This window comes from Paenibacillus cellulositrophicus (genome assembly GCF_009363095.1).
GTDB lineage: Bacteria > Bacillota > Bacilli > Paenibacillales > Paenibacillaceae > Paenibacillus_AQ > Paenibacillus_AQ favisporus.
In genome coordinates, this window is sequence record NZ_CP045295.1 from 1,380,981 (window position 1) to 1,842,353 (window position 461,373).

The 461,373-nt window shown below is 54.5% G+C and carries 413 protein-coding genes, 17 tRNA genes, 3 rRNA genes, 1 other RNA gene, 1 pseudogene, 2 riboswitches and 3 other annotated features (2 of these 440 running past the window's edge); of the genes and pseudogenes, 71 read left to right on the forward strand and 364 right to left on the reverse strand.

Features of this window, described 5'->3' with window-relative positions:
- Positions 1-689, reverse strand: partial view of an NADP-dependent phosphogluconate dehydrogenase gene (gndA, locus tag GCU45_RS06300; RefSeq protein ID WP_116229572.1) — the start only. It extends 724 nt beyond the left edge of the window; the window shows 689 of its 1,413 coding nt (coding positions 1-689); the start codon lies at positions 687-689; the stop codon falls past the left edge of the window.
- 181 nt (positions 690-870) lie between these two features.
- Positions 871-1,467: a hypothetical protein gene (locus GCU45_RS06305; protein ID WP_076169896.1), complete on the reverse strand. Its 597-nt coding sequence runs from the start codon at positions 1,465-1,467 to the stop codon at positions 871-873.
- 306 nt (positions 1,468-1,773) lie between these two features.
- Here GCU45_RS06305 and GCU45_RS06310 point away from each other — a divergent pair, with 306 nt between their 5' ends.
- The gene (locus tag GCU45_RS06310; protein ID WP_105444560.1) at positions 1,774-2,400 is read left to right on the forward strand and encodes a YktB family protein; all 627 of its coding nucleotides are present in this window, start codon (positions 1,774-1,776) and stop codon (positions 2,398-2,400) included.
- A gap of 85 nt (positions 2,401-2,485) precedes the next feature.
- Here the strand turns inward: GCU45_RS06310 and GCU45_RS06315 are convergent, their stop codons facing one another.
- Complete coding sequence (locus GCU45_RS06315) at positions 2,486-3,769, reverse strand: MFS transporter (RefSeq protein WP_244364456.1); 1,284 nt, start codon at positions 3,767-3,769, stop codon at positions 2,486-2,488.
- 180 nt (positions 3,770-3,949) lie between these two features.
- On the opposite strand from GCU45_RS06315, the gene GCU45_RS06320 reads away from it, so the two are divergent.
- Positions 3,950-5,425 (forward strand): aminotransferase class I/II-fold pyridoxal phosphate-dependent enzyme, encoded by a 1,476-nt coding sequence (locus GCU45_RS06320; RefSeq protein WP_116229569.1) that lies wholly within the window; start codon positions 3,950-3,952, stop codon positions 5,423-5,425.
- A gap of 101 nt (positions 5,426-5,526) precedes the next feature.
- Here the strand turns inward: GCU45_RS06320 and GCU45_RS06325 are convergent, their stop codons facing one another.
- Together GCU45_RS06325 and GCU45_RS06330 are read right to left on the reverse strand one after the other, a co-directional pair.
- Positions 5,527-5,844: a DUF1292 domain-containing protein gene (locus GCU45_RS06325; RefSeq protein WP_152398397.1), complete on the reverse strand. Its 318-nt coding sequence runs from the start codon at positions 5,842-5,844 to the stop codon at positions 5,527-5,529.
- A 94-nt stretch (positions 5,845-5,938) separates the two neighbouring features.
- Entirely contained in the window at positions 5,939-6,490 is a 552-nt protein-coding gene (locus GCU45_RS06330; protein ID WP_089548164.1) for a copper amine oxidase, read from the reverse strand.
- A gap of 519 nt (positions 6,491-7,009) precedes the next feature.
- Here GCU45_RS06330 and GCU45_RS06340 point away from each other — a divergent pair.
- On the forward strand, positions 7,010-7,747 hold the full coding sequence (locus GCU45_RS06340) for an MBL fold metallo-hydrolase (protein WP_152398398.1): 738 nt from the start codon (positions 7,010-7,012) through the stop codon (positions 7,745-7,747).
- 106 nt (positions 7,748-7,853) lie between these two features.
- Here GCU45_RS06340 and GCU45_RS06345 read toward each other — a convergent pair whose 3' ends face one another.
- Both GCU45_RS06345 and GCU45_RS06350 read right to left on the reverse strand, forming a co-directional pair.
- Positions 7,854-8,093 carry a DUF3892 domain-containing protein gene (locus GCU45_RS06345; RefSeq protein ID WP_076169889.1) on the reverse strand — a complete coding sequence of 80 codons (240 nt, stop codon included), beginning with the start codon at positions 8,091-8,093 and terminating at the stop codon, positions 7,854-7,856.
- A gap of 90 nt (positions 8,094-8,183) precedes the next feature.
- Positions 8,184-8,627, reverse strand: coding sequence for a GNAT family N-acetyltransferase (locus GCU45_RS06350; RefSeq protein ID WP_152398399.1), 444 nt, complete (start codon positions 8,625-8,627; stop codon positions 8,184-8,186).
- 97 nt (positions 8,628-8,724) lie between these two features.
- Here GCU45_RS06350 and GCU45_RS34365 point away from each other — a divergent pair, with 97 nt between their 5' ends.
- Positions 8,725-8,853 (forward strand): hypothetical protein, encoded by a 129-nt coding sequence (locus GCU45_RS34365; protein WP_256992896.1) that lies wholly within the window; start codon positions 8,725-8,727, stop codon positions 8,851-8,853.
- A gap of 166 nt (positions 8,854-9,019) precedes the next feature.
- Here the strand turns inward: GCU45_RS34365 and GCU45_RS06355 are convergent, their stop codons facing one another.
- Complete coding sequence (locus tag GCU45_RS06355) at positions 9,020-9,217, reverse strand: hypothetical protein (protein ID WP_076169887.1); 198 nt, start codon at positions 9,215-9,217, stop codon at positions 9,020-9,022.
- A gap of 167 nt (positions 9,218-9,384) precedes the next feature.
- Here GCU45_RS06355 and GCU45_RS06360 point away from each other — a divergent pair.
- Positions 9,385-9,457 (forward strand) — tRNA-Val (locus GCU45_RS06360).
- Between the two features lie 96 nt (positions 9,458-9,553).
- Here the strand turns inward: GCU45_RS06360 and GCU45_RS06365 are convergent.
- Positions 9,554-9,883, reverse strand: a complete 330-nt coding sequence (locus tag GCU45_RS06365) for a hypothetical protein (RefSeq protein WP_152398400.1) — start codon at positions 9,881-9,883, stop codon at positions 9,554-9,556.
- A gap of 165 nt (positions 9,884-10,048) precedes the next feature.
- Here GCU45_RS06365 and GCU45_RS06370 point away from each other — a divergent pair, with 165 nt between their 5' ends.
- The 3 genes from GCU45_RS06370 to GCU45_RS33720 all read left to right on the forward strand — a co-directional run bounded on the left by GCU45_RS06370 (position 10,049) and on the right by GCU45_RS33720 (position 10,966).
- Positions 10,049-10,228, forward strand: coding sequence for a YjfB family protein (locus GCU45_RS06370; protein WP_234489327.1), 180 nt, complete (start codon positions 10,049-10,051; stop codon positions 10,226-10,228).
- Positions 10,229-10,431: 203 nt separating this feature from the next.
- Positions 10,432-10,626, forward strand: a complete 195-nt coding sequence (locus GCU45_RS06375) for a hypothetical protein (RefSeq protein WP_089548166.1) — start codon at positions 10,432-10,434, stop codon at positions 10,624-10,626.
- Between the two features lie 166 nt (positions 10,627-10,792).
- Positions 10,793-10,966: a hypothetical protein gene (locus GCU45_RS33720; protein ID WP_167527088.1), complete on the forward strand. Its 174-nt coding sequence runs from the start codon at positions 10,793-10,795 to the stop codon at positions 10,964-10,966.
- A 77-nt stretch (positions 10,967-11,043) separates the two neighbouring features.
- Here the strand turns inward: GCU45_RS33720 and GCU45_RS06380 are convergent, their stop codons facing one another.
- Positions 11,044-11,784 carry a glycerophosphodiester phosphodiesterase gene (locus GCU45_RS06380; protein ID WP_152398401.1) on the reverse strand — a complete coding sequence of 247 codons (741 nt, stop codon included), beginning with the start codon at positions 11,782-11,784 and terminating at the stop codon, positions 11,044-11,046.
- A gap of 173 nt (positions 11,785-11,957) precedes the next feature.
- Between GCU45_RS06380 and GCU45_RS06385 the strand changes: the two genes are divergently transcribed.
- The gene (locus GCU45_RS06385; protein ID WP_076169882.1) at positions 11,958-12,119 is read left to right on the forward strand and encodes a mechanosensitive ion channel protein MscL; all 162 of its coding nucleotides are present in this window, start codon (positions 11,958-11,960) and stop codon (positions 12,117-12,119) included.
- A 32-nt stretch (positions 12,120-12,151) separates the two neighbouring features.
- On the opposite strand, the gene GCU45_RS06390 is transcribed toward GCU45_RS06385, so the two are convergent.
- Together GCU45_RS06390 and GCU45_RS34155 are read right to left on the reverse strand one after the other, a co-directional pair.
- The gene (locus GCU45_RS06390; RefSeq protein ID WP_152398402.1) at positions 12,152-12,643 is read right to left on the reverse strand and encodes a hypothetical protein; all 492 of its coding nucleotides are present in this window, start codon (positions 12,641-12,643) and stop codon (positions 12,152-12,154) included.
- 107 nt (positions 12,644-12,750) lie between these two features.
- Positions 12,751-12,864, reverse strand: a complete 114-nt coding sequence (locus GCU45_RS34155) for a sporulation protein YjcZ (RefSeq protein ID WP_084203873.1) — start codon at positions 12,862-12,864, stop codon at positions 12,751-12,753.
- A gap of 211 nt (positions 12,865-13,075) precedes the next feature.
- On the opposite strand from GCU45_RS34155, the gene GCU45_RS06400 reads away from it, so the two are divergent.
- Positions 13,076-14,158, forward strand: a complete 1,083-nt coding sequence (locus GCU45_RS06400) for an AI-2E family transporter (protein ID WP_152398403.1) — start codon at positions 13,076-13,078, stop codon at positions 14,156-14,158.
- A 30-nt stretch (positions 14,159-14,188) separates the two neighbouring features.
- Here the strand turns inward: GCU45_RS06400 and GCU45_RS06405 are convergent, their stop codons facing one another.
- The 7 genes from GCU45_RS06405 to GCU45_RS33725 form a co-directional block, all read right to left on the reverse strand.
- Complete coding sequence (locus tag GCU45_RS06405; protein ID WP_076169879.1) at positions 14,189-14,599, reverse strand: hypothetical protein; 411 nt, start codon at positions 14,597-14,599, stop codon at positions 14,189-14,191.
- Between the two features lie 32 nt (positions 14,600-14,631).
- Positions 14,632-15,300, reverse strand: a complete 669-nt coding sequence (locus tag GCU45_RS06410; RefSeq protein WP_152402850.1) for a uracil-DNA glycosylase — start codon at positions 15,298-15,300, stop codon at positions 14,632-14,634.
- Between the two features lie 163 nt (positions 15,301-15,463).
- A tRNA-Leu gene (locus tag GCU45_RS06415) sits at positions 15,464-15,549 on the reverse strand.
- Between the two features lie 150 nt (positions 15,550-15,699).
- Positions 15,700-15,785 (reverse strand) — tRNA-Leu (locus GCU45_RS06420).
- Positions 15,786-15,810: 25 nt separating this feature from the next.
- Positions 15,811-15,887: transfer RNA gene (locus GCU45_RS06425), tRNA-Ile, on the reverse strand.
- A 38-nt stretch (positions 15,888-15,925) separates the two neighbouring features.
- Positions 15,926-16,002, reverse strand: a tRNA-Met gene (locus GCU45_RS06430).
- 109 nt (positions 16,003-16,111) lie between these two features.
- Positions 16,112-16,276: a hypothetical protein gene (locus GCU45_RS33725; protein ID WP_167527089.1), complete on the reverse strand. Its 165-nt coding sequence runs from the start codon at positions 16,274-16,276 to the stop codon at positions 16,112-16,114.
- 211 nt (positions 16,277-16,487) lie between these two features.
- On the opposite strand from GCU45_RS33725, the gene GCU45_RS06435 reads away from it, so the two are divergent.
- Complete coding sequence (locus GCU45_RS06435) at positions 16,488-17,354, forward strand: YitT family protein (RefSeq protein ID WP_105444721.1); 867 nt, start codon at positions 16,488-16,490, stop codon at positions 17,352-17,354.
- Between the two features lie 138 nt (positions 17,355-17,492).
- Here the strand turns inward: GCU45_RS06435 and pyrE are convergent, their stop codons facing one another.
- The 10 genes from pyrE to GCU45_RS06485 all read right to left on the reverse strand — a co-directional run bounded on the left by pyrE (position 17,493) and on the right by GCU45_RS06485 (position 28,426).
- Positions 17,493-18,134, reverse strand: coding sequence for an orotate phosphoribosyltransferase (pyrE, locus tag GCU45_RS06440; protein WP_152398404.1), 642 nt, complete (start codon positions 18,132-18,134; stop codon positions 17,493-17,495).
- On the reverse strand, positions 18,131-18,868 hold the full coding sequence (gene pyrF / locus GCU45_RS06445) for an orotidine-5'-phosphate decarboxylase (RefSeq protein WP_152398405.1): 738 nt from the start codon (positions 18,866-18,868) through the stop codon (positions 18,131-18,133). Before pyrF ends, pyrE begins: the two co-directional genes overlap by 4 nt.
- Before the next feature lie 21 nt (positions 18,869-18,889).
- Positions 18,890-22,102: a carbamoyl-phosphate synthase large subunit gene (carB, locus tag GCU45_RS06450; RefSeq protein WP_152398406.1), complete on the reverse strand. Its 3,213-nt coding sequence runs from the start codon at positions 22,100-22,102 to the stop codon at positions 18,890-18,892.
- Position 22,103: 1 nt separating this feature from the next.
- Positions 22,104-23,234, reverse strand: coding sequence for a carbamoyl phosphate synthase small subunit (locus GCU45_RS06455; protein WP_152398407.1), 1,131 nt, complete (start codon positions 23,232-23,234; stop codon positions 22,104-22,106).
- A 98-nt stretch (positions 23,235-23,332) separates the two neighbouring features.
- Positions 23,333-24,616 (reverse strand): dihydroorotase, encoded by a 1,284-nt coding sequence (locus GCU45_RS06460; RefSeq protein ID WP_152398408.1) that lies wholly within the window; start codon positions 24,614-24,616, stop codon positions 23,333-23,335.
- 111 nt (positions 24,617-24,727) lie between these two features.
- Complete coding sequence (locus tag GCU45_RS06465; protein WP_089548174.1) at positions 24,728-25,636, reverse strand: aspartate carbamoyltransferase catalytic subunit; 909 nt, start codon at positions 25,634-25,636, stop codon at positions 24,728-24,730.
- 1 nt (position 25,637) lies between these two features.
- Positions 25,638-26,192 carry a bifunctional pyr operon transcriptional regulator/uracil phosphoribosyltransferase PyrR gene (gene pyrR / locus GCU45_RS06470; RefSeq protein WP_152398409.1) on the reverse strand — a complete coding sequence of 185 codons (555 nt, stop codon included), beginning with the start codon at positions 26,190-26,192 and terminating at the stop codon, positions 25,638-25,640.
- A 351-nt stretch (positions 26,193-26,543) separates the two neighbouring features.
- Entirely contained in the window at positions 26,544-26,801 is a 258-nt protein-coding gene (locus tag GCU45_RS06475) for a twin-arginine translocase TatA/TatE family subunit (protein ID WP_116229552.1), read from the reverse strand.
- A gap of 87 nt (positions 26,802-26,888) precedes the next feature.
- Positions 26,889-27,617 carry a twin-arginine translocase subunit TatC gene (gene tatC, locus GCU45_RS06480; RefSeq protein ID WP_234489325.1) on the reverse strand — a complete coding sequence of 243 codons (729 nt, stop codon included), beginning with the start codon at positions 27,615-27,617 and terminating at the stop codon, positions 26,889-26,891.
- 125 nt (positions 27,618-27,742) lie between these two features.
- A complete protein-coding gene (locus GCU45_RS06485; protein ID WP_244364458.1) occupies positions 27,743-28,426 on the reverse strand; it encodes a DUF1232 domain-containing protein in 684 nt (227 codons plus the stop codon).
- Between the two features lie 166 nt (positions 28,427-28,592).
- On the opposite strand from GCU45_RS06485, the gene ytaF reads away from it, so the two are divergent.
- The gene (gene ytaF / locus GCU45_RS06490) at positions 28,593-29,204 is read left to right on the forward strand and encodes a sporulation membrane protein YtaF (protein ID WP_105444541.1); all 612 of its coding nucleotides are present in this window, start codon (positions 28,593-28,595) and stop codon (positions 29,202-29,204) included.
- A 61-nt stretch (positions 29,205-29,265) separates the two neighbouring features.
- On the opposite strand, the gene GCU45_RS06495 is transcribed toward ytaF, so the two are convergent.
- The 3 genes from GCU45_RS06495 to lspA form a co-directional block, all read right to left on the reverse strand.
- On the reverse strand, positions 29,266-30,519 hold the full coding sequence (locus GCU45_RS06495) for an LL-diaminopimelate aminotransferase (protein ID WP_152398410.1): 1,254 nt from the start codon (positions 30,517-30,519) through the stop codon (positions 29,266-29,268).
- Between the two features lie 95 nt (positions 30,520-30,614).
- Positions 30,615-31,523, reverse strand: coding sequence for an RluA family pseudouridine synthase (locus GCU45_RS06500; RefSeq protein ID WP_244364592.1), 909 nt, complete (start codon positions 31,521-31,523; stop codon positions 30,615-30,617).
- Positions 31,524-31,570: 47 nt separating this feature from the next.
- Positions 31,571-32,068, reverse strand: coding sequence for a signal peptidase II (gene lspA, locus GCU45_RS06505; protein ID WP_076170153.1), 498 nt, complete (start codon positions 32,066-32,068; stop codon positions 31,571-31,573).
- A 227-nt stretch (positions 32,069-32,295) separates the two neighbouring features.
- On the opposite strand from lspA, the gene GCU45_RS06510 reads away from it, so the two are divergent.
- Positions 32,296-33,033, forward strand: a complete 738-nt coding sequence (locus GCU45_RS06510) for a TraR/DksA C4-type zinc finger protein (protein WP_089548179.1) — start codon at positions 32,296-32,298, stop codon at positions 33,031-33,033.
- Here the strand turns inward: GCU45_RS06510 and GCU45_RS06515 are convergent.
- The 38 genes from GCU45_RS06515 to GCU45_RS06700 form a co-directional block, all read right to left on the reverse strand.
- Entirely contained in the window at positions 33,030-33,359 is a 330-nt protein-coding gene (locus GCU45_RS06515) for a DUF5665 domain-containing protein (protein WP_089548180.1), read from the reverse strand. The genes GCU45_RS06510 and GCU45_RS06515 overlap by 4 nt on opposite strands.
- Before the next feature lie 178 nt (positions 33,360-33,537).
- A complete protein-coding gene (gene ileS / locus GCU45_RS06520; protein ID WP_152398412.1) occupies positions 33,538-36,630 on the reverse strand; it encodes an isoleucine--tRNA ligase in 3,093 nt (1,030 codons plus the stop codon).
- A gap of 954 nt (positions 36,631-37,584) precedes the next feature.
- Positions 37,585-38,076: a DivIVA domain-containing protein gene (locus GCU45_RS06525; RefSeq protein ID WP_076169866.1), complete on the reverse strand. Its 492-nt coding sequence runs from the start codon at positions 38,074-38,076 to the stop codon at positions 37,585-37,587.
- A gap of 148 nt (positions 38,077-38,224) precedes the next feature.
- Positions 38,225-39,007, reverse strand: coding sequence for a YlmH family RNA-binding protein (locus GCU45_RS06530; protein ID WP_116229546.1), 783 nt, complete (start codon positions 39,005-39,007; stop codon positions 38,225-38,227).
- A 9-nt stretch (positions 39,008-39,016) separates the two neighbouring features.
- Positions 39,017-39,289 carry a YggT family protein gene (locus tag GCU45_RS06535; protein WP_076169864.1) on the reverse strand — a complete coding sequence of 91 codons (273 nt, stop codon included), beginning with the start codon at positions 39,287-39,289 and terminating at the stop codon, positions 39,017-39,019.
- A gap of 7 nt (positions 39,290-39,296) precedes the next feature.
- Positions 39,297-39,743 (reverse strand): cell division protein SepF, encoded by a 447-nt coding sequence (locus GCU45_RS06540; RefSeq protein WP_076169863.1) that lies wholly within the window; start codon positions 39,741-39,743, stop codon positions 39,297-39,299.
- Positions 39,743-40,435, reverse strand: coding sequence for a YggS family pyridoxal phosphate-dependent enzyme (locus tag GCU45_RS06545; protein WP_152398413.1), 693 nt, complete (start codon positions 40,433-40,435; stop codon positions 39,743-39,745). The genes GCU45_RS06540 and GCU45_RS06545 overlap by 1 nt, the downstream gene beginning before the upstream one ends.
- Positions 40,432-41,298 (reverse strand): peptidoglycan editing factor PgeF, encoded by an 867-nt coding sequence (gene pgeF, locus GCU45_RS06550; protein ID WP_152402854.1) that lies wholly within the window; start codon positions 41,296-41,298, stop codon positions 40,432-40,434. Before pgeF ends, GCU45_RS06545 begins: the two co-directional genes overlap by 4 nt.
- A gap of 85 nt (positions 41,299-41,383) precedes the next feature.
- Entirely contained in the window at positions 41,384-41,701 is a 318-nt protein-coding gene (locus tag GCU45_RS06555; protein WP_116231581.1) for a YlmC/YmxH family sporulation protein, read from the reverse strand.
- 296 nt (positions 41,702-41,997) lie between these two features.
- Positions 41,998-42,780 (reverse strand): RNA polymerase sporulation sigma factor SigG, encoded by a 783-nt coding sequence (sigG, locus tag GCU45_RS06560; protein ID WP_076169861.1) that lies wholly within the window; start codon positions 42,778-42,780, stop codon positions 41,998-42,000.
- Between the two features lie 77 nt (positions 42,781-42,857).
- Entirely contained in the window at positions 42,858-43,580 is a 723-nt protein-coding gene (sigE, locus tag GCU45_RS06565; protein WP_076169860.1) for an RNA polymerase sporulation sigma factor SigE, read from the reverse strand.
- A 136-nt stretch (positions 43,581-43,716) separates the two neighbouring features.
- The gene (spoIIGA, locus tag GCU45_RS06570; protein WP_152398414.1) at positions 43,717-44,682 is read right to left on the reverse strand and encodes a sigma-E processing peptidase SpoIIGA; all 966 of its coding nucleotides are present in this window, start codon (positions 44,680-44,682) and stop codon (positions 43,717-43,719) included.
- A gap of 478 nt (positions 44,683-45,160) precedes the next feature.
- The gene (gene ftsZ, locus GCU45_RS06575) at positions 45,161-46,288 is read right to left on the reverse strand and encodes a cell division protein FtsZ (RefSeq protein WP_105444534.1); all 1,128 of its coding nucleotides are present in this window, start codon (positions 46,286-46,288) and stop codon (positions 45,161-45,163) included.
- Between the two features lie 61 nt (positions 46,289-46,349).
- Positions 46,350-47,630, reverse strand: coding sequence for a cell division protein FtsA (gene ftsA, locus GCU45_RS06580; protein ID WP_076169857.1), 1,281 nt, complete (start codon positions 47,628-47,630; stop codon positions 46,350-46,352).
- A 195-nt stretch (positions 47,631-47,825) separates the two neighbouring features.
- Entirely contained in the window at positions 47,826-48,593 is a 768-nt protein-coding gene (locus tag GCU45_RS06585) for a cell division protein FtsQ/DivIB (protein ID WP_152398415.1), read from the reverse strand.
- A 61-nt stretch (positions 48,594-48,654) separates the two neighbouring features.
- A complete protein-coding gene (murA, locus tag GCU45_RS06590) occupies positions 48,655-49,938 on the reverse strand; it encodes a UDP-N-acetylglucosamine 1-carboxyvinyltransferase (RefSeq protein WP_152398416.1) in 1,284 nt (427 codons plus the stop codon).
- Positions 49,939-49,954: 16 nt separating this feature from the next.
- The gene (gene murB, locus GCU45_RS06595) at positions 49,955-50,860 is read right to left on the reverse strand and encodes a UDP-N-acetylmuramate dehydrogenase (protein ID WP_152398417.1); all 906 of its coding nucleotides are present in this window, start codon (positions 50,858-50,860) and stop codon (positions 49,955-49,957) included.
- Positions 50,861-51,019: 159 nt separating this feature from the next.
- Positions 51,020-52,129, reverse strand: coding sequence for an undecaprenyldiphospho-muramoylpentapeptide beta-N-acetylglucosaminyltransferase (gene murG, locus GCU45_RS06600; RefSeq protein WP_105444531.1), 1,110 nt, complete (start codon positions 52,127-52,129; stop codon positions 51,020-51,022).
- A gap of 5 nt (positions 52,130-52,134) precedes the next feature.
- Entirely contained in the window at positions 52,135-53,232 is a 1,098-nt protein-coding gene (gene spoVE, locus GCU45_RS06605) for a stage V sporulation protein E (protein ID WP_089548187.1), read from the reverse strand.
- 48 nt (positions 53,233-53,280) lie between these two features.
- Positions 53,281-54,702: a UDP-N-acetylmuramoyl-L-alanine--D-glutamate ligase gene (gene murD / locus GCU45_RS06610; RefSeq protein WP_152398418.1), complete on the reverse strand. Its 1,422-nt coding sequence runs from the start codon at positions 54,700-54,702 to the stop codon at positions 53,281-53,283.
- A 3-nt stretch (positions 54,703-54,705) separates the two neighbouring features.
- Positions 54,706-55,671 (reverse strand): phospho-N-acetylmuramoyl-pentapeptide-transferase, encoded by a 966-nt coding sequence (gene mraY, locus GCU45_RS06615; protein ID WP_152398419.1) that lies wholly within the window; start codon positions 55,669-55,671, stop codon positions 54,706-54,708.
- A gap of 20 nt (positions 55,672-55,691) precedes the next feature.
- Positions 55,692-57,092, reverse strand: coding sequence for a UDP-N-acetylmuramoyl-tripeptide--D-alanyl-D-alanine ligase (locus GCU45_RS06620; RefSeq protein WP_152402856.1), 1,401 nt, complete (start codon positions 57,090-57,092; stop codon positions 55,692-55,694).
- On the reverse strand, positions 57,092-58,579 hold the full coding sequence (locus GCU45_RS06625) for a UDP-N-acetylmuramoyl-L-alanyl-D-glutamate--2,6-diaminopimelate ligase (RefSeq protein ID WP_089548189.1): 1,488 nt from the start codon (positions 58,577-58,579) through the stop codon (positions 57,092-57,094). Before GCU45_RS06625 ends, GCU45_RS06620 begins: the two co-directional genes overlap by 1 nt.
- Positions 58,580-58,626: 47 nt before the next feature.
- Entirely contained in the window at positions 58,627-60,648 is a 2,022-nt protein-coding gene (locus GCU45_RS06630; RefSeq protein WP_152398420.1) for a stage V sporulation protein D, read from the reverse strand.
- Positions 60,649-60,741: 93 nt separating this feature from the next.
- On the reverse strand, positions 60,742-63,018 hold the full coding sequence (locus tag GCU45_RS06635; protein WP_152398421.1) for a penicillin-binding transpeptidase domain-containing protein: 2,277 nt from the start codon (positions 63,016-63,018) through the stop codon (positions 60,742-60,744).
- An 18-nt stretch (positions 63,019-63,036) separates the two neighbouring features.
- On the reverse strand, positions 63,037-63,453 hold the full coding sequence (locus GCU45_RS06640; protein ID WP_076169846.1) for a hypothetical protein: 417 nt from the start codon (positions 63,451-63,453) through the stop codon (positions 63,037-63,039).
- Positions 63,454-63,539: 86 nt separating this feature from the next.
- Positions 63,540-64,490 carry a 16S rRNA (cytosine(1402)-N(4))-methyltransferase RsmH gene (gene rsmH, locus GCU45_RS06645; RefSeq protein ID WP_152398422.1) on the reverse strand — a complete coding sequence of 317 codons (951 nt, stop codon included), beginning with the start codon at positions 64,488-64,490 and terminating at the stop codon, positions 63,540-63,542.
- 20 nt (positions 64,491-64,510) lie between these two features.
- Positions 64,511-64,948, reverse strand: coding sequence for a division/cell wall cluster transcriptional repressor MraZ (gene mraZ / locus GCU45_RS06650; protein ID WP_076169844.1), 438 nt, complete (start codon positions 64,946-64,948; stop codon positions 64,511-64,513).
- A 215-nt stretch (positions 64,949-65,163) separates the two neighbouring features.
- Entirely contained in the window at positions 65,164-66,435 is a 1,272-nt protein-coding gene (locus GCU45_RS06655) for an adenosylhomocysteinase (protein ID WP_152398423.1), read from the reverse strand.
- Positions 66,436-66,462: 27 nt separating this feature from the next.
- Complete coding sequence (gene bshC / locus GCU45_RS06660; RefSeq protein ID WP_152398424.1) at positions 66,463-68,094, reverse strand: bacillithiol biosynthesis cysteine-adding enzyme BshC; 1,632 nt, start codon at positions 68,092-68,094, stop codon at positions 66,463-66,465.
- A gap of 143 nt (positions 68,095-68,237) precedes the next feature.
- Positions 68,238-69,167, reverse strand: a complete 930-nt coding sequence (locus GCU45_RS06665; protein WP_076169841.1) for an ABC transporter ATP-binding protein — start codon at positions 69,165-69,167, stop codon at positions 68,238-68,240.
- The gene (locus GCU45_RS06670; RefSeq protein ID WP_076169840.1) at positions 69,164-70,159 is read right to left on the reverse strand and encodes an ABC transporter ATP-binding protein; all 996 of its coding nucleotides are present in this window, start codon (positions 70,157-70,159) and stop codon (positions 69,164-69,166) included. The genes GCU45_RS06665 and GCU45_RS06670 overlap by 4 nt, the downstream gene beginning before the upstream one ends.
- Before the next feature lie 14 nt (positions 70,160-70,173).
- Positions 70,174-71,121, reverse strand: a complete 948-nt coding sequence (locus GCU45_RS06675; protein ID WP_089548194.1) for an ABC transporter permease — start codon at positions 71,119-71,121, stop codon at positions 70,174-70,176.
- A 2-nt stretch (positions 71,122-71,123) separates the two neighbouring features.
- On the reverse strand, positions 71,124-72,056 hold the full coding sequence (locus GCU45_RS06680) for an ABC transporter permease (RefSeq protein WP_076169838.1): 933 nt from the start codon (positions 72,054-72,056) through the stop codon (positions 71,124-71,126).
- Positions 72,057-72,290: 234 nt separating this feature from the next.
- On the reverse strand, positions 72,291-73,964 hold the full coding sequence (locus GCU45_RS06685; protein WP_152398425.1) for a peptide ABC transporter substrate-binding protein: 1,674 nt from the start codon (positions 73,962-73,964) through the stop codon (positions 72,291-72,293).
- A 165-nt stretch (positions 73,965-74,129) separates the two neighbouring features.
- A complete protein-coding gene (locus GCU45_RS06690) occupies positions 74,130-74,522 on the reverse strand; it encodes a DUF3397 domain-containing protein (RefSeq protein ID WP_076169836.1) in 393 nt (130 codons plus the stop codon).
- 6 nt (positions 74,523-74,528) lie between these two features.
- On the reverse strand, positions 74,529-75,497 hold the full coding sequence (locus GCU45_RS06695) for a ketopantoate reductase family protein (RefSeq protein WP_152398426.1): 969 nt from the start codon (positions 75,495-75,497) through the stop codon (positions 74,529-74,531).
- A 151-nt stretch (positions 75,498-75,648) separates the two neighbouring features.
- Positions 75,649-76,299 (reverse strand): RsfA family transcriptional regulator, encoded by a 651-nt coding sequence (locus tag GCU45_RS06700; protein WP_076169834.1) that lies wholly within the window; start codon positions 76,297-76,299, stop codon positions 75,649-75,651.
- A gap of 328 nt (positions 76,300-76,627) precedes the next feature.
- On the opposite strand from GCU45_RS06700, the gene GCU45_RS06705 reads away from it, so the two are divergent.
- Positions 76,628-76,864 (forward strand): DUF2626 domain-containing protein, encoded by a 237-nt coding sequence (locus GCU45_RS06705; protein WP_076169833.1) that lies wholly within the window; start codon positions 76,628-76,630, stop codon positions 76,862-76,864.
- 219 nt (positions 76,865-77,083) lie between these two features.
- Complete coding sequence (locus GCU45_RS06710) at positions 77,084-78,184, forward strand: coiled-coil domain-containing protein (RefSeq protein WP_244364459.1); 1,101 nt, start codon at positions 77,084-77,086, stop codon at positions 78,182-78,184.
- A gap of 39 nt (positions 78,185-78,223) precedes the next feature.
- Here GCU45_RS06710 and GCU45_RS34160 read toward each other — a convergent pair whose 3' ends face one another.
- Together GCU45_RS34160 and GCU45_RS06720 are read right to left on the reverse strand one after the other, a co-directional pair.
- Positions 78,224-79,444, reverse strand: a complete 1,221-nt coding sequence (locus GCU45_RS34160; RefSeq protein WP_152398428.1) for an extracellular solute-binding protein — start codon at positions 79,442-79,444, stop codon at positions 78,224-78,226.
- A 537-nt stretch (positions 79,445-79,981) separates the two neighbouring features.
- Positions 79,982-81,316: a PhoH family protein gene (locus GCU45_RS06720; RefSeq protein WP_116229524.1), complete on the reverse strand. Its 1,335-nt coding sequence runs from the start codon at positions 81,314-81,316 to the stop codon at positions 79,982-79,984.
- Positions 81,317-81,430: 114 nt separating this feature from the next.
- Here GCU45_RS06720 and GCU45_RS06725 point away from each other — a divergent pair, with 114 nt between their 5' ends.
- A complete protein-coding gene (locus tag GCU45_RS06725) occupies positions 81,431-81,988 on the forward strand; it encodes a YhcN/YlaJ family sporulation lipoprotein (protein ID WP_280117551.1) in 558 nt (185 codons plus the stop codon).
- Positions 81,989-82,260: 272 nt separating this feature from the next.
- On the opposite strand, the gene GCU45_RS06730 is transcribed toward GCU45_RS06725, so the two are convergent.
- The 5 genes from GCU45_RS06730 to GCU45_RS06750 form a co-directional block, all read right to left on the reverse strand.
- The gene (locus GCU45_RS06730; protein ID WP_152398430.1) at positions 82,261-83,340 is read right to left on the reverse strand and encodes an LCP family protein; all 1,080 of its coding nucleotides are present in this window, start codon (positions 83,338-83,340) and stop codon (positions 82,261-82,263) included.
- 93 nt (positions 83,341-83,433) lie between these two features.
- Positions 83,434-83,730, reverse strand: a complete 297-nt coding sequence (locus tag GCU45_RS06735) for a YlaH-like family protein (protein ID WP_076169828.1) — start codon at positions 83,728-83,730, stop codon at positions 83,434-83,436.
- A 45-nt stretch (positions 83,731-83,775) separates the two neighbouring features.
- Positions 83,776-85,617: a translational GTPase TypA gene (gene typA, locus GCU45_RS06740; RefSeq protein WP_145947479.1), complete on the reverse strand. Its 1,842-nt coding sequence runs from the start codon at positions 85,615-85,617 to the stop codon at positions 83,776-83,778.
- Positions 85,618-85,768: 151 nt separating this feature from the next.
- Positions 85,769-86,278: a hypothetical protein gene (locus GCU45_RS06745; RefSeq protein WP_105444515.1), complete on the reverse strand. Its 510-nt coding sequence runs from the start codon at positions 86,276-86,278 to the stop codon at positions 85,769-85,771.
- A 252-nt stretch (positions 86,279-86,530) separates the two neighbouring features.
- On the reverse strand, positions 86,531-87,193 hold the full coding sequence (locus GCU45_RS06750) for a TerC family protein (protein WP_152398431.1): 663 nt from the start codon (positions 87,191-87,193) through the stop codon (positions 86,531-86,533).
- 132 nt (positions 87,194-87,325) lie between these two features.
- Here GCU45_RS06750 and GCU45_RS06755 point away from each other — a divergent pair, with 132 nt between their 5' ends.
- Positions 87,326-88,015, forward strand: coding sequence for a TerC family protein (locus tag GCU45_RS06755; RefSeq protein WP_152398432.1), 690 nt, complete (start codon positions 87,326-87,328; stop codon positions 88,013-88,015).
- An 84-nt stretch (positions 88,016-88,099) separates the two neighbouring features.
- On the opposite strand, the gene thiI is transcribed toward GCU45_RS06755, so the two are convergent.
- The 6 genes from thiI to GCU45_RS06785 all read right to left on the reverse strand — a co-directional run bounded on the left by thiI (position 88,100) and on the right by GCU45_RS06785 (position 93,071).
- On the reverse strand, positions 88,100-89,329 hold the full coding sequence (gene thiI, locus GCU45_RS06760; protein WP_152398433.1) for a tRNA uracil 4-sulfurtransferase ThiI: 1,230 nt from the start codon (positions 89,327-89,329) through the stop codon (positions 88,100-88,102).
- A complete protein-coding gene (locus GCU45_RS06765; protein WP_152398434.1) occupies positions 89,326-90,486 on the reverse strand; it encodes a cysteine desulfurase family protein in 1,161 nt (386 codons plus the stop codon). The genes thiI and GCU45_RS06765 overlap by 4 nt, the downstream gene beginning before the upstream one ends.
- Before the next feature lie 132 nt (positions 90,487-90,618).
- Positions 90,619-91,350, reverse strand: a complete 732-nt coding sequence (locus tag GCU45_RS06770; protein ID WP_152402859.1) for a lytic transglycosylase domain-containing protein — start codon at positions 91,348-91,350, stop codon at positions 90,619-90,621.
- Between the two features lie 162 nt (positions 91,351-91,512).
- A complete protein-coding gene (locus tag GCU45_RS34480; protein WP_341874543.1) occupies positions 91,513-92,151 on the reverse strand; it encodes a hypothetical protein in 639 nt (212 codons plus the stop codon).
- Between the two features lie 58 nt (positions 92,152-92,209).
- Entirely contained in the window at positions 92,210-92,428 is a 219-nt protein-coding gene (locus GCU45_RS06780; protein ID WP_076169821.1) for a DUF1540 domain-containing protein, read from the reverse strand.
- Positions 92,429-92,564: 136 nt separating this feature from the next.
- A complete protein-coding gene (locus GCU45_RS06785; RefSeq protein ID WP_116229516.1) occupies positions 92,565-93,071 on the reverse strand; it encodes a YpuI family protein in 507 nt (168 codons plus the stop codon).
- Positions 93,072-93,320: 249 nt separating this feature from the next.
- Between GCU45_RS06785 and GCU45_RS06790 the strand changes: the two genes are divergently transcribed.
- Positions 93,321-95,210 carry a S8 family peptidase gene (locus GCU45_RS06790; protein ID WP_152398435.1) on the forward strand — a complete coding sequence of 630 codons (1,890 nt, stop codon included), beginning with the start codon at positions 93,321-93,323 and terminating at the stop codon, positions 95,208-95,210.
- Positions 95,211-95,724: 514 nt separating this feature from the next.
- On the opposite strand, the gene rnpB is transcribed toward GCU45_RS06790, so the two are convergent.
- The 31 genes from rnpB to GCU45_RS06950 all read right to left on the reverse strand — a co-directional run bounded on the left by rnpB (position 95,725) and on the right by GCU45_RS06950 (position 132,845).
- Positions 95,725-96,135, reverse strand: an RNA gene (rnpB, locus tag GCU45_RS06800) — RNase P RNA component class A.
- Positions 96,136-96,217: 82 nt separating this feature from the next.
- Complete coding sequence (locus GCU45_RS06805; RefSeq protein ID WP_152398436.1) at positions 96,218-97,333, reverse strand: Nif3-like dinuclear metal center hexameric protein; 1,116 nt, start codon at positions 97,331-97,333, stop codon at positions 96,218-96,220.
- The gene (locus tag GCU45_RS06810; protein ID WP_152398437.1) at positions 97,309-98,085 is read right to left on the reverse strand and encodes a tRNA (adenine(22)-N(1))-methyltransferase; all 777 of its coding nucleotides are present in this window, start codon (positions 98,083-98,085) and stop codon (positions 97,309-97,311) included. Before GCU45_RS06810 ends, GCU45_RS06805 begins: the two co-directional genes overlap by 25 nt.
- A gap of 363 nt (positions 98,086-98,448) precedes the next feature.
- Positions 98,449-99,582 (reverse strand): RNA polymerase sigma factor RpoD, encoded by a 1,134-nt coding sequence (gene rpoD, locus GCU45_RS06815; RefSeq protein WP_116229511.1) that lies wholly within the window; start codon positions 99,580-99,582, stop codon positions 98,449-98,451.
- A gap of 40 nt (positions 99,583-99,622) precedes the next feature.
- Positions 99,623-101,443, reverse strand: coding sequence for a DNA primase (dnaG, locus tag GCU45_RS06820; protein WP_076170145.1), 1,821 nt, complete (start codon positions 101,441-101,443; stop codon positions 99,623-99,625).
- Between the two features lie 48 nt (positions 101,444-101,491).
- Positions 101,492-101,950, reverse strand: coding sequence for a YaiI/YqxD family protein (locus GCU45_RS06825; protein ID WP_152398438.1), 459 nt, complete (start codon positions 101,948-101,950; stop codon positions 101,492-101,494).
- A gap of 265 nt (positions 101,951-102,215) precedes the next feature.
- On the reverse strand, positions 102,216-104,291 hold the full coding sequence (glyS, locus tag GCU45_RS06830; RefSeq protein ID WP_152398439.1) for a glycine--tRNA ligase subunit beta: 2,076 nt from the start codon (positions 104,289-104,291) through the stop codon (positions 102,216-102,218).
- Positions 104,284-105,171, reverse strand: a complete 888-nt coding sequence (gene glyQ, locus GCU45_RS06835) for a glycine--tRNA ligase subunit alpha (protein ID WP_152398440.1) — start codon at positions 105,169-105,171, stop codon at positions 104,284-104,286. The genes glyS and glyQ overlap by 8 nt, the downstream gene beginning before the upstream one ends.
- 374 nt (positions 105,172-105,545) lie before the next feature.
- Positions 105,546-106,307 (reverse strand): DNA repair protein RecO, encoded by a 762-nt coding sequence (gene recO, locus GCU45_RS06840; protein WP_152398441.1) that lies wholly within the window; start codon positions 106,305-106,307, stop codon positions 105,546-105,548.
- Positions 106,308-106,343: 36 nt separating this feature from the next.
- A complete protein-coding gene (locus GCU45_RS06845) occupies positions 106,344-106,499 on the reverse strand; it encodes a YqzL family protein (protein ID WP_094598739.1) in 156 nt (51 codons plus the stop codon).
- Positions 106,500-106,625: 126 nt separating this feature from the next.
- Positions 106,626-107,525, reverse strand: coding sequence for a GTPase Era (era, locus tag GCU45_RS06850; RefSeq protein ID WP_116229507.1), 900 nt, complete (start codon positions 107,523-107,525; stop codon positions 106,626-106,628).
- 146 nt (positions 107,526-107,671) lie between these two features.
- Positions 107,672-108,088: a cytidine deaminase gene (locus tag GCU45_RS06855; protein ID WP_152398442.1), complete on the reverse strand. Its 417-nt coding sequence runs from the start codon at positions 108,086-108,088 to the stop codon at positions 107,672-107,674.
- A 22-nt stretch (positions 108,089-108,110) separates the two neighbouring features.
- Positions 108,111-108,485, reverse strand: coding sequence for a diacylglycerol kinase family protein (locus GCU45_RS06860; protein WP_152398443.1), 375 nt, complete (start codon positions 108,483-108,485; stop codon positions 108,111-108,113).
- On the reverse strand, positions 108,485-108,982 hold the full coding sequence (gene ybeY, locus GCU45_RS06865) for an rRNA maturation RNase YbeY (RefSeq protein ID WP_152398444.1): 498 nt from the start codon (positions 108,980-108,982) through the stop codon (positions 108,485-108,487). The genes GCU45_RS06860 and ybeY overlap by 1 nt, the downstream gene beginning before the upstream one ends.
- 3 nt (positions 108,983-108,985) lie before the next feature.
- Positions 108,986-111,241 (reverse strand): HD family phosphohydrolase, encoded by a 2,256-nt coding sequence (locus tag GCU45_RS06870; protein WP_152398445.1) that lies wholly within the window; start codon positions 111,239-111,241, stop codon positions 108,986-108,988.
- Between the two features lie 14 nt (positions 111,242-111,255).
- On the reverse strand, positions 111,256-112,173 hold the full coding sequence (locus GCU45_RS06875) for a PhoH family protein (RefSeq protein ID WP_420819893.1): 918 nt from the start codon (positions 112,171-112,173) through the stop codon (positions 111,256-111,258).
- Between the two features lie 60 nt (positions 112,174-112,233).
- Complete coding sequence (gene yqfD / locus GCU45_RS06880) at positions 112,234-113,430, reverse strand: sporulation protein YqfD (RefSeq protein WP_152398447.1); 1,197 nt, start codon at positions 113,428-113,430, stop codon at positions 112,234-112,236.
- Complete coding sequence (gene yqfC, locus GCU45_RS06885; protein ID WP_076169802.1) at positions 113,427-113,720, reverse strand: sporulation protein YqfC; 294 nt, start codon at positions 113,718-113,720, stop codon at positions 113,427-113,429. The genes yqfD and yqfC overlap by 4 nt, the downstream gene beginning before the upstream one ends.
- A gap of 240 nt (positions 113,721-113,960) precedes the next feature.
- The gene (locus GCU45_RS06890; protein ID WP_152398448.1) at positions 113,961-114,581 is read right to left on the reverse strand and encodes a hypothetical protein; all 621 of its coding nucleotides are present in this window, start codon (positions 114,579-114,581) and stop codon (positions 113,961-113,963) included.
- A gap of 13 nt (positions 114,582-114,594) precedes the next feature.
- The gene (gene floA / locus GCU45_RS06895) at positions 114,595-115,602 is read right to left on the reverse strand and encodes a flotillin-like protein FloA (protein WP_152398449.1); all 1,008 of its coding nucleotides are present in this window, start codon (positions 115,600-115,602) and stop codon (positions 114,595-114,597) included.
- Positions 115,603-115,698: 96 nt separating this feature from the next.
- Positions 115,699-117,006 (reverse strand): NfeD family protein, encoded by a 1,308-nt coding sequence (locus tag GCU45_RS06900; RefSeq protein ID WP_425281289.1) that lies wholly within the window; start codon positions 117,004-117,006, stop codon positions 115,699-115,701.
- Positions 117,007-117,175: 169 nt separating this feature from the next.
- A complete protein-coding gene (locus GCU45_RS06905; protein WP_076169799.1) occupies positions 117,176-117,619 on the reverse strand; it encodes a GatB/YqeY domain-containing protein in 444 nt (147 codons plus the stop codon).
- 16 nt (positions 117,620-117,635) lie between these two features.
- Positions 117,636-117,809, reverse strand: coding sequence for a 30S ribosomal protein S21 (gene rpsU, locus GCU45_RS06910; protein ID WP_005547957.1), 174 nt, complete (start codon positions 117,807-117,809; stop codon positions 117,636-117,638).
- 138 nt (positions 117,810-117,947) lie between these two features.
- Complete coding sequence (locus GCU45_RS06915) at positions 117,948-118,307, reverse strand: histidine triad nucleotide-binding protein (RefSeq protein ID WP_152398450.1); 360 nt, start codon at positions 118,305-118,307, stop codon at positions 117,948-117,950.
- A gap of 185 nt (positions 118,308-118,492) precedes the next feature.
- On the reverse strand, positions 118,493-119,095 hold the full coding sequence (locus GCU45_RS06920) for a RodZ family helix-turn-helix domain-containing protein (protein WP_152398451.1): 603 nt from the start codon (positions 119,093-119,095) through the stop codon (positions 118,493-118,495).
- A 100-nt stretch (positions 119,096-119,195) separates the two neighbouring features.
- Positions 119,196-122,648 (reverse strand): AAA family ATPase, encoded by a 3,453-nt coding sequence (locus GCU45_RS06925; protein WP_152398452.1) that lies wholly within the window; start codon positions 122,646-122,648, stop codon positions 119,196-119,198.
- A gap of 1 nt (position 122,649) precedes the next feature.
- Entirely contained in the window at positions 122,650-123,822 is a 1,173-nt protein-coding gene (locus GCU45_RS06930) for an exonuclease SbcCD subunit D (protein ID WP_152398453.1), read from the reverse strand.
- A 333-nt stretch (positions 123,823-124,155) separates the two neighbouring features.
- Positions 124,156-128,226: a helicase-exonuclease AddAB subunit AddA gene (gene addA, locus GCU45_RS06935; protein WP_152398454.1), complete on the reverse strand. Its 4,071-nt coding sequence runs from the start codon at positions 128,224-128,226 to the stop codon at positions 124,156-124,158.
- On the reverse strand, positions 128,207-131,737 hold the full coding sequence (gene addB / locus GCU45_RS06940) for a helicase-exonuclease AddAB subunit AddB (protein WP_152398455.1): 3,531 nt from the start codon (positions 131,735-131,737) through the stop codon (positions 128,207-128,209). The genes addA and addB overlap by 20 nt, the downstream gene beginning before the upstream one ends.
- A 302-nt stretch (positions 131,738-132,039) precedes the next feature.
- Positions 132,040-132,417 carry an ArsR/SmtB family transcription factor gene (locus GCU45_RS06945; RefSeq protein ID WP_145131670.1) on the reverse strand — a complete coding sequence of 126 codons (378 nt, stop codon included), beginning with the start codon at positions 132,415-132,417 and terminating at the stop codon, positions 132,040-132,042.
- Positions 132,418-132,419: 2 nt separating this feature from the next.
- Positions 132,420-132,845 carry an SRPBCC family protein gene (locus GCU45_RS06950; RefSeq protein WP_152398456.1) on the reverse strand — a complete coding sequence of 142 codons (426 nt, stop codon included), beginning with the start codon at positions 132,843-132,845 and terminating at the stop codon, positions 132,420-132,422.
- Between the two features lie 272 nt (positions 132,846-133,117).
- Here GCU45_RS06950 and GCU45_RS06955 point away from each other — a divergent pair, with 272 nt between their 5' ends.
- Positions 133,118-134,209, forward strand: a complete 1,092-nt coding sequence (locus GCU45_RS06955; RefSeq protein WP_341874545.1) for a hypothetical protein — start codon at positions 133,118-133,120, stop codon at positions 134,207-134,209.
- Between the two features lie 408 nt (positions 134,210-134,617).
- The gene (locus GCU45_RS06960; protein ID WP_116229490.1) at positions 134,618-134,938 is read left to right on the forward strand and encodes a MazG nucleotide pyrophosphohydrolase domain-containing protein; all 321 of its coding nucleotides are present in this window, start codon (positions 134,618-134,620) and stop codon (positions 134,936-134,938) included.
- Positions 134,939-135,130: 192 nt separating this feature from the next.
- Here the strand turns inward: GCU45_RS06960 and GCU45_RS06965 are convergent, their stop codons facing one another.
- Together GCU45_RS06965 and GCU45_RS06970 are read right to left on the reverse strand one after the other, a co-directional pair.
- Complete coding sequence (locus GCU45_RS06965; RefSeq protein ID WP_152398457.1) at positions 135,131-136,255, reverse strand: hypothetical protein; 1,125 nt, start codon at positions 136,253-136,255, stop codon at positions 135,131-135,133.
- Positions 136,256-136,424: 169 nt separating this feature from the next.
- On the reverse strand, positions 136,425-137,795 hold the full coding sequence (locus tag GCU45_RS06970) for a class I SAM-dependent rRNA methyltransferase (protein ID WP_152398458.1): 1,371 nt from the start codon (positions 137,793-137,795) through the stop codon (positions 136,425-136,427).
- Positions 137,796-137,944: 149 nt separating this feature from the next.
- Between GCU45_RS06970 and GCU45_RS06975 the strand changes: the two genes are divergently transcribed.
- Positions 137,945-138,916 (forward strand): Na/Pi cotransporter family protein, encoded by a 972-nt coding sequence (locus GCU45_RS06975; RefSeq protein ID WP_145131658.1) that lies wholly within the window; start codon positions 137,945-137,947, stop codon positions 138,914-138,916.
- Positions 138,917-138,980: 64 nt separating this feature from the next.
- Here the strand turns inward: GCU45_RS06975 and GCU45_RS06980 are convergent, their stop codons facing one another.
- The 18 genes from GCU45_RS06980 to gpr all read right to left on the reverse strand — a co-directional run bounded on the left by GCU45_RS06980 (position 138,981) and on the right by gpr (position 157,662).
- Positions 138,981-139,409, reverse strand: a complete 429-nt coding sequence (locus tag GCU45_RS06980; RefSeq protein WP_152402864.1) for an NUDIX hydrolase — start codon at positions 139,407-139,409, stop codon at positions 138,981-138,983.
- 122 nt (positions 139,410-139,531) lie between these two features.
- Positions 139,532-140,872, reverse strand: coding sequence for a tRNA (N(6)-L-threonylcarbamoyladenosine(37)-C(2))-methylthiotransferase MtaB (gene mtaB / locus GCU45_RS06985; protein WP_145023540.1), 1,341 nt, complete (start codon positions 140,870-140,872; stop codon positions 139,532-139,534).
- Positions 140,873-140,874: 2 nt separating this feature from the next.
- Positions 140,875-141,639 (reverse strand): 16S rRNA (uracil(1498)-N(3))-methyltransferase, encoded by a 765-nt coding sequence (locus GCU45_RS06990; protein ID WP_152398459.1) that lies wholly within the window; start codon positions 141,637-141,639, stop codon positions 140,875-140,877.
- Between the two features lie 117 nt (positions 141,640-141,756).
- A complete protein-coding gene (locus GCU45_RS06995) occupies positions 141,757-142,446 on the reverse strand; it encodes a site-2 protease family protein (protein WP_145131653.1) in 690 nt (229 codons plus the stop codon).
- A complete protein-coding gene (gene prmA / locus GCU45_RS07000; protein ID WP_152398460.1) occupies positions 142,446-143,420 on the reverse strand; it encodes a 50S ribosomal protein L11 methyltransferase in 975 nt (324 codons plus the stop codon). The genes GCU45_RS06995 and prmA overlap by 1 nt, the downstream gene beginning before the upstream one ends.
- Positions 143,421-143,556: 136 nt before the next feature.
- The gene (locus GCU45_RS07005; RefSeq protein ID WP_076169781.1) at positions 143,557-143,754 is read right to left on the reverse strand and encodes a YfhD family protein; all 198 of its coding nucleotides are present in this window, start codon (positions 143,752-143,754) and stop codon (positions 143,557-143,559) included.
- 67 nt (positions 143,755-143,821) lie between these two features.
- Positions 143,822-144,190 carry a hypothetical protein gene (locus GCU45_RS07010; protein WP_152398461.1) on the reverse strand — a complete coding sequence of 123 codons (369 nt, stop codon included), beginning with the start codon at positions 144,188-144,190 and terminating at the stop codon, positions 143,822-143,824.
- Positions 144,191-144,422: 232 nt separating this feature from the next.
- Positions 144,423-145,541: a molecular chaperone DnaJ gene (gene dnaJ, locus GCU45_RS07015; protein ID WP_105444488.1), complete on the reverse strand. Its 1,119-nt coding sequence runs from the start codon at positions 145,539-145,541 to the stop codon at positions 144,423-144,425.
- A gap of 112 nt (positions 145,542-145,653) precedes the next feature.
- A complete protein-coding gene (dnaK, locus tag GCU45_RS07020) occupies positions 145,654-147,507 on the reverse strand; it encodes a molecular chaperone DnaK (RefSeq protein WP_076169778.1) in 1,854 nt (617 codons plus the stop codon).
- Positions 147,508-147,573: 66 nt separating this feature from the next.
- Entirely contained in the window at positions 147,574-148,197 is a 624-nt protein-coding gene (grpE, locus tag GCU45_RS07025; protein WP_152398462.1) for a nucleotide exchange factor GrpE, read from the reverse strand.
- A gap of 66 nt (positions 148,198-148,263) precedes the next feature.
- Positions 148,264-149,817, reverse strand: coding sequence for a TCP-1/cpn60 chaperonin family protein (locus GCU45_RS07030; protein WP_152398463.1), 1,554 nt, complete (start codon positions 149,815-149,817; stop codon positions 148,264-148,266).
- 14 nt (positions 149,818-149,831) lie between these two features.
- Positions 149,832-150,866: a heat-inducible transcriptional repressor HrcA gene (gene hrcA, locus GCU45_RS07035; RefSeq protein WP_076169775.1), complete on the reverse strand. Its 1,035-nt coding sequence runs from the start codon at positions 150,864-150,866 to the stop codon at positions 149,832-149,834.
- A 106-nt stretch (positions 150,867-150,972) separates the two neighbouring features.
- Positions 150,973-151,440 carry an N-acetyltransferase gene (locus GCU45_RS07040; RefSeq protein ID WP_089548229.1) on the reverse strand — a complete coding sequence of 156 codons (468 nt, stop codon included), beginning with the start codon at positions 151,438-151,440 and terminating at the stop codon, positions 150,973-150,975.
- Positions 151,441-151,512: 72 nt separating this feature from the next.
- Complete coding sequence (gene hemW / locus GCU45_RS07045) at positions 151,513-152,709, reverse strand: radical SAM family heme chaperone HemW (RefSeq protein ID WP_116231574.1); 1,197 nt, start codon at positions 152,707-152,709, stop codon at positions 151,513-151,515.
- Between the two features lie 102 nt (positions 152,710-152,811).
- Complete coding sequence (lepA, locus tag GCU45_RS07050) at positions 152,812-154,629, reverse strand: translation elongation factor 4 (protein WP_116229478.1); 1,818 nt, start codon at positions 154,627-154,629, stop codon at positions 152,812-152,814.
- 82 nt (positions 154,630-154,711) lie between these two features.
- Entirely contained in the window at positions 154,712-155,122 is a 411-nt protein-coding gene (locus GCU45_RS07055; protein ID WP_084203869.1) for a hypothetical protein, read from the reverse strand.
- 29 nt (positions 155,123-155,151) lie between these two features.
- The gene (locus GCU45_RS07060; RefSeq protein WP_152398464.1) at positions 155,152-156,534 is read right to left on the reverse strand and encodes a stage II sporulation protein P; all 1,383 of its coding nucleotides are present in this window, start codon (positions 156,532-156,534) and stop codon (positions 155,152-155,154) included.
- A 132-nt stretch (positions 156,535-156,666) separates the two neighbouring features.
- On the reverse strand, positions 156,667-157,662 hold the full coding sequence (gpr, locus tag GCU45_RS07065; RefSeq protein ID WP_076169771.1) for a GPR endopeptidase: 996 nt from the start codon (positions 157,660-157,662) through the stop codon (positions 156,667-156,669).
- A gap of 230 nt (positions 157,663-157,892) precedes the next feature.
- Here gpr and rpsT point away from each other — a divergent pair, with 230 nt between their 5' ends.
- Together rpsT and GCU45_RS07075 are read left to right on the forward strand one after the other, a co-directional pair.
- A complete protein-coding gene (gene rpsT / locus GCU45_RS07070) occupies positions 157,893-158,165 on the forward strand; it encodes a 30S ribosomal protein S20 (RefSeq protein WP_076169770.1) in 273 nt (90 codons plus the stop codon).
- Positions 158,166-158,384: 219 nt separating this feature from the next.
- Positions 158,385-159,599, forward strand: coding sequence for an MFS transporter (locus GCU45_RS07075; protein ID WP_076169769.1), 1,215 nt, complete (start codon positions 158,385-158,387; stop codon positions 159,597-159,599).
- Between the two features lie 139 nt (positions 159,600-159,738).
- On the opposite strand, the gene murA (GCU45_RS07080) is transcribed toward GCU45_RS07075, so the two are convergent.
- Positions 159,739-161,034 carry a UDP-N-acetylglucosamine 1-carboxyvinyltransferase gene (murA, locus tag GCU45_RS07080; protein WP_167527090.1) on the reverse strand — a complete coding sequence of 432 codons (1,296 nt, stop codon included), beginning with the start codon at positions 161,032-161,034 and terminating at the stop codon, positions 159,739-159,741.
- A 252-nt stretch (positions 161,035-161,286) separates the two neighbouring features.
- On the opposite strand from murA (GCU45_RS07080), the gene GCU45_RS07085 reads away from it, so the two are divergent.
- Entirely contained in the window at positions 161,287-161,958 is a 672-nt protein-coding gene (locus GCU45_RS07085; RefSeq protein ID WP_244364461.1) for a LysR substrate-binding domain-containing protein, read from the forward strand.
- A 50-nt stretch (positions 161,959-162,008) separates the two neighbouring features.
- Here the strand turns inward: GCU45_RS07085 and GCU45_RS07090 are convergent, their stop codons facing one another.
- The 7 genes from GCU45_RS07090 to GCU45_RS07120 form a co-directional block, all read right to left on the reverse strand.
- Positions 162,009-164,117, reverse strand: a complete 2,109-nt coding sequence (locus tag GCU45_RS07090) for a multicopper oxidase family protein (RefSeq protein WP_152398465.1) — start codon at positions 164,115-164,117, stop codon at positions 162,009-162,011.
- Between the two features lie 202 nt (positions 164,118-164,319).
- Positions 164,320-165,339, reverse strand: a complete 1,020-nt coding sequence (gene holA / locus GCU45_RS07095; protein ID WP_152398466.1) for a DNA polymerase III subunit delta — start codon at positions 165,337-165,339, stop codon at positions 164,320-164,322.
- 376 nt (positions 165,340-165,715) lie between these two features.
- Positions 165,716-166,966 (reverse strand): zf-HC2 domain-containing protein, encoded by a 1,251-nt coding sequence (locus tag GCU45_RS07100; protein WP_152398467.1) that lies wholly within the window; start codon positions 166,964-166,966, stop codon positions 165,716-165,718.
- Positions 166,963-167,511: an RNA polymerase sigma factor gene (locus tag GCU45_RS07105; protein ID WP_076169765.1), complete on the reverse strand. Its 549-nt coding sequence runs from the start codon at positions 167,509-167,511 to the stop codon at positions 166,963-166,965. Before GCU45_RS07105 ends, GCU45_RS07100 begins: the two co-directional genes overlap by 4 nt.
- A 364-nt stretch (positions 167,512-167,875) precedes the next feature.
- Positions 167,876-170,575 carry a ComEC/Rec2 family competence protein gene (locus tag GCU45_RS07110; RefSeq protein WP_152398468.1) on the reverse strand — a complete coding sequence of 900 codons (2,700 nt, stop codon included), beginning with the start codon at positions 170,573-170,575 and terminating at the stop codon, positions 167,876-167,878.
- A 195-nt stretch (positions 170,576-170,770) separates the two neighbouring features.
- On the reverse strand, positions 170,771-171,289 hold the full coding sequence (locus tag GCU45_RS07115; RefSeq protein ID WP_152398469.1) for a deoxycytidylate deaminase: 519 nt from the start codon (positions 171,287-171,289) through the stop codon (positions 170,771-170,773).
- Between the two features lie 107 nt (positions 171,290-171,396).
- A complete protein-coding gene (locus GCU45_RS07120; RefSeq protein WP_244364462.1) occupies positions 171,397-172,074 on the reverse strand; it encodes a ComEA family DNA-binding protein in 678 nt (225 codons plus the stop codon).
- A gap of 194 nt (positions 172,075-172,268) precedes the next feature.
- On the opposite strand from GCU45_RS07120, the gene comER reads away from it, so the two are divergent.
- Positions 172,269-173,102: a late competence protein ComER gene (gene comER, locus GCU45_RS07125; RefSeq protein ID WP_152398470.1), complete on the forward strand. Its 834-nt coding sequence runs from the start codon at positions 172,269-172,271 to the stop codon at positions 173,100-173,102.
- Here comER and leuS read toward each other — a convergent pair.
- Entirely contained in the window at positions 173,099-175,543 is a 2,445-nt protein-coding gene (gene leuS / locus GCU45_RS07130; protein WP_152398471.1) for a leucine--tRNA ligase, read from the reverse strand. The genes comER and leuS overlap by 4 nt on opposite strands.
- A 110-nt stretch (positions 175,544-175,653) precedes the next feature.
- Positions 175,654-175,889: a binding site (T-box leader), on the reverse strand.
- A gap of 178 nt (positions 175,890-176,067) precedes the next feature.
- Here leuS and GCU45_RS07135 point away from each other — a divergent pair.
- The 3 genes from GCU45_RS07135 (at position 176,068) to GCU45_RS07145 (ending at position 180,437) form a co-directional block, all read left to right on the forward strand.
- The gene (locus GCU45_RS07135) at positions 176,068-178,368 is read left to right on the forward strand and encodes a helix-turn-helix domain-containing protein (protein WP_152398472.1); all 2,301 of its coding nucleotides are present in this window, start codon (positions 176,068-176,070) and stop codon (positions 178,366-178,368) included.
- Positions 178,369-178,525: 157 nt separating this feature from the next.
- A complete protein-coding gene (locus GCU45_RS07140) occupies positions 178,526-179,389 on the forward strand; it encodes an AraC family transcriptional regulator (protein WP_152398473.1) in 864 nt (287 codons plus the stop codon).
- Positions 179,390-179,462: 73 nt separating this feature from the next.
- The gene (locus tag GCU45_RS07145; protein ID WP_152398474.1) at positions 179,463-180,437 is read left to right on the forward strand and encodes a phosphotransferase enzyme family protein; all 975 of its coding nucleotides are present in this window, start codon (positions 179,463-179,465) and stop codon (positions 180,435-180,437) included.
- A gap of 102 nt (positions 180,438-180,539) precedes the next feature.
- Here the strand turns inward: GCU45_RS07145 and GCU45_RS07150 are convergent, their stop codons facing one another.
- Entirely contained in the window at positions 180,540-182,153 is a 1,614-nt protein-coding gene (locus GCU45_RS07150) for a type 2 periplasmic-binding domain-containing protein (protein ID WP_152398475.1), read from the reverse strand.
- 424 nt (positions 182,154-182,577) lie between these two features.
- Here GCU45_RS07150 and GCU45_RS07155 point away from each other — a divergent pair, with 424 nt between their 5' ends.
- Positions 182,578-182,736: an asparagine synthase gene (locus GCU45_RS07155; protein WP_076169753.1), complete on the forward strand. Its 159-nt coding sequence runs from the start codon at positions 182,578-182,580 to the stop codon at positions 182,734-182,736.
- A 128-nt stretch (positions 182,737-182,864) separates the two neighbouring features.
- Here GCU45_RS07155 and GCU45_RS07160 read toward each other — a convergent pair whose 3' ends face one another.
- From GCU45_RS07160 to spoVAC, 30 genes are all read right to left on the reverse strand, one after another.
- On the reverse strand, positions 182,865-183,737 hold the full coding sequence (locus GCU45_RS07160; RefSeq protein WP_425281269.1) for a PhnE/PtxC family ABC transporter permease: 873 nt from the start codon (positions 183,735-183,737) through the stop codon (positions 182,865-182,867).
- Positions 183,734-184,540: a PhnE/PtxC family ABC transporter permease gene (locus GCU45_RS07165; protein ID WP_244364594.1), complete on the reverse strand. Its 807-nt coding sequence runs from the start codon at positions 184,538-184,540 to the stop codon at positions 183,734-183,736. The genes GCU45_RS07160 and GCU45_RS07165 overlap by 4 nt, the downstream gene beginning before the upstream one ends.
- Positions 184,512-185,300, reverse strand: a complete 789-nt coding sequence (phnC, locus tag GCU45_RS07170) for a phosphonate ABC transporter ATP-binding protein (RefSeq protein ID WP_152398476.1) — start codon at positions 185,298-185,300, stop codon at positions 184,512-184,514. Before phnC ends, GCU45_RS07165 begins: the two co-directional genes overlap by 29 nt.
- 48 nt (positions 185,301-185,348) lie before the next feature.
- A complete protein-coding gene (locus GCU45_RS07175) occupies positions 185,349-186,407 on the reverse strand; it encodes a phosphate/phosphite/phosphonate ABC transporter substrate-binding protein (protein WP_152398477.1) in 1,059 nt (352 codons plus the stop codon).
- Between the two features lie 185 nt (positions 186,408-186,592).
- A complete protein-coding gene (locus GCU45_RS07180; RefSeq protein ID WP_152398478.1) occupies positions 186,593-187,339 on the reverse strand; it encodes a phosphonate C-P lyase system protein PhnL in 747 nt (248 codons plus the stop codon).
- The gene (gene phnM, locus GCU45_RS07185; protein ID WP_280117552.1) at positions 187,287-188,573 is read right to left on the reverse strand and encodes a phosphonate metabolism protein PhnM; all 1,287 of its coding nucleotides are present in this window, start codon (positions 188,571-188,573) and stop codon (positions 187,287-187,289) included. Before phnM ends, GCU45_RS07180 begins: the two co-directional genes overlap by 53 nt.
- Positions 188,560-189,384, reverse strand: a complete 825-nt coding sequence (locus GCU45_RS07190; RefSeq protein WP_425281270.1) for an ATP-binding cassette domain-containing protein — start codon at positions 189,382-189,384, stop codon at positions 188,560-188,562. The genes phnM and GCU45_RS07190 overlap by 14 nt, the downstream gene beginning before the upstream one ends.
- Before the next feature lie 17 nt (positions 189,385-189,401).
- Complete coding sequence (locus GCU45_RS07195; RefSeq protein WP_152398481.1) at positions 189,402-190,265, reverse strand: alpha-D-ribose 1-methylphosphonate 5-phosphate C-P-lyase PhnJ; 864 nt, start codon at positions 190,263-190,265, stop codon at positions 189,402-189,404.
- A complete protein-coding gene (locus GCU45_RS07200) occupies positions 190,256-191,404 on the reverse strand; it encodes a carbon-phosphorus lyase complex subunit PhnI (protein ID WP_152398482.1) in 1,149 nt (382 codons plus the stop codon). Before GCU45_RS07200 ends, GCU45_RS07195 begins: the two co-directional genes overlap by 10 nt.
- A complete protein-coding gene (gene phnH, locus GCU45_RS07205; RefSeq protein WP_152398483.1) occupies positions 191,392-192,000 on the reverse strand; it encodes a phosphonate C-P lyase system protein PhnH in 609 nt (202 codons plus the stop codon). The genes GCU45_RS07200 and phnH overlap by 13 nt, the downstream gene beginning before the upstream one ends.
- A 13-nt stretch (positions 192,001-192,013) precedes the next feature.
- The gene (gene phnG / locus GCU45_RS07210) at positions 192,014-192,439 is read right to left on the reverse strand and encodes a phosphonate C-P lyase system protein PhnG (protein WP_152398484.1); all 426 of its coding nucleotides are present in this window, start codon (positions 192,437-192,439) and stop codon (positions 192,014-192,016) included.
- A 58-nt stretch (positions 192,440-192,497) separates the two neighbouring features.
- On the reverse strand, positions 192,498-193,199 hold the full coding sequence (locus GCU45_RS07215) for a GntR family transcriptional regulator (RefSeq protein WP_145947435.1): 702 nt from the start codon (positions 193,197-193,199) through the stop codon (positions 192,498-192,500).
- 22 nt (positions 193,200-193,221) lie between these two features.
- The gene (locus GCU45_RS07220) at positions 193,222-193,863 is read right to left on the reverse strand and encodes a DapH/DapD/GlmU-related protein (protein ID WP_152398485.1); all 642 of its coding nucleotides are present in this window, start codon (positions 193,861-193,863) and stop codon (positions 193,222-193,224) included.
- Positions 193,864-193,876: 13 nt separating this feature from the next.
- Entirely contained in the window at positions 193,877-194,725 is an 849-nt protein-coding gene (locus GCU45_RS07225) for a PHP domain-containing protein (protein ID WP_152398486.1), read from the reverse strand.
- A gap of 346 nt (positions 194,726-195,071) precedes the next feature.
- Positions 195,072-195,791, reverse strand: a complete 720-nt coding sequence (locus GCU45_RS07230; RefSeq protein WP_152402873.1) for a 3-ketoacyl-ACP reductase — start codon at positions 195,789-195,791, stop codon at positions 195,072-195,074.
- A 179-nt stretch (positions 195,792-195,970) separates the two neighbouring features.
- Positions 195,971-196,738: a class I SAM-dependent DNA methyltransferase gene (locus tag GCU45_RS07235; RefSeq protein WP_089548254.1), complete on the reverse strand. Its 768-nt coding sequence runs from the start codon at positions 196,736-196,738 to the stop codon at positions 195,971-195,973.
- Positions 196,739-196,786: 48 nt separating this feature from the next.
- Positions 196,787-197,707 (reverse strand): CvfB family protein, encoded by a 921-nt coding sequence (locus tag GCU45_RS07240; protein ID WP_116229462.1) that lies wholly within the window; start codon positions 197,705-197,707, stop codon positions 196,787-196,789.
- Positions 197,704-198,051 carry a ribosome silencing factor gene (gene rsfS, locus GCU45_RS07245; protein WP_076169738.1) on the reverse strand — a complete coding sequence of 116 codons (348 nt, stop codon included), beginning with the start codon at positions 198,049-198,051 and terminating at the stop codon, positions 197,704-197,706. The genes GCU45_RS07240 and rsfS overlap by 4 nt, the downstream gene beginning before the upstream one ends.
- Complete coding sequence (yqeK, locus tag GCU45_RS07250) at positions 198,048-198,626, reverse strand: bis(5'-nucleosyl)-tetraphosphatase (symmetrical) YqeK (RefSeq protein ID WP_152398487.1); 579 nt, start codon at positions 198,624-198,626, stop codon at positions 198,048-198,050. The genes rsfS and yqeK overlap by 4 nt, the downstream gene beginning before the upstream one ends.
- Positions 198,598-199,200, reverse strand: a complete 603-nt coding sequence (gene nadD / locus GCU45_RS07255; protein ID WP_145157954.1) for a nicotinate-nucleotide adenylyltransferase — start codon at positions 199,198-199,200, stop codon at positions 198,598-198,600. The genes yqeK and nadD overlap by 29 nt, the downstream gene beginning before the upstream one ends.
- A gap of 15 nt (positions 199,201-199,215) precedes the next feature.
- The gene (gene yhbY / locus GCU45_RS07260; RefSeq protein WP_076169735.1) at positions 199,216-199,506 is read right to left on the reverse strand and encodes a ribosome assembly RNA-binding protein YhbY; all 291 of its coding nucleotides are present in this window, start codon (positions 199,504-199,506) and stop codon (positions 199,216-199,218) included.
- A gap of 42 nt (positions 199,507-199,548) precedes the next feature.
- Positions 199,549-200,421, reverse strand: a complete 873-nt coding sequence (locus GCU45_RS07265) for a shikimate dehydrogenase (RefSeq protein WP_152398488.1) — start codon at positions 200,419-200,421, stop codon at positions 199,549-199,551.
- Between the two features lie 54 nt (positions 200,422-200,475).
- Positions 200,476-201,603, reverse strand: a complete 1,128-nt coding sequence (gene yqeH / locus GCU45_RS07270) for a ribosome biogenesis GTPase YqeH (RefSeq protein ID WP_152398489.1) — start codon at positions 201,601-201,603, stop codon at positions 200,476-200,478.
- On the reverse strand, positions 201,600-202,127 hold the full coding sequence (locus GCU45_RS07275; RefSeq protein WP_152398490.1) for a YqeG family HAD IIIA-type phosphatase: 528 nt from the start codon (positions 202,125-202,127) through the stop codon (positions 201,600-201,602). The genes yqeH and GCU45_RS07275 overlap by 4 nt, the downstream gene beginning before the upstream one ends.
- Positions 202,128-202,246: 119 nt before the next feature.
- Positions 202,247-204,478 (reverse strand): transglutaminase TgpA family protein, encoded by a 2,232-nt coding sequence (locus tag GCU45_RS07280; RefSeq protein ID WP_244364463.1) that lies wholly within the window; start codon positions 204,476-204,478, stop codon positions 202,247-202,249.
- On the reverse strand, positions 204,475-205,719 hold the full coding sequence (locus tag GCU45_RS07285) for a DUF58 domain-containing protein (protein ID WP_152402877.1): 1,245 nt from the start codon (positions 205,717-205,719) through the stop codon (positions 204,475-204,477). Before GCU45_RS07285 ends, GCU45_RS07280 begins: the two co-directional genes overlap by 4 nt.
- Before the next feature lie 3 nt (positions 205,720-205,722).
- Positions 205,723-206,679, reverse strand: a complete 957-nt coding sequence (locus GCU45_RS07290; RefSeq protein ID WP_076169730.1) for an AAA family ATPase — start codon at positions 206,677-206,679, stop codon at positions 205,723-205,725.
- Between the two features lie 285 nt (positions 206,680-206,964).
- The gene (gene spoVAE / locus GCU45_RS07295) at positions 206,965-207,315 is read right to left on the reverse strand and encodes a stage V sporulation protein AE (protein WP_076169729.1); all 351 of its coding nucleotides are present in this window, start codon (positions 207,313-207,315) and stop codon (positions 206,965-206,967) included.
- A gap of 3 nt (positions 207,316-207,318) precedes the next feature.
- A complete protein-coding gene (gene spoVAD, locus GCU45_RS07300; protein ID WP_089548260.1) occupies positions 207,319-208,341 on the reverse strand; it encodes a stage V sporulation protein AD in 1,023 nt (340 codons plus the stop codon).
- Positions 208,338-208,841, reverse strand: a complete 504-nt coding sequence (spoVAC, locus tag GCU45_RS07305) for a stage V sporulation protein AC (protein ID WP_076169727.1) — start codon at positions 208,839-208,841, stop codon at positions 208,338-208,340. Before spoVAC ends, spoVAD begins: the two co-directional genes overlap by 4 nt.
- Positions 208,842-209,352: 511 nt before the next feature.
- Here spoVAC and GCU45_RS07310 point away from each other — a divergent pair.
- Complete coding sequence (locus GCU45_RS07310; protein WP_089548262.1) at positions 209,353-210,426, forward strand: M42 family metallopeptidase; 1,074 nt, start codon at positions 209,353-209,355, stop codon at positions 210,424-210,426.
- A gap of 159 nt (positions 210,427-210,585) precedes the next feature.
- Here the strand turns inward: GCU45_RS07310 and GCU45_RS07315 are convergent, their stop codons facing one another.
- Entirely contained in the window at positions 210,586-211,167 is a 582-nt protein-coding gene (locus GCU45_RS07315; protein ID WP_152398491.1) for an NADPH-dependent FMN reductase, read from the reverse strand.
- A 222-nt stretch (positions 211,168-211,389) separates the two neighbouring features.
- On the opposite strand from GCU45_RS07315, the gene GCU45_RS07320 reads away from it, so the two are divergent.
- A complete protein-coding gene (locus GCU45_RS07320) occupies positions 211,390-211,743 on the forward strand; it encodes a LytTR family transcriptional regulator DNA-binding domain-containing protein (protein WP_076169723.1) in 354 nt (117 codons plus the stop codon).
- A gap of 218 nt (positions 211,744-211,961) precedes the next feature.
- On the opposite strand, the gene GCU45_RS07325 is transcribed toward GCU45_RS07320, so the two are convergent.
- The 8 genes from GCU45_RS07325 to GCU45_RS07360 all read right to left on the reverse strand — a co-directional run bounded on the left by GCU45_RS07325 (position 211,962) and on the right by GCU45_RS07360 (position 221,334).
- Positions 211,962-213,098: a glycerate kinase gene (locus GCU45_RS07325; protein WP_152398492.1), complete on the reverse strand. Its 1,137-nt coding sequence runs from the start codon at positions 213,096-213,098 to the stop codon at positions 211,962-211,964.
- Between the two features lie 113 nt (positions 213,099-213,211).
- Positions 213,212-214,183 carry a D-2-hydroxyacid dehydrogenase gene (locus GCU45_RS07330; RefSeq protein WP_152402878.1) on the reverse strand — a complete coding sequence of 324 codons (972 nt, stop codon included), beginning with the start codon at positions 214,181-214,183 and terminating at the stop codon, positions 213,212-213,214.
- A gap of 255 nt (positions 214,184-214,438) precedes the next feature.
- A complete protein-coding gene (locus tag GCU45_RS07335; protein WP_152398493.1) occupies positions 214,439-215,977 on the reverse strand; it encodes a right-handed parallel beta-helix repeat-containing protein in 1,539 nt (512 codons plus the stop codon).
- Between the two features lie 135 nt (positions 215,978-216,112).
- Positions 216,113-217,069, reverse strand: a complete 957-nt coding sequence (locus GCU45_RS07340) for a carbohydrate kinase family protein (RefSeq protein WP_152398494.1) — start codon at positions 217,067-217,069, stop codon at positions 216,113-216,115.
- Complete coding sequence (gene melA / locus GCU45_RS07345; protein ID WP_152398495.1) at positions 217,066-218,367, reverse strand: alpha-galactosidase; 1,302 nt, start codon at positions 218,365-218,367, stop codon at positions 217,066-217,068. Before melA ends, GCU45_RS07340 begins: the two co-directional genes overlap by 4 nt.
- Positions 218,368-218,399: 32 nt before the next feature.
- Entirely contained in the window at positions 218,400-219,224 is an 825-nt protein-coding gene (locus GCU45_RS07350) for a carbohydrate ABC transporter permease (protein WP_076169717.1), read from the reverse strand.
- Between the two features lie 15 nt (positions 219,225-219,239).
- A complete protein-coding gene (locus GCU45_RS07355) occupies positions 219,240-220,181 on the reverse strand; it encodes a carbohydrate ABC transporter permease (protein ID WP_152398496.1) in 942 nt (313 codons plus the stop codon).
- A gap of 16 nt (positions 220,182-220,197) precedes the next feature.
- Positions 220,198-221,334: an ABC transporter substrate-binding protein gene (locus GCU45_RS07360; protein ID WP_152398497.1), complete on the reverse strand. Its 1,137-nt coding sequence runs from the start codon at positions 221,332-221,334 to the stop codon at positions 220,198-220,200.
- A gap of 405 nt (positions 221,335-221,739) precedes the next feature.
- Between GCU45_RS07360 and GCU45_RS07365 the strand changes: the two genes are divergently transcribed.
- Positions 221,740-222,756 carry a LacI family DNA-binding transcriptional regulator gene (locus GCU45_RS07365; RefSeq protein ID WP_089548270.1) on the forward strand — a complete coding sequence of 339 codons (1,017 nt, stop codon included), beginning with the start codon at positions 221,740-221,742 and terminating at the stop codon, positions 222,754-222,756.
- A 107-nt stretch (positions 222,757-222,863) separates the two neighbouring features.
- Here the strand turns inward: GCU45_RS07365 and sigK are convergent, their stop codons facing one another.
- From sigK to GCU45_RS07400, 7 genes are all read right to left on the reverse strand, one after another.
- Positions 222,864-223,565, reverse strand: coding sequence for an RNA polymerase sporulation sigma factor SigK (gene sigK, locus GCU45_RS07370; protein WP_076169711.1), 702 nt, complete (start codon positions 223,563-223,565; stop codon positions 222,864-222,866).
- A 136-nt stretch (positions 223,566-223,701) separates the two neighbouring features.
- Entirely contained in the window at positions 223,702-224,358 is a 657-nt protein-coding gene (locus GCU45_RS07375) for an NAD(P)/FAD-dependent oxidoreductase (RefSeq protein ID WP_152398498.1), read from the reverse strand.
- Positions 224,359-224,420: 62 nt separating this feature from the next.
- Positions 224,421-225,314: a DUF8832 domain-containing protein gene (locus GCU45_RS07380; protein WP_152398499.1), complete on the reverse strand. Its 894-nt coding sequence runs from the start codon at positions 225,312-225,314 to the stop codon at positions 224,421-224,423.
- Complete coding sequence (locus tag GCU45_RS07385) at positions 225,311-227,791, reverse strand: heavy metal translocating P-type ATPase (RefSeq protein ID WP_152398500.1); 2,481 nt, start codon at positions 227,789-227,791, stop codon at positions 225,311-225,313. The genes GCU45_RS07380 and GCU45_RS07385 overlap by 4 nt, the downstream gene beginning before the upstream one ends.
- A gap of 28 nt (positions 227,792-227,819) precedes the next feature.
- The gene (locus GCU45_RS07390; RefSeq protein ID WP_152398501.1) at positions 227,820-228,020 is read right to left on the reverse strand and encodes a cation transporter; all 201 of its coding nucleotides are present in this window, start codon (positions 228,018-228,020) and stop codon (positions 227,820-227,822) included.
- A gap of 312 nt (positions 228,021-228,332) precedes the next feature.
- A complete protein-coding gene (locus GCU45_RS07395) occupies positions 228,333-228,650 on the reverse strand; it encodes a metal-sensitive transcriptional regulator (RefSeq protein WP_089550326.1) in 318 nt (105 codons plus the stop codon).
- 162 nt (positions 228,651-228,812) lie between these two features.
- On the reverse strand, positions 228,813-229,886 hold the full coding sequence (locus GCU45_RS07400) for a lactonase family protein (RefSeq protein ID WP_152398502.1): 1,074 nt from the start codon (positions 229,884-229,886) through the stop codon (positions 228,813-228,815).
- Positions 229,887-230,256: 370 nt separating this feature from the next.
- Here GCU45_RS07400 and GCU45_RS07405 point away from each other — a divergent pair, with 370 nt between their 5' ends.
- Both GCU45_RS07405 and GCU45_RS07410 read left to right on the forward strand, forming a co-directional pair.
- On the forward strand, positions 230,257-231,006 hold the full coding sequence (locus GCU45_RS07405) for an SDR family NAD(P)-dependent oxidoreductase (protein WP_152398503.1): 750 nt from the start codon (positions 230,257-230,259) through the stop codon (positions 231,004-231,006).
- Between the two features lie 143 nt (positions 231,007-231,149).
- Complete coding sequence (locus tag GCU45_RS07410; RefSeq protein ID WP_152398504.1) at positions 231,150-231,560, forward strand: GNAT family N-acetyltransferase; 411 nt, start codon at positions 231,150-231,152, stop codon at positions 231,558-231,560.
- Between the two features lie 37 nt (positions 231,561-231,597).
- On the opposite strand, the gene GCU45_RS07415 is transcribed toward GCU45_RS07410, so the two are convergent.
- The 6 genes from GCU45_RS07415 to GCU45_RS07440 form a co-directional block, all read right to left on the reverse strand.
- Complete coding sequence (locus tag GCU45_RS07415; RefSeq protein ID WP_076169703.1) at positions 231,598-232,203, reverse strand: pentapeptide repeat-containing protein; 606 nt, start codon at positions 232,201-232,203, stop codon at positions 231,598-231,600.
- A gap of 260 nt (positions 232,204-232,463) precedes the next feature.
- The gene (locus tag GCU45_RS07420; protein ID WP_152398505.1) at positions 232,464-234,665 is read right to left on the reverse strand and encodes an alpha-L-rhamnosidase-related protein; all 2,202 of its coding nucleotides are present in this window, start codon (positions 234,663-234,665) and stop codon (positions 232,464-232,466) included.
- Between the two features lie 43 nt (positions 234,666-234,708).
- Positions 234,709-235,548 carry a carbohydrate ABC transporter permease gene (locus GCU45_RS07425; RefSeq protein WP_076169701.1) on the reverse strand — a complete coding sequence of 280 codons (840 nt, stop codon included), beginning with the start codon at positions 235,546-235,548 and terminating at the stop codon, positions 234,709-234,711.
- A 15-nt stretch (positions 235,549-235,563) separates the two neighbouring features.
- Entirely contained in the window at positions 235,564-236,460 is an 897-nt protein-coding gene (locus tag GCU45_RS07430; RefSeq protein WP_076169700.1) for a carbohydrate ABC transporter permease, read from the reverse strand.
- Between the two features lie 120 nt (positions 236,461-236,580).
- Positions 236,581-237,906, reverse strand: a complete 1,326-nt coding sequence (locus GCU45_RS07435; protein WP_152398506.1) for an ABC transporter substrate-binding protein — start codon at positions 237,904-237,906, stop codon at positions 236,581-236,583.
- A 244-nt stretch (positions 237,907-238,150) separates the two neighbouring features.
- Positions 238,151-239,161 carry a LacI family DNA-binding transcriptional regulator gene (locus GCU45_RS07440; protein WP_152398507.1) on the reverse strand — a complete coding sequence of 337 codons (1,011 nt, stop codon included), beginning with the start codon at positions 239,159-239,161 and terminating at the stop codon, positions 238,151-238,153.
- A 224-nt stretch (positions 239,162-239,385) separates the two neighbouring features.
- Between GCU45_RS07440 and GCU45_RS07445 the strand changes: the two genes are divergently transcribed.
- The 7 genes from GCU45_RS07445 to GCU45_RS07475 all read left to right on the forward strand — a co-directional run bounded on the left by GCU45_RS07445 (position 239,386) and on the right by GCU45_RS07475 (position 248,527).
- Positions 239,386-241,002 (forward strand): helix-turn-helix domain-containing protein, encoded by a 1,617-nt coding sequence (locus tag GCU45_RS07445; RefSeq protein ID WP_152398508.1) that lies wholly within the window; start codon positions 239,386-239,388, stop codon positions 241,000-241,002.
- Complete coding sequence (locus GCU45_RS07450) at positions 240,999-242,798, forward strand: cache domain-containing sensor histidine kinase (RefSeq protein ID WP_152398509.1); 1,800 nt, start codon at positions 240,999-241,001, stop codon at positions 242,796-242,798. The genes GCU45_RS07445 and GCU45_RS07450 overlap by 4 nt, the downstream gene beginning before the upstream one ends.
- Positions 242,799-242,803: 5 nt before the next feature.
- Complete coding sequence (locus GCU45_RS07455; protein ID WP_152398510.1) at positions 242,804-243,787, forward strand: substrate-binding domain-containing protein; 984 nt, start codon at positions 242,804-242,806, stop codon at positions 243,785-243,787.
- 29 nt (positions 243,788-243,816) lie between these two features.
- Positions 243,817-245,112 carry an ABC transporter substrate-binding protein gene (locus GCU45_RS07460; RefSeq protein ID WP_152398511.1) on the forward strand — a complete coding sequence of 432 codons (1,296 nt, stop codon included), beginning with the start codon at positions 243,817-243,819 and terminating at the stop codon, positions 245,110-245,112.
- A 166-nt stretch (positions 245,113-245,278) separates the two neighbouring features.
- On the forward strand, positions 245,279-246,658 hold the full coding sequence (locus tag GCU45_RS07465; RefSeq protein ID WP_152398512.1) for an ABC transporter substrate-binding protein: 1,380 nt from the start codon (positions 245,279-245,281) through the stop codon (positions 246,656-246,658).
- A gap of 93 nt (positions 246,659-246,751) precedes the next feature.
- The gene (locus GCU45_RS07470) at positions 246,752-247,654 is read left to right on the forward strand and encodes a carbohydrate ABC transporter permease (RefSeq protein WP_105444443.1); all 903 of its coding nucleotides are present in this window, start codon (positions 246,752-246,754) and stop codon (positions 247,652-247,654) included.
- Positions 247,655-247,681: 27 nt separating this feature from the next.
- On the forward strand, positions 247,682-248,527 hold the full coding sequence (locus tag GCU45_RS07475) for a carbohydrate ABC transporter permease (protein ID WP_076169692.1): 846 nt from the start codon (positions 247,682-247,684) through the stop codon (positions 248,525-248,527).
- Between the two features lie 160 nt (positions 248,528-248,687).
- Here the strand turns inward: GCU45_RS07475 and GCU45_RS07480 are convergent, their stop codons facing one another.
- Positions 248,688-250,388 carry a DUF4127 family protein gene (locus GCU45_RS07480; protein WP_152398513.1) on the reverse strand — a complete coding sequence of 567 codons (1,701 nt, stop codon included), beginning with the start codon at positions 250,386-250,388 and terminating at the stop codon, positions 248,688-248,690.
- A 478-nt stretch (positions 250,389-250,866) separates the two neighbouring features.
- On the opposite strand from GCU45_RS07480, the gene GCU45_RS07485 reads away from it, so the two are divergent.
- Positions 250,867-251,769, forward strand: a complete 903-nt coding sequence (locus GCU45_RS07485; protein ID WP_152398514.1) for an oxygen-dependent tRNA uridine(34) hydroxylase TrhO — start codon at positions 250,867-250,869, stop codon at positions 251,767-251,769.
- A 221-nt stretch (positions 251,770-251,990) separates the two neighbouring features.
- On the opposite strand, the gene GCU45_RS07490 is transcribed toward GCU45_RS07485, so the two are convergent.
- The 4 genes from GCU45_RS07490 to GCU45_RS07505 form a co-directional block, all read right to left on the reverse strand.
- Positions 251,991-253,928, reverse strand: coding sequence for a DUF2207 domain-containing protein (locus tag GCU45_RS07490; protein ID WP_167527091.1), 1,938 nt, complete (start codon positions 253,926-253,928; stop codon positions 251,991-251,993).
- A 369-nt stretch (positions 253,929-254,297) separates the two neighbouring features.
- Positions 254,298-255,380 carry a hypothetical protein gene (locus GCU45_RS07495; RefSeq protein ID WP_152398516.1) on the reverse strand — a complete coding sequence of 361 codons (1,083 nt, stop codon included), beginning with the start codon at positions 255,378-255,380 and terminating at the stop codon, positions 254,298-254,300.
- A 225-nt stretch (positions 255,381-255,605) separates the two neighbouring features.
- A complete protein-coding gene (locus GCU45_RS07500; protein WP_152398517.1) occupies positions 255,606-258,926 on the reverse strand; it encodes a DEAD/DEAH box helicase in 3,321 nt (1,106 codons plus the stop codon).
- Positions 258,927-259,070: 144 nt separating this feature from the next.
- A complete protein-coding gene (locus tag GCU45_RS07505; RefSeq protein WP_152398518.1) occupies positions 259,071-260,144 on the reverse strand; it encodes an undecaprenyldiphospho-muramoylpentapeptide beta-N-acetylglucosaminyltransferase in 1,074 nt (357 codons plus the stop codon).
- A gap of 270 nt (positions 260,145-260,414) precedes the next feature.
- Between GCU45_RS07505 and GCU45_RS34370 the strand changes: the two genes are divergently transcribed.
- Both GCU45_RS34370 and abc-f read left to right on the forward strand, forming a co-directional pair.
- Positions 260,415-260,564 (forward strand): RAxF-45 family protein, encoded by a 150-nt coding sequence (locus GCU45_RS34370; RefSeq protein WP_279628456.1) that lies wholly within the window; start codon positions 260,415-260,417, stop codon positions 260,562-260,564.
- 90 nt (positions 260,565-260,654) lie between these two features.
- On the forward strand, positions 260,655-262,628 hold the full coding sequence (gene abc-f, locus GCU45_RS07510; RefSeq protein ID WP_152398519.1) for a ribosomal protection-like ABC-F family protein: 1,974 nt from the start codon (positions 260,655-260,657) through the stop codon (positions 262,626-262,628).
- 180 nt (positions 262,629-262,808) lie between these two features.
- On the opposite strand, the gene GCU45_RS07515 is transcribed toward abc-f, so the two are convergent.
- The 8 genes from GCU45_RS07515 to GCU45_RS07550 form a co-directional block, all read right to left on the reverse strand.
- Positions 262,809-263,441, reverse strand: coding sequence for a 50S ribosomal protein L25 (locus GCU45_RS07515; protein ID WP_152398520.1), 633 nt, complete (start codon positions 263,439-263,441; stop codon positions 262,809-262,811).
- Positions 263,442-263,721: 280 nt separating this feature from the next.
- Positions 263,722-264,180, reverse strand: coding sequence for a cupin domain-containing protein (locus GCU45_RS07520; protein WP_152398521.1), 459 nt, complete (start codon positions 264,178-264,180; stop codon positions 263,722-263,724).
- A 285-nt stretch (positions 264,181-264,465) separates the two neighbouring features.
- Positions 264,466-266,802, reverse strand: coding sequence for a type I pullulanase (pulA, locus tag GCU45_RS07525; protein ID WP_152398522.1), 2,337 nt, complete (start codon positions 266,800-266,802; stop codon positions 264,466-264,468).
- 443 nt (positions 266,803-267,245) lie between these two features.
- Positions 267,246-267,638 (reverse strand): glycine cleavage system protein GcvH, encoded by a 393-nt coding sequence (gcvH, locus tag GCU45_RS07530; RefSeq protein ID WP_152398523.1) that lies wholly within the window; start codon positions 267,636-267,638, stop codon positions 267,246-267,248.
- Positions 267,639-267,687: 49 nt separating this feature from the next.
- On the reverse strand, positions 267,688-268,608 hold the full coding sequence (gene sdaAA / locus GCU45_RS07535) for an L-serine ammonia-lyase, iron-sulfur-dependent, subunit alpha (RefSeq protein ID WP_152398524.1): 921 nt from the start codon (positions 268,606-268,608) through the stop codon (positions 267,688-267,690).
- A gap of 7 nt (positions 268,609-268,615) precedes the next feature.
- Complete coding sequence (gene sdaAB, locus GCU45_RS07540) at positions 268,616-269,290, reverse strand: L-serine ammonia-lyase, iron-sulfur-dependent subunit beta (protein ID WP_152398525.1); 675 nt, start codon at positions 269,288-269,290, stop codon at positions 268,616-268,618.
- Positions 269,291-269,463: 173 nt separating this feature from the next.
- A riboswitch (glycine riboswitch) is annotated at positions 269,464-269,576 on the reverse strand.
- A 110-nt stretch (positions 269,577-269,686) separates the two neighbouring features.
- Positions 269,687-270,352: an ROK family protein gene (locus tag GCU45_RS07545; protein WP_152398526.1), complete on the reverse strand. Its 666-nt coding sequence runs from the start codon at positions 270,350-270,352 to the stop codon at positions 269,687-269,689.
- On the reverse strand, positions 270,325-270,525 hold the full coding sequence (locus GCU45_RS07550) for a hypothetical protein (RefSeq protein WP_152398527.1): 201 nt from the start codon (positions 270,523-270,525) through the stop codon (positions 270,325-270,327). The genes GCU45_RS07545 and GCU45_RS07550 overlap by 28 nt, the downstream gene beginning before the upstream one ends.
- A 259-nt stretch (positions 270,526-270,784) precedes the next feature.
- Positions 270,785-270,880, forward strand: a riboswitch (glycine riboswitch).
- Between the two features lie 280 nt (positions 270,881-271,160).
- Here GCU45_RS07550 and gcvT point away from each other — a divergent pair.
- From gcvT to gcvPB, 3 genes are read left to right on the forward strand one after another with little or no spacing between them, the layout of a single operon-like run.
- Positions 271,161-272,267 carry a glycine cleavage system aminomethyltransferase GcvT gene (gene gcvT / locus GCU45_RS07555; RefSeq protein WP_152398528.1) on the forward strand — a complete coding sequence of 369 codons (1,107 nt, stop codon included), beginning with the start codon at positions 271,161-271,163 and terminating at the stop codon, positions 272,265-272,267.
- 57 nt (positions 272,268-272,324) lie between these two features.
- Entirely contained in the window at positions 272,325-273,677 is a 1,353-nt protein-coding gene (gene gcvPA / locus GCU45_RS07560; RefSeq protein WP_208837105.1) for an aminomethyl-transferring glycine dehydrogenase subunit GcvPA, read from the forward strand.
- Entirely contained in the window at positions 273,674-275,131 is a 1,458-nt protein-coding gene (gcvPB, locus tag GCU45_RS07565; RefSeq protein WP_152398529.1) for an aminomethyl-transferring glycine dehydrogenase subunit GcvPB, read from the forward strand. Before gcvPA ends, gcvPB begins: the two co-directional genes overlap by 4 nt.
- A 281-nt stretch (positions 275,132-275,412) precedes the next feature.
- On the opposite strand, the gene ptsP is transcribed toward gcvPB, so the two are convergent.
- The 4 genes from ptsP to GCU45_RS07585 form a co-directional block, all read right to left on the reverse strand.
- Complete coding sequence (ptsP, locus tag GCU45_RS07570) at positions 275,413-277,122, reverse strand: phosphoenolpyruvate--protein phosphotransferase (protein ID WP_152398530.1); 1,710 nt, start codon at positions 277,120-277,122, stop codon at positions 275,413-275,415.
- Positions 277,115-277,390: an HPr family phosphocarrier protein gene (locus tag GCU45_RS07575; RefSeq protein WP_076169674.1), complete on the reverse strand. Its 276-nt coding sequence runs from the start codon at positions 277,388-277,390 to the stop codon at positions 277,115-277,117. Before GCU45_RS07575 ends, ptsP begins: the two co-directional genes overlap by 8 nt.
- A 314-nt stretch (positions 277,391-277,704) precedes the next feature.
- Positions 277,705-278,559, reverse strand: a complete 855-nt coding sequence (gene glcT / locus GCU45_RS07580; protein WP_145023363.1) for a glucose PTS transporter transcription antiterminator GlcT — start codon at positions 278,557-278,559, stop codon at positions 277,705-277,707.
- A 117-nt stretch (positions 278,560-278,676) separates the two neighbouring features.
- Positions 278,677-279,579 carry a LysR family transcriptional regulator gene (locus GCU45_RS07585; RefSeq protein ID WP_152398531.1) on the reverse strand — a complete coding sequence of 301 codons (903 nt, stop codon included), beginning with the start codon at positions 279,577-279,579 and terminating at the stop codon, positions 278,677-278,679.
- A gap of 129 nt (positions 279,580-279,708) precedes the next feature.
- On the opposite strand from GCU45_RS07585, the gene GCU45_RS07590 reads away from it, so the two are divergent.
- Together GCU45_RS07590 and GCU45_RS07595 are read left to right on the forward strand one after the other, a co-directional pair.
- On the forward strand, positions 279,709-281,181 hold the full coding sequence (locus GCU45_RS07590; protein WP_152398532.1) for a carboxylesterase/lipase family protein: 1,473 nt from the start codon (positions 279,709-279,711) through the stop codon (positions 281,179-281,181).
- Positions 281,178-281,945, forward strand: coding sequence for a sulfite exporter TauE/SafE family protein (locus tag GCU45_RS07595; RefSeq protein ID WP_152398533.1), 768 nt, complete (start codon positions 281,178-281,180; stop codon positions 281,943-281,945). The genes GCU45_RS07590 and GCU45_RS07595 overlap by 4 nt, the downstream gene beginning before the upstream one ends.
- Positions 281,946-282,135: 190 nt before the next feature.
- Here GCU45_RS07595 and GCU45_RS07600 read toward each other — a convergent pair whose 3' ends face one another.
- From GCU45_RS07600 to GCU45_RS07610, 3 genes are all read right to left on the reverse strand, one after another.
- On the reverse strand, positions 282,136-283,668 hold the full coding sequence (locus GCU45_RS07600) for a flotillin lipid rafts scaffold protein FloT (protein WP_244364466.1): 1,533 nt from the start codon (positions 283,666-283,668) through the stop codon (positions 282,136-282,138).
- Complete coding sequence (locus tag GCU45_RS07605; RefSeq protein ID WP_152398534.1) at positions 283,668-284,204, reverse strand: NfeD family membrane protein; 537 nt, start codon at positions 284,202-284,204, stop codon at positions 283,668-283,670. The genes GCU45_RS07600 and GCU45_RS07605 overlap by 1 nt, the downstream gene beginning before the upstream one ends.
- A 140-nt stretch (positions 284,205-284,344) precedes the next feature.
- Positions 284,345-284,764, reverse strand: a complete 420-nt coding sequence (locus tag GCU45_RS07610; protein ID WP_152398535.1) for a MerR family transcriptional regulator — start codon at positions 284,762-284,764, stop codon at positions 284,345-284,347.
- A gap of 172 nt (positions 284,765-284,936) precedes the next feature.
- On the opposite strand from GCU45_RS07610, the gene GCU45_RS07615 reads away from it, so the two are divergent.
- The 4 genes from GCU45_RS07615 (at position 284,937) to GCU45_RS07630 (ending at position 288,626) form a co-directional block, all read left to right on the forward strand.
- Positions 284,937-285,788 carry an SDR family NAD(P)-dependent oxidoreductase gene (locus GCU45_RS07615; RefSeq protein ID WP_152398536.1) on the forward strand — a complete coding sequence of 284 codons (852 nt, stop codon included), beginning with the start codon at positions 284,937-284,939 and terminating at the stop codon, positions 285,786-285,788.
- 267 nt (positions 285,789-286,055) lie between these two features.
- A complete protein-coding gene (locus tag GCU45_RS07620; protein WP_152398537.1) occupies positions 286,056-286,238 on the forward strand; it encodes a hypothetical protein in 183 nt (60 codons plus the stop codon).
- Between the two features lie 296 nt (positions 286,239-286,534).
- Positions 286,535-287,290: a helix-turn-helix transcriptional regulator gene (locus GCU45_RS07625; protein WP_244364468.1), complete on the forward strand. Its 756-nt coding sequence runs from the start codon at positions 286,535-286,537 to the stop codon at positions 287,288-287,290.
- A 100-nt stretch (positions 287,291-287,390) separates the two neighbouring features.
- The gene (locus GCU45_RS07630) at positions 287,391-288,626 is read left to right on the forward strand and encodes an MFS transporter (protein WP_152398539.1); all 1,236 of its coding nucleotides are present in this window, start codon (positions 287,391-287,393) and stop codon (positions 288,624-288,626) included.
- Positions 288,627-288,810: 184 nt separating this feature from the next.
- On the opposite strand, the gene GCU45_RS07635 is transcribed toward GCU45_RS07630, so the two are convergent.
- The 4 genes from GCU45_RS07635 to GCU45_RS07650 all read right to left on the reverse strand — a co-directional run bounded on the left by GCU45_RS07635 (position 288,811) and on the right by GCU45_RS07650 (position 293,883).
- The gene (locus GCU45_RS07635; RefSeq protein WP_152398540.1) at positions 288,811-289,974 is read right to left on the reverse strand and encodes an iron-containing alcohol dehydrogenase; all 1,164 of its coding nucleotides are present in this window, start codon (positions 289,972-289,974) and stop codon (positions 288,811-288,813) included.
- 137 nt (positions 289,975-290,111) lie between these two features.
- Positions 290,112-291,701 carry a UDP-glucose--hexose-1-phosphate uridylyltransferase gene (locus GCU45_RS07640; protein WP_152398541.1) on the reverse strand — a complete coding sequence of 530 codons (1,590 nt, stop codon included), beginning with the start codon at positions 291,699-291,701 and terminating at the stop codon, positions 290,112-290,114.
- Positions 291,702-291,713: 12 nt separating this feature from the next.
- Positions 291,714-292,703, reverse strand: a complete 990-nt coding sequence (galE, locus tag GCU45_RS07645) for a UDP-glucose 4-epimerase GalE (protein WP_076169661.1) — start codon at positions 292,701-292,703, stop codon at positions 291,714-291,716.
- Position 292,704: 1 nt separating this feature from the next.
- Complete coding sequence (locus tag GCU45_RS07650) at positions 292,705-293,883, reverse strand: galactokinase (protein ID WP_076169660.1); 1,179 nt, start codon at positions 293,881-293,883, stop codon at positions 292,705-292,707.
- A 173-nt stretch (positions 293,884-294,056) separates the two neighbouring features.
- Between GCU45_RS07650 and GCU45_RS07655 the strand changes: the two genes are divergently transcribed.
- A complete protein-coding gene (locus tag GCU45_RS07655) occupies positions 294,057-294,953 on the forward strand; it encodes an AraC family transcriptional regulator (RefSeq protein WP_105444416.1) in 897 nt (298 codons plus the stop codon).
- A gap of 266 nt (positions 294,954-295,219) precedes the next feature.
- Here GCU45_RS07655 and mgrA read toward each other — a convergent pair whose 3' ends face one another.
- The 4 genes from mgrA to GCU45_RS07675 form a co-directional block, all read right to left on the reverse strand.
- Positions 295,220-296,224, reverse strand: a complete 1,005-nt coding sequence (mgrA, locus tag GCU45_RS07660) for an L-glyceraldehyde 3-phosphate reductase (RefSeq protein WP_152398542.1) — start codon at positions 296,222-296,224, stop codon at positions 295,220-295,222.
- Between the two features lie 178 nt (positions 296,225-296,402).
- Positions 296,403-297,146: an NAD-dependent protein deacylase gene (locus GCU45_RS07665; RefSeq protein ID WP_076169657.1), complete on the reverse strand. Its 744-nt coding sequence runs from the start codon at positions 297,144-297,146 to the stop codon at positions 296,403-296,405.
- Positions 297,147-297,345: 199 nt separating this feature from the next.
- Positions 297,346-298,014 carry a bifunctional 2-keto-4-hydroxyglutarate aldolase/2-keto-3-deoxy-6-phosphogluconate aldolase gene (locus GCU45_RS07670; RefSeq protein WP_089550331.1) on the reverse strand — a complete coding sequence of 223 codons (669 nt, stop codon included), beginning with the start codon at positions 298,012-298,014 and terminating at the stop codon, positions 297,346-297,348.
- A gap of 79 nt (positions 298,015-298,093) precedes the next feature.
- The gene (locus GCU45_RS07675) at positions 298,094-299,062 is read right to left on the reverse strand and encodes a sugar kinase (RefSeq protein ID WP_152398543.1); all 969 of its coding nucleotides are present in this window, start codon (positions 299,060-299,062) and stop codon (positions 298,094-298,096) included.
- Positions 299,063-299,435: 373 nt separating this feature from the next.
- On the opposite strand from GCU45_RS07675, the pseudogene GCU45_RS07680 reads away from it, so the two are divergent.
- Positions 299,436-299,681 (forward strand): annotated as a pseudogene (locus GCU45_RS07680) (KGG domain-containing protein); the annotation flags it as partial.
- A 260-nt stretch (positions 299,682-299,941) separates the two neighbouring features.
- Positions 299,942-301,627, forward strand: a complete 1,686-nt coding sequence (ilvD, locus tag GCU45_RS07685; RefSeq protein WP_208837106.1) for a dihydroxy-acid dehydratase — start codon at positions 299,942-299,944, stop codon at positions 301,625-301,627.
- Positions 301,628-301,837: 210 nt separating this feature from the next.
- Here the strand turns inward: ilvD and GCU45_RS07690 are convergent, their stop codons facing one another.
- Positions 301,838-303,250: a polysaccharide deacetylase family protein gene (locus GCU45_RS07690; RefSeq protein ID WP_152398545.1), complete on the reverse strand. Its 1,413-nt coding sequence runs from the start codon at positions 303,248-303,250 to the stop codon at positions 301,838-301,840.
- Positions 303,251-303,446: 196 nt separating this feature from the next.
- Between GCU45_RS07690 and GCU45_RS07695 the strand changes: the two genes are divergently transcribed.
- The gene (locus tag GCU45_RS07695; RefSeq protein ID WP_076169654.1) at positions 303,447-304,604 is read left to right on the forward strand and encodes an AI-2E family transporter; all 1,158 of its coding nucleotides are present in this window, start codon (positions 303,447-303,449) and stop codon (positions 304,602-304,604) included.
- Here the strand turns inward: GCU45_RS07695 and GCU45_RS07700 are convergent.
- Positions 304,570-306,348: a peptidoglycan D,D-transpeptidase FtsI family protein gene (locus GCU45_RS07700; RefSeq protein ID WP_341874547.1), complete on the reverse strand. Its 1,779-nt coding sequence runs from the start codon at positions 306,346-306,348 to the stop codon at positions 304,570-304,572. The genes GCU45_RS07695 and GCU45_RS07700 overlap by 35 nt on opposite strands.
- Positions 306,349-306,558: 210 nt before the next feature.
- Positions 306,559-308,733, reverse strand: a complete 2,175-nt coding sequence (locus tag GCU45_RS07705; protein WP_152398546.1) for a methyl-accepting chemotaxis protein — start codon at positions 308,731-308,733, stop codon at positions 306,559-306,561.
- Positions 308,734-309,189: 456 nt separating this feature from the next.
- On the opposite strand from GCU45_RS07705, the gene GCU45_RS07710 reads away from it, so the two are divergent.
- From GCU45_RS07710 to GCU45_RS07725, 4 genes are all read left to right on the forward strand, one after another.
- Positions 309,190-310,389 carry an MFS transporter gene (locus GCU45_RS07710; protein ID WP_152398547.1) on the forward strand — a complete coding sequence of 400 codons (1,200 nt, stop codon included), beginning with the start codon at positions 309,190-309,192 and terminating at the stop codon, positions 310,387-310,389.
- Between the two features lie 98 nt (positions 310,390-310,487).
- On the forward strand, positions 310,488-311,726 hold the full coding sequence (locus tag GCU45_RS07715) for an aspartate aminotransferase family protein (RefSeq protein WP_152398548.1): 1,239 nt from the start codon (positions 310,488-310,490) through the stop codon (positions 311,724-311,726).
- Positions 311,727-311,782: 56 nt separating this feature from the next.
- Positions 311,783-312,820 carry a zinc-dependent alcohol dehydrogenase gene (locus tag GCU45_RS07720; RefSeq protein ID WP_152398549.1) on the forward strand — a complete coding sequence of 346 codons (1,038 nt, stop codon included), beginning with the start codon at positions 311,783-311,785 and terminating at the stop codon, positions 312,818-312,820.
- A 44-nt stretch (positions 312,821-312,864) separates the two neighbouring features.
- A complete protein-coding gene (locus tag GCU45_RS07725) occupies positions 312,865-313,590 on the forward strand; it encodes an HAD family hydrolase (RefSeq protein WP_152398550.1) in 726 nt (241 codons plus the stop codon).
- 170 nt (positions 313,591-313,760) lie between these two features.
- Here GCU45_RS07725 and GCU45_RS07730 read toward each other — a convergent pair whose 3' ends face one another.
- The 8 genes from GCU45_RS07730 to GCU45_RS07765 all read right to left on the reverse strand — a co-directional run bounded on the left by GCU45_RS07730 (position 313,761) and on the right by GCU45_RS07765 (position 321,319).
- On the reverse strand, positions 313,761-314,363 hold the full coding sequence (locus GCU45_RS07730) for a DUF1349 domain-containing protein (RefSeq protein ID WP_152398551.1): 603 nt from the start codon (positions 314,361-314,363) through the stop codon (positions 313,761-313,763).
- Between the two features lie 172 nt (positions 314,364-314,535).
- Entirely contained in the window at positions 314,536-315,603 is a 1,068-nt protein-coding gene (mltG, locus tag GCU45_RS07735) for an endolytic transglycosylase MltG (protein WP_208837107.1), read from the reverse strand.
- A gap of 111 nt (positions 315,604-315,714) precedes the next feature.
- Positions 315,715-316,026: a DUF1292 domain-containing protein gene (locus GCU45_RS07740; protein ID WP_116229388.1), complete on the reverse strand. Its 312-nt coding sequence runs from the start codon at positions 316,024-316,026 to the stop codon at positions 315,715-315,717.
- Positions 316,019-316,330: a DUF1292 domain-containing protein gene (locus GCU45_RS07745; protein WP_076169646.1), complete on the reverse strand. Its 312-nt coding sequence runs from the start codon at positions 316,328-316,330 to the stop codon at positions 316,019-316,021. Before GCU45_RS07745 ends, GCU45_RS07740 begins: the two co-directional genes overlap by 8 nt.
- Before the next feature lie 11 nt (positions 316,331-316,341).
- Complete coding sequence (ruvX, locus tag GCU45_RS07750) at positions 316,342-316,758, reverse strand: Holliday junction resolvase RuvX (protein ID WP_076169645.1); 417 nt, start codon at positions 316,756-316,758, stop codon at positions 316,342-316,344.
- Positions 316,759-316,767: 9 nt separating this feature from the next.
- Positions 316,768-317,028, reverse strand: coding sequence for an IreB family regulatory phosphoprotein (locus GCU45_RS07755; RefSeq protein ID WP_076169644.1), 261 nt, complete (start codon positions 317,026-317,028; stop codon positions 316,768-316,770).
- Positions 317,029-317,231: 203 nt separating this feature from the next.
- Positions 317,232-319,856, reverse strand: a complete 2,625-nt coding sequence (alaS, locus tag GCU45_RS07760) for an alanine--tRNA ligase (protein WP_152398552.1) — start codon at positions 319,854-319,856, stop codon at positions 317,232-317,234.
- Between the two features lie 395 nt (positions 319,857-320,251).
- Positions 320,252-321,319: an AI-2E family transporter gene (locus GCU45_RS07765; protein WP_152398553.1), complete on the reverse strand. Its 1,068-nt coding sequence runs from the start codon at positions 321,317-321,319 to the stop codon at positions 320,252-320,254.
- An 88-nt stretch (positions 321,320-321,407) separates the two neighbouring features.
- On the opposite strand from GCU45_RS07765, the gene GCU45_RS33735 reads away from it, so the two are divergent.
- Positions 321,408-321,548: a hypothetical protein gene (locus GCU45_RS33735; protein ID WP_167527093.1), complete on the forward strand. Its 141-nt coding sequence runs from the start codon at positions 321,408-321,410 to the stop codon at positions 321,546-321,548.
- A 155-nt stretch (positions 321,549-321,703) separates the two neighbouring features.
- On the opposite strand, the gene GCU45_RS07770 is transcribed toward GCU45_RS33735, so the two are convergent.
- The 3 genes from GCU45_RS07770 to GCU45_RS07780 all read right to left on the reverse strand — a co-directional run bounded on the left by GCU45_RS07770 (position 321,704) and on the right by GCU45_RS07780 (position 323,748).
- Positions 321,704-321,910 (reverse strand): hypothetical protein, encoded by a 207-nt coding sequence (locus GCU45_RS07770; RefSeq protein ID WP_076169641.1) that lies wholly within the window; start codon positions 321,908-321,910, stop codon positions 321,704-321,706.
- Positions 321,911-321,923: 13 nt separating this feature from the next.
- Positions 321,924-322,445, reverse strand: a complete 522-nt coding sequence (locus GCU45_RS07775; protein WP_076169640.1) for a PRC-barrel domain-containing protein — start codon at positions 322,443-322,445, stop codon at positions 321,924-321,926.
- Between the two features lie 160 nt (positions 322,446-322,605).
- Positions 322,606-323,748 carry a cysteine desulfurase family protein gene (locus GCU45_RS07780; RefSeq protein WP_152398554.1) on the reverse strand — a complete coding sequence of 381 codons (1,143 nt, stop codon included), beginning with the start codon at positions 323,746-323,748 and terminating at the stop codon, positions 322,606-322,608.
- Between the two features lie 168 nt (positions 323,749-323,916).
- On the opposite strand from GCU45_RS07780, the gene GCU45_RS07785 reads away from it, so the two are divergent.
- Complete coding sequence (locus GCU45_RS07785; RefSeq protein WP_076169638.1) at positions 323,917-324,252, forward strand: hypothetical protein; 336 nt, start codon at positions 323,917-323,919, stop codon at positions 324,250-324,252.
- A gap of 150 nt (positions 324,253-324,402) precedes the next feature.
- Here GCU45_RS07785 and cymR read toward each other — a convergent pair whose 3' ends face one another.
- A complete protein-coding gene (gene cymR, locus GCU45_RS07790; RefSeq protein WP_076169637.1) occupies positions 324,403-324,822 on the reverse strand; it encodes a cysteine metabolism transcriptional regulator CymR in 420 nt (139 codons plus the stop codon).
- A gap of 403 nt (positions 324,823-325,225) precedes the next feature.
- On the opposite strand from cymR, the gene mnmA reads away from it, so the two are divergent.
- A complete protein-coding gene (gene mnmA, locus GCU45_RS07795) occupies positions 325,226-326,350 on the forward strand; it encodes a tRNA 2-thiouridine(34) synthase MnmA (RefSeq protein WP_326104071.1) in 1,125 nt (374 codons plus the stop codon).
- Between the two features lie 149 nt (positions 326,351-326,499).
- Here the strand turns inward: mnmA and GCU45_RS07800 are convergent, their stop codons facing one another.
- From GCU45_RS07800 to GCU45_RS07935, 29 genes are all read right to left on the reverse strand, one after another.
- The gene (locus GCU45_RS07800; protein WP_152398555.1) at positions 326,500-327,810 is read right to left on the reverse strand and encodes a replication-associated recombination protein A; all 1,311 of its coding nucleotides are present in this window, start codon (positions 327,808-327,810) and stop codon (positions 326,500-326,502) included.
- Between the two features lie 122 nt (positions 327,811-327,932).
- Entirely contained in the window at positions 327,933-328,496 is a 564-nt protein-coding gene (locus GCU45_RS07805) for a GNAT family N-acetyltransferase (protein WP_152398556.1), read from the reverse strand.
- Positions 328,497-328,636: 140 nt separating this feature from the next.
- Positions 328,637-328,960, reverse strand: a complete 324-nt coding sequence (locus tag GCU45_RS07810; protein WP_244364470.1) for a DUF6092 family protein — start codon at positions 328,958-328,960, stop codon at positions 328,637-328,639.
- The gene (locus tag GCU45_RS07815) at positions 328,941-329,462 is read right to left on the reverse strand and encodes a nitroreductase family protein (RefSeq protein WP_152398557.1); all 522 of its coding nucleotides are present in this window, start codon (positions 329,460-329,462) and stop codon (positions 328,941-328,943) included. The genes GCU45_RS07810 and GCU45_RS07815 overlap by 20 nt, the downstream gene beginning before the upstream one ends.
- Positions 329,463-329,481: 19 nt before the next feature.
- Positions 329,482-330,342, reverse strand: a complete 861-nt coding sequence (locus tag GCU45_RS07820; protein ID WP_152398558.1) for an NADPH-dependent oxidoreductase — start codon at positions 330,340-330,342, stop codon at positions 329,482-329,484.
- A gap of 46 nt (positions 330,343-330,388) precedes the next feature.
- On the reverse strand, positions 330,389-331,339 hold the full coding sequence (locus GCU45_RS07825) for an aminopeptidase (protein ID WP_152398559.1): 951 nt from the start codon (positions 331,337-331,339) through the stop codon (positions 330,389-330,391).
- A 44-nt stretch (positions 331,340-331,383) separates the two neighbouring features.
- Positions 331,384-332,055 (reverse strand): AroM family protein, encoded by a 672-nt coding sequence (locus tag GCU45_RS07830; RefSeq protein WP_145131413.1) that lies wholly within the window; start codon positions 332,053-332,055, stop codon positions 331,384-331,386.
- 164 nt (positions 332,056-332,219) lie between these two features.
- Complete coding sequence (locus tag GCU45_RS07835; RefSeq protein ID WP_152398560.1) at positions 332,220-333,155, reverse strand: DUF1177 domain-containing protein; 936 nt, start codon at positions 333,153-333,155, stop codon at positions 332,220-332,222.
- Between the two features lie 72 nt (positions 333,156-333,227).
- Positions 333,228-334,286, reverse strand: coding sequence for an S-methyl thiohydantoin desulfurase family protein (locus GCU45_RS07840; RefSeq protein WP_152398561.1), 1,059 nt, complete (start codon positions 334,284-334,286; stop codon positions 333,228-333,230).
- A gap of 12 nt (positions 334,287-334,298) precedes the next feature.
- Positions 334,299-335,909, reverse strand: coding sequence for an OPT/YSL family transporter (locus tag GCU45_RS07845; RefSeq protein WP_145157755.1), 1,611 nt, complete (start codon positions 335,907-335,909; stop codon positions 334,299-334,301).
- A gap of 174 nt (positions 335,910-336,083) precedes the next feature.
- On the reverse strand, positions 336,084-336,734 hold the full coding sequence (locus GCU45_RS07850; RefSeq protein ID WP_145157751.1) for an aspartate/glutamate racemase family protein: 651 nt from the start codon (positions 336,732-336,734) through the stop codon (positions 336,084-336,086).
- 149 nt (positions 336,735-336,883) lie between these two features.
- Positions 336,884-338,422, reverse strand: coding sequence for a PucR family transcriptional regulator (locus GCU45_RS07855; protein WP_152398562.1), 1,539 nt, complete (start codon positions 338,420-338,422; stop codon positions 336,884-336,886).
- 380 nt (positions 338,423-338,802) lie between these two features.
- On the reverse strand, positions 338,803-338,994 hold the full coding sequence (locus GCU45_RS07860; protein WP_152398563.1) for a hypothetical protein: 192 nt from the start codon (positions 338,992-338,994) through the stop codon (positions 338,803-338,805).
- 49 nt (positions 338,995-339,043) lie between these two features.
- Complete coding sequence (locus tag GCU45_RS07865; protein ID WP_076177008.1) at positions 339,044-339,358, reverse strand: CD3324 family protein; 315 nt, start codon at positions 339,356-339,358, stop codon at positions 339,044-339,046.
- Positions 339,359-339,715: 357 nt separating this feature from the next.
- On the reverse strand, positions 339,716-340,309 hold the full coding sequence (locus tag GCU45_RS07870) for a TetR/AcrR family transcriptional regulator (RefSeq protein WP_244364472.1): 594 nt from the start codon (positions 340,307-340,309) through the stop codon (positions 339,716-339,718).
- Between the two features lie 35 nt (positions 340,310-340,344).
- Positions 340,345-341,280: an SDR family oxidoreductase gene (locus GCU45_RS07875; protein WP_152398565.1), complete on the reverse strand. Its 936-nt coding sequence runs from the start codon at positions 341,278-341,280 to the stop codon at positions 340,345-340,347.
- 167 nt (positions 341,281-341,447) lie between these two features.
- Positions 341,448-343,613: a HelD family protein gene (locus GCU45_RS07880; RefSeq protein ID WP_152398566.1), complete on the reverse strand. Its 2,166-nt coding sequence runs from the start codon at positions 343,611-343,613 to the stop codon at positions 341,448-341,450.
- 210 nt (positions 343,614-343,823) lie between these two features.
- The gene (locus GCU45_RS07885) at positions 343,824-344,408 is read right to left on the reverse strand and encodes a DUF5044 domain-containing protein (RefSeq protein WP_152398567.1); all 585 of its coding nucleotides are present in this window, start codon (positions 344,406-344,408) and stop codon (positions 343,824-343,826) included.
- Complete coding sequence (locus tag GCU45_RS07890; protein ID WP_152398568.1) at positions 344,405-344,893, reverse strand: DUF5643 domain-containing protein; 489 nt, start codon at positions 344,891-344,893, stop codon at positions 344,405-344,407. Before GCU45_RS07890 ends, GCU45_RS07885 begins: the two co-directional genes overlap by 4 nt.
- 295 nt (positions 344,894-345,188) lie before the next feature.
- On the reverse strand, positions 345,189-346,154 hold the full coding sequence (locus tag GCU45_RS07895; protein ID WP_152398569.1) for a 3'-5' exoribonuclease YhaM family protein: 966 nt from the start codon (positions 346,152-346,154) through the stop codon (positions 345,189-345,191).
- 145 nt (positions 346,155-346,299) lie between these two features.
- A complete protein-coding gene (locus GCU45_RS07900) occupies positions 346,300-347,595 on the reverse strand; it encodes an NCS2 family permease (RefSeq protein WP_152398570.1) in 1,296 nt (431 codons plus the stop codon).
- 163 nt (positions 347,596-347,758) lie between these two features.
- Positions 347,759-348,514 carry a tRNA threonylcarbamoyladenosine dehydratase gene (locus GCU45_RS07905; RefSeq protein ID WP_152398571.1) on the reverse strand — a complete coding sequence of 252 codons (756 nt, stop codon included), beginning with the start codon at positions 348,512-348,514 and terminating at the stop codon, positions 347,759-347,761.
- 23 nt (positions 348,515-348,537) lie between these two features.
- Positions 348,538-350,325 (reverse strand): aspartate--tRNA ligase, encoded by a 1,788-nt coding sequence (aspS, locus tag GCU45_RS07910; RefSeq protein WP_145157724.1) that lies wholly within the window; start codon positions 350,323-350,325, stop codon positions 348,538-348,540.
- Positions 350,326-350,355: 30 nt separating this feature from the next.
- On the reverse strand, positions 350,356-351,621 hold the full coding sequence (gene hisS, locus GCU45_RS07915; protein ID WP_116229363.1) for a histidine--tRNA ligase: 1,266 nt from the start codon (positions 351,619-351,621) through the stop codon (positions 350,356-350,358).
- Between the two features lie 611 nt (positions 351,622-352,232).
- Positions 352,233-352,691, reverse strand: a complete 459-nt coding sequence (locus tag GCU45_RS07920) for a hypothetical protein (protein WP_152398572.1) — start codon at positions 352,689-352,691, stop codon at positions 352,233-352,235.
- Between the two features lie 71 nt (positions 352,692-352,762).
- A complete protein-coding gene (locus GCU45_RS07925) occupies positions 352,763-353,269 on the reverse strand; it encodes a type 1 glutamine amidotransferase domain-containing protein (RefSeq protein WP_076176996.1) in 507 nt (168 codons plus the stop codon).
- 283 nt (positions 353,270-353,552) lie between these two features.
- Positions 353,553-353,714, reverse strand: coding sequence for a hypothetical protein (locus GCU45_RS33740; protein ID WP_163879807.1), 162 nt, complete (start codon positions 353,712-353,714; stop codon positions 353,553-353,555).
- Positions 353,715-353,784: 70 nt separating this feature from the next.
- Entirely contained in the window at positions 353,785-354,231 is a 447-nt protein-coding gene (gene dtd, locus GCU45_RS07930; protein ID WP_145023269.1) for a D-aminoacyl-tRNA deacylase, read from the reverse strand.
- Positions 354,232-354,326: 95 nt separating this feature from the next.
- Positions 354,327-356,504 (reverse strand): RelA/SpoT family protein, encoded by a 2,178-nt coding sequence (locus tag GCU45_RS07935; RefSeq protein ID WP_116229360.1) that lies wholly within the window; start codon positions 356,502-356,504, stop codon positions 354,327-354,329.
- 279 nt (positions 356,505-356,783) lie between these two features.
- Here GCU45_RS07935 and uraA point away from each other — a divergent pair, with 279 nt between their 5' ends.
- Entirely contained in the window at positions 356,784-358,106 is a 1,323-nt protein-coding gene (gene uraA / locus GCU45_RS07940; RefSeq protein WP_152398573.1) for a uracil permease, read from the forward strand.
- A 127-nt stretch (positions 358,107-358,233) separates the two neighbouring features.
- Here uraA and GCU45_RS07945 read toward each other — a convergent pair whose 3' ends face one another.
- The 12 genes from GCU45_RS07945 to GCU45_RS08000 all read right to left on the reverse strand — a co-directional run bounded on the left by GCU45_RS07945 (position 358,234) and on the right by GCU45_RS08000 (position 372,602).
- Complete coding sequence (locus tag GCU45_RS07945) at positions 358,234-359,814, reverse strand: FAD-dependent oxidoreductase (RefSeq protein WP_244364473.1); 1,581 nt, start codon at positions 359,812-359,814, stop codon at positions 358,234-358,236.
- Positions 359,815-359,871: 57 nt separating this feature from the next.
- The gene (locus GCU45_RS07950) at positions 359,872-360,579 is read right to left on the reverse strand and encodes an N-acetylmannosamine-6-phosphate 2-epimerase (protein ID WP_373309571.1); all 708 of its coding nucleotides are present in this window, start codon (positions 360,577-360,579) and stop codon (positions 359,872-359,874) included.
- Positions 360,580-360,617: 38 nt separating this feature from the next.
- Positions 360,618-362,162 (reverse strand): DUF4127 family protein, encoded by a 1,545-nt coding sequence (locus GCU45_RS07955; RefSeq protein WP_152398575.1) that lies wholly within the window; start codon positions 362,160-362,162, stop codon positions 360,618-360,620.
- Positions 362,163-362,200: 38 nt separating this feature from the next.
- Entirely contained in the window at positions 362,201-362,959 is a 759-nt protein-coding gene (locus tag GCU45_RS07960; protein ID WP_374954578.1) for a carbohydrate ABC transporter permease, read from the reverse strand.
- 86 nt (positions 362,960-363,045) lie between these two features.
- A complete protein-coding gene (locus tag GCU45_RS07965) occupies positions 363,046-363,927 on the reverse strand; it encodes a carbohydrate ABC transporter permease (protein ID WP_152398577.1) in 882 nt (293 codons plus the stop codon).
- A 72-nt stretch (positions 363,928-363,999) separates the two neighbouring features.
- Entirely contained in the window at positions 364,000-365,325 is a 1,326-nt protein-coding gene (locus GCU45_RS07970; protein WP_076176989.1) for an ABC transporter substrate-binding protein, read from the reverse strand.
- 434 nt (positions 365,326-365,759) lie between these two features.
- Entirely contained in the window at positions 365,760-366,278 is a 519-nt protein-coding gene (locus GCU45_RS07975; protein ID WP_152402895.1) for an adenine phosphoribosyltransferase, read from the reverse strand.
- A gap of 189 nt (positions 366,279-366,467) precedes the next feature.
- Entirely contained in the window at positions 366,468-368,867 is a 2,400-nt protein-coding gene (recJ, locus tag GCU45_RS07980; RefSeq protein ID WP_152398578.1) for a single-stranded-DNA-specific exonuclease RecJ, read from the reverse strand.
- A 56-nt stretch (positions 368,868-368,923) separates the two neighbouring features.
- On the reverse strand, positions 368,924-369,880 hold the full coding sequence (locus GCU45_RS07985) for a cation diffusion facilitator family transporter (protein WP_152398579.1): 957 nt from the start codon (positions 369,878-369,880) through the stop codon (positions 368,924-368,926).
- A gap of 159 nt (positions 369,881-370,039) precedes the next feature.
- Entirely contained in the window at positions 370,040-370,945 is a 906-nt protein-coding gene (gene secF / locus GCU45_RS07990) for a protein translocase subunit SecF (RefSeq protein WP_152398580.1), read from the reverse strand.
- A complete protein-coding gene (secD, locus tag GCU45_RS07995; RefSeq protein ID WP_152398581.1) occupies positions 370,935-372,218 on the reverse strand; it encodes a protein translocase subunit SecD in 1,284 nt (427 codons plus the stop codon). Before secD ends, secF begins: the two co-directional genes overlap by 11 nt.
- Before the next feature lie 141 nt (positions 372,219-372,359).
- Positions 372,360-372,602, reverse strand: a complete 243-nt coding sequence (locus tag GCU45_RS08000; RefSeq protein ID WP_076177013.1) for a post-transcriptional regulator — start codon at positions 372,600-372,602, stop codon at positions 372,360-372,362.
- A gap of 279 nt (positions 372,603-372,881) precedes the next feature.
- On the opposite strand from GCU45_RS08000, the gene spoVB reads away from it, so the two are divergent.
- On the forward strand, positions 372,882-374,516 hold the full coding sequence (gene spoVB / locus GCU45_RS08005) for a stage V sporulation protein B (protein WP_152402897.1): 1,635 nt from the start codon (positions 372,882-372,884) through the stop codon (positions 374,514-374,516).
- 23 nt (positions 374,517-374,539) lie between these two features.
- On the opposite strand, the gene GCU45_RS08010 is transcribed toward spoVB, so the two are convergent.
- Entirely contained in the window at positions 374,540-375,400 is an 861-nt protein-coding gene (locus GCU45_RS08010) for a DUF421 domain-containing protein (RefSeq protein ID WP_425281271.1), read from the reverse strand.
- Between the two features lie 175 nt (positions 375,401-375,575).
- On the opposite strand from GCU45_RS08010, the gene GCU45_RS08015 reads away from it, so the two are divergent.
- Both GCU45_RS08015 and GCU45_RS08020 read left to right on the forward strand, forming a co-directional pair.
- The gene (locus GCU45_RS08015) at positions 375,576-375,971 is read left to right on the forward strand and encodes a TIGR04086 family membrane protein (RefSeq protein WP_105441542.1); all 396 of its coding nucleotides are present in this window, start codon (positions 375,576-375,578) and stop codon (positions 375,969-375,971) included.
- Between the two features lie 62 nt (positions 375,972-376,033).
- On the forward strand, positions 376,034-376,864 hold the full coding sequence (locus tag GCU45_RS08020; protein WP_152398582.1) for a phosphatase PAP2 family protein: 831 nt from the start codon (positions 376,034-376,036) through the stop codon (positions 376,862-376,864).
- Positions 376,865-377,037: 173 nt separating this feature from the next.
- Here GCU45_RS08020 and yajC read toward each other — a convergent pair whose 3' ends face one another.
- The 8 genes from yajC to GCU45_RS08060 form a co-directional block, all read right to left on the reverse strand.
- Positions 377,038-377,382, reverse strand: coding sequence for a preprotein translocase subunit YajC (yajC, locus tag GCU45_RS08025; RefSeq protein WP_152398583.1), 345 nt, complete (start codon positions 377,380-377,382; stop codon positions 377,038-377,040).
- A 41-nt stretch (positions 377,383-377,423) separates the two neighbouring features.
- Positions 377,424-378,563: a tRNA guanosine(34) transglycosylase Tgt gene (gene tgt, locus GCU45_RS08030; RefSeq protein ID WP_145157692.1), complete on the reverse strand. Its 1,140-nt coding sequence runs from the start codon at positions 378,561-378,563 to the stop codon at positions 377,424-377,426.
- A 38-nt stretch (positions 378,564-378,601) separates the two neighbouring features.
- Positions 378,602-379,630, reverse strand: a complete 1,029-nt coding sequence (gene queA, locus GCU45_RS08035; protein ID WP_152398584.1) for a tRNA preQ1(34) S-adenosylmethionine ribosyltransferase-isomerase QueA — start codon at positions 379,628-379,630, stop codon at positions 378,602-378,604.
- A gap of 7 nt (positions 379,631-379,637) precedes the next feature.
- Complete coding sequence (locus GCU45_RS08040; protein WP_152398585.1) at positions 379,638-381,764, reverse strand: SpoIID/LytB domain-containing protein; 2,127 nt, start codon at positions 381,762-381,764, stop codon at positions 379,638-379,640.
- Between the two features lie 77 nt (positions 381,765-381,841).
- Positions 381,842-382,846: a Holliday junction branch migration DNA helicase RuvB gene (gene ruvB / locus GCU45_RS08045; protein ID WP_076176979.1), complete on the reverse strand. Its 1,005-nt coding sequence runs from the start codon at positions 382,844-382,846 to the stop codon at positions 381,842-381,844.
- A gap of 36 nt (positions 382,847-382,882) precedes the next feature.
- Positions 382,883-383,497 (reverse strand): Holliday junction branch migration protein RuvA, encoded by a 615-nt coding sequence (gene ruvA, locus GCU45_RS08050; RefSeq protein WP_116229345.1) that lies wholly within the window; start codon positions 383,495-383,497, stop codon positions 382,883-382,885.
- On the reverse strand, positions 383,494-383,997 hold the full coding sequence (ruvC, locus tag GCU45_RS08055) for a crossover junction endodeoxyribonuclease RuvC (protein WP_076176977.1): 504 nt from the start codon (positions 383,995-383,997) through the stop codon (positions 383,494-383,496). Before ruvC ends, ruvA begins: the two co-directional genes overlap by 4 nt.
- Positions 383,998-384,116: 119 nt before the next feature.
- A complete protein-coding gene (locus GCU45_RS08060) occupies positions 384,117-385,010 on the reverse strand; it encodes a LysR family transcriptional regulator (protein WP_152398586.1) in 894 nt (297 codons plus the stop codon).
- Positions 385,011-385,137: 127 nt separating this feature from the next.
- Between GCU45_RS08060 and GCU45_RS08065 the strand changes: the two genes are divergently transcribed.
- Positions 385,138-386,205, forward strand: coding sequence for a branched-chain amino acid aminotransferase (locus GCU45_RS08065; protein WP_152398587.1), 1,068 nt, complete (start codon positions 385,138-385,140; stop codon positions 386,203-386,205).
- 129 nt (positions 386,206-386,334) lie between these two features.
- Here the strand turns inward: GCU45_RS08065 and GCU45_RS08070 are convergent, their stop codons facing one another.
- The 67 genes from GCU45_RS08070 to GCU45_RS08400 all read right to left on the reverse strand — a co-directional run bounded on the left by GCU45_RS08070 (position 386,335) and on the right by GCU45_RS08400 (position 450,523).
- Positions 386,335-386,940: a BofC C-terminal domain-containing protein gene (locus tag GCU45_RS08070; protein ID WP_244364475.1), complete on the reverse strand. Its 606-nt coding sequence runs from the start codon at positions 386,938-386,940 to the stop codon at positions 386,335-386,337.
- 165 nt (positions 386,941-387,105) lie between these two features.
- Positions 387,106-387,179, reverse strand: a tRNA-Pro gene (locus GCU45_RS08075).
- A 23-nt stretch (positions 387,180-387,202) separates the two neighbouring features.
- Positions 387,203-387,282, reverse strand: a tRNA-Leu gene (locus tag GCU45_RS08080).
- Positions 387,283-387,299: 17 nt separating this feature from the next.
- Positions 387,300-387,373, reverse strand: a tRNA-Arg gene (locus GCU45_RS08085).
- A gap of 19 nt (positions 387,374-387,392) precedes the next feature.
- Positions 387,393-387,467: transfer RNA gene (locus GCU45_RS08090), tRNA-Gly, on the reverse strand.
- 17 nt (positions 387,468-387,484) lie between these two features.
- Positions 387,485-387,560: transfer RNA gene (locus GCU45_RS08095), tRNA-Lys, on the reverse strand.
- Positions 387,561-387,599: 39 nt separating this feature from the next.
- Positions 387,600-387,676, reverse strand: a tRNA-Asp gene (locus GCU45_RS08100).
- A gap of 33 nt (positions 387,677-387,709) precedes the next feature.
- Positions 387,710-387,783: transfer RNA gene (locus GCU45_RS08105), tRNA-Met, on the reverse strand.
- Between the two features lie 83 nt (positions 387,784-387,866).
- A tRNA-Val gene (locus tag GCU45_RS08110) sits at positions 387,867-387,942 on the reverse strand.
- 119 nt (positions 387,943-388,061) lie between these two features.
- A tRNA-Glu gene (locus GCU45_RS08115) sits at positions 388,062-388,133 on the reverse strand.
- Between the two features lie 19 nt (positions 388,134-388,152).
- Positions 388,153-388,244, reverse strand: a tRNA-Ser gene (locus tag GCU45_RS08120).
- A gap of 5 nt (positions 388,245-388,249) precedes the next feature.
- Positions 388,250-388,325 (reverse strand) — tRNA-Asn (locus GCU45_RS08125).
- A gap of 9 nt (positions 388,326-388,334) precedes the next feature.
- Positions 388,335-388,451 (reverse strand): 5S ribosomal RNA (gene rrf / locus GCU45_RS08130).
- 60 nt (positions 388,452-388,511) lie between these two features.
- A 23S ribosomal RNA gene (locus GCU45_RS08135) occupies positions 388,512-391,441 on the reverse strand.
- Positions 391,442-391,802: 361 nt separating this feature from the next.
- Positions 391,803-393,355, reverse strand: a 16S ribosomal RNA gene (locus tag GCU45_RS08140).
- The 16S, 23S and 5S rRNA genes sit together here with 11 tRNA genes alongside, the layout of an rRNA operon.
- A gap of 593 nt (positions 393,356-393,948) precedes the next feature.
- On the reverse strand, positions 393,949-395,880 hold the full coding sequence (locus GCU45_RS08145; protein WP_152398588.1) for a LysM peptidoglycan-binding domain-containing protein: 1,932 nt from the start codon (positions 395,878-395,880) through the stop codon (positions 393,949-393,951).
- Positions 395,881-396,048: 168 nt separating this feature from the next.
- Positions 396,049-396,933, reverse strand: a complete 885-nt coding sequence (gene ilvE, locus GCU45_RS08150; protein ID WP_152398589.1) for a branched-chain-amino-acid transaminase — start codon at positions 396,931-396,933, stop codon at positions 396,049-396,051.
- Between the two features lie 3 nt (positions 396,934-396,936).
- Positions 396,937-397,833, reverse strand: a complete 897-nt coding sequence (gene pheA, locus GCU45_RS08155; protein WP_152398590.1) for a prephenate dehydratase — start codon at positions 397,831-397,833, stop codon at positions 396,937-396,939.
- Positions 397,834-397,837: 4 nt separating this feature from the next.
- Positions 397,838-398,797, reverse strand: coding sequence for a homoserine kinase (gene thrB, locus GCU45_RS08160; RefSeq protein ID WP_105446179.1), 960 nt, complete (start codon positions 398,795-398,797; stop codon positions 397,838-397,840).
- Positions 398,794-399,864, reverse strand: coding sequence for a threonine synthase (gene thrC, locus GCU45_RS08165; protein ID WP_152398591.1), 1,071 nt, complete (start codon positions 399,862-399,864; stop codon positions 398,794-398,796). Before thrC ends, thrB begins: the two co-directional genes overlap by 4 nt.
- Positions 399,865-399,912: 48 nt before the next feature.
- The gene (locus GCU45_RS08170; protein ID WP_152398592.1) at positions 399,913-401,199 is read right to left on the reverse strand and encodes a homoserine dehydrogenase; all 1,287 of its coding nucleotides are present in this window, start codon (positions 401,197-401,199) and stop codon (positions 399,913-399,915) included.
- Between the two features lie 62 nt (positions 401,200-401,261).
- Positions 401,262-401,699: an ACT domain-containing protein gene (locus GCU45_RS08175; protein WP_076174428.1), complete on the reverse strand. Its 438-nt coding sequence runs from the start codon at positions 401,697-401,699 to the stop codon at positions 401,262-401,264.
- 206 nt (positions 401,700-401,905) lie between these two features.
- Positions 401,906-403,216 (reverse strand): GTPase ObgE, encoded by a 1,311-nt coding sequence (gene obgE / locus GCU45_RS08180; protein WP_152398593.1) that lies wholly within the window; start codon positions 403,214-403,216, stop codon positions 401,906-401,908.
- 13 nt (positions 403,217-403,229) lie between these two features.
- Positions 403,230-403,970, reverse strand: coding sequence for a Spo0B domain-containing protein (locus tag GCU45_RS08185; RefSeq protein WP_076174423.1), 741 nt, complete (start codon positions 403,968-403,970; stop codon positions 403,230-403,232).
- Positions 403,971-404,214: 244 nt separating this feature from the next.
- The gene (gene rpmA, locus GCU45_RS08190) at positions 404,215-404,526 is read right to left on the reverse strand and encodes a 50S ribosomal protein L27 (protein WP_076174421.1); all 312 of its coding nucleotides are present in this window, start codon (positions 404,524-404,526) and stop codon (positions 404,215-404,217) included.
- A gap of 17 nt (positions 404,527-404,543) precedes the next feature.
- A complete protein-coding gene (locus tag GCU45_RS08195) occupies positions 404,544-404,876 on the reverse strand; it encodes a ribosomal-processing cysteine protease Prp (protein WP_152398594.1) in 333 nt (110 codons plus the stop codon).
- 13 nt (positions 404,877-404,889) lie between these two features.
- Positions 404,890-405,201, reverse strand: coding sequence for a 50S ribosomal protein L21 (gene rplU / locus GCU45_RS08200; protein WP_076174416.1), 312 nt, complete (start codon positions 405,199-405,201; stop codon positions 404,890-404,892).
- Positions 405,202-405,214: 13 nt separating this feature from the next.
- Positions 405,215-405,301 (reverse strand) — a sequence feature (ribosomal protein L21 leader region).
- 58 nt (positions 405,302-405,359) lie between these two features.
- Complete coding sequence (locus GCU45_RS08205; protein ID WP_152398595.1) at positions 405,360-406,604, reverse strand: Rne/Rng family ribonuclease; 1,245 nt, start codon at positions 406,602-406,604, stop codon at positions 405,360-405,362.
- A 127-nt stretch (positions 406,605-406,731) separates the two neighbouring features.
- Positions 406,732-407,595, reverse strand: a complete 864-nt coding sequence (locus GCU45_RS08210) for a M50 family metallopeptidase (protein WP_145163062.1) — start codon at positions 407,593-407,595, stop codon at positions 406,732-406,734.
- On the reverse strand, positions 407,588-408,451 hold the full coding sequence (locus GCU45_RS08215; protein ID WP_244364600.1) for a M23 family metallopeptidase: 864 nt from the start codon (positions 408,449-408,451) through the stop codon (positions 407,588-407,590). The genes GCU45_RS08210 and GCU45_RS08215 overlap by 8 nt, the downstream gene beginning before the upstream one ends.
- A 215-nt stretch (positions 408,452-408,666) precedes the next feature.
- Positions 408,667-409,365 carry an ABC transporter permease gene (locus GCU45_RS08220; protein ID WP_076174406.1) on the reverse strand — a complete coding sequence of 233 codons (699 nt, stop codon included), beginning with the start codon at positions 409,363-409,365 and terminating at the stop codon, positions 408,667-408,669.
- 12 nt (positions 409,366-409,377) lie between these two features.
- Positions 409,378-410,280 (reverse strand): glycine betaine ABC transporter substrate-binding protein, encoded by a 903-nt coding sequence (locus GCU45_RS08225; RefSeq protein ID WP_152398596.1) that lies wholly within the window; start codon positions 410,278-410,280, stop codon positions 409,378-409,380.
- A gap of 41 nt (positions 410,281-410,321) precedes the next feature.
- Complete coding sequence (locus tag GCU45_RS08230; RefSeq protein WP_145029097.1) at positions 410,322-410,981, reverse strand: ABC transporter permease; 660 nt, start codon at positions 410,979-410,981, stop codon at positions 410,322-410,324.
- On the reverse strand, positions 410,978-412,147 hold the full coding sequence (locus GCU45_RS08235) for an ABC transporter ATP-binding protein (protein WP_152398597.1): 1,170 nt from the start codon (positions 412,145-412,147) through the stop codon (positions 410,978-410,980). The genes GCU45_RS08230 and GCU45_RS08235 overlap by 4 nt, the downstream gene beginning before the upstream one ends.
- Positions 412,148-412,687: 540 nt before the next feature.
- Positions 412,688-413,203 (reverse strand): DUF2179 domain-containing protein, encoded by a 516-nt coding sequence (locus GCU45_RS08240; protein WP_076174398.1) that lies wholly within the window; start codon positions 413,201-413,203, stop codon positions 412,688-412,690.
- A 219-nt stretch (positions 413,204-413,422) separates the two neighbouring features.
- On the reverse strand, positions 413,423-414,217 hold the full coding sequence (minD, locus tag GCU45_RS08245) for a septum site-determining protein MinD (protein ID WP_076174396.1): 795 nt from the start codon (positions 414,215-414,217) through the stop codon (positions 413,423-413,425).
- 3 nt (positions 414,218-414,220) lie between these two features.
- Complete coding sequence (minC, locus tag GCU45_RS08250) at positions 414,221-414,883, reverse strand: septum site-determining protein MinC (protein ID WP_152398598.1); 663 nt, start codon at positions 414,881-414,883, stop codon at positions 414,221-414,223.
- Positions 414,884-414,961: 78 nt separating this feature from the next.
- Positions 414,962-415,492 carry a rod shape-determining protein MreD gene (gene mreD / locus GCU45_RS08255; protein WP_425281290.1) on the reverse strand — a complete coding sequence of 177 codons (531 nt, stop codon included), beginning with the start codon at positions 415,490-415,492 and terminating at the stop codon, positions 414,962-414,964.
- Positions 415,489-416,361, reverse strand: coding sequence for a rod shape-determining protein MreC (gene mreC / locus GCU45_RS08260; RefSeq protein WP_152398600.1), 873 nt, complete (start codon positions 416,359-416,361; stop codon positions 415,489-415,491). Before mreC ends, mreD begins: the two co-directional genes overlap by 4 nt.
- A 54-nt stretch (positions 416,362-416,415) precedes the next feature.
- Positions 416,416-417,450: a rod shape-determining protein gene (locus tag GCU45_RS08265; protein ID WP_076174388.1), complete on the reverse strand. Its 1,035-nt coding sequence runs from the start codon at positions 417,448-417,450 to the stop codon at positions 416,416-416,418.
- Between the two features lie 39 nt (positions 417,451-417,489).
- Entirely contained in the window at positions 417,490-418,179 is a 690-nt protein-coding gene (gene radC, locus GCU45_RS08270) for a RadC family protein (protein ID WP_076174385.1), read from the reverse strand.
- A gap of 43 nt (positions 418,180-418,222) precedes the next feature.
- Positions 418,223-418,825 (reverse strand): Maf family protein, encoded by a 603-nt coding sequence (locus tag GCU45_RS08275; RefSeq protein WP_105446166.1) that lies wholly within the window; start codon positions 418,823-418,825, stop codon positions 418,223-418,225.
- 25 nt (positions 418,826-418,850) lie between these two features.
- A complete protein-coding gene (locus GCU45_RS08280) occupies positions 418,851-419,093 on the reverse strand; it encodes a DUF4321 domain-containing protein (RefSeq protein WP_076174380.1) in 243 nt (80 codons plus the stop codon).
- A gap of 118 nt (positions 419,094-419,211) precedes the next feature.
- Entirely contained in the window at positions 419,212-420,513 is a 1,302-nt protein-coding gene (locus GCU45_RS08285) for an SPOR domain-containing protein (protein WP_152398601.1), read from the reverse strand.
- A 184-nt stretch (positions 420,514-420,697) separates the two neighbouring features.
- Positions 420,698-422,062: a UDP-N-acetylmuramate--L-alanine ligase gene (murC, locus tag GCU45_RS08290; RefSeq protein WP_105446197.1), complete on the reverse strand. Its 1,365-nt coding sequence runs from the start codon at positions 422,060-422,062 to the stop codon at positions 420,698-420,700.
- Between the two features lie 4 nt (positions 422,063-422,066).
- Positions 422,067-423,443: a bifunctional folylpolyglutamate synthase/dihydrofolate synthase gene (locus GCU45_RS08295; protein ID WP_152398602.1), complete on the reverse strand. Its 1,377-nt coding sequence runs from the start codon at positions 423,441-423,443 to the stop codon at positions 422,067-422,069.
- Between the two features lie 45 nt (positions 423,444-423,488).
- Positions 423,489-426,155 (reverse strand): valine--tRNA ligase, encoded by a 2,667-nt coding sequence (locus GCU45_RS08300; RefSeq protein WP_152398603.1) that lies wholly within the window; start codon positions 426,153-426,155, stop codon positions 423,489-423,491.
- A gap of 58 nt (positions 426,156-426,213) precedes the next feature.
- Positions 426,214-426,470: a binding site (T-box leader), on the reverse strand.
- 275 nt (positions 426,471-426,745) lie between these two features.
- Positions 426,746-428,194 (reverse strand): LysM peptidoglycan-binding domain-containing protein, encoded by a 1,449-nt coding sequence (locus GCU45_RS08305; RefSeq protein WP_244364476.1) that lies wholly within the window; start codon positions 428,192-428,194, stop codon positions 426,746-426,748.
- Positions 428,195-428,323: 129 nt separating this feature from the next.
- Positions 428,324-429,220: an RluA family pseudouridine synthase gene (locus tag GCU45_RS08310; RefSeq protein WP_152398605.1), complete on the reverse strand. Its 897-nt coding sequence runs from the start codon at positions 429,218-429,220 to the stop codon at positions 428,324-428,326.
- The gene (hemL, locus tag GCU45_RS08315; protein WP_167527094.1) at positions 429,217-430,518 is read right to left on the reverse strand and encodes a glutamate-1-semialdehyde 2,1-aminomutase; all 1,302 of its coding nucleotides are present in this window, start codon (positions 430,516-430,518) and stop codon (positions 429,217-429,219) included. The genes GCU45_RS08310 and hemL overlap by 4 nt, the downstream gene beginning before the upstream one ends.
- Positions 430,519-430,584: 66 nt before the next feature.
- Positions 430,585-431,583, reverse strand: a complete 999-nt coding sequence (gene hemB / locus GCU45_RS08320; protein WP_105446159.1) for a porphobilinogen synthase — start codon at positions 431,581-431,583, stop codon at positions 430,585-430,587.
- A 56-nt stretch (positions 431,584-431,639) separates the two neighbouring features.
- Positions 431,640-433,193 (reverse strand): uroporphyrinogen-III C-methyltransferase, encoded by a 1,554-nt coding sequence (cobA, locus tag GCU45_RS08325; protein WP_152398606.1) that lies wholly within the window; start codon positions 433,191-433,193, stop codon positions 431,640-431,642.
- An 11-nt stretch (positions 433,194-433,204) separates the two neighbouring features.
- Positions 433,205-434,161 (reverse strand): hydroxymethylbilane synthase, encoded by a 957-nt coding sequence (gene hemC, locus GCU45_RS08330; protein WP_152402904.1) that lies wholly within the window; start codon positions 434,159-434,161, stop codon positions 433,205-433,207.
- Entirely contained in the window at positions 434,161-434,811 is a 651-nt protein-coding gene (locus GCU45_RS08335) for a precorrin-2 dehydrogenase/sirohydrochlorin ferrochelatase family protein (RefSeq protein WP_244364478.1), read from the reverse strand. Before GCU45_RS08335 ends, hemC begins: the two co-directional genes overlap by 1 nt.
- A gap of 5 nt (positions 434,812-434,816) precedes the next feature.
- Positions 434,817-435,539 (reverse strand): cytochrome c biogenesis protein CcsA, encoded by a 723-nt coding sequence (ccsA, locus tag GCU45_RS08340; protein ID WP_105446195.1) that lies wholly within the window; start codon positions 435,537-435,539, stop codon positions 434,817-434,819.
- A gap of 119 nt (positions 435,540-435,658) precedes the next feature.
- Complete coding sequence (hemA, locus tag GCU45_RS08345; RefSeq protein ID WP_105446156.1) at positions 435,659-437,047, reverse strand: glutamyl-tRNA reductase; 1,389 nt, start codon at positions 437,045-437,047, stop codon at positions 435,659-435,661.
- A 300-nt stretch (positions 437,048-437,347) separates the two neighbouring features.
- Positions 437,348-437,875, reverse strand: a complete 528-nt coding sequence (locus GCU45_RS08350) for a hypothetical protein (RefSeq protein WP_152398607.1) — start codon at positions 437,873-437,875, stop codon at positions 437,348-437,350.
- 118 nt (positions 437,876-437,993) lie between these two features.
- Positions 437,994-438,392: an adenosylmethionine decarboxylase gene (gene speD / locus GCU45_RS08355; RefSeq protein WP_089548381.1), complete on the reverse strand. Its 399-nt coding sequence runs from the start codon at positions 438,390-438,392 to the stop codon at positions 437,994-437,996.
- Positions 438,393-438,700: 308 nt separating this feature from the next.
- Positions 438,701-439,288 carry a non-ribosomal peptide synthetase module gene (locus GCU45_RS08360; protein WP_076174350.1) on the reverse strand — a complete coding sequence of 196 codons (588 nt, stop codon included), beginning with the start codon at positions 439,286-439,288 and terminating at the stop codon, positions 438,701-438,703.
- Positions 439,289-439,622: 334 nt separating this feature from the next.
- Positions 439,623-440,267 carry a ribosome biogenesis GTP-binding protein YihA/YsxC gene (gene yihA / locus GCU45_RS08365; RefSeq protein WP_152398608.1) on the reverse strand — a complete coding sequence of 215 codons (645 nt, stop codon included), beginning with the start codon at positions 440,265-440,267 and terminating at the stop codon, positions 439,623-439,625.
- Between the two features lie 17 nt (positions 440,268-440,284).
- Positions 440,285-442,621: an endopeptidase La gene (gene lon / locus GCU45_RS08370; protein WP_152398609.1), complete on the reverse strand. Its 2,337-nt coding sequence runs from the start codon at positions 442,619-442,621 to the stop codon at positions 440,285-440,287.
- A gap of 90 nt (positions 442,622-442,711) precedes the next feature.
- Positions 442,712-444,466 carry an ATP-dependent protease LonB gene (gene lonB, locus GCU45_RS08375; RefSeq protein ID WP_145029139.1) on the reverse strand — a complete coding sequence of 585 codons (1,755 nt, stop codon included), beginning with the start codon at positions 444,464-444,466 and terminating at the stop codon, positions 442,712-442,714.
- 235 nt (positions 444,467-444,701) lie between these two features.
- Positions 444,702-445,799 carry a flavodoxin-dependent (E)-4-hydroxy-3-methylbut-2-enyl-diphosphate synthase gene (gene ispG / locus GCU45_RS08380; protein ID WP_076174340.1) on the reverse strand — a complete coding sequence of 366 codons (1,098 nt, stop codon included), beginning with the start codon at positions 445,797-445,799 and terminating at the stop codon, positions 444,702-444,704.
- Between the two features lie 118 nt (positions 445,800-445,917).
- On the reverse strand, positions 445,918-447,174 hold the full coding sequence (gene clpX / locus GCU45_RS08385; protein WP_076174338.1) for an ATP-dependent protease ATP-binding subunit ClpX: 1,257 nt from the start codon (positions 447,172-447,174) through the stop codon (positions 445,918-445,920).
- A gap of 12 nt (positions 447,175-447,186) precedes the next feature.
- On the reverse strand, positions 447,187-447,777 hold the full coding sequence (clpP, locus tag GCU45_RS08390; protein ID WP_076174335.1) for an ATP-dependent Clp endopeptidase proteolytic subunit ClpP: 591 nt from the start codon (positions 447,775-447,777) through the stop codon (positions 447,187-447,189).
- A 334-nt stretch (positions 447,778-448,111) separates the two neighbouring features.
- On the reverse strand, positions 448,112-449,440 hold the full coding sequence (gene tig / locus GCU45_RS08395; protein WP_145948592.1) for a trigger factor: 1,329 nt from the start codon (positions 449,438-449,440) through the stop codon (positions 448,112-448,114).
- Positions 449,441-449,581: 141 nt separating this feature from the next.
- Positions 449,582-450,523, reverse strand: a complete 942-nt coding sequence (locus tag GCU45_RS08400; protein ID WP_208837138.1) for a hypothetical protein — start codon at positions 450,521-450,523, stop codon at positions 449,582-449,584.
- Positions 450,524-450,783: 260 nt separating this feature from the next.
- Here GCU45_RS08400 and GCU45_RS08405 point away from each other — a divergent pair.
- A tRNA-Arg gene (locus GCU45_RS08405) sits at positions 450,784-450,857 on the forward strand.
- Between the two features lie 636 nt (positions 450,858-451,493).
- Here the strand turns inward: GCU45_RS08405 and GCU45_RS08410 are convergent.
- Together GCU45_RS08410 and GCU45_RS08415 are read right to left on the reverse strand one after the other, a co-directional pair.
- Positions 451,494-452,513, reverse strand: a complete 1,020-nt coding sequence (locus tag GCU45_RS08410; RefSeq protein ID WP_152398610.1) for a Gfo/Idh/MocA family protein — start codon at positions 452,511-452,513, stop codon at positions 451,494-451,496.
- A 41-nt stretch (positions 452,514-452,554) separates the two neighbouring features.
- Positions 452,555-453,328: a sugar phosphate isomerase/epimerase family protein gene (locus tag GCU45_RS08415; protein WP_116234211.1), complete on the reverse strand. Its 774-nt coding sequence runs from the start codon at positions 453,326-453,328 to the stop codon at positions 452,555-452,557.
- A gap of 138 nt (positions 453,329-453,466) precedes the next feature.
- Between GCU45_RS08415 and GCU45_RS08420 the strand changes: the two genes are divergently transcribed.
- Positions 453,467-454,285, forward strand: a complete 819-nt coding sequence (locus GCU45_RS08420) for a helix-turn-helix domain-containing protein (protein ID WP_105446150.1) — start codon at positions 453,467-453,469, stop codon at positions 454,283-454,285.
- Positions 454,286-454,381: 96 nt separating this feature from the next.
- On the opposite strand, the gene GCU45_RS08425 is transcribed toward GCU45_RS08420, so the two are convergent.
- The 6 genes from GCU45_RS08425 to GCU45_RS08450 form a co-directional block, all read right to left on the reverse strand.
- Entirely contained in the window at positions 454,382-455,254 is an 873-nt protein-coding gene (locus tag GCU45_RS08425; protein ID WP_152398611.1) for a carbohydrate ABC transporter permease, read from the reverse strand.
- A gap of 17 nt (positions 455,255-455,271) precedes the next feature.
- The gene (locus tag GCU45_RS08430) at positions 455,272-456,147 is read right to left on the reverse strand and encodes a carbohydrate ABC transporter permease (RefSeq protein ID WP_089548390.1); all 876 of its coding nucleotides are present in this window, start codon (positions 456,145-456,147) and stop codon (positions 455,272-455,274) included.
- A gap of 28 nt (positions 456,148-456,175) precedes the next feature.
- The gene (locus GCU45_RS08435; RefSeq protein WP_152398612.1) at positions 456,176-457,501 is read right to left on the reverse strand and encodes an extracellular solute-binding protein; all 1,326 of its coding nucleotides are present in this window, start codon (positions 457,499-457,501) and stop codon (positions 456,176-456,178) included.
- A gap of 97 nt (positions 457,502-457,598) precedes the next feature.
- Entirely contained in the window at positions 457,599-459,173 is a 1,575-nt protein-coding gene (locus GCU45_RS08440; RefSeq protein WP_152398613.1) for a response regulator transcription factor, read from the reverse strand.
- Positions 459,154-460,983, reverse strand: a complete 1,830-nt coding sequence (locus tag GCU45_RS08445; RefSeq protein WP_152398614.1) for a cache domain-containing sensor histidine kinase — start codon at positions 460,981-460,983, stop codon at positions 459,154-459,156. Before GCU45_RS08445 ends, GCU45_RS08440 begins: the two co-directional genes overlap by 20 nt.
- 382 nt (positions 460,984-461,365) lie before the next feature.
- Positions 461,366-461,373, reverse strand: partial view of an ABC transporter ATP-binding protein gene (locus GCU45_RS08450; RefSeq protein WP_152398615.1) — the 3' end only. The gene runs 1,813 nt beyond the window's last position; only the last 8 of its 1,821 coding nucleotides appear in the window; its start codon lies beyond the right edge, outside the window; the stop codon is at positions 461,366-461,368.

Consider the following 461,373-nt stretch of genomic DNA (forward strand, 5'->3'; position numbering starts at 1 on the left):
AGGTAGCTGTCGAGCTCGCCCTTGTTCCAGTCGGAGAAAATTTCATGCAGTTCTTCGGCGCTCAAATCCAGCGTGTCCCTCAGAAGCTGGTAAGCTTCGCAGATCAGCTGCATGTCGCCGTATTCGATGCCGTTATGCACCATTTTTACGTAATGTCCGGCACCATCCGGTCCGATATATGTACAGCAAGGCTCCCCGTTCACTTTGGCAGAAATCGCCGTCAGAATCGGTTCCACCAGTTCGTAGGCGCTTCTTTGTCCCCCAGGCATAATGGAAGGTCCCTTCAGAGCTCCCTCTTCCCCGCCGGATACGCCTGTCCCGATAAAGCGCAGTCCTTTTGCTTCCAGCTCCGCGCTGCGGCGCTGTGTATCCGGGAAGTACGCGTTGCCTCCGTCGATGATGATGTCCCCTTCGTCCAAGTGAGGCACCAGCTGCTCGATCGTGGCGTCGGTCGCCTTGCCGGCTTGTACCATAATTAAAATTTTTCGCGGTGTTTCCAGCGAATTCACAAATTCCTCAATCGAGAAAGTCCCCGTCAGATTTTTTCCTTCGGCTTCCTTCAAAAGATCATGCGTTTTTTCTGGAGAGCGGTTAAACACGGAAACGGTGAAGCCTCTGCTCTCAATGTTGAGTGCCAGATTTTTGCCCATGACAGCAAGGCCGATGACACCAATTTGTTGTTTCGACATATGTTTTTTCTCCATTCTTTGCGATTTTTTGATGAAAATTTTAGAACAAGCCTATTTTAACGTGTTTACGCGTGAAAGTGAAGTCCGGGTTCGGCAGTCAGCTGCCCGTGATAAAACACCTCGCAGCGCATCCGAGGTGTTTATGAACGATCTTCCATTCTATTGTCGTACAAAAGGTAATTTACCATTCAAGCATCATTAAATCCTTGGACAAGGCGGCGAGCTTCTCCTTGCTCTTCTCCGCTTTTTCGGCATCTCCGGCCTGCATCGCCTCGTACAGGCGCTCCAGCTCGTCATCCAGCTCAAGTCTCAGGAGCTGCAGGCGCAAGTCGCCTTCTTTGGAGAAATACATTTTGGAAATCTCCTGCTCCGTCATAAAGGGACCCTTCTGATACAATACTTTTTGCTGATAGCCTGAAATTTCGACAAGCCGGATCACCTCGCCGAATAGAATGCTCTCGATCAGGATCTGGCGGTCCTTGAACCGTTTGACGATCGCGTGACCGCGGGTATCCTCGATCAGCTTCTCCATCCATTCCGCCAGCTTGGCGTCCCGGATCGTGTAATCCCCAACCATCTTATAACCGTTTTTCGTCCGGTTAAACCGCAGCTTGACGAGTTTGCGCCCCGTTCGGACGGAGATGATGAACAGGGTTTCGTTTTCGCTCCAGTACAACGAATAGCCGTCTTGAATCAAATCCTTGATCAGGTCCTGAATATGCCGCCGGTTAAACCGAAGCTCCAAATTGCAGTATTCCACTTCATAGCTCTTATTCACGGCACTCCCTCCTTCAAAATTGGACCGCCTTTGGCTATTTCCTTCTCCCGCTTCTTAAGACCGGCGGGCTGGAATCGGCCGGTGATTCTTCAGCTTCGTTATCAAGCTGATGGCTTAACAGCTTTGCTATATTTTATACTTTATCCTATGTAACGGTAACTTGGTTTATTGACTATTTTTACCCGACAGGGCGCAGCATCAAACGGAAAAGACCGGCCGGAAGCCCTGCCAATTAAAGATCCGCCGCGGATTATGGTATAATGGGACAAAAATTCAACACGCATTTGGATGGAGGAGGCAGCAAGAATGCCGTTTGCAGGATTTAACGCGCAGGATTTTGAAGTGTTTAATGTGGAGGGACTGGAGCCCCGGATGGAAGTGCTCATTGAGCGGGTTCGCCCCAAACTTGAAATATTAGGCAGCGAAATCGTTCCATTCCTGTCCGCGCTCAGCGGAGAGGAAATGTTCGTTCACGTGGCCAAGCATGCCCGCCGGACGGTAAACCCACCGAACGATACCTGGGTGGCTTGGGCAGCCAACAAACGCGGCTACAAAGCCCTCCCCCATTTTCAGGTGGGCATGTTCGGCACGCATCTGTTTATCATCTTTGCGATCATTTACGAAAGCACGAACAAGTCGGTATTCGCCGAGCATCTGGAAGGCAAGAAAGGAATCGCGACTGTCAAAAAGCTCCCCAAAACGTTCTATTGGTCGATGGACCATATGGACCCCGGCTTTACCCCGCAGTCTGAAATGACGGCCGCAGACTTCGCCAAAATGGCAGACAAGCTGAAGAACGTCAAAAAATCCGAGGTGCTGTGCGGACTCCGGATCGAAAAAGGAGACCCCGTGCTGGAGGACGGAGACCAGCTGGTGTCCGTCATTCATTCCACTTTTGAACAGCTGCTGCCGCTGTATAAAATGGCGTTCTAGCCGCCGCTTACGGTGCAGCCAAATATTAAAGGATAGGGCAGCCGGTACGCATAAGCGCGCTGGCACCTTATCCTTTTTTTGTTTGTTACGGCGCCTCTGCCCGCTTCTTACGCGACAAAACGAGGTGGATCACAAACAGCACGGCCATGACGATGCTGCTGGCGACAAAAGGCACCGAATGCCCGAGACGGTCCCAGAGCTGACCTGAAACGATCGGCCCGACAACCATGCCCGAGCCTTGGAGGGTGAGGAAAAATCCCCAGACCGCTCCCCGCTCGCCTTTGGGCACATGCGTCGATACAAAGGTATTCCAGGCAGGCAGGATCATGGCATAGCTGATGCCCACCACGCCTACGATGGCGAACACAACCGGCAGCGAGCGCACCGCCGAGAACATGATGAGGGAAATAGCCGCCAGCAGAAACCCGGCATTCAGGAAGGGAGCGGTTCCGAACTGGTCGACCAGCTTCCCGCATGGAATGATCGCCAGCACCGTAATGCCCCCGCCCGCGATCAGCAGCAGGCTGTACATATTCGGAGACAGGTGCAGCTCATTTTGAACGTACAGCGTGATCACCGGGCTGAGCAGCCCGATGACGAAGGATTGGAGAAACAGCGCCGGAAATACCAGCCAGCTGACCTTCAGGTTATGCCTGATTTCGTACAGCGTCTTGCGGATGCTGGCAAAAAGATGATTCACCTTTCCGAGCAGCTGGGGAAGGAACCCCCTCACAGATTCCGTCCTTCCTTCCATCTCCTGCCTATTGGCCTTGACTCTTCCCGGGAGGAGCAATGCAACCAGAACTACGATGATGCAGCAGCCGATAAGGATAAAAAATAGCGTCTGATAGTTTTTGTTCGTACGGTCCATCAAAAAATTCATGACGATCGGTCCTGCGCCTGTTCCGCCCAGCGAAGCAATCTCGAGCATGCCGATCATTTGTCCGCTGCTGCCTTTCGGACCCGAAATGGCCGTCGTCCCGGTCATGGCACATGGCCACAGCGGCGAAGTGCCTACCCCAAGAATAAAACAGGCAAGCGATAGCCAGCCTGCGCCGGATAAGAAGGCGATCATGCCAACCGCGACAATGGTCAGCACCAGCGCCCCTGTCAGCGTTCTGCGGTACCCCAGCCGCTCGGCGATCCAGCCCGACGGGCTGCGGAACAGGTTGTCTCCGATATATTGAAGGGAAAAAGCGAGACCGATCGTATGGGCGCCGAGACCGAGCGAGTTTTTCATATAAACCGGCAAAATGGCCACCAGAAGCGACCCTTTCATAAATTCCACGAGAAATAGAATCGTCAGCAGCCCGATGAAAAAAGGCGAAATCAGCCGGCGGGCTGCCGCCGCTTCCGTTATTTGCGACACGCGTTTCACCACTTCCCTATTTTGGTTTGTGCGAATCCTCCCAGCAGTATGGTCTATACTAATAGTGTACCCCATATGGGGACGAGATTTTCACAGGGTCAAAAAGCCGCTTGCATTCGCCCCCCGATTTGCTATACTGAGCTTTGTAATTTTAACAGATGAAAGGTTGTGACAGCATACATGGACCATAGCCGTACCCCTTTATTTACAGCACTCACACAGCACGCGGCAAAAAATCCCGTTCAGTTCCATATTCCCGGCCACAAGAAGGGAATGGGGACCGATACCGAATTCAGAGAATTTATCGGCGATAACGCCCTCTCTATAGATCTGATCAATATTGCCCCGCTGGACGACCTCCACCAGCCGACCGGTGTCATCGAGGAAGCCCAGATTCTTGCTGCTGACGCTTTCGGCGCCGATTACACGTATTTCAGCGTACAGGGAACCAGCGGCGCGATCATGACCATGATTCTGACGATGTGCTCTCCTGGCGACAAAATCATCGTTCCCCGGAATGTCCATAAGTCGGTCATGTCCGCGATTATTTTCTCCGGCGCCAAACCTGTCTTCGTATCGCCGGCCCGCGACGAAAATTTAGGGATCGACCACGGCATTACCGTCCGCTCCGTGCAGCGGGCCCTGGACCGTCATCCGGACGCCAAAGCGGTGCTCGTCATTAATCCGACGTACTTCGGCGTCTCCGCCAATCTGAAGGAGATCGTGGACCTCGCCCACAGCCGGCATGTGCCCGTCCTCGTGGACGAAGCCCACGGCGTGCTGACCCATTTCCATCCGGAACTGCCGATGTCCGCTATGGATGCCGGAGCGGATATGGCCGCGACGAGCGTGCATAAGCTGGGCGGCTCCATGACGCAGAGCTCCGTGCTGAATCTGAACACGAAGAACGGCTATGTCAATCCGCAGCGCGTGCAAACGATCATCAGTATGCTGACCACGACGTCGACTTCTTACATTTTGCTCGCTTCGCTGGATACCTCCAGACGGAACCTGGCGCTGAACGGATATGCCATGGCCCAAAGTGCCATCGACATGGCGCAGTCCGCCCGCAAGCAAATCAATGAAATTGAAGGTCTCTACTGCTTCGGCAAGGAAATTCTCGGCGGGGAAGCGACTTACGATTATGATCCGACCAAGCTGACCATCCATGTCCGCCACCTAGGCATCACCGGTTATGAGACCGAAAACTGGCTTCGCGAAAAGTATAATATCGAAGTCGAGCTGAGCGACATGTACAACATCCTGTGCCTGATTACGCCAGGGGATAACGAGGAGACCATCTCTATCCTGGTGAATGCGCTACGCGAGCTGGCACAGACCTACTATAATGTAAACACAGCCAACGAGCTGGTTGTTAAAATTCCAGAAATTCCGCAGCTGTCCCTCATTCCAAGGGATGCCTTCTACGGAGATACGGAAGTTATTCCGTTCAAGGAATCGGCCGGACGCATTATCGCCGAGTTTATTTATGTGTATCCGCCGGGCATTCCGATCCTTCTTCCGGGAGAGGTCATCTCCCAAGACAATATCGACTACATCGTCGACCATGTGGACGTCGGGCTGCCGGTAAAAGGACCGGAAGACCGGTATATCCAAAACGTCAAGGTTATTGTGGAAACCGATCCGATTTTTTAATACGCGCGGCTGTTTGCCGCCTGCACCAAAAAAAGAAACCCCCGGTCCCGCTTTCGCTGCGGTTCGGGGGTTTCTTGGTGTAGGGCTTGTGGCGAAATGGATTACTCCTGGTCCAACTGGGCAACCAGCTCGTTATAAGCGGCTTCCACTTTGTTCCATTCTTCTTCGTCTTCAATATTGTAAAGCATCATTTCCTCGTCCTCTTCCTCGACGCGAAGGATGATGCCGTCCGCTTCAGGATTCTCACGTTCCAGCAGCAGTGCATAAACGTTCTCGCCTACATCGAATGTTTCGACAAGAACCATTTCCACGTCTTTGCCGTTCTCATCTGTCAGCGTCAGAACAAATTCCTCATGCTCGTGATCATGGTCATGATCATGATTGCAGGCTTCGCCGTGTTCATGCTTGTAATCGCTCATTTTAACAAAAACCTCACTTATGGTTGGAATGGATCATACCACCGTATCGTATCACGTCCGCATGATCTGGTCAATTTATCCTCCTCGGGGGTTGTCAGTTCAGCGCAGTGATCACTTTTTGCGATACGAGGACGTAATCGCTGGTCTTGGTGGCTTTAATGTAGAACCCCACTTTATATTTGCCCGCGCTGCTGAAATCATACGTGAAATCGTAAGTCCGGAACCAGAAATTATCCTTCTGGCTGCCGCTCACGTCCTGAGACTGGATATCTTTGACCTTTCCCGAAGGATCCGTAATAGCCACCTTTACGCTCGCCACATCGTCCGATAAGCTGTCCACCTGGCAGAATACGTTAAACTTGAGCTTCCCTTTATTGACGTTACCGAAGACGGTATCTCCATTAAACAGAAATATATGTACGTTAGGCTTAATGAATTCAACCTTGTTCGTATCTGAATTAAACTTTACGACCCCGTCAAACTCCCGAATCGGGACATAGGTTTTGCCGTCGATGATATAACCGCCGTCCTGGATTTCCTTGCCGTTCATCCACACCCTGACTTTCTGGGTGATCGAATCCGCAAACACAGAACCCCCCATCAGGGAAAAGGCGAATACGCATACCATAACTTTCTTCCAATTCATCTTGTTCATTTCCCTCCATTTCCATCGTGATGTTGTATGTATATACGAAAAGTACAAACGCAAGTTGCGCTGTCCATACGGACAAAACTCACATTTTTTCTCAAAAGTGAAGGAATTTTGTTCCAGAAATACAAAAAAAGCCCCACCTTGTGGGACTATAGCTCCAAATTTTTGGTTCAGATCCTATTTCTCTCCTTATTTCTTGGTTAAAATACAGGGCACCCCTTTGCCGACCGCACCCGGAACTCTCATCCGTGCCGCGTACGCCATTCCCCGGGCACAGGGCGTTTTACAGGCCTCGCATACGTCGGAGGTCACGAGCCTCATGCCTCGGATGACCTTTTCCCCTTTGGCTTGTGCTGGTTTTTTGCTTTTTCCCTTCGCCATGACAAAACCCCATTTCGCGCGTTTACAGCATATTATGGGGGTAGATGGAAATTGGGAACTGTGGTGTATAATGAAAGAAAAAAATACGAACGGCATGCTCGGCATGCCGCTCATTCACAGGAGGATCAACCGATGAGCTTGCAGCTTCAGATGCTGGGGACAGGCAGCGCTTTTGCCAAAAAGTATTTCAACAATAATGCCCTGCTCGGGGACGGGTCGTTCACTTTGCTGATCGATTGCGGAATTACGGCACCCCTCGCCCTTCACCAACTGGGCAAAACGTTCAATGACTTGGATGCCGTGCTGATCACCCATATTCATGGCGATCATGTCGGCGGCCTGGAGGAGCTTGCCTTCCAGATGAAATATGCGTATCGTCGCAAAATGAAGCTTTATATCGCGGAAGCTTTGCGTGATGTGCTGTGGGAGCACACCCTGAAGGGCGGTCTGTCCCAGCCCGGCGAAATCACCTGCCTCGAGGACGCCTTCGACGTACATACGCTTCAGCCGGGGGTTCCCTGCCGCCTGTCGGAGCAAATCGAGCTGGAGCTCATCCCGAACCGCCACATTCCGGGCAAAGACAGCTTTTCCCTCTATATTAACGGCCGGATCTTCTACAGCGCGGACATGACCTTCGACCCCGGGCTGCTGGACAAGCTCGTACGGGAACGCGGCTGTGATACGATCCTGCATGAGGTCCAGCTGGAAGGACCGGGCGAGGTGCATACGACGCTTAGTGAGCTGCTATCGCTTCCAGCGCCGGTTCAGCGTATGATCCGATTGATGCATTATGCGGATAATAAAGACGAGTTTGTAGGAAAAACCGGAGAAATGACTTTCCTTGAGCAAGGGCACGTATATACGCTGTAACCCTTGCAGGTCGATGTGGATTACGGGTGAAAAAACACAGCCGGCTGCAGAAAGATGAACCTTCTCTGCAGCCGGCTGTTATTTTTGGAAGCATGACGCTCGTCTTTTATTCAAAGGTAGGCAGGTTATCGAGATTATTCGACGGATCGCCGTCGGCGTCCCCGCGGATGTACATCTCGCCGTCACGGCCTTTAAAGACGTTTACTCCGGCAATGGCGCCCGCCTTTACTTCCTGCAGCGCCTGCTCGTAATCGAGCACCCGGCCCGACGACGTTTGAAAGGCCGTCAAGTCGCCGTCACCGTTCTTCTGTACTGCGATAAATTGTTCTCTTCCCGGGTTTCCCATCGATATCCACTCCTTAAGTTGTCATGATATATCAAGGTGACATATGAATATCGTTCCCTGAGAACATGGATTTATGCGAAGAAATGAAGCCTACAGTGTTTTCTTCATACGGACATGCGGAATGCCCGCGTCATCGAATGGCTCCTTGGAAATGACCTCGTAGCCTTGTTTTGCATAGAACTGTTCAGCTTGGCACTGAGCGTCCAGGATGGAATAGGCCAGCCCCAGTTCCTTCGCCCGCTCTTCCATCGCCATCAGCAAAATGCGGCCGAACCCGTGGGTGCGGAACTCGCGGCGAACCGCGATTCGCTGCATCTTGGCGGTATCGCTGTTATAATAAATGATCCGGCCGGTGGCCACATACTGATCCTTGTCCTGAAGGAGGATATGATGAACATTTTCGCTGATCACATCGTATTCGTCGATCTCCAGGTCGGCGGGCACGTTTTGTTCCTTGACGAACACCTCCTGGCGGATGTCCAGCGCATGTTCCAGCTGCTCGGGGGTCGTCACGTATACTATTTCTGCAGGCATCGGTTACCCTCTCTTTCATGCAATCAATATAAAAAAACACGGCTGAATCATTATACAAAAAAATGATTTTCCTGTATAGTTGACTCATGAGAGCTCTATGGAAGGGAGACCATGGATCGTTATGGGCATGACCATTGCGCTGATCGTCATTTTATCAGCCATCTTGATCTATTCATTCATTTATGTCATCCAAAAAGGGTATTCACGCAAATGGGATGAGGAATAAGAAAAACGTTTATCGACGAACACTCACGGAAGATAGACCGCGTTTTGCGGAAGTTTTTCTTACGATATAAGGAAACCGAATCTCCGATGCAAATACTTTCTTATATCTAAAATAAAACAAGGGCCGGTGCAGTTGGAGCACGGGCCCTATGTCTTGTCACGGGGAATCAGGGCGGCGTAATAGGGCCCTTGGAATACACATCCTCGCTGACCGATTTGCCGTAAACGTCCAGCATAATCGGTGAGTCGGCCATTGTTGAACCGGGCTTGATCGGCTCCTGCGCATCCGAAAACTCACCCGCGGGGGAGCATCCGGCAAGCAGCAGGCACATCCCTGCAGCGAGCAGCCCGCCTTTGTTCGGCATACCGTGCCACTCCTTCTGTTTCGAAATATACTTTAGTTTTCGCCCGTTTGGATAGCTTCTAATCATGAGCGGCAAACAAATTGTGCATGCCATTCACCGTGAGCAAAATAAAATGATTGACAGCTAACTTCGGCGCTGTTATTATATTAAATGTATCTGACTTGTACGATCTGCTAGCTCAGCTGGGAGAGCACCATCTTGACAGGGTGGGGGTCAGTGGTTCGAGCCCACTGCAGATCATCTATAGAAACCCTTGAAGCTTAAGGCTTCAAGGGTTTTTTGTTATTTTCACACTTAGCTGCATAAGTTTTGGCCTTGTCCCGTTAAGATAATCATCTATTTTGTTCTCAAAGGGACCTCCGCCGTGTTTGCGAAGGAAACCGTTACATACGATATCTCAGGTTTCACATTTTCCAACAAAGGTGGGGTAACCAAATGGGTAAATTCTTTTTCCACGAACATGATCACCGTCGTCACTGTCATGTCCGCAGACCAAAACCAGTCATCCTCAAAAAAGAAATCAAGAAAACGATATTCGTCAAAGTCGACTGGGAACCTGTAATCAAAAAGGTCCACAAAGAAAAGCATGTTTCCTGCCATAAGATTCACAAACAGCACCACCACTTCAAAAAACGCCACCATAAAAGATGCCACTGTCGCGATCATCACTTCGGTGGAGAAATGTATTAATTCCGGATTTTTCGGATGAAATCAGCATGACACCTCCCTGATCGCACGCCCGGGAACTTGGTTCCCGGGCGGCATCTATTTTATAAATCACACCGAAAATCCGATAACATAGATGTTACCCATTTTACATAGAGGAGGCTTATGATGGATATCCCTGCTTTATCGATGGCCATGAGCCAGTCCCGGCTGGCTCAAAATGTGAGCATTCAGGTGCTTAAAATCGCTAAGGATCAAGCCTCGCAAGACGGTCAATCCCTGGTCAAAATGCTGGATAGCAGCGCTGTACCCCATTTGGGAAACCGTCTAGACATCCGGATTTAGCTGCTCGGCTTTCTTTTCTGCCCCTCCAGACGGAGGGTTTTTTTATTTTTCAGCACATCCGTTCAAATTAAATTCATATTTTAGGTCCATATCCCCACCGATCAAACATCCGTTCTCTATCCAACAGACGAAAATTATCTTATGATAAAGATAGTTATTGATACAAAAGTCTTACCAGTATGTGGATACGGGAGAATAGTCTCATGGAAAAGGAAATTGAAATGGCGATCCGCCGAGGCCATCAATTATTCGTTCAAAATTTGGATGGTGAATCCATCACCGGCATCCCCGAGAAATCCGATGATCCGGGCACTTTAAAGATGCGGACGGTGTATGGCTCCATGTGGATTCCGCTGGATGAAGTCGGCCATCTGTCACGCCTCATTCATATTCGTTAATATTCGCTGCCCTGCCTGGGCGGCTTTATTTTTTTATATAACGATTAACCTTTCGGCTCGTAAGGTGCAGGAAAATGTGGTTCAGCGGCGCTTGGAACGGTTTATCCTTACATATAAGGAACACACTATGGATGTACTAACGATTCTATTGGAAGGACGTGTGGCGATGAATAAACCGAATGAAGAGGATCGTTTCCCCGGGGTCGACCCCATTCCGGATCCCGATCACGAAACGCCCTCATCCACGGACATGATTGAAGACGTGCTGGAAGAAGGGGCGCGGGAATTAAAAAAAGGTAAACATCCGTCGAACGGGGATTCAGCGGATCATCAAGGGTGACGCGTTCCCTCACTGTTCTGGAGACGTTTACGGGCACAAAATAACCCGATGCCGCCGTGGCATCGGGTTATCGTTGTTTAGGAGCGCACCGAAGCGCTCAGCAGCGCTGCCAGCTTATCCGGGTAGTCGGTGATGATCCCCGCTGCCCCTGCGTCGATAAGACGCTGCATTTCCTCTTCTTCGTTGACCGTCCATGGGTGGTATACCTTACCGGCCGCCTTTGCTCCCGCCACAAATTCAGGCAGCACCGCAAAATGGTAGGCGTGCAGGGCGTCGGCTTCAACGCTGCGGGCATATTCCCACGGCTCATACAGTCCCTCCATGTACAAAATGCCGGTACGGATTTCAGGCGCGAGCTGCTTGCAGAGCCGCAGGGAATAGTGATTGAAGCTTGAGATGACGATCCGCTCGCTCAGGTTATAGCTTCTTACCATGTCGATGACCTTTTCCTCAAGCCCTTCATAAGGTACCTTGGTATTTTTCAACTCGATGTTGACGACGGTCCCGGTGTCCTGAACCAGCTCCAGCAGCTCTTCCAGCAGCGGAAGGCGCTCCTCCGCAAAATCGGGATGGAACCAGCTGCCGGCGTCCAGCTTCCTCAGCTCTTCCAGGTCATGGTCTTTGACCCACCCGCTCCCGTTTGTCGTCCGCGACAACGTTTCGTCGTGAATCAGGACAAGCCGGCCGTCCCGGGTTAACTGAACATCGGTTTCAATCCCCGTGGCACCAAGCTCCAAACTGCGGGCAAAGGCGGCCATCGTATTTTCCGGACATACCGCAGATGCGCCCCGGTGGGCAAAATTAATAATCGAATCCAACTTCTCTCAACCTCCCGACTGGTATTCTCGCAAACCTTACCAACTTATCGTACCCGTCTTATGTAATGCGAGTATTAACCGTAGAGTTTACAAACCGCTCCATCCAAATTGATTCCTCTCTGATGGTTGTATTTTATCATGGATTTATCCCGCATATAAGGAGGTATTCGTTCATGATCGTATTTGACGTCATCGTCCACGGAGAAGTCAAAGAAACCATCCGGCCGGCCACCCAGCGGCTGCAGCATATCCTCGCCTATGTCACCGAAGAGGCCAAGATCCTCAGCAAAAAATACGGAACGGCCGTTAACTTAAGCCGGAGAATCATTTATTGACCGGAAGGGGATCGGTACTCGATCGCCTTTTTTTATGTCGATACACGCTTTTCTTTTCTCGTCTCGACGCAACGATGGGCCTCAAGAACATGCTGCGCCTCGATGCTTCGCTCCTTACTGCACTCCACAATGACCATAAAATGCCCCTGAATCAGCAGCTTCTCATAGTTTTCTGCATCCCCTTCGGGGACGCCAATCCCCACCAGACTGACAATCAAACCATCGTTCTTCCCTCCGACTTCCGCCCCCCCAAGTTTGGCCGCTGCCGGTCCCGATGCCCAGGTGACTTGATCCCGCAGCGTCAGGCTGGAGGTTAAATCCCGGATTTCGCCGAACAACCCGCTGGTACCATGCCTGGACACGGGTTCTTTCAAGCCGGTATCCCGGCATATGATAGATAGCTGTCTCTTGTCAAGGGCAAGCAGCGACACGTCCTTTTTGTCAAAATGACGCTCCCAAAGCGCGCTGACCGCCAGCGCCGTATCCTGTCTCGTCCGGAACAATGCGATCACGAGTTGATTCATCCTCAATCCCTCCCAGGTTAAATGACTGTATGTAATTAGGTAAACTATCGCGGCCATAAAAAAACATCCCGGCATGATGATCCGCCAGGATGCTCCTGTGTTCCGACTTAACAAAAACACGAACTCAGAATAATGACCAAGAGGATGAAAAGGACCAAGATCGCTCCCGTCGATTTGAAAACTCCGCCTGGATAACCAACGCCGCCTACGACTCCGCTCATAGGTTTGAACCTCCTTTTTCATGGGGTCAACCTATATTATGTAGTTCACCTGCGGTTTGACTGTACGAATACCCGGATTGCCTCAAACGGTTACCCTTCCGGAGCAATGGCAGGAGCTCCCTGAATCATCCTTGTGACATTTGGTTAATGGGTTGTAAAAGAGGAAACAGACCGTTACATAGGCTGGTCCATGAAGGCTGGGGGGATTTGATTGCTGCAGAGCAAATATTTTCGTACATGTCTGGGTATCATCGCTGCGCTTTTAATTATTTATTTGGGTGCCAAAGTAAAGTTTATTTTCAATCCGATCGTGCTGTTGTTCAAGCTGCTGCTGGTTCCGGTGATGCTGGCCGGTTTCATGTATTACTTGCTGAGGCCCATCGTGAATTACTTGGAAAAGCACCACTGGAAAAGGTCGCTTTCGATTTTGTCGATCTACCTCGTGTTCGTTGGTCTGATCGCCCTGTTTTCGGTGCTGGTATGGCCAACGCTGCGCGAGCAGGTGATCACTTTTGCCGAAAACGCGCCTTATTTCGTGGAAGATTTGCAGAAGCAGTTTGAGGCTCTTCAGAAAAACAGCTTTTTCGCCAAGGCGCTGCCAAGCGAGTCGGAAATTTATGCCCGCGTGAGTGAATATCTCAACGGTCTAATTATGGCCGTAACGGATTCGATCTCCAATTTTATATCCGTCGTATCCAATGTCGTAGTCATTATTGCTACCGTTCCGATCGTGCTGTATTACATGCTGAAAGAAAGCAGCAAGCTTCCCCCTAAAATTTTGCATATCCTTCCGCGGAAATACCGGAAGGAAGGGAAAGAAGCGCTGCGGGAAATCGATACGGCGCTCAGCAACTTTATCGTCGGCAGGGTCGTGCTGAATCTCATTCTGGGCGTACTGATGTACATCGGCTTCCTCATTATCGGGCTTCCGTACTCTCTCCTGCTCGCGCTGATCTCGATCGTCCTGAACCTGATTCCATACGTAGGTGCGATCATCGCTGCCATTCCGGTCGTTATCATCGGTTTTATCGATTCGCCATCCGTTGCCGTATGGTCGCTCGTCGTGATCATCATCTCCCAGCAGATCCAGGATAATCTGCTGACGCCGATTATTTACGGCAAGCAGCTGGACATTCATCCGATGACGGCCATCGTCCTGCTGCTGATCGGCGGAGACGTATCCGGGATCGTCGGCGTCATTTTGGCCATTCCCGTCTACATGATCGCCAAGATCATAATCGTCCGGGGGTATGGGCTGTTTTTGGCGGAAAAGGTAGATGACATGAAAGACTGAGGAAAAAAAGCATGCCGCAGGACCAATGTCTCACAGCATGCCACGCAATGACCGGACAACGCAAGTGCACTCCGCTTTCCGAAAAGTCCGGCCGTCCGACAGGGTCACCGTCTCCGCATTATGCGAGCTCAGGGTGGCCCTGTATGCTTCCAGACGGTCCTTCCGCCAGATCATGACCTCGGACCCGAACAACACGGCGTTATCAAACTGCCGTTTGTCCTTCATGATATATCCGACCGAATGAGGCGCGGCGTCAGGGGCATTTTTCCCTTCGGGAAGAAGCCGGATCGTACAAACCTCGCCAAACGGCAGCTTCAGGTCGTGCGGCCCGAGCACGAGCCATTCGTTATGTTCATCCCACTTGCGAAGCGTCCCCTTGACCCGGGAATGCAGCTTGTCGTTGCACAGGATAGTAACCCGCCTGCCGATCCAGTTCTTCATGGCCCTTTCGCCTCCTTTCGCATGAAAATGAGTTACATGTCAGGAATCGCCCAATCGACCGGCTTGATCCCATGGGCTGCTAAAAACGCGTTGGCTTTGGAAAAAGGCCTGCTTCCAAAAAAACCGCGGTGCACCGACAGCGGACTCGGGTGAACCGTCTGGATCACCAGATGCTTTTTCCGATCGATAAAAGCTCCTTTTTTCTGGGCATGGCTTCCCCATAGAATGAACACGACCGGCTTATCCCGCTCATTCAGCTTCTCAATGACAGCATCGGTAAATCGCTCCCATCCTAATCCTTTATGCGAATTGGCCTCGCCATCCCGGACGGTCAGCACCGTATTGAGCAGCAGCACCCCTTGCTCGGCCCAATGCACCAGCGTTCCATGGTTTGGAATCGGCACGCCAAGATCGCTGTGCAGCTCTTTGTAAATGTTCACGAGGGAAGGCGGAATCCGCACGCCGGGTTTGACCGAAAAGCTAAGGCCGTGGGCCTGTCCGGGTCCATGATAAGGATCCTGTCCCAAAATGACCACTTTGGTATCCTCATATGGGGTCAGCTTGAGCGCTTTAAAGAGGTCCTCTTTCGGCGGGTACACTTTGTGAAGCTTGTATTCCTTGGCCAGCTTATAACGGAGTTCCTGAAAATAGTCCTTTTCGGTTTCTTCCTTCAGCTGCTCGTCCCAATCGTTATTAAATATCATGAAGCATTTCTCCTCTCTCGTAAATATATAAACCTATTTTTATAGAAAAACGTCTGCCGACGCACATTCAATAAAAGTCAGACCGCATTGAAAGGCAGCTAAAAAAATAAGCCGGCCCCGATCCGGACCAGCTTACCCTGTTCAACTTGTTCCAATCCAATGCCGAGAACCGGGCTCGAACCGGTACGGTAGTCACCTACCGCAGGATTTTAAGTCCTGTGCGTCTGCCAATTCCGCCATCCCGGCTTGTCTATCACTTTTGTGACGACAAAATTTAATATAACATGTTTTGCCTATACCGGCAATCCTTTAATTCCCATTCCTTTTGTTGCCATGAGCACAAAAAAACCGGCTCAGTCAAAGACTGAGCCGGCTTCCTTCGATGTTTTACCTGTATGCCGAGGACCGGGCTCGAACCGGTACGGTAGTCACCTACCGCAGGATTTTAAGTCCTGTGCGTCTGCCAATTCCGCCACCCCGGCATGCTGTTTCTTGCATATTGCTATATGGTGGGCCCTGAGGGACTCGAACCCCCGACCAGTCGGTTATGAGCCGACCGCTCTAACCAACTGAGCTAAGGGCCCTGATCAAGTATATACCGTACAGATAATGGCTGTTAAATTGGTTGCGGGGGCAGGATTTGAACCTGCGGCCTTCGGGTTATGAGCCCGACGAGCTACCGGACTGCTCCACCCCGCGTCATTAACCATATCAAATAGCGACAAGAATTAATATACAGCATATGTACCCACTGCGTCAAGTATTTATTTGTGGAATTGGCGTTAAGACACCCTGAGGCCTGCCCATGTCACGGCAAAAAGCGGACACCGTACCTGCCTCTCCTTGAACGGAAAATTTCAACGATCCGCGGCTCTTCATAACCGTAGATCCAGCTGTCCTGCTCCAGCCTCTTCGCCAGGCACCCTGCCTGGAACTTCGTCCGATAGAGCTTGCCGAAATACACCCACCGCATTGCTGCTAACCCTCCTTTCATAGATGAGATGTTTTGATGCCTATTGTTGCCGCAAACGCGATGGTTCATTCATAACAGCAGAAATCTCGGCTAGTAAAATGTCGAAAACGTTCGAAAAAAAGCGAGATTGCTTTGTGCTGAGCGGAAAAATCGTTTATACTGATAACTAAGTTGTTTAACATTTTAATTTTCAGGAAAGCGGGGAATGTCCATGGCAAAAACACATAAAAAGCTGTCTTTTGCGGATCTGGTCAAAAAATTTGTATTTATTACGGTGGGGGCCGTGCTTATGGCCGTTGCGCTCGAGGTATTTCTGGTTCCCAATGAAATCATCGATGGCGGCATCACCGGGATTTCGATCGTCTTATCCAAAGTAACGACCTTTCCGCTCGGTATTTTTCTGTTTATTATCAACCTCCCCTTTTTATTTCTGGGATACAAGCAGATCGGAAAAACGTTCGCCTTCTCTACCCTTTACGGCATCGCCGTCATGTCTGTAACGACGCAGCTGCTGCATCATGTCAGTCCTTTTACCAATGAGAAAATATTAGCGGTCCTGTTCGGCGGCCTTATTCTCGGCCTTGGCGTCGGACTCGTCATCCGTTTCGGCGGCTCGCTCGACGGAACCGAAATTGTCGCGATTCTGCTGTCTAAAAGGCTCCGCATGCCGGTCGGCCAAATCATTATGATCATGAACGTCTTCATTTTCATTGTTGCCGGATTCGTTTTCGGTTGGGATTCCGCGATGTACTCCATATTTACATACTATATGGCCTCCAAAGTGATGGATATCGTGGTCGAGGGCTTGAACGAGTCCAAGTCGGTCACCATCATCTCGAACGAATACGAGGAAATTTCCCAAACGATTCAGGATCGGCTGGGACGCAGCACGACCTTCATGTACGCCAGAGGCGGCTACTCGAAGGAAGATACACAAGTCATCTATTGCGTCGTCACCCGGCTTGAGTTGGCCAAACTGAAGGCGCTCGTGCAGGAGATCGATCCCAAAGCCTTTATTGCCATTGAGCATGTGTCCGATGTGCTCGGCGGCAATTTTGAGAAAAATGCCATCCACTAAAACATTTGAAACCTCAAGCTTAAGGTTACAGCAAGGTCGATCATCCGTGTAAACAACTTAAAAAGGCAGCCCTTTGGGCTGCCTTTGCTGTATCATTTTATAAATCCATTTGAGGAAATTCACACAAGCGTCGTCTTCTTAGTTTCCGAACGATGACGGATCTTCTCTCCACGCTTTGAGCGCTTCGACGTCCTCCTGCTGAATGGCTCCCTTTTCCAGGGCCACTTCCATCAGCGCTGCATAGTTGGACAACGTCTGCAGCGGAATCCCCGCTTCGGCAAAGGCTTGCACCCCTTTATCGAGCTGATAGCTGAAGATGGCGAGCACGGCGAGCGGCTCGGCACCGGCTTCCTTCACGGCTACCGCCGCTTTGAGCGAGCTGCCGCCGGTCGAGATCAAGTCTTCGATGACGACGACTTTCTGCCCCGGCTTGATGATGCCCTCGATCAGGTTCTCCTTGCCGTGCCCCTTCGCTTTGTCGCGGATATAGGCCATCGGCAGATTCAGCTTCTGAGCAACCCACGCCGCATGAGGGATACCGGCCGTCGCCGTTCCCGCAATGACTTCCGCGTCCGGATACTGCGCCCGGATGATCGCAGCGAACGATTCGGCGATAAGCTCGCGGATTTCAGGGTAAGACATCGTCAGACGGTTATCGCAGTAGATAGGCGACTTGATGCCCGAAGTCCAAGTGAACGGCTGTTTCGGCCGGAGCGCCACCGCTCCGATCTCAAGCAAATGGGATGCGATACGTGCTGGAATTTCTGCTAGGGTAATCAAGCTTCGATCATCTCCTTGATAATGTGTTCGGCAGCTTCACGCGGGTTTTCTGCCGCCGTAATCGGACGCCCGACGACGATGTAATGGCTGCCTTGGCGAATGGCTTCGCCCGGTGTCAGGACGCGCGCCTGGTCGCCTGCTGCGGAGCCCGCAGGCCGGATACCCGGCGTGACGGTGATAAATTGCTGGCCGCAAGCCTCGCGGATCAGCGCCGATTCCTGGGCCGAGGCGACGACGCCGTCCAGTCCGGCCGACTGCGTCAGCTTGGCGTAGTGTATCACTGCGTCCTGAACGCTGCCTTGAATGCCGATCTCGCTGTTGAGCGTCTCCTGGCTGGTGCTGGTCAGCTGGGTGACCGCAATGATGAGTGGCCTGCTCAGCCCGGGATCGGCCGCAAGCGCGGATTCGGCTCCATCGAGCGCGGCTTTCATCATCGCCGTACCTCCGGCAGCATGGACGTTAAACATGTCCACACCAAGACGGGTGATGCTCTCTGCGCCACCCCTTACCGTATTGGGTATGTCATGCATTTTCAGATCAAGAAATACGCTGTAGCCTTTTGACTTCAATTCCCGCACAAAAGCAGGCCCTGCAGCATAATACAGCTGCATGCCCACCTTCAAGTAGCAGGGAATACCTTCAAGTTCGCGGACCAGCGCGGATGCCGCTTCGGCATCCGGGTAGTCCAGGGCCACGATCAAGCGGCCCGCCATTTCTGTATACTTATCATTCATACTTCTAGTATTTCCCCCTTCTCAGTTCGCAAAAGCCGGCATGGCCTGCGAAGAGAAGTTGAGGGTATCCAGCATATTCATCAGCGCTCTGACCGTGTCCAGCGAGGTCATGCAGACCACGCCGTTCTCTACCGCTTCCCGGCGGATACGGAATCCGTCGCGCTGCGGCGTTTTCCCTTTGGTCAGGGTGTTGAACACGAACTGCGCTTCACCATTGCGGATCAGATCCAGAATGTTCGGCGTGCCGTCGCTGAGCTTCTGCACGGTCGTTACGTTGAGGCCGGCTTCGTTCAAAGCTTGAGCCGTACCTTCGGTTGCATAGATCTTGTAACCAAGACGCTTGTAGCCCTTCATGAGCTCCACAGCTTCTTCCTTATCCTTGTCGGCTACGGTGACGATGATCGCACCCGATGCCGGAATTTTCATGCCTGCGCCGATCAAGCCTTTGTACAGCGCTTTGGCGTATTGCAGGTCGCGTCCCATAACTTCGCCAGTCGACTTCATTTCCGGTCCGAGTGTCGGCTCGACTCTGCGCAGCTTCGCGAAGGAGAACACCGGCACTTTGACGGAAACGTAGTCGCTTTCCGGCCAGAGGCCTTCCTTGTAGCCTGCGTCCTTCAGCTTGCGGCCGAGAATGGCCTGCGTGGCCAGGTTCGCCATCGGAATCGTCGTCACTTTGCTCAGGAACGGTACCGTCCGGGAAGAGCGCGGGTTTACCTCGATGACATACACTTCGTCGTTGTAAATGACAAACTGGATGTTGACCAGGCCGATCGTTTTCAGTTCCTTCGCAATCCGCGTCGTGATGGACACGATCTTCTCCTTGAGATGCTCCTCCAGGTGCTGCGGCGGATATACCGCGATAGAGTCGCCGGAGTGCACGCCCGCGCGCTCGATATGCTCCATGATGCCCGGGATGACCACAGTTTCGCCGTCGCAGATCGCGTCGACTTCCACCTCTTTACCCAGCATGTAGCGGTCGATCAGGACCGGATGCTCCGGATTGATCTTTACAGCCTGCTCCATATAGCTCAGCAGCTCTTCATCGGAGTAGACGATTTCCATCGCGCGCCCGCCAAGGACGTAGGATGGACGGACCAGCACCGGATAGCCGAGCGATTGGGCGGTGTCTACGGCTTCGTCGACCGATGTAACCGTGCTGCCCTTCGGCTGGGCGATTTGCAGTCTCGAGAGCAGCGCCTCGAACTTCTTGCGGTCCTCCGCCTCGTCGATGCTTTCGAGGCTGGTGCCGAGAATGTTCACGCCCGCTTTGCTCAGCGGTCCGGCCAGGTTGATGGCCGTTTGGCCGCCGAACTGCACGATGACGCCGATCGGCTTCTCCTGCTCGATAACGTTCATAACGTCCTCGAAGAACAGCGGCTCGAAGTACAGGCGGTCCGACGTGTTGAAGTCCGTGGATACTGTTTCCGGGTTATTGTTGATGATAACCGCTTCGTATCCGGCCTTCTGAATCGCCCATACGGCGTGTACGGTCGAATAGTCGAACTCGATGCCTTGGCCGATCCGGATCGGCCCGGAGCCCAGCACGACCACTTTCTCCTTGTTGGACGGCGTTACTTCGTTCTCCGTCTCGTAGGTCGAGTAGTAGTAAGGCGTTGTCGCTTCGAATTCAGCCGCGCAGGTGTCAACCATTTTGTAGACCGGACGCAGACCGTTCGAGAGGCGGAACTCACGAACTTCCGTCTCCGTCGTCAGGCTTCCGGCCTGGCTCTGGCTGCGGATCTCGGCAATCGCCCGGTCGGTGAAACCGCGGCGTTTCGCCAGGTACAGCGTGTCATAAGAAAGCGTGTCTTCCTGAAGCTGCTCTTCGAACGCGATCAGCCCCTGGATTTTATCGAGGAACCACCAGTCGATCTTGGTCAGGTCCTGAACTTCCTGCAAGCCGTAGCCGCGGCGGAACGCTTCAGCGATCAGGAAGATCCGCTCGTCGTCGGCTTTGATGAGGCGCTCGCGGAGCACTTCCTCGCTCAGCTCTTCCGTACCTTTCAGATAGAAGCGGTGCACTCCGATTTCCAGGGAGCGGATCGCTTTATGGATCGATTCCTCGAACGTGCGGCCGATAGCCATAACTTCGCCGGTCGCTTTCATTTGCGTGCCCAGCTTGCGGTTCGCCTGCACGAATTTATCGAACGGCCAGCGCGGAATTTTGCTGACGATGTAATCCAGCGTCGGCTCGAAGCAAGCGTATGTCTGCCCAGTCACCGGGTTGACGATTTCGTCCAGGGTGTAGCCAAGGGCGATCTTTGCCGCCATCTTGGCGATCGGGTACCCGGTCGCTTTGGAAGCGAGCGCCGAAGAGCGGCTGACGCGAGGGTTAACCTCGATGACATAGTACTGGTAGCTGTGCGGATCCAGGGCGAACTGCACGTTACATCCGCCTTCGATGTTCAAGGCGCGGATAATTTTCAGCGACGCCGATCTCAGCATTTGGTATTCACGGTCCGAGAGCGTCTGGGACGGGGCTACGACGATACTGTCCCCGGTGTGTACGCCGACCGGATCAAAGTTCTCCATGTTACATACAACGATGCAGTTGTCGTTGGCATCGCGCATAACTTCGTATTCGACTTCCTTCATACCCGCGATGCTCTTCTCGATCAGGCACTGGCCGATCGGGCTGTAACGGATGCCAGAAGTTACCGTCTCACGCAGTTCTTCTTCATTCGCGCAGATGCCGCCGCCGGTTCCGCCGAGCGTGTACGCCGGACGTACGATCAGCGGGTAGCCGATCTCTTCGGCGAAGTCGAGCGCTTCTTCCAGGGTTGTGACGATCGTGCTATCCGGTACCGGCTGTTCCAGCTCGCGCATCAGTTCGCGGAACAGGTCGCGGTCTTCGGCTTTTTCGATCGAATGAAGCTGGGTGCCCAGCAGTTTAACGTTTTCCTGCTCCAGCACGCCTGCTCTCGCCAGTTCCACCGCCATGTTAAGGCCGGTCTGGCCGCCGAGCGTCGGCAGCAGTCCGTCCGGGCGCTCCTGGCGGATGACCTGGGTTACGAAGTCCAGGGTGATCGGCTCGATGTATACTTTATCCGCCGTGTTCGTGTCGGTCATGATGGTCGCCGGGTTGCTGTTGATCAGGACAACCTCAACGCCTTCCTCTTTCAGTGCTTCGCATGCCTGCGTGCCCGCATAGTCGAACTCAGCCGCCTGGCCGATGACGATCGGTCCAGAACCGATAACGAGGATTTTCTTAAGCTGTTTATTGATAGGCATATTATCGTGCTCCTTTCACGGCTGCAGCCAGTTCAGCCTGGCGCGGTTTTGCAGGTTTTTGCTGTTTATGATCGGCAATCATTTTCAAGAAATCGTCAAACAGATAGCTGTTGTCGTAAGGGCCAGGGGCCGCTTCCGGGTGGTATTGCACGGTAAAGGCCGGGTATTTCTTATGTTTGAGCCCTTCCACCGTCTTGTCGTTGTTGTTGATATGCGTAACCTCGAGCTCTGTGCCGGCAATGGAGTCATCCTTAACCGTGTAGCCATGGTTCTGCGATGTGATATAGCAGCGGTTCGTCGCCAAATCCTTCACCGGATGGTTGCCGCCGCGATGGCCGAATTTCAGCTTCTCAGTGTCGGCGCCGCAAGCCAGGGCGAACAGCTGGTGACCCAGGCAGATGCCGAAGATCGGATATTCGCCGAGCAGTTCCTTGATCGTCTGGATCGCATGCGGTACATCTTTAGGATCCCCAGGGCCGTTGGACAGCTGAATGCCGTCCGGATTCAGGCGGCGGATTTCCTCGGCTGTCGTATCATGCGGAACAACCACCACGTCGCAGCCGCGGGAAGTCAGTTCGCGCAAAATACCGCTCTTGGCGCCGTAGTCGATAAGTACGATCCGCTCTCTAGCGCCCGGACTGCTGTAAGTATGCTTCGTGGACACGCGCGACACCTGATCGGTCATCAGGGTGCTCGCAGCAAGACGCTCTCTCAGCTCCTCGACGGACTGAGCGGATGTCGTCAGAATCCCTTTCATCGTGCCGTGGCTGCGGATAAGGCGGGTCAGCATGCGCGTATCGATGTCGCTGATGCCGACGATCCCGTATTCCTTCAGCAGCGTATCCACGCTGTACTCGGCACGCCAGTTGCTCGGCACCGTTTCATGGCGGCGTACGACAAATCCGTGCACATACGGCGCAACCGACTCAAAATCGTCGCGCGTAATGCCGTAGTTGCCGATCAGCGGGAACGTCATCGTGACGATTTGCCCGCAGTACGACGGGTCCGACAGCACCTCTTGATATCCCGTAATCCCTGTATTAAACACGACTTCGCCCGTCGTTTCACCTTCTGCTCCGAAAGCACTGCCCGTAAACAGTGTTCCATCCTCCAGCAGCAATCTTGCCTGCATCCCACTCACTCCTCTGTCAAATTACGTTAAGTTAGTATCTAGTAGTATCTATATCTGTTTCTTTTGTATCAACCGATCCGGCCCGGTTATATCCGGTCTTAGGCTTCAAACACGACTTTGCCGTCCATCCAGGTTTTAACCGGCCAGCCCTTCAGCTTCCACCCTGTAAACGGCGTGTTCCGTCCCTTTGAGGCAAACTCTTCCGGATTCACCGCTTTTTCGGTTTCCAGGTCAATCATCGTCAGGTCAGCGGGAGCGCTTTCCTCAAGCCGCCCGGTGTTCAAACCGAACACCCGCGCCGGATCGGAAGTCATCCGCTGAACCAGCATGGCCAGATCCCATTTGCCAGTCGCCACAAATTTGGTGTACAAGAGCGGGAAGGCCGTCTCGAAGCCAACGATGCCAAACGGCGCCATTTCCATGCCTTTTGCTTTCTCTTCCGCCGCATGCGGCGCATGGTCCGTCACGATGATATCGAGCGTTCCGTCGAGCAGCCCTTCGATGCAGGCTTCCACGTCCCGCGGCGAGCGCAGCGGAGGATTCATTTTCCAGTTGGCGTCCAGCCCCGGAATGTCTTCATCCGACAGCAGCAGATGGTGCGGACACACCTCAGCGGTGACGTGAATGCCGACTTCCTTGGCCTGGCGGATCAGCCGGACCGACTGTTCCGTGCTGACGTGGCACACATGGTAGTGCACGCCCGTCGCTTCCGCCAGCAGGATGTCCCGCCCCACATGAATCGCTTCCGACTCGTTTGGAATACCGATCAGTCCGTGCTGCTCGGCAAACTTGCCTTCCGTCACGCTTCCCCCTTCGACCAGGGAGTTCTCTTCACAGTGCGCAATCACCGGCATGTTCAGCTCTTTCGCCCGGCGCATGGCGTCTTTCATCATCTTGGCGTTCTGTACGCCAACGCCGTCGTCGGTGAAGCCGACCGCACCCGCTGCTTTGAGCGCTTCAAAATCCGTCAGCTCCCGTCCGAGCTCCCGTACCGTAATCGCTGCATAAGGGAGCACCTTCACGATTCCCGCCTCGCGGGCCTTCTCCAGCACCAGCTGGACCGTTTCCGGGTTGTCGGTCACCGGTTTCGTGTTCGGCATGCAGGCGATGGTCGTGAAGCCGCCTTTGGCAGCCGAGCGGCTCCCGGTCTCGATCGTTTCCTTATGTTCAAATCCAGGTTCGCGCATATGGACATGCATATCGATCAAGCCGGGCGTAACCAGCTTGCCGGCAGCGTCCGTCACTTCCGCCCCTTCGGGAGCACTCCAGCCGGCATCGGGTTCCACCAATGTTTTGATGATGCCGTCCTCGATGACGATATGCTTGCTTACCTGTTCCCCTTGTTCATTCAGTACGCTGGCGTTCGTTATGATCTGTATCATGAGTACCTCCGGTCATTGATTGGCACTGTGGCTTCCAATCTATTGTATAATAATAATTCATTTTTGTGTATATTTATTAATAAAATTTGTGTATGCCTATATATCCCTTGATTATTTCATCGCCCGTTCCATGACAGCCATACGGATCGGGACGCCGTTGCTCATTTGCGGGAAGATCGCCGACTGTTCACTCTCGACAACCGCATCGTCGATCTCCACGTTCCGGTTCACCGGAGCAGGATGCATAATTAGTGTATGCTTGGACAATTTGGAAGCCCGCTCCTCCGTCAATCCGTACTGCGCTCTGTATTCCTCCGCCGATTTCAGCATGCCGGTCGCATGACGCTCAAGCTGAACCCGCAGCATCATGACCACATCCGAGCGGAGCGCCTCTTCCATCGTTACGTATCTGGCAAACGGCTCCAGCTCCGGTGCCGTCATATTATTCGGCGCGCAGAATTTGACTTCGGCCCCGAACTTGCGCAGCGCCCACAGGTCCGATCTAGCCACCCGGCTGTGCTTAATGTCGCCGATGATCGACACCGTCAGGCCTTGAAGGCTGCCAAACCGTTTCTTCATCGTGTACAGGTCGAGCAGCGCCTGCGTCGGATGCTCATTGTTTCCGTCCCCTGCATTGATGAGCGGAACCGAGATTTTGCTGGACAGCTCCTCCAGTACCCCAGCCGGCTTCAGCCGGATGACGCCTGCGTCAATCCCCATCGATTCGAGCGTTCTTACCGTGTCGTAGATCGATTCGCCTTTCTCTACGCTCGAAGCAGCCGCCGTAAAGTTCAGCACCTGGGCGCCCAGGCGTTTCTCTGCCATTTCGAAGGAAAAGCGCGTCCGCGTGCTGTTCTCAAAAAACATGTTGGCTACGAATTTGGAGGCCAGCACCGGCACCAGCTTTTCGTGCTGTGCTTCCCAGTATGCGGCCCGATTCAGGATCGATTCGATTTCGTCGCGGCCCAGATCCTTCAATCCGAGCAGGCTCCGGTCCTTCAGCTGCGTCATCGTTAGCATGTTATTTCTCCTCCCGGTTTTGCATAATCGTCACTTCGTCCTTGCCGTCCGTTTCCGTGAGGGCTACTTCAATTTGCTCGGATCTTGCCGTCGGTACGTTCTTGCCGATGTAATCCGGCCGGATCGGCAGCTCCCGGTGTCCCCGGTCCGCCAGCACCGCCAGCTGGATCATCTGCGGCCGGCCGCAGTCCATTAAGGCGTCCATAGCGGCGCGGATCGTCCGTCCCGTGTACAGCACGTCGTCGAACAAAATCACTTTTTTATCATGAATATCGAGCTTTTTCAGGCCGATGTTTGCTTCAGTCAGGGAAGCTGCGCTGTCTTTCTGGTCGTCCCGGTACCGGGTGACGTCAACGGCCCCCCATGGAACCGGTGTGCCTTCAATTTCGAGAATTTTGCCGGCGATGCGCTGGGCCAGAAATTCTCCCCGGGTTTTGATACCGATGAACACACAATTTTCAATCCCCTTGTTCCTCTCCAGTATTTCGTGTGCAATCCTTGTCAGTGCACGGCGGATTGCCGTTTCATCCATAATGACATGCACCTCGTTGCTCATGCTCCACACTCCTTCTTCCGTCTAAAAGGGATTTAAATAGCTGACCCGTGAAGGTTCCCCACAAAGCGAGGCTTTGCTGTGATGCCTGTGTAGATGCTTGGAGGGGACCCAGATAACAAAAAAACTCCCTGCCCGTAGGCAAGGAGTTAGAAGCTATCAGCATACGCTGATAGACATAGAGATTCGCTGGGCGGCTTAAAGCAGACAGTATGCTGCCGCGAAGTGAACCTCGGTTCACGTTACCTTGCCAGTCTCACGGGACTGATTTAAAGGTGCTATTCAACTAAAGATGATTATGACAGACTGAACGTCTGCTGTCAACCGAGCTTAGCCTTCCCGATCCGTGGAATTTTATTCCGGCAAACGCGGGGATGCGGCGGATTCCGTCCGAACCGCCTGAGGCTGCTGCCCCTGTTCCGTTACGGGCTCCTGGGCGGAGCTGCGCTTCTGGCGCGGCGAGTCGCCCATAATGTCGCTCATTTCGTTTTTAAATTCCCGCAGCATGCGTCCGGCCGAGCGGCCCAGTCCGGGCAGCTTGTTTGGTCCGAATAACAGCAGCGCAAGCACGGCCAGCAAAATGAAACCCGGCAAACCGATATCGCTTAGCATAATGTAAATCGTCCTCCTTTAAACCAATTTATATATCAGCTTCTCCACTTGATTTCAGTGCACTTCATCACCCAAGGTCGACCTGCATTAGGCAGATCCATAATTCATCCGGTCCTTGGTCCCTGCATCCGTCTGCATTTGCTTGCGGTATACCAGCTTGGACATCAAAACGCTGATTTCATACAGCAGAATAAAAGGTACCGACACCGAAATATGCGAAAAAAACTCCGGCGGAGAAATCATGCACGCGATGAAGACCAGCACCATGTACGAGACTTTACGCATTTTCCCCAGCAGTCCCGGGTTGATGACACGCAGCCTTGTCAGCAGCATCACCAGCACCGGCAGTTCAAAGGCAAGCGACACCGGAACCACGATGTTGGTCAGAAACGTAAAGTACTGCGCAATGCCGTACGTCTCCACCAATCCCAAGTTTTTGGTCATACTCGTCGTAAAGCGAAACGCCATCGGGAACACGACAAAATAGGCAAAAGCAAACCCGACAAGCAGCAGTACGAACGCAGCTGGCACATACTTTAACGCCGCTTTCTGCTCGCTCTTACGCAGTCCCTTTTTGGCAAAAGCCCAAATTTGCAGCATCGTAAAAGGTACCGCTACGACCAGCGACAGGGCTGCGGCAATGTACATATACATGCGAACGCCCTCCCACGGGCTGAACGCGTTCCATTCGACCAGCGAGGCCGGCGGCCTGCCCCTCAAGAAGTGAAGCACGTCGCCCACCACGAACAGCGCCGCGATCATTGACACCAAAAATGCGCCCAAAATCCAGAACAGGCGCTTGCGCAATTCGCCCAAATGTTCGACATACGAATCCCATTTCCAATGTTTAAACAGAGCTGCTCAACTCCCACTTCAGGCCTTGCTCTCAAAAGCAAGCGCCGTTATTGCTATGTCCACTTTACCATGTTTGGCCGCAAAAATCATGGGCTTGTTTCCAGTTCCTTCAACCGCTCCAGCACCAGCCGCACTGCCAGCGCATCATCGATATACCCAAGCGGAAAACTGTAATCCGGGATAATGTCTGCGGACAATACAAAATAGAGCAGCGCGCTGCCGATCACCGTCTTCATATTGGCGGGAACATCCGGTTCATGATAGCGGGCGTACAAATCTTTTAGCTGCTGAATATAGAACCCGGCGCTCTGCAGCTGCTCAAGCTTCTCCGGAAACCGATCGGTAATCAGCTCGCTCCCTTCCCGGGTTTCCGCGTATTCCTCGTACTTCACCAGCTCCTGCCGGACCCGCTCTGTCATGTCCCGGACATCAAGGCCCAGCCCGTCAAACACGCGCAGCAGTTCCTGCTCATTGGAGCCTGTGTAGGAAGCCCTTGGCTGATCTGCATCCTTTAGCTGTGTACTGCCGTCAAGCGGATACCCCGCTGCCGATAACAACGTCTCCATCGGTATGCCCAGGTGGACCGCGAAATGCTGCAAATGCTCCAGCCTCGCCTTCTGTTTTCCGTTGACAATTCTTGATATTGTTGCGGTATCCATGCCCGTCAACGCGCTGAGGCCGCGCATGGAGAGCGACTGCTTTTTAAGTGCCGCCTTGATGATATCTGCCAATTTCTCGTGGGACATCGAATCTTCCGGCCCCGTGACCATAAGCTGCACTCCCTTCCTGCCTTGAAAATGGATGCGTTTCGTTAAGTCAACAACCATTGCTCGTTGCCGAACCCTGTTGACGATATCTCAACAAATAAGCCCATCCCTGTCACTTTTTCTCAACGGCTCCATATGATGTATTACTTCAACTAAAGGAGCTGACATCATGGATCTGGCTGTTTGGATTCCGGCGATTTCCATCGCGCTTGCCGCAAATCTCGATAATGCGGGCGTTGGCGTGGCTTATGGTGTAAGAAATATAAAAATACCGGCATTGGCGGGTACCGTCATCGCGTTTATCGGATTTATGCTGACCTGGATCGGCGGGATATCGGGAAAAGTGCTGTCCGCCTGGCTGCCGCCATCCGTGTGCAATATTGTCGGCATGGTCATCCTCGTCTCGATCGGCACCTGGGTCATCATTCAGCCGCTGCTGCAGGAGCAATTGGCCCGGCATTCGGACCGGCGGAACTGGTTGACCCGAATCCTGCAAAATCCCGAAACCGCCGACTTCAACGCGTCCAAATCGGTCGATTTCAAAGAATCGGTCGTCCTCGGCATCGCGCTGTCGGTCAACAATCTGGCGGGCGGCTTCGACGCCGGGATCACCCACATCGGCATCTGGGAAACGTCGATTTTGTCCGGTATCTTCAGCTTTGCCAGCGTGGGTCTCTGCTCTCTCATCGGCCGAAAAATTGCCGGGGAACGCCTGGGCAAAAGCGCCAGCGTCCTTGCCGGCCTTATTCTCATCTTTATCGGGCTGCATCAGGTGATATAACGCTGCGGCCAAAAAAAAGATCCGCCCTGCATGTCAGGGACGGATCTTGCTGCACATTGAATTAAAATTCGAATTCCACGTCGCTCAGGCGGCGTTTAATTTCGGCAATGACGCGCTTCTCGTCTTCTTGGCCCTTGGCTTCGAAAGTGACGGAGAACCGGACAAAGCTGCCTGCATCATCCCAAGGCACGGTGGAGATCAGCTTCTCGCGGATCAAGAACTGGGAGAAGTCCTCGCCGGAATTGAAGCGGACCCCGCCTTTAATGCCCTTAGGCGCTTCCACATAGAGGAAGAAGGAGCCTTTCGGTTTCTCGGCCTGGAAGCCCAGCTCGTTCAGCGCGGCTACCAGCATATCGTGGCGGCGGGAATACTTCTCCGCAATTTTCTCCGTAATTTCCGGATGGGCGAGACCGTAAGCGGCCGCTTTCTGGATGGCAATAAACTGGCCGGAGTCGTTGTTGTCCTTCACGTCGCCGAAGGCTTTCACGACGAGCGGGTTACCGGCGATAAAGCCGATCCGCCAGCCGGTCATGTTGTAGGATTTGGACAGCGAGTGCAGCTCGACACCTACGTCCTTCGCACCTGGAATCGACAGGAAGCTCAGCGGCTTCAGTCCGTCATAAGTCAGGGCTGCGTAAGGAGCGTCATGAACGACGACGATGTCGTACTTCTTCGCCCATTCCACCACTTCGGTGAAGAACTCGACCGTGGCGCTTGCGCCCGTCGGGTTGTTCGGATAGTTCAGGTAGATCAGCTTGGCGCGCTGAGCGATGTCTTCCGGGATGCTCTTCAGGTCCGGCAGGAAGTTGTTTTCCTTCTTCAGCTCAACGGTGTATACTTCCCCGCCGAGGTATTTCGTGTGGGTTCCCAGAACGGGATAACCCGGCACGGTGATGATGGTCACGTCGCCAGGGTTGATGAACACCGATGGAAGCATCGCCAGGGCCGGCTTGGAGCCGATGGAGTGGAGCACTTCTGTCTGCGGATCGATGCCGTCCACGTTGAAGACTTCCTTCAAGTATTTGGCCGCCGCTTCCTTGAATTCAGGAATTCCGTTATCTGCATAGCCGCGGTTCTCCGGCTTGGCCGCTTCTTCCGCAAGCCTGGTCACAATGCCGGCGTCAGCCATTTCATCCGGTTCGCCTACGCCAAGGTCGATCAGTTCCACGTCCGGGAAGTCCTTTTTAGCCTGGGCTTTGGCCCGCTTGATTTTTTCAAATTTATAGATGGCTGTGTCTTTACCATAATTGGAACCGCCGATCCGGTCCGCAAAGCTGTTCTGAATGTACGTTTGCTGGTACTGTTCGATACTCATGTATTCTTTCATCTCCTACTTCAATTTCTACACCCCTAAATATGAAGGAATCCATGGCGGAATGCCATGGACTAATTATCGTATGATTTGTACTTTCAACGGCTGCGCAGCGATGTCAGCAGATCCTCCATATCGCCTGGAATCGGCGCTGAGAACTCCATATATTCGCCGCTTCCCGGATGGATGAATCCAAGCACGCCGGCGTGCAGCGCTTGTCCGTTCATTTTGATGCCTTTGCTCCGTCCGTACACCGGATCCCCAACGAGCGGATGGCCGATGAACTTCATGTGCACCCGGATCTGGTGGGTCCGCCCGGTTTCGAGCTGAAGCTCCAGTAGGGTATAGTCGCCAAAGCGCTCCTTAACCGTAAAATGGGTGACGGCGTGTTTGCTGTTCCTCTCCGTCACGGTATACATTTTGCGGTCGATTGGATCGCGCCCGATCGGAGCGTCTATCGTTCCTTGATCATGGCTGACATTGCCGTGGACCAGGGCATAATAGCGCCGGGTCACGCTGTGGTCTTTGAGCTGGGCGGCCAAAGAGGCGTGGGCCATATCGTTCTTTGCGGCCATGATCAAGCCGGAAGTGTCCTTGTCGATCCGGTGAACGATGCCTGGACGCAGCTCCCCGTTAATGCCGGACAAATCCTTACAGTGGTACATCAGCGCATTCACCAGAGTCCCCGAGGCATGCCCGGGCGCTGGATGAACGACCATCCCCCGCGGCTTGTTGACCACGATGACATCCTTGTCCTCGAAAGCGACATTCAATGGAATGTCCTCCGGTACGATCTCGACGGCGGCCGGCTCCGGAACGGTCACTTCCAGGCGGTCGCCCGCCGCCAGCTTATAATTGGCTTTGACCGGCTGACCGTTCACAAGCACATGGCCTGCGCTGATCCAGAGCTGGACCTGGGACCGGGAAATGTCCTCCTCCCAGGATTCCGTAATATATTTATCGATGCGTTCTTTGGCATGGACAGGGTCAACGACCCACTCCCTGATATCCGCACTCTCCGGGTTTTCCCCCGCTCCGGATGTTTGTTCTTCGATCAAACCGGTTCATTCCCTTCATTGCTCTTGTTGTTCGATTCGGTTCGGTTCATGTCCATCAGCGAATCCAGTATAATGAGCGCCACCCCGATCACGATGCAGGAGTCGGCCACATTAAAAATCGGAAACGTATAGCTGCCGAAATTGAATTGTAAAAAGTCCACCACTTCGCCGTTCAGCGCACGGTCGAGAAAGTTGCCGATCGCCCCTCCCAGGACGAGGCTAAGCGCTACCGGAAGCAGCTTGCGCGAAGACGATTTTCTCACCCGGTTCATATACCAGATAATCGCCACCACCACGACGATGGTAATCACGATAAAAAACCAGCGCTGGTTGGGAAGAATACCGAAGGCTGCACCCGTGTTCCGGTGGGAGGTAATCAGAAAAAAGTTGCCAATCACCGGAATTTCCTCTGCTAATTCCAATCTGGTGGCAATTAAATACTTGGCGCCCTGATCCACCAAAAACACGATTAAAGCGATTAAGTAGTACACCACAGCCATTTGTCACTCCGTTCTTATTCATTAGGCCCGTCCGCTCGGACACAGCCTTTCACGTCATGTAAAGACTTGTTTATTGTAGCATAGGGCGCCGGAAACCGTCCATAAACGGGGAATGGCGAAAACAATTTCCTTCTGTAAAACAGGCTTAATCCGCACATTCTAGATATGAAAAGAAATCGTCTTTATCGTTTTGTTGATCCAAAGCGGAAAGGGGCTTTGTCATGCAGCATCTCACACAATCACAGCTGGATCATTTGCACAGCATGCTTAAGGAACAGCAGGAATCCATCCGCCAAAAGGATGACAGCAACGAGCATTACGGCCTGGAAGACTCCATGCGCGACCAGACTGGCGAGCTGTCGAACATCGACAACCATCCCGGCGATGTAGCTACCGAGCTTTACTCCAGGGAAGTCGATTTAACGCTGCAGGACCATGATGACCATCACATGGACCGCATTGAAATGGCGCTGGACCGATTCCAGCAGGGAACCTATGGCGTCTGCGAGGAATGCGGAAAGCCGATCCCGTACGAGCGGCTGGAAGCCGTTCCGACGACGTCTTTTTGCAAAGAGCATTCGCCTAAAGTGCATGTCGAGAATTACCGCCCGGTTGAAGAGGAATTTCTGATGCCTCCTTTTGGCCGGACGAGCCTGGACGAACGCGATGACCAGAACGGTTTCGACGGCGAAGACGCGTGGCAAATCGTAGAAAACTTCGGCAGTTCCACCAGTCCGGCATATGCAGAAGACCGTGAGGTCCACAGCTACAACGAGCTCGAAATCGAAGCTTCCGACGAGCTGGAAGGCTGCGTTGAGCCGTATGAAGCTTTTGTCGCCACCGATATTTACGGGAATCAGATCGAATTTGTCCGTAACCAAGAGTACCGAAAATATATGGACCAAGGCGAAGGTGTCAGCATGGACCAGCTCGGCGAAGAGGACGAAGGGTTCATTTAATACGTTTTCAGCTCAAGCTGCCGCTGGACGATCCGGACGATATCGGCAATATAGTCTCCGATAATCGGAAGATTGAGCGCTCCCAGCACCTGCAGCACATATATAATCGTAGCGGCAAAAAAGGTGAACCCGATGGCGACCCCGACGCCGCGCGCCGCACCGGACAGCAGGTTCAACATAATCAACCGGAAGGGTCTGTGCAGAAGCTGGGTATATTCCGCAATCCGGGCCTGCTCCAATTCTTCGGCAATTCGCACGGTCAAGCGGTACACAACGTTCAGCTTCTCCTCTTCCGATTCGGGAATGATGCTCTTCTTATTCGCCATCTCTGCATTCTCCTCTCGGATCAGCGCGGTATCATCGTTCCGATGAACAACAAACGAGCCGAAGCCGGCGCGAAAATGGTTTTCCATTTCCGCACGGGCCAGAAGGCTCGTTTGTTCGTTTGTTGTGCTATTATGCGCCAAAGCAGCGATTGCCATTCAATGGCGGTGAAAAGGCAGATTATCCGGCAATGCGGATACCCAGCGTTTTGCCGGCGAGATCAACGCGCTCCATTTCAGCTTCTTGCCCGAACGCAAGCTCGTTCACCAGCACGTTTTCCCGGAGCACATGCTCAAATGCCTGGATGGCAGCCGTCAATTGTTCATCCGCATCAAGGACCAGGGTGACGCGTTTTTCGATCGGCAGGTCGAGCTTTTTGCGGTAGTCCTGTACGGCACGCACCACTTCGCGGACCCAGCCCTCCTGTTCCAGTTCAGGCGTGATTTCCGTATTGAGGGCAACGGTGATGCCATAGCCCGAAGCCGATGCAAATCCGGCTTTTGCCTGCTTCTCGACGAGCAGCTCGTCGGCCGTAATCTGCAGCTCATCTCCATCCGGCGAAGTGACGTTCAGGCTGCCGGTATTGACGACGTTCCGCGTATCCTCCGGACTCATCGCTTTCAGGAAGCCCTGGAGGAACCCGATGTTTTTACCGTATTTCTTGCCGGCCACCTTCAGGTTCATCTTCAGCGTAAAGTCGACGAATCCGCTGTCGCTCGTCTCTACGACGATGCTCTTCACGTTGATTTCTTCCTTGATGATCTCCTCGTATCCAGCCACATCAAAGTCGCGGTCCAGCGACACAATCAGCTCGGACAACGGCTGGCGGGTCTTGATACCCGTTTCGTTCCGCACGTTGCGGGCGAGCTCGACGACCTGGCGGGCGGTTTCCATATCTTCCTCGAGCGCCTTGTCGATCCGAGCCTCATCGGCAGCCGGATAATCGGTCAGATGAACGCTTTCCCCGCCGGTCAGGTTCGTGTAGATATCTTCCGACAGCAGCGGCGTGTACGGCGCCATCAGTTGGGCCAGCGTGACCAGCACATGCGTGAGCGTGCCGTAAGCGGCCAGTTTATCTTCTCCGAGTCCGCTGCCCCAGAAGCGGTCGCGCGAACGGCGGATGTACCAGTTGCTCAGCTCGTCGACGAATCCTTCGATGGCTTTGGCCGAGTTGAGGAAATCGTTGCTTTCCAGCGCTTTGTCCACCAACAGGATTAGGCTGTTCAGACGGGACAGGATCCAGCGGTCGAGCTTGTTTTCCGACGGCTGGTACGGATGCTCCGCCGGGTTGTAGCCGTCGATGTTCGCATACAGCGTCAGGAACGCGTGCGTGTTGACCAGCGTGTCGATCACTTTGGATTTCGCTTCTCCGACAATGCCTTTGGAGAAGCGCTTGCTGTTCCAAGGTGCGCTGTCCGAAAGGAGCGCCCAGCGGAACGCATCTGTGCCGTATTCGTTGATGATGTCCCAAGGGTCGATGACGTTGCCCTTCGATTTGGACATTTTTTGGCCGTTTTCGTCCAGGATATGCCCCGTTGCGATGACCGATTTGTAAGGCGCAACGCCTTTGAACAGGGTGGAGACGGCCAGCAGGCTGTAGAACCAGCCGCGGGTCTGGTCGATCCCTTCGCAGATCATATCCGCCGGGAACTGCTCCTCAAACGTGTCCACGTTCTCAAACGGATAATGGTGCTGCGCGAACGGCATCGAGCCGCTGTCGAACCAAACGTCGATCACTTCGGACGTCCGTTCCATCACGCCGCCTTCGCAGTGCGGACAGCGCACTTTGACCTCATCGACGTAAGGCTTATGCAGCTCCAGATCGTCGCTGATTTCGCCGACCGCCTGGGCCTTCAGCTCCGCAAAGCTGTGCGGCGAAAATTCACCTTTACACGATTCGCAGACCCAAACGTTTAGCGGCGTGCCCCAATAGCGGTTACGGCTGATATTCCAATCCACCAGCTCTTCCAGGAACTTGCCGAAGCGTCCTTCACGGACATGGCCCGGATACCAGGTGACGCCATTATTGTTGGCGATCAACTGATCCTTGACGGCCGTCGTTTCGATAAACCAGCTCTCCATCGCATAATAGAGAAGCGGAGATTTACATCGCCAGCAGAACGGATAGCTGTGCTCATATTTTTCCTTGCTGTACAAAGTTCCTTTTTCCGACATCATCTTGACGATGTCCAGATCGCAATCTTTTACGAAGCGTCCGGCGAAGTCGGTAACCTCATCGGTATAGCGTCCTTGGGCGTTCACTACGCTTACGAAGCTGATGCCGTTTTCCCGGCAGGTTTTGTAGTCGTCTTCCCCGTGGGCCGGCGCCATATGCACGATCCCCGTACCACTCGAATCCGTAACAAAGGATGCGCCGACGATGATGTTGCCTTTTTCGGGCTTGAAGTAAGTAAACGGCGGCGTGTAGCTCTGGCCGACAAATTCGGAGCCTTTGTGTATGGACAAAACCGTATAGTCGCCTTTCATCACGTCTTCAACCAGGTTTTTGGCGACGATGTAGACGCCGTCTTCCTGCTGGACGCGGGCATATTCCATATCCGGGTTCATGGCCAGCGCCACGTGGGACGGCAGCGTCCAAGGCGTGGTCGTCCAGGCCAGCACATAATCGCCACTGTCATGCAGCTTGAATTTGGCCGTAGCACTCAAATCCTTGACGTCTTCGTAGCCCTGCGCCACTTCGTGGGAGCTGAGCGTCGTCTGGCAGCAAGGGCAGTACGGGCTGACGCGATGTCCGCGGTACAGCAGCCCTTTGCCGTGAATCGTGGACAGGATGTTCCATACGCTCTCGATGTAATTGTTCTCCAGCGTAATGTACGGATGGTCCAGATCCGTCCAGTACCCGATCGCTTCGGTCAGCTCTCTCCACTGCTTCTCGTACTCGAACACGCTGTCCTTACATTTTTTCACAAACTCTTCCACGCCGTATTTCTCGATATCCTGCTTACCGGAGATGCCGAGCTGCTTCTCTACGCCGAGCTCCACCGGCAAACCGTGGGTGTCCCAGCCGGCTTTGCGCACGACGCGGTAGCCCTTCATCGTTTTGTAACGCGGAACAAAATCCTTGATCACGCGCCCCAGCACGTGCCCGATATGCGGAGCCCCGTTGGCTGTCGGCGGGCCTTCGAAAAATACGAAGTTCGGCTTGCCCGAACGGTTTTCGATGGATTTTTTGAAGGTGCCTTCTTCATTCCATTTTTTCAGGATGCGCTGATCTCTCGCGCGCGCCTTTTCTTTGACATCGACCTTATGCATGATTATCCAACCTTTCGTAATCTTTAAAAGATTTCCCATCTCCCTAAATCCCTCTTCGTAAGAGGGACCCCGAGGGCGCTGCCCTCTGGACACCCGGAAACCTCCGTGGCGCATCATTTGATACGGACTTAGTTGAGCTTGAGCGTATCCCCGCTTGCCGCCCATCTTCCTTTGCCCCGCAAAGTGAAGATGGGCACGCTTGACGTTGGTGGTACCTAGTTACTAATCTTGTTACTAATTAAGAAACGCTCCTCCAATTTCCAGCCTGATCACCACTCAGTACACCAAATGATCTCCGTCAGCCCGGCACACAGCCTGCGCATGTGCCGCCGGTCGAGCGGGTGCGAAGCCGCGTAAGACCCATCTCGCATGAGAGGTTCCGAAGGCGGTCCCCCAAAGGGGCAGCCGGAGAGGAACCGGGGACCAAGCCTACCGTAGCATCAATACTCCAAACTAGCTCCGTCCTCGGAGACTTTCGGGTGTCCAGAGGGTAGAACCCTCTGGGGTCCCCCTTAGGATAAGGGGGATTTAGGGGGATCCGAAACAAAACAAATAAGCCTCATCCCCTAAGGGACGAGGCTTCTGCTCGCGTGACCACCCTAATTCCATTCTTTCAACAATCGCCCTTGAACCGCAAGGTCAAGCACATTGATCAAAGAATGACTCCTCAGTCCATGCCGAGCTTCCGGCATGGAGCCGATATAACGTTCGGCGGCCCGGTTCGGCTTACGCACGCAAACCTGCGTTTCAGCTTCACTTCTCAGGGAGGATCTTCGGCTTCGGTCTGAACATTGGCTTTCAGCATATGCCAACTCTCTGGGGAACAAATCCCAAGCTTACTTATCCCGTCATCGAATTCATATTTCGTTTCAAGTCTAACCCAATCACTAACAAAAAAACCGATATGAATATATTTATATTCCTTTTTCCCGCAAAAGTCAACCAAGCAGAAGCCTAGTATACTTCGTTCGCTTCGCGCGTCTCCCGGGTTTCCAGCGCTTCCCATCCATCCTGGCTGAGCAGCTCGAGCTGGGCTTCCACCAGCGTCCGGAAACGGGTACGGTAAATCGAGGCTTGCTTCTTCAGCTCTTCGACTTCCATCGCGATTTTGCGGGCCTTCGACAAGGATTCGTTAATGATGCGGTCAGCATTCTTCTCCGATTCCTTGATGATGAGCTGCGCTTCCTTCTTCGCGTTGTTCTTCACTTCATCCGCAGCTTCCTGCGCAACGATGATGGTCTTGGACAGCGTCTCCTCGATATTCACGAAATGGTCAAGTCTTTCCTGCAATGAGGCCAGCTGACCTTGAAGTTCCTTGTTCTCGCGGATCACGCTCTCATAATCCTTAATGACTTGGTCGAGAAACTCGTTCACTTCATCTTCGTCATAACCCCGGATTCGGCGGGCAAACTCCTTGTTATGTATATCCAGTGGTGTTAATGGCATTGATGCGCACCTCCTAAAATGTTCAGGTTTCCCTGTCGACGAGCGGTCCTGATGGGCCTCACCCAAATGTATCGGTCAAAAGTTACGATATCTTTAATATTCTTGGATAATTCATTTCGACAGCAAAAAGACAATTCCTGCTGTAGGTCTACACAAATTTCCCTATTTTTACGCGCTGGCGTCCTTTTTTCGTCATGCCGCCCGCTTCGATCACTTTAAACCGCCCGAACCCCTGCATCGAAACGAGGTCCCCTTCTTTCAGCAGATAGGAAGGATCCTCGACGACTTTCCAATTGACGCGGCAGCGGCCGGCACGGATGGGAACGACCACTTTGGTCCGGCTGATGCGGTAGGCATCAGAAGCTATTCCATCTAAACGCAAAGAAGCGACCGTAATATCCTGCAGCTCCAGCTCAACCTGGCTTGTCCGCAGTTGTTCGATCGGCAAAATTTCGCGCAGCACGTGAATCCGGTGCACCTGTGTTAAGTTCATGTCGAGAAACGTACTGATCTCTTCGCAAACCACGGTGTGGCATCCATCCTCAAGGACATGGATATCCCCGATTTTGCTTCGTTTTACGCCGAGTCCCAGAATGGAGCCCATGTAATCGCCATGCTCCAGCGACAAAAATTTCTGATCCCCGGAGTAGATGCTAAGTACCTTCAGTCCCATGTCCTCTTGGCTTAAATCCCGGTAATCGGGAGCCACCAGCGCCCGGCAGCGCTCCGCTCCCTCATATCCGCCGTCCAGGCGCACCTGAACGTCGGGGTGTCGGTTCACCAGCGACTGCAAAATAAAAGCCTGCCGCGGGTCCAAAAAATCGGTAAGCTTGACTTCGTGATATTCCCCGGCGTGAACGACCCATTCCCATGCCCGATCCACAAACTCGCGTTCATCCGGGTGAAAGTGATCATAGATGTCTAATTTCATCTCAGTCACCTAAAACAACAGTGAAAAAATAATGAACCGCAATCCCTGCATAGCGAACTGGAGCACGAACAGAGCGACGATCGGGGATATATCCAGCATGCCGAAGATTGGCGGGATAATTTTGCGGAAAGGGGACAGGTAAGGCTCCACGAGCTTGCCGAGCAGCTCACCGATAAAGCTCTCGCGAATATTCGGAAGCCATGACATGAGAACATAGATGATGATCATGTAGAAGTAGATATTAAAGAGCAGCGTTAAAATCGTATCAATGTTTTGGGCCAAACTTGGCTCACCTCATTCTGTTGTAATCATGTTCCTCGGATAATAATTCCGAAATGGCACCCTGAATCTCGACCGTATCCGGTGTGCACAAAAAGATGTTATGGCCGATCTTGGAAATACCGCCGTTCAGGGCATAAACCGTCCCACTGAGAAAATCGATAATGCGGAGCGCCTGATCCGAACGGACCCGCTGCAGATTGACAACCACCGTGCGGTGCGCGCGCAGATGGTCGGCAATGGCCTGTGCTTCGTCATACGAATGCGGCTCATGCAAAATGACCTTTACATTTTTCTGGGAGTGAATGCTGACCACATTGTTCGTTCTTGTATTTCTACGTGTCTCAATGCTCGGGGTTTCAACTTCTTCTTCCTCCACCGGCAGCTGCTCCCGTTCTACGACTTCCTCCTGCTCTTGTAAACCCAAAAAAGACATAAACTTGTTCATCACGCTCATCATTCCCCTTCCTGTTTACCTACTAGAATCGAGCCCAAACGGATCCAGGTGGCTCCCTCTTCAATGGCCACTTCGAAATCGTTGGACATTCCCATGGAAAGATCGATTAATGGCTCTCGCGTAATTGCCTGCCGGTTTATGTCGTCTCTTAGCTCCCGCAGCCCGCGAAAAACGGGCCGGGTATCCTCCGCCTCCCCTTCAAAGGGGGCCATAGTCATCAAGCCGGCGACCTTGATATGAGGAAATTGATGAAGTTCTTTCAAAAAAGGGACGGCCTGCTCCGGCTCCAAACCGTATTTGGTATCTTCTCCAGAAATGTTAACCTGAACAAAGGTTTTAATTTCCAGATTCCGGGCTGACGCTACCTTCTCCAGCTCTTTGGCTAATGAAAGCCGGTCCAGCGAATGTATATATTCGAATTTGCCTGCCACGTCTTTGACTTTGTTGGTCTGCAGATGTCCAATAAAATGCCAGGTCCCGCGGGAACCAAGCGCATTCCATTTCTCCTCGGCGTTCTGCCAGCGATTTTCGCCGATATGCGTCAAACCGCTGTCCAGCACTCTTTCTGTCATGGATGTCGACACGTACTTGGTTACAGCGATCACATTGACGTCTTCCCTGGATCTTCCGCTGCGAAGGCAGGCTTCCTCGATGCGCGTGTTGACTTCTCTTATTCGTTCTTCCAATGTCAAGGAAGATTCACCCCTTCTCTAAGCCCGATCCAACTCGCCATACGCCCTGTCGTTCCGCCGTCTTTTCTGTAGGAAAAGAACAAATCGTTGCGACAGCTCGTACACCATGATGTACATTCGATATGAGTCGGCAATATTCCTGCTTTCATCATAATCTGTCGATTTAATTCTTTCAAGTTCAGCATGCTTTTGCCGTCAGGTTTGGCAATGTAAAAATCGGCAGGGGAGTACTGTTCATTACCCAGGAAATGACTTGCCAAATCGTGCACATGACTCATCACTTTGTCATCTACCTCATAACAGCAGGAGCCGATGGACGGACCGATTGCGGCGCGTATCTCCTCAGGACGGCTGCCATAAGCCTGCCCCATCTTCTCCACCATAGCCGCGGCGATCCGGGCCACAGTCCCTTTCCAGCCGGCATGGGCCAGTCCGACAGCCTGGTGAACGGGATCGTAAAAATATAGCGGTACGCAGTCTGCATAAAACGACGTCAGCAGCACCCCGGGCACGTTCGTCAGAAGCCCGTCTGTATCCTGAAATCCCGATTCTCTGTTCCGGCTGCCGCGTCCTCGGCCTTCGTTCGTCACCACCGCGATGTCCGCCCGGTGAACCTGTTCCCCGCACGTCCAGTCATCCAGCGTAAAGCCCAGCTCTTCCGCAACCTTCAAGCGGTTGGCGACCACCGTCTCCGGCTGGTCTCCCACATGAAAGGCGGTGTTAAGCGTATCGTAAGGCGCGCTTCCCGCGCCGCCATTCCGTCCGGTAAATCCGGCGCTGATGCCGTTCCATTCACGAACCCACGGCTCCAGCATAAATAACGAAGGGCGCGAATCACCCTCTTTTAACTTGAACGGTTCCAATTTCAATCACCTCAACCTCCAGTGTACCACATGGACACGGCTTGCATAAAACCAAAATGGTTGGTTTGACAAGGCAGACCTTTCCTTACACATCCCGGTAGCCGCGGCGGTCCGCCTGCTCCGTTCTCTCTCTGTAGGAGGCGGCGTCCTTCTCGTCCTGGAGCGTCCGCAGTTCCTCCATCTTGACGAGGACGACATCCGATCCGATTTTGACGATATTGCTCCAAGGAATGATCAGGTCGCTGCCGCCTCCGAACAGCCCCCTGAACTTGCTGTAGCTTGGGACAACGATCGCTTCGATCCGCCCCTGGCGAAGGTCGAGCTCCAGATCGCTGATCTGCCCCAGCCTTTTGCCGTCCACGATGTTGATGACATCCTTCGTTTGAAAATCGGATATTTTCATGTTTCTGTCCACCGCCCAACGTTCTGGATTCACATGTTCCTCTCCTTTAGCAGTCTATTCATCAGACTCGTTCAATATATATGATTAATATATGCCGGCGCCGGGCAAAATGCCCATGTTTTGAAGCGAAATCCTCCGCAATACTCAGCCTCTCCGCGTTGGTTTGAAGGGGCTTTGTGTACGGTTTCTCGAAACTTTTAGTTGACGACCCATGGCAGAAGCCGAGCAGCAGTCAGCATCTCATCCATAAAAAAAGACGGCCCGTAGCGCGGACCGCCTTGCTTCACTTCATCTATTCACGATTTCACGTGCTTTTGCATTTGCTGGATGGCCGATTTTTCAAGACGTGATACTTGGGCTTGGGAAATGCCGATTTCGTCCGCGACCTCCATCTGGGTTTTGCCTTCGAAGAAGCGCATGGACAAAATCATTTTTTCCCGCTGTCCCAGTCTCTGCATCGCTTCACGCAGCGCGATCTCCTCGATCCAGGAGACGTCCTTGTTTTTGTCGTCGCTGATCTGGTCCATCACGTAGATCGGATCGCCGCCGTCATGGTAGATCGGTTCGAACAGCGACACCGGGTCCTGGATGGCATCCAGTGCGAAGACGACGTCCTCTTTGGGGACGTTCAGCACTTCCGAAATTTCGAAAATCGTCGGTTCCCTTGAGTTTTGATTCGTTAAGGAATCACGAACCTGCAGCGCTTTGTACGCAATATCCCGCAGTGATCGGGATACCCGGATCGGGTTGTTGTCCCGCAAATACCTGCGAATTTCCCCGATGATCATCGGCACCGCATAGGTTGAGAATTTCACATTTTGAGACAAATCAAAATTATCAATGGCTTTCATTAGTCCGATACAGCCCACCTGAAACAAATCGTCGACAAACTCCCCCCGATTGTTGAATCGCTGGATGACGCTGAGCACCAGTCTCAGGTTGCCGTTCACCAGCTTTTCTCTGGCTGTACGTTCGTTGTTTTGCTGTAAGTCATGGAACAGCTCCCGCATTTCCACATTGGTCAGGACGGGCAGCTTCGAAGTATCCACACCGCAGATCTCGACTTTGTTTCGGGTCATGATGATATACCTCCCAAGGAGAAACTAATGTACATTATCTCCCTGGAGGGTCATTTTATTCCTGATAAAAATTTTGCCTAGACCATTTTGTTGAACTCCTTGCGGAGCCGCTTGATGATGCGTTTTTCAAGTCGGGAAATGTAGGATTGGGAAATGCCGAGCATATCCGCCACGTCCTTTTGCGTCTTCTCCTCCCCGTCCTGAAGGCCAAAACGCAGCTCCATAATGGTTCGCTCCCGGTCGGTCAGCTTGTCGAGCGCCTTGTGCAAAAGCTTACGGTCGACCTGCTCTTCAATGTTCCGGTAAATCGTATCATTTTCGGTTCCGAGCACATCGGAAAGCAGCAGCTCGTTTCCGTCCCAGTCGATATTGAGCGGCTCATCGAAGGATACCTCGCTCCGGATTTTGCTGTTCCGCCGCAGATACATCAAAATTTCGTTTTCGATACAGCGGGAGGCATACGTGGCCAGTTTGATTTTTTTCTCCGGGTCAAACGTGTTGACCGCCTTAATCAGACCGATCGCTCCGATGGACACCAGGTCCTCGATGTTGATTCCCGTATTCTCGAACTTGCGCGCGATGTATACGACGAGCCGCAGATTGCGCTCGATCAGCATCGCCCGGATGGCCGCATCCCCGGTGGACAGCCGCTGGAGCAAATATTCTTCCTCTTCGCGTGTCAGGGGAGGAGGGAGAGCCTCGCTGCCGCCTATGTAATAGATTTCTTCGCTTTTGAGTCCTAAGAGAAACAGGAATCTGTAGTACTGCAGCTGCGCCACCAATCTCCATTTCACACGCATAATTGATCCTCCTATAAGTTTTCCGTAGGAAAACTCTCATCGTAAGCATAAGCATTAGTTTTCCATAGGAAAACGATCTTCGTAAGCGTCTGTTTCGTCTTCCGCAGGCAAACGGTCTTCGACCTTCCACCTGCGATCACAGGTTACCCGCCGTTTCCAATGGCTCCGCTGCTGGACTCTGGGCATCATCCTCAACCAGCTTCGGATGGATAATGGCCTGATACGACCGGTCGCCCGACAGCTGCCCGCCGTCCAGGCCGATCAGTACCTTGCTGGAACGATGCACGCCGTCGTCGATCCGAACCTCAACGGCGTCCGGCTTGATGGCCAGCATGAACGAGGCGCTGCGGTTCACCCCCCGATAGGGAACGAGACGAAGTCGGTCCTGCCACGCAAAATCCATATGTTCCAGCTCCATCACCAGTTTGTCCGGCTCTCCATCGGCCAGCCTTTCGCACCATCCCGAAGGCAGGCGGTCCGCCCACAGAGAAGCTTCCATGACCATCACCGGCGTTCTCGTCAGCGGATCGCTCAGCTGATTGCCCGTATCCAGCAGCCCTCTGCAGGTCACCCGGTGACCGCCGATCTCGACGGCGACCTCGCCCATAAATACGGAACGGCTTTCCAGCTGCTTCCGGGTCGAGTGAACCATTTTGAACCACAGCAGCATGCCAAACACCCCGATGAAGGTAAACCAGAACCCGATCTTCAGCTCAAACGACATGCCGCCGGAAGCCGTGAACCAAATCCCGTTAAAAATTTCTCCCGAATTTTGCAGCAAATAATGTATCCCGATTATCCCCCCGGCTACCGCAAAATTGATAATATAAAAAGCCCCCATATTCCGGATATAGTTTTGAAGACTTCCAAAACCGAAGGTTATCCATAACATCAGCAGGGATAAACCCAGCTTGACCAAAAAGGTATACATAAACGAGAGCTGCGGCACAAACATCATGACGACATACAGGGCACCCACCACAGCCGCCACAATCAATCTCCACCACGGGGGCTTCAGCTTCCGCATCCAGGCTGTAAGCCAGAGCAGTGCACCGTCGATCAGCAGATTCGTGATGAATATCAAATCAATATACACAACCAGTGCTTATCACCTGCCTGACGCCTTTCATGTTTATGGAATGATTGGATCCATAACGCATACACGGTACCGCCGATATTCTCTTAAGCATTTTTGGGAGATGTGATTAGTATAAAAACAATACGGTTCAAAGTCTGTCTAAAATTGGAAGGGACTCCTGAACTTTTTTTGTCGAGTTCCGTTCTTTTATAGAGGAAGTTTCGGGGAAAAAGAAGCGTAAGCCGCAGTTGGCATGGGATTCGACACTCCCATATCTATCATCAAATTGTTATAAGTATTACCTCCGGCTTTAATGACATATGATGAACTCTGCAAAGAGGAACGCCTTCAAATATTCGCACGGATGACAAAACGACCGAGCGCGCTGACACAAAAGTTTTTTCGTACAATGCCGCTTCGTTTCAAACGGATTCCCGTTTTTACAAAAAAAACACCCGCATTTCCGAAGAAATGCGGGTGTTTGACGGATGGAATGCCATCCTTAGTCGTTATTGTTCTGACGGGAACGATTCCGCAGGAACGTTGGAATGTCCAATTGATCGCTGCTTGTCTGGTTCCCGAACGGACGCAGATTGTTCGTGTTGTTGCTGCGCGATTCCGCAGGTTCCGACGGCGCTGGTGCTCCCTGCTTGCGCACCTGAGGCTGCTGCACAGGACGGTTTTCAAATCCAGTCGCGATGACCGTTACTTTGATTTCATCCTTCATGCTCTCTTCAATAATTGCGCCGAAGATCATATTGACCTCCGGATCCGATGCCGAAGTAACGATTTCCGCCGCTTCATTGACTTCATACAGCGACAAATTCGCGCCTCCCGTAATGTTCATGATGACACCGAGTGCGCCTTCGATCGAAGTTTCGAGCAGCGGGCTCATAATCGCTTTACGTGCAGCTTCGGCTGCACGGTTTTCGCCTGTCGCTATGCCGATCCCCATCAAAGCCGAACCGCGTTCGGTCATGATCGTTTTGACGTCGGCGAAGTCAAGGTTGATCAGGCCGGGCACCTTGATCAAGTCCGAAATGCCCTGTACCGCTTGACGCAGCACGTTGTCCGCCTCGCGGAATGCCTCCATCATCGGTGTTTTTTTATCAACGATTTCTAATAGCCGATCATTCGGAATAACGATAAGTGTATCGACTTTTTCCTTCAAGGCTTCGATACCGAGCACAGCCTGGGTGGAACGCTTGCGTCCTTCAAATGTAAACGGCCGTGTGACCACACCGACCGTCAGTGCGCCGCATTCCTTGGCGATTTCCGCGATGACAGGAGCGGCACCCGTTCCGGTACCTCCGCCCATCCCCGCAGTAACGAAGACCATGTCTGCACCCTTCAGCGTGTTCATAATCAAATCGCGGGATTCTTCGGCTGCTTTCTTGCCGACCTCCGGATTTGCGCCTGCGCCCAATCCGCGGGTCAGTTTGTCCCCGATTTGCAGTTTGTGTTCCGATTTGGCCATATGCAATGCTTGGGCGTCTGTGTTCACCGTAATGAATTCTACGCCTTGCACGCCATTCTCGATCATCCGGTTTACAGCGTTGCTGCCGCCGCCGCCCACACCGATCACTTTAATTTGAGCCAAGCTCTCCATTTCAAAATCAAATTCCAACATATTTCCCCATCTCCCCCTCATTGTGCATGGATGGCCCGTCCACGTTATATGGAAAACCTGCTTAGATGAATTCGCTGAACATTTTCTTCAACCGTTCGATAATACCCGGATTCTGGGCTGACTCCGAGTTGGTAGCAGGATTCGCTTTCGGTCGGTTCACTGTTTTCTTCACATTGCTGGTATTGGCACTCGCCGTGTTGTTGGTGCTGCGCACGCGAATGTTGCGGATCACGTTGTGCAGTACCCCCACACCGCTCGTATAGCCGGGATCTCTGACCCCGATATAATCAGGCACGGCGATTCGGACCGAAGCCGCCAGCTCGCCCTGTGCCACCTGAAGCACACCAGGCATGGAAACAGTTCCGCCTGTAAGAATATAACCTCCAGGCAGCTCGCTGTAACCAAGCCGCTTCACTTCTTCGCGGATCAGGTGGAAAATTTCCTGTACCCGGGGCTCGACGATAGCCGCCAAGTCTTCCTGGGTAAACTCCTTCTCCACATTGCTTCCGATGCGGACCACCTTGAAGGTGACGTCCGGAGCGGCATCGGCCATTAACGCACAGCCGTATTTCAGTTTCACTTTCTCGGCCTGGTCGGTCAGCGTCCGCAATCCGTAAGCGATATCGTTGGTTACGAATTCCCCGCCGATCGGTAAAGAGGATGTCGCTGCGATCGTTCCCGCTTCAAACACTGCAATCGTCGTTGAGCCCGCACCGATGTCAACCAGAACGGATCCCATCGTCTTCTCATCCTTGGACAAAGCCAGCTGGCCCGCTCCCAAAGACATCAAGACCAAATCCTTGATCTTGAGTCCTGCCTTCTCCACACAGCGCAAAAGATTATGTATGGCTGTCTTAGCGCCGGTAATAATGATGGCCTCCACTTCCAAGCGGACACCGATCATGCCGCGCGGGTCATGAATTCCCTCCAGCCCGTCTACAACATATTGTTTGGCAACTACATCAATAATTTCCCGGTCCGGCGGTAGAGCGACAACTTCAGCGGCCTTAAGCACGCGTTCGATGTCTTCCTCGCCGATTTCCCGATCCTCATTCGATACCGCCACAACACCGTGGCTTGATTGAAGTCCGATAGTATTCCCCGAAATGCCGACATAGACCTCCGATATTTGAATACCGACCATACGCTCCGCGTGGTCAACGGCACTGCGGATGGATTGTACAGTCTGGTCAATATCTACGATTGCACCCTTACGAATTCCTTCCGAGTCGGCAGATCCAACTCCAATAATATTAAAGGTTCCATTATTAACTTCCCCAATAATAGCACGAACTTTGGATGTACCGATGTCCAAACTAACAATGATGTCATTGTTGCTCAACCGTGGCACCTCCTGTTTTTATAAAATAACTGCGTAAAAAGACACTCAACTTTACATATTCAACATACATGATTCTTTCCCTCTTTTTTCTACAAATTTTTCAATTGCCAATCTTTGTTACGAATCTCTTCAAAATCAGAAGAAAAAAGAGGGAGATTTCATACTTGTCCGTAATTTTAATTGTAGCATTTTTTACTATTCATGAGTAGTGGCATTTTGGTCGCCGTTTTCCTCGCCGGAAGGCTCGAAAGGAACGTAGGAATCAGCCTCCAGCATTGTGATGATACCCGGCTCTTCCGTCTCTATGACTTGGCTAAGATACTCGACCTTGTCTTTTAATAGCGAGATGGCCGTAATGACCTCAAATCGCGAGCGGGTGTACAGCTTGATCCGGTCCGGGAAGGACTCCGTCGGCGACGGGATGATCTCCGAGATGTCGGAGGTCAGTTCATTCGGAATTTGCCCCAGCACCTTGCAGAGCGCGGCTTTGTTCGGATCGGAGGCATTCCATTTCGTCAGGATCGGCTTCTCCACCGCGATTCCGGTGTTGTTCACCGACACCGTCACACCGCTGGAAAGGATCGCCTGCAGATCTCCCTCCGCGGCAAGCTCGTACGCAACGGTAGGATACTCCTCGATCGTAACGTTAATGACGCCCGGAAACTGCTTGTCCACCGTCGCCTTTTGGATCGATTTCACCTTGAGCAGGCTGCTCTCCACTTTGGATGGAGATACGCCGAAGAACTGGCTGCCAACCTGCAGGCCGCTGGCCTTCAGCAGCTCGTCCCTAGTCGTAAATGTATTGCCTTTGAAATGAACCTCCGTGACCTGGCTCATCGTCGAACGAAAGAACAGAACGGATAGGATGACGATAAATAGCAGCAGCAGGATCCAAATAATACGTTTGCTGGCTTTTCTTTTAGGCTTGTCTTCTTTTAAAACAGGAATTTGGGCGTTAGGCATAGGATACTCTCCATAAAATGCCTCTTATCCCCTTCAACCGGCGAAGGGGATAAGCGTGGCGTTAATTAGCTAAATCAAGCGGTTTGGGTACCGGCGTAAACCGATGTATATCCGCTCCGAGTTTTTGGAACAGCATTTCGATATGATCATAACCGCGGTCGATATGATGAACCTGCTCCACAACCGTTTTGCCCTGTGCAGCCAGACCGGCAATGACCAGCGCCGCGCCGGCCCGCAAGTCCGTGGCTTCAACCGTGGCCCCGTATAGTCGCTGCACCCCGCGGATAAAAGCGCTGTTCAGGTCGATTGTAATATCCGCGCCCATACGGGTCAGCTCGTCGACATGCTTGAACCGGCCTTCAAATACCGTCTCCTTCATGACGCTGAAACCGTCGGCTAACGACAGCAGCACCATGACCTGGGACTGCAAGTCGGTGGGAAACGACGGATACGGTGATGTTACGATCCGTTCCACCGCTTTGGGGCGGCTCATGCAGCTTACGCTCATTATATCATTGAGAATACTGATTTGAACACCAGCGCGCTTCAGCACGTGGATAAGCGAAGACAAGTGCGCGGGATTGCAGTGCGTCAAAGTGACGTTCCCCCGCGTCGCCGCCGCGGCAATCATGACGGTTCCGGCTACGATCCGGTCAGGAATAATTTCATAAGTGCACGGGGTCAGCTCCTGAACCCCTTGGATCGTGATCGTATCGGTACCCGCGCCGATAATGCTGGCTCCCATCCTGTTCAAGAAGTTGGCCAAGTCCTGGATTTCCGGTTCGCGCGCGGCGTTCGAAATCGTCGTCGTTCCGCTGGCGGTGGCCGCCGCCATCATAATGTTTTCGGTAGCCCCTACGCTTGGAAAATCCAAATGGATGTCGGCACCGGTTAATTTGCGCGCCCTGCAAATAATTTGCTGATCTCTCTCCTCGATTTCCGCACCAAGCTCCTGAAGCCCCCGCAGATGAAGGTCGATTTTCCGTTCGCCAATCGCACATCCGCCCGGCTGATAAACGGCAACCTCGCCGAACCTGGCCAGAAGGGGACCCATCAGAAATATGGAGGAACGCATTTGCCCCATTAAGTCTTCCGGCACATGAAACGAATTGGCGGACGATGTATCCACGGTGACCGTCTCCTGCTCATGCAGCGTCTTGCAGCCGATCCTTTCGAGAATGCCCAGCATCACATCAATGTCCAGCAGCCGGGGGACATTATTCAGCCGAACTTCGCCTGCGGCCAGCAAGCTTGCTGCCAAAATCGGCAATGCGGCATTTTTTGCTCCATGGATACGTATGGTTCCTGATAGGGCTTTGCCACCCTCAATCACCAATTTGTCCAATGTATCACCTCCGAGTTTACCGCTCACCAACCGCATACACTTCCGGCATCAGTTCAATGCCGTATTCAGTTTGAATCGTCTCCTGAATGTGATGCATTAATGTGAGCACGTCCTCTGCTGTCGCTTGACCGGTGTTTACAATGAAATTGGCGTGCTGCAGGGACACTTCTGCCCCTCCGATCCGTTTACCCTTCAAACCGGCATGCTCCACCAGCCTGGCGGCATGATCGCCTGGAGGATTGCGGAACACGCTCCCCGCGCAGGCCATCTGCAGCGGTTGGGTGCAGCGCCGGTATTCTTTGAAGCGGGCCATCGCTTCCGCAATATGCATGCGGTCTCCAGGCCGCAGCTCAAACACGGCTCTTGCCACGATCCCTTTGCGCTCATGAAGGATGGAGTGACGATAGGCAAAGGCCATCTCTTCTGCAGTGTAAGTCACCAATTCTCCTGTATCCAGTACAATCTCAGCGGACTTGAATATGCGTGACACATCAGACCCGTGGGCTCCGGCGTTCATATACACGGCACCGCCTGCGCTTCCGGGTATCCCTCCCGCAAACTCGAGGCCTGTTAAACCTTCTTTTCCGGCCAGGACACTAAGCTTTACGAGGGAGAAGCCACCTCCGGCGATAACCCGGTTTCCCTGAAAATGGGCATGATCGAGCTCCCCGCCCAGTTTAATCACGACGCCGCGAAAGCCTTTGTCGGCAACGAGCAGGTTGGAGCCGCGGCCGATCTGCAGCCAGGGGATTTGATTCGCATGCAGCAGGGAAATCAGGCTTACCAGCTGCTCCACGCTGCCTGGGATGACAAGCGCGTCGGCAGGACCGCCGATTTTCCAGGTGGTATAGCTCTCCAGAGGTTCATTCCAGCGAATCGTTCCGACATGGGCTTCGGACAGTAGGGACTTCCACTGCTGCATCGCAAAGCATCCTCCTTTATCGTTAAGCGGGAAAGAAGCGGTATGGACCGGTATACTGCGGCCGATCGTAGAACCGTGCCGGTATTCCATGGGTGATTGTCACGATTATAGAGTATCTTATGTAGTACATACCGCGTGTGTGACAATCGCCCACGGCTTTCAGCGGCCCCGCGACAGGCGGCGCATTTCTTCCACGATCACCTTGGCCGAATCCGGTTTGCCCAAGCTCCGGGAGCTTGCGGACATTTCCTGCTGCAGATTGTAATTCATCATGATATCTTCAATGGACTCATAGAGCCGCTTGCCCGTCAGTTCTTTCTCCAGGATGACTTTGGCCGCGCCGGCCTTCTCCAGCTGTCTTGCGTTGGCCACCTGATGGTTGTTGGTCACATTCGGGGAAGGAATGAGAACGGATGGAATCCCGAGCGATGTGATCTCCGCCAGGAACGAAGCCCCCGCACGGTTGACGATCAGGGATGTCGCCGCAAGCACTTCCGGCATGTTATGAATATACGGCAAAACGTGAAGATGATTAGGAAGGCTTCCAAGCCGGCTCCTGATATCCTCACGCGTTTGGTCAAAATAAGTTTCTCCGGTCACATAAACGAAATGGATATGCTTCAGCTTCTCAAGCCGCGGCGCCATTTCGATCATGGCGTCGTTAATCGCCTTGGCTCCTCTGCTGCCGCCCACAATCAGAACGACGGAGCTGTTCATCGGAATGCCCAGTGTGGCAAAACCTCTTTCCCGGTTCGCCGTCTGAACCGTCGTCGCCCGCGGATTCCCGGTGTAAATCACCCGTTTGGCTTTGGGAAAGGCGCCTTCGGATCCTTCAAAGCTTACGGCGACCGTGCTGACGTACCGGCTCAGAAACTGATTCGTCAGCCCCGGGATGGCGTTCTGTTCATGAATGATACTCGGAATGCCGAGCTTTGCAGCCGCGTACACCACGGGACCGCAGACATAGCCGCCGGTGCCGATAACAACGTCCGGCTTAAATTCCTTCAGCAGCTTCTTTGATGTTTGGACTCCCTTTAGAAAACGCATAACCGTTTTCACATTGTCCATCGATAGCTTACGGCGAAACCCCGTAATGTCGATGGCTTCGAAAGGGAGATTTTCTTGGGGGACGAGCTTGCTCTCAAGCCCCCGGGTACCGCCAATATATAAAAATTCGGAATCAGGATCTTCCGCCTCACATTGTCTCGCGACAGCGACGGCCGGGTAAATATGTCCTCCCGTGCCGCCGCCGGATAATACGACGCGCAATGTATTCACCTCGCATAACGTGATAGATTAAGTAAAATGCCGAGCGCGGTCAGCATCAGAGTTAACGATGAGCCTCCGTAACTGATCAGCGGGAGCGTAATTCCGGTGACCGGCATCATGCCGATGACCACGCCGATGTTAATGACGACCTGGACGGCAACCATGCCGATAATGCCGACGGCCAGCAGGCTTCCGAACCGGTCGGGGATCGTCATGGCCACACGCATCCCCCGCCATACAAGCACGAGGAACAGCAGCAGCACGATCAGACCGCCGATAAATCCGAGCTCCTCCGCCAGGATGGAGAAAATAAAGTCGGTCTGGGGCTCGGGCACGTAGCTGTATTTCTGCCGGCTCATCCCGAGTCCGAGCCCCCCGAGTCCGCCGGGGCCGATCGCATACAGCGACTGGATGATCTGGTAACCGGCGCCGAGCGGATCCGACCATGGGTCAAGAAAAGCTGTAATACGCTTCAGCCGGTAGGGCGCGGCAATGATCAGCCCCGCAAAGCCGGCTACCCCGCCGAGTCCGAGAAAGCCCAGATGGCTCAGCTTGGCCCCTGCCGTAAAAACGATCATCATTGACGCGCCCAGCATCACCGTACCGGTTCCCAAATCCGGCTGCATCATGATCAGCCCGAAGGCCAGTCCAATCAGACCAAGAGGCGGGAGCAGGCCTTTGCCAAACGCCGTAATGTTGAAGTTCTCACTGCTCAGCCACTTGGACAGGAACAGAATCATCCCGAGCTTCATAAATTCGGAGGGCTGAATGCCGAAGGAGCTGATCCCGAGCCAGCTCCGTGCACCCCCGCGCACAACGCCGATGCCCGGAATCAGGACGATGACGAGCAGCCCGAAGCAGATGATCAGTCCCGCCTTGGCGTATTTTTTCCATACATGGTAGTCCAAATTTGCGGTAAAAAACATCGCGACCAGTCCGAGTCCGGCAAACAGCATCTGTCGCTTGACGAAATAGAATGAGTCGCCGTAATCGTGAAAGCCCAGTACGGAGCCTGCACTGTATACCATGATCATGCCGATCGTCAGCAGGCCCAAAATACAAAGAAGGAGCCACAGATCCGGCGCCGGTCGTGTCTTGTTCATGAGGAGGCCACCTTTTGCCAGGAAGTAGGGGCTTATCCACCCCCCTACTTAAAGATTATGCACCGCCTCTTTAAAAATGCGTCCGCGCTCCTCATATGAGGTAAACATGTCCCAGCTCGCACAGGCCGGCGAGAGCAAAACGACATCCCCGGCTTCGGCGAGAGCTGCGGCCTCTTGTACCGCGGAACGCAGCACAGCGGCGGCGTCCTCACCAGTATCGGCCTTGCGGATATGCTTTAATCCGGCCATTTCGGCAACTTTCGCGATTTTATCCGCCGTTTCGCCGAGCACCACAACCGCCTTGACGTGCTCGCTCAGCATCGGCATCAGCTCCATGTAATCCGAGCCGCGGTCCAGACCGCCGGCAATCAGCACGACCGGCTGATGGAACGAGGCGAGCGCCATGCCTGTCGCTTTGGCGTTCGTTGCTTTGGAATTGTTGTAATAGGCAGCACCGCCGACGTCTCTGACATACTCCAAGCGGTGCTCCACCCCGTGGAACGAAGCCAGAGGGTCGGCCAACCGGTCTAGTGCGGCGCCGGCTGCGATCGCGATCGCGCAGGCCGCTGCGGCATTTGCGACGTTAAACCGCCCGGGAATACCGATTTCCTTCACGGGGATGATTACCTGGGACCGCCCGTCCGAATCGCGGTATACGATGCTGCGCTCTAGGTCGTCTTCCGTGTCCGGAATATAAGGCGGGCTCACATACACGCCGACTTGCAGTTCTTCCGTCACCGAGAACGGAAGCAGCTTGGCCTTTATATAAGGCACCAGGCTGCGGCAGTAAGAATCATCCCAATTGAGGACCGCGGTATCATCCTCTTTCTGGTTGGCGAACATTTTCGCTTTGGAAGAAGCATAGTCTTCCATGCTGCCATGATAATCAAGATGGGTTTCCGTCAGGTTCAGCAGGCAGCCGATACGCGGACGGAAATCCGTCGTTCCTTTCAGCTGGAAGCTGCTGAGCTCAGTCACCATCCAGTTGCCCGCATCGGCATGCTGCGCCGCTTCACACAGCGGCGTGCCGATGTTGCCGGCGACGATCGGACGCATACCGGCCGCTTCCAGCATGTTGCCCACCCACGTCGTGGTGGTCGTTTTGCCATTGGAGCCGGTAATCCCGATAATCGGCGCCTCGCAGATATGATAGGCGACCTCTACCTCGGTCACCACTTCGATCCCGAGCTTCAGCGCCTCCTGAACCGGCGGAGCTGTGTACGGAATCCCCGGATTTTTGACGAGCAGAGAAATACCGGGATGAACCAGCCCCTTGGGATGACCACCGCAAATGACGGTGATTCCCAAGGGCTCCAGTTCCCCGGCTTCGGGACATTGATCCTTTTCCTTTCGATCATTCACAGTAACAATCGCTCCGGCCTGGTGCAGTACTTTGGCGACCTGCACGCCGCTTCGGGCAAGCCCGAGCACTACGATCTCTTTACCCCTGTACGAATCTGGATGCTTCATCTTCTACAACCCCTTGTTCAAGTAAAGTCCAAGTCCCGCGAGCACGATGCCTACCGCCCAGAAGGTCATGACGACCCGCCATTCGGACCATCCGGTCAGCTCGAAATGATGGTGAATCGGACTCATTTTAAAGATGCGTTTACCCCGGGTCTTGAATGATGCGACCTGAAGAACGACGGACAGCATTTCGATGACGAACACGCCGCCGATCACGATAAACAGCAGCTCGGTTTTGGTGACGATGGCGATGCCGCCGATGGCTCCGCCAATGCCGAGCGAACCTGTATCCCCCATGAATACTTTGGCCGGGTGGGCGTTAAATACAAGAAACCCGAGTACCGCCCCGATCATGGCAGCGGCACAAACAGCGGCCGACAGCGAGGTCGCCTGCATGGCGACGATGGCGAATGCGGCAAAAGCGATGGCGCTCACACCGGACAGCAGTCCGTCGACCCCGTCCGTGAAATTGACCGCGTTGGTCACGGCCATCATCATAATGACGATGAACGGATAATAGAACCATCCGCTCCAGTCAAACGACCACGACGTTCCCGGCACGCTGATCGCCGTGCTGTGGCCGTTCTTGATGAGCAGGTAACACATGATCGCCGCGAAGAACAGCTGCAGGATAAGCTTCTGTTTCGCCGTCAGTCCGAGCGAACGCTTGAACACGATTTTAATATAATCATCAAGAAATCCGATCAGGCCGAAGCCAAGCGTTGCTACGAGCAGCACGTAAAAATCCGTGTTAATGACGGAAAATTTCAGAAAAGCAAGCGTAAAAGCCAAAATAATGACGATTCCGCCCATTGTCGGCGTTCCCGCCTTTTTCAAATGGGTCTGCGGCCCGTCGTCACGGACCTGCTGGCCGAACTTCATACGCCTGAGCAGCGGAATAAGCAGCGGAGCGGCAATCACCGCGAGAATAAAAGATACACCGATCGTTAACAGCAATAGTTGATAGTCCATGGATTCACCCCCTCTGTGCGCTATTTCTGCAAGTTTTCCTTAACTAGAGCATCCACAATTTCTTCGAGCTTCATACCCCGCGACGCCTTGACGAGCACCACATCTTTGGCATGAACGCGCTTGATGAGATGAGGAATCAGCTCAGCTTTATCCGTAAAAGAAAATACGCTCAGGTCCGGACGAATCTTCCGGGCCGCTTCAGCGGTCTCCTCCGACAACAGTCCGTACGTGTACAGCACATCTACCCGGTCCGCCGCGGCGTACTGCCCGATCTCGGCATGGAACTCCTTCTCCTGCGGCCCAAGCTCCAGCATGTCCCCCAGCACGGCCACTTTGTGATGATAACCTTTGAGACTATGAAGCGCGTCGATCGCGGCCTTCATGGAGGTCGGGCTGGCGTTGTAGGCGTCGTTCAGAATGGTCAGCCCGCTCGGCGCCACGATTTGCTCGATCCGCATCCCGGTCAGATGCAGTCCGGTCAGCCCCGTGCGGATGTTCTCCCCAGTAATGCCGAAATGGCGGGCCACCGCGAGAGCTGCAAGGCAGTTAATGACGTTATGCTGGCCAAGCAGCGGCAGATCCAGCCCCTCCTCCGGATGCAGCAGTGACGTAAAAATAATCCCCTTGCTGTGGAACATCATCCCTGTGGGGTAATCGTCGTTGCTCTGATCCAACCCGAACGTAAAGGTCCGGAGTCCTTCGGGTTTCACCGTTTCAGCTTCGCCGAGCACCGTAGGAATCAGCGGCTCGTCGCCATGGTAAATCAGCAGGCCGCCGGGCTTCATGCCGCTAATAATTTCCACCTTGGCCCGGGCGATTTCATGTCTTGAACCGAGCTGAAGCAGATGCGCTTCCCCGATATTTGTAATGACCGCCACATCAGGACGGGCGATTTGGGAGAGACGCTCGATCTCATGCCGGCCGCTCATTCCCATCTCCAATACGGCGATTTCCGTATCCGCTGGCATCTCTAAAATGGTTAAGGGCAGTCCAATATGATTATTGAAATTGCCCCCGGTTTTATGAACTTTATAGGTCGTAGACAGAAGGGTATACACCATATCCTTCGTCGTCGTTTTGCCGTTGCTGCCCGTAATGCCGACTACCCGGCAGCCTACTTCCGCCAAATAGGCCTCAGCCAGGGTCTGCAGCGCCGCAAGCGTGTCATCGACAAGAATGACAGCTCCCGCCGGCGCCTCGCCCCGGTCGCGCTGCCACAGCGTCGCGCCCGCTCCGTCCTTCAGTACGGATTCGGCATAAGCGTGTCCGTCAAAACGTTCCCCGACGAGTGGGACGAACAGGCTTCCTTGCTTTATTTGTCGGGAGTCCGTAAACACGCCTTGAATCGGCAGCTCCCGGTGTTGTTCCTGCGAGAGTGTTCCTCCGCACATGGCGGCCATTTGGCCTAAAGTCGTCGTAATCACTTATCCAATCCCCTTATCGCTTCCTTGGCAACTTCACGGTCGTCGAAGTCATAATTCGTCGTACCAATGGTTTGATAGGTCTCATGACCTTTCCCCGCAATCAATACTACATCCTGAGGGCTTGCCATTTCAATAGCCTTTTGTATAGCCGTCCGCCGGTCCACGATCATCTCGTAGCGCTCCTGCGGAACGCTGTCATCCTTCAGACCCTGCTCGATGTCCTTCAGAATCAGCTCCGGATCTTCCGTTCTCGGGTTGTCGGATGTGACAAAAATGAAGTCGCTGTACTTGGCCGCGATTTTGCCCATGATCGGACGTTTGGTCCGGTCCCGGTCTCCGCCGCAGCCAAACACGGTGATGACCCGGCCTTCGGCGAATTCGTTAACCGTCTTCAGCACGTTCTCCAGACCGTCAGGCGTGTGCGCGTAGTCGACGATAACGGCAAAAGGCTGTCCGGCATCCACCGACTCGACCCGTCCGTCCACGCCCGGTACCGATTCCAGGCTGCGCTTGATATTTTCCAGTTCAATGCCTTCCAGCAAGCCGGCGGTAATGGCGGCCAGCGCATTGTAGACGTTGAACTTACCGACCATTCTCAGCTGGATATCGGCGCTGCCCCGGAAGGTGTCCACATGGAAGGAAGTTCCCTGCGCCGTCACCTTGACGCCGGTTGCCCGGACGTCCGCGCTGTTCTCAACACCGTATGTAATGACTTCGGCTGCCGTAATTTTGGCGAAGTAGGAGGATGCTTCATCATCCGCATTCAGCACGGCAAACTTGCGCTGCTCCGGCTGATGGGCGAATTTGTTGCCCAGGCGGGCGAAAAACAAGCCTTTGGCCGCGCGGTATTCCTCCATCGTTTTATGATAATCGAGGTGATCCTGCGTCAGGTTGGTGAAAATGGCGGTGCGGAAGTCGGTGCCCTTCACCCGTCCCTGCTCAAGCGCATGGGAGGATACTTCCATCACGCAGCACTCTACGCCGTTCGCCGTCATGTCATCCAGGGAACGCTGAAGCTCCAGCGCTTCCGGCGTCGTGCCCGACATCGGGAAGGTCCGTCCGCCATAGCGCATCTGAATCGTGCCGATCAGGCCAGTGTTGACCCCTTGGTCGCTCATCATTTTTTCGATGAGGTAGGTTGTGGTCGTTTTGCCGTTGGTTCCCGTCACGCCAATCATCTTCATGTGGGAGCTCGGCGACCCGAAAAACGCATCGGCCAGAACGGCCATGGCAAACCGGCAGTCCTTGACCACGATCTGCGGGAGGTCGATGTCAAGCTTCCGCTCGACAACGAGCGCCACCGCCCCTTGTTCCGCAGCCTGGCCGGCATAGTCATGACCGTCGACCGTGTGGCCCGGGAGGCAGATAAACAGGTCTCCCGGCGCCACTTTACGCGAATCCACCTGGATGTTCGTAATCGTAATGTCGCCGTCTCCGATTATTTGTGCCGTCGTTAATGCTGATGCCAGTTCATTTAGTTTCATCTCTTGATCCCTCGCTCTAGTTCTATTAGTCTCGAATATCGCCGCAATCAATTATGGGTTGAGGCATCATTCTGCTGTGTGCCGGTACCATCCTGAGGAGCTTCCGGATCATCCTCCGCTTCGTCCGCATCGCTCTGATCCTTCACGTCCGCGTCCGTTCCCATATAAATCCGGATCGTCGAGCCCCGCTCCACTCGGCTGCCCGGTTTGGGCGCCTGGCTGATGACTGTGTTCCCGGTACCGGACTTAGCCAGCGTAAAATTCATGTTCAGATCCTCATATAAATCTTCAACCGTCGCCCCCACCAGGTCAGGAACGGTGTCGATCGGCGTATCTCCGTATTTATAAGTTTTCGGCAGCTGATCCTTGCGCTCCGGCACCTTCAGCACATGCAGCGAATCCTCGAGAATGTGCTGGACGATCGGCGCCGCCACGACGCCGCCGAATTGAATGCCGGCCGGATTATCCACCGCGGTGTAAACAACGATTTGCGGGTCGTCCGCCGGTGCAAAGCCGATGAATGAAACGATATGCTCCGTAGAGGAGTAGCGGCCGTTGACGACGATCTGGGCGGTACCCGTCTTGCCGCCGACACGGTATCCGTCGATGAAAGCGGGTCTGCCCGTCCCTTTGGCTACTACGCTCTCCAGCGCTTCGCGCACCTGCTTGGACGTATCCTCCGATATAACTTGTCTGACCAGCGTCGGCTTCGTTTCGCTCACCGTTTCGCCGGTCTCCGGATTAATCCAGGCTTTGGCAACGTAAGGCTTAAACAGCTTGCCCCCGTTGACGGCGGCCGACACGGCGGCCACCTGCTGGATCGGCGTCACGGACACCCCTTGTCCGAAAGCCGTCGTGGCCAGTTCGACCGGGCCCACCTGAGACGGCTTGAACAGGATGCCGTTCTCTTCTCCATTCAGATCGATGCCCGTTTTGGAGCCGAATCCGAAATTGCGGATATAGTTAAACAGCGAATCTTTGCCCAACCGCTGGCCCAGAACGACAAAACCCGGGTTACAGGAGTTTTCCACGACCTGCAGGAACGTTTCGCTGCCGTGGCCGCCCCGCTTCCAGCATCTCAAGGTAGCTCCTCCGACCTTGATATATCCCGGATCGAAAAACTGCTCATTCTTGAGGTCCACCTTCTTCTCCTGAAGGGCGGCCGCCAGCGTAATGATCTTGAAGGTCGAACCAGGCTCGTACGTCATCCAGATCGGCAGGTTCCGGTTATACACTTCGGATGGATATTCCTGATAATTCGCCGGCTCAAATCCCGGACGGCTGGCCATTCCCAGAATCTCTCCGGTTTTCGGGTTCATGGCGATCGACCAGGCTCCGCGGGCCTGGTACTGAACCATCGCCTGGTCCAGCTCCCTCTCCATAATCGACTGAATCGATTTGTCGATCGTCAGCTGGAGGTTAAGGCCGTCTCTGGGCTCCTCGTATTTCTCGGAAGATCCCGGCATGAGCCTGCCCCCCGCATCGGACAAATAGGAGACGCTGCCGTTAATCCCCTGCAGCTTGGTGTCATATCTCTGCTCGATCCCGGTCAAGCCCTGGTTGTCGATGCCCGTAAAGCCCAGAATGTGCCCGGCAAGGTCGCCGTAGGGGTAAAACCGCTTATTGTCCTCAGCAACGACGATACCCGGCAGCTCTAAATCACGAATTTTCTGAGCAAGCTCCATCGTAATTTTGCGTCCACCGGGTTGCAGTCGTTCAATCCTTGATTTCTTCGTAATAGACTTCATAATCTTGTCTTCGCTCATACCCAGCAGAGGAGCCAGCGTCTTCGCCGTCTTCTCGGGCTCCTTGATCTGAACAGGGATCGCCATGATCGTCGGCGTGCTTATATTATAAGCCAAGGGCGTCCCATTGCGGTCCTGAATCTCGCCCCGCTTGGCCGTTGACGGAATTTCCCGGCGCCAGTTCTCCTCGGCCTTGGCGGATAATTCGCTGCTCTTTCCAAGCTGCACATAGGCTAGCCTCACGATCAGAGCGGCGAACAACAGGCAGAGGATCAGCAAGCTCCACAGCAGCCTCCGCCTCATGGTGACGTTTGAAACCTTCATTTGTTATCCCTCCCCGCTTCCCTACAGCTTCATGACTGTTCATATCATGAATATTCGGGACAACCAGGGGATAGAACAAGCTGTTGCCGCTTATCAGTTATCGCTGGCTTCTTCGCCGGACTTACCGTCGGCCGAATCGCCGGTCGACGTATCCTTCGAACCGGAATCGTCCTTCGTGGAGGATGATGAAGTATCCTGCGATGTCTCTTCATCCTTGACCGGCTTCAGCGTCAGCTGGACGGAACGCTTGCCGTTCTTGTCCGTGACCAGCTGCTCGCTGACGTATCCTTGGCCTTCGACGGTAACCGAGCATTTCAGCAAGGTCAAAATATCCAGCGCATCACGCAGCGATTCGCCTTTTAGATCCGGAACGGTCATCTTGTCGGTCTCCTCCGTGAGCAGATAGATGCGCTGCCCCGGGCTCATCGGCGTTCCCGCTGCCGGGAACTGCCGGATGACCGAGGTGCCTTTGCCGATCGTTTCGAAGTCGATGCCTGCGTTCAGCAGCTTCTGCTTCGCGTCCTTCACGGCCAGCTTCGTGAGCGTCGGAGCCGGTGAGCGTTCTGCCGTCGTTTTGCCGTCGGACGTTTTTTTGGTGTTCGCCTTCGGCACGCCCATATACGGCAGGGCCTGGGACACGATTTTCTTAAAGATCGGCGCCGCCACCGTGCCCCCGCCGACATCAGGGTCATTCGGCTGGTCCACTATGACAATAAGGGCGATCTTCGGATCGTTCACCGGCGCAAAACCGACAAAGGAGACGACGGACTTTGAGTAATCCGGTTTGCCGTCGGAGCCGTATTTGACCGCGGTTCCGGTTTTACCGGCCACCCGGTATCCGTCGATGTAGGCGTTGCGCCCGGTACCTTTTACCTGGTCCGCGACGACCTGTTCCAGGTAGCTGCTCGTTTCTTTAGCGGCTTCCGGGGAAATGACCTGCCGTACGACGTCGGTCTTGGTGGATTTGATAACCTTACCGGTATCCGGATCCGTGATTTCTTTAATGATATGAGGTGTTAGCAGCTTTCCGCTGTTCGCCACCGCGCTGATCGCCGCCAGCTGCTGGATCGGCGTCACGGATACGCCGTGTCCGTAGGACGCGGTCGCCACCTCGACCGGACCCGGAAGATTGATCGTGGTGGAGACTTCGCCTGGCAGTTCAATGCCCGTCTTCTGACCGAAGCCAAAATCCTTGATATATTTCAGCAGGCGGTCTTTCCCGAGCATTTCCGATCCCAGCTTAACGAAAGCGACGTTACTGGAGCGCTTCACGCCCTCAAGGAACGTGATTGGTCCCCAACCATAACGATTGATATCATGAAGGTACGTATGAGTCCCTTTGACCTGGATTTGTCCGGACTGGTAGATCGCATTTGGATTAAAAAGCTTTTCCTGCACCGCACCTGCCAGCGTTACGATTTTGAACGTGGAACCCGGCTCGTACGTAGCTTTGACGGCATAGTTGAAAAAGTCTTTCTGGTCCTTCGTGTTCCAGTACGTATTCGGGTTGAATGTCGGCAGGTTGGCCATCCCGAGTATATCCATCGTCTTCGGATCGGCAGCAATGACCGTCATGCTGATCGGTTGGTACTTTTCGTACGTCTCTTTCATCGCGTCTTCGATATAATACTGGATCGTGTCGTCGATCGTCAGCTTTAAATTTTTACCATTGACAGCCGGCTTGTACACCATATTCGCTTCGGGAAGCTGGTCTCCTTGCCGGTCGCTTTCGTATTTCATGAGTCCTGAGGTGCCTTTGAGGTAATCATCTAGACTTGCCTCAAGTCCGGCGACAGCCTCACCATCCCGGTTCGTGTAACCCAAAATATGAGCCGCAAGGGTCCCCTTCGGATAATAGCGTTTCTGCTCCTTGATCATATCCAGCCCGGTTTCAAGCACCTTTTTTTCTTTTTTAAGCTGTGCCTTCAACTCTTTGTTGAGATCTACGATCTGGGCCTTCTTCGTTTCGTCAATTTTCCACCCTTCGTTCCGGACCTCCCGGTTGGTAAGGTATTCCCCGTCCTTGTCTTTGGCATTTACAAGTTCTTTAAGCTCGCTTTCATCCTTGCCCAAAATATTGTGCAGCCCTTCGATGATTTCGTTCTCCAGCCCGTTCTCGTGGATAACGGCCGGATTGACGATAACGGTATAGGCCGGGACGTCGGATGCCAGAATATCGCCGTTGCGGTCCGTAATCGTGCCGCGGGATGCCGGAATCGGTACCTTCTTCGTCCACTGGGCTACGGCACGGTCGTGCCAATCATCCCCATTGACCACCTGTAGTGCAAATACCCGAATCAACAGAACAACAAAAAGGAGGGTGATGAATCCTCCTAGGAGCAGTGTGCGAAGTTTTATTCTTTTTACCATGCTCAACCCTCACAAGCTCTATTTTTTTGCCGTTTCCGACCCTGTTCCGGCGTTATCCGTACTTGTCGTATTGGAACGCGGAACGGTAAGCGCCTCCTTGCCCGGTTCTTGGTAACCAAGCTGGATCGCCTTCTCACGGATTCCGACCTCAAGGCGCTGCTTCTCCGCCTTAAGCTCTTTAATGGTCACGTTCATGTTCTTAATGTTCTTGTCGACCTTCTGCCCCTGCTTGTTCAGGTCGTAAATGTTGGCGTTCTGCCAGATGATCAGGCTCGCCACCATGACGCATATTCCAACCGTCAGCAAATAGAGCAGCTTTTCCTTGATCGGCAGATATGTACGGTGAGTAACGACTTTCGTCTTCTCCCGGTACCCGGGAGACGTTCGTTCAGCGACCTTCTCCTTAACTGCCAGGTTACCACGCGTATAGGCCATGTCTGATTCCCCTTTGTCTTAGTCTCTACGCCCTGAACATGAGTCCTTGCCTTCAAAAATATGAATCGTGTGTCAGATGCGTTAGGTTATATTTTCTCAGCAACTCTCAGCTTGGCTGAACGCGCTCGCGGGTTCTGTGCAAGTTCTTCTTCACCCGGCACGATCGGCTTGCGGTTGACCAGTTTCATTTCACCCTTCCCGCCGCACACGCACATCGGAAAGTCCGGCGGGCAGGTGCATTTGCCTACGTAGCTGTTCAAAATTTGCTTGCATATCCGGTCCTCCAGCGAATGGAACGTAATCACCGATACCCTTCCGCCGGGAGCAAGACAGCGCACTGCTTGATGCAGCGCTTCTTCAAAAGCGCCAAGCTCGTCGTTCACCGCGATCCGAAGGGCCTGGAAGCTTCGTTTGGCCGGATGGCCGCCTGTTCTCCGCGCTGCCGCCGGAATGCCTTCTTTAATAATATCGACCAACTCGCCCGTTGTTTGAATGGCTTTCTGCGCTCTGCGCTCGCTGATCACTCTGGCAATCCGTCTTGAGAACTTTTCTTCCCCGTATTGGAACAAAATCCGGGCAATTTCCTGCTCAGGCCATTCGTTTACAATTTCGGCGGCCGTCAAGGACGCCGACTGATCCATCCGCATATCAAGCGGCGCATCGTAATTGTAGCTGAATCCGCGGTCCCCTTCGTCAAACTGGGGAGATGACACGCCCAGATCGAACAAAATGCCGTCCACCTGCGGGATGCCGTCCTTGCTCGGAACAGCCAGCTCCCGGAGGGTTTCCTCCAGATGCCGGAAATTCGTCTTGACCAGGGATACGCGGTCTGCGTAAGGGGCCAGCCTTTTCTTTGCGTTATCGAGCGCCCAGTCATCCTGGTCCAACGCGATCAGCCTGCCGTATTCCCCCAGCTTGGACGCGATCAGGGAACTGTGCCCCGCACCACCAAGCGTGCAATCGACATATATGCCGTCTCTCTTCACGCGCAGCCCTTCTGTCGCTTCTTCTTTAAGCACCGTGATGTGATGAAACAAGCTGCAGCCCTCCAAACTCTCTACAAATCAAAATTCAAATCAACCAGCTTCTCAGCAATATCGTTAAACGTCTCTTCGGATTGCTGGAAGTATTCCTCCCAAGTATCCTTGCTCCAAATCTCCACCCGGTTCGATACGCCGAGTACGACGCATTCTTTCTCCAGCTTTGCGTATTGGCGAAGATTCCCCGGTAAATTTACCCTTCCCTGTTTATCCCACTCGCATTCCGTTGCACCCGAGAAAAAAAACCGGGTAAACGCACGCGCGTCGGATTTCATCAGGGATAGTGACTTCAGCTTCTGTTCCAAAATTTGCCATTCATTCATAGGATATACAAATAGGCATTGGTCCAAGCCCCGGGTGACCACAAAGGAGGAGCCAAGCAGCTCGCGGAATTTGGCAGGGATGGTGACGCGGCCTTTATCGTCTAAGCTGTGTTGATATTCCCCCATAAACACCGTTCACTCACCCCTTTAACCCCAAATCCCCACTTTGCACCACTTTCCACCACTTAAGGATACTAGATTCGCCGGATAAAATCAAAATCCTGCCTTATCCACATGTTTTTTTGTGGATAATTCCAGTCCCGCCCTGCGCGGTAAAACAGCAAAAACCCCCTGATTCGCGAAGAATCAAGGGGGTTTTCCACATGTGGATAACCACAATTTACCGATTATTCGTGGGTGGACCAGCTGTCCAAATACCGGATCTGCTCCTGGCTCAGCCGGTCGATCTGAATCCCCAGGCTTGCCAATTTATGGCGTGCGACCTGCTCGTCGATTTCGAGCGGCACGTTCAGCACCTGAGCACCCAGGTTTTGATAGTTGTCATTCACGTATTTCAGAGACATCGCCTGGAGGGCGAATGTCATATCCATAATTTCCGCCGGATGCCCGTCTCCCGCCCCAAGATTGACAAGCCGGCCTTCGGCCAGAAGGTAGATTTTGCGGCCGTCCGTCAGCTTGTATTCTTCGATGTTACGACGCACGGTGCGTACCGACTCGGCTCGTGCCGCCAGTTCCGGTTTGTTGACTTCGACATCGAAGTGGCCGGCGTTCGACAGGATCGCCCCGTCCTTCATCACGTCGTAATGCTCACCGGTGATGACGTCCCGGTTGCCCGTCACGGTCACGAAGAAGTCGCCGTGCTTTGCTGCTTCCAGCATCGGCATTACTTCAAAGCCGTCCATATGAGCTTCCACCGCACGGATTGCATTGACTTCCGTCACGATGACTTTGGCGCCGAGTCCCTTCGCCCGCATCGCTACGCCTTTGCCGCACCATCCGTAGCCTACAACGACAACGGTTTTGCCAGCTACGACGAGGTTTGTCGTACGGTTAATCGCATCGAACACCGATTGTCCCGTACCGTAGCGGTTATCGAATAAATACTTGCAGTAAGCGTCATTAACGGCCACCATCGGGAACTTCAGCAGCCCGTCTTTTTCCAAAGCCTTCAAGCGAATAATACCGGTCGTCGTCTCTTCCGCTCCCCCGCGGATCGTCTCCAGCAGGTCCGGCCGCTCCGAGTGAAGGATCGTCACCAGGTCTCCACCGTCATCGATAATGAGGTCGGGTTTGGTCTCCAGCGCCCGGATCAGAAATTCCTTGTACTCCACCGGATCCGGATTGTATTTGGCCAGCACGGTCACACCGTCTTCCGCAAGCGCCGCACAGACATCATCCTGTGTGGACAACGGGTTGCTGCCTGTGATCGTTACTTCCGCACCGCCGGCCTTTACCACTTTAGCCAGGTATGCCGTCTTGGCCTCCAAATGCAGCGAAATGGTGACCTTCAGCCCCTTAAACGGCTGCTCCGCTTCAAACTGCTTGCGGATTTCGTTTAACACCGGCATATGGGCCTCCACCCAATCGATTTTCAAATGGCCTTCCGGTGCCAGCGCCATATCCTTGACGACGCTGTTCTGCAGTGAAGATGAACTCATCTCATTGCCTCCCTATCCTCTTTTTGATTAACACTCGATAATGCGGTGCTCCGCCGTAAAATGATCCGAGGTGCGGATCAAATCATGAATCCACGCGAGGCCGTAGCGGTTTAAATAGTAGAAAATATTAAACACCCGTTCCTGCGGTTTGCCCAGCGGAAACAGGGAAACGCCGATCCGGTCCCACTGCCGCAGCTCGGCTTCATGCTTCTTCTCCACCGCTTCGCGTGTTTTGCGTTCCAGATAAGATATTTGCTCCAAAATTTTGCCCTTGTTTTTCTCGCTGAGCGGGATCAAACCGGTCTGAATTGTGCCCAGCTCGCGGATCAGCGGTTCGTACAGCTGTTCAAAAGCCCGGCGCGTCTCAGCGAATTTCGGTTCGATATGGAATTCCTCCTGGCTCGAAAGCCACTGCTGGCGGGCTTCTGCAAACCGGTGCTGAACATCCTGGAAGGTCACGCCGAACTTATCCATGTATTTCTGCAGGGCGCCTTCGATCAAGGTAAAGGACATCCGTGGCAGCAGGATCGGCATCCGGAGCCCAAGGATTTCGAAAGCCTGCTTCGTAATGGCCCAATAGGAAATTTCCCCTTGCCCAAGCACGGTACAAAGTACCGGGAACAGCGATTCCTGCATCATCGGGCGCGTCAGCACATTGTTGCTGAACCGCTCGGGATGAGTCCGAAGCTGCTCCAGCAGCTCACTCTGGCTTAAGCTGACGATCCCTTTTCGATCAGTGAACTTGCCATCCTGTTTATACAGCAGCAGACGGTTTCCTTCATATATATAGAACAAATTGGCCCCGCCGGCCGCAACTTCCGCCTGAAGCGAGTAGCCTTTGCCGGTAATACACGTAGCCGCCTGCTGATAAGCCTGTTCCAGCCCGTCGTTGCGCTCGATCATTTTTTCAAACACCGGAACTTCCAGCTTGCGCAGTTCAGGATCCGCCGAATCGAGCAAAATCAAGCCGTACTCGCCAAACAACCGGCCCAGCAGCTTGGCGAAAGCGTCGCTGAGATTATCCGACTGCTCCGACGCCTCATGGATCCATCTCAAAATCTCCGGCTTGTTTTCACTGTCCGGAAGCCACCTGCCCAGCTGGTCGAAGGACTGCTTCCATTCGTTTGGACCGATCGGAATCGCACTCACCGACGAGCGGGGTCCCGGCTTCGCTTCCATCTTGATTTTGGCGACCTTCAGCTCCGGTGTCATGACGTACGTATGGTTCACTTCATCGAAGTCATGATCCTCACCCGCGATCCAGAAGACGGGCACCACCGGCCGGTTGAATTTCTTGGCCGCTTCTTGCGCCGACTGGATAATGGTCATGGCTTTATAGATCACCAGCAGCGAACCGGTAAACAGTCCGCTCTGCTGTCCCCCCACCACGGCCAGCGTTCCTTCCTTCGCCAGCAAATCCAGTGCATTATGTACCGCCTGATGGTTATTGTGCTGGCTGTTATACCGCCGTAAAACTTCTGCCAATTCGCCCCGGTTAACCCGTACGGACTCCGATTGGTCAAGCCATTCCACACGTTTCAGCCAGCTTGCTTCATCGCGAAAATCTTCACCGTATAAAGGCTGTACTTCGCTAAAACGGTTTATATAATCATCTGCAAGAGCCGAACCGCTCTTGAGTGAGTCGGAAACCACATTCATGGGTATGCCTCCTATTCTGTGCCCAATCACTTCCGTGCTTACTTTATACTACCGCAATCTTTCTTGATTGTAACCAATGTTGTTGTATCCGTCAAAGCAAACAAAAAACCGCCGGGATCACCCGGCGGTAAAGCTGTCATAGCTTAGGCATATGGAGCAGCGACCCAATGGCCTTTGGAAACTTCCACAAGTCTCGTGTCTTCCTGATCCGCTGCATCTCCGCCTTTGGCGGAGTGAATCGGACCCGACTTTTCGTCGTTCATCAAGATCCGCTTCTTGTTCTCCTCCACTTCGGGATCCGGGATCGGAATCGCCGAGAGGAGCGTTTTTGTATACGGGTGAATCGGATTGGCGTACAGTTCTTCACTGTCGGCCAGCTCTACCATTTTGCCCAGGTACATCACCGCTACGCGGTCACTAATATGCTTGACCATCGACAGGTCATGGGCAATGAACAGATAGGTCAGCCCAAGCCGGTCCTGCAAATCCTTCAGCAGGTTGACGACCTGTGCCTGAATGGACACGTCCAGCGCCGAGATCGGCTCGTCGCAAATAATGAACTTCGGATTGACGGCAAGCGCACGGGCAATCCCGATCCGCTGCCGCTGACCACCGGAGAACTCATGTGGATAACGGGTGGCATGGTCCGGATTCAGACCGACCATATCCAGCAATTCCTCCACGCGCTTCTTCCGCTCTTTGCGGCTGCCGGCCAGATTGTGGATATCCAGCGCTTCACCGATAATGTCCGATACGGTAAACCGCGGGTTCAAGGAAGCGTATGGATCCTGGAAAATCATCTGCATATCGCGGCGCATCGCTTTCATCTTGGAAGGCGACAGCTTGTAAATATCCGTGCCGTTAAACTTGACGCTGCCAGCAGTCGGCTCGTACAGGCGGAGAATCGTACGGCCCGCGGTCGACTTGCCGCAGCCCGATTCGCCCACCATGCCGAGCGTTTCGCCTTCGCGGATGAAAAAGTTAATGTTGTCCACGGCTTTGACGATCTTGCCGCCGCCGACGTTAAAGTATTTCTTGAGGCCTTCGACTTCGATCAAATGGTTCTCTTTCATGACGATTGAACCTCCTTGGCCATCGGATGAAGATTCCAGCAGCGCGCCATTTGGGTGTCGCTGAATACCGTCGCTCCCGGATTGATCCGTTCGCATACTTTCATCGCTTCATCGCAGCGAGCGCAGAACGCGCAGCCGACCGGCGGTTTGATCAGGTCCGGCGGCGTACCGATAATCGGAATCAGCGGCTCGCCCTTCTTCTGGTCAAGACGCGGCATCGAACGCAGCAGGCCTTTTGTGTACGGGTGCTGCGGGTTTTTGAAAATCTCCCACTTCGTCCCCGTCTCTACCACTTCACCAGCGTACATGACGATAACGCGGTCACACATGCCGGCAACGACGCCGAGGTCATGCGTAATCAGGATAATAGAAGTTCCGAGCTTCTGCTGCATTTCCTTCATAACGTCCATGATTTGCGCCTGGATCGTCACGTCCAGCGCTGTCGTCGGTTCGTCGGCGATCAGGAGCGCCGGGCGGCACGCCAAGGCGATTGCAATCATGACGCGCTGACGCATCCCACCGGAGAATTCGTGCGGGTACTGGTTGAAGCGTTCTTCCGGGTTCTTGATACCGACAAGTCTCAGCATTTCCAGACCGCGCTCTTTCGCTTCCGCGGAAGACAGCTTTTGGTGCTTGATCAGAACCTCGGTAATTTGCTTGCCGACCTTAATCGTCGGATTCAGGGAAGTCATCGGATCCTGGAAAATCATGCCGATGTCTTTCCCGCGGATCGCTTCCATTTCTTTATTGGTTTTCTTCAGAATATCTTCACCCTGGAAAATAATCTGACCACTCTTGATGTCAGAAGGAGGAGACGGGATCAAGCGCATGATCGTCTGCGCGGTCACACTCTTACCACTTCCGGACTCACCGACGATCGCCACCGTTTCTCCTCTGCCTATTTCAAAATTCATGCCGCGGACGGCTTTGACTTCGCCGCCTTTGACGTGAAAGGATACATGCAGGTCTTTTACTTGTAAAATCGGCTCCATGATCTCACCTCCTGTTATTTCAATTTCGGATCGAGCGCATCGCGGAGGCCATCACCGAAAATGTTAAATGCGAGCATTGTCAAACTGATCAGAATGGCCGGGAACAGCATCCGCCAAGGATAGTACATCCAGCCGGTCAATGCGTCGTTGACCATCGAACCGAGCGAAGCGATCGGTGCCCGGACACCCAGACCGAGGAAGCTAAGGAAGGCTTCCGAGAAAATCGCGTTCGGTACCGACAGCGTCAAGGTGACGATGATCGGACCAACCGCATTCGGCAGCAGGTGGCGGAACAACAGCCGGCCGGAGCCTGCTCCCATGGAACGGGAAGCCAGAACGTATTCCCTGTTCTTCAGCTGCATGATTTCACCGCGGACGATCCACGACATGTTAATCCAGCCGGTAATCGTCAGCGCCAGAATAATCGTTCCGATACTCGGCTCAAAGACGACGAGCAGCAGAATCGTAACCAGCATATAAGGAATGGAATACAAAATTTCGGAAAACTTGTTCATGATGGCGTCGACTCGTCCACCAAAATACCCCATGATGCCGCCGTAAATGACACCGATCAAGAGGTCAATGAGTGCCGCAGCCAGGCCGACGACCAAGGAAATACGGGCGCCCATCCACGTCCGGACGAACATATCGCGGCCCAAGTCGTCGGTGCCGAACCAGTGCTCCTTTGAAGGAGGCTGATTCGTGGCCAGCAAATCGTTGGTCGCCGAATCGAATTTCGAAATGATCGGCCCGATAATCGCAGCCAAAATGATCAAGATGAGAACGACCAAGCTTGCCATGGCGAGTTTATTTTTACGAAGACGCTGCCACGCGTCTCTCCACGCCGAAATACTTTCCCGCTGAATAATTTCAGCCTCTTTCTCATCGGTACCGATTTTCCGGAAGTCTTCGGGCGTCAGCTCTACGTTGTTATTCATCAAGGTTGGATCCTGTACAGCCATCGTTAGCCCTCCTTCCCGCCGGTTAATTTAATGCGCGGATCAACCAGCACGTATACGATATCGGTGATGAAACGGGCCAGCATCAGCAGTACGCCGTAGAAAATCGTCACACCCATAATCATCGTGTAATCCCGGTTGGTAATACATTCGACGAACACTTTACCGATCCCGCCGATGCCGAAGATCTGCTCGATAACGACGGAACCCGTAATGACGTTGGCGGTCATCGGGCCGATATAAGTGACCACCGGCAAAATGCCGTTACGGATCACGTGCTTGAACATAATCGTCATCCAGTTGAGGCCTTTGGCCTTGGCTGTCTTGATGTAATCCGCATGCAGCACTTCGAGCATGCTCGAGCGCGTCAAGCGGGCGATAAAGGCAATCGGCTGCGCCGACAACGCGGCGACCGGCAGAACGTAGTCAAGCGGGCCGTCAAAGCCCATGACGTTGAACCAGCCCAGCTTCTGCGCAAACAGATACTGGATCAGCGATGCCAGTACGAAGCTCGGAACGGCGATGCCCAGCACCGCCAGCACCATGGCGATATTATCTATAAGCTTTCGGTGGTACAGCGCGGCGAGCATGCCGAGGAGCACACCGACAATTACGGAAATAACGATGGCGAAGATACCCAGTTTCAGGGATGCAGAGAAGGTCTGCAGAATAATGCCCCCTACCTCCTGGTTCTGATGCTTCATGGAAATCCCCAGGTCACCCGTTGCAATATCCCCCAAGTATTTGAAGTATTGCTGATATACCGGCTTGTCCAATCCATACTGCTCCATCAGCCGGGCTTGGATTTCAGGCGGTACATTTTTCTCGGACATAAAAGGGTTACCAGGAATGGCCTTCATCAGAAAAAATGTAGCCGATATCAAAATAAAGAGCGATACCAGCATATAGAAAAACTTGCTCAGTACGTAACGTACCATGTCCGATTTACCCTCCCCGCTAAACTTCATATAACATGGCACCAACCATCGCAGGCCATATTTTAATTTTAAAGAATGCCGAATCTATTTGTCCATGCTATATATTTCAAATTGAAGAAATCCTTGGTAAAGATATATACTAAGCAAAAAAAACGGGATATATATGGAAGCTCCACATATATATCCCGAACAGTATTTATCAAGCTAAGCTGCTTTTGTTAGACCATTCGAAATTTATTCGAAATAAGCTCTTGTAAAGTCTACTTGACCGGCATAGTCAATGACAACGCCTTTAAGATTCGGTTTGATCAACGCAACGTTTGTATAGTAGTAAATCGGCAGCACGACCTGCTGATCTTTAATGATCATCGTTTCAGCCTTTTTAAAGTCTTCCATACGTTTTGCTGTGTCAGGTGTAGAGAATGCGTCTTTGATCAAAGCATCATACTCTTTGTTTTTGAAGCCGGAATCGTTGTTGCCGCTGGTCGAAGTCCACAGATCGAAGAAAGTCATCGGATCGTTGTAGTCCGGGCTCCAGCCGGCACGTGCGATTTGGTAGTTCAGGTTTTGACGGTTCTTGAGGAACACGCCCCACTCTTGGTTTTCGGTTTTCACTTCAACGCCAAGATTTTTCTTCCACATATCTGCAATGGCAAGCGCAATTTTCTTATGCTTGTCATCGGAGTTGTAGATCAAAGTGATCGGAGGAAGCGTCGTGTATCCTTCTTCCTGCATGCCTTCAGCAAGCAGTTTCTTGGCTTCTTCCATATTTTCGGTGAAGAAATCATCCTTGAACTCGGTGCGGTATTCGCCCTTGTCACCGGAAATGCCTGGCGGCACGAATCCGAACGCAGGGGTTTCTTCACTCATCGTTACTTTATCGACGATATCCTGACGGCTGATGGCCATCGAGAACGCTTTACGGATTTTTACGTTGTCAAACGGTTTCGCTGTTGTGTTGAACACGTAGTAGTAAATGCTGCCGATCGGTTTCAAATCGAGCTCGTCCTTCAGCTCGTTCTTCACTGCAGGCATTTGGTCCGTAGGAATCGTTCCGTTCGGGTTACCTGCATAGTCAAGCTGGCCAGCTTTGTAGCTGGACAGTTCCGTTGCGCTGCTGTTGGACAGCGACATCGTAACCTTGGTCAGCTTGATGTTCTGGTTATCCCAGTAGTTTGCGTTTTTGGTCACTTCGATCTTCTGACCGGTTGTCCAAGTTGTGAGCGTGAACGGCCCGTTCGTTACCATCAGCTTCGGATCGGTTGCCCATTTGGCGTTGTCTTTCACCGATTGATGCACCGGATAGAACGTGTAGAACGAAGTCAGACCCAGGAAATAAGGAGTCGGATTGTTCAGTGTGACTTCCAGTGTGTTGTCATCTGTCGCTTTTACGCCAACTTGGTTAAAGTCGGTAATTTTCTTGCTGTTGTAGTCTTCTGCGCCTTTAATGTAATAAAGTTGATATGCATAAGGCGGTGCTGGGCTTGTAGCCGGATTCAAAACCCGCTCCCAAGCGAAGACGAAGTCTTTTGCCGTTACAGGGTCGCCGTTGCTCCACTTCGCGTCTTTACGCAGATGGAATACGTACTTCAGACCGTCGGAGGAAACATCCCACTTCTCGGCCACACCCGGAATCGGGTTGTTATCCTTGTCAATACGCACAAGGCCTTCGTACATCATTTTCAGTACGGTGTTAGCTTGAGTGTCCTGGGCTTGCGCCGGGTCAAACGTTGGCGGCTCAGCGCTCAGGTTAATGTGAAGTACTTGTTCTTTAGCAGCCGACGAACTTCCTTTGTCGCCGCCGCTAGCCGTGCTGCCGCCATTGTCATTCTTGGAACCGCACCCAGCAAGTACAGTGCCAACAACGAGGATCAGCGTCAGAACCATGAGCAGGCTTTTCCTTTTCATTAACTGTTCCCCCTAAAGGTAAATTAATTATGTGTATGGTTAGAAATTATACAACCAGTGGTCAAAAAAATCTACATAGAAAAACATGAAAATTTTACTTTCTTGTGACAAACGGCCAAAATCAAGGATTTCCCCTGTCTTTTTGTTGATTAAAATTGTAAAATATTAGGCCCCAGTCTGTATTATGTACTTAAAAATACCGATTAATGTAAAGATGATGTAGCTTGCACTCATGAGCATAAAGGACATTCTCCATACGACTTTGGCGATTTTCCTGGCATCAATCCTGCCTTTGAGCCGGTTCTGCGCCCCGCCGATCAACCCCACCGCGATGAGCATGAACAAGAGGATCAAATAAAAGCCGAACCTGGTATGGAACGTATTGTTGAACAGCGCCGCAACGGAAAAGATCAAAAACAATGTAGTGACGTCCATGGCCAGCAGCAGCGCGCGATTTCTGCTGTTTTTCCGCCAGTAATATCCTCCTAAATACACGAGCAAAAACGGGAAAAACGGAAGGATGCTCAAAAAAATAAATGAATTTCTCAAGAAATCCAAGATTCCTCACTCCTCCTCTGCGATTATTCCTTCGATGAGCCGGGTCACAAGCTCGTTGACAGGAGCCTGAACTCCCGCCTTCAGCGCCATGTCCGCGATGCTTCCATTAATCCAGCCGATTTCCGTCGGCGAACCTGCAAGCACATCCTTCAGCATGGACGAGGTGTTCCCGGAAGTCGCTCTGCACACATTCAATATTTGATTCCACATATCTTCTTCATACCGAATTCCGCATGCGTCGTAAACGGCTAGCGTCTCTTCATACAATTCCCGCATCAGCTTCATCCTCGCCGGACTTTTTAACAGCTCTCCGTTCGGAATCCTCCAGAGTGCGGTCAGCGGATTGATCACCGCATTGATCAGCAATTTACGAAACATCATGTTATCGATGTCATTCGACAATACCGGGTAAAATCCTGCTTGTTTTAGGGCCTGAACAAGATTTAACCACCGGCCGCCAATCTTCCTGGAGACATGCCCTATACCGCTCTCGCCGATGACCGTATCCCCTGATCCCGCATGAAATACTTCTGTATACGATGTTCTCTTTGCGCCTTCAGTCGTCACCGCAGCCAGCATAGTCCATCCGGGCAATATCGCCTTCAGCCTGTCCATATGCCCGTAGCCGTTTTGAAAACAAACGACGACCGGCCGGCTGGATCCTTGCGGAAGCCTGACTTGTGATAAATAGCGGCATACCGCCTCCGTATCCTTTTGTTTGGTCATCACAAGCACATAATCTCCCGGCTTCGTCTCCCAAGCTTGTCCGAGCTGTTCGACGGTACCGGATTGAAAGTGCGCGGGTTCCACCTTTAATCCGCTCTCACCATCTTTGGCAATATGGATGCCGGAATGGCGGAGCTCCTCCGCTTGCCCGGCGCTGCGGCTCCAGATCCGCACCAGGCTGCCGGACCCGGCCAATTTTCCCCCAAACAGCAGTCCGAGCGATCCCGCGCCCACAATATCGATCAGCATTAGCCTGCCCTCCGTGTCCAATGGTTACTTTCCGTGTCCCTATTATAGCGCATCCGGGATCACATAAGGCTTACACGCACGAAAAAACCCGTTCGGTCTGCGCAAACTTCACGCATCCGCACGGGATCTGTATTGCATCGTTGTATGACCTTTACTCAATCCGCTCCAGATTGCCGTTGGCATCCATCTTGAACCGCGACTTCAGCTCCTCGTCCTCTTCGTTCAAAAAGGCGAGCCTCCGTGCGCGGTCCATAATTTGAATAAGCGCTTTGTAGTCGTCATTAACGACCCTGTAATCGGTTTGGACTTCACTGACTTCCCTGGAGAGCCGCTCGTTGACCCTTCTCAAATTGTTCAGCTCTTCTTCCTTTTCACGGAGCTCCTTCTCCAGCATTTTCAGCTGGCGTCCGTTTTCCTGGAGACTCCCTTTCCACTGCTTCAAAAAGCGGATGACCGCATCGATGGAGAGTGTTTCTTCACTGGCTCCCTCCATTTTGTAATAACCCGCCTCAGCTTCGGACAGACCTAAACCGGCCACCTGAATCCCCGAATTTGCCGGCTGCTTCTTATAGTAGCTCCGTTTCTGGCGCTGCGTCTTGGCCAGGCTGATTGCTTCCTCATACTTTTTACGGACACAGCTGTTCCATCGGAATCCGCAGGCTGCCGCCGTCCTTCCGATTTTTTCGCCTACTTCCTCAAAAGCGGCCAGCTGAGTGCTTCCTTCCCGGATATGCCTTAAGGTTACTTCCGCCAAAATAAGGTCATCCTCGCTGCTCCATGCATCTTGTCTAACTGCTGTCATGCAACAAAACCCTCCTAACAACATCCTAAAATAACCCGTCTCCATAACCGGATTGTTCACCGGGTACTGAATAAGGTATAACAGCTGCTTATTTTCATTTCTATGCTTCTCATAGAGTTCATAGAATCTATTTGATACTAAATTGTATTGCCAATTTGCAAAGCGCTCATACCCTCATATTGGAAATTTGCCGATGCATGGCGATGTATACTTTGTCTTCATGGGACCACAATAATAAAAACAACTTTTTCGTTTACACAATTTTGGGTTAACGATATAATGATACGTAGCTTAGCTATGACCGTACATAAGGAGAGGGGGATATAACGTGGCACGCATGTTTCGAGTACTCGGGTTCTTTACGCTCGCAATCGGGCTTATGGCATATGCCGGCAACATGGTCGAGATGGCTCTGTTGTTCTTCGTACAGACCGCATTTTTCGTCATCTTGGGGTATCTGAAATTTACGGAGAGAACTTACATTCTTCTCTTCTGGGGCTATATGATCGTGACGTTTACCGGTTTCAGCTATTGGACAGTATTCAAAATGGGCTTACCGCTTTAATCCGATCATTAGAGAACCCAAAGGAAAGCGATCCGACATCCAATGCCGGGTCGCTTTTTTCGCTTATGCCGACTTTTATCGGGGCCACCTGCATAAATCTGTATCTGAATACTGGGGTTATTTGGCTTGCCAAATCTGACAGGCTCCAAGAGAGATGATATTTTTTTCCGTTGAATCATATATTTACAATGGACAACCATGGGGGAGGGATCAAATCCATTGAAGCCTTACAACCGACGCCTGCGAATCCTCTGCCTGCTTCTCCCGATGCTCTGCCTGTCGCTGCTCCGCCCCGTACCTGAGCTTCGGGCCGCCCCGTCCGCAGGCGCCAGCACAGACGACCGAGAAATATTACAGAACAGCCTGTCTGTTGTGGAAATCGACCGGGAGATTGAGCGGATCACCGCGCAGCAGGAGACCATCCAGCAGGAGCTGAACAAGCTGTCCGGGCAGCTGGAAGACAAGCTGCTTCAGATCCAGGATCAGCAGAGCCGCGCAGGAGCCGTCATTCGCTCTTATTACATGGGGGAAAGGGAAGGCCTGCTCGTTGCCGTGCTGTCCGCCAAAGATTTGGGCAGCCTCATTCATATGTATGATGTCTACGATATGATCATGGAGCATGACCGCTCGGTTCTTGAAGCGTATCAATCGGAGTACAAGGAGATTAAAAACACGAAGCTGGCCATGGAGAAAAAGACGGCCGATCTGGAAGAAATGAAGTCCAATCTCATTGAGCAGCGGGCACGGGTATCGGCCCTGCAGCAAAAGGTCGATCAGGGAATCGCCTCCAGCAGCGATCCGGAAGCGCTCAAGAAAATGATTGAGGAATTTACGCTTTATTGGGAAAATGTCGGGCTTAACGAGGTAAAAACCTATTTTGACGCGCTCGCCTCAGCCATGAACGACCTCCCGGAGTTTATCCAGAATCAGGACGGTGCGATCCGCACCAACGGAACGACCTATAATATCGACATCAAGGAGGACGATCTGAACGCTTTCCTCCGCTCCAAAAACGATCTGTTCAAGCAGTTTGCCTTCCACTTTGGTGAAGATGAGATTACAGCCTCCGGCCAAAGCGGCACGCTGTCCCTTGAAGTTCAGGGCCACTACAGCGTCGAGGAGCAGCCTCAGAACTCCATCATGTTCCATGTGGATAAGCTCGTATTTAACGGCTATGAACTGCCCGATACGACACGCCGCCAAATGGAGGAAGAGTTCGATTTGGGATTTTATCCGCAGCAAATCGTCTCCTTCGTGAAGGCAACCGAGGTGAAAAGTACGGATAAAAACCTCCATGTCACGCTTAAGCTGTCCATGTAACACAAAAAAGCCGGAGACGAACTGCCCGCGAGTATCGGATCAGCTTCCTCCGGCTTCCCCTCTTACAGCCTCAACGTAATCTGTGGCCGCAGATTTGCCTGTAATATAATCGCCTGATGCTTTGACAAACACATCCCATTTCGCCTGCAGCCTGCCTGTGTCCTTATCGGTACCCGCCGTCTGGAGCAGGGAGTTGAGATGGAACGGCAGCCCGGCCGGATTGAATACCGAATCGTCGTACAGGCTCTTCAGCGCCGGAAGTTTACCCGTAGCCTGGTACCATTCCTGCTGAACGACTGCCGAGCTCATATACGCAATCCATTCGGCTGCTTCTTTGGCATGCTGCGATCCCGCCGATACGGCGTAGCTTCGGCTGCGCAGGAGCGACGGATAGATGGCGTACAGCTGCTCGGGCATCCGCAGTTCCGTATTTGCCGTCTGAGACTTCGCCGCTTCCGAGACGGCGGAAATGGTTAGCGGAAGCTGGGCCCCGTCAGCGCCTTGCTCGGCCTGATCGATTTGCATGAATGCGCGAGCCTTGTCGATCCATTCCAGGGATGCCTGGCTCGGGCTTAGCGGATCGGTGCCCAGTGCTCCCATCAAAGCTGCAGCATCATAGCCGTCCCCGGACGAAATCTCCAGCAGCTGCTGATGTCCTCGGTTCTTCGCTTTGCTCAGCATCTCTTTCCAACTGCTGATACCGCCTGGAATATCCGTCACTCCAAGCGAATTCAGCGCTTTCACATTCCATGCCAGTACATAAGGATCCATGTCGGCAGGCGTTCCCCACTGGTAGCCGTTCCATTCCACCTCTTGGAGCAGCGGGTTGATGGTATCACTATCCGCACGATTGCTTGTATAGAATTCGACTGGCAGCAGGTAGCCTCGGGAGGCCATCGGGCGAACCCACGAGCTGTTGATGAGCATGACATCGGGGCCTTCCCCTACGGCCAAAGCGGACGTCAGCTGAAGGTATGCATCGGCATCCGGGATGTTGTTCAATTCTACCGTGGCTCCAGTGTCGGTGACATATGTATGATTCAGCTCCTCGAGCTGCTTAAAATCCTCATCGCTAAGGTGCACGGTGACCCGGATGGGGGATTGGGACGTTCGCTCTTGTGTGGAAGGCTGCGGAAACAGAGACGCGTCATCTTCCTCTTCATGACCCGATGGGGTCTGCGACAAATCCTGCCCCTGGGATAAAGCGGTTAAAGAGAGCAGCAAAATGGCAAACAGAAGCCAGTAATTTTTCCGCCTCAAGTCTCTAGGCCTCCCCTCACAATACTTATACAATATTTTAGCAAATTCATAGGGCGCTTGTCCTATTTTTTTCTGGAAATGTTTAACGGACTGGTAAGAAATAAGCCGATGCCCCATACCATAAGGTTAACTACGAATCTACGCCTGTGAATGTCCTTATTGTAATTCGAGTATATTTGATCCGGTGCCTGAAATTGTTAAAACTAAAGAAAGACGTCTATCGACGTATCTTCTAAGAAGACAGACCGCCTTTAGCGGAAATTTTTCTTGCGAGATCAGGAAGCGGATGCTTCGAATCTTATACGTATTCTGATCTCTAAAGAAAGACGTCCATCGACGTATCTTCTAAGAAGACAGACCGCTTTTAACGGAAGTTTTTCTTGCGAGATCAGGAGGCGGAGGCTTCGAATCTTATACGTTCTGATCTCTCCAAAAAAAGCCCCCAGCCGGTTCCGATGAACCGGACAAGGGGGACTTCTTTTTATGTGCTGGTAGTTAGTGGCATCATTTCTCGGGAAATAGTACCAGCTTATGAAATCACAGCAGATCGGCTGCGAGCTGGGCCAGCTTGGAGCGCTCGCCTTTTTCCAAGGTAATGTGCCCGCTGATCCCTTCCTGCTTGAATTTCTCCACGATATACGACAGACCGTTGCTCGATGCATCCAGATACGGATGATCGATCTGCTCAGGGTCCCCCATCAGGATAATCTTGCTTCCCTCCCCTACCCTGGAGACGATCGTTTTTACTTCGTGGCGGGACAGGTTCTGGGCTTCGTCCACGATGATAAACTGGCCGGGGATGGAGCGTCCGCGGATATACGTGAGCGCCTCGACCTGAATGCTGCCCAGACCCATTAAAATTTTATCGATATCGCCCGACTTTTTCGTATCAAACAAAAACTCCAGGTTGTCGTATATCGGCTGCATCCACGGACGGAGCTTCTCTTCTTTTTCTCCGGGCAGATAACCGATATCCTTGCCCATCGGAACGACAGGCCTTGCGATCAGCAGCTTTTTGTATTTATGTTCATCTTCGACCTTCATCAGCCCGGCTGCCAAGGCAAGCAGCGTTTTGCCCGTACCCGCCTTTCCGGTAATCGTTACGATCGGAATATCGTCGTTCAGCAGCAGCTCCAGCGCCATGCGCTGCTGTGCGTTACGCGCGCTGATTCCCCATACGGAATCATTGCTCAAAAAGAGCGGCTCCAGCCGGAGCGCATCCGCATTCACCTTCAGCAAGGCCGATTTCGTGCTCCCCATCTCGTCCTTTAGGATGACGAATTCATGCGGATACAGCGGATAAGGCAACTGCAGCGGCTTGATGGACAAAAAACGGTACGAATAAAACTCGTCGATGATGGAAGGGTGCACCTTAAGCGTAGAATATCCGGTATACAGATCTCCGGGACCTACGGTGCGGTCGGATAAGTAATCCTGGGTCACCAGACCAAGCACGTCCGCCTTGATGCGAACGAGCACGTCCTTGCTTACCAGCACTACCGACGTCGGGTCTTCCTTGCCCTGCTCCTCCAGATGATAATTTAAGGCGACTGCCAAAATGCGGTTATCATTGGACATTTCGCCGAACATTTCTTGTACTTTCACAAAACTGCGGTGATTCAGCTCCACTTTCAGGCTGCCTTTGTTTTCCAGAAGCACCCCGCTGTGCAAATGGCCGCCGTTTTCCCTCAATCCGTCCAGCAGGCGGGACACCGTCCGCGCATTTCTCCCGATTTCGTCGGCATTCCGTTTCTTGGAGTCTATTTCTTCCAGAACGACGGCCGGAATCACGACTTCATGTTCATCAAACGCAAATATCGCCCGGGGATCATGCAGCAGCACATTGGTATCCAGTACAAATATCTTTCTCATACTTTCTCCCTCCACTGAACTCATAATAAACACATAAATTATTTCGTCATGGACATCCTAAGTTACAACCCGTCATGCCAATTTATGACCTGGAAAGGACGATCACATATGAGAATGTTTTTGCTCGTTGTGTTAACTATGGCTCTACTGAGCGGTTGTAATCATCAGAACACTGCATCACCCTCTCCTCAAAGTCAACAGGGGCCGACAGCCGCATCAACCGGCGACCATCACCGCCTTTCACTCCGGTCTACAGGAAACACGGCCGTGCGTTCTGCAGAAGATACAACGGACCTGGCTTTAAAAGACCATTTGGAAAACATCGCCGAAAAGGTGAACGGTGTGAAAAAAGCGCATGCAGTCGTGTTAGGCAATACTGCCGTTGTAGGCATCGACGTAGACGGCAATTTGACGCGTTCCCGCGTCGGAACCATCAAATATACCGTTGCCGAAGCACTCAAAAAGGATCCTCGGGGCAAAAACGCCCTCGTGACGGCCGATATGGATTTGTCCAGCCGGATTGCCGAAATCGGTCAGCATATTCAAAAAGGGGAACCCGTATCGGGATTCGCTTCCGAACTGGCGGATATTGTCGGCCGGATTGTGCCGCAGCTCCCGCGCGATGTCAAATCGCGTCAGAACAGCCCTTCTTCGCCAAGCCCAACCCGCTAAAGCATAGGACAGGCGAAATACCAGCCGAATCAACAAATTTTGCAAAAAAAGAAAAAAGCCCAGTGATCAGATCACTAGGCTTTTTTGCATGGCGCGTCAAAACATACACCGGATTCAGCAGAAGTCGGCACAGAGAGATGAACGGCTGGTTGACGTTGCATTTCATATATTGGAGTCCACTTCGTAACCGTCTCGGACATCGCACTGACCTCCTGTACAGGTTCCATTGTACTCTAGTATATTATATGTCGTCCCAAAACTTGCACCCAACTTTACGGATTCGAGCTTTCATCCGCTGAAGTACCGGCTTCCACGGCAGCCTTGCCTGCAAGCTCGTCCTTCAATGCCTGCTTTGCTTTATCCAGCTCGTCATCGTCTACATACACATAAGGACTTTTCCAGTTGCCGGTAATCGGCATGAATTTGACGTCTTCTTTTTTAATTTTCCAATAAGTTGCAATTATGTTCTTCAATTGATCCTTCTCGATGTCGGTTTCCATGTTGTTATTCATGGCATCCAGCACTCCGCCCAGGCTCGTGACGCCCTTGAACGTCTGCATCTTGTCGATCAGGGAGTGAAGAACTTCGTTCTGTCTGCGGTTGCGGTCAAAATCGTCGGAAGCGTCCGTTCTCGGACGGCAGTTGGACTTCCGGTAGCGCACAAAATCGAGCGCCTGCTTCCCGTTCAGTTCCTGCTCACCCTTCTTCAGGTTGATGTCCGTTCCGTCGGCTTTATCCCGGTAGCACATGTTCTTGTCGACTGTCACGTCAACGCCGCCCAGTGCATCTACCGCATCACGGAAGGCCTGGAAATTCAGCACCGTCACGTAATCGATATCGATGTCCAAATACTTGGAGAACATTGTCTTCATCTCATCGGTCGCCTTGATGCCGGATTGCTTCTCATCAGCCAGAAAATTCGGATAATAGGCATTGGCCTTGTTCTCCCGGTAGCCCTTCAGCTCGATCTTGGTATCGCGCGGAACCGAAACTACCGTTGCCGATTTCGTATCCGGATTAAAGGCAGCGATCATGATGACGTCAGACAGGTGCGTCTTCGTCTCCGGACGATAGTCCGTTCCAAGCAGCAGCATTGTAATCGGTTTGACCTTGGCGGATTGGGAAGGAGCGACCGGTGCATCTACACCTGTGTCCAGAACGCCATGATCCGCTTTATAGTACAAATATCCCGCGTATCCCGCTACGGCGAGTACAGCTATTATAATCAGAATCAATACGAATTTCAAAAACGTTTTGAACCCGCTTTTCTTCTTTTTCTTCTTTGGAGGCACTTTCCCTTTCGGGGTGCCGCCATGAGATCTTGGAGGTAGACTCGTATTGCTGGGACTCATCTCAAACACCTTTTTCATTTATTTTGAGGTAATCTCTCTATAAACGATGACAACCTTCGTAATGTTGCAAAGAGCCGGGCCACAGCGGGCGTATTAGACCCGCTTGGCAGCCGCTTCGGCTTTCTTCTTCTGCCGCGCTTCCACGAAATAGCGGATGCGCACCGTGAACATCAGAGCTACCGCGACAAGCAGACATTGGATGATCGGAAGCTTGTCGTGCTGAAAAATCAGCAGCATCCCGGAGCCGATGGCCATCAGAATATACAGCAGAATCTCTTTGAGAAGCGGAAGCTTCTGTTTGACCCGAAACACCTTGTTGTATACATAGGTGATCAGCACAAAGATGATGATATAGGAGATAATCGGATGCGCTGCTAACCAAGCTTGCACGGACAGTTCACTCCTTCCAGAAATGAGGTGAGGACCTTACCCGGATTACATGTTGGCTTCTGCCATCTTGCGGTGCTTCTCGGCACGTTCGCGCTCACTCTTGTTCAGAATCTTCTTGCGCAGTCGAACCGATTTCGGCGTGATTTCACAATACTCATCGTCATTCAAATATTCAAGCGCCTGCTCTAGAGAGAATAGACGAGGCGTCTTCATTTTTACTGTATCATCTTTCGTCGCGGAACGCACGTTTGTCAGCTGCTTCTCTTTGCAGATGTTAACAATGATGTCGTTATCGCGCGTATGCTCGCCGACGATCATGCCCTCATAAATTTCGGTTCCCGGCTCCAGGAACAGGATGCCCCGGTCTTCAACGCCCATCATGCCGTAGAAGGTGCTCGTTCCGGTTTCGCTGGAAACCAGCACGCCCTGATGGCGTCCGCCGACTTGGCCGCTGTGCAGCGGGCCGTAGCTGTCAAAGGCATGGTTCATGACGCCATAACCACGGGTCAGCGTCAGGAAGTGCGTACGATAACCGATCAGACCGCGTGCGGGAATCAGGAACTCCAGGCGCACCTGTCCGCTGCCGGTGTTGACCATGTTCACCATTTCGGCCTTGCGGGAACCGAGGCTTTCCATGACCGCGCCCATGCTCTCTTCAGGCACATCGATCAGAAGGCGCTCGATCGGCTCCATCTTGGCTCCGTCGATTTCCTTAACGATAACTTCAGGCTTGGAAACCTGCATTTCGTACCCTTCGCGGCGCATGTTCTCGATCAGGATGCCGAGGTGAAGCTCGCCGCGTCCCGACACGATAAACGCATCCGGGCTGTCCGTCTCCTCAACGCGCAGGCTGACGTCTGTCTCCAGTTCCTTCATCAGACGCTCACGCAGCTTGCGGGACGTAACCCACTTGCCCTCGCGTCCGGCGAATGGGCTGTTGTTGACCAGGAACGTCATCTGTAAGGTTGGCTCATCAATCTTAAGAACCGGCAGTGCTTCAGGATGGTTCGGATCGGCGATCGTCTCCCCGATATTGATGTCCTTGATTCCGGCGATCGCGATGATGTCGCCCGCACCGGCTTCTTCCTGCTCCACGCGCTTCAGTCCTTGGAAGCCGAACAGCTTCTCGATCCGGGCGGATTTGCTCTTGCCGTCGCGCATGATGACCGTAACGGCTTGGCCTTGCTTGATCACGCCGCGGTTAACCCGGCCGATCGCAATCCGGCCAAGGTACTCATTGTAGTCCATCAGAGTAACGAGGAACTGGAGCGGCTCATCAACCTTCTCTGTCGGAGAAGGAATGTGCTCGGTAATCGTTTCATACAGGGCCAGCATGTTGTCGTCCTGCTTGTCCGGATCCAGGCTCGACGTTCCGTTCAGCGCCGAAGCGTAAACGACCGGGAAGTTCAGCTGGTCGTCGTTTGCTTCAAGCTCGATGAAGAGGTCGAGCACTTCGTCAATAACTTCGGCCGGACGGGCTGCCGGACGGTCGATCTTGTTGACGACGACGATCGGCGTCAGATTCGCCTCAAGCGCTTTGCGGAGCACGAATTTGGTCTGAGGCATACAGCCTTCATATGCGTCAACGACGAGCAGTACGCCGTCGACCATCTTCATAATCCGTTCCACCTCGCCGCCGAAGTCGGCGTGTCCCGGGGTGTCCACAATGTTAATCAGAAAATCTTTATACGTAATGGCCGTGTTCTTGGCCAGGATGGTAATGCCGCGTTCGCGCTCCAAATCGTTGGAGTCCATGGCGCGTTCCTGCAGGTGTTCGTGTTTGGCGAATATTCCCGATTGCTGCAGCAACTGGTCAACTAGGGTCGTCTTGCCGTGGTCGACGTGCGCAATAATCGCAATGTTGCGAATTTTATCTCTTGAATGCATGGCTTTTATCCAGATCCTTTCCCTTTCAAATCGTAACGAAGTCTTTCAACAAATGAAGCGTCAGGCGGTAGCGCCGACGCTTCTACATCCCTTATATTATAATGAAGTTTCAGAAAAAAACAAGTGTTTTACAGAAAATAGAAGGCCTGATTTACCAGCCGCTTTTCCACTTCCGGTTTCTGGATTTCCCCCTTCCGGCAATCAGCCAAATGCCCAAGGCAATCAGAAGCACGGCGAGGATATAGATCACCGCGGTATGAAGAAGGCTGAAGAAGAACAGCACCAGCGAAGCCAGTCCCAAAATGACGGAGGCAGGAAGCAAGGAGGACGGACGGGGCTTTTCAAACAGGTAATACTCGTACATCCCGACCGCGATCCCGAGCAGAAGGGCGGGCCACAAGTAGGACATCAGCCCCCAGCTGATCGTGCTGCACAGTAAAAATAGCAGCCCGTACACCGTCAAAATACCGCCGGGTACAAGCACCGTGGCACGCGCCCGGTTGCCGAAAAACAGCATATGCAGAACCAGTCCGGGAATCAAAAGGACCAGCGGCCACAGCGTGCGGCCCAAAAAACCGAAAACTCCAAGCTTGCCAAGCAAAATGACGATTCCAGCAATGACAATGAACAGGCCCAGCTTCAAGTCGTTCCTTGAGGACATTCTCCCACCCTCTTCTCTATTGCCGTCCCTTACGCCATACGCAAAAAACGACATATTTTCATCTTTAGTTTATCTGAAACGTGTAAAAAAAACCAGATTGCGCCTGTAATTTTTTAGGCACTGCAGGCCAAAATAACCCTGCAAAGGAAAGGTCCTGCCGCAAGACCGGATTATTCCCATACTTTGCAATTTTTTATGGTTCAAAATAAGAAAAAACCGGGTTAAACCCGGCTTTCAACGAGATTGTCCTGCTTATGAACGCGGCCGCAGCAGCAGCTGCTTGATACCGCCGGAGACGATCACCAAGCCGGCCAATACGCCGGGAATGAGATGGTGGAATTCCGGCAGAGATGCGGAGAGAAGAGCCCCAAGCCTGTGGTCCTGGAGGATCATCTCACCGGCTGTATAAGCTAGAATGCCCGCCCCGATGTACACGAGCACCGGGAAACGGTGAAGCCAGGTGACGATCAAATTGCTGCCCCAGACGACGATCGGTATGCTTATCGCAATGCCGATCACGATCAGTGCGAGATCGCCGTTGGCGAGTCCGGCAATAGCAAGTACGTTGTCAAGGCTCATAATGAAATCCGCTGCAAGAATAGTCCTGACCGCTTTCCAGATGGTAGAGGATTCCTGCAGCCGGAGCTCATCCTTGTTTTCGATCAGCAGATTTAAGGCGATCCAGATGAGCATGAACCCGCCGACCGCCTGAACATAAGGGATTTTCAGCAGAATGACCGCAATAAAAGTCAACAGGCACCTTAGGATAACAGCGCCGAGCGCTCCCCACCATACCGCCTGTTTACGCTGCTTCTCCGGCAGGTCCTTGCTCGCCAGAGCAATCACAACGGCATTGTCACCGCTTAGGACCAAATTGATCATAAGGATCTGAATGAGCAGCCAAATCGATTCCAAAGGCCAACACCTCCACTCTACATCTATGTGCGAGTTGGCCAGGCTATGCTTGACTTCACATGAAAAATTAGCCTATAATGAATCGATTTGCTATTGAACTCCGTATACAGTCATAATAAGGAGTGACCTGATTTGGACAGTGTAATAGAATTTTTAGTTAGTTTGATCAAAATCGTCTTTTTGGATTTAATATTGGCTGGCGATAACGCCATCGTAATTGGCCTTGCTGCGAGGAATCTTGCTCCCTCGACTCAGAAAAAGGCTATTTTTTATGGAACCGGAGGCGCAGTCCTGCTCCGGATCATTGCGACGATCGTCGTCGTCTGGCTGCTGAAAGTGCCGTGGCTGCTTGCCCTGGGCGGTGTCTTGCTCGTATGGATCGCCTACAAGCTGCTGGCCGATAATGACGATCACACGGACATCAAGGCAGGCCAGACCTTATGGGGAGCTGTACGGACCATTATCGTGGCAGATGCTGCGATGGGGCTGGACAATGTAATCGCCGTGGCCGGCGCAGCCGAGCAGAATATCATCCTCGTCATTCTCGGACTGCTTATCAGTGTTCCGATTGTCGTTTGGGGAAGCACCCTGTTTATTAAGCTGATTAACAAGTTTCCATGGATTATTTACCTTGGTTCGGCGGTACTCGGTTACACGGCATCCAACATGATTACGGAAGAAAAGCGTTTTGCTCCGTTTTTTGAACAATATCCGTTCCTGAGGGTGCTGTTTATCGTGATCGTCGTCATTGCCATTCTCGCCCTCGGATACCTGAAACGCGCGTCGATGAAGAAACGGAAAGACGAACATTCGTATAGTTAGAACACACATGTCCGGCTTGTTGTCATACAAAAGGAGGCTCTTCAATGAAGAGCCTCCTTTTTTTGTTTCCTAATCCTCTGAGCTTTAGAACCAATCCTCGTTAACGCCGCCTGTTTCTTCTTCCTCTCCAATCACATAATCCTTGGTGAGCACCAAAGTTTCGGTCCGCTCAAAGGCGTCTTGGATCAGCTCGGGGAGCTTCTCGATCGACGCCTCCACGTTCTCGACGACCCGCAAATTCGGATTCGTCGTCGGTGACTTGGGCACGAACAGGGTGCAGCAGTCTTCATAAGGAAGAATCGAGGTTTCGTATGTGCCGATCTCTTTGGAAATCCGAATGATCTCGTTTTTGTCCATCATGATCAGCGGCCGCAGAAGCGGCAGCTCGGTCGCCCGGCCGATCACGTTCATGCTTGGCAGGGTTTGGCTGGCGACCTGCCCGAGGCTGTCTCCGGTAACGATCGCAAGTGCCCCTTCACGCTTGGCCAGCAGTTCGGCAATTCTGAGCATCGAACGCCGCATCAGGGTAATGATCAAATTGTCCTGTCCAATGCCGGTAAAGGACGTCTGCACTTCGGTAAACGGCACCAGATGAATCTTGATCTCCCCTGCATAACCTGAGAGCACCTTCGCCAGCTCGATGACCTTCTCTTTGGCAAGCCGGCTTGTAAACGGGTAGCTGTAGAAGTGAACGCACTCCACTTCCAGCCCTCTGCGCATGGAGGACCACCCTGCGACCGGGCTGTCGATTCCGCCGGAGAGGAGCAGCATGGCCTTGCCGTTGCTTCCCCGCGGAAATCCGCCGACGGCGGGAATCGTCTGACAGAATATATAGGTTCCCTGCTCGCGGATCTCCACATGCAGAGTGAGCTCGGGATCCTTCATGCTCACTTTTAACAGAGGATACTTCTTCAGCAGCGGCGCACCCACCAGATGGTTCATTTCATGGGACGAGTGCGGGAAAGCCTTCCACACCCTCCGGGCATGAACTTTAAAGGTTACTTCTTCCTCCATGTCCATCTGCCCGAGAAATGCCGAAGAAGTTTCCACAATAGATTCCAGCTCCGTAGAGCTGACGACAACCGGGCTGATGGACGTCAGCCCGAATATTTTTTGGAGCGAGGCAATCAGCGGTTCCGGCTCTTCTCCGTTCAGTTCAACGTACAGTCTTCCGTACTCCTTGCGAATTTTCGCTTTTGGAAAATCCTTAAGAACGGACCGGATATGCGAGATCACCGCATTTTCGAAGCGCCCGCGGTTTTTTCCCTTGAGTGTAATTTCTCCATAGCGGAGCAGAAGCATATCATATTTCAATGGATTTCATTCCTTCCTGTCATTAAAGGCGTCAGCCGTTCGACCGCATCCTGAAGCGCGTCCTTCAACCGCTCTACATCATTCTTGGTGTTGGTAAGCCCCATGCTGATCCGGATTGCGCTGGAGGCCTCCTCCTCGCTCCGTCCCATCGCAAGCAGGACACGGCTTGGCTCCGACGTCTTGGAGGAGCAGGCCGATTTGGTGGACACGAGCATGCCGTGCTCCTCAAGCGAATGCAGAAGGACCTCGGCTTTCATTCCGGAAAAGGACACGTTAACGATATGCGGCGCCCCGTCTTCGTCGCTGTTCAGCGCAAGGGCCGGCATCGTTCGGATAAATGCGAGCAATTCGTCCCGCAGTGCCCCGACTTGCTCACCGAAAGTCCCCAACTGTTCTTTAGCCATCCGCATGGCTTTCGCCATGGCGACAATCCCCGGATAATTTTCCGTCCCCGAGCGCATGCCGGACTCCTGCTTGCCTCCCGACAGCAGCGGATGAAGCTGAACGCCTTCCCTTCGAAATAATACGCCGGCTCCTTTGGGGCCGCGGATTTTGTGTGCCGATAACGTATATAAGTCCGCCTGCCACGCCTGCAGGTCGACATGCAGCTTGCCGAAGCCCTGAACACCGTCCACATGGAACAGGGTCAGCGGGTTGCACTGTTTAATGATTCGTCCCGCCGCCTCCAGCGGCTGCACGGCTCCAGTCTCATTGTTTACATGCATGATGCTGACCAGGATGGTGTCCTTTCTAATGAGGCTGCGCAGCTGGTCCGGATGGATCCGGCCATTCCTGTCCACATCAAGAAAGGTTACCTCGAATCCGTGTTCCCGAAGATATAAACAGCTGTCGTAGACGGACGGATGCTCCGTTGCAGTTGTTATGATGTGCTTGCCCCTACCGGCATATTGAAAGGCTGTTCCTTTAATGGCCATATTGTTGCCTTCCGTTGCGCCCGAGGTCAAGATGATCTCGGCCGGTTTAACTCCAAGGGCGGCGGCGCATACTTCCCGGGAACGCTTGATTAGCTTGGCAGCGTCCTCGCCCATCCGGTGAATGGATGAAGGATTGCCGTAATGCTGTCTCATCACTTCCGCCATCGTCTGGATCACTTCTTCGTAGGGTGGCGTACTTGCCGCATGGTCCCAATAGATCATCACGTTTCCTCCTTTACACGGATCACCCGAAGCAATATAAAGAGATCAAACATCGGAAGAAGCGCTTCATATCGAGCCGCTTCCCGTTCTCCCGAGTTTGATCCCGTAACTTACAACGCTATGCGATTGGTATTAACCTTCATATTTTGCCCTGGCATCCGCAATTTTACGGATATAGTTCCTTGTTTCTGCAGGAAGCCGGTCCAATTGCTGCATCAATTCGGCATCGGTCGAAACTCCGAGTTTGAGCACCCGGTTAGGCCCCGCATTGTATGCCGCCAGCGCCATATTTTCCTGCCCACCGAAGCGGCTCAGCTGATACGAAAGGTATTTCGTGCCGGCATCGATGTTCTGCGCCGGGTCGAACGGATCGCTGACCCCGAGTCCCTGTGCCGTGCCGTCCATCAGCTGCATCAGGCCTTTGGCCCCCGCAGAAGATACGACATTCGGATTAAAGGTGGATTCCGTCTCGATGACGGCCTTGATTAGCGATTCAGACACTCCGTACTTGCGGCTTGCCTGTTCAATCAAGTCGTTGTAAGCGGTCGATTTGCCGGAGCCGGAATCGGAATGCACCGGCTTGGATACCTCGCCAACATGTTTCACCGGCGAGGTGTTCGCCTCTCCCAGCTGCTGCCACAGCAGGCCGTCACTCCACGATACGCCGGGCACCGTCGGTTGTACGGAAGCATCGATTTCTGCAGCTGCCGCGCTGGAGTCATCCAGCATCTGGTTCAAAATAACACCAAAATCAGAGGTGCTGCCATTCTCGATAATGTCCTGGAGAAGCTCGTCTCTATTTTGAATACGGCTGTTGTCCTGCATTGCCAACAACTGCTGCGCTGCAGCCGGATCGATTTGCATCATCTCAAACCTCGTTTTCCTCATAATCTCGTCCATGCGGATTGGATTTATTTTACCATGATTCCGCCGTCTTGCGCCAGACCTCTTCCAAAAAACGCTGACATGAAAAAAGCGCCCTCAGCCGCTTCATGAGCAGCCAAAGACGCTTTATGCCCGTTTGATTTACCGGGCGAACGGAACCAGCACGAAGTAGCTGATCGTTGCCAGAATGCCGAGACCCATCGCCCATCCGCCCCATACCTTGCTGCCTTGGCTGTACGCATAAAAGCCGATGACCGCAGCCAGTGGGCCCAGGATAATGGACCACATAAACAAGGACAGGACGCCGAAGCCTACACCGACATAACCGGCTGTACGTCCATAGTTTTGAACGGCGTTCCGGTTTTCGGCATCATCCGAGGTACGGACCTCATCCCTGCGGACCGATGGTGCCGGAGCTACTTCTGCCGCATACTCCTCGCGGTCTTTTTTGTACAAATCCGTTCTCTTCACCGCGGCATCCGCCTTCCGGTCGTCCCGGACCGAATATCCGGCCGCACGGCTTGTGACTTCAGGGGATGTCACCTCTGATGCATACTCCTCTTTATGGGCGTCCCTGCGCGGATAATCGGTACGGATCCGTGTGGCGATCGCCTGCCGGAACTCGTTATCCCGGGTTGCAGAGGGAGTCCCTGCTTCAGCTGCATATTCTTCTCGGTGATTCGTGCGGGAAACGTTATTCGTTGAAACGGGAGTGATTCCTTTTCCTGCGAATGGGCTGTCCGTCTTGTGTTCCTGCTCTCGTTTGTTGAATTCATCCATGATTAGAAGCCTCCTCACGACTGATGGATAAGTGCATAAATGGAGTCGGGCGCTTGAATTAAGAAGTTTTGGGTTTGAAGGTCAGGCAGCAGGTAGCCGAAGAATTTACAGCCCGGTCTTTGTGCTCTCCAAGCTCGCTGCCGTACTCCTCGCTGTACTTGGCGGAGGCGTGCTTGTCGATTTCGATCAGGATTTGCTCGGCTTTGCAGACGTTCTCTTCCCCCCAGTAACTGCAGTTGCTGACACTGCATTTTACGTAGGTTCTTGGATCCTTCATTATTTATCACCTCAAGCTTCATTGTCCCCTGCTCCATATCGGCGTATCCCTGCTGCATCTTGTCAGTTGATGGTCGTCATGAGGAAAATAAAAAAAGATGCCATCATCAGGCATCTTTGGTGTAATCGTATAAGGTTTAAGCGTGCGAACGCTGGTTGTGCATCCGGCGCTCCGTTAAATAATCGCTTTCGTAATAAGTCAGATCATCCCGAAGCTCTTCATATACTTTGGTGATATCGAGAATGATGTCTCTTACCGGCCGAACCGGTTTTACCCGAAAACGGATAGCATCCTGTCCCGTGTATGCATAACGCCCATCTTCGGAATAGCTTTCGCTTTTCGGATAAAAGAAGTTGTTAACGCAATGATGATACACATTATAGAGAGCTTTTTCAGCAAAATCATTGTCAAAATTGGCACGGCGCAACGCAATTCCCAGTTTCTCGGCTGATACTTCGGAGAAAACCAGAAGATGCCGCAGGTCAGACAAAAATCCTTTGTAAAATTGCAGCGTTTCCTCATTATTGTCTGGCGCAAGCTGCGGAATCGAATTCTCATTGAGGAATTGTTCCAGTTTCTCGATCGCGGATTTCAGCTTCTCTTTCGTGGTCTCACACAATTTTTGAACATTACCTGCTGACATAGCTAATTAGCTCCCCCTTAATTTGTTCCTTTCGGTCCTGGAGAGGATCCGAAATTTTCATCACCATCGTTTGAAGCAAGGATCAATTTTCATGTACTATCCTAACATAAAACAAACTGGAACGGTATCCCTTTCTGGTCACGATTTGGACGAATTGAGCAGGTTTTTGCCTGAGTCGGCCGCCGGGGTATAAAATAGCTTCCCATTTCTCACGCTAAAGGTACTTATCATTCTCAAGGAGGTACTTTTATGTCGAAAGGAAAATGGGTGGGCATCGGAACGGCAACCGTTTGCGGCGCGCTCGCGTTATTTTTGCTGCTCCCGCGCTCGGACAGCCGGCAGCAGGCCGCCGAATCCCCTCCGGTCCCGGCTCCGCATCAGGAGCATCGTTTAAAGAACAGCATGATGGCACAGGATATCGCTTCAACCGACCATTTGACACGGCTGGATGCGAGACAGCATCTGACGGCGATGCTGAACAATCTGGGCAGCGCAAAGCCAAAGCAGATTACCGATTATGTACGGAATTTGCAGAAAACCCATGACCATTTTTCCATGCTGGTGTGGCAGGATCCTAAGCTGAATCAACCGCTTAAATTTACCAAAAAGGAAGACTCCTGGACCTCCCACGACCGGAAAAGGCTGGATCATTATTTAAGTATAGCCAAGCAGCAGGTGAAGAATCACCAGACGTACCAGTCCCCCTCCTTCAAGATGGCGGGCAAGCAGTACTTCGTCATCGCGGAACCGTCGGCCAAAAGTAATCAGAGCGTCATCGCCTTAATGAATCAAAAAATACTGCTCGACGTGGAAAATCATCAGAAGAAAAACCTGCGGCTGATCCCTTACCCGAGAGAGGGCAAATTTAAAGTCGAATCGGTTCACGCCGACACGCTGCGCGATTTGACGGTCAAGACGGGACATGATAACGAAAACGCCAGCCACTTCTACGAGAACGAAATCGTCGTCCGCTTCCGCCAGGATCCGTCTCCGGACGAGATGAACCGGATCAAAGGTGACGTCAAAGCGGAATCCGCCCGAAAACTCGGATATGCTTACGTCTTCCGTTCCAGTACGATGGATTACAGCCAGTTGAAGGTATATTTCTTAAACCACTGGAATGCGCATTATGTAGAACCGCATTATTTATATTTAACCAACGATACTGTTCCGGAAACAGGCAGCCTTCCGAACGTGCCGAATGACCTGCTGTTTGCGAAGTACCAGTGGAACCTCCCGGCGATTGAAACGAACCAGGGATGGGATTTATCCAAGGGAAGCAACGATGTCATTGTTGGTATCGTGGACACCGGCGCAGACATTAACCACCCGGATCTTCAAGGCCAGCTGTTGTCCGGCTACAACGTCGTGGATCCCGGCAGCGACCCGCTGGACGATGTAGGTCACGGCACGCATGTGGCCGGCATCATCGGGGCCGTCGTCAACAACAATGAAGGCGTGGCCGGCATCAGCTGGTATAACAAAATATTGCCGGTGAAGGCGCTTGATAAATCGGGATCAGGCACAACCTATTCGGTGTCGGAAGGCATCATCTGGGCGGCGGATCATGGAGCCAAAGTCATTAATTTGAGCTTGGGCAACTACGCCGATTCCCAGTTCCTGCACGATGCGATAAGATACGCCTACGACAAGGACGTCGTGCTCGTTTCCGCGGCAGGGAACGACAACACCGAGCGGCCGGGCTTCCCTGCGGCCTATCCCGAAGTACTCGCCGTTGCTGCGACCGATGCAAACATGAAGAAAGCCTCCTATTCCAATTACGGGGATTATATCGACGTGGCCGCGCCTGGGACGAGCATTGCCAGCACCTATCCGGGCAACCAGTACGCCGCCCTGTCCGGAACGTCGATGGCCAGTCCGCATGTCGCCGCCATGGCCGCGCTGATCCGCTCGCGGAATCCGGACTTGACCAATAAACAAGTGATGGACATTATGTGCCAAAGCACCATTGACCTTGGGCCGAAAGGACATGACAAATATTACGGCAACGGTCAAATTGATATCTATAAAGCGCTGCAGGCAGCAGGCGGCGGAAATACCCCGCTTCAGCTGTGGCCGCAGCATGTACAGAACCAGATGAATTCGATCATGGGCAGTGAGAGCGTGAAAACCAAATAAATTCCACCAAAGATAAGGCAATCCGCCCCCTGCAGGAGCGGGTTGCCTTTTTTAGAGCACGAGTTACCGTGTACGTTTGGCTCTCGACTTGCGGGCTGCGCGTTTCGGACCTCTGTAAGCGGAAACCGTACCTATAATGTTTTCGTCGCGAACGACATAGTTATAGCAGTGTTTAGGAACGGGGACACAGTGATGTCTTTTTACAATTTCAACCGTGTGGACAATCGGAACGACCTGCGGATAGTAATAATCTTGATAAACCACAGTTGGATCGGTATAAACCGGGTCTGCAGGAGGACAATTAAAGCAGTGGCTCATTCGATAAGCATCTCCCTTCATAAATTTAATATAGTCTATTATGGAGATCCCAATCGGGATTGTACGTTTGTCCTTAGCTGAAAGGTATCCGTCTAAAACAGGCTTGACCCGGTGATCGGACGGCAAAAAGGCGGTATCCCGTATAATTACGGGATACCGCCTTGATTACGTCATCCTAATAAGAACTGTTGGCAGTTAGGAAAGTTTTACGTAAGCCGGGTTCTGTGCTCGTCGTGGTGCATTCGGGAACTACCCTCCCACGGATAAGCGACAATCATCTATCTAGGCCAACCATTACTGATTGGCTCCAGCGACCAACCCGAACGCGCCTCGGGCAAAGGCTGCTTCTCGAGGAAGCTGCGTTCCATTAGGTCTTGCTCCAGGTGGGGTTTACCAGGAACGAAGTCACCAACGCTCCTCGGGGTCTCTTACACCTCGGTTCCATCCTTGCCTGTGCTGCTGCAAGCAGCAGCCATCGGCGGTCCATTTCTGTGGCACTATCCTTCAACTCGCGCTGACTGGACGTTATCCAGCACCCTGCCCTACGGAGCCCGGACTTTCCTCTCGCGGCGCCTTACGCGCCGCCAGCGATTGTCTGTCAAACTTTCCGGACAACAAAAAATATTATACTAGGAATTGCCGCCGGACACAATGGCAAATGCCTATTAATTTAACGAAAATTACCGTTTTTACATAAAGCGGAACGGCTCGGTGTTGATTTGGGACGCGGCGACTTTCGTATCATAGCGGCTGTCCGACAGCTTGGCCTGCAGCCATTCGGCCGTTTTGGCCTTCATGATTTTCTCGGCATTGTGCCCCGGATCGATCAGGGCAATCCCGGCCATCAGCGCATCCTGCGCGGTGTGATAATCGATGTCTCCGGTCACGAGCACGTCAGCCCCGCGGAATATCGCGGAATTCACGTAGCGGCTGCCAGATCCGCCAAGAACGGCGGCCTTGCCGATCTTACGGTTCAGGTCGCCAACGACCCGGACATGCGGCACATCCAGCTTTTCCTTGACCACGTCGACGAATTCGGCCAGCGTCACCGGTTCCCGAAGCTTCCCTACCCGGCCAAGCCCGTAACTGCGCCCTTTCAAGTCAACCGGATACAGATCGTAAGCCACCTCTTCATAAGGATGCGCCTTGATCATCGCCTGAACGATCTTGTTTCGGATCCCTTGGGGGACGATGGTCTCGATCCGAACCTCCTCCACCTGCTCCAGCTTCCCTGGCTTGCCGATATAAGGTTCCGTTCCTTCCTGTGGCAAAAAGGTGCCCATGCCCTGCACGTTAAAGCTGCAGTGGCTGTAATTACCGATAGCACCCGCTCCTGCGTCCAGCATGGCGGTCCGGACCTTCTCTGCATCGGCGGCCGGAACAAACACGACCAGCTTGTACAGCTTCTCGGCATGCACCTCATCCAGCGGTACGCCGTCCGCAATGCCAAGCGCTTCAGCCATCCAATCGTTCATGCCTCCCTCGGCAATATCGAGATTGGTGTGGCTGATATAGACGGCGATGTCATGCTTGATCAGCTTCTCATATATTTTTCCCATCGGGGTGTCGGTCTGAAGCTGTTTGAGCGGACGGAAAATGATGGCGTGATGCGCTACGATCAAATCCGCGCCGATCGCAATAGCCTCCTCGACCACTTCGTCATTGACATCAAGCGCCACCAGCACGCTCTTGATCTCCTTCTGCAGGCTGCCCAGCTGCAGCCCGATCCGGTCGTCCGGCACCGCCAAGTGTTTGGGGGCGAGCTGCTCCATATATTGAATTACCGTTTGTCCTTTTGCAAACATGCAAGCACCTCCCTGATTTGTTTCATTTCTTCTGTCAGCTCTCTGGCCTTGGCTGCGGCAGAAGGCAGCTTGGAGGACGATACGGACTTCAGAATGCCCTCCATCTTCACCAGTTCGCCCTGCCATTTGGCCACAAACACTTCATTTGGCTGCTCCAGCAGCCAAGGGCCCATGCGGATCAACAGCTCACTCGTAAGGATTATGTGGCCGCCGGCTTCCCCGGCCTTCCATGAGCGCTCCCGGTACAACTCCTCATTCGACCGTACAGGTGATGAATGCTCCGGTACAGCTGTCAAAATCTCATATATTTTGCCGTCTTCCTCGATAATCATCTCGGACACCAGCACCCAGGCATGATCGAGCAGCCACCGGCGCAGCAAATCTTCGCCGACGTTCGGCTGCAGGATGAGCCGCTTCACCCCGGTCAGTTTATCCTGCCCCTCGTTCAAAATGCTCGCGATCAGGCTTCCGCCCATGCCGGCGATCGTAATCACATCCACTTCCCCCGGCGAAATGACCGCCAGGCCGTCTCCGAGCCGCACCGAAATGTCCTCACCCCGTCCAGCTTCGGCCACCTGCTTGGCCGCCGCCTGTAGCGGGCCTTGATTGACTTCTCCCGCCACGGCCTTTATAGCTCTCCCCGCCTCAACGGCTGCTACCGGCAGAAGCGCGTGGTCCGAACCAATATCCGCGAGGCGGCTTCCATCGGGAATTTGCTCCATAATAAGCTGTAATCTTCTTGATAATTTCATATGTCCACCGTCACCATCAGTTATTTTTATCCCTTCCTTTACCCTACCAAACGGCAGGTCCTTTCTGCAAATCGGCAGCAGCAGAAGCGGAAGCGGCTCCCTGCAATACACACTTCCAATCTTTGGATAAATGTCCAGATCATTTGCATTGGCTCGTTAAAAGCGCTAAAATAAAAACAAATTAAGGAAATAATTCTAAAAGAAAACAGAACTTACAAGCAGGCTGTCCGGCAGAAGCCTCAGAAATACATAGCCTGCTCGCTGCGATATAAGAAAGCCCAAACTCCAAAGCTTATATCCAATCTTATATCTAAAAAAAGGACCTTGCTGGCGGCACGCCGCAGAAGGTCCAAGTTGGTTTCGCTATTCGAGAAAATCCTTAAGCCGTTTGCTGCGGCTTGGATGGCGAAGCTTCCGGAGCGCTTTGGCTTCGATTTGGCGAATCCGTTCACGGGTAACGCCAAACACTTTGCCCACTTCCTCAAGCGTCCGGGTTCGGCCGTCATCCAGACCGAAACGAAGCCGGAGCACATTCTCCTCACGTTCAGTCAGCGTATCGAGCACATCTTCCAGCTGTTCCTTCAGCAGCTCGTAGGCCGCCGCATCCGCAGGAGCAAGCGCCTCCTGATCCTCGATAAAATCTCCCAGGTGGGAATCATCCTCTTCCCCGATCGGCGTCTCAAGCGACACCGGCTCTTGGGCAATCTTCATGATTTCCCGGACCTTCTCCACACTGAGTTCCATCTCGGCCGCGATTTCCTCCGGCGTTGGTTCGCGCCCCAATTCCTGCAGCAGCTGACGGGATACCCGAATCAGCTTGTTGATCGTTTCCACCATATGAACCGGAATCCGGATCGTTCTCGCTTGGTCAGCGATCGCGCGCGTAATGGCCTGGCGAATCCACCAAGTGGCATACGTACTGAATTTGAACCCTTTATTATGGTCAAATTTCTCAACGGCCTTGATCAGGCCCATGTTGCCTTCCTGAATCAAATCAAGGAAGAGCATGCCGCGGCCGACGTAGCGTTTGGCGATACTGACAACGAGACGCAGGTTCGCTTCAGCCAGCCGGCGCTTCGCTTCCTCGTCCCCGTTCATAATCCGCTTAGCCAGTTCCACCTCATCGTCAGCGGACAAGAGAGGCACCCGGCCGATTTCCTTGAGATACATCCGTACGGGATCGTTGATCTTAATGCCCGGCGGCAAAGACAGATCATCGTCAAAATTAAAGTCATCATTGTCGTTTCCGTCATGGTCTTCGCCTTGACGCAAATTGCTGACTTCCTCGTCATTCTCATTGACCACTTCAATACCCAAATCGCCCAGATGCTCATAAAACTCATCCATCTGTTCAGGGTCTTGGTCGAACGGCGATAGTTTTTCCATAATATCTTTGTAATTCAGTGACGATCTCTTTTTACCCTGCTCAATCAGCTGATCCTTAACCTGATCGAGCGTAAATTCTGTCTCTAGTTCAGTATGCTGATCATTCGCCATATTTCGACTCCCTCCTCCCTAGAAACCATCGAAGCAACGATTACTGTCTCTCTAGGGCTATAATCTCACTTGCAATTTGTGCAGCACGCAAAAAGTCTCCGGACCGTTCGGCAGATATCATTTCTTCTTTCTTCTGCTCTATTTTCCGTTGTTGCGGGACCTTTTGCACCTCCCGAATGCAATCATCCAGCTCTTGCACGCTCCACTCCCGCGGCATATCCATCATGGAGATGGAGCTGACGGTTTTCTCGAGGCGATCGTCGTGGAGCGACGACATAAACCGGCTGATATCCGGTGATTTGCCCTGTGCATAATAGGCATATAGATAAGCAGCAATCGCTGCATGATCATCAATGTTAAACGCGTCCCCAAGCCGTTCTTCCACGTAGCGGGCGGCCTCGGCATCCTGCAGCATCATGGCTAAAAGGCGACGTTCTCCGGTATGATAAGCCGGCAGTAATGTCGGGGCGGGAACATGCCCTTTTTTATGCCTACCATTATTCCACCTTTTGTCGTTATTATCCCCATCCGGCATGTTTTTTTGCATCGACTGGCGGATCTCGTTGCAATCCTGCTTCAAGCTGTCAAAGGAAAGCTGCAATTCTGAAGATAATTCCCTTAAATATACCTCCCGTTCGGTGGAAGAAGGCAGCACCGCGATGATGGGCAGGACTTCCTTCGTGTAGGCGATTTTTCCATCTTCTTCTAGGAGTATATGGTTTTTTTTCAGATATATAAGCTTAAATTTTGTGGTTGAAACGGCGCCCTCGATAATCTGCCGCATGAACCGTTCCGCCCCGTATTTACGGATGAATTCGTCAGGATCCAGCCCATCGCTGAGCACCGCGATCCTGATGTTCAGCCCCACGTTTTCAAGCAGCGGAATCACCTTCATTGCCGCAGCTTGTCCAGCCCGGTCTCCGTCGTAGCACACCAGCACTTCGTCCGCCATCGTCTTCATCAGAGAGGCATGATTCTCCGTTAAGGACGTGCCCATCGTGGCTACGCCGTTCTGAACCCCTGCTTCCCATGCCGAGATCACGTCCCCGTATCCTTCAAAAAGAACAATCTGCCGCGATTTGCGAATGGACGGTCTGGCCTGATGCAGGTTGTACAGCGTCCGGCTTTTGTTAAAGAGCTTGCTCTCAGGCGAATTCAAATACTTCGGCTGCCCTTCGCCAAGAATCCTGCCAGCGAAAGCGATCACCTTGCCGCTGCGGTCATGGATCGGAAACATGATCCGGTCCCGGAAACGGTCCAAGTAATCCCCGCCGTCACTGCGCTTGGTCAGCAATCCGCCCTTCTCCGCCTCTTCGAGATCAAAGGAGCGCCTGGACAGAAACTGGACCAGCGTATTCCACGTATCCGGAGCGTACCCGATCTGGAACAAATCGATCATCTTGTCGGTGAAGCCCCGCTGCCGCAAGTAATCCATGGCTGCCTTGCCATGCTCCGTATTTTTCAGTAAATAGTGATAAAACTTCGCTGTCCATTCGTAGGCCTGAAGCAGGCGGTCTCTCTCGGGATTCGGCTGATGCGCCGGTCCCCCCAGCCCTTCCGGTACCGCGATGTGGCTCTCTTCCGCCATGACTTTAACGGCTTCGGGAAAAGATAATCCTTCGATTTCCATCCTGAATTTGATGGCATTTCCACCCTTGCCGCAGCCGTAGCAGTAAAAGATTTGCCGCTCAGGCGTGACCGTGAAAGACGGTGTTTTCTCCGAATGAAACGGGCAGAGGCCTTTCATGTATTTCCCCTGCTTGGTCAGATGAACGTACCTGCTTACCGTATCGACGATATCGTGCTGCTCCAGCACCGCGTCGATGACCTTCTCCGGAATGCTTCCATGTCCGGCACTCATCATAACCACCTTCATCTCTTTTTGCACGTAAAATATAATTCGCTATCGTTATACGTTCTCCTGCAAATCCTGCAAAAGTTTTGTCAGTTTCTGTTGAAAAATTCTTTTATCCTCCGCCGTGATCGGTTTCGGACCTTTGGAATGCTTGCCGTTCCTACGCGCTTTGGCCTGATGGTGCCTGCGGTCGAGCATAAACTCGATGTCCTCGTTATGAAACTGCATGCCCCGAAAGGAGAGTACATAGCAATGTTTCGACAAGGCCAAGGCGGCCAGTCCGTAGTCCTGGGTAATCACAACGTCCCCCCGGCGGATATGATTGGCGATGTATAGGTCGGCGCTCTGATCGCTCCGGTCCACCTGAACGGTCCGCACACCCTCCCCGGCCTGGATCAAGTGATCGAACGAAGAGACCATCAGCACGGGAACGCCAAAAGCCTTAGCCGCTGCGGCAATCTCCTGTTTCACCGGACAGGCGTCGCCGTCCACAACGATTTGTCTGTCATCCATAGCCGATTCGAGCCCACCTGTCATTCTTGGTATTCCGTACTATTATATACGAGCCAGTCCTATAAAAATCCTTCCGGGACGGACATTACAACTTCTGACAGTGCTGCAGGAAACTTTTGCGTACATAGAATGAACTAAAGAAAAATAAAACAGGAAGCTGAATGAGAAACTTCAGTTCAATCTTATATACATGAAAAAGATACGAAAACGGGACCGATTTGTTTCGTCCCGCTTCCGTATTCTTTTACCCGAAACCTTTACAGGTTTACCATACCAGCTTGTTAAAATCGGCAAACTGCTTCAAATCGCGGTCGATCGATGCCAATAGACCCAGACGGTTAGCCCGGACCCGCTCATCCTCGGCCATGACCATGACGGAATCAAAGAACTTCGTAACGGCTTCCTTAATGTCGGCAAGAAGAGCAAGGGCTTTGGCGCCATCACGCTCCGACAGCGCTGCATGGTAATCGGCGGTGATGGACTGCCATGCGCGGAACAGATTGGACTCGGCTTCTTCCACGAAGAGCGGCTCCTGAACTTCTGCCTTTTCCGCTTTGGCTGCCAGATTGCTGACACGGTTGAAGGATTCAACAGTCGTCTTGAAATCGTCTCCGCTGTTAACCGCCTGCATCAGCGCTTCCCCGCGGGATACGACGGAGATGACATCGTCGAATCCGGCGGAAATGACCGCGTCCACCACGTCGTAGCGGAGCGTCTCGGAGAGCAGCTTCTTCACACGGAGGCCGAAGAATTCGGCCAGATCCTTGCGGATGTCATCCGGCTGGCGGTCCAAGCTGCGAAGCTCTGCATGCACGCCGAGCGCGATGTCGAACAGCTGGGACAGCGTGAGCGGCATCTGCTTAGCCAGCAAAATCTGCACGATGCCCTGGGACTGGCGTCTCAGCGCATAAGGGTCCTGGGAGCCGGTCGGGATGATGCCGATTGAGAAGCAGCCGACGATCGTGTCGATCTTGTCTGCAATGCTGACGATGGAACCCACCAGGCTGGACGGAACGTCATCCGATGCCGAACGCGGCTGGTAATGCTCGAATACCGCCTTGGCCACGTCTTCCCTTTCGCCGGCTTTGCGGGCATAGTCTTCGCCCATGACGCCTTGCAGTTCAGGGAATTCATACACCATTTGCGTAACGAGGTCGAACTTGCAGATGTCCGCAGCGCGGCTTACCGATTCGCTGTCCGTTCCGGAAATTTGCAGCGCTTCTCCGATCTGGTCGGCGATACGGCGGATCCGGCGGACCTTATCGCCAACCGTGCCGATTTCCTCGTGGAAGACGATGCTTTCCAGCTTGGAGAGCGCGTCCTTGATCTCCAGCTTCTGGTCTTCCTCGTAGAAGAACTTGGCGTCCGACAGGCGGGCGCGAAGCACCTTTTCGTTCCCTTTGGCGATCACGTCAAGCGACCGCTTGTCGCCGTTGCGCACCGTTACGAAGAACGGCAGCAGCTGTCCCTGGCCATCCAGAACAGGGAAGTACCGCTGATGCTCCCGCATGGAAGTGATCAGTACTTCCTGTGGAATGTTCAGGAAGGAAGGATCGAATGTTCCGAAGAGCACTGTCGGGGTTTCTACCAGGAACAGCACTTCCTCCAGCAGATCGTCCTTGACCGCAATGGTCCAGTTTTTCTCTGCAGCAAGCGACTCGATCTGCTCCAGAATCATGCCTTCGCGTTCCTTCACATCTACGATGACGTGCTGGCCGCGCAATACTTCCTGGTAAGCGCCGGCTTCCGGCACAACGGCTTCCGTTCCGAGGAAACGGTGGCCGCGGGTCACGTTGCCCGACTTCACGCCGGTCACTTCCAGATCAATGACGTCCGTGCCGAACAGGGCTGTAATCCAGCGGATCGGACGGATAAATTTATATTCATAGCTGCCCCAGCGCATATGCTTAGGGAATGTCATCGAAGAGAGGATGCCGAGCAGTGCCTCAGACAGTAGCGCAGAAGTCTCAACACCGTTGCTGCTCTTCGTGACGTAAATGTATTCCACGCCGTTCAGCTCTTTGAACGTAAACTGCTCGGGATCTACGCCTTGTCCGCGGGCGAAGCCAAGCGCGGCTTTGCTCCAGTTGCCGTTCTCGTCGAGGGCGATTTTGCGGGACGGGCCCTTCACTTCCTCCTGCACGTCCTCCTGCTTCTCCGCAACCGATTTAACAAGCACGGCCAAGCGGCGGGGGGTTGCGTAGGAGTGAACTTCGCCGTAGGCGATCCGGGACTGCTCCAGCCATTTCACCATGCGTTCTTTCAGTTGCTCCATCGCTGCGCGTAAAAACCGTGCCGGCACTTCCTCCAGGCCGATTTCAAACAACAGGTCCTTAGACATTCAGGTCGCCTCCTTTCTTCAGCAGCGGGAAGCCGAGCTTCTCGCGCTCCTCCATGTAGATTGCCGCCACCTGGCGGGCCAGATTGCGCACCCGCGTAATATAGCCAGTACGCTCCGTAACGCTGATGGCTCCCCTTGCGTCGAGAAGGTTGAACGTGTGCGAGCATTTCAGGACGTAGTCATATGCCGGAAATACGAGATTCCGCTCCATCGCCTTGCCTGCTTCCTGCTCGTACATGTTGAACAGCGTAAACAGCATTTTCACGTCGGACACTTCAAAGGTATACGTGGAATGCTCCACTTCCGCTTGATGGAACACATCACCGTAAGAAATGCCGTCAACCCACTCCAGGTCAAATACGTTTTCCTTCTCCTGAATGTAGGAAGCCAGGCGCTCCATGCCGTAGGTAATTTCCACGGCGACCGGGTTCGTTTCGATACCGCCCACCTGCTGGAAGTATGTGAACTGGGTGATTTCCATACCGTCCAGCCATACTTCCCAGCCGAGACCCGCGCATCCAAGCGAAGGGTTCTCCCAGTTGTCCTCGACAAAGCGGATATCGTGGTCGAGCGCATCCACTCCGAGCGCCTTCAGGCTGTCGAGATACAGCTCCTGAATGTTGTCCGGACTCGGTTTGATGATCACCTGGAACTGGTGATGCTGATAGAGCCGGTTCGGGTTCTCCCCGTAACGGCCGTCCGATGGCCGGCGGGAAGGTTCTACATAGGCTACCTTCCAGGGTTCCGGTCCGAGAGAACGCAAAAACGTCATCGGGTTCATCGTGCCGGCCCCTTTTTCCGTGTCATAGGGATTCACGATAATGCAATTCTGATTGGCCCAGAACTGCTGCAGCGTCAGAATCATCTGCTGAAAGTTCATATACGACTCTCCTTCATTTGAAAATTGGGGGGAATGGACGGATACCCGTCAACAATGATCACATTTCTGTACAACAAAAAGCTCCCGCCCTATGCCTGTTGTACAGACATAGGGACGAGAGCTGATCCCGCGGTTCCACCCTACTTGGCTGCCCCTCACTTTAGCCAGGAACAACCCACTTTTCCGATTTCATTTCACACTCCCGAAGTGCCGGTTCATGGATTCCTTCCGCCAGGCTTGCACCCTCCCCGGCTCGCTAACAGGAATGGAAGACCCACTACTTCTTCGATCATTGCGTGTCAGACAATTTAATTAGAAACTTAATATATACTACAGGAAATGATTCCGATAGTCAAGATCTCCTGCAACAGGTCCTACAGCCCGTACTTCTCCATCTGATCGAGGAAACCCCGCGACTTCAAATTCAGCCCCAGCTGCATATCCATAAATGCCCGCATGACTGCCTTCAGCTCCGCCTTGGTCTCTTCCTTCACATCGACGTGGCCAAGCCGCCGCAAATCGAGCTGGGCAAACAGACGCAGCAGCTTCATCGTCCGGGGTGAAATCCCCATGGCCTGAGAATCCAAGTGCTTGCACGCCCGGCACAGTACACCTCCGAGCCGCGGACTCACCCAATACCGTTCCTCCTGTGGTGAAATATCCTTTCCACAAGAAATGCAGGATGACAGTTCGGGACCGTATCCTGCAGTCTGCAATATTTTCATCTCATACAAGTTGATAATGACAGCGGGGTCTTTGCCATCTTCCAGCGCATCTAGACACGCCTTAAGCTGCTGGAACCAGAAGCTCCCCGTCTCCTCGTCCTGAAGCACGCGGTCAAGCAGCTCGCAGGCGTAGGAGGCATAAGCGGCAAGAACGATGTCCTCGCGCAGCACGTGATGGGATTGCATAATTTCCCCCGCATTCAGCGTGCCGAGTCCCGTGCCGTTTCTGAAAAATACGTATTCCGCTGTCGTAAACAGCTGTGTCAGTGCAGCATGGCGGCTTTTCACCTTTTTGGCGCCACGGACAAGTAAGCCTACTTTACCCGCGTTTTCGGTGCAAATCGTAATGATTTTGTTCCCTTCGCCGTAGTCCATGCTGCGGATGACGATCCCTTCCACCCTGTATAGCATGCTTCTTCCCCCAGCCATTCCCGGAGCAGCCAAAGATCATTCGTTCTCTTCATAGGTATCCGTCTCATCCAGCAGCTGCGCCGCAGCCGCCGTCTCCGCTTCATCCGCCGTCATGCCGGCGGCCTGTTTATAGAGCAAGTAAGCATCCACATCTCCAGTCATCGCAAAATACTTCCACGAAAAATCTCGCATTCGTATTCATCCTTTCTTCGGAAATGGCGTCTGCATCTTCAAAAAATAGGATGTTACGAAAGCCGTGAAACTATGTGTTGCAATTCCTGCCAAGCCGGGATTCCCCCGCCGGCATTGGGATGCTCACTAGTCGCGGTTAAAGCCCAGATCGCGAAGAATCCGCTCTTGGTTGCGCCAGTCTTTTTTCACTTTTACCCACAGCTCGAGGAAAATTTTCGAGCCAAGCAGGTTTTGGATATCCTGCCGCGCCTGCTTGCCGACTTCCTTCAACAGCGAGCCCTGCTTGCCGATGATGATGCCCTTCTGCGAATCCCGTTCCACGAAAATCACCGCCGAAATATACACGACGCCGTTGTCCTGCACGCGCATATCTTCGATCGTGACCGCGATGGAATGCGGAACCTCTTCGCGGGTCATATGCAAAATTTTCTCCCGGATCAGCTCCGCGCAGACGAACTGCTCGGGATGGTCCGTGACCTGATCTTCCGGATAGTACTGCGGCCCTTCAGGCAAATACTTCTCCACCTGCTCGAGCAGGGTGTTCACGTTGTTGCCATGCATGGCCGAAATCGGCACGATCTCGGCGAATTCGTGCAGCTTGCGGTATTCCTCGATGATCGGAAGCAGCGCCGGAGGCTCGATTTTGTCAATCTTGTTGAGCACGAGAATGACCGGCGTCTTCACCTTCTTCAGCTGTTCGATGATATAGCGATCCCCGCCCCCGAATCCTTCGGACGTATCGGCCAGAAACAGTACAGCCTCCACCTCCTGCAGTGTATTCAGCGCGGTATTGTTCATGAAATCGCCAAGCTTGGATTGGCGCTTGTGAATGCCCGGCGTATCGAGAAACACGATTTGGGAGTGATCCGTCGTATATACGCCATGAATTTTGTTGCGCGTCGTTTGCGGCTTGTCCGACATAATGGCGATTTTCTGGCCGATGACTTGATTCATCAGCGTCGATTTCCCCACGTTCGGTCTGCCTATAATGGCCACAAAGCCTGATTTGAATGACGGTTTCGCCATGTAAGTCATTACCCTCCTATAATGCTTCCTTAAGCAGGAAGACCATCAGGGCCCGCATTCTTCGTACCGCGGCAAAACATGATGCTCACCGCCGCCGAAGATGGGGCCCCAGTTTTATATGTGTGTATTCCAATGGATCGTGCAGCTTATTCGCTGTCACTGTGTTTCAAGTCGGACGGTCCAAACGCACCCGGCAGCAGATCACGCACTGTGGTTTCCTGGATGTCCCCCTTCAGATTGCCCATGATGACTTTCATGTCGGGAGCACACAGCTCCACCAGGACCTGGCGGCACACGCCGCACGGCGAGATCGGACCTTCGGTATCTCCAACAACGGCAATCGCCTGGAAGCTGCCGGGCTGATGACCGTCTGCTACCGCACGGAACAGGGCGGTTCGTTCCGCGCAGTTGGTCGGCCCGTATGCCGCGTTCTCCACGTTGCAGCCGTGATGGATATGGCCCTCGGCGTCCAGCAGGGCCGCTCCCACGCCGAAGTGGGAATAAGGAGTGTAGGCCTTGGTCCGTGCCTTGATCGCTTCTTGCATTAATTGAGCTGTGTCCATAGTATGATTCCTCCTGTAACTTCTAATGTTGACTTCCCAGCCATGATGCGACAGGCTGATAGAACACAATAATGGCGACGACGACGGCAAAGATGGCCGTCAGCAGCACTGCGCCGGCTGCGGTATCTTTCGCCGCCTTCGCCATAGGATGCGGCTCCGGTGAAACCATATCCACGACGACCTCGACGGCGGTGTTCAGCAGCTCGGCGGCCATCACCATCGTGATTGCGACGAGCAGGAACAGCCACCTCTGCCACGTCAGCTGCAGCAGGGCGGCAGCGGCAATGACCACAACCGCCGCCACGGCATGAAACCGCATGTTCCGCTGGGTTTTCAATGCATATCCGATTCCTTCCGCGGCATAACTGAATGAAGCAAGGAAGGAGCGCTTAGCCATTACCGGGTCAACCCCACCTGGGCCAGGACAGCCTCCTGTTTGCCCATCATCTCCGCTTCGCTTTCCGCATCCTGATGGTCGTACCCGAGCAAGTGCAGAAATCCGTGAACGAACAGGAAGCCGATTTCACGCTCCATGGAGTGCCCGTATTCTTCGCTCTGCGCCTTGGCCCGGTCGAGGGAGATAATGATGTCGCCGAGCACCTCCGGCATATCGTGCAGCTCCTCGTCCTCTTCCAGCTCATACACGATGTCCAGCTCCTCGTCCAGGCTCTCGTTCATGGCGAAGGACAAGACGTCCGTCGGGCGGTCGATGCCGCGGTACTCGAGGTTCAGCTCATGAATCTGCTTATCGTCGACGAATGTGAGCGCCACTTCGCCGTCCTCCACGCCTTCCGCTTCCCCCGCCTTTTGCAGGATGACCTCCAGCGTGGCAATCAGCTCATCGCTGACCGGATGCTCATTTTGTTCATTGTTCCAAGCCAGATGCAGACCCATCTTTCAACCGCTCCTTCTATTCTCTTCATCCATCTTCGTTTTCTTGATTTCTTCTGGATACTCGATCCGGGAGTGGAAAATTCCCATGACGCTTTCTTTCAGCGTCTTTGCGATAATATCCAATTCCTTCATCGTCAGATCGCACTCGTTAAACTGGTGATCGTCCAGCCGGCTCTTGATGATTTTCTCGATCACCGATTCCACCTGAGTGACGGTCGGATTACGGAGGGACCGCACGGCAGCTTCGACGCTGTCCGCGATGCCGATGACGGCCGACTCTTTGGACTGAGCCTTCGGACCGGGGTAACGGAAATCCTCTTCCGTGAAATCCGGCTCTTTGCCCTGCTCCTCCGCCAGACGAAGCGCCTTGTGGTAGAAGAAATGCAGGAAGGTGGTGCCATGGTGCTGCTCGGCGATATCGCGAATCGGCTTCGGCAGCTTATAATCCTTGAGCATTTCGACCCCGTCCCTCGCATGCGCAATAATGATCGACTTGCTCAGCTTCGGATCGATCGAGTCGTGGGGGTTCTCCATATTGTTCTGGTTTTCTATAAAATAGCTTGGCCGTTTCGTCTTCCCAATATCATGGTAATACGATCCGACCCGGCACAGCAGCCCGTTGGCGCCAATCGCTTCGGCCGCTGCCTCCGACAAATTGCCGACCATGACGCTGTGGTGGTACGTTCCCGGCGTCTCGGTAAGCAGTTTGCGCAGGAGCGGGTGGTTCGGATTCGACAGCTCCACCAGTTTCAGGGCTGACAAGATGCCGAAGGTAACTTCAAAAAACGGCATCAGGCCGATGACCAGAATCGCGGTCAGCAATCCGCCCGCAAAGGCAAACCCCAGCGCGTAGAGCGTCGACATTTGCTGCCAGTCATCGTTGTCGATCAGGTTAATCAAAAATACGGTCAACGAGCCGAACAAGCAAACCATGATCCCGCCCTTCAGCAGGGTCGACCGCTGGCTTGCCTTATGGATCGTAAAAATCGCCACGTAGGATACGATCAGCGAGAACAAGCCGAACTTAAAATCAAACATTTGCCCCTGATGCACATTCAGGATGACGCTGGACAGAATACTGAAGACCATGGCGCAGAAAAACGCGAGCGACATGTCCAGCAGCAGCGTGACCAGCATCGAGCCGATGGCAACCGGCGCCAAATAGCCCAGATAGGGGCGCTCGCTGCTCTGCAAAATGCCGGCGACATGCATGGAAACGATCGTAATAATAAAAATAAGAACAAGCATCAGCAGCTGGGAATTGTTATACCCAAACTTGCCCCCGTTAAGCTGGCGGATGAACATCATGAGTCCTAAAGCCAGCAGAAGAGACAAAAGCAGCAGCCCAAACTGCGGCCAATAGTTGACGTCATTTTTGAGCAGGCCGTTATCATCCAGCAGGTTGTACAGCTCTTCCGTAATCAGCTCGCCTTTGGCGACAAGCACGCCGCCCTGCTTGATGTATACCGTAGGGGTATTTTCCCGGGCCTGAACTTTGGCTTCCTTCGTCGCCTCTTCGTCATAGAACTTGTTGGCCGTAATCGCGATCTTCGACAGCTCCTGCACTACCTCGCGCGCGGTGCGCTGGCTCAGAGAGCTCGTGCTGACCAGCTCAGCCACCTTGGCCCTTGCGGTCTGGGCGTCCACGATCTGGTCGTTGGTCAGACGCGATACGATTTCACGCGCCACCGGCTTCATCTCGGTAATATCGGCAGAGGTCAGACGCGGAATTTTGATGAAGGTCTCTTCCGGAATTTTATAGACCTGCTGGTTGGTCACCCTCAGCATTTCGTTCAGCAGCGCTTCGGAATAGGTGCCCGAACTCCGCGTATTATTGACGTAGTTCTGCACAAAATCCTGGGCGCGCTGCGGAATCTCCTGCCGGTAGATCGCCACCTTGTCCTCGCGGGAAACCTGGTCGTCCTGATTGAGCTTGTCGATCCGGTCAAGCAGCGAGGCGATCAGGCTATCGTTCCGGATCGGAACGATGGTATAAATCGGCTGCACGCGTTCGGCAGCTTCCTCCTGCGCCTTCAGGGTCGCTTTGTTGTTCGGAATCTGCATCGGCGCCGTAATTTCCTTCTCGCTGTGCGTGCCGACCTGAATGTTGTATTTTTCCGGAAGCAGATCCGGCGCCAGGCTCACGTAGAACAGAATGGCCAGACATAAAAAGAGAACATAGCGGGTTGCCGCGCTATGTTTCCATCCGATATTTTTAGTTGAGAAAGATTTGCCTGATGACGCTTCTTTCGAAGTCATAAAGATAATCCCCTCTAATCTTGGTTTTCTGCAGCTTTGTCGTAAGCAACAATGATTTTCTGCACAAGGGAGTGACGCACGACATCCTGCTCGGCGAACTGCACAAACCCGATCTCATCAATGCCGCTCAAGATCGACTTGGCTTCAACCAGCCCGGACTTCTTGCCTCTCGGCAGGTCGATCTGGGTGACGTCGCCCGTGATGACCATCTTTGAGCCGAACCCAAGACGGGTAAGAAACATTTTCATTTGTTCAGGTGTCGTGTTCTGGGCTTCGTCCAATATGATAAAAGAATCATCCAGCGTCCGTCCCCGCATATAGGCGAGCGGAGCGATCTCAATCAATCCCCGTTCCAGCGACTTTGCAGTCTGTTCAGGTCCCATAACGTCATAGAGCGCATCGTACAGCGGACGCAAATACGGGTCTACCTTCTCCTGAAGGTCACCCGGCAGAAAGCCCAGGCTTTCCCCCGCTTCGACAGCCGGACGCGTCAGCACGATCCGCTTGACGGAGCCCTCCTTCAAGGCCGCAACCGCCAAAACAACTGCTAGATAGGTCTTGCCTGTTCCCGCAGGCCCGATGCCGAATACAATGTCACGCTTGCGGATAGTGGTGACGTAATGCTTCTGGCCGATCGTCTTGACCCGGATCGGTTTGCCCCGGAACGTGGTCGTGATTTCACCCTTGAACAGGTCGAGCAGCTGATCCGCCCGGAAGTCCTTCGCCAAGTCGATCGCATAGGATACGTCGCGTTCGGTCAGAATGTAACCGTTGCGGACCAGCTGGAGAAGCACCTCAAACAGCTCGGTCAGCACCTGCACGTCGCGGTCGCTGCCGCGGACGGTAATTTCCGCTTCCCTCGACACGATCTGAGCGGGAATCTCCGCTTCGATCATCTTCAGAAAGGTGTCTTGCGGTCCGAAAATGGACATCCCTTCGCTTGCACTTTGAAGTAAGATTTGTGCGCTGTGATTTTTTTCTGACAAATAGCCTCATTCTCCTTGGTTGTGAACTATGGGAAGCTCTTCGGCAATCTTCTCTTCCACCTCGAAAAGCACTTTCATATAAACTTTACCATTCTCTTTCTTCTCATGCAAAATTTTTTGGCTGATGATCTGCGAATCCGTCCCATATTTCGCCAAAATATCCCGCACGGCTCCGTCCAATCCCTGTTTTTTAGCCTCTTCGACGGTCAGCGTTTCTTTGCTTTCCTGCACTTCCATAACTTTTTCCGTCATCCATCCGACGGGTAGCTTGAAGGAGCGCCAGGTCAGAGGATCATGCTCCGTCAGTGTTTCGGAAGCCTGGTACGGATCCTTTCCGTAGCCCCATAGCTGCACCGCACGGTCACCGATCACAAAATAAGACTTGGTCTTTCTTTCCCCGGTATACACTTTATGCTTCTGGACCAGCGGAACCGCAAGCCTGTATTCGTGCCAAACCAGCCCTTTGACCTCCCCTTTGGCCACGACAACCTGGGTGTTTCCGCCATCAACGCCAAGAATGCCCGATATAAGCACCTGTCCTTTTTTCACACGGGAGTTCTTCTCGACGAGCGGCCGCCCCTGCTCCGCATAGATACTCGTGACCACCGCGTCCGTCCGGCTGACCAGATGGCGCGGGTCGGTCAGCGGCTGCTTCGGCGGTTCGGCTGCCTCCACGATCTGGATCGTAATGGTGGTGCCTTTGCGCTCCACCCCGATCCAGGACGTGCCCGGAAGCCGGATGCTCAGCTCACGCGACAGCTTGTCCGGCGAATCTAAGCGAAAAATCCACTGGAACGGGCGGACCCCCTCCTTCTTCGCCGCTTCGAGCACGTCTTCGGTCGCGATCTTTTCGTTGCCGGTTACCCTGACGTTCCACACCATCGACGACAGCAGGAAGAGCAGAACGAAAAACAGCACGATGCCCACCATAAAAAACTTGCGCTTATACAGCTTGACCAGCGTAAAGGGCAAACCGATCCGGCCCTGTACATGCACCCGGCAGCCTGTCCGTTTCAACAAGGGACGAAGAGCATGAAAATCCCTCAGCAGCACCTTCATCTCTGCCAAATTTCCGTTTTTGGGCTCGATGTCCCATACCGGTACACCGTTCTCCGCCAATGCATTGATGAAATACTCCACATGCTCCCCCCGGACAGCAATCAGCACGCAGCCGCGAACCCGGGTTAATGTCGGGATTTTCATGGACTCTCCTCCGTTCCTGTATATTTAATGTTCGTTACCGATCCTTCGATCATCACTTCTTCCGGCAGAATCGACCGGATCATAAGCCCGGAGCCTTCAATCTCGAGCAGTCCCTGGGACAGGGAAAGGACCATTTTATCGGGTGAAAAATGCCGGACGCCCCGATGATTTTCGATATAGAGTTCTTTGTTTCCCACCATAGTGATGCGCGGCAGATCGAACAAAACGTCCTGCGGAACATCCAGCATTTCGTTCGTCCACTTCCGCAGCCTGCGGCTGATCCCGGCCATACGAAGGTCTTCCCCCTTCCTGTACTCTACACCTTATGCTCGTAAAGCCCGGTTTATGAAGCTTTTCAGGGAAGTTCAAGCCATAAGATCACATGCCTTGCGCAGCACGAAAAAAAAACGCCTCTCGGCGTAAGGTCACAGCGGACAAGCTGTGCGATCCAAAATGAAAAGCCTCTTCCGCTGCCCGAAAAGATACCATGATCTTCCCGGGCCGAAAGAGGCCTCACTTCTAGATTATCGTTATTTCCGCGGATTCAACGGGCGCTTGGAACGGGGCGGACCCAGAATTTCAGCCCAGATGATCCCTTGTCTGGCCTGCTCGGCCAAAGGGGATACCGGGACAGCTGCCTCACGGTCAGACGTTCTGTCAGCCGCCATATCCATTTGCGTCGATATTTTGTCCAGAGAAGCGTTCACCCTGTTGATCTCCTGCTGCATTGTACGGGTTCGATCCGCCAGCGTAGCCTGTACCGGGGACGGCTTCTCTTCCGCCCACATCGAGGATACTCCTTCGCCGGTATCGTAGTCCGGAGCCGGACGGTAGTCCTGGGAATATACAGGCGGTTCAGGGGCAGATGAATCATACGATCCGAACGGGGAGCTCCTTCTGCCCTCAGGTTCCTGCGGCCGTGGCCGGGAGCCGTATGCCGGATCTGGACGGCCCTCATCGTATTCCTCATCCTCGTCCTCGTCGTAATCATCCGCTTCGTCCCGTCGTTGATACGGACGGCCTTCTCCCCCGAACGTGGGCATGCCCCGGGGCTGCTGCCTCTGCTTCGATTTATTTCCTCTTTTGCTCAGCGCAGAGATGACCGCAAATCCAATGATCAGGATCCAGTAAAAGTGTTCAATGATCCACATGGATGCTCATTCCCTACTTGTTATTTTTCGGACTGCCGCCGCCATCTCCGCTGTCCCCTATTTTGCCCAGCGAACCGCGCATTTGGGTATCGGCTTCAATGTTCTTCAGGTTCATGTAATCCATGACGCCAATCTTTCCTGAGCGCAGGGCTTCCGCCATGGCGAGCGGCACTTCGGATTCGGATTCCACAACCCGCGCTCTCATCTCGACGACGCGAGCCTTCATTTCCTGTTCTTGAGCTACCGCCATCGCACGGCGTTCCTCGGCTTTAGCCTGGGCGATCCGCTTATCGGCTTCGGCCTGCTCGGTCTGCAGGTAAGCCCCGATGTTCTTGCCTACATCCACGTCGGCGATATCGATCGACAGAATTTCAAAAGCGGTTCCCGCATCCAGCCCCTTGGCCAATACGGTCCGGGAAATGGAGTCCGGGTTCTCCAGCACGTCCTTGTGCATGTCACTGGAGCCGACGGTCGTTACGATCCCTTCGCCTACGCGGGCAATAATCGTTTCTTCACCTGCACCGCCGACGAGACGGTCGATATTGGCACGGACCGTAACCCGGGCCTTAACCTTCACTTCAATCCCGTTCTTCGCAACGGCGGCTACGACCGGAGTCTCAATGACTCTCGGGTTGACGCTCATCTGAACGGCCTGCAGCACGTCGCGGCCAGCCAGGTCGATGGCGGCGGCACGCGTAAATTCGAGCGGAATGTTGGCGCGCTGGGCCGCAATGAGGGCGTTAACTACCCGGTCCACGTTACCACCGGCCAAATAGTGACTTTCCAGCTGATTGATGTTAAGACCCAGCCCCGCCTTCGTCGCCTTAATGAGCGGATTGACGATCCGGCTCGGCGTGACGCGCCGCAGTCTCATGGCCACCAGCGTAATAATTCCGATCCGGACGCCGGACGCTAAGGCCGAGATCCAGAGCATGACCGGGAAAAAGCTGAAAAATACGCTAAGCACAATAATGATGACAACCGCAATCAGTAATACCGTGATAAGAGAAGTTCCATCCATACTGCCTATCAACCTCCAGGTAATCAATTGGTTTCATGTGACATTCTTTCCAGGTTCTTTACAACATGTTACACGAATCTCGCCAAAAAGCCAGCATTATTCCGGCTTTACGACAATTCTCGCACCTTCGACGCGAACGACCTTAACCGGTGTGCCCGCCGCGACAAACTCTCCGTCCGTTACGACGTCGATCCGCTCGCCTTCCACGTCCACAGTACCGGCCGGACGGAGCGGAGTCACGCTAACGCCTGATTTTCCAAGCAAATCCTCCTTCGCATCGGTCGGAACGAAGCCCTGCTCCTTGGTCAGCGATTCTTTCAGGATGAAGCGGTTCCAGATGCCCTTCTCCTTAAATATGATCGCGACGATCACCACGACCACGACGGCTGCCGCAAATGCGATCCCGAGCGAGAACAAGGCGTGCGTCGTATCGTAAGCTGCCCGGACAACGCCCGCAATCAGGCTGACAGCACCCAGAATACCGAGGATGCCGAAGCTCGGGACAAACATTTCTAGAATCATAAGAATGAGCCCGATAATAAAGAGCAGCCACGTCTCGGATCCTGCGAAGCCCGCCACATAGTTACCGAAGAAATACAGTACAAAGGCAACTACGCCCACGATCCCCGGAACGCCAAAGCCAGGAATCATCAGCTCGATGACGACACCGGCTATCCCCAGGAACAGCAAAATGATCATTACGGTTGGATGTGTCAGAAAGGCTGCCACCTTCTCCGCACCAGTATGCTCGACCCGGAAAACGTCATCCGTCGAGTACCCCATCCATTGAATCGCTTCCTCAGGCGTTGATGCGATATGATCGGCATATCCGACCTTCAAAGCCTGTTCGCTCGACAAGGCGATAATATCGCCTTTCTCTTTCTTCTCTCCGATCGCCGGCATGTCGACGACCATGTTGATATCCGCCATACCCTCGGCGATTTTGCTGTCCCGTCCGCTGGACTCAGCCGCTGCGCTCATTTTTGACTTCCAGTACGCGACCAGCTTGGCATCATCCACGCGTTTTCCCGTACGGTCCACCATGGCGGCGGCGCCGATCATGCCGCCTGGCTTCATGGCGATTTTATCGGCATTCAGCGCGATATAGCTGCCGGCCGAAGCCGCATTGCCTTGAATGTAAGCAAGCGTAGGGATCTTGCTGTCACGGATCATCTGCCCGATTTTGTCGGCGGTATCGACAAGCCCGCCCGGCGTGTTGATCTCGAGCACAACGAGCCCGGCATTCATCTTGGCCGCTTCTTTAAAACCGCGTCGCATGAACTTCTCAAGCCCCGTCTCAATTTCCTGGTCCACCGGTATGATATAGACCGGGCCGCTCTTCTTACCGGTTTCGGCGGATACCCGCCCGGGAAGCCAGCTGCCGGCAACCAAGAATATGAGCATCAGCATCATTACGAGAGACTTAAGCCCCTTTTTGGCCAAACTCACCTTACCCCTCCTTTCCACATTCCCGTTATAATGTCCATCATATGGTAGTTATTACGCATCATAGAAGGGAATCGTTTCAGAAAATGAAAAAACACCCCTGAAATCAGGGGTGTTTCACTTATGTTTATTGCAGAAATTGTTGAACCACTTGGTTCACAAGTTTGCCGTCTGAGCGTCCCTTTACCTTCGGCATGAGCGCGCTCATCACTTTCCCCATGTCGGCTTTCGAAGAAGCACCGGTTTCCTGGATGGTCTGCTGTACAATAACTTTAATTTCTTCTTCGGAAAGCTGTGCGGGAAGATACTGACCGATAATCTCGATTTCTGCTTTGGCATGTTCCGCAAGATCCTCGCGGTCTGCTTTTTGAAATTCTTGGAGGGCATCTTTGCGCTGTTTGATTTCACGACTGAGGATATCAAGCACTTCGTTGTCATCCAAAGTTCTTTTCAAATCTATTTCAAGATTCTTGATCGTCGAACGAACCATTCGAATCGTGGAGAGTTTGAACTTGTCTTTACTCTTCATCGCCTGCTTCATATCTTCGTTCAATCGTTCGCTAAGATTCATGCTAGTTCAAATCCTCCTAAAACTTTCTCTTACGAGCAGCCTCGGACTTTTTCTTGCGCTTTACGCTTGGCTTTTCATAATGCTTACGTTTCTTCACCTCAGCCAATACGCCATCCTTAGCGATGGAGCGCTTAAAGCGGCGAAGTGCAGCATCAATAGTCTCGTTTTTGCGAACTTTAGTTTCAGACACCAGTTTTCCCTCCCTCCGACCAGACCGTCCAAGAGCAATAACACGGTTCATCAAACTTAATTATAGGTGAAAGAGAAATAGGGTGTCAACCTCAGCGCCTATTTTTTCACCAAAGGCCGGATTTGCCGGGGTACAAGCTTATGCGTGAGAGTCGGAAATCCCGGTCAGGGCGCCCAGTTTGGCCCCTCCTAGCAGGTGATAGTGGATATGATGGACCGCTTGTCCGCTATCCGGTCCGCAGTTGTTGATGAGCCGGTATCCCGATTCATTGACGCCCAGATCCTTAGCGACCTGCTGGGCCACCTGATGCATTTCGGCGATCAGCGTGAGATCCTCCTCCTGAACCTCGTTCATTGAGGCGATATGCTTTTTCGGGATGATAAGCACGTGAACCGGCGCGGCCGGCTGAATGTCACGAAATACCAGGATCCGTTCGTTTTCAAAAACTTTCTGGGAAGGGATGCTCCCTTCAACGATTTTGCAAAACAGGCAATCCATCGGATTGTTGCCTCCTTTAATATGTAAGAGATTTTCTTTTCTTATCATACCGGATATAAAATGACCCGTCCAATGTCCCCGCTGTTCCCGGCTTAGAAATAGTTCGGCTGGCGCGCCGAATCCAAAAGAAAAGGGACACCGGTTCTCCCGGTATCCCTCTTCAGGTTCGTACGTTATATCAGATATTAAAAAAATGGCAGCAGCGACAGCGCCGTCAATCCGGCCAGAGGCAGAATCAAACGGTTAAAGCGGGGTCCGTAAAACGGATACCCAAAGCCGTATCCGTATCCAAACGGAGGATAGAACCCTGGGAAAAATGCTCGGTAGTCATATCCCGGAAAACCTCCGCAAGGGTCGAAGCAGCCATGATGGAACGGCATGACCGCTGGCGCCACGTTGGCCGGAGCTACATGAGCCGGAGCCACGTTTGGTGACACGTTAGCAGGAGATACATACATCGGAGCTATGTTCGCGTTCGGTGACACGCTTGCAGGCGACACATATGTCGGAGCTACGTTCGCGTTCGGCGACACGCTCGCTGGTGATACATATGTCGGTGCTACGTTCGCGTTCACGCTTGCAGGTGATACATACATCGGAGCTACGTTCGCATTCGGCGACACATGTGCTGGCGACACGTTTTCATGGCCTACCGGTACTGCCAGATACAGCCTCTCCTCATCAACACTTTCCACAAATCCATCGTGTACGCTTCCGTCCGCCATTGTCGCGCGGACGTAACGGTGCATATGCTTTTTGCATAACTCTATGGCCTCAAACTTTTCCATTGCCCTTCACAGCCTCCCAATTTCAGAAGATTTACATGAACATCGTATTCAAGGCTGGGCGAATGGCTACTGTCTTTTTCAAAAAAATATGGATGATGGCCTAAAGCGTTTCAGGAACGATCCGCGAACCGCCGCCGGCCTGCTCAGCAGGCACCACGATCAGCTTGCGCGGAAGGCGGGCCCGCAGCTCGGGCACATGGCTGATGATTCCGACCGACAAATGATCGTTATGCAGCTTCTCCAGAGAAGTGATTACCGTATCAAGCAGTTCGGGATCAAGCGTCCCGAATCCTTCGTCAAGGAAGAAAAACTGCAAAGGATATTGGCCCCGAAGCTGAATTTGCGCCGACAGGGCCAGCGCAAGGGACAGGGAGGTCAGGAAGGTCTCGCCTCCGGACAGGGTGGACACCGGACGGCGCACCCCGCCGTTGGCATCATCCCGAATCAGGAAGCCTCCCCCGGAATCGACCTCCAGCGCATAGCGCTGCTTGGTCAAGAAGCGCAGACGCTGTGAAGCTGCCTGGCTGACCTGCATCAGCTGCTCCTCGGCAATGTATTCGACGAAGGCATTGCCCCGGAGACAGGACTGCAGCTTGGAGAGCTTCTCGGCTTCCTGCTGCCGCTGTTTGCGGATCTTCTCCAGCTGCGACCAGCGGACATGACGCTTCTCCACGTCGTCCAGGTCCCGCTCCGCCCTTGCCCGCTGCTGAAGCGCCGTCTCATCGCGCTCCCGGCAGGCATCCAGCTCCTCGGAGATCCGCTGCCACTCTTCTTCGGTCACGCCGCGGCCGTCCAGCTGTTCTGCCAAATGGCGGAGCTGCACCTTGATCTCCTGCTCCCGTTCGCGGTGCAGCCGGACCCGCTCCGCGCTGTGCACTTCTTCGTCAGGCGGCATGCAGGCGTCAGCCACTTCCTCCGATGTGGCGAACGGAGAAGCCGCCAACTGCTCGTCCCAGCGGGCCTGCGCCTTGCGGCAGTGCTCCTCCGCGGATTCCGCCGCCTGGGCGGCCATCGCCGCCGCTTTGGCTGCTTCATGCTTAAGCTGCTCGGCTGCCTGGCGCTTCTCTTTGGAGCGCGCCGCAGCTTCCCGAAGGGAGAGCAAGCGCTGCTTGCAGCCTTCCAGCAGCCGGTCGGCGGAATCGCTTCCGACCCAGGCCTGAAGGCGCCGCTCCTTCTCGGCCAGCAAATCCTGTTTGCCCTGAAGCTGGGCATCCCATTGAATGAGCGACTTGTCGAGATCGTTGATCTGCCGCTCCAGCGATTGGACCAAGGCCGTTTTCTCCTCGATAAAAGGGATGCTGATCTGCAGCCGTTCGCGGATCTCTTCGGCCTGCGTATCCTTCTGCTGGATTTCCGCTGACAAGCGGTCCGCCTGCTCCGGCTGAAGGTCCGGAAGCTCTCGGCGCCACTCCTCCTGAAGCCTAAGGTATTCCCGCTTCTCCGTTTCAAATCGGTCGCCCAGCTTGGCGAACGCTTCCCGAAGCGACTCGATTTCAGCCGTCCGCTTCACCTGCAGCGCGCTCAGCGCTTCCCCCCGCTCCTTCAGCGCGGCATGCTCGCGCTGAAGCTGTCTCGTGGAGGATGCCAACGCTTCGGCGTCCTCCTCCATTTTCCGGATCCGGGATTCCCACGCGGACCTGGAAAATGGCTCTACTTGCTGCGGACCCGAGACCAGCTCGAGGGCAGCGGCCGCTTCGCCTGCGCCTTCCAGCGGGCCAGAACCGGCCTTGAAGGGAACCTCTGCCCCTACCTGGACCCCGGGCTCGTACGATTCCAGCAAGCTCCGGGTCTCATGTACAAGCTGGCGCCCGCTCAGCCGCAGCTCCTGCAGCTGCTGGCGGAGAAGCCGCAGCAGTTCCAGCAGACCGTCATCCGCACCGGGCGCACCATGATCCGGAGATACCGGTGCCGGATGATGGGATGAGCCGCATACCGGACACGGTTCTCCCGGGCGCAGCTCGGCGGCCAGCGCCAGCGAAAGCGCGTGGAGTTCCCGTTCTTTGGAGGAAGAACGGACCAGCGCCTCTTCTTGATCGAGGCGGGACAACGCCGCCTCCATCCGGCTGTCATGGCCCAGAACCTGCTCCATATGGGCCGAAACCGCGTGCGCGAACCGCTTCTGCTCCTGCAGATGTTGCTCCCGCTCCTGCGCAGCCTGCTTCAACAGCGCTTCGGCCCTGCTTTGCTTCTCGCCATGCTCTTTCAATTCAACCTCAGCGCTCCGCAGCCGCTGCTCGCTTGCTCCCAGCTGCTGAACGTGCCGCATCGCCTTATTCAGCCGTTCGCGGTCCTTCGCCTTCACTTCGAGCCCCTTCAGGCTTTCCTGCAGCTCGGACTGCCGCTTGAGCCCTTTGGCGAGCAGCTCCTGCTCCTTGGCCAGAGCTTCAGTCCGTTCCTTGCTTTCATGGGCCGTCTTTGACCGCTGCTCGGCCAGCTGCTGCAGCACAGTCTTCAGCTCGTCCCGCTCCCGCTGCAGCAGTACCGCCTGCTCCAGCTGTTCCTGGCGCTGCAGCAGCTTCGGCTCCTCAGCGGCAAGCTCCCGGTGCGACGCATCGTCGGCAGCAGCGGCCTCCAGGGCCGCCGTGTCCGCTGCCTCAGCCTTCGTCTGAAGCTGCTCCGCCTCCCGGTTGCGTTTGTCCCATTCCTGCCTGCTGTCCGTCCACTGCGTATACAAAGGCATGATCGCCCGGGCCGCGGCAGACTGTCCCAGCCGGCGCTCAAGCCGGGCAATCGCTTCTTCTTCGGCGGAAAGCCGGTGGAGCTCCTGTTCACGCCGCTCCTTCTCCAGCTGCATCTCCCTGAATTTGCCGGCCTTCTCGGCCTCCTCGGTCATTTGCCGCAGCTTCAGCCGCGAGGCCTCCGCCTCCAAGGCGGCTTCCTTGAGTCTGTTCCTCGCTTCGTCCACCGCTTCCGCGCCTGCGCTGCCGAGGCCTTGCTGCTCCGCCTCCACTTCCTTCAGCGCAGCGTCGTTGTCCTTCACCCGCCGGCTGAGCTTCTGCGCGAGCAGGTCGCCGTATTTTTCCAAATGGAACAGGCGCTGCAGCATCTGCCTGCGCTCACTGCCCTTCAGCGAAAGAAACTCGGCAAACTTCCCTTGGGGAAGGACGACGGCCCGCGTAAAATCTTCCATTTTCAAACCGATTTTGTCTTCCACGCAGCGGGTGACTTCTGCCAGCTTGTCTGCCATAACCGTTTCACCTTCCGCGGTGACTTCGATAAACCGGCTAACCGTATTGCTGACCGACAGCTCGTTAGTTCTTTTAAAACGGCGCTCCACTCTGTACCGCTTCGGTCCGTCCGCAGAACTGAGTTCAAAGGTAAAGGAGACGTACAGTGCATCTTCCGAATGGTTCATGATGCCCTGCGTGCCGTTCACCGCACGTTCGACTTTGCCGTACAGAGCCAGGGTCATCGCATCCAGAAGCGTCGATTTGCCGCTGCCCGTCGGTCCAAAAATACCGAACAGCCCCATCTGGCACAGCTCGTCAAAATCGATCTGCTGCATCTCGCGATAGCTCTGCAGACCCGACAACTTCAGTGTGATCGGCTTCATGTTACGCTTCCTCCTTTACCTCTGCGTCTTCCGAAGTGAGCGCAAGGAACAATTCAACGAGCGCATCATCCGGCTCGGCTCCTCCGGTCTGGCGCTGGTAGAACTTCCGGAACAGCTCCGGCACCGGCAGTCTCGACCGGCTGTACTCCACCTCGACCTGTTCCATCTCGGGATACACGGGACGGATATGTACGAACCCTTCGTGGCTTTTGCGCAGCCTGTGAATATCCCCAAGAGACATGGCTTCGGTCAGCGAAATCTCCAAATCGATAAAACCGTTCGCATCCCTGCCTTCATCCAGCCAGCGATGAACTTCCTCCAGTCCACCCTTTGCTTTCCACCGGATTAACGGCCGGCCGCAGGACAAATAGACCTCCTCCAATACGGGCTGCTGTCCCGGGGCCACATCGATGATGGAAACGGACTTCGCTTGACCGGCCTCGGAAAAGCTGTAGGCGAGCGGGGACCCGCTGTAGCGGATCATTCCCTCACCCTTGACCGCCTGAGGCCGGTGCAGGTGGCCAAGCGCCGTATACTGCGCCCCAACCGCTAGCGCCGATGGGTCCACCGTATACGCGCCTCCGACCTGTATCGGCCGTTCCGAGTCGCTTTCCACGCCGCCTAGCACGTAAATGTGGCTCATAGCCAAATTGACAGTCTCGGGCGTAAAGCTTGACGCCAATTTCCGCATCAGCATGCCTACGCGGGCGCTGTATGCCCGGCGGAGCTCCTCTTCGTCGCCTTCGGCGGCGAGCAGCTCATTTAAGCGGGCTTCGGACGGATAAGGGAGCGCCGCAATCTTGGCGATCTCCCCGGTCCGGACCGCTTGAACCGTGACGGCTTCGGCCACGGGAAGCCCGACCAGCGTGATTCCCTGCCGGGCGACCAGCGGCGTTACCGACGAAACCCGCTCGGGCTGATCATGGTTGCCCGCAATAACCGCGAGCGGCGTCCCTCCTTCCGTAAGCCGGGCCGCGGCCTCATAAAACAGCTGTTCCGCTGCCGCCGGCGGATTGACCGAATCATAGACATCCCCGGCCATCATGACCAGATCAATCTTCTGATCGTGTACAATCCGGACCAGTTCCTCAACGAAATCTTCCTGCTCTTTCATCCGGCTCCGGCCCTCGAGCGTTCGTCCAAAGTGCCAGTCACCCGTATGAAGTATGCGCATCCTGCTTCTCCCTCCTGAACTTGCTTTCGCGCAAGCCGTGAACCCAGACGGATTCATGCCGTGTATGGGTCACACCTAAAAATGAAAACACCTAACCAACGATCCATTCCTAAACCCGATCGCGTCTAAGAATACAATCAAATTCTATTAAACAATCGATTCTATTAAACTATCGACTCTATTAAATATCGATTCTATAAAACGATCAAACTTTTAAAAAACGATCAGATCAAGAAATCTATCAACCGAAGAAACCTATCCAATCGAAGATATACCAAATCAAAAAACACATGTCATATTTAATTTAAATATATATGAGCTTTGAACACTCCGTTACAGCAAGACGGACTGCTTGGCATCCACAAAGTACAGCCATTTCTCCTGGACCGCCTCACCTAATATATCTTCCAGCGCCCGGGCGTACAGTTCCAGCTGGAACCGGTAGCTCTCCGTCAGAGCGGCTATTCCGCCGCGGTGTTCCAGAACCCGGTCGGTTTTATAGTCGACGATGACATATTTTCCGTTCTGACGGAACAGGCAGTCGACGATCCCTTGAATGAGCACCACTTCGTCCGAAGCCCGGGTCTCTGCATCCGATGCCTTCATCGGTATGATGTTCCCCTCGCTAAAACGCTCAGTCGCAAGCAGCGCTTGGTGTGCCTCATGAGCCGGAAGACCGTAGCTGAAAGGCATTTCTCTCGACACCCACTCCGCCGACTGCAGTCTCTTGCCGATGTCGCTGTCAAAAAAGGAGGCGATTTGCTCCCGTTCCACGATCTCCGCCTGCGAGCTTGTAAGGATCGCCAGGTCGACCAATCGCTGCAGCGTCGCTTCCACGACCTGCAAATCTACCATTCCCGCGTCAAGTGGTATGTGCTGCATGACGGTATGGTACACCGTTCCCCGTTCCGTAGGACTCATCCGGCTCTGCTCCATAAATTTGGGCCGGCGCAGGGCAAGCGTACCTGTCTGCTGGGAGGCAGGCAAGCTGTGCTCCTGCTGGACCCGGGTCTCCTCGACCCAGTCCAGGGTCGGCCCGTCCTGCAGGGCAAGCAGCTTTTTCATTTCGGTCACGGACGTTTTGGCCGAGAGCCGGCTGGCGGCAGCATGTGGATACTGCCAGTTCAGCCGGGCAGATATTTGGTCTGGTGACAGGAAAGAACCACCATCCGGCGCATCGCTGCCCGGGAATACCGTCTCTCTGCGAAGTAACGATTGCAGCTTGCGGCGGCGCTCCGGCGTCGATTCTTCCGCTTCCTCCCAGCCCCCAAGCGCCGCCAGCGTGAGGTCCTCCGTAGAGAGGATCGAAATGCGCCAATCCGCCGGATCGTTCTCCAGCGCGGAGGCCGTCTCGCCTTCCAAACCGCCGAGCTCGCGCAGCTTGGCGGCCGCCGGGTGGCGGATCAGCGCTGGCCCGACCCAGTCCAAGTAGCTTCTGCCCCTTGCCAAGAGGTAATCGGGGAGCATCAGCTCCGGCCGGCTCTGCACCTGGGCCCAGGAGGACACCTTTTTCTCCAGATCTTTCACCGTCCCGATCAAGATCATCTTTTCTTTCGGCCGGGTCAGGCCGACGTAGAGCACCCGCATTTCCTCGGCCAGCAGCTCCAGCTGGGAACGGCGGCGGATGGCCAGGTTCGGGAGCGTCGGATAGCTGACCCTCTTCTCGGTATCCACAAATTTCGGTCCGAAACCAAGCTCCTTATGCATCAGGAACGATGCGTTCAAATCCTGCTGGTTGAACATTTTGGACATGCCTGCCAAAAACACGACCGGAAATTCGAGGCCTTTACTCTTATGAATTGTCATAATCCGGACTGCGTTGTCCCGGCTTTCAGCCGTGCCTGGTCCGCCCAAATCCGATCCGTTGTCACGCAGTCTGGAAATAAACGTCAAAAAGCGGAACAGCCCGCGGGAAGACGTCGTCTGTTCGAACTGGACCGCCCGGTCGTGCAGCGCCTTCAGATTGTCCTGCCGCTGCATTCCTCCGGGGAGGCCGCCTACCCAATCCAAATATCCCGTTTCCCGGTACAGCAGCCAGATCAGATCCCCCAGACCGCCTTGACGGGCAATATTTCGCCAGCGTTCCAGCGAAGCCAGGAACCCTGCCAGCTTCCGCTGCAGTTCCGGAGAGAGGCTGAATTCCTCATCCACTGCTTCCGTTTGTTCCGCCCACTCCAGGGCGGCGGCACTTTCAGCGTAGGCAGGGAGCGTCCCTTCTTCGTCCGGAATCGAAATTGAATCTCCAGGCTCCGCAGACGCGGGAACCGTCCCACCTGCAGCGGCCATGACGGCCTCATAGAACGTACCCTTTCCGCATAACCGGACCTGTGCCAGATCTTCCTCGGTCAGGCCGACGATCGGCGAGCGCAGCACGCCTGCAAGCGGAATGTCCTGTCGGGGGTTATCGATAATCTGGAGCAAGGACAGCATAATTTCCACTTCGGTCGCCTGGAAATACCCCTGATTCTGCTCGCCGTCGGCAGGGATGCCGAGCTGGCGCAGCTCCTCCATGATCAGCGGCCCCCAGATATAGGCGGACCGAAGCAGGATGACCATGTCGCCGTAACGGACAGGCCGCATCGCTTTGGTCTCCTTGTCGAACACCTGCATCGGCCTAGGCGATGTGTCACCCAAGAGCGCGCGTATTTTTTTGGCAATCGCTCTGGCCTCAAGCTGAGCCGTCTCCATTTCGGCGGCCTCGCTCTCCTGGATCAGACCTCCGTTGTCGCTGTCCTGAGGCTCCTCCTCGGACGCTTCCCCGCCTCTGGCCTTGTCGATCAGCACCAGCTCCGGAACGTACGGAGACGGCCCTGATGCCCCTTCAGGCTGGGCTTCCGGATAAGAAGCTCCGTAAACGAGCTCCGCCCGCTCATCGTAGCTGATCTCCGCCACCGTCTCATTCATCAGCTGGCGGAACACCATATTCACCGCATGCACCACTTCCAGCCGGCTGCGGAAGTTACGGGCAAGGTCGATACGGATGCCGCCGCCCTCGGCGGAAGCATACCTCCGGTACTTGTCCAAGAACAGGCTCGGCTCCGCCAGGCGAAAGCGGTAGATGCTCTGCTTGACGTCGCCGACCATGAACCGGTTCCCCGGCAGCTCGCGCGAAATCAGTCTGACGATATCTTCCTGCACGCTGTTGGTGTCCTGATACTCGTCCAGCAGCACCTCGTCGAACTGTTCCTGATATTCCATGGCCGCGTCCGAAGGGAGCGGCTGACCCGGCACCGAATCCGGGTGGCGCAAAATTTGCAGGCAGTAGTGCTCCAGATCGCTGAAATCCACCGCGTTTCTTCTCTGCTTTTCAAGAAGATAGCGGTCGCCGAACTCAATGACGAGCTCCGCCAGCTCCTTCATGAGCGGCGCCGCCCGGTGCAGCTCGGCCAGAAACGCATCGGCCGGCCGGCCGAAAAGCGCCCCCTTCAGATCCTGCACCGTTTTCTTGACCGCTTCCCGCAGCTCCTTGACCCTTTCTTGCAATGCCGGGTCGGTCTCCTCCTTGCGGCAGCTCTTCAGCTTGCTGAACGACACCGTCTGAAAGCGTTCGAACAGCTCGTCCCACGGACGCTTGTCCAGCGCATCCCTGAGCGACTGAACCACTTCCAGATCCGCGTTCAGATTATCCAGATAGGGCCCCGGTCCTCCGGGCAGCAGCGTCAGGCGCCGGGCCTGCTCCAGCAGTCCTTCGGCCCCGGCAAGCGCCAGCCGCGCATCCTGAAGGATGCTCTTGACCCACTGGCTTTCGCCCAGACTTGCCGTATCCGGCAGCAAAAAGGAATCAGCCATATCCCGCAGCCACTGGTCGGGCCAGGAGTGGCTTCGTGAGAAATCATAGAGCCTCTGCACCAAATGGTAGACGGCATCATCCGTACGCTCACCGCTGAACCAATCCACCAGCGCGATAAAATCGCTGTCCTGCGGCTGCTCCCCGTATTTCTCCTCGAACAGCTCCTCCAGGATCTCCTGGCGCATCAGTACGGCTTCATTCTCGTTCAGGATCCGGAACCCCGGATCGATCGGGATCATCTGATAGTACCTGCGGATCACTTCAAGACAGAAAGAGTGAAGCGTCGTGATGGAAGCACGCCCGAGCAGGGACAGCTGCCTCCGGAGGTGGGTATTCTCAGGATCCTTCTCCAGCTGCCGGTCCAGCGCGTCGCGGATGCGCTCACGCATCTCGGCCGCAGCCGCCTTAGTGAACGTGGCGACAAGCAGCCGGTCCACGCTGAAGCCCTGCTCCTCATTCAAAATTTTCCGGATGATCCGTTCGACCAGGACAGCCGTTTTCCCTGAGCCTGCCGCCGCCGCGACCAGAATGTGATCGCCGTGAAGCGAAATCGCCTTCCACTGATCGTCGCTCCACATGCTGCCTGCCGGCTTTTCAATTTCGATCATGCGCATCTCCTCCTTGGCTGCTGGACATCATTTCCCATACCTGCGATTTATTTGGCTTGCCGAGCAAATGGTAATGGTTGCCCTCGACATTTTCGTCAAACTGGCACACTGGCTTGAACGGACAGAACGTGCATGCCGTCTCCTGCTGGATGCGGTAAGGCTCGATGTCCACGTCCCCTTCAGTAATTCTCGTTCCGATCCGGGTGATATTGTCCCTGACGGATGACAGCAGCGTGTCCCACTGATCCGGCGTAGCGACCGATGCGGAGCTGTAGAAGCTTCCGTCCGATTTGACGGCAACCGGAAGGATGGATGAATTGCCTTTGTCCAGAGATGCGTCCATTTTGGATATGACGTCGCGGTCGGCCAGCAGCAGCCCCTTCATTTTAAACCGTTTGAGCAGCTCTTCCGCCGCCTGCTCCATCGTCAGCCCGTTGCTCGACTGCAGGATCGGATCATGCACGTGAAAATACAGCGTTCCCGCCGGCAGCGCCTTGCTGCCCAGCCAGTGCTCCGCATAGGTCAACAGCACGTCCAGATAGGTCAGCATCTGCAGGGACAAGCCGTAGTACACCTCATGAAGCCGCAGGTCCTTCTGTCCGGACTTATAATCGATTACGCGCAGCAGCAGTCCGTTTTCGCCTTGGGCCATATCCACCCGGTCGATTCGCCCGATGACCTCCATCACCGTTCCGTTCTCAAGGGAGAAGGTCAGCGGAGGCAGCGGTTTACCCGGGCCAAAATCCAGCTCCAGGCCGACCGGCTCAAAGCTCCCCCGCCGTGCCTGCTCGCCCAGAATGACAGAGGCGCGGCTTACGATGTTTTTGAGCTTGCGCGAAATGTAGCCGTAGCGCTTGCTGCTCATCAAAATTTCTCCCTGCAGCATCGGAGCGAGACGCTCCACTGTTGTTTCCGCTTCGCGCCGGCACTCTTCGGCGGTCAGGCTTCCCCAGCTCCGCTTCTGTTCCTGCAGCCGCAGGGCCATTTGGGTCAGCGCCGCGTGGAACAGCTGGCCGATATCCGGCGCCTGCAGGCGGTACAGCTGCCGTTCGCGCAGCTTCAGCCCGTGTGAAGCGAAGTGCGAAAACGGGCAGGCAACGAACCGCTCCATGCGGGATACGCTCGTCCGGATTTTGGCACCGTACAACCTGCGGCTGGTCTGCGGCTCCAGCTGGCGGGTATCGTTGCGGTAAAACAGCGACCGCAGCAGCATATCCAGCGGCCCCTTCCATTCCCGTTCCCGGATATACCAGTTGTACACATCCCACCACAGCTGCGGGATTTCCGCGCCCTGCTTCCATTTGCGCAGCTGAATGATCAAATGGCTGAGGCTCTGGCGGGGGTGGGACAAATACGCAAGCAGCTCTTCTTCCCGCTGCTCTGCCGATGGCTGCGCCGACAGGCGGCGAACCGGCAGACCGGGGAACATTTTGCGGACATGCCGCACCACTTCGGACGGCAGCAGCTCCTTGCCCTCATCGTCTGCGGCCGGATAGCTGACCCATACATGCCGGCTGGCCGAGGTCAAGGCGTTGTAAATCAGGAAACGTTCGTCGAGCAGCTTGCGCGAAATGCCAGGAGCCAGCTCCATTCCGGTTTGCGACAGCAGGGAGCGCTCCTGTTCGGTCAGCACCCCGTCATCCTGAAACACGGCCGGGATGACTCCGTCGTTGACGCCGAGCAGAAACGCGTACTTTACGCCACCTGTCCGCGTCCGGTCCATATTGCCGACCAGCACCTGGTCGAGCGCAGGCGGAACCAGGCCCAGCTTCAGTTCGCTCAGCCCCGTTTCCAGAATGCCGGCAAACAGCTCGAAGGACATCTTCTCCGTACCCATCATTTCCACAATCTGATCCAGCAGCTCCAGGACCGCATCCCACAGCTGGCGGTGTTCCCTCGCCGCCTCCGGACGCCCGGACTCCAGCGCTTCGCGGCTCCACAGGTCCAGCTTCTCGGGAATGTCGGCTTCCTCGAGCAGACGGAAGACCGCTGTGCTGAGCTCCTCGGCGCTGCCCGCCTTCTTCACCCGCTTGCCGAATGCCAATAGCGGCTCGCTGACCACCCTCCGGCAGTGCTCCATCAGGCTGAGAAGCTGCTCTCCGGATCTGCGTCGCTCTCCGCCGTTTTCCTCTAGGGACAGGCTCGGAACGGCTTTCCACGGGCGGCCGTCCGTCCAGCGGTATCCCTGAATTCCGCAGGCGAGAGCGTAGTTCTCGAGCACGTCCATATCCTCCCGCCCCAGCGACCCGTCCAGCGGAAGCAGCAGGTCGCTCTTGATACAGCGGAATACGTCCTCATGCCGCCAGTTCCGGCGCACGACATCCAATGCGGAACGAATAAACTCCACCAGCGGATGGTGCAGCTCGCTTCGCTTCTGGTCGAGAAAGAACGGAATGCCGTAGTCCCGGAACAGGGGTTCCACCAAATGCTCGTAATCGCCCAAATTACGGACGAACACGGCCATTTCGCGGTATCTCGCGCCTTCCTCCCTGGCCAGGCGCAGCATCTCCCTCAAAGCCCCTTCCACTTCGGTGCGCCGGTTCTCGGCCGCATAGAGGGAAATCCCTTCGGTCTCCTGAACCTGATCTTTCTCCTGCCCCTTCCAGGGAATCCGCCGGTCATAACCGCGCTCTAAATGAGCAAGCCGCGGGCTGAGGCGGAATTTGGGCAGGTCCGATGCCGGCAGAATCGAATCGTTCGTTTCGATGCCCAGCTCGTCGGCCATTCCTCTCAGCTTGATGTAAGTCGTGGCGGTCGGGTGAAACAGGTCCAGCTCATGCGGCTGCATGCTGCCGTGGTACGGCTTGTCCAGCGTGAGCGCAATGGTGACCGATGACGCATGGGCCATCAGCTCGCGAACAACCCCGTATTCCTGCGGAGTCATCCCGTGGAAGCCGTCGATCCATACGTCCGCACCTTTGACATAAGACGAGCGGCGAATCCCTTCGGCCAAAGCGACGAGTGTATCTTCATCATCTATATAAAGCGGTGATATTTCCTGTTCAAAGTCGCGGTACACCGTCCATAAATCCTCCAGCTTATAGCGCAGGATCGGCGCTGCCGCCTTCTGCTCCGTCAGCTGAGTTAAATGCTCTTCCAGCACGGCGGAATCTACGCAGTACCGCTTGAGCTCGGTATACAGCTCGTTCAGCTTGCCTATGAAACCCAGCTGGTCACCGGAGGCACCGAACAGCTTCAGCTCCTCTTTGCGGCGCTGAATGATTTTGTACAGCAGCATTTTTTTGCCTTCTTCGCTGATGCCGACTCTCGCCGACCCGCCGGTCTCCTGCATCACCCGGTACGCCAGGCGCCGGAAGCTGAGAACCTGCGCACGGACGCTGCCTTTGACAGCGCCCGATGATACCAGGCTGTGCTCCGCCTGGAATGAGCCCTGCTCGGGAACGAGCAGGATCAGCGGGCTGCCCTTAGGCTCTGCTTGCAGCCGGGACGTAATCTCGCTTAGGATCGCCGTCGTCTTGCCGCTACCGGATCGTCCGATCAGAAAATGAACCGACATGGTGTTGCCTCCTTCGTATGTAAACCTCGAAAACTATTAAATCTAAGTATAACACAACCTTTTTTGAAAAGAACGTATGTTTGCGGAACTGTAAAAAGGAGGCACTTGCCGTTTTTTGCAATTATCCGATACGCTCAACCCGAAGGAACGCCGTTTCCCGGTATGCCAAACAGCGGTACAGGAGGAGGTGATCCTCTTGTACCGCTGTCTCTTGTTTCGCTAGTTTTTTACGAATGCTAGTTTCCAGCCTTCCGGCCATCATGCAGGGATCATGGTTCAGTATAGAGCGATTGAATCACCGGCTAATCTTGTTCCTTCTCCTTTTCCACAAGGGTCAGCGGGGCAGGGAAGCGTTCGGAACCATCCGACTCCACGAAGTGCTGCAGGGCTGCCATCTTGTTCTCCCAAAAGCGTTCAAAATAGGAGTACCAATCCTTGAGCTCCTGCAAGGGCCCCGGATCCAGCCGGTACCTCGTCTCGCGGCCGACCTTCCTTTCCTTCACCAGTCCTGCCTCCGACAGAATCCGCAGATGCTTGGAAACCGCCGTCCGGCTCATCGGAAAATGGCTGCTGAGAACCGTCACGGGCATCTCCTGATCGGACAGCAGCTTCAGCAGCTGGCGCCGGGTCGGGTCGGCCACGGCCTGAAACACGTCGTGCTTGGACGCAGTCGCCGTCATGCTTAAGCCTCGACGTATCTGCCCAGCTTCTGGTGGAGTCCGGCCCAGCCTTGGTCCATCGTCTCGCGCACGATCGTGTGCGGCTGGTTGAACTCGGTCACTTGGTCCGCGCTCCAGCCGGAGTGGATGAGCGTTACTTCCGTTTTGCCGTCCAGCTCCTTCAGCTCGAAAGAAAGCGTCCAGTCCTTGCCCCAGCGGAACGCCAGCCGGTGCGGCGGATCCACTTCGGTCACCTTGCACGGCGACATGCCGTACGGACCGGCATTAATGTGAAATTCGTGGCCTACGATGGGCTGCATGTCATTGGGCATGAACCAAGCGGACAGCCCTTCGGGAGTCGCCACCGCCTCCCACACTTTCTGGATCGGAGCCTGGAATACACCGGTGTGGCGGATATCAGGCAAAGCATTGTTTGTTGAATTTTCCATGTATAAGTACCTCCATTATGCAGTCAATCAACCCGGTTTACATTCGAATGCGAAACCATTTGGTTTCACATAGATTATACGAAACCTTTTGGTTTCATGTCAATCCCTTGTCCTTCTGCGGCCCGTAAGCCGGAATCCAACGAAAAAAGGAGCCTTTCGGCTCCTTATATTGCTATTATAGCTCATATTTGCAAAAACAAACAGTCTACCATTTTTCACCTGACATTCTATAATGAGGACGTTCCCACTTTAAGGCAAAGGGAGGAAATACGGTGGATATCAAGGATTCTTCAAGCTCGCCTGAAAATCAGCCCGGGACGGTCGGTTCGGCAAGAGCCGCTGCAGCGGACTGGGTGATGCACCAAGCCTCAAAGGAAAAAGGATTTATGGGCGCTTATTTCACGGGTTCCACGATCGGAATGCCGGAAGATGCCTCTATGTCTCCAAGCTCCGATATCGACGTGATGGTCGTGTCCGAACTGGCGGAGCCGCCGTTAAAACCGGGTAAGTTCATATATCGGGATACCCTGATCGAAGGCTCGTACATCTCCCTATCCGAGCTGTCCTCGGTGCAAAAGGTGCTCGTCTCGCACCATCTGGCAGGCCCGTTCCGGGTGAATACGATCATCTCCGATCCCCATGGCCATTTGCATCGTCTGTATTCAGAAGTATCCCGGCATTTTGCCGATGAGGTCTGGGTGCGGCAGCGGTGCGAAAACGTCCTGCAGCAAATCAAACGGTCTCTGCTCGGCCTCGACTTGTCCCTGCCGCTGCATGACTTGTTCACATCCTGGCTCTTCCCTACGGGCATCACCACGCATGTGCTGCTGCTCGCCGCCCTGAAAAACCCGACGGTGCGGCTCCGTTACGCAGCCGTCCGTGGCGTATTGGAAGATTATGGACTGAACTCGCTGTACCCCGAGCTGCTTCGCCATCTCGGCTGTGCCGATTTGGAGCCGGAGCGGGCGATGCAGCATGTCAGGTCGCTCGAGCGGACCTTCGACACCGCGGCTGCCGCCGCCAAAACGCCTTTTTTCTTCAGCAGCGACATTTCCCCGGTTTCCCGCCCTATCGCCATCGACGGGAGCATAACGTTAATTGAACAAGGACTCCACCGTGAGGCGGTGTTTTGGATGGGCGCCACCTTCGCGCGCTGTCACAAAATTCTCGCCGCAGACAGCGATCCGAATGTGCAAAAAGAGCTTGCACCCGGTCTGGAAGCATTTCTGGCCGATCTCGGCTTTCACTCCGTCCAGGACTTCAGCACACGTGCCGCTGCAGTCATCGACTTTTTGCCGGAGGTGTGGCGCGCGGCGGAAACGATCATGGCGTCCAACCCTGAAATTACCCGCCGTTCCATGTGATCTCCTAGCAGCCTATTGGCTTTTTACAGTAAGCGGTGTGCCCAATCACCACAAGTTGCAGCAACCAGCCTGCTTTTCATATGCGGCCCGTGTTACTTCTGGATTTTGTACCATCGCTCGTTTTCCTTGATCTCGTAATGTACCATCCAGTCGTACCGGACTTCCCGGGGCACACCCCAATCGGGCAAGTAACGCCGGATCTCCTCCTGGCTGATACTCCCGCAAAATAATATCGCGCAATCGATGATAAAGGGGATTTTTCAGTCTATTTAATGTGTACCTAGATATAAATCATGGTTTTTGCCCTCAATCCAGCCTTTGAATAACACACCAACCCATTGCCTCCATCCCTTATACTTATAGAAGTGCCTATCACTAGAACATGAATTGCATGAGGAGGCGGAAACTGTGGATGTGAACGCATTTCAGCAGTGGGTCAAGGAGTATTACGAACAGCGGGGCTGGTCGGAGCTCGATATCTTTATCCGGATCGGCTTTTTGGCGGAGGAGACCGGCGAAGTGGCCCGGGCGATTCGGGCGCTTGAAATCGGCCGGGACCGGCCGGATGAGGCCGTGGGTACGTATGACGAGCATAAGCAGGAGCTTGTGGAAGAACTTGGCGACGTGCTGGGGAATCTGATTGTGATCGCCAACAAATACGACATCGGACTGGAGGACATTTTTGCTTCACACCGGGACAAGCTGGTCCATCGCTATAAGCAGGAATGAGGGTAACCCGGACAAAGCGAGAGCTTTAGCCTTGGAATTGAAAAAAGCACACTGTTTATATAGCCTGGGTAAAAATTCAAAAATCCCTTTTCGCATCCGGCGAGAAGGGATTTTTAACACTTTGGTGTTCGGGGTTTGGATAAATGATACGCGGATCATCGAATTCATCATCATTTTGCCTCGCATGGCATATTACATACCGCTGTAATAGACCGGCAGCTCCGAGCGGTTGGCCGCCAGCCACAGCCGATTATCCTTCGTCCAGCGCAGCGGATAGCCGACGCCGGCTTTGAGCGCCTTCCCTTTCAGAATATCGACAATCCATACGTCACGATTGGCCAGTTGGACCGCATACAAACCGGAGGGATTCCCGGATACGGCGGTAAAGCTGGTGATGTCCGTTTCCTTTGCGACCCTTGCGTGCTGAGCTAATATTCGCCTGGCCGCGGCCGGCAGCTTTGGATCGGCTTCGTAGGACGCCCCCTCCCGGTTCAGACGGATATGAAGAACGCCACGGGTTCGGCCCTCCTTATATCCGTCAACAGGGACCGTAACGGTCTCGTTATCGTTCCAGGCTAAAGGATAAATAAACAGGAATCCGTCGCTGTGTGACAAATAGCTCGCTCTCGGAATGTGGAGCAGCTGGTTCCCGTCCCGGTCCAGCACAATCAAGTCGGCATCCGGACCAAACGTGTCGTCCGAAGCGACCAGCAGCGCCACACGGTCGTTGTCAGGTGATGCCGCTATACCGTAGACCGGCCGGGCGGACTCGTACAGCTCCTGGGACACTCCGGATCGGGTATTTACACGGTACAGCTTCAAATGGCCATTGACGGCATAAATCTCGTGCTTGGCAAGCCGGTCCGCATATTGAACATTTAACCCAAAGTCGTTCGTAAACTCCACCTGAGGCGGCGCCCATTTCGGCTGGGATAGCACGCTTATCGAACCGTTCTGCTGCAAAATCGAAGGCAGCCTGCCATTCAAGCTGTACACCAGCATCCCGGGCCCATGCTCCTCCTCATCGTCCCAAACGGGTTGATACGATGATAAGGAATCTAGCGGCCACTCCTGAACGGTCGTTCCGTCCCGGTTCAGAAGGCGCACGCCATAGAACGGCTCCCGCACACCGATCGGATCGATGGCTTTCTGTTCTAAATTCGAAAAGCCTGCAGCGTCCCGATATTGCCCCGGCCCCGTTTGGCTAACCGGGTATGTGCAGCACCCTTCCGAATGGTTGGCAGCTGGTGAGGCGCAGCCTGAGGCGGCGATTGGTAACATCATCAGTAAGGTTAATGCGATGATTGCTTTTTTCATTACGTCACCCCGTCTTGTGCTGAATCCCTTTTTTTGGAACGTCTTATTTCCTAGACGCTAACAGTCCCCCGAAGGTTACGCTTGCTTCTCTTTCAGACGAGCTTGCCGCTGCGAAAACAAAAAAACCTTTCCGTCCATCACGGAAAGGTTTGGTTTTTCAAGATCAAAGTTAAGCCCTGCTGCGAACTTCAAATACAGCAAACTTGAGGTAATGGCCTTCATCGACGCCGAGAATTTGCGGGTGGTCCTTGCCGGCCGCACGCCATTCGATCAGGCGCAAAATTTTGCCGGCATCGGCTGCCGCTTCCTGGATCGTGGCCAGGAACAGGTCCGGGCGCATATGGTACGAGCAGCTGGCCGTGACGAGGTATCCTCCCTCGTTCACCAGCTTCATGCCGTGCAGGTTGATATCCTTATAGCCGCGGCAGGCGCCCTTCACGGCGCTTTTCGTCTTGGCAAAAGCCGGCGGGTCCAAAATAACGACGTCCCACGTCCGGCCGCCCCCTGCGGTCATTTTCTTCGAGGTATCGACCTTCTCCTCGTTCCCTGCGGCCCGCTGCCGCCGTTCCTCCACACCTTTGACCTGATCACGCAAATATTGGAACGCGTCGGCCACAACAAATTCCACACGGTCCTCAAAGCCGTTCAGCACGACGTTTTCCCTGGCGCTCTCAATCGCGTGCTGGGAAATATCGAGGCAGGTGACCTTCTTGGCTCCGTACTTGCAGGCGTTCAGTGTGAAGCTGCCTGTATGCGAAAAGCATTCCAGCACCGTGGCCCCGTCCCAATAAGGAAAGGTGACGACTTTACCGCTTTTGTTCACCGGAAGGCTGACGTGCTCTCCGTCCTGTTCTACTTCCTGCAGCATAATCCCGCTGCGGCCTCCCCAGCCGGTCATCAGCGGAGCGATCGAAGCCCGGTTTTCCCGCTGGTCGAAGAAATAGCCCGTTTTCTGGCCTTCTTCAATGTCGACCTTTACGAATAGACCGTTCTCCGTCACGGTCACGTGGCGCGGGCATTCCCCGTACAGCGGTCCCTTGGTCTGCTCAAGCCCTTCCAGCTCGCGCACGGGAACGTCGCTGCGTTCATAGATTCCCTGCGGGCTCAGCACCTCGACCAGCGCGTCGACGATGTCCGTACGATGCACGTCCATGCCCAGCGTCAGCAGCTGCACGACCAGCACATCGCCGAAGCGGTCCACGATCAGCCCGGGAAGAAAATCCGCTTCCCCATACACGAGGCGGTAAGCATTATCGCCTTTCAGGAAACGCTCCCGGTGCTCAAGGCAGCCGCGGAAGCGTTCGGCAAAGAAGGCACGGTCCATCGTCTCGACGGGATGGTACGAGATGACCCGGACTGTAATTTGCGAGGCCGGATTGTAATAGCCCGTGGCCAGGTACCGCCCTTGATGATTGACCACATTCACGAGGTCGCCCGGCTCCGGGCTGCCCTCCACCGAGGCAATTTCATTGTTGTAAATCCAGGGATGCCCCTGTTCCAGCCGCTTCTTCCGGCTGCGCTCCAATACGACCGATGCCAATCGATTCACTCCTTCAACGTTTCAAAAATGGATATATGGATTCCGGCAAGTCCCCGGCTGAAGCCCCTCTTGGAGTCATGGTTGTCCAGGGTTGGACATATACGTAACTATGGTTGACTCCATAAACAACCCCAAGGAGGACTTACCACGTGTTTCAAACTGTCGTGTTTCCCGTCGTGTACGGGTTTGTTATTTTTATGGCCGGCATGAAGGTGATGGAGGCTGCCCTCGGCAAATGGGCAGGGCCCCTCCTGTCCGCCTTCCTGCAAAAGGCTACCGCTTCGCCGCTGAAGGGGCTCCTCTTCAGCACAGGCATCACGGCCGTCCTGCAGAGCAGCACTGCCGTCACCGTCATAACGATGGGCCTGGTCAATGCCGGGCTGCTGACGTACGAACGCACCCTCGGCATTATACTCGGCAGCAACATCGGCACCTGCCTGACCACCGAGCTGATCGGCCTGCAGATCGGACGGATCGCCCTGCCGCTCTTGACCGTCTCCCTGATCGTGTGGGCGGCCGCCGTCATTTTCAGCGAGAGCTCACCGCCGGGAATCCGCCGCATTCAGCACCTGATGATGCCCGTCCAGTTTCTGTCGCTGGCCATCGCCGGCTTTGCCCTGGTCATGCTGGGCATCCGCGTCATGCAGAAGATCGGTCCGGCCCTGGAGCAGTCCGGTCTGTTCGGCTGGTTCCTGGACCGCGCAGCCGACAGCGTATGGTGGGGCATTGCCGCCGGCGCGGTACTGACCGCCCTGATGCACAGCAGCGCCGCCGTCATCGGCCTGGCGATCGCTCTGGCCTCCTCGGGAACGCTGCCGGTCGACGTCGGCATCGCCATCGTGCTCGGCGCGAACGTCGGCACCTGCGTGACCGCGGTTCTCGCCTCCATCGGCAGCTCCGCCTCTGGCCGGTTCGTCGCCTGGACCCATGTGGTTCTGAACGTCGGCGGAGCCCTCGTCTTCATGCCCTTGATTCCGCAGCTGCACTGGGCCGTGGCGGCCATCACCGGCAGTGAAGGCGCACAAATCGCCCACGCGCAGACGCTGTTTAATGTGATCAGCTCCCTGGCCGCTCTACCTCTATGCTACCTGCCGATCTGGAAAAAAGCCGCACACGCCTGAGTGTATAGTTCACCCTTAAGCGCTTGGTAGGAGGACAGTCCCTCAGGCCGACCTATGATAAGTCTTAAACCTCGATGCCGAGCAGGGACAGCCCTCTCCGCACGATCCGGTCATTATTATCATACCCGTTCTGATCCTGCCGGAGCCATGCCTCCAGCGGCTCATACCAGGCCACACCGCTGATCTCCTCCACCTGAGGCCGATGCGATCCGCCGACCGCCTCCACCAGGTAATAATGAACTTCTTTTTGAACCTGGCCATGAATCGGATGGTTGTACGTATACTTAATGATGTCCACGGGGGAAATGATGCTGCCGATAATGCCCGTCTCTTCCTCGATTTCGCGCAGCGCGGTCTGCTCAACGGTTTCGCCCGGCTCCATTTTGCCTTTGGCCATCGAAATTTTGCCGTAGCGGTCCAGAATCAGCTGAATCTCCAGCCGGCCGCCGATGCGGCGGAACACGACGCCTCCTGCCGATATTTCCTTCCTCATCACCCGCTCCTCCTCCTCATGCCATAGTACAAACAAGGATTTCACCTCCGGTGCTGCCGGAAATGAAATCCTTGCCATTCGCCCAAGATCCCGCAATGCACAGGGACCTTGCTATATACAAATTAAACCGCTTGTCCCGGTCTTTCGTCCAGCACACGCACCAGCTGGCCTTCGCACTCGTGAACGCCGGCTTTGGTCAGCTTAACGCGGCACAGCTTGCCTTGCAGGTCTTCCGGACCGTCAAAGATCAGCTGCAGATAGTTATCGCTGAAGCCGTGCATTTTGCCTGGACCATGGGTTCCTTTCGAAGTGCCTTCCGGAATGACGTCCAGCACCTGGCCGACGAATTTTTGGGCATACGCCAACTGCATCTGCTCGGACAGCGCGATCAATTCGCGCACCCGCGCATGCTTCACTTCCTCGCTCACCTGGTCGGTCATCCGCGCGGCCGGCGTGCCGTTCCGCTGGGAATACGGGAAGACGTGCATTTCCGAGAACCCGATCGCCTTCATCAGTTCATAACCGTTCCGGAACATTTCGTCCGTTTCGCCCGGGAACCCGACGATAACGTCCGTCGTAATGCCGACATCCGGCATCGCCTGGCGGATCAGCTGCATTTTGTTGTAAAACTCTTCTGTCGTATACTTGCGGCGCATCCGCTTGAGCACAGTGTCATCCCCCGCTTGCAGCGGAATGTGCAGGTGGCGGCACATTTTCGAGGAACGGTTCAGCACGTCGAGCATCCGCTCGTCGATTTGGCTAGCCTCGATGGAGCTGATGCGTACGCGTTCCAGCCCGTCCACCTTGTCGAGATCCCACAGCAGGTCCGACAGGCGGTAGCTGTCCAGATCGTCGCCGTAGCCGCCGGTATGGATGCCGGTCAGGACGATTTCCTTGTATCCCGCTTCCACCAGCTGGTGCGCCTGGTTCACGATGCTCTTCGGATCACGGCTGCGTGAAAGCCCGCGCGACCATGGGATGATGCAAAACGTGCAGAAGTTGTTGCAGCCGTCCTGGATTTTCAGAAACGCCCGGGTTCTGTCGGCAAAATCAGGAACGTCCATTTCTTCAAATACGCGCGTCTTCATAATGTTGCGGACCGCATTGATCGGCTCGCGGGACTGGCGGATTTGATTCACGTACGGAATGATTTTATCCCGATCCTGGTTCCCGATGACGAGGTCAACCCCGGGAATGTCCAAAATTTCGGCCGGCGAGGTCTGCGCATAGCAGCCCGTCACGGCGACGATCGCTTCCGGATTTTGGCGCACGGCGCGGCGGATGATCTGCCGGCTCTTCTTATCGCCTGTATTGGTTACGGTGCAGGTATTAATTAAATAAACGTCTGCGTTTTGTTCGAAATCCACCTGCTCGTAGCCTTCATTTTTAAACAGCTGCCAAATGGCCTCTGTATCGTAAAAATTCACTTTACAGCCCAACGTATAAAATGCAACGGATGGCATGTTCAAGCTCCCCCCATTTCTCCGGATTCATAAAGTATGCAGGCCAGGGCAACCATACCCGCCGTCTCACAGCGCAGGATTCTCCGTCCCAGGCCGATGCTGACCGCGCCGGCTTCCTCCGCCGCCCGGCACTCCTCTTCGCTGAAGCCACCTTCCGGCCCCACGATCAGAAGCACCTGCAGGCCTGCGGCAGCGCCGGTCTTCTCTATCCAAGGCTTCACTGCATCCCGCAGCTGAAGACCGTGTTCTTTCTCATAGCAGAAATATACCGCATCATACGCCGAAAACGAAGCCAGCAGGTTTTTCCAATGGATCGGATAACCGACCTCGGGCACCCGGTTGCGGTGGCTCTGTTCAGCCGCCTCTTTGGCGATTTTGCTCCAGCGGACGATGCGCTTCTCTTCCTTCTTGGCATCGTACTGCACGATGGTTCGCTCCGACAAAAAAGGAACAAATGCCGCCGCACCGATCTCGGTGCATTTCTGGATCACCGTCTCCATCTTGTCTCCTTTAGGGAGGCTCTGCGCAATAGTGACTTTAACCCGCGGCTCCTGGGTCATCGCCAGCATCTCGACGACAGCGGTGGTGACAACCCCCTGGTCGATCGACCGGATTTCCACCAGCGCTTCCCGCTCGCGGCCGTCGCTGACGATAAAGGTGTCCCCTTCTTTGCCGCGCATAACCTTGGCGATATGCCGTGCATCCTCACCGGTAATCTCGACGGTATCGCCTTTAAACTGCTCCTGTGATACAAAATATCTCTGCACCTTTATCAACATCCTATTTCCAAAATCACAAACTTCATCATACAACTTTTAGGTTCGCATGACCAGACCCTATTCAACAAGCGAATACGGCCTCGAACGTTCGCGTTCCCGCTCCGATTATATCGACACGCCGAACAATTTCAGGAAGGAGAACACGAACTGGTAGTTGATGCTGTTAGCCCACATATATAGCGGACTGATCGTATACATCTGCAGCACCGGAATGAACAGAATCAGCAGGAAAATAAAGATGGACCACTGCTCAAACTGCTGCAGCTTAATCCGTACCCGCGGCGGAACGATATCTTCGACGATGCGGTATCCGTCCAGCGGCGGAAGCGGGATAAGGTTGAATAAGAACAGGAAAAAGTTCATGAAGCAGAAATAGCGCAAAAACGTCGTGATCGCGAACAGCAGCCTTTCGTTCGTAATCCCGTCCAGCACCCCCGTGGCGATCAGGAGGGCGTAAACAAACGCCCCGATGATACCCAGAACGAAGTTGCTCAGCGGCCCCGCCGCCGACACGACCACGCCCATGAGGCGGGGATTTTTGAAGTTGTCGCGGTTGACCGGGACTGGTCTGGCCCAGCCAAACCCTGCGATCACCAGCAGCAGGACGCCGAGAAAATCGAAGTGAACCGCCGGATTCAGCGTCACCCTGCCCAGCAGTTTGGCTGTAGGATCTCCAAATTTATAGGCAAAATACGCATGCGAAAATTCATGCACCGTAAAGGCGATCACCAGCACGATCAGGACAAACGGAAGCTCCTCCAGCGGAAACCTGAGAATATTGTTCAGAAAATCCATCACGACCTCTTTCTCGCGACAAAGGCTACCCAGTCTTCGTCACGGCAAACGTCCTCGATCTCAAACCCGGAGTCCTTCAGCGCCTGCTGAACGACGTCTTCCTTATTTTTGTAGATGCCTGAGGCAATGTAGACGCCTCCCGGCTCGAGCGCACGGTACACGTCGTCGATAAAGAGCAGAATGATTTCGGCCAAAATATTGGCGACGATCACCTGGACCGGCAGGGTAACGCCAAGATCTTCGCGCTGATCAGCGCTTAACAGGGACAGCAGATCGCTTTCCTTGACCGTAATCTGATGATCCAGCATGCCGTTCAATTGGCTGTTTTCCTTGGCGCTAGACACCGCCACCGGATCCAGGTCCAGCGCAAGCACATGCTTCGCGCCGAGCAGGACGGCGCCAATTGCCAAAATGCCGGAGCCCGTTCCGACGTCGATGACTTCCTCCCCACCCTGGATGACCTTCTCCAGCGTGCGCAGGCAAAGCGCCGTCGTCGGATGGGTTCCTGTGCCGAACGCCATTCCGGGATCGAGCTCGATGATTTTCTCCGCCTCGCTCGCCGGCGTGTAGTCCTCCCAGGTCGGCTTGATCGTCAGCCGCTCCGATACCTTCAACGGTTTAAAGTAAGCTTTCCATGCGGTAGCCCAATCGTCCTCATCCACTGTCTTGAGCTCGTAGCGCAGTTCTCCCGTGTCAATTCCGTACTCATGCAGCTGCCCGATCCGTTCCTTAACCTCGGCAATGATCTGCTCCACAGGGGACTCCTCGGAAAAATACCCTTTGATTTCCGCCTGTCCCTCCGGAATATCGTTGAGAGGCATCTCGTACCATTGCCCGAACGACGTATCCCGTTTCTTGTTCAGGGTTCCCGACTCTTCGATGGATACACCGCCGGCGCCGGCCTCATGCAAAAAATTTGAAATCATTTCCACGGCTTCTTCCGTGGTATGTATTGTAAATTCATGCCATAACATAATTCGTTAAATTCCTCCTCGACCTATGCATAAGTACCATTGTACTATACATCGGCGGCCGAGTACAAAATTTAGGGCCCCCGCTAACAAAAAAACCGCAGGTCCGCATCGCGCTTCCCCACGGTTTTATGCATTCTTAATCTTCATCCGTCCAGCCGGTATCCATTTTGCGGAGCTGACGCTCGTCAGCCTCCTCGCTGCGGCGGAGCGCTTCCACATCGTCCGCATCGGCCAGTACGCCTGAGAACTCGACGTCCTCGTTTTTCATCGACATCAGTTCCTTGATTTTTTCCGTCTTGGTCATGATTTTGCCTTTTTTATCGCGGCTAGCCATCAAGCTCCCATCCTTTCCTTGAACGAACTATTCACCTTTAGAAAATATTACGATCCCACTATCGCGCCTAGACGAAGCCGCCGGCTTCCTCGACGATTCTCCTTGCCTTCTCGAACGATTCTTCCTCGACCACAACGCTCAGAATGATATCACGGCCGGTCGGCCCTCCCTGTCCGCCGTCGCTCATCCCGCTTGCGGATGGATCGGCTGCGGCCAGGATGGAGACATCCTTATCGCTGTATGTTGTGCCATAGGTCACAGACGTCAGGCTGGACATACCACCCGTAAATGGGCCGGAGCTGTACATCGAAGCCCCAGGAAACCGGCTGAAGCGGTCGATGGACAGGTCCACCACCCGCAGGGCGCGCAGCTTTTTGGCTACGCCCTCAGCTTCTTCCGGACTTTTAAAATAGGCCAGAATGCTCTTTTCAGACACTTGCTTCACCTGCTTTTTATATGGATTAAGCGTTTACGGCTGCTCACGTGCGGTTTTAGGCTGTGCAAGCACGGTCCCTTTTATGCGCAGGAAACAACCTGGCCGGGAACTGGATACGTCTATGGGTTTGCATGCAAAAAAAGCCCGGCCGCCACGGCCGGACTTTCTAAATACGATCCATCTTCCTGAAGGTTATCGGAAGATGTCTTACCTATATACTGCAATTGCGCGGTTACTCCCCGCGGAACGCTTTTTTCATGCGGTCAAAAAAAGACTGCTCCTGCTCATGCGTCTGCTCGCCGTCCATGGAGGCAAACTGGCGCAGCAGGTCCTTCTGCTCGTCACTGAGCTTGCTAGGCGTAACGACGACGACCTTCACGTGCTGGTCGCCCTGTCCGATGCCGCGTAAACGCGGAACGCCTTTTCCTTTGAGCCGGAAGAACGTACCCGTTTGCGTACCGGCCGGAATTTTCAGCTTGACCTTCTCGGTCAGCGTCGGGATCTCGATCTCGTCGCCGAGCGCCGCCTGGGCAAACGTGAGCGGAACCTCACAGTAAATATCGTCGCCTTCCCGCTCAAAGAAGTCGTGAGGCTTCACGCGGATGACGATGTACAAGTCGCCCGACGGGCCGCCCCGCAGACCGCCTTCCCCTTCGCCGGTCATGCGCAGCTGTGCGCCGTCGTCCACGCCCGCAGGAATGCGCACGTGAATTTTGCGCTGCTTTTTCACTTTGCCGCTGCCGTGGCAGGTCGTACATTTGTCCTTGATGATTTGACCCGTACCGTTACAGTTGGAGCAGGTACGACGGTTGACCATCCGTCCGAACGGCGTGTTCTGGACGACTTCCTGCTGCCCGCTGCCGTGGCAGACGGAACAGGTTTGCGGCTTCGTTCCCGGTTTGGCTCCCGAGCCGTGGCAAGTGTCACAGTTTTCGGTTCTAGGAATGGTAATATCCGATTCCTTGCCGAATACCGCCTCCTTGAACTCGATCGTCATCGTATACTGCAGGTCGTTCCCCCGCTGCGGCGCGTTCGGGTCACGGCGTCCTCCGCCCCCGAAGAACATGTCGAAGATATCGCCGATGCCGCCGAAATCCGCACCGGAGAATCCTCCGCCCATGCCCTGGTTCGGATCGATATGGCCGTACTGGTCGTAGGTCGCACGCTTCTGCCCGTCGCTGAGCACATCATAGGCTTCCTTGACCTCTTTGAACTTGGCCTCGGCGTCATCCGCCTTGTTCACGTCTGGGTGATACTGCCTGGCCAGCTTCCGGTAAGCTTTTTTGATATCATCATCCGAAGCGTCCTTACCGACGCCCAGGACTTCATAATAGTCACGTTTTTCAGCCACTCTTCCACCCCCAATATTTCAGTCATGCTCCGGTTCATGGACAAAAGGAAAGCCAAAGCAGCGGGATGCCCCGGCTTTGACTTCCCTATTCCTGAACATAACTTTCTATAGGTTAACCTTGATTTTTGTCCTCGTCAACAACCTCGTAGTCCGCGTCAACGACATTGTCCTTCTTCGCGGAGCCTGCTGCGCCGTCGGCATTGCCTTCGCCGCCTTGAGCCTGCTGCGCCTGAGCAGCCTGCTCATACAGCTTAACGGACAGCTGCTGCACGATTTCGGTCAGCTCTTCGGTAGCGGATTTGATCTGCTCCAGGTCGTCGGAGTCGATAGCCGCTTTGACTTTGTCCTTCGCCGCATTGGCCTTTTCGACTTCGGAAGCGTCGACTTTGTCGCCAAGGTCCTTAATTGTCTTTTCTGTGGAGTATACGAGCTGGTCGGCGTTGTTCTTCGCTTCGATCAGTTCTTTACGCTGACGGTCTTCCTCGGCATGTGCCTCGGCGTCCTTCATCATGCGTTCCACTTCGTCGTCGCTGAGACCGCTCGAAGAAGTAATCGTAATCTTCTGCGTTTTGTTCGTTCCTTTATCGGTAGCCGATACGTTCACGATACCGTTGGCGTCGATGTCGAATGTAACTTCGATTTGCGGTACGCCGCGAGGTGCTGGCGGAATGTCGCCCAGGATAAAGCGTCCGAGCGTTTTGTTGCCCGCCGCCATTTGGCGTTCGCCCTGCAGTACGTGGATTTCAACGCTTGGCTGGTTATCCGCATACGTCGAGAAAATTTGCGATTTGCTGGTTGGGATCGTCGTGTTGCGCTCGATCATTTTCGTAAATACGCCGCCTGCGGTTTCGATACCGAGGGAAAGCGGAGTTACGTCGAGAAGCACGACGTCTTTGACGTCGCCTGTCAGCACGCCGGCTTGCACCGCGGCACCGAGGGCAACCACTTCGTCCGGGTTAACGCCTTTATGAGGCTCTTTGCCGGTCAGACGCTTGATCGCTTCCTGTACGGCCGGAATCCGCGTGGAACCGCCGACAAGGACGATCTTGTCGATGTCGCTGGAGCTCATGCCCGCATCGCTGAGCGCTTGACGGGTTGGTCCAAGAGTACGTTCCACCAGGTCGGCAGACAGCTCTTCGAATTTGGCACGGGTCAGGTTAACCTCCAAGTGCTGAGGTACGCCGTCCGCCACCGTAATAAACGGCAGGGAGATCGTCGTCGTCAGAACGCCGGACAATTCCTTTTTCGCTTTTTCCGCAGCGTCTTTCAGACGTTGAACTGCCGCTTTGTCCTTGCTCAGGTCGATGCCTTGGTCCTTCTTAAATTCGCTTACGAGGTAATCGATGATCACTTGGTCGAAGTCGTCGCCGCCGAGGTGGTTGTCCCCGCTCGTCGCTTTAACTTCGAAGAAGCCGTCGCCCAGCTCCAGGATCGAAACGTCAAACGTACCGCCGCCAAGGTCGTATACGAGGATCGTTTGATCTTCCGCTTTTTCCAGACCGTAAGCGAGAGCCGCAGCTGTCGGCTCGTTGACGATCCGCAGCACTTCCAGACCGGCGATTTTACCGGCGTCCTTGGTCGCTTGGCGCTGGCTGTCATTAAAGTATGCCGGAACCGTAATAACCGCTTGGGTTACCGGTTGGCCCAAATAAGCCTCGGCATCGGATTTCAGCTTTTGCAGAATCATTGCGGAAATTTCTTGAGGCGTAAACTCTTTGCCGTCAATCGTTTCCTTATGGTTTGTACCCATGTGGCGTTTGATCGAAATGATGGTACGGTCAGGGTTCGTAATGGACTGGCGCTTTGCCGTTTCGCCGACGATGCGCTCGCCGTCTTTCTTGAAGCCGACAACCGAAGGGGTCGTACGCGCGCCTTCCGGATTCGGGATAACGACAGCCTCGCCGCCTTCCATGACGGCTACGCAGGAGTTAGTCGTACCAAGGTCAATACCAATAACTTTACTCATGTATGGTTTCCTCCTCTGGGATATAAGAAATGGTGGATCAATACTTATATGTTAAACAGCAGGGATTTACATGCTGACTTTAACCATGGCTGGACGAAGCACTTTGTCTTTCAGCATATAGCCTTTTTGCACTTCCTCAACGACGATGCCTTCCTCGTATTCATCGCTTTCCACCTGCATGATGGCTTGATGATATTCCGGATTAAACGGCTCGCCGACGGTAACCATAGCCTGCAGCCCTTCCGCTTGAAGCACGCCTTCCAATTGGCGGAAAATCATGCTTACACCTTTCGTAAAGGACTCCATTTCGCTGCCTTCGCCGGCAGCGGCGAGAGCCCGTTCGAAATTATCCACGACAGGCAGCAGCTCGGTCACGAGTTTAGTGGATGCATACTTGGCCAGGTCCTCTTTTTCCTTCTGGGTCCGTTTGCGGAAATTGTCGAAGTCGGCCTGCGTACGGATGGCACGCTGCTGATAATCGTCAGCCAGCCCCTGCAGACGCTCCACTTCGCTCTTCAGAGCAGCAGGGTCCAATGCTTCATTCTCCGCAGCCGTCCCTTCAGAAGCATCCTCCGAAGCTGTCTCGCCAGCTTGGCTTACCTCCGCCTCGGCTGTATGTTCATTCACTTCTTCATTTGTTTGTTGGTTCAATTCGTTTTCACTGTCTTGAAATGGTTGGTTTTCGTTCAAGATGTCTTCACCTCCTTGGTAAACTGATCATGCTTTTGTTCATCGGTTCATGCGGTCCCGAAGAACTCAATCTTCATCCTGACCGCCATAGCCTCTCATTTTGATGACATTATGAATGCGGAGCACGGCAGCCGCCACCTCACCCGCGGCCTCCAGCCCATGAATCTTCACCAGGGCCGGATCGACGATCCCCCGCTCCTCATAGCGAATGACGAGCCCGGTATCGCAGTCGATGCCCATGGAGTCGGAGTCTTCCGCAAGCTGAGCGGCACGCGCCTCTTCCATCTTCTCCAGCGGGTTGTAGCCGGCGTTCAGCAAAATTTGCGCCATGGGCTTGCGCAGCGCCGCCGCTACGGCGGCAATGCCGAAGGCTTCCATGCCCTTCACCGCCTCCCGCTGATGCTCCAGCTCGTAGGAGACGGCCAGCTCGGCCGTACCTCCGCCGGGAAGCACTCCGCCGGAGACGGCGGCTTGTACAGCCGAGGCCGCATCCGCGGCAATCCGGGCGGACTCCCCGACGACTTCCGCGGTGCTCGCCCCGACGATCAGCGTGACAAACGGCTCGCGCTCCTGCCCCCCGCTGCTGACCCGCACGCGTTCCAGCCTTTCATCATAAGCCACATAGGGGGAATTCCCCAGAAGCTTGGCAAGCGAATCGCGCTCCTTATGTAAGGCGGTACGCCGCATGGGCACCGCCCCTGTCATCTCGCTGACGCGCAGCAGGTCGCTGCGGCTCACGCGCGGCACCACCATGATGCCGTGGTCCATGCAGAACTGCTCGGCATCGGGATGGATTCCCCGTTCCAGCAGAACAAGCCCCACCCCGATGTCGGCCAGCACGTGAAGCTCGCTGCTGAAGCGGTCGCGCAGCTCCATGTACCGGGCAAAGCCGGCTTCCGTCGTCAGAACCTCTTCATCCAGCGTCTCCGGCTCGAGCGCGTCGTGCAGGACGAGGATCTTCGTGTTCTTCAGCACGGGTCTATCATGCGAATGAAGCGGCTTCTGCTTCAAAAGAATGCCTTCATATACTTCATTATCGCCTTTCTCGTGGGCGGTAACCGCATCGGCTAGCAAATAGCCGGGTTCCCTCAGCTTCCGGGTCCCCACCTTCGAAGTGGCTTCCATGACAAGGCGGACGATATCCTCACGCTCGCGTCCGGCGACATAAGCCGCCTTGGCAAGCAGCGGATCGTCCAGCCCTTCAATAACGCGGGTCCGGCGCCGCAGCGCTTCCACCGCCATGCGAATGCCCTGCTGCATGCCGGTGACCACTTTGGAAGCAGGGACACCTCTGACGATTTGCGCAACGCCTTCCTGCACCAGCGCTCCCGCAAGCACCGTTGCCGTCGTCGTTCCATCGCCGACCTGCTTCTGCTGGCTGCGGGCCACCTGGATCAGCAATCTGGCGGCGGGATGCGTTACGTCCATCTTGTCGAGGATTGTTACGCCGTCATTGGTAATAATGACTTCCCCGCGGGAGCCGACCAGCATGACGTCCAGCCCCTTCGGGCCGAGCGTCCCTTCCACCGCAGAGGTGATGGCACGGACCGCATTGCTGTTGTTAAGCAGGGCCGCGTAGCGTTCTTCACCCTCGCGAACCGGCTGCTGGCCTTGACTCATCCGTCCTCTCCCCCTTATTTATACCAGTGTGACAGCATGGCCGTCAGATCCTTGGACAATATGTTCAAAATGCTCATTACCCTTGCGTATTCCATCCGGGTCGGGCCCAAAATGCCAATGGTGCCGAGCGCTTCCCCTTCAAGCGAGTAAGTCGCCGTGATCAGGCTGCAGTTGGCAAACGCCTCATGGTCGTTCTCCGTGCCGATCCGCACCTGAATCCCGCCCCCATCCTGGGGCGCCATCATCTTCGTAAGCGTCGGCGTCTCTTCGAGCAGGTCCAGGATCGTCTTCACTTTATCGACATCCTTGAACTCCGGCTGGGTCAGCATGTTGGTCGTTCCGCTCAAATACAGGCGCTGATGGTCGGCCTCACCGTCCAGGAATATGTTGTCCAGCACCTTCATGATTTCTTCATAGTTGGAAATATGACGCTCCATCTCCTGGCCGAGTTCTGTATATAATCTTGTCTTCAGCTTATATATAGGTACATTCATCAGCTTGCTGTTCAGCAGGTTGACGACTTTCTCGATCTCGGAGACCGGTACGTCCGGCGGAAGCTGAACCGTCTTGTTCTCCACCTGTCCCGTGCTAGTCACGATAATCGCGACGGCGGTTTCCTCGTTAAGCGGTAGCAGCTGAAAATGCCGCAGTGAAGTATGAAAAACTTCCGGTCCAAGCAGGATGGAAGTGTAATTCGTCATATGGGATAGTATCATGGCTGCATGCTGGATCACCTGCTCCATCGCGCTGAGCTTCTCGGCAAAAAACTTGCGGAGCAGCCGGATTTCCCCCGGAGGCGCCGAATAGGCCGGATCCAGATGATCGACATAATACCGGTAACCTTTATGAGATGGAATGCGGCCGGCCGAAGTATGGGGCTGTTCCAAAAAGCCCAGCTCTTCCAGATCAGCCATTTCGTTGCGGATCGTCGCCGGACTGTAGCCGACATCACCTCGTTTCGAAATGCTGCGGGAGCCTACGGGTTCAGCGGAGCGAATATAGTCGTCCACAATGGCATTCAGTATCATTCTTTGACGTTCGGTAAGCATACCATTCCCCCCTTGGTGACCTTTATTACGAGCATCGTTAGCACTCTAAAGAGATGAGTGCTAACCGTTAATACAAAAATACCAAACTGACATGAGCATTGTCAAGTCAGTTCAGCATCTTAAGAACAGCTATTTCATCGCATGCATGCTGCTTGGCGCAGTTCACGCAATCGGTCCAAACCTTCTCGGGAAAAATCTCTTTTTCCACAACCGAAAATCCGTTTTTCAGAAAAAACGATACTTCGTACGTCAGGGCCATAATTTTAGGAATGCCTTGTCTTCTCGCCTCTTCCGTGAGCTTGCTCACCAGTTTGGAGCCGATTCCCATTCCCTTGTGCCCTTCCGCAATTCCCAGGGAGCGGATCTCCACCAGGTCTGCGCCCAACTGGCAGAGCGAGCCACAGCCGATCACTTTCCCGTCCGCCTCAGCCACGACAAACTGGTCCAGCTGCTTCTCAAGCACTTTGCGAGAGCGCGGCAGCATGATCCCCTTCTGCGCATAACCATCGATCATTTCGAAAAGCGGTTCTACGTCTTCTGGCACCGCTTTACGGCAAATAACTACCGCCGGCATCGCCATTCCCCCTCACACGTGCTGTCAATGATATGAATAAATATACAACAACACGCATAGAAGTTCAAGCGGTTATTTTGCGGTGAGCGAGCCTATAAATTCGCCGAAAACGTCGTTGCCGAACAGGATTCCCCGTTCACTGAGGCGGTACCCGTCGCCCGTCTCCTCGAGCAGCCCCGCATTCAGCATTTTATGCAGCGGTTTGGCAAACATGTCTTCCATCGATACGCCGAACTGCTCTTCGAAATGCGTCCGGGACACTCCCTTCAAGACACGCAGGCCGACCATGAGGAAATCCTCCATCGCCTCTTCCCGGGGCACCTCGAAGCTCTCCATTCTCGGCAGTCCCTCTTTGGTCGCTTCCGTATACGGATTAACCCCTTTGATATTCATATGCCGCATGCCGCCGACATACCCGTGGGCACCCGCGCCGAGGCCGTAATAATCTTCGTTCAGCCAGTAGGCCATGTTGTGGCGGCTGTGGAATCCGGGCTTCGCAAAGTTGCTGATTTCGTACTGCTCGTAACCCGCTTCCTTCATTTTCTCCATCAGCAGCAAATACATCTTCAGCTCGTCGTCCTCATTGGGAAGCGGCAGTTGATTCTTCTGGTACATCGTATGAAAAAGGGTGTTCTCCTCAACCTTCAGGCTGTAGATCGAATAGTGAGGCAGATTCAGCGCAAGTGCCTTGCTCACGCTCTCCGCCAGCATGTCCACCGTCTGGTTCGGCAGGCCGAACATCAGGTCGATCGACATGTTGTCAAAGCCGGCTTTGCGCGCGTTCTCCAGGCTCTGGTACACATCATCCGTATCATGGATACGCCCGATGCCGCTCAGCAGCTCGTTCTGAAACGCCTGTACGCCGAAGCTTACGCGGTTAACGCCGCCCGCTCTCATCACAGCCAGCTTCTCGAGGTCAGTTGTCCCCGGGTTGGCCTCCATCGAAAATTCAATATCTTCCGACCAGTCCGGAAAATACGTCTTGACCGTCTTCAGGAAATACTCCATTTCGTCCGGTTTCAGCACGGTCGGGGTTCCCCCGCCGACGAAAATGCTCGTTATTTTACCCGGAGGAACCTCTTTGACGGTTCGTTCCATTTCCCGCTCCAGCCCCTGCAAATAATCCATCACCGGCTGGTTCTTCAGCACATAGGAATTGAAATCGCAGTAAAAGCATTTATTCGTGCAAAAGGGAATGTGCAGATAAACCGCTTGGGGTTTACGGTTCCCCTGATACTTAACTCTTGGCGTCCCTTGCGGATTCAACATCGCCATCGCAAATTCCCTCCTTATATTTAGAAAGGGAAAGCCGCAGCGGCTCTCCCGTGGAATGGTCCAATGTACTCTATAAGCTTGCTTGGTGAAAATCGACTAGTTGTCGTCGATTTTCAGGACAGCCATAAAGGCTTCCTGCGGCACTTCGACGCTGCCGACCTGCTTCATACGCTTCTTGCCTTCCTTCTGCTTCTCGAGAAGCTTCCGCTTCCGCGAAATATCGCCGCCGTAACACTTGGCGAGGACGTTCTTGCGCATCGCCTTGACCGTCTCGCGGGCGACGACCTTCGTCCCGACCGAAGCCTGGATCGGCACCTCGAACATTTGCCGCGGAATGAGCTCGCGCAGCTTCTCGCAGATGCCGCGTCCGCGGTGGTATGCACGGTCGCGGTGCACGATGAAGGAAAGCGCGTCGACCTGCTCCCCGTTCAGCAGGATGTCCATCTTCACGAGGTTGGAGCGGCGGTAGCCGGACAGCTCGTAATCAAAGGAAGCATAGCCCTTCGTGCCGGACTTCAGCTGATCGAAGAAGTCGTACACGATTTCGGACAGCGGAATTTCGTACGTGATTGTAACCCGGGTCGTATCCAGGTATTCCATATTGACGAATTCGCCGCGTTTGCTCTGGCACAGCTCCATGATGGTGCCCACGTAATCGTTCGGCACGATGATCGCCGCCTTGACGTACGGCTCCTCGACGTATTCGATTTTCCCGATTTCCGGATAGTTGGACGGGTTGTCGATTTCGATCGTGTCGCCGTTCGTCAGCGTAATGCGGTAAATAACGCTCGGCGCCGTCGTAATGAGCGGGATGTTGAATTCGCGTTCGATCCGCTCCTGGATAATCTCCATATGAAGCAGCCCGAGGAAGCCGCAGCGGAAGCCGAAGCCGAGCGCGCTCGACGTCTCCGGCTCGAAGCTCAGCGAAGCGTCGTTCAGCTGCAGCTTCTCCAGCGCCTCGCGCAGGTCGTTGTAATCGGACGTCTCGATCGGGTACAAACCGCAGTATACCATCGGGTTGATTTTACGGTAGCCGGGCAGCGCCTCGAGTGTCGGATTTTTGGCATCAGTGACCGTATCGCCGACCCGGGTATCACCCACGTGCTTAATGCCCGCTACGATAAAGCCAACATCGCCGACCCTAAGCTCGTCCACGATCGTCATCCGCGGTTTAAACGCGCCGACTTCAATGACCTCGAACGTCTTGTCCGTAGCCATCATCTTGATTTTCGAACCCGCTTTGATGCTGCCGTCAATGACGCGCACATACACGATAACGCCTTTGTAAGGATCATAATGCGAGTCAAAAATGAGCGCCTTCAGCGGCTGATCCGGATCACCGTTTGGCGGCGGTACCTGCTGGACGATCTGCTCCAAAATTTCCTTGATGCCGATGCCGGCCTTCGCCGAGGCGAGAACGGCGTCGCTTGCGTCCAGACCGATAACGTCTTCAATTTCCTGCTTCACGCGGTCCGGATCAGCGCTCGGCAGGTCGATTTTGTTAATGACCGGAAGAATCTCCAGGTTGTTATCCAGTGCCAAATAGACGTTGGCCAGCGTCTGCGCTTCGATTCCCTGGGCGGCGTCCACCACCAGCAGCGCGCCTTCGCAGGCGGCCAGGCTTCGGGAAACTTCATACGTAAAGTCGACGTGTCCGGGAGTATCGATCAGGTTCAGCAAATATTCCTCACCGTCATCGGCACGATAAGTCAGGTGAACGGCCTGAAGCTTGATGGTAATCCCGCGCTCGCGTTCGAGATCCATCTGGTCCAGCACCTGATCCTGCATTTCGCGCGAGGTGAGGGCGCCCGTATATTCAAGAATACGGTCCGCAAGCGTCGACTTGCCATGGTCTATATGGGCGATAATGGAGAAATTTCGAATGTTCTTTTGCCTTGCTTGTACGTCTGTCATGCCTTACCCCCAAAAACAGCCTGATGTGTAATCAATTCATTATAACAGTTGGAGGAAAGGCCAGCAATCCCACCTGCCCGTATTATTCCGTCACGTTGCTGAAGAGGGAGACGACGAGACGGATTCCCTTTTGGGACAGCTCCTGCAGCAGGCCTGCCGTCTTATCCGCCAGCACGTCGACCGTCGGCGTGCCGCCCTGGTCCACCAGCAGCTGCTCGGGAGTCTTCTCATGCCAGTCCTGGACCTCGACCTGTTCCTGCTGCGGCTGCTCGTCCGCCGCCTTGAACCGGTTCGAGCTTTGGCGCGGCTGGGAAGGCTGTTGCCGCTGCTGCGTAGAAGCTCCCTGCTGCGGCCCGGCTTGCACCGCGGCAGCCGCCGTCTGCGCCTGCGGCGCGGGCGCCGGAGCATCCGGACTGGCCAACTGCATGCCGACCAGGACGCCGATGCCTGCCCAAATTCCAAGCACGCACACTTTTTTAGCCCATTTTGACATGATCATACCTCCCTTGGCTTATTGCTTTCTCAGCTTTTATTATCTTTCTTGGCGGGAGCCGTTTGATCGGTGCTGGCCTTTTCCGCCTTTTGATCCGCGTAATAGACGTCGGCGATCGTCTGTGCCAATACTTCCGACGTCCGCTTCAGCTCCGCATCGGTGCTGTCAATCCCGCCGACCTCGATCAAAATGCTGTTCTCCGACAGCGATTGGTTATATTCCCCGTTGCCCATGGAGGAATCTTTCCCCCAAATGCCGCGGGACAATCCGGGATAGGCTTTTTCCAGCCGTTCATGGATGGAATTGGCGAAGGCTTCGTTTTTGCGCCAGTTTTTGTTGCCGTGCCCGATGATGAAGAAGACCTGCGCGTAGCTTTTGCCGTTAATGTCTTTCGTCGTCCGGCTGTGCCCTTGAGAATCCCGGTGAATGTCGATCAGGTATTTCATGCCGCTGTTCTGGCTCATCGCAGCCTTCACCGTCTCGCGGGAATATTTATAGGAAAAGTTATAGTTATAGTCGGCCACCGTCGTCATGTAATCCTGCTCCGAATGGGCGGTGCCGATGCCGAGCTGCTCCAGCTTCTTCGCCACATAGCTTCCGACCAGCATCACGTTTTGCGATGGAGACGTAGAGCTGGGATTGTCGCTGGTTTTACTCAGCAGCGGGTTGTATGCTTCTCTCGGATGGGAGTGATAGATCAGGATCGATTTGTTCCTGGAGTCCACCGCCGAAGATTGTCCTGTACCTTCATTGTCCTTGGTAGGCGTTCCTTCTCCGGCACCTTTCTTGCCGCCGGCGTCCGGTACCTGACCGGACGGCGTATCCTGCTGCTTGTCCGAGCCCTTACCGGAGTCGGTGACCTTTCCGGGATCGGTTTCGGCCTGACCCGCACCGTTCTTCTGGGGATCGGCTGAAGCGTTATGGCTTTGTCCGGCCGCATCCGTTTGTCCCGCCGTTTCCGCAGGCGGATTATAATCTTCGGGAGGGACGACGTTGTCATTGCCTGCCGAATGCCTCAGCAGCACCGGATCGTTCGCCCCCATGCCCGGCATTTCCCGGGCCAGCAGACTTTTCGGATCCTTAGGGTTGACGCTGGTCAGCATCTGGAATACGAATGTCGTCATGTTTTCCCCGGAGAAAGTCGAGTTCCCTTTTTCTTTATTCAGGTGGGGCAGTTCCATGCCTAACATATCAATGAAGAAATTGCTTGATACGGAGCCGGCGAATCCTTTCATAGAAGAAACCGGAGAATCGTTGATTTTCTGCTCGGCCATCCCTCCCAATCCCAGAAGTAAGAAAAACAGCAGCGATCCGACCACCAGCAGCACAAAGGTACGTCCCATAGACAGAAAATACAGCAGTCTGGCTCTCCATTTGCCGATATTCCAAAGCTGAAAACCATTCCTCTTCATTCTGTTGTCCTCCTGAAATCTCTTATACTTCAACTCTATGAGCCGGAGAGATTCGATAGAACCAAAAAAAGAAAGCCCGATAGATTTGGGCTTCCTCATTTATGATAGAAGAGAGAGGAGGAGCTGCACCTCCTAGTGGGTGTAGGCTCCCGTGTTTCCGGGGTCTACCGCGTCATGCAGGGCGGCGTTCAAACCGCTCGCGACAATATTGGCGATATCTTCGATAAATTCGTCAATCTCCTTCGGCGTGACGATCAGATCGTGGCCGAGCGGTTCGAGCACTTCCTTGACCAGGGCGAGGCGCTCCTGCTCGTTGATATCGTCCAGCATCCCCATAATTTGCCGGGTCTGGTTCGTCTCCTGGCCGAAATGATTCTTCATCATTTCCATGACATTGTTCACAATCGTCGAAGCGTAGCATACGGTCGGCACGCCGATGGCAACAACCGGAACGCCAAGCACTTCCTTGGTGAGGCCGCGGCGCTTGTTGCCGATGCCAGAGCCGGGATGAATGCCGATGTCGGCGATCTGGATTGTCGTGTTGACGCGCTCCAGCGATTTGGATGCCAGCGCGTCGATCGCGATGATCAGATCCGGCTTCGTCCGTTCCACGATACCCTGCACGATCTCGCTGGACTCGATCCCCGTCAGCCCAAGCACCCCCGGGGCGATGGCGCTGATTTCCCGGTATCCCGGGGCCACCTGGTCCGGCATCAGCTGAAAATACTGCCGGGTGACGAGGACGTTCTCCACCACAAGCGGTCCCAGTGAATCGGGCGTCACATTCCAGTTGCCAAGCCCGACGATCAGAACCGTCTGTTTCTTCTGAATCCCGATCAGCGCCAGGAAATCCTCAAACTCGCGCGCGAAGGCCTCAGCTACCTGCTCCTGCAGCTTCGTGTCCCCGTTGCGGAGTCCGGGAACCTCCAAGGTAATATAATGCCCTTTGACGCGGCCGATGGCCTGGGAACCGGCCTCATTCAGCACGTTAAGGCGGGTAATCTTGATGCCGTCCTTCTCCGTAATTTCTTCATCGACCCCCGGGATCGGTCCGGCATGGCCCGCCATTTCCCTGGCGTCGACCGCCAGGTCGGTCCGCACGGAATAGCGCTGCAAATCCAACTCCATATACATCTGCCTCCTTTGGCTTGTTATGGATAGTTTGCGGGAGCGGCGGCCAGTTTATGCACAACCTTTTTACACCGGACACCGTTCATACGCCGCTGATCCATGTGCCTCTTAAAATCCAAACCTTTGGAACGCGATGATAGTATTGCTTTTTAGAGTACCCCATGCTAAACTATTTTAAGTTGTGAATCATTTCGAGCTATTCGAATGCCTTACAGGAGGTGAATGCAATGCCAAACATTAAATCCGCCGTTAAACGCGTGAAAACAAGCGACAAACGCCGTGCGCTTAATGCTTCCCAAAAATCCGCGCTTCGTACAGCTGTAAAGGCTGCCGATTCTGCGCTGACGAATAATGAAGTCGAAGCTGCTAAAGCTGCTGTTCAAGCTGCATCCCAAAAACTGGACAAAGCCGTAACTAAAGGCCTGATCCACAAGAACGCAGCCAGCCGCAAGAAGTCCCGCCTGGCGAAAAAACTTAACGCTCTCAGTGCACAAGCCTAAGGGAGCGCTATCCATACGATGAAATGGAAAAGTCCTGAGCAGCTCCCAAGCTGATCAGGACTTTTAAATTTTCTTTCGAAACGCGTACAGAGCTGACAACGCCATAGCGGCGCGCCTTTTGCTCTTTTATATAGCACGGACAGCCATGTTCGGAGCAGCCTCACGAAGCAAGTGGACAACCCATGTGCTGTATACTAGGTTTAACAGGAGATGACGTCTATGGAAAGCTGGAAGAAAAATCTATGGGTTTTATGGTTCGGCTCGCTGATCGTGTCCTCAAGCTTCTCGATGGTGGTACCCTTTCTTCCCTTGTTTCTGATTGAAATCGGTGTCACCAAAAACATTGAGATGTGGTCCGGTCTGCTGTTCAGCGCAGCGTTTTTTGCGGGAGCGCTTTCATCTCCGTTCTGGGGATCCGTCGGCGACAAATACGGCCGCAAGCCGATGATCATCCGCGCAGGTTTTGTGCTGTGCATCATTTATTTGCTGACGGCGTTTGTCACGCATCCGGTGCAGCTGCTCATTCTTCGTATTTTGCAGGGGCTTCTCTCCGGGTTTATTCCGGGGGCTATTGCGATCGTCGGTACCAACACCCCGGAGAAAAGGGTCGGTTACGCACTGTCCACCATGTCCACGGCCACGGCTACGGGAAGCATTATGGGGCCCCTCCTCGGCGGCGTGCTCTCCAAGGTGTTCGACAACCGGCTGGCCTTCGGCAGCGCGGGCGTGCTGTGCTTTCTGGCCACGCTGCTCGTTATCTTTTACGTCAAAGAGGAAAAATTCGTCCCGAGCAAAGGCAAACTTTCGGTGTTTAACACGCTGAAGCAGGCCGCCGTCAACAAAATGCTGATGATCGTCCTGGTGCTCACCATGGTGACGCAGTTCTCGGTCATGACCATTGAGCCGGTGCTCTCCCTCTACATTGTGGAGATCGGCCACTCGGCATCGGATGCGTCCATCCTGGCTGGCTTCATCTTCTCGCTCGTCGGGATCGCCAGCATCATCTTCGCCCCGCGCTGGGGCAAGCTGGCCGACAAGGTCGGGTTCCAGAAAATACTGATGATCGGCTTGTTCGCCGGAGGCATAGGTTCGCTGCTCCAGATCCCGTTTCATAACATTTGGGCGTTCTCGGTCGTTCGCTTCCTGTACGGCTGCTTCTTCTGCGCCGTGTTCCCGGCGCTGAACGGGCTTGTCGTCCGGTCTACGCCGAGCGATTTCCGCGGAAGGGCCTTCAGCCTCAACCAGACCGCGAACCAGCTCGGCGGCATGCTGGGACCGCTTGCGGGCGGCGCAATCAGCGGCGTGTTCAGCATTCATACCGTGTTCCTCATTACAGGGTTATTCCTGCTGCTGACGATGGGCCTCGCCTACTGGTCCCAGCGTTTCGGGAGCTTGTCCGCTCAGCAGGCCTCGACTAAAGCGATTGACGGGTAGAAGCGTTTTGTGTCTCGTATAATATTGATCCGAATCATAAAACTAATCGAAATAGCCCCCGCTGCCGTTCTTCCGGTTTGGGGGCTGTTTGCCGTCAAGAACACATAAGCTAAAACAGCCCTAAGCAGCCGGCCGGCGCTCACGCCGTTGTCGTATATTCGGTGCCGTCCGGAGCGGGTTCGCCTTCGTGGATCACCAGCCCGATCCCCGCCTGGCCGAACAAATGCACCGCGTCTTCATAGCCGCGCTCAATATGCTCGATGCCCGTGATTCGCGTCGCCTGCTCCGACTGCAGGCCGGCCATGATCAGGCAGGTTCCCGCCCGGACATCGGTCGCATGGGCGTAGCCGCCGTGCAGCGGTCTGCCGCCTTTAATGATGGCATAGCCGTTCTTCGCCTGGATATCGGCGCCAAGCCGGTTTAATTGGGCAACATGGCTGAAACGGTACGGGTATACCTTTTCCCTGACGGCACTGTAGCCCGGCGCCTTCAGGAGCAAGCTCGTAATCGGCTGCTGCATGTCGGAGTTGAACACGGGATACATGCCCGTCCGTACCCGCGTCGGTTTGATATTCCCCTGGCTGCTGGCGATAATGTAATCGTTCCCGCTTTCAAATTCAATGCCGATTTCGCTCAGCTTGGCCATGATGGACCGCACATGCTCGGGAATGACCTGCTTCAGGGTCAGCGTGCCGCCCGTGATGCCCACCGTCATCATAAACGCCCCCGCAATGAGACGATCGGGGATCACCCGATACCGGCATCCTGTCAGAGACTTCACGCCGCGTATACGGATCGTGTCCGTGCCGGCTCCGGTGATGTCGGCTCCCATCCGGTTCAGGAGCTGGCAGACGTCCACCACTTCCGGATCCGTCGCGCAGTTGTGCAGATGGGTGATTCCGGCCGCCAGCGAAGCGAGCAGCACCGCATTGATCGTTGCGCCGGATGTCAGCAGATCGAAGCAAAAGTCGGTGCCCGTGAGCTTTTCCGCCGATACCGTGTACTGTTTCTCTTCCAGGGTCACGTCCGCCCCGAACGCCTTGAATATTTTCATATGCTGGTCAATGGGCCGCTCCACGAAATTATCACCCCCCGGATAACCGAGCGTCACCCGCTTGTACTTACTGAGAAGCCCCCCGATCAGATAATAGGAAGCGCGGAACGAAGACGTCAGCGCCTGATCGAGGACGGATGAATGAATCCGGGATGAATCCACAACAAAATGGCCGTCATCATTTTTGCTTACCTGCAGGCCGATGCGGCTTCCAATTTCTCCAATGGCGCGGATATCGTTAATATCCGGTATGCCCTCCAGTATTGTCGGTGTGTCTCCAAGAACGGCAGCGGCGATGAGAGCGAGGGAACTATTCTTGGACCCTGGAATGATCACGCTCCCGTCGAGCGGGCCTCTCTGCTTCACTTCTAACCAGCGCATGCGAACTCCACCATTTCTATATAGTTTTTGGTCTGGAACAATCATAAGGTAGAATATGCTGCACACTTGCCGGAGGACAATCTGAATTGGAGAAATAGCCTCGCACCCCGGTTAAGGCACAATAATATGCCTCCTTTCCCTCTTCATCATTTATTGATTCACATGAGTCTATTTTTATCTATAATAAAATATCTACGGCTAAATGCGTTTGGCCATTCTTTTTATCAACGTGTCGAGCGGGCTTTGTTTGAATTGGAGGAGGGTAAACGCGAAATCGCGGATATGATCAGTGCTGATTACGGAACACTGACGCTGGCCGTGAACACGGCTTACATGCTGCCCGATATTCTTAACCGATTTCGTGAAATTCGGCCGCAGGTTCAGTTCCATGTAGAGCAGCTGGGAACCCATGAAATGGAAATCCGGGTAAAGAAGGGTGAGGTTGATTTTTGTTTGTCTTCCCCACCCATTCTGGGCAGCGAACTCGTATGCGATGTCGTTTTCCAAGAGCAGATCTATGTGACCGTCCCAGCAACCCACCGGCTGGCGGGCAGAAGCCGAATTCGTTTATCCGAACTTAAGGAGGAACGGTTCGTCAGTTTAAAAAAGGGTTACGGGATCCGCGACTTGATGGATCGTTATTGCGAACAGGCCGGATTTGTACCCAGTAACGCTTATGAAGGCGATGAGCCCGCAACCTTGGGTCCTTTGGTCCTAACCGGGCTTGGCATTGCCTTTATACCCGAATCCGCATTACAAGCGGGGTCCCGTGCCAACGTGGCTTGCCTGCAAATCGAGGATCCGGTGTGTACACGGGAAATTGGGCTGACAAGACACCAGAGCCGCTATTTTACAAGTGCAGCCAAGGAATTCCGCCAAGTCATCATCGAGCACTTCCGGAACATGGCTCAAACCGAGATTTAACTTCGGCCCACTGTGTCTAGTTAAAATATAGCTCAGGGTGAACCCATGGCTTATTCCGGCTGGTTGGATGTTTTCTTTCCGACTTCAAACGGTGTGGTGATCCCTTCATAGGACAAGTGCATCGTCATTCCCTTTTCGGCATGCCATAAATTGTGGCAATGATCCATCCAGATCCCCGGATTATCTGCCTGAAACGCAACTTCATAGACTTCACCGGGAGCGACATCCAGCGAATCGGTCCACCAAGGACTCCCTGTCGTTGGTTTTCCGTTCCGGCTGAGGACGAGCATCGTATGCCCATGAAGATGCATCGGATGATGATCCCACCCGCGGTTAATAAAAGTTGTTTTTACCAGATCACCTTCTTTGACCGTTAACATAGGTGTGTCCGGAAAGACGCGTCCGTTAATGGTATATAAAGCGTATATTTTACCATTATAGAACCCGAGGCGCGAATCCAAAACGATGTTGAAGGTACGGTCAAACTTGCTGTGGATGCCGAAAGGAGTCGGTTGCTTTTTCCCGTATGTCCCCAGATCAAAGACAGCATTTTTTTCATTTATAGCCGGGGTTGAATGGGTGATCGCCTCACTAAAAACGATCCCCGGGGTGACACCTGCCTCACTTCGGCTGCTCAATCTTACAGGCGTTTTGGGCATGGTGAATAAAATATCATATCGTCCTCCGCCGGCGATCATTAGCTTCTGATCCTTTATGTCGGTGGGCGAGTGAATCTCGTTGCCGTCAATAGCCGTCACTTCGAACGGGACTCCCGATAGTTGGAACGTTTGCGGGTAGTTCTGGGCGTTAATCAGGCGCAATTTGACCTGGGTGCCGGCTGGAATCGTTTGACGATCCAGCGTGTCCTTTAGCCCATACGTCGGGGTTAATGCGCTGCCGTCCGACAATTGCCAAGCGTGGCTTAGTATGGTGATGTCCTTCGTATTAAGCTGGGGAAGATCGTTGGGTTCAACGATGAGCGAACCGAACAGCCCTTTGATCACTTGTTTGGCCGATTGTTGATGGGAGTGGTACCAATACGTTCCCGCTTGTTTCGCTTCGAAGCGGTATACATGCGTTCCACCGGGCGGCACAGAATCTTGGGTCACCCCGGCAACTCCGTCTTCTGCATTCGGCACATTATAGCCATGCCAGTGAATCGTCACCCCCTCTTCAATATCTTTATTTTTCAAAACAACTTCAACAATCTGCCCTTGTTTCACGCGTAATTCCGGCCCCGGAGCAATTCCGTTAAAGGTCCAGGCCTCCATGGTCTTGCCGGAACTTAATTTCACTTGCTTCTTCTGGGCGACCAATTCGAAATGGCGGTCTGCTTTCTCGGTTTGAGGACCTGTTAATGCGGTTACACTTATTTCTTTAAAGTTCATGGTATTACTTATGGGATTACTCATGGTATGGTTCATGGAATGGTTCATCGCTTGCATATCCTTTTCGTGATCCATGCTGCCCATATTCATATGGTCAGGCAGCATGGACGCTTTCATCGATAAGGCGTACCAGCCGCCAATGAGAATCGCAAGGCAGGCACTGGAGATTACCGCATGCTGAAGTCTTGTAGATACCGTCATCGCATAATTGGCTTTGACCCGTTTTCGGCTGAGGCGTTGTTGCCGAAACCACAAAACAACGATAACCGCAGCGAAGGACAGCCATAGAATAACGGCATGTAACACATTTAACTCAAACGGGTAAACAACATAGGAAAAGTAACAGCCTGCGATCGAACTGATCAGAGCCGCTTGCACGGGAAGCATAAGCTCGGGTGAGGTTAGGACCTTCCGATCCGTTTCGTCTACAGTGGATTGTAGATTTTCCGATATTCGGCTGGTGATCTTGCGAAGCATCGAGAGGGGGACTATCGTAGAGATTGCCGAAGGAATGAACAGCGGCATGGTAAGGAGGACCTTCTCTTTTATAAATTCCCATCCATACGTCCCTAATAAAAACAGGATGACGACTTCGGCAATGACCAGACCTTGAGCGATAAAGAAAGGGATCATGAACCGGGCAATACTTCGCAGCAACTCCTTATTTGTGGACCGGTAAGGTAGACGGCTCAAACGATTCGCTATCACCGCCCACATCACAATCAAGAGAAACAGGACGATAAAATCAATCAAATAGATCAGTTTGAACATGATAGCAAGCTCCTTCCTCTATAAAAAACGAGAATATTTACTGATGTCAAACCCATCATAAAAAAATTCATTCATTTATTCCAACGCATTTAAATCAATAAAAGTATTGACTCAAAGGAATGAATAATAAAATAAAAAAACACCGCCCTTACGCTCCAAAGCGCAAAAACGGTGCCTCTTTCACATCCATTCGATTGTTACGCTACCCCGCCAGTCTGAGCAGGAACAGCTCCAGGCCGAGCACTTTATCAATAGCACCGGTCTTCATCTGGTAATCGAGATCTCCGAGCCTGCTGAGGATCGCCTTCAGCTGGTTTGGCTGAAACTTGCGCGCCTGCTCCCCGGCAATCTTGACCGCATAAGGATGCAGTCCCAGTTGGGAAGCGATTTGCTGCTGCGAATAGCTTTGGCCGCCGAGGTCCTTCACCTGCAAAATAATGCGGAATTGGCGGGCGATCAGCGCCGCGATTTTGATCGGCTCCTCCTTCTGCTTCAGCAGCTCATAGAAGATGCCCAGCGCCTGATCCAGCCGCAGATTGGCGATCTCCTCAACGAGAGCAAATACGTTCTGCTCCGTGCTCCGCGCCACCAGCCGGTCCACGATGTCCGTCGTCACGGTGCCGCCGCTGCCAGCATACAGGCACAGCTTGTCCACTTCGGCTGCAAGCGTCTGCAGCTGTGTGCCCGCGTTGCGGACCAGCATCTCCGTCGCCCCCGGGGCGAAGCTGCATTCGCGCTGCTTGGCCTTCTTCTCGATCCACCGCAGCAGCTCGTCGCTGCCCATCGGCATAAAGGAAAGCACCGTGCCGGCGCTTTTAACCGCCTTTACGACCTTTTTGCGCTCGTCCAGCTTCTCGTTGTTCACCAGGAAGATCAGCACGCTGTATTCCGCCGGATTACCTATGTATTCGAGCAGCGATTCCATGCGGTGTTCGACTTTGCCTGAATCCTTTCCTGCGGTAAATACGGAAGCATCCCGGACAAAAATAAGCTTTCGCTGCACCATAAAAGGAATCATTTCGGCCTCTTCCACGACTTCCTGGATCGGGGTGTCGGCCAGATCATAGTGTACGATCGCAAAATCCCGCTCCTCCTTCTGCAGCAGCTGGTCCTCCATCAGTGAGGTAAATTCATTCATCTGGTATTTCTCGGTTCCGTACAGGAGGTAGACCGGCGATACATCACCCTGTCTGATCGCTTTCACCGCCGCCTTTACATCCATTGTTGCTCCCCCTTCTCTCTATCCATGCCCATTGATATCTGCTAATCCCGTTCCGCAAGGTACATCATTCCGATGCCCCGTCCACCCGGCCAAAAAAAGCGCTACATCCATTTTACCAAAAACGGCGGGGAAGAAAAACAGGCCTCCCCCCGGCAGGCCGAATTACGGGTCGCGCAACAACAAAAGGACCCCTGCTGTTCGCATAAGGTCCCTTTGTTCCAGCACATCTATTATAAACACCGGCGTGAAAAGCTCTAGAAACTTAACCGCCGGTGGTCATACGACGTTTTGGATCCTGCGTAATATAACCTATTCCATATCTCTATCATGTGTGCATCATGAGCAGCACATTTTTTATGCTTTGTCATCAGGCGGCTTACGGTGTGGAGCCGTCCTGTTTGCCCACCTGATACGTCTGGCTTACCGTCGAGCCGCTGGCATCCGTGGTCTGGTACGTAAACACGGTGCTGTCGGCTGACCACACGCCCGATACCCACGTTCCCGGCAGATCTAGGGAACTTACCTGCTTGGAGCTTCCGTCCGAAGTTACGCTGTAGATGACCAGCTTTTTGTTTTCGACAGAAGCCGCATACTGACCGTCAGGAGAATAGAACTTGTTCGAATCTGCTTTAGGCTTAATGGCCATAATGCCCATTTGTCCCGACGTGTCGCCTTCTTGAGATCCGTTAACCTCAGGAGCGGTGCTATCCGCCGCTTGACCGCCGTCTCCATCCGGAGGAGTAACGTCCTTCTGGACATCATCCCCTTTCGGAGGCTGGCTCTCCGTGTCGGTTGGAGCGCTTAGCGCCGCCTGGCCACCATCCCCTTCCTGCTTGCCGGTGCTGTTGTCAGCCGATTCGGTGGACCCGGCTTTGCCGGCATTGTCCTGGCTGCCGGTGTCCGCTTTCCGGCTGGCCTCCGCATCCTGGGCCGGAGTTTTGGACGAGTCCTGCTGCTGAACGTAGGTCTGGGCTTCCTGGCCTGCGGACTTGTCGTTCGCGGCAGCGTCGCTGCCGGCGTCTTGGCTCTCGCTGAGCTGCGAAGGATCCGATGATGCCGGCGTTTTCTCTTCTGAAGAATCCTGTGCGGGCTCGGAAGAACCCGTACCTTGTTCGACCACGTTGCTCTTCGATGCTTCTGCGCCTGAGGTCGCCGCCGCGTCCATGCTTGCCTCGTTGGACGCCGCCGTATTAACAGGCGGCTCTTCCGCCGTAGATAGTTGCTTCGGATTATAATTCAGCACCGCCACCCCAAGAATGACTACAGCCGCAGCGCCTCCGAGCGCTGTACGTCCAGCTACCGTATTCCAGAACTTGCCCTTGCGGGCCGGACGGGACGGAACAGGTACCATCTCGGCTGGCGCCGGCATTTCTTCGAGCGATGCGCTCTTCTCGTGGCGCGCCTGATCGATTGCATCCAGCTGAGGCATGATGGCATCGACGAGACTGAACTTAGGCGTTACTTTTGGCAAATCTTCGAGGTCTCTGGACAACGATTTCAGCAGCCGAAAGGTATCCGCACACTCAGGGCATGTCTTCAAATGTTCATAGAGCTTGACGGTTTCCTCTTCGTCCAAGTCGTAATCCAAGTAACGGTGCATCCACTCCACCACCTCTGGACACTTCATCCTGATACACCACCTTTCTGATGCTCTTGGAGCATGTTCTGCAGCTGCTGTCTGGCCCTGAATAAATAGGATTTCACCGTATTCAGCGGCAGGTTGAGACAGTCAGCGATTTCATTGTAGGAGAAATCCTGCAAATATCTAAGGACGATCACAGTCCGGTGATGATCCGGCAGTTGATTGATGGCCTCCTGGATGTCCTGGGCCAAATAAGAGGATAAAACCTCTTTCTCAACATTCTGTTTGTCCTGAAAAACGAGCTCATGTTCGTCGATCGAAACCGTAGGCTTCGTCCGCCGGAACTTGTCGATACAGATGTTCGTGACGATCCGCTGTATCCACGTTTTAAACTGTGCCTTCTCTTCATAGGAATCGATTTTGGTATAAATCCGAATCAATGCTTCCTGGGAAGCGTCGAGCGCATCCTGCTCATTATTCAGAATATAAAAAGCTGTCCTGTAAACATGTTGTTCAATTTCTCTTAATAGGGTGATTAGAGCGTCGCGATCGCCCGATTGAGCGGCTCTGATGAGTCCCTGCTCTACCACAAAGGATCCCCCTCTCCCTGCAATCTTACAGACGTGTAAGACCAGCAAATTGTTGCAATTTGTAACCACATTTTTAAAGTTGCTGAAAAGGCAGGCCCCGGGAGTGCTTGCCATTCCTAAAAAAACCGGATATAACCTTCAACCGAAAGCGGTTTTTTCTTCTGCTTCGATCCACCCGTAATCGTTTTGTTAAATCTGCTTCCCGTAAAAATCCGGAAGGTATGTACGTCAAGAGTGACACCACCGTTTTACTTCATCTCTGCTGATGAAAACCACAATTAAGAATACCAAATTCCAGAGGCGGAGTCACCTGAAGATTCTGCGGCCAACTTCATCATTCTAAGCGTTTTTCATAGACAAATCATTACGATTTTGTTATCAGCTTGGTTCTGACACGGATTTTCCCGGATTTTACCGAAAATTGGATTTCCCCCTGCAGATCGGTCCTGTAAACGGCCGCTCCTTCCTCGGAAATCCGCTGCAGCACATCGGCATGCGGATGGCCGTACAGATTGTTCACGCCGGCCGAAATAACGGCTGCTGCGGGCTTCCACCGGCTCAGCCATTCCGCTGAACTGGCTGTCTTGCTGCCGTGGTGCGCGATTTTGATCACATCCACGGGTGCTTCCAGCATTTCGCCCGCGGTTTGCAGCGCCGGCTCATCGGCAGCTTGTCCATTATCCGCCACCGCCTCACCAAGCCGGCCAGAGTCCAGTGTCTCAAGAATCTGCTCCTCGGACGCCTTGTCCATATCTCCGGTGAACAGGAAGCGTCCCCCGTTCATTTCGAGCAGGAACACGACCGAGTCATGGTTCTGGTCCTTGACGACCGTCAGCGCTTCCTGGTCGGTCTGCGACAGAACCGGGCCGAGAAAAGCCAGATTCGTCCGGCCGTCCGGGGCATAGTTCATTCCTTGGTGTATGGCATAGATCGGAATATGCTTATCTACGGCGGCAGCCATCAGCCGATCAAAAGCAGCCGTACCGGCCATCGTCCCATTGAATAAAAACGCCCCGACCGGAATCTGTTTCAGCACCGCCTGCATGCCACCGGCGTGATCCTGGTCCCCGTGTGTTACGATGACCGCGTCCAGCCTATGGATTCCCCGCTTCTTTAATAATGGAACGAGAACCTTGGCGCCGACCTCAAACGGCTGCTTCCGCTCCTTCCACCCGTCCTCCGCCTTGCGGAAGCTGACGGTTCCTCCCCCGTCGACCAGAAGGTGCTTCCCTTGCGGAGTCGTGATCAAAATGCTGTCACCCTGCCCCACGTCCAGCACCTGCACCGCCCCTGCACCGCGGAAGTGCTCCGGCTGGTATCCCGCGTACAGAAGAACGATGAGTATGCATAGTCCCCCAAGCGCCCCGGCGGCAAGCCGGGTTTTCGTCCGGGACGGCAAAGCCGCTTCAGGGCGGCGGGCTGCAGGGGGCACATCCAGCGGCACGGTCGCGTCCGGCTCTACTGCCATCTGTCGCCGACTCAGCGACCACCCTTTTCCGAAATAGAGCAGCCCATACAGCGCTATAAAATAGGAAGCGATCCAAACCGGCGAAGGTGACTTCCAGATCGTCACGAACTGCGGATACCCATTCATCCATTTCACCAGCCAGAAAGACAGATCGTCCAGCCACTCGGCTGCCGCCGCCAGCATCTTGCCCCCGGGCAGCCATAACGAGCCGAGGAGCAGCGCTGCCGTCCCTACAGGGAGAACGAGAAAGGTAATGAAGGGAACGAGCACAAAATTGGCCGCAAACGATAGTAAAGAGAACTGATTGAAATAATAGATCGTCAGCGGAAAAGACACGAGTTGGGCAATGAGGGTAACGCCGACCGCACCGGCGATTTTGGACGGCAGAAAGGACAGCTGCGGATGTATCAAGGGAACATAGACCATCAGGCCTGCTGTCACGAGAAACGACAACTGGAAGCTTACGCTCAGCAGATAATATGGATTCCAGAGCAGCATGAGCAGCGCCGCCGCGCTGAGGATGTTCAATCCGTCCTTCAGCATCCCCTTTCGGGCTGCATACAGCCCGATCATACTCATAATCCCCGCCCGCACGACGGACGGACTGACACCGGACAGAAGAACGTACAGGGGCACGAGCAGCATGACAAGCAGCAGCGATTTTTCACGGGAGAGGCGCAGCAGGGAAAAGATATAGAGCAAACAGCCCACGTACACGGCGACGTGCATACCCGAGATCGCCAAAATATGGGTCAGGCCAAGTTGGGAAAATTCTGCGTAGGTTTCGGGATCCAGGTCGTCTTGAAGCCCGATGATCAGCCCCTTCATATAACCGGCATGGGGTTCCTGGAAAATCCGGTCGATCATTCCGCTGAGGCCATTCCTCGCCTGATCGTTCCAGCGCAGAAGAAGGGTCATGCCAAAGCCGGACGGAGCTGAAGCCTGAACATTGGACGCACCGGCGGCTTTAAACAACCAGTGAATTTTCTGGGTCACCAGGTACTGACGGTAATCGAAACCGCCGAAGTTCCGTGCGCTCTGCGGCTGCGTGAGGCTGCCGGAAATCCGGACCCGATCCCCCCGCTGCCATTGGCGGGCTGTTTCCTGCTCCTGCCGGCTTTTTAGCTTGATCTGCACCATGACCTTTTCGGACACCGTACGCTCGCTGCCCGTACTCGTTCCGGCATCCCGTGAGTTGGGTTCTCTGCTGGCTGTGTTCCCACTGATAGGTACCGCTTGCCGAACGCTCATGACAAAATCGGCTCGGTCCCCGTCGACTTCGACGGCGGAGGCGATCATGCCTGTCATTCGGACACTGGCTCCGTCCATTTGGGCGGCACCAGCCGCCTGAAGGGCTTCGGGAAGCTTGGATACATTTGCGGCTTCCTGCAGCTCCCAATACGCTCCCGACGCCGCTAAGGCGCACCAGATGATGATCACGGTCCGGAGGAAATCTCTCCGGTACATACCGAGCGCTGCCAGCAGCAGCGATGCGCCTGCGATCAGGAGAAGCAGCCTTGAACCCGAGCAGGCATACGCTGCGCTGCTGCCGGCGATCCAGCTTACCGTGAATACAATCAGCGGTCTTTGTTTCATAGCACACACTTCCCTTCTTTACATATAGGCTTCCGACGGATTCTCATGCGCACTCCGCCTGCGCCTTCTTTTACGAAAACCAAAAAAGGACCCCTGCCGGCAGCTGTGCTGCGGACAGAGGTCCTTCCCCTATTGATGATTTATTCCATATTTCCGAATATTCCTGTGTAACCGTATGTTCAGTCTTTCTGTCAATTAATCCGCCACCGTCATCACCGATTCCCGTGGCGGCTCATAGACGGGCAGCCGGCGGAAGGTAATGCCCTTCTGCCGCATCATTTCCGTAACCTTCTCCGTGTCCTTAGGATACGGACGGTGATACACGATCTCGGTCACGCCACTGTTTGCCAGCATGTTGGCGCAGGTCCAGCAGGGCTCGTCAGTAACATAGACGGAACTGCCTTCCCGGTCGATGCGGTCGGTGAACAGCAGCAGGTTTTGCTCGGCATGAATCGTCCGGACGCAGCGCTGCTTTTTCACCATTTCCTGCTTTCCGTCGACGTCCACAAGCTCGTACTCCTCAGCGATCATGCACCCCGCTTCCGAGCAGTCCGGCACGCCCATCGGCGCTCCGTTATACGCGGTGCCCAGCAGCTTCTTCCCTTGAACGAGAACGGCTCCGACATGGCGCCGGGAACAGCGGGAACGCGTCGATACCATATATGCAATATCCATAAAGTAAGTGTCCCAGTCTTTTCGGGTATCAACCGTCATGAATCCATCACCTGATTTCCGTAGAATGTGTACATATTGTATCACAAGAAAAACGTTTACCGATATACCTACATGGGAGACAACGCATTTAGCGCCTAACGGATAACCTACAGCTGTATGTATGGCTTCATTTTTTCCAGCATTTTGGGTCCGATACCTTTGACCTTGTCCAAATCCGCAACCGATTTGAACGGTCCGTGCTGATTGCGGTATTCCAGAATGGCTTTGGCCTTGGCCTCACCGATCCCCGGAAGATCGGTCAACTCCGTTAGTCCTGCGGTATTGACGTTGACCTTTTTGCCCTGCGCTCCGGCATCTGTCTGCGAACTGGACACCGCGTCAGCCGAACCTCCAGCCGGTGGCTGCTCGGACGAAGTTCCTGCCGGCCCTGAAGCCGCATTCGCCGCTAGTCCAGCATCAGAATGGGTGCTTCCGTTTGCCGCTTGGCCCGCCGCCACTTCATCCCCCGAACTCTGCGCTTGATCTGCCGTATTTCGGCTTTCATTCGCCTGCGCGGATCCCGAGGGTACGGCGTCCTGCTTGGCAGCCGGGTTGGCGTCCTGCTTAGAACCTTGCTCCTGCTTTTGTTTGTCATCCGCTGCCGCGACGCCTTTAGGCAATTCGCCTGCCGAACCGCCCGCTTTTTCGTTCAGCACGCTTTCAACCCTGCCGTTGAGCGGCTGCCACTGCTCCATGCCGCTGCTTGTATGAACTCCTGACAGCAGAATGGCCCCGCTTCCCAGCACGGCACAAACGATGCTGACGACTGCCGATATTCTTTTCACAACATAACACCCCGATTCTATGAAATGACTTGAAATGACTCGCTGTCGGTCCATAGATGAAGTACAAAATAACATACACTGAAAATTTATAACTCTATAATGCTGAATTAGCCGTCATGGTGGCCAAGTTATAGCGCATACACTAATGGGAACGATCATGTCGTTACTGCGAAGCACGAAAGGAGGGAACCTATATGAAGGTAGGATTTATCGGAACCGGCAGCATGGGCAGCCTGCTGCTTGAGGCCCTGATTGATTCGGGTTCGCTCGCTCCAAACCAGGTCTATGCCAGCAACCGTACCCCCGAGAAGGTTATCCGGCTCCAGCAGCGACACCCCGGTCTGCATGTATGCACCAGCAACGCGGAAACCGCGCACAACAGCGATCTGATCTTTTTGTGCGTGAAGCCGCTTCAATTTAAAGCAATTCTGGATGAAATCGGGAGCACGCTTCGGCCCGATCAAATGGTGGTATCCATCACGAGTCCGGTGCAGATCCATCACCTGGAGTCGGCTTTGTGCTGTAAGGTGGCCAAGATCATTCCGAGCGTGGCCCACCGCGTTCAAAGCGGCGTCTGTCTATGTATGTATGGCAGCCGGATAAAAGAGGAAGACAGGCAGCTCATCGAGCATCTCCTGTCTCCCATCAGCAAGCCCATCCTTATCGATGAATCCTTTGTCAGGATCACATCGGATTTATCCAGCTGCGGGCCTGCCTTTTTAAGCTTTTTTCTGGATCAGTGGATCAACGCCGCCGTAGAAACGACCGGCATGGACCGCGGCGAACTGACGTGGATCGCCGGGGAAATGCTCCTCGGTACGGGTAAACTGCTGACGCAGGGAGGCTTTACGCCCCATGAGCTGCAGAAGCGGGTAACCGTTCCCGGCGGCATTACCGCCGAGGCGCTTGCCCTGCTGGACAGCAGCTTAACCGGCGTCTTTCACCGTCTGATCGCCACAACCCACGGCAAATACAAAGAGGATCTGGAAAAGTGTGACGCCCAGTTCGGCGGCTCTGGTGCCGATTAGTTCGCGACGATGTTTACAAGCTTGCCCGGTACCGCAATGACCTTACGTACGGTTTTCCCGTCAATGGCCTGCTGCACGTTCTGCAGCGACATGGCGTGTTCCTGCATGGCTTCCTGGCTCATATCTTTGGCGATCATCGCACGCTGAACGATTTTGCCGTTGACCTGAATGACGATTTCGACTTCCGATTCCACAGTCCAGGATTCGTCATAGGACGGCCACGGTACGTAAGTAATGCTCTCCTGATGGCCCAGACGCTCCCAAAGCTCTTCCGCGATGTGCGGAGCGAGCGGCGACAGCATCTGCACGAAGTTCTCGATCGCCAGACGCGGCAGCGCATCTGCTTTGTATGCTTCATTGATGAAAATCATCAGCTGGCTGATCGCGGTGTTGAAGCGCAGATTCTCCAGGTCGTCGGTCACTTTCTTGATCGTTTTATGCCATGTCCGCTTGAACTCATCGCTGCCATCGCCGTCTGTAATTTTGCTGCTGAGGCTGCCGTCCTCGCTGACGATCAGGCGCCACACGCGGGAGAGGAAGCGGTGCGCGCCTTCCACGCCGTTCTCGTTCCAAGGCTTGGTCGCTTCCAGAGGCCCCATAAACATTTCGTACACGCGCAGCGTGTCGGCACCGAACTGCTCGACGATTTCGTCCGGGTTAATGACGTTGCCGCGCGATTTGCTCATTTTCTCATTGTTTGTTCCCAGAATCATGCCTTGGTTGATCAGCTTCTGGAACGGTTCCTTGGTCGTGACAACACCGAGGTCGTACAGGAATTTATGCCAGAAACGGGCATACAGCAGGTGAAGCACCGCATGCTCGGCTCCGCCGATGTACAGATCGACAGGCAGCCATGCCTCCTGCTTCTCCGTCGAGCACAGCTCATCCGCATTATGCGGATCGATGTAGCGCAGGTAATACCAGCAGCTGCCGGCCCATTGCGGCATCGTATTGGTCTCGCGGCGGGCTTTCATGCCCGTCTCGGGATCGATCGTCTCCACCCAGTCGGTGACGTTGGCCAGCGGCGACTCCCCTGTACCCGACGGCTTGATTTGATCCACATCCGGCAGCAGAAGCGGAAGCTGATCCTCGGGAACGGTCTTCATCGTGCCGTCCTCCAGATGCAGAATCGGAATCGGCTCGCCCCAATAGCGCTGGCGGCTGAACAGCCAGTCACGCAGGCGGTAGGTTACCTTGCCCTGGCCTTTGCCGTTCTCCTCAAGCCACGCGATCATTGCAGCGATGGCTTCTTCGGTGTGCAGTCCGTTCAGCGGGCCCGAGTTCACATGCTCCCCGTCCCCGGTATAAGCTTCCTTCTGCACGTTTCCGCCTTTGACCACTTCCACGATGTTCAGGCCGAATTTCTTGGCGAATTCCCAGTCGCGGGAATCATGCCCCGGCACCGCCATAATGGCTCCGGTTCCGTAACCTGCCAGCACGTAATCCGCAATCCAGATCGGCAGCTTCTCGCCGCTCACCGGATTGACGGCATAGGCTCCGGTAAACACACCGGTTTTGTCTTTGGCCAAATCGGTGCGCTCCAGATCGCTCTTGCGGGCTGCCTGCTCCTGGTAGGCCTTCACCGCATCCTTCTGTTCAGGCGTCGTAATGCGCTCTACCAGCTCCTGTTCCGGAGCAAGCACGCAGTATGTGGCGCCAAACAGCGTGTCGGGACGGGTCGTAAATACCGTCAGCTTGGCGTCATGCCCTTCGATTTCGAACTGCACTTCAGCGCCCTTCGATCTTCCGATCCAGTTGCGCTGCATATCCTTAAGGCTTTCGCTCCAATCCAGGTCATCCAGATCTTCCAGCAGCCGGTCGGCATACTCGGTAATCTTCAGAATCCATTGGCGCATCGGCTTGCGGACGACCGGATGGCCGCCGCGCTCGCTCTTCCCGTCGATGACTTCCTCGTTGGCCAGTACGGTCCCGAGGGCTTCACACCAGTTCACAGGCACTTCGGCAACATAGGCAAGGCCGCGTTTGTACAGCTGGATGAAAATCCACTGCGTCCATTTATAATATTCCGGATCGGTCGTGCTGATCTCGCGGTCCCAGTCATAAGAGAAGCCGAGCGACTTGATCTGACGCCGGAACGTGTTAATGTTCTTGATCGTGATTTCCCGAGGGTGCTCGCCCTTATCCATCGCATGCTGCTCCGCCGGCAGGCCGAATGCGTCCCAACCCATCGGATGCAGCACGTTATAGCCCTTCATCCGTTTGAAGCGGGAAACGATGTCCGTCGCCGTGTACCCTTCCGGGTGGCCGACATGAAGCCCGGCTCCGGACGGGTAAGGAAACATATCCAGCGCGTAAAATTTCGGCTTTTCAGGATCCTCTGTCGTCTTGAATGTGTGATGCTCATCCCAATACTTCTGCCATTTCGGTTCAATCACCTTGTGCTGGTAGCCCTGGCCTTGAACCTGCTCTTGGTTACTCATGCTCATTTGCCTCCTAAAGTGCGCCCGCTGCCCGCCCGTTATTCCGGGACGGCACGGCGCTCGTCTTTCATGTTTGCAACAAAAAAACCTCTCATCCATAGCGTATCATCGCTAGGGACGAGAGGTTTGATTCCCGTGGTACCACCCTAGTTAGCGGAGGACATGCTTTATCCCCGCTCCCTTTGCACCCTTAACGCGGGTGAATCGATGATCCTTGACGCGTTCTGCACGCGCTTCACATCATAGCTCAAAGGCGAGTTCATCCCAAATCGTCAACCGGCTTGCACCCACCGCCGGCTCTCTGTATGACATCCCTGGAACTAATACCCCTTATCATCGCTTCATTTGCAGTTTTTCATGGTTGAAACATTGAACCATATTATATATAAAAAAATCCATCGAGTCAACGTATCCAGCCTGACGGACAAGCCCTGCTTTTCCCTCCAAAAAACCCGCCAGCCGGAATTATTCCATGTCCGATAGGGAATTTTTTGTTATGATTAAACCAAAGGGAGGCGGAAAGTTTGAAGCGTAACCTCAGAAGGTACTTGAAATCGAAGCTATTTTTAAAATATATATGGTCTTATCTGTTTATTTTGCTGCTTCCTCTCGTTTTTGTAACCGTCTTCATCTATCAAAGCGCCGCGGGCAACCTCCGGGAGGAAATCGAGCAAAGCCATCTGAACCAGCTGACGCAGGCGGAAAGCATCGTCGACGGCCGGATGAAGGAGCTCGGCGACATCGCCTCAAGGATCGCCTACGACGACCGCCTGATCTCTTACCGGGTCCATGATCCGTTCTATTCCCGGGAGGCGATCGACGCTCTGGATCAATATAAGTCAACCAGCTCCATCATTGGAGATGTATTTTTATATTTTCATCATGACGACCGGATTTACTCCTCGCAGGGACTTAGCAGCCTGGACGTGTTCAGCGAGAAGTACATATTCCAGAATTGGTCCAAAGACAGCCTGGTGGGCGATTTGAACGACGTGTCCTTTCCCACCATGCGTCCGGCGGACCGGGTGATCCGGGGCACTTACAGGCAGCAGTCGCTGCTTGCCTACCTGGTGCCGATTACGCCGAACAGCCCGAATCCCCACGCAACGGTCATGTATTTGATCGATGAGTCGGAGCTCACGGGTCTGATCGATTCCATTCTGGGCAGCTACAAGGGGCTGGCGTACATTTTTGACAACCACGGACAGGTGCTGGCCGCCAACAATCACGGTGAAACGATCAACGGCCTGGACACGGGACATCTGTTTTCCCTCGATCCGGGCATTCACAGCGTGGAGCTGGGCGGAAAAGCGCATTCCGTCGTGTCCACCAAATCGGACATGAACGGCTGGACGTATGTGACGCTGATGCCAAGCGATCAGTTTTTCAGCAGCGTGCTGCACATCCGCAGCTTTATCATCATGCTGTTCAGCATCGTGGTGCTGGCAGGCATCGGCATCGCCCTGCTTCTGGCCCGCAGACAATATCACCCGATTTCGGCCCTGGTCGATTTCGCCAATTCCAAGTCCAGAAACGACCGGGGAACGGGAGATGCGCTCCTTCCGGGCAATGAACTGGAGCATATCCGCTCAGCGCTGCAGGAATACAGCTCCCGTGCCGACCTGCAGGAACCTTACGCACGGAACCATCTTCTGCTGAGACTGCTCCAGCAGGGTGAAGACCGGGAGCTCGAGCCGGATCTGCTGGAAGCCTTTAATATCCGTTTTGACCGTTCGCAGTTTTTTGTCATCGCCATGGAACGAGGCGAGCTTGCTGACCTTTCCCAGGATTACCAGGATTGGCAGACGCTCGCTTCCCTCCTAGCCGAAGTGGACATCCCCGGGCTCCGGGCATCCGCTTACAGCGTGGAGCTCCCGCGCAGGGACCAGATGGCCCTGATCGTCTGCTTTGACCCGCACCCGGCGATGGAGAGCTTCATCCATATGAGCCGGATCGTCGATGCCGTCCGCAGCAATATCCTGGAGGCGTTCGACTTTAACCCCATCATGGGCGTCGGCACCGGATATTCACAGGCGGGGCAGCTCAATCAGTCGTTTATCGAAGCCTGCTCGGCACTGGAATTCCATACTCCGTCGGAGAAAGGCGGTATTACGTTCTTTGAAAAACTGGCGCCGGCGAGCGAGGAAGCCTTCTGGATTCCGAAAAACGTGCTGCTGAAGCTGTCCCAAAGCTTGAAACAGGGCAGCCATGACGTCTCTGCCCACATGATCGGCGAAGCGATGACGAGCCTGAAAGAGGGCAGCCCGTCACCGCTGCTCTCCCGCTGCATCTGCTTTGACATTCTCAATACGATGCTGAAGACCGCCTCGGAGCTTGGCATCCACCATATTACGCAGGAGATTCCGACCAGCAGCGCTTTTCAGTCCCTGGATGAATTCGAGGGGCAGCTCAGGAAGCTGGCCTCCCATATTTGCACGCAGGTACAGCAGGAGACCAAGCATAAGGAGAGCTCGCTGAAGGACCAGATGCTCGGCTATATTGACCAGCACTTTATGGATCACAGCCTGAGCCTGGAGAGCCTGGCGGATCTGTTTGAAATTTCTCCTTCGCATTTCAGCCGGACGTTTAAGGAAAATGTGGGGCTGAACTTTACCCAGTACATCTGGCAGAAAAGGATGGAGGAGGTCAAGCGGCTGCTCGTGACGACCCAGGAACCGCTCAAGGAAATCATCGGCCGGGTCGGGTATGCCGACACCCCGAATTTTATCCGCAAGTTTAAAAAGGAAACCGGCTACACGCCGGGACAATTCCGCAAGCTGAACCATCCGGACGGCGTGTTGCTCGGCGAAATGCTCCAGGACTGACAACGAACAGCTGATTTGTTCAGCTGTTCGTTTTTTCTTTTAGGAAGATGCGATGCGTGTGTGGTAAGGCAAGGCGGAAAACCTGATATTTCTGTGCATGGAATGCAAGGCTTTATTTTCGGCACTCCATATAATTAATGTTGAAGGGATGATCTGTATGGATTGGCTGAAACGCATGAATCATGCGTTGGAATACATCGAAACGCATCTGTCGGAAGAGATCAACTATGACCAAGTGGCTGGAACGGCCTGCTGCTCGGCTTACCATTTTCAACGCATGTTTTCGTTCATCACAAACGTTTCGCTGTCCGAGTATATTCGGCGCAGACGGCTTACCCTTGCCGCTTTTGAACTGCAATCCGGTGGTGTAAAGGTGATCGATATTGCACTGAAGTATGGTTACGAATCACCCGAGGCATTTTCCAGGGCGTTCAAAAAAATGCACGGTGTCATGCCAAAGGCTGCGCGCGACAACGGTGTGTCGCTTAAGGCTTATCCTCGGTTATCCTTTCACATTTCGATTCGCGGAGATGTCGAGATGAACTACAGAATGGAAGGAAAACCTGCCTTTGAAATGTTCGGCGTTTCGACTGTGATCCATGCCGACGGCGAGAATCCGTTTATCGAAATACCCGCGTTTTGGCAAAAGTGTATTTCCGATGGAACGGTCAAACGAATCCGCGCTGCCGCAGGTTTAGGCGAACACGGCCAGCTCCATGCGGTTTTATACAACAAGCAAGGAGAACAACTTTCGTACATGATCGGTTACTTTTTACCCCAAAGCGGCTTGCCTGAAGGATTTGAAAAGCTCCAAATCCCCCCTCAGTCTTATGCGATTTTTTCAACCGGAATCAATCCGAGTGGACAGAATGACATTCATGGATTGTGGCGGCGGATCTGGGGCGAGTGGTTTCCAAGCTCTCATTACGAAGCTGCAAACGGTCCCGAATTTGAAATGACTTACGATCGCGGTAACAACATGTACGAAATGGAGGTTTGGATTCCTGTCGTTAAGCTGTAGTTCAGCTCTAGAGCGCAGTATCATATCAATCCCCCGGAGTTAGGGGCTATTTCCTTTAGAAGGTGTGAATCGAATGGATCTTGCAATCATCGCGCAGCATGCGCTTGCTCAGTACGATATAAATGCTGTATCCGTGTCGCCCGTAGCACAAAGCGGTGCCGCGGTTTTCAAAATTGAAGATCATCATGGGCTGCTGTACAGCCTACGTGTTCACAAATCTAAAATCAGTACGCTTGAAACCATGTGGACGCGCCGGGATGTGCTGGATTCTGAGCTGGTATGGCTGGATGCGCTTAACCGTGATACCCATCTCACCCTCCCTGTGCCAAAACGTAATCGGCTGGATTCTTATGTTACACAAGTGGACGATATAAGTTGTACGATGCTCAGTTGGGTGGAAGGCAAGCAAAAACAGTACTTTACCAGCGATCAGGAATTGAAGTCCACCGCTGAAATGACGGCAGCTTTGCATCAGCATGCCCGTATGTGGCAGCCCCCTTCGTCTTTTATCCGTCCAACGGTTCATCGTGAACGCATACAGAATGCTCTGGATCTGCTCAAGCAGCAGGTGCGGGAAGGGTTATTAGATGCACATGATGTTCAGATTCTTGAAGCCGCCGGGGAAAAAGCGATGGCTTTGCTGGACACACTCCCTAAAAACAAGTTGACTTGGGGTGTATTGCACGGAGATATCGTTCCTCCCAATATCGTGTTTGCAGATGGGGCTGCCAATCCCATTGACTTTGGCGCGTGCGGATTCGGTCCTTTTCTCACTGACCTGGCCATCACATGTACCTTTATTCATCCCACTGCCAGACAACAGTACATAGACTGGTACGGAGAGCACTTTCCGCTGCCCAATGAGTATGTGGCCCAAATCGAAGCATTATTTATTTCGCTCGTGCTAATCGGGATGAGGAACGCTCTTGGTATGCCTGAATCGAAGCATGGATTGCCGACGCATGCGAAAAAGTGTGCTTCTCGCGAATTTGGCAGGTATCTAAATGGGGAAGGTTTTTTATTTACAGGCACGCCATGTTGGGAATAAAACGCAATGGTTGTCGTCATTTTAGTTCAATTCGTGCTTTAAAAAAAAGGCCGCCATATCGGCGACCTTTCTTTTTTGTGCATTGCAGAACTCACTGCTGATCTACTTGGATTCCTGACCGTCCCAGCGGTCATAGGCAGCCTGGTAGATTTCTACAATGCGGTCTCCGCCCATTTTCTTCACCTGGGCTTTATACTTGTCCCAGTTCGAAAGCGGCTCCTGTCCGGTCACAAACTTGGCTTCCATCTGCTCGACATAGTTGTTCAGGTCCGACAGCAGCGAAGTCACCTCGGTTTGTTCCTCTTCCGTCAGGAATACGTTCGGATACGGCACTTTGGCATACGGCAAAATTTTCTCCTGGTTCTCCTTTTCGACCCACTCGTCGATGTCGGAACGCAGTCCCTTGCTCACTTCCGGAAGGCTGACGCCCGGCGTCGTGATGCCGTAGTTCGGAGTCAGCTTGCCGCGGTAGTTTTCGCGGTCGCCTCCATCCGGTACCGGAAGCCATTCTTTGACGTGGTTTGCCTCGTCTTTGTATTTCCACAGCACGCCTTCTGGCCCTTGGTTGAACAGCGTAGAACCTTCAAAGCTGTACTGGTAGTCCACCCAGCGCATCGTTGCCTCCGGAGCAGGGTTGGTGCTCGAAATGGCAAACGTTCCGTTCTTCGAAATTCCCGAATTCTTGGCCACGACCGGCGAGTCCGGGAAGCCCGTTTTCAGCGGCTCCATGAACGGGTTGTCGGTGTTCGGCTCACCGCCCAGCATAAAGTACGGCAGCCAGTCGTTGAACAAGGCCACCTGATTGTTTTTGCCCTTGGCCTTCTTCTGGTCGTCGGTCTGAGAGAACGTTTCATGGTCAAGCAGATCGTCCTTCCACAGCCGGTTCAGGAAGGTCAGATACTCCTTGAACCCTTCCTCCTGCGGGGTGTAGTGAACTTTCCCCTGCTTGTCGGCATAATACACCTCATCGTAGATGCCCCAGAAGCCCAGCATCTGCACACGGATATCCTTCAGCTTGGTCGACGTGAGCGGAATTTCGTCCGCCTTGCCGTTGCCGTTCGGATCCTCGGTCTTGACCCGTTTCAGGTAATCGTACAGCTCGTCCGGCGTTTCCGGAAGCTTGGTTACGCCAAGCTTCTTGAGGAAGCTGCCGTTATAGTACAGCGGGCTCTTGTACCATACCGCGCCTTTATCCACGTAAGGCAGGGCGTAAATATGACCGTCGGGGGTCGTGATCGACTTCCGCACGTCCGGATTTTCGTCCAGCAGCTTCTTGATGTTCGGCGCATATTCATCAATCAGCTTTTCCAGCGGAATCAGCGTTCCCTGACTTCCGTATGTCACTTGCTCAGCCGGCGTCAAAGCCGAAGCGTAAAAAATATCCGGCAGGTCGCCGCTCGCAAAAATCAGATTTTTCTTGGTCTCGAAGCTGTCGACCGGAACCGTCTGGAATGTGAGCTTGATGTTCGTCATTTTCTCCATGTCTTTAAATACCTGCATCGTATCCCACTTGGCGCTGCCCACGTCAGGCGCAAATACCGACAGCGTGATCGGCTTATCGACGATCGGGAAGCCCTCCTTGTGTACACTATCCGCCGAGCCGGAGGCTTGACCGCCGTCCCCGCTATCTTTCGAGCCGGAACCGCATGCGGCCAGCAGCGAGACGACCATAGACAGGCACAGTACGATGGCCCAAGGCTTTAAACTTTTTCTCATCAGATGATTCCTCCTGTTCATTGTTGTGCGCGGCTTTACGTTGGCCCTTCGGAGTTTCCCCCCTTGAATTCGGACTAAAGCCTACTCCACGCTTTTTCTCCGCAGCTCTGGGTGAAGGATGGTATCGACTGCTGCTGCGCTTTGTTTGTTAGCGTTTACAAAAAGTGTAGTAACAGGCCGGTTTCGCGTAAATATGTTATTTTTGATATGTTGAATATGTATACAAACTCCAATGTTTAACAGGGATGCGGAAAATAACAGTGCTAAGCCATTGTATAGCAAGTATGTCAAATATGCCATTGGGAAAATCTACATATCGGCCTGAATTCCGCCTTCCCAATGTTAGCCAACGGTGAATAATTCGCCGGACGGTAAACAAAAATAACCCTTGTCTATCCAAACCAACAGCCAAAGGAGTGTCGTCATGCGTGAAGGAATGATTCCTGCCGTTCTTGGAACTGTAGTTACCGCTTCCGGCGCCGCACTGCTGGGCAGCAAGTATAAGCTTGCCGCCACGGGGATTGTCGGATTCGGTCTGGCCCACATCGTACTGGGTGCGATCGATCTGATCGAACACCGGTAATCCGTTTGGAGGACCGTCCGCAAGCGTTACGCGCTTCGGACACAAAGAACCTTGGACATCCTCTGTCCAAGGTTCTTTATTTATGCAAGCGGCCGATCCCAAATGGGACGCACGCCTTGCGGCTGCTGTTATTTTCCCTGCATCAGCTTCCGCTTTGCACGGTTTGCGGCGATTTCGAGGAGAATGGCAAAGCCCAGAATAAAATAGGTGATCGCTCCGATTTCCTGCAGATCAAAGTAAAAGCCGCTGGCCATAAACATATCATAGCCGATCCCCCCTGCCCCCGCGGCCGCTCCCATTGCAACCGCCACGGAGAAGTTGATTTCGAACCGGAGCAGCGTCCAGGACATCAAATAGGATAAGGAGGACGGAATGACGGCTTGGAACACGATTTGCCACCAGTTCGCACCGCTGGACTTCAGCGCTTCGATCGTGCCCTTGTCCATCTCCTCAAAGGCTTCCGAGTAGGCTTTGATCAAATAACCGACGGAGTGAAAAGTCATGCCGATGACGGCGGCGACGCTGCCAAGACCTGCTGCGACGGCAAAAATCAGCACCCACATGACCGTAGGCACCGCGCGGATGAACGCGACTAGGCCTTTAATGACAGCGGACGCGATCGGCGAGGACAGGTTGCGGGCCGAGAACAGGCCGAGAAACAGCGCAATAACTGCTCCGAACAAGGTGGCAAGAAAAGCAAGCCCCAGCGTAATCAGCACTTCGAACAAAGCCGCGTCAAAGGTGAAATGGTGCAAACGGGGCTGCAGAAACATCGTCTTCAGGTTCAACAGCGTGGCGTAGATGCCTTGAAAGACCTGGATCCCTTTGTAGTCAAAGCTGACGAAGGCGAGAACGGTCAGCAGGCTTAGCCCAATGAGGGTCAGCCTGATCGTTAAAGCGGTCTTGCTAAAAGGCTTCTTAAGCGGGATGCCCGGAAGTCTTCGGTCCGGACGGAGATGGAGCTCGGCGGCAATCATCTTGTCGACGGCCTCGGTGCTCATCCGATCATCACCTTTCGGATATAATTCGAGGTGAATTCGATGACCAATATGGAGATCACGATTACGAATACAATCAGGCTGGCTGCGTTGTAATCGAGATTTTTATAGTACAGATTGAACAGGAACCCAACGCCGGTGCCGGTCAGAATGCCGATCAGTGTCGCGTTGCGGATGTTCGTTTCGATCATGAACAGGATCCAGCTGATAAGCTGGGGCAGCGCAGCCGGGATGACGGATTGGCAAATGACGGAAATATAACCGGCTCCGGTTGCCCGCAGCGCTTCCGCCGAATGGCTTCCCGTCTCATCGATGGACTCCAGGAAGGCGCGGGTCAAAAACCCGAACGAGCCGAAGAACAAGGCGAAATAACCGGTCATTACGTTTTGCCCGAAGGAAAACAGAAGGATCATCGACCACGCGGTGACATCGATATTCCGGAATACGGTTGCGATCGAACGGCTGGCCAGCTTAATCCCGGCATGGACGCCGATCGTCTGGGAGCCCAAGAGGGCAAACACGAGCGCAAACACTGAAGCGACGGTTGTAGCGGCGATGGACATCAGCAGCGTTTCGACGAGCGTGCGGAGAACGTCGGGAAACTTGGCCAGAGATTCGGCATTGGGGTAAAAATGGGTGACGCCCCAAACCAATGCGCCCGGAATGGAGCTCAGCCCCTGGACGAAATCATACTGGGTCAGTACGGCTGCAGCATAGGTAACAAGCAGAAGCAGCCCCCAAAACAAATACGCATGCCTACGTTTGGCCGTGAAGTAGTCAACCTGCTTGCGTCTCGCCTTGATCAGCACGCGTGTCTCTCCTCTCGCTTCCGTAAATTCGCTGGAGTTCTTCGGATGTCATTTGTCCCGGCGTTCCGTTATAGACGATTTTCCCTTGATTGACCCCGATGATCCGGTCGGAATATTTCAGAGCGGTCTCCACCTGATGCAGATTGACGATCACGGTGATGCCCAAATTCGTGGAGATGTGCCTTAAATGATCCATGATCACCTTGGATGCATTCGGGTCCAGGGAAGCGATCGGCTCATCGCAGAGGAGCATTTTGGGCCCTTGGATCAGCGCCCTGGCGATGCCGACCCGCTGCTTCTGTCCCCCGCTGAGCTGGTCGCAGCGCTTGTAGACCTGCTCTTCCAGGCCGAGAATGCCGAGAATTTGGTACGCCTGCTGCTTCTCCTCTTCACGGTACAGCCCCAGCATGCCGGCAAGCGTGGATTTGTAGCCGAGCCGGCCGTGCAGGACATTTTCCATCACGCTCAGCCGGTCTACCAGATTGTAGTGCTGAAAAATCATACCGATGCTCGTCCGCATCCGCTTCAGCTCTTTCTTGCGAAATTCCAGCACATTTTTGCCTTCGATGCATATTTCTCCGCTGCTGGCATCGATCATGCGGTTGATACACCGGAGCAGCGTTGATTTCCCGGCCCCCGAGGGGCCGATGATCGATACGAATTCCCCGCTCCTCACCGAGAAGCTTACATCCGTTAATGCCCGTGTTTCAGACCCATACTGCTTGGACACATGCTTGAATTCCAATAACGCAGTCATCGTACACCTCCAGGCGGTTTGGTATGGAGTTCATATGCCGGCTGCCGGTTATTTGGACAGCTCGCGGATCGGTTCAAACCAGGCGTCGTCGACCGGCAGGAACCGTTCATTCCCGCTTTTTTGCTTGAACAGCCCGCTGTCTTTGGAATCTTTGGGAAGGAAAATTTTCGGATTATGCGTCACGTCATCGGAAGTAAACGCCTCGGTAATCTTCTTCTGCTCATCCTCGCTCACCATTTTCGTGTTCGCCACAAACGGGGAGTTGAGAACTGGCGTCACCGAAACGACGACAAACTCTTTTCCGGCGAGCGTATTGAATGGTTCGGCAGCGCCATCCTTTACTTTATAGACGGCTCCGGGTTTGTTGGCCGTTCCGTCCGCCAGCTCAACGTAATTGGATACGCAAGTATCGCAAAAAGCAGCAACGTCCGCCTTGCCCGTCAGCAGATTTACCGCGGAACCCTGGTGGGAGCCGCCAAACAGAACGTCGCTGAAAAATTTATCTTTGCCGCCCTGCATCAAATCGTCTTCCTTCAAGTCCTTGTACTTGTCCATCTTTCCAAAATAGCTGATGATGCCTGCAGACGGCACCTTGAATCCCGAGGTCGAGCTGTTCGACACAAAGGAAAACTTTTTCCCGGGAAGAGGGTCAAGGGTAAAACCGTCCCCTCTTTTAAACTCGCCTTCGTCGCCTTTTCGAACGTTCAGCCAGGAATAATATACGGCGTCATACAGCGTGCCCGATTCCCCGCTGTTGGTGAAGAGCGGCTTCACGTCCTCGGTCTTGTTTCTTGCTTCCACATAACCCTGAGGGCCCATATAGGCCAGGTCCGCGCTTCCGCTTGCAATCGCCTCGATGGCGATGTTGTAATCGGTCGTCATCTTATGCTCAACTTTTTTGCCTGTAGCCTGCTCCACGATCTTTCCGACCTCGTCGCGCGCATCCTTCAAATCCGCAGCGGATTCGTTCGGATACCACACGATCGTCAGGGTGTCCTTGTTCTTCGAGCCGCCAACGTTCAGGCCTAATGAAGCCGCTCCTGAAGAACATCCGGCAACGGCCACAGCCAATATCAGCATCAAGAGAAGTGAAATCGATCTTTTCATGGTTCAGCGCCCCTTTTTCCTGGGATAATGGGATACAATTTTATGATGAAGATGAACGGTCAGCAGAAGATTAACGGGGGGACATGTTTGTGTAAGAAAAACGTCTATCGCCGTACCTTCAAAGTTGACAGACCGCGTTTAGCGGAAGTCTTTCTTTCGAGATTAGGAAGCCAAGGCTCCAAAACTTATACTTTCTGATCTATTAAGAAACGACCTGCCGCTTCCGGCCTGCCGCCTTCATGAAACCGGCCGTCCTGCATGTGGTATTGGCGGCTGCACAAGCCCTCCATAAATTCCAAGTCGTGAAAGATCCCGAGCATCGTCGTTCCCTCGTGCATCAGCTGCTCGATCAGCGTCTTCACCTTGACCTTGGAGGCATGGTCCAGACTGGCGGTAGGCTCGTCAAGAAGGAGCAGTCGGGGCCGCTTCACCATCGCTCTCGCGATGTTGAGGCGCAGCTTCTCCCCCCCGGAGAACGTGGCGGGATAGCTGTCGCGAAGCTTGGCATCCAGCTCAAAATGATCCAGCATGCGCGCTGTCTCCCTGGCAGCCTGGTGCGGATCCTTGCCCATTTCCAGCAGAGCCTGCGTGACCAGCTCACGGGCGGTCGTCCGCGGCATGACGTTCAGAAACTGCGAGACGTAGCCAATCTCCCGCTTTCGCAGGTCGATCATCACCCGGTCCGGCGCGGAAGCCAGATCGATTTCACCGTACGCTGCAGATTGGTACCGGATGGTCCCTTTCTGGGGGAGATAGGTCCGGTAAATACAGCGGAGGACGGTCGACTTCCCGCTCCCGCTTTTGCCTGTAATACCGATAAATTCGCCTTCGTTCACATGCAGGCTGACGTCTGCGGCGGCCTCGATCTGCTGATCCAGGTTATACAGAGTGAACGTTTTGGACAAGTGTTCGATCGTGAGCAGACTGTTCAATCCCTTTACCCCCTTCATGATCCCTGTAATGGGTTCTCTGAATGAGCTTCCCGTCCACAAAAACGGCCGTAATGACCGGGAAATCCCCGTCGATCTTCTCGATCAGAATCAGATCCGCTTTTTTCCCCTCGCGCACCGAGCCGATTTCATGATCCAGATTGACGGCCCGCGCGGGATGAAGCGTCACCAGGCGGAACATGTCGGCCAGCTCCTGCCCGCAGCGGTCCACGAGGTAAAATACCGCGTGAAGCAGCGCCGCCGGATAATAATCGCTGCACAAAATGTCGATGCTCTTCTCCCGAATCGCTTCGGCTGCGGACAAGTTCCCGCTGTGCGAGCCGCCAAGGATGACGTTCGGCGCACCGGCCACGGTGTACATGCCCTGCTGTTTGGCCCGCCGGGCAATCTCCAGCGTAATCGGAAACTCGCTGATCGTTGCGCCGAAGCCCTGGACGAGCTCCAGCTTGTCGAGAGAGTCGTCATCATGCGAAGCGACCGCGATTCCGGCTTCCCGTGCCAGTTCGGCAATTTCGCGGATGCCTTCGATCGTCATTTTCTCCTTGCTCTGGTGCTTCCGGATCAACTCGTCGATCCCCTCGTCGGTCATATCGTCATAGCCCTTCACCGTGGCCTTGTAAATCTCCAGATCCCGGTATTGTCCTTGGCCGGGGGTGTGGTCCATAAAGGAAACGAGGTGAACCTTCTTTTCGGCGATGTAGTTTCTGAGATTGTCCACCTCCAGCAGGTTATCGATTTCAAACCTCGCGTGAAAACGGTGGCGTACCAAGTGCTGGCTCGTATGCGATTCCTCGATCAGCTCCAGCAGCTTACGCACGTTTTCCGGCTCGCGGATCGGGCGGTATTTGTACTCCGACCCCCTGAAAATGGACAAGGAATGAAACATCGTCGTAATGCCGTGCGTGATCAGCTCCTTTTCCGTTTCCCGGAGGCTCAGACGAAAATCCATCAGCGATGTCGGCCTCGGGGCAGCCATATGCTCGATGTAATCGGAATGAATGTCGATGAACCCCGGGGACAGATACCCGCCTGCGGCGTCCAAGACTTCCGTTTGCGTATCCACAGCAATGACGCCATGCGGGGCGATTCTGCCGATGCGGTCCCCCTGAATGAGCAGGTCGTATCCGCTCAGAACCCCTTCCTCCGTAATGATGCGTGCGTTCGTAATGAGATACAAAGGCGACTCCTCCTTCGAAAATAAGCTAGAGCAGGGAATGGACCAGCTGCTGGGTATAAGCTTCCTGCGGGTCCTCCAAAATTTGATCGGTCAATCCTTCCTCCACGACTTTCCCGTCAAGCATGACCAGCGTCCGGTCGGCTAGCATCCGGACCACGCCGAGGTCATGGGAGACGAGCACAATGCTGATGCCAAGCTCCCTTTGCAGCGCCTTGATCAGATCCAGCACGCTGGCCTGAACGGACAGGTCGAGGCCGGTGGTCACCTCATCGAGCAGCAGCACCGGAGGACGGTTCGACAACGCTTTGGCAATCTGGACCCGCTGCTGCATTCCTCCGGAAAAATGCTTAGGCGCTTCCTTGATGCGGTGAAGCGGGATGTGGACTTTTTCCAGCAGCTCCATGCCCCGATCTTCCATCTCGGAGACGCGGCGGCTGCCCGCAGCGATCATTTTCTCCGCAATGTTGCCGATGGAGGTGAAATCCATCCGCAGACCGAGCATCGGGTTCTGGTACACTTTTCCCATGAGGTGATTCCGGATATAACGCTTCTGCTGCGTCGACTCCGCAAACAGGTTTCGGATACCGTCTTTGTACGCCTGAAGATAGACTTCGCCGCTCGTCGCCTCTTGGTCAAAGTACAGGCATCTCATCATGGTGGATTTTCCGCTGCCGCTTTCTCCCACCACCCCGATGATTTCTCCCGGATACAGGTCAAACGATACGTCTTGGCAGGAGTACACGGTATGGCAGACGGTGCAAAAGTTTTTGTAAAGCTTCCGGCTGGCCGGATTCATGCAGTGCGGGCAGCCGGGCCCGAACTGCTTGTTTAAATGTTGTACGGAAATCATCGGTTGTTCCATCTGGATCATCGGCTTTCAGCACCTTCCCGCCACGATTGTTCATTCATCCGCTCCAAACAGTAGCTCGTATCATTACACTGAAAATAAGCCGTGCCGCTGGCGTCATCGTACAATTCGTCCATGAACACGCCGGTGGATCCGCACAGTCTGCAGGACCGGTCTTCAAAAGACTCCGTCTCAAACGGGTAGTCTTCAAAATCAAGAGATACGACCTTGGTGTAAGGCGGCACCGCGTAGATCTTCTTTTCCCGTCCGGCCCCAAGCAGAATGAGCGCTTCAGAGGAATTCAGCTTGGCATTGTCGAATTTGGGGATCGGGCTTGGTGCCATCACATAACGGTCATGGACCATCACCGGGTGATCGGCGCCGGTCGTCATGCTGCCGTAATTCATGATTTGCTCGAACAGCATGAGCCAGGCGCCGCTGTATTCTTTTTCGGCGTGCAGCTTCTTCGTCTCAGCCTCCCGCGGTTCATACATCCGCAACGGTTCCGGCATGGGCACCTGCAGCACCAAAATTTGACCCGCCCGAAGCGGAATCTCCGGAACGCGGTGCCTGGATTGAATCAGCGTCGCCTTCGCCGTTTCATCCGTGGTACGGATATCCGTCGTGTTCTGGACCAGCTTCTTGATGCTGACAGCATTGACGGATTCATCGGAACCTTGGTCAATTACCTTGACTATATCGTCTAGACCTACCAATGACAGGGTGAGCTGCAGCCCGCCGGTTCCCCATCCCCTGGCAATCGGCATTTCTCTGGATGCAAAAGGAACCTGGTACCCCGGAACGGCGATCGCCTTCAGCGTCGCTCGGCGGATTTCCCTTTTGGAGCTTTCGTCGAAAAACGCGAAATTGTAGTTTATTTGCACAGCTCCTTCACCTCCTCCGTTTCGTCCGCCTTAGGCGTCGTCACTGTCGTCTTCGTTTTCCGCACGTCGTTCATTTTGGACTGGAATGTGACGTAATGCGGCAGCTTCAAGTGGGACATGAAACCGGTGGATTCCACGGAATCGATATGGTACAGTACAAACTCCTGATCCTGGGTCGGGAAACGGCTGTCTCCCTGCTCCAGGCTGTGATCCAGAATGCCCATGGCAATCGCCTTGGTCTCATTTTGCCCGTAGCAGAGCCCGTAGCCAATCTCAAAGGATAATTCCTTCCCGCCCTGCTCCTTCGCCACCGCGGCAGACATGAGCATTTCCGCCTCCGTTACCTTGATTTCGCCGATATAATAGCTGTCCTCAGCATCTTCACCGGATCCGAGCGGATCGTCAATGCACACCGGCACACGCCCGACCCGCAGCTCGCCGACGGTGGGATGCGATACGCCGTATCCGCGGATGACCGCGTATGCGAGCGAGGTAACCGTCCCGGTCTGGCCCCGGGTCAGCACCTGCAGCTTTTGGCTGCGGCTGGCCGGAAACGTGATGCTTCGGCGCGTCACATCATCCGGTTCGGTGTTGTCGTCCGCAGGGCTGATCATGAGCCCCTGCTCGATCAAATAGTCCATGACTTTCATCAGTTCCGGCGGTCGGCCTGCCTCCGGAAAGCTTCCGAGCTCACCCGCAAAAGCCTCCAGCCACCGGGCAGCATCTTCGTCCGTTTCATGCATCAGGTCAAAGTCGAGCAGCCGGTGGCTGTAATCGACCGAAGCGCCGAGAATTTGCCCGCCCGGAATGTCCTTGAAGCTCGCGGAGATCCGCCGCTCCACCCTCATCTCGCGGGTGTGCACCGCTCGCGAATAATGCTTCCGGGGAAGCGTGGAGCGGTAGGCCCTCAGCAGAAACACCGCTTCTTCCGGGCTTCCTTCCGCCTGCTTGATCGCCAGCGCCGCCAGCGTTTCGTCGTACAGGCTGCTCTCCGACATGATCTGATCGATCAGCCCTCTCATCCCGCCTTCGATGCGGGTGACGTCCAGTACCTTTCCCTGCTTGGTCCGTTCGAATTTGATCCGCTTCAAGGATTCCTCGATCGCAAGCGTTCCGCCTTTTACCGCTACATATCCCATAGAAGCACCTCCCTCTCCTCGATTTGCGTCGTCCGGGGCAGGCACAGCAGCTTGTTGTTTTTGTCGACGACCAGCATGTCAATTCCCAGGGGATACTCCGCGTTTTTCTCCGCCCGCGCCTCCAGCCAACCGGGAGCCAGCGGAATCCGGACAAAGCTTTCATCCTCGATACCCGGCCCTTTGAGGCTCAGCTCAAAGTCTCCGGACAGCTCCTCCAACTCCACGATCACGGTGGCAGAGGCATGCGGATCGGCCAGCGTTCCGACTTTGGCGCCCTGCAGAGCCTTCAGCAAATCCCCTTCCTTCGCGTCGTACAGGACAAAAATGTAATCCGCCTTCTCCGGCTCCGTCCGGACGGCGAAGGTCAGCTGGTTCAGGAGCCGCGTAAGCTCCGCTTCCCGCTGCGAGCAAATGCAGAACGTAACCTCCGTATCCAGCAGCATCAATGCGATCACCCAGGTGACGGGTAAACCTCCCCACTGGCCATCGGCCTTGGCCGCTTCCGCCGTCAGATCCGAGATCAAGCCGGGTCTCGACATGGAATCCACCACTTTGCGGTAGGCACGCTGTATATCATGAACTGCGTCGAAGTTCATCGCTCTCTCCCCCCTAATCCACATCCATCGTTTCAAAATCGACCTTCGTTTTGGCGATCTCGGCGAAAGCCTGGCTGCGCCTGGCAGCGATCCGGACTTCTTCATCCAGCAGCGCCTGATCCCATGCCCGGGTCTCCTGCAGCCCAGCCTGATACGCCGCGTCGATAAGTGCAAGCTGATAGGCAAGCTCATGGTCATGCCCTTTGACCACGCCGATGCCCATGCTGCCTTCGACCTGCACCTTGCATTCGCTCACCAGCACTTCCCCCAGATAGAACAAGCTACGCTTGGCGGTCTCTCTCACTTTGACCATGACCAGTCCCTGGCTTGGCTGCTCGACCAGCTTCACTTCATAACGGTCAGCAATAGCCTGCGCCATACGGGCGGCGAGTTCCCTGGAGCCTTCAACCAGAATTTCAGTCCTTTGTCTTCGTTTCATCCCTTCCCGGCCTCCCTGTTTGAGATTGTTCAAAAAATCCGCTTTTGAACACGCACTTTTAGAGCTCGTACGTAAAGTAGTCGCTCCGGTACATAATTCTCGTATATTCCAGCGGCTTGTTCGTCTGGCTGTCCAGACAGCCGGTCTCCACAACGAGCAGTGGAATGAGGCTGGTGCAGGCGAGCAGCTCCCTTTCTTTCCTGCCGGGATAGGTCACGCTGAGCAGCGTCTTCATCGACTCGAACCCCGTATACCCTTTTCCCCGGTAGAAATCGAACATCGAGGTAATGTCCCTGCCTGTCCGTCCGATGTCCGGAAACATCGACTCCGCCACATACGACGCGTGAATCGCAATCGGACGGTTGTCGATGAGACGGAGCCTGCCAATCCGGAACACCCGCTCTTCCGGCTGCGCTTCAAGCGCTTTATACACTTTGTGGTTATACTCGATGGGATCGCAAAAAATGTTGCGTGACTGATAATCATACCCCATGTGGATCATCTTCCGGCTGAAGCTTTCGTTGCCCGAAAAGAGGAGCGGGATGCGCTGATGCTGGTCGCGGACAAAGCTGCCCTTGCCCTGCCTGGAGTACACATACCCCAGGTCCTGCAGCTTCTCGTAAGCTTTCCGGGCAGTCATACGTGGCACTTTGAACAGCCTGGCCAAATCGTTCTCCGACGGCAGCTTGTCATCCGGCTCATAGATGCCTGCCTCCATATCGGCTATGAGCTTATCCATGATCTCCATTTCGTCATGCATCCCTTACGCTCACCCTCCTCTTTTAAACCCAGTACTTCCGGATAAAGGAAGCCGTATCGTTTAACTCTTCGAACCGCTCCTGGATGACCTCCCGCGGCCAATCCCACCAGGCGATCTGCAGGAGCTTCGCGACGACATCCTCCGAAAATCTCTTTCGGACCGGTTTGGCCGTAACGCCGACGACGATGGCATACGGTTCGACGTCTTTGGTGACGATAGCTCCGGATCCGATCACCGCTCCGGTGCCGATATGGACCCCCTTCATGATGATCGCGCCGTGACCAATCCAGACATCGTGCCCGATCGTTACCCGGTTGCCCCGCCGCCGGTTGAAAATCGCCTCGTCATCGGTGGCGGCAAAACCGTAATCTCTTCTCCGGTAAGTCATATGGTGCTGTGTAACCCGCTCCATCGGGTGATCCACCGGATTGATGCATACATGCGAGGCAATCGAAGTATATTTACCGACTTCCGTGTAGTTGATCGTCACGTCGTCCATGGTGTAGGTGTAATCCCCGATGTCGGATTCGATGATTTGATTGCCTGGTCCGACGGAGGTCCAGAATCCGAACGTGCTGTGAAGAATATGCGCGCTTTCGTGGATATCAGGATCCGGGCTCAGCCGTTTACTTTCCGCAGGGCGATGAATCGAATGCTTTTCCATGAATGTTCCCCCTTTACTTCGGTCTGCGCTTCTTGAGCTCTTGGACGCAGGAAATGCCCGGATCTTTGCTTCCCAGCCGGACCTCCTTCTCCCCGTAAAACCCATGGAAGTCAGAACCCCCGGTCATGACGAGATCGTAACGGCGCGCATATTCCATGGCCCGCTCCTCATCATCGGCACCATGCAGCGAATGCCACACTTCGATCCCCTGAAGTCCCATGCCCACCAGCTCGCGGACATAATCAAAGTTGCCGTATTGGCCCGGATGAGCCAAAACCGGCACCCCGCCGGCCTGAATGACGGCCTCAATGGCGTCTCGGGCATGGAGGTAGTCCAGCCGGACATAAGCCATGCCGGGCTCCTCTCCGTTTCCTCCGCGGGAAAACAGCTTTTTGTACAGCTCACCATATATGGATTTGGCATAGCCATTGTCGATCAGCGCGTGCATAATGTGCTGCTTGTAAACGCCGGTTCCCCCATCCGCATACCGCAGAACTTGGTCCCAGGTGATGCTGTACCCCGCCTCAATCAGGCGTTCGACCATCACACGGGAAGCTTCATGCCGCTTGTGGATCATCGGGGTGCATACCTGCTCCAGAGCCGGATGTCCCGGCTCGATGAAATAGCCCAGGATATGAACCCTCCTGCTTCTTTCCATGTCATAGGCTGATATTTCGATCCCCGGGATCATGTCAAGGCCAAGCTCTCTTCCCCGTTCCAGCATGGCGACAAGACCCTTTGTCGTATCGTGGTTTGTGACCGCCAGCACGCCAATGTTCTCATTCAATGCCGCCTCGGCTAATTCCTCAAATGAATACGAACCGTCCGAAATGGTTGTATGACAATGCAGTTCCGTCTTGATCGCTCAGCACCACCTTATCTTGGATAAGCAGACAACCGCCGCCACAACCGATGATTCACGCCCGCTGCATCGCTTCGGCTGTCTGTAGTGACAGTCTAACTTGGTGCCAAGTTGCAAGGGTTAAGGCACGGTAAAGCTTCTGTAAAAAAAACGCCGTAACCGTAAATTTTGCCTCGTCTCAAGCTTTTTCGCACAAAAAAAGCCCCACTTTGGTGGGACTGTGCTGCAATATTCATATTCAGGTACTTTGCGGTACATCGAAATCGGTTCCTGCCAAAAAAAGCCTGCCTCTTAGCAGATCGGCTTCCGATCCATAAGAGACAGGCTTACAGTCCGTACAATATTGTTATTGCGGGTTGGTCGTCCAGATGCCGGCCGATTTCACAAATACGCGCTGCGGCAGCTTCAGCGTGGCGAGCGCCAGCTCAGCCACGTCTTCCGGCTGCATCATGCGGTCCTCATCGCCGATCTTCAAGTTGTTGTCGCGGGCCAGCGCCGTATTGACGGTGCTTGGCGTCAGCGCAACGACGCGGATGTTGTTCTTGCGCACTTCCTGAAGCAAAGACTCTGTCAGCCCCATGACCGCAAATTTGGACGCGCAGTATGCGGAGCCTGTGGCAAAGCCTTTTTCACCGGCTGTGGAGGAGATGTTGATGATGCTGCCGCTGTTTTGCTCCACCATGTCCGGCAGGACGGCCCGGGACATGTAATATGTACCCATCAGATTCACCTGAATAATTTGTTCCCACTGCGCCGGATCCATTTCGAGTACGGTCCCGAACGAAGCGATGCCCGCGTTATTGATCAGAATATCGATCGTGCCGAGCTCCGCCTTCAGCGCACTCACCGCGCTTTCCGCTTCCTCCCGTTTCGATACGTCCGCCGCTGCGGTCGCAACACGGATGCCGTGTTCGCCGGCCAGCGAAGCCTTCAACGCATCCAAATCGGAGGCGGTGCGGGAAATGAGGCCCAGATTCACGCCTTCTTTGGCCAGCAGCTCAGCGATCGCCAAGCCGATTCCTTTGCCCGCTCCAGTAATGACCGCCGTTTTTCCTTGTAGATCCATCAAACTCATCATGTTCTCTCCGTTTCTGTTTGAATTTGTTGAAGACGATACCTCAGTTAGGCAGCTCCCATTATACTATTAGCCGCAAATAGCCCCGGAACCTTCGTTCCGAGGCAAAATCCCGCAAAGCATCCTCTCCAATATAGACCAGATGCTTTGCAAGGACATGAGTTCTTAGCCTATTTGACCGCGACGAAAAACAGCCGCTGCGCCTCGTCGTCCGCTTCCACCCACTCAAAGTCGGCATAGGTCTGCACGTCCCGGAATCCGGCCTTGAGCAGTTCGCTCTTCATCCATTTCGGATCATAGCCCCGCTGCACGTGCACTTCTTCAAAGCGGCGGTACAAATCGCTGTCTTCTTCCTTCGCAAAGATGCTCAAATGATGCTCGATTTCGCACCGCGGCGCGTCCAGGTCGCAGGTCCAGATGTACGAAACCGACTTGTCGTCCCATACGAACGGCTGCTCCTCGTCATAGCGGATGATCGTATTCGGATGATGCACGTCAAACACGAAGATCCCCTTTTCTTTCAGCCCATTATAGGTCTGTCTAAAGGTCGCGACGATATCGGCTTCTTCCAGCAGGTAACTGATGCAGTCGCAAAATGAAATGACCGCATCGACGGGCTCGGGCAGCTCCCAGGCGCGCATATCCTGCTGCACCCAGCGGATGGAGCCCTCCCGAAACAGGCGGCTGCCCTGCGGCGTCTTCTCCATCTTCCGCCTTGCTACGGACAGCATGTCCGCCGACAGGTCGATCCCTGTCACTTCGAACCCCGAGTTCACAAGCGGAATCGTGATGCTGCCCGTGCCGCATCCCAGTTCTACCACACTTTTCGGCATGCCGTATTTTTCCCAGGCCTGTCTTGCAAACCGAAGCCAATCGGGATACGGCATATCTTCCATCAGTTCATCGTAAACGTATGCAAATTTTCTGTAAGAGGACATGATGACACCGCACTTTCTGTTAACGTTCCGAAAATCCTCCCAGCCCTGTTAGGACGGATCGGCGTTCCCCCCCGTTTCCGGTTTGGAACTTTCCGGCTGAACCAGATAAGTCCAGTTCTCCTTCTGTGTGATAAGACCTTCCTTCATCAATTTGCCGATTGCGCGCTTGAAAGCCGACTTGCTGATACCGAAGCGCTGCTTGATAATGTCCGGAGGCGTCGCATCCGAATACGGCATGCCTCCGTTCGGACGTTCCTTCAAGAACGCCAGCAGGCGGTCGGCATCCAAATCCCGGCCAACTTCCTTGCGCTGCGCCATGGACAGGTTGACGCGTCCATCCTCACGAATGTGACTGACCCGCACCTGCAGCTCTTCGCCCAGACGCAGCATACGGGTTCGCTCCGAGGAGTGGATCATGCCGATGGCGCCGAAGCCGAGCACTCCCCCGTCCACGATTACAAACGTTCCCATCTGCAGCGGGCGGTACACCGTGGCGGTGAACCACTGGTTTACCCAGGACTGCGGCGCCTGGAACGTATGCTGCGATAGCTCCTGTTCGCCGGCCAGCTTCGCGCGCAGCCGTCCCTGCTTGTCATGCTCCATGATGACGAACACCGAGTCACCGACCCGTGGATGCAGCTCCTTCAATTCCGGAAGCTCGCGAATCGGCAGCAGAAGTTGACGGCCTAGCCCCATTTCGAGGAAGCATCCCAGTCTCGGATGCACGTCGGCCACAACCAGCTTCGCCATCTCGCCCAAGGTCAAATACGGCTTTTTCATCGTAGCCGCCAGCCGGTCTTCCGTATCGTAAAAAATAAACACTTCCACGCGTTCGCCCGGCTCGATCTTCCGGGTCAGCTCCGTGTAATGGAGCAGCACATCTTGTCCGCCGGCATCGAGAAAATAGCCGTAAGGCGATACTTCGCGCATCACCTCATAGGTTTGAATCGTTCCTGCAATCGGACTCATACGGTTTCCACGACCTTGGCATCCGACCACAGGCGCTCGATGTTGTAATAATCCCGTTCATCCCGGTGGAAAATGTGCACGATCACGTCGCCCAGGTCCATCAGCACCCAGCGTGCGGAATCCATTCCTTCCACGCCGCGGATTTCGAGACCAGCTTCATGCACGCGCTTGCGGATTTCGGTCGCGATCGATTGGACCTGGGTATCCGAATTCCCGTGACAGATGACGAAATAGTCGGAAATGAGGGAAATCCCCCGCAGGTCGAGTGCCACGACGTTCATGGCCTTTTTATCTTCAGCGGCAGCTACGGCCAGATTTAACAATTCTTCAGGTTTCAAGGTCATACATTCGCCTCCAACTGTTTAATAAGATCATTGCGGGCAAATACGGTCAGCGGGTAAATGATCTGACGGCGGGAGATAAGCAGGCTGATCGTGGAGTCCAGTCCGGCGATCAATCCCTCTTCAAGGCTATGGTTGGCCAGTTCCCGGATATTATTCACGCCCGGAAAATCCCTTCCCGGTTCGATGTAATCCGCCAGGCACACGACCTTGTCCATCAGGGTCATGCCAATGCGGCCGGAGGTATGATACCGGATCGCATCCAAAATTTCAGGATCGGTAATCCCGTAATCCCGTTCCGCTACAAAAGCACCTACTTCGGCATGCCAGAGCGGCTTATCGTAAAACAGCAGATCCTTGGACAAATCATTTTCCTTAATAATCGCTTCCATTTGCTTCACAGGCCAGTATTTGGCAACGTCGTGCAGAATCGCCGCCGTTTCGGCCTTAACAGGGTCCGCTCCGTAACGCTCCGCAAGTATGACGGCGGATTGCATCACGCCTTCTGTGTGCTTCCAGCGCATGGCCGGCATTTGTCCGGACACGGCTTTAATCAGTTCTTCGCGGCTGAATGCCATACATTCCCCTCCTTCTGATATAGTCGTAGACACTGTCTGTCACCATATAACGAATGGAGTGTCCGGTGGCCAGCCTTTCCCGGATTTCGGTCGACGAGATGTCCACCTGGGGCATGTCGGCCAGTAGAATTTTTCCCTTCAAATAAGCGGGGAGCGCGTCCAAGTTCAGCGTGGAGCCCGGACGCCCGACACCGATAAAGCTCATCAGCTCCACCAGTTCCTCAATGCCCTCCCACTTCGGCAAATAATTGACCATATCGGCCCCGATGATGAAATGAAAATCGATGTTTTCAAACGAGCTGCGGATTTCCTTGACCGTGTCGATCGTATATGAAACCCCGCCTCTTCTGATTTCGATATCGAGGGTCCGAAAGCAGGGATGGTCCGCAATCGCTTCGGCGACCATGCCGAGACGCTGTTCGCCAGTAGCTCCCGCCTGTTCCTTATGGGGCGGAATATGACTGGGCATAAACCAAACCTCGTCCAGTCCGAACGTGTCCCGGGCCGCTTCGGCAGCGAGCAGATGTCCGATGTGGATCGGATCAAAGGTACCTCCCATGATACCTACCTTCATGCTGATCCCTCCCGCTTATGGCAATTCAATCTGCTTATGATCTTTGGATTCTTTATATAAAATAATCGTGCTGCCGATCACCTGCACCAGTTCAGAGCCCGATTTTTCGGCCAATTCCTCGGCAATTTCGTGCTTGTCTTCCAAGCAGTTGTTGAGAATGCTGACCTTCATCAGCTCCCTCTTCTCAATGGCCTCGACGATATGACGGATTAACTGGTCGTTGGTTCCGCCCTTGCCGACTTGAAAAATCGGGTCCAAATGATGCGCCTGGGACCGGAGATAGCGTTTTTGCTTACCTGTTAACATAAAATGTCAAAACTCCTTAATCTTCAATGTACAATTCAATAATCATGATTCCTTCATGCTGGCCAGAACCGCGCTGCGCATCGCCTCTACCGGGGCGGGCAGTCCGGTCCAATACTCCAGGGCAAAGGCTCCCTGATTCACAAACATCCCGAGACCGCCGTGAATGACGCAGCCCTTCTTCTCGCTGTCGGCGAGCAGCCGGGTTTTCAGCGGATTATAGATGAGGTCGCTGACCACGATTCCCGGAGAAATCCGCTCGGAATCTAGCGGTGTTTCGTCCGTATGCGGATGCATGCCGACCGAAGTCGTATTAATGATCACATCCACTTCGCCTATAATGGCCGGAATGTCGTCCATCGCCATCCCGCGAATGTCTGCCAGCGCCTTCCATTCAGCCGCCAGCGCCTCGGCTTTATCGGCCGTCCGGTTGGCGACATACATCCGGTCCGGATGCTCCAGCGTCAGGGCGTATACGATACCGCGAGCGGCACCTCCGGCTCCGAGCACCAGAATGCTTTTGCCTTTCAGTTCGGCAATCGCTTCTTCCTTCAGGGAACGGACATAACCTATACCGTCTGTATTATACCCCGTGAGGTAGCCTCCGTCATTCACGATCGTGTTGACGGCTCCGATCTTCAAGGCCGTTTCATCCAGCTCGTTCAGGAACGGAATAACCTCCAGCTTGTGCGGAATCGTGACGTTGATTCCCCGAAAGCCAAGCGCCTTGATGCCTTCCAGCGCCGTTCCAACCTGCTCCCGCGATACGCGCATCGGAACATAGGCGCCCGGGATGCCGAGCGCGGCCAGCGCCGCCTTATGCATCACGGGCGATTTGGAATGGGCGATCGGATCCCCGATGACGCCCAGCAGCAGCTCCCCTGTATGTTTCAGTAACTCCGGTTTAGCCAAATTCATGGTTTCCCCTTTCCTGCTCTCACCTGTCAGCTCTTGCAACGTTCAAAGGCAGCGTCAGATTAAAGAAGGTCTTGCCAGCACCTTGACTCCCCGCGGCGCATGAATAGCGCACAGGGCTCCCTGATCGCTGTTCACTTTAACCCAGCCCAATCCGGAGACGAACAGATCCATGCGCATACCGCGCTTTATGCGGAATTCATGCCTTGTCCATTCCGGCAGCTTCCCGATGTTCTCCCGGTTCGGCGGGGACAGCAATTCTCCGGCATGCTCCGAGTACAGCTCGTCGGCACGCTCCAGCTTGGTGCGGTGTATGCCTACGCGGCTGCCGACAAAGCAGGTAAACGACTGGCGCTCGCCCTGAATAAAGTCAAACCGTGCCATAGCTCCGAAAAACAGCGTCTGTCCTTCGTTCAGCTGGTACACGGCCGGCTTCAACGGGTTGTCCGGCATGACGGCGCCCAGGTCCTCCCGGGTGACGAGCTCACTGTAGCGCCAAGGGTATACGATCCCCGGCGAGTCGATAATAAAGCGGCCGTCGTCGAGCGGAATGTTGACCATATCCAGGGTCGTTCCCGGGTAACGCGATACGGTCAGCTCCTGCTCCAAATCGCTGTAATCCCGGATCAGCCGGTTGATCAGCGTCGATTTGCCGACATTGGTCGCCCCCACCACATAGACGTCGCGGTCCCCGCGATACGAGGCAACCGTGTCCAGCAGGCGGTCGAAGCCCTGATTTTTCTTGGCGCTGCAAAGGACGATTTCTTCCGTCTTGAGGCCGTGCTCCTTGCATTGTTTCTGCACCCAGTTAAGGACCTTGTTCCAGTTTGTCACTTTAGGCAGAAGGTCGATTTTGTTCACGGCGAGAATGACCGGATTGTTGCCGACAAACCGCTGCAAGCCTGAAATGAGGCTTCCTTCAAAATCGAACAGGTCTACAATATGAATAACGAGCGCGTTCTTCCCGCCGATTTGGCTGAGCAGACGCAGGAATTCATCCTGGTCGACGGCAACGGAAGAAGCCTCGTTGTAGTTTTTAATCCGGAAGCAGCGCTGGCAGATGACCGGATCCCGGTCCATCGCTTTCTCCGGGGTATACCCCGGAAGCTCGGGTTGCTCCGTTTGGATGGCAATGCCGCAGCCGCTGCATTTTACGGCTTGACTGCCGTCTATCGGGTCTTTCATTGTTGGTGTTCCTCCTCCAGCCATAATCCCTTTTTCCGCAATCGTGCGAGCGCAATTTTCTCCAGACGCCGGTTTATGCGCGTACCCCAGCCTTCATCCTGAATGGATATCGGGAGCACCAGCACGGTAAACAGGCCGAGCCGGTTGCCGCCGTACACATCGGTCAGCATCTGGTCGCCGACCACGATCGTCTCCTCGCTCTTCAGGCCCATCATCTGCATGGCTTTCCGGAAAGGCGCGTTCGACGGCTTGCGGGCTTCATGGACAAACCGGATATCCAGCGGGGTGGCAAAAGTTGATACCCTCGTCATTTGGTTATTGGACACGATGACAAGCTGAAACCCCGCCTTTTTCACCTTTTCGAACCAGGCGATCAGCTCGGGGGTGGCTAAGGGAGCCTTGGCACCGACCAGCGTATTGTCCAGATCCGTGATGATTCCACGGAATCCCTGCGAATACAGCCGCTCCAAATCCAGATCAAACACCGTTTTTACCCTCATTTTCGGGATAAGCATTTCAAACAAATTGATGTCACCTCAGTTTCATAGGACAAACTATACCATAATCTGCGTAGTTAGTAAAAAACTTATGTTCGGGCGAAACAAAAAAGAAAACGCCCGGAGGGCGCCTTCTAAAAAGTCCATCACGCTGCATTCTTCGGTATCTTTTTCATCGCAGCTTTCAATTCCTTCGCATGGGCATGGACGCTTCTCCATTCCGATTCCGACACCGATGAAGGGCTGTAGCGCGCCTTCTCGAACAGCTGCAGCAGCGGCTCCAGGAAGGATCCGAGCGCCGGGGACCGTCCTTCCCAGCGGCTGACCGACTCCCGGAGCGTTTCGTCCGCGCCGCGTTTGAGTCCTCTTCGGTGCAGCTGCTTGATCCACCGTTCGGTCATGACGATGACCTTCTGGTCAGGAGACAGCTTCTGTCCCGTACGAAGCCGGAGCCATCCGAACCGGAGCTGGAGCCGATTCCGCCACAGCACATACACTGCAAACGCTGCGAGGATGAGGAGGGAAGCGCCGTATACGATTTGCACCGCTGGTCCGCGATCCTGGCTTTGCGCTGCTGCTTGAGGCGCCTGCTCAGGCTGGTCTTCCTCGACTTCCGGCTGTGCCTCCGGCTCGGCCGGATCTTGCGCCTGGGCGTCATGCGTGAGCAGCGGCATGCTGAAGCCGGGGGTCGCTTCCACCGGAATCCAGCCGTACGGCCCGAAATAGACCTCGGCCCACGAATGCGCATCGGCATTGGTCACCGTATACACGCCGGAGTCTGAGGTGCCCTGCACGCCTTGGACCTGCACGTCGGCGCTGCTTCCCTGCACCTGGCCGGGAGCGTACCCTTTGACCCACCGCGCCGGGATGCCGAGGGAACGGGCCATCATCACCATCGAAGTCGAGAAATAATCGCAGTATCCTTCCTTGATCTCAAACAGGAAGCTGTCCACGAAATCGTCGCTGACCTTTTTGGACAAGTCGGGCTCGTTTGTATATGTGTAATTCGTTGTTAAATAGTTTTGAAGCAGACCGATTTTTTCATAAGGCGTTGCTCCGGAAGCCGTCACTTCTTCCGCAAGGTCGCGGGCCCGCTTCGGAAAATCGTTCGGCACCTGCAGATAGGTGTCCTCGGTCCCTTGGGAGCCGTATAGGTCGGCGAACGACTTCTGGCGGATTTCATCCTCCGAAACGACCGGAACCTCGGACACCACCGTGTAGGTTTTCGGATAACGGTCCCGCTTTGACTCGGCGGTCCAGCGAAGCTCCGACTGGGAACTGTTCCAGCGGAGGCTGCCTGTATTTTTCCCGTCATCGATAAGCTCTACTTTGGACAGGTTATACGCACCAAACAAAACGGGGTACTGACTGTCGCTCAGCATCGTAACCGTCTGTCTTACCGTCATCGAATCGCCGGCGGTTGGTCCATCGCCGGAAAGCTTCGTATCCGCCGTCACCTCATCGGTCTCCCTGCCGGAATTGCGCTCGTCCCCCCAGCCGCTGCCGGTATACAGCCTGCGGGTCTCCCCTCGCCAATAGCTTCGCTGGTCCGAGCTGATTTCCATCACCGGCGTGTAGTCAAAGTTGAACCCGCTGCCAAGCTTGGTGTCGTTGCGGCTGTATCCCGAGGAAGTCCGCAGCACCGATTCGGCCGGATCCCCGTCAACGCCGGCCGTGGCAGCCGTCTCACCTTGGACGACCCAAGCCGTGTAGGGATCGGTCAAGGACGGCGGCACTTCCGGCATGTTGACACCGACCGCAAACACCAGCGAAAAAATGACCGCTACGTTCAGCAGCATTTTTAGCGGGTACTGCCGAAGATAGCGCCAGCCATGCGGGTATTTCTGCTGGAAGCGGCGGAAGTGCTCACTGACCAGCCAGCCGAGCGCCGCAAACACCGTCCAGGCGACTTCCTTCCATAAATTGTACACGGTGAAGGAATCCAGTATGGAGAATCCCACAATCAGCATGCCTGTGAACACGAGGATTCTGCGCTGATTGTTGACCAGCTTGGCGCTGAGCAGCAGCAGAATCCAAGCGCCTACGGCAAAACCGAGGTACGGCAGCGCGTTGCCCGTAAACTGCTGAATCCGGTTCGGCAGGCTTCCTGCCGGAAAATAAATCCAGTACGCGATCATCTCCCGGTGAATGATGTACAGCACGGCGATGCCTTCCAGCACGTACCGGTAAATGCTTTTGATTGGCAGCAAGATTTCGATCGCCGTGATGACCGTCACGCTGATGATGACGATGGCCGTCGTCTCGCTGTACCAAATGTTGTTCATAAAGTAAATCCACTGCAGCGCCATAATCCACAACCACACCAGGGATAAGGTGCGGAAAAACGAAGTGCGCAGCGAATACAGCCAGTTGATCAAACCCTTCCACCCCCTAATGCGGCCGGCAGCTCACTCAGCGATTGAATGCTGCACGCAAAGGTTCCGCGGGAAGCGAGCATCGCTCCCCAGCCTTCTACGCCCTTCTCTCGCCCGGAGCTGATCCGGATGTGCGAAGAGCTCATGCCCCGGGTTTCAGCCCAGCGCAGAATGTCGAGCACCTGCTGGCCGCTGGCCGGTGAAATGAAAACGAGGAAGGCCCCCGCCGGAAGAAACCGTGCGTTCTGCTCCAGCTTCGGAAGCAGCTTACCGTATCCGTCGGCGGACAGGTCCACCAGGTGATGCATCATCCGCTGGCGGTCTCCCTGCACGCTGCTTGGCGGAAACAATTTGAATGCGTCGCCGAGGGTAGCGAGGCCCATGTTCATTCTGCCGCGCCCGCCATACTCGAGCAGGGAAGCCGCTGTGGAAACAGCCAGCTCAAACTGCGCGTCGGAGCCGTAGTGAGCCTTCGTGGCGTCCAGCAGAAGCATCGTTTTCGGAACGGAATCGTACTCGAATTCCTTGGATTTCCACTGTCCGGTCTTCGCGGTAGCGTTCCAGTGAATCCGGGAAATCCGGTCCCCGTACACATAATCGCGGACGCCGTTAATCTGGGTCGTCTCTTTGCGCGAAGCTGCCGAGGCGGTTTGCGGCCCCGCAAGCGGGGAATTCCGGTCGAACAGCTTCCATGTGGGGATAAACACGGTTCGGGGCATCACGCGGAACTGGCCGGGCACATGAAAACGGCCTTTATGCTCGATAAAGCCGAAAATATCCTCACTGACACATTCCGTCTCCGTAAAATAATATCTTCCCCGCTCCAGCGGCGGCGTCTGGAACATCAGCGTACCGCCGCCTCTGTAATTGGGAATGACGCTTTCCTCAAAAGACCAGGAATCTCCGTTATGCCGCTTCATGACTTCACGGATAATGATATAGGGCATCGGCAGAAATCCCGGAATCAAAAAATGGAGCCTGACCTTGATCTGCTCGCCGGCGTGAAGCACGGTGCCTTGTCCCCTTTCGGTGGACAGCTGGCGCGTTCCCCGCGTCAGCCGGACGCCGCTGATGCCAAGCACGATCAAATACAGCACGATGACGCTGATCATGACAAACAGCATCAGGGACGTCTTGCCCCCCTGAAACAGAACATAGAACAGGCTGGCGACCCATACGAGCAGTACGGCCCAATACCTCGGGGTTTTGAGTCCGGATCGGATACCGGTTAACAGCCTTGTCATCATTTATCGCTCCATCGCTACAGGCACATGCACCTGCTGAAGGATGTTTTTCAGCACGGATTCCGGACTGACGTTGTCCAGCCGGGACTCCGGACGAAGGATGATGCGGTGGGCGAGAACATAAGGAGCGAGCGTCTTAATATCGTCCGGAAGGACGTACTCCCGCTGCTGCAGGAAAGCAAACGCCTTAACCGCGTTCAGGAACGACAGGGAAGCGCGCGGGCTGGCTCCGAGCAGGACGGAGGCATGCTCCCGGGTACGGCGTACGATGCTCAGCAGATAGTCCGTCACCGCCTCGTCGATATAAATGCTGCGGATTTCATGCTGCATCTCCGCGATCTGTTCCATGTTGGTCACCGGAGTCAGCCGGTCGACCGGCTGGCCCTGCTTGTGCTGGTACAGCAGGCTTTTTTCCGTGGCCGCGTCGGGGTAGCCGAGGCTGATCTTCATCATAAAACGGTCAAGCTGCGCTTCGGGCAGCATGTAAGTGCCTTCAAAGTCGATCGGATTCTGGGTGGCGCACAGCATAAACGGACGGGGAAGCTCATACGTTTCGCCGTCCACCGTCACGTTGCGCTCTTCCATAACCTCAAGCAGGGCCGACTGGGTCTTCGTCGTGGCCCGGTTAATTTCGTCAGCCAGAAGAATGTTGGTCATCACCGGACCCGGACGGAAGTAGAACCGCTCCTCGCGCGGATGAAATACGGAAACGCCGGTAATATCGCTCGGCAGAATGTCCGGGTTGCACTGGACACGCCGGTAATCGCCGCTCATGGACCGGGCGAGCGCCTTGATGAGCTGCGTCTTCCCCGTTCCGGGTACATCTTCGATCAAAACATGCCCTTCGGCCAGCAGAGCAGTTAGAAGGAGCTGTATTTCAAATGATTTTCCCAATATGCAAGATTCGAGATTAGATCTTACTGCTGCAATAATGTGAAGAAATTCGCTGCGTACGGGCATATCAGTTCCTCCTAGAATTCGTAATCAATGAACATGCTCGCAGATGCGTTCACTGGTAAATCGATAACATCGTAAAATAGCTGGATACATATAAGTATATATTTTACATTGTACATGAAGGAAGAACAGAAAGTATATTGGGCACATTTCCTAAAATCGTCGTATACCCCCACATACCCGCCGAAATGAACGGCAAAACACCCCGGAATACACAATTCCGGGGTGTTTATTCGGGCATACCATTTTCAGTTCAAGCAAAGAAATGCAAACGGCGGATTGGTGGAATTACCCGCGGGGACGGACGAACAGCGCGGCGATAAACGAAAAGATGATCGCCGCCGATATCCCCGCGCTGGTGACCTCGAAGATGCCTGTCACAACCCCGATCCAGCCGTCCCTCTGAAGCTCCGATAGCGCTCCGTGAACAAGCGAGCTGCCGAAGCTGGTGATGGGAACGGAAGCGCCGGCACCGGCAAATTTGACAAGGGGATCGTACCAGCCGAGACCGTCAGCCACCGCTCCCGCCACCACCAGCGTACTCATCGTATGCGCCGGCGTCATCTTGAACAAGTCCATCATGAGCTGGCCGATGACACAAATCAGACCGCCGATAATAAACGCCCATAAAAACTGCATTGGTTAATCCTCCATTTCCAGCGCTACGGCGTGGGCGATGCACGGAATGCTCTCTCCCTGCTGAACCGACAAGGGGGAGTGCAGCGAGCCGGTCGCCACGACCAGCACTTTATGTAATTCGCGTTGTAACATCCGTTTGACCAAATGGCCATAGGTCACCGCCGCCGAGCAGCCGCAGCCGCTTCCTCCGGCCAGGACGGCCTTCTGCTTCTCACGGTTATAAATCATGAGCCCGCAATCGCCGAATTTCGTCTCGTCCATCTGGTAGCCTTCCTTCTCCAGCAGCTCCTTCGCAATCGGCAGACCGACCGAAGCGAGATCGCCGGTCACAATCAAGTCATAATAATCGGGAGACAGCCCCGTATCCCGGAAATGCGCGGCGATCGTGTCGGCAGCGGCCGGCGCCATCGCCGCGCCCATATTGAACGGATCTTTGACCCCAAGGTCCATGATCCTGCCGATGGTCGCCCGGGCGATCCTCGGGCCGGTTTGGCCCTGTCCGCCTTTGGCGATGACGCCGCAGCCCGCCCCGGTGACCGTGTATTGGGCGGTCGGCGGCTTCTGCGAGCCGTATTCGGTCGGATACCGGAACTGCTTTTCGGCCGTGCAGTTATGGCTGCCCGTTCCGGCCATCACGCGTTCCGCGGCCCCCGTGTCGACCATCAGGGCGGAAATCGCCAGGCTTTCCATGGACGTCGAGCAGGCCCCGAATACGCCCAGGTATGGCACGCCAAGCTTGCGGGCGGAGAACGTGCTGCTGATGATCTGGTTCATCAGATCCCCGCCAACATAGAACTGGATCTGTTCCTTGTCCAGGCCCGACTTGATGACGGCAAGCTGGGCGGCCTGCTCCAGCAGCCTCCGCTCCGCTTTCTCCCAGGTTTTCTCATTGATTTCGAGATTATCGTACACATAATCGAAATCTGGAGACAGCGGACCTTGTCCCTCATCAGGACCGACGACGGCGGCGCTTCCGATCAGAACGGGCCGGGTGTCAAACTCCCAGGTCTGGCCGGTCAGCTTCATGGCTGATGCACTCCCTGGATGCCGAAGATGGCGTAGACGAGTCCCACGACGAAGGCGGCGACGGTTCCAAACACGATCACAGAGCCGGCGAGCTTGAACATGTTGGCCCCGACGCCAAGGACATAGCCTTCCGCTTTATGCTCAAGCGCCGCCGAGCACATGGAGTTGGCGAAGCCCGTAACCGGTACCGCCGTGCCCGCTCCGGCCCATTGGGCGATTTTGTCGTACACGCCAAAGCTGGTCAGGATGACCGATATAATAATGAGCACCGCAACGGTCGGATTGCCCGCTTCTTTGACCGTCATGTCAAACCAGCTCATGAACGCCCGCTGAATCGCTTGTCCGATCAAACAGATCAAGCCGCCGACCACAAAAGCACTTACGCAGTTTTTGAATGTGCTGCGCGAAGGAGAATGCTTTTTGCTAATGGATTTATATTCCTCGGGCGTCAAGGAATCGATCTTGAATCCGGTTCCCCTGTTCTTCGTATTGGCAGGCATTACAGGCACCTCCTATTCATCATTCCTTTTCATTATTTGTCATTTGCAGGAGAGTTATGTATGTTATGCGGAGGCGGGCAGCAAACAGCGCCAGGCAGCCGGGCGCTAATATTTGAAACCTGGCGGCTGTTTAATGAGGGCTATCCATGGCAGGCGGATTATAATAAGAAGAGAAGCACAATGACCAGTAAAATCAACAATACGAGGATCAGGATGTTTTCTTGGCGGCGATCCATGTGTATCGGTTCCATAACCAGGCTCCTTCCGGCTGACATCAGGGCATCCGTCCAGGATATCCTATTCATCAGGTTCGCCATTTGTGCTTCTGCCCGCCGGACGTGGACATTCGGATCAAGTGGGGTCATACTAAGGAGTGTAGCCAACTGCATAGAATGAACTAAAGAAATGAATATTATAGGCCTCTAAAGGTCGTAATAGCAGGAAGTTCAGTGCAAAACTTTGGTTCAATCTATATACATAACCACTTTCATGATAAAGGAGATAAGGTACGATGGATCAAAAAACGAAAGATATGTTCCGCAAACTGACGGAATTCCCCGCGGCTTCCGGATTTGAAAAAGACCTGCGCGCATATTTCAAGGAGGCGGTGAACCCGTTCACGAACGAGTTCGTACAGGATCGGCTCGGCAGTCTGTTCGGCGTCCTCCGCGGGGATGAGAACGGCCCGAAAGTCATGGTGGCCGGCCATTTTGACGAGGTCGGTTTCCTGGTCACCGGCATTACCGAAGCCGGAATGGTGCGCTTTCAGCCGCTCGGCGGCTGGTGGAGCCAAGCCGTGCTCTCCCAGCGGCTGCAGATCATCACGCCTAACGGTCCGGTATTCGGGGTCGTCGGATCGACGCCGACCCATCTGCTGGACGAATCGCAGCGCAGCAAACCGGTGGACATCAAAGCCATGTACATCGACATCGGTGCGGATAACCGCGAGGAAGCCGAATCCTTCGGCATCCGTCCGGGGCTTCAGGTGCTGCCAGTCTGCGAATTCACGCCGCTGGCCAATCCGAAGAAAATCATGGCCAAAGCCTGGGACAACCGCTACGGGGTCGGCCTTGCAATCGAACTGCTGGAGGCGCTCCACCAGGAGAAGCTGCCGAATACGCTGTACTGCGGCGCAACGGTTCAGGAAGAGCTGGGACTGCGCGGCGCACGCACGTCGGCCAACCTCATCCAGCCGGATATTTTCTTCGCGCTGGATGCGAGCGCAGCCAACGATATGACCGGCGACAAGAGTGCCTTTGGCCATATCGGACAGGGAGCGCTGCTGCGCATATTCGACCCGACGATGATCACCCACCGCGGACTCGTGGAATATGTGCAGGATACGGCGGATACCCACAACATTAAGTATCAGTATTTCGTATCCCCTGGCGGCACGGACGCCGGGCAGGTGCATTTGAGCGGAATCGGCGTGCCGTCTACCGTCATCGGCATTTGTGCCCGCTACATTCATACGTCTTCGTCGATTATCCATACCGACGATTACGATGCAGCCAAGGAGCTGCTGACCAAGCTGGTTAAAGGCCTCGACCGCACGACGCTGAACACCATTATCGAAAATGCCTGAAGCACGGTTGTCCCTCCGGCGGCGAAAGCTCATTGCTTGCTAAACAGCAGGCTTCCCCGTCCAAAGTTCCGACACGGTAACACGAAAAAGCCTGCGCGCTCCAAATCTCAGAGTTGGAGCGACGCAGGCTTTTGTATTAGGAAATCCGGTTATCTAAACTTACCTGAACCCGTTCATGCCATTTGCAGCTGCCTCTCGTACAGCCTCTTCCAGCTTCCCGAGCATGCCCTTCAGCCTCTCGTTCAGCTCCTCATCCTTAATCTCTCCGCCCCGGAGCTTCTGATTGAGGAAAGGTACCGTGAAAGACCCGCCCTCCACCAGGTCAGCCGTCATCATCCTAAGGGTCATCTGAAGGGACTCATGCGCCTTCTCTCCACCGGTTTCCATCGGCGATCCGCTGACGACAGCGACAGGCTTGTAGACGAATTCTCCGGACGATACCAGCCAGTCGAGCGCGTTTTTCAGCACGCCGGGCACGCCATGGGCATATTCGGGGGTGCTGATGATCACGCCGTCCGCCTGACGGAGCGTGTCACGAAGCCGTGCCACCGAAGGGGCCGGGTCGTCTCCATCCATATCCGGGTTAAAATGGGGCAGGTCTCCGATGCCTTCAAATATCGAAATCACCATCGTTTCCGGCGCCAGTGGATAGAGGGCGTGAATCAGGCTCGTATTGGACGATTGTCTCCGGAGGCTTCCGGAAATCGCCGTGATCTTTACAGGACTTGAATTCAAAGGCATTCGTCCTTTCTCGGTTTGACATTGGCGGGCGACCGCGCTTGCCGCAGCCGCCTATGACCATTGTGGCCGTAATGAAAAATTTGGTCAATACCGCGAGCGCTTTTGTCCAAGTTCACAAAAAAAATCATAAAATTCACAAATTTACTCTTATGCAGGAAGAAAAAGTGTGGTAGAATGAAAGCGCTAACACTTTATCATCTTCTAAAAGGGGGCTTTGGTAAGATGACTTCATCCGACAAGGTGCTGCAGGAATATCATCAATTTGATCCGGTGACGGACGCGTTTTTCTTTAAGGTCGGCGGTCAGGGACAGGTTATTTTCCACGGCAGAAACTATATTATCAAGAAACGGTTAACCAGCCAGGAAATTTCCGCTTTGATCTCGCAGCCCAATTTTGTCCGAGCCGCATCCAACATCCATGTCAACGTGAATAAAATTACTTCCTTTGAAGGCAACGTCCTTCACTTCCGCGATGATTTTGCTTACCCCCGCACCATTTCCGTTTCCAAACGCATTTTGGAGCAGATTAAGAAACGGATGTCCAGCCCGCTGACGGATATGACGCTGAAGAAATAACACAAACCAAAATCAAGGGGTCATCACAGAAAAAAGCAGCAGTTGGCCGGGCTTTCCGGACACTGCCGCTTTTTTTATATCCGAAAGTATAATCTACCTAGGCTAAACATCCTGATCTCGCAAAAAATGTTCCGCTAAACGCGGTCTGGCTTCTTGGCATGTACGTTGATAGGCTTTATGATATTGCCCTATAAAAAGACGATTCGGACGGCATAGTTCTACCCGCGGACAATACCGGCAAAAGTCCGGATCACCTGCTCGGCCGACATCTCCAGCAGCTCTCCGGCACGAGCCATCGCTTCCTCCAGCGCCATCGGTCCGTTCACGATGCTGTGCACGCTGAGGATTCCCGCATCATACAGCGGCTCGATCCCCGGCCCCACCGATCCGGCCAGGGCGATGACCGGAACCCCGTGCCGTCGCGCTTCCTTGGCGACGCCCATCGGCGTCTTGCCGGATGCGGTCTGTGCATCCATCCGGCCTTCGCCGGTGATGACGAGGTCCGCGCCTTCCAGGTGCGCCATGAATCCCGAATGCTCGATCACGAGATCGATGCCGCTCCTCATCCCGGCTTTGAAAAAAGCGAGCAGCGCCGCTCCAACGCCGCCGGCTGCGCCCGCTCCTGGCAGGTCATGCACGCGCAGGCCCGTCGCCTCCAGGATGCGGTCCGCCCAGACGCGCATCCCCTGCTCCAGCACCGCGACCATCTCCGGCGTTGCGCCCTTCTGCGGGCCATACACATGGGACGCGCCGTTTGGGCCGAGCAGCGGGTTCTGCACGTCGGAAGCGATCACAAAGGTCGATTCGGCAAGCCGTGCATCCATTCCGCCCATGTCGATCGCCGCCACGCGCTGCAGCTCCAGGCCCCCGCGTCCAACAGGCTGCCCGGCCTCATCCAGCAGCTGCACGCCAAGCGCCTGCAGGATGCCGGCGCCTCCGTCGTTCGTGGCGCTGCCGCCGATCGCCATAATAAATTGGCGGCATCCCGCATCGAGCGCGCGGCGGATCACCTCGCCGGTCCCGTACGTTGTCGTATGCAGCGGGTCCCGCTCCTCAGCGGCGATCAGCTCAAGCCCGGACGCGCTGGCCAGCTCCACCACGCAGGTGGAACCTCCATGAATGAGTCCGTACTCGGCGTCGACCGGCCTTCCCAGCGGATCGGACACCTGCACTTTGGCCTTGGTACCGCCAAAGCGGGTCAAGCTGTCCAGCGTCCCCTCCCCGCCGTCCGCCATGGGGACAAGCACCGTTTCCGCGCTAGGAAGTGCGCGTCTTATGCCCCTGTCAATGGCGGCCGCCGCGTCGGCGGCACGGATGCTGCCTTTGAACGAATCCGGAGCGATCACGATTTTCATGCGGTCCATCCTCCTTTTGTAATCTCTTCTTGCCCTATGTTTATGCCTTCCATGCACCGATTCAACCCGTACATTCAATAGAACCTCCATGCCCCTTAAAGCAGTCGTCGTTCTCAGCGGTTGTGCGGCACAACCGTGTTCACCGGCCGGCCTTCCAGGAACGCGGCAACGTTGCCCGCAGCAATGCTCATCAGCCGCTCCCGCGCTTCCACCGCCGCCCATGCCATATGCGGGGTGATGATGCAGCGCGGGGCATGCACAAGCGGATGGTCTGCGGCGGGAGGCTCCGCCGAAAGCACGTCAAGTGCCGCGCCCGCAAGCCGGCCTTCGTTCAGCGCATCGGCCACATCCTGCTCCTGCAGCAGCCCGCCGCGGGCGGTATTGATCAGGAAGGCCGAAGACTTCATCAGCGCCAGGCGTTCGCGGTTGATGAGCCCCTCGGTTTCCGCCGTCAGCGGACAATGCAGGCTCACCACGTCCGACTCGGCCAGCAGCTGCTCGAGAGGAACACGCCGGACGCCGCCGTCTTCGTTCCCGCCCGCCTTCCCCGGTCTGCCAGATACCAGTACGCGCATGCGGAAAGCCTCCGCCAGCCGCGCGACCTGGCGGCCGATCCGGCCATAGCCGACAATCCCCATCGTCTTCCCCCAGAGCTCGATTTGCGGAGTCAGCGTGTAGGAGAAATCCACCGCCTTCGCCCAATCTCCCGAGCGTACGCTGTCTCCATGCCGCCCGATCTGGTGGCAGAGCTCAAGCAGCAGCGCGAACACAAACTGCGCCACAGACTCGGTTCCGTATGCCGGCACATTCGTCACCGTAATCCCGCGCGCAGCAGCGGCTTCAATGTCAACCACATTGTAGCCGGTCGCCAGCACGCCGACGTAGCGGAGGTTCTCTGCCCCCTCCAGCACCTCCCGCGTCAGCGGGGTTTTATTCGTCAGCACAATTTCGGCGTTCCCGATCCGCTCCTGAATCAGCCCGGCGGGGGTGCGCTCGTAGACCGTCACGGAACCGAGCTTTCCCAGCTCGTCCCAGCTTAAATCCCCCGGGTTCAGCGTATGTCCGTCCAGCACGACGATGTTCATCATGTCAGCTCCTGTTCATGAAAGTGTAATGGATTCCCACATCTACAGCTTGCTGCAGGATAGTTATCTCTACTATACCATTCGGGCAGTACCCGGTGAACAAGTCCGTTTCGACATCAGCCCCGCCAGGCAGGAAATCGTTTAAAGATCTGGATGCGAAACCTTTACTGAGAACTAGACTTTTCCTCATAAAATAAAAGCAGCCCCCCGCGAAAGGAGGCTGCTAATTAGGCAAGCGGTGACGATGAAGGAACGTTATTCGTCCGCGCCAATATTGACGCTTGCCCCTTGAACGCGGGGCTGCCCGTCGATATCGAGCGACCCGATGTCCGAATTCGTCAAGCCCTTATCAATGGCAGGAGACCCTGCCTTCAGATGTAAATCGCCGGCAGCGGCGTTCACAAGGAGCGGATCGGCGAAGACGGAATGGGCATCATTGCCCGTTCCATTTTTATAAGCGGCAAAGCCGGTGTATTCTTTGTTTTTCCAGGTCCAGCTGGCATCCGAACTTCCGCCGGGAGCGAAGTACAGATTGTAATCCACGACGTTGCCGGAATTTTTCGTGTATTCATTATATATGAGCACATCGGTAGAACTGGCCACAAAAATGTTGTTACGGATGACGTTGTTCTGGGTGTCATACTGCACGTAGAGCTGACCGTTGCCTTCGCCAATGGTGTCATTTTTGTACAGCGTATTGTTGACGATGTGGCAGCCTACCGTCGAGCCGCGATCTGTGTCGTATCCGCCCATGGCGATGCCCGTCAAACGGTTGTTGTATATGAAGTTGCTGCGGATCGTAATGTTGCTGGTCGCCTTGCCGGCATGCTCGGAGGCGATTTCCACCCCGATATCGTTGTTATAGCTGTAGTTTCGCTCGATAATGCTGTCCTTGCCTCCATCAACATAAATGCCGTCCGCCGAATTGCTGTTGTTCGGAAGCTTTGTGCCGTAGGAAGGATTGTTATTGGAGGTGATATTGTACACTTTATTGCCGCTGATGATTCCGTTTCGTGCCTGATCGTAGGCGGAGTTCGGCGACTTCCCTTCGAATCCGATCACGTCGATACCGATGTTGTCGTTGTCGTGAATGATATTGTTCGTCACGGCAAAAGTATCCACATTTCCGTTAAGAACGAGCGTTTCGCTGGACCCCAGCACCAGATTGTACAGCTCATTGCCGTCGATTGTCACGTCATGAATGGATTCCGGCGCCTTGGTTCCGTACACGGCGATGCCGTGCGCATCCCGGCCCAGTCGGTCGATGCCGGCAGGAGTCGACGTGTTTTTGATATCATGGATCTTGTTTTTGGACAGCGTAATGTTGCCGCCTGCGCCGTGAACATAAATCCCAACGGGCATGACGTTATTAGCAGTCGTCGTATAATTGCGAATTTCGAAACCTTGAATGGTCACATAGTTGACGTCGGCAAGGTCAACGATGCCTTCCATTCCGCTTACGGAAAGTCCCGTACCGTCAATAACCGGCGTCTCGCCGCTGTAATTGGCAAAGGTGATCGGCCCTTGATCCGCGGAACCGGACTTGGTGATCTTCAGCTTTTGGTTATACACCCCGCCCCGGACATAGACCGTGCTCCCCGGCCCGGCCGTGTCGGCCGCATGCTGCAGCGTTGCCCACGGCGCCGCGCTCGTACCCGCATTCGAATCGCTTCCGTTAGCCGCCACATAATACTCGGTGCCTGCAGCCGCAACGGTTTGCGACGCTGCATACCCGATTCCTAGCCCCAATACAGCCAGACTGATACCTGCAATCAGTGTTTTACCGAATTTCACGAAATATCAACTCCCATGATTAAAGTTTGAACTGAAATGAAAAGGATCCGATTTTGACTTGCTATGTAATGTGTCGATCACCCCCTTTGCCCGGACGCTCATGACCTTTTACCTGAGCTTCCACCGCCGAGGCGCTTACTGGAGCGGCCGCCTTCCCTGCAGGGCCGATACCGCCGCTGCTGTCGGCAAATGGCCGGTCCCCCCCACGCCCAGGGTGGATAACGCGCCGCAGGCATTGGCGTACTCAAGCAGCTCTCTGCCCGTCAAGCCTTGGAGGAAACCGCAAATCAAGCCGGCATTGAAGCAATCCCCCGCTCCTGTCGTGTCTACGGGGGTCACCGGATAAGGGGGCGCCGACACGACAGAACCATCAGGAGACCGGAGCGATGCACCCTTTGAGCCTTGTTTGACGGCGATCAGACCGGGAACGGCCGCCAATTGGCCGAATACCGTTTCCACGCTGTCCTGCTCAAAAATATGCAGCGCCTCCTCCTCGCTGGGGATAAACAAATCTGTAACGGCCAGCAGTGCGCGGATCCCGGCAGCATCCCACCGGCCACGGACGTCCCATCCGGTATCAAAAGATGTACTGACCCCTAAGCCCTGCGCCTTCCCGAACAGCTCCTTCCAATGCGGCCGCATGCCGTCCTGCAAATAGTAGGAGCCAAAATGCAAATGATCCGCCTCCTGAATCAAAGCATCGGGAATAAAGTCAGGCGCCAACAGCTGAATACTTCCGGGATACGTGATCAAACCGCGGTCTGATGGCGTCGTAAACGAGAGGGTAACCCCTGTTGTGACCTCCGGCAGCACCGCTACATTATCGGTGTTTACGCCAAGCCGCTGCAGCTCGCCCAGGCAGAAGCGGCCGAAGTCATCCGCCCCCACCACGCTGACGAACCGCACATCCAGGCCAAGGCTCGACAGCGCGCTTGCGGTAATCGCCGAGGAGGAGCCGAGTACGACGTCAAAACCGTCGACCATTTTCTCCCGGTTCCATTCCGGAATCACGTCGGTTCCTGAAATAATGATGTCCACGTTCAGCTCGCCGGCCACAACGACAATCGGTTTTTCCTTATCCGCTCCCATCATTTCAGCACCGGTATGAAGTCGCGTTCCGCATCATACAGCTCCTCGAACATGTCGCTAATCTCATCGAGCGAACAGACGGCGGCGGACAGCGGATCGACCATCAGGGCATGGCGGGCCATTTCCTTGTCGTTATTCAGCACAGCGCCGACGGCCAGGTCAAAGAATGCCATGTTGGACCGACACAGCGCGGCCAAATGCTCCGGCAAGCTGCCGAAACGGCATGGATTGACGCCATTGCGGTCGACCATGCAAGCCACCTCGACAACCCCGTCCGCGGGAAGGTTGTGAATCAGACCTTCGTTCGGCACGTTTCCGTAAATCACCTTCGGTTCATTTTTCAGCATCGCTTCAATAATGATAGCCGCGTATTCATTGCTTGGCGCAAGCTCGATCGGGAGGGAGCCTTCCAGCTGCTTGACGATTTTTTCGTCGTTTTCCTTGCGCCAGATCGGCCAGTTATCCGCATAGTAGCCTGTCGCGCCATTATACCCGGTGCTGCAGTGCTTGTCGATTAAGGACTGCCGTTTGCGGTAGTACGGAATGTACTCCGAAAAGTGCCCACTGGACTCCGAGACAAAAGCGCCCAGGTACTTCATGGCGTCAAAGCGCACAGGGTCCTTTTTCAGCAGGTCGGGATTCTGGATCTTCTCCCGGAGCACAGGATACAGATCTTTTCCCTCGTGGGTCAGCTCCACAAACCAGGACATATGATTGATTCCCCCGGCCCGCCACTGCATGTCTTCGTAAGGTACGCCGGCGTATTTGGCTAACTGCCGGGACGTATTCTGGATGGAATGGCACAGGCCGACGACCGGAATGGAGGTCACCCGCGACGTCAGCAGGGTCACCGCCGACATCGGATTCGTATAGTTCAGAATGGTCGAATCCGGGCACAAATCCTCCACATCGCGGATGATGTCCATCCAGCTCGGAAGCGTGCGCAGCGTTTTAAACAGTCCGCCCGGCCCCAGCGTATCGCCGATGCATTGATTGACCCCGTATTTCAGAGGAATCTCGTACTCATAGCGGACCGTTTGCAGCCCGCCCACTTCGATTTGGTTGATGACGAACTGCGAGCCCCCGATGACCTCCCTGCGATCGGTCGAAGCGATAACGTTCCAGCGCTTGCCGGACAGCTCAATGATTTTCTCGACCAGCTTGCGGGCGATCTTCAGCCGCTCCGCATCGATATCCACCAAAGCGATCGTCCCGCCCTCAATGCCTTCAATCAGTAAAATGTCCGTGGCGATGTCCTGTGTAAAGGCGCTGCCTGCGCCGATAATCGATATTTTAGTCATGCAGTTTCTCCTCCTCATGGTCTCTTCTCTTTTTATTTCATGCCTGTCATCGTAAGCCCTTTAATAAACTGCTTCTGGAAAATCAGGAACACCACAATCACCGGCAAGGTGATGAGCACAGCCGCCGACATGACGACGTTATAGTTGACCATATGGGTTCCGTTAAAATAAACAAGGGCGAGCGGCACGGTCATTTTGCTCTCGTCGTTCAAAATAATGAGCGGCCATAAATAGTTGTTCCATGCATTCATAAACGTAAAAATACCAAGCGCCGACAGCATCGGCAGAATCAGCGGCGCAATGATCCGGACCATCAGCCGCAGCTCGCCCGCCCCGTCGATCCTTGCGGCATCGAGCAGATCCTGGGGAATGTCCTCGATGAACTGCTTCGCCAGAAACACTCCGTAGGAGCTGACCAGATTGGGCAGGATAATCGCCAACAAATGATTGACCAGCCCCAGTTTGGCCGTAATCAGATACGTCGGAATCATGACCACCTGAAACGGAATCATCATCGTTGCCAAGATCAGGATGAACAGCAGCTTCTGCCCCTTGAACTGATGCTTGGCGAAAATATACCCCGCCAGGGCGCTCGTAAATAACGTCGCGGCCGTTATGACGACCGACGTCATCGCGCTGTTCAAAAACCACCTTCCGAACGGAGCGTCTTCAAGGACGGTCCGGTACCCCTCCAGGCTGGGATGCTGCGGCAGAAGCGCATGCGAGCCGGACACGATTTCCATGTTGCTTTTTAAAGAAGACAAAACCATCCACAAATACGGCAGCAGCATCAGGCATCCGGCTGCGATCAGCACGAGCATGACGATGCCGTCGAACCATCTATTCCTACGGTGCATTGAAAGTCCCCCTTGTCAGTACTCCCACTCCGTGCGCCCCCACTTCAGCTGCAGCAGGGTCACCACTAAAATAATGATCAGAAACACCGTGGCCATCGCGGACGCATATCCCATGTTGGAATTGGAGAATGCCTGCTCGTATATATGAAGGGCCAGCACCCGGGTCTCATTAAACGGCTCCCCCTTGGTCATGATCTGGAATTGGGCGAAAGCCTGAAAATAGGAGACGACCGTCGTCACCGAAACAAACAGCATCGTGCGCCGGAGCAGCGGCAGCGTCACATGCCAGAACGAATGCCAGCGGCTCGCCCCGTCCAGAATGGCCGCTTCATAATACATATCCGGAATGGAATCCAGACCGGCGATAAAGAGCACGATGTTATACCCGATATCGGCCCACAGCGTCATCAGGATCACCGAATACAGCGCATAATGTGGATCGCTCAGCCACTGCACGGGAGCCATGTGGAGTTGGGTCAGCACGATATTAAACAGACCGTGATTATAATTGAACATCGTGCTCCATACGATCGCCGTTCCCGCCAGCGGCGCGATGGTCGGCAGAAAAAAGACGGTGCGCATCAGGTTCCGCAGCCAACCCGTACGGATCCGTTGGATCGCGACGGCAAACATCAAGGTGATAAGGATATTGACCGCAACGGCAATGACGACGAACTTAAAGGTGACCCACAGCGACTTGATAAAAATGGAATCTCCCAGCATGCGGATATAATTGTCCGCCCCGACGAACAGCGCGCTTGCGCTGAGCGGATTATACTTAAATACCGATAGTCCCAAACTCCATCCAATAGGAATGAAAGCGAATACACCAAATAGCAGCAGGATCGGCGCCAGCGATAAATAGATGAACCAGCGGCCCCTTCCTTTCTCCCCTCTGCGGTTCGGGGTACCGGGGACGATCCCTGGACTGCTGCTTGCTGCAGCATCATGCTTCATGCGAACACCACTCCGATCATTTATGTTGATCCTGACTGTCGTTGATGGTTTTTTCGATCTGCTGCAGACCGCTTTCCACCGATTCCTGGCCGGTCGCCATCAATTGGAAATGATCATTGATCGTTTTAAAGAAAAAGTCCCGGTCGGCAATGGGCCCGATCCACTGACCCAGCTCCAAAATATCCAGCGATGTTTTCATATAAGGATTCGCTTTGACATAGTCGGGATTTTGCGCCACCGCTTTTTTGGCCGGAACCGTAAACGTTCCCTGGTTCCACTCGAGCAGATTATCGTCGGATGACATGAATTTGATAAAATCGACGGCCGCTTCCTGATGCTTGCCCTTCTGGGACGCTACAAGGCCCCAGCCAGATTCGGCCGCATATGAAGGCGGATTCGTCGTAAAGGAAGGAACGGGCACATACTCAAAGTCTTTCACCGTGTATGTATTCAGCCCTGCAGCAATCGTCCATGGACCCCGGTAGGTCATCGCCGAGCTGCCTTGAAAGAAGTAGTCTGAGGTGTCAAGTTCACCGCCAAACGTGGTGAGGTCCGCCACTTTATCGGTGGCGATCAAAGAGGTTAAGGCGGTCATCGCCTTTTGTGCTTCAGGGGTTTGAAAGTTCACATGGTCGTTATCGCCCCAATACTTGCCGTTTTGCTGCAGAATCAAGGAAAGGAACGTGAAGGTGATGTTGTCGCTGGAGACGAAATCGAATCCCTTGACCTTGATGCCGTTCGCATCCCGCACCGTCAGCTTCTTGGCGTCTTCGACCAGTTCATCCCATGTGGCCGGAGGGGCCGCGATGCCCTGATCCTTCAGCATTTGCGGGTGAATCAGCATTCCGCCGTTCTCGATGTTAAATTCGAGCGGCAGTCCATACAGCTTGTCGTTCAACGTGTATCCTCCGAGCGGGGCTTCGTAATACTCCTGTCGCAGCTGCTCGGCCTCCGGGATCTCCACAAGCGCCCCGTTTTTCGAATATTCCGGTACCCAGGTACCGAACATTTCTGCGATATCGGGCGGATTTTTGGCGGAGAAGGATGCCTTGAGCTTCTGATTGTACACGTCGTAAGGGAAAGTCTGGTAGGCGATCTCAATGTCGGGATGCAAAGATTGATACTTGGCGATCAGCGCTTTATAAGCGTTCATAATGGCATCTTCCTGATGACTCCAAAACACAAGTTTGGTTTTGCCTGTTGAACCGGCAGAGGTGGCGGAAGCATCAGAGCCGTCATTCTTTGCGCAACCAATCAGCAAAAACAACATGCAAATTAAAGCAAAAACAGAGAAACTTTTGAAATATCGCAATGACATAACCCCTTTCCCTTTACTTTTTTGCTTATATCACCTCAATCTCATGAAAATCATACCTCTGATGAAAAAGTTAGTCAATGAATTTTTGCAACTATTTTGCAATAATTTTATTATAATTTGCAAAACATTATCATCGTTTTTCAGTTGACCTGTGATTTTATTTTACTTAACATATAGAGTAAGCAATCCAAAAGACAGGTTTTGCAGAATCCTCATCTGACATTAAAGGCAGGTCATGACATGCCCACATTAAAAGATATTGCCGAACGCGTCGGCGTCTCCATATCGACCGTTTCCCGCGTACTGGCCGACGATTCGAACCGCTCCTCAAGCAGCGGGACCAAGCGGAAGATCTGGGACGCGGCGCAGGAGCTCGGATACATGGCGAAGGTGCCGCCCCAGGACCAGGCCGCAGTCAAAAAAATCGGATGCGTCGTATCCACCATGCAGGGACGGCGCTACCATCCCTATTTTTCGGTTATTTTTGAGGGAATTGAGAAGGAACTGGCCCGTCACGGATACCAGATCGCTTTTACCTACACGCAAGAAGATTTGCAAAAAAATGAAATTTTGCAGCAAATCTCCGGCAAAGATTCAATCGACGGTTTAATCGTGATCGAGGGTATTGAGCCCAAATTATACAGCTATCTCAAAAAACACGTTCCGCATGTCGTCGGAATCGACGTTTCCGACCCGAGCATCCCGACCATTTCGTACGACCGCGTCGAAGCGGCGTCGATTGCCGTCAAGCATTTGACCGGACAGGGCCACCGCGAGATTATGTTTATCGGAGGTACGGGCTTGTCCGGCCAATTCGACCGGGAGAAAAGGTACCGGGGATACAAGCAGGCTCTGGAGCAGGCCGGCTTGCCGGTTCAGCCGGAGTATGTGCTGAATGCCGAATGGGAGCCCGACCGGGCCTACCGCCTTATGCTGACCTTTTTGGAGGAGCATCAGGGTAAGCTCCCGACGGCGGTCTTCGCGGCCAGTGACATCATGGCGATGGCTGCCATGCGGGCCATTTCCGAGAAAGGCTACCGCATGCCCCAGGACTTCGCTGTCGTCGGCTTCGACGACAACGAACCGTCACGCTATACCGTTCCTCCGCTCTCCACCATTCATATTCCGACGTTTGAAATCGGCGTCATGGCCGCGCGAACGATCCTGCAGATCACCGGCGATCCCTTCCCGCTGCCGGTCAAAATCGTGCTGCCTTATGAACCGATCTTCCGCCAGTCCAGCATCTGGCAGGTGTAATCGCAGCAAAAGGCCCCTCTTTCCGCTCTGAAGAATGAACTTCAGACGGCAAGAGAGGCCTTTTTTCGGCTGCCGGCGGCATTTCCGCCAGTGTCTTACGCTGCAAGCTACTGCTTGGATTTATAAAATTCATGGTACAGCTTCATCAGGGCACGCTTCTCGATCCGCGACACGTAACTGCGGCTGATGCCGAGCTCCCTGGCAATTTCGCGCTGCGTCCGTTCTTCTCCGCCGTGCTCCAGGCCGAAGCGGCCCTTGATGACCTCCTGCTCGCGCTCATCGAGAATGTCCAGGTTCCGGTAGATTTTGCTCTTCTCGATCTTGAGCTGGACCATGTCGGCCACGTCGTCCGCCTCACTGCCCAAAATATCAATCAACGTGATTTCATTTCCCTCTTTATCCGTTCCGATCGGATCGTGCAGGGAAACGTCCTTCCTCGTTTTCTTCAAGGAACGCAAATGCATCAGGATTTCATTTTCGATGCAGCGGGCTGCGAACGTGGCCAGCTTCGTGCCTTTATTTGCCTGAAAGCTCTCAATAGCTTTGATGAGCCCGATGGTACCGATCGAGATCAGATCCTCCAGATCCTCGCCAGTATTATCGAATTTTTTCACAATGTGCGCCACCAGCCGCAAATTATGCTCGATCAACATATTGCGGGCGTGGGCGTCTCCTTCCGCCATCAATTGAAGGTACTTACTTTCCTCTTTCTCTGTCAGCGGCTGCGGAAAGGCGTTGTTTTTGACGTACGATACCAGCAGCGTTAATTCTTTAATGAAAAGGGCGATAAAGCTGAAAAGTCCGGGCAAAGATGACACCTCCTGCTGAATGACTGGGCACCGCGAAAACATGGCTGCTGCTTCCTGCTGTTAGGCTGCGGTCTGTTCATTCTATGTGGGCGAAGGCCCATCTGTGCCTGTACGTATAAAAGAAAATCCTGCCGCTTTAGGCCTGCCTTGCTTGCGAGGATATGTCCCCGGCGGCGCCCTCTGCGGCTTCGCGCAGCTTCTCGAGGGTGAACCGCTGGACAAAGCGGCGGTAGGACTCCTTCCTTTTTCCATGCTCCTGAAACTGGGCAATGAGCCGGGTGACGGCCGGAATCAGCTGTTCCGCCTGAAGCCCCGTCAAGAGCGGCTTGGCCAATTCGGCCTTGATCCCTCTCGGCTCACCTCCGACATAGAGATCGTAGCTGTCTTTCATCTTGACAACGGCGATATCCTTCAGCAGCGGTTCGCTGGTTCCGAGTGCGCAGCCGGCGTACCCGATCCTCAGCGGACTCGGTACCGCTATACCCGCGATTGCCAAATCCAGAGCTCTCGCCACATCCAAACCGGCCTCTTCCGCTCCGCGGCAAAATTGGCAGGCGATCAGGCTCTTGGTCACAAAACCCGCTGGGTGAATTTGAAGCCCGGCCGCCTTGAGTTCCTCCTGAACCTCACTCAGACGTTCTTCTTCTGCCGTGACGTACAGCTGTTTGAAGCCGGTCATTTCCACGTCGACGACTCTGTCGGCAATGCCACCGATCGCTGCTAGCTGTTTCGGGGAGAACACGGTTCCCCCGACCCCGAAGCCGGGGGTAACCGCAAATTTGCGCTGACCCAACCTTCCTCACTCCTTATCGCTTCGATGATTATACCTGGTACCTGGTGACAGCCGGCAGCAGATTACGGCACGTTCACGACGAAGGGAACGGTAATGACACGTCCGTCGCGCTGGAACTGCCCCCATATTTTATAGATGCCGGCGTGCGGAAAGGTCGTCATAAACTCGGCCTTTGGCCCGGAGCCTTTTTCATCCATCGGATGGACATGCAGGTACTGCTCCGCATCTTCAGACAGAATGACCACGTGTCCGACGGCGCCCAGGTACGGCTGCAGGTCGGTGACCGGTGCGCCGGTCTCGGCATCCTCGATCGTGTAGGTGAGCATCCGCTCCTGCCCTGCCGCAAGTCGGTCAAAATCCAGGGCCACCCGCAGTCCGTCCACCGTTTTGACCCGCTCCCCGTCCGGCTTCACGGGAGCAGCCGGCAGCGGTGCACCTTTCACCTGAAGCCACGCCGATTTGTTCATCGCACCTCCGCCTTCCGGAACAAAGTCGGCGATCAGCTTGTAATCTCCGCCTGCGGGGAAGCGGTTGTTCACTTCAAACACGCCGCCTCCCCGGTACTCCGGATGAATATGGTGAAAGTATGACAGATCTTTGCTGACGATAATGAGATGCTCTTTTTGTTCATGTGTCGTTTCGAAGGATTCAATCGCCTTGCCGTCATGCGTAAATGCCATGGTGATCTTCGTATCCACGCCAGCTTCCGGCGCTTGGCCATCTGCGTACGTCCAGCTGACGTTCACGTCCTTTTCCTGAAGCCCTCCTGTTTGGCCGCCGCCGTGCTTATGCGCGGTACCCTCTGCGCCGTTCGTCTTTGCCGGCCCATGGGTCGAGTGATGATCATGTGACATGTTCATTTGTTCTCCATCTCCTTTTATCGCTTTTGTTTCGGACTCGCAGGCGGTCAGCACCGCGAGTCCGAGCAGTGCGGCGAGTCCCAATGAACGTTTCATGCGGCCCGCTCTCCTTTCGGGTTCATCTGCAGTTTCATCCGCTGCAGTCTGAGTGCGTTCAGGACGACCGAGACCGAGCTCAGCGCCATCGCTGCCCCTGCAATCCAGGGGGCGAGCAGCCCGAGGGCCGCGACTGGAATGCCCAGCGTGTTGTAGCCAAGCGCCCAGAACAAGTTTTGGCGGATATTGCGCATCGTTTTTCGGCTCATTTCGATGGAATCGGCAATGCTGTTCAAATCACCCCGCATCAGCGTCACATCCGCCGCTTCCATGGCGACGTCCGTCCCTGTTCCGATGGCCATGCCGATGTCGGCTTGTGCCAAGGCTGGGGCATCGTTGATGCCGTCGCCGACCATCGCCACTTTTTTGCCAAGCGACTGCAGCTTTTTAACTTCGGCGGCTTTCCCTTCCGGCAGAACCTCCGCAAGCACCTCGTCAATGCCCGCCTGCCGGGCGATCGCTTGGGCGGTGCGTTCATTGTCCCCGGTGATCATGACCACTTGAATGCCTAAGCCTTTCAACCGGCCGACCGCCGCCTTGGAGCTTTCCTTGATCGTATCCGCAACGGCGATCAGTCCGGCGTACAGGCCGTCTATTGCGACGAGCATCGCCGTCTTGCCCTCTTCCTCCAGCTTCGTCATGCTGCTCTCGGCATCCCAGGCAAGGATGCCATGCTTCTCCATCAGCTTGCGGGTTCCGGCGAGCACCTCACGGCCGTCCACGACGGCCCGGATGCCGTAACCCGGGATCGCCTCGAATTCCCCGGCTTCGGTAATCGCAATGCCGCGGGCCTTGATGCCGTCTACGATGGCCTCAGCGAGCGGATGCTCCGAAGGTTTCTCCGCCGAGCCGGCCAGCCGCAGAAACTCGCGCTCATCCATTGATGCAGTGAGCACATCGGTCAGCTCCGGCTTCCCTTTCGTGACCGTGCCCGTTTTGTCAAGGATCACCGTATTGATGCGGTGCGTCGACTCCAGATACTCGCCGCCCTTAAACAGGACGCCCAGCTCGGCGGCGCGGCCCGACCCGGCCATGATCGACGTCGGTGTCGCGAGTCCGAGGGCACACGGGCAGGCGATAACCAGAACCGCAATCGCCTTCTCCAGCGCACTGGCAAAGTCGTACGGGGCAATCCAGAAGTACCAGACGACGAACGTCAGAAGGGCAATGCCGACCACGATCGGGACGAAGATGCCGGAGATGACGTCGGCTACTCGCTGGATCGGCGCCTTCGAGCCCTGCGCTTCCTCCACCACTTTGATAATTTGCGCGAGGGCCGTTTCCCGGCCGACCTTCGTCGCCTGAATTTTCAGCCGCCCGTTTTTGTTGACGGTCGCTCCGAATACGGAATCCCCGGCCTTTTTCTCAACCGGTATGCTCTCGCCGGTCAGCATCGATTCGTTGACGGCCGACGCCCCTTCGAGCACGAGTCCGTCCACCGGAATTTTTTCGCCAGGCTTCACAAGGACGATGTCCCCGGCCATAACCTCTTCGACCGGAATGGTGAGCTCTTCACCGTTTCTGATGACGACGGCGTTCTTCGCCTGCAGCCCCATCAGCGTTTTGATCGCTTCGGACGTCCGTCCTTTCGCAAGCAGCTCGAACAGCTTACCCATAATGACCAGCGTGATCAGCACGGCGCTTGTTTCATAATACATTTCCGGGCCGTGATGAAGGCTCCCGCCTCCGGCAGCCCACTCGATGGTTAAATACAGGCTGTAAAAGTAGGCGGCCGATGTGCCCAGGCTGACCAGAACGTCCATGTTGGCGCTTTTGTTGCGGAGGGCGTTGAACGCCCCTTTATAGAACTGCCTTCCGATATAAAACTGTACCGGGGTGGCGAGTGCGAGCTGGAACCACGGGTTCATGAACAGCTCCGGCATCCAGATCCAGGACAGGAAGGAGAAGTGGCTGACCATGGACCACAGCAGCGGCAGGGACAGGAGAGCGGAGATCAGCAGCTTGCGCTTCTGCTGCGTGATTACCCGGCTGCGCTGCTCCGCCGGATCGGCGGTCTGTTCCCGCTTGGGAGTCGCTTTGTATCCCAGCTTGTCGATCCGCTTCTCCATGTCGCCCGCGTTGACTTCCAGCGGGTTAAATTCCACTCTGGCCGTCTCCATCGCAAAATTGACGTTGGCGCTCTTTACCCCAGGCATCTTGTTGAGCGTTTTTTCAATTTTAACCGCACAGGCCGCGCAGTACATCCCGGTAATATCCAGATCGACCACTTCTTTGGCCGTATCGTACCCCAGCTTTTTGACGGCTTCCTCCATATGATCCATGCTGGTCCGGTCCGGGTCATACGTAACCGTGGCGCGCTCCATCGCAAAATTCACGTTGGCCTCAGACACGCCATCCAGCTTTTTCAGCCCCTTCTCAATCCGGTTGGCACATGCGGCACAAGTCATGCCTGTGATCTGCAAAGACACTTGCTCCTGCTGCTTCAGCTGCTCCTGCTCCCTACCGTAAGTTTCCATTGCAACGACACCCCGTTTCATTTATTCGTTAGGCGACCTCATAGCCTTGATCTTCAATGGCTTCCTTAATGGATGGAAGCGACAGCTTGCCGCTGTCATACGCAACCGTGACTGTCCCGTCGGCCAAGTTGACCTTGGCGTCCGCACCCAGCGCCTTCATCGCGCCTTCGATGGAATTGACGCAGTGCATGCAGGACATGCCGTTAACCTGTAATGTAACTTGGTTCATATATCATCTCTCCTCGGATCGTTTTAGTTGGAAGATGGTATTGGCATGAGCCCGAATCATTGATCACCATCTCCTTGTCATGAAGTATACCCCCCTACCCTATAATTAGTCAACCATTATTTTACTATACCCCCCTAAACTATATTTTTGCCTAAAAAAAACGTCTATCGACGTACCTTCACAGAAGACAGACCGCGTTTAAAGGTAATTTTTTTTGCAATATCAGGATGCCATGGCTCTGGAGTTTATGCTTTCTGATATTATAAAAAAAAGGATTCTTTCGAATCCTTAGGTCATCCGAGCCGTATTCGATTATTTCATCAATTTATTAATCGTTATGAGCAGCTCGTCGATCACTTCATTCTCCCCGTCCTGAATGCGTTCGATCAGGCAGCTCTTCATATGATGCTCGAGCAGCAGCTTGCTGACCCCGTTCAAAGCGGATTGGACCGACGAAATCTGGTTCAGCACGTCGTCGCAGTACGTATCCTTTTCGATTAAGCCTTTAATGCCGCGGATCTGCCCCTCAATCCGGTTCAAGCGGCTGATCAGGTTGTTTTTCGTTTTGGGGGAATGGTGGCTCTTCCGTTCGCCTGTTCCGCAAGACTCGTGCTTGACGGATTCTTCCATGGTCTCTTCCACACGCATCCATCCTTTCTTACTGGCTATCTCTATTGTACCATCCGTTTCCCCGATTGATGAGTCCGGATCGTGCATCCGGTGCCTGGCTTCGTAAAGATCCTTGATCAGCCCGGCATCGAAAGCCAGCCGGACCTTCAGGGGAATATGGATTTAGAAGCGGACAGCCCACACGCAGACCGGTTTGGACACTTCTACCGAATGGCCTGTATACGTTAATTTGCCGGTATCCTGGTCTATGGTGAAGAGCGTCAGGTTATTCGTATCCCGGTTAGCCGCGATCACATGCTTACCGCCGGGAACGATGGAAAAATGGCGCGGGTGCTGGCCTTCCGTCGACACGTGCTGCACCGTTGTCAGCTTGCCGGATTCCGGATCGACCGCATAGACGACAATGCTGTCGTGACCGCGGTTCGAGCCGTACAGGAACCGGCCGTCGGCAGAAATCGTAATTTCCGCGCAGCCGTTAGCCCCCGTCCACTCGGCAGGCAGCGTCGGCACGGTTTCCAGCGTCTCGAGTGTTCCGTGTTCCGCATCGTATTGAAAGGCCGTAACCGTCGAATTCAATTCATTGATGACATACGCGAATTTTCCGTTCGGATGGAAAGTCAGATGGCGCGGTCCGGCGCCTTTCTCCACCCGGGCGTCGCTCACGGGCACGAGCTTGCCTTCGGCTTCGTCGATCCGGTATGTACGGATGAGATCCAGACCAAGGTCACACGTGAGCAAAAAGCGCTGATCCGGGCTGTAGAACGAGGAATGCAGATGCGGAGCCACTCCGCTGTAGTCGCCTTGTCCGACATGCTGCTGGATGTCCAGCACGCTTCCCACCTTGCCGCCGGCGGCAAGCTCCACCAGGCTGATCGTGCCTTTATGATAGCTGGTCAGCGTCAAATATTTGCTGTTTGCGCTCCGCTGAATGTGGCATGCCGGACCGTTCAGTGCGTGCGCCCGGCTGGCTTCGGTCAGCTTGCCTGTTTCCGGATCGATCGTATAAGCTGCGGCGTCGCTCGTCTTCGTTCCGTCTTCGGCTGCCGTTTCACTGATCGCGTACAGCAGGTTTCCCGCCTGATCCACGTTCAGGAACGTCGGATTTTTGTTGCCGTCCACCTTGTCGAGCAGCGTCAGCTCGCCTTTCCCTTCATTCAATTCGTATACGTAGATTCCGTCGGATGCCGCTTCGGCATATGAACCGACGAACACCAGCATGCGATCGTTTGCTGTCATGATCACTTCGCCTCTCTCTTTGTGTTTGTATAAATGATTGTATCATTGTTAGTGGAATACGGCAAAAGGGGCTCAGCCTTCTTTTTCACCCATCCATAAGGGAAACTGACGGATCATCGGGTCCATGGTGTAATTATCCTCGGGAAGGAACATAGTAATACGGTCTGTGTTATTGGCGGATGCGTGTAACGGGGATTGCTGCATCACTGGCGGATCTGTTCCAACGTCATACAGTCATTATAGTACGGGCGACATCATCCTTAAACATAAGGAATATCGGGGACCACAGTCGGACGTAAAAATCATTACATCGCTTCGGATAGAGCGATCGAACGCAAACAAACCCAACATCAGGAGGCTGATCAAACCTATGAAATTAGCGGATCATACGATTCTCGTCAATGGGGGCGCCGCGGGTATCGGCAGGGGGGTCGTTATGGCTCTCGCCAAAGAGGGCGCCAGGGTCGCCTTTTTCGACAGCGGTGAAGAAAAGGGACGCATCACGGAGAAGGAGGTTAGCGAAAGAGCGGAATGCATGTTTGTAAAAGTCAACCTGCTCGATAAAGATGAGGTCGCTCAAGGCTTCAAGCAGGTCATCGGAAGGTTCAAAACGCTTCACGGATTGGTGAACTGCGCGCAGGCTTCAAGGAACGTGCCCTTTCTGGATACGACTGAAGAAGAGCTCAGACTGGCGCTGCATACAGGCTTTCTCCCCGCTTTTCATCTGATGAAATGGAGCTACCCCTATTTAAAAGAAACGCAGGGCTCGATCGTGAACTTTGCGTCGGGAGCGGCGCTCGAAGGCATGCCCACGCAAACCTCCTACGCAGCCGCCAAGGAAGCCCTGCGCGGCATTTCCCGCGTGGCGGCCAAGGAATGGGGGCCGGATCAGATCAATGTCAACATCGTCTGCCCGATCGCAGCCTCCGAAGGCGTGCTGGAATGGAAAGAGAAGATGCCCGAAGCTTACGAGAAAATGGTCAACAACATCCCTTTGCGGCGGCTTGGCGACTGCGAGCACGACGTCGGCCGGGTCGTCTGCTTCCTGCTAAGCAGGGACGCCAAATTTATTACCGGGCAAACCATTATGGTTGACGGCGGCACCATGATGCTGCGGTAGCGTTCAAGCTTGATGGGTAAGCAACATCCCGCTGCGTGGCTTAGCGGCTGCGAGCATCGCGTTGCAAGCCAAGTCGTGCTTGCCCGTTGAGCGGTGACGCCTTCCATAGCTTCAGATATACTTGGGAGCAAAGGAGTGAGATCATGAATTCACACATTCAGCTAGGACATGATGTCCCGGAAGCCGAGGAGTACAACACGCTGCGGGTAAAGGCCGGCCTCAGCCCCAAGGACATCGAAGCCTCCCGCAGGGGACTTCAGGGTTCCCTCTTCATCGTGACCCTCCGCCTGGAAGGGAAACTGATCGGCATGGGCCGAGTCATCGGGGACGGCGGCTGCATGTACCACGTCGTGGACATCACCGTTGATCCCGATCATCAAGGACAGGGCCTGGGCAAGCGGATCATGGCCGAAATCACCGGCTACCTGGACCATAACGCTCCGCCCACCGCCTATGTCAGCCTGATCGCCGATGTGCCGGCCGACCTTCTGTATCGGCAGTTCGGCTTCGAGGAGACGGCGCCGGCATCGGTCGGCATGTACAGGCGGTTCTAAGGCGGAGCGGGCATCGGCGGCAGTCTCGGCCATGGTCTTAGTCCACCTTGGCGCCGTAGGCCCGGGCTACACCGACCGCCTGCTCCAGGTCGATCCGCACCCCGGTGAGGTCGATCGACCGGAAATCAAAGCGGTCCAGCTTCGCGCCCCGGAGATCCGCACCGTTCAATGCGGCCTTTGCCAGCCGGACGCCGCTCAAATCCGCCTCGCGGAGATCCGCTTTTTGCAGATTGCATTCGGATAAGTCCGCCTCTACAAAACGGATACCCCGCAGCTGCTGCTTGACGAGATTGGCGTGCCGCAGGTTCGTGTACGACCAGTCCCCGCCCTGGATCGTGATGCCGTCCAGCGATGCGCCGGAGAAGTCGCTGCCCGTCATTTTGCAATCCTCAAACTTGCTTACGAACAAATTGGCTCCCGCAAAGCGGCAGTTTGTAAACGCCGACCGGGCATGAACAGAAGCGTTCAGCGTCGCTCCCCCAAAGTCGCATTCGATAAACCGGCAGCCGGTCGTCCAGACCTCATCCAGCGCGGCTCCGCGAAAGCTGCACTGATGAAAGGTGCATCCCTTCAATTCCCCTTCCTTCAGATCGGCTTGGCCAAAGTCCACCTTTACGTATTCCTCATCTATGTACTGATACATCCGCTCATCCCCCACGTTTTATTCGATAACCCTTAAGCTTGTTTAGACGGTTTATTTTCTATCCTATCAAACATATGTTCCTTTCTCAATCGTCGTGAAGCCTTTATGGTGCACCATTTCGATGCCCTCCCCTGAAAAAAAACAAGAACAGAAGGCCCGGGTCATATCCCGGGCCTTCTGTTCTTTTCCCCCGCGTAACCATAGCTGGGAATTGTCTGCCTCTAATCCTCTGTACAGCGCTCTGAGGTGCTGCCGCCTACTTACAGCGTCACCCGAATATGCGGCTCATCACGGATCACCGTCTGGCCGGCCCATTCGAGGATGACTTTCAGCCCGCCGGGATTCGCGATGTCGGCATACAGCCGGCCCGCCTCGGAGCGGAGCTCCAGGTCGATCACTGCCTGGCCGATATGCAGCTGCTGAAGCGTCATCTTTTTTCCATCCCAGACGGACGGAATGAGCGGCGCAATGTGCACGGTGTTCAGATGCGCATGCGGCTTGACGCCGAAGAAGTGGCGGATCAGCGGAACGGCCATCGCATACAGCGTCCATGCCTGGACTGCGCAGCCGTAATCCGGCGACATCTCGTTCATCGAGCCCGGCAGCGCCATCGAGAACGTGCGCATCATCCGCCGGAGCAGATCAAGCGACTCATCGGCAAAGCCGTATACCGCCTCTGCCACGGCGTGCACGCCCGTAGATATCGTCATCGTTTCGGTCCGGTATACCCCCGAGAGGTATGTGCCGTACGGACCGATGAATTCCTCCGTTCTCATGTTGCCGAGAGCCCGGACCGCTTTCTCCCGCTCCGCGATCCCGGTTTCCATCGGGGTCACGATCACCCAGTTTTTGTTCAGCAGCCAGCCGCGGTCTTCCTGCTCATCCTGCACCCGGTCCAGCACCCGGTTCAGAACGTCCCGGTAACCCTGGACGCCGTGCTTCTCCGCAACGGACACCAGATGGTCGACCTTCGGCATAATGTCGCTCTTCGGAGCGACCGCATCGGCGTATAGGCCGTCCTCCTCGGACCAGTATACCCGGTTGATGGCTTTCTTCATCCGGTCTGCCAGCGCTTCGTACGCCTCCGCCCGCTGCCTTTCGCCCAGCGCCACGCTCATGCTGGCGAGAGCTCCGGCCGCCTGAGCCGAATACACTGCGGTATCGATCAATTCCATATTCAGGCCGGAAATTTCAATGATTCCGTAGCCGGATGGGAACAGATCGCCGTCCGGGTCCATTTCATGCAGCAGCCAATCCATGCCCTGCACGCAAATGTTGTAGTTCTCTCTGAGCATCTCCAGGTCACCGGTCCAGGAGAACAGATCCCAGATCATCGTGATGAAATGGGCGGTTTCCTGCGTATTCCCCGGGTTGGCAACCACGCCCATCGTCGTAATTTCGTGAACGATGCGTCCGTTACCGTTGGCTTCCTGCGAAATGCTGCGGAGGATATCTACCGTATCCTTAGCGAGCCGAAAATCCCCCACAGCGGCAAGTCCCTGCACCGTATAGGAGTTGTCACAGCCAAACCACCACGGATAATGCGGGGAGCCCGCGGTCAGGCCGCGCCCGATAAAATCGACCTTTTGTACGAGCCACTGCGTATTCCATTTGGTCCAGGAGAAGATTTCATTCAGCTCGTCTTCTCCTTCGATGCTCAGCTTGGATTTCCGATCGATGCTCTCCAGCAGGCGCAGCTTTTGTTCAAACAGCCGTTCATGCTCCTGCTTGAGACGGTCGAACGTGGCGATGCATTCGTCCCGGGATGTATAGGAGCCTGCGATAAAGGCGTGAAAAGCAAAGGTTTCGCCTGGCGCCAGCTTCAGAGAAGCGGTGAGCGAAGCCCCGGAACCGCCGCCTGCGGTCCGCTCCGGGCCGAACAGGGAACGGTCTGTGGTCATCTGGACCGATCCGACTCCGGGCATTTCAGCCCCCACCATCACGTACCATTCGCTGTCGCTGTCTTTGGCGATCAGGGCCGACTCCGACACCGCTTCAAACCGGTCCTCTTCCCCGTCCTCGATACCGATTTGCTCCGAGTACCACACCGGGCGAAGATCGGAGCGAAAGAGCATTTCCAGCTCCAGCACCGTTTCCTCTGCCGCATAGTTCACGATTTCGTACCGGACGACCATGCCCTTTTCTTCGTCAGGCGCAAACTGGACGCGCTTCATCGAGACCGGGATATGCCCCAGGCCATGATCGTAACGGAATTCCGAACCCCAAGGATGATTAATGAACTCGTCCGCCTTGGACCAGACGGAAATGTTCCGGCGGTGATCGGTCAGCCGGAGCCAGAAGCCGTCCAGCAGCTTGATGGGATGAAGCCATACTCCTCCCATTTCACCGGCAACATGATGTCCAAAGTCCGGGAAATAGCCGTCCTGCGTACCGACCGCCTTGATATATTCACCCGCCGTCAAATAAATCGGGAATGGATGCCTGCTGCTTTGCTTTATCATTCGGAATCTCCTCTTCTTCTTGTGTATTGGTCTTTCGCGAAGGCTAGCCCTTCATCGCGGACGAGAGGGAAATCCCCTCGATGAAATACTTCTGCAGGAAGAAAAACACAATGATCGCCGGCAGCATGATCAGCACGGTAGCGGCCATCAGCATGTTCCATTCGACGTTATAGAGCCCCTTGAACATGGACAGCCCCAGGGCCAGCGTATATTTTTCGTTCGAATTCAAATAAATCAGCGGACCCTGGAAATCGTTCCACACGCCCATAAAGGTAAAAATCGATACCGCGATGAGCGGCGGTTTGCTCAGCGGAAGCATGATCCGCGTAAAAATGCTCCACCGGTTAGCCCCGTCCATATACGCGGCTTCATCGAGGTCTCGGGGAATTCCCCGCATAAACTGCCGGATCAAAAAGATGTTGAAGGCGCCCCCGCCAAAAAAGGACGGAACGATCAGCGGCAGGAACGTATCGACCCAGCCAGCCTCCTTGAACATGATAAACATCGGAATCATCGTCACCTGGCCCGGAAGCATCATCGTCGCCAGCAGCACGAGAAACAGCCAGCGCTTGCCCTTGAATTTGAACCGGGCGAAGCCGTATGCGCACAGGGCCGAGGTGAACACCGTTCCGATCATGACCGGAATCAGGATCAGCACCGTGTTTTTCAGGAACAGAAAAAACGGCACCGCGGTCACTGCGTCCCGGTAGTTCCCCCATTTCCACGTTTTGGGGAAGAACGAATCCTGAAAGACCTCGGCCGGCGTTTTCAGCGAGGTGGATACGGTCCAGAGCAGCGGCACCAGTACGATCGCAGCGCCCGCAGTCAGCAGCAGCAGCGTCAGGATCCGGGACAAACTCCATTTTCGAATTGCCGTATGCATACGCGATCCCTCCTTTTAATCCCGGTCGTCATCGCCGTTGTAGTACACCCACATCGAAGAGCTGCGGATGACAATCAGCGTGAAGAACAGGATGATCGCAAATAAAATCCAGGATAAAGCTGAAGCATAGCCCATTTCGTAGTTCACGAACGCCTTGTTATATAAATACAGGTTGTAAAACAGCGTTGAGTTGAGCGGGCCTCCATTTGTCATGACAAAGGCCTGGGTGAAGTACTGAAAGCCCCCGATGATCCCCATGATCAAATTGAAAAAAATCGTCGGGGAGATCATCGGCATCGTCACGCTGAAAAAGCGGCGGATGCTTCCCGCCCCGTCCAATTGAGCCGCCTCATGCAGCTCCTCGGGAACGCCCTGCAGCCCGGACAGGTAAATGATGATCGTGTTGCCGACGCCCCAAATGCCCATGACGATCAGCGCCCCAAGCGCATAGCTCGGATCCTGCAGCCAGGCCGGTCCCTGAATGCCGAACCATCCCAGCGCCCGGTTCAATATGCCGTATTCCGGATTGAAAATCATGATCCACATCATCGACACGGCTACGGCCGGAATGACCGACGGCATGAAATAGATCAGGCGGAACAGCTTCATGCCCCGGGTCCGCATGTTCAGCAGCAGCGCGATGAGAAGAGAGACAATCTGATATAAAGGGACGGAGACGAGGGCAAAGATGAAGGTGACTTTCAGCGACTGGTAGAACAGCTCATCGTGAAAAATCGCCTTGAAGTTGTCCAGGCCGACGAATTCGATCGATCCGATGCCGGTAATGATGTCCCACTTGCTGAAGGACAGGACAAACGAGAAGAGCATCGGACCCAGCGTAAACAGCAGCAGGCCCAGAAACCAAGGAAGAATAAACAGGTATCCCGCCCTTTCCGATCGTGAATTCCGCATAAAGTAACCTCCTTGATGGTACGGATGGCCGCCCGGCTGATGCAGCACGGGCTGTTGCATCCGGATGTTCGACGAAGGAGGAAGCCATGAATCGGGGACTCATGGCTTCCTGTGTCATCCTTACTTCGCGATCTTGCTGTCCACATTTTTGGCCGCCTCATCCAAGGCGTCCTTCACCGTGGATTTATTCAGCAGCACCTTTTCAACCGCCTTATTGAATTCCTCCGTAAAGGTCGGCGCATTCGCCGAACGCATGGAAATCGGCTTTTTGGCATAATCCATCATTTCGATGACCGGTTTGTCGACCACTTCCGTGCTCTTTACCTGATCCAGCTCCGCAACGGTAGCCGGAAGCACCTGACCCTTTTCGGAGCGGGACTTTTGCGCCTCGGTGCCGGACAGCCATTTCATCAGCTCATACGCTTCCTTCTTGTGCTTGCCGTTTGCGTTCATCGCCCAGCCGGCGGCGGCAATAATACTTGCGCGTTCTCCGTTTGCCCCTTTCGGGATCAATGCCGAACCGTACTGCACGTCGGATTTGTCGAGATCGCCCTTGACCCAACGTCCGGTAATCATCATGGCCAGCTTGTCGGTCATAAACATCGACGAGTCCCCGCCCAGCGTTTCGGTGTCCTGCGGCGTCGGGGATACGCGGTCGTCACCCTGTGCCAACGCCACGTATTTTTCCATGGCTGCCACCGTCTTCTCGCTGTTCATGAAGCCTTCCGCTTTTGTGCCGTCTTCATTGCCGATGTCGGTTCCGTTCAGCCACAGGTATATGTAAATCGGATATTCCCATTTGGTTGCGTTAAAGCCGAATTCCTTGATTTTGCCGCTGCCGTCCTTCTGGGTCAGCTTCTTGGCCGCGCTGATCATGTCGTCCCAGGTCCAGTCGTCGGTCGGATAAGGGATCTTGGCGGCGTCGAACATGCGCTTGTTGTACCATAAAGCGAGCGGATTGAAGTCTTTCGGAAGGTAGTACAGCTTGCCGCCGATCTTGCCCATGTTCAGCAGATCCTGCTGGAACATATCCGTCTTGAAGGAGCTGTCCTGGCTGATGTACTCATCCAGAGGCTCCACCACGCCCTTGTCGACGTATTTGAAATAATCCCCTTCCCCGATCAAAAAGACATCCGGTGCCTGCCCCGCCGCCAGCGAAGTCGTCAGCTTCGTGGCATAGCCGTCTCCCGGAACCGGTTCAAACGTAACCTTGATACCGGGGTGGGATGCATTGAACTCGTCGGCCAGCTTTTTCTCTACCGAATCGGCCGACAGCTCTCCCCAGGTCGTAAATTTCAGCTCAACCACCTTGCCGGACCCGCTGCCATCAGAGGATCCGCTCCCCTGGGCGCTGTCGTTCCCCTTGGAACCCGAGCCGGATGAGCAGGCGCTCAGGATGACGCTGAACAGCAGAACAAACGCTACACTTGCAGACCATTTTCTCATTGGATAGACCTCCCTGTTTTTTCACTGGAAACGATGAAAGCCGTGCAACCCAATCACCTAAAAAATGAGTACTGATGCGGTCCCAAATCGATTTCGGAACCTTGAAAAAAATATTCACCCTCCCTGCAGGTTGGCCTGTCGGCTCCTTGTTGGCATGAAGGTGAAATGCATTGGTACCCTTGATCCGAAATCGATTTCGATCACCGTAAAAAAATATGAAAATTTGAAAGCGCTTCCGTGCAAATTATAGCATCGACGTCGTTTCCCTGTCAACCACCTGAAATGGAATTTTCAAATGTTTTCCGGTGCCGTTGTGCTCCAGCAGATGAATGACCTGCTCGAATGCCGTCATAGCCATCCGCTTAAAATCCTGCCTCACTGTGGTCAGCTTGGGTGATGTATAGCTGGACAGCACGATATCGTCAAACCCGATCACGGACAGCTGCTCCGGTATGCGGACGTTCAGCTCGCGGCAGCGGTTCATGAAACCGATCGCCATCAGATCGCTTGCGAAGAAAACGGCCGTCACGTCCGGGTGATCCTGCAAATAGGACTCCGCCGAACCATAGGCATACTCCTCCGTATAATCGCCGTTAACGACCAGCGCTGGATCGAATTCGATGCCGTTAGCTTTCAATGCCTGTCGGTAACCCTTCAAACGCTCGTTGCTGACCACGGCAAAATTATGGCCGTTGACCATGCCGATCCGGCGGTGTCCGAGATCGACCAGATGCTGGATGGCCGCCTGGGCCGCCCCTACATTATCCGTCATCACCGAGCTGGTGTGGCTTCCCGTAATGTCGGCGTCGATCACAACGCACGGAAAATTACTGTCCACGATTTCCTGAAAATACGGATCGGTCGTCTTCAGTCCCGTTATGACCGCGCCCGATACCTTGTGCTCCTTGCAGAACTGCCAATAGGACTTGTCCTGCTGCTCCGACAGGTTCCGCGTGTACAGCAGCACCTCGTAATTGTAATGCGACGCCGCCTCGAAAATCCCTGTCATCATCTGAAACAGCACGCCGTCCTTGCCACTCGAACCCTCAAAATTGGAGAAGATCAGCGCGATCGATTTCGTGACTTTTTGCTTCAGATTTTTGGCCAGCATGTTTGGGGAGTAGTTCAGCTCCTCGACCGCCTTCAGCACCTTTTTCCGCGTCTCCTCACTCACGTCCGAATATCCGTTCAGCGCCTTGGAGACGACCGTCGTCGATACGTTGGCATGCTTGGCCACATCCTTGATCGTTGCCATGTTTCTCTCACCTCCCGTCCCGGCTTAATATTTTCATATTAAAGCATAGAGCCGGGATCATGTCAAAATACGGCAATTCGGACGTTCCATCTTTGATTCGCACATTCCCCATATCCACAAATCCGCTTTTACAGTATAATTATTCCAGCATTATTACGTTTTTATGAACAAGGACCCTGGGTCCGGAAGCCTTACGGCATCGAACAAAAGACAGGGGGCATACCATGTACAAAGTATTCATCGTCGACGATGAAGCGGTTGTCCGCGACGGGCTGAAGCGAACGATCGGCTGGCAGGAGCTCGGCTTCGAGCTGATCGGCGATTATGCCAACGGCCGCGAGGCGCTGGAGGCGATCGATCTGAACATGCCGGATCTCATCATTTCAGACATCTCCATGCCGTTTATGGACGGTCTTGCGCTGACGGCCGCTGCAGGCTCCAAATATCCGCATATCAAAATGATCATCCTGACCGGTTACGACGAGTTCGAATACGCACAGCAGGCCATTCGCCTCAAGGTTTCCGATTTTATTTTGAAACCGATTACTGCCCAGGAAATCCGCGAGCTGCTTCTGAAGGTCAAGGCAGAGATGGACGAAGAGACACGCAGGCGCGAGGATTTCAGCCGGCTCTACAGCCAGCTAAAGCAGAGCCTGCCGCTCCTGAAGGAGCGCTTCCTGGAGCGGCTCGTCGTTACCGGGATGAAAGCCGAGGAAGCACAGGAGCGCTTCCGCTATTTCGGCCTGACACCGCTGGCTTCGCCATGCCTGGCCATGGTGGCTGATATCGACGATTTCGGCTCCCGTCCCCTGCAGAGCGAGAGCGGGCAGGACACGGAAATTCTTCGCTACGCCGCTTACAACCTGTTCGAGGAAATCGCCCTCCGCGAGGACCTGCTGCTGTTCCGCACACGCGAGGAGCGCATCGCCCTGATCGTCTCGGACAGCGCCGAGGATACCGATGTGTACGAAAAGGCGTTCCGGGTGGCCGAAGAAGCCCGCTTCTACATTCACAAATATTTAAAGTTCACCGTTACCATCGGCGTCGGACAAGCAGTGCAGGCAGAGCAGCAGCTTCCCGCATCGTACACAAGCGCCCTTTCCGCGCTGGATTACCGCTTTTTGCTCGGCAAAAACCGGGTGATCAGCCTGCTGGACATGGAGGGCCGGCCCGTCCTGGCCGAGACGCTCCGTGCGGATTGGGACCGCCAATTGGCATCCGCCGTCAAGACTGGCTCCCTGGAGGAAATCCGCCAGCTGATCCGGGAATTCGTCTGCGACCTGAAACAGGGCATGGCACCGATGGATTCGTGCATTTTTCACATCCAAAAGGTCATCCTTTCCCTCATGAACACGATTCAGGAGCTGGGCTTGCACGAACCGCGCTCGATCCTGCTGACCGACGTCTACAGATTCAAAACGCTTGACGAAATCGAAGCCTGGCTCACGGAGACGGTCACCTCCGTCATGAACGCCGTTGCCGAAAACCGCCATCATTTGACCCATATGCAGATCCGCAAGGCCGTCGACTACATCGAGACGCATTATGCCGACGAAGACATCTCGCTGCAGCACCTGTGCCGCCACGTCCTGATGAGCACCAGCTACTTCAGCCTCGTCTTCAAGCAGCATACAGGCGAAACCTTCGTCGAGTACCTGACCCGGACCCGAATGGACAAAGCCAAGGAGCTGCTGGCACACACCGGGCTCAAATTTTACGAAATCGCCGGTCAGGTCGGCTACAATGACCCGAACTATTTCAGCATTCTGTTCAAGAAGCATGCAGGCATGACGCCGCGGGAATTCCGCGACAGGCAGGCCAAGGAGAGCCCGCAGCCATGACCAGACAGCGCGCCTCCCTCCTTCCTTTTTTGCCGTTTAAAAGCATCCAGTCGAGCATCTTTTTCACCTTCTCCTGCCTGATCCTGATTACCGTCCTGGTCATCAGCCTGAACAGCTACAACCTGTCGGTCGCCGCGATGGAGACCAATTCGGAGAGCTACGTTCAGGAAATCATCACGCAGGTCAACTCCAACATCCAGTCTTACATCGACAACATGGAAAATATCAGCCTCTTGGCCATGACCAACAAAGACGTCAAGTATTACATCTCCAACAACACGTTTATCAGCACAAGCGACCGGCGGCCATACGAAAAGCGCATCTCCGACCTATTCCAGGCCATCCTGTACTCGCGCAAGGACATCTCGGCCATCATGGTGTTCGGCTATAACGGCCATTACGTGTCCGACCGCCGGATTACCCTGCTCAACCCGAACACCAAGCTGGAGGACCAGTCCTGGTACAAGGAAGCGAAGAACAAGGGCGGACAATCCGTCATTTCGCCGCCTCATGTGCAGAACGTCATCCAAAACGAATACCGGTGGGTCGTCTCCCTCAGCCGCGAATTGAAGAGCACGGACGGGATCCGGGGCGAGGGCATTTTTCTCGTGGACCTGAACCTGAGCATCATCAACGATATTTGCAGCAAAATTAACCTGGGCAAAAAGGGCTACGTCTTCATCGTCGACCAGAACGGGAACATCATTTACCACCCGCAGCAGCAGCTGATCTACAGCAACCTGCGCACGGAGCAGATCGCCAAGGTCACCGGTGCCAAGAGCGGTACCTCCTTCACGATCAACGACGACAAGGGCAAGCGCGTCTACTCGGTGCATGACACGAACTTCGGCTGGAAAATCGTCGGCGTGGCCTATGCGGACGACCTGATCGCAAACGAAGGCACGATCCGCAGGTCCATCCTGCTGTACGCCATCATGGGCATCCTCTTCTCCCTGCTGCTGTCGCTCGTGCTGTCATACCGCATGTCCAAGCCGATCCGCATTCTGCAGCGGGATATGAAAAAGGTTGAGCGCGGCAACTTCAATATCCGCACGAAGATCGACCAGCCGAACGAAATCGGCCAGCTCGGACGGTCGTTTAATTTGATGCTTGCCCAGATCAAGAATCTGATGCAGGAAATCATCCATAACCAGGAGAACAAACGAAAAAGCGAGCTGATGCTGCTCCAATCGCAGATCAATCCGCACTTCCTGTACAACACGCTCGATTCGATCGTATGGATGGGCGAGCAAAAGAAGCACGAGGAAGTTGTCCTGATGACCTCGGCCTTGGCCAAACTGTTCCGCGCCAGCATTACAAAGGACAAGGAGCTGGTGCCGATCAAGGTGGAGGTCGAGCATATCACCAACTATCTGCTTATACAGAAGATGAGGTACAACGAGCAGCTGGAATACGACATCGACGTGCCGGAGGAAATCAGCGGTTTCATGACGCTCAAAATTTTGCTGCAACCCTTTGTGGAAAACGCCATTTATCACGGCATCCGCAACAAGCCCGAACCGGGGAAAATCGTCATAAGGGCCCGCGACCTGGGCCAGATGATCCAATTTGAAGTGGAGGATGACGGGCTGGGCATGACGGAGGAGCAAATCGGGCGCATCTGGAACCCGCCGGAGGACAAGACGTCCGGCCGGACGAAATCCGGCGGCATCGGGATTGCCAACGTCAACGAGCGCGTAAAGCTGTACTTCGGCGACGTCTACGGCATCCAAATCCGCAGCGAGCTGGAAGAAGGGACCTGCGTCACCATCACCATCCCCAAAATGAAGGAGTAGCACCCATGCGCATACAACGTGCCACGCTGCTGTTGGCCATCATTTTTGTCATATCCTGCGTCTACATCATCCTGTACTTCAAGCTGTTTATTCCGACGCCCCCTCAGGAGAGAAGCGTGACGGTGATCCTCAAGGAGCACAACATCCGCTCCGAATTCTGGCAGACGGTGAGCGCTGGGGCCGAAGCGGCCGCCAAGGAGGCCGGGGCCAGCATCAGCATCACCGGCCCGCTGCAGGAGACGGACGCCGAGTCGCAGCTTCAGCTGCTGAAGGGCGTCCTCAAGCAGAAGCCGCAGGCCGTCGTCGTCGCCCCGATCAACGACGACCGCATCATGGACGAGCTCAAGAACATCCAGGATGAGGACATCCCGCTCGTCATTATCGATACGCCCCTCAGCCTGAAATCGCCGCCGGCCTTCGTGTCGAACGATCATGTCACTGCCGGCGTCCAGGCCGGCAAAGTGGCGCTGGAGCAGACCGGCGGTTCGCTAAGAGCAGTGATCATCAGCGACTTCGTAACGTCCGGCGTATCGGCCGAGCGGGAAAAGGGCATCCGCCAAGCGCTTGATGCCTCGTCCTCGGCGATCTATGGCACGTTTTACTGCTCCGATTCCGAGGAGCGTTCGTACCTGATCGCCAAGGCGCTGATCCGGGACCACCGCGACATGAACGCCATCATCGCGCTGAACGAATCCGCGGCCCTCGGCGCCGCCAAAGCGGTCAAGGAAGCCCATCGGACCGGGCTTGTCCAGCTGATCGGCTTCGACACGTCGGCCAGCGAAATCCGGCTGCTCGAGGAAGGCACCCTGAACGCGACCGTCGTGCAGCAGCCTTTTAACATCGGATATTTGGGCGTTCAGACCGTGCTCGACCTCATCAACGGCAAAAGGGTCAAGCCGGAAACCTACACCAATTCGATCGTCGTCACCAAGGCTAACATGTATTCCCCGGAAAATCAGAAACTCCTCTTTCCATTTATCGATAAATAAACAATAACCATCGAAAGGTGCGAGAGCCGATGACTTCCCGTTTTCTGGCCCGGCTTGCCGGGATATCCCTCTGCCTGCTGGGCATTCCGGCGCTCCTTCTCTCCTGCTCCGGCCCGCAAGATGCCAACCCGGTGATGAAGCCGCCGGAGGAGCAGACTGCGCTCATCAATTTTGTCGCCTCGGAATACAGCTCGGAGACGCGGCCCCTGCTCGAAAACCTGGTCCAGGACTTCATGCTGAAGAACCCGTCGATCGTCATCAATTTGCAGGTGGCCAACTGGGACATCCTAGACGGCATCTATACTACGATGATCAGTAAAAATCAGCCGCCGGACCTGCTGAACACGAACGTGTACACACATTTTGCGAAGGACGGCCTCCTGAACGACATGGACGAGATCATTTCGCCGGAGCTGAAGCGGAAATTTTATCCGGACCTGATGAAGCTCGACCAGTGGGACGGCAAGCAATATGCCATTCCGTACGTTTCGTCCACCCGGAATATGTATTACAATCGGGACCTTTTCGAGGCGGCTGGCATATCCGAAGCACCGGCCACCTGGTCGGAGCTGAAAAAGGATGCCCTCAAAATCAAAAACACCGGCATGGCCCACGGCTTCGGCGTCGATTTGAGCGATAACGAAATCCAGGCCTATCTCTCTTATTTCTTCCTGGGGGCAGGCGGCGGGTGGTTCCGTGACGGGAAATGGACGATCAATTCGCCGGAAAACGTCGAGGGCCTTGCCTTTCTGAAGGACCTGTACGACGAAGGATTAACCGACCCCGAGCCGACTGTCACCACCCGGGACGAGAAGCAGCGCATCGTCGGGGACGGAAAACTGGGGATGATGATTTCGGGCAATTATTTCGGCACCGTCATGCCGAGGGAGTTCCCGAATCTGAAGTGGGGCACCGGCCCTATTCCCGTCAAGGACGGCCGGAAGCCGCTCCTGTTCGGCGTGCACGATAACCTGGTCTCGTTCAAAACAGACCATACCAACAAGGAGGTGCTCTCCGCGTTCCTGGATTATCTGTATTCCAGCCCGGTGTATGAGGAAATCATCGCGCAGGAAGGTTTTCTGCCCGTGACAGAGGAGGCCGGGGCCAAGCTGTCGGCAGCGGATCCCATGGTGAAGCAGCGTCTGGCGGAGCTGCGGAAATCCAGCTTTTATCCGATCCAGCAGCCGGAATGGCAGTCGATCATGGATACCGCACGGAAAATGGGCGACGCGGTTCTACACGACCACGTCTCGCCGAAGGAGGCTCTGGACGAGCTGCAGCGCTACGCCGAGAAGGTGCAGAAGGAGGTCCATGGAACGGAGTAGAAGATTATCCCTCCTTCTTTCCCCACGAACAGAAAATAACAAAGAATTCATGGAAGATATTCAATAGAGCCTCTCCCCCCGAATCCTTATGATGGTTTTAGGCGCTGTAATCCAAAATAGACAACCACTATGGCGTTGCACAATCACTTAAGGAGGGTTAGCTTTTATGATGTTCAAGAGACATTTGGCGGCACTCAGCCTTGCGGCTTTGATGATCGTCGCCCCGCTGGCCGGATGCGGCTCCAAGGACTCGTCCACTTCGACGAAAACCGAAGACGCGTCCTCCTCAACCACCACAACGACCAACACCGATTCCAGCTCGAACACGACGACCGATGACAGCACCAAAAAACTGACCGGAGACTTTGAAATCCAGTACTTCGTCGGCGGCTACGGCGACAAGTGGTGGAAAAAAGTCATCGCCGACTTTAAAGCGGCCAACCCCGATTTGAACGTTAAAGAAAGCGGCGGGCCTAAAATTAACGACCAGATGAAGCCCCGCTGGGTCGGCGGCAATCCGCCGGACTTCGTGTATATTGACGGACCGAACCTGAACGACCGCCAAATGGTGGAGGACGGCCAGCTGGAGGACCTGACGGATTGGATGAAGGACGCCACGAACATCGACGGCACCAAAATCAGCGACATTCTGGCGCAGCCGCCGCAGCTGTTTGACGGCAAGGTCTACGACATCCCGCTCGTTTTGAACTCCTGGGGCGTGTTCTGGGACAAAGCCCTCTTCCAGGAAAAAGGCTGGGAAGAGCCCAAAGACTGGCAGTCTTTCTTGTCCGTCAGCGACAAAATCAAAGCAGCGGGCGTGACTCCGTTTATCCATACCGGCAAATATCCGTACTACATCAACGGTGCGATTTTGTACCCGGCGATCGTATCGGCCAACAACAACGATATTTCCATTCTGCAGGACATGGCTGATTCCAAAGTGGAAGCCTTCCAGCAGCCCGCCGTGCTGACTGCACTGAACAAAATCGTCGAGCTTCGCGACAAAGGCTTTATCGACAAAGCCTCCATCCAGATCAACCACACGGATTCGCAAATGCTGTTCCTGCAGCACAAAGACGCCTTCATCCCGAACGGCCTCTGGCTGCCGAACGAAATGGCCAAGGACGTCCCGGGCGGATTCTCCTTCGGCTTCATTCCATCGGTGACGCAGGATTCAGGCGGCAAAGTCGTCGCCAACACTTCCACCGCCAACGTGGCGATCGCCAAGAACGCCAAAAACAAGGAAGCGGCCAAAGCATTCCTGCAGTTCATCTTCTCCGAAGCCCAGGCTTCGCAGTGGGCCGAGCTGAGCGGCGCTCCTTCCAACATCAAGGGCGACATCAGCAGCTCCAGCGCACCAAGCCATGTTAAAGATGCAGCGCGGTATTTAACCGATTCCAACACCGTCGTCGTTCCGTCCATTACCTTTAACGCGGACGTGGATAAGGCGATGCAGGATGCCACGGATGCCCTGACCATCGGCAAAATCACGCCGGAAGAGTGGGTACAGCGCGTCGTGGACGTCGCCAAGAAAGTGAAAAAATAATGCGATAGACCGGCAGGAAACGCGGAGGATGACGGGGATGAACGCTCTCTGTTATCCTCCGTACATTTTAGGTGAAAGGCAGGGAGAACGAAGATGAAATTGGGGACGAACGCCTGGCAGCGCAACCTGTTTATCGCAACCTTCATCATTCCCACGTTCCTGTTCTTCTGCGTGTTTACGGTGTACCCCGTACTGCAGGCGATGTATTACTCGCTGTATGACTGGTCCGGCTCCTCGGACAATAAAACGTTTATCGGCCTGGACAATTTCAAGGAGATGCTTCACGACCCCATCATCTGGATCGGGATGGGCAACGACTATTTTCTCGTCGCGGGCAAAATTATCGGCATCATGATTCTGGCGACGTTTTTTGCGGTCGCTCTGACCCGCTTCAAATTTCGGCTCGCCAATTTTTTTCGCTCGATTTTTTTCATTCCGAACGTCATTTCCGTCGTCGTCATCGGCGTCCTCTGGAATTTTATCTATAATCCGCAAATCGGCTTTCTGAACTCCTTCCTGTCCTTGTTCACCAAAGACAAAGTGGACATTACGTGGCTCGGCTTCACCAGCCACACGATCTGGATGCTGCTTCCGCCCGCCATCTGGGCCGGCATCGGCTTCTATATGATTCTCCTGATCGCCGCGATCCAGGGGATACCGGAATCCTACTACGAGGCCTCAAGCCTTGAAGGCGCTGGCCAGTGGCACCAATTCCGCCATATCACGCTGCCGCTGATCTGGGAACAGATGAAGGTGTCCATCCTCAACATTATGATGACCACGCTCAACGGTTCTTTTGTCATCGTGATGATTATGACGAACGGCGGGCCGGACAACACCACCCAGGTCATGGGGTCCTACTTGTATCAAATGGCCTTCACGCAGTACCACTTTGGCTATGGTGCGGCCATTGGCGTGCTGATTCTGGTCTTATCGATGATCACGACGGTCATCCTGCAGCGGCTCATGCGCCAGGAAACGATCGAAATCAGCTGATTTTTCTAGGCACAGGAGGAACAAATAATGAAATCAGGCCTTTCCAATCCGATGGTCAAAATCGTGTTTTACGCCATCCTGATCCTGTGGGGCATATCGGTGATTTATCCGCTGCTGTGGACCCTGCTGGACTCGCTGAAAAACAACGACCAATTTTTCCGCAAAATGCCCTGGTCCCTGCCGGACTTTCCGCTGCTGTGGAGCAACTTCAGCTACGTATGGCGGGAGTTCAGCTTCGGCGATTACTTCCTGAACTCCGTCGTGGTAACGATCGGTTCCACACTGCTCGGGCTGCTGCTGTCGGCCACCACCGCCTACGTTCTGGCCCGCTACCCGTTCCGGGGAAGCACGGCGCTGTTCCTGCTTTACATCGCCTCCATGATGATCCCGTTCAGCCTGGCGCTCATCCCGCTCTTTTTCCTGATGAACTCCATGCATCTGACGAATTCGTCTTTAGGGCTGATCCTTGTGTATGCCTCTACGCTGATTGCGTTTGGCATTTTCGTGCTCGTCGGATTTTTCAAAAGCCTGCCCAAAGAGCTGGAGGAAGCCGCCGCCATGGACGGAGCGTCCTACTTCGGCATCTTCTTCCGGGTGATGCTGCCGCTTTCACAGCCGGGGCTCATTACTGTGGGCATCGTCAACGTCCTGAACATCTGGAACGAATACATTATCGGCACGATTCTGGTCAACGATCCGAAGCACTATACCCTGCCCGTCGGCATCGCAATGATGCAGGCCCAGATGCAGTACCGTACCGAATGGGGCCCCCTTTTCGCCGGTCTGCTCATCACCATCGTCCCCGTCCTGATCATGTACATGTTCTTCCAGCGGCAGATCGCCAGCGGAATAACGGCCGGGGCTATCAAGTGATCCCGGTTTGCCGGGTTATATCGCTCACAGCCGTACAGAAAAAAGCCCGGAATCCCCGGGCTTTGTTTTGTCCTGCACGCCAGCAAGCTATGCGGTTGTATCCGTGCTCGCGCTGGCACCGGATGCCGGCAGCCACCACGAGCCGCCAGCCGCTCCCCCCCTAGCACTCTTTCAGCGTCACTTCCGGCCCCAGCGTAATCTCAAACGCCCGCTCCCAAATGAATGCCGGATTGTCGTAGTCCAGAGACGCGCAAGCATACGTCGCATACGACCATCCGGACGGCTTGATCCGCCACACGTTCTGCGACACGCCGAGCTCGAATGCCTTTCTGGCAGCCAGCGCCTCCGTGTTCGCCTGCATGCGTTCGCGAAGCATCTCGACCAGAACCTTATAGTCTTCCGGCGAGTTGAACAGGAGAATGTTTTGGTCCGCATACGGTACGTTGGAGTATAGGGTGTGTGCCCGCGAGTACGCTCGAATTTCGGCAATCGTGATCTTCTTATAGTAGTAGTCCTTGAGGAATCGCTTGAACAGCAGCGATCCGTGCGCATTCACTGCCTCTTGCAGCGCCGGCGGCCGCTTCTCCGTGCCAAGGTATACGAATCGGGCCTGGGCCATGCCGAGGGCCATGCCGATTTTGTTGCCGGCCGTGTTCCACGCGCTGTATCCCAGAAGCTGTCCGGTGGACACGCTGTCGAGCAGCGCTTCGGTTACGGTCGCATCGGCGGCGCCTCCCCCGACAAAATCAATCACCAGCGTCGGAATCCGGCCGGCGCTGTTCGCTTCCATCCGGCTCACGGCGGCTCCGATCTCGCTGGCGCTGGTAACCGCCACGATTTCGATGTCATAGGCTGCCGTGTCAACGAACTCCCCGCCGACGATGTCCACATGATGCCGGATATTATCGTGCACGCTCATATACTCGTAAGGATTGACGATGGTCGACCCGTCCGGCCCAAAATATTTGACGCCGTATTTCGGACGGGAGCTGTACCTGTGAAGCTCCTTCGCCATCCGGCCCAGCAGAGAGTATCCCAGCGCATCGGCATCGGGGAGAATGATCGCTTTGTCCGGATTCTGGCCGCCGGTGCCGCCCAAATGCTCATTCACAAAGGCTTCCAGGTAAGCAATTTCGTTGGCCTGTACTCCCTGGGTATAGGAGTCATCCACCCCCACTGCGAGAAAATCCACGTATCCTTCACGGACGAGCCGCTCAATGATATATCGGTTGGTCTTGAATTTATGCCTTCTGGCATTATAGTACTGCTCTTTGTCAAAAAGGGTAGGCTCTCCGAACGAAGTGCCGTCGGGTTTCGTGTCATACCCTTCCAAAATGCCCTCGAACGTGGTTGCGACCGCCCGCGGCTGCTGGGCAAAGGCTCTGGCTTCATCGTATGCAGCCTGGGTCAGGCCTTCCACAAACACCGTGGTCGCCAGCCGCATAATCGTATCCAGCACATAGACCGGCTTACGCGGGTAGGCCCGCTTCACTTCCCGAACGACGTCCAGCAGTTTGGTAGTCTCGGGGTCGTAATCAGGGTAGGTGCCGCCCGCGCTTGGACGAAGCCGTCTGCTGCCGATTAACCCGCCGTAGGCCAGCATATCCGTCGAAATGATAAATCCGTCTGCCTGAGCGGCGTGTTCCCTGATAAATCGGCGGATATTCCGCGTCTTTCCGTACGTCGGCGATGAGGTGCTCACCAGCTGGCCGCCTTCGGCCACGGCTTTGGAATCGAGGCGATTGGCAATATCCTCCTTGTTGGGGACAATCAGCTGGATTCCTGCGGATCTCCCCTGCACGATTACATCATCCAAATTGGCAGGACGGTCGTCCAGCGGCACATAAAGCACTTTTTTCATAAGAGAACATCTCCTTTGCATGCTTGATTTGTCGTATTACGCGGCGCTGCTGAATACGGTTAAACTCAAGATGGCTTATCATGCCGGAGGAAAGCTTACTCCATGGGCAGCCGTATCGGATTTCCGGATATCCGACGCTGCCGCTGCCGCGTCGTTCTTTAAGGGTAGGCACCTTCCATCTTCGGCTGATTCGGATCCATGAACCCATAATATCATATACCGTAACGATACGCAATATAATATTTGGTTTTTTATTCCTCCAACGAGAAGGACATCCACCCTCTAAATTTGCGCAAGCAGACGGAGCATTTTCCAGTATTTCTCGGATTCATTCTCATCTATAGGCCGCATCGAAATTGCGTCTTTCAGCTAAGCTATTAGGAATCCTCCGGTTACTTACTATACTTTCAAGTTGACTATGTATGCCCTATTCATCTACAATATATAAGGTAAATTTACAAGAACAGGTGAAGAAGCAATGACAACGAAGCAAGAATACCGTATTTTGTTATATTATAAATTCGTCAACATCCCTGATCCTGAGCAGTTCACTGCGGAGCATCTGCAGTATTGCAAAGATCTGGGCGTCAAAGGCCGCATTCTGATCGCCTCTGAAGGCATCAACGGCACGCTGTCCGGCACCGTGGAACAAACCGAGAAGTATATGAACGACCTGAAAGCGAATCCGCTGTTCTCTGATATCGTCTTCAAGATCGATGAGTCGGAAGGCCATGCGTTCAAGAAAATTTTTGTCCGTCACAAGAAAGAGCTCGTCACGTTCCGTTACGAGGAGCCGCTTGATCCCAACGTCATCGGCGGGAAGCGTCTGTCTCCGGAAGAGTTCCATGAGCTGCTTCAGCAGGATGACGTTATCGTCCTGGACGGCCGCAACGACTATGAATACGAAATCGGACATTTCCGCGGCGCCATCCGTCCGGATGTCGAGTCGTTCCGCGAATTTCCGGAATGGATTCGCAACAATATGAGCCAGTTCAAGGACAAGAAAATTCTGACCTACTGCACTGGCGGCATCCGCTGCGAGAAGCTGACCGGCTTCATGATCAAAGAAGGCTTTCAGGATGTTGCCCAGCTTGAAGGCGGCATCGTAACATACGGCAAGGACCCTAAAGTCAAAGGACATTTATGGGACGGCAAATGCTACGTCTTTGACGAGCGCATTTCGGTGCCGATCAACCGTACGGAAGAAGATGTCGTGATCGCCAAGTGCATCCACTGCGGCAAAACGCATGACCGCTATATCAACTGCGCCAACCCGACCTGCAACAAACAGCATGTTTGCTGCGAAGAGTGCGAAGAGATCCATCAGTCCTTCTGCTCCGACGAGTGCCGGGACGTCATCATGGCAGCCAAGACCAACTGATCGGGTACACCTATCCAAAAAAACGGCAGTTCCTCTCTCTGAGAGGAGCTTGCCGTTTTTTTGTTAATACGTGGCGGGCGAAAAGCCGTTTTCTTCCATCCTCCAGGCATAAAAACAGCCCGTCCCTCGAATGCCAGGGAACGGGCTGCTGCGGATTTACGTGGTAATCTCAATTGTTATCGGTTATTCCTGGGCGGTGCAGTCGGACGATTTGGCGTATGCTAGAACGCGCCGGTTCCCCCGCCTCCGCCTCCTCCCCCGCCGTCACTGAAGCTTGACGAGGAACTGCTGCTGCCTCCGACGCCCATCGGCTTCAGGAGCAGGTGATTTTGCGTATAATTCAAGGATTCCATAATTTCCACGCTGAATAATGCGGGCACGGCTGCGGCCAAGGCAGCGCCTGACGTTCCGGTCTGCTTACGGTGTTTAATGTACCGCGGAACGGTCCCAAGCAGGGCGGCATACTCCGCGGCCTGCTCTGTTTCCAGCGGTTCGCCTGCGTAGGACATCTCTCCTTTTCCGAGCGTACTCCGTAGTGCCTTGAGTGCATAACGATAGCGATGCGTCTCCCAGGACAGCACATGAACGGGAATGCTCCATACAAACAGAGCGGAACATACCGTCAGGATCAGATAGTCGCCCGAAATATCATGCACGATTTGGGAGCCCATAATAAAGCATGCGAGCAGATACAGGAAGATCCACAGCTTATTCCGGAAACGGATGGACGCCCATACCCCTCCGGCACCAAGCAGCACGGCGGTTAGCACGATCATGAGCGTGGACGCCGCGTCGGTGTACAGCAGATACAGCAGCAGGCCGTAATTCACCGCAGCCGTCAGCGGAATGAACAGCTTCAGCAGCGGATTGGGCCGGACCTGCCCCGAATAAGGCTGGGTACGCGACAGCAGCCTGATCCACTTCATCAGCCGGTCGGCATGCTTAACCGACTTTGCCCGGTACTGCTTGACGATCCTTGCGCTCTGCCGCTCCTTAAACGTTGGTCCCGCCAAGGAATCCAGCTTGAAGATCAGACTGCCGTTGATTTCTTCGAACAGCCAGCCGACAAGATGCTTCTCCGCCGGGTTGAGCTGGTCCATCCTGCCCGTAAAGGTGAACAGCAGCGTGAATTCGGGAGCCGTCGGCTCTTCCTGGAAGCGTTTGGAAGCCGGGACCTGCTTCACGGTCACGTAACCCTTCTGCCGCAGCGATAACAATCCGGCCATGAAGTCTTCCCTTTTTAACCGGCCTTTGCGCAGCATATACATGAGAAGCAGCGGATCCGCTTCATCGATGTCCTGCCGGGTGACATCCCCGCGCCGCAGCCAGGCCGAAATTTTTCTCCACGACAAAGCGTACAGCAGCGCACCTACAATGAAAACAGCCATGCCGACTTGCACAACCGGACGGATGGCGTTCATTCGATCGTCACGGGCGGCAAGCCGGTCCTGGTATTTCTGCTCGGCAGACAGCTGCTTTTGCAAAGAAACCTGTTCCTCGGAAGCCGTCATTTGGGATAACTGATCCGGTGGAAAATAGACCACCATATGCGCCGTGCCATCACTCTTCAAATCATCGGTTTCATAGTGAACCGCTGGCGGCCCTTCGCTTGTAATCTTCCCGCCCGAACGGTCATGCAAAAAGGCATGAACGTCGCCGTCCTTATAATCGCCGGGCATAAACAAGTCGACGGACACCTGGTGAAGATCCTCTTGGTTATTTTTAAAGAAGCTCCATTCCAGCTTGCCCGTTTCGCCATACCTGACCGCCGCATGGTCAATCCGGTAGCGGTAATAGGCCTGTTTCGTTTCGTTCTGCGCGGCATCGTATATGTAATACGTATCATTGTCGTCGTCCCATTGGACATCCAGCCGCTGCAAGTTTTCGTAGGAGAAACTGCCTAGCTTCGGATGCTCCGGGGGTACATAGGCTTCAAAAAATTCAACCCCCTTCTGATCCGCCCGATCAATCGCACGCGTCATTCCGTTAAAGCTGCCCTTAAAGGTATACGTAAACAGTTCTTCGACATACAAGTCTCCATCCGGCCCGAGGTAAGCCCTGGATTCCACGCGGTCCATCGAGTAGCTCTTCTTGTCTCCGCAACCGGTTATCCCAAGGACCAGGACTAGGCTGCCCAGCAGTAGCCACCATCTCCTCATGCGCTCACTCCCATCTCCATACTTCTTGCTCTCTCTACTGACTATGCACAGATTCAAATGCCGCGTCCCTGTCATTCAAAGAGCTGTATTCTTCGGGTTACAGCGGCTGCCATAGACGTTTTCTATTATATTAACAAATGCCCCCTAGTGGAAAACAAGTGCATATGGTACCAAAATATGAGTTTTTTCGCCATTTATTGTTGGAATATACGTCTTCCGTCGCATACTTTCACTGTCTTTCGGTATGTGTTCATTGGAGGACAAAGGCATCATTTTATGCGTTATAACCTAAAAAAGACTGCCCCGGATGATCAACCGACACAAAAGGTCGGTCACCCAAAGGCAGCCTATAGTAAATGAACATGCTGATTACAGAAGGTCGTCAACCGGTTCAAAACCGGTACCGGGATCGTACTCCATCCGGTGGGAGCAATGCATCAGTGCTTCCAGGCAGCGTTCACGTCCTGCATGATAGCCGGCAAAAAATTTCCGCTCGATGCGGATCGACAGCACCGTAATGTACTCCTCCTGCCCGGTCTTTCCGTTCAGTTTGGTGTCCCTCGCCTGCACGACGACCGACTCCAGTGGGAGCAGGGCAAACAGCTCGCCTGCAATCCGGAGGACGGAGCCGCAGATGTATTTCAGCTCCAGGTCATTGCGTTCGGGAACGGTCAGTTCAGGCGAAGCGACTCCTGCTTCGGTGCGGACTTTCGCCTCGCGCGGGATCACCTGCTGGGAATTGACATCCAGTTCCACTTCCACCTCGGAGCTGCTTCGGACGCTGAACTCGAGGCCGCTCCCCAGCATCGTCAATTCCTGCAGCGGGGCCATCTCTTCCAGAACCCGCAAATAGGCGGTACGGTTGCCGTCCAGGATGTCGTGTGCAAAATCGTTGGCTGCTTTCCATGCCAGATAGTCTTTACGATCCTCTTCCCGGGCCAGCTGAACCTGCCTTTCGAGCTCCTCCCGGATCATGGCATCCTGCTTGAGGAGCTTCTGGATACGGGTCGGCTGGAACGCAGCTAAATTCTCCTCAGCCAGCTTCTCTTTCGGCCCCTGTTCCCCTCTCGGGAACGGAGGAGCCATGGCAGCAAGAACATCCCAGAATACCGGCTCCCCGTATGTTTGATCGATCGTCGCGATCCACTCCAGCTGATTGTCGTACCAATCGGCCTCAAACGCTAATTTTTCCGCCTCGTTCCAAGCGGTCTGCCCCTGCTGCCGGTTTATAAGTTCACGGCGCTTAAGATAAGCGCTGCTGTAGGTCGGTGTGGTAGAAAAAAGAGAGGCTATAGAGCCTGCTGCCGCTGACGCAGCCGCATGTTCGTCACGAGGCATATATCCGCTGACAGGCGGCGAATCTGCGCCCTGTTCGCGGCTTCCCCCTGTATCCATGCTGTACAGATGAGGCCCTGAATTGGTTAGGATACCGTAATTGTATCGATTTCGCATACATTCTTCTCCTCATTCCCAAGTCCGTGAATGGATCACAAGTAATAGGTCATTTATACTAAATCATAGAGGTAAATTTCGCCATTGCCGTTCATATTCCTGCATCCTTTTCATGAAAATTTATCGGGATCAAATGGAGCACGGCCGGTTCTCGCAGCTGGACAAGAAAAAAACCGGCCCCTCCCAGGTCCGGTTCATGGTACTTCCATGAAATAAAATGGCTCTCTATAAGGCAAGCAGCTCGCGGATTTCCTGCTCAGTCAAGGTCGTGACCGCGTCATCCGCCGACTCCATCACCTCGCGGATCAAATCCTTCTTCCGCTGCTGCAGCTCCAGCATCTTTTCCTCCACGGTGCCTTTCGTCACCAGGCGAATAACCTGGACCACGTTTTTCTGCCCCATCCGGTGGGCGCGTCCCGCGGCCTGCTCTTCCACCGCCGGATTCCACCACAAATCGTACAGGATGACCGTGTCCGCTCCGGTCAAGTTCAGCCCTGTCCCGCCCGCTTTGAGCGAGATCAGGAATACGTCGTTCTCTCCCTGGTTAAACCGCGAGCACGTGTCCACCCTCTCCTTGGCCGGAGTCTGCCCGTCCAGATAAAAGACCGGAATCCCCCGCTCGCCCAGCTCGCTGCGGATGATCCGGAGCATGCTCGTAAACTGGGAAAAGATCAGGATCCGCCGCCCGCTGCTGAGGCATTCGTCGACCACGTCCAGCAGCTGGGAGAGCTTGCCGGCCGGACCTTCGTACCCGTCCACAAACAGCGAGGGATGGCAGCACAGCTGACGGAGCCTCGTGATGCCGGCCAATATTTTCATCCGGCTCTTCTGGAACCCCTCCATCTCCAGGTCACGGATCGTCTCTTCCTTGAATTCCTCAAGGTAAGCGGCGTACAGCTTCTTCTGCTCAAGGCTGAGCTCCGAGCGCTGAACGGTCTCGATCCGTTCCGGCAGCTCGTCCAGCACATCGGCCCTTAACCGGCGTAAAATGAACGGCTGCACAATTCGGGAGATCTGGCCGCGGGTCAGGCCGCGGAAAGCTTTCTGACCCGTAAAAAGACCCGGGAATACCGCCTCGAAAATCGACCACAGCTCATCCACCGCGTTTTCGATCGGCGTGCCCGTCAGCGCAAACCGCCGCTCCGCACGGATTTCCCGCACCGCTTGGGCGGTCTGCGTCGCGTAATTTTTGATCATCTGGGCTTCGTCAAGAAACAGGGTGCTGAAGCCCATCTCCCGGTACAGCCGGATATCCTTGCGCAGGGACGGATAGGAGGTGATAATTACGTCTGCTTGCTGTGCAGCAAGGCTGTTATGAGATTCGGTTTCTGCGCCCGCAGCCGCTATGCGAAGCAGGGAGTCGCTGCGCTCCTTCCGCGCGCCCAGAGCCACATGAACCTGAACGGACGGAGCGAATTTCTGGAACTCGCTCTCCCAGTTATATACGAGCGATGCGGGGGATACGATCAGGACCGGAAGGTGCCCGCCTTCCTTCTCCCTGCGTTCGGACACAATGTAGGCAATGCTTTGCAGCGTTTTGCCCAGCCCCATGTCGTCGGCCAGAATCCCGCCGAACCGGTAATGGCCGAGCGTCTTCAGCCACTGGAAGCCGTCCCGCTGATAATCCCTGAGCACGTCGGCAAGCTCCTCAGGAACATCGAAGTCCATCTGCTCGGGATGCGTCATATGATCAATCAGCTGGCGCAGCGATTTCCCCATCTGCACCCCGTAAGCCCGGCCTTCCTTGTCACGGAGCTGCAGCCCCTTGACCAGAGGAAGATGGATGCGGCTGCCGGTAATATCGCCTTTTTTCATCCCGAGCTCGTCATACAGCTCGCCGAAGGTTTGGAAGGCTTCCTTTTCCAGGGACACATACGCACCGCCGGGAAGACGGTAATACTTCCGCTTCTCAATCACGCTCAGCAGCAGCTTGCGGATTTCTTTGTCGCTCACATGGTCCAGCTCAAAGTTGATCTCGAGCCAGTTGGTCGTATGGTCCGTGTCCGCCTTGATTTTCGGAGGCTTGTTCGGATTGTGCATCAGCTGCTTGACGGCGGGAGTGGCGTATACTTGGACCCATTTCTCCAGCTTGGGCAGCAAATGAAACAGGATATCGTATACGCTGTCTTCTTCCGACAGGTCCAGCACCATTTCGCGTCCGCTCTGCACAAAGTCCGTTCCTTTCAACGCCTCGATCATCCGCCGCTCCTTATCGGTATCCCGGACCAGAATAAAGTCGCCGTCTTTCCGGGCATCTGTATCGGCAAATGCATCGATCACAACCCCGTCGTACACGAATTCCAGCCTAGCGGTCAGCTCGGTTTCGTCCCGGTCCAAATACAGCTTGACCACGAGGTCCGGCTGCACCAGCTGATCCCGGACGCTGGCGTCCATGCCGACCTTCCCAATGCGCCGCAAGCCGGGAACCACCTTCTCCATCAGTGCGTCCATCTGGTGCGGCGATATGTTAATCCGCTTATGATCATAGCGGTATATCAAGGTTTTCATCTCTGACAGCAGGAGCAGGTCGCGCACCGGCAGCCGGTATATCGTGCCGTCAACAGCTGCGCAGCCGTACGCGGTCATCACGACGACCCGCTTCAGCCCGTTGATTTCCAGATGATAGGCGTCGCCGCTATCGATGCTGCCCACATGGAACGACAGCGGTATCTGGCCTTCACCCAGCTGAATCGGCTGAGGCGAAGCATACTCGCGCTCCATCATGGCCCCGGCCTTGACCAGCAAGGGCAGCAGCTCGTTCCAGCCCAGCGGCGGGATCGTCAGCATCCGCTGGCTGCCCGAGGCTGCGAAGCCGGGAATGGAGCGGCCTGCTTCGTCATACGCGAACTCGCTGCCGCAAATCCGGATCAGCATGTCGATGACCGCCCAGTCCTCGGGCCGGAACGTGTGCTGCTTCGGGCTGTATGTGAACAGCTTGGTAAAAGGCAGGCTTCTCCCTTCCTCGATGTGAAGCAGAAACTGCCTGATATTTTGCACGACGTACAGCCGGTTCGATCCGACCTTCATCTCGATCCGGAACTTCGGCTCCGGCTGATACTCGTCCGTCACTTTGCAGATCCATTCCACAGCCAGCGTTTCCTTAAGCACGCTCGCCGCTTTCTGGCCGGTCTTCAGCCGTTCGCTGTCCGCCATCTGCTCAAACAGCTCGATCAGTCCGCTGGTGAGCCGCACGTCCCTGGAGGAAACCGCGGGCGTCGGAATCGGGACGACCTCCCCCCGCGGTTGCAGCCGGTCCGCCCCGCCCTTTTCTTCTTCCAGCAGATAGATCAAGACGCCAGCGATATGCTTGCAGTAAGGATAATATCCGCCGAAGCCCGCACAATGGCAGGTTGCGCTGAAATCCGCTCCGTCGATATCTACCTCCACCCGGTATATATCCTCGTCCTGCACCACCGCCTCAATGTAACGGTTATCGTCATCGCGTTCCACGATCATGACCTGACCGTAGGCGCAGTATTCCTCACCCCGTTTAAAGGCGGATGCGCCGCATAATGATCTGATTCTTTGCGAAGTAAAAGCCAGCATGTCTTCCGTCCTTTCCGGTCTCCTGTCCTAAAATCTCGTGTACTCAATATACCATAGTTCGGCTCAGGAAAGCGAAAAATTAGGAACTCTTGTTCTCTATTCGTTCAGGTAAAATAAGGTTCCTTTCCAAGGTGCAGACGATCTTCAACGTCGCTTTGCGGTTTCTTTGATCAGCTTGAATACTTCCGCAAGCGCGTCCGTCTTTTGGCCGCTCGCCATGGCCGATACGTAGGCATCCCGATGGGCATACAATGCCCGAACCCGCTCGAGCAGCGTTTGCGGAGACAGGCCTTCCTCTTCCAGCACTTCGGCATAACCCGCTTTTTCGAACGAATGCGCGTTAAGGATTTGATCGCCCCGGCTTTGCTGCCGGGTCAATGGGATGAGAAGCATCGGCTTGCGCAAGGAAAGGAACTCAAAGATCGAATTGGAGCCGGCACGGGTGATCACCAGGTCCGACATCGCCAGCACATCCGGCAGTTCATCGCGAATGTATTCAAATTGACAGTAGCCGGGAACCGTCAGCGCCGGATCGAGCTGCCCTTTCCCGCATAAGTGCACGACTTGAAAAGCTTCCATCAGCTCAGGCAGCGCCTTGCGCACCGCCCGGTTAATGCTCTGCGCGCCAAGACTGCCGCCCATCACCAGCAGGACGGGCTTCCCCGGGGTGAACCCGCACAGCTTCCGCCCGGCGGCAGCGCTGCCCTGTTTCAGCTCATTCCGGATGACGGCGCCGACATGGCGGCCCTTGCCCTTGCCGATATGGGCAGCCGCTTCCGGGAACGTCGTGCACACCGCTTCAGCCATCGGGATGGCAATCCGGTTGGCAAGCCCCGGCGTGATGTCCGACTCGTGAATGATAACCGGCACCCGGTTCAGCCAGGCACCGATGACGACGGGCACCGATACAAACCCGCCTTTGGAAAATACAATATCCGGTTTCCGGCGGTGGATGAGACGGTACGCCTGATAGACGCCCTTGGCGATCCGGAACGGATCCTTGGCGTTTTGCCAGTCCAAATACCGGCGCAGCTTGCCTGTCGATATCGGAAAATACGCCACGTCCGGCAGCGGCGACACCAGCTCCCGCTCGATCCCATTGACCGAGCCTATGTATTCCACTGCCCAGCCTTCCTGCCGAAACAGCGGGATCAGCGCCAGGTTGACCGTGACATGTCCGGCGGACCCTCCGCCGGTAAACATTATTTTTTTCTTCATGAGGCCCTCCACTCGTTTCAACCACTGCATCTTATTGTATTATAATGCCGGTCTGGAGATAAATGCCCGTCCCGCTATTACATCAGCCGTACACACCGACACCCCTTCGACAGCCCGAAGCCGAATTGGGACCACACATCCAAAGCCTGCTGAGGGTTCTGATCAGGGTGATATGGCCATTTTCATAAAATGTTTCATCCATTGCTTGCTTTTAGCACTCGTTGTGGATACAATAAAGCTAACTTTTTTTAACAGGGAGGTGAGGTAGAAGTGGTACGCAATTTTGGAAACGACCGGATCAATCAACTGCCGATGATTTTGTCCGGCATTTTTTACAGAGTTCCCGTTAACGGGATCCGTCTGTCCATTTTTAACAATCCGGTTGTTTTACAAAATTGCGAAATGCCGCTCCTACCTTAACTTCAACGGATAAGCGTTGAACGTTCAAGCCGCAGGGACATTTCCCTGCGGTTTTTTTCTGTAGATGCGGCATCTATGGAGGAAAATACGATGATGATTCAATGCAAAAACATACAAAAATACCATGGTGCCCAGCTCGTTCTGTCCGATGTATCCTTTGAAATCCGCGAAGGGGAAAAAGCCGCCCTGATCGGCCGCAACGGCTGCGGAAAAACGACGATGCTCCACTTGCTGAACGGCGGAGACAAGCCGGACCAAGGCGAAATCTCCATTTCGCGGGGCGCCAAGCTTGGCTTCCTCGCCCAAATTCCCCAAGCCGGAGACGGCGAAACGGTGTATGACATCCTGCTGCGCGCCTTTGCGGCGCCGCTAGAATGGCAGCGGCGGATGCGCGAGCTGGAGGCGCTGATGTCCGGCTCCTCCGCTTCCGGCGGCAAAGAGCCGGAGCAGTGGCTCGCCGAATACGGCAGGCTGCAGGAACGCTTTGAAGCAGCAGGCGGTTATGAAATGGAAGCGACCATTGACCGCATCGCCGGCGGCCTTGGCATCCCCGCGGGCCAGTACAGCCGCCCCTTCGCCTCCCTCTCCGGCGGAGAGAAGACCAAAATCGGGCTCGCCTCCCTGCTGCTTGAGCAGCCTGATGTGCTGCTGCTGGACGAACCGACCAACCATTTGGACATGGCGGCGATCGAATGGCTGGAGCAGTTCCTGAAGGAATACCGCGGCACCGTGCTTACGATATCGCATGACCGTTACTTTCTCGACAAGCTCGTGACCAAGGTGGTCGAGATTGAAGACGGGGAAGCTTTTACCTACTACACCGACTACAGTGGTTATCAAAAGGAAAAGGAAGAGCGGCTCCTGCAGCAGTTTGCCGATTACCAGGAACAGCAGAAAAAAATCAAAAAGATGCAGGAAAGCATCAAGCAGCTGATCGAGTGGGGCAACCGGTCCAACCCGCCGAACGCCGGGTTCCACCGTCGTGCCGCCTCCATGCAGAAGGCGCTCGACCGTATGGTGAAGCTGAAGCGGCCGGTGCTTGAACGAAAGACGATGGATTTGTCGCTGCAGCAGGAAGACCGCTCCGGCAAGCAGGTGCTCGTGTTCGAGGAGCTGGGCAAATCGTACGGCACGCGCACCTTGTTCAAAGGCGTAAACGAAACGCTCCGGTACGGGGAAACCGTCATGCTGCTCGGCGGCAACGGAAGCGGCAAGAGTACGCTGATCAAGCTGGCCCTAGGCGAGCTCGAACCGACGGAGGGGAGTGTAGCTGTCGGCTCGCGCGTCAGCATCGGTTACCTCGCGCAGGAGGAAACGCCGGAAGCCGTCAAGCAGAACGTGCTTCAGTACTACCGGGAGCAGGCCGGCATCGAGGAAGGTGAAGCCCGCGGCCGGCTGGCGCGATTCCTGTTCTACGGCGCCGATGTATTCAAAGACATCCGCAGCCTCTCCGGCGGGGAGTGGACGCGGCTGCGCTTCGCCATCCTGATGGAGCAGAAGCCGAATCTGCTGATTCTGGACGAACCGACCAACCATTTGGACATTGACGCCAGGGAAGCGCTGGAGGAGGCGCTCGAGGAGTTCCCCGGCACCATCTTCGGCGTATCCCATGACCGGTATTTTATCAACAGGCTGGCGGCCAGAATTTGGAGCCTGGATCACGGGCAGGTCCGTTCCTTCATCGGTAACTTCGAGGATTACAAACAGGAAATCCGCAAGCTGAGCGAAGCCGAAACGGCGGCGCAGGCACGGAAGTCTGAGGCGGCTGGCTCAAAGGCCGCGGAAGCCGGTAACCAGGGCAAGGGGCCGGTATCCAATCCGGCTGCTGCGCGCGCCGATGCCGGCGAGCGGCGTTCCCGGAAAAGCGACGCCTCTGCTTCCATTTCACTCGAGCAGTCGATCAAGGAGCTTGAGAGCCGTCTGGGGCAGATCGATGCCGACATGCTGGAGGAAAGCGTCGCCTCGGATCTGGGGCGCCTGCAGCAGCTTCATACGGAGCGGGAGCAGCTTCAGGCACAGCTGGACGCGGCGTATGAGCAGTGGCTGGAGCTGCAGAACGCGTAAACAGGTGATACGTATACGAGTGAAACGTACAAAGGCGATCCGCAGTGAACAAGCAAACGTACACCCACTTCGCCGAGTGGGTGTGCGGACAGTGCACCGCACACACGCCTCATGCAATGAAACCCCCTGGTCGTTCACGACCAGGGGGTTTCTGTACAAGCATGTATATGATAAGAGGTGTTATTCGTTGTTGTCTTCTGCAGCCGTTTCCGCCGCTTCTTCTCCCTCCGCTGCCACGGATTCGTCCGCAGTCTGGGCCTCCGTCGCCATGCGGGATGCCGTTACGGAAGCAACCAGCTCTTCCGGTGAGGCTACGAGCGTTACGCCGGATGGCAGCTGGATGTCTCCGGCTATCAGCTTGTCGCCGATTTCCATATGCGATACGTCCACGGTGATCGCGGATGGCAGATTTGCAGGAAGCGCCTCGACTTCAAGCTCGGTCTCCTGATGCTGAAGCACGCCGCCCACCTTGGCGCCGGCAGCCGTACCTTGGAAGTCGATCGGAACGCGAACCTTGATCGGCTTGTTGGCGGAGATGTGCATGAAGTCCACATGCATCCACTCACCGGCTTTGCGCTGATAATCCTTGATGATCACGTCCAGATCCGACGAGCCTTCCACCTTCAGCTTGAACACTTCGGACCGGCCTGTTCTGGCAACTTTGGCCAGCTCCTTCGCATCGACGCTGACCGGCATGCTCTCGGTCTGTGTCCCGTAGACCACCGCCGGAATGCGTCCGCTTTGTCTCAAGCTGCGCAGGCTCGAATGCTTCGTGTCGGTTCTTCGTTCTGCTGTAAGAGAATGAGATGTCATCTTTTACAACCTCCTCTGATATTTAATCTGTCCCCTGCAGTACACAGGCATATCTATGTATTACCCATTTTTGGCGAAATCAAAACCTTGCAGCGCAAAAACAGCCGGCTGCATCTGTACGCTGCTTAGCCTGGAGTACACTGAAGGAAGGAGCAGTGTATCTAAACAAAAACGTCTTGCAGCGTCCTTTCCAATATTACAAAAAATCCCGCATCGGTCATTGCAACCGTACGGGATTTGGGCTGGCCCGGCGAAGCGGGACATGCCGCTGCCGAAGGTTTTATTTTCCGGATATCATCGTAAAATCGTCAAAATGAAAGCCTGGGGAAACGACGCAGGAGACGAACACCGGCTCGTCGCCCAGCGGCTTGGCCGCCTGCCAGACATTGGCCGGAACGAGCGCCTGCGGCACCTGGCCTTTCTCGACATCCATTCCCAAAATGATTTTGGTCTCCTCGCCCGGCTGTTCCCCATCGCCTCCGAGCAGCAGCTCGAGCGGACTGCCGGAATGCCACAGCCACAATTCATCGGAATAAACGCGGTGCCACGCGGAGGATTCCTCCGGATGCAGCAGGAAATAAATCGAAGTCGCCGAAGGGCGCGAACCCGAATACTTGGGATCCAGCACGTCTTTCGGGATTTCAAAGGACGCCTTCCACAACTCCTTGTACCATCCGCCCTCGGGATGGGGAAGCATGTCAAAGGTTTTCACCAGAGGCGACAGCAGTTTCTCGGTCATCGTAAGCCTTCTTTCTCTGTTATATATCACCCTATCCAAGGGAATCTCACTTTACTTTATAGGAATCACCCGTTTTTGTAAAATGCATGCATCCCTATCCCCGATACAGAAAAGAAAGCTCCATATTTCCGTCATACCGTCGCCCCAAGCTTCTAGACAACTCAGCTTGCAAGCTTCTAAAGCGGCCAAACCTTCCAACCTGTTAAGCTGCTCCATTCCCAGGTTGCCGTACGCTCCAGCCAGCCCCCTTACACAGCCGGCCGCACTCCTCCCGGCACCCGGGCGTCAGCTGATCTTCTTCCAGTCGTCCGATCCGCTCCGGACAAGCACCTTCAGCTTGCTGTGATGCCATCCGAGCTTGATAAACCGGTCCTGGTCGCAGTCCTTCGCCTCCCACTCGTTCAGCCGCACGATATATCCGATTTCCTGCACGTTCAGCGGGACATATATAGTCGCCACAGCGCGTCCGTCCTCCATCCGGTCAAAATCGACCCGGCGTTCCCGCATGCCGCTGCCCCATACCCATAAGTTCCAGCCGTCATATTTGCGGTCCTGGCGCTCATAATGCAGCTCCACCGTCTTGAGCGGGCGCGGACGGCCGCCTTCTTCCTCATACAGAACCATGACCGACAGGCCTGGGACGCTCACCGTTTCGTCGACGATCATCTCCAGCGCCCCGTTCCGGGCCTGAAGGTTTTTGACGGCCACCTTCCAGCCGGTAATGGAAAACGGAATGTCGACCTGCGCCTCCCGAACGTTTGCGTTATAGATGACGATGATATTTTTCCACGTATCGCCGTTGGCATGATCCTTCAGCCGGTAAGCGACGACATTGCCGTCGCAGCGCATGACCTCCATGCTCCGTTTGATCTGCTCCTTGTCCGTCATACGGAACGCCCGGTGGGCGCGGCGCAGCGCGATCAGCCCCTGGTAATACTCGAATACCGGAAGGAACCGGGACTTGTTGCTCCAGCGGATGGCGTTGATCGCATCCCCGCTCCGGTAGCTGTTGTGGTCGCCGAATTTGCTGCGGAGCATCTCGTCACCCGCATGAATGAGCGGAATCCCCTGAGAGGTCAGCACGATGCCGTTGGCCAGCAGCGCTCTCCGGACGCTTTCGTTCTCCAGCAGCCGGTCCTGGTCGATGCTCCGGTAAGGATCGGTGGCTGCGACAGCTTCTTCGAGGCTCCCCCCTCCGGCAAGTTGGCCGTTATCGATACCCCGGATCAGATCACCTCCCAGTCCCTGCGTAATCAGTACTTTATCCCACAGGTTAAGGTTGTCGTGAACCGTCACATAGTTGATCGTCTCCGTAGGTGACCCGGTGAAATCGTCGACCGCCCCCTGAACGCCGGCCAATACTGCCGCTTCCTTGCCGGGCTGCCCCGTGGCAAAGCCCTTTCCTGCACCGTCGCTGTCTCCCTTGATGGCCCCCCGGAAATTGTCGTTGAAAACGGCAAAGCCTTTGCCCCTTTGGGATCCTTTCAAGGTTTGCTGCTTCAGCGGCGTTTCACCGCCTGTCCAAGGCTCCCCGTAAATCAGCAGTCCCGGATGCTCACGGCGGAGCTCCTCGGTGATCTGCGCGATCGTGTCCGTGTCGATCAGACCCATCAGGTCAAAACGGAATCCGTCGATATGGTATTCTTCCGCCCAATAGCGCAGGGAATCCTTGATGTATTTGCGGACCATCGGGCGCTCGGTTGCCAGCTCGTTCCCGACGCCGGAGCCGTTGCTGAACCGCCCTGACGCATCGGTCCGGTAAAAATAACCCGGCACAAGCTTCTCAAACAGGCCGTCCCCCGCAGAGTAGGTATGATTGTACACCACATCCATCACGACCCGGATTCCTTTGCGGTGCAGCGCCATGATCATCTCCTTGCATTCCCGGATCCGGACTTCGGGGCTTGACGGGTCGGTCGCGTAGGAGCCTTCCGGCACGTTGTAATGCTGGGGATCATAACCCCAGTTGAATTTCGGTTCTGCCGAGTCCGGATCATCGACCGTCACCTCGTTCACCGTCGCGTAATCAAAAATCGGCAGCAGATGGACATGTGTCACGCCGAGTTCGGCCAAATGATCGATGCCGAGCCGGCTGCCGGCTGCGTCCCGCACGCCTGTCTCCGTAAACGCTTTGAACTTGCCTTTATACTGGAGCCCGGAATCCGGGCTGATCGAAAAATCCCTGACATGCAGTTCATAAAGTACCGAGTCTTCCACCCCCAGAAGACCGGGAGTTTCATCCTCTTCCCAGCCCTCCGGGCTTGCGGCCTTCACGTCGACGATCGCCGTCCGCTGCCCGTTGGCACTGACCGCCCGGGCGTAAGGATCGGCCGCATAAACTTCCCGTCCGTCCGGGTGCTCCACCTTGTACATATAATATTTTCCGGCCAAATCGCCTCTGAAATGAAGTGACCATACGCCGCCTTCCCCGCGTCTCATGCCGATTTCGAACCCTCCGGCGTGATCGGTAAGCGCTCCGCCGTCATAAGTTCCCGCGTCGTCGTACAAGGCGAGGGTTACCTTCGCCGCCGTCGGCGCCCAAACTTTGAATATACTTTCAAGATGCGTATAATGACATCCCAGGTCGCCACCTTCATATATTTCCACGTTATTCATCATCATTCATCTCACCACCATGGTTTACCTGAATAAATGCCTCAAAAAATCGCTTTCACTACATCCTATGTTACTTTCTTGCCATTTGTAAGGGGTTCTATAAGCTTTTCCCTGCCCAAATTTACGGGACAGCTGTGACTGCATGGTTAAATCATTATATGCTTGTACGCTAGCATTTACCCCATAGTTGCACGGTTCTTTCAAATCATAGAATAATAGATGCAGGGCAGCTTCCATTTAGCGGCGTATGTACCCTCCTCTTATTCTTGTTATCGACAAACCGAATCCTGGTCATAAATAAGCTGGCTTGAAGGAATAGTTTTAAGAAAATAACCCGCACTGCAGGTGCAATAAGCTGTGCAGGGATAACGGGCCGCCGTATAAAATCGTCGTATAAAATCAAAGAGGCTGCGGCACGATGTGCCCCAGCCCCTGTCTCGATATCGTTATTATTCGTTCAAAAATTGCTCATACTGCTCTGCCGTCAGCAGCGAATGCAGCTGCTCGTCCAAATCTCCTTCAACCTCTACCTCGATCATCCAGCCTCCGTCGTACGGCTCGCTGTTGACGAGCTCCGGCTCGCTTTCCAGCGCATCGTTGATCTTGGTGACTTTGCCGCTCACCGGACTGAACAGATCCGACACGGTTTTGACCGACTCGATCGTTCCGATGCTCTCTTCGGCCGCTACGTCGGCGCCGGCTTCCGGCAGCTCCACAAACACGATATCCCCCAGCTGGTGCTGGGCGAAGTCGCTGATCCCGATGCGGACCACAGATCCGCCTGCCTTTTCCACCCATTCATGATCCTTGCTGTACCAACGGTTCTCCTTCACATTGCTCATCGATTTCGCGTCTCCTTTGATTTCAATTTTTGGGGCTGCCGTTAATAGGTTAATCTTCCTTGGCAGGCGCTTTGGCTTCTTTGGCCTTCCTGCGGCGCTGTTCCACCAGTTCCTTGGTCAGCTTGCGGCCAGTTGGCGTCTGGGCGAGTCCACCCTTCCCGGTCTCGCGGTGCTTGGCCGGCATGGCGCTTCCGACCTCCAGCATGACGCCGATCACTTCATCGGCCGGGATAACGCTGCCAACGCCGGCAAGAGCCATGTCCGAAGCCGCCAGGGCCGTGACGGCCCCCAGCCCGTTCCGGACGATGCAGGGAATCTCCACCAGCCCGGCGACCGGATCGCAGATCAGGCCGAGGCAGTTTTTCAGCGCCAGGCCAACAGCATGAACGGCCTGCTGGGCCGTGCCGCCGCGCAGCTCGACCATCGCACCCGCGGCCATGCCGATCGCCGAACCGACTTCCGCCTGGCAGCCGCCTTCCGCCCCCGAGATCGAGGCGTTGTTGGCTATAACATAACCTATGGCGCCGGCACAGAACAAGCCCTTGACCAAATGTTCGTCCTCCCAGCCGAAGCGTTCCTGGGCGCTGACGAATACGCCGGGGATGATTCCGCAAGAGCCAGCCGTCGGCGTCGCGATAATGCGTCCCATCGAGGCGTTCACTTCCGACACCGCCAGCGCGTAGGCCATCGCCTCGGCCGCAGGGCCGCCAAGCGATGTTTCGCCCTGCTGCATATAATCCGACACCTTTTTGGCATCGCCGCCGGTGAGCCCGCTCCGCGACTTGGTGTTGCCGGTGAGGCCCTGGCGCACCGCCTCCTTCATCACACCGTAATATTCGGCCATTTGCCGGAATACTTCCTCGCGGGAGACGCCCGTTTCGCGCGCCTGATCCTCAAGCATAACCTCGGCAATCGTCTTGTTCTCCTGGCGGCAAATCTCCGCCAGCTGTTCGAGGGTCTCGAATCTCATATGATGGTTAGCTCCTTTTGGTCAAATCGATCATCGTTACTTCCTTGATGTGGGGAAGCTTGCGGATGGCCTGAATCGTGCTCTCCTCCGGAGCGGAATCCAGCTCGAACACGGTCATCGCATCCCCGCTGCGTCCCTTGCGGTCCACATCCATATATCCGATATTATATCCGTCCCGGCTGAGCAGCGCGGTCATGTTGGCCAGAACGCCCTGGCTGTCGGAATGCTTCACCGCCAGGGTCGGGTATTCGCCCGTGATCTGCACGTCAAAACCGTTCAGCGAATATACCGCGATCGTCCCGCCGCCAATCGAGGCGGCTACGATTTCAGCGGTCCGGCCGCCCCCGGTCAGCTGGATTTTGACCGAGTTCGGATGCGGTCCGTTGCCCCGGCCCTGAACCCATTCCAGGGTCATGCCGGCTTCTTCGGCCAGCACGTCCGCTTGCGGAATCCGCTGATCATCCGTATCATAATCCATTAGCCCGGCGGTCAGCGCCAAATCGGTTCCATGTCCCCAATACGTCTCTGCAAAAGAACCGAACAGCGTCATCTTGGCCGTCTCCGGCTGGCTGCCCAGCAGCTGACGCGCCACTCTGCCAATGCGTACCGCTCCAGCGGTGTGCGAGCTGGAAGGCCCCACCATGGAGGGACCGATAATGGAAAACACATTTTTAAATCTCACTTCGTTCTACGCTCCCCGTTAGCTATTTTCGACGCGCTTTGCGATGAATTAGACAGAAAAAAGGACAGCAAAAAAGGCGTCAGCACCTTTTCTCTGTCCCTTGTACCTGAGAGTTTGTGCGGCATCGTGCGCCGCGTTCCCCTTGGGTGGCCGTATAGCTCTCTCCAGAGCCGCGTCCCGCGGCGGTTCCTTGTACCTGAGAGATTAGCTGCCTGCATGTGCCTACCTGCAGCTTGCTCCTTCGGTGCCGCCCTTATACGATGGGCGGTCTCTCCCGCGCGCGTTCATCCGCTGAATATTCAATTACTTTCCAGGCATCCGCTCTACTTTTCTAAACTCTGAACTAAGAATAAAGCAGAGCGAATACGGGTGTCAATATAACATATGCGGCCTCGTCTAAAACTCCATTCCCGTGCGCAAAAATTGCATCGCTCCGAGCGCCGCGATCCGCTTGCCGTCTTTCGGGGATGCGAAGGAGCACGCTTGGAACATGTCCGGCAGCGTATGCTTCTCGGCCGTTCGCAAAGCGGTGTCCATATATCCCGGATAGGTGGAGGTACTGCCTCCAATCACCAGGACGTCCGGGTTAAACAGGTGCAGCACGTTGGTGATGGCCAGCCCGCAGTAAAAGCCGGCACGTTCCAGCAAAGCCAACGAATCGCCGTCTCCATCTCGGATCTTGGCGAGGAAGGCGTCGATACCGCAGCCCGCCCTAGCGAGAATTCCGATGCCGCCCGCCAGTTCGTCCACCTTGCGCGGCCCGGCTTCAGTCGCAATAACGGTGTAGCCCAGCTCCCCGGCAAACCCGCCTGCGCCGGTATACATCCGCTGTTTGGAGTAGATCCCGAGCGCAAGCCCCGAGCCGGCCATCATCACCGCGACCGTATCCTTTTCCGGATAATTGGCCGCCTCGGCAACCGTCGCCGCTTTCACGTCATTGATCAGACGGCAGCGAAAGCGCCCTTTGGCAAAATCGTCAGCCGTCACCCCGCACAGCGCGCGGATATCGGAAAACTGCAGGCGGCGGTCTCCCTCTACGAGTCCCGGAAGCGCGATTCCCAGCCCTCCGGCTCATACGGGAGCCCTGCTATAAAACGGTCAATCTCCCCCGCCAGATATTCCAGCGAACAATCCAGCCCGGTAGGGACCTTCCGCTCGACAAGCTGTCCATCCACCTCGGCAACCATCAGCATTTTCGTACATCCCATATCGACGCCTACTACGTTCTTCATCATCACAGCTCCTCCCAAACATCCTGATTCGCTTCACCTTCGGCAGACAGCTCTGGGACGATACAGTCCCCTCAGAGTACCGCTTGGACCAAAATACCCAAAATCGAACATTATCAACATAAATTCATTGTAATATTCGTAAATAGGCATTATGATAATGTTGTTGACACCGGTTTGTACTTTGAGTATTAATAATATATAGAACGAACTCGAACATTTGATTCGAGCTTTATGATGTCGTGAACAAACAATCGTATAGCGGATGATGGTAATGGGAGAGATTACTGCAAGCAGTAACGCCGAAGGAGTAAGCCCGGACCCGGGTGAATCTCTCAGGCAAAAGGACGATTACCGGACGCATCTCTGGAGAGAATTCTGAACGTAAGAATCACCCAAGGGGAAACTTGCTTGTTGCCCGGGGTTGATGTGGAGCCCGAATTTCGCCTGTGAAGTCCCCGGGCCGCTCCATTCACCGGCATCCGTAAGGTAACTCTCAGGTACCAAGGACAGAGCTTGAAAGAAAGTATGCGAGCACGCATGCTTATTCTTTCGCCCTGTCCTTTTTGTGCTGCTTGAAAAAACTTTTATGATGAAAAGCCTAAACAATCCGTGGTAACACGTGAAAACCGAGGTGACTCATGTCCGAATTGAAAAGAACACCGCTTTTTCCGCTCTATGCACAGGTTCCCGGCGTCCGCTGCATCGATTTTGGCGGCTGGGAGCTTCCCGTCCAGTTCAGCGGCATCCACAAAGAGCATGAGGCGGTCCGCGAGGCCGCCGGGCTCTTCGACGTTTCCCACATGGGCGAATTCAAAGTGGACGGCCCGGGATCGGAGGATTTTCTCCAGCTCGTGACCGTCAATGACGTATCGATTCTCGAGCCGGGTCAGGCGCAGTACAGCGCTTTGTGCTATCCGGACGGGGGCGTTGTCGACGACCTGCTCGTCTACAAGCTGGGCGTGGCGTCCTACATGCTGGTTGTGAACGCCTCCAATATCGATAAGGATTGGGCCTGGCTTCAGGAGCACCGGCCGGACGGCGTGAACATGGTGAACGAGTCCGATGGAACTGCGCTGCTGGCTCTCCAGGGGCCGAAGGCTGAAGCGGTGCTGCAGCCGCTCGTCGATGCCGATCTGGGGCAGCTCGCCCCGTTTCATTTTATCCAAAATGTGAAGCTGTTCGGCGCTAGTACGTTGATTTCCCGCACCGGTTATACGGGGGAAGACGGCTTTGAGATCTACCTTGCCGCACAGGATGCTCCTGCAGTCTGGAGCGGCTTGCTCGAGCAAGGCGATAGTGCGGGCCTGATTCCGGCAGGGCTCGGCGCCCGCGACACGCTTCGCTTCGAAGCGAAGCTGCCGCTGTACGGACAGGAGCTGTCCAAGGACATCTCCCCGCTCGAAGGCGGCATCGGCTTCTTCGTCAAGCTGGGCAAAGCGGCCGATTTTATCGGCAAGTCGGCCCTGCAGCAGCAGAAAGACGCCGGGGTGCCGCGCAAACTGGTCGGCATCGAAATGATCGACCGGGGCATCCCCCGCTCCCATTATCCCGTATATGCGGGAGATGAGCAGATCGGCGAAGTGACGACGGGAACCCAGTCCCCGACGCTGAAGCGTAATCTCGGGCTCGCGCTCGTGCAAAGCGGCTATTCCGCCCTTGGAACCGAAGTGGAAGTCGACGTCCGGGGCAAGCGGCTCAAAGCCAAGGTCGTAAGTACCCCTTTCTACAAACGCGAGCGCAAATAAATAGCAGGCTAATAGCATGATACGATTTTCAACCTAACCTAAAGGAGCTGACTCCACTTGAAACACCGTTATCTGCCTATGACCGAACAGGACCAGCAGGAAATGCTGGATACGATCGGCGTCTCCTCTCTGGAGGACCTGTTCAAGGACATTCCTGAAGAAATCCGTTTCAAAGGGGACTTGCCCGTATCCCCTGGACTGAATGAATACGCGCTGACGACGCACCTGTCGGAGCTTGCCGCTAAAAATGCCAATACGGACCAATATGCCAGCTTTCTGGGCGCCGGAATTTATGATCACCACATCCCTTCGGTCATCAACCATGTCGTGTCTCGTTCCGAATTTTACACGGCCTACACGCCGTATCAGCCGGAAATCAGCCAAGGCGAGCTGCAGGCAATCTTCGAGTTTCAGTCTTACATTTGCGAGCTGACCGGCATGGCCGTCGCCAACGCCAGTATGTATGACGGGGCCACCGCCCTCGCTGAAGCCGGCTCCCTGGCCAGCGCCGCCACAAAGCGCAAGCAGCTGCTCGTGTCCAGCACGGTGCATCCGGAGGCCCGTCAGGTTGTCCGCACGTATGCCAAAGGGCTCGGTCTCGACGTCGTGGAGGTCCCTTCCGCAAACGGCGTCACCAACCTGGCCGAGCTGGCTGAAGCCGTGTCCGACCAAACGGCCGCCGTACTCGTGCAGAGCCCGAACTTCTTCGGAGCGATCGAGGATTTGGCAGCCATCGGCGACCTCATCCATGCCAGCAAAGGGCTGATGGTCGTCAGCACCAACCCGATCTCCCTTGGCATTCTCGAAGCGCCAGGCAAGCTCGGAGCCGACATTGTCGTCGGCGACGCGCAGCCGCTCGGCATCTCATCTTCCTTGGGCGGGCCAACCTGCGGATTCTTTGCCGTGTCGCAGGACCATATGCGCCGCATGCCCGGACGGATCGTGGGCCAGACGGTCGACCGGAACGGCAAGCGCGGCTTCGTTCTGACGCTGCAGGCCCGCGAGCAGCATATCCGCCGCGAGAAAGCGACGTCCAACATCTGCTCCAACCAGGCGCTGCTCGCCCTCTGCGCATCCGTATACCTGTCGGTCATGGGCAAGCAGGGCATGATCGAGGTCGGCCAGCTGAATCTGCAGAAGAGCCATTACGCCGCACGCCGGCTGGGCAGCATTTCAGGGGTAAGCATGCCGTTCACGTCCCCGTATTTTAACGAATTTGTCATTAAGCTGCCGGAAGGAACCCGCGTGGCCGAAGTCAATGCGAAGCTGCTGCATAAAGGCATCCTCGGCGGCTACGACCTCGGCAGAGCTTATTCCGAACTGGAAGGACATATGCTGATTGCTGTCACGGAACGCCGCACCAAAGAACAGATCGATCAATTCGCTCAAGCGCTGGAGGGCTGCATATGATTCAGGAAAAAGCGTTGATTTTCGAGTTGAGCCATCCCGGACGGATTGCCTACTCTTTACCGGAGTTTGATGTCCCTGTTGAGGAAACCGAAGAGCTGATCCCAAGCTCGATGCTGCGGTCGGAGCCGGCCGCGCTGCCTGAAGTGTATGAAGTGGACGTCATCCGTCACTATACCGAGCTGTCCCGCCGCAATTTCGGGGTGGACAACGGCTTCTATCCGCTCGGCTCCTGCACGATGAAATATAATCCGAAAGTGAACGAAGATGTCGCCCGTTATCCGGGCTTTGCCAAAATCCATCCGTATCAGCCGGAGGACAGCATTCAGGGCGCGCTTGAGCTGCTATACCGCCTGCAGGACGATTTGGCCGGTCTGACCGGCATGGACGCCGTGACCCTGCAGCCGACCGCCGGCGCGCATGGCGAATGGACCGGTCTCATGATGATCCGCGCCTACCATGAAAGCCGCGGCGAGCAGCGCGACAAGGTCATCGTGCCGGATTCCTCGCACGGCACCAATCCGGCCAGCGCCACCGTCGCGGGGCTGAAGACGATCACGATCCCGTCGACCGACAAAGGCCTCGTCGACCTCGACGCCCTGCGTGCCGCCGTCGGCAGCGACACCGCAGCGCTGATGCTCACCAATCCGAACACGCTTGGCCTGTTTGAGGAGCAGATTCAGGAAATTGCCGCCATCGTCCACGAGGCAGGGGGCCTGCTGTACTACGACGGAGCCAACTCCAACGCGATCATGGGCATCACTCGCCCGGGAGACATGGGCTTTGACGTCGTGCACCTGAATTTGCATAAAACGATGAGCACGCCGCACGGCGGCGGCGGTCCGGGAGCCGGTCCGGTAGGCGTGAAGAGCCGCCTGATTCCGTTCCTGCCCCGCCCGCTCGTGTCGAAAACGGCTGAAGGCAAATATACGCTCGAAGGCGGCAGCGACCAGTCCATCGGGCGGGTCAAGGCGTACTACGGCAACTTTGGCATTCTCGTCCGCGCTTACACCTACATCCGCAGCTACGGCCCTGAAGGTCTGCGCCGCGTATCGGAGTGCGCCGTGCTGAACGCTAACTATATGATGAGCCGGCTCGCGCCATACTTCGACATTCCGTATCCGGGCGTCTGCAAGCACGAATTCGTCATGTCAGGCTCCCCGCTCAAGCAGTACGGCATCCGTACGCTGGACTTGGCGAAGCGCCTGCTCGATTTCGGCTATCACCCGCCGACCATTTACTTCCCTCTGAACGTAGAGGAGTGCATCATGATCGAGCCGACCGAAACGGAGAGCAAGGACACGCTCGACGCCTTTATCGATACGATGATCCGCATCGCAAAGGAAGCGGAGGAGCAGCCAGAGCTGCTGTTGAACGCGCCGTACGACACGCCAGTGACGCGGCTGGACGAAACGACCGCGGCACGCAAGCCAGTGCTGAACTGCGCCTGCAGCTGATTTTCGGATTTGGATTCGATATTATTCGGATTCAATGCGGATTCAGATATTGGAGAGAATACCCAGGAGCACCCTTTTCAGGGTGTTCTTTTTTTATATATTTTCTGTAAACCGGAGACATAACCATATAAAAAAAGACCGGCATTCTATAGAATACCGGCCAAGCTCGAATAAAGATATGCGTTATGCGTGCAAAGCTTAACTAAACTCAGGTTGATAAATAAGGGTTATAAATCGTGATGCCTTTCTAAATCCCCGCTGGTCACCAGCAGAACCATCCGCTACTGAAGGTTCTGTACCAGCTGCGTCACTTCCTCCGCCGTGCCGAGCTGCAGCGCCTGTTCGGCGAGCCGCTCCATATCCGCCCGGGACAGCTTGGAGATCTGACTGCGCGCCGGAAGGATGGACGAGGCGCTCATGCTGAACTCGTCGAGCCCGAGGCCGAGCAGAATCGGGATGGCCACGGCGTCCCCGGCCATTTCGCCACACATGCCGACCCACTTGCCCTCGCGGTGCGCGGCGTCGATGACCATTTTGACCAGACGAAGGATCGCCGGATTATAGGGCTGATACAGGTACGATACCTGTTCGTTCATCCGGTCGGCTGCCATCGTGTACTGGATCAGGTCATTGGTGCCGATGCTGAAGAAATCCACTTCCTTGGCGAATACGTCCGCCAGGACGGCTGTCGACGGAATTTCGACCATGATCCCGATCTGGATGTCGTCTGCGACGGCGATGCCTTCCGCCGCCAGCTTGTCCTTCTCTTCCAGAAGAACGGCCTTGGCTGCCCGGAACTCGGCAAGCGTGGCGATCATCGGGAACATGATGCGGAGGTTGCCGTGCACGCTGGCCCGCAGCAGAGCTCTCAGCTGGATCCGGAAAATGTCCTGCCGGTCCAGGCAGAGGCGAATCGCGCGGAATCCGAGAAACGGATTCATTTCCTTCGGCAGGTCCATGTAAGGCAGCTCCTTGTCGCCGCCGATGTCCAGCGTGCGAACGACTACCGGCTTGCCTTCCATCTGCTCCAGCACGGTTTTGTAGGCGTTGTACTGCACATTCTCCGAAGGCAGCTTGTCGCGGCCCATGTAGAGGAACTCGGTCCGGTACAATCCGACCGCTTCGCCGCCGTTGTCAAGAACGCCTGCCACGTCGTTCGGCGTACCGATGTTGGCCGCCAGCTCCACATGAACCCCGTCCTTCGAGACGGTTGGTTCCGTACGGAGCTGCTTCCACTCCTCCATCTGCTTCGCATAGGCCTGCTGCTTCGCCGTGTATTCGGCGATCACCTCTTCGGTCGGATGGATGATGACATCACCTTCAATCCCGTCCACGATCACCAGCTCGCCGCTCTGCACGGAGCTTAGAACGCTTTTCGTGCCGACCACTGCCGGAATTTCGAGCGAACGGGCCATGATGGCCGAGTGCGACGTTCGACCGCCGATATTCGTCGTAAAGCCTTTCACGAACTTGCGGTTTAAGCCGGCCGTGTCCGATGGAGTCAGGTCCTCGGCGATCACGATGACTTCCTCATCGATCTCCGACGGGCTCACGTATTGAAGGCCGAGCAGATGCTTCAGAATGCGCTTGGTTACGTCCCGCATATCCGCGGCGCGTTCCTGGAGATAAGCGCTTTTCATATTTTCGAACATCCGGATGAACTGCGCTGCCGTCTCATCCAGGGCATATTCCGCATTGACCGCTTCGCTCCGGATTTTGTCCTTCACCGGGTCAATAAGCTCGGGATCGCTTAAAATAAGCAGATGCGACTCGAAAATTTCCGCTTTTTTCTCGCCCAATTCCGCCATCGTTCGCGCCTTGATCGCCTCAAGCTCCGCCCGCGACTTGACCAGCGCATCATCCAGCTTCGCAAGCTCGGCCTGAACGTCATCCGCCTGCTTGCGGCTTACCGTGTAATCCGGATGCTCCAAGATGAATGCGCGGGCAATCGCAATTCCCGCCGATGCCGCGATTCCCTTGATCTTATTCATGAATCTCGCCCAGCCCCTCGCCAACCATAACCTGCTCAAGCGCTTCCAGCGCTGCGCGCTCATCGCCGCCTTCCGCGATCAGCGAAATGATGTCGCCCTGCTCCAGATCCAGAGACAGAACGCCCAAAATCGATTTTAAAGTAACCTTCTTCCCGCCGGATTCGGCAAAACATTCCGTATCCTTGAATTTGGTAGCTGTATTGACAAGCGCCGTCGCCGGACGCGCATGGATTCCGTCTTCATCGATAATTTTAAACGTTTGCTGCATGAGGATCATCCTGCTTTCTGTTGAGATTTTGTAAATACCAAAAAGGCATGAGTATCCGCTCGGGATCCTGGTCTCTACCGCTAAGCGTTAGATTGCCCCAGTAATGGGGAAAACAACCAAGATCTACAGGTTTACTCATGCCTGATCGTATCAGTAACACGTATGCATGTTCAATTGGGTTCATTACAGTCAGTATTGTAGCACCCATCCCGCCAAGTTGCAAGCGCTTGATATTCACAAAAAGGCGCCTGCGCTTCTTCCAATTCGAATGCGGCGGTACCATACACAATCAAAGGCGCCACACCTGCAAGCGATCAATCCACGCGCCCCTGCTTTTTGTGAACCAGACGCTGGAGATGGATCGTCAGATATCCCACTTCCGCCGGATATACGGGCCGGCCGAGGCGCTCCTCCATCACTCCGGTCAGCTTTTGAGCGAGCCGGTACGTATCCGGATATTCCCGCTGCATCAAGGCGTCGAGCGTGTCTGTTTCCTCTACGGCCTCGCCTCTGCGGATTCGCTCCAAAGCAAAGCGGAGGTGCGTAATCAGGCGCGAGTAGTCCAGCGAATCCCGCGGGACCCGGAAGTCCATCTCCGTCTCCACGATGTGGACCAGATCACTGATCAGCTCGGAATGCTTGCGCACTTCGGAAATATGCTGGTTGGTCAGCGCGCCGTGGATATGCAGAGCGATAAATCCAGCTTCCTCTTCACCCAGGTCCACACCAAGCTTCTGATGAATCAGCCGGACGGCGAACTCCGCCATTCGAAACTCCTCGGGGTACATTTCTTTGGTCTCGTACAAAAAGGGATTATGGATATGAATGCCCTGCTGCATGCGCTTGATCGCAAATGCGATGTGATCCGTCAGTGCGATATGGACATGCTCGTTCAAGGCCCCTGAGCTTGTCTGGTCGGCATGCAGCAATATTTCGTTGACCGCTTCAATCAGTTTCTCGTCGACCTGAGGCAGCAGCTGCTTGTACTGCTCCTGCTCCTCCGGCTTGGTCAAAATAAACATCTTCTCTACCTCAGCCAGCGGAATGGCCTGCCCGGACTTCCGATTAAAGCCGATCCCTTTGCCGATGACCACCACCTCGCCGTGCTGGGGATGCTCGGCAATGATGACATTGTTGTTTAACACCTTGCTCACTTGCAGACTGCTCACACTATGCACCTCGTTTGCTGACGCCTGATAAGTTTATCATCTCTGACAGACAGAAAAAATATCAGAAATCTGCCGATTCGTCAAACCGAGCGGACATGAAACCGTGCATTCCCTATTCTAATCGCCTCGGCCACTATCTTGATGATGCGATGCAGCCAGCCTGGCAAAATAGTTCGCGGCAAAATCGCGAAATGCCGCAGCGGTATGCGTCAAATACCGTTCCTGCGGCCAGGACAAGGCAATCGAGCGTTTGCACCAGCTTTCCTCGAGCCGCAGCAGAACGACGTCCGGCCCGGTTGAACCGCCCCAAGTAATAGCCGGCAGAAAAGCAACGCCTTGACCCGCCCGGATCAAACCGCGAACCATGGCCGGGTCGTCGCTCTCAAACCGGATACGCGGAGTAAAACCGGCTAGGCGGCAAAAAGCATCCGTCGTTTCGCGCAGCGATTTGCCCGGAGGCAGCGAGATGAAGCTCTCCTCCCTCAGCTCCTTCAAGCCGATTTGCGTACGGTCAGCGAGCGGATGGTCCGCGGGAACCGCAACGAAAATTTCCTCTTCCAGCAAAGATAGCGACGTTGTTCCCGGCGGCAGTTCAGCCCCGTCAGAAAGGCAAAGATCGAAGATCGCCGCCCCTTCGAACGTCGAATGCTGCAGCAAATGGAACTCGGCGGCCGGGCATTCTTTGCGGAAATCGGCCAGCAGGTCCGGCAGTAAATGCGAGGAAACGCGGACGTCGAGCGAGACGGCGGGAGAAGCAGAGCCCCCGAGGTCCTGCAGCTGCAGCTTGCCGTCCTCAAGGGCCTGCAGGGCGATATCCACCTGGTGCAAAAATAACTTGCCGTGCTCGTTCAGCCGTATGCTTTTGGGCTCCCGCTCAAACAGCTTCGTCCCCAGCTCGGCTTCCAGCGAGGCGATCATTTTGCTGAGCGCCGGCTGCGAAATATGCAGGCTGCGGGCAGCCTGGGTCATATGCTGCATCCGGGCAGCAACCTGAAAATATTTTAGCTGCAGCAGTTCCATTCCATATCCCTCTTTCGATCTCGAGAATAACCTATAAGTTATGATAAATATAATTCAATATATATTATAGTTCATGGAATAAACAAGTTATAATAGTTCACAAATCAATAGGAATAGGAGTCGAGCACCTTGATCGTACAAACCACATCAGGCAAAGTTTCAGGAGTACCTTTACAAGGGGCCTATGTATTTCGGGGCATTCCCTATGCAGCGCCGCCGACGGGCAAACGGAGATTCCAGCCTCCGGCGCCTCCGCAACCATGGCCCGGCATAAGAAAATGCGATCACTTCGGTCCGCTCGCCCCCCAGCAAACCGATCCTTCAGTAGGGGCTACACGTATACAGTCCGAAGATTGTTTGTATTTGAACGTGTGGACCCGGGGATGCGAAAAAGAATCGATGCCCGTATTGGTGTATATTCATGGCGGCGGATTCGTATCGGGCACCGGCTCGGACTGCGACGGTTTGCGGCATGCGGCGGAGGATGGCATCGTCTACGTATCGATCAATTACCGCCTTGGCGCGTTAGGCTTCCTCTACTTGGGCGAGGTGCTGGGCGAAGAGTATGCAGCTTCGGGTAACAACGGTCTGCTCGATATTACGGCCGCGCTGCAGTGGGTTCAGCGTAACATCTCTGCCTTTGGCGGCGATCCGGCCCGCGTGACTGTTATCGGGAATTCCGCCGGTGCCAAGTGCACCGCTTCGCTTTATGCGATGGAAGCGGCACGAGGGTTGTTCCACCGGGCCGTGGCACAGAGCGGCGCCACCCAAGCGATCCGGGATCGGCGCACCGCCAACGTCACCACCCTCCGGATCCTCGAGGAGCTGGGCTTGTCCGGTGCAGATCCAAGCCCGCTGCTGGAGCTTCCGTTCGAGCAGCTCATCGCAGCGCAGTCCGCCGTCGGATCGGATACGTCGCGCAGCCTGCACATGTTCGGCCCGGTGGCGGACGGCCGGGTCATTCCCTTGGACCCTTTGGCCGGCATTGCCGCGAGTTCCGGTCTGCCGCCGCTCCTGATCGGCACGAACGAAAACGAAGCATCGATCTTCATCCGGGACGATTCCACGCTCCAGTCCCCAGGCATGGAACCGCTCGACAGATTTTTTGGAAGCCATGCTCCCGCCGTATGGGATGCCTATCAGCGTTATGCCGAGGCGATGTCCCCAGCCGACGCATGGTGTACAACGTTAACCGAGCATCTGTACACGATTGGAGCTGTGCAGTTCGCACAGGCCCTCGCTTCCTCAGGAACCCCGGTATGGATGTATCGGCTTCGCGCTGGCAGCGCTCTCGGAGCGACGCACGGCTATGAGGGCAGCCTTATTCATTGGGATCCGGAAACGCAGGCTCCGGCTGCCCTTGCAGCCGGCGACCCGTACGCAGTACCCGCCGAGCAATACCCGCTCGCAAGAAGTATGCGGGAAGCCTGGGTCGCGTTCATACGAAGCGGGGATCCCAATATCGATGCGCTGCCTGCATGGCCGGTCTATGGGTCGAAATCGGCCATTATGGTGCTGGACACTACCAGCCTCGTTGAGGATGACCTGCCGGAACCGGCTGGAATCGGCGTTCCCCATCAGGTATGGAGGGTGGATCGATGAAGCTGATCGATATCTCTGCCGTTATGATTCTGCTCGGTCTGCTCCTGGGCTTCGTGGGCGCGGGCGGCTCCGGTTTTATCATTTCGATCTTGACCGTTGTGTTCGGATATCCGATTCATATTGCGCTGGGAACTGCGCTGGCGGCGATGTTCTTCTCGTCCCTTTCCGGTTCGGTCAGCCATTACCGCGAAGGAAATATGCTGCTGAAGTCGGGCGCGGTCGTCGGTTTGGCCGGAGCGGCGGGGGCGTGGGTCAGCTCCAGCTGGTCAACGCTCATTCCGGAGGATAAACTGGGCTGGATGACTTCCGGCATGCTGTTCGCCTCGGGGCTCGCCTTGTGGCTGCGGATGGCGGTCGTTTCGCGTCGGCCGGGTGCGTCCGTTAACCAGGCTCCGCCTGCCGCCAAGGGGCTGCGGTATTGGTCATCCGCGCTGCTGATCGGCGTCGTTACCGGCATGCTGTCCGGCCTGTTCGGCATCGGTTCCACGCCGTTCATCCAGCTGGGGCTCATGCTCCTGCTTGGCATGCCGATGCGCTATGCGGCAGGAACGACGATGATGGTCATCATTCCGATCGCGCTGGCTGGCGGAGCAGGCTATTTTACAATCGGGTACCTGGATTTCCGGCTGCTCATTGCGGTGGTGTGCGGAACGATGATCGGCTCTTACGTCGGGGCGAAGTTTACGAAGCGCGTTCCCGCCCGTTGGCTGAAAACATGCATGGTCATCACCCCGATGATGGGTGCGGCGATACTGCTGCTGTAATGTGAATCCTTGCTGATGGTTAACCCCTCAAACAAAAACGGCGGCTTCACTTTGGAAAAACACCCAAAGCGAGCCGCCGTTTAAGTTATAATTCTGTTACTGTTTGATCGAGGATCGGGATACCCCGTCGTCTGCTTCGCATGCCGATCATTCGGCTTGCGAAGCGCCGGTTATCCCGCGTAGAGTTCTATTATTCCTTCGTTGCCCCCGCTTCCAGGGTAACCAAATCCTGCTGTGCGGCCGCAGGCGCCGCGGATGCAGCCGGAGGCGTTTTCCGTCCGGTCAAGCCTTGGATAAGGCTCTCCACGTCGATGCCGGACACGTTCTTGAGCATTTCCGGAGCCGTCGACATCAGCTCAGTGACGTAATTGCTCACGCGTGCCGCGCCCTCTCCCTTGCCGGTGTCCACCACCGTCAGCTTGTCGATGGAAGCGATCGGCTCAGCGATTTTGCCCGCCAGGTCCGGCAGCATTTTCACGATAATATCGAGGATGGCCGCTTCGCCGAACTTCTGGAAGGCTTCAGCCAGCTTCTCTTTCGCATCAGCTTCCGCAAGACCCCGCAGGCGGATGACTTCCGCCTCGGCGGTACCTTTGGCACGTTCTGCGTCGGCAATGGCCTGGCCGTCCAGCCGCTTCTGCTCGGCCGAAGCCTTCGCCTGGGTTTCGATGGAGTACTGCAGCGCCTCGGCCTCCAGCATTTTTCTCGCCTTGTCGGCTTCGGCCGCGACTTCGACTGCATACCGGTCGGCGTCCGCTTTTTTCTTCACTTCGGCATCATACTGCTTCTGCCGCACCAGAATTTCCCTCTCCTGCAGGTCGATCTCCCGCTCCTTGCGAACGAGCTCTACCTTCATCTGCTCTTCCACCATCGTCTGCTTGGCGCGGGCTTCCTGTATGTGATACGCCTGGTCGGCTTCCGCCTTGGCAGTGTCCTGTTCCTTCTTAAAGGAAGCTACCTTCAATTCCTTCGCCTTCGTCGCTTCGGCGATATTCGTATCGCGCAGCAGCTCGGCCTTCTGTCCCTGCTCCTCGGCGTTCGCCTTCTGGATCCGCGCATCGCGCATCGCTTCCGCCTCGGCGATCTCCGCGTCCCGTTTCACCGCTGCAATCCGCGGCTTGCCGAGCGCATCGAGGTACCCCTGCTTGTCGCGCACGTCCTTGATCGTAAAGGAGACGATCTGCAGGCCCATTTTTTTCAAATCTCTAGCCGCCACGCCCTGAACCTCCTGGGCAAACTTGTCGCGGTTCCGGTACACCTCTTCCACGGTCATCGAACCGAGAATGGCCCGCAGATGCCCTTCCAGCACTTCCTGCGCCTCGCCCTTCAAGGCTTCGATCGGCTTGCCAATGAACTGCTCGGCCGCGGTCGCGACGTCCTCAATCGAGCCGCCTACTTTGATGATGGCCACGCCGTCGGCGATGACGGGCACGCCCTGCTCCGTGTACACCTCCGGCGTTGACACATCCAGCTTGTGGGAGAGCAGCGATATGAATTCCGACTGCTGGAAGACGGGCAGGATAAAAGCCCCTCCGCCCCGAACGATTTTAATTTTCCGTCCGGATTCATCCTCCGATATGTTTTTGCTTCCCAGAAACGATCCCGTCACGATCATGGCTTCATCCGGTCCCACCGTTTTGTAACGGGCCCAGAAAGCCAAGCCAAGCACAACGATTACCCCTATAACGATCAGCGGTATTACCAGGTATTCAGGCACTGTCATCAAACCACATCTCCTTTTCTCTCTTCAAGTCCGGTCACGCGCAGGACGCCGTCCAGCACATCCACGACGACGACGCGGGTTCCGGCGGGCTGCGGAAGGCGCTCCAGACTGGATGCGATGTGCAGTGTGTTGCCTGCTCCCAGCCTCACCATCACCTCACCGAACCCTTCCGGCGGAATGGGAATCGTCACTTCACCGATGCGGCCTTCGAGCTCGCGGATGGAATATCCCGTGGAATTCTCGCTGTTCTCCATCGGCCTGACATACGCCACATAGACGATACCCGCCATAGCAACGGCACCGATTCCAGCAAAGAGTGCGCTTAAGCCCTGGTGCAAACTGGTGTAACGCAGCAGCAAAATGCCTGCGCCACCGAATACAGTCACCGCCGTCGCAATCACCATCGGCTTCAGCACGTCAACGGACAAAAAATCGAGAAACCCATCCAGCGCATGGCTCAAAATATCACCGAGCACCACGCTGACCACCGCAAAAATAACCCCGCCTGCCAGGCAGCTCCAATAAAGCGTTTCCATCCTCCGTTCCCCCCTGCGCGTATTCCTGACTGTCTATATAAGGGTATACGTTAGAAGTGCTTAAATTGTTTCAAAATTTTCCTTTTTCGTTAGAATTCCGGGAATTTTCCGCCAAAATCCTCCTTTTCCTTCCGGCTGGCTCACGGTTTCAAGCTCAGGAAGCCGAATCGTTTCGGCTGGTCAGCCAAACCACACTCCGCTTCAGGCGCTATTCCTATCATCTGAGAATCAATGAAATCCAGGATCTGCTGAAGAGAGTCCATCTGTTCCCTAATTTTCGCCCGGTGCTCCAAAATCAAATCGTGCAGTTCCGGATGCTCGCTAATGTCATCGCCGACCGACAATTTCAAAAACGGCTTCATTTCCTCCAGCGGCATACCTGTCTTCTTCAGGCAGGTGACCAGCTTCATCGTCTCCAAATCCTTTGGCCGGTACACCCGGTGGCGGTTTGGTTTGCGCTCTGCTCGCGGAAGAATCCCGATCCGTTCGTAATAGCGAATCGTTTCTTCGGGGATGCCGGTATGCTCCGCGGCTTCTTTGATCGTATATGCATCAGTCATGGCTTTCTTCCCTTTCGTTTCTGGTATGTTCATACCATCATACAACTTGGAGCTGACTCCAGGTCAAGTCCGGTAAGTTCTTCGAAAATGGGGATTGACTTGTAGCCGACTACAAGTTGTAGAGTGGCTTTACCGCAAATACAAAAACCTATCCATTTGCTAGGAGGCACATATGAAAACCAACTCAATTGCACTGATTACCGGGGCAAACAACGGCATCGGCCTGGAGCTGACCCGCAGACTGCTGGGTGAAGGCTGGACCGTTCTTGCCTTGGTCCGTTCCGCTTTCCCCAGCGATGAAGCCTTGATTCAGAAAGCTCTCGCCAACCGGCAGCTTCGTCTATATAAAGCCGATCTCGCCGATTTCTCCGCCTTACAACGAGCGCTGGACGAGATCAAGAGCAAGGAGGACAAAATCGACGTGCTGTTTAACAACGCCGGGGGCAGTTTCCCTGAGCTTGTGTATTCCAAGCAGGGACGGGAGATGCACTTCGAACTGCAAACCGTAGTTCCCTATATCATCTTTATGGAGCTGAAAGATTTGGTAAAGCAAGGTTCCTTCAAAACGATCATCAACACGTCGTCCTCAGCGATGAAAATGGTCCGCCGCTTCGAGCCGACAGAGCTTGCATCTCCGCAGACGTTCAAGAAGCTGTTCGGCCCTTACGCCTCTACGAAGCTGGCGTTGTCGCTGTGGACCCGAGAAGCCGCCCCCTTGGCAGCCGCCGAAGGTTTGGCGATCCGCAGCGCCGACCCCGGGGGTAACAATACGATGCGGAAAGGAAAAAATTCCGGGCTGCCCTGGTATATAAAAATTGCGATGAAGCTGGTCATGAGTCCTCCCTCAAAGGGCGCATCGCTCCTGTATGAAGCGGCTTTCGGCAAACACAAGAACCTGAACGGCGTATTTCTGTTGAAAAACGAGCCCACAGAGTTGAAGTATGCCGAAGCCGGCAAACCGGTGCTGGAACTTGTGCAGGGCATTTACGAAAACGAGTATGCCGGACGGGCACAAGGATTATAGGACGGGAATAACACAACGACCCACATCGCAACCGGGGTCATCAGCATCTTGAATGAGCGGCCGACAGGCGGATCTTTTCTAAGCATTTCGCAGAAATAACTGCTTGTTAACGGAATTATAATCATACTCAGCGCGTGGTTATTATACACGGTCGCTCGAACCGCTAGGCGCTGCCTTGGACCATGGAGACCTGACCCCTCCGCCTCGTCCGCAAAATCTTTCAAAGTGATAGCCAACATCGTTCTGGAATTCGCAGGGTTGTTTATTGTGCTCATATTGAGTATGACTCAGGTTGTGCCGGTATGGCATATTGCAGAAATTTATCAGCCGGACGTCATCCTTTGGCTGAAGATCGTAACCATCCTTCTGGCACTGAAAGGAATGATGAAGACGATTTGGTTGGTCCGGCTTCATTATGGGGTGCGGCGGAACCGTCACATTAACCATTGAGAGTCGCGTTTTATCCCCGAGTGATTGCGTGATAGGAATCATCCCCTCGATACGCATGCAAACGTCCGGTATAATCGTCGTCAGAGGTGATGATTGTGGAACCGTTGACTTCCATTTGTCAGCGATATTTCGGTGAAACCTTATTCGGCCAAAACAACGGAATCTCTTATATGCTTCGATCCGAAGTCGGCACCGGCATAGCATACAAGGTCACGACTTACAGCGGGATCGAAATTGTATACCATGAGGTTCACTATCACAAGCCGTATCCTTTTCGTTTTGCCTCAAAAGGGCGCATGGTTGAACTTCAGTTCACTCTGTCCGGTCAACGGCAGGTGGTGGTATCGGGCCGGGAACACGAAACTCCGGTCGGGCGGGGTACGCTTGCCTTCGTTCAGGACTTTCAAGCCCAGTTTTATCCATCAGCTGAAGAGCCGTATACTTCGCTATCACTGGCTATCCCGGTAGCTCTATTCGATTATGCGGCTAATCCATCGGCAGCGTCGCCAAACAACCATTTGGATTTTAACCGGCTCCTGCAAGGGCAAACATTCCGGTCTTTTGATGTTGAACCCGATGCGAGAAGCATGATATTGATAAAGCAATTAATCTCGGATTTAAAAAATGCCGACAGATCCCCGCTAATGATGGAAGCAGCTGCATTGGAACTGCTGAACCGGCATATGCATCAACTATTTGTTGTGACGCCTATTCCGAGCGGTTTGTCTAAAGGGGATGTCCAAAAATTGCACCAGGCAAAGCAAATCCTTGAATCGTGTATGGCAGACCCTCCTTCGCTGTTGGCATTGGCAAAGATGGTCGAGTTAAACGACTTTAAACTGAAGATGGGATTCAAGGCATGCTTCGGCTTGACCGTGTTCGAATATGTAAGACAGATTCGCCTCGACCATGCGATGAGCCTTTTGCGAAACCGGGCCGCCAATGTGACCAAGGCTGCGATGACCGTAGGGTACAGCAACGTTAGCGCATTTTCCGAGCAGTTTTTTCGGAGATACGGCATGAAGCCTTCCGAGGTCAAAAAACAATTTTAATCCGTTTGACCGCAGTTCCATCCGTAACAAGGGAGAACACACAGCCCCCTTTGCTTATACTCCTACTCAAATGATCCATTTGAGAAAAGGAGTGCAGCGAATGAATAAAATCAAGGGAAGCGTCTTTTTCAGCGTTTTTGTAGCGATGTTGGGGCTTATGCTCCTTGCTCCGATTACACCGTCATTAATACGGGAATTAGGACTCAAGGAAATTCACTCCGGAATCTTGATTTCCAGCGGATCGGTCATGATGGCCGTCATGGCTCCGGTATGGGGGAATATCAGTGACGCGAAAGGACGGAAATCGGTTATACTGATCGGGTTTATCGGCATGTGCATCAGTACTTTATTGTTGACGGCCGTCTTTTATGCCGGTTTCCAACACTGGCTTAGCGGCGGGCTGCTGCTGTCTCTTATGATTGGTGCCCGCAGCCTGGTCGGTTTCTTCATTCCGGCCATCCTGTCCTCCTCACAGGCTTATATCGGCGATGTGACTGAAGGGAAAAATAGAGGAAGCGGTATGGCAATCATCAGCGCTGCGAATGGACTTGGGCTTGTTCTGGGGCCGGCCGTTGCCGGCATCTTCACTATCATTGGTTTATTGTGGCCTTTATATTTTGGCATTACGATGGCAGCTGTCGCCTGTGTCGTCACTCTGCTGCTAATGCCTGTAACGAAACCGGCGCTTCGAGGTGGGGCCGTCAAAGTCAGTCCGTTCCAACCCGGTTTACGGCTCTATTTACTTGCAGCGTTGGTGACAATGATCGGGCTCGTCACGATTCAGGTCGTCGGTGGTTTTTATTTGCAGGATCAGCTCAGTCTCCCGTCTGACCGGTTGGCAGGGGTCGTTTCCTTCGGGCTCATGTTTACAGGCCTGGCTATGCTCATCTCACAAGTCGTTCAGTCCAAATGGCTGAAATGGGGACCACGGGCGATGATCCTGCTCGGATCATTGATTCTCGTCGCAAGCATGCTCCTATTCCTTTTTGCCATTCAGCTTCCCTTTTTCTATTTGGCGTTTTTGGTGTTTGGTTTAGGAGCTGGGCTTATGATGACCGGATTTATGGCAGGCGCTTCTCTGTCGGTAAGTCATGAACAGCAAGGAGGCGTTGCCGGCATGGTTGCAGCCATGCAGGGGATTTCCGCCATTATCGCCCCTATTGCAAGCACTACTCTCTATCAGGTCAACCGATACAGCCCTATGGTCATGATTGCCGTTCTGACGGCCCTCCTGGGCTTAGTGATGCTGGCACGCTCCCGTAAGAGACTGGGCCATCATGAGACCGACCCTATGGAAGGCCGAGAGATTCAAGCCGGTTCAAGAGGTACAAAGTAAGCCGTAAGTTCAGTAAGCTAAGGGTGGGCAACATCAACCCGTATTCTCGACGCAGGAAAAGCAGCAGAACGGCAAAAAGGGGCTTTCCCGGGTCGGATCGACCTTATGGGAAGCCCCTTGGCTATATTGGCGGAGAAAGGAAGAATGTTCCGGCTCTCCGGTCGCTGGCGGAACGCTTATCGCCTTACAGAGACATTTTGTAAATTTCGATGACGTCTTCCTTGTTCAACTTGCGGAAGTTGCCAAACGGACCGAAGCGGACCGACTTCTCAGCCATCACTTCGATCTGACTGTCGTCGATGTCGTAATCGGCAAGGCGGGCCGGCGCACCGATGGAGCTCCAGAAATCGCGAAGCGCCTGGATGCCCTCTTCCCCGACCTGCTCATCGCTCTTGCCGGCCGGATCCACGTTAAACACGTTAACGGCAAGGCGCTTGAAGCGGCCCGGATCCACGCTCAGGTTATATTTCATCCAGTTCGGGAACAGGATGGCCAAACCGCCGCCATGCGGAATGTCATACACAGCCGATACGGCGTGTTCAATGTTGTGGGTCGCCCAGTCGCCGGACATGCCCATGTTCAGCACCCCGTTCAGCGCCATCGTGCCGCAGTACATGATCGTAGAACGGTACTCATAGTTTTCCAGATCGTTAATCAGCTTCGGCGCGGTTTCGATGACGGTACGAAGGACCGTTTCACAGAATCCGTCCTGAACCAGCGTGTTGGTCTCCTGGTGGAAGTAATGCTCCAGCACGTGGGACATCATGTCTACCATACCGTAAACGGTTTGGTCTTTCGGCAGGGAATACGTGTTCACCGGATCCAGGATGGAAAATGCCGGGAAGGCATACGGGCTGCCCCAGCCCATCTTTTCTTTCGTTTGCTCGTTCGTAATGACCGAGCCTCCGTTCATTTCCGAGCCCGTCGCCGCCATCGTCAGCACCGTGCCGAGCGGAAGGGCCGACTGCGGAGCGGCTTTGCGTTCCACAAAGTCCCACATATCGCCGTCGTATTTGGCGCCGACCGCAATCGCCTTGGAGCAGTCCAGGACGCTGCCGCCGCCAACCGCAAGGATCAGCTCAATGCCGTTCGTCCGGCACAGGTCCACCCCTTTATGTACAGTCGATAAGCGCGGATTCGGCTCTACGCCCGCCAGTTCGGTCACCTCGGCGCCGATTTCCTTGAGCAGCGCAAGCACGTTGTCGTACAGGCCGGCGCGTTTGATACTTCCGCCGCCGTAGACCAGCAGCACCTTTTTCCCGTATTTCGGAACTTCGGTTTTTAATTTATCCAGCTGACCTTGGCCGAAAATCAGCTTGGTCGGGTTATGAAATTCAAATGCTTTCATTGTCGGATTCGCCTCCATGATGTAATGAGTTGCCCTAAATATTATAACCCTCCGGCCGCAGAAGAAACAAACCGCCCTTCCCGTGCAGGGAATAAGCGGTTTGTAAGGAAGGGGGCGCATCCCCCGAAGATAGTATATTACGCCTCGGTATAACCCATCGAAGCAAGGAAGCGGCGGAACGCCTGCTGCCCGGCCTCCGTCCGTTTGTAGACGCCGGCGTGGCCCAAAATCTCCACGAAAATGCGTCCAACCTCCTCGCGGACCCATTCCTCGGCGGCAGCTTTGTCCCGCTCCATGCCCTGTTCTTCCACCAGGCGGGTGATCCACGGTTTGTGAACCTGGAGCGGATGGTTGTCGTCCTGTAGCAGCGCTTCATACAGCCCGCGGTTTCCGGACAGAATATCCGCGACCTGATCCAGCTCTTCCTTCAGCCGTCCCGGCAGAATCGCCAGGCCCATCACCTCAATGAGGCCGATGTTTTCCTTCTTGATATGGTGCATTTCGGCATGTGGATGGAAAATCCCCGCCGGATGCTCCTCGCTGGTCCGGTTGTTGCGCAGCACCAAGTCCATTTCGTAAGCGCCGTCCGGCGTCCGATGGACGATCGGGGTCACCGTATTATGCGGCACCCGCTGCCCGCCTTCTTCTGTAAAAGCATAAATCTCGGCTTCCGGATCGCTGTACTGCTTCCAGGCTTCGTAGATGGAATCGGCGCATTCCAGCAGGACGGCACTGTCCGCCGACGCAAGCCGCAGCACAGACATCGGCCATTTGACGATGCTGACCATGACGCCCGGGAACTGCGGGTGAGCGAAGGATGCTTCCTTCGGCGCGTTCTGGATCGGGAACGTATGTCGCCCGCCCTGGAAGTGGTCGTGGGTTAGAATGGACCCGCCCACGATCGGCAGATCGGCATTCGAGCCGATAAAATAATGCGGGAAGACGTCTACAAAAGCGAGCAGGCGACGCAGGCTGTCCTTCGTCAGCTTCATCGGCACGTGATCGTGGTGGAACACGATGCAGTGCTCGTTGTAGTACACATAAGGCGAATACTGGAAGAACCAGTTCTCGTTGTTCATCTCAAGCGGAATGATCCGCAGGTTTTGGCGTGCGGGATGGTTGACCCGGCCGGCATAACCGACGTTCTCACGGCACAGCTGGCATTTAGGGTAGACCGGCGGCGGCAGCAGCTTCGCCATGGCGATTTCCTTCGGACTTTTCTCCGGCTTGGACAAGTTGATGGTCATTTCGATGTCGCCGTATTCCGACGGATACGTCCAGTATACGTTTTTGCTGACCCGGTCCATCCGGATGTAGTTCGAATCGATCGACAGTCGGTAAAACCGGTCGGTCGCTGCTTCGATTCCCTGCTCCCGTGCCGTGCGCTCAAACTCCGCGATCACTTCCGAAGGCCGCGCCATGAGCAGGCCCATTATTTTGGCATCAAGTAAGTCGCGGTAAGTGTCGGTGTTCTCGGGCATCAGTCCGATCTCAAACGCGTAATCCAGCAGCGTGTCGATCATCGGCTGCGGACTGTCCGCGGCCTCTGGCTCAGCTTCGCTCAGCGAAGGCTCGCTTGCGCCGAACAGATCCAGCAGCAGGTTGCGGCTGTAGTCGGCGTCTTCAGCCTGAATGAGCCGGTGATCCAGGGCGAAACGCACGAGGCGGTCGATCGCCTGCAAGGCTTGCTCTTTCAAGGGATTCGTGGTGTCGGTTTGTGAATTCAATGCGCTTCCCCCTTATTCTTTGCCATATCCGTCAGGATGGCTTTGATGCCAGCTCCAGGCGCTCTCGATAATGTCCTCCAGCTTGGTGCGCGAAGGGTTCCATCCGAGCACGGTGCGGGCTTTTTCAGAAGATGCAACGAGCACAGCGGGATCGCCGGCACGGCGGGCCTGCATGACCACCGGAATGTCCAACCCAGTGACTTTCTTGGCCGTCTCGATCACTTCCTTCACGGAGAAGCCTTCCCCGATCCCCAGGTTAAACACGTTGCTGGCCTCGCCCTTGCGCAAATAATCGACCGCCCGCAAGTGCGCGTCCGCCAGGTCGCTCACGTGGATGTAGTCTCTGACGCAGGATCCGTCTGCCGTCGGATAGTCGTCGCCGAAGACGGCAATGCTCTCGCGCTGCTTCAGCGCGGTTTGCAGCACCAATGGAATGAGATGGCTTTCGGGACGGTGGTCCTCGCCGATTTTGCCGCTGTCATGCGCCCCGGCCGCATTGAAATAACGCAAGGCTACGTATTTGATGCCGAGCACCTGGTCGAACCAGGACATCATACGCTCCATCATCAATTTGGTCTCCCCGTACACGTTCGTCGGCTGCGTACGGTCGCTCTCGACAATCGGCACGCGTTCCGGTTCACCGTAAGTCGCCGCCGTGGAGGAAAAGACGATCCGGCGCACGTTCGCCGCGTCCATCGCTTCCAGCAGGCAGAGCGTGCCGTAGACGTTGTTATCATAGTACTTCACCGGCTTCTGCATACTTTCGCCCACGAGGGAATTCGCCGCGAAATGGATCACCGCGTCGATCTCGTTCTCGGCGAACAGCTTCGCCAGCAGCTCCTTGTCACGCAAATCCCCTTCGTACAGCTTGCCGCCGAGCAGCGCCCCGCGGTGCCCCGTCTGCAAATTGTCCAGCACGACAACCTCCTCGCCGCGCTCCAGAAGAGCCGCTACCGTATGCGACCCGATATATCCTGCTCCACCCGTTACGAGAATAGCCATGTTAGTGATCCCCCTTCAGTTCTTTGACTCCGTCGCCTGCGCTGCACACATAGAAATCAGCCTTGAGACCCGTTCTCGCCTGGTACGCTTCGCCGACCTGCTGAATGAACCGTTCCACCGCATCTTCATGCACGAGCGACACGGTGCAGCCGCCAAAGCCGGCTCCGGTCATCCTCGAGCCCAGCGTGCCTTCGATCCGCTGCGCTTCTTCGACCATAACGTCCAGCTCTTCGCAGCTGACCTCGTACAGGTCACGCAGCGATGCGTGCGAAGCGTTCATCAGCTGTCCGAAGGTATGCAAATCGTTCTGCTTCAACGCTTCCACGGAATCCAGTACGCGCTGGTTTTCTTCGACTACGTGCCGGGCACGTCTTACGACCGTCTCATCGGCGATAGCATCCTTCAGCGATTCGAACTGATCCGGCGTCAGGCCGGCCAAATACTGAAGCGAAGGCATCTTCGCCTGCAGCTGGGCCAAGGCGGTTTCGCACTGCGAGCGGCGTTCGTTGTAAGCCGAATCCACCAGGCCTCTGCGCTTGTTCGTATTGCTGATAACCAGCTTGTAGACCCCGGTCTGGAACGGAACATGCTTGTATTCCAACGTGTCGCACATGAGCAGGATCGCGTGGTCCTTCTTCCCGTTCGCGACGGCGAACTGGTCCATGATGCCGCAATTGACGCCGACGTACTGGTTCTCGGCCTTTTGCGACAGGAGCGCAATCTGCACCGTATCTGTACTGCAGCCTTCCATCGACTGCAGCGCATACGAAGTGACCACTTCGATCGAGGCGGAAGAAGATAATCCGGCGCCGTTCGGAATATCGCCGTGATAAAGGATGTCATAGCCTTTCGTTACCGGACAGCCGATATTGGCGTTCTCGACCATGACGCCGACGGCATAGTCCACCCACTCGCCCGTTTTGTGGCTGCCGATTTCCTTGACGGCTAGTTTATATTCATAAGGCAAATTTGTGGAGGCCAGCTGAATCACATCGTCCCCGCGCTCCCGAATGAGCAGCGTCGTGCCGAACTCCAGCGCTGCGGGAAGGACGTAACCTCCGTTATAATCGATATGCTCCCCGATCAGGTTAACCCGGCCCGGAGCATGAAACACACGTACTTCCTCGCTGCTGTCACCGTATTTCGTCATGAATTGCTGTAATAAAGTTTCCGATGTCATAGGGATATGCACCCATCCTTTCCTTATGGTTCTGCTCTTTCATTATAAAAGGACTTCCTGTCCGCGTTAATGCAATTATGTTGACTGGATATGGATTTATGTGACCTTGGAGAATATAATGGTGTAAGAAGGACCGCATTTATTTTGATGTTTGTGAAAGGATCGATGAATCCATGATTCCGCAGGAGACCTACTCCGTTGCTTCAAACCCCGTCTATCATGACGACGGCCCGCTGCACGTGCTGTTTGCGGGAGAGAGCCAGACCAGGCCCGTGCATGCCGTCGGGCCAAAAATTTATGATTATTATCTGCTTCATTATGTAGAAGAGGGAAAAGGGACGTTCCGAACCGAGCAGCGCACCTATGAACTCGGACAAGGAAGCTGCTTCCTCATTCATCCCGGCCAGCTGGTCAGCTACGCCTCCGACGCCGGCGAGCCTTGGCGCTACCGCTGGACCGCCTTCTCCGGCAGAGAGGCGCAGGGACTCCTGGCGAACGCCGGCTTCGACCCGCTGCATCCGGTGCTCTTTACCGACGGGGACACCATGATCCCCGGCTCTATTGAACGGATGCAGGAAGCGTTCTATACGAAGCAGGAAAGCGCCGATCTGGCGTCGCTCGGCTATCTGTACCTGATCTTCTCGGAAGCGCAGAATATCCTGTCCAGCCATTCCCGGCTGACGGGAACGGAATCGCAGGTGCAGCGGACCGTCAAGCAGATGATCCACTATATGTCAGCGCAGTACGCCCATCCGGTCTCCATTGAGCAAATGTGCGACAGCCTCGGTTATAATCGGGCCTATCTGTCGCGGATTTTCAAGAAAGAAACCGGCTGCTCGCCGGTGACCTATTTGCTTAAGCTCCGCATCGATAAGTCGCGCCAGCTGCTGCGCGAACGGCCGGAGCTGTCCATCGAGCAGGTGGCCGCCTCCGTCGGGCTGACGGACGCCCTGTATTTTTCCCGCCAATTCAAACGGCTGTGCGGGCAGTCCCCGACCGCGTACCGCGCGGTCGTAACGGCTCCGGACCTTGTCGCTTCCGCCCGGCCGGACTCGCAGCGCGGATCCTAAGCGCCAGGCACACAATAACCCGCATGCCCTGCCCTCTGGCAGACAAGCGGGTTATTGTGAGTTAGGCCCATGATAAGCGGGTTATTCCGATTAAGAGCCAGACAAGTGAGTTATTCCGCGTAACGCGTAAGATGTGCGTAAAATTAATCCAAGCCGGTCATACAACTGGTATACGCGCAAGGTCAACCGCAGGATGGTCGCTAATATGGACTTAAGTTTCCGTCACCGGAATTTGCCTCTCATCGATCCGCAGGATATACACAGGATTAGGATTCGCTTTCCGTTTTCAAAATCGCCTCGATCCGGTCCAGCTCTTCCTTGCTGAATTCCTGATTCTTCAGTGCAGCCACGTTGTCTTCGATCTGGCTGACGCGGCTGGCTCCGATCAGTGCTGAAGTCACGCGCCCTCCGCGCAGCACCCAGGCCAGCGCCAGTTGGGCCAGGCTTTGGCCGCGGGCGGCGGCAAGCTGGTTCAGCGCCCGAATTTTGCGAAGCACATCCGGCGTAATGTTGCCCTCGTTCAGGAAGACCGACGGGCTCGCGGCACGCGAATCTTCCGGAATGCCGTTCAGGTATTTGTTCGTCAGCAGCCCTTGAGCCAGCGGGGTAAAGGCAATCGTGCCGATCCCCTGCTCATCCAGCACGTCCTGCAGGCCGTTCTCGATCCAGCGGTTCAGCATGGAATAGCTTGGCTGATGGATCAAGAGCGGCGTTCCCAGCTGCTTCAGGATTGCGGCGGCTTCCGCCGTCTGCTCCGCCGAATAATTCGAAATGCCGACGTACAGCGCTTTACCGGAACGCACAATATGGTCAAGCGCCATCATTGTTTCTTCCAGTGGAGTATCGGGGTCAAAGCGGTGCGAATAAAAAATGTCGACATAATCGAGACCCATCCGCTTTAAGCTTTGATCCAGGCTGGAGACGAGATACTTGCGTGATCCCCACTCCCCATAAGGACCCGGCCACATGTAATACCCGGCTTTGGACGAAATAATCAATTCATCCCGGTGGCTCTTCAGGTCTTGGGCCAGAATCCGGCCAAACGTTTCTTCCGCCGAGCCTGGTGGAGGACCGTAGTTGTTCGCTAGATCAAAGTGGGTAATTCCTAAATCAAACGAGCGGGTGATCATATTCCGCGCATTTTCGTACGTATTGATTCCGCCAAAATTATGCCAGAGTCCCAGCGATATGGCCGGGAGCTTCAGTCCCGAACGGCCACAGCGGTTATAAGTCATCTCTTCATAACGTGATTCGCTTGGTGTATATGCCATTGATATCCGCCCTTCTCTCTCACGGTTAATAGACTACTAGAACCATCATAAATCCTCGGCAAGGCATTTGACAAGAAACCGATTACACGGGCTGGAGGTCCCGGCTAATATCCTTCCTGTTAAAAAGGGGTGGACTAAGCTGTTACCACGCTTACCGCGCTATGAACATCTGCCACCATTAAATACCCAGTTTCCGCTCCACCTGCTCCATCACTTCGCCGATTTTATCAGCGATCAGCAGATCCGCTTTGCGGTCATATGGAGTAGGGTCCATATTCAGGAGGACGGTGCGGCTTCCTTGAAAATAGGACACCAGGTCCGCTGCCGGCTGAACCGTCAGAGAGGTGCCGCCGATGATGAGCAGATCCGCCTGGGAGATTGCCTCCACCGCACCAAAGAGCACCTGCTGGTCCAGCGGCTCCTCGTACAGGACGACGTCGGGCTTGATGATCCCGCTGCAGCTTGGGCAGCGCGGAACGAGCTTGTTCGTCGCCATGATGTGCTCCAGGTCGTAAAACGCCCCGCAGCCCATGCAGTAGTTCCGGTGAACAGAACCGTGCAGCTCCAGCACCTCTTTGCTTCCCGCCTTCTGATGCAATCCGTCGATGTTCTGGGTCACGACAGCCTTCAGCTTGCCGGCTTGCTCCAGCTTGGCCAGCATCCGGTGGCAGCCGTTCGGGGCCGCATCGGGATGCAGCATTTTGCTGCGGTAAAAATCAAAGAACACCTCGGGAAGCTTCATAAAAAAGGACCGGCTCAGCATTTGCTCCGGCGGGTATGGCAGATGCTGTTCGGTCTGATACAGCCCGGCGGCGGAACGGAAGTCGGGAATGCCGCTTTCCGTCGACGTTCCCGCTCCACCGAAAAAAACGATATTGCCGCTTTGTTCAATCCAAGAGGCAAGCGTATCTATGTTCTGCACGATATGGTGCACCTCCACAAGTGTTGGTCCTTTTGATCCGATCCGCGGCTTCTCGCTTCATATGGAATAAGGGACCAGCCCGCCTCCACATGCGGGACGGCAGGCTGTATGGTGTAGTACCCGTTACGATCGGGTTTGATTCACAATGCTTGGGTTTTACTTATGATACAATGATTCCGCCCACAACATTCCGGCCGGCTTACAGCTCCGACTTTGCCTTGCGGTAAGCCTCCATGTACTGCTCTGCTTTCGTTCGGACATGGCTTAAATCCCCAGTCTTCACAGCCTCGTTGGTCAGGTCCGAGCCGATGCCCACGGCCACCGCCCCGCCTTTGATCCAGTCGCCGAGATTGGACAGCGATACGCCGCCTGTCGGCATAAAGTCCGCTTGAGGCAGAGGCCCCTTCATCGTCTTGATGATAGACGGATCGTACAGGCTGCCAGGGAACAGCTTCACGATGTCGACCCCGAGCTCGAGTGCCTGCTGCACTTCGGCGATCGTCATGACGCCAGGCAGAATCGGCACCCGGTACAAATTGCACAGCTTAACCGTGTCGGGATTCAGCGAAGGACCGACGACAAACTGGGCTCCGGCCATGATGGAAGCGCGCGCCGTCTGAGGCTCCAGCACCGTTCCCGCTCCGATGATGGCGAATTTGTCCGGGTCGCTCGTTTCCCAGCTGTACATCCGGCTGAGCTTCTCGATCGCATGCAGCGCTCCCGGCACGGTCAGCGTAACTTCGATGACCTTGATCCCGCCGGCAATCGCCGCCTCCGCCATGTCAAACACCTGATCGGCCGAATCTCCGCGCAGAACGGCAACGACGCCGTTATCGATAATTTTTTGCAAAAGCTGGATTTTTTTCACAATGACCGCTCCTTTTGTTCATTATATGGAAAAGCCTGAAAGATGTCTATTTCCAGAGTACCCCCTGCAATCTTTCGCCTTATCTCTCGATATGCGCCTTGTTGCCGAGCTTCGCCTCGACCTGCTCCCAAGTCGGAAGCGCTTCCCAATCACCCACGGCCTGAATAACCATGGATCCGGTTAAATTCCCCAGACGGGTCGCTTCCACGGCGCTTTCGCCCTTCAATAGCCCGGCGATAAATCCGGCACAGAAGCCGTCACCCGCTCCGACGGTATCCAGTACATTGTCGGCTTTGAAGTACGGAACCTCCGTTACGTTCCCCTGCTCCAGCACATAAGTCAGGTCAGGACCGCCTTTGACGATCGATACGGCTTTCAGTTTGGAAAGGCTTGCAAAAATCGCCGCGTCATTGTCCGTATCGTACAGCAGCCTCAGCTCGTCGAGGCCCGGTAAAAAGTAATCTGCCTTTTCGGCCAGACGCAGCAGCACGCCCCGCGCCTCTTCCAGGCTCCACAGCTTCAGGCGGAGATTGGGGTCAAAGCTGATTTTGACGCCGGCTGCCGCGGCGATGTCTATAGCCGCTTCGACGCAGGCCAGTCCGGACGGGCTGATCGCCGCCGTAATGCCGGTCACGTGCAAAATTTTGGCCCCGGCAATATAGGAAGCATTCAGCTGATCCGGCTGCATCCGGCTTGCCGCGGAGCCTTTCCGATAATAGTATACCGATGTGCGGCCGGCCGTATTTTCACGGATCATCATGCCTGTTGGCGCGTCAACGCCGCGGACCGTTTGCGACACGTCTACGCCTTCGCCTCGGATCGACTTGTAAATCATGTCCCCGAGAGGATCCTTTCCCAGCGCCCCGAACCAACCTGAAGTGTGACCCAGACGGGCGACGCCGATGGCAACATTGCTCTCCGCTCCGCCAAAGGATTTATGTAAGGTGGAAGCATACTCCAGGCCGCGGGAATCCTGCGCCGTGAACAGCCCCATGCTTTCTCCGAACGTGACAAGCTCGGGTGATCCAGGTAGGTTACTATCCTGCATGTTTTCTTCCCCTTTCCGTTACTTGGTCTGTCCCTATTGTCAGCGGAGGAAGAAGGGTTGTCAATATGTAACAATTGAAGCGGAGCCGTATTTCTCTCCTCCTCTCCACGGGCTTATCCGCTAGGGCTGATCCGATAGGCCTTCTTCCGACGGGGCTGTATCCAAGCAAGTTATTTACCAATGATTTCATAATTTAATTGTTTCAATCCAAAAAAGCCGTGGTAAGTAAAGGATGCGCGCAACTAATATAGAGTGAACTAAGGCTAACGTCATCCGCGCTTTCTCCGGAAGGCGGGTACGGACTTCAGGTCCGGAGGTACACTTTAGTTCAATCTATATCAATCAAAAAATACTTTCCAAGGAGTGATTTGAAATGGCACGTAACAACGATAATAACGGTAAAATGAGCAGAGAAGAAGCAGGTCGTATGGGCGGGGAAGCAACGGCCAAAAATCATGACAAGGAATTTTATCAGGAAATCGGCCGCAAAGGCGGCGAAGCCACTTCCAAAAACCATGACCGTGAATTTTATCAGGAGATCGGCCAAAAAGGCGGCGAAGCCACTTCCGAGTCTCACGATAAGGACTTCTACAAAGAAATCGGCCGCAAGGGCGGCAAAAACTAATCCCTGCCTGACCATCAGCCAACAACAAGTGATTGATTGACATAAGCCAAAAGGCACCTTCATTCCCAGCGAATGGAAGGTGCCTTTTCCTGTTCGCCTGCCTGGGCCTAAAGTTCCCCGAATCTTTCGAACCATTGCTAGAAAAAGCTTTCATTTTGTGATAGACTCATTTAAAACCGTTTCGTTTTATACGGGCACTTTCATAGTTAACCGCGCTAAAGCGCGATACTTACAGTTAGGGGGAAAAAGACATCATGGCAGCTAATAAAATGCGCTCTGACATGATCAAGAAGGGCTTTGACCGCGCGCCTCACCGCAGCTTGCTCCGCGCGGCGGGCGTGAAAGAGGAGGATTTCGGCAAGCCGTTTATCGCCGTGTGCAACTCATACATCGATATCGTTCCCGGCCACGTCCACCTTCAGGAATTCGGTAAATTGGTCAAGGAGGCCATCCGCGAAGCCGGAGGCGTTCCGTTTGAATTCAACACGATCGGCGTTGATGACGGCATCGCCATGGGGCATATCGGCATGCGTTATTCCCTGCCGAGCCGCGAAATCATCGCCGACTCGCTCGAAACCGTCGTCTCTGCACACTGGTTCGACGGCATGGTCTGCATTCCGAACTGTGACAAAATTACGCCAGGCATGCTGATGGGCGCGCTGCGCGTCAACATCCCTACGATCTTCGTCAGCGGCGGTCCGATGAAGGCCGGCGTAGACAGCAAAGGACGCCGCCTGTCCCTGACATCCGTATTCGAAGGCGTCGGTGCCCACCAAGTCGGCAAAATCAGCGACGACGATCTGCTGGAGCTCGAACAATACGGCTGTCCTACCTGCGGTTCCTGTTCGGGCATGTTCACCGCGAACTCCATGAATTGTCTGGCCGAAGCCCTCGGACTGGCAATGCCGGGCAACGGCACGATTCTGGCGGTAGCCGAAGAACGCAGAGAGTTCGTCAAGCAATCTGCACGCCAGCTGATGGAACTCGTGAAGATGGACCTGAAGCCGCGTGACATCGTGACCAAGGAATCCATCGACAACGCCTTTGCGCTCGACATGGCCATGGGCGGCTCCACGAACACCGTGCTTCACACCCTGGCTCTCGCTCAAGAAGCCGGCATCGATTATCCGCTGGAGCGGATCAATGAAGTCGCCAACCGCGTGCCGCATATCTCCAAGCTCGCACCGGCTTCGGATTACTTCATCGAAGACGTTCATACCGCAGGCGGCGTAAGCGCCGTGCTGAACGAGCTGCTCAAGAAGCCGGGCGCATTGTACGGCGACCGCATGACGGTTACCGGCAAGACGCTGGCCGAGAACGTGGCCGGCTGCGAAATCCAGGACAAAAACGTCATCCATCCGATCGATCAGCCATACTCCGAGCGTGGAGGCCTGGCGGTGCTCTACGGCAACCTGGCTCCGGAAGGATCCATCATCAAAGTCGGCGCCGTGGATCCATCCGTCGGCGGCTATCATAAAGGTCCTGCCATCTGCTTCGACTCCCAGGAAGAGGCGCTGGAAGGCATCGCGAACGGCAAGGTTAAAGAAGGCCACGTCGTCGTTATTCGTTACGAAGGACCTAAAGGCGGTCCGGGCATGCCGGAAATGCTGGCGCCTACGTCCCAAATCGTCGGCATGGGCCTTGGAGCCAAAGTCGGCCTGATCACGGACGGACGCTTCTCCGGCGCATCCCGCGGGATCAGTATCGGCCACATCTCTCCGGAAGCAGCTGAGGGCGGTCCGATCGCCTTCGTCGAAGACGGAGACATCATCGAGCTCGACCTGAATAACCGCAAAATCGAGCTTCTTGTCAGCGACGAAGTGCTGGCCGAGCGCCGCACCCATTGGAAAGGCTTCGAGCCGAAGGTGAAAACAGGCTATCTCGCCCGTTATTCTAAGCTCGTCACCAACGCCAGCCAAGGTGGCGTCATGAAAATCTAATCCACTCCGCATCGAAGTGAGATGCATCCGAGGTGCTTCATAAGTCGCTCCGACTTATGAAGCACCTTTTTTATATAAAGCATAAAGCTTTAAATAGTAAGGCTGCTTCATTCGTTTTCCGGTTCACCAACAAAAGGGCTGTCTCCAGCTGCGGTCTTTACCACAGCCGGGACAGCCCCGATCCATATTTTCGTATAAGTGCTGTTTGATTTACATAGCAGGCGGCGTGCTGCCGATCCCCTGCGACGAAGCAACCAGATTCAGGTCAAGCAGCTCGCCCTTCTTCTCCTCTTGCGGATCGGACGGCTCCTTCACTTGCTGCCGGCGGTGAGATCCACTCTCGGAAAACCGCCCGATCAGCTGATCGACGGGCATGACCAACAGTTTCGGAACCATCTGTTCCGCATGGTCCTTCAGCCGTTCCTGTCCGGACGGATTAATGATCCGCAGCAGAAATCTGAGGTACAGCTTCGTCGACTTGGCGAACAGCCCGTCTTTTAAGTCGACGATTTTGAAGCCGAAGTTCTTCGGCCCCCGGTTAATCATCGTGACTCCGTATATGGCCTTCGCCTGCTGCAGTTCAGGGTCGCTCAGGATGATCCGGGCCAGTTCCGGGAACTGATCTTCGGTGCCGCGGATCATCTGGATGGCCAGGTGCACCATCGATCTGGACCGGACACCGAGCCGGAACAGCTTCTCGTTATCGAAGTGCAGCTCGATCACTTTATCTCCCTTGGACAGCGTTGCGCCATCATTCATCTCCACCGTTTGTCCCTTATAGGTGCGCAGCCGGTAATGAAGGAAAGGATCATAAGGCCGGATGGATTTCAACCGGAACATCGCATGAAACAGCGTTTCCCACAGCAGCCAAACTTTGACCGAAGCCCGTTTCAGCCGCGGCAGCTTTCGCTCCGGCGCTTTCTCCTTCGCTTCGATCATCTCGTCGATCCGGATGGCTCTCATTCCGCGGCGCTCCGCTTCCTCCAGCACCCGCTCCAAAGCGATCAGCATTTGCTGCGGCGCGTCCGGGTTAGCTCCGGCCGTGAGGCCGCAATCATGCAGCAGCATCACTTCTCCGGGCTGAAGCTTGTTCAGCATCCGCTCGGTCAGCCGGTCCGCGCCGATACGTTCTCGCCAGTCGCCGAACATGGACGACCACAGGACGATCTTGAACTGGCTCCGCTTGGCAAAATCGAACAAATTCACGATTCCCCACGGCGGACGATAATAAGAACTGCGCTCCCCGGTTATCGTATGAATAACCTTGTCGGTCTTCATAATCTGTTTCTTGACCGTTCCCGGCCGCATCAGCCAGTTCGATTTATGGACATAATTATGAATGCCGATCAGATGGCCTTCGTCATAGATCCGCTTGACGATTTCGGGATGCTGCTCTGCGTGCGAGCCGACGACAAAGAAGGTGGCCTTGGCGTTGTATCTTTTCAGCAGGTCCAGCAATTTCGGAGTGTACACCGAATCGGGACCGTCATCGAAGGTCAGCGCGTATTCATGCTCCGTGATCCCTCTACGAAATACGCGGAAACCGAATATCCGGGTGATCAAGCCGGGAATAAACGCGTAAAACGATGAGATGTAAAATAACCAAAGCAGCAAAGTCTGCATGTCATATCCCCACTTTTCTCTGTATTGACTTTGACTTGCCGAAAGGCATGTGTTATTTGATAACTTTGATTTTCATAGGCACCCTATAAAAATCGCTACCTCTTATTTTATCACAGTGACTGAAGAAATAGGCGTTTTTTTATAAATCGTGTACAATGAAAAATAATCTGTTGTGAAAAGGAGAGATCCGCCCGCGATGCTTCCACTGTACAAAAAATACTGGCGAACCTTTGTGGATATCGGGTTCATCGTACTTACCGTTTTCCTCGTCATGTACATATTCAGCAAGCTGTACCAAATCGCCGCGCCCGTATTTTTATCGTTCGTCGTCTTCTTTATGATCGAACCGCTGGCCAAGTTTTTGCACAAGAGGGGCATGCCCAAACCGTTCGCTTCCGCCATTTCCGTACTGGTGTTTATTCTGGTAATCCTGGGGATCCTGTTCGGAGTCGGCCTGATCGTCGTTTCCCAGTTCGCCCAGGTCCAAGATAATTTGCCCAAATACACGCATATGATTCAAACGGAATTTACCAAGCTGACGCAATTTCTTCAGGAAAAAATCGCAGCCCTGCCGCCAAATGTCACCGCAAAAATGAACGAGTATTTTACAACGTTAACGGATTATGCCAGCGGGTGGGCCACAGCTTTCTTTAAATATATGGTCGGACTGTTCAGTTCGTTCTCGTCCTTTATGGGCAACTTCGGCATCGCCATCATCCTGGCGTTTTTCCTCAGCACCGAAATCGGCAGCTGGAGAAAAGTGATGCGGGACAAGTCGCCGAAGACGCTGAAGAACGCCTACACATTTCTGAAGACATATGTCCTGAAAGCCATCGGCTCCTACATCAAGGCCCAGCTGATCATGGTGCTCATCACCCTCGTGCTCGTATATGCCGGGCTGTTGATTCTGCGCACAGGCAACGAGCTTGCACTAGCCTTGGTTTGTGCCGTATTTGATATTCTGCCGCTCGTCGGGGTTCCGGTTATCCTGATCCCATGGATCATTTATTTGTTTATTGTCGGCAATCTCAGTCTGGCGATCGGCCTTTCCGTCCTGCTCGTCGTGGTGCTTCTCACCCGCCAGCTGCTCGAACCGCGGATTACTGGCAATTCGATCGGCGTGTCGTCGGCTTTCCTGATGCTCTCGTTCATGATCATCTCCCTGTCGATCTTTGGCATCGCCGGACTGATCCTCTCTCCCGTGCTGCTGATCCTGATCAAGGAACTGCTCCAGCAGGGATATTTGCAGAGCTGGATCCGCCTTCCGAAGGAAGAGTTCGACGTGTCGCCGTTTGATATGACCACCCGCACGCCGGATGCTACCCCGCCGGATGAGCCGCAAGCAGGTTCATAATGCGTCCGAACAGCACCGTCGCCTGGTTCCGGGAGGACGGCGACATATTTTGATACACTACTGCAGCCGCGTATTTCGGTTGGTTCACGGGTCCGTACCCGATGAACCACTGATGATTACGCGGCTGCCCGTTTATGGTCACCTGGGCCGTTCCCGATTTGCCGGCCAGCGGCCATGCTGTGCCGCGGATCGACTGACCTGTTCCTTCGGTGACCACCTTCTCCATCCAGCCGGTAATCAAATCCGCAGTTGCCGGCTGGATGATACCAAGGAACGACGGGGTCAAATGGGGCTTTAGCTCTTTCATCAGCTGGCCGTTGGCATACGAAACACTATCCAGAATTCGTGGCGCATGGACTTGTCCCTGCTGAAGAAGCGTCACGATCATGTTGGCGGCCTGCAGCGGGGTCACCTGTACATCGCGCTGACCGATGCCGGTCTGTGCGCGGATCCCTCCGTCCCGATCGGCCTTATCCGGATCGGCAAAGATTTTTCCGCTGTCCTCATGATCGAACGGGCGCAGAAGGGGCAGGCCAAGGATGTCCTTTTCCTCCCAACCCACCGTTCTGGCCAGGCCCAGCTTATGAGCGGCTGCTTCGATTTCGCCCGCTGACAGCCGCTCCGCCAGTTCGGCAAACACGGCGTTGCACGATTCGGCATAAGCCTCCGCCAGCGTAATCACGCCATGCTCTTTGGGGCAGGAAAGTCCATATTTACCGTATGCGCCGGTGCACGTAAAGGTTTCATCCGGAGAAGTAACGCCTGCCTCCAGCGCCGCTGCTGCGATGACCGTTTTGAATATGGAACCAGGCACGGCTGCCTGCAAAGCGCGGTTATTCCATGCCTTTTGCTGCGGATTGACGTCCAAGGGATTGTAGAACGGCAGCGATACCATGGCCACCACATCGGCGGTTTGCGCATCAAGGAGGACAACGGCGCCCTCCTTCATCCCCGATTCCTTGGCTAACTGCTCGATCTGCCGCTGCAGCTCCAGGTCCACCGTGGTGCGGAATTTGAGCGGATAATAAGCGTTACCTGGTCCCTTAATCCGGATGCCCGTACCCGGAATGGGATGATCGCTTCCATCGACGGTATAATAGGCGGTCGTCGGACCCATCCCTCGCAGGAGCGGCTCCAGCGTCTTTTCCAGCCCGGCCGCCCCTTCCTGGAAGGCATACCCCGTGTGGATCAGATGCTTCTGCCCGGGCTGCTCCGTTAAATAGCCGAGCCACTGCATCCCGCTGGAAGCATCCTCATACCGCTTGGTATACGGCAGCACTTCGATGCCGCTGATTCCGGCCGTCCTTACCTGTTTCGCCTCGCTGTCCTTCAACGCCAGCGGATCGCTCTTGCGGGAGTCCGGCCATACGAGAGGGACGCTCAAGTGGCCCCATACCTTCAGGAAGGCGGCCTGATCCGTCTTCAGGACCCGGGTGACCGCATTCAGCTTGTCCTTCGCATCTTGCCGGATGGAACCGGAAACCGGGAACAGCACGGCGGCAGAAACCGTCTTCCCTGTTAAGGGCTCGCCGTTTCTGTCGTAAAACTTGCCCCGCCCGGAGTCCAAAACGACGCCGCGCTCCCGCTGCAGCACCGACATTTCCTGCATCGTAAACCGGCTTCCGGGCAGCTCCGACACCCTCATAACGAGCTGTATGTAGGCTAACCTTAATATGAGTACCGTCATCATAAACGAAAGGATGACCAGCACATAGAAAATGCGCTGCTTATGTTTTACGCTCAAGAAGAACCCCTCTTTATGCCTTTTCTACTCAGTATATCCTTCAGCAAGCATGTCCAACCCGCCAAGCTTAGGCCAGCCCATTTCCCGGAGAACCAGAAAGCCAACGCATCCCCGAGCGGAGGACACGTTGGCTCACTGTGAAAACTGTTTATTGGGGTGGCACTACGCTGCAACGTTGCTGCATGCGAATCATGCTCCCTTATGCTTCCTTTAGTTCAGCGTAAACCGGGACAGCGATTCCTTCAACTGAATCGATACATTTTCCAGCTTGGCGGAGAGTTCAACGAGATGATCGCCCACGCTTTGCTGTTCATTGCTGAGCGAGGCGACTTCCTCGGAGGTCGCCGAGGATTCCTCTGCGACCGCGCTGACGTTGCTCATGCCTTCCGAAAGAACGCTGTGCGAATCATGCAGCGCTGATATCGATTCGGTTACGGATTGCAGCCGCTGCGTGAAATCACCCATCTGTTCCTGAACCGATACGAAAATTTCGTTCGTTTCCTTCACCGCATTCATTTGGTGCTGGAACAGCGGATAAGCGTCCGACAGCGCTTCGACCGTTTCATTCATCTCGGACATGATTTGACCGGTGATCTGCCCTACCATGTCAATCGATTGTCTGGACTGGTCCGCAAGCTGGCGAATTTCGTCCGCCACGACCATGAAGCCTCGTCCGGCCGCCCCGGCCCGCGCCGCTTCGATCGTGGCGTTCAGGGACAGAATATTCGTCTGCTTCGTAATATTTTGCAGCACGACCAGCACTTTGTTGACAGAGCTTGCCGTCTGCTTCAAGGCATCCACCTTGTGCATCAGCTCACGCGTCATTTCTTCCGTTTGATGCGTTTTGTCCAGCAGCTCGTTCAGCTGTTTGGTTCCGTACTGGCTGGATTGTTCAACATGCCGCGCGGCGCTGCCCATTTCCTCATTGGCCGTGATCACCAATCCCATCTGCTTGGCCATATGCTCGGTCATCTCGTTTCCGCGCTCCGCCTCGGTAGCCAGACTGCTTGCCCCGTTGGCGATTTCCTCGGTCGCAATGGCAATTTCTTTGGCCGAGATCGCCGTCTTCTTGGAAGCATCCGTCAGCTCGCCTGCCGTTTCAAGCACGAGCTGGGCCGTCGTATTCGTCTGCTGAACAAGCTTCGTAATTTGGTCCACCATCAGATTGAAAGCCTGTCCCAGCTGACCGATTTCATCCTTAGACTTATGCTGCGTCCGCACGTTCAGGTTACCCTTGGCCCCCTCCAGCATCAGATCCTTCAGCTTGCTGAGCGGGGTTGCGATCATCCGGGCCATCCAGAACCCGATCAGGATGGCGACCACGATCGCGCCAACGGCCATTCCCATGGTCAATACCAGAATTCCCTTAGCGTCCTTGACCAGCATTTCGACCGGAACGGTTCCTACCAGCTTCCAACCTGTCGTCTCGAGCGTGTTGTATACGGCAAGGATTTCATTCCCTTCGTTATCCTGCGTTTCAAGGGTCTTGGCGGGTTCTGTCTGGCCCTGCATGAACGAAAGTGTGGCTTTGGTTCCTGCTTCACTGTTCACGGTAGAGGCAACGACTTGACCGTTAGCGTCGCCAACCTGCAGCTTGCTTCCGTCACCCAAGCTGATTCCGTTGAGCTGGTTTTCGATGACGTCGGTCTTAAGCTCCACGATAATGACGTAGGCTCCGCCGCGGGACAAGCTCTGCAGCGAGCGGACCAGCTCGAAGGAAACGCTTCCATCCTTACCTTTTGAAGAAGGAACCCATGATGTCTGATTTGTTTTCTTCGCATTTTTGAACCAGTCGGCTTCGCGGATTGTATTGATGTCCAGGCCGCCTGAACCGGAAGAGATGATCCGCTGCGACTCTTCGGGCGGAACCAGATAAATCGCTTTGATCGAAGAGTTGCTGTTCAGCTGGTTTGACAATTTTTTATTGATCTGATCCGTAAGCACGAAGTTCTGGTATTCATCCTGCCGATTCCGTGCCAGCTCGTCGATGACGCTCTGCATTTCAGGATCAAAAAACATCTGCATCGCCATATCTTCATACTGCTTCAGAATGATATCCAATTTTTCCTGAGTTTGCTGGATCGTCTGGCTATTCGCCAGCGCCGTATTGTTCTTGATGGTGCTTTTGGCTTTGCTATAGGATGTTAGACCCAGGGTCAGCACGATCGCCGCTATCGCTACGAAAAAAATCAGGAACAACTTCACGCCCACCGACTTAAACGGGTTTAAATTTTGCAGCTGTGCCCCGCTGATGCCTGGCAGGCTGGCGAACCGTGACGGCTTTTTCGGATCTCCCGGCCCTCCTGATGCTGCTGAAGCCTTGTGCTTGCTGCCGCTTCGCTCCTTTGAGCTGGAGCTATTCTGTTTCTGTTTTTCTTCCCCCATATCTTTCTTTCGAATCCATCCCACTCTCACTCACCGCCGTTTCAATTTCTTGCATTACGTCGTATGTAAGTTTAAAAAACGAATGCCTACTTTATTCTTCGACATTTTCCATCTCGAACCTTTGCTTTTTTGGCAATTTTTTTATAACTTTTTTCCTAAGCTTCATAATTCCATTGAACTATGCATTGAAATGCCCATTAAAGATGGTGAAGCAGAGGCTGCCAGAGGCGGAAGACCTTATTATTCGACGAAAACAGTCAAGCCTCTTCTTTCTCTTTCGTATGAGAAAGGAACCATGCGGATGCTGCGTTCTCCTTCTAATTACATATTTTTTACATTTAAAATATTATTTTACAAAATAACATATTTATTTTATGTCTAATATGGTATAAATTGTATTACATCAGCTGATAGATTTGGAGATCTCCCAAAATATCGACAAAGGAGCGTGAGTTCTTGCGGAGGTTGTTTGCCTTAAGCTGCGGATTTTACCTGCTGATCGGAATCACCAGCGTGGTGCTTGGCGCGATGCTTCCCGTCCTCCTGGCCCATTACCATAAGGATTACGGTGACGGCGGAACGCTGCTGTTCCTGCAGTTTCTCGGCTTTCTCGCCGGAGTAACGGCTTCGCCTTTCATGTCAGCCCAGCTCGGCCGAAAGCGGATGCTTGCTGTTTCCTTGGCCTGCGTCACCGCAGCCTGCATTGTCATGGGGAGCCTTCCGTCCTGGACCTGGATCATTCTGATGACCCTGCTCGTCGGTTTCGGTTCCGGCATCATTGAGTCTTCGATCGGCGCGTTTACGATTGAATTTGCCGAAGAACAGAAAGCGGTCGCCATGACCAAGCTTGACGTTTACTTCGGTCTGGGAGCGCTCCTTATTCCCGCGGCGGTCAGCCTGTTTCTTACGATGGACGCCTGGTTCCTCACCTTTTTTACGGTTGCTCTGGTATCGCTGATGCTGTTGATCCTGTGGCTGGCCATGCCGGCAGAGAGCTCCGCACGGTTGGACAAGGCGGTATCCGCTGGTTCTCCGGAGAAAAGCCGCTACCGGGGTAGATACGCCGGGCTGCTGGGTATATTCATTGTCTTTTTCTTTGTATATATGGGTCTTGAGCTGGGGCTGATGAATTTTCTGCCCTCCATTCTGATCGAGAAGGTGCACGTTAAAGATTCACTCGCTTCCCTTGGCGTCACCATCCTGTGGATTGCTATGGTCATCGGCCGGCTGTTCGTGGGTAGAATCGCGGAAACGGTAAGGTATATCCCGTTTTTGGTCTGGAGCACGGCGGCTACCCTCGCCTTTACGATCGGGTTCGCTTTATGGGCGAACGAATGGACAGCCTACCTGCTCGTCTTTGGAGTCGGCGTCTCGATGTCCGGGCTGTTTTCCATCGCCCTCGTATATGCCAACGTGCTCATTCCGGGAATGACGGAGACAACCACCAGCATCCTGATCGCATCCGGCGGGATCGGCGGCGCGGTGCTGCAGTATCTGATCGGCTGGTCGATGGATCAGTGGTCGGCCGGAATGGCCGTCTGGATCCTTGCCGGGTTCAGCTTGATCCTGGTGGCGTCCCTGATCCTCACCAAGCAGCAGCAATCCAGGAAACATAAGCTTGGAGGCAGCCTTCTGGGGCACGGCAATGAAGGATGATGGCCCCCTTTTTGGTAGATCCGATGTCCATACGGAAATATAATATTCATCTAACAACATATTACCGAAATGAAAATGAACCTTTGGAGGGAAGACGGATGCAAACCTTAACCACAAACCGTTTCAAGTTTGGAAAAGGGATTACGTTGGTCGATGATGCAGGCACGGAGTATTTGGACGGCGTGTCCGGAACGTTCAATCTTTCGCTCGGCTACAACCATCCGCATGTCGTCGAAAAGGTTCAGGAGCAGGTGGGACGCCTGACTCACATGTCCTCCACTTTTACCGAACCGTATGTGAACGAAGTGCTGGACCAATTAACCGAGCACGCCCCGAATGGGATCGATACCGGCTGGATGCGGGATATTACCGGCTCCACGGCCAACGAATGCGCGACCAAGATTGCGCAAAAATATACGCAGGCCACCGACATCGTCAGCTTGTTTCTGTCCCATCACGGCCAAACCCAGTTTGCCACCGCCATCTCCGGCAACGCATTCCGGCGCAAGCACTTCCCCAACTCGACTGCCGCGAACAGCGTACATGTTCCCGCTCCTTACTGCTACCGCTGTCCCTTTAACGCCTCCCGCCCGAACTGCGGTTTTCAATGCATCGAATCGATCCATGACCACCTCGAATACGCAAGCTCCGGATCAGTCGCCTGCATCATCATCGAGCCGATCCTCGGCAACGGAGGGAATATCGTTCCACCTGAAGGATATTTCAAGCTGCTGCGCAAGCTCTGCGACGAACACGGGCTGCTTCTGATCGCGGACGAGGTTCAGACCGGAATCGGGCGGACCGGTTACATGTTCGCCAGCGAACGGTTCGACATTCAGCCGGATATGATCACACTTGCCAAGGGCCTGGGCGGTATCGGCGTTCCGGTGGCGGCCGTGCTGATGCAATCCCGCCTGGACGTGCTGGAGAAGCACGAGCACTCCTTCACCTCGGGCAGCAATCTGATATCCGTTACGGCGGCCAAGTCCACCCTGGAGGTCGTATCCGAGCCTGGATTTTTGGATGAAGTCAAACTGAAAGGCGAAATACTCGGCGACCTGCTGCATGAGCTTGAGACTAAATACGACTGCATCGGCGAAGCACGCGGAGTCGGGCTGATGTGGGGTTTGGAGATCGTGGACGAGGACGGGGCACCGGATGTCGCCAAGACCAACGCGGTCATCGATCGCGCCTTTGCCGATCAGCATCTAATCCTCCGCGGGTCCAGATACGGATTCGGAAACGTGGTCAAGGTCAGACCGTCCCTGACCGTAACGACGGATGAGATCGTAACGATCGTGGAAAGACTGGACGCGGTTCTGGCAAGCGTCGGTTAACAGGTCTGCTAATGTTCGCAAAAGTCAAATATCCATATCCAAGGAGGTAATACGTGATGCAGGCATTGGTATACAAATCGGCATGGGACGTAACGCTTGAGGAACGGCCGGAGCCGTCCATTACAGAGGAACATCAGGTTCTCGTCCGCATTCGCGCCACCGGCGTGTGCGGGACCGATCTGGGCATTGTGAGCGGCAAATATCATGCGGTATCTTCCGTCATCCTGGGCCACGAATCGGCAGGAGATGTCGTTAGCGTCGGCAGGGGAGTCACCACGCTGAAGCCAGGCGACCGGGTCGTGATCGACCCGACTTATTACTGCGGGCACTGTGAGATGTGCCGAACTGGCCGGCAAAATCACTGCGTCCATAAGTCTGTGACGGAAACCGGGGTCAGCGCCAACGGAACCTTTACCGATTATTACGTTACCGAAGACCGCTTTTTATATCCATTAAAGGATCATGTCAGCTACGAGGAGGCCACTTTAACGGAGCCGCTAAGCTGCATCCTGACAGGAATCAACCAAATCCGGCTCCTGCCGAATTTTCGCACGGTTGTTCTCGGTGCCGGGCCCATCGGCATTCTGTACAGCTATGCCCTGGCTTCCAAAGGCGTAACGGGAAGCATTGTGGACATCTCCAAAGAAAGGCTCGCCATCGCCGAGAGTATCGCCCCGGAACGCTGGAGAACTTATGATTCGTTCGAAACGGCGGTAGCGGAGGCTTCATCCGGTGGCGGACAGGTGGATCTTATCGTCGATACGACAGGCGTGGTCGGAACGCAGGTGCTTCCAAGCCTGGCAAACGGCGGTTACCTCATGCTTGTCGGCTTAAGAGACGGCGTCAGTACCTTTAATCCCAAAGAGGTCGTCGACCGGAGCCTCAAAATCATCGGCTCGATCGATTCCCTGGGCACCTTTTCCACCGCCCATTACATGATCGAGCGCCAAATTATCCCCGCACAAAAAATCATAACCCACACCTATCCCTTGGCCCGATACCGGGAAGCCTTCCAAGCCCTGGGCTGTGATCTGGACGGGCGTTCGCTGAGCCCTTCGTCCCAGGCGATCAAGGTCATTCTGCAATCGGTCTGAAGCCGTTTAGGCGCGAAAAATAACGACAAAGGAGCGTTAAGCTTATGACATTGCAGAAGCAGGAATGGCAGGGCCCGCCGGTAAAGGCCGTTATTTTTGATATGGACGGCGTGCTCGTAAACAGCGAACCGATCTATTTTGAGATTGAGCGCAGCTCTTTCGCCCACTTCGGCGCTCCCGTAACGGAAGAGGAGCATCACGGCTACGTGGGAGTAACGCTGGAGTCCATGTGGAGGCAGGTGCTGGAGAAGCATAAGCTCTCCTTCCCGCTGGAAGAAGTGCTCGCCTATCATCAGAACAACGTGCTGGACATCATGGCAGCACACTCCGAACTGCAGCCGATTCCCCACGTAACGTCTTGGCTGGATTGGCTGCGCAGCCGTCAGGTGCCGCTTGCGGTAGCTTCTTCCTCGCCTCCGTCCCTGATCCGGCTCATCATGGAACGCACCGGACTTGGAGCCTTTTTCAGCGTGCGGCTTTCCGGGGAAGAAGTGAAGTCCGGCAAGCCGGAACCCGACATTTTTCTGCAGGCCGCCAAGCTGCTGGGAGCCGAGCCCTCATCATGCCTGGTCATCGAGGACTCTCGCAATGGGGTCAAAGCCGCAAGGAGCGCAGGCATGCGCTGCATCGGGTACCTTAACCCCGGATCCGGCCGGCAGGATTTGTCCCAGGCGGACCATGTCATCACCAGCTACCTTGAAATGGAAGCGATCCGGGTCATGCTGTCCATCGAACGGCTCACTCCAGTCCCTTTGGATTTGCAAGCATAACACTGGCGGCTGTTTGATACGGCCGGCTTTAAGAAACAACCAATTTGAATTCAACCACCAAAAGGCTGCAGCCTCCGTCCGGGTTCGGACAAGAGTCTGCAGCCTTTTTCGCCGATGAAGTCGACCTGTTCCCGCGAAGGAGCAGGCTCAGCCGTCAGGCATGGCCGTCCTTACAACTCCGGCGGCTGTTCATGCACATCCACATCCGGCTTAGCCGTTGCCCATCGGGTAAAAGCCACTTTGAGCCCAGCACTCGTCGGCGCGCACAAATACGGTCCCGCTTGCCATTCATCCGGAGTAAGCCGGCATACGCGGACGGTTCTCCAGTCTTCCCCTTGCGTTCGTGCTCTGATAATAACCGCATCTTTCAGACGGGATGCCCGGATCGTCACGATCTTCTCCATCCACTCCGGGACGGGAGCAAGCGACCAATCCGAATAGCCGTGGGTCACGACCGCTCCGAGATGAGGGACGCCGTCATTCATCTCGATTCCGGCTTTGATCCACTGCTGCCCATGGCTCCATAACATCAGCCCCGCCTGATCATACAAATGATCGAAGGCGGTCAAACGAAAGGTTACCTCTACCGCTTCTTCCCCATCCCATGGCAGCAAAAGCGAGTGGCCGTTGTCCCGTTCAAAACCGTACATGGTCGTTTGCCAATAATCACTACCCTGGCACGCTTCAACGATCAGCTCCCCATCCTTCTCTTCACAAGCAGCCGGTTCCGTCGACCAGCGGCCGCTAGTCCACGGTATCACTTGTCTAGTCATATTCACGCCACCCTCTCCCCAAACGAATTTTAACATTTTGAACGATTTCCAGGCGAAACTACAGTACTTAAAAAGCACCCCGGACCCGGCGGAAGCGCGTGTCTCCGGCAGAGTCTGAGGTGCTTTGGTGCTCGCAGCGGCAAACGGATTCTGGGCGATAATTGCCCTGCAGCTACTGCTTCGCATTGCTGTTGCTTTTCTTAATGTTGTTCAAATGCTCCTGGTACGTCTTCGCAAATAAATGCTCATGCGAGCCGTCCTTCTTGGTCACGTAATACAAATAATCGGAAGCTTCCGGCGATAATGCGGCTTCGATCGAAGCGATGCTCGGACTGCAGATCGGTCCTGGCGGGAGCCCCGGATGCAAATACGTGTTATATGGACTGTCCACCTTCAGGTCCTTATACAGCAGCCGTTCCTTCGGCTCCTTCAAAGCGTATTGCACCGTAGCGTCGATTTCCAGCTTCATCTCCTTGTGCAGGCGGTTGTAGATGACACCCGCAACAAGCGGACGCTCCTTGTCGACCACAACCTCCCGTTCGACGAGCGAAGCCACCGTCAGCATCTCGTGCAATGTAAGGCCATGAGCCTTCAGCTTCTGCTCCAGATCAGGGATCTGATCCAGCTTGCTCTGCATTTGCTCCAGCATTCGGGTCAGGATCTCTTCCTGCCCGGTCCCTTTTTTAAATTCGTACGTGTCCGGGAATAGGTACCCCTCCGCCTTATGCTTTAACGAAGTATCCGCGGGGATCTCCTTAAAGGCCGGTACGTCCGTCTGACCGCCGGTATCCGCCAGCTTTACGAACGCGGCCGGATCACTCTGGCTTGCTTCTCCCACCGTCTTTGCGATCTGCTCCAGCGTATAGCCTTCCGGAATCGTAATGCGGATCATTTCCGCCTTCACCACTTCGCCGCTGTTCAGCTTGGCAATCAGCTGGTCGTAGGTTGCCCCCGGCTTCGCCTCATAGGTTCCCGCCTGAAAACGGGAGCCCTGGTTTTTCCATTTCAAGTAGATTTTAAAGAACATATCGTTTTTAATGAGTCCACTTTTCTTAAGAACCCCGGCAATTTGCGAAGTTCCCATTCCTTGCTCAATGGTAAACTTGACGGCATTCTGCGAAGCCTTCACCGGCTGCATGCCGTTCCAGACGTAATAGGCCCCACCGGCAATGATCACCAAGACGATCACCAGCACCACCAGAGCCTTTTTGGCAGCTTTCAAACCGATCCAACCCTCCATAACCAAAAAAATCCCCACAAAGCAGCGCAATGCTCCGTTTCACGCATTCCGCTGTCTTTGCGGGGACTCCGGAGTTATCAATTTTGGTACTTGATCAAACCTTGTGCCCGATTAATCTTCGCTGTCCTCAGGAAAGGTCATTTCGTCGTACAGCTCGCTGATATTTTCCCATTCATCGTCATCATCTATGGTGACAAGCCCAAGAGTTCCTTCAGGCGAGGAGACCACTTTCAGGATATCGAATTCTCCGCTTTGATCTCCTGGCTTTTGGAGCACAGCATAGCTCTGACCGTTGATTTCAAACTCAGCTGTAAGATCGTAGACGGAAGTGACTCCGTCCTCATCTTCCAGTTCCACAGTTGGACCAAAGGCTTCCTTCAGTTTGGAAGTCCATACGGCCTGATCTGCAGAGAAATCATTCATGTTCATTCCCTCCATCAAGTTCGGCAACCAGCGTATTGAACGTTTCCTCGACGATTTCCCACTCTTCGTCGTCCTCGATCATATACAGCTTCAAATCGTCTCCGTCCTCCTCATAGCGGAAGGCATAGACCTCGTCGGAGTCATCATCCTCGGAGTCAAGCGGAACGACCATCATATACTTGGAGTCCGAGCCGTCGACCTCGAATTTCATGATGACTTCAAACTCCTCTTCATTGCCTTCGTCATCGGGAATATAAATAATTTCCGGTTCTTCTTCTTCCATACGATTACGGTCATTAGCCATTTGTATCACCCTCACCTTTTACTCTTAGAGTCCAAATAGTTTTGCAAAATCAAGCTGGCAGCCATCTTATCCACGACCTGCCTGCGTTTCTTCCGGCTGACATCCGCTTCAAGCAGCGTCCTTTCGGCGGATACCGTCGTCAACCGCTCATCCCACAGATGAACCGGCAAGTTCAGCATGTCTCTCAGCTGGTCTGCAAACGCAATGCAGATTTCGCCGCGCGGACCAATGCTGCCGTTCATGTTCTTCGGGAGGCCAACCACGATTTCTTCCACTTCCTGCTCGCGGACCAGATCCGCAATTCGCTGCATTTCCGCCCCGTCGCGGCGGCGTTCGACCACTTCAAGCCCCTGGGCGGTCCAGCCGAACATATCGCTCACGGCCACCCCGATTTTGCGGTCCCCGTAATCGAGTCCCATAATTCTCATAAAGCTCTCCTATCGGTGATTGGCTAGATAGAACCGGACCAGCTCTTCAATCAACTCATCACGCTCTTTTTTTCGAACCAGGCTTCTCGCGTTGTTCTGGCGCGGTATATAAGCGGGGTCTCCGGATATCAGGTAGCCGACGATCTGGTTGATCGGGTTATAATCCTTCTCCACCAGCGCGTCGTATACCGTCAGAAGGATATCCTTCGCGGAGGCCTCCTTCTCATCACCCTTCACGTTAAACTTGACTGTCTTATCCATGGAATCCATTTGTGACACCTCGCTTCTTCAAAAACATGTCCATGCATGCTTTGACGAATTGAATCTTTAAGGTTTCCTACTTTTTCTATCATACCATACCGGGCCGCGCCGAAGGAAATTCCACGGAAATAAAAAACAAAAAATTTACAAAGTCCCGGGTAGCCGCCGGACTCTTTACAATGTATTGGATGCAGAAGGCAAAGATGATATACCTAAATTCCAGATCCAACCAATTGCTCAGCCAGCTTCAAAGCGTCTTCCAGCTTGCTGGCGTCCTTGCCGCCAGCCTGGGCCATATCGGGACGTCCGCCGCCTCCGCCGCCGCAGACTGCCGCGATCTCCTTCACCAGCTTGCCTGCATGAAGCCCCGACTTCACGAGCTCTTGCGGAACGGAAACGACGAAGTTCACCTTCTCGTCCATCGCTGCGCCGAGAACCAGCACGGCATTCGGGAGCTTGCCCTTCAGTTCGTCGGCAATCGAGCGCAGGCCATCCATGCTTCCCGCATTGACGCGGACAGCGAGCAGTTCTCTTCCGTTCACCTGCTTCACCTGTTCGGTGAGCTGGCCGGCTTCGATCGTGCTCAGCTTGCTCTGAAGCGACTCGTTCTCGCGTCCCAGCTCTTTCAGCTGGCCGTGCAGCGCTTCAATCCGTCTCGGCACGTCGTGCAGATTCGATTTAAGAAGTTCTGCGGACTGCTTCAGCAGCGACAGCTGGCCTTCCAGGAATTCGTATGCCATGCGGCCGGTTACCGCCTCAATCCGGCGTACCCCCGAGCCGATGCCGCTTTCGCTAACCAGCTTGAAGATTCCGATCTCGGACGTGTTGTTCACGTGGCATCCGCCGCACAGCTCCAAGCTGTAATCGCCGACCTGCACGACGCGGACGATGCTGCCGTACTTCTCGCCAAACAGCGCCATGGCGCCCATCGCTTTGGCTTCGTCGAGCGATTTATATTCAATTGTTACATTAGTGCCCTTCCAAATTTGTTCATTCACGCGGCGTTCGATATCCGTCAGTTCTTCCGGCGTGATGCTGCCGAAATGCGAAAAGTCGAAGCGCAGTCGCTGCGGCTCAACGAGCGATCCGGCTTGATTGACGTGGGTGCCGAGTACTTCCTTCAGCGCTTTATGAAGGAGGTGGGTCGCCGTATGGTTCTTCTCGATGTCTCTGCGTTTGTCATGATCGACCTCCGCCTTGACGGTCTCGCCGACCTTGAGCTCCCCGGCTTCCACCGTCACCTGGTGCACATGCTGTCCGTGCGGCGCCTTGAAGAGGCCCTCCACTCTAGCCGTCACCGATCCGCCGCGCAGCAGACCCTGGTCGCTGACCTGGCCGCCGCTCTCAGCATAGAACGGAGTGACGTCAAGCACCACCTGGGCGCTCTGTCCTTCCCCGGCGATGTCCACCATGGCGTCATCGACAATGATCGCCACAATTTTCGACTCGGTTACCGTGTCATTATATCCAACAAATTCACTTTTAACCGTATAATCGGACAGGACGCCGCCCTGAACCTTCATGCCACCGCTCTCCTGACGGGCTGCACGCGCGCGGTCGCGCTGCTCCTGCATCGCTGCGTCAAAGCCTTCGCGGTCAACGGTCAGCCCATGCTCAGCCGCATAGTCTTCCGTCAGGTCGAACGGGAAACCATACGTATCGTACAGCTTGAATGCATCGCTGCCGCCGATCTGCTTCGTGCCCTGCTCCAGCGCCTGCTTGCTGATTTCCTCGAGGATCGCCAGGCCGTCGGACAGCGTCTCATGGAAACGTTCTTCCTCCGTGGAGATCACCTTCTCGATGAATTCGCGTTTCTCCACCACGTTCGGGTAGTATACGCCCATAATGTCGCCGACGGTTTCCACCAGGCTGTACAGGAACGGACGGTCAAGACCCAGCACTTTGCCGTAACGTACGGCGCGGCGCAGCAAACGGCGGATGATGTAGCCGCGTCCTTCATTTGACGGAAGCACGCCGTCGGCCACCGCAAACGTAACGGTACGCACATGGTCGGCAATGACCTTCAGCGCGACGTCGCCCTCTACGCTGGCATTGTATTTAACGCCGGCCAGCTCTGCCGTTTTTTGAATGATCGGTTGGAACAGGTCGGTGTCGAAGTTGGAGTCGACGTTTTGCAAAATGGATGCAAAGCGTTCCAGGCCCGCTCCGGTATCGATGTTCTTGTTTGGGAGCGGCGTGTAGGAGCCGTCCTTGTTGTGGTTGAACTGCGAGAAGACGAGGTTCCACACCTCCAGGAAGCGTTCGTTCTCCCCGCCCGGGTACATTTCCGGATCAGAAAGGTCGCCATAGGCTTCGCCGCGGTCATAGAAAATTTCCGTACAAGGACCGCAAGGGCCTTCGCCGATGTCCCAGAAGTTATCCTCCAGCTTCACGATCCGCTCGGCCGGCAGGCCAATCTTTTCGTTCCAGAGCTTAAAGGCTTCTTCATCCTCCGGATATACCGTGACCGACAGGCGCTCCGCATCGAATCCGATCCATTCCTTGCTGGTCAGAAATTCCCATGCCCATGTAATGGCCTCTTCCTTGAAGTAGTCGCCGATGGAGAAGTTGCCGAGCATTTCAAAAAAGGTGTGATGCCGGCGCGTCTTGCCTACATTTTCGATATCGTTGGTACGGATACACTTCTGCGAGTTCGTGAGCCGGGGATTTTCGGGACTGATGCGTCCGTCAAAATACGGCTTCAGCGGGGCCATACCCGCGTTGATCCACAGCAGGGAGGGATCGTTATGCGGCACGAGCGAAGCGCTCGGCTCGATCTGGTGTCCCTTGCTTGCGAAAAATTCAAGCCATTTGGAACGTATTTCACTTGCTTTCATATTAAACAGCCTCCAGCTCTCTCGTATATTGCATGCAAATGGACGGATAAACGTAAAAAACGCCCCTGATCAGATCAGGGACGAATGAATTCGCGGTACCACCCTGGTTACCGCCTGAACGACTGCCGGGCGCCATACGCCGGCTGCCAGCTTGAATGATCAGGCGATCGCCTTGTTAAGGCCGTTAACGGGGCCAGCCGGTGAATTTGTCACACTCCGAAATCAGCTTTCCGGACAGTATCGCTTGGGGGCTCTTGCAGCCGTCACGCTCACCGTGAAGGAGCCCTTCTCTGAACAAGGAGGAACTGCCGTACTTCATTTCATCGCCGTTTTGTCCGTTTTTGCATAGTATTGTCTGAATTATATCCGATAGCGCGGACGCTTGTCAAACCGCTCTACGTCGTCTTCCGCTTGACGTAATAGGCAAAGAAGTGCTGAATGATGACCTTGATCACCGCGAATAAAGGCACCGCCAGAATGAGTCCGACGACCCCTGCGATCTCCCCGCCGACCAGAAGGGCAAAAATAATGAGCATCGGGTGAAGATGCAGCTTCTTCCCCACGACCTGGGGCGATACGATATTGCTCTCCAGGAGCTGGCACAGCCAGTTCACGATGATGACCATCAGCACCATTTTCCAGGATATCGTCGAAGCCATGACCACCGCAGGCGCCGCGCCCAGGAACGGGCCGAGGTAGGGCACGATGTTGAATACCGCAACGATGCTCGCCATCAGCAGGGCATACGGCATGCCGACGATCATATATCCGATATAGGCCAGAATGCCGACAATGAGACACACCAGGAACTGCCCGCGGACATAATTCCCGAGCGCCTCATCGATCTCCTTCAGCAATCTGACGGAAGCCTTGCGCCGGGTGCGCGGCAGCAGCGATACGACCGCCCGCTCAAAAACGTCGAAGTCCTTTAATATGTAGAAAATCAAAAACGGGATGATGAAAATGTTCAGCACGATGTTAATGGTACTGCCGATATGGTCCATGAAATTGGAGATGCCTTTGGCCAGCCGGTCCTCCCACTGCAGCAGCCACTGATCCACGCCCTCCTTAATCCCCACCGGAACCCCCCGATTATCCAGGTTGTTCATGATGTTCTGGGCATGCATCGTCATCTCCGGCAAATGCTCGTTCAGTTCCTCCATCTGCTCGATCAGCATCGGGATCAGATTGATCAGAATCACAGCAAGGCAGGTCAGAAAGACGGCGTAAATGAGCAGCACGGCGATTCCCCTCGGCATTTTCCGCGCGGCCAGCATGCTTACTACCGGATTAAGCACATAGGAAATGATCATCGCCACGACAAAGGGGGCCAGGATCGCTTTCAGAAATTGATAGATATTCATGAACATCGGCCGCAGCAGCCAAACGAAATACAGAATAATCAGACCGAGCAGGACCCAAATCATCCCCCGGAACCATTTATTAGCCGTCAGTTTATCCACCCTTGTCTCCTCCTTCCGGACGTGCTGTCAAGTTAGTATATGTCCCGAAATTCGAATTTAACCTATTGGCGGCCTTAGGAGGAGAACTATGGGTAAACGCAAAGAAACCCGGATACCTGATTCTGCCGTGCAGGCAAAAACGGGTACGGGTTTCCAAGATGACGGCAATAAGACCGTGTATGCTTCTTCCGCTGTGGGTGCGTGCTATGTAACCAATAATAAGGATTGAAGCTGCCGGGTGAATCCCCCTTGCGGGCCGTGGCCAAGTGAAGACAAACCACAATTAGCGGAAGGGGCGGCTCCATTTACGCAGCATAAATCAGAAAAATATTCGTTAGGACCCGAGGGTCTGCGGAAATGTTCTGACCGGTACATGCATATTGTTTAAGAGGAAGCGTGCAGATGAGGAAAATCCTGAGGAATCTCCTCAAAGAACAAATCGTCCAGCGAGCTGAGCGTACCGTCCTCTTCTACCTGGTATACGGACATTTTCTCCCCGTTCACCGTCAGTTCAATAAAGCAGCCCCAGCAGTAAAATTGGTGGGAACCGATTTTTCCTATATCTTTGGAATTGCAGTTAGGACATCTCATATTCATTGATCACCTATCCGTTAACAGAATTAATGGCTTTTTCCAAACGCTGTTCGCTCATAGGCGGAACCATGACCGCATTCTCCCCTATGGACATTTCCGTGGTGCAAGGCAGCCATTTCCGCCCTTCAATCAAATCCGAAACAAATCCGTCGCTTATTTCGAGACCTAATATTGTATTTCCCATTTCCTGGTCAAAATAAACGTCCGTCACTTTACCGAGCATCGTACCGTCCTCAGTAAGCACGTCCAGATCCTTTAATTTATTTTTACCCAAAAGATAGGTGTATTGTATGTCGTCGGCATCCGTCTTGCGAACAGCCTGTTTATTACGAATCATCACAGCATCTTCGCCATAAGCAACGACGTCCTCCCAGGACACCGTCTTCGCTGTGTTGGAGAACAACCCTTTGCCTTCTAGCTCAAGACCTTGAATTTTCCAATCTTCGGTGATGATAATATCGTATATTTTGCCGATCTCCTTGCCTTCTTCCACATCAAATACGGCAAGTCCGATCATCTCTTGGAATTTCATGGCCAGGATCCCACCTTACCCTCTTCAAAATTGAAACGAATCCCTTCACGTTACCACCGAAGTCAGCTAATCCAATGCGGCACGCGCAGGTCGATTTGTCTCGCGAACGGTATGGAGCACTCATCCCTCCCTCTCCATCCATGGAGAATCCCTACCTTTCTTACGTAAGACGACGCAGAATGGTTTCAATTTTTCGGGCTGTGTACTCCATATCTTCAGTAGTATTACCCAAACCAAAGCTGAATCGAATCGCCGAACGCAAAACATTTTGAGGCAGCTGCATGGCCTCCAGCACATGGGACAGCTCCAGCGAGCCTGAAGTGCATGCCGAACCGCTGGCCGCGGCGATGCCCTCCATGTCGAGATTCATCAGAAGCGTCTCCGTATCTGTCTGCGGGAAGCTGATGTTCACGATGTGGGGAAGGCATTCCTCTTGATGGCCGTTGATTACAAAAGCGTCCCTGCCGATCCCCTGCTCCAGCGTGCTGATCAAGGTCTGGCGCAAACGAAGATCATGCTCTCTTCGCTGCTCCATCTGGCGGGAAGCAATCTCCACGGCTTTGCCGAAGCCAGCGATTCCAGCCATATTTTCCGTTCCGGCGCGCCGCTTTTTCTCTTGGAGTCCGCCGTGAAGGCGCGGTGCGATGACCAGTCCTTTGCGGACGTATAGCGCTCCTACACCTTGAGGTCCGTTGATTTTGTGCGCGGAAAAGCTCATCATGTCGACCGGAAGCTCATGGCAGTTGATGGGCAGCGCTCCAAGAGCCTGAACGGCGTCCACATGAAAAAGGATATCTCTGCTTCGGGCGATTCTCCCGATTTCTTCAATCGGCTGAATCGTTCCTACCTCGTTGTTCGCATACATGATGCTGATCAGAATCGTATCCTCCGACAATGCCGCTTCCAGATCCTCGGGCTGAACCCGTCCGGTGTGGTCTACCGGCAGGTAAGTGACACGGAAACCTTCCTTCTCCAGCTCTTCGCAGGCGTGAAGCACAGCATGATGCTCGATGGACGACGTAATGATGTGGTTCCCCTTAGACCTGCGCATGGAGGCTGCGCCGAATAAGGCGAGGTTGTCACTTTCCGTGCCCCCGGCGGTAAAGACGATCTCATCGGGCAGGCAGCCGAGAAACTTGGCGATCCGGTCCCTTGCCCCGCTGACGGTGCGCTTGGCCGCACGGCCGAATGCGTGAACGCTGGAGGCGTTGCCGTATTGTCCGGTCATGACGCGCATCATTTCTTCCGCCACTTCCGGATGTACCGGAGTGGAGGCCGCATGGTCCAAATAGATTGATTTCATGATTACACCACCTTGGTCTTGTGTAGTATTTCGCTTATGATGTCCAGTGAAATTGTTGTATTCAGATCAGGGATTTGGAGCCTGTTCATACAGGGTTTGGCTCGGATAGAACGGTTTCCGGGCAGTCATAATATGTCGGTAATCCAATCCCGCTATGGAGGTCATGACATGAACCCGTATTCCCAATCCCAGCAAATCAACCAAATCATTCATCAGCTGACGCAGCAAACCCAACAAGCTTCTATGGCTTACCAGCAAATGCTGAAGCAGGAGCAGCAAAATGCGATGCAGCTGGAGCAGCTCGCTCAGCGTGAGCAGCAAACGTCGCAAATGATTCAATCCGCCCTTCAAGGCCACCAGCGCGCCATTCAACAACTGCAGCAAATCTCCAGCCTGGCCCAGCAAATGGTGAGCTCCGTATCCCAGCCGGTATCGGGATATATGGAAACGCAGCAGCCGCAAGGCTTCCAAACGGGGTTCAACAACCAGTTCCGTCAACAGTAACAACCGGAAACAGACTCGCCGAAGCGGGTCTGTTTTTAATTTGGAAAACATTTACTTACAAAACTTTGGAAGTTGACTATCCTTTCAGAAGGTACGCCGTTTGCAAAGCCGAATGCCACTCGCAAGGGGCGAGTGGCTGCAGCTTGTAGTCTAGATGTAGAACATATAGTTCTCGGACGTCTCTTTCTCCTGGTAGGAAATCAGGTCGGCAAGCGTCGTCGAATCCAGCACGTTGGCGATTCCGTCACGGATCCGCAGCCAAAGATTACGTTTGGCCGGATCATCCTCTTCTGTAAAATCAACCGGCGAAATCGGCCCCTCGAGCACGCGAATGACATCACCGGCCGTAATCTCGGAAGCTTCACGCGATAAGATGTAACCGCCATAAGCGCCGCGGATGCTCTTAACGAGTCCGGCGTTCCGGAGCGGAGCGATCAGCTGCTCCAGATAGTGCTCGGAAAGTTGGTTTTTCTCGGCAATGCTCTTCAGGGATGTCGGCCCTTCGCCGTATTTGGCAGCAAGCTCCATCATGATTGTCAAGCCGTAACGGCCTTTTGTCGATATTTTCAAAGGTGGCACCTCTCTCAGTAAAATTCATGGTATCTATATAGAATGAACTCAAAAACTTCATGTTGAAGGGCTTGGATAAGCCTATTACAACAGGGGGTTCAAATTTCGAAACTTGAGTTGCAATCTATTTAGCTCTTACTCATGTATCGTTATCAATGGTTTTGGTTCAACATGCGGGTGGTGAATCCAAGAGAATACAGCTTATGTAAGCTTTTCCATATCTGCGTATTCCGATCATTTCCCTAGCCTATGTTAACATATCCGGCTCCGTTTTGGTTTAAAAAACAATGACAAAACAAAGAAATGTTCGCGACCGGTGGACAACCTATGTGGTGTGATCTGTGGACAAATGTGTTAAAATAGAGGCTATGGGCACAATCTCATATGAAAATGGTGATGACTTTTGTCTACAGATAATCAAAATATACGTGTCGTCGTCGGGATGTCCGGCGGTGTCGACTCATCCGTCACCGCGCTGCTTCTGAAGCAGCAGGGCTACGACGTCATCGGCATTTTTATGAAAAACTGGGATGACACCGATGAATTCGGCAACTGCACCGCGGAAGACGACGCCGAGGACGTCCGCCGCGTCTGCGAGCAGATCGGCATTCCTTATTACACGGTGAACTTCGAAAAGGAATATTACGATAAAGTATTTTCCTATTTTCTCGATGAATATAAGTTGGGCCGCACACCAAATCCCGATGTCATGTGCAACCGCGAGATTAAATTCGGCGAATTTCTGACGAAAGCGCTGAATCTGGGCGCCCAATATGTAGCCACCGGCCATTATGCCCGCGTTGTTGAGCAGGACGGCGTCTATACGCTGCTGCGCGGCGTGGACAGCAACAAGGATCAGACCTACTTCCTGAACGCGCTCAATCAGCAGCAGCTGTCGAAGGCGATGTTCCCAATCGGACATCTGCCTAAACCGGAGGTCCGCCGAATTGCGGAGGAAGCCGGGCTCTACACCGCCAAGAAAAAGGACAGCACTGGGGTATGCTTTATTGGAGAACGCAATTTCAAAGAGTTCCTGAGCCAATACCTGCCTGCCCAATCCGGCCAAATGGTCGATATCGCCACCGGCGAAGTCAAAGGCCGCCATGACGGCCTCATGTACTACACGCTCGGACAGCGCCAAGGCCTTGGCATCGGCGGTTCCGGCTCGGGCGAACCATGGTTCGTGGCCGACAAGGATCTGGAGAAGAACATTTTGTACGTCGTGCAGGGGGATCAGCATCCCAGCCTGTACTCCACTGGACTCATCGCTTCAGGCGTGAACTGGATCGCGGGACAAGGGGCCGTGCCCAAAGAGCCCTTCCAATGCACCGCCAAGTTCCGCTACCGTCAGCCCGACCAGAAGGTTACGCTGGAATGGCTGCCGGACGGCAGCGTCCATGTTGCGTTTGCCGAGAAGCAAAAGGCCATTACACCCGGCCAAGCCGTCGTGTTCTACCAGGACGATGTGTGCCTGGGCGGCGGAACGATCGACAAGGTGGAAAAAGTTCAATACGAAGCTGCCATCTAAACGCAAAGCATATGTGCAAACCGCCGGCTCTTTCGAGGGCCGGCGGTTTTTTGCATGCCGTCCTTAAAGATTCTCCCCGCCATCATTATTATCCTGCTGTCATTGCAAAACTAATCCCCAATCGAAGTATGTTCCCAGGCACCGGCGGTTTAAGACTGATCCTTCCGAAGCTGCTGGTTATGCCGGATTTTCGCCTCGTTGCCCTGCTCCGACGCTTCATAGAATACCCGGCTGGCGATTTCCTTCGGCAGGTAGTCCTGCTTCACATAATGGCCGGGATAATTATGCGGGTACTTGTACCCTTCATGGCCCAGCTTGACGGCGCCCTTATAGTGCGTATCCCGCAAGTGAAGCGGCACTTCCGCGGATTTGATCTCGTCCATGGCGGACATCGCATTCGAAATCGCCGTATAAACCCTGTTGGATTTCGGGCTCTCCACCGCAAACAGGATCGCCTGCGCAATGTTCAGCTTCGCCTCCGGCCAGCCGTTGTTCCGGTAAGCGTCCAGCGCGCTGACGGCCTGAACCATCGCCTGCGGGTTTGCCAGCCCGATATCCTCGCTGCTGGCGGCAATCAGCCGGCGGATGAACACCATCGGGTCCATGCCCAGCTTCTCCACCGCGTAGAGGAACCAGAACAGCGCGGCATCGCTTGAGCCGCGGATGCTCTTATGAAACGCCGAAAGCACGTCATACTGGGTCGACTCGTCCGCGCGCACGATCGGCCGGCGGATGGACTCCTCCGCCACTTCGAGCGTGATATGGACGGTTCCGTCCGCCTCGGGAGGCGTCGTCAATGCCGCCAATTCCAGCGCATTCAGCGCGCGCCGGATATCCCCGTTCGCCATCGTCGCAATATGATCGAGAGCTTCCTCATCGACCTTCAGCTTCATGAAGCCGAGCCCCTTGTCCGGATCCTGCAGCGCCCGTTTCATCGCCAGCATGGAATGCTCCTTAGTAAGCGGATGAAGCTGGAACAGCGTCGAGCGGCTCATCAAGGCGCCGTTCACATAATGGAATGGGTTCTCCGTCGTCGCTCCGATAAAAATAATCGTCCCCTTCTCCACCGCAGGCAGCAGCGCGTCCTGGCGCGAGCTGTTAAAACGGTGCACCTCGTCCAGAAAGAGGATCGTTTTCGTTCCGTACATCGATTTATTGGTCTGGGCCTGGTCAATCACCTCGCGGACATCCTTGACGGAAGCGTCTACCGCATTCAGCCGGACGAAGTCCGCCTGCGTATGCTGCGAAATAATATGGGCGAGCGTCGTCTTACCGCATCCCGGAGGCCCGTACAGGAGGATGGAGGATACCTGGTCGGCTTCGATCGCCCGGCGGAGCAGCTTGCCGGGACCTACGATATGCTCCTGCCCGATATATTCATCCAGCGTGGTCGGCCGCATCCGGTCGGCCAAGAGCCGTGCGCCCGGATTCGCGTCCAGCTGGAAAGAGAATAAGTCCATTCGATTCACGTCCTTGAAAGTCTAAAATGCTTGTCCCTGCGGACCAAAGCTGTTCTTCTATCATACCATACCCGGCCGGGAGAGTTCATTCCCTTCTGTTTCCGGGCGAACAGGCGGTGCGCTCATGACTTGCTCGGACGGCGGTAGGCCTTTTCGTGAAAGCGCAGGATCGACTGAAACAGCTCCTCGCCGCCGTCATGCGATTCGACGGGATGCTCGGGATCAAGGCTGAGGTACATCGCCCGGTACGTTTCAGGCACCCAAATGTACGAATGCACGTACGCCGTCGGCGTAAAACCGGCCTTTTTCCAAAAGGCGATTCTGCCGGCGTTTTCTTCCGATGGATCGGCTTCCGCTTCGATCACGATACCTCTATAACCCCTGCTGTCGGCCCATTCACGCAAATCCCGGAGGCAGGCAAGTCCGACACCTTGTCCCCTTGAACTTCCCCGTACCGCAATATAATCGATGACCAGCAGGTTTTCCTTGGCATCCGTCCCCGTCAGGGCCATGGCCGCTGCGGTTTGGCCTTCGCTCCAGACGTGCAGTGCACACAGTCCCCTTTCAAACATGCGCATGATGATCGCTTTCGTTTTCCGCCCATGCTCCGGAAAGGCCTCCTCATAAACCGGCTCCGCCTGCTGCCACATCGCTTCGTCCCAATGTTCCGTCACCTGATGCTGCATCGTTCGTTGTTCTCCTTCTTTGTAGAAAATGGATGGTCATGCCTTTATTATAATGGCCCGCATGACGAAAAACACCGCAGAGCCGGCCAGCCGGACTGCGGTGTAATATGAACAACGGCTCTCGTCGTTGCGGCGAGCTGCTAAGCTTTGGGCTTCCCCTCAAGCGTCGCTTGGACCAGCACGGCGATCGCCCGGTCCAAGGCTTCGGCAAAGCCATCAGGGTCCGTCATCGCCACCGGCCGGGATTCGCGGACAGCAGCCATGGCTTGCTCCACCGTCTCGTCCCGGATCCCGGCGGATTGCAGCAGCTCCAGCCCCTTCTCCAGCGTATCCGCCAGCCGCATCGGGCCGTAGGACTGGGGCTCACGGTAGAGGGCGCGGGCGCTGGTCAGCACATAGGCCGCAAAATCCAGCATTCGCTCCCCCATATCCCCGGCCCCCGGGTTAGCTTCCGTAGCGTTCAAATGAAATCATCTCCTTCGGCGGCTTCGACGTTTTCGGACGCGGCGGCTTGTCGGCGTAGCCGAGGCTGATCAGCAGCTCGGGCTTCACTTCCTCAGGCAAACCGGTGATGGCTGCAATGGACGGTGCGTGAAACGACCGGACCGGACAGCTGGACGCGCCGAGCGATTGGGCGGTGAGCATGATCGCGGAAGCGGCGACCCCCAAATTAATGAACCGCAGCGTGTCGGCACTGTCTGCTCCGCCCCGTGCCAGTGCCTCCTGATGATTGCTGCAGAGAACGACCACCGCTGCCGGCTGCCCCGACAGCCCCTGCGCAAACCGCTTGATATGCCGGATCCGCACTTCGTCCTGAACGATGACAAAATGCGATTCCTGCGCATTGCTTGCCGACGGGCTGTGAAGAATGGCTTCCTCGATCGCCTCCACGATATGCCTATCAAGCCGCTGGTCGGTAAAAGAACGCGCGCTGCGCCTTGCCTTGATGGTTTCCAGTACATCCATGGTGTTATCCCCCTCTCGCCTATCGCAAGGAAAATCCTCTCCGCATCAAAACTTCCCGTAAATTCTCTCTCAAGCTTGACGATGGCGCGATCGTCTCCGGTCGCGTGCAGCGTCTGGCCGTGTGCTCACACCAGCCATAATCCGCTCCTTCCTTCTCCGGTTCACCGGCAATCGAGACCCGGCGGCCGTCATACGATCGGCGTGATATCATTTGCTCATCGTACGCCTTCAGCCCTTCGTCCAATGCGGCGGCCGAATATCGTTCTTCATGAACCGTAACGCTCATCGGCAGGCGGGGCTTCACCCCTCTGCGCACCCCTTCACGCTCCCGGCCGACCGCCAAGCCGACCACGGCAAACATCCCCTCGGGAAGGCCGAGCTCAAGCGCCAGCTCCTCCGGATGGTTGCGGACGGACCCGACCGGGACGGCGCCGTAACCGAGCGCTTCGGCAGCGACCAGGGCGTTCTGCATCGCAAGGGCAGCATCGACGGATGACAGCAGGAACATTTCCAGCGTGTCCGCCTTAAAGTCGTAGCCCTGTCGCCGCGTAACATATTTCAGCCGATGGATGTCCGCGCAAAAAATCAGCATCAGCGGCGCTTCCTGGATAAACCCCTGGTGGCCCGACAGTGCCGAAATTCGCGATTTCCGGTCCGCATCCCGGACAACGATGATGCTGTAAGCCTGCAGGTTGGAGGAAGTAGGTGCGCTTCTGGCGGACGTCAGGATCGCTTCAAGCGCGGCCGGCGCCACCTCCTCCGGCGTAAAGCTCCGGACGGACTCATGGCTGGTCAGAACCTGGATCGTCCCGTTCAGGTGCGTTTCGTCCGGCACGCTTCCCTCCATCTCGAAGCGGTTTCGTATCATGTTCCGTCCCATGTCTCTCCCCCTCAAGCAATGGCATTCCGCTAGAACACTACAGCGTTCAGCCGTTCAATTCCCCACTCTTCATGATTTGACGGCCGTCCAGATACACATCCGGCTTGCCGACGACGCAATCGATATGCACGCCTGCAGCGACGACGCCGCCGAACGTGTTGTTACTGCCGAAGGCCACGTGGATGGTACCGTACACCTTCTCGTCTTCCAGCACCACGCCGGTGATCCGGGCCTTCTCGTTCGTACCGATGCCGAACTCGCCAAGCAGACGGCCGTCCCCATCGCCGAGCATCTGCAGCAGCTTCTCTCCCTCCGGCCCGCCTTCGGCCGCGGTCAGGCGTCCCTTTTCCACGGTCAGCACGATCGGGCCCGACAGCTTGCCGATGCCGGCAATGGAGCCGTCGACAACGATTTGACCTTCGGCCGTTCCTTCGACCGGAGCGATATAGGCTTCACCCGAAGGCAGGTTTCCGGATTGCCCCGGCTCCAGGTACATGCCCGTGCTGGGTACCCCGTCCCGCCCCTGGATGGAAAACTCCAGCGAACGGCCGTCCTTCTCGATGCGCACCGTTTGGGCGCTTGTCAGTATATCCGTCACTTTCTCGGTCAGCGCTTTTACCTGCGTATAATCGGCGGCAATGGCGCCTTCCAGAAACATGTCCTCGGTGATGCCCGGCATGGTAGCCAGACGCGCTCCGGCAGCTGCCGCCTGCTTGCGGGCCTGCGTATGCGTCAGCGAGTGCTTCGTAATGCATACCACGACCTGCGCTTTGGTCATTGCGGCCGCAATCGCCTCTGGAGGCTCCTCCCCCGACTTCGCGCGCTCTGTCATGACAGCCAGCATCGACTCGGCTCCGAGGCGCTTTCCGGCTTCATGCAGCGCTTCGGCCAGCTCCTTCCGGCTCTCATCGGTAACGACCAGAAAAGTCTCTCCGGATTTCAATCCAAGGCAATCGGCCAACGTGTTCATACTGATTTCAACGATCTTTTCATTCATTGCGAAACAGCTTCCTTCCTTATAAAAAATAGGGCTCGACCGGCTCAAATCATTTCCGATACGATTTTAGCCATAATAGCATTCGACAGAATGACCGGCAAGCCGGAGGCTTCGGCCACCATACGGCGCGCTTCCTCGGTGTATCCCATGCAGTCCAACAGAATCAGATCCGTCTGGTCCTTCAGCGCGCGTGCGGCGGCTTCGAAATTCCCTTCCTCAACAATGTACGGCGAAGCAACGGCAAACACCGGATGCAGTCCATGAAGCTCAAACTTTGAGTTCATGCTGTCCTTCTGCTCCTCCAGCGGAACGATGACGCCCAAACGTCTTGGGCCGACCATCGCTTTCACTGCCGGGGGAATGATATGATCCGGCTCGATCAAATAGGAAGATTGGGTGGCGAGTCCCGGAAATACGCCTGTGCACAGCAGCAAAATCTGCCGGATGCCCTGCTCTTCCATGGCATAAATTTTCTGCTGAAGCAGCGGCTGCATCTTGCTTCTTCCCATGACGACCGACTGCCCTGTCGTTAACCGCGAGGTGAGCGTATGGTCCCCTTCCTCCGGCTTCAGCTTTGCGTCGATTTCCTCCTTGGTCATTCCGTCCAGCACGCCGGCCTGAACGATGTCCACCCGGCTTGGCAAATGCTCCTCCAGAATCGGCGTAACGTCCTTCCGCGGCGCCTGCCCGATCGTAATTACCCCCAGTTTCGTCATACTGCTGATCCTCCTTCACCATGATCGATATCGAATGAAGCTTCCCCATTCCACATTGTTCGTGATCCCCTGGTTTACGTCATGATTGAATCGTACCCAAACGGGGATTTCCCTGCTGAAAAAGGGAAGACAGCCGTTTGGCCTCTTCCCTCTTCCGTGCTGACTCAGGCATTCCCCGCCGTCTGCAGCACCTTCATCGAACCGTACAGCCTGACGAACCGGTCATATTCATCCGGATTATAAAACGCGCAGGTTCCGTTCGTGACCTCTTTGGCGACTTCCACCGCAAAGCGGACCGCGGCGGCGATGTCGATCTCGTGGCTCGCCCCCGTGCCGCATCCCGGCACGACCGACTGGGCCGTTACGGCTACCCCGACAACCGGTGCCGAAGTGGCCACGGCAGGCTGCAGGATCGAGTTGATGTGGTACAAGTCGTTGCCGTAAGGTGTAATGTCCTGCATCGTGATCGGGAACGTCACCGGCAGCAGTCCCGTCGTCATTTCCATAATTCGCAGCAGGTCCTCGCTCACCCGCAAAATGTAACCTTCCTTGACGGTCGGCGAAATGGCGAAGCCTTTATGGTTGATGACCCGGTTGCCCTTCGTCGTGTCGATCGAGAGGACCGCGTCCATTTCCGGCAGCACCTCGTGGGCGTTCATCGCACCGATATCAACCGGCGAATCCATAAAATCTACCGGCTCATGCGGACGGGTCGGGGCGTCGGGACAAATATGCGTCGTCACGATGACATCGCCTTTGAGGCGGTCCCCCTTGACCTGCATATCCGCGAGCTTGAGCGCGGAAGCAACTGCCGCTACTGCCCCGTCAGCGTCGGAGACGAGTCCGATCCGGCTTGGACGGGCGCCAATGCCGCCAAGGCGTCCAACGATGCCGAGGGTCGGAACCGAACCGCCCTTGGACTTGCCCTCGGTTCCCGGAATGACGATTTTAATAAAATCGGTGCTTCCCTTTTCGCCGGTCACTGTTTGTACTTCGACGGAAATCTCCGCATAGTCGGCGAACAGCGCTTTGACCTTCTCTCCCGTTACGTAGCTATCATCCATCGCATCCAGCGAAATCATCGTTTGCTTGAGTGTCATATGACCGATACCTCCATCTTCTGTCTGTTGTGCGGGTGTTCTCTCTGTAACTTTCGAACCATCCGTAACGATTTAGAACAAATAATCCAGAACCGGCTTCTTGATAATGTCTTCCACCGGCAGCATCAGCTTCTTGTTGCGCATCGTGGTGCTGAGGAGCAGCTTCTCCTTCGGCACGACGATCACGGCGAGCTGCTGTCCCTTCTCCAAAGCGGCGGTCACGACCGGTCTGGCCGTTTTGGCGTCCAGGGTCATGATCAGGTCCGGGAATGTCGCGAAGCGTTCCCCGTCCTTTTCCAGCGTCATGTATTCATTCCAGAACGTCATTTCGAACCCGTCGATCTGCACGGTCCCGACATCGAATCCGCCGGTCGTCTCGATCTGGAAATCCGTCACTTCTCCGGCCGCCACGATCCGGCCGCCCAGCTTGGAGACAACCGCTTCGATAGCTGCTTCGCCTTTGGCGCCGAGCAGCGCCCGGCCGACTTCGATCGCCTGCGAGATGGCTCCCGGAGCGCCGTTTTGCTTCGCATAAGCTGCGGTCACCGGATTTCTCGCCACAGCGACCAGGCCGCCAGCCTCCACCGACGCCTTGCGGACCATCGACGCCGCTTTGCCGAGGGAGCCGGAGACGCTGAACTCCAGATAGTTGTCACCTTTACCGCCGATGGCCGTTTGGTGGGACACGTAATCCTCCACTTCGGTGAGATTCAGCGCGCCCATCGTGCCTGTCGGATGCGCTCTGCCGTTGCAGGCGAAGTCGACCAACGGAATTCCCGTAATGACCGACTGCAGCCATCCGTTGACCGTTGTGCCGGCCCCGTTCTCGTTGGTGTGAATGGCCGAGATCGGCTTGCCGAGCAAGCCGGCCAGCATGTCCAGCGCTTTGGAGTAGTGAATGGGCTTCAGATACTTATCCTTTGCCCCTGGTGCACCGACCAGCGATACGGTCACGAGCGTGTCGTTATCGGCGAATTCGTCGATGGTACGCAGCTCCGGCTGTCCCAGCTCGAGCGCGAGCCGGCCGATTTGCAGGCCTTCCTCGATCCAGCCGCCACCGCCGCCGCCCAATACTGCGCCGCCATAAACGGCGCTCTCCATCATGCTTTCATCCAAAGGTATACGTGCCATTGGTGTATGCACCTACTTTCTGATTTTGAATATCGAGTTAAAGAAGCTGTACAGCGCATCCCCTGCGATAAAACCGGCCGCCAGGATACTCATTGGCGTTTCGGCTTCCTTCCCCTTCACTTTCAGTACAACGATCCGGATCAAGAGACCCGCAAGGACCGCCCAGCAGGCGTTCGGTGTCGCAATAAGGAGGCCTGTCGCGAACATGACGCCGATCTGGCGCTTGGCGCCGCCGATGAGCTGCAGAATGGCGCCCGGAATGGCCCACAGCAGCAGCTTCATCGCCACGTCGCCCGAGGTTCCCGCTTGAATCGTCGATACGTAAACCGTATCGATCGGCGGAACGAGCTTTTGCGAGAAGTACGAATTATACGTCAGGGCAACAACGATAACGGCTACGCCGAAGGCGATCATGCCTGTCATGTACTGCTGCTTTCTGCCCCGCTTTTCAAATTCGGGGTCCTCCCCGTTGCCGCGTAGAATGTAGCCTGTCTTCAGGTCGTATCCCATGTCCGCAAACGCCGGGCCCGTAGCGGCACTGAATCCGGCCAAAAGGGCCAGCGCCACCGGTGGAAAGCCGATCAGCATGCCGAACAAAAGCGTAATGAACGCGACGGCAAACGCCGGGAACCAGCCGGAATGCATCGCCGCGATGCCGACGATAATTTCGTGCACAAACGCGGCAAAGGCCGCAAAGAACAGGAAGCCGATCAGCATGCCGAGCGACATCTTCGTCATCAGGCCGCCGATGATGGCGATAATAAGTGCGATGATCAGGTAAGCGACAAAGCCCAGTCCCAGGGAGCGTCTCGCTTCACCCTCCGTGCGGGTATACTTCGAATCGTCAGCTTCCCGCTCCGATTTTTTCGGCCGCTTGAAAATCAGAATCGCAGCCTGAACGAGGGCGACGATCCCTGCGCCGATCATGACACCATGGGCGATATAGAGAGCCTCCACGTTAATGTTGAACCACGGAATGGAATACTGCCGGATCAGAAGGCCGATGCCGAACATGCTGAGCGCCCAGATGTTGCCGATAAAGGCGACGCCGAAGGCCGACATCGATATGTGGAAATAGGAACCGATGAGCCCGAGTACCGTACCAACGCCGAGCAGTCCGGCGCGCTTGCCGCCCTTATCGCCGGCTATGATCGATTCGGCTGTCGCTACGCCCGGAGCCCATGTCCCTGACGCGGGGAACAGCTTCGAGTCGAACAGCTTGTACAGCAGCGCCGCATCCACGAACATGGCCATCGCTGCGCCGATCAGCATCGGAACGATCAGCTTCGTCTCCCCCATCACGAACGGAATGCCGATCGGAATAAACAAACTGTTGGCCGCCCCGAACGTGGCCGAGGATATCGAAGTCTGCACCATATTTTGCCGGTGTACCGACTTGTATTTTTTAAAGACCGCAATCGGAATCCTCGCGATCAGCATCGCCACGAGCGCTCCGATAATAGCCGTATTCGGCGTAACACCAAGCGTGGTAACGATTTGAATCCCGACGATGGCACCCAGGATGGCGGTAACGATGTTGAGTATCAAGCCAAAGGGCTCAAAAATGCTGGGGTGCTTCTCTTTGCCGCCTGCTTGTTCTGCTTCGTGTTTTACTTCGCTCATGATAACGCCTCCAATATATATGAATTTCACTTGGCACTTTAACATTCATTTCTTTAGTTCAATCTATATTGCAGGCCGCATTTGAAGGATATGTTCTATGCCACGCCCGGTGCTGCTGGGCCCGGATGCCCTGCCTCGCATCAGGGTAATAAAGTACTGGCAAATCCGAGCAGATCAGGAAGCGGAAATAATCTGCTTATAATAGTTGGCGGCCATCAAGCCTTCCGCTTCGACGATATCAACGACGGGAACCTGCAGCTCTTTCCGGATCACATCGGCAAAATGAATAGTAGAGAAACCGGTGCAAGCGAATACAATCGCTTTTGCGCCCTTCTCCACCAGGGACCGTGCTCCTTCAAGCGCTTTCTGCCGTCCCGCTTCCGTCAGCAGATCCGTCGTGTTGGTCACGCCTTCAGGCCGGGAGTATCCTACGATCAGCTCATCCAGCAATACTTTCATGACCGGCGGGATCCCTTCGGTGATCCCCATTAATCCGATGGGCTCGCCTAGCGAGAGAGCGACCAAAGCAGCCGAGCTTCCGGCCCCGATGACAGGGATCGACACGCGGCTGCGCAATTCCCGGACGCCCGGATCGGCGGCGCAGCTGACAATCAGCAGGCGGCAGCCTTCCTGCTCCATCTGGATGCCCAGCTCTACGATTTTCGGAAGGGCTGCTTCCTCCGACGCATCATCGTAAATGCCCAGCGGTTGATCAGGTATGCTTCTGCTCATGACAGGGACTTCAAATTGCTCTTGAATCATGTTTCCATGCGCTTGCAGCACTTCATTATCTTTCGCCGTAAATACACGAATTAATCCTATCAAGTCGATCACCCCTTCATTCCTTTAAACTATTGATGTTAAAATATATTACATTAGATTTTATGCCTTTCACCCCGATGGAACAATGTACTCATCCACCAAAACTGAAAGCGACCCTTTGTGCCATGAGCACAAAGGGTCGCTTTCATCCGCTAATGATTTAATAAATAAAATGTCGTACATAAGTACAATTCGAAACGGCACCTAGGATTGTTCAAATCCAGATCAAGAATCGATTTAATCCGGTCCATCCGGTAATTTACCGAATTGCGGTGAATAAACATTCGCAACGACGTTTCGTTCAGGCTGCCGCCTGTCGCCATATAATGATATAGCGTCCTGACGTAATTTGTGCCGTGGGTCCTGTCATGTTCAGCGAGCACGCCTACCTTTTCCTCAACGAACTGGTTCAGGCGGGCAGGGTCGGTCGATTCCTGCAGCAGGTGGATCATCTCCACTTCCGTGTAGGTGAACATCCGGCGCTCCTGGTTCAGCCGGTATCCGATTGACACCGCCGTTCGGGCTTCGCCATAGCTTCGGTGCGCCTCGACCAGGGAGCCCGGACGGCCGATGCCCATCCGCACTCCTTCCCAAGAGCTCAGCTGCCCGGAAAGGGCAGCGCACCATGGAAGCGTCACATCCTTGTCCACGATCCGGCGGTCCTGTCCCGCAGGCTTGGCGGAGGGCAGAAACAATACGATCCTTCCCCCATGGATTTGGAGCTGGGACCGGACTTTCCGCGCGGCGGACTCCTTGCGAATGAACGCCTGAATATTGGTGACGACAGAGCTGTCCTCATTATAAAAGGGCTCATCTGCCTCTACGACAGCCACTTCCCACAGCCATTCGGGCGAAAGACCGAGCTGCCGCCCCCTGGAGGCCGTCACCCGCTCATCGGACACTGTGTTCAAAATCAGCTCCTCGAAAAACGTGCCCCGCAGCCGGTTTTCCGTGTCCTTGGCGATTTTGTTCCTCATCAGCTCAAGCGAGAAGACGAGCCTTGCCTGCTCAATCAGCATGAGATCCAGCTCATTCAGCTCCCGCTTCTCCACCACGAATTTACCCAGCATTTTGTTGTCGACGCTAACCTCCCACTGATGATGCTTCCCCGAAGACCGGTAAGGGTACCCTTCCGGCGACGACGCCAGCACCTCTCCGGCCTTGCCGATGATCCATATCGGCGAATCAATCAACTCTGAGACGTTGTCAGCGACGACCTGAATGCCTTTATTGTTCAATACCAGCCGGGTCAGCGCCTTATTGACCTCTTCGGCCCGCCTCAGCAGCACGGCCTGCCGGTTTAAAATTTGATCCATAACATGATACGTTATGTCAATGTAAGCCATCCCGACAGGAAGCTGAATGATCGGAATATCGTATTGGTTGCTTTTATCGATCATTTCCTGCGGGATATGGGGAATAAAGCGTTCCGGCTTAATGGCCACCCCCGCCCCGTTCACTTTGGCAAGCTGTTCGATCATTTCGACCAGCAGCGACGGGTCGTTCCGGGTCGAATAGCCTGTCGTCAGCACCATCTCGCCTTCCCGCAGCCAATTTCCGATATCGGGAACCTCCCAAATATCTATATATTGTACGATACGGTCAAGACCGCGTTCCCCGCTGATCAGCTGCGCATGCTCCATCACCGGCAGCTTCAGCATCTCCCTGACCGTCAAACCTTTCGGACTCATTGCATCACCTCGCGGTTCACGGATATCTGGGTGCAGCATGTCCTTTTGCTTTCGTAACCGCTTGAATATGCCCCCTCTTCATTGTACCTTACTGCTTAGCCCCGATGCTATTGCTTTGTAACCGCAGCCAAAAGAAGGAAAGAGCCGGACTCCCGGGCATAAGAAAAACGTCTATCGACGTACTTCCAAAGAAGACAGACCGCGTTTAGCTGAAGTTTTTCTTGCGATTATAGAATGGTTCAGCTTCGCTGAAATTTATAAATTCTATAATCTTAAACAGCAAAAAACCGTTCAGCATCCGAACGGTTTCTTTAGAAACGGCCCGCCTGCTGAGCCATTTCGAGCATATGAAAAAGAGGGTTTAACGCTGCGCGCACTCTTTACTGCTGCCGCATTTTGGAGCGGAACAAACGCGAGAGCATACCTGGCCATGGATTGTTCCATCCGCCGTGCAGCTGTACCGTGCTTTCCACAGGTTTTTCCGTTGCACGCAGCAACCGGCTCCTTCGTCTGTGCAGATCCGCGTATTTATATTCCATCAATTTCTCTTGTACATAGTGGTGTTCCATCATATATTTCTCCTCCGATCTATTTTACGCATAGATGGGGAGGTGTTATAGCCTACTGGCGTGCCGACACTTTTTGTTTCGAGGCATCCGCGGCGTGTTCCGACCGTTTCTTAAAAATCACCTTACGGATGCTCTCCTGAGACAGGTGGAAAGCCTGTTTCAAGTATTCGATTGAATGACCTTGGCAATGAAGAGCAAAGATCTCCTCGTTTCTGCGTTCGATCATTTGCCGTGTCCCGCTGTTTACACCCCATCCGACGCGTTCGTTGCTTCTCTTCGGGATGTAAATCAGCTCGCCCTCAATATGTTTCTGAAGTTCCTTCAGCAAACTAGGGGGAAGCACATCCCTCCCGTTTTTGTAATTCACGATAAACGTCCTCCTTAAACTTCAACAGATGTCCAGTTCCGACGGTTGTTTCAAACCCGCTAAATGCTTGGATCATGCTGTTTTCGCCTCCTTTCGAATTATGTACCCATATATTTTAATAAAACGGTATAAGGGGAGCCGATCGGCCCCCCGATACTGCGGGGCTTCGCTTACGCGAAGACCACCTCGTATTGTGTGATCAAATTGCATCAGCCTCCTTTCATACAGAATCGTCGGCCGTCCGACACCTTTATTAACTCATATTTTAGGAATTCCAGCAAGTGAAAGAACGGATATAAATATTCTTTACCTCTTCAATGATAATAGGATATTCCTCACCACCACTTCTGTACCGGGCTAACGGAGGAGAATTCCCATCAGAAGGCCGCTTTCATTCCGCCAATAATCCGGCTGTCCCGGTACCTCCTGCAGCATTAAGCCCGTCAGCGCAGACAGATAGAGAAACAGCAGCCGGCGGGGGTCTCCTTCGCGAAATTCGCCTGCTTCCTGGCCTTTGACCAGAATCGGGACCAGCTGCTCGATCGTATCCTCCGGCGAATACCGCCCGATCATTTCCTTCGCCCGCTCCGGAACATCGCTCGAGGTTTGGGCCTGGTGGATCAGCAGAAAGGCATCCTTATTATCACCCTCCAGCATAGCTTCCGTCAGGACGCGAATTTGCTCGGCAGGACTGCCCGGCATACGCCCCAGCTCCTTCATCGAGTGCTGCGCCTCCTCCATCGCCTCCTGCACGAGTTCGGTAAACAGCTCTTCCTTGGAGCTGAAGTAGCGGTAAGACAGCCCTTGGCTGATTCCCGCTTCGGCGGCAATCATGCTCATTTTCGTTCCGTTGATTCCGTGCCGGGCGAACACCTTGAGCGCCGCCTTCTTGATCTGTTCCCTGCGTTCATCATAAATTTGTTCCAATTGCTGCTCGTTCAGCGGTGCCACGTTGGCGCCCTCCTTTTTATCAGTCATCCCTGCTTTTATTGTATCCGTCGTAAGCCCGGTCCGGCAAGGAGTCCGGTCTGCTCTTCACTCACCTGCCATAGACGGCTCGCGCCGGCTTCATCTCGTGCTGCATCGGAAGGGGTCTGCAGCTTCATGTCCGCGTAATAACCGCCGCTCTTCAGCAGAAGCTCCGATGATTCTGCGAGCCATACGAGCGTCTGCGCCCCTTGTTCAGGCGTTCGGGAAAAAGGCTTCATACAGGCCATCGTCAGCCGGGCCAGCCCTCCGTTATCCTGATTGAAGTTGGTCGCCACCAGACCGGGATCAAAACAGTGAGCCGTAACTCCCGTACCCTTGAGCCGTCTGGCCAGCTCGGCGGTAAACAAAATGTTCGCCAGCTTGCTCTGGCCATAGCGGAGATTCGCGCCTCCGAGAAGCGCCTTTGGTCCGCTGTACAGGCGGTCACCGTTCATATCGTTGAAGTCGATGCCCCTTCTCGCCATTTTATGACCATGGGAGGAAGTCGTAATAATCCGGGCATCGCCGCTCGCTATCAGCCGATCCAGCAGCAGGCTGGTCAGGAGAAACGGGCCCAGATGGTTCACCGCCCAGGTCATTTCCAGACCGTCCTCGGACAGCTTCTTCTTGACAAACATCGTTCCCGCGTTGTTGATCAGGCGGTCGATCTGTGGAACGCGGTTCAATATTTCGGCCGCTGCGCGGCGAATATCCTGCTGGGACGACATATCCGCAATGAAGCAGTCTACCTGGGCTTCCCCGTTTGTCATCTTACCCAGCTCTGCCGACAATTCCGCGGCTTTACTGCGGCTGCGGGCCACGATACCCAGCTTCGCCCCTTTCAGTACCAATGCCTTTGCCGCCGCGTAACCAATGCCGCTGGTCGCTCCCGTGATCACGATATATTTACCTTCAAGCGTCCGGCTATTGTTGAACCGTACCGTATAGTTCATATTCGATCGACCGCCTTTCCCTATTTATTATGAATGAACCATTCATTCATTTGTCTTCAGTATATCTTCCCTCCCAGGAACTGTCAATCGTATTTTGAAAAATTAGGCTCAACTGTTATCACAAAAAAAGGACCGTCCCTTAAGAAAGGAACGGTCTGCATTCGATGCTATTTCCACCCGCTTGTGACGATATCTTCCTGCGGGTTGTTCAAATATTGCGGCACCGCATCCTCATGCATAATCCACAGCTCGTGCAGCGCGCGCGTACAGCCGACGTACATCAACTTGGCATCCCAGGCCTGATCGCCGTAATGGGCAAGATCAGCATCGGCCACGATGACCGCGTCGAATTCCAGACCTTTGGACAAATACACGGGTAGAACCGATAAACCGCCTTCATACGCCTTTTTGCCACCGTCTATCAAATGCAGGTCGGGTATTCCAGGGGCAAGCTGCTCATGCAGCCGGGCGGCGTCGGCCAGCGTCCGCGTCAGAATGGCTACCGTCCGGTAATCGCCGCCGGCAAGCTGCTGCAGCCCTTCCTGAAGGGAGCGGACCCTCCCCGCTTCTCCCGTATGATACGGAAGAATGCGCACCGGATTGCCGCTGCGGAAAACGGGTACGGCGAGCAGATCGCTCTTCACACCATTTTCCAGGATGCCGTTGGCGAATTCGATAATTTCCATCGTCGAGCGGTAGCTTCGCGTCAGGGCAAAGTAGGCGGTGCTTTCCGGTGCGAACAGCGAGCTCATCTCCTCCCAGCTGTGGACGCCGCGGTAGGCGTGGATCCCTTGCGACAAGTCGCCCAAGATCGTGAAGGAATGTCCCCGCACGAACAAGTCCAGCACCGCCACCTGAAATGGGGAGAAATCCTGCGCTTCGTCGATGACGATATGGTCAAAGCGCTGCTCCCCCGTAATGTCGTTCAGCAGGTAGTGCATATAGAGGAGAGCCGGAAGATCCTCTTCCCGGATGATGTCCTTTTTCAAGTCGGACTGGGTAGACTTCAGCACCGCGGCAGGGATGCCGCTCAGCGCTTCCTCGGGCCAGCCGCCGGCGGTTTTGATGGCTTTGAACATCTGCTTGTACAGCAGCAGCGGCTCGTATTTCGGCCACTTGTTCGCATACGACTTTTCACGCTGCGCCGCCTTCTTCTTCCGGTCCTTGAGCGCTGCCGCCGAAGGCGACTTTTTCAGCTCCATTTCGATCCAGCGGTGGATTCTGGCCATAACCCTTTCTTTTCGCTTCGCCAGCGGGTACGGCTTATATTCCTCATTGAACCAATGCAGAATCGTCTCTCTGGCCAAAGTTGCCCCTTCCCACGGCATAAAATCGCCGGGAGGCACTGAACTCGATTCCATGGATGACAAGCAGTCACGGATCATCTGCATGAATCCAATCGACCCCTTAAACCGTCCCGGCACGTTATCGGTGATTTCCGGCATGCCCCCCGGCGTCTCGAACCAATACCGCAGCGTTTCTTCGTTATCAGCCAGTGGAAGGTCAAGCCCCAGCAGTTGGAGTGCCCAGTCCGCAAACGTGCTCTGCTGAATATCCCCGACCCCGAGCTCAGGCAGCACGTCGGAGATGTAATCCAGGAACATATGGTTCGGGGCAAAAATGATCATTTTGTCCGCCGACACCTGGTCCTTGTACTGGTACAGCAGAAAAGCCAGGCGGTGCAGCGCCACGGTTGTTTTACCGCTTCCCGCCACCCCCTGGATGATGAGCGCCGTGTTCCGCGCGGCCCGGATGATCCGGTCCTGCTCCGCCTGGATCGTCGACACGATGTCCCGCAGGCGATTGTCCTTGTTCTCGCCCAGCCGGTACACGAGAAACTCGTCGGACACGGCGGGCTGGTCGCTCTCGCGGTTGTATGTATCGGCCACCCTCTCCAAAATCTGCTTGCGGATCACCACGTTCCGCTTCAAATACACCAGCCCTTCGATGATACCCTCAGGCGCTTCGTACGAAGCCGTTTCTTCCCCGCCCGTAAACGAATAGAACAGGCTGGCCACCGGCGCTCGCCAGTCAATGACCATCGGGTGGTCGCCGACCTCCGCTTGGTCCACGCCGATTTTACCGATGTAGAGCGGCTTGCGCTCCCCGCTTCCTTCCTGGAAGTCCAGCCTGCCGAAATAAGGCTCCTGCAGGCTTTTGGCCAGGGCCTGGCGCTTCTCTTCCCGACCCGCTTCCAGCACCTGCTCCGTAAAATCATGCCCGGTGTATACCGGAATGCCGCCCAGCCTCTCAAGCTGGCGGTCGATCTCAGTGATCGTCGCATTCAGCCTACTCTCTTCCTCTTGATAGGCACTTTGAAAATCGGTCTCCACTTTCAGTTACCTCCTAAAAGTATTAAGGAGCGGGTTAACCGCTCCTGCTCTTGTAAGCCAATGCTTAAGGTTTATCCATAAGCCGCGCTTAAAAAGGATATTCAGTATATCATAACCCGGAGGCATTTTACCATAGGGATTTCAGATTCCCGGGGATCGGGGAAAGGAATAAAGACGGCTTATGTTCCCCGTGCTGCGACTTTTGCGGCGTTACTGCAGCTTATGCTCGTACCTGACCTTTCCCTCCCGGTCCAGTCCTTTGATCGATTGCCATGAGAAATCCCGTCCCTCCGTTTTCCACACAAACAGGAACATGCGGTCATCCGATATGCGCTGCCGCTCCGATCCGGACGTCGCTGTATTGCTGCCGCGTTCCTCCATCACCACACCCAGTTCCACGGTAACGATGTCGGGATCGTTGACATAACCGTAAAATTTGGCCATCCCGCCATCCGACCCGGTGCTCTTCATATCCCAGCTGTAGGCCAGCGGTTTTTCCGGGTTTTTGGGCACACCGGCAACACCTCCGCTGGGGTGCCACTTAAAATGGCTCCAGGTGACCGTATCGGCAGAAAACCACTGCTTGTAGGTGCCAAGGAACACCACCGTATCCTGATCCACCTGAACCTTCCTCACGACCTTGGACGGCCCGTAATGATAGCTTCGCTCGGAAAGCTCATGGGCGCCCTGCGCCGTAAAGCTGCCGCGATCTAATCCGGATACCCACAGCAGGATGATGAACAAAATCAGGACCGCGCACCATTCCAGCACTCCGCCCAGCCTGCTGATCTTCATTGGGTGCTCTCCTCCTTCTCCAGGAGAATCGGCAGCTCACTCTGCCGGTCATACCAATCATAGCGGAGGGTCAGCTTCTTCGTTCCCGAAGGCAGCGGGTCAAAATAGATCCATCCGTTCTCTCCCCATGGCACTCCGGTGCTGCTCGCCCCGTGCTGGATCAGCTCGTTTCCTGACGCGTCCAGCAGCTTGATCGAGGACGTCGGGAAGGACCACCCGTCCCGCACCTTTTTGCGGTAAGCGTAGCGGATCGCGGTCCGTTTGGAGGTGATGTACAGTTCCTTTAATGTAAATGTATCGTCATCCATGTTCAGTTTCCGGTTCACCGGATACGCCGTAACCCGGCCGTCGTTTTTCAAGTCCGTGATCATAAGCCGGTTGCCGTCTCTCCATGGGAGCCAGTCGACCAGTTGGAACAGCAGCAGCGCGGCAAAAACAAAAATTAGCAGCCTTCGTATCATCATTCCCACCGTTACATTTCTCAAGGGCATGCTCCTTTATTTCATCAGCGATCTCAGTAGCCATTTGTATTGGTGAAGATTTTACCATAAACCGGAAAAATCGCAATCGGATTCCTGCGCAGCCATCGTCCCTCCGGGTCCAGCCGCTTCTCACACGGTGTAAGTCTCCGGCTGCCCAATGCGTTGTTTTGCCGCTGAAGATCAAAAAACAGCCAGGGCGGGTCACCGCACACTGACTGTTTTAACATTCCCCATTATTGATGAATTCAGGATCGTATATCGTATAAAGTCCAGAAATCAGACGAAAATGCTCACAACGTTAATCCTTGCCGTATTTCGAACGGTAGAACGACTTGTTCTCCAGCGCTCGTACGGGCGTTGTCCATTCATCCGTCATGGACATCGTATCGATGGCATCCTCGGCGGCTTGCAGCTTCGCATCCATCTGGTCGATGAGATGCAGGGCAAGCGCCTCCGGTATTTGCGGCTGCACCGGACTGCCCCACTCGGCCAAGTTATGATGGGCCAGAATAACGTGCTGCAGCAGCACGATTTTCTCCGCGTTCAGGTCCATGCCGTGAAGCACCGCCGCCTCCGTGATCCAGCTGACCGCAAGCGGAATGTGGCCGATCAGCTTACCGGTGAAGCTGTACTCGCTGACGATGCCCAGCTCCGCCGTCAGTTCTTCCGTCTTGGCGATATCATGCAGAATAATGCCCGCCACGAGCAGATCCCGATTCAAAAACGGCCGCTGCATGCACACGAACTCGGCCAGCTCCAGCATCCGTACGACATGGTAGGCCAGGCCGGCATAAAAAGCATGGTGCATGCCTTTGGCGGCCGGATAATGCATGAGCTTATCCCCGACCTTGCCGTAGCAGTGCTCGATAATTTTGCGGAGCTCGGGATCCTGGACGCTTGCCGCCGCCGCCTTGATCGTATAGACGAGGTCCGCCGGCTGCACGGGAGCCGACCGTACGAAATCGGTGATGCTGTACCCGTCTTCATCCTTGGCCGGCCGGATCTGCGTTACTTTAAATTGCAGCCGCTCCCGGTACAGCTGGACGATGCCGCGCACTTTGACGAGCATCGGCGCAAAGAACGTCTCCTTGTCCGTCGAGGAGGTGTCCCACAGTTTCGCCGGGATTTCCCCGCTCGTATCCGATAAGATCATATCCAAATAATCCTTGGGCGGCGTGGCGTTCGTCTGTTTGACCTGCAGCGATTTCAGCAGATAGAAGCCCGTAATTTCCTGCCCTTCGGTAAATGATTGAATAAGTGTCATCTCTTTAAATCCTCCTAAATAATTCACTGAAAAAACGGTTCAGGACAGCTGCTTAGCTGTCCTTATCCATTACCCCAAACCGGAAAGATCCACCCGCCCTTAAACGGGTCCCCCTTGACGCGCCTCCACTTCCGCGATTTATGCCTTAGAGGAATGCATGCAGCACGAAGTTCGCCACAAACAGCGCGGCAATGCCGTACAAGACAGGCGAAACCTCCCGGCCTCTGCCCTGGGCCAGCTTTACCACCGGGTAAGCGACAAAGCCGAAAGCCATGCCGTCCACAATGCTGTACGTAAAAGGGATCATGACCATAATGAGAAACGCCGGAAACGCTTCGGTCAAATCCGTAAACTCCATCTCTTTGACGTTCTGGACCATCAGCCCGCCGATCACGATCAGTACGGGAGCGATGGCACTGTCCGGTATGTAGCTCAGAAGCGGGATGAAGAAAAAGGTCGCTCCGAACAGCAGGCCGGATACGAGAGCCGACAGCCCGGTTCTCCCTCCGGCGGCAATCCCGGCGGAGGTTTCCGCAGCCGCCACCACGGGACTGCTCCCGAATATTCCGGCGAAGATGTTCGATATCGACAGCGCTCGGAGGCTGCCTTTAAAATGTTCCGGCCGGCCGATCATCTGGGTTTGCGCCGCGATGAGGCCGATATTTTCAAAGACGACGATCAGAAGCAGCAGAAAGACGGCGATCCAGAACACCAGGCTGCCGATCCCTGCCGCTGACAGATGGCCGAACAGCTCCCCGTACTGGCGGAAGGTATGTCCGGATTCGAGCTGTACCGGCTTGACGGCACCGAGCAGATAAGCCAGTCCCGTTCCCAGCAGAATGCTGATGAGCAGTCCTCCCTGCACGCCCCGGATAAACAAAATCAGGGCAAGCAGCAGCGTAAAGCAGGACACGATGACGGCCGGGTCGCTGAAATGTCCGATGGTGACAAAAGTCGTCTGGTGGGCGATCACGATTTGGCTTTTCTGCAGCCCGATAAACGTCAGAAACAGCCCGATCCCTACCGTGATGCCGTGCTTCAGGTTGTGCGGGATGGCCTCGCTCACGATCCGGTACAAGGACGTAAAGGATACGATCGAAAATAATACGCCCGTGACCGCGACGACCATCAGCGCTTCCTGCCAGGACAGCTTCATGGAATGCACCAGGGTGTACGTGAAGAAGGCGTTGATGCCCATGCCCGGTACGACCACAATCGGCGACTTGCCGCCAAAGGCCATCAGGAGGCAGCCCACAACCGACGTCAGCAACGTTCCCACCATGGCAGCCTTCAGCGGCATCCCTGCGTCGTGCAAAATATTCGCGTTAACCATCACAATATATACGACGGAAAAATACGAAACAGCACCCGCAATCCATTCTTTCTTCCAGCTGTCCCCCGGCAGCAGCCCCAGGCTGCGGTGCCAAAAACTAGATTTCAACAATAGTCCTCCTGTTCGACAAACGGTGTCCAACCTATTTTATTTATACCATATTTGTAAAATAAAAGGCGCGAGCGCCGTTATACGGCCTCGCGCGCCATCACTTGCTTCAGTTATGCCCGTTATTTCGCGAGCGTCTTCCCGGTCGGCTCCGGAATGTTCGTTATACCTGAATCCCTGCTTTGGCGAGCAGGTCCTTCACGGCAACGCTCACCATGATGAGGCCGACGACAGGAGGTACGTAGGCGTTGCTTGCCGGCGGCTGCTTTGCCTTACGGATCTCCGGCGCGTTCTCCGGAACGATTTTTTCCGTCACGTCCACGCGCGGCTTGATCGGCTCTTCGGTCGAGAACACGACCTTGACGCCTTTTTTGATGCCGTCTTTGCGCAGTTTTGTGCGGATGACCCGGGCGATCGGATCCATCGTCGTCTTGGAAATATCCGCAACCTGGAATTTGGTCGGGTCCATTTTATTGGCCGCGCCCATGCTGGAAATGATCGGGATTTTGCGGTTCAGGCACTCTTTGATGAGATGGATTTTGTAGGACACGGTATCCGATGCGTCCAGCACATAATCCAGATCATACTTAAACAGCTCCTGGTAGGTTTCTTCGGTATAAAACATGTTCAGCGCGATCGCGTCGATGTCCGGGTTGATCAATTTTACACGCTCTACCATCAGATCCGCCTTCTTCTGGCCGATGGTCGTCGTCAGTGCATGGATCTGGCGGTTGATATTGGTAATGTCAACCACGTCTTTATCGATCAAAATAATCCGGCCGACCCCGGTGCGGGCCAGGGCTTCCACCGCAATGGACCCCACCCCGCCGATACCGAGAACCGCCACCGTGCTGTTTTTCATGACTTCCAGGCCTTCCGGCCCGATGGCCAGCTCCGTACGTGAAAATTGATTAAGCATATCGTCAGGTGGCCTCCCTTAACTTAAGAATGAACTTTCTTTTCTTCCCCCGGCTTTTTCACGAGCTTGATGTGAAGCTGTTCAAGCTGCCCTTGATCGACCGGCGACGGCGCATCCATGAGCAGATCAGTCGCGCTGGCCGTTTTCGGGAAGGCGATCGTTTCGCGCAGGTTGCTGCGTCCGGAAAGCAGCATGACGAGCCGGTCCAGGCCAAATGCGATGCCGCCGTGAGGTGGCGTGCCGTATTCAAAGGCATCCAGCAGGTGGCCGAATTTGTCTTTGGCATCCTCAGGCGACAAGCCGAGGGCCGCGAACATTTTTTCCTGCATGTCGCGCTTGTAGATCCGCATGGAACCGCCGCCAACTTCGTAACCGTTCAGCACGATGTCGTAAGCCTGGGCCAGAATGCTGCCCGGATCGGTTTCAAACAGATGCTGGTCTTCGTCGCGCGGACGGGTGAACGGATGGTGCAGAGCAACGTAACGTTTCTCTTCCTCATCCCACTCGAGCAGCGGGAAGTCGACCACCCAGGCAAATTTGAACTCATTTTCGTTGATCAGGCCGAGCTGTTTGCCGATTTTCAGGCGAAGCGCGCCAAGCACGTCAGCTACGACTTTTTTATTGTCAGCGGAGAAGAGCAGCAGGTCGCCTTCTTCGGCTCCGGTGCGCTCTCTCAGCGCTTCGATCTCTTCAGGCGTAAAGAACTTCACGATTGGCCCTTTGAATTCGCCTTCCTTGACTTGAATCCAGGCCAAGCCTTTGGCCCCGTAACGGGCCGCGAACGGACCCAGATCGTCGATTTCTTTACGACTCCACGTGCCGCAGCCTTTGGCATTCAGCACTTTGACTTCTCCGCCTTTTTCGACGACGGAAGCAAACACCTTGACGCCGCTCGAAGCTACCAGGTCGCTGACTTGGATCAATTCCAGCCCAAACCGGAGGTCCGGTTTGTCAGAGCCGTATTTATCCATCGCTTCGGCATAAGTCAGGCGCTGGAAAGGCAAAGGAATGTCTACGTTAACCGTTTCTTTGAACAGGCGGGCCATCAGCTGCTCCATCATGCCCAGAAGCTCGTCCTGGTTCATAAAGGACGTTTCGATGTCCACCTGCGTGAACTCCGGCTGCCGGTCGGCGCGCAGGTCTTCGTCCCGGAAGCAGCGGGCGATTTGGAAATAACGCTCGATGCCGCCTACCATCAGAAGCTGCTTATACTGCTGAGGGGACTGCGGCAAAGCGAAGAACTCACCTTCGTGCACCCGGCTCGGTACGAGATAGTCGCGTGCGCCTTCCGGGGAGCTTTTTGTCAGGATCGGCGTTTCGACTTCAATGAAGCCTTCTCCGTCCAGGAAGTCACGGAAGATCTTCGATGCTTTGGAGCGGAGCAGCAGCGTTTTTTGCATTTCCGGACGGCGAAGGTCCAGGTAACGGTATTTAAGGCGAAGCGACTCGTCGACTTCCACACCGTCTTCGATGAAGAACGGAGGCGTTTTGGCGCCGTTCAGCACTTCGATCTCGGTAATCTGCACTTCAATTTGACCAGTCGGCAGGTTCGGGTTGACCGTTTCTGCGTCGCGCTGCACAACTTTACCTGTGACGGACAGCACGTATTCGCTGCGCACTCGGTCGGCGATGGCCAGGGCCTCGCCGGAGTATGCCGGATTGAATACGATCTGCACGATGCCGCTGCGGTCGCGCAGGTCGATAAACAAGACGCCCCCGAGGTCACGACGGGTTTGCACCCAGCCGTTTAATGTTACCGTTTCTCCAATGTTCGCGGTGGTCAGGCTACCGCATTGATGGGTCCTATGCATGTTTTGTCATTCCCCTTTTAATTGGTATATTTATTCAGCCTTATCGGCGGATTTACGTAATGCCAAATGCAGTTCGCTGAGCTTCACCGTCTGCTGCTCGCCGGTTTCCATCGACTTCAGGGCGATTTCCCCGCGCGAGAGCTCGTCGTCCCCGAGAATCGCGGTATAACGCGCCTTCAGGCGGTCAGCGGACTTCATCTGCGCTTTCATCTTGCGGCCCAAGTAGTCACGCTCTGCGGCAAAGCCTTCTTTGCGCAGCAGGTACAGCTGCTTGGTGATCTCGCGGTCGGCCGCTTCGCCTAGGGCCACCAGGTACACGTCCAGCGGCTTCACTGCTTGAAGGTCGATCTCCTGCTTGTCGAGGATCAGCAGGATCCGCTCGAGGCCGATGCCGAAGCCGATGCCCGGCTGGTCCGGACCGCCGATTTCGCCGACGAGGCCGTTATAGCGCCCGCCGCCGCCGATCGTATCGATCGCGCCGATACCCTGCGCCTTGTATTCGAAGGCGGTGTGGGTGTAATAGTCCAAGCCGCGTACCAGCCGGTGGTTGACCTTGAAGTCGACCTCCATCGCTGTGAGGTATGCCTTCACCTGCTCGAAGTGCGTGGTGCACTCCTCGTCCAGGCTGTCCAGAATCGATGGCGCATCGATGAATTTGTCCTGGTCGATCTTACAGTCCAGCACCCGCATCGGGTTGCGCTCCATCCGCGATTGGCAGTCCTTGCACAGCGTGTCTTTCATCGGCGTCAGAAACGCGAGCAGTTTCTCGCGGTACGCCGCCCGGCTGGCGGGATTGCCCACGGAGTTGATCTCCACGGTCACGCCCTGCAGCCCGAGGTCTTTGCAGAACTGGTATCCGAGCGAGACGACTTCCGCATCGATGGCCGGATCCAATGCACCAAACGCCTCGATCCCAAACTGGTGGAACTGGCGGTAACGTCCCGCCTGAGGACGCTCGTAGCGGAACATCGGGCCGATGTAGTAAAGCTTGGTGACATCAGGTTCGCCATACAGCTTGTTTTCAACGTAGGAGCGGACCACGCCGGCAGTGCCTTCCGGGCGCAGCGTCATGCTGCGGTCGCCCTTGTCCTTGAACGTGTACATCTCTTTTTCGACGATATCCGTCGTTTCGCCAACGCCGCGTTCAAACAGTTCGGTCTGCTCGAACATCGGCGTGCGGATTTCGCGGTAATTGAACCGCCGGCACAAATCTCTGGCTTTTTCTTCGACAAACTGCCATTTCTCCACCGTGCCCGGCAGCAAATCCTGCGTGCCCGTCGGTTTTTGGTAAGCCATAGCAACCCCTCTTTTCATAGATCATTTGTAGCTAACAAAAAAATCCCTCACCCCTGCGCTTGAACAAGCCAACAGGGACGAGAGATCGTTATTCATTGATTCCCGTGGTACCACCCACATTCCGGATACTTCTTATGTATCCGCTCCAAACGATTAACGCCCGTTCAGCGCAGCACGTCTACTCATGATCTGGAACAGCGCACATCCTGCGCTGCAAGCCACTTTCGCCGCCTGTTCTCGGGGAAGTCATTCATCCGGTCATCCATAGAATCCTCTCAGCCTAAGGGATTCCTCTCTGCATGGTGGGGCACGGACTACTTGGTCCCGTCATCAAATCGATTTTAGATTATTTTTAGATTGTAATGAACCGCTGCACTAAAGTCAAGAGCCTCTGTCACAAAATGGATACAGCTGTCAATTTACAGACATTTCTGCAAAGAAAAAACCTACAATCCATATTGTAGGTTCAATAAGGTAATATATTAAAAAAGGGGGTCATGCTGTTATTATAGACAGCCAATATTAAGGAAATATGAAACTAATATTACAATTATATTACATAAAAGAAAGCGCTTTACCCAGCGCTTTCTTTGCATCGGCTTCTGAGGAAATCAGTCGAAAATTTCCACATAACCGCCGCTTGCCCGCAGTTTATTGACAACGTCCTGATAAGTATCGTCAGGCACTTTGGCAGCAAGGACGTACTCCAGGTCCCGGTAGTCCTCATCGTTCGGGGACACGTCCACCGCTCCCGAGAGCAGGTCGCCTCCCTCGTCCACACGACGTTCGCGGTCCTCCTCGGACAGCTCTTCCGGATCCCGGTCGTCCACCACGGGAATGCCTGCGGCCGGGTAAGCGGTAGGCACGCCTACCGCACCTGACGTTCCTGCAGCATTGGAGCTGCCGCTAAAATTGACGGGGGCGATTGGAAGCAGGATGCGGCGGTCACTGCCGATGCCCTCCCCAAGCCGGCTTACCTCCAGGTGCTCCGTTTGGAAGCCAATCAGCTTCGTTTTTGCGCTTTCCGCGTCATCCTCGGTTTTGAAGTACGCTTGAATTTGCTTCGTCATGATACATTACCTCCATCTCTATTTAAAATCATGAATCACAAAACGAAAGCTTCCAAGGCACTCCCGGAGCCTTACAGCACGTTCAGCAGTTCCCGGACAAAGGCCGGTTCGTCTTTGGGAGTCCGTGAAGTGATGAAGTTGCCGTCCAGGACGACTTCCTCATCCTTAAATTCCGCGCCTGCGTTCACCATGTCATCCTGAAGCGGCGGGTACGAGGTGATCGTTCTGCCTTTCAGCAGACCGGCGCTGATTAAAATTTGCGGGCCGTGGCAAATCGCGGCGATCGGCTTGCCGGCGCTGTTGATCTCCTTCACGAAGTTCAGCACATCCTTGTTCAGCCGCAGGTTCTCCGGAGAAGAGCCTCCTGGAATGACAACGGCGTCGTAATCGGCCGCTTTCGCGTCCGCGATAGCTTTGTCCGCCGTATACGAGGCTTCGCCGTTTTTACCGGTCAGCTTCTCACCCTGCTGGAGGCCGATAATATCCGTGTCATGGCCCGCTTTGTTGACTTCATCATATGGGACTTTCATTTCCGAATCTTCAAATGCGTTCGCTAGCAAAAATGCAACCTTGCTCATGGAATATCGTTCTCCTTTCATGGATAAGTGGTCCACGCCTTGTTATTACCCGAAACGCGCACGTTTATAACATGCTCGCGGATCCATTCGCGAGGAAAGAAAGGAGAAGAGGCGGAATTTTTGGTTTGCGAGCCAGGCTTTGGGGGGTATGCTTTTCGTAATAAACTTGGGGCGGATCATCGCAAATAACAGCAAAAGGGTTCTTTCCTACAGAAAAGAACCCTCTTTCGTAATAAAAGAAGGTTCTGCTCGGGTCTATTTACTTGAAACAATCATTGGCCGACTACCGGATGGTCTGCTGCCGGCCGATTCCCTTCGTGTACAAGGTCCATAAGGGAAAAGGGATTTCCCGTACGGCCTGCATCGTCTTGGCGGCCTCGTGAAGCGAGGCGACCGGCGCAAGCGGCAGCGACTGCAGCGTTTGGGTCTGAACGGATTGGCGCATATTGGATGAACTCCTTATGTGTATATAAATGGCGGATGCTCATCCCTATTTTGCCCGATATTTACCGTTTCTATGCCCCTTTGCTGTCGATAATCAGCGTGACAGGCCCCCAGTTGGTAAAGGTGACGTCCATCATCGCCCCGAACCGGCCGGTGGCGACCTCAAGCCCTTTGTCTCTGAGCTCGCGGTTGAATTGTTCGTACAAACCCTCCGCGATATCCGGTTTGGCCGCGGCCATGAAGTTCGGGCGTTTGCCTTTGCGGCAGTCGCCGTACAGGGTGAACTGCGACACGGACAGTATGCCCCCGCCAACTTCCATGACGCTGTAGTTCATTTTCCCCTCATCATCTTCAAAAATGCGCAGTCCGGCAACCTTATCAGCCAAATATTTCGCGTCTTTCTCCGTGTCCTCATGGGTCACGCCGACGAGCACCATCAGCCCCTGGCCGATCGCCCCCGTGACCTCCCCATCTACCGTTACCTGCGCTTCCTTACAGCGCTGTACAACCACTTTCATGCTGTCTCTCTACGCTCCTTCGCTTGTTCCGCTCCCCTGGGCACCTGGGAGCTATCAATGAATACTCAGGTGTGCGACGTGCATTCCCAGGCTTCTTACTGAATGATCCGGTGTACGGTGTACACATCTTTGACGCGCTTGATCCGTTCCACGACCGACTGCAAATGATCGGTGTTGCGGATCAGAATCGTCATGTGGATGAGGGCCATTTTGTTTTTGTCCGAGCGCCCGGTCACCGCGGAAATGTTCGTTTTGCTCTCCGATACCGCCTGAAGCACCTCGTTCAGCAGCCCGTTCCGGTCATGTCCCGTAATTTCGATATCGACGCTGTAATTCGCCTCGATCTCGGTTTCCCACTCGACTTCGATCACGCGTGCGGCTTCTTCACCGTCGCCCGACGCCGGAATGTTCGGACAGTCCGCGCGGTGCACCGATACGCCGCGGCCGCGGGTAACGTAACCGACGATATCGTCGCCGGGCACCGGATTACAGCAGCGGGCGAACCGCACGAGCAGGTTGTCGATTCCTTTGACCCGAACGCCGTTGGTCGGGCGCGATCTCTTCTCGGCCGGTTTGATTTCCTTCTTCTCGGTCGTGAGCTCCAGCAGGCTGGCTTCCTCCTGCTCCTTGCGGAGCCGCTCCGTCAGGCGGGTACAAATCTGTGCTGCGGTGATGCCGCCAAAGCCGACGCCCGACAGCATGTCTTCGATATCGTTGAACGAAAACTTCTTCGCCACTTCCAGCAGCTTCTCGTCGGTCATCCATTCAGAGATGTCCAGGCCGCGGCCCTTCAGCTCGCGCTCGACCATTTCGCGACCCTTCTCCACGTTCTCTTCCCGTTTTTCCTTCTTGAACCACTGCTTGATCTTGCTTCGAGCATGCGAGGATTGGGCGATCTTCAGCCAGTCGCCGCTCGGTCCGTAAGAATGCTTGGACGTCAAAATCTCGACGATATCCCCGGTTTTGAGACGGTGATCCAGCGGTACGATCCGCCCGTTCACCTTGGCCCCGATGGTCCGGTTTCCGACCTCCGTATGAATCCGGTAAGCAAAATCCAGCGGCACCGAGCCGGAAGGCAGCTCAATGACTTCGCCTTTTGGCGTAAATACAAAAACAAGATCCGAGAAAAAGTCCATTTTGAGCGATTCCACAAATTCCGAAGCGTCCTTGGCTTCATGCTGCAGCTCCAGAATCTCACGGAAAAAGGTCATTTTATTCTCAAAGTTGCCGCCGACGGCGGTTGTACCTTCTTTATAAGCCCAGTGGGCCGCGATCCCGTACTCGGCGGTCCGGTGCATTTCCCAGGTCCGGATCTGAACCTCGGTCGGCTCACCGTTAGGCCCGACTACGGTCGTATGAAGCGACTGGTACATGTTGGCCTTCGGCATGGCGATATAGTCCTTGAACCGGCCCGGCATCGGCTTCCACAGCGTATGAATAATTCCCAGGGTGGCATAACAGTCTTTAATGTTATCCACAATAATACGGATCGCGAGCAAATCGTAGATTTCGTTGAACTGCTTGTTTTTGGTCGTCATTTTATTAAAGACGCTGTAGATATGCTTCGGACGTCCCGACAAATCGCCCTCAATGCCCATTTCCTCCAGCTTTTCGCGGATCCGGACGATGACGTTTTCGACGAACTGCTCACGCTCAGCCTTCTTCTTGTGGATCAGGTTGGCGATGCGGTAATACTGCTGCGGATTGAGGTAACGGAGCGACAAATCCTCCATTTCGCTCTTGATCGCTGAAATACCGAGACGGTCGGCAATCGGACAAAAAATTTCGAGCGTCTCATAAGCGATCCGCCGCTGACTCTCCTCGGACTGGTATTTCAATGTACGCATGTTGTGCAGGCGGTCGGCCAGCTTGATGACGATGACACGAATATCCTGCGCCATGGCGATAAACATTTTACGGTAATTCTCGTTCTGCTGTTCTTCCTTGGAACGGAACTGGATTCGCTCCAGCTTGGTCAGTCCATCGACAAGCATGGCACAGGTGGCGCCAAATCGGGTACGGATATCCTCGAGCGATACGGTCGTGTCCTCGACCACGTCATGAAGAAGCGCGGCGACGATGGAGGTCGTATCCATCATCAAGTTCACGACAATATCTGCAACCGCAAGCGGATGCAGGATATAAGGCTCGCCTGATTTGCGCACCTGACCGTGATGGGCCTGTTCCGCAAATTCATAGGCTTCCCTGATGCGGTCCAAATCCGGCTCTTTTATATAGGCTCCAGCCTTTTCAAGTAATCGCTCTATGCCCATTCTAGTCGTTTCCGTTTCCCTTCTATATAAAATAGAACCCGCGTCATAATCCATCTTTGCAGGTTCTGTCATGTAATGATTTTATATAATTATGACGCTTGAACGGCGTTACGTCAACATTTCCTGCCAGGAACAGGAAGCCTGGGAACAACAAACAAGTTTTTTGGCCAAATTGCGCCCCGGGAGTGAAAAAAAAGATTGAAAAATGTCATAATTCCAGATAAATTAGATTGAATGAATTTAATGATATGGACGAAATCACGTATGGGAGTGAACGAATTGCAACGCGAAATTCAAGTCAATGAAAGGCTTCCTCTGGGACCGGGCTTTCTGCTCAGCCTGCAGCACCTCTTCGCCATGTTCGGAAGCACGGTGCTCGTGCCGAACCTGTTCGGCGTCGATCCGGGCATGATCCTGCTGATGAACGGGATCGGCACCCTGCTGTACATCCTGATCTGCCGGGCTAAGATTCCGGCGTATCTGGGCTCCAGCTTTGCTTTCATTTCTCCGGTGCTGGCCGTGCTCGGCAACAATCCGAAGGAAAATTACCCGCTGGCCCTGGGCGCCTTCATCATTACGGGTATCATCTTCGTCATCGTGGGCCTGATCGTCCAGTTCGCGGGTACGGGCTGGATCGACGTCGTGTTCCCGCCGGCCGCCATGGGCGCGATCGTCGCCACGATCGGACTGGAGCTGGTGCCGACTGCGGCAGGCATGGCCGGACTTCTTCCGAAGGCAGACGCGGCTTCCGGCGCGATGACCTATGACACGAACAGCATTATTTTATCCATGACGACGCTTGGCGTAACCGTCATCGGTGCGGTCCTGTTCCGCGGATTTCCGAAGATCATCCACATTCTGATCGGTATCGTCGTCGGATACGTCCTGTCCTTCTTTATGCCAGGCATGGTTAATAAGGACGCGATCGCCAGCGCCCACTTCCTCACGATGCCGACGGTCACCACGCCAAGCTGGAACTGGGCCGCCATCATGACCATCATCCCGGTATCTCTGGTCGTCATCGTCGAGCACATCGGCCACCTGCTAGTAACGAGCAACATCGTGGGCAAAGACTTGTCGAAGGACCCGGGCCTGAACCGCTCGCTGCTGGGTAACGGCATTTCGACCATCCTATCCGGCTTTGTCGGCTCCACGCCGAACACGACGTACGGGGAAAATATCGGCGTCATGGCGCTGACCAAAGTATATTCGGTCTTCGTCATCGGCGGCGCGGCCGTCATCGCGATCCTGCTGTCCTTTTCGGGCACGGTCTCTTCGGTTATCGCGAACATTCCGACGCCGGTCATGGGCGGTGTATCCCTGCTGCTGTTTGGCGTCATCGCCGCTTCCGGTCTGCGGATCTTCGTTGAGCAAAAGGTCGATTTCTCCAAGCCGACCAACATGATCCTGGCGACGCTGGTTCTGGTCGTCGGCATCAGCGGCGTGCAGCTCAACATTGGCCCCGTTCAATTTAAAGGCATGGCGCTCGCCACGGTCGTGGGCATCGTGCTCAGCCTGTTCTTTAAGCTGATTGAGGTCACAGGGCTGTCCAATGAACCGGGCGGCAAGGAGCAGGAGCTGGTGGAGAAAATTCCGGATTGAGTGGCAAGGGATCGGAAGAGAGTATAACCGCCAACCCTAATATGAAAAGCATATGCAAGAAAGCCGGACAAGCATCCGAAAGATGCCGTCCGGCTTTTTCGTATTTTTATGGCCTCAAACAGGGCATCTACATTTCCAATGTCCCTTCCGGCCAGTGAAGCTGAACCCCATATCGCTCCAGCATCGCCTGGTAATCGCATAAATGCGCTGCCGAGGCCCTTACTTCACGCGGAGGAATGCCGTGCATCACCGAGTAAGCGGCCAACAGTCCCGCGGATTCGCCGATGTTCCATTCCGTCGGATGCAGCCGGTAGCAGCCATTGGCGATCTGCGTCATGCCGATATTTTTGCATGCCGGAAGCAGGTTGGTCATCCGTACCGGAATCAGCGATCCGAGCGGAATTTCATAAGGATAGTTCGGAATAAAGAAAGCCCGCTGGTTCACCGTCGTCGGATGCAGGTCCAAATAATAGCTTCCGACGCCGACGCTGTCCTCATACCGCTTGATTCCATTAGCGCCGCGAAGCTCCTGGCTGACATCATGCTCGGTGATCGTGTACTGCGCACGGATTCGCCGCGACTCCCGGATATAAGGGGACTTCGCCAAGCCGTCTTCCGTGCCGAGTACGTCGCCGCGCAGCCGGATGCCTGGATACCCGTATCCCCCGTCAAGCCGGGGAGCTTCGGTCTGCAGCCAGTACACAAGCGACAGCGTAAGCCCGCGGGCCGCCTCCAGATGACGCTTGCGCTCCTGCTCCGATACGCCGATCACAGGCCCCAGATAATAATCGTTCATCGGCCAGTTAAGCAGCGTCACCTCGCCGTCGCTTAGCGGCACGCGCCACAGGGAGGGGTCCACGATCCGCCGGTAATCCCACAGCGACATTATCCCTTGATCGTTCGGAAACATCGTAAACTGCCGCAATTTGGACGTATCCTCGGCTTCGTTCGCATACCAGCTTAAGATCGGATAAGTGGAAAATGAGGGCTTGTATTCATGCCAAAAGTCATAGCTGTCCGGCTTTGGGATCGTAAAGTTTCCGTCTGGGATGTATTCCACAGCCGCCACATGGGTGATGGACTGCATATCAAGCGGATCGGCCTGCTCCAGCGCGTGCGGCTCGTTTGTTTCGCTGCGCGCCTCAGCTCCGCTCACATATTCCGCACCGGCCAGGGGAAGAAGCTCTCCGGTTTCAGTCGCGTCCAGAAAATACGCGCCTCTCAGCTTATACCTGGTTTGCCCATCTGTCTTCTCCACCGTTACCGACGCCACCTGATCACCTGCCGTCTCGCAGTGAACAGGGCGCGAGTTAAGCAGCACCTGAATCCGGCGGGTGTTCACGTATGGGGCCAGCATATCCTCCAGCACCTGCAGAGCAACCTTCGGCTCATGCGCCACCCTGCTGACCCAGGCGTTCCCCGGATTGAGTTCCGGGTCGTTTAGCGCCTGCTCGTTGAGCGGGTAGTTGCGTTTGTAATAATCCCTGACCCGGTTTCTGAACTCCCGGTAGGATGCCGTGCAGCCGAAGCTTTCGATCCAGCGGTGCTCATCGGGAGGAACCGCCTGCGAGGTCAGCTGCCCTCCGATCCAATCGGTCTCCTCGGTCACGACCACCTTCATCCCGGCTTTGGCCGCCGCCAGGGCGGCCGACGTTCCGCCGAGTCCTCCGCCGATGATAATGACATCAGCCACCAGCTCTTGAATCAACGTTATCCACGCTCCTTTCCTTATTAACCAGTCATATTCAGTGGACGCCCGTCTTACTCATGCTCTCAGCGACTGGGCTGCCTTCCGGGCCGCGTTCGAGAAGCGCCGCGTGATCTGCTGCGGTCTGGAAATGGCCCCGCCCACCACGACGGCGTGTGCACCGAGCTTAAGCGCCTCCTCGACCTGGTAAGGCTCGTGAATCCGACCTTCGGCAATGAGCGGAATGCTCAGCCGGGCCGCCGCTTCTTCAACCAGCTTCAGGTCGGGACCTTCGAGCTGCGGCGAATAATCCGTATACCCCGACAGCGTCGTCGATACGCAGCTGACGCCGAGGGAAGCGGCATGAACGGCTTCATCCAGCGTCGAAACATCCGCCATGCTGGCAACGCCCGCCTGCTTCATCCGCTGGATCAGATCCTCCAGCCGGGCTCCGCCGGGCCGACTACGTCCCGTGGCGTCAAAAGCAATCATGTCCGCACCAGCCTCAAGCAGCTCCTCCACCTCCTTGAGCGTAGGCGTAATATAAACGTCCGATCCCGCATACTCCCGCTTGATGATTCCGATGACCGGGATCGAAACCGCGGCCTTGATCGCCCGGACGTCGTCCGCCCCGTTGGCCCGGATCGCCGACGCTCCGCCTTCTTCGGCGGCCTTGGCCATGCGGGCCATAATGTGCGCACCGTGCAGCGGCTCATCCGGCAGCGCCTGGCAGGATGCGATCAGGCAGTATCGCAGAGATTGCAGTATTGGCTCCAGTATGTCCACCCTCTCTCGTCTTTTTATGTGACTTATCAAAGCCACTATTATCTATATATCGGCGGTTTCGCATGAAAACGCGCTTGTAGTCCTACTTCGAAGGTACGGTTCCAGGGCATGAAGCAATCCGTGATCTCCACCACCCCTTGATCGCTGTTAATGCGCTGATCCAGTATTGCCCCAAGGCGTTCCTTGACCAGCCTGGACACTTCACCGCGCTGGCCGTCCAGTTCGAACACGCTAAGCCCCAACTGCTCAACCAGACCGGCGTTCAGCTCCATCCGGACACCCGAGCAATAGCAGACATCCTCGGCATACCGCAGCGCCAGAAAGTCAAGATGCTCCTGCGTCCTGCCATAATGCAGGTACAGCATGGATTGTGAAATGACCGTTCCCAGCGAATTGGAGCTCGTATTCCATCCGGCATAACCCGCCAGGTTAAACAGCATTTCTTTTTGCCGCAGCAGCTTCACCAGCTTCAAATCGCCGCCGTTCGCATACCCTACATCGGCGACAGCTGCCGGCTTGCTCTGGACCCGCATCACGTAATCCCCGTACTCCACCAGCTCGATAATGTTCCGGTTGATGTCGTAACCGAAGAACGGGTGCGCCTGGGATACGGCTTCGACCATCGTTTCACCTGGCGTATTCACGAGCAGCACCAAATCCGACTCATTGCAGCCGGAACCGATTAAGCCGCCCGCCGCCATGATTTGATACTTCAGCGTCTCATAGAAGTACCGGTCCTCGTACAGCGGTGTGACGAAGCTTCCCTGAACCGCCGCAAGTCGCGGATAAATGAGCGGCGTGCTTCCCTTGATTTCGTTGACCATGCGAGCCAGCAGGGTGCATCCGACCTCATCGGCGCCGGGATACATGTACGCCCGCAGCTCCACATCGAGCTCAGAGATTTGCACTCTGACCTTCTGCTGATCCTTGGCCGTATAACCGTATGGCGCCGAATCGTCTTGAGGGAAAATCATAAAATCAATGCCGCCGTCTGCAATCACATCCAGCACGCGGCCGATCGCCTCGATGTTCACCGACCTGCGGTCCAGATAATCCTGCAGCACATCAGCGGGCAGCCGGGTATCGATCTCGGCCAGTTCCATGCTTTCTTCCGCCGTGGCCAGCCCCAGCTCCTGCCGGTGGCTGATAAAGCCTTTGCGGAAGATTTCCCGGCCCCAGTCGCCGTAGTAATCCGGCTCCTCATCGGCGATCGAATACTGCGGACAGCGCATGATCAGCTGAAAGGCAAAGAGCCGCAAGTTCGGATTCCGTGCCTTCAGCCGACGCAGCCGGTCCACCCGGTTTGCAAGCTCCCCCGGCTTCAGATAATGCAGGCGCGACGGGATGATGCCGCCGTACAGCAGCGTGTCTATGGCGATGATGGCCCCGTCGGCGTCAGCGGCCTCCTGTTCCAGCCAGGCCCACAACCTTTCGGTATCGCCCGGGCGCTTTTTGAGACCCATCATGTCCATCGGCGGCCGGACCATCTCAAACTCGGTTCCCTGCGCCAGCATATACGGGAATTCATAGTTGCAGGGACGTTCGTCTAGAGGGACGAACACCAGTTTGTGACTCTTCTCCATGTCTGCAAGCTTCCTTTCCTAGCGTAAATTAGCCCATTTCACCCTTTGATCGCGCCGGCCATGCCTTCCATGTAGTAACGCTGGGTAAACAGGAACACGATAATAATCGGCAGCACCGAGATCATCGTTCCCGCTGCAATCCATCCGAAATTGTAGGAGAACTGGCCGTTCAGGAACGTCAGCGCCGCAGCGAGCGGATACTTCTGCGGATCGTCCAGCACAACGATCGGCCACAGGAAGTTGTTCCAGAACGCCATCATTTCCAGCAGCGAAATGACCGCGATCGCCGGTTTTACCAAGGGCAGGATCAGCTGCAACCAGATCCGGAACTCGGAGGCACCGTCCATTTTTCCCGAATCCCGCACGTCCGAAGGAATCCCGAGAAACGTCTGGCGCATCAAAAAGATGTTGAATACCGACACGGCCGAAGGCAGTACGACGCCCAGAAAAGACCCGGTTAAATGCAGGGACTGAATCGTCAGATAATGCACGATCATCGCTGTCGAAGACGGAATAATCATCGTGGCCACCAGTAAGGTAAACACAAGATCTCTTCCTTTGAAGCGAAAGGTCGCCAGCGGATACGCGGTCAGGCTGGAGAGAACGACGTTCGTCACAACCCCGAGCACCGTGATCACGACTGTATTATAGATATACTTCGGAAAGTTCATGAACTGCCAAACCTTCACGTAATTGTCGAAGTCAATGAACGTCGGCAGGATGGCCGGCGGGTTGGCGAACACGTTTTTGCCCGGCATCAAAGACACGCTGAGCAGCCAGAGAAACGGTCCCATCATAAACAGAGCCAGCGCGACCAGCAAAACATAGACGATCGTCAGCCGAACCCCTGTCTTCACTTGCTTCATCCCACGATTCGCTATCATCAGTATGGATTGACACCGCCTTTCCGGTTAAATCGGAACACGAGCACGCTGAATACGGCGATAATGACGCTGACGATGAGCCCCAGCGCCGAGGCGTACCCGAAGTTGAACTGTTCCAGACCTTTTTGGAAAATATAGACGCTCGATGTCAGCGTTGACGTACCCGGTCCGCCTTTGGTCAAAATATAGACCTCGTCAAAGACGCGGATCGCCCCCATCAAAGAGATCAGGGTACAGAATAAAATGTGGGGTCTCAGCAGCGGAATCGTGATGTTCAGGATCAGGCGCAGCCTGCTTGCTCCATCCACCCGCGCCGCTTCGTACAGATCCGAAGGAATGCCCTGGAGTCCGGCCAGGTACAGCATCATGTAATAGCCCAGGCCCTTCCACATCGTAATGAACATAAGCACGAACAGTGCTGTATTGCTGGTGGCAAGCCAGGATACCTGGTCGCTGATGATTCCTACTTTAATCAAAAGAAAATTGACGACCCCGTTGTTGCTCAGGAGCCAGCTCCAGATCAGCGCCACGGCGACCATGGAGGTCACGACCGGAATATAATAAGCGGTTCGGAAGAACTTCACGCCCGGAATTTTCCCGTTGACCAGAATCGCCATCAGGATGGACAAAATCTGGATGATCGGAACGACGATCACGTACAGCAGCGAATTCCACAGCGAAATGATGAAATTGTGGTCTTTAAACGCGTTCACAAAGTTATCGACACCGACATAATGCGTTTCGGAAATAACCGAGTAGTCCGTGAAGGACAACGGGATACCGTAAATAATAGGCCAAAATACGAATACAGCGACAACCAGAAGTCCCGGGGCCATAAAAGCCCATGCCGTGAATGACTCCGACCGCATCCATTTGTACACTCTGTGATCACCACCTAACTAGAATGTACGGGGGAACCCAGTCCCCCCGCACGCCTTCCGTCAAAGGGCTCCTTACTTCTTAAGCACCCCGTTGACTTCCTGTTCCATTGCATCCACCGTCGCTTTGACATCAGCCCCGTTCAGGAAAATTTTCTGCAGACCGCGGGCGATGGCGGAGTTGATATCCCCTGCGTTCGGCACGCCGACCATGTAGTCGACCGCCTTATCCAAGCTGTTGGCCGAAGCGATCTTGGCTTCCGCCTCCAACGACTTGTCGGTTTCCGTAAAGAACGGATCCTTGATCGATTCCTTGGTGGACGGCAGCGTGTTGGCCGCTTTGGAGAACGACGTCTGATTTTCGGCATTCGTTACGAAGACCGCAAACTCGACCGCTTCCTTCTGATGCTTCGACTTGGCCGGAACGACCAGGTTCATGGAGTTGGACAAGCGGACGTCGGCTTTTCCGGTCGGCAGCGGTACGGCAATCGTGTTCTTATACACGTCCGGAGCCGAAGTCTTCAGGAAGTTGATAAAAGTCGGACCGGCCAGCTCAAAGGCTACCTGCTCCCCGGAGTAATATTGGATTTGCTTCGTGAACGGAACGTCTTCTTTCATGATGACGCCGTCGGCGATGTTTTTCTGAATCGTTTCGATCATGCTGGTCATCTCAGGTGTGTTAAAGGCTGCGGCCGTTTTGTCATCATTCAGAATCGGAATACCGTTTACCGGAAGCAGCTTCGAGGCGAACTGCTGCGAATATCCGAGCTTACCGGTTTTCGCCTTCACTTGGCGCGCCCAATCGGCCAGCTCCTCCATCGTTTTCGGTGGATTCGCCGGATCCAGGCCGGCTTCCTTCACGATTTTCGTGTTCATAAAGAGCACCTCGGTGCCTGTATACCAAGGTAAAGCATAAGCCTTGCCGTCGATAACGGTGGAGTTGAAGATGCCGTCGAAATAAGCTCCCTTCTCTTCATCCGTCAGGAATCCGTTCAAATCGAGCACGGCTCCTTTGGAGCCCATCTGGCTGGCAAATTCGGTGTTCAGGTTCACGACGTCCGGGCTGTTGCCGCTGGCGATGCTGGTCAGCAGCTTGTTGGTCACCGCGTCATAAGGATAGTCTTTCCAATCGATCGTGACGCCCGGATGACTGCTCTGGTAATCGGCAATGAGCTTATTGAAGTAGTCCGTGAATGTAGGCTGCAGCGCGATGGTCCAAAACTCCAGCTTGACCGGATCGCTGCTCTTCGTCTCGGTGGACGGCTGCGGTTCGGAGGATTGCGATGGCGGAGCATCTGCCTTATTTCCTCCTCCACAAGCGCTGAGTACGACCGACAACAGCATGACAGACAGCAAAGTCAGAACAAATCCTCTACTTCTACCTCTTCCCTGTTTCCTCATTAGCAATGGCCTCCCCTTTGATCATAAAAGATGATTCCAAGCATGTGTTTCCTGCTTTAGGCAGATTATAGCAAACCGCATAAAAATAAAAAAGATATTTTTCATATTTATTAAAAAAAGTGGAGTTATTTTCCCAAACGGATTAATCCAGCTCCCTTCCTAATGCAGCCACTTTTCAACAAAAGCTCAATATATTGCAGTGGCAAACTCTGTCGCTCCACAGCCAACCTGCGTTCAAGCCTGATGAGACGAAATCAATGTTGCTCCTTCATGTGAGCATAATCCCCCCACTCCTATTGTAAGTGGACTCAACTATATACTGAGTGCACAAGGGCGCCGGCAATCCAATCACAACAACAAAAAAGAGCCGCCTGAAAGTCATTTCGACTTCAAACAGCTCTTCGTTTATTTCCCGGGAAACGAACTCCCGGTTTTTAATCTTCGTAGGACATGAGGGAGAATACTTCCACGCCAGGCAGCTTGTCGCGTCCCTTCAAAGCTTCAAGCTCAATCATGAACGCCGCCCCAACCACGTTGCCGCCCAGTTGGTTAACCAGATTTACGGATGAGGAGATAGTTCCGCCTGTGGCAAGCAGATCGTCAGCGATCAGAACGTTTTGGCCTTTCTTGATCGCGTCGGTGTGCATGGCCAGCTTATCCTTGCCATATTCGAGATCATAACCGACTTCAATCGTTTCGTAAGGCAGCTTGCCGCTCTTGCGGATCGGTGCGAATCCGACGCCCAGCGCGTATGCAAGCGGCGCCCCGACGACGAAGCCCCGGGCTTCCGGACCGGCAATGACATCGATTTTCAGGTGAGACACCATGGCCTTGATGTCATCGATGGCCTTTTTGTACATTTCCCCGTTTTGAAGCAGGGTCGTAATATCTTTAAAACTGATTCCAGCCACCGGGAAGTCCGGAATCACCCGGATATAATCTTTGTAATTCAACATAATCTCTCCTTCTAGAGTTTTACGAAGTAAAACTGACTCCGTAAGCGTTACTTGGTTTTACGAAGTAAAACGGACTTCGTAAACGTTGCTCCTTTTTACGAAGTAAAACGGACTCCGTAAGCGTTGCTTGAGGTCACGAAATGACACGGACCCTCGTAAGCATTCATTTCGACCAATCATCCCCGGTCACGAAGCTCCCTGCATGCGGGAAATGAACCAGCTCGTGACCTGCGGCGTGCTGGCATACAGCAGATGCTGTTCCATTTCCGCCAAGTTCCCTAGCGCAAGGAAATGGCGGGATGAAGCCAAATCACGCTTGGGCGGTTTAGGAATAAAACGGATAAGGCCTTCCTGCCTGTCTATAAAAGAAAGCTCCTCGAACACATCCATCATCTTCGTCACCATGCGGATGCTGCACGATGCCTGCTGACTGAGCCTCGATAAGGCGGTTTCTTCTTGGACGGGCTCGGCTGCGATTCTTGATAACAATATATAGAGCTTCTTGAACTGGTCCCTGTCCGGCACAGCGAGTCTCTCCCTCTTATGTACCTGATGAAGCAGAAATACGTTGGACAGTTTCGGAAAAGAAAACAGAACCGCATCCAGCTGCTCCGGCGTCTCCGGCGCGTTCAGCATGAACAGCGTCGTCACGTCGTCCTGGCCGGACCGCTCCTCGTTCGGATGATACGCCAAAATTTCAGCATTCTTATCATATACCCAAAGGGTGGATTCATTCAAACGGATTTTTGCCGGATCCAGAATCTCCCGTTCCAGCACCGCCGCCACCTGCGTCGGCCCCAGTCTGAAATGCGATCCAATCAGCTGACTGACCCGATCGATCTCCTGCCAAGGATCCTTGGATCCGCGCAGGTCGAACACCTGCGGCTGCGTAAGCTTCAGATCCTGCAGCATCAGCTGCGGTCTGCGCGAACCGTTCCATTCATTGACACTCATTTCGCCGAGCAGATCGAGCTCCGCGCCTTCCGTCAACACTTCGGCCAGCTCGCCTTTGCCGAACGCGACCACTTCAAGGCGGATGCCGTCCTGCTGAACGACCAGCTTGAGGTGCTTGCTGTCACGTCCCATCTTCCGGGTCTCGAGCAGCCTACAGTTTCGAAAAATAAATTTGGGCACAGGATTGGCCATACCGAAGGGCGACAGCATTTCCATCTCATCGATGACTGACAAGGGAACGTCCGACAACCGCCACTCTCCGTCTGATGCCGCGACGGGTATAAAATCGGATTCGGTCAGAACCCCGGCGGCATATTCGTTCAGCGCCTGCTCGAAGGCATCCAGTTGATCCCTGTGCAGGCTCATGCCCGCAGCGGACGGATGGCCGCCGTAATGGTCCATCAGCGATTTGCAGGAGGTCAGCGCCTCATAGATGTCGAGCCCCGGAATGGAGCGGGCTGACCCTTTGCACATGCCGGTATCCGGATCTATACCCAATATGATGACCGGGCGGTAATACCGTTCCAAAATTTTAGAAGCGACAATGCCGACGACGCCCACATTCCAGCCTTCTCCTGCCAGCACGATCACGTCGGGCACCCGACTTCCATCGGTCTTGGCCAGCAGCTGGCTGGTCGCCTCCTGGACGATATCGTCGACCACCTGCTGCCGCTCCTTATTGAGTTCATCCAGCCCATGGGACAATCTTAATGCCTCATCCTCGTCTTCCGTCGTCAGCAAGGCTACGGCCGATCCTGCATGATCCAGCCTGCCGCTGGCATTAATGCGCGGGGCCATGCCGAAGGCGACATTGATCGATGTAACATTCCGCATCGTAATGCCCCCAACTTCCATGAGGGCGCGGATCCCCGGAAACGCAGAGCTGCGCATCTGCTCTAAGCCGCGGCTGACCAGGATGCGGTTCTCGCCGCTCAGCGGCATTAAGTCCGCAATGGTACCGATGGCCACGATTTCCGTCCATTCCACCGGCGGCTGGCCGAGCATCGCCTGGGTCAGCTTGTAAGCCACCCCGACCCCGGCCAGGCCTTTAAACGGATACGGGCAGTTCGGCTGCTTCGGATTGATCAGCGCATAGGCGTCGGGTAGCACTTCCGGAGGCTCGTGGTGGTCGGTGACGATCACATCCATCCCGAGCGAGTTGGCATACGCGATCTGCTCGACGGCGCTGATGCCGGTGTCAACCGTGATAATCAGGCTGACCCCCTGCTGATGCGCCCAATCCAGCGCATGGTTGTGCAGTCCGTACCCCTCATTGGAGCGGTGCGGAATATAGATGTCGTAGGACGCTCCAAGATAGCGCATGAAATGAATCATGAGCGAAGTGCTCGACACACCGTCAGCGTCGTAATCCCCGTAGATTAATATATGTTCGCCGGTCTCGACCGCTTTTTGAATCCGTGGAACAGCCTCCTTCATGCCGAGCAGCAGGAACGGATCATGCAATGCGTCCAGGCTTCCGTTTAAAAACATGGCGGCTTCCTCTGCACTGTTAATTCCTCTGGCCGCCAACAGCGAACCTACCAGAGGAGAAACCGACAGCTCCTGTGCCAGCCGTCCCGCCTTCTCCGGATCCGCTTCGGAAGTCCGCCATTCATATTTTGAATCAAACAATCGTCTTCACCTTTCTTTCCCCGCCCCGTCTTCTGTTCGTATACGTCATGAGCAAGCTATTGGAGCAGTGTCGGCTGCTCATTATCCGTCAGATGATGGTTCGACTTGTACGGATAACCGGGATCATAAGGGACGACCTGGATATTTACGATGCTGACATGCAAAAAACGGTGCATCAGAAGCTTCTTGACCCGGTCAGCGATCTCGGCGCCTTCCTGGACGGTAATCCGCGGATTGACACTGATCTTCAAATCGATCGTAATGTAGTGTCCCTGTTCCGATGCTTTCAGGTCATCCACCGTAATGACGCCGTGAACCCGCTGCACCGTATCAATAAAATTAATCGCGTCCTCCTGCTCGGTCTCCTGCACCAGCTGTCCGTACACGGAGCTGACGATGAGGCGGTAGCCTCTGCGCAGCAGCAGCGCCGCGACGATCAGAGCCGAGATGGAATCCATATACTGCAGCATGGACCACTGAAAGGCGCTGCCGGCCATCGCCAGAATGACGCCGATCAATACCGTGATGGACGAATACAAACTGAAGCGGTGGTTGTCGGCGTACACCGTATGCATGCCGTCACCCTGCTTCTTGGATTGGCGGTACTGGAACTGAAAGAGCGCTTCTTTGACCGCAAGCGAGACGAGTATCGCAATCAGCGTAAACTGCCCGGGTGTCTGCACACGGCCTGAAGCCAGGTCCCGGACCGCCGCTACGGCAATTTGCAATCCGCCCATCAGCACAAGAACCGAAAACAAAATCGCCAGAATCGGCTCTGTTCTTCCGGCCCGCAGATCAGACTGCTGCGCACTCCGGAGCTTTGACGACGTCCGCCATGGAATGCGCCGGGCCAGTGCGCCGGCTGCGTCCGATGCGGAATACAGCGCATCTCCCAGCAGTGCCTTGCTCCCTGTAAAATATCCGACCACGCCTTTGAACAAGGCAAGTAACAGTTCACCGGCAATTCCCGTCCAGGCGACGGTACCCGATGGATTTGAACGCTCTATACTCATGAAAGCCTCCCCCCGGCAATCTGAATACCGATTCTGATCTGTTGTTTGAAAAAGATATGACATTCACGACAATAAGTTTAGATAAAGTCAGATAAGTTCCAGCGGAAAAGCCGCGCCCAATCAGACGCGGCTTTCCTTCATAACATTCGCTTCACAAGGTTACGCCTTGGAAGGTTTGGCTGGCTTGGCACTGGTCTTTTGTTTGCTTTTGAATACGAGCCACAGTGGACTGGCGATAAAGATCGAAGAATACGCCCCGAACAACAGCCCGATAACCATCGCCAACGAGAACATCTTGATCGATTCCCCGCCAAACAGGAACAGGAAGAAGGCCGCAATAAACACCGTCAGCGCCGTATACAAGGAGCGCATGAGCATCTGGCTCACGCTCTTGTTCATAATAGCTTTCAAATCGTCTTTGGTCTTCTGCTTGCCGAAACGCAGATTTTCGCGGATCCGGTCGAAAATAACGATCGTATCGTTAATGGAGTAACCGATGATGGTCAATACCGCCACGATAAACGTCAGGCTGACTTCCAACCGGAAGATCGAGAAAACAGCCACGACCATGAAGGCGTCATGCAGCAACGCCACGATGGCCGCCAGGGCGAACCGCCATTCAAACCGGATACTTACATAGATGATAATCCCGATACAGGAAATCAGAACCGAGTAAATGGCATTCCGCCCGAGCTCCTTGGCCATTTCCGTATCGACCGTGTTGATTTCGAACGATGCTGTTTTATCCAACTCTTGGATCGCCGATTTGAGCTGTTCACTCTGATCTTCGTTAAGCTCTTTGGTAAAACGGATGTTGACCCGCTTGTCCCCAGGAGCAACCGTTGCACCGTCGCTGAGGTGGATCTTGTCCAGCAGCGGCTCAATTTCAGCCTTCGTCACGTTCTTCGACAGCTTGACGTCCACATTGGAGCCTGCTTGGAAATCAACGCCGTAGTTTAATCCAAAAGCGGAAAGGGTAATGATTCCCGCAATCGTCAGGACGATGGAGAAGATGAACGCGTACTTGCTCATCTTCATAAAATCGTAATCTTTTTTAAAGTGCACGAATATCACTCTCCTTTACCCCGAACTGCTTCGGCTTCTTCAGCACGCCGGCTTTAACCAAAAGGCTGAGCAGGTAATGGGTGAAGTACACATTCGTGAGAATACTGAGTACGATTTCCACGATCAGTACCAGCGCAAAGCCTTTGACGGCGCCTGTACCGAAGGCAAACATAACCGCTCCGACGATAATGGTCGTAATGTTGGAATCGAGAATCGTACGGAAGGACGACTTGTTCCCTGCTTTGACCGCAGACATGACGCTCTTGCCGTTCCGCATTTCCTCCCTGATCCGTTCATTCGTAATGATGTTGGCGTCAACCGCCATCCCGATACCGAGAATAAACGCCGCGATCCCCGGCAGGGTCAGCGTAAAGTCGGCCCAGACGAAGACGAGAATGAGCAGCCAGGTGTGGGCAATCAGTCCAAAGCTGGCGATGATACCCGGCAGGCGGTACATACCGATCATGAAGATCAGAATCAGGATAGAAGCGATGATGCCCGCTTCGATCGTTTTATGCAAAGACTGCATGCCCAGCGTTGCGCCTACGCTCTGAGAGTATTTCTCCGTCAGCTTCAAAGGCAGCGCCCCGAGGTTGATCGTATCGCGGATCTGGTTCGCTTCGTCAATCGTATAATTGCCTGAAATCGATGCTTTACCGTCCGTCAGCTCCTGCCGTACGGTTGGAGCGGATAAAAGGGTATCATCCAGGAAAATGGCAAGCTCTTTGCCAAGCAAACGTTTGGTCACGTCGGCAAATTTCTTTTTATCCTTTACTTTGATATCGATTTGTGGCTCGTTCAGGTTGCTATAACCCACCTGTGCACCGTTTTCCACGAAATCGCTTCCGACGAGTTCAATTTTACAATAGAGATCCTTCGGATCTACCGTGCCGTCCTTCCCCGCTTCGGGAGTCTTACATCCATCCGCACTGCGGAAGGTCAGCGACGCCGGTTCCTTCATTTTCTTACGGACATCGGCTTCGTTCGTCACGCCTGCGATTTTCAGACGGATCCGGTTCGTGCCCTCAGTGGTCACTTCAGGCTCGCTCGTTCCGAGCGCGTTGGCGCGTTTCTCCAAGCTTTCCGCCGTCCGTATGAGGGACTCTCTCGTAATCTTCTGCCCCTGTTCCAGCGGCTGGGCCTCATACAGAATCTCAAAGCCCCCTTTAAGATCGAGACCGAGTCGTACGTTGTCGAGCAGCGCAGGGCTTGTCCCAGCCATGACCGCAATCGATACGAGCACGACGATGATGAAAGTGACAATTCTTTTCATGCCGTTCCTAGTTCCCCTTTCGTTCTCAATATTCCTATTATAGCCATGCGCCAAAAGGCAGTCAATTTATCAATATTTGTCGTTTTCCGATTTCACAGTTTCCCTCATCCCATTTAACACAAGCAGAAAAAAAGATCCCTTTCAATCGAAAGTGGATCCTTTATATGCGGATATGGTCATAAAATTCATAAACGTCATCACTTTCAAAGAGAGTATATCGTTAACCAGCATGTAGAGCGGAGGAATCCCTTCCTTCTCGTATTTGACGCTGACGCAGTTCCAAATGTCCTTGCTGGTTACATGCTCGTAGCCGACGAGTCTGAATTCCTCCGCCTTGCTGCGGCAGAGCGATTCAATCGCTTCCTCCAGCTGCCTGTCGTTCATTTCCTCAGAGCTCACTCTACGGCCTCCTCTCGATTGCCTCTTTCCACACATGATCTGTTCTGGATGTCCTACAGTCCATTGTAGCATTGATTTGTTCTGTATTCGACCCCATCGCCTTCGATTCCTTCTTTTGTCCAAATGTTACCGGAAAGGATGAATGAGTTGGGACAGGTTCTGCATATCCATTAAACACAGGTCTGACATTACCAAAAGTGGCAGCACAGCTTCGACACGGGAAGAGGGAGTGGACAATTGAACAAGCATCCTAAAAATCCAGGCATCAAAAAGCAAACCTTTATCCAAGGCACGATGATTTTGCTTGCCGCCGGCATCGTGAACCGCATTCTCGGGTTTATACCGCGCATCGCCCTGCCCCGGATCATCGGCGCCGAAGGGGTGGGGATTTATCAGCTGGGTTATCCTTTTTTCCTGGTGATTATGACGCTGATCACAGGGGGGGTTCCGCTGGCGATCGCCAAGCTGGTGTCGGAGGCGGAAACCGAAGGCAAACCGCAAAATTCAAAGTATGTCCTGCGGGTCAGCCTTGGGTTGACAGTGGGTCTCAGCGTGCTGTTTATGGCTTTATGCCTGTGGCTGGCCCCTTGGATCACGACAACGATTATAACGGATTCCCGCGTGTACTACACCTTTGTCAGCATGACGCCCATGCTCGTTATCGTGGCCATCTCGTCCGTCTACCGCGGCTATTTCCAGGGAAGGCAGAACATGATTCCGTCCGCGACCTCTTCGATTATCGAGACCGTTTTTCGGATCGTGTGCACGCTGTGGTTCGCCTACCTGCTGTTGCCAAAAGGAATAGCTTATGCGGCTGCCGGAGCGATGCTTGGCGTGATGGCCGGAGAATTTTTCGGGCTGCTCGCCCTGCTGTGGCAGTACCACAGGGACGAGAACTGGCTGTCGTCCAGGCAAGCCCGGAGAGAGAAAGCACAGCAGCACAAAAAAGCCGGCCTTGAAGACAGTTCCGGCAGCCAGGTCAGCCGCGGATTGTTTCCACGCCTGCTTGGCATTACCGTACCGGTCACCGCCGGGCGTTTGGTCGGCTCTTTTTCTTACCTGCTTGAATCGATTATTACAGCCCAGAGCCTAGCGCTCGCCGGTGTCGTCACTGCTGTAGCAACCGCTCAGTATGGCGCGCTGCAAGGCATGGTCATCCCGCTGCTGCTGCTTCCGGGCGTACTGACCTCGTCCCTCGCGGTCTCGCTTGTGCCTTCGCTGTCCGAAGCCGCCGCCCGCAAAGACAAGCTTACGATCCACAAACGGTTAAACCAGACGATCCGGCTCGCGCTCGTCACCGGCGCCCCCTTTGCCGTCATTATGTATGTCCTTGCAGAGCCGCTGTGCCTGCTGCTGTACAACAATGCGGACATCTCCAACATGCTGCGCACGATGGCGCCATTTGCGCTGTTTCTGTACGTTCAGGCACCGCTTCAGGCCACCCTGCAGGCGCTGGACCGGCCAAGCCGCGCCCTGTTCAACACCTTGATCGGAGCCGTCCTCAAGCTGTTCCTGATCTGGTACCTGTCCTCCCAGCCGGAGTACGGCATTTACGGGGCCGTTATCGCGATTATCATCAACAGCATCGTGGTCACGTTCCTGCACGGGTTCAGCGTCAGCCGGCTGCTCGCCTACCGTTTCCGGATGTTCGATCTGCTGAAGCTGTCGGGAGCCATGATCATCATGACGGGCATTACCCAATACGGCTATCTCCATCTGCCACTGGGAGGAATCGTTTGGATCCGCTTTTTGGCAGCCATGTCTATAGGCATGATCGCTTTTCTGGCCGCCGTGTTTGCTTTAAAGCTGGTGTCCCTGCGAGATCTGTCCCGCATGCCCTACCTTGAAAAATGGTTCAAACCTAGAAATCCAAGAAACCCCAAGACACCTGCCGCCTGATCCGCAGCACGGAAATTTCCGTCTTATTTGCGGTCGATGTAAAGCCGGCCTTTATGGTCGATAGAGCAGAGAAACACGTCTTTAAACTCTTTGATTCCCTGCTGTCTGATCTGATTTTTCAGCCAGAAGCGATTTTTGTTCAGCCGCTCCAAATTGTCGTCCTGTACTTTTCCGTCCATGATGAGCGGGATCGGCAGTATGCCATAGGTAAATTTTCCGCTGGGAACTAGAATTTTTTTACTGCGGTTTCTCGCCGGGACCCGGGACGGATCGGCATATGGGGTTCTATAAGTCTGTTTCGGCTTGCCGGCGGTGTCCTCTGAACGTGAAATGGCTAACGCATTGCCGGCGGGGCCTTGTGGTTTGCCGTTTCGATTTGACTTCTCCTGGGGAACGGGCATGTCGTACTTTTCTCTTTTTTCATTCCGTTTGGATTTAGGAATAACCGTCAACTGCCCGGAGTTTTCCAGAATCGCAAATTCCACATCCGCCACGTTTTCGATACTTCGCCCGCGCAATTGAAGAAGCAAATCGTCCAGATTATACCGATGCTTCCTCATTTCTTCACGGTTGAGCTTCCCTCCCGATACGAGGATGGCCGGTTTTCCTTCGAATAACAGGCGGATTTTCCGGCTCTTCAAGCTGATGAAAGCAATCGTGATCTGAATCAAGACAAGCGTAGCCATCGGAAAGAGTCCGTCCGTGATCGGACGCTCCGTATCCTCCAGCACAAAAACGCCGATTTCAGCAATCATGATCGAGATGACCAGGTCAAAAATGGACAGCTTCCCGATCTCCCGCTTGCCCATGATCCGGAGGGTCAGGTAGATGACAAAGTACATCAGGACGGTTCGGAAAACAGGAATCAGTATATCGGATATCACGGCCACCCGCTCCTTTCTGTGCCATTCATCATGCCAATTAAGGATATTTTGACCTTTTGGGAACACAGACATTCAGAAGCCGGAGCGATAAATTATTGGAAAATTACTTGTACTACTGGGGCAAGCCGTCACATAAATTTACATTAAATTGTGGAACTATGAAGGGGGTTCTCTTATGCATTTGATCCGTCGCCTGTTCTCTTTTCGGATCTCCAATCCCACTTTGTCGGGACTGTATTATTCCTTTTTCTGGATGATGGTCGGGGCGCTTATTCTTTCTTTCCTGTTGTGGTCAAGCGGCATGAAAGAACAAAGCCTGTCCCGCTACATTTACGTGGTTCATGCTGTCGCCGCAGCATTTGGAGGTCTTGTATCCGGGAAGCGTTCAGGCAGACGGGGTTGGTACCAGGGCGGATTAACCGGCATTTTGTACGGTCTCATGATCATCATGATCGGATTTTTGGCCCTTGACAGCAGCCTTCGGCTTGGAGATTTGCTGTTGATCGCAGCCGTTATTGCTTCGGGAGCCATCGGGGGCATGTTCGGGGTGAATTTAAAAAACAAATCGTAACCATTAAACTCTCGCATGTGCTACACTAAGTGCACTTAAAGCAAGAGGAGGACGTCCCCGACGTGTTGTATGACTCTATGAATTATATTTCGGCAGCAACGCTTGTTATGGCGATCGGGCTGATCTGGCTCGGCACCCTGCGCAACCCTCTGAGGGCCGGATGGCTGCTGATCCGGGAGTTTGGGATCAATCGCAAATTTTTGGGTCTATTCGCTTTGATGGCTGCGATCCTCCTGTTCAACAGGTACGAACTGCAAATCGAAGCAGCCATGCATGTGAAGCAAGACTTCACCCCATGGGTATTCGGGATCGAGGGGCATTTCGTACAGCACCTGCAGCAGTTTTTTCACAGCCCTTACATTACGCCCGTATCGGTATTTTTTTACGTAGTGGTGTTCCAATCCTTACTGATCGCTATGCTTGGAATCTTTGCGGCCGACGGGAACAAAGCCTTTCTCATGGCTGCCTGCATAGCCGTCTTCATCAATTATGCGGTGGCCATCCCGTTTTACCTCTTCTTTCCCGTGAACGAGGTTTGGTCCTTTCCGCCATCCGGCGCGTCATTCTACATGCTTGAGGTTTTTCCGAAATTCGAACAGGCGTACCGGCCGCTATCCGGTATTAACAACTGCTTTCCAAGCCTCCACACTTCGATTTCCATCACCATGCTGGTGCTCGGGATCCGTTCGGGGAATCGCCGACTGGCCCTCATGACGCTGGTCAGCGCCGTCATCATCATTTTCAGCATCTTCTACCTCGGCATCCATTGGCTGACGGATTCGGTCGCCGGTACCCTGCTCGGTCTGCTTGCCGCTTCCGCCGGGATCTACTGGGGACAGAGGCTTGCGCACCCGAAGCAGCAAAATGTAAAGCCCATCGTATCCGATCTCTAATACAAAAAGGCTGCACCCTTGTCCGTAGACAAGCTGTGCAGCCTTTTGTCATCCGTAAGTATGAACATCGGCGACAGCAGCAGAGCTCCCTCTGCCGCTATCGTTATGTGATGTGCCTGGTCTTACTGGAAATGTTGCTTATGAACGCTCTCCCCGGTAGTACCCGGATCGTCTTAGGACGATTTCTCAGATTCGCCGGAGCTCGAGCTAACCGCGTGGCTGATGGAACCGCGATCGAAGGTCAGCTTCGTCACGTCGTTCACCCGCAGGACCACGATATCGTCCGTAATTTCCATAATCGTTCCGTGCAGGCCGCCGATCGTTACGACCTTATCCCCCTTCTTCAATGAGCTCAGCATGGAAGTACGGGTCTTCTGTTTCTTCTGCTGCGGACGGATCAACAGGAAGTAGAAAATCGCGAACATCAGGACGAGCGGTAAAATCAAGCCGACAATGCCGCCTCCTCCGGAGCCGCCAGCACCAGCTGCAAATTCAAAGGTTTGAGTTTGGTTGAACATATGCTTTTCCCCCCTTTCAAATACAATACTGCTGTTGAAGCTTAAAACCCTTTATCATTGTCATAAAGCCCATATTGTTCAAAAAACTCATCGCGAAAATCAAGCAGCCTGTCCTCCATAATGGCCTGGCGCACCTGCTTCATCAGATTGATGAGGAAATGCAGGTTGTGGTAAGTGGTCAAACGGAGTCCGAAGGTCTCATCCGCTTTGATCAAATGCCGCAGATAGGCTCTTGAATAGTTCCGGCAAGTATAGCAGTCACATGCTGGGTCAAGCGGGCCAAAATCTCTGGCGTATTGCGCATTGCGAACGACTAGCCGTCCCTGGCTGGTCATGGTCGTTCCGTTCCGGGCGATCCGTGTTGGCAGGACGCAGTCAAACATGTCCACGCCACGGATGGAGCCTTCGATCAGTGCATCCGGCGACCCTACGCCCATCAAATAGCGGGGCTTGTTGTCCGGAAGCAGCGGAACGGTGTAATCCAGCACTTCGTACATCAGCTGCTTGGACTCTCCTACGCTGAGTCCACCAATAGCATACCCCGGGAAATCCATGGAAGTCAAATCACGTGCGCTCTGTTTGCGCAAGTCTTCATACATGCCGCCCTGAACGATGGCAAAGAGCCCCTGATCATGCGGTCTGGCATGACTGTTCAGGCAGCGCTCGGCCCATCGGGTCGTGCGTTCCAGGGACTTCTTGACGTAGTCGTACTCGGCCGGATACGGCGGACATTCGTCAAAAGCCATCATGATGTCCGAACCGAGCGCGTTCTGAATTTCCATGGCCACTTCCGGCGACAGAAACAGCTTGTCTCCGTTCAAATGGGACCGGAAATGCACGCCTTCTTCGGTAATTTTACGCATCTCGCTCAAGCTGAACACCTGAAATCCGCCGCTGTCCGTCAGAATCGGACGGTCCCAGTTCATGAAGCGGTGCAGTCCCCCGGCTTCGCGGATAATGTCATGGCCCGGGCGCAGGAACAGATGATACGTGTTGCTCAAAATGATCTGCGCATTCATTTCCTTCAGTTCTTCCGGGCTCATTGTCTTGACCGTGGCCAGCGTTCCAACCGGCATAAAGGTCGGCGTCTCGATCACACCGTGCGGCGTGTGCACACGTCCCAGCCGGGCTCCCGATTGCTTGCACGTTTTAATATGCTCATAAGTAATTGCTGCTGCCATGATTAAATACCATCCTCTTATATGCCGATCAACCGGTCTTAATAGATAAACATCGCATCGCCGAAGCTGAAGAAGCGGTATCTTTCCTTCACAGCCTCCGCATATGCGTTCAAAATATGCTCGCGTCCCGCCAGCGCGCTGACCAGCATGACCAGCGTCGATTTCGGCAGGTGGAAATTAGTGATCAGGGCGTTTACGACTTTGAACGTATACCCCGGATAGATAAAAATATCGGTCCAGCCGCTGCAGGCTTCGAGCAGGCCGCCTTCAAAGCGCGTCCCGATCGTCTCGAGCGTCCGGCAGGAGGTGGTCCCTACGGCAACGATTCTTCCTCCGCGGGCTCTGGCCTCGTTCAGGATATCCGCTGTCTCCTGGTTCACCGAGTAATACTCCGCATGCATGACATGATCCTCTACGCGTTCAACCGACATCGGCCGGAATGTGCCAAGACCGACATGTAGCGTAATGAAAGCGACCGTCACGCCTTTGGCACGGATTTGATCCAGCAGCTCTTCGGTAAAATGAAGGCCGGCGGTCGGAGCCGCAGCGGAACCCTCATGCTTGGAATAGACCGTCTGGTAACGCTCCTTGTCGTCCAGCTTCTCCTTGATATAAGGCGGGAGCGGCATTTGACCCAGCCGGTCGAGAATCTCCTGGAAAATCCCTTGATAGGTAAAGGTCAGCTTCCGCTCACCCATTTCCCCCTCATCCTCTATGACCGCCTGCAGCTCGTCGCCGAACCGGATCACGCTGCCCTTTTTCAGCTTTTTCCCAGGCTTTACGAGCGCTTCCCAGGTGTCCTCCTGCAAATTTTTCAGGAGGAGCACCTCAGCTTTGGCCCCCGTCTCTTCTTTCACGCCGAACAGTCTCGCCGGAATGACCCGGGTATCGTTGAGAACCAGCGTATCGCCGGGCTGAAGCTCGTCTGCGATATCTTTGAAGGTGCGGTGGGCGATCGATCCATCCTGCTTGTTCAACGTTAACAGGCGGGATGCCGTCCGCTCCGGCAAAGGAGTCTGTGCGATTAATTCTTCTGGCAACTCAAAATCATATAAGTCTACATTCATCTGTTCGTCATTCCTTAACAATAGTTACATTCTGATAATAGTGTTTCAAAATGTCCTGGTACCCATACCCGGCGTCCGCCATTCCTTTGGCTCCCCACTGGGAGAGTCCGAGGCCATGGCCGTTGCCGCGTCCCACAAACAGAAACGCTTCCCCGGCTTCGACCCGGCGCGCCTTCGAATCCCCGTTCATGACGATCGTGCCTTTTCCAGCGATGGAAGAAGTCCCTGAAGCGGAAATGACCGACGTGTCGGACGTGCCGGAAACCTTCGTCGTTGTCCCGTTTGCGCTTAATACAGTATAGCTTCCTGTAGGTACAATATCAAACAATGTACTTGGCAGACCGTTCAAAGCTGAACGGAACATATCCGGATATTTCACATCTAAAATCTGCCCGTTGGCCTTAATTTGGATCGCCCGTCCGGACGGTCCCCGCTTGGTGACCTCCAGCGTGCTGATTGTGGAAGGTGCAGCCGTCGAGGTTTTGCCCTTCAGCGTTGCGACCAGCTCTGCCGAAGTGTAAGGTCCCCGAACCCAGTCGTAGGTTCCCGATTCCTTCACCTGCTCCAGAACGACGGCGGTATCGCCTGGGTTCATCTGCGCGGCAGGCTCGACGTTCGATTGAATGAGCGGAAGCGGACGCACGTTGGTGTTCTTGGCCGTCACCGTGACTTTTGCAAGTCCGGCAGCCGTCGCCGTGCCCAGTTCCTTGACGTTGTCCTCTCTGACATAACCGGTAATCCCGTTGCTGAGGAGAACGTGGTACCAGGTTTTAGCCCCGTTTTGCGAGGCTACGTCTTCCTTGCTCTCCACGGTGCCGAACGCAGCTCCACCGCTGTTCCATACCTCGGTCGGGTCTGCCGATGCGCCCCCGGCATTGGAAGAGAATACGGCCTCGACAACATTGCCGTTTTGCAGCAGCACTTCGCCCTGTGTGGCGTCTACGGCACCGATGACGCTTGGCGCTTCGGAGGCAACTCCGTTGTAAACTTGGCTGAGCGTCGTATCCACGACATCCGCCACCTTGAACTTATTATTGCTGCTGCTGATCTGGAAAGCAGCATAGCTGCGCGCAGCCACGGCTTGGGCTTTGAGCGACTCCTCCGGCCAGGACGACGGCACTTCGCCTCCGACGACCGCATAGAGGTATTGCTCAAAAGGCAGCTCGTTCACGAGCGCCAGCTGGCCGTTCACCATGCTGATCTCCATGCCGCCCCGGTATGTACGCCCCGATCTTTCCGCCACTTTAATTTGGTCACCGCTGCTGGTAATCAAGCCTTTGGCATTGGTCCCGCTGACCACGATATGTTTCACCGCGGCAGAACTTCCCGGGCTGCTCCCGGCATCACTGCGGATGATCAGCGCCGGCTGCGATGCATCCACCTCCGACAGCGTTGCCGCTGGAAGCTTTGCGCTTACCGCACTGCGTACCGCCGCAAGGCCGGATGCGTCTGCCGCTTCGCCGACCCATACCGCATAACGGCCGCCGCCGTCTCCGCCCGGCTGAACCGCCACAAACGCATCGGCGCCGGCTGCCTGGATTTGCTGGGCCGCAGCTGCCGCTTCAGCCTCCGATCCATAAGTCCCTGCCGACAAGTGATATCCGCCGGTCACGACCGGAGTCTGTCCGTTCAGCTGTCCCGCTGCGGTTTTCGCTGTCCGCGCTGCGGCATCGTTAGCCGCCTGCAGGCTCGCATACATGCCGGTATACACCTGATACACCGTTCCGGCACCCGTCGATGCGGCAAAGATGACCGGCTTGTCAGCCGTCGCGTTCAATTTTTTATAGGCATCCGCCGCCGTTTTGGCATCGGAAGTGGCGAGTACTTTCACGCGGAATCCATCCACGCTGAATTTAGCCGTCTCGTTAGCCCCGAAGGACACAAGAGCCGGAGCCCCCGCAGAAGCCGATACCCCTGCAGACCATGACTGTCCCGATGACAGTGTGACGACAGGCGTCGTTGATTTATAGGTACTTCCCAAGTCGAGGAACAAGCCTACTCGGATTTGATCCATGCTCGTTCCGGCGGCTTCTGCGGTCACAGCCGGCAGCTGCAGGACTCCCGTTGCCAGCACGGCAGCCAAAATCCCCTTGCTTCCCCACTGGCCCGCTTTCGTTCTCCACCAATTTCCCACTCGTCATTCTCCTCCCGCTTCTGTCTGAAAATGTGTTCGAACCATTTCACGTCCGGCAGCCTCGTAACAATTACTCTTTACTGGTCAGTCGGCATCGGCAGACCTAAATGCTGATAGCCCGCAGCCGTTACCATTCTTCCCCGCGGCGTCCGCTGGAGAAATCCGATCTGCAGCAGGTAAGGCTCGTATACGTCTTCGATCGTCTGGCTCTCTTCGCCGATGGTGGCCGCGATCGTATCGAGGCCGACCGGACCGCCACGGAAGCTCGTGATCATGGCGTGAAGCATTTTATAATCGATCTGATCCAGTCCTTTCGGATCGACCTGCAGCATCTTCAGCGACTCCTCCGCGATGGCCGGCGTAATCATGCCATCCCCCCGGACCTGGGCAAAATCCCGGACCCGGCGCAGCAGCCGGTTCGCGATCCGCGGCGTCCCCCTGGACCGAAGGGCGATCTCGTCGGCCGCATCCCCGATAATTTCGATGCCGAGAATGTCAGCACCTCTGGAGACGATGTAGCTGAGCTCGTCCACCGTATAAAACTCGAGGCGGCTGACGACGCCAAAGCGGTCCCGCAGCGGTGCGGACAGCAGCCCGGCCCGTGTCGTCGCTCCGATCAAGGTGAACGGGGGCAAGTCCAGCCGCACAGACCGTGCACTGGGCCCTTTACCGATCATGATGTCCAGCGCAAAATCCTCCATCGCCGGGTAGAGCACTTCCTCTACCGTCCGGTGCAGCCGGTGGATTTCGTCAATGAACAGCACGTCCCCTTCCTGGAGATTCGTCAGCAGTGCTGCCAGGTCTCCCGGCCGCTCAATGGCCGGCCCCGACGTCGTCCGCAGGTTCACGCCCAGCTCGTTGGCAATGATATTGGCCAATGTCGTTTTGCCGAGGCCCGGAGGCCCGTACAGCAGCACGTGATCCAGCGCTTCATTGCGCATTTTGGCCGCTTCAATATAAATCTTCAGGTTTTCCTTCACCTGGTTCTGTCCGATATATTCCGCAAGATAACGAGGACGCAGGCTAAGCTCTACCGCCTGGTCCTCCATCATCAGGTTTGCCGATATAATACGGTCATCCATTGCTATCGCTCCTCTTGTAACGCCCGCTTACCATAACTATCCCGCATAGAGCTGCTTGAGCGCCCGTTTCATTAAAATGTCCACCGAATCCCCAAACGCCGTGTCATCCTTGATCTTGTGCCATACCCGGTCCAGCTCGACGTCGGTATAACCGAGCGCCTTAAGGCCTTCGCGCGCTTCGGACCAAGCCGATCCGTCGCCTTCCACCGGTTCAGGAACGGCAAACAGACCTGTCGCCATAGCCGCCGTGCCAAAACCGTCGAGCTTGTCCTTCAGGTCCAGAATCATGCGCTGTGCGGTCTTCTTGCCGATCCCCGGCAGCTTGGTCAGGAACGTAATGTTCTCCTGATAAATGGCCGTCACGACATGATCCGGTGTGCCCCCGCCGAGAATGCCCAAGGCTACCTTAGGGCCGATCCCCGACACATCGATCAGCTTGCGGAACAGCTGCTGCTCCTCGCGCGTTGGAAAGCCAAACAGCAGAATGGCGTCTTCCCTGACGTGGTGGTGGGTATATACGGTGACCGGACCATCCGTCTTGGCAAACACGAAAGGGTTCGGGCAAAATACCCGGTAGCCTACTCCCTGCACGTCAAGCACAATGTACTCATTCTCCAGATGGACCACGGGTCCTCTCAAAAAATCGATCATTTTCTCAATACCTCATTTATTCTGGAATTTAACGTGTACGAATGGGCGTGGCAAATCGCCACAGCCAGCGCGTCGGCCACATCATCCGGCTTGGGCACCGCCTGCAGCTTCAGGAACATGCGAACCATTTCCTGCACCTGCTTCTTCTCCGCTTTGCCGTATCCGACGATGGCCTGCTTCACCTGCATCGGGGTGTACTCGGCGATCGGCAGCCCGCGCTGCGTTGCCGCCAGAATCAGAACGCCGCGCGCCTGACTGACGGACATAGCCGTCGTGACGTTTCTATTAAAAAACAATTTCTCGAAAGCTACCGCTTCCGGCTGATACTTATCAATAAGCTGGAGCATCGCCTCATAGACATGCAGCAGCCGTTCTTCATCAGGTGTATGGGCTTCCGTCTGAATGCATCCATACTGAACCGGAGTGACCTTACTTCCGTTTTTATCGATAAATCCGAATCCGACGATCGCAATCCCCGGGTCAATTCCTAAAATTCGCAAGTCATTTCTCTCCCTTGGTATAAAGCGAACATATGTATTCGTTCTCTTCATTATAATGTAAAACTTCATACCAAGTCTATGATTCTACTAAAAGAGGTATGCCTGCATCCGGGACCAGCCTACATAGACTCCGTCTCGGAAGGAGTGAACGTCCGGATGAGCTCGTTGATAAAAGCAAGCATCGCTGTACTCAGAAACGTCTGCTTCCGGTAAACGATGCCGACCTTTTTCTGGGGGACGGGATCAACGATCGGTACAGTGCGGATCGAAGGATCGGAGCCTTGTAAAAGGTAGGACCTGGGTAGTATGGTCGCGCCGACCCCGAGCCGGACCATCTGCAGCATGGAGTCCATCGTCGACAGCTCAAACGCCGGTTGAAGCTGCACCCCTGCTTGAGCGCTGTAGCTGTCCACCATTTGACGTACCAGAAACTTTTCAGGAAAAAGAATCAGCGGCACCTCTGTCAGTTGGTCCAGTTTCACAGTTGCTGCGGCCGCAAGGGGATGCTGCTTCGCCACAGCCAGGCACAGCTCTTCGGTATAGAGCTCTTTGCTGACCAGCTGCTCGTCCTCCAGCGGGAGAAAAACGACTCCAAGATCCAGCTTGTTAGCCAGCAGACCGGCCCTCGTTTCCTCCGTCGCCAGCTCCACGACCGAAATCGAGATGCCCGGCTGCTTCTGGTGAAAAGAAATCAGCGTCCTCGTCAGCAGATGGTTGCCTGAGCAGCCGATCGTCAGCCTCCCCCGCTGCATCCCTTTCAGTTCATTGATTTCGGACTGCGCCTGCTCCAGCTCATGAAAAATGTTCAGCGCATGCTCCTTCAGCGTTTGCCCCGCTTCCGTCAAATAGTTCCGTTTTCCGATCCTTTGAAAAAGGGGCATGCCCACCCTCTCCTCGAGCAGGCGGATTTGCTGGCTGAGCGTCGGTTGGCTGATGCCCAATTGAACGGCTGCTTTCGTAAAATGAAGCTCTTCGCATACGGCAAGAAAGTATTCCAGCAGGCGGAAATCCATAAGCCTCCCCCTTCACCCAAACCATAGTTAATAACTATTATTTTAATTGATAACATTGAATTGACCAATCATTTTTTATTCCCTATAGTGAGAATAATAAATTTTTATAGATGAGGTGAGCGTTGCTATGACACAAGAGATCAGCATTCAGTTAACAACCGAGCCGCGAACACGTCCGGACAGCGAGAAGCTTGGCTTCGGCAAGTATTTTACAGATCACATGTTTATGATGGATTATACGCTGGAGAAGGGATGGCATGATCCGCGGATCGTTCCTTACGCCCCACTGCAGATGAATCCGGCTTCGATGGTATTCCATTATGGGCAGGCTGTGTTCGAAGGTCTGAAGGCATACCAAACTTCTTCCGGCGACCTCCTTCTATTCCGCCCTGACAAAAACATGAAGCGGCTGAACCGCTCCAACGAACGCTTGGGCATTCCTGAAGTGTCGGGCGACTTTGTCATTGAAGCGATCCGCACCCTCATTAACATCGATCGTGCTTGGGTTCCGACGGCTCCAGGAACATCGCTGTACATCCGGCCTTTTATCATTGCTACGGAAGCTTGTCTCGGCGTGAGAGAGTCCCACACCTACCAGCTGATCGTCATTCTGTCGCCTGTAGGCGCTTACTACTCGGGCGGGCTTGCCCCGGTAAAAATTAATGTGGAGAGCTCCTATACCCGTGCCGTGCAGGGCGGAATCGGGCATGCGAAGGCAGCCGGCAACTACGCGGCAAGCATCAAAGCCCAAAGCAACGCCAAGAAAGGCGGCTACTCCCAGGTACTGTGGCTCGATGCGCTGGAAAAGAAGTACATTGAAGAGGTCGGCAGCATGAACATCTTTTTCAAAATCGGCGGTAAAGTGATCACCCCGGCCATTAACGGCAGCATACTGGAAGGTGTGACCCGGGCTTCGGTTCTGGAGCTGCTCGACAGCTGGAACATCCCGGTGGAAGAGCGGAAGATATCGATTGAGGAGATTTTTGAGGCCAATGCCAAGGGAGAATTGGAGGAAGTGTTCGGCACGGGGACTGCGGCTGTCATTTCCCCTGTCGGCGAATTATATTGGAATGACCGGCAAGTCCTCATTAACGACGGCCAAATCGGCCCATACTCGCAAAAGCTCTATGACACCCTAACGGGTATCCAGACCGGGCGGCTTCCAGATCCATTGAAATGGACGATGCCCGTTTAAGTCCCCATAGGATGAATAAAAAAAGCTTTCCTGTTCGCCTCATCGCTGGCAGGAAAGCTTTTTTCGTTTGCGTTCTATTCCTTTTATCGAAATTCCGTTTAAAGCAAAGGACATCGAACATCCCGGTCTTTACCCTTTTCGGGCATAATCGCTGAATGTGGACAGCACGCTGTTGTATTCGTCAATGTCCTGCACCCGGATGCCATCATAAAGCTGCTGCACGGCTCCGTTCGGCAGGGAGGATTCCATCGAGTTGATATCCAGTTGGAAAAAGGTTTTAATGACCTTTTCGTGTGTCGGCGGTCCCTCGAACAAGGTCAGATTCCCATCTTTGTCGAGGCTGATGTAAGCCTGTTCCTTACAGGTCGGGGAAAGATCCGAAATGGTTTCCTCAAACCGAATTTGTCCCTTCCCGGTAAACTCGCCTTTCCAGGTTGGATGCTCATTTATCAGGGAGTAGATGTCATCGCTGCTCAGTTGTCCGAGCACCTGTTCCTCCTCACCGCATATATAAACTTGGCGAACGGTTACTTCGTTTGTACCCTTCGTTTGATTCAGCGTCTTCCAGAATTCCGAATTATCTACAGTGTCGTCGGAACCTTCCGTCTGCTCATAATGCTGAAGCGTTTCAATGGCAACCGGCGGTCTCGTGCTGAGCAGGCTCTGTACCTGATCCGGAAGATAGGATCCGAGCCAGACCAAGGCAAGCATTAACGAAGAGATCCCCAGCGTCAACGCTCTGCGTCTCCAACGTCTCCATTGCTTTTGTATTTTCTTTTTAATTCGCGCTGCATTCACGGTAATCCCCTTCTATTCTCTATCTTTTTCCTTTATTGTGACCGGGGAAATACCAAATTATACAGCAAAAAACCACCGAAATTCATTCGGTGGTTGATCTGATCGGGACGACACGATTTGAACATGCGACCCCCTGGTCCCAAACCAGGTGCTCTACCAAGCTGAGCTACGTCCCGTTATTCATCTAAAAATGTTAAAATGCCGGTGAAGGGACTCGAACCCCCACGGTTTCCCTCACGATTTTGAGTCGCGCGCGTCTGCCAATTCCGCCACACCGGCTCGGTAAAACATAAGTACGCGCCCTAAGAGATTCGAACTCCTGACCTTTTGATTCGTAGTCAAACGCTCTATCCAGCTGAGCTAAGGGCGCCCGTAAAGGCAAAAAAAAATGGAGCGGACGACGGGAATCGAACCCGCGACCCTCGCCTTGGCAAGGCGATGCTCTACCGCTGAGCCACGTCCGCAAAACCAAAAATAAAACTGGTGAGCCATGAAGGACTCGAACCTTCGACACCCTGATTAAAAGTCAGGTGCTCTACCAACTGAGCTAATGGCTCTTAATTCAAGAGGATTCTCATCCCTGAAGCAATTTAAAATGGCGGAACCGACGGGATTCGAACCCGCGATCTCCTGCGTGACAGGCAGGCATGTTAGGCCTCTACACCACGGTTCCACGGCCTTTGGGATCTCCATCTTAAGGAGATAATTGCGGGGGCAGGATTTGAACCTACGACCTTCGGGTTATGAGCCCGACGAGCTACCGGACTGCTCCACCCCGCGTCATTAAAAGTATTTTGTTATTGGGGCCCCCGAAAAGTATTCGGAATTAACTTCGAAGGTTTCTGTTCACTTTTTGGGGATAATGGTGGAGGCTGAGGGGATCGAACCCCCGACCCTCTGCTTGTAAGGCAGATGCTCTCCCAGCTGAGCTAAGCCTCCATAATAAGTGACCCGTATGGGATACTCTCACTTCGATCGAGACTGCGATGCAGATGCTAACGAAGTAATGCTCCGACGAACCCTTTTTTGGATTCTCATCCCTGATGCTAATAAGAAAGTGACCCGTATGGGATTCGAACCCATGTTACCTCCGTGAAAGGGAGGTGTCTTAACCCCTTGACCAACGGGCCGCGCTTTTAAAATCCAAGCTGGCGGAGAGAGAGGGATTCGAACCCTCGAGACGCTTTTGGCGCCTACACGATTTCCAATCGTGCTCCTTCGGCCAACTCGGACACCTCTCCACAAGTGGCTCCCCGAACAGGACTCGAACCTGTGACAACTCGATTAACAGTCGAGTGCTCTACCAACTGAGCTATCAGGGAATATGTATCGCTTGGCAACGTCCTACTCTCCCAGGACCCTTCGGTCCAAGTACCATCGGCGCTGGAGGGCTTAACGGTCGTGTTCGGGATGGGTACGCGTGGAACCCCTCCGCTATCGCCACCAAACGTTCAAGTGTTTTGATCACCTGAAAACTAGATACGAAACGAATCTGCGAATTAATGTATTTGGATAAGCCCTCGACCGATTAGTATTGGTCAGCTCCATGCATTGCTGCACTTCCACCTCCAACCTATCTACCTCGTCGTCTACAAGGGGTCTTACATACTGGGAAATCTCATCTTGAGGGGGGCTTCACGCTTAGATGCTTTCAGCGCTTATCCCGTCCGTACGTAGCTACCCAGCCATGCTCCTGGCGGAACAACTGGTGCACCAGCGGTACGTCCATCCCGGTCCTCTCGTACTAAGGACAGCTCCTCTCAAATTTCCTACGCCCACGACAGATAGGGACCGAACTGTCTCACGACGTTCTGAACCCAGCTCGCGTACCGCTTTAATGGGCGAACAGCCCAACCCTTGGGACCTACTTCAGCCCCAGGATGCGATGAGCCGACATCGAGGTGCCAAACCTCCCCGTCGATGTGGACTCTTGGGGGAGATAAGCCTGTTATCCCCAGGGTAGCTTTTATCCGTTGAGCGATGGCCCTTCCATGCGGTACCACCGGATCACTAAGCCCGACTTTCGTCCCTGCTCGACTTGTAGGTCTCGCAGTCAAGCTCCCTTCTGCCTTTGCACTCTTCGAATGATTTCCAACCATTCTGAGGGAACCTTGGGGCGCCTCCGTTACTCTTTAGGAGGCGACCGCCCCAGTCAAACTGCCCACCTGACACTGTCCCCATACCGGATTACGGTACCAGGTTAGAACCTAGATACGATCAGGGTGGTATCCCAACGGCGCCTCCACCCAAGCTGGCGCTCAGGTTTCAAAGGCTCCCACCTATCCTGTACAGATCGTACCCAAATCCAATATCAAGCTGCAGTAAAGCTCCATGGGGTCTTTCCGTCTTGTCGCGGGTAACCTGCATCTTCACAGGTATTAAAATTTCACCGGATCTCTCGTTGAGACAGCGCCCAAGTCGTTACGCCATTCGTGCGGGTCAGAATTTACCTGACAAGGAATTTCGCTACCTTAGGACCGTTATAGTTACGGCCGCCGTTTACTGGGGCTTCGGTTCACAGCTTCGGGATTACTCCCTAACCGCTCCCCTTAACCTTCCAGCACCGGGCAGGCGTCAGCCCGTATACTTCGCCTTGCGGCTTCGCACAGACCTGTGTTTTTGCTAAACAGTCGCTTGGGCCTTTTCACTGCGGCCCCCTCGTGCTATTCACACTACCGGGGCACCCCTTCTCCCGAAGTTACGGGGTCATTTTGCCGAGTTCCTTAACGAGAGTTCTTCCGCGCGCCTTAGAATTCTCTTCTCGCCTACCTGTGTCGGTTTGCGGTACGGGCACCTTCACCTGGTTAGAGGCTTTTCTTGGCAGTGTGAGATCATGACCTTCGGTACTGTAATTTTCCCTCCCCGTCACAGCCCAGCCTTAATAGTGTGCGGATTTGCCTACACACCAGCCTCACTGCTTGGACGAGCATCCATCAGCTCGCGTCACTACCCTCCTGCGTCACCCCATCACTCATAACGGTTTACGGTGGTACAGGAATTTCAACCTGTTGTCCTTCGATTACGCCTGTCGGCCTCACCTTAGGTCCCGACTTACCCTGAGCGGACGAGCCTTCCTCAGGAAACCTTGGGCTTTCGGCGGATCAGATTCTCACTGATCTTTTCGTTACTCATACCGGCATTCTCACTTGTATACGCTCCAGCACTCCTTACGGTATACCTTCAACGCTGTATACAACGCTCCCCTACCCCTGATGCAAAGCATCAAGCCATAGCTTCGGTGGTGTGTTTAGCCCCGTTACATTTTCGGCGCAGAGTCACTCGACCAGTGAGCTATTACGCACTCTTTCAATGGTGGCTGCTTCTAAGCCAACATCCTGGTTGTCTGTGCAACTCCACATCCTTTCCCACTTAACACACACTTGGGGACCTTAGCTGATGGTCTGGGCTGTTTCCCTTTTGACAATGGATCTTAGCACTCACTGTCTGACTCCCGGTTACAAGTCTATGGCATTCGGAGTTTGACTGAGCTTGGTAACCCTTGCGGGCCCCGCACCCAATCAGTGCTCTACCTCCACGACTCTATTCACCGAGGCTAGCCCTAAAGCTATTTCGGGGAGAACCAGCTATCTCCGAGTTCGATTGGAATTTCTCCGCTACCCCCACCTCATCCCCGAATTTTTCAACATTCGTGGGTTCGGGCCTCCAGTGCGTGTTACCGCACCTTCACCCTGGACAGGGGTAGATCACACGGTTTCGGGTCTACGTCCACGTACTCATTCGCCCTATTCAGACTCGCTTTCGCTGCGGCTCCGGCTTCTCACCTTAACCTTGCACGGGAACGTAACTCGCCGGTTCATTCTACAAAAGGCACGCCATCACCCATAAATAGGGCTCTGACTTCTTGTAAGCACACGGTTTCAGGTTCTATTTCACTCCCCTTCCGGGGTGCTTTTCACCTTTCCCTCACGGTACTGTTTCACTATCGGTCGCTAGGGAGTATTTAGCCTTAGCAGATGGTCCTGCCAGATTCATACGGGGTTTCACGTGCCCCGCACTACTCGGGATCCGTCTCGGAGGGAACTGACTTTCGGCTACAGGGCTTTTACCTTCTATGCCGGGCCTTTCCAGACCTCTTCGCCTAACCAGTTCCTTTGTAACTCCACGTGAGACGTCCCACAACCCCGGCCAGCAAGCTGACCGGTTTAGGCTGTTCCGCGTTCGCTCGCCGCTACTGACGGAATCACTCTTGTTTTCTCTTCCTCAGGGTACTTAGATGTTTCAGTTCCCCTGGTATGCCTCCACATAACCTATGTATTCAGTTATGAGTGACTGACTATTACATCAGCCGGGTTTCCCCATTCGGACATCCCCGGATCAAAGCTTGCTTACAGCTCCCCGAGGCAGTATCGTTGTTCGCCACGTCCTTCATCGGCTCCTAGCGCCTAGGCATCCTCCGTGTGCTCTTAGTAGCTTAACCATTTGACTCCTGTTTTGCTCGATTCGTTTTCTTGTTTTGCGCTGCGCGCAAAGCCAAAGGCTCTCATCGTTCAAAACACTCGTCTGCTACTTTTAAAACTTAAACTTGTTGACACAAGTTCAGCTAAAAGGATATTTCTAAAACGCAGATTCGTTTCGTTATCTAGTTTTCAAGGATCAAATCATCCAGTCTTGCGACCGGACTTATAGCATACCAAATCCCGAATCGCTTGGCTAGAAGCAAGTTCTGGAAATCGTATGTGAGAGTTTGAACTCTCAAAACTGACCAACGAGTGAGTAACTAGCCGACCGGCTAGATTTAGTATTTGAATACTTCCGTTGCAGGAAGCGATTCTCCATAGAAAGGAGGTGATCCAGCCGCACCTTCCGATACGGCTACCTTGTTACGACTTCACCCCAATCATCTACCCCACCTTCGGCGGCTGGCTCCTTGCGGTTACCTCACCGACTTCGGGTGTTGTAAACTCTCGTGGTGTGACGGGCGGTGTGTACAAGACCCGGGAACGTATTCACCGCGGCATGCTGATCCGCGATTACTAGCAATTCCGACTTCATGCAGGCGAGTTGCAGCCTGCAATCCGAACTGAGACCAGCTTTGATAGGATTGGCTCCACCTCGCGGCTTCGCTTCCCGTTGTACTGGCCATTGTAGTACGTGTGTAGCCCAGGTCATAAGGGGCATGATGATTTGACGTCATCCCCGCCTTCCTCCGGTTTGTCACCGGCAGTCATTCTAGAGTGCCCACCCGAAGTGCTGGCAACTAAAATCAAGGGTTGCGCTCGTTGCGGGACTTAACCCAACATCTCACGACACGAGCTGACGACAACCATGCACCACCTGTCTCCTCTGTCCCGAAGGAAAGGCCTATCTCTAGACCGATCAGAGGGATGTCAAGACCTGGTAAGGTTCTTCGCGTTGCTTCGAATTAAACCACATACTCCACTGCTTGTGCGGGTCCCCGTCAATTCCTTTGAGTTTCAGTCTTGCGACCGTACTCCCCAGGCGGAATGCTTAATGTGTTAACTTCGGCACCAAGGGTATCGAAACCCCTAACACCTAGCATTCATCGTTTACGGCGTGGACTACCAGGGTATCTAATCCTGTTTGCTCCCCACGCTTTCGCGCCTCAGCGTCAGTTACAGCCCAGAGAGTCGCCTTCGCCACTGGTGTTCCTCCACATATCTACGCATTTCACCGCTACACGTGGAATTCCACTCTCCTCTTCTGCACTCAAGTCACCCAGTTTCCAGTGCGAACCAAGGTTGAGCCTTGGCCTTAAACACCAGACTTAAATGACCGCCTGCGCGCGCTTTACGCCCAATAATTCCGGACAACGCTTGCCCCCTACGTATTACCGCGGCTGCTGGCACGTAGTTAGCCGGGGCTTTCTTCTCAGGTACCGTCACTCCGATAGCAGTTACTCTACCGGACGTTCTTCCCTGGCAACAGAGCTTTACGATCCGAAAACCTTCATCACTCACGCGGCGTTGCTCCGTCAGGCTTTCGCCCATTGCGGAAGATTCCCTACTGCTGCCTCCCGTAGGAGTCTGGGCCGTGTCTCAGTCCCAGTGTGGCCGTTCACCCTCTCAGGTCGGCTACGCATCGTCGCCTTGGTGAGCCGTTACCTCACCAACTAGCTAATGCGCCGCAGGCCCATCCGCAAGTGACAGATTGCTCCGTCTTTCATCATTCCCTCAGGAGAGGAAATAAGATATCCGGTATTAGCTCACGTTTCCGTGGGTTATCCCAGTCTTGCAGGCAGGTTGCCTACGTGTTACTCACCCGTCCGCCGCTAACCATCAGGAGAGCAAGCTCTCCATCAAGTCCGCTCGACTTGCATGTATTAGGCACGCCGCCAGCGTTCGTCCTGAGCCAGGATCAAACTCTCCAAGAAAGTTGGAAGAATCTGCTCACCCGAAGGGAGTAGCTTTCCAACGAAAGTTTGTAGCTCATTTTGAATCTGACGAGATTGATTTAATCTCAATCGCTCCGGTCATAAGACCATCGCGTTTATACTCACTCGTTGTTCAGTTTTCAAAGATCAAACTTCGTTTCGTTACCGCCCAGTGTTTCAGCAGCAACTCTTATAATATATCACAGACTCGATAGATTTGCAAGACTTTTTTTAAAGAAGTTTTTTTCTATCAAATCTCATTTTCCCCGACCTGCTAACTCGTTAACTCGGCCGGACTTATAATTTATCACAGTTCTCACTACTGCCGCAACACACAAAATATTCCATCGAATATTCATAATATTCTTTTACCCACAACAAATTAAATTCTAGCATATTTCAAGCATTTTTTTCATATATTCATACTAGTTCTTTTATAAAGTTAATACAGCATTCATAGAGTTCAAACCGCCATTAAGCGGAAATGCTCTTGCTGAAGAATGGTTACAATGATACGAACCTTGAACTCAATTAAAAGCAGGCATTCCGACGTTCACCTCGAAATGCCTGCTTCTGCTCAAATTGACCTGCTATCATCCATTAATCCATGGGTTTTTACGCGGTCTGTCAGCAGCTGTGTTTTTTCTTTCCTTTTTAGCGGCGGGAGCTTTCGATTTATTTACCTTTGCTTTATCCTTCGGGTCGCTGATCTTTTTGGATGCAGTCTCATCAGCAGCAGGCTCAGACTCCTCTACCTCGGATGTCTCATGGACCGCCGCCTCATTGATGGTAGCTGTCGCTTGGGCCACCTCTTCCCCAATCGGGGCTGGGTAGGCAGGCGCCGGGTTACGGTCCCAGTACGCCGCGTTCTCGGCGGCCCCTACAAAAGGGGCGTTGGGCCCTGCATGATCATAGGCTCCCAGCGTCGAGGGAACCCCCATTCCATAAGGTGACGGGTAGCACCAATCATATGGAGTCGGATATGCATGATGCGGATAGGCGTATGCCGGATCCACTTCTGGATAATGAGTCATCGGTGCGTAATTCGGATAAGATTCGGCTGGAGACACCATCGGCATTTGATTCGGATAAGCTTCGACTGGAGATACCATCGGCATTTGGTTCGGATAGGCTGCTGCCGGGGATACCATCGGCATTTGATTCGGATAAGCTTCCGCCGGAGATACCATTGGCATTTGATTCGGATAAGCTTCGGCCGGGGATACCATTGGCATTTGGTTCGGATAGGCCGCTGCCGGACTTACTTGAGTATTCGGAAACATGGCGTTCGCGTTTGGATATGCTGCTATCGGCTCACTATAAGGATGATCGTAGAATGGATCTACTCCCGAATACGGAGATACCACTCCTTGGCACCCACATGGACTATACGGCGCAATTCCAGCGTGTACCGGATGATAAAACGCCGGCTCTACACTGTGCGGAAACGCCTCATTCGGCTGGTAATGGGCCGGCCCCACATGGATGGGCTCATAAGCGACCGGATGCTCGTGATTTTCCCAATGCGGCGCATAGGCAGGGGACACACTTGTCGGATAAGCGTTGGGGGCGGGTTCATACTCGGTCCCCTGAACGATTCCCGGATAATAAGGTGTTTTCTGCATGTTTTCTTGCATGACGTGCTGCAGGTTTGCGTTCTCGGCATTCGGCATGTCGTGATAGGAAGCCACTTCGTGCACGGGACCCGGGTACTGAATAAAAAGATTATGCGTAACTTCGCTGTAAATGGTCTCTTTGCTGTAGGTCGGCTTCTTCTCGGCTGCCGGCATCACGTTCGGTTGATTTTCCACCGCAGGCATGATATTAGGTTTGTTCTCCATGATAGGCATTACATTAGGCTGGTTTTCCGCTATGGGCATCACGTTTGGAAAGGTGTAATTCGGCGAGGTCATTTCCGGCATTTCCTGGTTCATCGACAGGTTGGGGAGCGGGGGTGGAGACGGTATGTTCGGCAGCTCGGGAAGCTGCTGTGGCAGCACCTGGGCATTGTTCTCTTCCTTATTTTCTTCCATAGGCGCGGTAAGCTCTTCTTTATTCGGCTTTTCCGCCTCTTCCGGCTTCACATTCTCCTCAATCGGTGCCGTCAGTTCTTCTTTGGGACCGGTATATGTTTTGTTGCCGGGGATCGTTTTGGCATTCGCATTCCCGTCTACACTCTCGGCTGTGACGCCACCGACTTTAGGAATGTTGACCACTTCCCCCACAAGGAGCGCGTTCGGATTTTTGAGCTGCGGGTTGGCGTCAATCATATCCTTGAGCGTCACACCCCAGGCTTTGGACAATTTCCAAAGGCTGTCTCCCTGCTTGACGACATGCTTATGGATGATTTGATCGTTGTTTGGAACCTGTATCGGTTCCGCAGGAATTTTGACTTTCTGTCCGACCGTAAGCTGGTTTGGATCGGAGATTTGCGGGTTGGCGTCGATAATTTTTTGCAAAGGAACGCCGTATTTTTTCGAAAGCTCATATAATGTGTCGCCACTTTTAACCATGTGTATTTTCACGCGGCAAATACCTCCTAAACTTCTTGTAGGCGTGGGTTCGCCTCCATTCGTTACTACATCTTATGCAGGGGATAGGCGGATGACATCCCTTTAGACAAAAAAATCCTTCCACGAAGAAGATCGTGAAAGGATTGTAGAGAAAAACAGGTCATAAAAAGGCTGTCGGAATCAGGATTCCCAAACTTTGTAGCCGTCCTGTGTAACGATTTTCCGGAATTCTTCAAGAAGCTGCAAAGTGACCGGTCCAGCCTGTCCCTGTCCGATGACGCGTCCGTCGATTTCGCGGGCGGCGATGACTTCGGCAGCGGTTCCGGTAAAGAATACTTCGTCGGCAATGTACACATCGTGCATGCTGAACGGTTCTTCCTTCAGCTTGTAGCCCAGCTTCTCACAGAGCTCGATAATCGCCATGCGCGTAATGCCTTCCAGCGCTCCAAGGTAGCAAGGAGGAGTGTAGACGACACCGTTTTTAACGAGGAAAATGTTGTCGCCCGAGCCTTCGGTCACATATCCCTGCGCGTTCAGCATGATCGCCTCGTCCGCTTCCGCGAAATTCGACTGGATTTTGACCAAAATGTTGTTCAGGTAGTTCAGGGACTTAATCTTCGGATTCAGTGCATCAGGCAGGTTGCGGCGCTGCGATACCGATACTGCTCTCAGTCCGTTCAAATAGGCTTTCTCCGAATAAATCGCCAGCTGCTCCACAATAATAAGAACGGTTGGCTTCGGGCAGCGTCTCGGATCCAGGCCCAGGTTCCCCACACCGCGCGAGACGATCAAACGGATATACCCGTTGCGCATATCATTACGGCGAATCGTTTCCGCCATGGCGTCGCGCATTTCCTCGAAGGACAGCGGGATGACCAAATCGATCGATTTGGCGGAATCATACAGGCGGTCCAAGTGCTCTTTGCATTTGAAAATGTTGCCCTCATAGATTCGGATTCCTTCAAATATGCCGTCCCCATACAGGAAGCCGTGATCAAACACCGAAACTTTCGCGTTTTCTTTCGTTACAAATTCTCCATCCAAGTAAATCCACTGTTCTGACATCTGTTACCGCACCTCCGAATTTTGTTCCTGATCCTGATAAGTAAAGCTCGGGTAAGATCCCAGCACGCGTACCTGGCAGCCCAGCGCTTCGATCTCGCCGAAGGCCGCCGTCAGCAGCACCGAGTCCACGGATTCGAGCACATCGATATAAAAGTAATAGCTTCCCAGCTTTTTCTTGGTTGGTCTGGATTCAATCCGCGACAAATTCAAACGCCTCCAAGCAAAGGCTGCAAGCACCTGATGCAGCGCTCCCGCAAAATCCTCGGGCAGCGTCACCAGCACGCTCGTTTTTTGCTGTTCAACCGACCGGTTGAGCGGCGGAAGCTCCTCATGGCCGATCAGTACGAACCGGGTAAAATTGTTGTCATGATCGGTAATGCGTTTGGCCAGCACGTCGAGCCCGTGAGTAGCCGCTCCGAGTGTCGTGCCGATGGCGGCCCAGCCTTTGCCCGGATTGGCTTTGACGATGCCTACGGCTTCGGTTGTGCTGCCTGCGTTGATCAGCTCGGCCTGCGGAGCATGCTGGCGTATAAACTGCTGGCACTGGGCCGTGGCTACAGGATGAGACAAAATTTTCTCAATCCGGCTGTAATCGATCTCCCCTGCCTCAGACATAAACTCCTGGCGGTCACCGATCAAATTCTGGATCGACGGATAGACCCACTCCACCCGCATCGGAATGTCGACTTCATTCACCAACCAGTCCATATGCAGGCTTACCGAGCCCTCAATCGTGTTCTCGATCGGAATGACGCTGTAATCGGTTTTTCCCTGAGCCGTCGACAAAAATACATCGGAAATCAGCTTATGATAGACCAGCTCCACCGGCTCATCCCCGAGCAAATACGCGACGGCCTCGTGCGACACCGACCCTTCCGGCAATAATGCAATTCGTTTCATGCGCTTACTTCCCCTTTACCATATCCATAAATGAACGGGACGGCATCCCGGAAATCTCAACGACTCCTTCCACGTCGGGAAGCAGCCATTTGGCGGATGCGTTGATGCCCTCAGCCCTCATCGTATTCAGGAGGAAGGCTTCCAGTTCGTTCTTTCTGGATTGTTGGCGGTCCACCAAAGCGAGCAGCGTAGGACCCGCACCGCTCAGCGCAACGCCAAGCGCGCCGTGATTCCCCGCTTCCTCCAAAATCCGGGTCATGCCCGGAATGAGGGGAGCCCGGTACGGCTGATGCAGACGGTCCGACATCGCATTGCCGATGAGGTCCATCCGGCCGCTGGCCAGCGCTCCGACCAAAAAGGAGGCCCGACATACATTATACACCGCATCCTTGCGGCTGATATGATCTGGCAAAACTTTCCTGGCCTCCGAAGTCTGCAGCTCAAAATCCGGGACGACGACCAGCACTTCCATATCTTCAGGCGGATCGAAGCGGATGCATTCGGCATGAACACCGTCCCAAATCGCCGTAATGATGCCGCCATACAGAGAAGCCCCGACATTATCGGGATGGTCCTCAATCCCTGTGGCCATATCAAACAACTCCGCTTTGCTCAGCGGTGACCCGATGAGTGCGTTGGCCGCAGCCAATGCCCCGACAATCGCCGTGGCGCTGCTTCCGAGCCCACGGGTCAAGGGGATGTCGGAATACATGGATATTTCGAGTTCGGGGACTTGAACTCCCGCCCGCTCGAACACCTGCTGCGCAACTTGATACAATAGATTGCTTTTATCCCGGGGAATTCCCTGCATTTCGTCTCCGTACAAATGAAATACGGTCTGCTCCGCTTCCTTCATCTCGATCCAGGCGTACAGCGACAAGGCCATACCCAGCGTGTCAAAGCCCGGGCCGAGATTCGCGGTACTGGCAGGAATTTTCACCCGTACCCCGTCAGGCTGAATCATACCCGCTCCTCTTCCAGCTTCGCGATCGCATCCATAACGGCTTCCTCCGTATCCGGAACGACGATAGGCTCAGCGTTGACCGTTTTCAGCGCTACGTTCGGGTCCTTCAGTCCGTTCCCGGTCAGGACGCAGACAACCGTCTCTCCACCTTTGAAAAATCCTTCGCGCTTCAGCTTGTACACCCCTGCTACCGATGCGGCGGAAGCCGGCTCGGCAAAGACGCCCTCACGTGCGGCAATGGTGCGGTATGCGCTCAGAATCTCTTCGTCAGTGACGTAATTGATCTGACCGTCGGATTCCTCCGCAGCAGCGACAGCGGTCTTCCAACTGGCCGGGTTGCCGATCCGGATGGCGGTTGCTACCGTTTCCGGCTCGAGAATCGGCTCGCCCTTCACGATGGCCATCGCGCCTTCGGCTTCGAATCCGACCATGCGCGGCAGCGAGGAGGCTTTGCCGGCTGCGTGGTATTCCTTGAAGCCCTTCCAGTACGCGGAGATATTGCCTGCGTTGCCTACAGGAATGGCCAGCACGTCCGGCGCTTTGCCCAGCTGGTCCACCACTTCGAATGCGGCCGTCTTTTGCCCTTCAATGCGGAAAGGGTTGACGGAGTTTACGAGCGTGATCGGATGCTTGGCCGTAATGTCGCGCACGATCTCCAGGGCACGGTCAAAGTTGCCTTCAATGGCAATGACCTTGGCACCATAAATCATGGCCTGTGCCAGCTTGCCGAGTGCAATGTTGTTGTTCGGGATGAGAACGATGCAGTTCAAGCCGCCGCGCGCCGCGTAGGCCGCCGCTGCAGCCGAGGTGTTGCCCGTGGAGGCACACATGATCGTACGGCTGCCTTCCTCCATAGCCTTGGCAACAGCCATGACCATGCCGCGGTCTTTAAACGAACCGGTCGGATTCAGCCCTTCATATTTAAAATAAAGATCGAGTCCAAGCTCCTCCGACAAATTTTCGGCACGGATCAACGGGGTGTTGCCTTCCTTCAGCGTCAGGAGAGGCGTATTGTCGTTCACCGGTAAATATTCCTTGTACGTTTGCAGTAAACCTTGGTATGGCATCGTAAAACTCCTTTTCTGTATTCGAGGTAGTTATTTGAATGGGCGGGGTTACCCCTCAACCCGGTATACGCTCTTGATTCTGCGGATGACGTCCAGCCCTTCAAAATGCTGCAGCACTTTATCCATACTCGCTTTGTTGGCTTGATGCGTCACGATGATGATCTCCGCTTCGGGATTGTGCTCGTTCGGCTGCTGTACGACCGATTCCAGGCTGACTCCGAATTCGGCGAACACCTGCGTAATTTTGGCAAGAACACCGGCTTTGTCGTCAACGTGAAGCAGGATAAAGTTTTTGTAACTGATCTGTTCATCGGTCTTCAGCTTCTTCGGCTTGTAAGGAACGATCGCTTTCAGGCCGTTGACGCCCAGTCTAAGGTTTTTGATGACGGCCATCAGGTCGGCCACAACAGAGGTAGCCGTCGGCATTTCGCCGGCGCCTGCACCGTAGAACATCGTCTCGCCGACCGCTTCCCCGTACACGTATACAGCATTGAAGACGCCGTTCACAGCGGCAATCGGGTGCCCTTTGCGAACCATTGTGGGCTGCACGCTGATGCTGAAATGATCGTCCTGCCGATCTGCAATGCCAAGCAGCTTCATTTCGTAGCCAAGGCGTTTGGCATACGTAATGTCTTCCTTGGTCACCTGCGAGATGCCGCGCACGCTGACATCCTTCAGCTCGATATTGGAGCGGAAGCCGAGCGTGCCCAGAATCGCCATCTTGCGGGCGGCGTCCAAGCCTTCGACATCGGAGGTCGGATCGGCTTCGGCATAGCCCAATTTTTGCGCTTCTTCCAGCACATCCTCATAGGACGCGCCTTCCAGGCTCATTTTGCTCAAAATATAGTTGGTGGTACCATTCACGATCCCCATGATCTTCAAGATACGGTCCGAAGAAAATCCTTCGATCAGCGTCCGGATAATCGGAATGCCTCCCGCCACACTCGCCTCGTAAAAAACGTCACACTGCTTCTCCTGAGCCTTGGCCAAAATCTCCGCTCCGTGCAGCGCCATCAGGTCCTTGTTGGCCGTGACGATATGTTTGCCGCGCTCCAGCGCCTCCAAAATGTAGGACTTCGTCTCATCAATGCCGCCCATCACTTCGACGATGACGTCGATTTCCGGGTCACGGATCACGTCCCACGGATCTTCCGTCAATTTGCCTTGATCAACGGCCACACTGCGTGTTTTCCCGGAGTTCTTCACCGCGATCCTTTCGATGACGACCGGAGAGCCCACCTGGCTGCTCAAATCCTCCTGATGGCCTTCCACGATCCTGACGACCCCCGTACCGACCGTGCCCAGACCCAACAATCCAACTTTAACCGGCTTCATTCTCATACCTCCCGTGAATCTCCAAATAACATTCTTTGTCTTCTGTGACACCAGGCACGGACTTACCCCTGTCCGATCAAATTCGCCCGCTTGACTCCCGCTACGTCGCGCATGCCTTCAAGCATGTCCCCAAGCTCGTCGCCAAGCCGCGTCACCTCGACGGATATCACCACGTTCGCCATCCCCTGCAAAGGAATACTCTGGTGGATCGTCAGCACGTTTCCGCCATAACCGGCCACCGTGCTTAGCACTTTCGACAGCATGCCCGCCCGGTGCTCCATATCGATAGAAATCGTCACGATCCGCTCGCGCTCCAGCTGGTTGATCAGGTGGATTCCGTCTTTGTATTTATAAAAAGCGCTGCGGCTCAGCCCGACTTGTTCCACGGCTTCATGAACCGTCTTCGCGTCCCCGGCCGCTAGCAGCTGTTTCACCTGCATCGTCTTGACAACGGCTTCCGGCAAAATGTCTTCCCGGACCAAATAATAGCGTTCTTTCACGAACGTCCTCTCCTCAAAGACTGATGTATTCATATAGTGGACATTATATAGGAACCCTTGCCTGACGGTCAATAGTCCGACGCCTTTTTAATCTCCATCATACAAAAAAATGCCCGCCATGTAACGTAAAATGTCAGAAACAAAAGGGGCAGCAACAAAAAACCGGACGCCGTATACGAAATATACGGTGTCCGGTTCTTGTATGTTTAATAGTAGCTGCTGCCTTCTACAAACTCGAATTCAAAATCGCCGATTCTCACAATGGTGCCCTCAACGGCACCGCGTTTGCGAAGCTCATCGTCGATCCCCATATGGCGCATCGTCCGCGCAAGTTTCAGAATCGCTTCATGCGAGTTCATCTGCATGCGTTTGAGCAGGCGCTCAATCTTGACGCTGTGGACCACATAAGCCTCGTTGTCTCTCGTAATTGTGAACGAGTTGTCCTCGGTCTTATCCAGCTTGTACACTTTTCTTTCGGTGATTTCGGGTACTTCTTCCAGCGCGGCTTCCACAGGAATCTGGTCCAGCAGATCCGCCGCACGGTAGAGCAGCTCCTGAACGCCCTGCCGGGTCAGCGAGGAGATCGGCATGATCTCCAGTTCAGGTCGGTCCTTGGCGACCTTTTCACGGAATTCGGCCAGGTTGTCCTCCGCTTGCGGCATATCCATTTTGTTCGCTGCTACGATCTGCGGCCGCTCAGCCAGGTTGGCGTTGTACTGCTTCAGCTCGTCGTTAATTTTGACCCAGTCCTCGTATGGATCCCGGCCCTCGGATCCCGCCATATCCACCACATGGATAATGACGCGGGTCCGTTCCACGTGGCGGAGAAACTCATGCCCGAGGCCGACCCCTTCATGAGCACCCTCGATCAATCCCGGCAGATCAGCCATGACGAAGCTCCGGCCTTCCGCGACCTCCACGACGCCGAGGTTCGGCGTAATCGTCGTAAAGTGGTACGCCCCGATTTTCGGTCTCGCACCAGAAACGACCGACAAGAGCGTGGACTTTCCTACGCTCGGGAAGCCGACCAGACCGACGTCGGCCATCACTTTCAGCTCCATCACCACATACCGTTCCTGACCTTCCTCCCCGTGCTCGGCGAGCTCGGGAGCCGGGTTGTTCGGGGTGGCAAAACGGATGTTGCCTCTACCGCCGCGGCCACCTTTAGCAACAACCACCTGCTGTCCATGACGCGTCAAGTCGGCAATGACTTCGCCCGTATCATCGTCAATCAGCACGGTACCCGGCGGAATGCGGACGATCATGTCCTCCGCCCCTGCGCCATGCTGGCTCTTATTGCGGCCCTTCTCGCCGCGTTTGGCTTTGAAGTGGCGCTGGTATCTGAAATCCATCAGCGTGCGCAGACCTTCGTCCACACGGAAGATGACATCTCCGCCCCTGCCACCGTCACCGCCGGCAGGCCCGCCTTCCGGCACGTATTTCTCCCGGCGGAAAGCCACCAGGCCGTCACCGCCGTCGCCGCCTTTGACATAGACTTTCGCTTTATCTACAAACATGACTTCACCTTCCTCATGCTCCACACGGCACGCGCAATTCAAATGAAGCCTGAGTCGGATCGATCTGCTCTGCTTTCATTTTCTTGCCTTGTACCACATTATATATTTGCTGCCGAAGCAGTTCCGGGTCCCCAAGGGAACCTTCTTCCTCAAACCTTACGATCAGCTCCGAGCCTTCCTCATAAAGGCTCAGAAACAGTTTGCGGGACTCGCCCCGCGAAGACTTGCTGCTGTATTGATATGCCCGGATCGTTTGGATGACGGCCAAGGCCAGATTGGCCCCTTCTTCCTGGCTGAGGTTGTTGATCAGCGTCATCTGGTCATCCACGTGAACGTCCAGCTCCAAATTGCTGCTGGTGCTGCGAAAAGACTGAAGGTAGAAAATAAGCGAAGGAATGCCCAGCTTGGCTATTTTGCTTTCGACAGCCATCTGTTCCTTTATTCTTTCCACACATTGAACCGCTTTATCACTTTTTCCGAGCTTGATATAACCATACAAAATTTGCAAATCGTTCATCCAGTCATGGCGGTGATGGTTGAGCGTCCGGATGGCCGTCTGCTCCAGACTGCGGACTACGGCATCATGATGACGCGAAGTACTCCGGCGTATCTGCGCATATCCGAGAAAAAGCACCGCTAATATCCACAGCGGAAGGATCATGTACCAAATCCACGAGCCGCCACGGTATATAAATACTAACGGAATCACGATTGAAATGACCGCAGCGGCCATTATGCTCTTCCCAAATCTCATAGCACTCCCCGTCCCCGTCCCACACATGAGATAGTTAACATCATTGCCCAGTATACCATAATTGTCCAGTTATGTTCATATCAATAATACACGGCCTACAAAATAACCCCACCAAGTGGGGCTTTTGCTCCAACGCATATTCAGCTGATTTGCAGGGGGGACTCCCAAGAATATGCTTTAATTCAAAAAGAGCCCCCGGCAAGCATTGCCGGAGGCTTCTTGTTCATTCTGCGTTCGCAGACAATTAAGCTTCTACTGCTGCCGCTACAGGAGCGACATCCACAGGATAAACGCTCACTTTCTTGCGGTCGCGGCCCCAACGTTCGAATTTCACAACGCCGTCCACTTTAGCAAACAGAGTGTCGTCTTTGCCGATGCCCACGTTCGTACCAGGATGAATTTTCGTTCCGCGTTGGCGAACCAAGATGCTTCCGCCAGTAACGGTTTGGCCGTCAGCACGCTTAACGCCGAGACGTTTCGCTTGGCTGTCGCGTCCGTTCTTTGTGGAACCAACACCTTTTTTCGAAGCGAACAATTGAAGATTCAGCTTTAACATGTTGTCTCCTCCTTCTGTTAGTAATGTACTTCTTGTATTTGAATATACTTCCCGTATGATTCTGCTATGGAATTCAGCATAACCACCATCGATTCCAGCAGCAACTGAACCTGTTCGTGCACGTCTGATTCCTCCATCGAAGGAACGTCCGCGCTCAGAAAACCATTGTTCATTCTGCTGTCCATGACCGTTCCGGTTAATGCTTCCACCGAATTGACCGTTCCCACCGTGACCGCCGATACTCCGGCGCATACGATGTCTTCTCCGGCCTTCGCGTAGTTCGCATGCCCCTTCACTTCAAAGCCACGAATCTTGCCGTCTTCCCGGCGTAATATCCGTACGTTAATCAATTAGCGCACCTTCTTACGCTTGGATCTTCTCGATCGTAACTTTTGTGTATGGCTGACGATGACCTTGCTTCTTGTGGTAGTTCTTCTTAGGTTTGTATTTGTATACAACAACCTTCTGGCCCTTACCATGCTTCTCAACTTTAGCGGTTACGGATGCGCCGGCTACGACTGGAGTTCCTGCCACCAGACCGTTGTCACCGGATACGGCCAATACACGGTCGAAAGTTACACTTTCGCCATCAGCTGCGTTCAGCTTCTCGATGAACAATACGTCGCCCTCTTGAACTTTGTATTGTTTACCGCCTGTCTCGATAATTGCGTACATTTGCTTGCACCTCCTCATGTCTCAGACTCGCCTAATCCAGGTGGCCTGCCGTCTTCAACAGCGGCACTTGTAAACCCGATCGGAGCGGTTACAGCATGTGACAAGCAATAAATACTGGACACATACTCATAGATATTAACATAACCGTCCATCATAAGTCAATGCGCGCTCAGAAGGTTTATTTTCCCCGTCCCGCCGCATACTTCGCATGATTTGGAAAACATGACAGCCGTGTCCTCTCTTACTTTCTTCCGCGTAAGCTCCAGCAAACCAAGCTTGCTCCAGCCGACGACATGGCTCTTAGTCCGGTCCCGGTTCATGCCCGCCTCAAGCCGGTTGACAACCTCCTGCCGGTTCTTCTCCTCTTCCATATCGATAAAATCGACAATAATAATGCCGCCGATGTCGCGGAGACGGATCAGCCGGGCGATTTCTTCAGCCGCCTGCAGATTGGTCTTCGTGACCGTCTCTTCCAAATTGCCGCCGCCGGTATATTTCGCCGTATTGACGTCGACCACCGTCAGCGCCTCGGTCTGGTCCAGCACGATCGTGCCTCCGCTCTCCAGCGTCACCCTGCGCGCAAAATCCCGCTCCAGCTGCTCTTGAACGCCATGGGCCCTAAAAATGTGCTCGTGGCCATGGTGCATTCGAACGGGCCGGTGTCCGCCGTGGGCAATCTCCTCCAGAAACAGCTCGGCTTCTCTCGCTTCCGGCCTGCTGTCAATCCAGAGCTCGTCCTGCTCCGGATCGAACACGTCGCGGATAAACCGCTGCACGATGCTGAGATCCCGGTGCAGCAGGCACGGTGCCGCGCAGGCGTCGGCTTTCTCCTGAATGCTTATCCACCGCTCCCGCAGCGCGTTCAAATCCCCTTCGATGGCATCCGGATGCTCATCCTCGGAGACGGTCCGCATGATGACGCCCTCTCCGCTCCTCCGGAGGGAATCGCCCAGCACCTTCAGCCGGTTCCGGTCATGCTCCCGGTATACCTTCTTGGAGACGGCCACATAATCCGCATGCGGCATATACACGATCCATCTGCCCGGAAGCGAATAGTGCGTCGTCACCCTCGGGCCTTTGCCGCCAAGCGGCTCCTTCATCACCTGGACGACGATTTCCTGCCCGACGCGCAGCAGCGATTCGATATTCGGCTTGTCCTTCGGCTGCTTCTCCAAATGCGGATGCAGTACGTCGTCCACGTATAAAAAGGCGTTTTTTTTCTGGCCGATATCCACAAACGCGGCCTGCATGCCGGGCAATACGTTGACGACTCGCCCTTTGTAAAAGCTCCCGACCAGACTGTGCCCCTGGCTCCGCTCGGCAGCGAATTCCACCAGCTTGCCTTCCTCCAAGAGCGCCATCTGAGTCAGCTTCGGTTCGATGTGAACGATCATTTGTTTCATGGCTTCACCCCTGCCAGAAGACATATCTTTTTCATTGTACCATGAAATCTCCTTTAAATTAGCTCCATCCCTGAGTTAGGAGCAGCCCGCATTCACACCTTTTTTACGTTCGTTGTTCCTTGCGTATTTATATCCACGAAGTACGATCTGTCGCAAAATAAGCAGAAATAATGCGCTGCTCGGGAAGCACGGCAATGATTTTTCCGCGCTCGTTCATCACATAAATAAGATGGTATTTCTCTCTTTTTAATAGACGCAGGATACTGTCCAAATGTTTCGCCGGATCGGCAACGATGGGCTGCGCGAGTTCCCCGTCCGCTCTGGAGCGGGTGTACATCGATTCACGGTGCATGAGAAATCTTGTAAATCGGTAAGGCAGGTTCCGGTAGTCGACCCAGTTCGAGTACAGCAGAAATATACCGATCAGCAGCAGGTTGAGCTGAACGCTGCCCTTCCCTTGAAAAAGCGGTGCCAGCGCGCATATAATGACGATCACGCTCGCTCCAACGCTGATCCTCGAGGACCACAGTAGCGTACGGTGATAAGGGAAAAACAAGCTGGCAGCCGACTGTAATATTTTCCCGCCATCAAGGGGTAAAATCGGCAGCAGATTAAACAATGCAATCATCGCGTTGCCATAAATTACATAAGACAGAAAGGCGCCATCCCCCCAGCCGGCCAGACGGAGGAGCAGCGCGAACAGGATCATCATTCCGTTTTGCAAAGGCCCCGCTGCCGCGATGACGATTTCCTTCCACGCGGACAGCCGGCCCTGATCTTCGATTTCCACCACCCCGCCGAACGGGAGGAACTGAATCGAACGGATGCGCACGCCGTACATCAGCGCAGCCCCGGCATGTCCAAGCTCATGAATGAATACGATGACAAACAGCGTAATTAGCTCGAGGAAATGCCCGGTAACGACCGAAAACAGCATCAGGATCACGAAAAACGGGTGCAGCGACAGGGTCATTCCGCGAACGTTAATCAATCGGGATCACATCGGCCGGATCCACATAATGGCCCCCTTCTTTGACCGCAAAAAACAGGGTCGGCGTCTCACCGTCACTCCCCTGTCCGAGCGACCCGACCGGGTCTCCGGCCTCGACCCAATCGTTCTTCTGCAGCTGCGTCTCCTGCAAATGGCTGTATGTCGCTACCAGGCCGCCGGAGTGCTGGATGGTCACCGAGACTCCGGTTTCCGGCGAATCCGACACTTCCATGACACGTCCCGTTTCTACACTTTTCACCTGAAGCGCCGTGCTTGAAACCTCATCCGGAGCAATTTCCACTCCTTTCAGGTTGACGGCGAAGGCCTGTACGATTTTACCTTCAATCGGGGGCACCATCGATTTGGATGCATCGACTTTCAATGGGGACACCGGATCCTGTTTGAAAATAGGGATAAAAGAGGGAGCTTTCCCGAAGTATGTTTCATACCAGGCTTCTGCAGCCTGAAAATCCATTTCCCGGTTCAGCGATTGAACGACAAAGCTCTGCACTTTGCCGCTCCACGGCTGGTTGATCGGAAAGTGGAACACGCCCCACACTCCCGCAAACACGATGGCGCTGAAAAACAGGCGCCACATGAAGCCGGAAACAAAGTGGTGCTTTCTATGGAAGGGGCCGCCGGCCTGATAACGTTCCTTTTTCCACTGCTTCTCCGGATCGGGCTCGGGCACGTAGCTTTCTGGCAGTTTGCCCCGGCTCCACAGCCTTGGCTCGTCCTGTACAGGCAATGGTGAAGGCTGCGAGGGCGGCTGGATCGGCATCGTTTTTGACAAATCGTCTCTGGTCAGCAGATCGCGGATCCGTTCTTCTCTCCGCTGTTTGATGGAAGATTTCATGTCCACTTGTGCTCATCCCCTTTTCGAGGCTTGTTTTATACCAGTTTATGTGGGAAAGTCCCGTTTTTAGAACAAGCCTGTTCCACCATATGATTCCATAGCTTTGGCTATTGGCGTTTCAGGGTCCTTGCTGCTCCAATGCCTATTCACACAGTTACGGAACGCAAAAAAAAGCACCCCCGGGACATTCCCGAAGCTGCTTTTGCTTCCATTCCTCAGACCTTCTGAATTTTAGGCGGGACAGGGGCGGCGCCCGACGACTTCCGTTTGCTCAGGTCCAGCTTCTTCTGCAGGTAGCCCAGCACAATGTCCGCCACAATCGCCAGCAGCGCCGCAGGGATGGCCCCGGCAAAAATCCGCAGCGAGTTGTTGCTGTTCAGGCCCGCATAAATTTCCCTTCCCAGACCGCTGCCGCCGACCAATGGCGCAATCGTCACGACACCGATCGCTATGACCGCGGCGATGCGGATCCCTGACATCAGGTAGGTCAGCGCCAAAGGGAACCGGACCTTATAGAGCAGCTGAAACGGACTCATGCCGATGCCTCTGCCGGATTCCATGTAGCTCGGGTCCACCTGCTTGAGCCCGACGTACGTATTGCGGACGATCGGGTTGAGCGAATACAGGAACAAACCGACCATCACCGTCTTCATACCCAGGCCGAGCCACAGCATCAGGATGACGAGCATCGCCAGGCTGGGGATAACCTGCAGAATGTTGGTGATGAACAAAATGACCTTCGCCGCCCAGCGGCTTCTGGAGCACAAAATACCGAGCGGTACCCCGATGACGATCGCAAGCCCCAGTCCGATCACCACCATCAAAATATGCTGGATGAAATACTCCCATAATAGCCCGCTGTTCCGCGAGACATAAGATACGAAATCCATAAACGTTAGCTTCTTCTCGTCCATGCTAACCCTCCTCTAGCTCTTGATCAAACCTTTCTCCTTCAAATAGGCAATCGCGACTTCCCGCTCGCTTTTCTTCTCGATATCCACCTGGTAGTTCAGCGAAATCATCGTGTCGGCATCGATATGCCCGATCAACGGAGCAATGGCGTCTTTGATTTCAGGATGCTTTTGGAGGATGTCCGTCCGGATCACCGGACTTGCGTCGTACGGAGGGAAGAACTGCTTGTCGTCCTTCAGCGTCTGCAGCTGATAGGCTTTCAAGCGGGAATCCGTGGAATAAGCAAGCACGATATCGACCTGACGGTTCGCCACTGCGCTGTACACGAGGCTGATCTCCATCGGGAACACCTGCCCGAAATTGATGCCATAAGCCTTGGAAAAGGCCGGGTAACCGTCCGCTTCCCGTTCCAGCCACGTCGTATCAACGCCGAGCTTCATGGACGCCATATCTTTTTTGACATCCGAAATCTTCTGGTAGCCCTTCGAATCGGCGAGATCCTTACGGACAGTAAAAGCATACGTATTTTCAAAGCCTAACGGATCCAGCCAGGTAAAATGAAAGTACTTGTCAAACCCAGCCTTGGCTTCTTCGAGCACCTTCGCCCGGTCCTTGGTTTCGCTGATCGGAAAATGGTTGTTGAAAATTTCGCCCGTATAGAGCGTGGACATTTGGATGTCGTTTCTTTTCATCGAATTGATGACGATCGAGCTTGAAGCCAGGTCGGGAATGATGTCGACGCTGACGTTGGTTTTATCTTCAATCAGGGCCTTGTACATTTCGGCCAAAATTTTCGTTTCGGTGTAGGTTTGGGTTCCGATGACCACATCCTGCTGGATCCCGCAGGCCGAAGTGATGCCTGTTAAAAGGATGGCACAGCACAAAAATAACGACAATTTGAACGTTTTCAGTTTCATCACGCCTCCTCGGATCAGTCTAAACGGCTTCGTCAGCCTTGTCATACGGCAGCACTCCGGGTTTGACGGTAGCGCCGGGTCAGCCAGCCTTCCAGCAGCCCCAGCAGTCCGTCGGCCACCAGAGCCAGCACAACTGCGCCGATGCCGCCGATAAAGATCATTTCCGGCTTATTGACGCCAAGTCCCGAAACGATCAGCTGCCCGAGTCCGCCGGCCCCGATCAGGGAAGCGAGCGTCGCCCAGCTGATGATATATACCGTCGTGATCCGTATGCCAGACATGATATAAGGAAGCGATAAGGGAAGCTGGATTTTCAGAATCGTCTGGGCTGCACTGTATCCCATGCCTTTGGCGGAATTCAGCACGCCTTTATCCACAGACTGGAATCCGTCGTACGTGTTCCGCAGAATCGGCATAAGGGAATACAGCAGCAGCGCCAAAATCGCCGGCTTCACGCCGATGCCAAGCAGCGGAATCAGAATGGCCAGCAGCGCAAGGCTCGGGATCGTCTGGAACAGGTTGGCGATAAAAAATACGACGCTGTTGATCCAGCCGACCCGGTTGTATACCAGCAAAATGCCGATAGGCACCGCTACGATCGTCCCGAGGATCACCGCGGAAAAGGAGATGGTCAGATGCTGCCGGAGGGCCAGCAGGATATCCGGGTACCTTTCGGTGATAAAGCTCCAAAATTCATTCACATCGGCTCCCCCTCTCCGGCAGGCTGCGGAGGGGCCAGGTTCGGATACACCTCGGCCAGATGCTTGACGACACTGCCCCGGGTCACCAACCCCAGGAACCGGTTATTCCCGTCAACCACGGGGACATTGCTCAGCTGGTGGCTGTCCATGAGCTCAATGGCTTGGGGCAGCGTACTCCCCGAAGATACCGAGAAGCGGACAGGGATCATAACGTCGGCAACCGTTTTGCCCTCTTCCCCGTACATGTCCAGCACCCGGTAAATCGAAACCGCGCCCTGCAGCTGCTTATTCCGGTCCACGATAAACAGGGAGTCTACACGCTTGGACTCCATCATTTTGATCGCTTCCGCCAGTCCGCGGTTTGGAAAAGCCGTTACGGGATTCGTAATCATGACGTCGTCAACGAGCGGAATTTCATAGGATAACTCGTTCTCGCTCTGCAGCCGCTTCTGGCCGATAAAGTTGCGGACGAAATCATTCGCCGGATGGCGGAGGATCGCCTCGGGTTTCCCGGTTTGCACGATTTGCCCATCCTTCATCAGCACGATCGTGTCTGCGATTTTGATCGCTTCGTCCATATCATGCGTCACGAAAATGATCGTCTTGTTCAGCTCCTGCTGCAGCCGGATAAGCTCATCTTGCAGCTGCTCCCTGCTGATCGGGTCGAGCGCCGAGAACGGCTCGTCCATCAGGATAATATCCTGGTCGGCCGCCAGCGCCCGGATAACCCCGACCCGCTGCTGCTGCCCGCCGCTCAGCTCGGAAGGATAACGGTTCCGGTATATGGTATGGTCGAGACCAACCAGGTCGAGCAGTTCGTTCACTTTCCGGTCGGTTTTCTCTTTATCCCACTTTTTCAAATGAGGGACGACCGCCACGTTTTTGGCGATATTCATATGAGGGAACAAGCCTACACTCTGAATGACATATCCGATATTCCGGCGCAGTTCCACCGGGTTAAGCCCGGAGATGTCTTTTCCGTCGATCAGTACTTTTCCGGAGGAAGGGGTGTTCAGGGCATTGATCAGCTTCATGGTCGTCGATTTGCCGCAGCCGCTGGGGCCGATCAAGACTGTAATTTCACCCTTCTTAAATTCCAGGTTGATGTCTTTGAGGGCGTGAAACCCGTCATCATACACTTTGTTTACATGATCCAGTACAATCATTCAATCGCTCCTTTAGCCAGCTGTATTCATAGTATGTGGAGCATTTCGCATATCATCCGCCATCCGGCGCAAAGACATGGTCCGTCCGCAAAAGGGAGCGAGTCCATCAAACATGGCTTCAATCTTCAAGTATCCGAGCTTGTTTCATAGATAGGCTCACGGCCTGTTATGTAGTGGAAAAGCGGTTTTCCTAACGGGGAGTTAAAGGAATCATCCATATACTGCGTGAACGTTGCCATATGCAACGAATGGATGAAGCTAAGCATCCTTGCATCCTTAGTTTCTCGCGTTCAACAGACATACCAAATTGCAAATACACAAGCCTAACTCTTTTGGACCTAGACGGAAGATTGGCGAAATGCGACTGTGGATCCGGTTCCAAGCAACAAATTCGGGACCTCCTGCCTGGCTGGCTCACAGCAGGTTTTAGTTTATTACCCATTCTGCTGCAAAATGAAACAGGTAGGGGCTTTTTTTATAAAAAGAAAATGCAGTCTCTACAGCACCGTCTCCCGATCCCGCATGAAACGTCCGCCGGTACTATTTTTTCGTTCCCCGGGTCCAGAATCCCCCATGCAGCATGACAGGCTCGGTGACGACAATGAATGCCTTCGGGTCCAGCTCCAGAATGGAGTTGTAGAGCTTCTTCTGGTTTTTCCGTTTGGCCAGCACTTCGAAGACCAGACGATGGCCGTCGCGGCCGCTGCCGATCCAGGAGGTGACGCCATACCCGATGTTGCGCAGCGTGTTGGCCATATCGCTCCCGGGATCATTGACGATGACCTTCATCGTAATATAGCCGAGCGCAATCCGGTTTTCGATCCACGAGCCCACCAGAACTCCAAGACCGTAGCCCACGGCATACACGATCAGGGACAACGGCTGATTGACATACTTCAGCACGATGCTGAGTCCGAGCACATAAATCGTAATTTCAAACATGCTGAGCACCGCGGCCAAATACTTCTGGCCTTTCAACGTCAGGATCATGCGCAGCGTAAAGAAAGAGACGTACACGATTTGGATGACGAAAATAAAAATCAGTATTCCGAGCATCGTAAGCACCCCTTGTCTATTCTCAGGTTGTCTTTGTAGTAACTTAACCCAATTCGCCAAGCCTCTATTCACGCCCGGGATGGATGATTGAAAGGAAATGGCCTATACATCAAGGGGATTTAGAGGAAATGATGCGGAGCTCAAACGCAAAAAAGGAATGAAGCCGCTTTGGCTCCATCCCTTCTCTATTTAGAATAATCATCGGATAAAAGAATCCGGTCAACCCATTCCGAACAGCTTCTTGAAACGGGTGAACATGCTTTTCTTCTGGTCCAGCTGCATCAGCGGCACCGTATCGCCCAGAATGCGTCGCGCAATGTTGCGGTACGCGATCGCGGCCCGCGATTCCGGGTTCATCACCGTAGGTTCCCCGCTGTTGGCTGCCTTGATGACGTACTCGTCATCCGGCACGATCCCGATCAGATCGATGTTGAGCACCTGGAGCACATCCTCGATGTCGAGCATGTCTCCGGATTTGACCATATTCGGCCGAATCCGGTTCACGACCAGCTTAGGCGACTCCACGGCAGAGCTCTCCAGCAGCCCGATAATACGGTCGGCGTCGCGAACCGCGGCGTTCTCCGGCGTGGTAACGACGATCGCCTTGTCCGCTCCGGCAATCGCGTTCTTAAATCCCTGCTCGATGCCGGCAGGACAGTCGATAATGACATATTCGTACTCTTTCTTCAGCTCAAGAATAATATCCTTGACCTGTTCCGGCGACACCGCGTTTTTGTCCTTGGTCTGGGCGGCCGGAAGCATATACAGCTCGTCAAAGCGCTTATCCTTCACCAGCGCCTGGTTCAATCGGCAGCGCCCTTCCGCCACATCGCATAAATCGTAAATGATCCGGTTCTCCAGGCCCATCACGACGTCCAAATTGCGCAGGCCGATGTCGGTATCGACCAGGCACACTTTTTTGCCAAGCAGCGCAAGCGCGGTTCCGATGTTCGCCGATGTGGTCGTTTTGCCCACACCGCCTTTACCGGAAGTAACGACGATAGCTTCTCCCATGTGTTACACCCCTTTAAACACGTTAAAATCCCGCCGTACCCGGACAATATTACTAATTTTATCGATTTGCATGGCTCCGTCGCGCAAAAACGCAAACTCCATGCTCGTCTCCCGAATGTTCCATTCGTCCGGAGGCCGGCTGATTCTTTCGGCAATCCGGAGCTGGGTGGGGGCAAAATAGGAGGCTGCAATGATCGCTTCCTCATTTCCCTCAACGCCTGCATGGGCCATTCCACGCAAAGCCCCCAATATATAAATATCACCCGTGCACAGAATGCTTCCGCCCGGGTTCACGTCGCCCAGGAACAGCAAGTCCCCGTGATGATGCAGCACCTGGCCCGATCGGACCATTCCGCTCATGATCGCATAGGCGGGCTCTTTCCCGGGTTCGTTTTCCCCCTCAGGCATCTCCACGGAACGGATCAGCAAATTTCCCTTTTGCTTCAAGATGTCCAGCATGGATTGTTTCTGGTCTTCCGATATACGCCTTGACCCAAGCTTTACGTCTACATGAATAATCGGTCCGGTCAAAATATTTTGATGAGTATGCTCCAGCTTATACCTCAGCTCACCCAGCAGTTCCTCAAATTCACATTCGTCATCGAGCAGGAAAACCAGGCCATCTTTGATGCCCTTAATCGTCACATGATTCGATTTGACTGCCATGCCTGTCCCTCCCATCTCTATACATTTCGTTCCCGGATGCATAAGTTCCTGCCTGATTATGCAAATTGTAAGGGCGGTTTACGCCGCCTTTTCCACTTTTGCGCGTTTACCAAGCTTCTCAAGCTGCTTGCGCAGCGGAACATAAATGATTAACCCGAAAACGAAATGAACGACCAGATCGGGCAGAATATGGTGCAGCAGGTTCCAGTTATACGGAACGGCCGTGAGCGAGAACACCCGGTAGATCCCGTACAGCAGGCTGTCAAACAGCAGACTTCCCAAAATGATGACCGTCATCATGACCGGCATTTGGGCGCGCGGCATCCGAAAAATAAAGCCCATAATATAAGCCGTAACCCCCATAACAAAGGAATACGTGCCAATCATATCCCCGTAAAAAACGACGTCATGCAGCATGCCGAATATAATCCCGAGAACGAGCGCGGTATGACGGTGATGATATACCGAAACAAATAACAGGACGATAAAGACCAGATTCGGCGAAATAACGTTCTGCCAGGAGCCCGGCAGCAGCCAGGGAACGACCGTCCCTTCGAGAAGAAAAAGGACGAACAGCAGCAGGATCAGCACTTGCTTGCGGACCATTATTGCGGTACCTCCGGTTGAGATACGACAAATAGCATCTTCCAATCCTGAAACTCCGCCGCAGGCTCAATAGTAGCCGTCTTCGTCTTCCCGAACGGGCTGACCTGTACCTTGGTGACTTTGCCGATGATCAGGCCTTGCGGATACTTGCTCGGATCTCCTGAGGAAACGATGGTATCCCCTACCTTGATCGGATCGTTCTCTTTGATCTGGGTCATCTGCAGGGTCTTGCTGACTTCGTCATAACTTTCGATAATTCCGAAAACCTTATGATTGCTCAGCGCCGTCGCCGAAATGCCGTTGGAATTCGGGTCCTTCTCATCCATCGTCGTAATCAGCTTGACGGTCGACGTGAAGTTGCTGACATGGCTGATGACCCCGACAAGGCCTTCGCTCGAAATGACGGACTGGCCGACCTTTATGCCGTCCCGCTCGCCCAGATCAATGACAAGGGAGCGGCTCACCGTGTCTGAGTTGACGCTAACGACCTGGGTAATATGATAAGTATAATTGTTCTGCTCTTTCTGGGCATTCGTAAAATGCAGCTTTTCTTCCAGTTCCTTATTTCGCTCTTCCATAAGATTATATTGGACCTTATCGCGCGTATAATGGGCAAGAGCAATCTTGAGCTCCTCGTTTTCTTTGTAGATGTCCCGCATATTGGCAATATCTTTAAACAAGCCCGCTATGTAACCAGCGGGCTTATAAAAGATATTTTGGGCAAATCCGACCGTATCCCTCAGAAACTTCTCGGGCCAGGATAACGAGGCCCGGGGCCCCAACGTAAATCCCATGAGCGCAATAAACATAACCAGAGCAATCAGTATAACAAACAATCGCTTATTGCCGAGCAGTTTAAACAGTTCTAACACCCTCTAACTTACTGATTTCTCTCCCATGATCAGGGGTGACCCGCCTATAAGTGCTTAACGTTTGGAACGTACGGCCGAACTGCTGCGGGATTTGAATAGATGAATGTTCTCGAGCGCTTTGCCCGTACCGATGGCGACGCAGTCCAGCGGATTGTCCGCCACGATGACCGGCATGCCGGTTTCTTGTGCGAGCAGCTTGTCCAAGTTGCGCAGCAGGGCTCCGCCTCCGGTCAGAACGATACCACGGTCCATAATGTCGGCGGCAAGCTCCGGCGGACATTTCTCCAGCGTTACCTTCACCGCTTCAACGATCGCATTGACCGTGTCAGACAGAGCTTCACTGATCTCATCGGATGTGATGGTAATCGTCTTCGGCAGGCCGGTTACGAGATCACGCCCGCGGATTTCGCTCGTTTCCACCTGTTCCAGCGGCAGCGCAGAGCCCACTTCCATTTTCAGCTGCTCTGAAGTCCGTTCCCCGATCATTAAATTGTATTGCCGTTTAATATATTGAATGATAGATTCGTCCATTTCGTCGCCGGCCACTCTGACCGAACGGCTCGTAACGATACCGCCCAGGGAAATAACCGCAACTTCAGTTGTACCCCCGCCGATGTCAACGACCATACTGCCTGTCGGCTCCCATACCGGAAGATCTGCACCGATGGCTGCCGCAAACGGCTCTTCGATGGTGTAAGCCTCACGCGCACCCGCCTGCTTGGTGGCATCTTCAACCGCCCGCTGCTCTACGGCAGTAATGCCCGAAGGTACACAAACCATCACGTTCGGATGGCGCTGGAACATAGAGCGCTGCTTTTGCGCCTGACGGATAAAATATTTAATCATAGTGGCCGTCGTGTCAAAATCTGCGATGACCCCGTCCTTCATCGGACGGATGGCACGGATATTCCCCGGCGTGCGGCCGATCATTTTCTTGGCGGATTCACCAACGGCTTCAATGCTCTTCGTATCGGTGCGCAAAGCGACTACCGAGGGCTCTCTTACGACAATTCCTTTTCCACGGACATAAACGAGCGTATTCGCCGTCCCCAAGTCAATACCCAAATCTTTCGTGAAGCTCCCTAACATGCTGTAATCTCCCTTTCTTCGTCAATCTCAACTATTATATTACATCAAGCCTTGCTCCTTCAAACTGACGTATCCTCCATCACCGATAATCAAATGATCCAACACCTCTATGCCCACAATGTCCCCTGCCTCCTTCAACCGGGCGGTCAGGGAAATATCTTCTGGACTAGGGGTGGGATCTCCACTGGGATGATTGTGTGCACAAACGACGGATGCGCTGCTGCATTTAATGGCTGCGCGAAACACCTCGCGGGGGTGCACGATGGAGGCGTTCAGACTGCCGATCGAAAGCGTCTCTTGAGCAATAATGTGATTTTTCGTATTCAAAAACAAACAGACAAAATGTTCTTTTTGCAAATACCGCAGCTGCTCTGAGAGCACGTTTGCGGCATCCTTCGGGCTCCGTATCGTAACGGGCTCCTCTTTGCGAGCTCTGGATAAGCGCTGTCCGAGCTCGATTCCGGCTTTGAGCTGCAGCGCCTTCGCGCTGCCGATGCCCCGAATGGACATCAGCTCCTCGACGCTCAGGTCGACCAGATTTCGCAAACTGCCGACTTGCTTCAGTATCCGCTGAGCCAAATGTACGGCTGACTCCTGGCGGGTTCCCGTCCGAAGCAAAATAGCAAGCAGTTCGGCATGGCTTAAAGCACTCGCCCCATATTCAAGCATGCGTTCTCTCGGGCGTTCTTCATGGGGGATGTCGCGCAGCAGATAAGTTTGCGACTCCATAAGTTCCCCTTCTTTCCCTTCATTCAAATAACATCCGCAAGTTTTACAAAACGTCGATTCCGAACTCGCCCAGCATGTCCGAAAGCAGGGACAGCGGCAGTCCGACCACGTTAAAATAGCATCCTTCGATCCGTTCGACGATCGTTGACCCGAGTCCCTGGATCGCATAGGCGCCCGCTTTGTCATCAGGCTCTCCGCTCATGGCGTAAGCCTCTACCTGGCGCCCGGTGAGCGGCTTCATCGTCACCGACGTCACACGATGGCGCACCATCGTCTTGCCGTTCATGACATCGATGACGGCGACTCCCGTATATACCTCGTGGGTCCGGCCTTGCAGCGATGTCAGCATGCGAACCGCATCCTGCTTGTCGACCGGCTTGCCCAGCACCTGATTGTCCAGCACAACAACCGTATCACTGCCGACGATCACGGCATCCTCCTTATCATCATGAAGCGAGGCATGAACGGCTTCCGCTTTGCGTAAGGCCAATCCTTCCACGACCTGCTGCGGTGTCCAATCTTCGGGTGTATGTTCTTCAGCGTGACTGGGACGGATCTCAAACGGAATATGTAGAGAAGCGATCAGCTCCTGCCTTCTCGGTGAAGTTGATGCCAGAATAATGCGGCGTGAATGGTTTGATTTCAATGAAAGGATCTCCTTTGTCCGGTAGTTAAAGCCTGCGATACAGCCACACGGAGACAATGATGCCGATCAAACTCAGCAGGCTTAGTTTCATTTGAATGGTAATGTCGTAACTGATAATGTCCAAATTAGCTTGCGGTGACCATTTGATCATCGTGGATGCGGTCAGAAAAGAAAGAGCTTGTACAGGCTCCAGCGCTTTGGCTATCCATGCTCCCGCCAGCCAGCCAAGCAGCAGAAACAGCAGTAATATTCCAACATTCTTCTTCATTCTTCTCTTCCCTCGCCATAATTTGACACCCACATTATTATACGGTTATTTGGACGTCAATACAAACACAAATCCGGCATGGGGAAGTATTTCCATTTCCACGCCGGATCTTTGTGTTTTATGCTTTTTCCAGGGAAGCGATAAGCTGCTTCTGCAGCATGATGAATTCCATCATCCTGGACTGGATTTCCCATAAATGCCCCTTCGCCGTATTTTTGTTGTATTCCTCGACGGACGAAAGCGAGCTGTTCATCGCCTGCTCCAGCTGCTTGCCCATCTCCTGCTGATCCGCGCCCAGGCCGGCCTGGAACGGCTTGGCCGCCTCCGTCCACTGCCGGTGCAAATCGGTCAAACGGTTCATATCCTCGGCACCGATTTTCCCCGGAAGATCCTTGCCCAGGAGGCTCGCCGATGTTTGGCTCAGCAGCGCAACCAGGTCCGCGCTCACCTGAAAATATTGGTTAACGGCCTCAGCGTCTCCGTTAAAATGCAGGGAGGTTGCGGCTGGGAGATCCACCTCCCGCACATACAGATCAACCCCTTCCGCCTTCAGCTGATTGCTGAGCAGCTTGGCCTGTTCGCGGTCTGTGGACAGGCCCGCATAAACCCGGTTTTCCTCATCCGGGTCGTTCCCTGCGGCAATGCCGTACTGCTCCAGCTCATCCTTCGCCTGCTGAACCCGGTCGACGGTGCTGAAGACCCCATACTGCAGCATGTAGTAGGTTTGAGGACCCACCTCGACGGCGACCGCCGGGACGGAAGCTTGATCCTCGCCGGACTGCGCAGAGGTGCTTACAGCACTCGGGTTTCCTGTGTTGCCGCCCGGGTCCATCCCCGCAGATCCGTCCTTGAAAAAGGAGAGGACCACCAAACCGAACAACGCCCCGGTGACGATTGCTCCAGTTACCGTTCCGACGACTTTCCATATCGATCCCGGCCGGTGAGGCCGGTAGGAATACTCCTCGATGATGGGCCCGGGCCCCGCTGCATCGGGTCTGTTCTCGATGTTATCGTAGGCATCATAGTCCTCCCTGACCGTGTACCTATTATTGGCACGATCCAGGTCCCAGTCTTCTGAGCTGTCCGGATAGCGATGATCTGGCCCTTCCGCAACGGAATCATGCTCAGGAGTATCGTCTGCCCGCTCCTGGATTCCGTAACCCATCCTCTCCTCCAGACGCTCCCAGCTGTCCTCCCTGTTGAACGGATCACTCCATCCCTCCATCGACGCAGGCACAGCCGATATCGGGGTACGCTTTGTTTCAACATCGCGGCGGTTGCTTCCGGAATTACGATCATCCGCCCATGCAGGGTTCTGTGCAGCCGATTCCGCAACCGTCAGCTGTCCGCGGTCCTTCTTATCTTCAAGCTGGCGCCCTTGTTCTTCATCAAACCGGAACGTCATTCTCGCCTTGTTCACACCCAAACACCTCACCCTTGTCCGTATCTACTATGTATATATGATAGATTTCCAGAAGTTATGTTTGATTGTCCCACGAAAATGACAAGAGCAAAAAAACCGTAATCCCCCTTCAGAATCAAGGAATTACGGTTTCTTCGGTCATGATCATATGCAGCCCGTGCCCATCCGGCAGAGGCATACCTTACATTGTCTTGGCGATTTCCGCCCCGACTTTCCAAATGTCGCCTGCCCCCATGGTCAGGACAAGCACCCCTGGCTGGAGCCGCGGCTTCAGATCGTTCAGGACATCTTCCTTCGTCGGCAAATAACGGGCACCCGCATTGCTGTTTTTGACGATCAAATCAACCAGCTTGGAAGAGCTCACGCCCTCGATCTGCTTCTCTCCGGCTGGCGAATAAATGTCGGTAATGATCACTTCATCGGCTCCGCCGAAAGCCCGGCTGAATGCATCGAGCAGGAAGAAGGTCCGTGTATAGCGCTGCGGCTGGAACACGGCGATAATCTTTTTACCCGTAGCCTTGGCGGCGCTGATGGTAGCTTCGATCTCCGTCGGGTGATGCGCGTAATCGTCGATGATCAGAATATCGTTCTTCTCACCGAGCACCTGGAAACGGCGTTTGGCGCCGTGGAACTTCGAAACGCCCGCAGCGATGGATTCGAACGGAATCCCGGCCTTCAAGCAGGCGATCACCGTGGCCATGGCGTTATAGACGTTATGGCGTCCCGGAACCGAAAGCTCGACGGTTCCCAGCGTCTGTCCGTTATGCTTCATCGTGAAGGATACGTGACGGTCGCCCAGGACCAGATCCTCGGCGGTATATTCCGCATCGGAATCGATCCCATAGGTGGCCACATTGCAGCGGATCGAAGGAAGGATCGCGCGAATATTCGCGTCATCAGCACAGACGACGGCCGTGCCATCTTCCTTGATCTGGCTCAAAAACTGCACATAAGCGCTCTTCAGCTTCTCGAAATCGCCGTCGTAGTTTTCAAGATGATCCGCCTCAATGTTCGTCACGATGCCGAGCCACGGATGGTACTGCAAAAAGGAGCCGTCGCTCTCATCCGCCTCAGCCACCACGTAGTCCCCTTTGCCGGCCTTGGCGTTCGTGCCGACGTTCATAATTTCCCCGCCGATAATAAACGTCGGATCTGCGCCGCATTCCTCCATGGCGAGTGCAATCATGGACGACGTAGTCGTCTTGCCGTGTGCTCCCGCAACGGCGATGCCCTTGCGCTCATTCAGCAATCTGGCCAGCATTTGCGAGCGGTGAAGGATCGGAATGTTCAGATGCTCCGCCTCTCTTCGTTCCACGTTGTCTTTGGGAAGCGCCGTCGAATAGACGACCAAATCCGCTCCGTGAACCTGCTCGGCCGTATGGCCTATATAAATTTTGGCTCCCTTGGCAGCCAGTTTTTCCGTTAATTCCTGGGCGGCCACGTCCGAACCCGTGACCGTGTATCCCATTTCCAGCATAACCCGTGCGATGGCGCTCATCCCGTAGCCACCAATACCGATAAAATGAACATGTTCAGAATTCAACAGATTTTCACCAACCTTTTTCAGAATCGGTCTGACCCAGCAGGGCTGCCCGCACATCAGAAATCAAATACAGCGTGCCGGACACCACTGCCAAATCCCCCGGTTCTGTCCGTGACTTAAGTATGTCTAGCGCGTGTTTCCAATCCGGTTCTACGATGATCTGCAAACCTGGTTTGCCGTGAGAATGCTTCAGCCGCTCCACAATGTCCAGCAAAGCATCAGCGTCCATTTTTTTCCGGAAGTCCGGCTCGGTCAGGATAAGCGTATCCACTATTGGAAGTATATGCTTCAAAGAGGACTCATGATGCTTATTTGACAGCATTCCCATCATCAAATTTAACTGTTTAAAGTGATAATGCCTTTTAAGGCTCTTGCTGAGGCTCTCCAGCCCCTCCGGATTATGCGCCCCGTCCAGAACAATCCGCGGAGAATCGCCCACTTCTTCGAGCCGGCCGGCCCACTTCGTATCCCGGAACCCCTTCAGCAGATCCTCATCGTCCATGACAAAAGCCATGTACTGCCGCAGCACTTCCAGCGCCATCATCGCGCCGGCCGCATTGGCAATCTGGTGCTCGCCCTTCATTCCGATGCTCAGATCCAGCTCGCGGAAAGGACCTTTGAAATGGAACGTCTGCAAGGAACCGTCCAGACGGGTATATTCGTAGGTGAACTGCTCTCCCGCCAAATACAGCGTCGTGCGGCACTCTTCGGCTTTTTGCTTCAGCACCTCAATGACTTCCGGCTGGTTCACGCAGCTGACCACCGGAACGCCTGGTTTGATAATGCCGGCCTTTTCCGTGGCGATTTCCACAAGCGTATCGCCAAGAATATCGGTGTGGTCCATCCCGACATTGGTGATGATGGAGACGATGGGGTGAACGATGTTCGTTACATCCAGCCTTCCCCCGAGCCCGGTCTCCCATACAACCACGTCAGGGTAGCATTCCTCGGCATAATACAGAATCGCCAGAGCCGTGGACACTTCGAACATCGTCGGCGATCCGAGCTCCGTGGCCGCAATCTCCTGCACCGCAGGGTACAGGCGGTTCGCCAGGGAGAGCAGCACCTCCTCCGGAATGTCTTCCCCGTTGTACTGAAAGCGGTTCGTGAATTTGGTGATATACGGCGAAGTAAACGTGCCTACCGAATAACCGCTTTGCAGAAGTACACGGGTCAGGTAAGCGCATGTCGACCCTTTCCCGTTCGTACCGGCGACATGAATGAATTTCAGCCTCCGGTGCGGGTTCCCGAACTTCTCCATTAACGTTTCGATCCGCTGCATCCCCGGTCTGATCCCAAACGGAATCAGACCGTTAATCCAATTCGCCGCCTCTTCATATGTGCGCAGAGAAGCCTCCCGTCCGGCTTCCAATTGATCCCCCATACCATTCACCTTCTGAATTTTAGTTAAGTTTCTGCTGCGTCGTGATCAGCCTCTCAGCTCTTCGATCCGTGCGATGACTTTGCTGCGTTTATCGGAATAGTCGGCCATCTTGGCCTTCTCCTCTTCAATGACTTTTGCCGGCGCTTTCGCCACAAAGCCTTCATTGGCCAGCTTTTTCTCCACCCGCTGCACTTCGCTGTTCAGATGCTGCAGCTCTTTCTCCAGCCGCGCAATCTCCTGGTCAATGTCAATCAGACCGGCAAGCGGCAGGTACAGCTCGGCACCGGTAATCACGGCGGTCATCGCCTTGTCCGGCGTCGTCAGGTCGAGACCTGCCGTAAAGCTCGAGGTGTTGCAGAAGCGCTGAACGTATACTTCGTTCCGGTTCACGATCTGCAGCACTTGCTCGTCGCCCGCCTTCAGCATCAGCTCGATCTTCTTGCTCATCGGAACATTAACCTCTGCGCGGATGTTGCGAACGGCACGGATGGCATCCATCAGCAGCGACATCTCGGCTGCAGCTTCGGCATCCTCGAAGGCTGGATCATACTCCGGCCATGCCGCAAGCGTGATCGTTTCCCCTTCGTGAGGCAGATGCTGCCAAATTTCTTCGGAGATGAACGGCATAAACGGATGAATCATCCGCAGCGTGCGGTCCAGCACATAGCTAAGCACCGACTGCGTCGTTTTCTTGGCGCTCACATTGTCTCCGTACAAAGAGAGTTTGGCAAACTCAATGTACCAGTCACAGAGGTCATCCCAAATGAAGTTATACAGGAGCCGGCCCGTTTCACCAAATTCGTAGGCATCTATTAGACGCGTAATGTCACGGGAAGTTTCGTTCAGGCGGTGGAGAATCCAGCGGTCCGCCGTGCTGAGCTCTCCGCTTATGTCAATGTCGTCATATGTGAATCCTTCCAGATTCATCAGAGCGAAACGGGAGGCATTCCAGATTTTATTGGCAAAGTTGCGCGCCTGCTCCACGCGTTCCCACCGGAAGCGCAGATCCTGCCCCGGCGTGCTGCTCGTGGAGATCATGTAGCGCATCGCATCTGCGCCGTACCGTTCGATGACGTCGAGCGGATCAACGCCGTTGCCGAGCGACTTGGACATTTTCCGTCCTTCGGAATCCCGGACCAGTCCGTGCATCAGCACGTCCTTGAACGGAATTTCGCCCGTAAATTCCAGCGCGGTAAAGATCATCCGGGCTACCCAGAAATAGATGATGTCATAGCCCGTAACGAGCACGTTCGTCGGATAATAACGTTCCAGATCCGCCGTCTGCTCCGGCCAGCCGAGGGTAGAGAACGGCCACAGCGCCGAACTGAACCAGGTGTCCAGAACGTCGTTGTCCTGCGTAAGCTCGGTGCTTCCGCATTTGGAGCATTGAGTTACATCCTCATGGGCTACGTGGATCTCGCCGCAGGATTCGCAGTACCAAGCCGGGATCCGGTGTCCCCACCACAGCTGGCGGGAAATACACCAATCCCGGACGTTTTCGATCCAGTTCAGGTATGTTTTCTCAAAACGCTCCGGAACGAAGCGTACCCCTTTGCCCGCCTTTTGCGCCTCGATGGCTCTTTCCGCGAGCGGCTGCATTTTAACGAACCACTGTGTTGACAAATAAGGCTCGACTACGGCGCCTGTGCGCTCGCTGTGCCCAACCTGGTGCACATGGTCTTCGATTTTGATCAGCACGCCGAGGTCCTTCAAATCCTGAACGATCTGCTTGCGGCAATCGGCCCGGTCCATGCCTTCGTACTTCGCGGCCTGGTCATTCATCGTGCCGGTCTCGTCCATCACGATGATTTGCGGCAGATCGTGGCGCAATCCCACCTCAAAATCGTTCGGATCGTGTGCCGGGGTAATTTTTACGGCGCCGCTGCCGAATTCGCGTTCCACGTACTCGTCGGCAATAATCGGAATCTCGCGTCCGACAATCGGGAGCACGAGCATCTTGCCGATCATATCCTTGTAGCGCTCGTCTTTTGGATGAACCGCTACCGCCGTATCGCCAAGCATCGTCTCAGGACGCGTGGTCGCTACCGTAATGTGGCCGCTTCCGTCCTTCAGCGGATACTGCAAATGATACAGATGGCCGTTGACTTCTTTATATTCAACCTCAATATCGGACAAGGCGGTTCTGGCGGCCGGATCCCAGTTGATGATCTTTTTGCCGCGGTAGATCAGCCCTTTTTCATAGAGTTTCACGAAAACTTCGCGAACCGCCTTCGACAGACCTTCGTCAAGCGTAAACCGCTCTCTGGAGTAATCCAGCGAAAAGCCCATTTTGGCCCACTGTTCATGAATCGTTTCCGCGTATTGGTCCTTCCATTCCCACACTTTCTCCAGGAACTTCTCGCGCCCCAGGTCGTGGCGGCTAATATTCTGCTCACGCAGCTTCTGCTCCACCTTGGTCTGTGTCGCGATGCCCGCATGGTCCGAACCCGGAAGCCACAAGGCGTCGTACCCCTGCATCCGCTTCGTGCGAATCAGAATATCCTGCAGGGTAAAGTCGAGGGCGTGCCCGATGTGGAGCATCCCCGTTACGTTTGGCGGCGGAATCACGATCGTATACGGCTCCGCCTCGGGCTTCTGCCCGGCTTTGAAATACTGGCCGTCGATCCAGTATTTGTACCATTTCTTTTCGGCCGATTTCGGGTCATACGTCGTCGGCATCCCGGTTGTTGCTTGGTTTTCCTGGTCTGTCATATTGTTCATCCTCCATCACAAGATCAGCTTTGCCAAAAATACAAAAAACCTTTCGTCCTCAAAGGACGAAAGGCTGTTCTTTCGCGGTACCACCTTTGTTTTGCGGCAGGCAGCACAAACACGCATGCCCCGCAACACTCCATACAGATAACGGCTGCAGCCGGCCGGCTCTACCTCCCGCGCCTTCGGGCGCAAGTGCTCAAACCGACAACTTCCGGGCGACTTCGGACAGCTGCATCCTGCGGAATCTTCCAGCGCTGCAATTCCGCTCTCTGAAGGGCAATACCGCCTACTCTTCCCGTTCATCGTTTTTGTGAAGATGGTAAAATGGATTCATTTTCAGTGAAGCTGAAGCGTTTCATATCGCAAGAAAAACTTCCGCCAAATACGGAATGTCATCTGTACTTGACGTTCGTTGATGTTTTTCTGCAAAACATATACTCCATAATAACGCGCTTCATGTCGATAGTCAACTTCCCTTGGCCCAAAGTGCAGGACCTTTTTCCCGTGTTCAGGCAGACCTCATCCCGGGAACAAAAAAAGAGCCTGGCGCCGCAAAGCGCCAGGCTCTTCTGATTACGTCAAAAACGTTACGGGATATACAGAATTTGACCTTCCTGCACGGTCTGGTCCGCCAGCCGGTTGTACAGCACAAGCTCCCGTGGCGTCAGCTGATAACGGTCGGCGATCGTCTCGAGCGTCTCCTCCCGCTGAACGATGCACAGCCGGACCTTACGGAAAGGAGTCTGCTCGGAGATACTGCCGAGGAACAGGTTCTTCCATTTGATATCATCGGCTTCAGCAGCACCCGCGCTGGCGATGGCATCAGCAGCCTGCTGCTCCTCCTGCGCCTGCTGGTACTCAAGCTCCTTGATCGAACGGCTTGAGGACAAGATCGAGGAAAAGCCGATCGCTTCCTTCTCGCTGGACTCGGGTTCCTTCTTGCTTCCTAACGCGATCCGCATTTCCCGGTCTTCAGGCGGTTCTTCCTGCTGAACTTTATCCTGGAAAGCTCCAAACGGGAACGTAGGCTCGCTGAACGGGTCTTTACCCGCCGCGTTCAAATAGATGTCTTCTTCCTGCTCTTCATCCGCCTGAACCGCCGTAGCTTCCGGATGCAGCAGCTCCGACTCCTCTTCATGCTCAAAATGCCACTTGTTCGGGTACTGGGGCTCCGCTGTCCGGTCTGATGGTTCCTTGTCCGTATGTAAAGCGGATAATCCGGCCACCTGCGGCGGAGGCGCTGCCGCTTCCCGCTCAGGTTCGCGGGCAAATTCCCATGCGGTAGACGGCGCAGTTTCACGGGAATCGGACGCCTGAGGCACAGCCGTTTCCTCCGGCTCGGACGGAGGAACAGCAGCCGCTTGCCATACGGCTTCCCAGGCTGCCGCTTCCCGTGCTTCATCCGAGTCACTGGCTTCCGCGGCTTCGATCGGAACCTGTTCCGGCTGCTCTGCCTGAATTTGGGACTGAGGCGGCGCAAAGGACGGAGCCGGTGCGGTCCAGACAGGCGCAGGGTCGTCCGGCGGCGTGAATTCACGCTGTTCCGGTTCTGCCGAAGCCGGTTCTTCCTCCCGCTCTTGCGCGAAGATAGCCGCTTCCTCCGGAAGGTCCTCATCCGGTGCATGAACCACCGTGAATTCGTCCGCTTTCCAGGCGGGTGATTCCGCGACCTGAGTCTCGATGCCGCGCAGAGAGAGAACGCCCGTAATATTCAGGCTTCGTTTGGACAGAAGGTCGACGTCGAAATTTTCGATTTCCACCGCAATGTCATCCAGCGAGGTTACCCGGTTCAAGGGAACCGTAATTTCCACTGGAATGAAATGCTCCAGCCGCTGCGTCCCTTCTTCCTCACCTTCGCTTCTGTACAGCCCCGACAGGAGCAGATGCCCGCGCAGACTGGCTTGTTCGTCCTGGCTGATCACTTGAATATGCGGAAGCAGCTCGATTTCCTCGAGTTCTTCGATTCCCGCCACGTCTTCGTTTAAATGAATGCGTTCGTAAATGTCAAAGCGTAAACCGTAGGACTGGTCAAACACAAATAACGTCCTCCTTTTCGGCATATTTCTAACCGTGGGCCATCCCCACAGCACGAGCCAAAATCGTTACTCGTTCTATTTATATGCTTTAAAAAGAGGAGCATGCCAGTTTTCATATGATACTTAGGTTTACGCTCTCACAAGGGCTTTGAGACGCTCCATATCCTCGGGCCACGGATCGCTCACCTCAATCTGCTCGCGTGTGAGCGGATGGGCGAAAGAGAGACGCTCCCCGTGAAGCGCCTGCCTGCCGATGGTGGACATGCTTCCGCCGTACAGAGCATCACCCAGCAGCGGGTGGCCGACATGACTGAGATGAACGCGGATCTGATGCGTCCGTCCGGTTTCCAGTTCCAAGTAGACGATGCTGGCTTGATTCCCGGCTTCTGCATGGAGAATCCGGGTCACCGCAGATTGCCCTCCCGGAGACACCCGTCTGCGCTGCTTGTGATGGCGGTCCTTGCCGATGGGCAGGTCGATGACCTTCAGATCCGCAGGGATCCGCCCCTCGACAAAGGCGGCGTAAATCCGCGAAATCCGCTTGCCGCTCATCTCCTTGTCCAGCACAAGCTGCGCCCAGTCATTTTTGGCATACAGCACGGGCCCGGTGGTATGCTGGTCGAGCCGATGAATATGCCTGACCGCAATCTCTTCCCCCTGCATCTGATAATGGGCGGCCACGGCATGATCCAACGTGATTTCGTCGGAGTGTCCATCCGGGTGAACCATCATCCCGGCAGGCTTGTGAACGACCAGGCAGAAGTCGTCCTCGTACAGCACGGTGAGATCCATCCAGATCGGCTCGATCCCCGCCTTGCGGGCAGCAAAAAGGGCCAGCCGAAGCCGGTCCCCTTTCCACTCGATGCCATTTGATGCCTTAAGCTGTCCAAGCAGCTTCTCCGGCATGCCTGCCTCGTTCAGCAGCCACGCCGCGGCCGCCGCTTCGCGGTCTTCGGCCGATGCGATTTTTTTGCCCGGAGCCAGCTCCAGCCATTCCCCGCGCCGGAGCCAGTGGTTCAGGCTCACAGCTGCTTGAGGGCGTTGTAATTGGCTTCGATCGTCGCATCGATGTCTTCGATGCTGTGGGCAGCCGATACAAACATCCCCTCAAATTGGGAAGGAGCCACGCTCACGCCTTCCTCAATCAGATTGCCGAAATATTTGGTGAAGCGGCGAATGTCGCTCGTTTTCGCCGTATCGTAATTCACGACAGGCCCTTCCGTGAAGAAAGGACATACCATGGAACCGACGCGGTTAATCGTCACCGGAATGCCAAGCTCTTTGGCATTTTTCACAAAACCGGCCTCCAGACGGGATGCGCGCTCTTCCAGCTGGTCATATACGGCAGACGTCAGGAGCTTCAGTGTCGTAAACCCGGCCGCCATGGCCAGCGGATTTCCGCTCAGCGTGCCCGCTTGATAAATCGGACCCGACGGCGCCACTTTCTCCATAATTTCGCGTTTGCCACCGTATGCGCCGACAGGCAGTCCGCCACCGATGACCTTGCCCAGGCAAGTCAGGTCAGGCGTAATGCCGAACCGGCCTTGGGCACAGTTCAAATGAACACGGAACCCGGTCATGACCTCATCAAAAATGAGCAGGCTGCCATATTTTTCCGTAATTTCGCGCAGGCCCTCCAGAAAGCCCGGAAGCGGAGGTACGACGCCCATGTTGCCGGCTACCGGCTCCACGATAACGCAGGCGATCTCCTCGCCAAAACGTTCAAAGGCAAGCTTTACGGACTCAAGGTCGTTATACGCGACCGTGATCGTGTTGCTGGCCACGCTTTCCGGCACGCCCGGGCTGTCAGGCAGACCCAGCGTCGCCACCCCGGAGCCGGCTTTGATGAGCAGGCTGTCCGCGTGTCCATGATAGGAGCCTTCGAATTTCAAAATTTTGCTGCGTCCCGTGTACCCGCGGGCCAGGCGAATCGCGCTCATCGTCGCTTCCGTACCGGAATTGACCATCCGGACGATGTCGATTGAAGGGACACGCTCGCACACGAGCTTGGCCATCTCCGTCTCAATCAGCGTAGGCGCGCCGAAGCTCGTGCCTTTGGCCGCCGTTTCCTGAACCGCAGCAATCACTTCCGGATGGGCGTGTCCCATAATCAGGGGCCCCCAGGAGCCGACGTAGTCGATAAAACTGTTGCCGTCAATATCGTACACGCGCGATCCTTGGGCATGGTCCACATAAATCGGCGTAAGGCCGACCGATTTAAAGGCGCGGACCGGGCTGTTGACCCCGCCGGGAATATACTGCTTGGCTTCTTCAAAGGCCGACCGGGAAGCCTCCTCCTTGCGCTTTCCTGACATACTGCTCATGTCATTCACTCCAATCTATCGGTTTAAATCACCCCGCTAAGCGGGGATTTGGCTCCGCTGCTTCGGTTATCCCTTGATCCACCGGGCTACGTCTTTGGCAAAATAAGTAATAATGATATCCGCGCCGGCGCGCTTCATGCTCGTCAGCATTTCCTGCACCACGGCTTTTTCGTCGATCCAGCCTTGAATGGCCGCCGCTTTGACCATGGAGTACTCCCCGCTCACATTGTAGGCGACGAGCGGAAGGTCGAACTGATCTTTCAGCGTGCGCATAATGTCCATATAGGACAAAGAAGGCTTGACCATCAGCATGTCGGCCCCTTCAAGCACATCGGATTCCGCTTCACGCAGCGCTTCGCGCGCGTTGGCCGGATCCATCTGGTACGTTTTGCGGTCGCCGAACTGGGGTGCCGAGTCGGCTGCCTCGCGGAATGGGCCGTAGAAGGCGGAAGCATATTTGACCGAATAAGACATGATCGGAATATGCTCAAAGCCGTTCTCATCAAGCCCTGCGCGGATCGCCTGCACGAAGCCGTCCATCATGTTGGACGGGGCGATAATATCGGCGCCGGCTTTCGCCTGGGACACCGCCGTTTTGACCAGCAGCTCCAGCGATTCATCGTTCATGACGTCGCCGCACACATGGCCATCCCGTTCATAGGTATGCACCATGCCGCAGTGTCCATGATCCGTAAACTCGCAGAGGCAGGTGTCGGCTACGACGAGCAGGTCCGGATACCAGGACTTGATCAGGCGTGTCGCTTCCTGCACGATGCCGTCTTCCGCAAAGGCCGAGGAGCCGATGCTGTCCTTCGTTTCCGGAATGCCGAACAACAGCACGGCCGGAATGCCGAGGGAGGCAATTTCGTCCACTTCTTCTTTCAGCCGGTCCAGCGAAAAATGATAGACTCCCGGCATGGATGAAATCTCGTTTTTTATGTTTTCTCCATAGGTTACAAAAATCGGCATGATCAGGTCATTCACGTTCAGCACCGTTTCGCGCACCATGTTCCGCATGCCCGCGGACTGGCGGAGGCGCCGGTGTCTTACCATTGGAAAACTCATAGCTGTAAACCTCCTGTTGGTAGATATTTACGAGTCTAGGGTCATCCCAGACCCTTCTATTCTGATGCGGCCGCAGCTTCCGCGTTCCACAGGCACAGCGACCGGACAAGACTGTCCAGCGTCGCTTCTTCGGCAATGATGCCTACTTCAAGGCCCGCGTCACGGGCTGTCTTGGCCGTAATTTCTCCAATACATGCAACTTCCACGCCCTGCAGCAGCGCTGCCGGGTCCTGCACTCCCATCCGCTGCAAAATCGAGAGTAGATTGTTCACCGTCGACGAGCTGGTGAACGTCACGGCATGAATTCCGCCCTCTTCCAGCAGCCGGATCAATTCGGGATCGTCCTCCCGCCCGGCAATCGTCTGGTACATCACGGCGCTGGTGACCTCGAGCCCCATCTCCGCGAGCTTGTCAGGCAGCCAGTTTCGTGCCAGATCCCCGCGCGGAAGGAAGACCTTCTGGCCGGCGAGCAGTTGGCTGCCCAGCGACTCGATCAGTCCTTCCTGCTGGAAGCGGTCCGGCAGCTCCACGGGGATGATGCCCCGCTGCCCGAGCGCTTCGGCTGTGGCCGGGCCGACCGCTGCAATCCGCGCCCTGTACAGCTGCCGGATGTCCTTCCCCTGCTCCTTCAAATGGCGGAAGAAGTAGTCGACGCCGTTGGTGCTGGTGAAGAACACCCAGTCGTATTCACTGAGCCGGTCGAAGGCGTCCTTGAGGCCCTGCTTAAGCTCGGGCGCTTCGGGATACACCGTCTCGATCACCGGAAATTCGTAGGGCTCCCCGCCGAGCTCCTCGATCCGGTTGACCAGATCGCTTGCCTGGGCCCGGGAGCGGGTGACCAGGATCCGCTTGCCGAACAGCGGCTGCGACTCCGCCCATTTGAGCTGCTCGCGCTGCCGCACGACGTCGCCGACAACGATGACGGCCGGCGGCTGAAAGTTCGCCTGCTTCACTTTCTCCGCGATGTCGGCGAGCGTCCCGGCGAGCACCGCCTGCTCCGCCCGCGTCCCCCACCGGATCAAGGCCACCGGCGTGTCGGGCTTGCGTCCATGGCGCATCAGCTGCTCGGCGATATAACCGATCTTAGCCACGCCCATCATAAAGACCAGCGTTCCGGTCGCGTTCGTGACCTTGTCCCATTCGATCATCCGGTCCAGCTTGTCCGGGCTCTCATGCCCGGTGATGATGGACAAGGAAGAGGCCAAATCTCGGTGGGTCACCGGAATGCCTGCGTACGCCGGTACCCCGATCGCCGCCGTAATGCCGGGCACGATTTCATAAGGGATGCCGTTTCGCCTTAGCAGCTCGGCTTCCTCGCCTACGCGTCCGAATATCGTCGGATCGCCGCCCTTCAGCCGCACGACCGTTTTGCCCTGCAGGGCAAGGTCCACCAGCAGCTGGTTGATCTCTTCCTGCTTCATCGTATGGCGGTCCGGGAGCTTGCCGACGTATATTTTTTCCGTTCCTGGCTTGAGCGAATGCAGCAGCTGCGGCCCCGCCAGGCGGTCATACACGACGACATCCGCCTTTTGCAGGCATTCCAGCCCTTTTACCGTAATTAATTTGGCATGCCCGGGCCCGGCTCCCACCAAAAATACTCTTCCCGCCATGTTCTCATCCCCTACTCCCTGGTCTGTTCCAGAATTCTCTCGGCTCCCTGGGCAATCAGCTTATTGGCAACGTCTTCCCCAAGCTTCAGTGGATCCGTTCCCATCAGCGTTTCTTTTAAAATGACGTCCCCTTCGGGAGATCCTACCATTCCCGTTAATTGTATAACGGGCGGAGTCTCTTGGGAATGCTCCGTCTCGGACGGAACGAGTACGGCATGTGCCCCGATCGGCACCTGGCAGCCGCCGTTCAGTACGGCGAGAAACTTGCGTTCGGCAGCAACGGTCAGCTCCGATTCCTTATCGTTATATAAATCAAGCAGTCTGCGCAGATCCGCATCATCTTCGCGGCATTCGATGCCGAGCGCTCCTTGGCCAACAGCCGGCAGGCAGGTCTCCACCGGAATATACGAGCTGATTCTATCCTCCCAGCCCATGCGGTACAGCCCGGCAGCGGCGAGAATGATCGCCTGAAAACCTTCCGTCTCGAGCTTGCGCAGACGCGAGTCAATATTTCCGCGAACCGGCTCCAGTTCCAGGTCGGGCCGGTGAGCCTTCAGCTGGCTGGAGCGGCGCAGGCTGCTCGTTCCCACTTTCGCTCCCTGCGGAAGCTCGTCAATGCTTTTCCCATGAAGGGAAATGAGACAGTCCCTCGGATCGACGCGGCGCGGCACCGCACCGTTTATCAGACCCTCGGGGAGAACCGAAGGCATGTCCTTCATACTGTGCACGGCCATATCGATTTCACTGTCCAGCATAGCCTGCTCGATTTCTTTAACGAACAAGCCTTTCCCGCCGACCTTGGACAACGTCACATCCAAAATGCGGTCGCCTTTCGTCACGATCTTTTTCACTTCGAATTGAAAATCAAACCCGTGTTCCGCGCACAGCTGCTTCAGCTGGTCGATGACCTGCCCTGTCTGCGTTAATGCCAATGCGCTTTGTCTGCTGCCTACTACGATTGTCCGCATCATGATTCCTCCTGGTTGTTCGCAATCCATTGCTTGATTTGTTCCGTATCCCACGGCTCAAACGTGCCCTTGCGGATTTCATCCAGCACTTCAAGCTCTGCCGCTTTCATTAATAATCTTTGCCGGGTTTCCGGGCGCGTAACCTGCCTCTTGATGCTGCTGCGCATCCGGTACATCCATTCGAGATATTCCTCGTATTCGGGGCCGTATTCTTCCTCCAGCCTGTCGCAAATCTCCGCAGCCAGCGCCGGTCCGGCTCCCGAGGTGGACACGGCGATCACCAGCCTGCCCCGGCGAAGCACGCTCGGGCTGATAAAAGAACCCGGCCTACTGCCGCCGGCCTCGTTTGCCAGCGCACCCATCCGCTCTGCCTCATCGATCACGGCACCGTTCACGTCAGGCGAGGAGGTTGCCGCATAGACCAAAAAGGCCCCCGCCAAATCTCCCGCCGCGTACTCGCGGGAAATCCAGCGGATCCGGCCTTCCATTACAAGCTGCCGCAGTCCTTGCGTCACTTCCGGACTGATCACCGTCACATCGGCCGAAGCCGCAAGCAGGGAGTTTATCTTTCTTTCGGCCACGGCCCCGCCGCCCACCACGGCGCAGCAGCGCCCCTTGCAATCCAGCATTACGGGCAAATATACCGACAAAGGACTCACTCTCCTGTCCAACGGTGAAAATCGGACCACGTATTCAGTACGAAAATAAATATAATAAACGCATATCCGATCAGAATCCACTGGGCCATCACTTGACCGGAATGCTGTTTGGAACGTTTACGAATCAGAAAAAAATAATAAATCGCCAGTCCGGCAAGCGTAGCCACTACTTTCAAGTCCAGCAGCAGACTGAGCTTGCCTTCGGAAATAAGCGACAGCACCGCGACGATGAACGAAACGGATAAGAGCGGGGTTCCGATCGATGCGAGCAGGTACGTGTACTTGTCCATCAGCTCTAGACTCGGAAGCCGGCGGACGGTGTCGCTCCATTTTTTCCCTTTCAGCCTTCTATGAAGAAACAAATACATGCCGGCAAATACGGCGGCAATGGTGTAAACGGCGAAGCTTAGGTTGGCGAGCGTGATATGCAGAATGAGCAGGCCGTGTACCGTCTCCCAATGACGCAGCGGGTTATTCCCGGCTGCAAACCATAAACGGTTCAGCACCATGGCGCTGAATCCGATGATGCCGAGCAGCAGGACGGCAAACTCCGACCGCTGCACCCAGTTCATGATCAGCGCGGCGATGACGATACTAAATGAAAATAAGAGCAAAAAATCAAATGGGGTAAAGATCGGCAGCATGCTCTCCTGCCACGCTCTGATCAGAAGCGCGCCTCCCTGCAAAACGCCAACTACAACAAGAAGCCCTGTACCCATCCGCTTTGCCCCCTGATTGCGTCGTATGCAATCCGAGATAAAAAACAGAAGGCTCAGGGCGTAGATATAAATGCCGGCATCGTAAAAACCAGTGAGCAATGTCAACTCCCCCTACCGGCTTACAGGCTTGCAGGAGTCAAAGAAACCTTGGACAGCTTCATGTCCGATGGGTTCTTGCTGATCCCTTGCGGGACCGTGCCGGATTTCTCCATGACGCTGCTGCCGTGACCGGACGCATTCATGTCCTCTTCCAAAGCAAATATATGTGTGAAAAACTCTAGCGCCTCGTTGCCTTCCTTGCCGCCGGCCATTTCCTTCAAGCGGTTGATCGGATCGTGCATCATCTGATTGACGATGCTCTTGGTCAACCGGCGGATGACTTTGCGCTGATGGTCGTTCAGTTCAGGCAGCTTGTTAAACAGGCTTTCCAGCGTCTCTTCATGAATCGCCGTGGACTTCTCCTGAAGCGCACGGATCGCCGGCCGGATGCCGAGCGTCTTGAGCCATTGATAGAACGCCGTCTTCTCCTCTTCGATCATCACTTCGATCTTCGCCGCTTCGGCCCGGCGCATTTCGAGGTTGCTCTCAACGATTCCTTCCAGGTCGTCAATATCATACAGGAATACGTTGCTAATCTCGGCGATAGCCGGATCAATGTCCCGCGGCACTGCGATATCAATCATAAACAGCGGCCGGGATTGCCTCTTCTTCATGCTCTCGCTGACCTGCGCCGGCGTAAGGACATAATCCTTGGCACCCGTCGAGCTTATCAGGATGTCCACTTCGTGAAGCCGGGCAATCGCCTGCTCCATCGTGCACGGCGTACCTTGAAACTTGTTGGCCAGCTCTTCCGCCCGCGCGAGGGTCCGGTTGGCGACGATCACCTCTTCGGCCCCGTTCGCGTACAGGTGCTTGACGGTCAGCTCGCTCATTTTGCCGGCGCCGAGAATGAGCACCTTCTTGTCGTTGAACATGCCAAAAATCCGTTTGCCCAGCTCAACGGCCGCGTAGCTCACGGACACTGCGCTTTCCCCAATGGAAGTCTCCGAATGGGCTCTCTTGCCTAGGGTCACGGCCTGCTTGAACAGCATGTTGAACCAGGTGCCCGTCGCTTTCTCCTCCTGGCTTTGCAGGAAGGCGCTGCGGACCTGACCTAAAATTTGCGTCTCCCCGATCACCATGGAGTCCAGGCCGCAGGTCACCCGGAACAAATGGGAAATGGCCTGCTCGTCTTCATATATATATAAATGCTTTGTAAATTCTTCTCTTGGGATGTCAAACCATTGCTCCACAAAACTGCGGATGAAATATCCGCACATATGAAGACGGTCTACCACCACGTATATTTCTGTGCGGTTGCACGTAGCCACAATCACGCCTTCCATTACACTTTTCGTCAGCATCAGCTGGCTGAGTGCCTTTGGAAGTTCGCTTTGATCAAATGTAAAACGTTCCCTCACTTCTACAGGCGCTGTACGATAGTTTAATCCGACAACGACGATGTGCATTACGTGTTCACCTGCCTATGTTTCATTTCAAAAAAAAAGATCCAGTTCAGGACGTTTTTTTGATAATATCAGAAAGTATAAACTCCAGAGCCATGGCTTCCTGATATTGCAAGAAAAATAACCTTTAAACGCGGTCTGTCTTCTTTGAAGGTACGTCGATAGACGTTTTTCTTACGGTACGTTCATTAACAACGTGTTCATTATATCACAAATGTCCTGCTCTCTCTGAACTATTTTTGAAATGTTTATGAAATTACATGTGATTTATTGTGTCACAAAGCACTGGGCTTTATACCCTCTTTATTGCGTTTCTTCCAGCGTCTTGGCGAGTTCTTTGCCGATTTTCTTCAACTGGCCGGCCTGCGAGGCGATCACGTGCCCGTCCTCGCTCAGCAGCTTATCGTATACAGGCATGACACCTGCATACAGCTGGCTGTACCGAAGCAGCATGTCCTTCTCCGCGTCGGTGAGGAGGCGGTTGCCGCCGATTTGCCATTCTGTGATTACATTAACCAGATCACCGACCGGTTTAAGCGGATCGACAGCACCGTCCCCAAATGTTTTTGCCAGCCGGTCGTGAGCATACGACGCCGAATAAGCTGCCAGCTTGAGGGCGTTCAGCTCATCGGTGCGCGAACTGCCAGCCGCATCCGCAAGGGACGTTCCCAGCACCTGCATTTGAAACTGGGCCACCTCGAACAGCATCCTTTCGGCGTTCTCTCCTTCGGTATGAGGCCACATCATCCGGTATCCTTGGTAGACAAGGCTGACAAGCAGGACCAGCAGCAGACCGACAAACAGCAAATCCCTCTGTTTTCTCCTTCTCACGCTTAAGCGAACCTCCCTGTTAACAAGCTTACTACTCATTGTATGGGGGTTCAAAAAAACAAATAACCATGGAGATGTCCATGGTTATGATTTAGATATCGTTATTCGTGCCGCGAAGTTACACCAGCTCGGTCTGTTTCAGTTCAGGGGTTTCTACCGTCAATTCACCCAAACCGCGCACCAGTTTCTTGGCGTAAGTTTTCTCAGGTTTCAATACGGATACCAGGTAATCAATGGCCAACTGTGGATCTACCGTCTCACCGCAAGTGTAGCAGTCGATCGCTGCGAATCCTCTCTCAGGATACGTGTGGATCGAGAGGTGGCTTTCTGACAACAATACGAGTACTGTAGCGCCTTGTGGTTCAAACTGCTTGGATTGTACCGACATGACTGTAGCACCGCATGCTTCGGCTGCCTCAACCATTTGAGCCTGCAGAAATTCCGCGTCATTCAGCATGTCAAAATCTACACCCCAAGTATCAACAGCAACGTGTCTTCCGAAAGTTGAATATTCCATCCTTCGGTTCCCCCTTCCTAGGAATAAAATGTTTGAAAATTTCATCCGCTAGGACCTACGTCATTCACTTCCCGAGGGAATAATCTCTCGCAACATTCAATGTCCTGAGTGAATCCTGGTTCCTATATAATTCTTTTCAACGAGATTAAAAATAACATCTATCCGCCCTAATTGCAACCCTTTTTTATCCTTTGCAAATATTTATTTTTAGCCACTCATCCCCGCGTCACCCGACCCGTTTTACCGGGCGTTTGAGACATAAAAAGAACCCTTCGGTTACCGAAGGGTTCTCTTTCTCCGAGGCCATCTCAAGCCTCAAGTGCAAACCATTTATGTGTGGTGAGGCGCAGTTTCTGGTCAATGACAGCAATCTGTTCAGGGGTCACCGCTTTGTTCCGTTCATCGAGCCAAAAATTAATATCCTGGTACAAACGGGATATTTCCTGTTCGACCTCGGTGAGCTGGAACATCCGCTGGAGTTCTCCGGCCGTATGCTTATATTCATACACCAGCTTACTCTGGGAAGTCGTAACTTCCGCAATTTTGCGAACCGAGCCTTTTTCATAATAATACATCATCGTGAATCCTTGATAAATGCGATTGACGATTCCGTCTCCTTTGCAGGCGACGAACAGTTTGCGGACCGCGTTTGTCAGATGAGGGTTCACCAAGCGGCAAGACAATTCACAGATGTATAACGAACCTTTACGCTCCAGAGGGAGATGAACCGCCTCGCCGCTTTCGTCTTCAAGCACAATTTCTTGTCCTCCGCCGTCCAGTACTTTCACATAAGGATGCACATGACAGCTTTCCGCCGAATGCAAAAATTGGTTCAATTGCTGCTCCGTCATTTGTAAAGTAGTTTGAACATACTCTGTGGCTAACCGCTGAGCCATAAAAATCTCCTCAATTCTTTTTTATGATTACAGAACGATGTGCTCCAGCACGGTTCGATTCTATAATCGCAAGAAAAATTTCCGCCGGACATGGCGGGTGAAGATTGTTAAAGGCACTCAAGGCCTCTTTAAACAACCTTTAGTATTATTATACAGCACATCCTCGAGCATTGGCTTGCTGAGCGAACCATGAATTTCCTTCATATTTCATAAAATAACGGATTAAACCGGATTGTAGCCGAAAAATCTTATGGGATGCTCACTTTCCTCCCGCGAAAAGTCGGAATCCCTATAGTATACAGCGAATTTATCGCATTTACGTTAGGTTGAGGCGTTACGGGTTCTCCTGCTGCTGCCCTTCCTGCGGGACCGCACCTGACTGCGAAGAATCGCTGCTTTCTACAAAAGACTGGATCACAGCCCATAACTCTTCTTTACCCACACCCAGCTCCGAAGAAAACATGACGAACAAATCAGTGCTGCGGAGAAGGAGACTCTCCTTCATTTGCTTTACGTGTTTCTGCCAGCGGCTCTTAGGTATTTTATCCGCTTTCGTAGCCACGACGCAGATCGGGATGTCATAATGCTGAAGCCAGTCATACATCATGACATCATCCTTGGTCGGCGGGTGGCGAAGATCCACCACCATGAGAACCAGCTTCAGCGTCTGCCGCTCCAGCATGTATTTCTCAATCATCTTGCCCCAGGCCGCCCGCTGCGTCTTGGACACTTTGGCGTAGCCGTACCCTGGGAAGTCCACAAAATACAAAGCCTCATTAATACGATAGTAGTTCATATGCTGGGTTTTGCCCGGGGTCGAGCTTGTTCTCGCCAGGTTCTTCCGATTGATCATCCGGTTGATGAGCGAGGACTTGCCGACATTGGAACGCCCTGCCAGAGCAATCTCCGGCAAGGCGTCCACAGGATATTGGTCAGGGCCGACGGCGCTGATAATAAATTCTGCATTCGTAACTTTCATGTTAAATAAAACCCTCTCTAGTGCACTCCCGCCTGCTCCACCAGTGCATGCTTCAGCACCTGGTCCATATGGGACACCGGAACAAACTCCACTTCTTCTTTGACACTGTCCGGAATCTCGCGCAGATCCCGCTCGTTGTCTTTGGGGAGCAGTATTTTTTTGTAGCCGGCGCGGTGCGCAGCCAGCGATTTCTCCTTCAGTCCGCCGATCGGCAGCACCCGGCCGCGCAGGGTGATTTCACCGGTCATGGCGATGTCTTTGGAGACATGTTTCTTGGTCAGGGCCGACACGAGGGCCGTGGCAATCGTAATGCCTGCCGAAGGTCCATCTTTCGGAATCGCCCCTTCAGGGATATGAATATGGATATCATTTTTCTCATGAAAATCGGGGTCGATGCCAAGCTCATCGGCTTTGGCGCGCGTGTAGCTGAAAGCGGCCTGCGCCGATTCCTTCATCACGTCCCCTAATTGGCCAGTCAGGGTCAGCTTGCCGGATCCCGGCACGACCGTGACTTCGACCATCAATGTTACGCCGCCGACCTCGGTCCAGGCCAGGCCGGTTACCGCACCAATCTGATCCTCGAGATCGGCCACGCCATATCTAAAGTTCGGGCTGCCTAAATAGTCCTTGACCTCGTCCGGCTCAATGGTAATCTTATCGATCTCTTCAGATACGATGATCTTCGCAGCCTTCCGACACAACGCCGCGACCTGCTGCTCCAGGTTCCGTACGCCGGATTCCCGGGTGTACTCGCGGACCACTTTCATGAGCGCCTCTTCCCCGATCTCCAGCTGGTCTTCGTTCAGGCCATGCTCCCGTTTCTGCTTCGGCAGCAGATAGCGCATGGCGATTTGAAGCTTCTCCAGTTCCGTATAACCCGGGATGTTGAGCACTTCCATCCGGTCCAGCAGCGGACGCGGAATATTATGAATGGCATTCGCCGTCGTAATAAACATTACCTGGGACAAGTCGAACGGAATCTCGATAAAATGGTCGCTGAACGTATTGTTCTGCTCCGGATCGAGCACCTCCAGCAGCGCCGAAGACGGGTCTCCTCGGAAATCCGAAGCCATCTTGTCGATCTCATCCAGCAGGAACACCGGGTTCAGTGCACCCGCGTTCTTCATTCCCTGGATAATCCGCCCCGGCATCGCTCCCACATAGGTGCGCCGGTGACCGCGGATTTCCGCTTCATCCCGCACGCCCCCGAGCGAAATCCGGACAAACTTTCGGTTCAGCGATTTGGCGATCGACCGGGCAAGCGAAGTTTTACCAACGCCCGGAGGTCCGACCAGGCACAGAATCGGCCCTTTCATCTTCTTCACCAGCTTCTGAACGGCCAGGTATTCGAGTACGCGCTCCTTCGGCTTGTCGAGGCTGTAATGATCCTCGTCGAGCACCTGCTCCGCCTTATGGATATCCAGATCGTCCTCGGTCTTAGCCGACCAGGGAAGGCCAAGCAGCCAATCGAGATAATTGCGGATCACGCCGCCTTCCGCCGAGCTTGCAGGCATTTTCTCGAGACGGTCGATTTCTTTCTCCACCTTCTCTTTGACCCTTTCGGGAAGCTCCTGCTTGTTCATCTGCTCACGCAGCTCTTCGACTTCTCCGGCGCGGCCTTCTTTCTCGCCCAGCTCCTTCTGAATCGCCTTCATCTGTTCGCGCAAATAATATTCTTTCTGCGTCTTTTCCATCTGCTTCTTGACGCGCTGGTTAATTTTGCGCTCCAGCTCCAGCACTTCGCGTTCGTTATTCAGAATATCGAGGAGCTTCTCGAGCCGTTTGCCAACGTCGACGGTCTCCAGAATATCCTGCTTATCCTTGATCTTTAACGACAGATGGCTCGTAATGACGTCGGCCAGCCTGCCGGGTTCGTCGATATCGGACACCGCGGCAAGCGTCTCGGGCGTTACCTTCTTCGATAAATTAATATAGTGCTCGAATTGACTGAGTACCGTACGCATCAGTGCATCCACTTCAGGATCGTCGCTGTCTTCCTCCTTCAGCTCGCGGGCAATGACTTCGTAATATTCTTCATTGTCCGTGTACTGAATGATCTCGGCGCGCTCCATCCCTTCTACCAGCACCCGGATGGTGCCGTTCGGAAGCTTCAGCATCTGTCTGACGTTGGCGACTGTGCCAACCCGGAAAATATCTTCCTGCGTTGGTTCTTCTATGTTCACCTCAGACTGAGAACAAAGGAGAATCAAATTATCTTCCACCATTGCTTTTTCCAGCGCTTTGACCGATTTCTCCCGGCCTACATCGAGATGCAGAACCATGCTCGGGTAGACTAGAAGGCCTCGCAAAGGCAGTAAAGGAAACCGGCGGCCTTTTAATTTACTGGGCCCCATCGCTTTTGCACCTCCAGCCGTTCTCAGGGTTATGACATTCGATTTTATTTTAGCAAATGTTCACATAAAACACCAATCTTTGTAGCCTGATCAGCAGGAGCCGGCATCCGTTATTTGGCTGTTACGTGCAGGCTTGGCATGCAGGAAGGAAGCTGAAGCTGCCGGGAATGTCTCCGGGGCCGCGCTGGGTTCGATCGTTTCCTCTGCGCTGCTGTCGACTTGGCGGTCCAGCTCGCTTCCGAAAATATGCCCGAACGCTTCCTGGATCGACTCCACCGGAATGACGCGCAGACCGTTCAAATCCTCGAACAGAGTCTGCCAATTTTCCTTCGGAATGATCACTGTCGTCGCTCCTGCCTGGAAGGCCGCCTCGACTTTGGCGATAACGCCCCCGATTGGCTTCACTTTACCGTGAATGCTGATTTCGCCCGTCATGGCCAGTCGATTGTCCACCGGCAGCCCTTTCATCGCCGAAACGATGGCGGTAGCCATGGCAACGCCGGCAGATGGACCGTCAATCGGCGTTCCTCCAGGGAAATTGATATGCAGATCGTAATCGCCCGGCGAAAGACCCATAGAGCGCAGAACGGTAAGCACGTTTTCGATGGACCCCTTCGCCATGCTCTTGCGGCGCAGCGTTCTGGAGCTGCCCCCGCCGATTTCTTCCTCTTCGACGACCCCGGTAATATTGTAGATACCTTGTCCTTTGGCGACAGGAACGGCAGTCACCTCGATTTCAAGCAGCGCACCCATGTTCGGACCGTACACGGCAAGGCCGTTGACCAGGCCAACCTGCGGACGCTCCGGAACCTTCCGGTCCGGACGGGGTTGAAGCTGGCTGCTGCTTGCTACCCATTCGACGTCGGAAGCCGACAGGGAGTCCCTTTTTTCCGTCAAGGCCAAGCCTGCTGCCAGCTGAATGATATTGACCGCCTCGCGTCCGTTGGTGGCATATTGCTTCACAACCTCGACCGCCTCCGGGCATGGCTTCAGACCGATCTTTTGAATCGCATCCTCCGCAATGCGGCTGATCTCTTCAGGAAGCAGCGGGCGGAAAAAGATTTCCATACAGCGCGAACGCAGCGCCGGCGGAATTTCCTGCGGCGAGCGTGTCGTTGCCCCAACCAGACGAAAATCAGCCGGAAGGCCGTTCTGGAAAATATCGTGCACATAGGCCGGAGTGTTGCTGTCCTCCGAATTATAGTATGCACTTTCGAGTAGGACCTTACGGTCCTCCAGTACTTTTAACAATTTATTCATTTGGATCGGATGCAATTCCCCAATCTCGTCGACAAACAAAATTCCCCCGTGCGCTTTCGTAACCGCACCTGGTTTAGGCTGAGGAATGCCAGCGACGCCCATGGAGCCCGCCCCCTGATAGATCGGGTCATGGACCGATCCGATTAATGGATCGGCAATCCCCCGTTCATCGAAACGGGCGGTGGTCGCATCGATTTCGGTAAATTTGGCGTCGGCTTTAAATGGCGAGGCCGGATTTTTTTTAGCCTCCTCCATCACGACCCGGGCGGCTGCGGTTTTCCCGACTCCCGGTGGCCCATAGATAATGACATGCTGCGGATTCCCGCTGCACAGCGCGGCCTTCAGCGCACGAAGCCCGTCCTTCTGTCCAACGATATCCTGCAGCGACTGCGGTCTCGTTTTTTCGGCCAGCGGCTTGGTCAGCGAAACCGAACGCAGCTTGCGCAGCTTATCCATCTCTTTGCGTGATTCCCGATCCACCGCGGTGCGGTTCGTCTTCTGCCCGCGGAGCAAATTCCAAAAATAGACGCCGATGATGATCGCAAAGAAAAATTGTACCAGCATCATAATCATGGTTAAATCCATAGTAAATCCCTCCCGATTCTCAGTTCAGTGGCTTCTCCTCCGGCATGGTTTTAGATTGATAAATCATCTTGCCGGAAATAGGTTCGTTAGCCTGATACATGGTAGTATAGCCTTTTCACCCATGAGTAAACGGGATGGGCCGGGTTTTTTGCATCTTTTTTGGAAATTGTCCGCCCACATTCAAAAAAGAAGCCGCAGCACTGCATAAGCAGGACTGCGGCTTCTTACGGCAAAATTAGTGTTTGCGCCCCGGGATCGTTCCGGTTTCTTCGTATACTTTGACGATGCTGTCGATTTCCTTCTTCAATTCGTCCACCATCTCGGCTTCCGGCACTTTGCGGATCATCTCTCCGTAACGGAAAAGGAGTCCTTCGCCGCGACCGCCGGCGATGCCGATGTCCGCTTCACGCGCTTCGCCCGGACCGTTGACCGCACAGCCAAGCACGGACACTTTAATCGGCACTTTCAGCTGGGAGATGTAGGCTTCCACTTCGTTGGCGATGGAGAACAAGTCGATGTCCAGCCGCCCGCAGGTCGGACAGGACACGAGCGTTGCGGCGTTCGAAATCAGACCGAAGGTCTTGAGCAGCTCGCGCGCCACTTTGACTTCTTCCACCGGATCTGCGCTCAGGGAAATACGCACGGTGCTGCCGATGCCCATCGAGAGCAGGGCACCGATGCCCGCCGAGCTTTTGATCGTACCAGAGAACAGCGTTCCCGATTCGGTAATACCAAGGTGCAGCGGATAAGGAATCACTTCGGCCGCCTTACGGTAAGCTTCGATGGCCATCGGCACGTCGGATGCTTTCAGAGACACGATAATATCGTGGAAGTCGAGCTCTTCCAAAATGCCTATGTGATATAGGGCACTTTCCACCATAGCTTCAGGCGTCGGATACCCGTATTTCTCCAGCAGATGAGCTTCAAGCGAACCGGCGTTGACGCCGATCCGGATCGGAATTCCGCGCTCTTTACAAGCCCGGACGACCGCTTCCACCTTCTCCCGGCTGCCGATATTGCCTGGGTTGATCCGGACTTTATCGATGCCGTTCTCGATGGCTTTCAGCGCCAGCTGGTAGTTAAAATGAATATCCGCAACGAGCGGAATATGAATGCGTTTCTTGATCTCTTTAATGGCTTCCGCCGCTTCCACATTGTTGACCGTCACCCGGACAATCTGGCAGCCCGCTTCTTCGAGCCGAAGGATTTCCGCCACCGTGGCTTCCACGTTAGCGGTCTTCGTCGTACACATGCTTTGGATAATGACTTCGTTGTTACCGCCAATCGTCAAATTACCGACCTTGACCGGCCGTGTGTCTTGTCTCAAAAACATGATTGTTCTCTCCCATAACGCCAAGACTCCACCCCGTCCCCGCGAAGCAAGCGGCAGGGCGGAAGTGGAGAATCGGCACCTAAATTTGGGAAAATGGCATCTGTTTTACAACAACAGATTACGCACTTTCCTCTTGTTTTTTATCTTTTTTGCTGATCAATTCCGGAATCATCTTCTCTTTGACAACCTGCTCCGTAATGATGCAGTCCTTGATATCCTCGCGGGAAGGAACTTCATACATTACGTCCAGCATGATGCCTTCAATGATGGCCCGGAGTCCGCGGGCACCCGTATTGCGTTTGATCGCTTCGCGGGCAATCGCTTCAAGGGCTTCCGGCTCGAATTTCAGCGTTACGTTATCCATTTCGAGCAGTTTCTGATACTGCTTCGTCAGCGCGTTCTTCGGCTCGGACAGAATACGCACCAGCGTCTTCTCATCGAGCGGCTCCAGCGTCGAAATGATCGGCAGACGTCCCACGAATTCAGGGATCAGGCCGAATTTCAGCAGGTCTTCCGGAAGAACCAGACCGAGGTATTCACCCGGTTTCAGATCTTTCTGGTTGTCGGTACCCGCGTTAAAGCCGATAACTTTCTTGCCGATCCGGCGCTTGATCATTTGCTCCAGGCCGTCAAAGGCACCGCCGCAAATAAACAGGATGTTCGTCGTATCGATTTGGATAAACTCCTGGTGCGGATGCTTGCGCCCGCCTTGCGGCGGAACCGAAGCGACCGTTCCTTCCAGGATTTTCAGCAGCGCCTGCTGTACCCCTTCACCCGATACGTCACGGGTAATCGAAGGGTTTTCAGATTTACGTGCCACCTTGTCGATTTCGTCGATATAGATAATGCCGCGTTCGGCTTTTTCCACGTCGTAATCGGCTGCTTGAATCAGCTTCAGCAGGATGTTCTCTACGTCCTCACCCACGTACCCGGCTTCCGTAAGGGAAGTCGCGTCGGCAATGGCGAACGGAACGTTCAAAATTTTGGCCATCGTCTGGGCAAGCAGTGTCTTACCCGAACCGGTTGGACCCAAAAGCAGGATGTTACTCTTCTGAAGCTCGACGTCTTCAATTTTGCTGCCGGTATTGATCCGTTTGTAGTGGTTGTACACGGCAACGGACAGCGATTTCTTCGCTTGTTCTTGACCGATGATATACTGGTCCAAAATATCGCAGATTTCCTTCGGTTTCGGAATATCCTTCAGATCCAGCTCTTCCTCATGTCCGAGCTCTTCCTCCACGATCTCAGTGCAGAGCTCGATACATTCGTCACATATATAGACACCGGGGCCAGCAACAAGTTTGCGCACTTGCTCCTGGGATTTCCCGCAAAAAGAGCACTTCAGCTGCCCTTTTTCATCGTTAAATTTAAACATGTAAACACCCCTTTAAGATTTAATCGGTGAAGTGAGAACCTGGTCAATTATGCCGTATGCTTTCGCTTCCTCCGCGCTCATGAAAAAGTCACGATCCGTATCGCGCTCAATTTTTTCAAGGGGCTGACCCGTGCGCTCCACGTAAATTTGATTGAGCTTTTCCCTGGTTTTAATAATCCAGCTCGCATGGATTTGGATGTCGGACGCCTGGCCCTGAACACCGCCGAGCGGCTGGTGAATCATGACCTCGCTGTTCGTCAGCGCAAAACGCTTGCCGGGTGCTCCGGCCGTCAACAGCAGGGATCCCATGCTCGCCGCCATACCAACGCAAATCGTGGATACATCAGGCTTGATAAACTGCATCGTATCATATATACCCATCCCCGCTGTGACAGAACCACCCGGTGAATTGATATACAAATGAATATCTTTCTCCGGATCCTCCGCAGCCAGGAACAATAATTGAGCTATGACGAGATTGGCAACATCATCATCAATCGCACTGCTCAGGAAGATAATGCGGTCCTTGAGCAATCTGGAGTAAATATCGTACGATCTCTCGCCTCTATTGGTTTGTTCTACAACCATAGGTATCAGACTCATGTGTCCAACCTCTTTTCCATGTAAAAGATGTGATGCGTGCTTCAATCAAGTTTACAGCACTATTCTAACATGTTCAAAGCACGATGTCATTTTTTCACTCCACACCATTTAATACAGTGTATGAGTCATCTAACAATTATAACCCGAAACGGACTCTTGAATCGAATATGTATGGAAACAAAGCATCCATTTTCATGCAAGATTTAGATATTAATGGATACTTTTAGTTAAAAATAAGGCACGCAAATGAATATACGTGCCTTATCTCTCTATAGGTCCCTTATGTCAGCCTCCGCACTTAGATCAAATGCAGATGGCCGCGTCCGTTTCCTTCTTATTTTTCTTCAGCAGTTTCAGCAGTTTCTTCGGCTGCTTCCACTTCTTTGCTGTTCTCAACCAGGAGATCCACCGTTTTGCGAAGGGAAATTTCTTCGCGCAGGCTTCCCAGCGAACCGTTTGCTGTAAGGATGTTGCGGATCTCGTCAGCCGTACGCTTGTAAGATTCAGCCATCACTTCCAGCTCTTTGTTGATGTCTTCCTCAGTTACTTCAATGTTCTCTTCTTTGGCGATTTGCTCCAGAACAAGGTTGTTGCGAACGCGTTTTTCGGCATCTTCCTTCATTTGCTCTTGCAGATCAGCCGTCGTTTGGCCAGAGAAGCTGAGGAACATTTCAAGGTTCATGCCCTGATTGCGCAGACGGTTGTCAAAATCACGCATCATGTTTTGAATTTCGCTGTCAATCATCGCTTGTGGAATTTCCACCTCGGCGTTGGCGGCAACTTTGTCTACGACAGCTGCTTCCTTATTACCTTTGGCTTCTTGTTCCTTACGGGCCAGAAGCTCTTTCTTCAGGTCTTCCTTGTACTCGGCGAGCGTTTCGAATTCACTTACGTCTTTGGCGAATTCGTCGTCAAGTTCAGGAAGCTGTTTGCGCTTGATTTCATGCACTTTCACTTTGAACACGGCTTTCTTGCCGGCCAGTTCTTCTGCATGATATGTCTCAGGGAAAGTCACTTCAACGTCTTTGAAGTCGCCAGTCGCCATGCCGACAACCTGCTCTTCAAATCCAGGAATGAACGTGCCGCTTCCCAGTTCCAGAGAATAACGCTCAGCTTGTCCGCCTTCGAAAGGAACGCCGTCAACAGATCCGTCGAAGTCGATCACGGCGACGTCTCCGTTCTCGGCAGCGCCTTCGTCGATAACCGACAGTTCGGCATGACGTTCTTGCAGACGCTTCAGTTCAGCGTCAAGCTCTTCGTCCGAAACCTCAACTTTTTGTACCGGAACTTCCACGCCTTTGTATTCGCCCAAAGTCACTTCAGGCTTAACCGTTACTTTCGCTTTGAATTTGAACACTTCGCCTTTCGCGAATTGATCAATCTCCACTTCAGGACGGTCTACAGGGAAGATGTCAGTTTGGTCGACAGCTTCCGTGTATACTTCAGGAAGCAAAATGTCGATTGCGTCTTGATACAGAGCTTCGACGCCATAACGGGCTTCGAAGATCGGCCGAGGTACTTTACCTTTACGGAAACCAGGCACGTTAGCCTTTTTTGCTACTTTATTAAAAGCTTTGTCGAGGGCTGCAGCTACACGGTCTGCTTCCACTTCAACTTCAAGAACGCCAAGGTTCTTCTCTATTTTTTCCCAGGTTGCTTTCATTTTATGCTTTCCCCTCCAAAAATAATTCACATGTACTTAAGTTATCAGCACGCACAGAATAACCATTATAGTATAAACAACATTGCTGTGTTTTTCAAGGGCAAGCCCTTGGCAACTCTTCAGGTAAACGTTTCCGATCGCCTACTCCTGCATGCCGGCCGACACGAACTGCCTGAAGCTTCGATACGCCTGCTCGAAACGGAAGCGCATCGTGTCCGTGATCCCGTACATCGCCCGGGACTCCTCCTCGTTGCGGCTGCCTGTGAGACTCTCGGTGACGATCTGATGCAGGGCAGCCGCCCAGATGTCGATCGTCGTGTCGTCCTCGTCAAGGATCGACCGGTAATCCTCCGTCCCGTAGATCGCCATAATAAACTGCGACCACAGCTCCTGGGCAAAATAATACAGCGTCGGCTCCTGCACTTCGGTCTGCGCAGCCACGCGCTCCGTTACCATTGCCACCTGCGGCGGAAACTCCCCCGGCGTCAAAGGCACCGTCTCCATATCGACGCTTACCTGCTCCTGTCCGCGCTTAAACTGCACCGTGCCCTGCATACCGCGCTTGCGCAGCGTTTGAAGCACCCTGAACTGCAGCAGCGGATGAAGGCGAGCCTGCATCAGCCACCCCACCAGCTTGTCGTCGATATCTGAGCCTTCCAGATAGGACAGTTGCTCGAGAGCGAGCATGGTCTGCTCCGATAAAGGCTCTTCCATGGCGGTGTGCAGCAGCTTGTCGGCGTAATGCTGGTCTTCGGCCAGCTTGGCCCGCACGTTCTGCCGTTTCATTTCTTCCTCGTCAGGCTCCTCCTCATGCTCATGAGAGTCCAAGCCTGTACCCTGCCCGCCGCCGTGATTCATATATTGTGGAAAAGCGGCTTCCAGCCATTCCAGAAGCGCCTGCCATTCTTCATAATGCCTCTCATCCTGCCCTTGGCACTGCAGCAGGAAACGCAAAAGCTCCATCGCTTCCCCGTACCGTTCATTTTCCAGCATGACGGTGAGCTGAATCTGATAGAAGTCGAGCGTCTTTGGAAAAAGAATGACGTTGTCCTTCGCTGGGGAAATATGTTCTTTAATATGTATTCCCTCCTTTCCCCGTGCTTGTGCAAATAATTGTTGATTATAGCATACCTCTTTCAACTTGAAAAAAAACATGTGAATGGTCGGGGAATCCATTCGTTCTATGAAAAACGTATAGAAACCATTAATAATATAAACGGGGATTGAAACAACTTTTTTCTCTTGCCCTAAGAACAGATGAGGAGGACTATGAGAAAGGAAAGAAAAACATGTTGATGTTATCGCAAATATATGTTATGATCTTTCTTGCTTGAATTTTTCATGTCCCAGTAGCTCAGCTGGATAGAGCAACGGCCTTCTAAGCCGTCGGTCGGGGGTTCGAATCCCTCCTGGGACGTATGGAAGCTCTCCTTATTGGAGAGCTTTTTTTAGTTCCAGGAGGGAATTGAGAACCCCTCTAGGGGTTCGTCGGAGCATACGCTTCGATAGCATCCGCTTCGCAGTCCGCCTGTAGGGCGGTATCCCTCCTGGGACGTGTTTTTGCGTCCAAAGGGATGAGAACCCCATTAGGGGGTTCGTCGGAGCATACGCTTCGATAGCATCCGCTTCGCAGTCCGCCCGTTAGGGCGGTATCCCGAGCTGGGACGTGTTTTTGCGTCCAAAGGGATGAGAACCCCATTAGGGGGTTCGTCGGAGCATACGCTTCGATAGCATCCGCTTCGCAGTCCGCCCGTTAGGGCGGTATCCCGAGCTGGGACGTGTTTTTGCGTCCATAGGGATGAGAACCCCTTAGGGTTCGTCGGAGCATACGCTTCGAGAGCATCCGCTTCGCAGTCCGCCCGTTAGGGCGGTATCCCTCCTGGGACGTATGGAAGCTCTCCTTATTGGAGAGCTTTTTTTTGTTCCAGGAGGGAATTGAGAACCCCTACAGGGGTTCGTTGAAGCATGCGCACCGATAATCTCCTCTTTCGCCACCCATTCGCTCACTGAACACAAAAAAGAGGACCCCAAGGTCCTCTCTATTCCATGCTTGTTACAGCTTCACGATTTTGCCTGTGTCCTGCGATTCAAACGCACCCAGGATGACATTCAGGGAGCGCAGACCTTCTTCGCCGGAAATTTGCGGCGGCGTGTTGGTCAGGATCGATTCCACGAACGCGTCGATGACGCCGCTCGGTACTTGCTTTTCGTTCGTCGCCATGGCGCCGACCTTGTACGTTTCCACAGTGCCGTTGGTCAGCTCGACGATAACCTCGTCGCCTTCAACGGTTCCGATCTTCATGCAGCCGTTTTCGCACCAGAGCACCGTACCGTTGTCGCCGGAACGGTAGTGCGTCCAGCTCGCCATCAGCGTGCCCACAGCTCCGCTCTTCATGCGCACGATGCAGGTCGCATTGTCGTCCACGTCCGTACCTTCTTTATGTACGGTACCGATAAAGCCGGCGACTTCCACGACTTCATCGTTCAGCAAATAGCGGATGAAGTCGGATTTGTGCACGCCGAGGTCGCCCATAGCGCCCATGATCGCTTCATCTTTGCGGAAGAACCAGCTGTCGCGTCCGTCGACGCTCCAGCTTTCCGGACCACCGTGGCCGAAAGACGTGCGGAACGTCAGCACTCTGCCGAGCTTGCCGGAATCCAGAATTTCTTTGGCCTTCACGTGCGGAGGCATGAGGCGCTGATTGTGGCCCACCATCAGGAAGACGCCGTTTTTGCGGGCCGCTTCGATCATCTGCTCCCCTTCTTCCTTCGTGGTCGCCATCGGCTTTTCCACCAGGACGTGCAGCCCGGCATTCGCTGCATCGATGCTCATCGAAGCGTGAAGGTAGTTCGGCGTACATACGCTGACTGCGTCAAGCTTCTCGTTCTTCAGCAGTTCCTTGTAGTCGGTGTATGCTTTGGCACCATACTGTGCCGCCACTTCTTCAGCGCGCTCCTTAAGCGGATCCGCAAAAGCAACCAGCTCCACATCCGGGTTCGCTGCGTATTCAGGAATATGTCTGCGCTGGGCGATGGCGCCGCAGCCGAAAACCGCTACTCTAATTTTACTCATGGATACAAATCTCCCTTTCTTCGGCTCTGATCTTCATTAAATTAAAATTGGTTCAGGTAGTTCTGTTTCAGCCAGTTCATGCTGTTCTCCACACTTTGCAGCGGAGGATTCTGGCACACGTCCTGCTCGACGATCAGCCACTGCGTACCAGCATCGGTAGCGGCCTGAATGACGCCCGGCAAATTCACGTCCCCTTGACCAAGCTCAAGCGTCTTCATGTTGCCTTCGGCATCCCTGCTGAAGTCCTTCAGGTGAAGGAGCGGCAGGCGTCCGGCATATTTCGGGATATAGGTGAGCGGATCCTGTCCGGCAAACTGTACCCAGCATACGTCCATTTCCACTTGAACAGCTTCAGGCGAAGTGGAGGAATACATGGCGTCGAATACAAACTCGCCGTCAATCTTGTCCGCGAATTCAAAATCGTGGTTGTGATATCCGAAGGTCAATCCTTGTTTGCGCGCCTCGGTACCCACTTCCTCCAGGAAAGCAAACAGTTCCTTCCACTGCTCGATGTTCTCCCGGTCTTCCGGTGCAACGTAAGGACACATCATGGTTGTCGCGCCGATCGTTTTCAGGTAATCAATCTCTTTCTGCAGGTCGGCCCGAAGCAGATGCAGGCCCACATGGGCGCCGATCGCTTGAAGACCGAGCTCTTGAAGAAGCGTTTTCATTTCTTCAGCAGGAATGTCACCGTATCCGGCAAACTCTACACCTTCATACCCAAGCTCAGCCACTTTGCGAAGCGTTCCCCGGAAATCCTTAGCCGTTTCATCACGAAGCGTATACAATTGCAAGCCAATGTTCAATTTTTTCATAAAAAGGGCACCTCGTCTCCCAATAAAATGATTGCTCTATCTGCTACTATCATACATGCAAGTAAGCTAAAATGAACATAAACAATATGATTGCAACATGAACTATTTGCTTGTTTTTTTGAGAAAGGGGAGTACATGATGGAAGCCAGACTGCTGATTTGCGATTACTCCTACCATTTCCAGCAGTTCAGCAACAGCCACCGCGCGGGCTTGACGACCTATTTGTTCCGGCTGCAGACGGAAGGATCCTGCACCGTATTCTGCAACGGCACCGATTACCATGTCGAAGGCGGGGACCTGCTGCTGCTGAAACCGGGAGACGAATACGAGCTTATGGTGCATGAGGATGCCGGCGGGGGACGCGTCTCGAGCGGGGATTATTTTCTGTTTTGCGAAGGCGGCTGGATCGATGCCTGGTGGAGCCGGATGAGCCGGCCGGTCGTCAGCCGGATTGGCAGCGACGATCGCCTGCTTGGTCTGTGGAGGCAGCTGCTGCTGGAAAAAAGGCGCGGCCTGGAGGGGGAGAACGTGGAGCTCACCGGTTACCTGCTGCGAAGCTTGTGCCTTTGCCTGGACCGGGCCATCACGGAGACAAAGCCGGCGAACCGCACCGCTTATACCGCGCTGAGGCTGAAGCGTTTTGTCGAGGAGCATGCCACCGTTACCTTTAAATTGGAAGAAGCCGCCGCCCATGTCGGTCTGAGCCTGTCCAGAGCTGTGAAAATCTTCAAGGAGCAGTACGGCAAAACGATGATCCAATACGCCTTGGAAATCCGGCTGAACGCCGCCATCGAACGGATGAAATACAGCACCATGACCCAGGAGGAGATCGCTGAAACTTGCGGTTTTGCCAGTTATTCATACTATCACCGCGTGTTCCGCAGCACCTACGGGATGTCGCCGGCCCAATACAGGGAGAGCTTCGCTCCTGATGCCAAGCCGCAGCCGGACAAATAAACGGTCATAACCAAAAAGCAACCCGCCCGGTATGAACCGTTGACGGATTGCCTGATTTTACGCGAGCAGATCGTTTACGATCTTTGAACATCCACCCTATCCTTTGGTGGAGCCGGCCACCATGCCCTTCATGATTTTCTCCTGAAGGATCAGATAGATGACGATCGTTGGAAGCACCGCGATGGCCATCGCCCCCATCGTCAGGCTGTAATCCGTGCCGAAACCGTCCGAGAAAAGGGACAGGCTGAGCGGCAGCGTCTTCAGCGCCTGCGTGTTGATAAAGACGAGTGCGAAGGAAAAATCGTTCCAGAACCGCAGAAACGCCAGAATCGAAATCGTTGCCACGATCGGCGTGCAGAGCGGGAGGATCATCCGGCCGAATATTCCCCACCATCCGCTGCCGTCGATCATCGCCGCCTCTTCAATCTCTTTCGGAATCGAGGACATGTAGGCCATGGACAGAAACACGGCGATCGGCAGCTCAAACGCTGTATAGGGCAGAATGAGCGCACCGTAGGTGTCGAGGAGTCCCATGTTTTTCATCATGATAAACAAGGGAACCAGCGTGCTGTGGATCGGAATCAGAAGCCCCACCGTAAACAGCACGACGACGACTTTTTTTAACGGGAACGAAAATCTCGACAGCACATACCCCGCAAGCACGCTGAGCAGAATAGTCAGGATAACCGCCGAGACCGTAACGACCGCGGAGTTCAGCATTGCCCTTCCCATATTCCCCAGATCCCACGCCCTTACCAGGTTTTGCGCCATCCACTGTTTCGGCAGCCCGTACGGATTGGCAAAGAAATCCTGGTTTGTTTTAAAAGCGCTCGTAAACAGCCAGTACAGCGGATACAGCGTAACGACGGCATACGCCAGCAGGATCAGCTTGCCGAAGCCGGCCAGCCCTTTGAAGACGGCTCTTTTTCCCGTGCCGCTCCGGGAAGCGGCTGTAATCGTTGCATTCATCCTTGCTTCTCCTCCCCTCAGCTGCTTTTACGGCGCGTCGCCAAATAGTTCAAGGCGATCAGCACCGCGCTGACGATCATGATCATGGTGGACACGGCCGAGCCGTAACCGTACCGGTAAACGCTGAACGTGCTGTTGTACATGTACGTCGCCAGCAGCTCGGTTGACCGCGCCGGCCCCCCGCCTGTCATAACAATGACATGGTCGAAGGCTTTCAGGCTTCCGGAGATGCATAGTACGATCGTGACGACCACCGTCCCCCAAATGATGGGGAGAGTGACGTGAATCAGCTTGTTCCAGCCGGCGGAGCCGTCGATTTTGGCTGCGTCGTGGATTTCGGGTGAAATATTTTGCAGCGCTGCGACGAAAATGACCAGGTAAGGGCCGATGTTCGCCCAGTTGATCGGAATGGATATGGCCAGCATGTTGACCTTCGGGTCGGACAGCCAAGCCCGGGTCCAGGAGTGGAGGCCGAGCAGATCCAGCACATGGTTCGCAACCCCGAACTGCGGGTGATAAATGTATCCCCAGATAAGGCCGACCACGACGGTTGACAGCACCATCGGCATAAAAACGGCCGAACGGACAAACCGGGAGAACAGCGAGTTCTTGAACAATACGATGGCCAAAACGAGCGCGACCGGAACCTGGCCGACGATCGACGATACGACCAAGATCAGATTGTTGCGCAGCGCCCGCCAGAAAATCGGATCCCGGAACATCTCCTTATAATTGTCCAGCCCGATGAATTTGGCGTCGCCAAAGCCTTTCCAGCTGAAAAACCCGTAATACGCCGACCAGAACACCGGAATAATGACGAAGATCAAAAACAGCAGAAGCGCCGGAAGAAGAGCTAGCGCTATGAATCCTTTACTTCTCATCGCTGTTGGCATGGCAGCTTCCTCCCTTTCATGTCCGTCATTAAGGCGCGGCCGACCGGGCCTGCGCGTCCTGCAGCTTCTGTGCGACGCCTTCTACGGAGCCGCCCATCATGATTTCCTGGAGGCCGTTATTAATGACCTCGGCCGCTTCCGCCGACAAATAAGCATCATAGACCGGCGTGACTTCGGTCGATTTGACGAGGTTGAAGGCTTTATAGTAGAGGGAAGTTACCTTAGACTTGTCGATATCGGTGTCGTACATCACCATGGAGTTGCTCTCGGCGATCGCTTTCTGGGCATCCGGCCCGCTGACCGCATAAATCAGCTCCAGCGCCAATTCCCTTGCTTTGCCTTCCGTCCGGCTGCTGAGCGCAAGTCCGCCGCCGGCACCGCCGGAAATCGTGCCTGCCTTCCCTTTCCCTCCGGGGATTGGCGGCAGCACCGTCACTTCGATATCCTTCATCTGGTCTTCCGTAGAGGATGCCGCCAGGTTCGTGAGCGTCCAGGCGCCGCTGATCATCATCGCCGCGTTCCCCTGTATGAAATACTGCTCAGCCTGCGTATTGTCGATGCTGTTGGCGCCGTCCTGGAACGCCTTGTGATCCACCAGCTCCTTAAAATGACCTAGCGCCTGGATGAATTCCGGATCAGTGAATTTGGCCCCTTTCTGCGCAGCGGCGTTCTTGAACCATTCCGTTCCCGTTACCCGGTCGGCGAGCGAACCGAGAATCGTGGACTGCGCTACCCACGGGGCTTTGTTGCCCAGCGCAATCGGGGTGATGCCTTTGGCGTTGAATGCGCTGACGGCCGTCATCATTTCATCCCACGTAGTCGGGACTTTGACGTTGTTTTTTTCGAACAAGGCCTTGTTATAGTACAGGATTGAGGTGGCCGACATGCCCAGCGGAGCCGAATAGATCTGTCCTTGCTCGAACTCATACGGTTCAAAAGCGCCCGGCAGGAACTTGTCCTTCCAATCCGAATGCGCGTCAAGCACCTCCGTAATCGGCTGAAGCAGCTTGGCCTGATACAGCTCGGAGGACTGGCTGCCCGCGTAGACGAAAAATACGTCCGGCATCTCATTCGCCGCGGCAACCGTGCTCAGTCGCTGGCGGTAACCGTCAGGCGGGATGGCCTGGGCGTCGAGTTCCACCTCCGGATGGTCTTTGGCGAACTGCTCGATGAAGCTCCGGACCGATTTGGCCCGCAAATCATCCCCGGCAAAATTGTGCCAGATCGTCAGTTTCACTTTCTCCTGACCGCCCGCGCTTCCCTCTGCCTGCTTGCCGCTCTCCCCGCTGCCGCAGGCGGCAAGGAGCATCGTCATGAGCAGCAGAACAATGCCTAATTTGCGTGTTTTTTTCATGGTCATCCCCCTCTGATATAAATCTTAAGTTCAATCAGCCTTGCGATGATTAGCCCAAGTATAAAAGAGGATGAACGTCTCCCACAGGGGATAGAATTCAGTCAAGGGAGGGACAAACTTCAGCACTTGCCCGATATTCCGAAGGGGTCAGACCGGTGAATTTCTTGAACAGGCGATTAAAATACTTCAGGTCTTCGTAACCGATCTCGCCGGCGACCTCGCTGATTTTGGCCGGCGTTTCCCGCAGGAGCCTCATCGCCTTGCGAAGTTTCGCCTGCGTGACGTATTCGAGATAGTTGCGGCCGGTCTCCCGCTTGAACAGCTCGCTGAAATAGTTCGGGTTCATATGGACGTGCTTCGCCACCTGCTGCAGCGACAGGCTTTGGTCCAAGTGGTCGTGAATGTAAGCAATGGCCCGTTCTACCGGACTGGACGCCGATACCATCCCGCTGTACTGCTGCATGATCTGTTTCAATTCATGAACCATGATCCGTTCTGGCCACTTGGTCAGCTCGTAGATATCGAATGGAGTCCCTGAAGGAAGCGGACTGGAGTAACCGATCGAAGCGGCGGCCCGCTCCAGCCACCGACGGGCCGAGACAAGAATGGAATGAAGGTAAGCCTGCATCGATCCTGGCGTAGCCTCGGGGTCCAGCATGATCCGTTCCAGCAAATCCGTAATCCAGGACTGCAGGCGGGACGTGTCGCCCGCCCGGAGCAGGGCAAACAGCCCGGTTTCTTCCTCCACCGTGCATACCGTCCGGATGCCCCGGCGGGAGGCTACCTCTTCATACCGTATGCGCCGTTCTGCACGCAGCAGCCATGCATAGGAGCCGGCCTCCGCTGCGGCAGCTAAGGCACCGGGCAGGTCCTGGAGCTGGGTGAACGGCAGCCCGCCGGCCGCCGTGACCCGGCAGCCCAGCTCAGCCTCCACATGGCCCAGCACCGGCCTCATGCGGCTCCAGTCGTCCTCGCCCCGGCTTTTTACCAGAAGAAGCAGTGCACCGTTCCATTCGAGCCATGCGCATGGCAATCGTTCAGCCAGCCGGCTGCCGACGATGCGGTATACATCGCCGTCCGGGCGGCTGCCGCTCTCCCCCGAGCTGGAGGAATGGACCGACAGCAGCCAAATCCGGAGCACCGCGAGCCCGTCAGCATCGGGCCGAAGGTCGGGGAACCGGTCCCAAAACTCGGCTTCGGTTCGGGCATCGGGTGCGGATCCCGAAGCCAACAGTCTCCTTAAGAACCCGCGGTTCACGATCGTCTGCTGGACCCTGCCGCCCTCCTCGTTCCGCCGGCGAACCTCCAGCCGCTCCCTGGCCTTGGCCGCGGACTGGATGATTTCCCCCGGTCTGCTCGTCTTCAGCAAATAGTCGCTGACTCCTTCGCGCATCGCCTGCTGGGCATAGGCAAACTCGTCGAATCCTGAAATGATGATGATTTCGGTATCGGGGAACTGCTTTTTCACCTCCCTGGCCATATCGATACCGCTGAGCCCCGTCATCCGGATATCGGTAAATATAATTTCGGGCTGCTCATCCGGAATCCGCTGCAGCGCTTCTTCGGCGGAAGCGGCCGGCTCCAGCACCGTAAAACCGTTCTCCTCCCAATTGACCACCGTGCTTAGCCCGTTTCGGATAATCACTTCGTCATCAACGATCATAACCTTCATCTTCGTTCTCCCCTTTGCTTGATTCTTCCCGACTCCACTCCTTTGGCTCCTGCACGATCGGGATCCTGAATGTTATCCGCGTGCCCGCTCCTTCCGCACTCTCCACCTGAAGTCCGGCATCCCTGCCGTAATGCAGCGCCAGCCGCTTGTTGACATTGCGCAGCCCGTAGCTCCCGCCGGTAACAGTCCCCTGCCCGTAGGCCGCCGGATGCTCCGCCAGCCGGTTCCGGAGCCACTGAAGCCTCTCTTCGGGCATTCCGATCCCGTCGTCCTCAACGGCGAAATCGAGGAACCCCCCGCTGCGTTCCACCGCAATCCGGATCATGCCCCGCCCGTCTCGGCCGAGCAGGCCGTGAAGGATCGCATTCTCCACCAGTGGCTGAAGCAACAGCTTAAGCATCGTTAGATGGTGCAAACTCTCAGCCGCATCGACCCGAAAATCGAATTTGTCGGGATACCGGATCGACTGGATATTCATGTAATGACGGACATGCGTGATCTCCTGCAGCACCGTGCAGTATTCCTGACCGGCATTTAAGCTGAACCGCAGAAAATCGCTCAGCGAGCCGACCATCTCGGCGATCTTGGCACCGTCCTGATTCATCAGCGCCAGCCATTGCACCGAGGAGAGGGTGTTATACAGAAAATGCGGGTTAATCTGCACCTGCAGCGCATGCATATCGGCTTCCTTCTTCAGTGATTCATTGCGCTTGACCTCATCGGCGAGCTTCACGATCCGCGAAGTAAGCCGGTTATAGCTGATAATCAGCTGACCTACCTCGTCTATCGTTTTGACCGGCAGTGCAGGCAGAGGTTCTTCCGGCCTGGCGTTTCTGAGGAATTTGGTGAGCGCGGAGAGCGGGTTAGTTATTTTTTGAATCAGAAAAAGAACCAGAATGATGACAAACAGGATCGCAGCGGTGACAGCGACAGCCGTAAGCCTTAGAAAATACTGGTTTTGCGAGCTGTATTCCGCAGCCGGTATGATCCCGACAAGCTTCCAGCCCACGCTGGACATCTTTTTATACAAAATCGTCTTCTTGCCGCTCCCCTGCCCGTAGACCAAATCCCCGCTCTGTCCCTCAAAAGGGCCGATCGAAGGATAATAAGTGTCCAGCGCAAGATTCGTTTCCATATCCGGGGGGCCCGCGAGAATCCGGTTGTTCTCGTCCAGCAGCAGCACGAAGCCCGTTTTTTCCAATGCCACCTGCCGGACCTGGCTGGCGATGACCCCCTGATCCAGATTGATCTGCAGGTTTCCGATCGGCTTGTATTTATCGGTGCTGCGGATCGGTCTTGCCAGCGTGATCATCTTCCTCACCCCTTCAAAGGTCCACTGCCGGTGGACCGAAGACCACCATTTGGGATGCTCGGCATAATAATCAGGATCCCTCTCCGTGACATCCTGGAACTCTGACCGCACCAGCGACTTATAGGAGATCGAGTCCTTGGCCCCAAGCGGCTCGATGATGATGTTCGCGATATAATCTTTGGAAAAGGCGAGGCTTGTCAGAAAGTTGATGACGGCGGTCTGCTGCACATAATTGCTTTCAGAGCTTTTTAAATAGGACTGCACGCCTTCGTTGCCGATCAGAAAAAGCGAAATGTTCTCAACGTCCTTGACCATCGTCTCCAGATAGACATCCAGCTGCCTGAGATTGTTCATTCCGGAGGTTTTGGCTTTTTCCTCAGTCAGGCTCTCGGCCATTTTGTAGGAGAAAATGCCGAGGAACAGCAGCGGAACCAGCGCGGCCAGAATAGTGAGCAAAGACAGCTTATGCTTCAAGGATGTTCCGAACCAATGCTGCATATGAGCCCTCCTACGTCGGTTTATGAAATGATTATGTAATATTATATAACATTGAAAACGCTTGCTCATAGACCAATTGGCTTTATCAAAGAGATTCATGTTAGGTTTATTCACTATCTTAGAAGATCACTAGGTCTTAAGTAAATGGTTAAAAAGTCGCAGTATAATCCGTTTCGCATCTAAAAACTCGTCGGTTGAGGGAGTATTTCACGCGTCAGAGCCTGCTCCCAGAGGAACGCCGTTACTACAGCTATGATCCGATCCCGTTACGCTGGAAGCCTCGTTTTTCTGTTTGCAAAATAAAACGGGGAAAGAGCATCGCTCTCTCCCCGTTTCTATACATCCGGCTCAGCCGGCCTCCAGTCGGCCCCTGCATTCCAGGTTACTCTT

What these genes read in the sequence shown, in the direction of transcription:
- GCU45_RS06310 (WP_105444560.1), top strand. Translation starts at nt 1,774, where the DNA reads ATGCCGTTTGCAGGATTTAACGCGCAGGATTTTGAAGTGTTTAATGTG.
- GCU45_RS06320 (WP_116229569.1), top strand. Translation starts at nt 3,950, where the DNA reads ATGGACCATAGCCGTACCCCTTTATTTACAGCACTCACACAGCACGCG.
- GCU45_RS06325 (WP_152398397.1), bottom strand. Translation starts at nt 5,844, where the DNA reads ATGAGCGATTACAAGCATGAACACGGCGAAGCCTGCAATCATGATCAT.
- GCU45_RS06330 (WP_089548164.1), bottom strand. Translation starts at nt 6,490, where the DNA reads ATGAATTGGAAGAAAGTTATGGTATGCGTATTCGCCTTTTCCCTGATG.
- GCU45_RS06340 (WP_152398398.1), top strand. Translation starts at nt 7,010, where the DNA reads ATGAGCTTGCAGCTTCAGATGCTGGGGACAGGCAGCGCTTTTGCCAAA.
- GCU45_RS06345 (WP_076169889.1), bottom strand. Translation starts at nt 8,093, where the DNA reads ATGGGAAACCCGGGAAGAGAACAATTTATCGCAGTACAGAAGAACGGT.
- GCU45_RS06350 (WP_152398399.1), bottom strand. Translation starts at nt 8,627, where the DNA reads ATGCCTGCAGAAATAGTATACGTGACGACCCCCGAGCAGCTGGAACAT.
- GCU45_RS34365 (WP_256992896.1), top strand. Translation starts at nt 8,725, where the DNA reads ATGGAAGGGAGACCATGGATCGTTATGGGCATGACCATTGCGCTGATC.
- GCU45_RS06355 (WP_076169887.1), bottom strand. Translation starts at nt 9,217, where the DNA reads ATGCCGAACAAAGGCGGGCTGCTCGCTGCAGGGATGTGCCTGCTGCTT.
- GCU45_RS06365 (WP_152398400.1), bottom strand. Translation starts at nt 9,883, where the DNA reads ATGATCGCGACAGTGGCATCTTTTATGGTGGCGTTTTTTGAAGTGGTG.
- GCU45_RS06370 (WP_234489327.1), top strand. Translation starts at nt 10,049, where the DNA reads ATGATGGATATCCCTGCTTTATCGATGGCCATGAGCCAGTCCCGGCTG.
- GCU45_RS06375 (WP_089548166.1), top strand. Translation starts at nt 10,432, where the DNA reads ATGGAAAAGGAAATTGAAATGGCGATCCGCCGAGGCCATCAATTATTC.
- GCU45_RS33720 (WP_167527088.1), top strand. Translation starts at nt 10,793, where the DNA reads ATGAATAAACCGAATGAAGAGGATCGTTTCCCCGGGGTCGACCCCATT.
- GCU45_RS06385 (WP_076169882.1), top strand. Translation starts at nt 11,958, where the DNA reads ATGATCGTATTTGACGTCATCGTCCACGGAGAAGTCAAAGAAACCATC.
- GCU45_RS06390 (WP_152398402.1), bottom strand. Translation starts at nt 12,643, where the DNA reads ATGAATCAACTCGTGATCGCATTGTTCCGGACGAGACAGGATACGGCG.
- GCU45_RS34155 (WP_084203873.1), bottom strand. Translation starts at nt 12,864, where the DNA reads ATGAGCGGAGTCGTAGGCGGCGTTGGTTATCCAGGCGGAGTTTTCAAA.
- GCU45_RS06405 (WP_076169879.1), bottom strand. Translation starts at nt 14,599, where the DNA reads ATGAAGAACTGGATCGGCAGGCGGGTTACTATCCTGTGCAACGACAAG.
- GCU45_RS33725 (WP_167527089.1), bottom strand. Translation starts at nt 16,276, where the DNA reads ATGCGGTGGGTGTATTTCGGCAAGCTCTATCGGACGAAGTTCCAGGCA.
- GCU45_RS06435 (WP_105444721.1), top strand. Translation starts at nt 16,488, where the DNA reads ATGGCAAAAACACATAAAAAGCTGTCTTTTGCGGATCTGGTCAAAAAA.
- pyrF (WP_152398405.1), bottom strand. Translation starts at nt 18,868, where the DNA reads ATGAATGATAAGTATACAGAAATGGCGGGCCGCTTGATCGTGGCCCTG.
- carB (WP_152398406.1), bottom strand. Translation starts at nt 22,102, where the DNA reads ATGCCTATCAATAAACAGCTTAAGAAAATCCTCGTTATCGGTTCTGGA.
- GCU45_RS06455 (WP_152398407.1), bottom strand. Translation starts at nt 23,234, where the DNA reads ATGCAGGCAAGATTGCTGCTGGAGGATGGAACACTGTTTACGGGCAGT.
- GCU45_RS06460 (WP_152398408.1), bottom strand. Translation starts at nt 24,616, where the DNA reads ATGATACAGATCATAACGAACGCCAGCGTACTGAATGAACAAGGGGAA.
- GCU45_RS06465 (WP_089548174.1), bottom strand. Translation starts at nt 25,636, where the DNA reads ATGCTAACGATGACGCAGCTGAAGGACCGGAGCCTGCTCGGATTGAAG.
- pyrR (WP_152398409.1), bottom strand. Translation starts at nt 26,192, where the DNA reads ATGAGCAACGAGGTGCATGTCATTATGGATGAAACGGCAATCCGCCGT.
- GCU45_RS06475 (WP_116229552.1), bottom strand. Translation starts at nt 26,801, where the DNA reads ATGCTAAGCGATATCGGTTTGCCGGGTTTCATTTTGCTGGCCGTGCTT.
- GCU45_RS06485 (WP_244364458.1), bottom strand. Translation starts at nt 28,426, where the DNA reads ATGGTCACGGGGCCGGAAGATTCGATGTCCCACGAGAAATTGGCAGAT.
- ytaF (WP_105444541.1), top strand. Translation starts at nt 28,593, where the DNA reads ATGGATCTGGCTGTTTGGATTCCGGCGATTTCCATCGCGCTTGCCGCA.
- GCU45_RS06495 (WP_152398410.1), bottom strand. Translation starts at nt 30,519, where the DNA reads ATGAGTATCGAACAGTACCAGCAAACGTACATTCAGAACAGCTTTGCG.
- GCU45_RS06510 (WP_089548179.1), top strand. Translation starts at nt 32,296, where the DNA reads ATGCAGCATCTCACACAATCACAGCTGGATCATTTGCACAGCATGCTT.
- GCU45_RS06515 (WP_089548180.1), bottom strand. Translation starts at nt 33,359, where the DNA reads ATGGCGAATAAGAAGAGCATCATTCCCGAATCGGAAGAGGAGAAGCTG.
- ileS (WP_152398412.1), bottom strand. Translation starts at nt 36,630, where the DNA reads ATGCATAAGGTCGATGTCAAAGAAAAGGCGCGCGCGAGAGATCAGCGC.
- GCU45_RS06525 (WP_076169866.1), bottom strand. Translation starts at nt 38,076, where the DNA reads ATGCCATTAACACCACTGGATATACATAACAAGGAGTTTGCCCGCCGA.
- GCU45_RS06530 (WP_116229546.1), bottom strand. Translation starts at nt 39,007, where the DNA reads ATGAAATTAGACATCTATGATCACTTTCACCCGGATGAACGCGAGTTT.
- GCU45_RS06540 (WP_076169863.1), bottom strand. Translation starts at nt 39,743, where the DNA reads ATGAGCGTGATGAACAAGTTTATGTCTTTTTTGGGTTTACAAGAGCAG.
- GCU45_RS06555 (WP_116231581.1), bottom strand. Translation starts at nt 41,701, where the DNA reads ATGAAAATATCCGATTTTCAAACGAAGGATGTCATCAACATCGTGGAC.
- sigG (WP_076169861.1), bottom strand. Translation starts at nt 42,780, where the DNA reads ATGACCCGAAACAAAGTCGAGATCTGCGGTGTGGATACTTCGAAGCTG.
- sigE (WP_076169860.1), bottom strand. Translation starts at nt 43,580, where the DNA reads ATGCGTGTGAAATGGAGATTGGTGGCGCAGCTGCAGTACTACAGATTC.
- ftsZ (WP_105444534.1), bottom strand. Translation starts at nt 46,288, where the DNA reads ATGTTGGAATTTGATTTTGAAATGGAGAGCTTGGCTCAAATTAAAGTG.
- GCU45_RS06585 (WP_152398415.1), bottom strand. Translation starts at nt 48,593, where the DNA reads ATGCCTAACGCCCAAATTCCTGTTTTAAAAGAAGACAAGCCTAAAAGA.
- murB (WP_152398417.1), bottom strand. Translation starts at nt 50,860, where the DNA reads ATGCAGCAGTGGAAGTCCCTACTGTCCGAAGCCCATGTCGGAACGATT.
- spoVE (WP_089548187.1), bottom strand. Translation starts at nt 53,232, where the DNA reads ATGAACAAGACACGACCGGCGCCGGATCTGTGGCTCCTTCTTTGTATT.
- murD (WP_152398418.1), bottom strand. Translation starts at nt 54,702, where the DNA reads ATGAAGCATCCAGATTCGTACAGGGGTAAAGAGATCGTAGTGCTCGGG.
- mraY (WP_152398419.1), bottom strand. Translation starts at nt 55,671, where the DNA reads ATGGACTATCAACTATTGCTGTTAACGATCGGTGTATCTTTTATTCTC.
- GCU45_RS06625 (WP_089548189.1), bottom strand. Translation starts at nt 58,579, where the DNA reads ATGAAACTAAATGAACTGGCATCAGCATTAACGACGGCACAAATAATC.
- GCU45_RS06630 (WP_152398420.1), bottom strand. Translation starts at nt 60,648, where the DNA reads ATGAAGGTTTCAAACGTCACCATGAGGCGGAGGCTGCTGTGGAGCTTG.
- GCU45_RS06635 (WP_152398421.1), bottom strand. Translation starts at nt 63,018, where the DNA reads ATGGTAAAAAGAATAAAACTTCGCACACTGCTCCTAGGAGGATTCATC.
- GCU45_RS06640 (WP_076169846.1), bottom strand. Translation starts at nt 63,453, where the DNA reads ATGGCCTATACGCGTGGTAACCTGGCAGTTAAGGAGAAGGTCGCTGAA.
- GCU45_RS06655 (WP_152398423.1), bottom strand. Translation starts at nt 66,435, where the DNA reads ATGAGTTCATCTTCACTGCAGAACAGCGTCGTCAAGGATATGGCGCTG.
- bshC (WP_152398424.1), bottom strand. Translation starts at nt 68,094, where the DNA reads ATGAATGTGGTTTCCGACTCACTCAAGAGCGGTTCGGCTCTTGCAGAT.
- GCU45_RS06665 (WP_076169841.1), bottom strand. Translation starts at nt 69,167, where the DNA reads ATGAAAGAGAACCATTTGATCGAAGTCGAAGGCCTCAAGAAATACTTT.
- GCU45_RS06670 (WP_076169840.1), bottom strand. Translation starts at nt 70,159, where the DNA reads ATGGAGCCGATTTTACAAGTAAAAGACCTGCATGTATCCTTTCACGTC.
- GCU45_RS06675 (WP_089548194.1), bottom strand. Translation starts at nt 71,121, where the DNA reads ATGGCTGTACAGGATCCAACCTTGATGAATAACAACGTAGAGCTGACG.
- GCU45_RS06680 (WP_076169838.1), bottom strand. Translation starts at nt 72,056, where the DNA reads ATGGTACGTTACGTACTGAGCAAGTTTTTCTATATGCTGGTATCGCTC.
- GCU45_RS06685 (WP_152398425.1), bottom strand. Translation starts at nt 73,964, where the DNA reads ATGAAAAGGAAAAGCCTGCTCATGGTTCTGACGCTGATCCTCGTTGTT.
- GCU45_RS06695 (WP_152398426.1), bottom strand. Translation starts at nt 75,497, where the DNA reads ATGCTGATCGATATTGTGGGCGCGGGATCGCTCGGACTGCTGTTTGGG.
- GCU45_RS06700 (WP_076169834.1), bottom strand. Translation starts at nt 76,299, where the DNA reads ATGACAGCAGTTAGACAAGATGCATGGAGCAGCGAGGATGACCTTATT.
- GCU45_RS06720 (WP_116229524.1), bottom strand. Translation starts at nt 81,316, where the DNA reads ATGAGAAAGATATTTGTACTGGATACCAATGTGCTGCTGCATGATCCC.
- GCU45_RS06725 (WP_280117551.1), top strand. Translation starts at nt 81,431, where the DNA reads ATGTTTTTGCTCGTTGTGTTAACTATGGCTCTACTGAGCGGTTGTAAT.
- GCU45_RS06730 (WP_152398430.1), bottom strand. Translation starts at nt 83,340, where the DNA reads ATGAGTCCCAGCAATACGAGTCTACCTCCAAGATCTCATGGCGGCACC.
- typA (WP_145947479.1), bottom strand. Translation starts at nt 85,617, where the DNA reads ATGCATTCAAGAGATAAAATTCGCAACATTGCGATTATTGCGCACGTC.
- GCU45_RS06745 (WP_105444515.1), bottom strand. Translation starts at nt 86,278, where the DNA reads ATGTCCTCAAGGAACGACTTGAAGCTGGGCCTGTTCATTGTCATTGCT.
- GCU45_RS06765 (WP_152398434.1), bottom strand. Translation starts at nt 90,486, where the DNA reads ATGATCTATTGGGACCATGCGGCAAGTACGCCACCCTACGAAGAAGTG.
- GCU45_RS06770 (WP_152402859.1), bottom strand. Translation starts at nt 91,350, where the DNA reads ATGCAAATCGATCCGGCTGCAGCGCAGCAGTTGTTGGCAATGCAGGAC.
- GCU45_RS34480 (WP_341874543.1), bottom strand. Translation starts at nt 92,151, where the DNA reads ATGGATGAATTCAACAAACGAGAGCAGGAACACAAGACGGACAGCCCA.
- GCU45_RS06780 (WP_076169821.1), bottom strand. Translation starts at nt 92,428, where the DNA reads ATGAAGGATCCAAGAACCTACGTAAAATGCAGTGTCAGCAACTGCAGT.
- GCU45_RS06785 (WP_116229516.1), bottom strand. Translation starts at nt 93,071, where the DNA reads ATGTCAGCAGGTAATGTTCAAAAATTGTGTGAGACCACGAAAGAGAAG.
- GCU45_RS06790 (WP_152398435.1), top strand. Translation starts at nt 93,321, where the DNA reads ATGTCGAAAGGAAAATGGGTGGGCATCGGAACGGCAACCGTTTGCGGC.
- GCU45_RS06805 (WP_152398436.1), bottom strand. Translation starts at nt 97,333, where the DNA reads ATGTTTGCAAAAGGACAAACGGTAATTCAATATATGGAGCAGCTCGCC.
- GCU45_RS06810 (WP_152398437.1), bottom strand. Translation starts at nt 98,085, where the DNA reads ATGAAATTATCAAGAAGATTACAGCTTATTATGGAGCAAATTCCCGAT.
- rpoD (WP_116229511.1), bottom strand. Translation starts at nt 99,582, where the DNA reads ATGGCGAATGATCAGCATACTGAACTAGAGACAGAATTTACGCTCGAT.
- dnaG (WP_076170145.1), bottom strand. Translation starts at nt 101,443, where the DNA reads ATGAGTGCCGGACATGGAAGCATTCCGGAGAAGGTCATCGACGCGGTG.
- GCU45_RS06825 (WP_152398438.1), bottom strand. Translation starts at nt 101,950, where the DNA reads ATGGATGACAGACAAATCGTTGTGGACGGCGACGCCTGTCCGGTGAAA.
- glyS (WP_152398439.1), bottom strand. Translation starts at nt 104,291, where the DNA reads ATGTCTAAGGACCTGTTGTTTGAAATCGGCCTGGAGGAAGTGCCGGCA.
- glyQ (WP_152398440.1), bottom strand. Translation starts at nt 105,171, where the DNA reads ATGAACTTTCAGCAGATGATTCTGACGCTGCAGCAGTTCTGGGCCAAT.
- recO (WP_152398441.1), bottom strand. Translation starts at nt 106,307, where the DNA reads ATGCTATACAGGGTGGAAGGGATCGTCATCCGCAGCATGGACTACGGC.
- GCU45_RS06845 (WP_094598739.1), bottom strand. Translation starts at nt 106,499, where the DNA reads ATGCGAGATTTTTCGTGGAAGTATTTTGCGATGACTGGAGATGTGGAT.
- era (WP_116229507.1), bottom strand. Translation starts at nt 107,525, where the DNA reads ATGGCGAAACCGTCATTCAAATCAGGCTTTGTGGCCATTATAGGCAGA.
- GCU45_RS06855 (WP_152398442.1), bottom strand. Translation starts at nt 108,088, where the DNA reads ATGGACACAGCTCAATTAATGCAAGAAGCGATCAAGGCACGGACCAAG.
- GCU45_RS06860 (WP_152398443.1), bottom strand. Translation starts at nt 108,485, where the DNA reads ATGGCTAAGCGCTCCTTCCTTGCTTCATTCAGTTATGCCGCGGAAGGA.
- ybeY (WP_152398444.1), bottom strand. Translation starts at nt 108,982, where the DNA reads ATGGGTCTGCATCTGGCTTGGAACAATGAACAAAATGAGCATCCGGTC.
- GCU45_RS06870 (WP_152398445.1), bottom strand. Translation starts at nt 111,241, where the DNA reads ATGACTTCGAAAGAAGCGTCATCAGGCAAATCTTTCTCAACTAAAAAT.
- GCU45_RS06875 (WP_420819893.1), bottom strand. Translation starts at nt 112,173, where the DNA reads ATGTCCATTTTCGGACCGCAAGACACCTTTCTGAAGATGATCGAAGCG.
- yqfD (WP_152398447.1), bottom strand. Translation starts at nt 113,430, where the DNA reads ATGAAAATCCCGACATTAACCCGGGTTCGCGGCTGCGTGCTGATTGCT.
- yqfC (WP_076169802.1), bottom strand. Translation starts at nt 113,720, where the DNA reads ATGGCCGGGATCAGCCGCAGGCTGCGGAAGTGGACGAACGAAATGCTG.
- GCU45_RS06890 (WP_152398448.1), bottom strand. Translation starts at nt 114,581, where the DNA reads ATGTGGATCATTGAACACTTTTACTGGATCCTGATCATTGGATTTGCG.
- floA (WP_152398449.1), bottom strand. Translation starts at nt 115,602, where the DNA reads ATGGATGGAACTTCTCTTATCACGGTATTACTGATTGCGGTTGTCATC.
- GCU45_RS06900 (WP_425281289.1), bottom strand. Translation starts at nt 117,006, where the DNA reads ATGCTCATATTCTTGGTTGCCGGCAGCTGGCTTCCCGGGCGGGTATCC.
- GCU45_RS06905 (WP_076169799.1), bottom strand. Translation starts at nt 117,619, where the DNA reads ATGAATCTTAGCGAACGATTGAACGAAGATATGAAGCAGGCGATGAAG.
- GCU45_RS06915 (WP_152398450.1), bottom strand. Translation starts at nt 118,307, where the DNA reads ATGGATTGCCTGTTTTGCAAAATCGTTGAAGGGAGCATCCCTTCCCAG.
- GCU45_RS06920 (WP_152398451.1), bottom strand. Translation starts at nt 119,095, where the DNA reads ATGGAAAAGTTTGAGGCCATAGAGTTATGCAAAAAGCATATGCACCGT.
- GCU45_RS06925 (WP_152398452.1), bottom strand. Translation starts at nt 122,648, where the DNA reads ATGAAGCCGATCACACTGAAGTTGTCGGGTCTGCAGAGCTATCGCGAG.
- GCU45_RS06930 (WP_152398453.1), bottom strand. Translation starts at nt 123,822, where the DNA reads ATGCGCATACTTCATACGGGTGACTGGCACTTTGGACGAACGCTCGAG.
- addA (WP_152398454.1), bottom strand. Translation starts at nt 128,226, where the DNA reads ATGCGCATGATCGAAATTGAAAAGCCGGCAGGCAGCATGTGGAGCGAC.
- addB (WP_152398455.1), bottom strand. Translation starts at nt 131,737, where the DNA reads ATGTCGGTTCATTTTCTGATCGGACGATCCGGTAGCGGCAAGACGACG.
- GCU45_RS06945 (WP_145131670.1), bottom strand. Translation starts at nt 132,417, where the DNA reads ATGACGGCGACTGCGTCCAAGCACGACGTGTTTCAGGCCGTGGCCGAC.
- GCU45_RS06950 (WP_152398456.1), bottom strand. Translation starts at nt 132,845, where the DNA reads ATGGAAAATTCAACAAACAATGCTTTGCCTGATATCCGCCACACCGGT.
- GCU45_RS06965 (WP_152398457.1), bottom strand. Translation starts at nt 136,255, where the DNA reads ATGAAAAAAGCAATCATCGCATTAACCTTACTGATGATGTTACCAATC.
- GCU45_RS06980 (WP_152402864.1), bottom strand. Translation starts at nt 139,409, where the DNA reads ATGAGGAAGGAAATATCGGCAGGAGGCGTCGTGTTCCGCCGCATCGGC.
- mtaB (WP_145023540.1), bottom strand. Translation starts at nt 140,872, where the DNA reads ATGCCATCCGTTGCATTTTATACGTTGGGCTGTAAAGTGAATTTTTAC.
- GCU45_RS06995 (WP_145131653.1), bottom strand. Translation starts at nt 142,446, where the DNA reads ATGGATTTTCTGAACAATATTCTCAGGTTTCCGCTGGAGGAGCTTCCG.
- prmA (WP_152398460.1), bottom strand. Translation starts at nt 143,420, where the DNA reads ATGTTATGGCATGAATTTACAATACATACCACGGAAGAAGCCGTGGAA.
- GCU45_RS07005 (WP_076169781.1), bottom strand. Translation starts at nt 143,754, where the DNA reads ATGGCTAGCCGCGATAAAAAAGGCAAAATCATGACCAAGACGGAAAAA.
- dnaK (WP_076169778.1), bottom strand. Translation starts at nt 147,507, where the DNA reads ATGAGTAAAGTTATTGGTATTGACCTTGGTACGACTAACTCCTGCGTA.
- GCU45_RS07030 (WP_152398463.1), bottom strand. Translation starts at nt 149,817, where the DNA reads ATGAGTCAAGGCCAGCAGCCGGTTCGCGAGGGTGAAGAACGCTACGCG.
- hrcA (WP_076169775.1), bottom strand. Translation starts at nt 150,866, where the DNA reads ATGCTTACCGAACGTCAAAGAATGATACTGAATGCCATTGTGGACGAC.
- GCU45_RS07040 (WP_089548229.1), bottom strand. Translation starts at nt 151,440, where the DNA reads ATGCCGGCGGTAGTTATTTGCCGTAAAGCGGTGCCAGAAGACGTAGAA.
- hemW (WP_116231574.1), bottom strand. Translation starts at nt 152,709, where the DNA reads ATGTTGAATCCGCAAGGGACGCCAAGAGTTAAGTATCAGGGGAACCGT.
- lepA (WP_116229478.1), bottom strand. Translation starts at nt 154,629, where the DNA reads ATGACAGACGTACAAGCAAGGCAAAAGAACATTCGAAATTTCTCCATT.
- GCU45_RS07055 (WP_084203869.1), bottom strand. Translation starts at nt 155,122, where the DNA reads ATGTCAAAATGGGCTAAAAAAGTGTGCGTGCTTGGAATTTGGGCAGGC.
- GCU45_RS07060 (WP_152398464.1), bottom strand. Translation starts at nt 156,534, where the DNA reads ATGAAGAGGAATGGTTTTCAGCTTTGGAATATCGGCAAATGGAGAGCC.
- gpr (WP_076169771.1), bottom strand. Translation starts at nt 157,662, where the DNA reads ATGGAGTTGGATTTGCAGCGCTATTCCGTGCGGACCGACCTGGCGGTC.
- rpsT (WP_076169770.1), top strand. Translation starts at nt 157,893, where the DNA reads ATGCCAAACATTAAATCCGCCGTTAAACGCGTGAAAACAAGCGACAAA.
- GCU45_RS07075 (WP_076169769.1), top strand. Translation starts at nt 158,385, where the DNA reads ATGGAAAGCTGGAAGAAAAATCTATGGGTTTTATGGTTCGGCTCGCTG.
- murA (WP_167527090.1), bottom strand. Translation starts at nt 161,034, where the DNA reads ATGCGCTGGTTAGAAGTGAAGCAGAGAGGCCCGCTCGACGGGAGCGTG.
- GCU45_RS07090 (WP_152398465.1), bottom strand. Translation starts at nt 164,117, where the DNA reads ATGTTCAAACTGATCTATTTGATTGATTTTATCGTCCTGTTTCTCTTG.
- holA (WP_152398466.1), bottom strand. Translation starts at nt 165,339, where the DNA reads ATGGATGTAAAGGCGGCGGTGAAAGCGATCAGACAGGGTGATGTATCG.
- GCU45_RS07100 (WP_152398467.1), bottom strand. Translation starts at nt 166,966, where the DNA reads ATGAAGTGTCCAGAGGTGGTGGAGTGGATGCACCGTTACTTGGATTAC.
- GCU45_RS07110 (WP_152398468.1), bottom strand. Translation starts at nt 170,575, where the DNA reads ATGAAACAAAGACCGCTGATTGTATTCACGGTAAGCTGGATCGCCGGC.
- GCU45_RS07115 (WP_152398469.1), bottom strand. Translation starts at nt 171,289, where the DNA reads ATGACGGTTGATACCCGAAAAGACTGGGACACTTACTTTATGGATATT.
- comER (WP_152398470.1), top strand. Translation starts at nt 172,269, where the DNA reads ATGAAGGTAGGATTTATCGGAACCGGCAGCATGGGCAGCCTGCTGCTT.
- leuS (WP_152398471.1), bottom strand. Translation starts at nt 175,543, where the DNA reads ATGAGTAACCAAGAGCAGGTTCAAGGCCAGGGCTACCAGCACAAGGTG.
- GCU45_RS07140 (WP_152398473.1), top strand. Translation starts at nt 178,526, where the DNA reads ATGGATTGGCTGAAACGCATGAATCATGCGTTGGAATACATCGAAACG.
- GCU45_RS07145 (WP_152398474.1), top strand. Translation starts at nt 179,463, where the DNA reads ATGGATCTTGCAATCATCGCGCAGCATGCGCTTGCTCAGTACGATATA.
- GCU45_RS07150 (WP_152398475.1), bottom strand. Translation starts at nt 182,153, where the DNA reads ATGAGAAAAAGTTTAAAGCCTTGGGCCATCGTACTGTGCCTGTCTATG.
- GCU45_RS07155 (WP_076169753.1), top strand. Translation starts at nt 182,578, where the DNA reads ATGCGTGAAGGAATGATTCCTGCCGTTCTTGGAACTGTAGTTACCGCT.
- GCU45_RS07160 (WP_425281269.1), bottom strand. Translation starts at nt 183,737, where the DNA reads ATGAGCACCGAGGCCGTCGACAAGATGATTGCCGCCGAGCTCCATCTC.
- phnC (WP_152398476.1), bottom strand. Translation starts at nt 185,300, where the DNA reads ATGACTGCGTTATTGGAATTCAAGCATGTGTCCAAGCAGTATGGGTCT.
- GCU45_RS07175 (WP_152398477.1), bottom strand. Translation starts at nt 186,407, where the DNA reads ATGAAAAGATCGATTTCACTTCTCTTGATGCTGATATTGGCTGTGGCC.
- GCU45_RS07190 (WP_425281270.1), bottom strand. Translation starts at nt 189,384, where the DNA reads ATGATTTCCGTACAACATTTAAACAAGCAGTTCGGGCCCGGCTGCCCG.
- GCU45_RS07200 (WP_152398482.1), bottom strand. Translation starts at nt 191,404, where the DNA reads ATGGGATATGTAGCGGTAAAAGGCGGAACGCTTGCGATCGAGGAATCC.
- phnH (WP_152398483.1), bottom strand. Translation starts at nt 192,000, where the DNA reads ATGAACTTCGACGCAGTTCATGATATACAGCGTGCCTACCGCAAAGTG.
- phnG (WP_152398484.1), bottom strand. Translation starts at nt 192,439, where the DNA reads ATGAAACGAAGACAAAGGACTGAAATTCTGGTTGAAGGCTCCAGGGAA.
- GCU45_RS07215 (WP_145947435.1), bottom strand. Translation starts at nt 193,199, where the DNA reads ATGCATGACGAAATGGAGATCATGGATAAGCTCATAGCCGATATGGAG.
- GCU45_RS07220 (WP_152398485.1), bottom strand. Translation starts at nt 193,863, where the DNA reads ATGGAAAAGCATTCGATTCATCGCCCTGCGGAAAGTAAACGGCTGAGC.
- GCU45_RS07230 (WP_152402873.1), bottom strand. Translation starts at nt 195,791, where the DNA reads ATGGATCTACAAGGAAAAACGGCGGTCATTACTGGAGCGGGCAAAGGA.
- GCU45_RS07235 (WP_089548254.1), bottom strand. Translation starts at nt 196,738, where the DNA reads ATGTCCTCTTACAGAAAATTTGCATACGTTTACGATGAACTGATGGAA.
- GCU45_RS07240 (WP_116229462.1), bottom strand. Translation starts at nt 197,707, where the DNA reads ATGAGTCCGATTGCAGGAACGATTCAAACCTATGAGGTGATGCGCGAA.
- rsfS (WP_076169738.1), bottom strand. Translation starts at nt 198,051, where the DNA reads ATGACCTTGAAACCTGAAGAATTGTTAAATCTGGCCGTAGCTGCCGCT.
- yqeK (WP_152398487.1), bottom strand. Translation starts at nt 198,626, where the DNA reads ATGGCATTCAGCCGCGAAGAACTGATTAAAGCCGTGTCCGGACAAATG.
- nadD (WP_145157954.1), bottom strand. Translation starts at nt 199,200, where the DNA reads ATGAAGGTAGGTATCATGGGAGGTACCTTTGATCCGATCCACATCGGA.
- yhbY (WP_076169735.1), bottom strand. Translation starts at nt 199,506, where the DNA reads ATGTTAACAGGTAAGCAAAAACGCTATCTCCGGTCCCAGGCGCATCAT.
- GCU45_RS07265 (WP_152398488.1), bottom strand. Translation starts at nt 200,421, where the DNA reads ATGAATTTGGCTAAACCGGAGTTACTGAAACATACAGGGGAGCTGCTG.
- yqeH (WP_152398489.1), bottom strand. Translation starts at nt 201,603, where the DNA reads ATGAAAGACCCGATAGACGGCAGTCAAGCCGTAAAATGCAGCGGCTGC.
- GCU45_RS07285 (WP_152402877.1), bottom strand. Translation starts at nt 205,719, where the DNA reads ATGACAAGGCTGTTAACCGGTATCCGATCCGGACTCAAAACCCCGAGG.
- GCU45_RS07290 (WP_076169730.1), bottom strand. Translation starts at nt 206,679, where the DNA reads ATGCCCGTACGCAGCGAATTTCTTCACATTATTGCAGCAGTAAGATCT.
- spoVAE (WP_076169729.1), bottom strand. Translation starts at nt 207,315, where the DNA reads ATGCAGTTTTTATGGGCGTTTATTATCGGCGGTCTGATTTGTGTCATC.
- spoVAD (WP_089548260.1), bottom strand. Translation starts at nt 208,341, where the DNA reads ATGAAGCTGACCGGCCAGACCTGGGAGTTTGACACCCGGCCCGTTCTG.
- spoVAC (WP_076169727.1), bottom strand. Translation starts at nt 208,841, where the DNA reads ATGCCTGCCAATACGAAGAACAGGGGAACCGGATTCAAGATCGATTCC.
- GCU45_RS07310 (WP_089548262.1), top strand. Translation starts at nt 209,353, where the DNA reads ATGGATCAAAAAACGAAAGATATGTTCCGCAAACTGACGGAATTCCCC.
- GCU45_RS07315 (WP_152398491.1), bottom strand. Translation starts at nt 211,167, where the DNA reads ATGCCTTTGAATTCAAGTCCTGTAAAGATCACGGCGATTTCCGGAAGC.
- GCU45_RS07320 (WP_076169723.1), top strand. Translation starts at nt 211,390, where the DNA reads ATGACTTCATCCGACAAGGTGCTGCAGGAATATCATCAATTTGATCCG.
- GCU45_RS07325 (WP_152398492.1), bottom strand. Translation starts at nt 213,098, where the DNA reads ATGAAAATCGTGATCGCTCCGGATTCGTTCAAAGGCAGCATCCGTGCC.
- GCU45_RS07330 (WP_152402878.1), bottom strand. Translation starts at nt 214,183, where the DNA reads ATGAACATCGTCGTGCTGGACGGACATACGCTGAACCCGGGGGATTTA.
- GCU45_RS07340 (WP_152398494.1), bottom strand. Translation starts at nt 217,069, where the DNA reads ATGATGGGAGCGGATAAGGAAAAACCGATTGTCGTTGTGGCCGGCGAG.
- melA (WP_152398495.1), bottom strand. Translation starts at nt 218,367, where the DNA reads ATGACTAAAATATCGATTATCGGCGCAGGCAGCGCCTTTACACAGGAC.
- GCU45_RS07350 (WP_076169717.1), bottom strand. Translation starts at nt 219,224, where the DNA reads ATGCACCGTAGGAATAGATGGTTCGACGGCATCGTCATGCTCGTGCTG.
- GCU45_RS07355 (WP_152398496.1), bottom strand. Translation starts at nt 220,181, where the DNA reads ATGAAGCATGATGCTGCAGCAAGCAGCAGTCCAGGGATCGTCCCCGGT.
- GCU45_RS07360 (WP_152398497.1), bottom strand. Translation starts at nt 221,334, where the DNA reads ATGAACGCTTATAAAGCGCTGATCGCCAAGTATCAATCTTTGCATCCC.
- GCU45_RS07365 (WP_089548270.1), top strand. Translation starts at nt 221,740, where the DNA reads ATGCCCACATTAAAAGATATTGCCGAACGCGTCGGCGTCTCCATATCG.
- GCU45_RS07380 (WP_152398499.1), bottom strand. Translation starts at nt 225,314, where the DNA reads ATGAAACGTTCATTGGGACTCGCCGCACTGCTCGGACTCGCGGTGCTG.
- GCU45_RS07385 (WP_152398500.1), bottom strand. Translation starts at nt 227,791, where the DNA reads ATGGAAACTTACGGTAGGGAGCAGGAGCAGCTGAAGCAGCAGGAGCAA.
- GCU45_RS07390 (WP_152398501.1), bottom strand. Translation starts at nt 228,020, where the DNA reads ATGAACCAAGTTACATTACAGGTTAACGGCATGTCCTGCATGCACTGC.
- GCU45_RS07395 (WP_089550326.1), bottom strand. Translation starts at nt 228,650, where the DNA reads ATGGAAGAATCCGTCAAGCACGAGTCTTGCGGAACAGGCGAACGGAAG.
- GCU45_RS07400 (WP_152398502.1), bottom strand. Translation starts at nt 229,886, where the DNA reads ATGACAGCAAACGATCGCATGCTGGTGTTCGTCGGTTCATATGCCGAA.
- GCU45_RS07405 (WP_152398503.1), top strand. Translation starts at nt 230,257, where the DNA reads ATGAAATTAGCGGATCATACGATTCTCGTCAATGGGGGCGCCGCGGGT.
- GCU45_RS07410 (WP_152398504.1), top strand. Translation starts at nt 231,150, where the DNA reads ATGAATTCACACATTCAGCTAGGACATGATGTCCCGGAAGCCGAGGAG.
- GCU45_RS07415 (WP_076169703.1), bottom strand. Translation starts at nt 232,203, where the DNA reads ATGTATCAGTACATAGATGAGGAATACGTAAAGGTGGACTTTGGCCAA.
- GCU45_RS07420 (WP_152398505.1), bottom strand. Translation starts at nt 234,665, where the DNA reads ATGATAAAGCAAAGCAGCAGGCATCCATTCCCGATTTATTTGACGGCG.
- GCU45_RS07425 (WP_076169701.1), bottom strand. Translation starts at nt 235,548, where the DNA reads ATGCATACGGCAATTCGAAAATGGAGTTTGTCCCGGATCCTGACGCTG.
- GCU45_RS07430 (WP_076169700.1), bottom strand. Translation starts at nt 236,460, where the DNA reads ATGCGGAATTCACGATCGGAAAGGGCGGGATACCTGTTTATTCTTCCT.
- GCU45_RS07435 (WP_152398506.1), bottom strand. Translation starts at nt 237,906, where the DNA reads ATGAGAAAATGGTCTGCAAGTGTAGCGTTTGTTCTGCTGTTCAGCGTC.
- GCU45_RS07440 (WP_152398507.1), bottom strand. Translation starts at nt 239,161, where the DNA reads ATGGCAACGATCAAGGATGTGGCCAAGCATGCCAACGTATCGACGACG.
- GCU45_RS07445 (WP_152398508.1), top strand. Translation starts at nt 239,386, where the DNA reads ATGTACAAAGTATTCATCGTCGACGATGAAGCGGTTGTCCGCGACGGG.
- GCU45_RS07450 (WP_152398509.1), top strand. Translation starts at nt 240,999, where the DNA reads ATGACCAGACAGCGCGCCTCCCTCCTTCCTTTTTTGCCGTTTAAAAGC.
- GCU45_RS07455 (WP_152398510.1), top strand. Translation starts at nt 242,804, where the DNA reads ATGCGCATACAACGTGCCACGCTGCTGTTGGCCATCATTTTTGTCATA.
- GCU45_RS07460 (WP_152398511.1), top strand. Translation starts at nt 243,817, where the DNA reads ATGACTTCCCGTTTTCTGGCCCGGCTTGCCGGGATATCCCTCTGCCTG.
- GCU45_RS07465 (WP_152398512.1), top strand. Translation starts at nt 245,279, where the DNA reads ATGATGTTCAAGAGACATTTGGCGGCACTCAGCCTTGCGGCTTTGATG.
- GCU45_RS07470 (WP_105444443.1), top strand. Translation starts at nt 246,752, where the DNA reads ATGAAATTGGGGACGAACGCCTGGCAGCGCAACCTGTTTATCGCAACC.
- GCU45_RS07475 (WP_076169692.1), top strand. Translation starts at nt 247,682, where the DNA reads ATGAAATCAGGCCTTTCCAATCCGATGGTCAAAATCGTGTTTTACGCC.
- GCU45_RS07480 (WP_152398513.1), bottom strand. Translation starts at nt 250,388, where the DNA reads ATGAAAAAAGTGCTTTATGTGCCGCTGGACGACCGTCCTGCCAATTTG.
- GCU45_RS07485 (WP_152398514.1), top strand. Translation starts at nt 250,867, where the DNA reads ATGACAACGAAGCAAGAATACCGTATTTTGTTATATTATAAATTCGTC.
- GCU45_RS07490 (WP_167527091.1), bottom strand. Translation starts at nt 253,928, where the DNA reads ATGAGGAGATGGTGGCTACTGCTGGGCAGCCTAGTCCTGGTCCTTGGG.
- GCU45_RS07495 (WP_152398516.1), bottom strand. Translation starts at nt 255,380, where the DNA reads ATGCGAAATCGATACAATTACGGTATCCTAACCAATTCAGGGCCTCAT.
- GCU45_RS07500 (WP_152398517.1), bottom strand. Translation starts at nt 258,926, where the DNA reads ATGCTGGCTTTTACTTCGCAAAGAATCAGATCATTATGCGGCGCATCC.
- GCU45_RS07505 (WP_152398518.1), bottom strand. Translation starts at nt 260,144, where the DNA reads ATGAAGAAAAAAATAATGTTTACCGGCGGAGGGTCCGCCGGACATGTC.
- abc-f (WP_152398519.1), top strand. Translation starts at nt 260,655, where the DNA reads ATGATGATTCAATGCAAAAACATACAAAAATACCATGGTGCCCAGCTC.
- GCU45_RS07515 (WP_152398520.1), bottom strand. Translation starts at nt 263,441, where the DNA reads ATGACATCTCATTCTCTTACAGCAGAACGAAGAACCGACACGAAGCAT.
- GCU45_RS07520 (WP_152398521.1), bottom strand. Translation starts at nt 264,180, where the DNA reads ATGACCGAGAAACTGCTGTCGCCTCTGGTGAAAACCTTTGACATGCTT.
- pulA (WP_152398522.1), bottom strand. Translation starts at nt 266,802, where the DNA reads ATGATGATGAATAACGTGGAAATATATGAAGGTGGCGACCTGGGATGT.
- gcvH (WP_152398523.1), bottom strand. Translation starts at nt 267,638, where the DNA reads ATGAGCAATGTGAAGGAGAACCGTTGGTACAGCAAGGATCATGAATGG.
- sdaAA (WP_152398524.1), bottom strand. Translation starts at nt 268,608, where the DNA reads ATGAGATTCGAGACCCTCGAACAGCTGGCGGAGATTTGCCGCCAGGAG.
- GCU45_RS07550 (WP_152398527.1), bottom strand. Translation starts at nt 270,525, where the DNA reads ATGATGAAGAACGTAGTAGGCGTCGATATGGGATGTACGAAAATGCTG.
- gcvT (WP_152398528.1), top strand. Translation starts at nt 271,161, where the DNA reads ATGTCCGAATTGAAAAGAACACCGCTTTTTCCGCTCTATGCACAGGTT.
- gcvPB (WP_152398529.1), top strand. Translation starts at nt 273,674, where the DNA reads ATGATTCAGGAAAAAGCGTTGATTTTCGAGTTGAGCCATCCCGGACGG.
- ptsP (WP_152398530.1), bottom strand. Translation starts at nt 277,122, where the DNA reads ATGAATAAGATCAAGGGAATCGCGGCATCGGCGGGAATTGCGATTGCC.
- GCU45_RS07575 (WP_076169674.1), bottom strand. Translation starts at nt 277,390, where the DNA reads ATGCAGCAAACGTTTAAAATTATCGATGAAGACGGAATCCATGCGCGT.
- GCU45_RS07585 (WP_152398531.1), bottom strand. Translation starts at nt 279,579, where the DNA reads ATGGAACTGCTGCAGCTAAAATATTTTCAGGTTGCTGCCCGGATGCAG.
- GCU45_RS07595 (WP_152398533.1), top strand. Translation starts at nt 281,178, where the DNA reads ATGAAGCTGATCGATATCTCTGCCGTTATGATTCTGCTCGGTCTGCTC.
- GCU45_RS07600 (WP_244364466.1), bottom strand. Translation starts at nt 283,668, where the DNA reads ATGACAGTGCCTGAATACCTGGTAATACCGCTGATCGTTATAGGGGTA.
- GCU45_RS07605 (WP_152398534.1), bottom strand. Translation starts at nt 284,204, where the DNA reads ATGGAAACGCTTTATTGGAGCTGCCTGGCAGGCGGGGTTATTTTTGCG.
- GCU45_RS07610 (WP_152398535.1), bottom strand. Translation starts at nt 284,764, where the DNA reads ATGACTGATGCATATACGATCAAAGAAGCCGCGGAGCATACCGGCATC.
- GCU45_RS07615 (WP_152398536.1), top strand. Translation starts at nt 284,937, where the DNA reads ATGAAAACCAACTCAATTGCACTGATTACCGGGGCAAACAACGGCATC.
- GCU45_RS07625 (WP_244364468.1), top strand. Translation starts at nt 286,535, where the DNA reads ATGGTTGAACTTCAGTTCACTCTGTCCGGTCAACGGCAGGTGGTGGTA.
- GCU45_RS07630 (WP_152398539.1), top strand. Translation starts at nt 287,391, where the DNA reads ATGAATAAAATCAAGGGAAGCGTCTTTTTCAGCGTTTTTGTAGCGATG.
- GCU45_RS07635 (WP_152398540.1), bottom strand. Translation starts at nt 289,974, where the DNA reads ATGAAAGCATTTGAATTTCATAACCCGACCAAGCTGATTTTCGGCCAA.
- galE (WP_076169661.1), bottom strand. Translation starts at nt 292,703, where the DNA reads ATGGCTATTCTCGTAACGGGTGGAGCAGGATATATCGGGTCGCATACG.
- GCU45_RS07650 (WP_076169660.1), bottom strand. Translation starts at nt 293,883, where the DNA reads ATGACATCGGAAACTTTATTACAGCAATTCATGACGAAATACGGTGAC.
- GCU45_RS07655 (WP_105444416.1), top strand. Translation starts at nt 294,057, where the DNA reads ATGATTCCGCAGGAGACCTACTCCGTTGCTTCAAACCCCGTCTATCAT.
- mgrA (WP_152398542.1), bottom strand. Translation starts at nt 296,224, where the DNA reads ATGGCATATACACCAAGCGAATCACGTTATGAAGAGATGACTTATAAC.
- GCU45_RS07675 (WP_152398543.1), bottom strand. Translation starts at nt 299,062, where the DNA reads ATGCAGGATAGTAACCTACCTGGATCACCCGAGCTTGTCACGTTCGGA.
- ilvD (WP_208837106.1), top strand. Translation starts at nt 299,942, where the DNA reads ATGGCAGCTAATAAAATGCGCTCTGACATGATCAAGAAGGGCTTTGAC.
- GCU45_RS07690 (WP_152398545.1), bottom strand. Translation starts at nt 303,250, where the DNA reads ATGCAGACTTTGCTGCTTTGGTTATTTTACATCTCATCGTTTTACGCG.
- GCU45_RS07695 (WP_076169654.1), top strand. Translation starts at nt 303,447, where the DNA reads ATGCTTCCACTGTACAAAAAATACTGGCGAACCTTTGTGGATATCGGG.
- GCU45_RS07705 (WP_152398546.1), bottom strand. Translation starts at nt 308,733, where the DNA reads ATGGGGGAAGAAAAACAGAAACAGAATAGCTCCAGCTCAAAGGAGCGA.
- GCU45_RS07715 (WP_152398548.1), top strand. Translation starts at nt 310,488, where the DNA reads ATGCAAACCTTAACCACAAACCGTTTCAAGTTTGGAAAAGGGATTACG.
- GCU45_RS07720 (WP_152398549.1), top strand. Translation starts at nt 311,783, where the DNA reads ATGCAGGCATTGGTATACAAATCGGCATGGGACGTAACGCTTGAGGAA.
- GCU45_RS07725 (WP_152398550.1), top strand. Translation starts at nt 312,865, where the DNA reads ATGACATTGCAGAAGCAGGAATGGCAGGGCCCGCCGGTAAAGGCCGTT.
- GCU45_RS07730 (WP_152398551.1), bottom strand. Translation starts at nt 314,363, where the DNA reads ATGACTAGACAAGTGATACCGTGGACTAGCGGCCGCTGGTCGACGGAA.
- mltG (WP_208837107.1), bottom strand. Translation starts at nt 315,603, where the DNA reads ATGGAGGGTTGGATCGGTTTGAAAGCTGCCAAAAAGGCTCTGGTGGTG.
- GCU45_RS07740 (WP_116229388.1), bottom strand. Translation starts at nt 316,026, where the DNA reads ATGAATGATTTCTCTGCAGATCAGGCCGTATGGACTTCCAAACTGAAG.
- GCU45_RS07745 (WP_076169646.1), bottom strand. Translation starts at nt 316,330, where the DNA reads ATGGCTAATGACCGTAATCGTATGGAAGAAGAAGAACCGGAAATTATT.
- ruvX (WP_076169645.1), bottom strand. Translation starts at nt 316,758, where the DNA reads ATGAGAATTATGGGACTCGATTACGGGGACCGCAAAATCGGGGTGGCC.
- GCU45_RS07755 (WP_076169644.1), bottom strand. Translation starts at nt 317,028, where the DNA reads ATGGATTCCATGGATAAGACAGTCAAGTTTAACGTGAAGGGTGATGAG.
- alaS (WP_152398552.1), bottom strand. Translation starts at nt 319,856, where the DNA reads ATGAAAGCAAGTGAAATACGTTCCAAATGGCTTGAATTTTTCGCAAGC.
- GCU45_RS33735 (WP_167527093.1), top strand. Translation starts at nt 321,408, where the DNA reads ATGGGTAAACGCAAAGAAACCCGGATACCTGATTCTGCCGTGCAGGCA.
- GCU45_RS07770 (WP_076169641.1), bottom strand. Translation starts at nt 321,910, where the DNA reads ATGAGATGTCCTAACTGCAATTCCAAAGATATAGGAAAAATCGGTTCC.
- GCU45_RS07775 (WP_076169640.1), bottom strand. Translation starts at nt 322,445, where the DNA reads ATGAAATTCCAAGAGATGATCGGACTTGCCGTATTTGATGTGGAAGAA.
- GCU45_RS07780 (WP_152398554.1), bottom strand. Translation starts at nt 323,748, where the DNA reads ATGAAATCAATCTATTTGGACCATGCGGCCTCCACTCCGGTACATCCG.
- GCU45_RS07785 (WP_076169638.1), top strand. Translation starts at nt 323,917, where the DNA reads ATGAACCCGTATTCCCAATCCCAGCAAATCAACCAAATCATTCATCAG.
- GCU45_RS07800 (WP_152398555.1), bottom strand. Translation starts at nt 327,810, where the DNA reads ATGGACTTATTCTCTTTCCAGCTGGACGCGAATCCGGGCGCACGGCTC.
- GCU45_RS07805 (WP_152398556.1), bottom strand. Translation starts at nt 328,496, where the DNA reads ATGCAGCATCAGGTGACGGAACATTGGGACGAAGCGATGTGGCAGCAG.
- GCU45_RS07815 (WP_152398557.1), bottom strand. Translation starts at nt 329,462, where the DNA reads ATGGATGTACTGGAAACCATCAAGGCAAGGCGCAGCGCGCGTTCTTTT.
- GCU45_RS07820 (WP_152398558.1), bottom strand. Translation starts at nt 330,342, where the DNA reads ATGGGACGGAACATGATACGAAACCGCTTCGAGATGGAGGGAAGCGTG.
- GCU45_RS07825 (WP_152398559.1), bottom strand. Translation starts at nt 331,339, where the DNA reads ATGAATGAAAAGATCGTTGAAATCAGTATGAACACGTTGGCCGATTGC.
- GCU45_RS07830 (WP_145131413.1), bottom strand. Translation starts at nt 332,055, where the DNA reads ATGACGAAACTGGGGGTAATTACGATCGGGCAGGCGCCGCGGAAGGAC.
- GCU45_RS07835 (WP_152398560.1), bottom strand. Translation starts at nt 333,155, where the DNA reads ATGACACTCAAGCAAACGATGATTTCGCTGGATGCGATGGATGATAGC.
- GCU45_RS07840 (WP_152398561.1), bottom strand. Translation starts at nt 334,286, where the DNA reads ATGGCACGTATACCTTTGGATGAAAGCATGATGGAGAGCGCCGTTTAT.
- GCU45_RS07845 (WP_145157755.1), bottom strand. Translation starts at nt 335,909, where the DNA reads ATGAGCGAAGTAAAACACGAAGCAGAACAAGCAGGCGGCAAAGAGAAG.
- GCU45_RS07855 (WP_152398562.1), bottom strand. Translation starts at nt 338,422, where the DNA reads ATGAGTCCGAAAGGTTTGACGGTCAGGGAGATGCTGAAGCTGCCGGTG.
- GCU45_RS07860 (WP_152398563.1), bottom strand. Translation starts at nt 338,994, where the DNA reads ATGATGGAACACCACTATGTACAAGAGAAATTGATGGAATATAAATAC.
- GCU45_RS07875 (WP_152398565.1), bottom strand. Translation starts at nt 341,280, where the DNA reads ATGAACTATACGGTACGGTTCAACAATAGCCGGACGCTTGAAGGTAAA.
- GCU45_RS07885 (WP_152398567.1), bottom strand. Translation starts at nt 344,408, where the DNA reads ATGAAGATCAGCAGGCTGGGCGGAGTGCTGGAATGGTGCGCGGTCCTG.
- GCU45_RS07895 (WP_152398569.1), bottom strand. Translation starts at nt 346,154, where the DNA reads ATGACACTTATTCAATCATTTACCGAAGGGCAGGAAATTACGGGCTTC.
- GCU45_RS07905 (WP_152398571.1), bottom strand. Translation starts at nt 348,514, where the DNA reads ATGCTTAATCAATTTTCACGTACGGAGCTGGCCATCGGGCCGGAAGGC.
- aspS (WP_145157724.1), bottom strand. Translation starts at nt 350,325, where the DNA reads ATGCATAGGACCCATCAATGCGGTAGCCTGACCACCGCGAACATTGGA.
- hisS (WP_116229363.1), bottom strand. Translation starts at nt 351,621, where the DNA reads ATGGCTTACCAAAAACCGACGGGCACGCAGGATTTGCTGCCGGGCACG.
- GCU45_RS07920 (WP_152398572.1), bottom strand. Translation starts at nt 352,691, where the DNA reads ATGACGAAGCAAATTCAAGCGTACTTCAAAACCGAGGATGACGCGGAA.
- GCU45_RS07925 (WP_076176996.1), bottom strand. Translation starts at nt 353,269, where the DNA reads ATGAGCAAGGTTGCATTTTTGCTAGCGAACGCATTTGAAGATTCGGAA.
- GCU45_RS33740 (WP_163879807.1), bottom strand. Translation starts at nt 353,714, where the DNA reads ATGCGCCAATCCGTTCAGACCCAAACGCTGCAGTCGCTGCCGCTTGCG.
- dtd (WP_145023269.1), bottom strand. Translation starts at nt 354,231, where the DNA reads ATGAAAGTGGTTGTACAGCGCTGTAAGGAAGCGCAGGTAACGGTAGAT.
- GCU45_RS07935 (WP_116229360.1), bottom strand. Translation starts at nt 356,504, where the DNA reads ATGGGCATAGAGCGATTACTTGAAAAGGCTGGAGCCTATATAAAAGAG.
- GCU45_RS07955 (WP_152398575.1), bottom strand. Translation starts at nt 362,162, where the DNA reads ATGGAGAAGAGTCACAAACTGGTGTTCGTCCCTCTAGACGAACGTCCC.
- GCU45_RS07960 (WP_374954578.1), bottom strand. Translation starts at nt 362,959, where the DNA reads ATGATGGGACCGTTTCTCTGGCTGCTCAGCGTGTCTTTGATGCCGGGC.
- GCU45_RS07970 (WP_076176989.1), bottom strand. Translation starts at nt 365,325, where the DNA reads ATGAGGAAACAGGGAAGAGGTAGAAGTAGAGGATTTGTTCTGACTTTG.
- GCU45_RS07985 (WP_152398579.1), bottom strand. Translation starts at nt 369,880, where the DNA reads ATGAGTATAGAGCGTTCAAATCCATCGGGTACCGTCGCCTGGACGGGA.
- secD (WP_152398581.1), bottom strand. Translation starts at nt 372,218, where the DNA reads ATGAAAAGAATTGTCACTTTCATCATCGTCGTGCTCGTATCGATTGCG.
- GCU45_RS08000 (WP_076177013.1), bottom strand. Translation starts at nt 372,602, where the DNA reads ATGAACGACAGGCAGCTGGAGGAAGCGATTGAATCGCTCTGCCGCAGC.
- GCU45_RS08015 (WP_105441542.1), top strand. Translation starts at nt 375,576, where the DNA reads ATGCATTTGATCCGTCGCCTGTTCTCTTTTCGGATCTCCAATCCCACT.
- yajC (WP_152398583.1), bottom strand. Translation starts at nt 377,382, where the DNA reads ATGTTCAACCAAACTCAAACCTTTGAATTTGCAGCTGGTGCTGGCGGC.
- tgt (WP_145157692.1), bottom strand. Translation starts at nt 378,563, where the DNA reads ATGGCAGCAGCAATTACTTATGAGCATATTAAAACGTGCAAGCAATCG.
- queA (WP_152398584.1), bottom strand. Translation starts at nt 379,630, where the DNA reads ATGAATGTAGACTTATATGATTTTGAGTTGCCAGAAGAATTAATCGCA.
- ruvB (WP_076176979.1), bottom strand. Translation starts at nt 382,846, where the DNA reads ATGGATGACCGTATTATATCGGCAAACCTGATGATGGAGGACCAGGCG.
- ruvA (WP_116229345.1), bottom strand. Translation starts at nt 383,497, where the DNA reads ATGATCGATTTTTTGAGAGGACCCGTGGTCCATCTGGAGAATGAGTAC.
- GCU45_RS08060 (WP_152398586.1), bottom strand. Translation starts at nt 385,010, where the DNA reads ATGGATTTCCGCCTGCTGGAATACTTTCTTGCCGTATGCGAAGAGCTT.
- GCU45_RS08065 (WP_152398587.1), top strand. Translation starts at nt 385,138, where the DNA reads ATGACACAAGAGATCAGCATTCAGTTAACAACCGAGCCGCGAACACGT.
- ilvE (WP_152398589.1), bottom strand. Translation starts at nt 396,933, where the DNA reads ATGTCAGAACAGTGGATTTACTTGGATGGAGAATTTGTAACGAAAGAA.
- pheA (WP_152398590.1), bottom strand. Translation starts at nt 397,833, where the DNA reads ATGAAACGAATTGCATTATTGCCGGAAGGGTCGGTGTCGCACGAGGCC.
- thrB (WP_105446179.1), bottom strand. Translation starts at nt 398,797, where the DNA reads ATGATTCAGCCTGACGGGGTACGGGTGAAAATTCCTGCCAGTACCGCG.
- thrC (WP_152398591.1), bottom strand. Translation starts at nt 399,864, where the DNA reads ATGCCATACCAAGGTTTACTGCAAACGTACAAGGAATATTTACCGGTG.
- GCU45_RS08170 (WP_152398592.1), bottom strand. Translation starts at nt 401,199, where the DNA reads ATGAAGCCGGTTAAAGTTGGATTGTTGGGTCTGGGCACGGTCGGTACG.
- obgE (WP_152398593.1), bottom strand. Translation starts at nt 403,216, where the DNA reads ATGTTTGTAGATAAAGCGAAAGTCTATGTCAAAGGCGGCGACGGCGGT.
- GCU45_RS08185 (WP_076174423.1), bottom strand. Translation starts at nt 403,970, where the DNA reads ATGAGATTTGGGAAGAGCATAATGGCCGCTGCGGTCATTTCAATCGTG.
- rpmA (WP_076174421.1), bottom strand. Translation starts at nt 404,526, where the DNA reads ATGTTAAAGCTGAATCTTCAATTGTTCGCTTCGAAAAAAGGTGTTGGT.
- rplU (WP_076174416.1), bottom strand. Translation starts at nt 405,201, where the DNA reads ATGTACGCAATTATCGAGACAGGCGGTAAACAATACAAAGTTCAAGAG.
- GCU45_RS08205 (WP_152398595.1), bottom strand. Translation starts at nt 406,604, where the DNA reads ATGAAACAAATGATCGTTCACATCGAACCGAAGCTGACTCAGATGGCG.
- GCU45_RS08215 (WP_244364600.1), bottom strand. Translation starts at nt 408,451, where the DNA reads ATGAAATCTTCCATCAAACAGCGGAGAGAAGAACGGATCCGCGATCTG.
- GCU45_RS08220 (WP_076174406.1), bottom strand. Translation starts at nt 409,365, where the DNA reads ATGGACGAGAAGAAGCTAACGTTTATGGATTTCGTATCTTATGTCTCG.
- GCU45_RS08225 (WP_152398596.1), bottom strand. Translation starts at nt 410,280, where the DNA reads ATGAAACTGAAAACGTTCAAATTGTCGTTATTTTTGTGCTGTGCCATC.
- GCU45_RS08235 (WP_152398597.1), bottom strand. Translation starts at nt 412,147, where the DNA reads ATGATTGTACTGGATCATGTAAACAAAGTGTATGATGACGGGTTTCAC.
- GCU45_RS08240 (WP_076174398.1), bottom strand. Translation starts at nt 413,203, where the DNA reads ATGCTCGGAATACTGATTTTTATTTTCGTCATCCAAATCGTGTACGTC.
- minD (WP_076174396.1), bottom strand. Translation starts at nt 414,217, where the DNA reads ATGGGAGAAGCTATCGTCGTTACTTCCGGTAAAGGCGGTGTGGGCAAA.
- minC (WP_152398598.1), bottom strand. Translation starts at nt 414,883, where the DNA reads ATGGCAGTCAAATCGAATCATGTGACGATTAAGGGCATCAAAGATGGC.
- GCU45_RS08265 (WP_076174388.1), bottom strand. Translation starts at nt 417,450, where the DNA reads ATGTTAGGGAGCTTCACGAAAGATTTGGGTATTGACTTGGGGACGGCG.
- radC (WP_076174385.1), bottom strand. Translation starts at nt 418,179, where the DNA reads ATGGAGTCGCAAACTTATCTGCTGCGCGACATCCCCCATGAAGAACGC.
- GCU45_RS08280 (WP_076174380.1), bottom strand. Translation starts at nt 419,093, where the DNA reads ATGAAGAAGAATGTTGGAATATTACTGCTGTTTCTGCTGCTTGGCTGG.
- GCU45_RS08295 (WP_152398602.1), bottom strand. Translation starts at nt 423,443, where the DNA reads ATGGGGGATCAATTGGAAGCCGGACGGGAGGCTTCTCTGCGCACATAT.
- GCU45_RS08300 (WP_152398603.1), bottom strand. Translation starts at nt 426,155, where the DNA reads ATGACAGACCAGGAAAACCAAGCAACAACCGGGATGCCGACGACGTAT.
- hemL (WP_167527094.1), bottom strand. Translation starts at nt 430,518, where the DNA reads ATGAGCAGTATGTCAGGAAAGCGCAAGGAGGAGGCTTCCCGGTCGGCC.
- hemB (WP_105446159.1), bottom strand. Translation starts at nt 431,583, where the DNA reads ATGAGTTTTCCAATGGTAAGACACCGGCGCCTCCGCCAGTCCGCGGGC.
- cobA (WP_152398606.1), bottom strand. Translation starts at nt 433,193, where the DNA reads ATGGCGGGAAGAGTATTTTTGGTGGGAGCCGGGCCCGGGCATGCCAAA.
- hemC (WP_152402904.1), bottom strand. Translation starts at nt 434,161, where the DNA reads ATGCGGACAATCGTAGTAGGCAGCAGACAAAGCGCATTGGCATTAACG.
- ccsA (WP_105446195.1), bottom strand. Translation starts at nt 435,539, where the DNA reads ATGGGTACAGGGCTTCTTGTTGTAGTTGGCGTTTTGCAGGGAGGCGCG.
- hemA (WP_105446156.1), bottom strand. Translation starts at nt 437,047, where the DNA reads ATGCACATCGTCGTTGTCGGATTAAACTATCGTACAGCGCCTGTAGAA.
- speD (WP_089548381.1), bottom strand. Translation starts at nt 438,392, where the DNA reads ATGGAATATTCAACTTTCGGAAGACACGTTGCTGTTGATACTTGGGGT.
- GCU45_RS08360 (WP_076174350.1), bottom strand. Translation starts at nt 439,288, where the DNA reads ATGGCTCAGCGGTTAGCCACAGAGTATGTTCAAACTACTTTACAAATG.
- yihA (WP_152398608.1), bottom strand. Translation starts at nt 440,267, where the DNA reads ATGAAAGTTACGAATGCAGAATTTATTATCAGCGCCGTCGGCCCTGAC.
- lon (WP_152398609.1), bottom strand. Translation starts at nt 442,621, where the DNA reads ATGGGGCCCAGTAAATTAAAAGGCCGCCGGTTTCCTTTACTGCCTTTG.
- lonB (WP_145029139.1), bottom strand. Translation starts at nt 444,466, where the DNA reads ATGGATTTAACCATGATTATGATGCTGGTACAATTTTTCTTTGCGATC.
- ispG (WP_076174340.1), bottom strand. Translation starts at nt 445,799, where the DNA reads ATGTTTTTGAGACAAGACACACGGCCGGTCAAGGTCGGTAATTTGACG.
- clpX (WP_076174338.1), bottom strand. Translation starts at nt 447,174, where the DNA reads ATGTTTAAATTTAACGATGAAAAAGGGCAGCTGAAGTGCTCTTTTTGC.
- clpP (WP_076174335.1), bottom strand. Translation starts at nt 447,777, where the DNA reads ATGAGTCTGATACCTATGGTTGTAGAACAAACCAATAGAGGCGAGAGA.
- tig (WP_145948592.1), bottom strand. Translation starts at nt 449,440, where the DNA reads ATGAAAGCAACCTGGGAAAAAATAGAGAAGAACCTTGGCGTTCTTGAA.
- GCU45_RS08410 (WP_152398610.1), bottom strand. Translation starts at nt 452,513, where the DNA reads ATGAGTAAAATTAGAGTAGCGGTTTTCGGCTGCGGCGCCATCGCCCAG.
- GCU45_RS08415 (WP_116234211.1), bottom strand. Translation starts at nt 453,328, where the DNA reads ATGAAAAAATTGAACATTGGCTTGCAATTGTATACGCTTCGTGATGAA.
- GCU45_RS08420 (WP_105446150.1), top strand. Translation starts at nt 453,467, where the DNA reads ATGGAAGCCAGACTGCTGATTTGCGATTACTCCTACCATTTCCAGCAG.
- GCU45_RS08425 (WP_152398611.1), bottom strand. Translation starts at nt 455,254, where the DNA reads ATGAATGCAACGATTACAGCCGCTTCCCGGAGCGGCACGGGAAAAAGA.
- GCU45_RS08430 (WP_089548390.1), bottom strand. Translation starts at nt 456,147, where the DNA reads ATGCCAACAGCGATGAGAAGTAAAGGATTCATAGCGCTAGCTCTTCTT.
- GCU45_RS08435 (WP_152398612.1), bottom strand. Translation starts at nt 457,501, where the DNA reads ATGAAAAAAACACGCAAATTAGGCATTGTTCTGCTGCTCATGACGATG.
- GCU45_RS08440 (WP_152398613.1), bottom strand. Translation starts at nt 459,173, where the DNA reads ATGAAGGTTATGATCGTTGATGACGAAGTGATTATCCGAAACGGGCTA.
- GCU45_RS08445 (WP_152398614.1), bottom strand. Translation starts at nt 460,983, where the DNA reads ATGCAGCATTGGTTCGGAACATCCTTGAAGCATAAGCTGTCTTTGCTC.